A 460,261-nucleotide genomic window follows, 5' to 3' on the forward strand; every position below is an offset into this window, starting at 1 on the left:
CGGACGGACAGGGCCGTACGGTCGACTTCCGCAACACGATCCTGATCCTCACCTCGAACCTGGGCAGCCAGTACCTGGTCGACCCGGCCACCAGCGCGGCGGACAAGAAGCAGCAGGTCATGGATGTGGTGCGGGCCTCCTTCAAGCCGGAGTTCCTCAACCGCCTCGACGACCTGGTCGTCTTCTCCGCCCTGGACAAGGCGGAACTGGAGCGCATCGCCGCGCTCCAGATCGACCGGCTGTCCAAGCGTCTCGCCGAGCGCCGCCTCACCCTGGAGGTCACCCCCGAGGCCCTGACCTGGCTCGCGGACGAGGGCAACGACCCGGCGTACGGTGCCCGCCCGCTGCGCCGCCTCGTCCAGACCGCCATCGGCGACCGGCTGGCCAAGGAGATCCTCTCCGGCGAGGTGAAGGACGGCGACACCGTCCGGGTGGACACCTTCGGGGAGGGTGAGGGGCTGATCGTGGGCCCGGTCCCGTCGATGGAGAAGAAGCCGTGACGGGGGCCGATCGGGGGTACCCGAAAGGTTCCCCGCCACGCTCGTAGCTGAATCCCCCGGCGGATCCGGCCAAGGGCGACGAACCGCGCGGGGCTGGGGTTGCCACCCCCCGCCCCGCATGGGAGAGGATGGCGGAATCCGTACGAAGGGAAAATCACGGTGAGCATCGACCCGTCCTCGATTCCGAACTTCGGGGGCCAGCCCGAGCCGCAGCCCCAAGGGCCGGCGGGCCCCGTCGTTCCGGATCAGGACCTTGTGAAGCAGCTCCTGGACCAGATGGAGCTGAAGTACGTCGTCGACGACGAGGGTGACCTCGCGGCGCCGTGGGAGGAATTCCGCACGTACTTCATGTTCCGTGGCGAGGGTGACCAGCAGGTCTTCTCGGTGCGCACGTTCTACGACCGCCCGCACCAGATCGACGAGAAGCCGTCTCTGCTGGAGACCATCGACGACTGGAACCGCCGCACCCTGTGGCCCAAGGTCTACAGCCACACGCACGACGACGGCACGGTCCGCCTCATCGGCGAGGCCCAGCTGCTGATCGGCACCGGCGTCAGCCTGGAGCACTTCGTCTCGTCGACGGTCAGCTGGGTGCGGGCCGCCATCGAGTTCGACAAGTGGCTCGTCGAGCAGCTCGGCCTGGCCGAGGACGTCGACGAGGCCGAGGAGAAGCCCAAGGACGGCGACGGCGACGACGACACCGCGGAGTAGTCGCCGTCGAACGCCCGCAGACCTCCGAGAGCCCGGCCAGGGCGCCCGCCGCACGGCGGTGTGCCGGGGCCGGGCTTTCTGGTGTTCACGGGCGCTGGGCCGGGTTCCCGCCGCCCGGACCGACCGACCGTGCGGGCAGCTCCGCCTCGGCCGTCTTCACGGCCGAGCTGAGCGTCTTCTCGGCGACCTGGAGCCGTTCGTCCGCAGTCGTCAGCTCGCCGAGCCCGAGGACGGTGGCGACCGAGTCGTACAGCTCGCTGGGCTTGCCGCTGATGATCTTGTCGAAATCGGAGTACGACAGGAAGGGCCGGTAGTTGTTCAGCGCCCGCTCCCAGCCGGCGCCCTCGAAGGGCCGCCGGCCGAGCCCCGGCCGCTTGAACTCGACCGCCGGGGCCGTGACGTCGTCGCCCGGCCAGGTGCACGTCAGCGTGGACGACCGGGCGTCACCCGCGATGGCGAGGCGGACCTCGACCTTCGGCTCGGCCCCGTCCTGCAGGTGGACTTCCCCGAACCGTTGCGCCCCACCACCAGGGTGACACCGGGCTTCGCGTTCAGCGGCAGACGTGCCTTGTGGCCGATGCCGCGAAAGCCGGTGACGGTGACGGAGTCGAGGAACACCCGGTGGTCCGGGTGCGGGCCACCGGGCGCGTCCGATCCGGTGCCCGACGCCCCGTGCCCGCCGAGCGCCTCACGGAGCATCTCCTGGTCGCCTCGGCGAGGGTGGACGTTTCGAGGAGGTCGGTCAGCCGGGAGAGCGTCGAGGATCCGCCGCCGTTGTCGGGAGCCTGCCCGTCGAGCTCCGGGGGCTGGTGGTGATCGTGGTGTTCCGTCATGGCGTTCTCCGCCCCTCCGCGGTCCGTTCCGATGAGAGCCGGCCGGGCGGGCGCGGTGAGCGGCAGGCGTGAGTGCTTCCCGCCGTGCGCGAGCCGGGTGCGACAGAACAGACGGTAGGGAAGGAGAGGAGAGGGGAGCCATGATTTCGGCGATAACACGGGTTATCGCAAGTCCCGCTGCTTAGAGGCGAGTTGATGCCTCAAGAGAGACCTCCGCCCACACCGTCTTGCCCACGGGGTGACGAGGATCCGACCCCCAGCGCTTGGCCAGGACGTCCACCAGCAGTAGTCCTCGACCGGACTCACCGTCGGGGTACGACAAGGGCGGGGCGGCGGGCGGTCGCTTCGCGGAGGCGGCGTCGGCGACCTCGATACGCACCAGCCCCGCGGTCAGGTCGAGGGCGAGTCGGAGACCGAAGTCCCGTCCGGGAACCCGGCCGTGCCGTACGGCGTTCGCGGCGAGTTCGCCGACGATGAGTGCGACGGTGCACGACACGTCGGACGCCGCCGGGTAGCCCCACTCGTCCATACGCCGGACGGCGAGACGTCGGGCGAGCTGTGCCCCTCGCGGGGAGGAGACGAACCGCTCGACGGTGGCGGGAAGTTCGCCTGACTTCGCCTTGGCGGCGAGCGCGACTGTCTCCGGCGCGAGGGTCGCGGTGCTCCGTCGTGGCTCGTCTCCCGGCGTGGTCGTTGCTGTCAGCACGGCTGGTCCGTCCTTGTCTGTCGAGCTGAGACATTTCGTGGCGTACGTGAATCGTCACGTTCCGTGTCCAAGGGTCGTCCGATCGCCCTACGCTCGAAAGGTGACGCAGCCTTACTTTTCAGTCCGTAAGGAACGGAAGTGACGCTTTGGCCAACGGAATTGATCCCAGCGCGTCGATGGCGGCGCTGTTCGGCGCGCGGGTGCGCAGACTTCGTACGGCGGCCGGACTGACGCAGGCCGAGCTCGGTGACCGGACGCACGTGGTGAGCACGCGGATCACCCAGATCGAGCGGGCGTCCGGAGCGAAGCCGACGCTGGAGCTGGCGCGTGCGCTGGACGCGGTCCTCGGTGCGGATGACCTGCTGGTCGAGTTGTGGCCGTACGTGTACCGGGAGGCGTTTCCGGACTGGTCGCGGAAGTTCATGGAGTACTCGGAGCGGGCGGTGGCTGTCCGCGAATACGCGGCTCATGTGGTGCCTGGCTTGTTGCAGACGGAGGACTACGCCCGGGCGGTGCTGAGTGTCGGTCGAACCCTCGGCAGCAAGGAGCAGTTGGAAGAGCGGGTCGCCCTTCGCATGGGACGACAGGAGCGCCTCGGTACGCCCGACCGTCCCGAACTGTGGGTGGTCCTCGACGAGGCGGTGCTCAGGCGCCCGGTCGGTGGCCGGGAGGTGATGGGTGAGCAGTTGGCGCGGCTGCTCGGGACCGCGGCGAAACCTCACATCACCGTGCAGGTACTGCCGTTCGACCAAGGTGAGCACGATGCCTTGGGCGGATCGCTCACGGTGCTCACCATGCCGGACGGCTCGGAGATCGCCTACACGGAGGGCGCGCACTACGGCCAACTCATCGAGGATCCGGACGAGGCCAGGAGTTTCGCGCTGACCTACGATCGGCTGCGGGCGGCAGCTCTGCCCCCGCTCATGTCGCTCGGCATGATCCGATCCGTGATGGAGGACAACCACCGTGGAGCGAAGGTCCCGTCCCGATCTGAACGGCGCCGTCTGGCGCAAGAGCAGCTACAGCAATCAGGAGGGCGGCAACTGCGTGGAGGTGGCCGACGGATTCCGGGGGGCCGTCGTCCCGGTCCGTGACAGCAAGGTCCCGTACGGTGCGGCGCTGTGCTTCGAAGCCGCGCCCTGGGCGGCCTTCATAGGCGAGTTGAAGGCAGAGCGGCACCGTCCCTGAGGCGGCCGGGCCCCGGCCGCTGTCCGCGTTCCGGGCTCACCGGGCCCTTGTCCGCGAGGGTCCGGCGGGCCACTGACCTCCCAAAGAACCGGGGGAAAGAACTACCCGCCCACCCACCCTCCCCGGCCGGGAGGCCCGCGTCACCCGTCCGAGTGACCGGCTTGCAGGCGTGGGATGAAGGCGGTTACGTTCGCCGCGACAACCGCAAACAGATACGGCCCCCGGCCGGGACTGCAATCCCGATCGAGGGCCTGACCGATCTGGAAGAGACGACTTCCCGATGGCTGATCCGCAGTCTAACGCGCCCCTGTGCGCCGACGCCGGAGCTCCGACCTCCGGTGTGATCCACGTACGCACCCGCCTCACGGCCGACTTCACCGTGATCTCCAACGCCCTCGCCCAGCGGCGCGGCAGCGCGGTCACGGTCGGTGTGGCGGCGTACATCTCCTCCCTGCCCACCGGTACGAGCGTGAGCATCACCGCCCTGTGCGAGCACTTCGACGAGGGCGAGATCCTCATCTCGCGAGCGCTCCGGGAACTCGAAGCGGCCGGATACCTGGAACGCCGCCGCGAGCGCACACCCACCGGGCAGGTCCGCACCCGGACGTACTTCTACGACGTACCCGGCGGCGAGCCCGACCCGGATCCCGACGGGTCTCCCAGGCCGCCCAAGCCTCGTCGCCCCCGGAAGCAACCCGCCGCCGCCACGCCCGCGCCCGCGTCCGGGGCCGTGCGGGACACGGTGGAGGCACCCGTACAGGCGGGAGAGAAGACGGCGGAGGCAGCGGAGCCGGAAGCGCAGGCTGAGACCGAGGCGGAGGCACCGGTCCCGCTCGCCGACGCCGACCCCCGAGCCATCGCCGTACTCGCCGGCCTCCGCCGGGTCGACCCCCGTCTCGTCCTGTCCGAGCGGGAAGCCGCCCGCCTCGCCCCGGCCGTCACCCGGTGGCTCGGGCAAGGCCTGCTGCCCACCCAGATCACCGACCACCTCACCGCACGACTCCCGGCAAACCTCCTCGTCCGCCCGGCCGGCATCCTCGCCTACCGGCTCAAGGAGACTCCACTGATCGCACCGGAGCCCGGAAGCCCCGAGACCCCAGAGCGCCCGGCGGTCCTGAGAATGCGGAACTGCGACGGCTGCGACCGGGGCTTCCGCTCCGCGGGACACAGCCACTGCCGGGACTGCCGCTCCCGGGACCAACTCCCCGCGACCGGCTGAGCCGGTGGCCGGGTGTGCGGTCCACCCGCAGGTGGGAGGCTTGATGTGGCGCGATGCGAAATCTGACGCCAAGAGCCAGTTCGGCATGGCTGAGCGGCGGGTCGAACTGCTCGCCGCGGCGGGCCTCTGCCGACACCTCCCCTGCCAGGGCGGCCAGTTCGGTGCCCCGTAGCGTCAAATTTCCGCGACAGTGACCGGCAACGTGAGACGGGGGCAGCCGCCCCCGTTGCTGGTTGAGAGCGGAGCCCGCGGCCTCCGTCATCAGCCTGCCTCCAGAGGAACGTGGCGACAGCCGAGACAGGGCCACGTAGGTGAGGTACTGCTTCGCCGAGCGCACCGCCGTCACCAGCTCGGGCGCGGCCGTCACCCAGGCGACACCTCGTCGGCCTACCTATGCGGCCGTATCCTGACCACACACGGGAAGGAGCCGTCCATGAGCGTCGACGCGATCGTGCACACCGAGTTCCCCAAGGGGTACACGGTCCTGTTCGGGGCCGACGGAAAGGTGATCATGACCCCGCAGAGCGAAGAGCACTCCAGCACCATCAGGTCGATGCAGATCGACTCCGCTCTTGCTCTCGGCCGTCACGCGAAGGTCACCTCCGACGTCTATATCGACTTCCCCGCCGACGAGAACTCCGCCCCCGACCTCGCGATCCTGCGCGAGGACGCACGCAAGGAAGGCAAGCGCTACAGCTTCGAGGACGTCCTGCTGATCTCCGAGGTCGTTTCGACGTCTTCCGCTCGCAAGGACTACGACGACTGCACCGCGAAGTACGGCCGCTACGGAATCCCGATCTACCTGGTCGTGGACCCCTACGCCCAGGAAGTCGTCCTTCACACCCAGCCGACCGCCACCGGTTACATCGCCGCACACACCCACCAGTACGGCACGGGCAAGCTCCCCATCCCCCTGGCAGACGGCCGCACCTTCACCCTCGACCTCGACGAGCTCCCGCGCCCGGAACCCGAGGCGGACGCCCGCTGACGAAGGACTCCCGTGTAGGTCCGAAGTTTGGTGCAGGCCGAACGCCGGTCACCCCGGAGCGGTTCCCATACGCGCGACGGGAGCCCCGAGGATGCTCACCGACCGGAGACGCGCGCAGAGCAGTACGCGTCCGCTGCTTGGCCCCACCGTGCTGGAGCCCCTGCCCTGGAACGCCCGGGGTGGGGGCTCCATTTCTGGTACGTACGGGCCGCGGAGAGCCGTGTGGAATTGGCGTGGAGTCTCCTTCGGGCTGCGCCGCACCCCGTGCGCGGCCCGGCAGCCAGCGTGTGATCGGTGCTCCTGCCTTGCACGCGGAGGCCCCGAGGGCGGCAATCCGTGCGCGGCGCACTGTGCCGGGACTGTTTTTCCGGGGCCTCCGGGCGTTCAAGGACTCCCCGGAGCGCCTGGGCGCCGCCTTGAGCTATCTGGCTACGGACAACCGTTCGCAGTCCACAGAAGAGCAAACAGTGTGACGCGTTCGAAGCTCAGCCCTTGCGCAGCTTGAGCAGTCGATCTGTTGCTGCCTGCAACACATCTGTCCGCTTGCAGAAGGCGAATCGTACGAAGGGCGCGCCTTGCTCGCGGTGGTCATAGAAGACCGCGTTGGGGATCGCCACCACTCCGCAGCGTTCGGGCAGGGCGCGGCAGAACGCGAAGCCGTCGCTCTCGCCGAGGGGGCGGATGTCGGTGGTGATGAAGTAGGTGCCGGCGGTTCGGAACACCTTGAATCCGGCGTCCGAGAGCCCCGACGCCAGCAGGTCCCGCTTGGCCAGCATGTCCGCCCGGAACGCCTCGAAGTAGCTCTCCGGAAGCGCGAGGGCCTCGGCGACGGCGTACTGGAACGGCCCCGAGGCCACGTAGGTGAGGTACTGCTTCGCCGAGCGCACCGCCGTCACCAGCTCGGGCGCGGCCGTCACCCAGGCGACTCCGCGTTCACGCACTCATTCTCATGCGGGTCCGAGGGCTACACCCCCGAGCGACAGTGAGCCGTTGCGTACACATGGGACACTCGGTACTCTTGGGCGCATGACACAGCCCATGCCGATAGAGTCCATCCGCGATGTCCGGGCACATCTGGCCGAGGTCGTGGAGCGGGCCGACCGGGACGACGTACCTACCGTCATCACCCGGCGCGGCAAGCAGGTCGCCGCCGTGGTGTCCATCGAGGTGCTGCGCAAGTACCAGGAGTGGGAAGAGCGCGAGATCAACCGGATCATCGACGAGCGCATGACCAACCCGGCACCCGGCATCCCGATCGAGGACATCATGAGGGAGACGCTGGCGCGCAGTGAGTGAGTACCGCACCGTCTTCCGAGCCGAGGCTCAGGCCGAACTCCGCAAGGTCCCGCGAGACATGGCCCTTCGCATTCTGGCCAAGCTGACTGAGCTGGAGAGCGACCCGACGGGGTTCAACACCACGGCCCTCGTCTCCCAGCCCGACCGCCGCCGCCTCCGGGTGGGCGACTACCGCGTGATCTACACGATCGACAACGGCGAACTGGTGGTGTGGGTCGTACACGTCGGGCATCGCTCCACCGTCTATGACACCTGAGCGCTCCTGACATCGGTCAGCAGGCGAACGCCTTGCGGAGCCGTTCCGTCGCGTCCGCCAGCATCTCGGTGCGTTTGCAGAAGGCGAACCGTACGAACGGGGCGCCGGCCTCGCGGTGGTCGTAGAAGACCGCGTTCGGGATGGCCACCACGCCCGCGCGTTCGGGCAGGGCCCGGCAGAAGGCGAAGCCGTCGGTCTCGCCGAGGGGGCGGATGTCGGTGGTGATGAAGTACGTGCCCGCCGTCCGGAACACGTCGAACCCGGCGTCCGCCAGGCCCGTGGCCAGGACGTTCCGCTTGGCGAGCATGTCCGCGCGGAAGCCCTCGAAGTAACTGTCCGGCAGCGCGAGCGCCTCGGCGACGGCGTACTGGAACGGTCCGGACGCCACATAGGTGAGGTACTGCTTCGCCGAGCGCACGGCCGAGACGAGCGCGGGCGCGCCGGTAGCCCAGCCGACCTTCCACCCGGTGAAGGAGAAGGTCTTGCCCGCGGACCCGATGGTGACGGTCCGCTCCCGCATCCCCGGGAAGGTGGCGAGCGGCAGGTGCTCGGCCCCGTCGAAGACCAGGTGCTCGTACACCTCGTCCGTCACCACCAGCAGATCCCGCTCCACGGCCAGCTCGGCGATCGCGGTCAGCTCCGCGCGGGTGAGGACGGTGCCGGTCGGGTTGTGCGGCGTGTTGATCAGCAGCAGCCGGGTCCGGTCGGTGACCGCGTCCCGCAGCTCGTCCAGGTCCAGCCGGAAGCGCCGGTCCCCGTCCGAGTCGCCGGACCCCTCGGACGGCCGTAGCGTCACCGGTACGCGCGTGCCGCCCGCCATCGCGATGCAGGCCGCGTACGAGTCGTAGTACGGCTCCAGGGCGACCACCTCGTCGCCCTCCTCCAGCAGCCCCAGCAGGGCGGCCGCGATGGCCTCCGTGGCACCCGCCGTGACCAGGACCTCAGTGTCCGGGTCGAACTCCAGCCCGTACCGCCGCCGCTGGTGGTCGACGATCGCGGTCCGCAGCTCGGGGACGCCCGGCCCCGGCGGGTACTGGTTGCCCCGGCCGTCCCGCAGCGCCCGTACGGCGGCCTCGCGGATCTCTTCGGGGCCGTCGGTGTCCGGGAAACCCTGACCCAGGTTGATCGACCCGGTCCGCAGGGCGAGCGCCGACATCTCGGCGAAGATCGTCGTCCCGAACTCGGCGAGCCGCCGGTTCAGCGCCGGACGAGGCGTGCGGGCGGAGCGTGCGCTGGAGGTCATGGCCGTCATCCTGCGCCCAACCTCTGGAGTTCCTCAACTCGGCTTTGAGCGGTGAGACGGGAGGGCATCTCCACGTCACGCACGGCTCATGGGGGGCCTGCAGGGGGAGTGAAAGGCAGGTGCCGAGATGGAGGTTCTCTTCTTCGTCTTCATGGGCGCGGTCGTTCTGGTCAGCATCGTGTCGAGCCTCAGCCGCGGGGGTTCGCGGCCGGGCCGCCGGCGTTCGCACAGCTGGTGGGCGGACGGCGGGTCGTCCCGCCACAGCAGCGGGGGCGGATCCTCCTGCGGCGGTGGCTCGTCCTGCGGTGGCGGGTCGTCCTGCGGTGGTGGCGGCGGTGGCGGTGGCTGCGGCGGCGGAAGCTGACCGCGACCGCGTCGCACCACGGACATGGGGGGATCGGGGGGATCGGGGGAGTGGGGTCACCGTGGACGAAGACATGAAAGCGGTGCTCATCAGCTGGGCCGTGTCGGCCGTCGTCATCGCGGTGGCCGTCCTGGTGGGCCGCAGACGTGCCGGGCGTCGCGGGAGTTCCGGGCGTCACGACATGCGCCGCGACAGGCGCCGCAGCTGGTGGGCGGACGGTGGGGGTTCGTCCGGTGGTTCGTCGTGCGGGGGCGGGTCCTCCTGCGGCGGTGGCTGCGGCGGCGGAGGGGACTGACCGATGATCGTGGCGTTCCTGACGTTCGGCGTACTGGTGTTCGTCGCGCTCGCGGTCCTGGCGGCGATGGTGGTGCCGATGGTCGTGCTGATCACGCGAGGCGGTGTCGGCGTGGCTCCCGGCCGGGGCGCCGCCCGGGCACCGCGACGCCACGACGGCTGGTGGGCGGGCGACACCCGGTCCGCCTGGCCGGACGGGCGCGGTGACGGGGACAGCCAGGGCGGCGGCGATGGGCAGGGTGATTCGTCGTCGTGCGGCAGTGGCGGTGGCGCGTCCTGTGGGGGAGGCTCATCCTCCTGCGGCGGCAGCGGCGACTGACCGCCGCCGGGGGAGGACAAGCTCTGGACTTGCTCAACTCGGCTTTGAGCGGTCCGCGGCGGGGGAATCCCCGCGACACGCAAGTGAGTGACACGCACGTGAGCGAGGCGCCCACGGGGGGCCGCTTCGGGGGACTCGGAAGAAAGAGGGGAGGGTGACGCCATGAACGCGATCGCGGTGATCGGCATCATCCTGGTGGTGATCTGTGCGGTGTCGGCACTCATCGTGGCCGACAGCCGCCGCAGGACGCGCGCCGCGCGGGCGGGGGCCCGGAGGGGACGGCCGTCCGGCGGGGGCGGCAGCGCCCACCGCAGCGGCGGCCGCGGCGACAGCGGCTCGTCGAGCGGCAGCGACAACAGCTGGTGGGTGCTGGGGGCGGCGGGTGTCGGCGACAGCGGCTCGTCCCACTCCTCCTCGGACCACGACCGGGGTTCGTCGTCCGGGGGCTCGTCGTGCGGCAGCAGCAGCTCGTCGTGCGGCAGCAGCAGCGGCTCGTCCTGCGGTGGGGGGTCCTCCTCCTGCGGCGGCGGTGGGGGCGGATGCGGTGGAGGCAGCTGACACGGGGCAGCTGAGCTTCACGACACGAGGCGCCCGCCGGGAGGACATCCCGGCGGGCGCTCGCGTGTGTAGGACCGCCCGGACGGGGCAGGCGGGCACCGGGTGCCCGCGCGGATCCTGCCGGGCGGCGCACGGGTAGCACTTCTGTTCACGCCTGAGCACGCCGGGTGGGCCCGGTTGTCCGAAGGGCGCTTGCCGAGGTTCGCGCGCCTGCCTCGATGGGCGCGTGGGGAGCGTGGGGACCGACGGGGCGCACGCCTGGTTGAACAGTTGAGCTGGGCAGCCCTCGGGGGGATGGAAAGCACGCCAAGTTGGGTAAAAACGCTGTGGTTACGCCACAGTTCATGATTCCCTATAAATCGCCAACGCAGCCCCCGGACGTCCCTCCCGGCAGGCCTGACACGGCTGACCGGACCGACTGGGACGTCGTCCTCATCCGACCTGGCTGACCGGGCCACGATTCCCGGCACCGACCGGGGTGCGCCGGACCCACTCCTCTTCACTTTGCGTCGCTGCGGAGCCGATCCATGCTCACGACCCTGAACACCGCCTACACCGACACGCGTGCGGCAGACCTCGCCTGGGCCCTCGGGCGCGAGCCGCTGCCCGCGCTCGCCACGCTCGATCTCGAACTCAGCCGCGCGAAGCTGCAGTTGCGGCTGCTCGGCGCGTCCCACCAGGTGCTCCTGGAGGAGGAGCGGGGCAGCCACTGTTCGGAGACGGTCGCCTGCATCCCGGGGTCCAGCACGCCCCTGCCGCTCGGCGTGGCCAAACGGGTGGGTGACTGGGAGTACGAGTTCGCCGCCCGCGTCGAGGTGTTGTCACCCGGTTCCTTCGCCGGCCGCGCGCAGGAGCTGCTGGCCCTCGTCGCCGACCACCCGCACGGCCTGGCCGGTGTCTTCCCCGGCAGCCCGCACGCCTTCACGGCGATGCTCGCGCAACGGCACGAGGGGCAGGTGCACTGGCGTACGTGGCACGCGTATCCCCAGGACGGGCAACTGGTCGCCACGAGAACGAGGGTGGGGGTGCGGGTGGCGGTGCCGTTGTGAGGGGCGCCTGAGCGTCTCGGGGGTGCGGGGTGCGGGGCGCGGGGAGCTGCGCGAGAAGCCCCACCGGGCCCGCAGCCGCCGACGAGACCCGAACCCCCGAGCGATCAGACACCCGGCGCAGCGTCGCAGACCACCCGTGTGGGTGACCCAGCGGAGCGTGACCGTGACGGTAGCGTGCCAGGAGTGATCGAGCCGCACGCCCCCGCACCCCCCGGCGCCCCTCCCCCCTGGCGCGGCGACGGAGGCCCGGGCGCCCAGGCGTGGTTACCGGTCCGCCCGGGAGTCGGCCGCTTCCTCGTCCTCGCCGGTGTCTTCGTCTGCGCCGCCTGCGGACTCGTGTACGAACTGGAACTCGTCGCCCTCGCCTCGTACCTGATCGGCGACTCGGTCACCCAGGCCTCCGTGGTCCTCTCGGTCATGGTCTTCGCCATGGGGATCGGCTCCCTCGCCGCCAAACGCCTCCGCCCCCGCGCCGCCCTCGGCTTCGGCGCCATCGAGGCCGCCCTCGCCCTGGTCGGCGGTTGCAGCGCCCTCGTGCTGTACGCGGCGTTCGCCTGGACCGGCGACTGGGGCGGCATGTGGTCGAACGGCTCCCGCTACCTCCTCGTCGCGTTCTCCCTGGCCATCGGCCTGCTCATCGGCGCCGAGGTCCCGCTGCTGATGGAGCTGATCCAGCGCATCCGCCGCCAGGACACGGCCGGCACGGTCGCCGACCTCTTCGCGGCCGACTACGTGGGCGCGCTGGTCGGCGGCCTCGCCTTCCCCTTCCTCCTGCTGCCCTGGCTCGGCCAGCTGACCGGCGCCCTGCTCACCGGCACGGTCAACGTCCTGGTCGGCGGTGCCCTCGTCCTCGGCCTGTTCCGCCACGACATGTCCCGCCGCGACCGCCGGCTGCTGCTGGTCACCAACCTCGCCGTCCTCGGCCTGCTCGCCACCGCCGCCGTACACGTGGACGACTTCGAGCGCGCGGCCCGGCGCGCGGTGTACGGCGACGACGTACGGGTCGCGCTGCAGACCGACGTCCAGGAGGTCGTCCTCACCGGAGGCAGGGACGGCCGTCCGCTCGCCCTCTTCCTCGACGGCCGCCTGCGCATCAGCGGCCGCGACGAGCAGCGCTACCACCGGGCCCTCGTCCATCCGGCCATGAACGCCGGGCCCCACGCCTGCGTCCTCGTCCTCGGCGGCGGTGACGGCCTCGCCGCCCGTGAAGTGCTCCGCCACGACGGCGTACGCCGGGTGGACATCGTCGAACTCGACCCGGGTGTGGTGCGCCTGGCGCGCACGGATCCCGCGCTCTCCGCCCTCAACAGCCGCGCCTACGCCGACGACCGCGTCCGCGTCACCGCCCAGGACTCCTTCGCCTGGCTGCGCGCCGCCCGCCCGGTGCGGCCGTACGACGTCGTGATCGCGGACCTCCCCGATCCCGGCATCACGGCGAGCACGAAGCTCTACTCGCAGGAGTTCTACGGCCTGGCCCGTGCGGTCCTGGCCCCGGACGGCCGCATGGTGGTGCACGCGGGCCCGGTGTCGTCCCGGCGCAAGGTCTTCTGGACGGTCGACGCGACCGTGCGCGCCGCCGGTCTGCGCACCGCGCCCTACCAGGTCACCGCCGCCGCCCCGGGCTTCGTCACCGGCCCCGACCGCACGGCCCACACCTCCCGCGCCCCCCACGACTGGGGTTTCGTCCTCGCGACCCGGCCCGACACGGGCCGCCGCCCGCCACCGCACCCCGGCACCGGGACCAGGCGACTCGACGCCCCCGACCGGATGGTGGATCTGCCACCGTCGACGCTGGTGCACCCCAGGTACGTCGGCTGAGGCGGTCGAGGTGCGCGGGGCAGGCGCGGGGCAGGTGCGGCATGCGGGCCACGTGGGGCGGAACACGGGCGAGAACGCGTATGTACGGGTGCGGCGCCGTGCCACCTGGGTAGGCTCGGTCTCCATGGAGCATGAGGTGTTCGTTCCGGTTCCCGTCGGCCGCCTCCGGGAGGCGCTGTCCGACCCCGAACGGGTGGCCCGAGCCGTCCCCGGGCTCCAGCAGGAGGCGGGCGCCCCACCCGTCGCCGGCCGCATGAAGGTACGCGTCGCCGGCCACACCATCACCTATCGCGGCACCCTCCGCGTCACCGCCCGGGACGACGGTTCCTACGCCGTGGAGGGCGATGCCACCGAGGCCCGGGGCTCCGGCACGGTGAAGCTCACCCTCACCCTCCGGCTCACCCCGGCCACCGAGGGCACCACCCTCGTCTGCGCCGGTACGGCCACCGCCGACGGCCGTATCACCGAACTCCCGGCCGACTCGGTGTCCTCGGCGATGACACGGCTGCTGGGGAGGTTCGCGGAGAACCTGGCGACGACGGCCGGGACCGACACCAAGACCGACACCGGGACCGACACCGGGACCGACACCGACACCGACACCGACACCGGCGCCGAGGCCGAACCCAGGCCCACGGGTGACGCCGCCGCAGAAACCGGCCCCCCGCCCCCCGTCGAGCCCGAGCCCGAGCCCGAGTCCCCCGCCTCCGTCTTCGAGACCGAGGTCCCGCCCTCGCCCCTGGAACCCTTCGACGAGGGGGACTTCGTCGCCGGGGGCGAACCGCCGGTGGAGGCCGCGCACGCGCGTCGGACGATGATCGGCCGGAGCGCCGAGGAGGTGGACCACGCGCCGCCTCGCGGCCGTTACGCCCCGGTCCCCGCCCCCGAGACCGTCTCCGCGAGCGCCACCCTCCGCTGGGCGGCCCCCGCGGCGGCCTTCGCCGTGGCCTCGGCCATCATCGTCAGCCGGGCCCTGCGCAAGCGCCGCTGACGACACCGGCCGCGGGCGGCCAACTCCTCGGGGATGTGGGCCAGTAGGGTCGAGGGGTGAGTAGCGAAGAGATCACGTTGGCCGCGGGTGACGCGGCGGTGGTGCTGGCGCCGGGGAACGGCGGCCGGGTGGCGGGCCTGAGGGTCGCCGGGGCCGAACTGCTGCGGCAGGGCGAGCGGTTCGGGTGCTTCCCGATGGTGCCGTGGTGCGGACGCCTCCGCGACGGACGGTTCCGCGACGGCGGCAGCGTGCGGCAGATGCCCCTCAACGCCCCGCCCCACGCCATCCACGGCACCACCCGTGAGGGAACCTGGCGCGTCGCGAGCCACAGCGATACCGAGGCCGTCCTCACCTACGACCTGGTCGAGCCGTGGCCCTACCCCGGCCGCGTCACCCAGGTGGTCACCCTCACCCCGGACGCCCTCACCCTCACCATGTCCGTGGAGGCGCACGACTCCTCCTTCCCGGCCCAGATCGGCTGGCATCCCTGGTTCAACCGGAGCCTGGCCGACGGCGGCGAGGACGTACGGGTCGACTTCACCCCCGCCTGGCAGGAGGAGCGCGGCGCGGACCACCTGCCCACCGGCAACCGCGTCGACCCCCGGCCCGGCCCCTGGGACGACTGCTTCGGCATGCCGGACGGCGTGGACGTCACCCTCACCTGGCCGGAGCGGCTGGAACTGAAGGTCGCCTCCCGCGAGGAATGGGTCGTGGTCTACGACGAACAGGCGGAAGCCGTGTGCGTCGAACCCCAGACCGGCCCGCCGGACGGCCTCAACACCCACCCCCGCCTCGTCACCCCCATCGACCCCCTCGAAGCCGCGACCACCTGGACCTGGCGCCGCCTGTGAGCGGGGCACGGGGCGCGGGGCCGTACGGCGGGCGGACAGGTCCGCACAGGTCCGTACGGCGGGCGGACAGGTCGCCTCTAAGCTGACTGCCATGACTGACGTGGACGTACGTGGATCTTTGCTGCAGCAGATCAAGGACAAGGCCGTGGTGCACGGCAGGGTGACCCTGTCGTCGGGTCTGGAGGCGGACTACTACGTCGACCTGCGCCGCGTCACCCTCGACGGCGAGGCCGCCCCGCTGGTCGGTCAGGTGCTGCTCGACCTGACCGCCGACCTCGACTTCGACGCGGTCGGCGGTCTCACGATGGGCGCCGACCCCGTGGCCGGCGCGATGCTGCACGCGGCCGCCGCGCGGGGCCGCAGGCTGGACGCGTTCGTCGTCCGCAAGGCGGCCAAGGCGCACGGGCTGCAGCGCCGCGTCGAGGGGCCGGAGATCAGCGGCCGTCGCGTCCTCGTCGTCGAGGACACCTCCACCACCGGCGGCTCCCCGCTGGCCGCCGTCGAGGCCGTCCGCGAGGCCGGGGCCGAGGTCGTCGCCGTCGCCACCATCGTCGACCGGGCGACCGGCGCCGCCGAGAAGATCGAGAAGGGTGCCGGGGTCCCGTACCTCTTCGCGTTCTCGAAGGACGAGCTGGGCCTGGACTGACGACGGCCGGCACCGGGGGAACCCCGAGGTCAGGGGTTACCGAAGAGTTCTGGACGCCCTGACCGGAGCATCGGGTCCCGTCTGGAAGGATGGGACGACGACGACGTCGCAACCCTAGGTCAGGGCTCGTAAGCACAACGCCACCCGCACATACAAGGAGCGGACCATGCCCATCGCAACCCCCGAGGTCTACAACGAGATGCTCGACCGGGCGAAGGCAGGCAAGTTCGCCTACCCGGCCATCAACGTGACCTCGACCCAGACGCTGCACGCCGCGCTGCGCGGCTTCGCGGAGGCGGAGAGCGACGGCATCGTCCAGATCTCGACCGGCGGTGCCGAGTTCCTGGGCGGCCAGTACAGCAAGGACATGGTGACGGGCTCCGTCGCCCTGGCCGAGTTCGCGCACATCGTGGCCGAGAAGTACCCGGTCACGGTCGCGCTGCACACGGACCACTGCCCGAAGGACAAGCTGGACGGCTACGTCCGTCCGCTGATCGCCGTGTCGGAGGAGCGGGTCAAGGCCGGCCGCAACCCGCTGTTCCAGTCCCACATGTGGGACGGCTCGGCGGAGACCCTCGCCGACAACCTCTCCATCGCGCAGGAGCTGCTCGCCCGCGCCGCCGCCGCGAAGATCATCCTTGAGGTCGAGATCACCCCGACCGGTGGCGAGGAGGACGGCGTCTCCCACGAGATCAACGACTCCCTCTACACGACGGTCGACGACGCGATCCGTACGGCCGAGGCGCTGGGCCTGGGCGAGAAGGGCCGCTACCTGCTGGCCGCGTCCTTCGGCAACGTCCACGGTGTCTACAAGCCGGGCAACGTCGTCCTGCGCCCCGACCTCCTCAAGGAGCTGAACGAGGGCGTGGCCTCCCGCTTCGGCAAGGAGTCCCCGTTCGACTTCGTCTTCCACGGCGGCTCCGGCTCCACCGAGGAGGAGATCCGCACCGCCCTGGAGAACGGCGTCGTCAAGATGAACATCGACACCGACACCCAGTACGCCTTCACGCGTCCGGTGGCGGCCCACATGTTCCAGAACTACGACGGCGTCCTGAAGATCGACGGTGAGGTCGGCAACAAGAAGACGTACGACCCCCGCACCTGGGGCAAGCTCGCGGAGGCGTCGATGGCGGCCCGCGTCGTCGAGGCCTGCGGCAACCTGCGCTCCGCCGGCACGAAGATCAAGTAGCCGACCCGGACCGGGCGGCCCCGCCGCCGCCCGGTCCGGGGCTCCGGCCGCGCTTTACCGCACCCGCCCGCAGTCGCCCGCACCGCGCACGCGACTGCGGGCGGTGTCGTCCCCGGACCGGTCCGCACCGGTCCGCACCGGACCACTCCGGACCACTCCGGCCAGGGCCGGTCCCCACGGGCCGCACACCGGTCCTCGCCGGCCCCCACCGGGCCGTACCCCGTGCCCCGTGCCTCCGTCACCCGGCCGCCGGGCCCCGGTCATGCTTCGCACCTGGCCCGAACGGCCCGCGCGCGGCATGATTCCCACCATGGCCGACGTACGCCTTGCCTCCGCCCAGGGCAAGTGGATCCTGCTGACCACGGTGCTCGGCTCCAGCATGGCGCTGCTGGACTCGACGGTCGTCAACGTCGCGCTCCCGCGCATCGGCCTCGACCTGGACGCCGACCTCGCGGCCCTCCAGTGGACCGTCAACGCGTACATGCTCACGCTCGCCGGACTGATCCTCCTCGGAGGCGCGCTGGGCGACCGTTTCGGCCGCCGCAAGGTGTTCGTGGTGGGCGTGGTGTGGTTCGCCGCGGCCTCACTCCTGTGCGGCCTCGCCCCGAACGTCGGTGTGCTGATCGCCGCCCGAGCCCTCCAGGGCGTCGGCGGGGCCCTCCTCACCCCCGGTTCGCTCGCCCTCATCCAGGCGTCGTTCCACCGCGACGACCGCGCGAAGGCGGTCGGCCTGTGGTCCGGCTTCGGCGGCATCGGCGCGGCCGTCGGCCCGTTCCTGGGCGGCTGGCTGGTCGACGGCCCCGGCTGGCGCTGGGTCTTCCTGCTGAACGTCCCCCTGGCCCTCCTGTGCGTCCCGATCGCCGCCCGTCACGTACCGGAGTCGGGGGACGGCCGTGCCCATGACCGGGGCTTCGACATCCTGGGGGCCGTACTCGGCGCCGCGTCCCTGGCGTTCCTCACGTACGCGCTGATCGAAGCCAGGGAGGGCACGCTCGCGGTCGTGGTCACCGCACTCGCCGGCGTGGCGACGGCCGTGGCCTTCGTCCACGTCGAGCGCCACCGGCCGGACCCCATGATGCCGCCGCAGATGTTCGCGTCCCGCCAGTTCACGGCGGTCAACATCGTCACCCTGTTCGTGTACGCGGCCTTCGGCGGCTTCTTCTTCCTCGTCGCCCTCCAGCTCCAGGTGGTCGCCGGGTACTCCGCCCTCGGCGCCGGCACGGCCCTGTTGCCCATCACCGTCCTGATGCTGCTGCTCTCCGCCCGCGCGGGCGCCCTCGGCGAACGCATCGGCCCCCGCATCCCCCTGACCGTCGGCCCCCTGCTGTGCACGGCGGGCGTCCTGCTGATGCTGAGGGTGGGCCCCGACGCCGAGTACGCCACCGATGTCCTGCCCGCCCTCCTGGTGATGGGCCTCGGCATGGTCACCCTCGTGGCGCCGCTGACCGCGACCGTCCTGGCTTCGGTCACCACCGATCACGCCGGTATCGCCAGCGGGATCAACAACGCCGCCGCCCGGGCCGCGGGTCTGCTGGCCGTGGCCGCGCTCCCGCTGATCGCCGGCATGGGCCCGGAGGCCTACCGCTCACCCACTCAGTTCGACAACGCGTTCGACAAGGCGATGCTCGCCTGCGCCCTGGCCCTCCTGGCCGCCGCGGCCCTGGCCTACACCGCGGTCCGCCGCCCCGCCCCCGACTGCCACCACCCCGAATGCCGCACCCACGGCTGCGTGACGGCCCCACCACTGGAGGGCCGGCACAAGGGCGAGACGACGACGGAGTAGCGGGCGGGGGTGGGGGGCCGGGGCGAGGGGGTGTTGTGCGGGTGCGGGTGCGCGTCCCGGGTGGGTGTGCGGGTCTGGATGTGGTCCGGATGGCGGAGTCCGGGTGCGGGTCTATTGTGGCTGGTCACAGGATTCGCGGTGCTTCTCTCGGCTCAGGGGCGCACCCGTGCTTTTCAGGGGCGCGGGGAACTGCGCGAGCAACCCCGTACAACCCGCACCCACCCACCTCCTCGCACCCACCCACCCCCTCGCACCGACCCACCCCCTCGCATCCCACCCACCCGCACCACCCGCACCCACAGCCCTCCCCGACCCCGTAGGCCTCCAGGGGCACAGAAGGGGGTCGAAGGGGCGTAGCCCCTGGGGATGGGACGGGTAGGGGCGGCGGGGGCGAGAAAAACCCACCCCGACACCCGCCGGAAGGACCCCCACCCCCCACCTCGACCCCACCCGACGTACCCCACCCCCCACATGGGCCAGACTGGAACCCATGACGATTCACGAGAACCTCCTCGGCGGCCCACCCCCCACGCACCTCCCCGACGACCCGGAACCCCGCGAACTCCTCGCGAACGGCACACCCCCGGCCGACGTCGCCGCCAAGTACCCCACCTCCTCCCTCGCCTGGGCCCAGCTCGCCGACGAGGCGTACGAGCGGGGCAGCGTCGTGGAGTCGTACGCCTACGCCCGTACGGGCTACCACCGCGGCCTGGACGCCCTGCGCCGCAGCGGCTGGAAGGGCCACGGCCCCGTCCCCTGGGAGCACGAGCCGAACCGCGGCTTCCTGCGCGCCCTGCACGCCCTCTCCCGCGCCGCGGGCGACATCGGCGAGCAGGAGGAGTACGAGCGCTGCTCCCAGTTCCTGAAGGACTCCTCCCCGACGGCCGCCCAGACCCTGAGCTGAGGCACGAGCCGAGGCAGGACCTGGGGCATGAGCCGAGGCATCAGCTGAGGAATGAGCCGAGGAATGAGCCGAGGCACGAGCTGAGCCATCAGCTGAGGCACTGAGCCGTTCGAAGGACTGTTCGTGCAGGTCCGCCTGGTGTGACCAGGCGGACCTTGCGGTGCGGGGGTGGTATCACCGACCATGCCGGTGGGGACCGGGGCCCCCGTGTCGGAATTCGGCAGGGGCGGACCGCTACCCGGAGTACATATCAGGAGACAGCGATGTCCCTTCCGGCTCAGCCCCACGAGGCTTCGGAGCCCGAGACCCCGCATCTCGACTTCCAGGGCACCACCCCGTACGAGGACTACGTCCAGGCGGACGTGCTCACCCACCTCCAGCACCCTCTCTCCGACGACCCCGGCGAGATGGTCTTCCTGGTCACCACCCAGGTCATGGAGCTGTGGTTCACCGTCATCGTGCACGAGTGGGAGACCGCGACCGCCGCGATCCGCGGCGACGACGTGGCGAGGGCGAAGGACGCCCTGAAGCGTTCCGTCCGCGAACTGGAGGCCCTGACGGCCTCCTGGAAGCCCCTCGGCCAGCTCACCCCCGCCCAGTTCAACTCCTACCGCGCCGCCCTCGGCGAGGGCTCCGGCTTCCAGTCGGCGATGTACCGCCGGATGGAGTTCCTGCTCGGCGAGAAGTCCGCCTCCATGCTCGTCCCGCACCGGGGCGCCCCCCGCGTCCACGCCGAGCTGGAGAAGGCGCTGCACGAGCCGAGCCTCTACGACGAGGTCCTGCGGCTCCTGGCCCGCCGCGGCCACGCGATCCCCGAGTCCGTCGTGAGCCGAGACGTCTCCCAGCGCTACGAGCCCTCCCCCGAGGTCGAGGCGGTGTGGACCGAGCTGTACTCCGGCGACCCGGACCACGAACTCGCCCGCCTCGGCGAGGCACTGACCGACGTCGCCGAACTCGTCTGGCGCTGGCGCAACGACCACCTCGTCGCCACCCGCCGCGCGATGGGCTCCAAGGCCGGCACGGGCGGCTCCGCCGGCGTGGCCTGGCTGGAGAAGCGCGCCCGGAAGAACGTCTTCCCCGAGCTGTGGACGGCGCGCTCCCATGTCTGACATCACCGCACCCGGAATTGACCTGGCCGCCCAGGCAAAGGAGTGGGACGCGGCCGACGAACTGTCCGCCCTGCGCGCCCGCTTCGTCCTCGACGACGCCGTGTACCTCGACGGCAACTCGCTCGGCGCGCTCCCGGCGTCGGTCCCCGGCCGGCTCGCGGACGTCGTCCACCGCGAGTGGGGCGAGCTGCGCATCCGTTCCTGGGACGAGAGCGGCTGGTGGACCGCCCCCGAGCGGATCGGCGACCGTATCGCCCCGCTGGTGGGCGCGGCGCCGGGCCAGATCGTGGTCGGCGACTCCACGAGCGTCAACGTCTTCAAGGCGGTCGTGGCGGCGGTACGGATGGCGGACGAGGACTCCGGCTCCGGTGACGGCCGCCGCGACGAGATCCTGGTCGACGCGACCACGTTCCCGACGGACGGCTACCTGGCCGAGTCGGCGGCCCGGATGACCGGCCGCACCCTGCGCCCGGTGACCCCGGCGGAGGTTCCGGCCGCCCTCGGCGACCGTACGGCCGCCGTCCTGCTCAACCACGTCGACTACCGCTCGGGCCGCCTCCACGACCTCCCCGCCCTGACGGCGGCGGTCCACGAGGCCGGCGCCTACGCGGTCTGGGACCTGTGCCACAGCGCGGGCGCCCTCCCCGTGGACCTCGACGAACACGGGGTCGACCTCGCGGTCGGCTGCACCTACAAGTACCTCAACGGCGGCCCGGGCTCCCCGGCCTACCTCTACGTCCGCCGGGACCTGCAGCCCCGCTTCGACTCCCCCCTGCCCGGCTGGACCTCCCACGCGGCCCCCTTCGCCATGGACCCGGCCTACGAGCCGGCGGCCGGGGCTCCGCGAGGCCGGGTCGGCACGCCCGACATCCTGTCGATGCTCGCTCTGGAGGCGGCACTCGACGTCTGGGACGGGGGCGGTGACGGCGGTTCCGCCGGGACCGGGGTGACGATCGAGTCGGTCCGCGCCAAGTCCCTCGCCCTGACGGACTTCTTCCTGCGCTGCGTGTCGGCGTACGTCCCCGAGGGCCGGGTCGAGTCCATCACGCCGGTCGCCCACGCGGAGCGCGGCAGCCAGATCGCCCTGCGTTGCGACGACGCCGGTGACGTCATGAAGCGCCTCATCCACCAGGGCGTCATCGGCGACTTCCGCCACCCCGACGTCCTCCGCTTCGGCTTCACCCCTCTCTACGTCACCTTCGCGGACACGGAGCGGGCGGCGCGGGTGTTGGGTGAGACGCTGGGGGAGATGGGGTAGCGCGGGCGGTTCGGCGTCCCGGCGGCGGGTGCTCTGCCGCTGGGCGGCGGGCGGCCGGTCGGCGGGGTGCCGGGGCGGCAGGGCCGCTGGGGTGCCGGGGGCGCTGGGGGAGGGAGGCCGGGCGCCGGGGCCGTCGGCGGTCCGGCGGCGGGCGCTGCCCTGGCCGGTCCCGGTTGTTCCAATCATGCCGGTTGTTCCGATCGTCCCTGCGGTCCTGATCATCCCCGTTGTTCCGACCGTTCCTGCGGTCCCGAACTCCGACCTAGACACCCGGCTCGCCCTCGACCTCGACCGTCGTCGCCGTCCGCGGCGTTCGCGGCGGCTGCCGTCGTTCCGTCGGGACAGCGGCGCGGGTGCGGGCTCAGGTCCGTCGGCCGGTGGTGAGGGCCGTGCGCGGCGGCACCCGGTCGCGCCGGTGAGCGCCAGTGGGCGTCGGTGGGCGTCGGTGGGCCGAACTCGGCCCCGCCCCGGGTTCGAACCCGCCCCCGCCCCCGCCCCGCCCCCGGCACGGACCCCGTTTCGGCCCGCTCCTCGGCCGTCCCGCCTCGCCGTGGCCCCCGCCCCGCCACGGCCCCTGACCCGGCGTCACATCCCGGTGTCGACGCACGTCACGGGCCTGATACCGTCCCCGCCAACGGCAGGCGCCCCTTTCCCCGGCACCCGCCCACCCAAACCCTTCCAAATCCGTTTCACCCGAGAGGTTGGCGCATGCCGGACGACGACGCCGCAGCCCGCGATGCCGCCGAAGAGGCATCCGCCTTCTCACACCCCCCGGTCGCCCCCGACGCCACGGCGGCCTACGGCGACCACCCCGACCAGGTGATCGACTTCTACGCCCCCCGCACCGCAGCCACGGGCATCGGGCCCCTGGGCATAGGCGCCGGCGCGCCCTCGGGGCCCGGCGCGGCCACGGGCCCCGCCCCCGTGATCGTGGTCCTGCACGGCGGTGCGTGGCGGGCCCCCTACGACCGCCACCACATCACCCCCTTCGCGGACTTCCTCGCCCGCCACGGCTTCGCGGTGGCCAACATCGAGTACCGGCGAGGAAGCTCGCTGCCCGCCCCGACCGGCCTCAACGCAACCCCCACTCCGGCCGCGGGGCGCTGGCCGGAGACGTTCGACGACATCGCCGCCGCCCTCGACGCCCTGCCGGACCTCGTCCGCGTGGCCCTGCCCCAGGCGGACCCCCGCCGCATGGTCGTCACCGGCCACTCCGCCGGCGGCCACCTCGCCCTGTGGGCCGCGGCCCGCCACATGCTTCCGCCCGACGCACCGTGGCGCACCTCCCGCTCCGCCCCGCTCCGCGGAGTCGTCGCCCTGGCCCCCATCGCCGACTTCGCCGTGGCCGAGAAGCTGGACGTCTGCGGCGGCGCGGCCACCCAACTCCTGGGCGGTCAGGACAAGTTCGCCGAGCGTCGCCCCTGCGCCGACCCCGCGCTCCTCCTCCCGACCGGCATCGCCACCACGCTTGTGCAGGGCCGCTCCGACATCGTCGTCCCCGAGGCCGTCGCCGAGGCGTACGCCGACGCCGCGGCCAAGGCGGGCGAGGTCGTGGGCCTGACGCTGCTGGAGGACGTGGGCCACTTCCCCCTCATCGACCCGGCGGCGGACGCGTGCGCGGTGGTGGTGGAGGAGATCGCCCAACTGGCCTGGTGAACGGGGTCCGAGGCGGCCCCGCCCCGGCCCGGGGCACCATGCTCGCCCCTCCCCGCTGATACCCGTAATACCTGAGAGCTACATCCCAGGTGAGCTCCCCGGCGGGACGCCAACGACGGTCCTCGTTCCATAACTTCCTTGCCAGGGCGGCCCGATGGACGGGCGGTCCGGCAGGGAAGGGACGGGTCACATGGGGGTCGCGACATGGCCGGAGGCAGATCACCGGCCACCCACGGAACCACGCCCCACGGTGCGGCCACCGCGACCGTCCCCCACACCGAAGGGCCTTCGGCGCCTCACGTCCCGCCTCCGACCGTCGTGGTCGTCCCGGCTGCGCCGCACGCTGCTCGCCCTCCTCGTGGCGACGGCCGTGGTCGCCCCGGTCTCCGCCGCGGCCAGACCGCGGATCCCGGCTCCACCCCCGGCTCCGCTCGCTGCGCCGACCCCGACGACACTCCGGTCGACGTACGAGGCCAACCGTGCGAACGCCGCGGAGGCGGCCCGCATGGCCGACGCCCACGGGGACCGCAGCCGAGCAGCGACCGACCGGTGGCTCGCCGCACCCACCCGCAGGCTCCTGATGTTCGACGGCCGAGGCCCCGGCCAGGCCGTGGAGGTCCTGGGCGACCTGCTGAAGGCCGACCACCTGGCGGTCCTGGTCCCGGGCTCGGACACGAGCCTGGACACCTACCACCGCTTCCACAGAGCCGCGCAGGCCCTGCACGACCGCACGGGCCCGGACACAGCGGTGATCGCCTGGCTCGGCTACGAAACCCCGGGGACGATCAGCACGACGGTCCTCACCCCCACCCGAGCCGAACAGGCGGCCCCACACCTGCGCACGTTCCTGCGCGAACTGCGCGCCCTGGTGGGCGACTCCGCCGGCCTCACCGTCCTGTGCCACTCCTACGGCACGGTCGTGTGCGCCCGAGCCGTCACCGGTCTCGACGGCGTCGACGACGTCGCCCTGATCGGCAGCCCCGGCACGGGCGCGGACAGCGCGGCCGGCCTGCGCACCTCGGCACGCGTATGGGCGGCCCGAGGCACGGACGACTGGATCGGCATGGTCCCCCACACCCGGGCCGACCTCTTCGGCACGACCGTCGGCTTCGGCCCCGACCCCACGTCCCCCTCCTTCGGCGCCCGCGTCTTCACCGCGGGCGAGGCGGGCCACAGCGGCTACTTCACCCCCGGTTCCACGTCCCTCGACAACCTCGCCCACATCACCCTGGGCGCCCGCGCGGAGGTCACCCATGCGTGACCGCAATCTCAAGCTCACGGCTCTCCGTACGACCGCCCGCCGGGCCGTCCGGCACATCGACGCCGCCACCCCACCCCACCGGGACCGCGCGGTGGACGCCCTGCGGGCCCTCGCGATACTCGGCGTCATCCTGGGCCACTGGCTGGTCACCGCCCTGGTCGCGGACGGCGACACGCTCCACACCACCAGCCCGCTCCAGCACATGCCCCAACTGGCCCCCGTCTCCTGGATCTTCCAGACCCTCGCCGTCTTCTTCCTGGTGGGCGGCCATGTAGCCACCAAGAGCCACACCTCGGCCCGGGCACGTGGCATCCCCTACACCCAGTGGCTGCGCGCCCGCCTGACCCGTCTGTTCATGCCGGTCGCCGCCCTTCTGACCCTCTGGACGGCGGTCACGATCGCCCTCCTGGCCACGGGCACCCGCATGGACACGGTCGAGACCCTGCTGAAACTGGCCCTGTCCCCGCTGTGGTTCCTCCTGGTCTTCGCCGCCCTGACGGCGGCGACGCCCTTGCTGATCCGTCTCAACCCGCTCTGGCCCCTGGCCGTCGTCCTCCATGTGGATCTCATTCGTTTCGGCCTCGGCGGCCCGCAGGGCCTCGGCTGGATCAACCTGGCAGCGGGCTGGCTGGTCCCCTACACGCTGGGCGCGGCCTGGACCCGGGGCGAGCTGGAGCGCCGGCGGGCGGGCTGGGCCCTGCTGGTGTCCGGCACCGCGGCGACGGCGGGTCTGATCATCTGGGCCGGCTACCCGGCGTCCATGGTCGGCGTCCCCGGCGCACAGATCTCCAACCTGAACCCGCCCACCCTGGCCGCCGTCACCTTCGGCCTGGCCCAGTGCGGCCTGGCGCTCCTGCTGCGCGGCCCCCTCCGCCGCACCTTGCGACGGCGGCCGGTGGCCTGGGCCGCCGTGGCGGTCGTCAACCTCTCGGCGATGACCCTGTTCCTCTGGCACCAGACGGCCATGATGGCGACGACCGCCACCGGCCTGACGGCAGGCCGACTGCCGGGCCTGCACACCCTCCCCGACGACCTCGGCTGGGTGGTCGCCCGTCTCGCCTGGCTGCCGGTGTTCGCCCTGGCACTGCTGCTCTGCCGGGCGGCCTTCCACAGCTACGAGAAGCGCCGCCCCCGTACCCGCGAGGGCTCCCGCGTGGTGCGCGTCCAGCGGCGGCCCGACAGCACACGGCCGTCGAGGAATTCGGAGACCGAGGCGGTTCCTCATGCCTAGGGTGGTGCGGATGAGTACGGTGGAGAAGCGGCTGACCAGGGGCCTACGGGTGCTGCGCGAGGACCTGTGGGACGGCACGCTCCGCCCGCTGCCCCCGTCGGTCTGGCTTCGTTGGCTGCCGCACGGCATGGTCTTCCTGGTCGCCTTCGGCACCACGTTGGCCGGCGCCGACCACATGGTCGACAGATACCGACTGGGCGCGGAGTACGGCCTGTTGTGCGCGGCCACGCAGGGAGTGGCGGTGTCGCTCGCGCTGTGGTGGCCCGTCCCGGCGTGGTGGCTGTCGACCACGGTCATGGTCGTTGCGGCCTTGGGCGCCCGCGTCCTCGATGTGGCGGCGGACGAGCCCTTCTGGCCGTGGAGCGGGCCCGGGATCTTCGCTCACGCCATGGTGCTGTTCCTGCTCGCGCTGCGGCTGCCCACCCGTGTGACCGCCGAGGTGCTGGCCCTCACCGCACTGGTCACGTACGTCCTTCAGGAAGTCGTCGGCGGTCGGAACCACGAGCCGTCGGGCGCGCTGTCGATGGCGATGTTCGCGGGCGTCACCCTCCTCGGCGGGGCTCTGCGCGGCCGCCGTGAGGCCCGTAGCCTGCTCGTCGAGCAGACGAGCATCACCGCCGAGGAGCGGGCCCGCCGCACCGTGCTGGAGGAGCGCAGCCGCATCGCGCGCGAGCTGCACGACGTGGTCGCCCACCACATGTCGGTGATCTCCATCCAGGCCCAGGTCGCCCCGTACCTGGTGGAGAACCCGTCCGAGGAACTGAAGGAGAATCTCCACGGCATCCGGCAGAACGCGCTGGAGGCCCTCACCGAACTCCGCCGCGTCCTCGGCGTTCTGCGCTCCGAGTACCCACCGGGCGCCGGCCCCGACGATCCGCACGCGATAGCGGGTGTCACCGAGGGCGTCGCCCCGCACGCCCCGCAGCCCACCCTGGACCGTCTCGACGCGCTCATCGACAACACCCGCGCGGCGGGACTCGCGGTCGTCACCGAGATCCACGGACAGGCGCGTCCGCTGCCGCCGGGCGTGGAGCTGTCGGCGTACCGGATCGTGCAGGAGGCGCTCAGCAACGCCCTGCGCCACGCGCCCGGTTCCACCGTCCGTGTGGAGCTCACCCATTTCCCGCGCGGTCTGCAGGTACGGGTGATCAATTCCCGTCCCGCCCGCAAGGCCCCACCGTCCCCCGGCGCCGGCCACGGGCTTCTCGGTATGCGCGAGCGCGCCGCGATGCTCGGTGGCACCCTCACGGCGGCCGAGACCTCCCACGGCGGCTTCGCCGTCGTGGCCTTCCTTCCCCGCGACGGCGACCCCGGCGGCCGGCTCTCACAGCCGGCACCGGACACGACAGGAGACACGAGTCCATGACGAGCAGCACCATCCGTGTACTGATCGCCGACGACCAGCAGATGGTCCGGCAGGGCTTCTCGGTGCTGCTCAACACCCAGCCCGACATCGACGTGGTCGGCCAGGCGGTGCACGGCCTCGACGCCATCGACAAGGTCGCCGAACTCACCCCGGACGTCGTCCTGATGGACATCCGCATGCCCGAGCTGGGCGGCATCGAGGCCACCCGTCGCATCACCACCGAGCGCCCGGACATCAGAGTCCTCGTCCTCACCACCTTCGACCTGGACGAGTACGTGTACGAGGCGCTGCGCGCCGGCGCGTCCGGCTTCCTCCTCAAGGACGCCTCGGCCGACCAGCTCGCCGAGGCGGTACGGGTCGTCGCGGCGGGGGACGCCCTGCTCGCACCGGGCATCACCCGCCGCCTCATCGCCGAGTTCTCCCGTCTCGGCACCACACCCCGCGCCCCGCTCAAGGCCCGCGTCGGCGACCTGACCGAGCGGGAGACCGAGGTGCTCACCCTGATCGCGCAGGGCCTGTCCAACGCCGAGATCGCCCAGCGGCTCGTCGTCGCCGAGCAGACCGTGAAGACCCACGTGGGCCGCATTCTGGTCAAACTGGGCCTCCGCGACCGCACCCAGGCGGCGGTCTTCGCCTACGAATCGGGCCTGGTGCGCCCCACGGGTTACTGAGCCGTGCGGGCAGGACGGCGCGGAGAGGCACTGTCGGCCCGTCCTGCCGGGCGACCCGTAGTACCTGAGACGGACCTGGGCAGACCCTCCTCACTGGTGACGACGGCACACCCGCCCTCCGCCTACCGTTTTCATCGTGACCGAGACGACCCAGATGCAGACGAGGCCCTCACGCGGCGGGGGCAGCCCGAGCAGCCCGGAGTTCCGGGTGGCGATGGACGCGTGGCGCAGGCTGCGGCAGGACCTGTTCCACGACGGGTTCGCCTACCGGCCGATGCCCCCGATGAAGATGGACGGCCTGTTCACCAGCCGGCTCTCCGGCCGCGTGCGTGACTACGTGGCCTGGGCCCCGCACGCGGTCGTGGTGATGGCCGGCCTGCTCTCGATGGCCATCGCCGCCTCCTCCCGTGACGGAGGCGGACTCGGCGCGATGGTGGCTGCCGGTTTCGCTCTGCTTCCGGTCCTGCTGACCATGATCAGACCCGTGGCGGCCTTCTGGATGTCTCTGATCGCGGCCCCCTTGACCGCGTTGGGCAGCGATCTGTGGGACGACTGGCCGTGGACGGCCGGCAGCTTCGCGACGCACCTCGTGGTGATGACGGTGGTGGCCCTGCGCACGCGGCCGCGCGTGGCCGCCTGGATGTGGTGTCTGACCGCGGTGTACGGGGCGTTCCTGGAGACCATCCTCGGTGACAGCCACTACGCGTCGAACAACACGCTCCCGCTGCTCGTCGTCTCCGCCATGTCCTTGCTGGCGGCCTCCGCGCTGACCATACGCCGCACGGCCCAGCGCGAGGTGACCGCCCAGCAGACGGTGACCGAGCACGAGCGCTCCCGGCGCACCCTCCTGGAGGAGCGCACCACGATCGCCCGCGAGCTGCACGACGTGGTCGCCCACCACATGTCCGTCGTCGCCATCCAGGCCGAGGCCGCGCCCTACCGCGTGGAGAACCCTCCGCCCGAGCTGGAGCAGGCCTTCGCCACCATCCGGGAGAACGCGGTGGCCGCGCTGACCGAGCTGCGCCGCGTGCTCGGAGTGGTGCGCGCCGAGGACTACGAGGCCCCGGACGCCCCGCAGCCCACCCTCGCCGACCTCGACGGCCTGCTCGCCAACGTGCGGGAGGCGGGTCTCACGGTCGACAAGGCGGTCACCGGAGCGGTCCGTGAGCTCCCGCAGGGCGTGGAGCTGTCCGCCTATCGCATCGTGCAGGAAGCCCTCAGCAACACCCTGCGGCACGCGCCGGGCGCGGCGGCCCGCGTGGAGATCGGCTATGTCCTGGGCGGACTGGGACTGCGCATAGTCAACGGCGCGTCCCCCGAGGTGAGCCTGGCGAAGTCCACGCACGGCACCGGCCACGGCCTCACCGGCATGCGCGAGCGCGTCACGATGCTGAACGGCGAGATGACGACGGGTGAGACGGCGGACGGAGGCTACGAGGTGACGGTGTTCCTGCCGGTGTCCAGTGTGAGCGAGACCGACGCATGACGATTCGCGTGCTGATCGCCGACGACCAGATGATGGTCCGCGAGGGCTTCTCGGTGCTGCTCGGCGCGATGCCGGACATCGAGGTGGTCGGCGAGGCGGTGAACGGCCGGGAGGCCGTCGACCGGGTCCGGGAGCTGTCGCCGGACGTCGTCCTGATGGACATCCGGATGCCCGAGCTGAACGGCATCGAGGCCACCCGGGAGATCGTGGCGTCCGACGGCGGGGCGAAGGTGCTGGTCCTGACCACGTTCGATCTCGACGAGTACGTGTACCAGGCGCTGCGCGCGGGAGCCTCCGGTTTCCTCCTCAAGGACGCCTCCGCCCGTCAACTGGCCGACGGGGTGCGTGTGGTGGCCGCCGGGGAGGCACTCCTCGCCCCGTCGGTGACCAAGCGACTGATCACGGAGTTCTCCAAACTGGTCCAGGCTCCCCGCCCCTCGGCGGCGACCCAGCTGGCGTACGGCGAACTCACCGACCGCGAGACGGAGGTCCTGGTCCTCATCGCGCAGGGCCTGTCCAACCTGGAGATAGCCGAGCGCCTGGTGGTCGCCGAGTCCACGATCAAGACCCATGTGAGCCGGGTCCTGGTCAAGCTGGGCCTGCGCGACCGTACGCAGGCGGCGGTGTTCGCGTACGAGGCGAGACTGGTCACGCCGGGCTGAGAGACCCCTGGCCGGCAGGACACCCCTGGTCAGAACGGGGGAACCGGGCTAGCGTCGCTCCATGGCAGCTGCTTCGGACCTTGCTTTCGACCCGTGGGACCCCGCCTTCGTGGCCGATCCGTACCCGGCCTACGCGGAGCTGCGGGCCCGGGGCCGGGTGCGGTACTTCGAGCCCACGAACCAGTGGCTCGTCCCGCACCACGCGGACGTCTCGGCTTTGCTGCGGGACCGGCGGCTCGGGCGGACGTACCAGCACAGGTTCACGCACGAGGACTTCGGCCGGAGTGCTCCGCCTGCGGAGCACGAGCCGTTCCACACGCTGAACGACCACGGGATGCTCGACCTGGAGCCCCCGGACCACACACGGATCCGGCGGCTGGTGTCGAAGGCGTTCACCCCGCGCACGGTGGAGCAGCTGAAGCCGTACGTGGAGGGGTTGGCCGGTGAGCTGGTGGCCGGGCTGGTCGAGGCCGGCGGGGGAGACCTGCTGACGGACGTCGCGGAGCCGCTGCCGGTGGCGGTGATCGCCGAGATGCTCGGCATCCCCGAGTCGGACCGGGCGCAGTTGCGGCCGTGGTCGGCGGACATCTGCGGGATGTACGAGCTGAGCCCCTCGGACGAGACGGCGAAGCGGGCGGTGCGGGCGTCGGTGGAGTTCTCGGAGTTCCTGCGGGAGCTGATCGCGCACCGCAGGGTCGAGCCGGGCGAGGACCTCATCTCGGGCCTGATCGCCGCGTACGACGAGGGCGACCGCCTCACCGAGCAGGAGATGATCTCCACCTGTGTGCTGCTGCTGAACGCGGGCCACGAGGCCACGGTGAATGCCACGGTGAACGGCTGGTGGGCGCTGTTCCGTAACCCGGAGCAGTTGGCGGCCCTGCGCGCGGACCACTCGCTGGTGCCGACGGCGGTGGAGGAGCTGATGCGGTACGACACTCCGCTGCAGCTGTTCGAGCGGTGGGTGCTGGACGACATCGAGATCGACGGGACGACGGTTCCGCGAGGCGCGGAGATCGCGATGCTGTTCGGCTCGGCGAATCATGACCCGTCCGTGTTCGCGGACCCCGAGAAGCTGGACCTCACCCGCCAGGAGAACCCGCACATCTCCTTCAGCGCGGGCATCCACTACTGCATCGGCGCCCCCCTCGCCCGTATCGAACTGGCCGCCTCGATGACGGCCCTCCTGAGGAAGGCCCCGACGCTCGCCCTCGCCACCGAGCCGACCCGAAAGCCGAACTTCGTGATCCGGGGCCTGGACGGCCTGACCGTCGAGATCTGAGACCCCCCCCGCCAGGCTCCGTCCCGGGCCCTCACCGCCAGACCCCGTCCCCCGGCTCCCGCTCCGGAACCGGCCCCCGCTCCGAACCCGGTCACGCACCTGGTCCTGGTCCTGGACCAGGACCAGGGCCCGCACCCGACCGCGACTTCGATCCGGCCTCCGACCGCCCTCGCCGAGCCCACAGCCACGCGATCGCCAGGCAGACGGCGGCCGGGAGGGCGGCTCCGGCCAGGGCGGCGAAGGGGAGTTCGGTGGCGAGGACGGTGTAGTCCGTGCCCTCGCCCTCGAAGCCGCCCCCGAGGTGGCGTCGCGTGCGGTCGGAGGTGCTCCAGGCGAGCGTCGCGGCCACCGCGCCCACCGCCGACAGCGCGCACCCGCCACACCCCGCGACGCTCTGCCGATCCAACCCGCGCCCCCTTGCCCGCCCACCCGCTGCTCCGGGTTGCCCCGGCCGGTCCATGACCGGAGGGACGCGCCTTCTCCCGCCCCGGTTCTCCCGCCCCGGTTCTCCCGCCCCGGTTCTCCCGCCCCGGTTCTCCCGGCCGGAGGCACGTGCTCCCGGCACCGCGCGTGGCGCCCGACTCCCACCCGCCCCGAAGCGTACGAGCGCCCCCCGGCCCGGTGAAGCCGCCCGCGCCGCCCCACCCCACCGCCTCCGACCCACCCTCAGCTGCTGAGATCCCGCCGCCGCAGCCCGGCCAGACCCCCGGCGACGAGCAGCACCGCGATCCCGGTCAGGACCAGCACCGGCGTCCACTCCATCTCCCCGCCCGGCAGCTTCGGGAGGTGACCGAAGGGGGAGAGGTCGAGGACGGCGCGGGGGGCGTCGAGCGCGGGGCCGATCCAGCCGATGAGGAGGACGGCTCCGGCGAGGCCCCACGCCGCCGGTGCCGCTCGGGGCGTGAGCCCGTACAGCAGGACGGCGGCGCCGCCGATGACCCACACCCCGGCGACCTGGACGAGGCAGCCGCCCAGGATGGGGCCGACCTCCTTGCCGTGGCCGAGGGCGAAGCCGAGACCGGCCAGAAGCATGATCCAGAAGGTTCCGCCGAAGGCGACGGCCAGATGCCCGGCGGCCCAGCGGACCCGGCCCACCGCGTTGGCCAGCAGCGGTTCGGCGCGGCCGGAGGTCTCCTCGCCGTGCAGGCGGAGCGCGGTGGCGACGACGTACAGCGCGGCGATCAGCCCGAGCATGCTGATCATGGAGGCGAGGAACGCGTCGGTCAGACCGGACCGGCCGCCCATGCGCTCGAAGATCTCGCGGGCGCCTTCGTTGTCACCCACAAAGTCGGCCGCGCCCTCGGCCAGCCCGCCGTAGACGAGCCCGGCGAGGAAGAAGCCGACGCTCCAGCCGAGGACGCTGCCGCGTTGCAGCCGCCAGGCCAGCGCGCCGGCCGTGCCCAGTCGGCCGTCCGCGGGTCCCGGACGGGTCGCCAGGAAGCTCATGCCGACGTCGCGGCGCCCGGCGAGCTCGTACGCCACCGCGCCCTGGAGCGCCGTCGCCGCCATGAACAGCAGCAGCACCCACCATCGCTCGTCCGCGAACGAACGCTCGTTCTCCAGCCACCCCAGCGGCGACACCCACGTCAAGAAAGACGAACCGTCGTTCGCGGAAGCATCACCGGCCGCCCGCAACACGAACGCCCCGCCCAGCACCCCCGCCGTCAGCCCCCGCGCCAGCCGGGCGCTCTCCGTCAGTTGCGCGACGACCGCCGCCATCGTCGCGAACACCATCCCGACGCCCGCGATCCCCAGCCCGAAAGCGGCCGCGCCCACCGCCCCGTGTCCGGCCAGGCCGAGCGTGACGAGCGCCGCCAGGCCGCCGTTCGCGACGGCTGCCGTGAGCAGGGCGGCCGTCAGCGGCGCCCGCCGGCCGACCATGCCCGACGCGATCAGCTCCTGCCGGCCGCTCTCCTCCTCGTCGCGGGTGTGGCGGATGACGACGAGGAGGCTCATGACGGCGGCGAGGAGACCGGCGTAGACGCCGACGCGCCAGGCGGTCAGGGCGCCGAGGGAGTCGTCGAAGACGGGGCCGACCAGGGCGCGCAGCGACGCGTTCGAGGTCATCTGACGCATGAGGTCGGCGCGTTCGGCGGCGGTGCCGTACAGGCTGCGCAGGCTGTTCGGCATGGACAGGACCATCAGTCCGGTCACCGCGACCCAGACCGGGACCATCACACGGTCGCGCCGCAGGGCGAACCGCACCAGGGTCCCTGTGCCGGCCAGTGGCCGGGCCCCGCCGGACCGGGCGGCGAACGAGGCGGCGGACGCGGACGGTTCGCCGCGCTTGCCCGGTCCCGTGGGGTCGGCCGGTTCGGTGGTGACGGCGGTCATCGCGTGACCGCCTCCCTCCGGGTGCCCCGCGCGTCGTCCTGGTAGTGCCGCAGGAACAGTTCCTCCAGCGTCGGGGGAGTGGAGGTCAGGGACCGTACGCCGGAGTCGGTCAGGGAGCGGAGGACGGCGTCGAGCTTGTCGGTGTCGACCTGGAGGTGGACGCGATGGCCGCGCACGTCGAGGTCGTGGACGCCGGGGAGGCCGGCCAGGCCGCTCGGTGGACCGGCGAGTTCGGCGGTGACGGTGGTGCGGGTGAGGTGCCGCAGTTCGGCGAGGGAGCCGCTCTCGACGGTGACGCCCTTGCGGATGATGCTCACCCGGTCGCACAACTCCTCGACCTCGCTGAGGATGTGGGACGACAGCAGGACCGTGCGGCCCCGGTCGCGCTCCTCCCTTACGCACCGCTGGAAGACCTCCTCCATCAGCGGGTCCAGGCCCGAGGTCGGCTCGTCCAGGATGAGGAGGTCCACGTCGGAGGCGAAGGCGGCGACGAGGGCGACCTTCTGGCGGTTGCCCTTGGAGTAGGTGCGGCCCTTCTTGGTCGGGTCCAGCTCGAACCGCTCGACCAGTTCCGCGCGGCGCCCCGCGTCCAGCCCGCCCCGCAGCCGCCCGTAGAGGTCGATGACCTCGCCGCCGGACAGGTTCCGCCACAGGGTCACGTCGCCGGGGACGTACGCGATGCGGCGGTGCACCTCGACGGCGTCCGCCCACGGGTCGCGGTCCAGGACCCGTACGGCGCCGGAGTCGGCGCGGAGCAGGCCGAGCAGGACGCGGATGGCGGTGGACTTCCCGGCGCCGTTCGGGCCGAGGAAGCCGTGGACCTCGCCGGTCTCGACGGTCAGGTCGAGGCCGTCGAGCGCGTGGGTCCGTCCGAAGGACTTGTGGAGTCCGGATACCTCAAGAGCGGGAGGGGCCTTCGTCATGTTCAGAACGTACGCTTACTTCAGAAATTTGTGAAGTTAAGGAAGGGTGTGAATGGCCGGTAGGCTGGCCGTGCTGTCTGACCAGGGGAGATCAGATACCGCGACGGCGACGACCGGCGAGGGAGTGAGCAGGGATGACGGACCCGAAGGCCGGAGCGGAGACCGGGGTGGAAGCCGGACTGGAAGCCGGACTGGAAGCCGGACTGGAAGCCGGGGCGGCAGCCGCCGTGGGGGCCGAGTCGGAGGGCCTGGGGCTGGGGCGGAACGCCGAGTCGGTCTCCCGTTTCGTCGAGAACTTCGCGGCGCAGCTCGTCGAGGCCGGGGTTCCCCGCATGCCGGCCCGGGTCTTCGCCGCGCTCCTCGCCTCCGACACCGGCGCGCTGACCTCGGTCGAGCTGGGCGAACAGCTGCGGATCAGTCCGGCGGCCGTGTCCGGAGCCGTCCGCTACCTCGCCCAGGTGCACCTGGTGTCCCGTGAGCGCGAGCCCGGTTCGCGCCGCGAGCGCTACCGCGTCCACAGCGACCAGTGGTACGAGGCTCTCACCAACCGCGAGGCCATCATCAAGCGCTGGGAGGAGTCGTTGCGCGAGGGTGTGGCCAGCCTGGGCGCCGACACCCCGGCGGGGCGCCGGCTCGCCGAGACCCTCGCCTTCTTCGAGTTCGTCGAGACCGAGGTCGAGGCCATGATGCGGCGCTGGCGCGCCCGCCGCGACGAGCTGTTCCCCCGAGGCTGACCGGCTATCCGGCCGTCTTCTCCGGGCCCGTCTCCGTACGGCTCGCCAGACGCTCGTAGCGCTGCCTCGCCGCCTGGGGGGTCTGGAGTCCGAGGCCGAAGGCGATCTCCGGCCAGGTCATGCCGCGCCCCCGGGCCATGTCGAGAAGGCCGACCTCCAGCTCGTCCATCTCGCCGCGGGCGAGGGGGATGAGGGTCAGCGCGGCGGTGATGTCGGCGCGGTCGACCTCGGCTTCGCCGTCGTCGAGGAGGGCGGCCCCGCTGAGCAGGTACGAGACCAGCCTGATCGCCTCCTGGGGATGCAGGACGTGCGGGTGGACCTGGCGACGGCGCTGCTCGTCCGTGGCCGCGTGCCGCTCGGCGATGCGGAACAGGGAGGTGTAGACGCGCTGGGCCCGCGCCTCGTCCGCGCTCGGGGGGGAGAAGGGGTCGCTCGGCTGTGGAGGTGTTGACGGCATGCGAACAGCCTGCAATACAAACAACTTGTTGTCAACGAATTATTGTCCCCCGCGTCGGCGTCGGTGTCGGCGTCCGCGTCAGCGCCGCCCGCCGAACTCCCACGGATGAACCTCGACGTCCGCGTACCGCTCCCCGGCCAGTACGGCACGCGCCGCGTCCCCGTCCGGGGCCCGGACCAGCGCGGCCGTACCCAGCCAGGCCGTGCCGTCGTCGGACAGGAGCGGCCCGTACGCGATCAGCTCGTCCCGCCACGCGGCCGGTACGACGGGACCCGCCGAGCCCGCCGAGCCCGTCGAACCGGTGCCGGTGCCGGTGCCGGGACCGAGGCCGAGGCCGAGCACCAGGTACCGGTTGCCCCCGCTCCGACCGCCCGGGAACTCCCACATCGTGCGGCCCAGCAGATTCCGCCACCGCCGCAGCAGCACGTCCCGGAACACGCCGGCCTGCTGGTTGGGCTCGTCGAACGCGAAGGCCCGCGCCGCGGCGGAATCCGGCAGGTCGACGATGTGCACACTCCCGGACGGCGTCTCTCCGTCCTCCGCGAAGGTCGGGCCCCGGGCGATCAGCTCCTTCGCGTACCCGTCCATGTAGGACCAGTGCGCCTGGACCAGCTCCTCGCGCAGATCGAGGGAACCGGGGCGGTCGCGGTGATAGCAGAAGAACTCCATGGCGGAAGCCTCGTCTCCCGTCGACGCCACCTCAACAGGATTTTGGGCCGCGCCCTCGCCGACGGGCGAGGACGGAATACACCCCGGTGGCAACCCGACGGCAACCCGGCAGGAGTAACAACAGGAACCGCGAATGGTCCGCGCGGACGCTTGCGGATTAATGTGGGGAGGTCATCTCCCAGCGGGATGCCACGTGCCGGAACCCCGGCTCGATTACGGCGAGCCGGGGTTTCCGCTGGTGCGACGAGGTCTTCAGGCCTCCGTTTCCGGAGTCAGTGGTGGCCGTTGTTGATCACGCGGAAGCTGCCCACGATCGCCAGATTCCGCAGCTCCTGCTGTCCGGCCACCGAGTTGCTGGAGCTGCGCGGGCCGACCGTGGCGGCGGGAGCGCCGTTGTCACAGGTGACCCCGTTGTAGAACTCGACGGTCCGGTCGCTTTCGTTCCGGATGTTGAAGCTGGTGCTGTTGAGCGGCGGGACGAACAGGCTGTTCACATTGACCACGGCGATGCAGGAACCCGGGTCGGCGGAGTAGGACCGCTCGTTGATGTAGATCCGTCCTTCTTCCCAGTTGCCGCCCCGGCCCTCGCCACGGCTCTCACCCCGGCCCTCGCCCTTCTTGCCGCCCCAGCTCTCCTTGCCGCCCCAGTTCTCCTTGCCCCCGGGGTCGGAGGAGGCGTTCGAGCCGGCCTCGGTGCCGGTGCCGTTGCCGCCGCGGGGGGCGACGGGGGCCGCGTCCTGGACGAGCGAGGTGGTCTTCGGGGCGGACTCCAGAGCGGAGCTGGCGTACGTGACACCTGTGGCGGCCGCGACTGCCACGCCGACGGAGGCGGCGATCACCGTGACTTTACGAGTGCGCAATGCACTTCCCCTTCTCTTCGTTCTCATCGACAGGACCTGCCGACGAGAACGAACGTAATGACGGCCAATTCGGCTGTCATTTCGAGAGGGCCGGGGACGAGGGCGAATACAGGGCTGAACGGCCGCATGAATTGTCGCCCCGGAGAGTGACGATCGGCGCGCCTGACGAACCGTCAAAATATGGCAATGAGCTGGTACTTTGAAGCGAGGAAAGCCATTGTCCGAAACACGCTGACGCGTCGTCACCCTCTTGGAGGCGCCGAGAGCGGACCGCACCCTGAGGAGCCGTCAGGTCGCTTCACCGCCCGTACGGCTGACGGTCACTCAACAAGCCTCGGGTCGCTGCGAATGCGCCGTGCGCCCCGTCGCGTGAATTCCGGCCGGGTAAGTGATCGACAACGGCGTGTCGCACGCTTTCAGGGGCTTCGCCTGCACTATCGTGATCGGCCCTCCGGCGTACATCCGGCGTGCATCGGGCATGCGTCCGCCCGCATCCGTGCATCGGGCGGGCGCCGAGACCTGAGCCGCGACCCGAGCGACGCGCACCGCCCGGCACTCGCCCCGCATCACCGCGGCAGGGTCAGCCCCCAGGCCCCCTCCCGCACCGTCCAGGTCCGCGTCCGCACCGGCCCCGCCACCAGGGAATCCGCCCGGTAGCGGAAGTCCGCGCCGGACACGGTCACCCGGTGGCCGACCGCGTGCAGCGGGGCCGCCTCGGCGCCCACCGACACCGGCCGGATCTCGACGTCGGCACCGCCGTCCATGCCCGGCGTTATCGACACCGCCTCCACGGGCTGGTCGAGGTCGACGAGCAGCACGCCGTCCACCTCCACCCGTAGCCGCGAGGGCCCGGCACCGCCCCCCGCGGCGACCCGTATGCGGGCCGGTCGCAGCGGACGGGACAACCGGGCGGGGCGCGTCGGCCGCGTCGACAACGTACGGGCGAGGGACTGCGGCCAGGCGCGCAGCCAGTGGTGGGGGCCGAGCGAGGACCCGTCGTCGGCGGGCCCGCCTTCCGTCCCCGGCACCCGGTCCGCTCCCGAGCCCGCCCCCGCCCTCGGGCCCGCCCCTCTGCCCGGACGCGACCCCGGCCCCGTTCCCGTGCCGGTACCCGGGCCGGTGTCGGCGGCCGCGGGCCCCGCCGTTCCCGCCGTCCGGTCGGGCGAGGAGGGCGGATACGGCGAGGACGGCGGATAGGGCGGGGACTGCGAGGACACACCCGGCAGAACCGGTATGCACAGGGTGCCCAGCACCACCCCGTCGCTGTCGTCGACGAGCAGATCCAGCCGTCGCTCGACGCCGTCGAGGGCGGCGCGGGCCGCCGCGACCGCGTCGGTGGGCACGCCGAGGGAGTGGGCCAGGCCCAGGGCGGAGCCCACGGGGACCAGGGAGAGGGCGCACGCGCCCAGCTCCCGGCGGCGGTGCAGCAGAGCCACCGCCCGCAGCAGCGCGCGGTCGTCGCCGACCACCACCGGCCGCCGTGAGCCACGTCGTGCGAGCGCCCGCGCGAATTCCTCGGGCCCCTCGGGAAGACACACTTTCGTACTCGCCGCACCCGCGCTGAGCACGTCTTTCGCGATCCGTACGGCCTCGCCGTCCGTGCGACGGGCGAGGGGGTCGATGACCACGAGGAGCTGGTCGGGAGTCACCACCTCGGTCCTGCCTCGCTTCCTCGGGTAGCATCTTTGTGCAAGAGCCCCTTGCGCTATTGCGCCAGGGGCTTGGTCTATTCCGGGGCATCCGGGTCCGAACAGGTGCGACCAACGGCGGTCGCGGTGCACGCGGCGGTAATGAGCCACCGCGTACGCCCCCGACCTTGGACATGCCCCGCCCGGAAGGGGTGTACGCGCGTGCCCGCACTTGTGCTGCTCGGTGCTCAGTGGGGTGACGAAGGTAAGGGAAAGGCGACGGACCTGCTAGGTGGGTCTGTCGACTATGTGGTGCGCTACCAGGGCGGCAACAACGCCGGCCACACGGTAGTCGTGGGTGACCAGAAGTACGCCCTCCACCTTCTCCCTTCCGGGATCCTCACTCCGGAGTGCACTCCGGTCATCGGAAACGGTGTCGTCGTCGACCCGTCGGTCCTGCTCTCCGAGCTGAGCGGTCTGAACGAGCGCGGCGTCGACACGTCCAAGCTCCTGCTCAGCGGCAACGCCCACATCATCACGCCGTACAACGTGACCCTCGACAAGGTCACCGAGCGCTTCCTCGGCAAGCGCAAGATCGGCACGACGGGGCGGGGCATCGGCCCGACCTACGCGGACAAGATCAACCGCGTCGGTATCCGCGTCCAGGACCTCTACGACGAGTCGATCCTGACGCAGAAGGTCGAGGCGGCCCTCGACGTCAAGAACCAGGTCCTCACCAAGCTCTTCAACCGCCGGGCCATCTCCACCGACCAGGTCGTCGAGGAACTGCTCGTCTACGCGGACAAGCTCGCCCCGTACGTCACCGACACGGTCCTGGTCCTCAACCAGGCCCTGGAGGACGACAAGGTCGTCCTCTTCGAGGGCGGTCAGGGCACGCTCCTGGACATCGACCACGGGACGTATCCCTTCGTGACGTCGTCCAACCCCACAGCGGGCGGCGCCTGCACGGGCGCGGGTGTCGGTCCGACGAAGATCAGCCGGGTCATCGGCATCCTCAAGGCGTACACGACCCGGGTCGGCGCGGGCCCGTTCCCGACCGAGCTGTTCGACGAGGACGGCGAGGCGCTGCGCCGCATCGGCCACGAGCGGGGCGTCACCACCGGCCGTGACCGTCGCTGCGGCTGGTTCGACGCGGTCATCGCCCGCTACGCGACCCGCGTGAACGGTCTGACGGACTTCTTCCTCACCAAGCTCGACGTCCTCACCGGCTGGGAGCAGATCCCGGTCTGCGTCGCGTACGAGATCGACGGCAAGCGCGTCGAGGAACTGCCGTACTCGCAGTCCGACTTCCACCACGCGAAGCCGATCTACGAGAACCTGCCCGGCTGGTCCGAGGACATCTCGTCGGCGAAGTCCTTCTCCGACCTGCCGAAGAACGCCCAGGCGTACGTGAAGGCGCTGGAGGAGATGTCCGGCGCGCCGATCTCCGCGATCGGTGTCGGTCCGGGCCGTGACGAGACGATCGAGATCAACTCCTTCATCTGACGGTTCACACGGGCGACCCACCTCGGGCCGGGCACGCACACGCGTGCCCGGCCCGCTGTGTTTTGGCTGATCGGGCGGGTCGGTCTGGCCGGGCCACGTGCGCGTGCCGGGCATATCCTGAAATGGCGCGCGATCCGCGCACGTCACACGGCCGGAGAGAAGGTGAGTGCGATGCGCGTTCTTTTCAGGGCACGCATGAACACGGAGAAGTCGAACGAGGCCATCCGCAACGGCACCCTCGGCAAGCTGATGCAGTCCTCCATGGAGCAGGTCAAGCCGGAGGCGGCCTACTTCACCACCGACGAGGGGCAGCGCACCTGCTACATGGTCTTCGACATGCAGGACAGCTCCGAGATGCCGGCGATCGCCGAGCCCTTCTTCCTCGAACTGGGCGCCGACGTCACCTACACCCCGGTCATGAACCCCGAGGACATGCAGAAGGGCCTCTCGGCACTGGGACGCTGAGGCGCCGGCCGCCGGACCTCAGCTGAACACGATCATCGATCCCTGCGCCAGGCTCCGGGTCGCCGCCGCGTGCAGACCCAGCCAGACGTGCCGTTCGCGGGCGAACGGGCTGGGGTCGAAGGGCGCCGGAACGGCCGGCTCCTCCAACTCCGTGGGCGCGAGCGGTGCCTCGGGGCGTGCCGGTGGGTTCGCCGGGTCGATGCCGATGGCCGCCGCCACGAACTCCAGTTCCCGCAGCAGTCCCTGGGACGAACCCAGGGGGCCGCCTCCGGCGAGGAGTTCGTCGCTGGACAGGGGCTGCGGGAAGTCGACCGGGACATAGGCGCCGGCGTGGTCGTAGTGCCAGACCAGGTGGGACTGCTGGGCCGTGGTCTCGAACATCTCCAGCAACTGCTCGTAGTCGCCGCCCAGTGCGTCCACCGGGGTCACCTCCAGGCCGCAGACCTGGAGCAGATAGGCCCGGCGCAGGAAGTGCAGCGCGTCGTAGTCGAAGCCGGCGACCGGGGCGACCTCGCCGGTCAGTCCCGGCATGTACTGGTACACCGGGACCGGTGGCAGCCCGGCCTCACCCAGCAGCTTGTTGTAGAGCGCGAGTTCCTCGGCGAAGGGATTGTCGGGCGTGTGGCACAGCACGTCGACGAGCGGGACCAACCAGAGGTCACAGGCCAAAAGAGAGCTCCTCGGTCATCCGGCACGCACACGGACGGTAGGGACGCGTTCGCGCACGGCGCACAGTGGTCAGGGAAGCGTAGTCGCTGGACGCGTCTTCAGTCCCCTGCGTGCAGATCCCATACCCACACTCCGCCCACCCACTTACCCGGTCGCCCCACCAGCTTGTCCACGGCCTCGCGCAACCGCTCGTCGTACAGCTGCGGACGCAGGACCAGGGCGCCCGCGTGCCAGTACGCGAAGTCCTTGCGGGCCTGCGCCCGCCAGTTCTCCCCGATCGCCGGGACCTTGCCGGTGTAGCGGACGTCGCGCAGCAGGTGGGAGGTGTGGCGGGGGGCCGCGCCGTAGATGCCGACGCGGTCCTCGCCGAAGGGTCCGTTGAAGTAGCCGCCGGGCATCCGGAACCCGAAGCGGGCCGTGCTCTGCCAGCGCAGGGCCTCCGCGTTGCCCGGGTCCGGCAGCGGCACGGGCACCAGGGTCTCCCCGGCCCCGGTGTCGACGTACGACGTCCAGGTGCCGTCCGCGACGAACGCGGGCACCTCGGCGCGCTCGACGGACCTCAGCGGGGCCGGGACGATCGGCAGCAGGGCCAGGGTGACCGCCATGAAGCCCACGTACCGGGTGCCGAGGCTCGGCACGGCGGCGAGCCGTGCGCAGGCGAGCGCCAGCAGCATGCCGAGAACCGGGGCGCAGATCATCGCCACCCGGCCCTCGATGACCGACTCCAGCAGCGGCTTCTCGGCGAGCAGCGCCCACGGGCCGGGCAGTACGAGGTCCGTTCGCGGGAGGCGGATCTTTGGGCCGAGGGAGAGGACGGCTGCGGCGACCGCCGTGCAGGCCAGCGCCTTCACCAGGGCGCGGTCCCACAGGCGTACGACGATGCCGAGGGCCAGGAGGGCCAGCGGCCAGCCGTAGAAGGCGTTCTGTTCGGTGGGGTTGGGGGAGAGGGCCTCCGCCCGTTCCTTGTCGCCCGCGAGGGAGCGTTCGGCGAAGGAGAGGAGCGCGAGCGGGCTGTTGCCGGAGTTGCTTCCGTGCGCGATGTTGCCGTAGCTCTGCGGGCCGAGGAACTGCCAGCTGAGCGGGAGGGCGACGAGAGGGAGCACGACGAGGACCGCGATGCCGAGGCCCTTGAGCAGCGGGCGCCAGGCGTCGCGGGCCACGTCTCGCCGCACCAGCCCGTACGCGACGGCGAACAGCAGCATGCCCATCGCGGCGAGGAGGAGGGCCTCCTCGCCGAGGAAGATCTGATAGGCGGTCATCAGGCCGAGGACGACCCCGTCCCGCTGCGTGCGGGCGCCCGTGCACAGGCGCAGCGCCCGGTCGATGATCAGCGGGATCATGAACAGGACGACGAAGTTCGGGTGCGCGTTGGCGTGGCTGACCATCGGCGGCGCGAAGGCGGCGAGGGCCGCTCCGGCGAAGGCCGCGCCCCGGTGCCGTTCGACCCGCTTCACGATCAGCCAGTACCAGGCGCCGGCGGTGACGGCCAGGCCGAGGGTCATCACCAGGGCCAGGGTGACCGCCGGTCCCAGGGCGAGGGTGACGGGGGCGAGGGGGACCGACAGGCCCAGCATGACCGTGTTGGCCATCAGGTTCACGCCATCGGGGAAGCCCTGGAAGGTGGTGAAGAGGGGGTTGCGGAGATGGACGAGGTTGTCGGCCGTGACCGCGAAGAACCACTCCCACTGGTTCTGGTCCTGGAGGGAGTCGGGCAGATAACGGCCGTTCGGGTCGCGCCAGCGGCCGATGTGCAGGGCCACCGCCATCACCAGGAAGAGGGCGACGGCGAGGACGTCGGCCCGGCGGACCGAACGGGCCCGCAGGAGGGCGAGTTCACCGAGGACCCGGGCGTAGTCGCCCGGCCGGATCTTCGAGCCCGGCTGGTGGGACCAGCGGACGGGGACCTCGGCGACGGGCCAGCCGCTGCGGCGGAAGTACCGCAGGATCTCCACGTCGATGCCGAACCCGTCGAGCCGGGAGGCGGCGAACGCCTCGCGGGCGTGGTCGCCGTCGAACAGCTTGAAACCGCACTGGGTGTCGCGGATGCCGGGCACCGCGACCCCGCGTATGAGCAGGTTCCCGGCCCGCCCGAGCGCCTCGCGCAGCCGGTGCTGGTGGCGGTCGATGGTCGCGCCCGGCGCCTCGCGCGAGCCGATCGCGGCCGTGTACCCGTCGGAGAGCGCCTTGTCGAGCCGCTCCAGCTCCTCGATGGGCGCGGCGAGATCGGCGTCGGTGAGCAGGACCCGGTGGCCGTGCGAGGCGAGGACACCGAGCCGCAGGGCGTGGCCCTTGCCCCGGTTGCGGGGCCCGCCGGAGACGAGCTGGACCCGGGCGTCGCGGGCGGTGACGGCCGCGACGGCCTCGGCCGTGCCGTCCGTCGACCCGTCGTCGACGACGATGACCTCCCAGCGGGCCGCGGCCTCGGTGGCCGCGAGGTGGGCGATGATCGCGTCGAGGGTGGGGGCGAGACGGTCCTCCTCGTTGTACGCGGGGACGACGACGGAGAGGTCGACGCTCAACTGCCCGCCGGCCGCCTTCGGGGCCGTGCCCGGCGTCACGCCGCGTGCCCGCGGGACCGTGCGTGTCCGTCCGCCGCGCGCCTGCGGGGTTGTGGGCATCCGTTCGCCGCCCGCCTCGTGGAGCGTGCTCATCCGTCCGCCAGGCGTTCCACCAGCGTCAGGGACCGCTCGTCGTAACCGGCGATGATCTCCTGCGCGGTCTGCGCGTCCCGGCGGGTGAGGGCGTCGACGAGGTCGGTGTGGTCGGCCCACAGCCGCCCCTTGAGGTCGTCCGTCCAGTCGTTTCCCTGACGCAGGTGCTGGACCGCGCCCACCCAGGACCGGACGCGCAGCCGGTGCAGGAAGTCGGTGAGGTACGGGTTGCCGAACAGGGCGCTCAGCTCGCGCCAGAACCGCAGGTCGTAGCCGATCAGGATGTCCAGGTCCCCGGCCGTCGCGGCGCGCCGCGCCTCCTCGCCGCGCCGCCGGACCCCGGCGAGGGCGGCGGCCGTGCGGGGGTCGACCTTGCGGTCGCCGAGCCGCCGGAACATGCCGTCGGTGACCAGGATGCGGGCCTCGACCATGTTCCGGTAGTCGGCCAGGGAGTACGCGTGGACCTCGAAGCCCCGGTGCTGCACGGCGTCCAGCAGCCCCTGCGCGGACAGGTCCACCAGCGCCTCGCGCACGGGTGTCGCCGAGACGCCGTACTGCTCGGCGATCTCCTTGACCGTGAACTCCTGCCCCGGCTTCAGCCGTCCGGCCAGCACCTCGTCACGGAGCGCGTCCGCGAGCTGTTGCCGCAAGGTGCTACGGGTCACGGCGCCATTGCCGCCGCCGGTGCCGGTGCCGGGCATCGTGGTCTGGATCCCCCATCCGCGTACGCGTACGCATTCTGTGCGTGCTCTCCGAGTTCTCTTACGAGCACGTCACCTTACGCGTTCGGGTGAGGGGGAGGAGTTTTCGCCCTTCTGCTCACACGCCGCTCGGCACCGGGGACGACGACGGCCTCAGACCGTGTGTTCGTCCGCCACCGAGAGGGCCGCGTCGAGGGCGGCGAGCCCCTCCTTGGCCTCGGTCTCCGTGATGTTGCAGGGAGGCACGACGTGGGTGCGGTTCATGTTGATGAAGGGCCACAGACCGTTCGCCTTGGCGGCGGCGCCGAAGGCGAGCATGGGGGCGCCTGCCTCACCGGTCGCGTTGTAGGGGACGAGGGGTTCGCGGGTCTCCTTGTTCTTCACCAGCTCCAGTGCCCAGAACATGCCCGTACCGCGCACCTCGCCGACGCAGGGGTGGCGCTCGGCGAGTTCGCGCAGGGCGGGTTCGACGACAGAGCGGCCGACGGTGGCCGCGTTGGTGACGACGCCCTCCTCCTCCATGACGTTGATCGTCGCGACGGCGGCGGCGCAGGCCAGCGGGTGCCCCGAGTACGTGAGACCGCCGGGGTAGGGGCGCCGGGCGAACGTCTCGGCGACGGCGGGGGAGATGGCGACGCCGCCGAGGGGGACGTAACCGGAGTTCACGCCCTTGGCGAAGGTCATCAGGTCGGGTACGACGTCGAAGAGGTCGGCGGCGAACCAGGTGCCCGTCCGCCCGAAGCCCGCCATGACCTCGTCCAGGACGAACACGATCCCGTACTTGTCGCAGATCTCCCGGACCCCGGCCAGATAGCCCGGCGGCGGGACCATGATCCCGGCCGTGCCCGGGATGGTCTCCAGGATGATCGCGGCGATGGTCGACGGCCCCTCGAAGGTGATCGTCGTCTCCAGGTGCTCCAGCGCGCGGGCGCACTCCTGCTCCTGCGTCTCCGCGTGGAAACGGGAGCGGTAGAGGAACGGCGCCCAGAAGTGCACGACCCCTGCCGTGCCGGTGTCGGAGGCCCAGCGGCGCGGGTCGCCCGTGAGGTTCACGGCCTGCTGGGTGCCTCCGTGGTACGAGCGGTAGGCGGCCAGCACCTTGGGGCGGCCGGTGTGCAGCCGGGCCATGCGGACGGCGTGCTCGACGGCGTCGGCGCCGCCGTTGGTGAAGAAGATCTTGTCCAGGTCGCCGGGCGTGCGCTCGGCGATCAGCCGGGCCGCCTCCGAGCGGGCCTCGACGGCGAACGCCGGGGCGAAGGTCGTCATCGTCGCGGCCTGCTCCTGGATCGCGGCGACGACCTTCGGGTGCTGGTAGCCGATGTTCGTGTAGACGAGGCCGCTGGTGAAGTCGAGGTAGCGCCTGCCGTCGTAGTCCCAGAAGTACGAGCCCTCCGCGCCGGCGACGGCGAGCGGGTCGATGAGTTCCTGCGCGGACCAGGAGTGGAAGACGTGCGCGCGGTCCGCGGCCTTCACCGCGGCGCCGGCCTGGGGGTTCGGCTGAGGGGTCATGGGGGCGAGGGTAGGGGGCGGGGAGGGCGAGGGGGTATTGGCGACGTGTATGGGGCGGGGTGTCGGCGCACGACACAGTGTCGCCCTCTCCGTCGGCCCTCGTGCGCGAGAAGCCCCACCGGGCCGCAGCCGGCCCATACGACCCCTCGTGATTGACAGGAGGCTGTCGAAATGACAGCATGTTGTCAACAAGGGCCGAGGTGCTTCAGGAGGAGCCATGACCGATCGCAAGGCTGTTCATCTCGCCGTGTACGACACCTACGCCGACTGGGAGACCGGCCACACGACCGCCTGGCTCGCCCGGGCCGGACGGCAGATCCGTACGGTCGGGCCGACCCCCGAACCCGTGCGGACGATCGCCGGCGTACGCATCCAGCCGGACGGCGTCCTCGACGACCTGCGCCCGGAGGACAGCTCGCTGCTCATCCTCACCGGCGCTGATCTGTGGGACACCGGCGACGACCTGGCCCCGTTCGCCCGGAAGGCGCGGGAGTTCCTGGAGGCCGGCGTCCCGGTCGCGGCGATCTGCGGAGCGACCGCCGGGCTCGCGCGGGAGGGGCTGCTGGACGACCGGGCCCACACCAGCGCGGCCCCCTTCTACCTGGCCGCCACCGGCTACCAGGGCGGCGAGCGGTACGTCGAGGCGGACGCCGTCACCGACGGGCCGCTCGTCACCGCGGGCCCCACCGAACCCGTCGCCCTCGCCCGCGAGGTCTTCCGCCTCCTCGGCGTCTACGAGGGCGAGGTCCTCGACGCCTGGTACCGCCTCTTCCACGACTCCGACGCGGAGGCGTACGCCGTGCTGGAGGCGGCGGGACGATGAGCCGCGACCAGCAGGACCTCCTCAGCCGCGCGGCCGTCGGGACCTTCCGGTTGAACGGGCAGTTCCTCTCCGCGGCCGAGGAGCTGGCACGCCCGGCCGGGCTGACGGCCGCCTGGTGGCAGGTGCTGGGCGCGGTGCTGCCCGAGCCGCTGCCGGTCGCCGGGATCGCCAGGACCATGGGCATCACCCGGCAGAGCGTCCAGCGGGTCGCCGACCTCCTCGTCGGCCGGGGCCTCGCCGAGTACGTCCCGAACCCGGCCCACCGCCGCGCCAAACTCCTCGCCCCCACCCCCGCCGGCCGTGCCGCGATCGAGCGGATCGAACCCGGCCACGCGGCCCTGGCCGCCCGTCTCGCCAAGGCGCTGGGCGAGGAGGAGTTCGCGGAGACCGTACGGCTGCTCGAACGGCTGTCGGGTGCGCTGGACCGGCTCGCGACCTCACCGAAGGCCGACGCGGCGGGGCCCGCTCCGGCCGCTGTTACGGAACCGTAGACACCGCTCCATCCGCCTCCCCGTGCCGCCGCACTACGATCGGTCCGTTGCGCACGTACGCGACGTACCCGTACGTACGCGTACACATATGCAGGGGGAGACGGGGGACGGTGGCCATGGAGAAGCTCGGGCCCGGGGATCCGCAACGTATCGGGGCGTACCGGCTGCTGGCGCGGCTGGGGTCGGGCGGCATGGGGAACGTGTACCTGGCCCGGTCCGAGCGCGGCCGTACCGTCGCCGTGAAACTGGTGCGGCAGGAGCTGGCGGAACAGGAGGAGTTCCGGGCCCGGTTCCGGCAGGAGGTGCAGGCCGCACGGCAGGTGGGCGGGTACTGGACCGCGCCGGTGCTGGACGCGGACACCGAGGCGGGCATCCCGTGGGTCGCCACCGGCTATGTCGCCGGACCGTCCCTGCAGACCGTGGTCGGGCGGGATCACGGGGCGCTGCCCGAGCGGTCCGTACGGATCCTCGCGGCGGGCCTCGCGCACGCGCTGGAGGACATCCACGCGGCCGGCCTCATCCACCGCGACCTCAAGCCGTCCAACGTGCTGGTGACCATCGACGGGCCGCGCGTCATCGACTTCGGCATCGCGCGGGCGCTGGAGACCGTCACGGACGGCGGGCTCACGCGCACCGGCGCGCTCGTCGGCTCGCCGGGCTTCATGGCTCCCGAACAGGTGCGCGGCGACCGCATCACCCCGGCCTGCGACGTCTTCTGCCTCGGCTCCGTCCTCTCCTACGCCGCCACCGGCAACCTCCCCTTCGGCGCCGCCAACTCCGGTGTCCACGCCCTGATGTTCCGCATCGCCGAGGAGGAACCGGATCTGGAGGGGCTGCCGGAGGGCCTGTACGACGTCGTCCGCGAGTGTCTGCGCAAGGACCCCGCCGCCCGCCCGACCCTCGCCCAGATCCTGCAGCGCACCGGCGCCGAGGACACCGTCTTCGCGGGCCGGTCGCGGGATCCCTGGCTGCCGAGCGCCCTGGTGGCCCAACTCGGGCGCCACGCGGTCCAGTTGCTGGACGCCGAGGACCCGGAGGAGCCGCCGGGGGGCGGTACGGGGGCGCCGGAGGACGCGGCGGCCGAGGGCGGGGCGGGAGAGCCGGCGGACGGTGGTGGCCCGCAGGCGCCCGATCCCGCCGGGCAGCCGGCCGGGGCTGCTGCCCCGACACCGGCCCCGGCCGTTCCCGCGCCCCCGGCCCCGACCGCTCCCGCGCTCCCGCCGTCGACCCCGCCCGTGTACCCGCTGGGCGCACCCGACGCTCCGTACGGCGGGTCCGCCGCCGCGTCCCCCGGCGCCGGCGGGGCGGCGACCCCGCCCGGACATCCGGCAGCCGCCCCCGAGACGCCCGGTCCGCCCTCGCCGGGCGCGCCGGGCGCCTCGCCCCTGGACCGGATGCCGACGCAGATCGCGGGGACGGGGGCCGGTGCGCAGCCGCCACCGCCCAGCGCCCCGCCGGGCCCCGCGCCCGCCGGGTACGGCTTCCCGCAGCAGTACACCCAGCAACCCGCCGGCGGGTACGGGCATCAGCCCGCCGCCCCCGGTTACGGCTACCCGCAGAGCGCGCCGTACGGGGCGTACGGGCAGGCGCCCTACGGCGGCGGGCAGGGCGCCGGTGCGGCAGCGGGGCTCGGCCCGACCCCGCCGTACGGACCGAACCCCGTCCACGGGCCCGGGCCCGGGACGCCCCCGGCCGGGCACCCCGAACCGCAGCGCGGAAGCCGGCGCTCCTCCGTGCTCCTCGTCGCCGTCGCGCTGGTCGTCGCGCTCGGTGCGGGCGGCTCGGTGTACGCGCTGATGACGAAGGACGACGACGGGGGCAAGGAGAACGACGCGAAGGGCGGGCCGACGACGAGCGCGCCCGAGACGCCGGGGCCGTCGTCGCCCGAGCCGACGGATCCGGGGACCTCGCCCGAGGAGACCACCGAGTCGCCGGCCGCCGGGACGGTCCCGGAGGGCTTTGTCGGCACCTGGAACGCCGGCATCGGCGGTACCGGGGGCGACACCCGGCAACTCGTCATCCAGCAGGGCGAGGTCGGCGACACGGTGCTGTCTCTGACGGCGGACGGGCCGCTCGAAGGCGGCGGCACGTACCACTGCGTGTTCGAGGCGGCGCTGACGGAGGAGCCGGGGGACGACGGGCCGCTCCGGATCGGGCCCTCCACCGTCTCCACCGGCGAACCGGCCACGTCCTGCTCCCCGGGCGCGGCGACCACGGTCACCCTGCTGCCCGACGGCCGGCTGCGCCGCGTCGACACGGCGGGCAAGTCGGTCACCTACACGAAGGCGGACTGAGCGGCCCGCCGCCCGGGGGCTCCGGCTCGGTGCGACGTCGGGTGCGGGCACGATAGGTCTTCCAGGGGCGCGGGGAACTGCGCGAGAAGCCCCCACTCACCCGCACCCGACAACGCACCGACCACCCCCCACCCGCCCCGGCTCCGCCGCTACCGCGCCTCCGGCGGCCGCTGCCGAGGCATGTTCGGCCGCGCCCCCGGCGGCATCGGCACCCGCCCGTTCCCGTTCGCCTCGGGACGCCCCACGCTCCCCCCGGCCTGCACACCGAGCGGAGCCGACCCCGTCCGGAACTCCACCATCCAGTCCGCCGTCTCCGCCCGCACCAGCTCCGTGACGTCCTCGGAGAACCGCCGCAGCACCCCGAGGCACCGCTCCGCGGCCTCCCCGGCCGTCCCCTCCGCAGGCCCCAGCACCTCCCGCGCGCTCTCGGACGCCCAGTCGAACCGCAGCATCTGCAGCCGCCGCTGCACCGCCTGGGCCGTGGCGACGTCCCGCATCCACCCGGACGTGACGCCGAAGAACCGGTCCACCCCGACACACGCCACACAGGACAGCAGCGCGAGATACCCCCAGGGAGCCACCCCGCCCACCGCCCCCGTGAGGTCGAGCAGTGGCAGCGCGGCCCCGGCGAGCGCCCCCGCCGCCGCCCCGATCCGCAGGACCCGCGCCGCCACCCGTTTCCACACCCGGTCCGCGAGATACCACGCCGCGGTCTCCAGCGCCGCCCGCTCGACCCAGTGGTACAGCTCCTCCAGCCGCTCCGCCGGCGCCCCCCAGTCCCCCTGCGGAAACGGCCGCCCGGCCAGATCCCCCGCCCACGGCCCGGCCGCCGACGTCCACGGCTCCGCCCACAGCCCGGACCCCTCACCCCGCCCGTCCTGGGTTCCCCCCTCGGGCTGCATCTCCGGCTGGCTCACCAGGCACTCCCTACGTACGTACGGCGCTCACGCACCACCCTGACGCGGCCGGACCCTTCCTACCGCCCAATGGGTGGCGAAGATGGTGTTTTCACCGCTTATCCCCTGGAAGATGCCCTTGATCAGATATACGAATCCCCGCTGACTCACTCGAAAGAGTGGCGCGGCACAGGCCGTGCCGACCACGTAGGCTCGTGACGACCGTAAGAACGTGAACGGCGACGTCCGTTCGTACTCGTGCGAGGGAGCTGAACGTGATCCCCGGTGGTGGCCAGCCCAATATGCAGCAGCTGCTCCAGCAGGCCCAGAAGATGCAGCAGGACCTGGCGAGGGCACAGGAGGAGCTCGCGCGGACGGAGGTCGACGGCCAGGCGGGCGGCGGCCTGGTGCGTGCCACCGTCACCGGCTCCGGCGAGCTGCGCGGCCTGAAGATCGACCCCAAGGCGGTGGACCCGGAGGACACCGAGACCCTCGCCGACCTGATCGTCGCGGCCGTCCAGGCGGCCAACGAGAACGCCCAGACCCTCCAGCAGCAGAAACTGGGTCCCCTCGCCCAGGGTCTGGGCGGTGGTGGCGCGGGCATTCCCGGCCTGCCCTTCTGAGCGCCTGCGCGACCCACTCCGACCCCATCCGTGCCCGGTACCGCCTTCCTCGGAGCGGCGGCGGCCGACTACGGTACGTACTGAAAGACACCAGGAAGGACGGCAGTCCGTGTACGAAGGCGTGGTCCAGGACCTCATCGACGAGCTGGGGCGGCTGCCCGGCGTCGGTCCCAAGAGCGCGCAGCGGATCGCCTTCCACATCCTGCAGGCGGAGCCGACGGACGTACGGCGCCTCGCGCACGCCCTCCTCGAAGTGAAGGCGAAGGTCCGTTTCTGCGCGACCTGCGGCAATGTCGCGCAGGAGGAGCTGTGCAACATCTGCCGCGACCCGCGCCGCGACCGGACGGTCATCTGTGTCGTCGAGGAGCCCAAGGACGTCGTCGCGATCGAACGCACCCGCGAGTTCCGGGGCCGGTACCACGTCCTCGGCGGCGCGATCAGCCCGATCGAGGGCGTCGGCCCCGACGACCTGCGCATACGGGAGCTGCTGGCCCGCCTGGCCGACGGTACGGTCACCGAGCTGATCCTGGCCACGGACCCCAATCTCGAAGGCGAGGCCACGGCCACGTACCTCGCCCGCATGATCAAACCCATGGGCCTCAAGGTCACCCGCCTGGCCAGCGGCCTCCCGGTGGGCGGCGACCTGGAATACGCGGACGAGGTGACCCTCGGCCGCGCCTTCGAGGGGAGACGATTGCTGGATGTCTGACGCCACGCTGCACGCGACGGACCTGAACCCGGACGACTTCGCGGTCCAGATCGCGGACCAGATCGAGAGCTTCCTGGTCGCTGTCACCGAGGTGGCCAAGGGCGACGAGCCGGACTCGGCCGTCCCCTTCCTCCTGCTGGAGGTGTCCCAGCTGCTCCTGGCCGGCGGCCGTCTCGGCGCGCACGAGGACATCGTGCCCGACGAGCGCTACGAGCCCGACCCGGGCCCCGAGACGGACGTCGACGAGCTGCGCGAACGCCTCGCCCTGATGCTGGAGCCGGTCGACGTCTACTCCGAGGTCTTCGACCCCTACGAGCCCCGCAAGGCGCCGGTCCCCGCCCGGATCTCCGACGACCTCGCCGACGTCATCGCCGACCTCCGCCACGGCATGGTCCACTACCGCGCCGGCCGCACCAGCGAGGCCCTGTGGTGGTGGCAGTTCTCCTACTTCTCCAACTGGGGCTCCACCGCCTCGGCGACCCTGCGGGCCCTGCAGTCCCTGGTCGCCCACGTCCGCCTCAACCAGCCCCTCGCCGAGCTGGACGGCCTCGACACCGACCAGGAACTGATGGGCGACGAGACCCTGGAGTTCGAGGCGGGCCAGGTCATGGCGGAGGAGATCGCGCGGCCGCTGGGGCTGCGGAAGGTCAAGTAGCCCGACAGACCGGCCGAGTTCCGTCCGGCGCCGGACGGGACCCGATCACGTCCCCGTGTCCGTGGAAGGACTCCTGCACGTGTGCGTACCGGCGGTAGCGTAGGAACCGTCGTCGTACCACTCCCTCTCGCGCCCTCCCGACAGGAACCGGACCCAGTGACGTGACCGTTCTCCTGCTCCTTCTCGCCGCCGTGGCCGTGACCGCCGCGGTGCTGGGCCCCCGCACCCTGCTGACGGCGAGGTGGCCCGAGCGGGAACCCGTGGTCGCGCTGTGGGCGTGGCAGTGCCTGGTGGCGGCGGCGCTGCTGAGCTGCCTCGCGGCGCTCGTGCTGGGCGCGGCGGCGGTGTTCGAGACGGTCCGCACGCGCGCCTTCGCGCCCGCGCCCCCGGCTGTGACCGCCGCGTACGACCTCACCGCCGCACCGCCCTGGACGGCCGTACTGACGCTGGCGCTGGCCCTCGGGGCGGCGTGGAGCGGTGCGATGCTGGCCCGGGAACTGGTCGAGGCCCGGCGCCGCCGGCACCTGCGCCGGGCGCATCTGCGCGAGCGCGCCCCCGACCTGCCGGCGGGTCTGCCGCAGACGAAGGGGCCGCTGCTGGTCCTGGAGGACGAGTACCCGGACGCGTGGCTGATGCCGGGCGCCCCGCCCCAACTGGTCGTCACCACCGGCGCGTTGGGCAAGCTGAGCGACCGCCAGCTGGACGCCGTGCTCGCCCACGAACTCGGTCACGCCCGCGCCCGCCACGACTGGCTGCTCCACCTGTCCACCGCCCTCGCCACGGGTTTCCCGCGCGTCCCCCTCTTCGCCCACTTCGCCGACCAGACCCACCGCCTCGTCGAACTCGCCGCCGACGACACCGCCTCCCGCCGCTGCGGTCACCTGACCACGGCCCTGGCCCTGATCGAACTCAACCAGCACCGGGGCGTGTTGAGCTGCTCCAACACCCGCCGCCTGCTGGGCGACCGGGTCGAGCGGCTGCTGGAGCCGCCGCCCCGCCTGGATCGCACCCGCCGCGCGGCCACCACCACGGCCGCCGCGCTCCTCGCCCTCCTCCCGCTCCTCATCGCGTTCGCGCCGGCGCTCGGGACGCTCTAGTCGGTCCGCTGGTCGGTCCGCTGGTCCGTCTGCTGTTCCTGGAGGAAGTCCAGGAGCACGGCGGTGAGTTCGGCCGGGGCGTCCTCCTGGACGACGTGCCCCGCACCGGCGATCGGCTCGAAGCGCGCGCCGGGGACGAGACCGGCCAGCTGCCGCCCCTTCGCCAGCGGAATCCACCCGTCCTCCTCGCCCCAGCACACCAGCGTCGGTATGGCGATCTCTCCGTACCGCCCCTGGATCTCGTCCGTGTGGGCCTGGTCCGCCTGGGCGATCTGCCGGTAGAAGGCGGGCTGCCCGTGTTCGCCGAGCCACGGCTGGACGAGCCGGTCGAGGACGGTCGGGTGCAGGCCGGGGCCGCCGGTGGAGGCGACGTACTCCCGCACGAGGGCCCGGTGCAGCGCGGGCGGCAGCTGTTCGAAGACCTCCGCATGACGGCCCAGCAGCCGGAACGAGGGCGTACCCCACGGGGCGAGCGCCACCGGGTCGACGAGGGCCAGCGCGCGGTAGCGGGCCCCGTGCAGCAGGTGGGCCCGCAGGGAGACGGCCCCGCCGAAGTCGTGCGCGACCACGAAGGGCTCCTCCAGCCCCCAGTGCGCCAGCAGTTCGGCGAAGACCCGTCCCTGCGCGGCCAGGGACACGTCCTGGCCGGTGTGCATGTCCGACTCCCCGTACCCGGGCATGTCCCACACGAACACCTGGTACCGGTCGGTGTCGGCCAGCGCCTGGGCGATGCCGCGCCAGACGTAGGAGGAGAAGGGGGTGCCGTGGCAGAGCACGACCGGTTCCTGCCCGGCCTCCCCGATCGTGCCCCACCGCACGGCCCCCGACGCACTACGGAAAGTCTCAGTCAGCAGCACTTCGCTCATGGCTGTCTGTTACCCCACGGAACGCCGTCGTCACTGCGGTGAGCAGTGACTCCGTTTCCACGTACGGAGTTTGAGGCGTCGGCTCGGGGTCAGCGCAGCGGATACGTGTTGCCGTCGAGGGCGGGGATGCCGACGTAGGTGACCCTGCGCATGTTCGCGGAGTTCAGCCCGAAGCGCTGCACACCCGGCAGCCACGCGTGTCCGTGCACCGTCCCCGGCCGCAGCAGGAAGTACACCCACCGGAACCCGGCCTGCTCGACAACGACCGGCCCGGCGTCCCCGTCGGTCACCTCGACCAGCCTCCTCGCCACCAGTTCCCCGCGCCCGCCCTCGATCCGTACGGCGTCGAAGTGACCCGTCACTCTCCGTGCTTTGGCTGGCCCCTGGCCGCCCCCTGTACGTCTCCTGCACGGCCCCTAACCGGCGTCACGCGAATCTGGAGTCACTTCCACCGCACACGAAGCGGAGGCAGTAACACCCCGACTTCGCACAGGAGATCGCGATGACCCGCAAGAACCGCATACGCGCCGCCATCGTCACCGCCACCGCTCTCGTCACCGCCGCCACGGTCACCGCCGGGGTCGGCATGGCCGGCGCCGAGGCCGCGCCGAAGAAGCCCTCCAAGAAGGAGATCGCGGCCCTCTTCGACGGCTGGAACAAGACGCTGCAGACCGGCGACTCCAAGAAGGTGGCGGACCGCTACGCGAAGGACGCGGTGCTCCTGCCGACCGTCTCCAACAAGATCCGCACCGACCGCGCCGGCCTCGTCGACTACTTCGACCACTTCCTGGAGAACAAGCCGGTCGGCAAGAAGACCAAGACGATCATCAACGTCCTGGACAGCAACTCCGCCATCGACACCGGCTCGTACTACTTCATCCTCACCGACCCCAAGACCGGCGAGAAGCGGCGCGTCGACGCCCGCTACACCTACGAGTACGAGAAGCGCAACGGCGTGTGGAAGATCGTGAATCACCACTCGTCGATGATGCCCGAGGGCTGATCGGCAGCCGGCCCCCCAGTCGTGGCTGGGCCATACCCCCCGGCTCAGCCACTCCCCTGTCGCGCCGCCCGCAGTGTGAGCGCGACGCACAACCCGCCCCCCGGGGCGTTTTTGAGGGCCACGGTCCCGTTGTCGTCGGTGACGAGTTGCTTGACGACGGCGAGGCCGAGGCCCGAACCGCCCCTCCCGGTGAGGCCCTGACCGCGCCAGAAGCGGTCGAAGGCGCGGGACTTCTCGGCGTCCGACATACCGGGCCCCTCGTCCAGCACCGACAGCACCACCTCGTCGCCCCGGCTCTCCACCAGGACCGTGATGGTCGCACCGTCCGGCGAGACCTCCAGGGCGTTCGAAAGCACGTTGTCCAGGACCTGGTCCAGATGACCGGGACTGGCCAGCACGAGCGGCCGGCCGTCGGCACTCCCCCTGAGCGTGATGGTGACTCCGCGCTCGTCGGCGGCCGGTCTCCACACGTCGAGACGTTCCCGGATGACCTCCCGCAGGGACAGCGGTTCCGCCGCCGTCACCTTCGCCTCGGCCCGCGCCAGCACCAGCAGGCCGTTGACGAGGCGGCTCATCCGGACCACCTCGGCGGTGGCCTGCTCCACGTCCTCCCGGACGAACTCGTCGTCCGTGCCGTCCGCGATGTTGTCCAGGGACAGCCGCAACGCCGTGAGCGGGGTGCGGAGCTGATGGGAGGCGTCGGCGACGAAGATGCGCTGCGAGGCGATCAGCGTGTCGAGGCGTTCGCCCGCCTGGTTCAGCGTTCGCGCCAGGGTCTGTGTCTCCTGGGGGCCGGTCACGGGGGAGCGGGCCGTCAGGTCCCCGTCGCTCATCTTGCTCGCCATCTCGTTGAGCTGGCGGAGCGGGGCGGTCAGGCGCCGGGCGGCGTAGACGCCGATGATCGCGGCGGCCAGCAGGACCACGACGGCCAGCGCCGCCCGGAAGCCCCAGATGGTCCAGAGGCGGTAGGTGAGGTGGTCGGTCGAGAACATGATCCGGACGGCCCCGACGACCTTCTCCGTGTCGGTCCTCCCCTCCGGCGAACGCTCGAAGGCGGGGACCGTGACCACCAGGTTGTCGCCCCAGATGAAGTCGGAGCCCCAGTCGACCGTGCTCCGGCCGTGCTCCAGAGCCCTGGCCAGCGCCGCGTCCGCCGTCGGCTCCTGCAGTCTCTCCGGCGCACACCGGTCGGTCGCGGTGACCTCGACCTTCTCCTCGTCGGCCGGGTACGCCCCCGCCAGCTGCGCCAGGGCCTCGCAGGAGGCGGTGTCGCCCACGCCCAGCAGCCGGGCCATCGTCTTGGCCTCGCGCTGTAGGGCTTCGCCGGCGTCGTCCCGCAGCTGATCCGTGAGCGTGAACGCCACCGGGACCGTGAACAGGGCGATCGCCACAGCCACGAGGAGCACGTAGCTGCGGATGAGCTGACGGATCATGACGTGCCGTCGCCCTCACGGGTACCGCCGGTCGGCGCGGTCTCCTCGTTCACCATCAGCCGGAACCCCACCCCCCGTACCGCCTCGATCGTGATCGCCCCGGCCAGCTTGCGCCGCAGCGCCGCCACGTGGACGTCCAGCGTCTTCGTCGGCCCGAACCAGTTCGCGTCCCAGACCGCCTCCATGATCTGCTCCCGCGACATCAGGGCGCCCGGCTCCTCGGTGAGGAAGGCCAGGAGGTCGTACTCCTTGGGGGCGAGCCCCACCTCCGTACCGTCGAGGTGGACGCGCGCGGCCTTGCGGTCGACGGTGAGGCGGGGGCCGTAGCGGTCGGGGCCGGCGGCGGGCGCGTCGGCGGCGCGCGGCTGCACCCGGCGCATCACCGCCCTTATGCGGGCGATCACCTCGCGGACCCCGAACGGCTTGGAGACGTAGTCGTCGGCTCCCAGCTCCAGGCCGACCACGCGGTCCGTCTCGTCGCTGCGGGCGCTGATCACGATGATCGGCACCTGGCTGCGGTCCCGCAGGGCCTTGCACACGTCGAGGCCGTCGGTGTCGGGGAGGCCGAGATCCAGGAGGACGACGTCGTACGGTCCGCCGTACGACAGCGCGGCCCCGCCCGTGTTGACCCACTCCACCTCGAAGCCGTACCGCAGGAGTCCTCGTCGCAGGGACTCGGCGACCGGCTCGTCGTCTTCCACCAGAAGTACGCGCACGGCCACGACCTTAGTGCTTGAAAGTTGGCGTTCCGTCGTCGCGGGGCCCCTCGGTGTGACTCCAGGCACTTTTCCCCGTCCGCGCCGACTGTTCGGCGCCGACCTGGGCAGAGACGTTCCCGGAGCGGCCGAAGGTCCGGGCGAGAAGCCAGGGTGAAACCGGTGGAAGGTCCGGAGAAAACCCAGGTGATCACAGGGTGAGCGGGACATCTCACCATGCGGTACCAGGGAAGGGATATTCGGCCGCTCGTTAGACTGAGCCGACCGCCGCAGCACGTTCGACGACGCGGGAACGACGTAGGAACCGCGGACGAGTGCGTGTGCATGTGCGGAAATTAGGGACTGAAACGGAGCGAGGAGCGCACGTGGGCCTTGTCGTGCAGAAGTACGGAGGCTCCTCCGTAGCCGATGCCGAGGGCATCAAGCGCGTCGCCAAGCGGATCGTGGAAGCGAAGAAGAACGGCCACCAGGTGGTCGTCGTCGTTTCCGCGATGGGCGACACGACGGACGAGCTGATCGATCTCGCCGAGCAGGTGTCACCCATGCCTGCCGGGCGTGAGTTCGACATGCTGCTGACCGCCGGAGAGCGTATCTCCATGGCGCTGCTGGCCATGGCGATCAAAAACCTGGGTCACGAGGCCCAGTCGTTCACCGGCAGCCAGGCGGGCGTCATCACCGACTCGGTCCACAACAAAGCCCGGATCATCGACGTCACGCCGGGGCGCATCCGGACCGCGCTGGACGAGGGCAACATCGCCATCGTCGCCGGGTTCCAGGGCGTCAGCGCGGACAAGAAGGACATCACCACCCTCGGCCGCGGCGGGTCGGACACGACCGCCGTCGCGCTGGCCGCCGCGCTGGAGGCCGAGGTCTGCGAGATCTACACCGACGTCGACGGCGTCTTCACCGCCGACCCGCGGGTCGTGAAGAAGGCGAAGAAGATCGACTGGATCTCCTCCGAGGACATGCTCGAACTGGCGGCGTCCGGTTCGAAGGTGCTGCTCCACCGCTGTGTCGAGTACGCCCGCCGCTACAACATCCCGATCCACGTCCGCTCGTCCTTCTCCGGACTGCCGGGCACCTGGGTCAGCAATGAGAAGCCAGAGTCGCAAGGGGACCACAAGGTGGAGCACGCCATCATCTCCGGAGTCGCCCACGACGTCTCCGAGGCCAAGGTCACGGTCGTCGGCGTCCCCGACAAGCCGGGCGAGGCCGCCGCGATCTTCCGCGCCATCGCGGACGCCGAGGTCAACATCGACATGGTCGTGCAGAACGTGTCCGCCGTGACGACCGGTCTGACGGACATCTCCTTCACCCTTCCCAAGACCGAGGGCCGCAAGGCCATCGACGCCCTGGAGAAGAACAAGGCGGGCATCGGCTTCGACTCGCTGCGCTACGACGACCAGATCGGCAAGATCTCCCTGGTCGGCGCGGGTATGAAGACCAACCCGGGCGTCACCGCCTCCTTCTTCGAGGCCCTCAGCGACGCCGGAGTGAACATCGAGCTGATCTCGACCTCCGAGATCCGCATCTCGGTCGTCACCCGCGCCGACGACGTCCCCGAGGCCGTGCGCGCCGTGCACACCGCCTTCGGACTCGACTCCGACAGCGACGAGGCCGTCGTCTACGGGGGTACCGGGCGCTGATGGCTCTCACCCACGGAGGCGGCGGTCGTTGATGGCTGTCGATGCCGGGCGCGCCGGCAGGCCGACGCTGGCGGTCGTGGGCGCGACCGGTGCCGTCGGCACCGTCATGCTCCAGATCCTTTCCCACCGGGCCGACATCTGGGGCGAGATCCGTCTGATCGCCTCCCCGCGCTCGGCCGGCCGCAAGCTGGCCGTGCGCGGGGAGCAGGTCGAGGTGGTGGCGCTGTCGGAAGAGGTTTTCGACGGGGTCGACGTCGCCCTGTTCGACGTACCCGACGAGGTCGCGGCGCACTGGGCGCCGATCGCCGCCGCCAAGGGCGCGGTCGTGGTGGACAACTCGGGCGCCTTCCGGATGGACCCGGAGGTGCCCCTGGTCGTCCCCGAGGTCAACGCGCACGCCGCCCGCGTCCGGCCGCGCGGGATCATCGCCAACCCCAACTGCACGACCCTCTCCATGATCGTGGCGCTCGGCGCGCTGCACGCCGAGTTCGGGCTGCGCGAGCTGGTGGCCTCCTCGTACCAGGCGGTCAGCGGCGCGGGACGGGCGGGAGTGCAGACCCTGCGGCAGCAGATCGCCCTGGTCGCCGGTACGGAACTGGGGACCGCCCCCGGTGACGTACGCCGGGCGGTGGGCGACAACACCGGGCCGTTCCCGGAGCCGGTGGCGCTGAACGTGGTGCCGTGGGCCGGGTCGCTGCGCGCGGACGGCTGGTCCTCGGAGGAGATGAAGGTCCGGGACGAGTCCCGCAAGATCCTCGGCCTGCCGAAGCTGCCGGTCGCCGTGACCTGCGTCCGGGTGCCGGTCGTCACCACGCACTCCCTCACCCTGCACGCCCGCTTCGAGAACGAGGTCACGGTCGCCAAGGCCCGCGAGATCCTCGCCACGGCCCCCGGGGTCGTCCTCTACGACGATCCGGGCGCGGGGGAGTTCCCCACCCCCGCGGACGTGACCGGCACCGACCCGACCTGGGTCGGGCGCGTACGCCGGGCCCTGGACGACCCGACGGCCCTGGAGCTGTTCGTCTGCGGCGACAACCTGCGCAAGGGCTCCGCCCTGAACGCCGCGCAGATCGCGGAGCTGGTGGCGAAGGGCGCCTAGCCCGGGCCCTCGGCCCCCACCTCCTCCACCCCGGGCCCGGGGGCCCTTGTCGGCGGTGGCGTGTAAGTTCTTCGAGTCGGCGGTTCGGCGGACGGAGAATTTCCGGCCGTGCCGTCGTCGGTTTCCGGGTTGATTCAGGCCTCCCGGTGATCGAGGATTTTTTCTCCCCGTCCGCCGCAACCGCGCGGCGGACGGGGAGCGTCTTTCACGGGCGCCCTTCGGCGGGGCTGGGCGCCAACATTCTGGCTTAGGGGAAGAGCTGGTACGCATGAGGTCGTTCGACGTGCTGTCCGGTGTTCGGCGGGCCGTACCGGCAGCTGAGCGCAGCGTGCCGTCGGGCGCGTCTGTCGCACCGGCCCGCGCATGGGTCACGCGGACACGTGTGCGATCTGACGCAAAAGAGATGGCTGCCACGTACAACCCCGACGGGGGGTCGCGGGTCCAACTGGCGTGGCAGAGGTACTCGAATTCACCGCGGCACAGACGAGGGGCACCGCCCTTCGTCCACCCCGCCGTCCCCGCTTGCCCGGTTCGGCCGGCGGCATGCCGGTGATCGCGCCGATGCCCGCGGCGCGGCCGACCCGCATACCCAACCAACGCGACGGCGCGGACGACACGTCGACGATGCCGGCCTCCGGCACGACCGTCGACCATCTCACCGAGACCTACCGCGCCCACTACCGCTCGCTTCTCGGGCTCGCGGCGCTCCTCCTCGACGACACCGCCTCCTGCGAGGACGTGGTCCAGGAGGCCTTCATCCGCGTGCACTCGGCGCGCAAGCGTGTCCGCGAGCCGGAGAAGACGCTCGCCTATCTGCGCCAGACGGTCGTGAACCTCTCGCGCTCCGCCCTGCGCCGCCGCATCCTCGGTCTGAAGCTGCTGTCGAAGCCGATGCCCGACATGGCGAGCGCGGAGGAGGGCGCGTACGACCTGCTGGAGCGTGACTCCCTCATCAAGGCGATGAAGGGCCTGCAGCGCCGCCAGCGCGAGGTCCTCGTGCTGCGCTACTTCGCCGACATGACCGAGGCCCAGGTCGCCGAGACCCTCGGCATATCGCTCGGCTCGGTCAAGGCGTACGGCTCCCGGGGCATCGCGGCACTGCGCGTCGCCATGGAGGCGCCGGCATGAGCACGCACGGCAAGGGCGACGGACCCGACAGGCGCGACGGGCGTGACGGACGGGACGAACTCGGCGCCCGCAGGCGCGCCTCGTGGGGGCGCCGGGACGACGACGAACGCGCTGCGGAGCGCGGGGAAGCACCCGCGCGAGAGCGCGGGGAAGCACGCGCTGAGCGTGGGCAGGACGGGCGCGTCGGGGGGCGCGGGCTCGAAGAGCACGATGAAACGCAATCGCACGCTGGGAACGGAACTGTGAATCACGGCCCCGAAGAACAAGGCCCCCACCCCAAGGGCCGGCATCTCGAAGGCCGCACTCCGGACGACCCGCCGGTGGTGGACTCGGCCGGAGCCTCGCGGGATGAGGATGCGCGGTCCGAGGGTCGGGCCGCGGATGACCAGTCCGCGGATGACCGGCTTTCTGAAGACCGGCTTTCTGAAGACCAGCTTTCTGAAGACCAGCCTTCTGAAGACCAGCCTTCGGAAGACCAGCCTTCGGACGGCTCCCGTTCGGGAAGTGCTCCAGGGACTACTTCAGGGAGTACTTCGGGGGGTACGAAGGACTCGGGCGCGGACCTCTCGGCCGAGGGTTCCGCCCGCGCGGCCGAGCCGGGGGCCGACGACTCGCTCCTGAGCGCCCTGCGGTTGGGCGGCCTTGGCTCCGGCGGCTCGGGGCCGGGCGGCCCGGGGCCGAAGGTGACCGGCGGATTCGAGCCGGACGACGAGCTGGTGCTGCGCAATCTGCTGCAGCAGGCGGTGTCGGAGATCGAGCCCAGGGACGGCACGCTGGAACATCTGCGGCGGGCGGTACCGGCGAGGCGGGCGCGCAAGCGGCAGGCCGTCGTCGGCATGGCGGCCGCCGCGCTCTTCATCGGCACGGCGATCCCCGCCCTGATCCACGTCTCCAACTCCCCCGGCTCCGACCTCCACACCTCCATCACCGGCAACGGCTCCCACACGCAGGGGAGCGACGGCGACGCCAAGGGGCAGACCGGCGGACAGAATGCCTCGGGCGGCACCTCCGGCGGTTCCAAGGACTCCGGCAAGGGCAGCGGCAAGGGCAAGGACGACAAGGGCAAGGGCGAAGGCAACGGCACCGTGGGCGGCGCCCAGCCGTCGCCCACGAGCGCTGCCTCCTCCCTGTGCACCTCGGCCCAGCTCGGCGGTGGCGGCAGCGTGGGCGCACCGGACTCCAGCGGCGCCGTCTACGGCTCGTTCCGCGTGTCCAACGTTTCCGGCACGAGCTGCACGGTCACCGGCTCGGGCAGTGTGGGAGCGTCCCCGCAGGGAGCCGCCGACTCCTCGAAGATCACCGTGGCGACCCATGTCGCCGGGGACGCGGCAACCGGACTGCCCGACCCGTCGCTGTCCCTGACGCAGCTGACGCTGGCGCCGGGCACGGCGTACGAGGTGCGGTTCGCCTGGGTGCCTTCGGAGCCCTGCCCCACCAGCAGTGGCGGTACGACCGACGGCGGCGGCACCGGTGGCCCGGATCCGACACCGGACCCGACGCCCACGGGGGAGGCGACCCCGGGGACCACCACCGACGGCACCAACTCCGTCTCCACGCAGCTCCTCACCGAGGACGGCACCATCGACGGCAGCGTCGTCGTCTCGCACACCACCGCGGGCGGCATCGCCACCTTCACGACGGGCGTCGGCAACGCCTGCGCGGGCGTGCTCTACTACACGGGCCTGCTGGCGGGCGCCTGACCTGACCGTACGGCCACCGGGGAGCACCGCCGCCGAACGCGCGGTGCTCGCCGGGTCCGGCTGTGCGGCGGTCCCGTGCTCCGATGACGCGTGTCGGTACGCCGGTTCCAGCGGTACGCCGGTCTTGCGCGACAGGTCTTGCACGACCGGTCCTACCTGTCCGGTCCTACTTGGCCGGTTCGGCTTCCCGCGCGAGGGCTTCGTCCGCGCGGGCCTCGTCCGGATCGTCCCCGGTCGTCTCGACGAGGCCCAGCTGCGCGTCCCGGATGAACTCGACCTCGCGGCGGACCAGCCGGAACCACATGAAGACGACGAAGCCGGCGAAGACGAACCACTCGCCGGTGTAGCCGAGGTTCTGGAAGGCCTTGAGGTCGAGCCCGGTGTCCTGCGGGGCGGTCGCGGGCACGGCCTTCATGCCCGAGTCGGCCTTGTCGAGCGTGACCCAGGCGTCGTACAGGTCGTCCGGCACGAGGTTCACCAGCGCCGCCGCGCTGATCGCCGAGGTCTGCCCGGCCGGGAGCCCGCCCTGGACGGGTACGCCGTTCGACCCCGGGGTCTCGGACGCCTGCAGCGAACCGGTGACGGTGACCTCGCCGGAGGGCGCGGCCGGGACGCGGCCGGCCTTCGCGGCGCCGGGCAGCCAGCCCCGTACGACGGGCAGCGCCTTGCCGTCGTCGGTGCGCAGCAGCGTCAGCACGTAGAAGCCGTTCCGGCCGTCCAGTTCACGGTTCGGCACGAGAAGCTGCTTGCCGTACCGTCCGGTGACGGTGGCCAGTGCGCCCGAGGTCTCCTTGTCCACCGGCAGCAGTTCCGCCAGCGGGCGTGCCGGGGCCCGGTCCGCCGGGTCGATCCGCTCGGTGGCCGCGCGATGGTCCTGCATCCGGTCCTCGAAGCGGCTCAGCTGCCACGACCCCATGAACACGCAGAAGGGGATGGCGAGCAGCACGAAGACGTTGATCCCCCACCATCGGGGCGTCAGCAGAAACCGGTACACGCCTTCCACCGTACGGTGCCCGCGCCGGTCGCCGGGCCGCGGGGTCGACCCCCGCAGCCCGCGGTGTCACCCGCCTCAGTACCGCTCGACGAGGTGCTCACGCCCGGCCGGCGGCTCGTACGGCTCGGGCCAGAAGTCGGTGACGGCCGCTATCCGGCCGTCGCCGTCCCCCGTGAAGAAGGAGATCGCGTACATCTCCTCCAGCCCGACCGTGACGTGCGTCCAGCTGACGACCTGCCCCGGTTCCGCGACGATCCGCTCGATCCTCGCGTGCCAGTCGCCCGGATACTCCCGGTTGAACCGCACGTACCGCTCCCTGCCGCGTATCCGCTCGCGCGTCTGCGGCAACTCGTACACGACGTCCTCGGCCAGCGTCTCGGCGAACGCGGCCCAGTCCCGGCCCTCGGCGGCGGCCCAGAAGCGCTCGACGGCCCGGCGCAGCCCGGTGTCTGTGGTCGTTGAGGTCATGGGGCGAGTCTGCACCCGACCACTGACAATCGGTCCGGCCGAACCCCGCCCGAGGCGGTCGCGGGGCGAAGTTGTCCACAGGCTGGGGACCTCGGCGGCACGTTGTCGTGCGGGCGGGGCAATATGGGGCCATGACTGAGAGCAACGGGGCCACCCCGCAGCAGCAGAGCGGATCCATGCCCGACTGGGAGAAGCGGTTCCGGGCGCCGAGGGTGTCCCTGCCCGACTGGGCGGAGGACGCGCCGCACCGCTCGCTGTTCGTCTCCAACGCCACGGGCACGTACGAGTTGTACGCGTGGGACCGCGCCACCGGCGAGCAGCGCCAGGTCACGAACCGGGCCAACGGCACGACCGACGGCGTGCTCTCGCCCGACGGCGAGTGGATCTGGTGGTTCGACGACAAGGACGGCGACGAGTTCGGCATCTGGCGCCGTCAGCCGTTCCACGGCGGCCCGGACGAGGAGGGCGCCCCGGGCCTGGACCCGTCGTACCCGGCGGGCCTGGCCCTCGGCCGCGACGGCCGCACGGCGATCGTCGGCCGCTCCACCGACGAGGACGGTTCCACGATCCATCTGTCCCGGCAGGGCGAGGCCCCCGTCGAGATCTACCGCCACCGCGAGTCGGCCGGCGTCGGAGACCTCTCGCACGACGGCTCGCTGATCGCGATCGAGCACACCGAGCACGGCGACGCGATGCACTCGGCGCTGCGCGTGGTCCGCCCGGACGGCAGGACGGTCGCCGAGCTGGACGACACCAAGGGCGGCACGATCGAACTGGGCCTGGAGGTGCTGGGCTTCGCCCCCGTGGTCGGTGACACCCGGCTGCTCATCGGCCACCAGCGGGGCGGCCGTTGGGAACCCCTCGTCTGGGACGTGTCCTCGGGCGAGGAGACCGACCTCGGACTCTCCGGGCGGCTGGAGGGCGACCTGAGCGCCGAGTGGTATCCGGACGGCTCCGCCCTGCTCGTCGCCCACAGCTTTGAGGCCCGCAGCGAACTGTTCCGCTACGACCTGGCCTCCCGTGCCCTGGAGCGCGTGGACACGCCGCGCGGCACCGTCTCCGGGGCCACCGCCCGCCCCGACGGCAGCGTCGAGTACCTGTGGTCCTCCGCCGCCGAGCCGCCGGTCGTCCGCTCCACCACGGGCGAGGTCGTCCTCGACCCGCCGGGTCCGAAGTCCCCCGGCTCGGTGCCGGTGGAGGACGTCTGGGTGGACACACCCGGCGGCCGCGTCCACGCCCTGGTCCAGCGCCCGGCCGGGGTCGACGGCCCGTATCCGACCGTCTTCGACATCCACGGCGGTCCGACCTGGCACGACAGCGACGCCTTCGCGGCGGGACCTGCCGCCTGGCTGGATCACGGATACGCGGTCATCCGTATCAACTACCGGGGCTCCACCGGCTACGGCCGCGCCTGGACCGACGCCCTCAAGCACCGGGTCGGCCTGATCGAGCTGGAGGACGTCGCGGCGGTCCGCCAGTGGGCGGTGACCTCCGGTTTCGCCGACCCGGACCGGCTCGTCCTCACCGGCGGCTCCTGGGGCGGTTACCTCACCCTCCTCGGCCTCGGCACCGAACCGGACGCCTGGACCCTCGGCATCGCCGCCGTCCCCGTCGCGGACTACGTCACCGCGTACCACGACGAGATGGAGGCGCTCAAGGCCATGGACCGCACCCTCCTGGGCGGTACGCCCGAGGAGGTCCCCGAGCGCTTCGAGGCCTCGTCACCCCTGACGTACGTCGACGCGGTGAAGGCCCCCGTCTACATCTCCGCAGGTGTCAACGACCCCCGCTGCCCCATCCGCCAGATCGACAACTACGTCGACCGGCTGGCTGGCCGGGGCGCCGTCCACGAGGTCTACCGCTACGACGCCGGCCACGGCTCCCTGGTCGTCGACGAGCGCATCAAACAGATCCGCCTGGAACTGGACTTCGCCGAACGCCACTTGGGGGCGCGCACCTGACGGCCCCGGCACCTCGGCCCCCCGCGCCCCCGAAGGGCGCGGGGGCACGGGCCTCTCACGCGGCCGCCAACACCGTTTCCTTCCCCTCCTGCTGGACCTCCTCCGCGGCCGCCAGCAACGCCACGAGCGTGGCCCGGGCCCGGGACACCCGTGAGCGCACCGTGCCGATGGGGCACCCCGTCAGGTCGGCCGCGTCCTCGTAGGACAGCCCCAGCATCTGGGTGAGGACGAACGCCTCCCGCCGCTCCTCGGGCAGCGCGCCCAGCAGATCGGTGAGCGCCACGCCGTCGTCGAAGCCGGGCAGTCCGCGCGGCTGGGCGTGCTCGACGGCGAGTCGCCAGTCCGGTACGTCGGACAGCCGGGGCCGGGCCGCCGCGTGCCGGAAGCTGTCGGTCACCGCCCGCCGGGCGATCGACAGCAGCCACGTGCGGGCGGAGCAGCGCCCCTCGAACCGGTGCAGGCTGCCGAGCGCCCGCAGGAAGGTGTCCTGGGCGAGGTCGTCCACCGCCTGGGGATCGGCGCAGAGGTGGGCGACGAACCGCTGCACGTCACGGTGCAGCGCGCCCACGAACCGCTCGACGGCCTCCGGGTCCCCACCACGGGCGGCCAGCGCCCAGGCGGTTATGGACTCGTCGGTCGTGGACCGGGAGGCCTGCGGGACCGACGCGGGCAGGGGAGTAAGGGTGATCACCTGGTGTCCTTCTCGGGTCATCCGGGATCCGGACCAACCGGCACGGGCAGGAACACGGGGGCGCACACGGTGAGACAGCCGTACACGCCCTCGCCGAGGCAGCCGTTCCGTTCGAGAGGAGCGGGTGACGGTCGGAGAGCGTGTGGGAGAACGTGTCGGGGAGCGTGTGTGCGCGTACGTGAGCACGCGTCCGGCGGTCCGGTGAGGAAGGGGGGCGGCCCGTACGGCACGCGCGGAGGCGGCGGCGTACGGCCGAAGCCCGAAGCGTGAGCCGTGTGTCGGCCGCCTCGGGTCACCGGCTGTCGTCAGATGACAGCGGTCCCGGCGGGCGGACCCCGAGAGGTGATCGCGTGGACGAGAAGAAGGCGGCGCGGCGAACGGTCCGCCCGCCCGCGGCGCACCCGCGGGCGCGGCCGCTCCGCGGCGAGGGGCAGCGCGAGCGACAGGCGCAGGGGTGCGGCCAGCCAGCCGGCCACGGTCCGCAGCAGCCCGAAGGCCGCGCGTTCGCCGTACGCCAGCCACAGCCCGCACAGCAGCGCCGCGAGCAGGTGCGCGGCGAGCATGCCGGACGAGGACGTGTACAGGGACGCGAGCGAGGACATGAGCGACGAGGAGGAGGCGGACGAGCCGTCCAGGAGGTACCCGGTGTGGTCCACATGACCCAGGTGACCGGCCGCATCCATGGGGACCGTGTGAGTGAGGTGGGCGGAACCCATGTCCATGAGGTCCGCCGAGCCCGTGGAGCCCGTCCCGCTCATCGAACTCATCGCGTCCGTGCGGCCGCTGACGGCCGTCGTGGTGGACGACTGTGCCCGTTCGAAGCCCCAGTGGAGGGCTGTCTGGGCGGCGACCACGACGGACGTGATCAGGGGGAGTCCGCGCTCACGTCCGGCCAGGCACCAGCCGACGGCCCCGGTCAGGACCGCCCCGGCGACCATCGCCCACCAGGGGACATGGCTGCCGGACATCAGCACGTGGCCGAGGGCGGCGAGCAGCACACAGACGGCCGCGAACATCGCGGCGCGTGTCGTGCGCGAACCCCACCCTGCGGTCATGGCGCCCCATCCTCGCATCCGGACACCGCGTCACCCCGTCCCTCTTGAGTACGGATTTCCACCCGCCGTCGCACTCACACCGCCAACTGTGATCCGGATCACTGAGGAACCGGTCGTGTGCATGGGGCAGTCTTCTGGTCGTGGGGACCCCTTCGCAGCACAACAGCCGTACCGGGCCGGGCGGACAGGCAGGTCCGGCCGACCCGGCGGACCCGGCGGTGACCACCGGCCCGGCCGCGACGACGGCCGGTCCGGGTGCGTTACCAGGCCAGGGCAGGCCGTCCGCCCCGGGCACGCCGTCGGGCCCGCCCGGTGCGGGCCGGCAACCCGCCCCGGGCGGGAGCGCGCGGGGCCGGACGGCCGCCGGCTCCGGCGCGCACATGGTCGTCTGCGGGGACGACGGGCTGGCCCACCGGCTGGCCGCCGAACTGCGGACCGTGTACGGGGAACAGGTGACGCTCGTCGTGCCGCCCACCGCGCGGATCGCGCAGCGGCCGGTCGTCGGGCGGGCCCGGACCGCCGCCGCGTTCCTCGACCGGATGACGGCGGCGGTCAACCGGGCCACGGGCGCCGCCGATCCGACGGCCGCCGACCGCACCGCCGAGGCCCGCGCCCGCGACGGCGGCGAACATGTCCTGGAGGCGGGCGAGGCCACCGAGGCCGTGCTCGCCGAGGCCGGGGTGGAGCGGGCCGCCGCGCTGGCGCTCGTCTACGACGACGACGAGACCAACATCCGCGCGGCCCTCACCGCCCGGCGCCTCAACCCCCGCCTGCGGCTGGTCCTGCGGCTCTACAACCGTCGCCTGGGGCAGTACGTCGAGGAACTGCTCGACCAGGCCTCGGCGTTGGCGGCGGGCGGCGGCGAGGCCGACGGGGTCGACGGGTTCGGCGCCTCGACGACCGTCCTCTCCGACGCCGACACCGCCGCCCCCGCGCTGGCCGCGACCGCCGTCGCCGGGACCAGCAAGGTCGTACAGACGGACGGGCTGATGCTGCGGGCCGTGGAACGCCCGCCCGGCCGCGGCGGCCAGAGCCCGGGCGGCCTCTGCACGCTCGCCCTTCTGTCGGCCACCACCAACGACCCCGCCGGAGCCGAGGGTTCCGAGGGCAGCGGGGCACGAGGCCCCCAACTCCTGCCCGACGAGAGGGCGGTGGCGGAGGCGACGGGACGCGGAACCGTCGTTCTCGACACCGTGCGCTACGCGGGACCCGCGCTGCCGCCCGGCCGGGCGGGCGGTGGGCCGCTCGGGGCCTTCGGGTCGCTGCTCTCACGGCGGCTGCGGTGGTCTCTGGCGGTCATGATCGGGTGCGTCTTCGCGCTCGCCGTCGCGCAGATGGTGATCACCGGGGAGCATCCGCTCCAGGCGACGTACGCGACCCTTCTCGACCTCTTCGGGATCGCCGACCCGGCGACCGACCAGAGCGACTCCCGCCAGATCCTGCAACTCCTGTCCGGCCTCATGGGTTTACTCCTGCTGCCCGTGCTCCTGGCCGCCGTCCTGGAGGCCCTCGGCACCTTCCGCAGCGGCACCGCCCTGCGCAAGCCGCCGCGCGGCCTCTCCGGGCACGTCGTCCTCCTCGGCCTCGGCAAGATCGGCACCCGCGTCCTGGCCCGCCTGCGCGAACTGCACATCCCGGTCGTGTGCGTCGAGGAGGACCCGGATGCGCGCGGGCTCGCGGAGGCCCGACGCCTGCGGGTGCCGGTGATCCTCGGCGACGTGACCCAGGAGGGCGTCCTGGAGGCCGCCAAGATCCACCGCGCGCACGCCCTCCTCGCCGTGACCAGCTCCGACACGACGAACCTCGAAGCCGGCCTGTACGCCCGTTCCGTACGCCCCGACCTGCGGGTCGTCCTGCGCCTCTACGACGACGACTTCGCCACCGCCGTCTACCGCACCCTGCGCGCCGCCCACCCGGGCGCCCTCACCCGCAGCCGCAGCGTCTCCCACCTCGCCGCGCCCGCCTTCGCCGGAGCGATGATGGGCCGCCAGATCCTGGGCGCGATCCCCGTGGAACGCCGCGTCCTCCTCTTCGCCGCCGTCGAGGTCCGCGGCCACTCCCGCCTGGAGGGCCGGACCGTCGCGGAGGCCTTCCGGGCGGGTGCCTGGCGCGTACTGGCCCTCGACACGGCCGCCCCCGGGGAGCCGGACACCGAACGGACGCCGGGCGCGGCCGGATCGGGCCTGGTCTGGGACCTCCCGCCCACGTACGTCCTCCGGGCCGAGGACCGCGTGGTGCTGGCCGCGACGCGGCGGGGGCTGGCGGAGTTGCTGGGAAGGCGGGCGGGAGTGGGGGCGTAGGTTCTCCGGCCGTCGCTCGGGTGCGGGTCCGGTGGGGCGCGACCGACCCCCGCTCACCCGCAGACGACCCCGTGCGCATCCCCCCGCGACCCCGTCCCGATGAACACCGACGGGCAGCCGTTCGTACGCCGTGGCCGTGGCCGTGCCCTCAGGCCTCGGGGTGCAGCAGCCCGCGCTCGTACGCCTTCAGCAGTCGCTGCGGTACGAGGTGGGTGGCGCCGTCGACCGCGAACGGCACGAGCGGCGGCGTGCTCGCCTTCCACCGGGCGCGACGGTGACGGGTGTTGCTGCGGGACATCTTCCGCTTGGGTACGGCCATGGGGTCCTCCTCCACGGGCTTCACAGGTGACGGACCGGACGCTACATGAAAATGGATCCCATTACTAAAAGGGCTTGGTGGTCCGCGCCACGGCCCCCGGCGCCCAGGGCCGTGAGCAACCCCGCCGCGAGCGCCGTATGGGAGGAAGCGGGCCGAACCGGCCCCGCCCGGCCCAGCCGTTCCCCTACGGAGGTACCGTCCCCCGTGGCCACCACCAAGGAAGAAGCCCAAGCCCCCCAGCGCGGTCGGCATCTCGACCCGCCGCTCGTCCTCACCATGCTGCTGGTCCTGGCGGTCGTGGCGCAGCGCCCTCTGCGTGGTCTGCTGTCCGCGCCCGTGACACAGAGCTGGATGACGGTCTTCGTGGCGGTGGTCGTGCAGGCCCTGCCGTTCCTGGTCGTCGGAGTGCTGATCTCGGCGGCCATCGCGGTGTTCGTGCCGGCCTCGTTCTTCGCCCGCGCGCTGCCGAAACGGCCCGCGCTGGCGGTACCGGCGGCGGGCATGGCCGGTGTCGTCCTGCCGGGGTGCGAGTGCGCCTCCGTGCCGGTGGCGGGCGCCCTCGTGCGCCGGGGCGTGACACCCGCGGCCGCGCTCGCCTTCCTCCTCTCCGCCCCCGCGATCAACCCGATCGTGCTGACCGCGACCGCCGTGGCCTTCCCGGGCAACCCCGAGATGGTGCCGGCCAGGTTCGTGGCGAGTCTGCTGGTGGCCTGCACCATGGGCTGGCTGTGGCAAAGGCTGGGCCGCGGCGAGTGGATGCGCCCGCCCGAGCGGCCGTCCTACGAGGGCCAGAGCAAGGGCGCCGCCTTCTGGGGCTCGGTGCGGCACGACGTGATGCACGCCGGCGGTTTCCTGGTCGTCGGCGCGATGGCGGCGGCCACCCTCAAGGCGGTCGTCCCGGCGAGCTGGCTGAACGCCGCCGCCGACAACCCGGTCGTCGCGATCCTCGCCCTGGCGGTACTGGCCGTCCTGCTCTCCATCTGCTCCGAGGCGGACGCGTTCGTGGCGGCCTCGCTGACCCAGTTCTCCCTGACCTCCCGGCTGGCCTTCCTGGTCGTCGGCCCGATGATCGACCTGAAACTCTTCGCCATGCAGACCGCCACCTTCGGCCGCGCCTTCGCGCTCCGCTTCGCCCCCGCCACCTTCGCCCTCGCGATCCTGGTGTCGGCCCTCGTCGGGGCGGTGCTCCTGTGAACCGTCAGGCCCAGACCGTCATCCTCTTCCTCACCGGCGGCGCCCTCCTCCACGCGGGCTTCACCGACCTCTACCTCCGCTACGTCAAGGCCGGCCTGCGCCCCCTCCTCATCGGCGCCGGCGTCGTCCTCATAGCCGCCGCCGTCGCCACGGTCCTGTACGAACGCCGAGCCCGGCGCCAGGGCGACGAGCAGCACACCCCTCACGAACCCCGGGTGTCCTGGCTGCTGGTCCTGCCGCTCCTCGCCCTCGTCCTGGTGGCCCCGCCCGCCGCCGGGTCCTACACCGCGATGCGCACCGGCGCCGCACTCCAGCAGCAGCCCTGGGGCTACTCCGCCCTCCCCGCCGACGGCCCCCTCCGGCTGAGCGTCGCCGACTACGCCGGCCGCGCGGTCTACGACAAGGGCCGCGCCCTCTCCGGCCGCACGCTCAAGATCGCCGGGTTCCTCGCGCTCGACGGCTCCGGTCACCCGTATCTCGTCCGCATGGCCCTCAACTGCTGCGCCGCCGACGCCCAGCCGGTCAAGATCGCCCTCACCGGCGAACTCCCGGCCGTCCTCCAGCCCGACACCTGGGTCGAGGTCACCGGCACCTACACGCCGAAGCGGACCAGGGACCCCCTCAACGGCACCGCCGTCCCGTACCTCACCGTCACGGCCACCCGGCCGGTCGAGGCACCCCAGGACCCGTACGACGAGGCATGGAACGGCTGACGTCGGCGGCACGCGGGCATGAAAGGGCCCGGTCGCTGGCGACGGGGGATGCACCAGCGACCGGGCTATGGCCAAGGCTAACAAGGCTGCTCGTCGGACGGGAGCAGACTGCTCGACTGGGTTGACGAGTTGTGATCGGTATCACGTGGGCCGCGTGCCTGGCCAAACGTTCGTTAGGCGTCGCGAGCGCGCCGCCCGCACGGGTGGTCAGCCACCCCCGCACGGCGGTGCGTACGCCAACCGTGGCAGATACTCCTCCCACTTCTCCCGCGTCAGCACCCCCCGTGTCGTCGAGCAGATGTGCCGTACGGCGGCGTCCACGTCCAGATTCCACAGCCGCACGGTGTCGGCGCCGCTGGACACTCCGAGCATGTGACGGTCGGGGCTGAAGGAGAGGAAGTGGCCGGTTCTGGCGTTGGGGCTCATCGACCGGCCGATGGGGGAGGCGTCGGCGGGGTCGGTGACATCCCAGAGGCGGACGGTGCTGTCGTTGCCGCCGCTGGCCAGGGTCCGCCCGTCCGGGCTGAAGGTCAGCGACACGATCGCCTCGGTGTGACCGATGAGCGGGGGGCCCAGTCGTGTCACCGCGCGGGGGTCGGAGACGTTCCAGAGCCTGACCTTGTCGTCACCGCCACCACTGGCCAGCGTCCTGCCGTCCGGCCTGTAGACGAGATCGCTGACCGCGCCGCGGTGGGCGGTCAGGGGGCCGTCGAGCCGGGTGGACCGGGCCGGGTCGGCCACGTTCCACACCCGGATGGTGCCGTCCGCGCTGCCGCTGGCGAGGCTGCGGCCGTCCGGGCTGAAGACGAGGGCGAGGATGTACCCCTTGTGGCCGGTGAGGGGCTTGCCGAGCGGGACGACGCGGGACGGGTCGCGGACGTCCCACAACCGCACGTCGTGGTCGCCGTAGGAGGTGGCCAGGACACGCCCGTCGGGGCTGTAGGCCTGCGCGTCGGTGTACCGGATCCGCAGCGCGAGGGGCGAGCCGCGCAGGACCGGGTGGGCGGGGTCGCCGACGTCCCACAGATACAGCGCCCGGTTTCCGGCGACGATCGAGAGCGTACGGCCGTCGGGAGAGAACGTCAGGGAGCGGTTGCCGCCGTCCTTGAGGGTGAACGCCTTCCCCAGCAGCACGGGCCGAGCGGGCTCCGCCACGTTCCACAGCCGGATCCGGCCGTCACGCCCGGCGGTGGCCAGCACCTTCCCGTCCGGCCGGAAGACCCCGTTCCGTCCGACCATGTCCGAGGTCGGCACCGACCACAGCCGCACCTTGCTGTCGCCGCTCCCGGTGGCGAGCGTCCGGCCGTCCGGGCTGAACCCCAGGGCGAACATCTCACCGCTGGCCCCGGCGAGCGGCTCGCCGACCTGCGACGGATACGCCTGGTCGGCGACGTTCCACAGGCTCGCCGTGCTGTCCGCGCTGGCGGCGGCGAGGAGCCGGCCGTCGGGACTGAAGGCCACGGACCAGATGGGGCCGGTGTGCCCGGTGAGGGGCGCGCCGAGCGCGCTCGCCCGCCGGGGGGCGGCCACGTCCCAGAGCCGGACCGTGTTGTCCGAGCTGCCACTGGCCAGCGTCCGCCCGTCGGGCCCGAAGGCCAGCGAGTGCACCAGACCCGTATGGCCCCGGAGCACCCGGCCGAAGGCCGCGGGCGCACGCGGATCGGCGACGTCCCAGAGCCGGATCGTGTTGTCGTCGCCCCCGGTCGCCAGCGTTTTCCCGTCCGGACCGAACGCCACGGCGCGCACGGGAGCGCTGTGCCCGGTGAGCGGCGCGCCGAGCGCCCTCGCGCGCGCCGGATCGCTCACGTCCCACAGCCGTACGGTCTCGTCCTCGCCGACGGACGCCAGCGTTCTGCCGTCCGGGCTGAACGCGACCAGGAAGATCGTGCCGTCGTGCCCGGTCAGAGGGGCACCCGGTTTTCGGGGAGCGCGGGCATCGGAGACGTCCCACAGCCGGATGGTGCCGTCGTCGCCGGCGCTGGCGAGCGTACGGCCGTCCGGCGCGAAGACCGCGCTGCTCACCCAGCTGCCGTGCCCGGTGAGGGGCTTGCCGAGGGCCTTGGGCCGGGACGCGTCCGCCACGTCCCAGAGCCGTACGGTCCGGTCGTAGCTGGCGGTCGCCAGGAGTCTCCCGTCGGGGCTGAACGAGGTGAGGTAGACGGCGCCGTCGTGGCCGAGGAGCGGGGTGGCCAGGGGCGCGTTGACGATCGAGACCAGTCGGCTGTCGGTGCCCTCGTCGTCGGTCCGTAGTGTGTGCGCCACCAGGTCGAGCTGGGCGGAGAGCGAGGGGTCCGAGTACTGGACGCGATCCGCCTGGGCGACCACTTGTTCGAACACGGCGTCGTTGCGCTGCTGCCACGCGACCACCGCCGAGCCGACGGCCACCAGCGCGAACGCCACCAGCGCGGCCACGGCACCCCGCCTGATCCGGACCGTGCGCCGGCGCAGCCGTACCGAGGCGGCCAGGAACTCCACCGCGCTCCGGGTCAGGTAGGTGCCACCGGCGTCCCCGGCGTCCCCGGAGCCTGCGGCACCTCCGGAGCCTGCGGCACCTCCGGAGCCTGCGGCACCTCCGGAGCCTGCGGCACCTCCGGAGCCTTCAGCGCCCCCGGTCGCCCCGGCTTCGGTGGACTTGGCCCAGGTGTGCGCCTGTTCGAGCCGCGAGCCCCGGTAGAGCAGAGCGGAGTCGCGCTCGGAGTCCTCCCAGGCCCGGCCGTCCTCCTCCAGCCGCTGGCGCAGCAGATGGTCGTTGCGCCCCTCGTCGATCCACCCCCGCAAGCGGGGCCAGGCGTGCAGCAGCGCCTCGTGGGTGATCTCCACCGTCTCGGCGTCGAGGGTCAGCAGCCGGGCGCGGACCATGGCCTCCAGCGACTCCTCCGTCTTCACCGGGTCCGCCGCCCCGTCCGCGAGCTGCCGTCGCGTGCCCCGGCGCCGCGTTGCCTGCGTGTCCTCATTCAGCCGGACCAGCCGTAGCAACAGCAGCCGCGCGGCCGTACGGGCGGCCGGGTCCAGCCCGGCCCAGGCCCGCTCGGCGGTCGCCGCGACGGCGCCCTGGATACCGCCGGCGGCCCGGTACCCGGCCAGCGTCAGCCGCCCCGCCTTCCGCCGCTGCCATGTGACGAGCAGGGCGTGCGACAGCAGGGGCAGTACGCCGGCGTCGTGCGCCCCACGCGGCCCGTCCGCGCTCACCTCCCGCACGATCAGCTCCGCGAGCCCCGGTTCGAGCTCCAGCCCCACGGCCTTGGCCGGCCCCGTCACCGCCTCCCGCAGCTCCGCCGCCGTCAACGGCCCCAGCACCATGTGCCGGTGCTGCAACGCGTCCGCCAGCTCCGGATGCCCGAGACACTGCTCGTAGAAGTCCGCGCGCACCCCGAGCACCACGACCGCGGGCGCCGCCCCGCCCGCTGCCCCGCCCGCCTCCCCGGGCGTGCACGCGGCAGCGAGCAGTTGGACGAACATCCGCCGATCCGCTTCGTCGGCGGACAGGGTGAAGGCTTCTTCGAACTGATCGACGATCAGAACCAGCCGGGTGGGAGCGGGTGTGCCGGCCGGGGAGGAGCCCTCACCGCCGATGCCGGACGCTCCCCGCCCCCGCGCCGCCGACGCCCGCGCCGACGCCCGCGCCCCGACAGCCGCCCGCACCGCGTCGGCGAACATCCCCGTACCGGGCTCGTACGCGGCGGACACCACCTGCCCCAGCTCCGGTATCCGACGGATCAACTCCCCGACCGGATCGGCGCCCGGCACGAGCCGGAGCACCTCACTCACAGTTCCGTCGGCATCGTCCAGGGCGCCGCCGCGCACCGCGGGCACGAGCCCGGCATGCAGCAGGGAGGACTTCCCGGCGCCCGAGGCCCCCACGAGCACGACCAGCCCACCGGTACGCCCCGCCGCCCGCAGCCGCTCCATGAGCGCGTCGGTGCTCCGCTCCCGCCCGAAGAACCAACGGGCGTCCTGCTGCCGGTACGAGGCCAGCCCCCGGTAGGGGCAGACACCGCCGGGAGGCAGCTCGTCCACGGGCCCGGCCCCGGCTGCGGCGGACGCGGCGCCCGCACCGGCCGGACGCTCGCCGACGGGATCGGCCAGGGCCCGCTCCCACAGCCGCTGCCACTGGGCCATGTCGTACAGCCCCTTGGACACCGGGACGGTCCGCGCGCGCCGGGCCTCGGGGATCAGGACGTGCAGCACGGCGGCGAGGGCGGCGAACTGCGCGGGCACGTTCCTGGCCCGCCGCCAGTCACTGATCCGCTGGGCGGACACCCGCACGGGCCGCCCGCGTTCGTCGACCCGCTGCAGCCGGACGACCGACTCGGAAACACTCTTGAGGGGAGGGTTGCCCGCTTCCCTGTACAGCAGCGCGAGACGTTCCGCGAAGGCCGTGCGTGCCCCCGAGCCACGACTCAAGGCATCCACCCCCTACCTTCCCCCGGTACTGCGACATCGCTGGGACATCCGGACCGGAAAACTCACCTTACGCACCTGACCTGCGAAAATGTTGAAGCCAGCCTCCCAGGCCCCTCCTCCCCGACGACCCCGAATGGCAGGATCAAGACCGAGCGGCGACACCGCGCACACGGCCCCCGGCATAGCACCCGCAAAGACGCCCCATCATGCCGCACACCCCCGGCCGGCCCCGTCGACGCCCCCGCTCCACCCCGACTCGATCCGCGTCCTCGACCCGGATCGACCCCCGCGCCGTCCGGCACCGGTCCCCACGAGGGGAGGGACCGGTGCCGGACGAAGCGCTTCCTGCCGCGTCCGGTCAGGTCCTCTCCGCACCTTCTGCCCGGCCGACTGCCGGTGTTCCGGGATCCCCGCGCTGTGAACGCACGGCCTCTCCGCCCGGCCGGGACGCCACGAGACCGTCTCCGCATCCCAGAACGGCGTCTCAGACAGCGCCTGTTCGCCCAGCTCAGGCTGGGTGGGACGGTTGCGTCGTCGCGGTTGGGCGACGGTGATTGCGGTGGGTCCCCGCTGTCTTCGAAGCTATGGGTGTCGCACCGGCCGGGGTGATCGAGGACCCCGGCGGCGCCTGGTGACGACTCCCGCCCTGTGCCTGTGTACCGGGCATCCGTGTGCCCTGGTGGGGCGGGAGAGCCGGCGCGACCGGGAGCGACTCATACGGACCACGATGAGAAGGAAGACACGACATGAGCAGGAACAGCGGGGACAGCGGGAACAGCGGGAACAGCAGGGGCAGCGGGAGCAGCGGGAACAGCTACGCACGCCATCGTCCGGGCCGCCGTACGGCCGTCGCCACTGGGCTCGTCCTCGCCCTCGGGCTCGGTGTCTCGACGCAGGCGGTGGCGCAGGCTCCCGCCCCCGCCCCCGTCTCCGCCTCCACCTCCGCCAAGGCATCCGCGATGGCGTCCGCCCCGGTGCGGTCGATCACTGGCTTCAACGGCGACACGGTGACCGAGGTCGCCGACTTCTACGGCGCGTACATCGACGCCAAGGACGCCCCCCGGGGCCCGGACAAGGCACTGGCGAAGGCGCTGCGCGCCCACTACCTGACGCCCGCGTTCGCCAGGAAGCTGACGGCCTGGGAGAAGAAGCACAAGGTGGACGGGCTCCTGCGTGCCAAGAACGTCCCGACGCGGTGGAAGGTGAGCGAGGGCCGCAAGGGCCTGGAGGTCGTCGTCACCCTGACCTTCGGTGGCGCCGGGGAATCGCCGACGACGAAGACCCGGTTCGTCGTGGAGCAGGATCTGATCGACGGCATCAAGAGCATCCGCACCACGAGCACCGCCCCCGAGAAGGCGTCCGCCGCGGTGCGGTCGGTCAGTGGCAGGACGGGTGACTCGGTGACCCAGGTCGCCGACTTCTACGGCGCGTACGTCGACGCGAAGGAGGCCTACCCGCGCCCGGACAAGGCACTGGCGAAGGCGCTGCGCGCCCACTACCTGACGCCCACCCTTGCCAAGAAGGTGACGGCCTGGGAGAAGAAGCACAAGATGGACGGTGTGCTCCGTGCCCGGAACGTGCCGGTGGACTGGACGGTGACCGGGGACGGCGAAAGCCGTGAGATCGCCGTCACCCACAGCTTCGGCGGTGGGGAGTCGCCGACGACGACCACCCGCCTCGCCCTGAAGGCGGACGCGTTCAACGGCATCACCGACATCCGCACCACGAAGGCCCACTGACGACGCATCGGCTCAGCGAGGGTTCGTCGAGGCGTCAGCCGCCGCTCTCCGCCGCCAGGTTGGCGGCGGGGATCGGGACCCAGCGACCGGGTTGGTGGGAGACGCGGTCGTACCGGTAGCCCGGCAGCCCCTTGGTACCGGTGGTGCGGAAGGGCCGCCCGCCGTCGTCGATGCGGACCGTGCCGGTGCGGCCCTGTGAGGACCAGGCGAGGTTGAGGTACCAGTCACAGTCGCAGGACTCGTTCAGCGCGGAGACCACGAGGACCTCGGGCTCCTGCAAGGACACTCGGTACGGGAAGTCGATCGCGGGGATCGCTTTTCCCGCCCCGTCGTCGCCGGGCATCGAACGGGCCCGAGGCTGCTGCGCGTCGAGGTCCACGTCGAAGAAGCGGGGGATGAGGGCGGCCCCGCAGCCCTCGCTCAAGGAGTAGAGGCTGCCGTGGCCGGCGGCGGGGGCGGGGGCGGCGCGGCTGACCACGCGCACGTACAGGGCTTCCAGTACGACGGCGGCGGAGCCCCGTCCCTGCACCGTGATCCGCACGGTCGTGGGGCCACCGTGCACCGCCCGCTGGGAGGTGGCCCACGCCGCGAGGTCCTCCGGGTGCGGGGGCGGCGGGACCTGTTGCGGAGGCTTGGCGAGGACATAGTCCTCGCCGCACCCGTTGAGTCCGCGCGTGTGCGAGTCGGCCGTCCAGGTGAGAGGGGCCACCCGCGGGGCCGCGCCGGCGCTCGCGCGGTTCGGCTCGCGGTTGCCCTGGTGCCCGGCCGAGGCGGAGGGGGGCCCGTCGGCGGAGGTGGTGAGACCGAGGAGGGCGGAGACGAGCGAGGCCGCCAGCGTCATCGACCGCCAGGCCCGCTGTCCAGGGCGCCCGCCGTGGAGCCGAGGCCCTGGCGCTGAGGCCGGCCCGGGGCGCTGGCCGGCCGGTGAGATCGGCTCGGGAGCCTCCGCGGCCGACCCGCTGCCGCTCGCAGGAACGGCCGATGCGGTGACATCGTCCACAGGCGGGACCGAGGCCGCCGCGCTCGTGGTGGCGTGGGGCGCTGTTGCCTGCCGGCCAGAGGACGAGCGGGACCGTTGCCGCGGGGCGGCGGCCAGGATCCACAGGCGGTACAGCTCCATGCGTTCCGCGGGGGAGGCACCGCAGAGCGCGGCGAACCGCTCGATGCCGGCGAAGTCCTGCGGGACCGCCTCTCCGGCGCAGTAGCGGTGCAAGGTGGAGGCGTGCATGCCCAAGGGGCGGGCCAGCGCCGCGTAGCTGCGGTCGGTGCGCTCCTTCAGACGCGTCAGGAGCATCGCGAACTCCGCTACGTCGTCGTGGATCGAATCCATGTAATCCGTACTCGTATCCGCTCGTCGGCCCCTGCGGGCCCGTCCCGATGGGGCACGGCACCCACGCGCTTCCCCCTGTCTGCACGTCCATACGCCCGGGACGGTTCCAGCGTTGCAAGGCGTGACCTTGATCACGGCCAGGCAACCCCACCTGAGGTGACTGCTGACCCCAGGTCTCACCAAGCGCTTCGAACGGCGCCGACGACTCGCCTCTCCACACCTCTCGGCAACGCCAGAGGGCCCTTACCGATCCGGTAAAGGCCCTCTGATCTGCAATCCAACTGTCGGGGTGGCGGGATTTGAACCCACGACCTCTTCGTCCCGAAGCAACTTGGGCGGGCGCTCGGCCATGGGCAGGAGTGCTCCCTACGTGCGCTGATGGTCCGCCGACGTTCGCGCTCGTCCGCCGGTGTTCGTCGGCGTTGTCACGCAGTTAGACACTCAGACGATTTTCGGCTGTACCGCAGCGCAGCGAGGTTCATGTCAGCCATGGTGGTGGAACGAAGCTCGCATCTGCTCCTTCGTACCAGCTCCACTCCAACTGGCGTTCGAACCCTCCAGTGGGAGTACCAGAAGTGAGCAACGCGCCACCTTCCGGCACGACATCGACTACACGCCGTTGTCCCGCCTGGACGACCTCGATCTGCAACCACCATGAGCACCGCACACTCTCCGCTCGGCCAGTGATCAGCAGAGACTGTGACTCCCCAGGGGAGAGCGTGATGACGTTGTCATCGAAGTATGGGCGATTGCCGGTGCGTGTCAGGCGACTGATCGAATCCTCGTAGGCGGCTTCCCAAGCTTCGGGAATGGATTCGTCAAGAAGGAAGTCCAAGACGATAGCTCCCGCTGCGCCCGCAGGCGGATATCTGACCCATGTAGCACAGAAGGGCTCGCCTATCTGTTGTTTGTGGACTTTGATGTTGGTGATCGTTAGTGGTTGCTCTGTCTGGTTCTCTACCAATAGTTTGGCGGTCGTCGCTTTGAAGTCAGCGGCGCCCCGTTGGCGCAGCAGCCAGTACATGGGCATGTAAGTGCGCTTGTCCTGAGGCACGTGCTGCGGCAAGGCATCATCTGACGGCAAAGCCATCTCCCACGCCTTGGGGACGAGAACCTCTCCCGTGACAGTCAGTGGATCACCGCGTTTCACCCAGCGCCGAAAGTACACGCCTGCACCGAGGACCACTGCAACAATCAAGGAACCAACGATGCCTTCGACCACGGAAGCGCTCCTCAGGGCCAGCCTCTCGGCGCACCGTATGTCGCCGGGAACGAGGCCAGGGTTGACGGTTGCGAACAGTCTGTCACCGTCGGTCGTCGTCGAGTGCTTAGGGGAACGCAAGACGGCCCCGCAACGGCCAGCGGGTGCGTCGGCGACGTCCAGCCAAACGACCATCGCGTCGCCGGCGGCGGCTGCCGCTCGAAAGAACGGCACGAGAGCGTCGTAGTGGTGTGTGACGTACTGGAGCCACTGCAGGCCTTCGCCTGCGATGTTCGGATACAGGTCGGCCTGGGCCAGCTCCACCTCGGTGACATCCCGGACCAGCACGTCGCTCGACAGCCCGCCCAGAGCCGCCGCAGCTGCACGGACCTGCTCCGGGGTGAGATACTGGGGCAGCCCGTACCCCCAGTCCTCGGCTCCCGGAATCTCCTCTTCGCCATGCACGATGTCAACGGGGAACTCAAGCCGCTGCAGCAGGAATCCAAGGGTGTCCCATGCCTTGTCGATGTCGAGGCACCGCGGCTGGCCAGCCCTTGCGCTCTCGTCCGACCTGCCCTCGATCAGCTCCTCGATGAACCCCAGGGCCCAGTCCGGATCACGAATCGCCCGACCGAGTTCGGCAGGGGTCAGGCGTGGCTACTCCCCGATCATGCTCATAGCCGATGATAGAACTGAGGACGGAGCACCCGCCGAACCTGCAACGGCAGTGGTGAGCTGTCCCAAGCTGGGTGATCTGGCATCACGCGTTCAAGTTCAGTACTGGCTTCCCTCCCGAAGATGGATTTTCCGTTCAGCTATTAGCCACGCCTTGAGTACATCCACTCGGCGTGACGCTGGGCAGCCAATTCCATGAGCACCGAGCGTAGCGACTCTCGAGACCGCCCCCGGGTCTTCATTGCATGGCAGTTCGGGCATAGCGCGACCATCTGTTCAGGATTGTCACGGCCCCCTGCAGCGATCTCAACCACGTGGTCCACTTCCAAGATTGCCTGACCACTGTCTGTTACATCGGCGGGCTGCCCTCCGCAATCGGGGTTCTCGCAGCGGCCTCCGCTGCGCAAGAGCACTGCCTTGCGGGCATCCGCCAGCCGAACCGGACGATGAACGTTTTGCTCAACCCGGTTCCCGTACGTGCCGGATTCGAGTCGCTCCACGGACCTTACGAGTTCCTGGTAGCGGCGGTGACTGTCAGCGTTGCTCTCCGAACCAGTGGCCGGACCGGCAGCGTCCTGGACCCGGGTCTCATTCGTGCTCCGCTGGTGTCGCGGGCGCACCTCAGTGCCGCCGGCACCGCTGGGTGTTCCGCCAACAACCCCGTCGTCGACCGCACGGGGTCCGGGCACTGCAGCCACAGAGTCCTCCGGGTTCTGGTGTTGTACCGGCTCCTCCGAAACCGGCTGAGGAATCTTCTTTCCCTCCGGCGACGGGAGCACTCCCCCCTGGGCAGCTCCGCACGCAGGACCTCCGACTGCACCGTGGCGTGCTTCCGGCTCGATGGATGCGCCGCTCTGGCTGTGGTCCTCATTTTGGTCACCGGCGTCGGATGACATCGGTTGCGCATTCCCCTCCAGGGAAGCGAGTAGGTCAACCGCAGCCTGGTACTGCTCGCGAGCTAGTTCTACGTCGTTCAGCAACCAACGGAACCTCTCCTTTTCCCTCCCAAGCGACCCGGACTCTTCGGCCCGCCTCAGCCTCTTTTCCACCAATGCCAGAACCCTCTTGGCCCGTTCCACATCACGCCGGCGGATCTCGTGAACTGTCAGCAACGAGGGAGGCGGAACAAACCGGCGGCGCGGGCTCATGAGTGCTCCACAAGCAGGAAGGACGATTGAAAGAAGAACGGAGTGATCATCTCACTGTCCCTGAGCCCCGATCCACACCTCACAGGATGTCAGCGGCCCCTCCGGGCCGAGGTGACTCCGAGTAGTGGAGCCGGATTCCTTCGCGACTGCCGACCCGAAGGGCGACGGCGTCCACCACGCCATGCTCGGCATCGCCCGCCTGCACAACCTCGTCCTTGCCGGATGACGCAGAAACCAGCAGGCCACCGGGCATACCAGAGATCAATTACGGGACAGCCCTTATAGGATGTCCGGACGCGTCCATTCCCGTGAGCGCGCTGGACAACCGCTTTAGGAGAGCGGCTGGTGCGTTGGGCCGGTGACCTGGGGCTTCGGTGCCTGGTGAGATGTCCGGCAACTCGACTGTCAGACACTCTTGTTGACCGTGGCTGACCGCTGCATCTGGCACGGCAGTGGCACGGACCTCAGCCGACGACAGCCAGCCACGACGGTGGGCGCGTCGGCCGACCAGGCGCGCGTGTGCCTCGCTGCACCCCCACAGGCCTCCGCCACGCTGCCGCTGCCGTCGACCAGAGCAAGCCGCGACGGCCGTCCCGTAACGACGGTGCTTGAGCCCTCAGCTTGGGAACCTGCGACCACTTGGGGCTGGCGGGGGCTCTGACCAGAGCGAACGGTCAAGCTGCGCTCTCGTCGGGCTCGGCGGCTTTCACCGTGGCTATCTGCTGTTCCCCGCTCGGTCTGGTACGGGTGTGGTGCGCAACCGAGCAGAGTCAACCTTTCAACTGGTAGGTATCGCGGCCGTGGAAAAAGAGTCCTCCACGCATCGAGAGTGCGAGCCCCGAGGCCAGGAAACGTAGACGCACCACATGAAAGCAAAGTTCCCCGTATGGGGCATATCGGGATGTTTCTCCACTGTTGCACATCAGAAGTCTCCATGCCTTATAACTGTCATTCTAGACACCGATAGGGAGCGGCGATGAGGCTTCATTCTGTAGAATTTGAAAACTACCGGCGATTTCGGCAGAAGTGTTCCCTGATCGTTGACGACCCTATCGTCGCACTCGTTGGGCCTAATGAGGCTGGCAAGACTAGTATCCTGAATGCAATCACAAAGGGTGTCGACAAGAATTCATTCGACGTGAACGATATTTCTCAGGGCGTGGCTGACGTCGGCCCGAACCCACTAGCAACTTTCAAATTTCTGCTTGAAGATGACGACCTGGCGATAATTTCGGAGATCCCGCATTCGGAAACTCCCAAGTGGCTCTTTGTCAAACAATCCGCAGGACGGCGTTCTCTTACCCTTTCGCCGATGCCAGGTCGTGACCCTGAAGAAGGCAAGAAGGTGCAGGACCTTATCCAGTTGGCCATTTCGAACGGACGGGTTGCGGGAAAAGGTGAGGAAGAAAGAGGGTCGGGCCTAAGTTCTCAAGATCCTATTCATAGAGTTCTAATCCGCCTTCAGCGTGACCTCTCAGGCTTTGAGTCCATTAAAACGCGCCCCTTGAGTCCAGGGAAGCTCGAATCTGTCGACTTGACCTTGCAATACCTGGGTGTGGTGGTTCACGGTAACGCTGAGGCCTTTATCGGCGACCCCAATGCAAATGCTCAAATTACGGCAGATTTCTTGCGTGAAGTCAACGGAATCGAGCGAGGGAAATACGCACAAGCGCCGATGAAAGAGCTTGCAAGAGAGCTCTCCTCGCTGAAGACTTCACTGAGCGCCAATCCGCCAGCGAATGCGATCATGCTGGCTCTGATGGCGAGGATTCCGAAGATTGTAAAATTTACCGAGGAGGATAGAGCGCTTCCCGGCTCATTTGACCTTAGCCAGGGCGAGATGCCGAGATGTCTGTCCAGCCTTCTGCGCCTTGCGCGACTGGATGGTGCGGTCCTCACGGAGGCTGTGCTTAATGATCAGCATCTCAAAGTAGCAGAACTAGCTGACCAGGCTAATCTGGCACTAAGGGAGGCTTTTCAGGCATGGCGTCAAGACGCCGTATGGCCGAGTCTCTATATATCAAACCAAAAGCTCCATATTTTGGTGCGGGCGGCGCACGGCACTGCCTACACTGACCTGAGGGATAGAAGTGAGGGTTTCCGTCAGTTCATCGCGCTCGTGGCTTGTGTGAACGCGGCGCGATACTGGGAGAAGGATCACGATGGTGGCGTGATCGTCGTAATCGATGAGGCCGAAAATCATCTACATTATGACGCTCAGGCGGACTTGATTGACGTTTTTACTAAACAGCGCATAGTGAAGCAGATTATCTATTCCACCCATTCGGCGGGGTGTCTGCCGGAGGATATTGGCACCGGGGTCAGGGTTGTGCATCCTATTCCTGGTACTTCGACTAGCGTGATCAGAAATTGGTTCTGGAGCGAGGGTGCGGGCTTCTCTCCGCTCTTGATTTCCATGGGGGCAGCATCTTTGGCATTCGCCTCAGTGCGGCGAGTTGTCATGACTGAAGGCCCCAGTGACATGCTACTTCTGCCTTCTTTGCTTCGTGAAGCGACCGGCCTTGTGTCACTCGGATATCAGGTCGCCCCAGGGCTATCCGAGATTTCTCCCAGACTGGCTGGCGAACTTGACTTGGAAGCTGCACGCAGCTGCTTCTTGATGGATGGCGACCCAGGAGGAACTGCTCTTTCGCGGAAGCTGCAAGAGAGTGGAGTTCCTGAGGCGCGCATACTTTTTCTAGGTGGCGAGAAATCTGGCCTAGCGTTGGAGGATCTCATCGATGGTGACGTATATAGAGCTTGTGTCAATGAGCTGCTCGACGGGAATGGAAATAAGATCCCAGAAGCTTTTGAGCTTCCGTCGGGCTCTAGGCATTCAGCCGTTAAGAGTTGGTGCGAGCAGCGCGACATCTCGGTCCCTGGGAAGCGGCTACTGAGGTTGAACTCGTGATGTCGTGCTGTTGGTCAGGCGGGTCTGATGGCCAGGCCGGTCTCTGCGAGGCAGCCGTCTATGAGATGGGTGCGGTACTGGATGTGCCGTAGGCCGCGTCGGATGCGCCGGACGAGGTGTTCGGGAGTACTGAAGGCAACGTTGGAGAGCCAGCCGCGCCGCAGAAGTGACCAGATCCCTTCGACGGGGTTGAGGTCGGGTGCGTAGGGCGGCAGGTAGTAGATGGTCAGCCAGTCCCGGGTTTCCGCCCATTCCCGCAGATCAGCGGCTTTGTGGACGTTGAGGTTGTCCCAGATGAGCACGATGGGGCCGCCGAGCTGCTGATGTGCGGCGATCAGCAGGTCGCGGTAGTCGCGCCAGGAGAAGCTCTTGCGGCCGTCGCGCCGGCCGTCGTCCCGGCGCGGCCGGTAGATCAGCCGGGACCGATGGCCGGACTTGTAGCAGGTCAGCGCGGCGATCGACACTCGCCTGCGGGAACGGCCCCGGACCCGCACCACGGGGGTCCGGCCGCGCTGCGACCAGGTCTTCGCCTGCGGCGGCGTCATGGAGAGGCTCAGTCAAGATTTCCGTGACGGGGTGACGGAGCGTGATTTGAGTCAGGCCAGGAGGACTCGTTTGCGGAGTAGTGCGAAACCGGCTCTCCCATACATCTGTCGCTTCAGCATCTTGATCCGGTTGACGTGGCCTTCGACCGGGCCGGAACTCCAGGGCAGCGTGAGGCCCGCGGTGACAGCCTGGTGATCACGCCGGAGACCGTCGGCGAAGGCGTGCAGGACGGGTAGGTCATCTGCGTGGACGGCGTCTGTCCATGCTGGAAGGCTCTTTCCGCCGAGGTCGCAGACCATCCGCGCGAAGGCGTGCACGTGGTTGCGGACGGCAGTCAACTCCGGGCAGCGGCTGAGTACTTCGCCCAGCTGGCGTTCTTCGTCGTCGCGCAGGTGCTGGGGATTCCACATGATCCAGTTGGTGACCTGCTGTGGTTTGAGCACCGGGGCCGCAGACCGGATGGAGCCGAGGCCGGTGCGAAGCGGCCGGAGATAGCGTCGCACCGCTTGCGGGGTTCGTCCCGGGTAGCCCTGGGTCTGGATCTCCCTGAAGAGGCGGGCGGCATCGGTGCATCCTTCGTTCCAGCGCCGGATCAGGTAGGGCTTGTAGTCGTCCAGGCGTGTGGTGCGAAGGGAGCCTTCGATGAGGCCGTCGAGGTTCTTGCAGTGGGCATAGCGTTCCGCGGTGTGCCGGGCAAGGCTCAGCTCCCGCGCGATGGCGCTGATCGTCCATCCACGGGCCAGCAGTCGGTGAACCGCCTTGTGTCGCTCTCGTGTCCGGGTGACCAGCCACTTCTCCGTGCCGGTGTCCGGATTGAGCGTCGAGGGCGGAGCCGCGGCCATGCGCCGGTCCGACGGGGTGCTCACCTCAGGTCCTTGCAGACAGGATCGGTGAGCGATCACGGTGCGCTCGACAGCGGTGGCCAGGTTGTCCCATAAATGCCACCGGTCGGCCACCTGCAGCGCGCCCGGGGCGCCTGCGCGGGCCGCCTCGGCATAGGCGCCAGCTCGGTCCCGGCAGATCACCTCGATCCCCGGGTGTCCGGCCAGCCAGACAGCCACGGGTTCCTTCTCCCGGCGGGCAGCAGGTCGAGGACGGCATGGGACTCGACGTCGACGAACACCGTCCCGTATCTGCGCCCACGTCGGGTGGCGAAGTCATCCACTCCGAGCACCCGCGGTGAGGGAGGGCATGGGTCCGGCAGCGCCATCAGCACGTTCAACAACGTCACTCTGCTGACGGCGATGTGGAGTACGGCGGCAAGCCGGGCGCCGGCCCGGCCCGCAAGTGCCAGGGCAATCGCCTGCACCAGTACCGCCAGCACCACAGTGCGACGTCCGTAGCGGATGGTCAGGCCCTCGACCTGTTCGGCAAACGTACGACGCGCACAATCAGCGACATCGCAGAACAGCCGCCGTACTGACAAGTCGACGACCACCGGACACCCGCCCACGGCGGCGTCCGCCAGGTGTCTCCGATACCGACTGTGGACCCGGTACGAGCAAACACCGCACGACGGACATGGAAACGCACCGTCCAGGGTGCGGGCCTTGACCCGCACTACGCCGTCCTCCACCCACACGTGTTCCACCCGCACCTTCTCCAGATGCGGAAACACGATGCCCAGCAAGTCATCACACACGGCAGACCATGCCACCGGAATGACGCTCCGTCACCCCATCACGGAAATCTTGACTGAGCCCATGGAGAATCCGGCTTCGTCCTCGAAGACGATCCAGGCTCCACGGGCCGCCGCGAGTCTTCCGCGCACGGCCACACCTCCTTGACCCACCCCGCGACCGCGTCGTCGTCCCGTTCCATGGCCCGTCGGGCCGGGACCTGGCAGGACCACCCATTACGCACCAGGAGCTTGCGCACACCCTGAAGCGTGTAGGACAGGTGGAAGCGCCGGCCGATCACCGTCTTGACCCGCGCCAGCGTCCAACGCTGGTCTTCCCAGCCATGCGCGGCCGGCCCCTTGGCCAGCTCCGCCTCCAACTGTGTGAACTGCTTCTGGCTCAGCCTCGGAAGCGACGCCGGCCCCTGCGACCGCAGAGCCCGCGGACCGCCCTCGTCCCACATCTGACGCCACCGCTGTACCGACCGGACACTGACCCGCAGGTCCTTCGCGATCACCGAGCTCGCCTCACCCTGGGCGAACCTCTCGGCCGCCTTCAGCCGTAACTCCTCGCGGAACTGCTGCCGTTCGGCGGTCAGCCCGCCCCCTTGTGGATACCGCATGCCTTCGGTGATACCGCACGGGCAACGAGTCGTCAGCCCCTACGACTCCACGAGTTCAACCTCAGTAATTGCACAGACTCTTGCGAGAAGGGCACGCAAAGAGAAACTCCTGTCCCAGGAGCACGTGTCGACTGTGTGTGCACTGCACGCTGCTGTGGATGGGTTGCTCAATGGACGTTGATGATCACCATCCATGCCCGCCGCGATAGGTCAAAAGTGGCTCCGCAAAGCTGTGGAGCCGATCGCCCCAGCCACGATGTACCGCTTCTCTGGCATCAGGTGGCTGATTGCTGTTTCGCGGCACGGGCGCCGGCCGGGCTGGAGCCGGACGAAGGCAGGAGCGCAGGCCCGGCCGGGGGCCGGGCCGCGCGCGGGGAGCGGAGCGAGCCGCCTTGAACCAGTAGAGAAAGTTTGAATCACGCGCTACGGGAAGCTATGTCCGATCCCGGGTGATGCTTGACAGTTCGATCCCAGCTGATGGTTGACGGTGGCCGTGATCGGCTTTGCTGTGCGCGTCGTTGCGGCGTGTGGCGGGAGGCCGGGATTGGCTCTGGTGGAGTTGTCGGTTGTCGAGCAGAGATACCGGGCTGTGCTTGCGGTGCTGGCGGGCGCGACGGTGACGGAGGTCGCTGCGTCGCTCGGGGTGTCGCGGCAGACGGTGAGCGGGTGGAAGTCCCGGTATGAGGCCGAGGGGCTGGCGGGTCTGGCGGACCGGTCGCGTAGGCCGGCGTCGTGTCCGCATCAGGCGTCTGCGGAGGTGGAGGCGGCGGTGTGTGAGCTGCGGCGTCAGCATCCTCGGTGGGGTCCGCGACGGATCGCTCATGTGCTGGAGCGGTCCGGGGCGGTCAGCCCGGTGCCGTCGCGGATGACGGTGTATCGGATTCTGGTCCGTCACGGGCTGGTGGAGCCGGGTGTGCGGCGCCGGAAGCGGTCGGATTACAAGCGCTGGCAGCGGGATAGGCCGATGCAGCTGTGGCAGATGGACATCGTCGGCGGGGTGATGCTCGTCGACACGGTGACGGGTGAGCTGACTGAGGCGAAGGTCGTGACCGGGGTGGATGACCATTCCCGGTTCTGCGTGATCGCCTCGGTGGTGGAGCGGGCGACCGGCCGGGCGGTCTGTGCGGCGTTCGCCGGGGCTCTGCAGAGGTTCGGGGTGCCGGAGGAGGTGCTCACCGACAACGGCAAGCAGTTCACCGACCGGTTCGGACACGGTGGTGAGGTGTTGTTCGACCGGATCTGTCGGGAGAACGGGATCGCGCACCGCCTCACCCAGCCGGCGTCGCCGACCACGACGGGCAAGGTCGAGCGGTTCCATCAGACGCTGCGGCGTGAACTCCTGGACGACTGCGGTGCGTTCGAGAGCATCCAGGCTGCTCAGACGGCGCTGGACGCGTGGGTGCAGGAATACAACTGCGTGCGTCCGCATCAGGCGCTGGACATGCAGTCCCCGGGTGACCGGTTCACGCCGGTGCCTGAGGAAGAGCGGGATGTGCTCGGGCTGCGCGTTCCTGGGGTGCTGGCGCTGGTGCCGCAGCAGCGGACTTCCTCTGTGGTGCCCGATCCGGTCGAAACGGCGTCGGCTCCTGCTTCTCTTCCCGAGGTGGTGGTGCCGGTGGAGCTTGGTGGGCCGGTGGAGTTCGAGCGGGTGGTGCCTGCGAGTGGGAATCTGCAGGTCGCGGGGAAGCAGTTCTGGCTGGGGCCGTCCCGTTCGGGGCTGACGGTGACGTTCTGGGCGGACACATCGGTGATCCATCTGCTGGTCGCCGGGGCGCGGATCAAGAGTGTGCGGTCGCACCTGTCGGTGGCGGATCTCGTGCAGTTGGCCGCCCGGGGAGGTCGCGCGGCCGGTCCCTCTCCACTGCCTGCCGGGGACGGGGTGGCGTTCGAGGTGGACCGGGTGGTGAACAACAGCGGGCTGGTGAACCTGGGCGGGCGCCAGGTGCTGGCGGCGGAGATCCTCGGCGGCCGTCAGGTGGGCATCCGGATCGACGAGGAGACGCTGTCGTTCTTCGATCCGTCGTCGCGGGAGCTGCTGCGGGTGCGGCCCAACCCGCTCACCAGCGAGAAGGTGCAGGGGTTGCACGGCCTGCGGCCCGCGGGTCCGCCGCCCCGGCCCCGGGTGGAGCCGGTCCGCGTGCAGCGGCGGGTCAGCGCGGTGGGCACGGTCATGGTCTGCCGCCAGACCGTCTCCCTCGGCCGCCCCTACGCAGGCCAGACGGTGACCGTGCACGTGTCGGACACAACGATCACCGTCGAGCTGGACGGGCAGATCCGGGTCATCCGGCGCACGACCGACGTCCCGGTCCGTAACGTGAAAGCGAACAAGCCCCACGGGGCTTTCCAAGTTGTCTAGGCCCACCGTCAAACAACAGCTGGGACCAGAACGTCAGGCATCAGGTGGGACCCGACAGCTACGGGAAGCTAGATGATCTTGGTCGTGGCTCCTGCGCTGGATGCTGGGCCCTCGTGGTGTAGAACCCTGGGTATGGGGAGTGAGCGGCGAGAGCGGATGGCTGCGCTTGGGGCGCGTCTTCGTGCTCTGCGGGCGGATGCCGGTCTGACGGGTGCAGTTCTGGCGCAGCGAGCCGGTGTTGGGCAACCAACTGTGTCCAAGGTTGAGACCGGGCGGATGGTCCCCAGCTTCGATGTCCTCGACCGGCTCTCCCGGGCCCTGGGGCTCGATGAGCCGACCTTGGGTGAGGTGCGGGAGCTCCTGGCCGCTGTGGAAGCGGCAGTTGACACGGCTCCGCAGTCCGAGCCGGATGCGCTTCCCGGTGCCGTCCTGGATGGTGCGATCCGCGGGGCCCGGCTCGTGCGGTCGTTTCAGTGTGTGGTTCTGCCGGCCATGCTTCAGAGTGCCGAATACGCCCGTCACGCCTTCGCGAGTGCTCCCGATGCTGACCCCGAGTCCGTCGGCCGTGCCGTCGCTGCCCGTGTGGAGCGGCAGAGCGTTCTCTACGAGCCGGGACGTGAGTCCGTATTCGTCGTCACCGAGGGCGTGTTGCGGACCTGGCCCGGAACCCCGTCGCTCATGCTCGCCCAACTTGACCGTCTGCTCGCTGTCGAGAGCCTGACCACCGTGCGGCTCGGAGTGATCCCATGGGATCGGCCGGTACCGGTCATGCCCCGGCATGGCTTCACCCTGTGCGACCGGGGGGCCGTCGTGGTGGAGGCGTTTCGGGATGAGCGGGTCTCGCATGACCCGGATGAAGTCGCCTCGTACGAGGAAGTGTTCGGTTCCTTCGACGGCGCGGCCGTCTTCGGTGGTGAGGTGCGGGAACTGCTGTTGCGGGTGATGGAGGAGTTTCGCGGTCTGGCGGACGTCGTCACTCCATAGAGGAATAATTCCTATGGATGCCTTGGTTGTTGGTTCGCTCGGGGAATATTCTGCCTCTGTGCTGTCTAGCCCTCTAGACAAGGAGTCTTCCCATGTTCACCAAGTGGTGCCGCGCCTTCCCCGGGCTGCCGGATCAGGTAGCCGAAGCCCGTCACTTCGTCGCCGGCCTCCTCCAGGAACGGGGCGTTGCCGATGACGCGGTCCTGGTCGTGAGCGAGCTGGCGACCAATGCCGTCCGGCACACCCTCAGCGGTTCGGCCGGCGGCTGGTTCCTGGTGGTCGTCGCCTTCAGGGCGGACGGCGTGCGACTCGAAGTGGTCGACCAGGGCGGCGACAGCGTCCCCGAAATGTGCGACGTGGTCAGCCAAGACAGTGGCGGTCGCGGCTTGTGGCTCGTCTCGGCCTGCGCAAAGGACTGGGGCGTGAAGGATGTCCCGAGCGGGCGCACCGTGTGGGCCGACCTGATTGGGGACGGCGCCTGATGGGAGTCGGCCTGGCTCCCGCCATCCGCTGCAGCGTCGGTGGTAGCGGGTGAGCCCTCGGGGTGTACCTCGACGCAGGTCCGGCTTCTACGTGATCGGCGCTCACTCGGGCCGCCTGCTTCCGCCTTTTCTGTCTAGGGGCCTAGACTTCGGAGGAGTCCTAGGAGGTGAAGGCATGTCGGACGAGTTGCGACGGATCATGTCGATTGATGATCCGTACCTGCTCCTGCGTGAGGTCACGACCCGGTTGGCAGACGCTCAGCAGGAGGTGACAGAGCTGGCGCGGCTTCGCCGGCGGGTGGTTCAGGACCTTCACGCGCAAGGGCTCTCGTACGCGCAGATCGCTGAGAAGGCTGGTCTGAGCCGTGGCCGGATTCACCAGATCCGCCACACTGGCCCGGCCCCCGAAGGTGCCTTCTTCGGTGCGGGCATCGTCACGGTGGTCACTCCGCTGCGGGCGGACGACGCGAAGAAGCGCACGGTCGTCGCCATGGATGACATGAACTCGGGCAAGCGTCTCGAAGACCTGGCGAAGTCCTACAGCCTCGATGTCGCCACCGGCAACGTGCTCGTGAGCGGTGAAGTCAACCTCAACCGAGACGGCCTGATCGTCGTCTGCGGTCCAGGCATGTCCGAGGACATGCGCGAGCTGTACGCCCAGGACCCGGTTCTCAGCTGGCAGCACGAGGACGGCGAACCCTGGACGCTGCTGGACCGGCGGACTGGCACCATTCACCGCTCCGGGCAGGACGGTGATCCGGCTCGCCCACACGACGTGGGATACCTCGGCCGGCTGCCCCGCCCGGACGGCAAGGGGTCGGTGCTCGCCATTGCCGGTATCCACACCCAAGGCTCCCTCGGCGCGGTCCAGTTGCTGGCATCGGATCTCAATGCCCTGTGGGGGCAGGTGGGGGACCGCCGGTTCTCCACGCTCGTCGGCGTCGAGTACGACCCTGAGACCAGCGAGCCGCAGTCCGTAGAGCTGGTCTGCCCGCTGTACCTGCACGACGAGGAGACCGGGGCGTGAGAGTCGCCCTCGGCTCCCTCCCCTCCGAACCAGGCCAGGAGAACGAGGACTTCGCCGCCGTCGCTCCCGGTGCTGCCGTCCTCCTCGACGGCGCCGGGGTGGCGGGGGCTGAGACCGGATGCGTGCACAGCATCGCGTGGTTCTCCGGGACCCTGGGCGCGCTGTTGCTACGAGCCGCCACCGCGGATCCGCAACGCCCCCTCGCCGACTGCTTGGCCGACTCCATCGCCTCGGTTCGAGCCCTGCACGACGACAGCTGTGACCTGACCTACCGGGCCAGTCCCACCAGCACGGTCGTGGCGGTCCGGGCCGGTGACAAGGAACTGGAGTACCTCGTCCTGGGTGACTCCTCCCTGCTGCTCGGCGAGAAGGGCGGGGGCTGCGCGGTCGTCACTGACCGGCGCCTGGACGAGGTCGGCAAGTCTCTTCGGGGCCCGGTCGACGCGCATCCCACCGGCTCACCCGAGCACGCTGCCGCGCTGGCCGAGTACCGCGACGCGCTGACCGGTCTGCGTAACAGGCCGGGCGGCTTCTGGATCGCCGGCCCCGACCCCCGGGCGGCTGAGCACGCACTGACCGGGTCCGTGCCGCTCGACTCCCTCAACTCCGTGAGTCTCCTGAGCGACGGGGCCACACGACTCGTGGACCGCTTCGAACTCGCCGACTGGGCAACGGTGTTGAGCATTCTCAACACGTCAGGGCCGGACGAGTTGATCCGCACGGTCCGGGACGCTGAGGCCGGTGACCCGCACGGTGGGCGCTGGCCGCGCGGCAAGGCTCAGGATGATGCGACGGCCCTTCACTGGGTGCTGACGTAGGGCCGTTCGGGTTCGGTCGCCGCACTCCTCGTATACCCCCCTAGACAGTTGATGGGCTGTCGGGTTACTGTTGGCGTCAACCCCCCTAGACAGTTCGGGTGGGCCGCCTCTCTGCTGTCTAGGGGGGTATTCAGGCCGGATCGGCGTCGCGAGAGGCGCCACCAACCAAGTGAGGTTCGAAGAATGCGTGTCATCCCCGTCGACACTTCCGCCGCGACGCTGCTGGTCACAAAGCTGCCCGAGACCAAGGTGAAGGACCGTCAGACCGGTGAGATCGCCGTGGACCCGGTGACCAACGCCCGGCTCATGGTGCTGGAACTGGTGTTCATCGCGTCGGGCGGTTCCGACATGATCAAGGTGACGGTGCCGGAGCCGGGCATCGGTGAGGGTCTGGTCATGGGCGCCCCGGTCGTCCTGTCCGGCCTGGTGGCCCGGCCCTGGGAGAGTGAGTTCGGCGGCCGTGCCCGCCACGGCATCGCTTACCGGGCCGACGCGGTCATGGTCAACGCTCCGGCTTCGGTGCAGGGCTGAGCGCCATGACCGATTCCGTCTGGACACTGATCCTGGTGCTGCTGGCACTGGCCGCGCTGCTCGTGATGCGTCGGCGGACGCCGGTCCTGTTCTGGTGGCTCATCGGGTACCCGGTCATCGCCCTGCGCGTACTCGCCTCGTACCGGGCGACCATGGACGCCTGCGGCCTGACGGTTCCGGCTTCGGCCGTCCGTCGGGCCACGGCCCGGATGATCGGGCGGGAAGCGGCCCCGGTGCCGCCCCGGCGGTCTCTGCCCCGCCCGACCGGGTCCGGCCTCGTGATGCAGTTGCGTATGGCGGCCGGGCAGGCGCCCGAGGACTTCACCGCGTCGGCCGACCGGCTACGGCATGCCTGGGGCGCTCATGCCGTGCACATCCGCCCCACCAAGCCGGGACGGCTCGAACTGCGCCTGATCGGCTGGGACGTGCTCGCCGACGTACGCCCCGCCCGTCGCTGGCGGGGGAGTGGTCCGCTCACCCTCCCGCTGGCTCTGCGGGAAGACGGTCACTGGCACGTACGGGACTTCCGCACCGTGCCGCACGAACTGATCCTCGGCGCCACGCAGTCGGGCAAGTCCGTGTACCTGCGCAACCTGCTGTGCGGCCTCGCCCGGCAACCCGTTGCCCTCGTCGGCATCGACTGCAAATGGGGCGTTGAACTGGCGCCGTTCGCGCCCCGACTGTCGGCCCTCGCCGACACCTCGGACCGTGCCAACGACATCCTTGACGCCCTGCTGGAGGAAATGGAGGCACGGTTCCGGCTCATCGGCCTGTCGAGCGTGGCCGGTCCGGACGCCGTGCTCACCTCCGACGTATGGGGGCTGCCCGACGAGGCGCGCCCGGTGCCGGTCGTGGTCGTCGTCGACGAGGTCGCGGAACTCTTCCTCGCCGCGAGTCGCGACGACGAGAAGCGACGCGATGCCATGGTCACCAAGCTCATCCGCCTCGCCCAGCTCGGCCGCGCGGCCGGCATCTACCTGGAAGTCTGCGGGCAGCGCTTCGGCTCCGAACTCGGCAAGGGCGCGACCATGCTGCGCGCCCAGCTCACCGGCCGTATCTGCCACCGCGTCAACGACGAGACCTCGGCGAACATGGCACTTGCCGACATCGCCCCCGAAGCGGCCTTGGCCGCCACGTCCATCCCGGCCGAACGCCCCGGCGTCGCGGTCGTCGGCGACTCCTCCGGCGGTTGGTCCCGCGTCCGCTCGCCCCACCTCACCCTTGACGAAGCGGCGGCCGTCTGCCGCGACACATCCAGCCTCGTCCCGGACCTGCCCCGACTCGCCGCCTTCCGGCCCGCCGTCGCGATGACGCCCGTCGAGTCGACGCCGTCTCCCGCTACCGCACCCGCCGCCCGACCGGTCACCGAGTAGCCGCACCGTCCCTCCCCGGTCGGCGTGACCGTCTCACGCCAAGGTCCCTACCCCTCCCATGCCAGAAACCGGAAGGAGACGAGCCGATGCGCGCCCAACTCGCCCGCCTGGACGCCGTGATCATTCAAGCCGTCATCGCGGGCGCCCTGTCCTTCTCCCACCTCCACGACCTTGCCGATGCGGCTGGGCAAGGCGGCTGGAAGGCATGGGCCTACCCCATCAGCGTTGACCTCCTCCTGGTCGCCGCCTGGCGGAAGATGCGCGAACAGCAGCGGGCCGGACAACCGGCCGGGGGCCCACGTCTGTGGTTCCTCGTCGCCCTCGCCGCATCCCTCGGCGCCAACGTCGCCACCGCCGGGCTCCTCGACCTCGACCACGTCCCCGCCTGGCTCCGCGTCGTCGTCGCGGGCTGGCCGGCCGTCGCCTTCTTCGGCGGCACGCTCCTCGCTCACGCCCCCAACCACCCCCAGGAATCACCAGCAGTCCCGACCCTGCCGACGAAGGGCCCGCACGACGAACCCCACTCCGCTCCGGCCGCCGTCGACCCGCCAGACCGAGACCTCCTCCCGGAACCGTCGACAGTCCCGGCCCGCACACCCGCTCCTCAGCCCACCACCAACGAACCGGCCACAACAGCCGAACCGGATGACCTCACCCCCGACCGCGCCCAGACGCCCGTACCCGCCGTCGCGCTGCCTCCTGCCCTCGTCGACCGCGTCCGCGCCCTCGCCGACGAACACCACTCGGCCACCGGCCACCCGGCCGACCCCGACGCCGTACGCGCCCGACTCGGCCTGCCCCCGTCCATGACCGCATCCGTCGCCGCCCACCTCTGAGAAAGAGGAGCCCGCCATGAATCGGCGCTTCCGCAACGTCCGCCGTATCGGCCCCGTGAACGTCGCCTCGTTCGTCGAACGCGGCAAGCACCGCCACTTGGCCGCCTGCACCGCGCCCCGCTGCGACTTCTCCGCCGAGCACGACTCCCGCGCCGCCGCCGAACTCGCCGCCCGCACCCACCGCTGCCCGGCCTGACAGGAGACCAACCCCATGGACGTACCGCTCTGGCTCGCCCTGCTCTGCGTCGGGGTCCTGGGCGTCAAGCTCATCCGCCCGCCCTGGTGGCTCATCACCGTGCTGCTCCTCGGCGGCTACCTCATCGCCGACAGCCTGCTCGCCCCCGTCATCAACTCCCTCGTCAAGTAACCACCGAAGGAGACCCGCCCATGTTCCAGCCGAAGATCCCGACCATGCCGCAGCCGACCGGCCTGGTCACCCCGCCCGCAGTCGTCGAGCTGGCCGCCGTCGCCCCCGCCGCCCCAATCCCGCAGCTGGCTCCCGCCGCGGCTCCGGCCCCCTCCCGGCCCGCCATTCAGCTCACCCCCGGGACCGCACTCGCCCTCGTCGGCGGCGGCACCGCCGTGGTCCTGGTCGTCGGCGCCGTCCTCGTCTCCATGCTCCTCGCCGTCGCCGTCACGGCCACCTCGACCGCCGTCTGTGCCGTCGTCGTCCGCTCCCTCCTCACCCGCCGCTGACTCAACGGCTCCACCTGTGCTCAGCCTGCCCACGCTGTCTAGCCCCCTGGACGGCGTGGGTGGCGGGCGCGAAGACCTGATCCCTGGCAGGAGGAACCCGCACATGCAACCCCCGGCTCCCCTCGGAGCCATCCGCCACCTGGCCTCCCTCGCCCGATACGGCGACCTCGGCGCCTACGCCCGCCAGGTCCAGCGCCTCGGCGGCTGCGAGCGGCCCGTACGGATGGAGGGCCACCGGCTCGACGTCCACGCCGCCACGGGTGAGGTCGTCCGGGAGATCACCGACAAGGACCTTCCGGCCGGACAACTCCTCATCCGCTGCAACAACCGTCGTGCTACCCGCTGTGCGGCCTGCGCCGAGATCTACCGCAAAGACACCTTCCACCTCGTCACCGCCGGACTCAGCGGCGGCAAAGGCATCGGCCCGGCCGTCGCTGAACACCCCCGCGTCTTCGCCACCTTCACCGCCCCCTCCTTCGGCCCTGTGCACAACCGCCCCGGCGGCGGCCGGTGCCGCTGCGGCCGACTCCACCCCGACGACGACCCGGCCCTCGGCACACCCCTGAACCCTGACCGCTACGACTACCGCGCCGCAGTCCTCTGGAACGCCCACGCGGGAGCTCTGTGGGCCCGCTTCACCACTTACCTCCGCCAGCAACTCGCCGCCCGTGCGGGCCTCACCCGCTCGGAGCTCCGCGACAGTCTCAAGGTCTCGTACGCCAAGGTTGCCGAGTACCAGCGACGCGGCGCCGTCCACTTCCACGCAGTGATCCGCCTCGACGGCCCGGAAGGTGCCGAGGACACCCCACCTGCCTGGGCGACGACCGAACTCCTCACGGATGCCATCCGCACGGCGGCTGGCCTCGCCGAAACCCCCGGCCCGGTCCTCGACGGACACACCCACGCCTTCCGCTTCGGCGTGCAGCTCGACATCCGCCCCATCCGCTCGGCGGACTTCAAGGGCACGACGGAGCTGACCAGCCGCGCCGTGGCGGGCTACATCGCCAAGTACGCCACCAAGGGCGCCGAAACGGCCACGGGCACCCTGGACCGGCCGATCCGCAATCCGATCACCGACCTGATCGGCGCCGAAGTCACCGACCATGCCCGACAGATGATCCTCACCTGCTGGCACCTTGGCGCCCGCCCGGAACTCGAAGACCTCCGCCTGCGCAAGTGGGCCCACATGCTCGGCTTCCGCGGGCACTTCTCCACCAAGTCCCGCGCCTACTCCGTCACCCTCGGCGCCCTCCGCCAGGAACGCGCCGACCACAACGAAGCCCTCACCCGCGCCCGCGCTGCGGAAGCAGGCCACCCGCTACCCGACCCGGACACGGTTCTCGTCCTCTCGCACTGGCGGTTCGCCGGCACTGGCCTCACCGATGCGGAAGCCCTCTTCGCGTCTTCACGTCCCACCTCCCTCGACGTACAAGGAGAACTCGACCGTGCGTGATGACGAACTGCTCACCGTCGTCGAGGTGATGGCCCGTCTGCGGCTCGGACGGTCCAAGGTGTACGACCTCATCCGTACGCGGCGGCTGCCCTCAGTCACCATCGGCCGGTGTCGGCGCATCCCTGCGTCCGCCCTGGGCGCCTTCATCGACGGACAGATGGAGCGTGCGGCCTGATGTCCAAGCGTCGAAGCCGCGGTGACGGCGGCCTGCACTGGGATGAGAAGCGGCAACGGTGGATCGCCACGGCGAACCTCGGCTTTGATCCGAGCGGCAAGCGGATCGTCAAGCGGGGGAGTGGCAAGACCAAGACTGAGGCTAAGGGGTCCTTTCAGAATGCTGGGTGCTTGCGGGCGAGGGTCATGCAGTGGGCGAGCTGGAGGAATGTCGTCTCGGGCTTCCCAGCGGGTCCGTAAGCGGCGGGGGCCGTGGAGCCAGGCGATGGCGGACTCGGCAACCCATCGCACCCGGCCCAGGCCCGAGCCGTGTGGCTGACCGCGCCGGGCGATCTTCGGAACGATGCCGCGCTCGCGCAGACGGCGGCGGTAGATGTCGTGGTCGTAGCCGCGGTCGGCATACAACGCCCCAGGCTTGCGCCGGGGCCGGCCCCGCTTGCCCCGCACCGGTGGCAGCCCGTCGACCAGCGGCAGGAGCTGGGTGACGTCGTTGCGGTGGCCGCCGGTCAGGGAGACCCGCAGCGGGGTGCCGTGCGCGTCGGTCAGCACGTGGTGCTTCGAGCCCGGCCGTGCACGGTCAACCGGGCTCGGACCGACTTTTGGGCTGCTTCGCCCCCGCTTGGCCTGCACGTGCGAGGCGTCAACGGTGACGCGGGAGAAGTCCAGGCGGTCCGCCGCCCGCAGCCGGTCCAGCAGCACGCGCTGGAGTTCTTCCCACACCCCGGCGCGCTGCCATTCGGCCAGCCGCCGCCAGCACGTAGGACCCGAACCGAACCCCAACTCCTGCGGCAGGTACTCCCATTGGATTCCGGTGTAGAGGACGAACAGCACACCCTGCAGCGTCTTGCGGTCATCGATCCGCTTGCGCCCCGGGTGCCGGAACCGCCGTTCATGCTTCGGCAGCAGCGGCTCGACCACCGCCCACAGCTCGTCACCGACCTCCCACGGCTTCCGCCGCGCCATGGTCACACCCCACAAATGACGGGATCACATACATCTCCACCGTGCCACAAAAGGATCATTCTGCAAGGACCCCTAAGAGCAAGCTCAAGGAGGTGTTGCGGGACCACGAAGACGGCCTCGCGATCGCGCCCACCAACTACACGGTCAAGGACGCCGTGACGGACTGGCTCATGTACGGCCTGGTGGACGTCGACCCCAGCACGGTCGAGACCTGCACGCTACTGAGCCAGAAGCACGTCATCCCGTCACTCGGGGCCCGCAAGCTCCGTGACCTCAGCGCGGAGGACGTAGACCGCTGGCTTGCCGCCAAGGCGAAGATGCTCAGCACGCGCACCCTCCAGTCACTCCACTCGTGCCTGAACCGAGCGGTCAAGCGAGCCATGGCGCGGGACAAGGTGAAGCGCAACGTCGTCGAACTGTGCTCGGTGCCCCAGGGGCAGACTGGGCGTCCGTCCAAGGCGCTCACGTTCGCTCAGGCTGAGGCCGTACTCAAGGGCGCGGAGGGGACCTCGATGCACGCGTACATCGTCCTCGCCCTCCTGACGGGTGCGCGTACCGAGGAACTGCGGGCCCTCACCTGGGATCACGTCTTCCTGAAAGGACGCCCCGACCTCGACCCGCCGCAGCCTCCGCACATCGCCGTGTGGCGCTCGGTCCGGCGGACCGGGGACACCAAGACCCGGAAGTCCCGGCGCACGCTCGCCCTGCCGGCGCGCTGCGTCGATGCCCTCTGGCAGCAATTCGAAGATCAGGGCTGGGACCGGCTCGCCGCTGACGAGAAGTGGGAGGAACACGGACTCGTCTTCTCCTCGGCTGTCGGCAAGCCGCTCGACGCGGCCAACGTCCGCCGTGCCTTCCGCCAGGCGCTCAAGGGCATCGACGGGGTCAACGCTGACGAGTGGACGCCTCGGGAGCTCCGGCACAGCTTCGTGTCACTGCTCTCCGACCGGGGCGTCCCGCTGGAAGAGATCTCGCGACTCGTCGGCCACTCCGGCACCGCCGTCACCGAGGAGGTCTACAGGAAGCAGATCCGGCCAGTGATCCAGACAGGGGCCGTGGTCATGGACGGCATCTTCGGCGCACCTCCGGGACGATAGACAAGGCGCTACGGGCCACCGACACCGGAATTCGGAGCGATGATCCCTGTGTTGCCTTCAGCTCGGATGACACCCAGACACTCCCGATGTCACGGCGGGGTAAAGAATTCGCGGACTGGAGACGGAAGTCGTACACACGACCGGGTGAACTGGGGGCTGCAGGGTGCCCGACAGGATCCCTCTGGGGCTCCAACGAAATCGGAAAACGTGCAGGTCATATGGCGTTTTGCCCGCCGTGGCGTGCCTGCAGTCTTTGCTGTTGAGGGCAGTGGCGCCGATGCCCATACCGGGGTCAAGCTCTACGACATCGCCAGCGCCGACATGGTGCTGCTTGAACGAAAGGCCCGTTTCCCGGTGTCCATCGACATCAACAAACTCGTTCCCCGCGAACACTCTGAGGTGACGCGTGCATTCGCAGCACGAGGAGGCCTGAGCTATCCGGCCTTCTGCGCGAGGCAGGCACTCGCACCGAGCCCAGATGAGTGGGGTCTGCTTCACTGCACCGCGGGTCCTGAGCAGACGCGTGTGACGCTGGCGACGAGCGACATGAGCTATCACCGTCTGCTGATCCGGGCAGTCAACGGACCGCGGCACCCTGCCGATACCTCTCTCCCGTCGTCCTGGTCCAGCCGTTACGGATATGGGAGGTACGGCTGGCCGGACGACTGGGATCCTGACTCGCCTGGCGATCCCATTCCGTGGGTGTCGTGCGAGGAAGGCGGCAGGCAGCAAGTGGGCCGTGCCCATGCGTTCCTCTTCAGCCACATGGGCCCTCAAGTTGTTGAGGTTTCCTTCCTGGAGACGCCTAGAGGGAGCCGCTGGTCCGTGTTGAACGTTGACAGGTTCTCTCTACCTGCTGGATACGGAGATTTGTTCGTCATTGATCCAGACCAGGCCAGGATCGACTGGATAGCCGCACGGGGTGTCGCCGTCTATCCGGGATGGCCGACACGCAAACTCCCCCGGTTCGTCGATGCTGATGACGCGGGCGACCAGGCCTCCCGCCTCTGGCGAGATGGTGGGCAGCCCTTCCGGTGGTACGGCCCTGCCGAGACTCTGTTCTCTGGCCACATCGATCATGCGGATCGGGGGATGTGATCTTGTCTGAGAAGGGGGTCAAAGCGACCGATCGCAGCCGAACCCTCGAGAGGCTGCGAGATGTCTGCACCGTAGTGGCAAGAACTTTGCAGGCGGTCTACTACGCGGTGCGGCTATGGGAGTAGGCAGACTCTGACGGCTTGCGGACGCTGTGGCTGGCCCGGGGTGCTCAGCGGCAGCGGTGCGGGACGGTACTTCCTGTAGTCACGCAGTTAGATACGCAGTGACGTCAGAGGGCCCTTACCGATTCGGTAAGGGCCCTCTGACCTGCTATCCAGCTGTCGGGGTGGCGGGATTTGAACCCACGACCTCTTCGTCCCGAATTAGGCTCTGGGAGAATGTCCGCCTGCGCTCTAGGTCAAAGGTGCAGGTCAGGGTGTTGGAGGGCATCGGTCTCCGTTGGGCGCCTTAGGGATCCCGACGCATGATCATCTCCAGTATTTCTCCACGGCGGCACGGCTGCGGCGTAGGCGCGCTGCGTCTGCCATCCGCGGCGCCACCCTGCATCGCGGCTGATGGCCATCGGGTGACGAGGGCCGAGATCTACGCATTACGAGTTGTTCGATCTAGGTCCCTACCTGAGGATTAATGCGTGATGTCGCCGGGGCTTATGGCGATGCCGGTGCCGGTGAGGCAGCCGGTGATGATGGTGGGCCGGTACTGGATCTGGCGTAGGCCCCGGCGGACTGCTGTGACCAGGTGCGCGTAATCGGCGAAGGCGATGTTGGCCAGGCTGGTGCGCCGCAGGCTGGACCAGATCCCCTCCACGGGGTTGAGGTCCGGTGCGTAGGCCGGCAACTGGAACACCGTGAGCCAGTCCCGAGCCGTGATCCAGGCGCGCATCGCGCGACTGAGGTGCAGGCCGACGTTGTCCCAGACCAGCACAATCGGTCCGCCGAGCTGGGTGCGGGCGGCGGTGAGCAGGTCACGTAAGTCCTTCCAGGAGAAGCCCTTGCGGCCGTCGGCCCGCCGGTCACCGGTGTGCCGGAAGACCAACCGCGGCCGCTCGCCGGGCTTGTTGCAGCACAGAGCGGCTACCGACAGGTGGCGTCTGCTGCCGCCGTTGACCCGGATCACCGGGGTGACGCCTCTGCGGGACCAGGTACGGGCGGTATGCGGCGTCATCGAGAACCCGGCCTCGTCGGCGAAGACGGTCCAGGCGCCGAGCGCCGCCGCGGTGGTTCCACGGCCGGCCAGGTCTCCTTCCCCCACGTCGCGACCGCCCTGTCGTCGCGCTGCACGCCCTGCGAGCCGGGACCTGGGGCGACCAGCCGTGCCGGTGCAGCAACAGGCACACCCCCGGCCCGGTGCAGCTCTTGGGGAACATCCGCCCGATCAGCGTCCGGATCCGCGCGAGCGTCCAGCGCTCGTCAGGCCAGCCGTGCGCCGCCGCCCCCAACGCCAGCGCCGCCTCCAGCTTCACGAACAGCTCGTCGCTGAGCCTGGGCAGGGACGCCGGCCCCTTCGAGACCAGTCCCGCCTCACCCCGCTCGGCCCACTCGCGCCGCCAGCGCTGCACCGAGCGCACATGCACCCGCAGCACCTTCGCCACCTCGGCGTTATCGCTGCCCGCCGCGAACATCTCGCCCGCATCCAGACGGATCTGCTCGCGAAACGCCCTCCGCTCGGCAGTCAGCCCGCCACCCTGCGCGTACCTCATGACCGTGGTGTACCGCGACGATCACGACCTGTCAGCAGCCCACGACATCACGCATTACAAGTCAGGTAGGCGTCCCCAGAGGGCGCGCATAGCTGGTCAGGGGGTTGGTCGGACTTCGTCGGAAACCAGCGGACTTCCCCGGAACGTGCGGTGAATCCCGAAGCAAATCGGGCGGTCGCCGTAGGTGGGGCTGCTGCAGGCGTGAACTGGGCGAATAGACCGGAACCATCCGTGATGGTCGGGCGTCGTCCGGTGCAGTTGCCGCACAGTTCGACACGCGTGCGCGACCGTCTTGGCCTGAGCCGATCAAGGCTCGTTTCTGCGGGGACCTCCGTTACTTCCGCGGACAACCGACGTGGCCAGTACTGCTCACCGCAGTCGCTTCTGGAGGGTTACTAGCCGTGCCGCAGATGAAATTCATCGACTGCGGTACAGGTCATGGTGGTTTCTGGCCGCCTCAGTTGACCACCTGACGGTGCGTCCGATAGCGTCGCCGATTGTGACGGTGCGTCAAAGTGACGCCCGTAAAGGGGGAGGAACCTGAGCATGTCCACGTCCTTGAAGCCGGTGACTACCGGCCTGCCCGCTGACCTTCGGGAGATCCGCAAGGGGGTCATGGCGAACGGCGTCATCGACTGCGAGAACCTGCTGGCCATCGTCAACGACCCCCAGGAGGTCGAGGACGCCACCAAGCGTGCTCAGAAGGCCGGACAGCCGATCGGCGGGTACGCTCGAACGCGCGCCGAGATCCAGCGGCTCTTGGGCACTGCGGGCAGTAAGAAGGCTAAGAACGTCGGCGAGTACGCCGACTACATCGCGGCTGGCCTGCGAGGGGACTACGACGACGCTTGGTCGCTGCCGCAGATCACCCTGTGGTCGCCGCGCCCGCTGGTCATCGCTGAGGACGGATCGTCGGCCCTGCCGATCAAGGACGGCCTCTTCGCTCTCGACAGCGAGACTCAGGTCACCGCCTGGCACCGGATCAAGAAGAACCCGGCTGCGTACGGCCTGGAGGACTGCGACTTCGGAGCGATCCCGCTGTCGTTCGAGATCTTCCACGGCATCAGCGTCATGGCGGCCCGCCAGATCTTCCACGACCGTAACCTGAAGGGCGTTCCGGTCGACAAGTCCCTGGCCATGTCCATGGATGGCCGCGACTTCGGCACAACCGTGACGCGCAAGCTGATGGAGTCGCTGACCGTGCCGTCCGGCGAGACCACGGTTCCGCTATCCAGCCTGATCCTCACGGGCAAGCGCCAGGTGTCGGACAAGGCCCCGGAGTGGATGACGATGTCGGTCCTGCGGACCCTCGTCGCCACGGCCATGCTCGGTAAGGCCGGTATCCACGCTGCGTCGACCGGCATCGAGCATGAGGACATCCCCGCCAACGAGAGTGGCGACCGCCCGGACAAGGCGGTCGTCCAGCGCGAGGTCATGGAGACGGTGGGCGCGTTCCTCCAGGAGAACGCCGCCCTCTTCCACGCCAAGACTGCCGTCACCGCCCCCGCCGTCGTGGCTGGCCTCGGCGCGACCATGAACCGCACCATGTCCTGGAGCGCCGACCCCATGCCCGAGGGCGTCACCCTGGAGCGAATGTTGGAGGGGATCGAGTGGGAGCGGGAGGCGAAGTACTGGGGCGGCGTCGCGGCCAAGGTGACCGACCGGGGGGCTGTCTCCTGGGCCGGCGGCGCCCGTGACTCCGGTCACAAGGTCTACGACGCGCTGAACCACCCAGAGAGCGACACGGGTAAGCAGATCCGCGGACGGTTCTAGCTTCACTCTCGTAAAAGGCATGAGATCTGCCAGCTAAACCGACCCAGGTTCGAATCGTGGCACCGCCTCGCAAGTGGGGATCGGCCCCTGACCAGCAAGTTGGTCAGGGGCCGATTTCGATTCAGCCCGCGGGTTCGTCGCCGTGCTTTGCTCTGGTTCGACCCTGACCCTCATCCTGGCGCGACTCGGTGAGTTTGATCACTCTGCACATGGACTCAGACGTGATCAGTAGTCGAAGAAGTGACTTCTGCCCGGAGCGACCTCATGTGATCAACATCGGCACAGTGCTGACCTGCGATCGGACGGTCGTCATTGGTCGTTGTCGGTCGCTGTGGGCCGCCCTTCGCGGCCCACAGACGGCCCGGCTGCACCGCAATAGCCTTGGGATCCGCGAGTGAGTCAAAATCCAGGTCGGCTTCGGCCCGCTGGTCGCGAGAAATCCTACGCGAAGCCGCTCTCCGAGGCGCAGTGCACCTCTCTGCCAGCAGAGCCGTTCTTCAGGCACACCTTCACCGTGACGGCCGTTCCTTCAGTGAGGTTCTTAACCCCTTCGTGACACGACCCCTGCCCATCGAGAACCTGGAACGAAAACGAGCCGCCAGCGTACGTCATTTCCACTCGCACCCGATGGCTGTCCGCTTCAAGGTCGCATGCCCTGAGAATGTCCCCCGTGGGGATAAAACAGGCCTCCCCACCCTTGCGCGCGTCTGTTGTTTGGACACAGAACTTACCCGCCGCACTCGCCGGAGGAGCACTGAAAAGCACGGATGCTACTGCGACGGCGGCTCCTGCCGCAAGGACTCGTTGTCTCACTGACTACCTTCCCCTATCTGCCGCAAGCCCTTACCTGCGGACATCACAACCTGATGCGTCCCATCAGATCCGCTGGTCTGCAGAACCCAACGTTCCACAAACGGAACAACAACCGTGTTGCCCAGTTGAGAGAGTGACAGTAGCGGTAGATGGAGAGGGCAAGCAACTGATTACGTACAGAGCGTCACGACGTAATCAAGAGTGCGTCATGTATAGAGTTTGATGCAACTAAATTTCCACTTACGTCTAAAAATAAAGGGAAATTTACCCACACCAAATTCCCTTTGCGGCGCGTTCTTCGTAGTGGGTGCCCGCCCAAGTCGCCCACACGCCCGCCCAACTCGGCAGGAGGCACCGAGCATGCCTGGTAACGCCTCTAAGACGTCGTTTCTGATGCTGTCAGAGAGGCATGAGAGTCTCCGGTCATGAGCTATGACCTTGCTGTCTGGGAAGGCGAGAGGCGGCGGATGACAAGACTGCCGGCCAGGTCTTCAGTGACCTGTACAACCGCTACATCGACAGCGAGTCGGAAGAGCCTCCGTCCGAACGCATCGCGGCGTATGTCGCCGTTCTGCTTGAGCGGTGGTGCGACCTCACCGAGGACGACGAGGACACCTCCCCCTGGTCGACCGGCCCGCTGATCAACGAAGCCAGCGGGCCACTGATCTACTTCCCATGCCATTCAGCATGGCTGAGGAGGCGTCGGCCTATGCGGCGGCCGTGGCGGAGTCCATGGGGTGGTCTGTTTCGATGTGCAGCAGGACCGGCTCAGGCCGTGAGCAGGGTGTTCAGGCGGCGGTAACCGATCAGGGGCGCTGCTATGCCGACGAAGGCGAGGAAGTGCTCGGCCTTGCGTTCATGGCGCCGGTGGAGCCTGCGGCAGTCGGCCAGCCAGGACGCGTGTCAGCCTCTTTGAAGCGGCACTCCGATGCTCGTGGTCGTCTCCTCGTGCCGCCCTACGGACAAGAGGCCGTGAGGCATGGAAAGTTCACCCGCTGGCCGCTGAGCCAGCCACCCTGAACGCCTGTGGGACGGCTCCTCGGTGCGTACATGCTTTCCGACTGTCCGCATGGCCGTACGGGGGCGTCTGAGGGGGTTCACGCGGCAGGTCGGACGGGGTGCGCGTACAGCGGTGAACGGTGGCCGCCGTCAGCGTGCTGGACAAAGACCAGGACAACGAGCGACTCCGGCCGAGGTCTCAATCTTGCTGGTCCGCCCACACAGTAGGCCGCACTCCGGCACCCTCCCAGTTATGAACGACGCCATAGCGGGACTGGTCGGAGCACTCATCGGAAGTGCGCTCACCGCAACGGGAGCTCTTGCTCAGGCTCGCGGCGCACATGCTCAAGCCAGAGCCGCACAGGATGCTGCGGATGCTGGGCGCGCACAGTGGGCCCGCGAGAGTCAGGACAATGCATGGTTCACCTTTCATGACATCTCACGAGAGATGGAGAGCCATATATTCGCTTTCGCGATATATATGCGAGCGGTACATAGCGAATCACCCTTGTCGCCGGACGTGCGGGCACGGAAAGCATGCCGCGCGTCAGTCCAAGCGATGTTGCAGAGTATGGGGAAGCTCAATGAAGCCTGGGAGATCACCAAGCTCCACGGTCACGACGAAGTGACTGCAGCCGCAGAGGGTGTAGCTCGCGCGTGTGCGAGCTTTGTCAGCCGCGCAGAGTGGTGGGTCGACCTGCGAATGCGCCAAGAGGACAGCATGGTTCCCTGGGATGATCGCCGACATGCTGTGAAGCAGGCCCGCAGTAGATTCGAGGAGACCGTAGCCAACGCCCATCAGACGACGAATAGCCCAAGTACTCCCAGCTCTTGAGCGCAACGGCTTTCCGGCTATCCGCCCGAGCGCAGAAGGACGTTCTTGGGGGTTCACGCGGCAGGTCAGGCGATGGCCTCGATCCCACCGTGGGGTCGGGGCCACCCGAATGTAATGTAATATTACAGTGCGTGATCGGGTCGAACCTGCAACCTTCTGATCCGTAGGCGGATGCGTTAGAGATGCGCACTGTCCCTCACCTACGTGCAAGGACGCATACGGCCGTGGAATGGCCGCGTGTGTACGTCAGTGTTCGCCGCTGTTGACGTCAGGTGTTGCTGTCAGAGGGAGCCCTGCCTACGGCTAGTAGGTGGGAACTGGCAGCAAGCAATTCCGGGTAGGGCTCTGCCATGCGCGCCGCCTCCATGGCGGAGGCGATCAGCTCATCCGTGGGGCCCTCGCCTGGTTGCTGCTCAGCCGCCTTTACGAGCGACCATGCGGGCCCCTCGATCCCGAAGACCTGCACATCCGACAATCCGGAAGCCTTCAGCTCTGCCACAAGATCTTCGGCCCGGTGGAAGTAGGACAGGGTGAACCCCCGTACACCGTCATAGACAGCCGTCTCAAGAATCTTGGAGACGGAGTCACGAATGCGTTCGGTGTGCAGGTGGGCGTACGTGACGTGCTCGAAAAGCGATGCGTAGCGGTTGATCGCTGCCGCCGCAATCAATCCGCCCGGCTTCACCACTCGATGCGCTTCTGCGAGAGCCTTACGCCGATCATTAGGGTCTGGCAGGTGATACAGCGGCCCAAGGAGCTGCACAACATCGAAACTATCGTCCGACTCGCACAAATCGCGGGCGTCTCCAACAATCGCCGAGCACACAGCCGACGCACGCTCAACATGTCGAGGCACGGGGTCTACAAGCGTGACCTCGTAACCATCCTTCACGAGCCACTCAGCGTGAATCCCGGTACCGCCTCCCACGTCGAGCACGCGCGCCGGTGCGGGGGGCAAGAAGCGACGGAGCAGCTCTTGAGTCCTGGCCAGCTCCATACGTCCGTCTGCCGAGCTGCGCAGGCGACTGTCCTCGTTCACTGTCTCGCCGTAGAACCGCATCACGGAGGGAGCCAATTCGAGATTCGACATGCCCGCAGTATCGTGTGTACCGGTGGACCAGTCCAGCGCGCGAGGTAGGGGAAACCATGGCTGTTCTGAAGTACGAAGAGATCGCCGAGTCGCTTCGGACCCGCATCGCCGCAGGTGAATTCGCCCCTGGCGAGACCATCCCGTCCGGCCGAGACTTGGCCGAGCAGTGGGACGTGTCGCGGGCCACCGCCATCAAGGCTGTAGACGTGCTCCGCAACGACGGCGTGGTTGTGGCCAAGCAGGGGACCGGTTTCGTCGTCACGGAGACCCCGGTTGCTCGCCCCGCCGGCGCCCGCCGAGCAGGGTCGGCACGCATCTTGGGCGGGATGCCGTTCCAGCGGATCGGTACGCCTGACTGGGCCGAGCCTCCCATGCGCGTCGCCAACGCCCTTGGCCTCGCGCCCGGGGTCCAGGCGCTCCGACGTGTCCGCGTCCTTCAGCTCCCGGATGGAAGCCCGAATAGCTGCGTGGAAGCGTGGTTCCCGCCTGAGATCGCAGAGGCGGCCCCCCGCCTTTCTGACACCGCCCCGATCGCCGAGGGCACGACCCGCTACGTCCGTAGGCAGACCGGACGTTTCCCAGTGGAAGGGGTGGATGTCACCACCGTGCGCCTGGCCACCGCCACGGAGGCGGAGCGGTTGGGGATTGTCGAGGGGAGCGCGGTCGCGGTTCTCCTCCACACGGCGCACGACCAGGCAGGGCGCCCGTTGGTCTGCGAGGAGGGTGTCACCCCTGCCTCACTCTTCGAGCAGGTGGATATCTACGCGATGTAGAAGATCGCCATTCAGAGCTGGACCGGTCCGCCGGTCCAGCTTTTTTGATGCCTCGTCAGGCACTCTGAGCTGCGGAAATGAGCTTCACTGCTCGGCAACTCCAAATTCACCGGTTGACTGGACCGGTCCACCGGTCCAGTCTGTAGGTGCAACGCCGCACCGCCTCAGGGAGGAGCGGTTCTGGTTCGGGATGGCCTGCCACAACGAGGGGCCCCGCGCTGGAAGTTGCTTGAGAACTGCATAGGTGGGCTCCGCCTCCCCGAGTCGAAAAGGCGGACCGCGCGACTGGATCGCGCATCGACTTTCGCGGCCCTCGCCGCGCCGGTTGCCTCCGCCGCTCGTCTTGTACGAGCGGCGCAGGGGGAGCCGGAACCGACTCCAACGGCAAGCGGCTCCCGGGGGCATCCCGGGAGCCGCGTTCGGGCCGTTCCTCTCTGGAAGGAACCACGACCCATGAACCACATCGTCACTGTTCAGGACGCTGTTACCGCGTTCGCCGACTTCATGGAGCCGACGACCGCCGAGCTGGACGCGATCGAGCAGGAGGCGCCGCTAATCCTGGCGGAAGTCGACCTGATCGACGCGCAGATCATCGCGCTCAACCACACGCCGAACGAGGTGGACGCCAAGCGCGTTCGCCGGGCGTTCGGCAAGGTGCTGGAGGAGCGGCGGGCGCTGGCCAACCGCACCGCCGCCGACCGCACGGCGGGCGGTGCCGCGTGAACGCCGCCGACCAGAACCTGACCGCCGCACACGCCGAGGTGAAGGCGGAGATCGCGCGGACGGACACGAAGACCGGGCTGCTGCTGGCGTTCATCGGCGCGGTGCTGGCCGGTGCGTGGACGGTCGCCAAGGACGCCCCGCTGAACCTGCCCGCGTACATCGTGGGCGGGGCCGGGATGGTGGTGCTGGTCACGGCTGCTGGTCTGCTACTGCGGGCGGTGCGGCCGAACCTCAAGGGCCGGCACGGCTTCCCGCTGTGGGCGACGCTCACCGCCGACGAGATCACCGCCACCCTCGCGCAGGTCGACCGCAGCGCGGACATCGCGGGTCTGTCCCGGCTCGCGGTCGTCAAGTTCACCGGCCTGCGCCGCGCCATCGACCTCACCTGCGCGGGCGGGGCGCTGCTCGCCCTCGCGGTGCTGGTCGCTGTGGTGGGGGGTGCGGCATGAGCCGGGCCAAGGCCGTGCGGTCCGCTGTCGGGAACGCCAAGACGGTGCTTCCGGCCGTGGCGATGACGGCGGTGTCCATGGTGCTCACCCTGGCCGTGGTCGTGATGTGGCTGGGCACGGCGATGCCGTGGCAGGTCGCTGTGGTCGTCGGGCTGGGCATCGACGGGGGATGGCTGGCCACCCTCGCCTATGACCGCCGTCTCGCCGCGCAGGGCGATCACAACTGGTGGGTGACCGGGATCGGCTGGGGATTCGGCGCCGTAGCGACCGGGGTTCTGGTCGCCCACGCACTGATGACCGAAGCATCTGCCGGTGCGTGGCTGGCCGTGGCGTGGCTGCCGTTGGCGGCCAAGGCTTTGTGGCTTGTCCACAGCCTGTGGGAGCGCACCGCACTCACCCCCGCCGCCCTCGATGCGATCCAGGGAATCCAGCAAGAGGCCCGCGACGAAGCAGCTGTTGCCCGTGCCCGACTGCGGGCGGAAGCGGCCACCGAGGAGACCCGGCTGACAGCCGTGACGCAGGCCGGTGCCCGCGTCGCACGCGTCCAGTCCAAGACCGCCGCTACCCTCGCCGAAGCCTGGTCGACGCTGGAAAAAGCGCGGACCGGTGAGGACACCGGCAGGGCGCTGACCAGCGTGACGAGTCGCGTCACACCCGACGTCACACCCCGGTGGGAACTGCCCGTGTGGGGTCCCACCGAGACCCTCGCGCTGGAGTCGGCGCCCGCGCTCACCGACGCTCAGCTCGACGCGCTGGTCGACGAGATCCACCACAGCCAGACCCCCGCGCTGTCCTACCGCGAGATGTCCGCCCGCTTCCGCGCCGCCGGCCACTCCGCCTCCGAAGTCCGCCTGCGCGCCGCATGGAAGAGGGTCGCCTGATGGTGGCCCGCGCCGCGTACTTCGACCCGACCGGTGCCACCTACGGCATCCCCACCTACCCGTGGCGGTGTGCCCCGGACGGCTACGCCACCCGCCGGACACTGCGCGCGCTCGGGCTTCGTCCGGGCGGCCAGCCGGTCGCGGCTCAGGTGATGCGCGGCCGGCACCGGCGCGGCCCGCTGGTCGCCTACCTCTACCGGATCGACCTCGCGGTGCCGGTGCGGCCGATGACCTCGCGCAAGTGGGGCGCCCTCGCGTTGGCGATGCTCGCCCGCCGTACATGCCCGTCCTGCCGGATCACCTACAGCTACTGCATCCCGACCTCGCTCGGCACGTGCGTGCCCTGCGCCTACCCCAACCCGCACGGACCCGTTGACCAGGGAGGTCAGCCGTGAAGCGGTTCACCTGCGAGACCCGCCGCGAGGACGCCGAACGCACGGGGCGGCTGCTGGACGCCGCCGACATCGCGTTTGAGTGCGAGCCGGCCAACGCGACCGCCGCCGCGTTCGAGGCGGTCGTCATGGAGGGGTTGCTCACCGACACGGCCGTCGAGGTCTACCCGCCCGCCGGCCACACCTACCCGAAGAGGGGCTGACCATGAGCAACTCCGAGACACGCCGCCTGGACCGCGAGATCAGCAAGATCATGAAGAAGCTGGAAGCGGTCCGGCGGGGTGAGTGGTGGCCGCTGACCAGCCGTGAACGCCTGTCGATGACCCGCGCCATGGCGAGCGGGGCCCGCAGCGTCCACAAGGGCCGCAGCACGGCCGGTGCCGAGGACCGCATGGACTCCATCGGCTCCGCCGTCGAGATGCGGCTGAACGCGGAGCTGGCCGCACTGCACGGCGAGCGTCAGCGCCTGATCACCGAGGCCGCCCGCGCCAAGGCCGCCAAGAAGAAGTCCGGCTGGTTCTGACCAGCCAACCCCTCGACGCCGGGGTGGTCGCTCTTTCCACGGACCCGACCACCTCGGCTCTCTCCCTCAACTCCCGCCCCGTTGGGGCAGTCAGGAGCAGTTCCAGCATGTCTGAGAACGTCGTTCACCTCCACAAGCCCACCGACACCCCGCCCCTCGACGGCACCGCGCCGACCGTGCTCACCGTGGTCCCGGACGCTCCGCCGGCGCGGCCGGTGCCGCTGTGGGTGCGTTCCGGCCGCGCGGTGAAGTCGGCCGTGACGCACGAGCGAACGGGTGCGACGGTGCGGGCGGTGGCCCGGCACGGTGCCTACACGTTCAACGGCGGGCGGATCGTGGCCCGCCGCACCTGGGACGGCAAGACCGGGGCCCGCTACGAGCGGATGATCCGCGCGGCGGAAGCCGCGGGGAACCTGGAAGCGGCCGAGGAGTGGGAGGAGCGGCTGCAGCGCTTCCGCGCCGCCCGCCACCACCGCCGCATGGACCTCCTCCACTCACCCGTGGAGGCCGCCAAGGGCGTCGCCGTCGGCGCAGGCATGAGCATCGGTGTCCTGGTCGCGCTCGGGGTGGTCATGGCCATCAACAACGGCGACATCGGCGACGTCATCACCCCGCTCGCGGCGACCATCGACTTCATCGCCCTGCTCATCCGGATCGTTCAGATCGTGTGGGGTCCGGCGCTGACTGTCGGCCCGTTCCTCGCCCTGCTCGCCCTGTGGGCCGTCGGCAGCAAGCAGCAAGCAGCACCCCAGTGGGCGCTTCCCGCCAACGTCCGGTCGGGCGAGGGTGAGCCGATCACCCCGTCCATCGTGGTCAAGGCGCTGCGGGACCTGGGGGTTCCGGCGCTGCGCAACGCCATCAAGGAGATGGGTGACGCCGGCGCGTCCATGCTCGGTCCGATCCGGATCGCCGGATGCGGCATCGAGGTCGACGTCACCCTTCCCTCCGGGGTGTCGACCAACGAGGTGCAGCAGCGCCGCCGGAAGCTCGCGGAGAACCTGACCCGGCACGAGCACGAAGTGTTCATCACCATCCCCGAGGCCGCCCGCACGGTCCGGCTGTGGGTCGCCGACTCGGGTGCGCTGGACGAGCCGATCGGCCCGTCCCCGCTGGTCACCGACGAGACGATGACCGCCGACTACGCCAAGGGCAAGGCCCCGTGGGGCCAGGACCTGCGCGGAGATGCCGCCGCTCTCAGCCTCTACCAGCGCCACCTCCTGATCACGGGCCTGTCCAACCAGGGCAAGACCGTCGCCCTGCGCTCCCTCGCCCTGTGGGTCGCACTCGATCGATCGGTGCAGTTCCTCATGGGCGACCTCAAAGGCGTGGGCGACTGGAACATGTTCGACGGTCTCGCCACCACCCTGATCCAGGGTCCGACGGATGAGCACGTGATCCAGGTGACAGAGATGGTGGAGGGGGCGGTGGAGGAGATGAACCGCCGTCTCCAGGCCCCGCCCGGAACGCAGTTCCCCGCGCTGATCGTGCTGGTCGACGAAGCGCAGGTGGCGTTCATGTGCCCGGTCAAGGACGAGGACAAGCGCCCCTACGGCGGGTCGAAGTCCAACTCCCGGTACTTCATGGCCGTCCGCAAGCTCCACAACCAGGGCCGTGCAGTGAACGTGCTGCTGTGGCAGGGCACCCAGGACCCCACCGACCAGAACCTTCCCAAGCTGGTACGCGAGGGCGCCCACACCCGCGCCTCCCTCGCCCTCGGCACCGAGTCTCAGGCCCGCATGGCGCTGGGAGACAAGGCGGTCGACGGGGGCGCCGCGCCGAACCTGCTGCGTCCGGGCCTGGATCAGGGAACGCTGGTCGTCGCCTCCTCCGGCATCGACATCCCCAAGGGCCAGTCGTCCATCACCGTGCGTACGCACTACATCGACGATGACGCGGCCAAGGCGCTCACCGCCCGTGCCAAGGCCCTGCGCGACGGCGTCACCACCCTGCACGCCATCGACCAAGGCGAGGACCGCGACCCGCTCGACGACATCGCCGCCGTCGTCGGCGACGCCTCCCGCGTCCTGACTCAGGACGTCCTCAAGCGGCTCGCCACCCTGAACGGAGATGCCTACGGCAAGTGGTCGTTCATCGACCTCAAGCGCGTTCTCGACGGCACCGGAGCGGAGCCCTACAAGTCCGACGGCCGCATGGTCATCGGCCGCGACCGTCTCACCCGCGCCCTCACCAACCGCGACGAAGACGGTTCCGCTTCCACCGTCTGACGGCAGGGAGCGCACCCCTCGCGGGTCAGGGAGGCAGGGAGAACTCCCTGACCCCCTCTCTGACCCGCCTCCCTGCCCTTGACCTGCGCGAATGATCAGTCAGGGAGGCAGGGAGGACCGCAGGTCAGCACCCCTGAAACCCCCTCCACACGCCACCCCGCAGGGGGTGTATCCGCCTCCCTGACCTACCGCCGGAAGGAATTCCGCATGTACCCCAAGATTGGTCGCCACGCGCCCGCACAGCGGGCCGTGGAAGTCCACCACCCCACCCCCATCACCCCCGCCGTACCGGCGCCGCTCGTGGCCGTGCAGCCGGGGACCGTCCCGGCGGTGGCGAGCATCGTCCTCCCCGACGGGCGGGTCGTCACCGGCTACGTCATCGATCACGCCCGCCCGGAACCGGTGGCCGCCAAGCCCGCAGTCTCCCGCGCGGCCGTGAACGTCGCGCTCGGAGGAGTCGGGTTCCTCGCCGTGTGCGGCGGGCTGCTGCTGCTCACCACGTTCATCACCGCGCTCACGGCGCTGATCACTCAGCTCATCACCCTCGCCGCCGTCCTCTTCGGCGGATACGTCGCCGTGCAGATCTTCAAGGGCGGCCACGGCGAGGGCGGGACCACGGTCAACATCCGCAAGGCCGTGATCAAACGCAACCGCTTCTACCGGTAGCTACGCCAAGGGCGACCCCCCATTCCGCCAAGAACCGGGGTCGCCCTTGTCCCACCAGTCACCATCGAGGAACTGGAGATCTCCCAGCATGACGCAACCCACCGACATCCGGCGAGTGCCGGGCGCGTTCCGGCCCTTCCGGGTCCTGGACGCCTACTCCTGCATCGGCGGCGCCACCGAGGGACTGCGCGCCGCGTTCGGCCCCGACTGCCACATCACCGGCGTGGACATCGAAACCCAACCCGACTACCGGGGCGACGACTTCCACCAGGGCGACGCCGTCGCCTTCATCCTCGCCCACGGCCACCGCTTCGACTTCATCCACACCTCCCCGCCCTGCCAGGGCGAGGGCGCCCCGACGAAGGGCACCAACGCCGTCCGCAACGCCGCGATCGGCCGGACCTACCCCCGGCTCATCGCCCCGACCCGCGCCGCGCTGGAGACCACCGGCCGGCCGTACGTGATCGAGAACGTGGCCGGCTCCGAGGTCCGCAAGGACATCCGCCTGTGCGGGGAAATGTTCGGCCTCGCCGTGATCATGCACCGTTACTTCGAACTGGGCCGGTGGACGACTGCACGGCCGGCCCACCCTCGCCATCGGGGCAGGGTGCGCGGGTGGCGGCACGGCGAGTACTTCGACGGGCCGTACGTGGCCGCCTACGGCAAGGGCGGCGGCAAAGCCACCGTGGAGGAGATCCGCGACGCCAAGCGCATCGACTGGTCGACCGACCACCTGCGTCTGCGCGAGGCTCTGCCGCCCGCCTACACCGAGTGGATCGGCCGCGCCTACCTCGCCACCCTCGCCCCCGCGTCGGGGGTGGCCGCGTGAACGCCGCCGCGCCCCTGCTGGACACCGCGCTCATGCTGGCCGCGCACGGTATCCCGCCCCTGCCCCTGCGGGCGGGGAAGGTGCCGTTCGGCAACTGCCCCGACTGCACCGGCAACGCGTGCGGCGGCCGGCCGAACATGAAGACCCCCGGCCCCTGCCGCTGCCCCCGCGTCTGTCACGCGTGGGCCGCCGCCACCACGGCCCAGGACATCCTCACCTCCCCGCCGTGGGCGTCCGCGTGGCGCAGTGCCGCCGCTGTCGCCTACCACCCCGGCGGCGCCGGTGTGACCGTGGTCGACCTGGACAACCCGGCCGCCGTCGCCTGGGCCCACACCGCCCTGCCCACCACTCTCACCGTGACCACCACACGCGGTGAGCACTGGATCTACCGGGGCGCGATGGGGTCGGCGAACCACGTCCGCCCCGGTGTCGATGTGAAGTCCCACATGCAGTACGCCCGTTGGTTGGGCCACGGCACCGGCCGCATGACCGTGCTCCCGGCGGTCGTCCGCGCGCTGGTCGTGAAGGAAGACACCACCCCCGCCCGGGGAGGGGTGGTGTCTTCCATCCGCGCCCCGTGGGACCGCAGCGTGGCCACGGGGTGCCGGCACACCAAGCAGTTCGTCCGCACCGGTCTCGAACGCGGCCTCGCCCTCGTACGGGCCCGCACCGAATCCGGCGCCGGATCTCAGGCGTTCGGCGCCGCCCGCTTCCTCGCCGTCCAGCACGCACAGTGCCCCGGCCCGTGCGCGCTGCACGTCCTCGGAGAGGAGATCGTGGCCGCCGCCGTCGCCGTGGGCGTCCCCGAGGGCTACGCCCGTCGCGCGGTCGCCAATGGCCTTGAGACGGCCGTAGGGCATGCGGCATGAACAAAGCACTCCGAACCCCCATGAACAGCCCTCAGAGCGCCATACAGCTCCCGACGCGGCCGACCGTGGGCGAAGCGAAGGTCGCCGCCCGCAAGGGCGTCCCTCTTGCTGTTCGTTCTGACCCGAGCAGGGACGACGGGCGCCGTCCCGTGGCCTGGCTCCGCATCACCGCGCCGCCGTCCTGGGGCGTCACCCCGTCCGCCCGCTCCTGGTGCACCTGCGGTTACGAGCGCCGTGCCATCGGCCGCGCCGCGGTCCTGCAACTGGTCGCCGCTCACAGTGAACACCGCAACGCATGCCCGCTGTTGAACCCCGTTTCGGAAGGCAGGGCCGCCGCATGACGACCCACGACGCGAACGCGGATCTGTGGGAAGGGTTCGATCACATCGAACCCGAGCAGATCACCGGCCCCGCCTGGGACGAACCCGTTCCCCTCCGGGCCCGCCCACCTCTCCCCGGCTTCCCCGTGGACGTCCTGCCCGACTGGTTGGGCGCCATGGTGCGCGGTGTCGCCGAGGAGACCCAAACCCCGGCGGACCTGGCCGGATGCCTGGCCCTGGCGGTCCTCGCGACCGCTGCTGGCGGGCGGGTCAAGGTGTGCGTACGCGGGCACTGGCGTGAGCCCGTGAACATCTACACCGCCGTCGCTCTGCCCCCCGGAAACCGTAAGTCCGCCGTATTCGACCTCATGGTGAAACCGCTGCTCGATGCGGAGAAGGCCCTGATCGAACTCTCCGGACCCGTAAGGGCGGAGGCCGAGACCCTGGCACGGCTGGCCAAGTCCGCGGCCGAGAAAGCCCAGGGAAAGGCGGCCGGTGCGGAGCCCGAGCACCGCGACACCCTGACCGCCGAAGCCGTCCAACTGGCCCAGGACGCCGACAAGATGCGGATCCCTGCCGAACCGCAGCTCGTGGCGGACGACGTGACGCCGGAGAACGTCGGGACGCTCCTGGATGAGCAGGGCGGGCGGATCTCCTGCCTGAGCGCCGAGGGGGAGCTGTTCGACATCATCGCCGGCCGCTACACGGGCAAGCCCAACATGGGGATGTTCCTCAAGGGCCATGCGGGGGACATGCTCAGGGTCAACCGGCAGGGCCGCAGTGCCCAGCACGTCGACTCACCGGCGGTCACGATCGGTCTGGCGGTGCAGCCGGAAGTTCTGGACGCGCTCAGCCGCATCGACGGAGCCGACGGGCGCGGGCTCCTCGCCCGCTTCCTCTATTCCAAGCCCTTGTCCCTGGTCGGCTCCCGCAACCTGACCCCCGCCCTGCTGGACGAGCAGGTCGCCGCCACCTACGCCAAGCGCCTGGCGGGCCTGACCCTCGCCCTGGCGGACTGGACAGACACCGCCCTCGTCCAGCTCACCCCCGAAGCCGACGCGGTCCTGCTGGCCTTCCAGAAGGTCACCGAGTCGCGTCTCGGTCCGGACGGGAGTTTCGCGCCGATCGTGAAATGGGCGTCCAAGCGGGACGGCGCCGTGGCCCGCATCGCCGGGCTTCTCCACCTCGCCACTCACCCCGAGGACGGCTGGCACAAGCCCATTGAGGCGTCCACCATGGCCGCCGCCACGGAACTGGGCGACTACTTCACCGCGCACGCCCTGGACGTGTTCAGCGTCATGAGCGCCGACCCCGCCCACGAATCCGCAGTGACCGTCCTCGCACAGCTCGTCTCCAGCAACCCCACGCAGTTCACCAAACGCGAGCTGTTCCGGATGCTCCGCCGGGCCGACTTCCCCGCCATCGGCGACCTGGACCCCGCCCTCGCCCTGCTCGAAGAACACGGCTGGATCCGCCAGCAGCCACCGCCCCCGCGCACCGGCCGAGGCGGCCGGCCGCCCTCCCCGCGCTACGAGACCCACCCGCGCATCACCCGCGGAGCCTGACACAACCCCCAGAACGCCGACAGAACTGACACTACCCCCCGCGCAAGCCGTTGACCTGCACGAACGGTCGTGATCGCAGTTTTGACAGAACCCAATTAAAACTCGACAGAACTCCCGACACCACCGCCGGGAGTCCTGTGACAGAACCTCCCCGGCGGGGTTCTGTCAGCAATTAATTCAGTTCTGTCAAAGATCCAGAACACGCCAAAGATGCAGGTCAACGGCCTGCTGGCGAGGTTCTGTCAGTTCTGTCAGCGGATCCCGCTTCCTCGTGAGGAGTCATCGCCACATGAGCACTGCTCCGCGACTGGAACCCCCGGTCCTTCCTCCTGTCTACCTCCCGAGTGACATAGCCAAGGCCCTCCACTGCTCGGAGTGGTGGGTGAAGGAGCAAGCCCGCAAGGGACGCATTCCCTTCACCAAGCTCGCAGGGAGCTACCGGTTCACGGCCGAGCACTTCGCCGAGATCATGCGCATCTTTGAGAGCCGTCCTACCGAAGGGCATGACGTTCCCGCGCCAGCAAAGCAAGCACCCCGGCGCAGGACCATCACAACGGTGGCGTCCGTCCCCTCCCTGAAGGCAAGGACCCCGCGCAGGGCGCGAGGCGCCCGACCGCAGTCCAACGCAGCCTGATCCCGTGTGCCGCTCGGCTCTCCAGCCGGGCGGCACACCCGTTCATAGGAGAACAAGGTGGGTTATGCCGAGAGCCTCGGCAGCTACTGGCGCGGCCGGTACAAGCTCGCGCCGGGCAAGTACGCCACTGTCCGCGATGCCGATGGCGATGCCATCCGCTTCCGGACCAAGGCCGCGGCAAAGAAGGCAGCAGACGCCGAGGAAGCGAAGCTGTTGGCCGGAACGAAGAAGGCGCCTCGTGAGCGGATCACCTTCGGTGCCTACGTCAATCGCTGGTATGCCGCACAAGACTTGGCGGCATCCACCATGCAGAACTACCGGCGCCACATCGAAGAGCACTTGCTCCCCGCATTCGAGGACTTCGCCATTGCCGACATCCTGAGCACCGACATTGCCGCTTGGGAGAAGCGCGAACGCGCGGTGCCCTATGCGGCATCCAGCGTCAAGACGTGGCGGGCGACGCTGCACCTGATCCTCGCCGACGCTGTTGACGAGGGGCTGCGCGACTCCAATCCGGCAACCAAGCGCCGCGGACGAGGGAAGCGTGCTGGCCGCTCACGTAACCGGGGCCCGGAGAAGGCAGTTACGACCGCACTCGGCATCCTGCTGCTCGCCGAGAGAATGGCGCTGCTGTCCGGCCGTGACGACGAGTTCGTTGCTGGCATCCTCAAGGGCTACAGCGGAATGCGCTGGGGCGAGATCGTCGGCCTTGAGCCAGAGTTCGTCCGACCGAAGAGCATCCGCGTGGAGTGGCAGCTCTACGAACTGGACACAGGAGAACTGCACCGCTGCCCGCCCAAGGACGACTCCTACCGCGACATCGACACCCCGGGTTTCCTCGCCTCGCTGCTGGCCAGCCACGTGGCCCGGACGAGACCGAAGCCTTGCGAATGCCATGGACTGGCCTACGTCTTCCGCGGCCATGGAACCGCCAACGGGTCCGTGAGCCGCCCCGGTGCGAAGCTAGTCGACGTGGCGCGCCGCTGCGGCGTATCGACCGGCACCGTCTCCAACGCCCTCAACCGCCCTGATGCCGTGGCGGAGCCGACTCGGCTGAAGGTGCTGGAAGCCGTCAGTGATCTCGGGTACATCCGTAACGCCGCATCGGGGGAGTTGGCTGCTCACTGGCGGCGCTCCGGTTTCGCCACGTGGCTCTTTCGGCCGGCCGCGACGGGGCGGTATCCCGGGCGAGGCAGTCAGGAGGAGCGGCCGGTGCCTGTCGTTGCTGAGCCGTGGCCTGGCATCCCGGCCCGCGGGCGAGGAGCCGCCACTAGGGCTGAGGTGTGCTGGGTGCCGATCGCGCCGGGGCTTACTCCGCACGGCTTGCGCCACACTCACAAGACCCTGATGAGGGAAGTGGGGACCCCGCCAAAGCTCATGGATGAGCGCATGGGGCATGAGGACGGCTCCGTCCAGTCGCGCTATGACCACATCACGCCAGGGATGCGGCAGGCGCTGATGACCGCACTCACCGGGATGTGGGAGGAAGCGTTGGACGCGCGCCGGACCATGAGTCTCGGCTCGCCGGTGACCGCTCTGGATGCGCTGCTAAAAGCTCGCTAGCAGCGCGCTGATCTGGAGGCAGATTCCAAGATCTTCTCCAGGATTTCTCCAGAGAGTCCCTGGAGAACGAGGCAGGCCCGGTGCTGATCTCTCAGCACCGGGCCTGACCTGGTGTTTCACTGTCGGGGTGGCGGGATTTGAACCCACGACCTCTTCGTCCCGAACGAAGCGCGCTGCCAAGCTGCGCTACACCCCGATTGTCACTGCTTGTCGCGGCGACGTCGTTTACTTTAGCCCACCGGGGGCGGGAGACGAAATCCGGTTTTCGGGGCGTCGGTCGGGGCGGTCGGGGCGGCCCCTGCGGGGGTGTACGGGGTCGGGGCGGAGGTGGTCGACGACGATGAGGAGAAGGGCGAGGGCGTAGAAGGCGAGGCCCAGGAGCAGGGCGTTGCCGAGGACGCTCTTGTAGCCGTGGCGGTCGACGTCCAGGAAGGGGTAGAGGTACGGGGCCGGCCAGTCGGGGGTCACCAGGGCGGCTCGGCCGAGCGTGAACGCCAGGAACCCCAGCGGGTAGAGCAGCCAGGCCGCCGCAAGGCTGAGGCGGGGCGGCGCCGGGCGGGTCAGGAACAGCCAGTCCACCACCACCGCGAGCGGGATCGCGGTGTGGAAGGCGACGTCCGTCAACGCGAGCCATCCGGTGGGGGCGGCCGGGGCGCCCGTCGACGTCATCGTCATGGAGAAGGCCGTCGCGTCCCGCGTCAGGACCAGATGGTGGACCAGCGCCGTGATCACTGCGTAGAGAACCGTGCCGACCGTCATCCAGGACGGCAGGGGGCGGCGGGCGGACCACGCGCCGCGGGCCGAAGCGGCGAAGACCAGCGCCACCAGGGCCGTGCTCTGGACAGCGAAGTGGCTGAACGCCCGCAGAGGGCTGCCCAGCGTCATCTCGATCACCACGGCGGCTGTCGCTGCCAGCGCGACCAGGGCGCGGTACACCGCCGCCGGCCGGCGGCGTGTCGGCGTCACCACCGCCGTCGCGGGCACGACGGATTTCACCGGTGCGGGGATGCCCGAGATCGCGGGCAGGTCGGGGATGTCCCTGGGTATCGGTGAGGTCATGCGATCACGCTAGGGCGCCCGGACGAAACGGGCCATTCGTGATGATCCGTACGAGGTGACGCCCACCAGCAATTTCGCCGCCGGGCCGCCGGGCCGCATCGCCTCCCGTGCCGGCCCACGCCCCGCCCGGGCGGCCTCGCGGGCAGCCCCGGCAGTCCTGCCCGCGACTCCCCTTACCCCCCTTACCCCTTCCGTGCCACCAGCGTCAGCAGTGAAGCCTCCGGCGGGCACGCGAACCTCACCGGGGTGTAGCGACTCGTGCCACAGCCGGCCGAGACGTGCAGGTACGCCGTGCGGCCGTCCGCCGTGTGGGTGGAGAGGCCCTTCACGCGGTCCGTGTCGAGGTCGCAGTTGGTGACGAGGGCGCCGTAGAAGGGGATGCAGAGCTGGCCGCCGTGCGTGTGGCCGGCGAGGACGAGGGGGTAGCCGTCGGCGGTGAAGGCGTCGAGGGCGCGGAGATAGGGAGCGTGGACGACGGCCAGGGAGAGATCGGCGGAGTCGGACGGGCCGCCCGCCACCCGGGCGTAGCGGTCCCGCTTGATGTGCGGGTCGTCGAGGCCGGTCAGCTCGACCGACATGCCCTCGATCTTCAGCGTGCCGCGGGTGTTGGTGAGGTTGAGCCAGCCCGCCCCGTCGAAGCCGTCCCGCAGGTCCTCCCACGGGTTGTGGACGGCGCCGACCACCGGCTTGTTGCCGTTCAGCCCGTGGCGGCCCTGGACCTTCTCCAGCAGGTAGCGGGCGGGGTTGCGCAGCGTCGGGCCGTAGTAGTCGTTCGAGCCGAAGACGTACGCGCCCGGCAACTCCATCAAGGGGCCCAGCGCGTCCAGCACCTCGGGGACGCCCTCGGGGTCGGAGAGGTTGTCGCCGGTGTTGATCACGAAATCCGGACGCAGCCCGGCCAGGGAACGCAACCAGCGCTGCTTCTTGCGCTGTCCGCTCACCATGTGGATGTCGGAGACCTGGAGTATGCGCAGCGGTCGCATGCCTGGTGGCAGCACCGGCACCGTCACCCGCCGCAGTCGGAAGGAGCGGGCCTCGATGCCCGCCGCATACACCACACCGGCGGCACCGACCGCCGCGATCCCCAGAGGTACTCCGTATCGCGCTTGCATGTGTCCATCGTGTCAGACCCCGCCGAACCCGAGCGCACGCCTGTGGACAACCGCCGACCACCCGCAACCGATCGTCAAGTCCCCCTGTGGACAACCCACTCCGGACTGTCCACCGACCAGCTCCCGACCGGCAGCCGACCCGCTCCCGCCCCGTAACCGGACTGCAGCCGGCCCGCACCCCGACCAGCAGCCCACCCGCACCCGGCCACGGCCTCACCACGGTCCGACCCCGCCCGCCCTCCACACCCCGCACACCCGCCCCCACCGATCCGTCCCACGGGTCCGCACACACCAGCGAAATCAAGGCGCGCTCCCCACATCACACCTGCGACAATCGGCCCCATGACCACGCTCAAGTCGAAGCTGCAGGAAGACCTCAACGCCGCCATCAGGGAGCGCGACGAGCTCCGCTCCTCGACGCTCCGGCTGACCCTCACCGCGATCACCAAGGAAGAGGTCGCGGGCAAGGAGAAGCGCGAGCTGTCCGACGACGAGGTGCTCAAGGTGATCACCAAGGAGGCGAAGAAGCGCCGCGAGGCCGCGGACGCCTTCGCCCAGGGCGGTCGCCCCGAGTCGGCCGAGCGGGAGAAGGCGGAAGGCGCGTTTCTCGCCGAGTACCTGCCCAAGCAGCTGTCCGACGAGGAGCTGAAGCAGATCGTCGTCCAGGCCGTCGAGGAGGCCCGGGCCGCCGGTGCCGAGGGCCCGCGCGCGATGGGCCAGGTCATGAAGATCGTCAACCCGAAGGTGGCCGGACTCGCCGAGGGCGGCCGGGTCGCCGCCATCGTCAAGCAGCAGCTCATGGGCGCCTGAGCAGCCCTCCGGACCCGGCTCCCGCTCCCGCGGCAGCCCTCCGGACCCGGCTCCCGCTCCCGCGCGCCGCAGCACAGCAACAACGGCGGTGGGGCGCCCCTTCTCAAGGGGCGCCCCACCGCCGTATTCATGTCAGGTCGCCGGTGACGTCACGCTCGCCGCCACCGCGGCTCGTCAGCCGAAGCCGCCGCCATTGCCGTTCCCGTTGTTCCCGCCGTTCGTCTGCCCCTGGATCCAGTTCTCCGGGATGCTGAACTCCGGGGTCGGGAACCTGGTGTCTCCGTCGATGCCACCGATGAAGCCGCCGCCGTCGCCGCGGTCGTCACCGTTGCCGTTGTCGTCGTTGCCACCGTTGCCGTTCCCGCGGCCGTCGTTGTCGCTGTCGTTGTCGTCGTCCTGCTCGCGGGGCCGGTCCTCGGGGAGGTAGACCTTGTTGAAGTCGGGACGGGGCTTGCCCTCCAGCGCACCGGACATCATGTCGCGCCAGATCGGGCCGGGGACCTTTCCGCCGAAGACCTTGCCGTAGCCCACGCCGCCGATGGTGATGTTCACCATCTGGCGCTCGTGCGCGGGGTCGCCCACCCAGACGGCGCCGGCCATGTTCGGGGTGTAGCCCACGAACCAGGCCGCGTAACGGCCGTCCGTCGTACCGGTCTTACCGGCGCTGGGACGGCTGGGGCCGAGGCCGGCCTCCGTACCCGTACCGTCCTCGACCACGCCCTTGAGCAGGGCGCTGATGGTGTCGGCGGTGTTCTCGGACATGGCGCGCGAGCACGTCGACTTCGGGACCTCCAGCGACTTCGACTTGTCGCCGACCCGCTGGGTGATGGACTCGATGGCGACCGGCGTGCAGTACATACCGCGCGCGGCGAAGGTCGCGTACGCGTTCGCCATGGTCAGCGGGGACATCTCCTGCGTGCCGAGAGCTATCGACGGCGCCTGGTCGATCTTGCGGCCGTCGGCCCGCTCGACGCCCATCTTCTTGGCCATCTTCGTCACCGGGCAGATGCCGATGTCCGCGATCATCTGCACGAAGTAGGTGTTGACCGACAGTGCGGTCGCCTTCCGCAGGGAGTACGGGCCGACCTCGCTCGCGCTCTCGTTCTCGAGCTCCGCGGCGCTGCTGCCGGTTCCGTTGCGCCAGCTGCCGCCGCCGCAGACGGAGATCGGGCTCGGGTAGGCCATCTTGTACGGCGCGGAGTAGACCTTCCCCGGGGACATGCCGCCTTCGAGGGCCGCCGCGGCGACGATCGGCTTGAACGTCGAACCCGGCTGGTAGCCCGCTCCGCCGCCCATGGACTCGTTCACCGAGAGGTTTATCGACGTCTCGTTCTTCTTGGTGTCGAGACCGTACGGCCTCGACTGCCCCATGGCGAGGATCTTGCCGGTGCCGGGCTCCACGATGGTGGCGGCCGTGGCGACCTCGTCCTTCTGGTAGACGTGCCGCTTGACGGAAGCCTGGACCGACTTCTGGGCCTTCGGGTCCATCGTCGTCCGGATCGTCAGGCCGCCCTGGTTCCAGATCTTGGCCCGGTCCTCCTTGGACTTGCCGAAGATCGGGGTGTTCAGGAACACCTCACGCACGTAGTCGCAGAAGAAACCAGCGCCCTTGACCGCCGTGATGCAGCCGTTCTTCGGCTTCCTGATGTCGAGGCCGAGCGGCTTCTTGGCGGCCTTGTCCGCCTCCGCCTGCGAGATGTCGCCGAGATCGGCCATGCGCTGCAGCACGGTGTTGCGCCGCTTGGTGGCTTCCTGTGGGTCGTTCACCGGGTCGTACCGGCTGGGCGACTGCACGATTCCGGCGAGGAGCGCGGCCTCCTCCACATCCAGGTCCTTGGCGGACTTGGAGAAGTAACGCTGGGACGCGGCCTCGACGCCGTACGCCTGCTGGCCGAAGAACGTGATGTTCAGGTAGTTCTCGAGGATCTTCTTCTTGCCGAGTTCCTCTTCGAGCTGGATCGCTTTCTTCAGCTCGTTGATCTTCCGGCCGAGGGTCTGCTGGGTGGCCTGGGCGACCAGCGTCGGGTCGTCGCCGGCCTCCTCCACCGCCACGTTCTTCACCAGTTGCTGCGTCAGCGTGGACGCGCCCTGGGCGACCCCGCCCTCCCGCGCGTTCCGGTTGAGCGCGCGCAGAACGCCCTTCAGGTCGATCGCGCCGTGCTGGTAGAACCGGGCGTCCTCGATGGCGATGATCGCCTGCTGCATGTAGGGCGAGATCTCCTTGAGATCGACCACCGTACGGTCGCGGCTGTACACCGTGGCGATCAAGTCGCCCTTGCTGTCGAGGATCGTGGTGCGCTGGCTCAGCGGTGGCTGCTTGAGGTTGGCGGGGAGCTCGTCGAACCCCTCGACGGAACCCTTGGCCGCCAGCCCCAGGGCGCCGACCGCGGGCAGGGCGATGCCCGCCATGACGGCACCGGCGAGCACGCTGACACCTAGGAACTTGGCGGCCTGCTGTGTGGGGGACAGACCACCACCCGAGCGCTTGTTTGGCATGAGGGCAGCCTAATCCGTAGCGAGGACCGTTCCGAAGGAGCAGGTGGGTCCAGAGGGGTACGGGTGCCGGATCGTGACATCCGGTGTCCGCGCGACGGGCGCATGCGCGCGCTGACGCCTCCCGAAATCGGGCGCGCCACGAGAAGCCCGGCACGAGAAGCCCGGCACGAGAACCCCGGCACGAAACCGACGCGAAAGTCGGGCACGAAACCGACGCGAAAGCCGGGAGAACATGAACGGTTGTCTACGTTCCCATTCGCCGGACACGCGCGCAGGCGTTGGCCTAAGCTGCTCTCAACTGTCACAGCCGTAGGGCCCTTGTATCAAGTACGTCCAGCGAGCCCGAATCGTTCTGACGTTCTTCCGATTTTTTTCGGGTGCCGTGTCCGAATACGCCTCGTGTGTCATTCGGTGTCCGTTGTGACGCATGTCAACCGTCCCGATCTGCCGGGATAGTCACGTATGTCCTCAGGTCACTCCCGCGGGTGATCTGCCGCTTACGCATAGTCCGTTCGGGCCATTCAAGATTGGGCCCGAAGGGGGTGTTGCGCTGTGCCCACCTTCCGTAACGTCCTCAACTGGCGGCGGTGAATATGCCGCTGCCGCCGTGGGGGAGCCTCGATTCGGGAGAGGACGGCGCCGGTATGGGCTGGGTAACCGACTGGAGTGCGCAGGCTGCCTGCCGCACTACCGATCCGGATGAACTGTTCGTTCAAGGAGCAGCGCAGAACAGGGCCAAGGCGGTGTGCACCGGATGCCCGGTGCGTACGGAGTGCCTGGCGGACGCGTTGGACAACCGCGTCGAGTTCGGCGTGTGGGGAGGAATGACGGAGCGTGAGCGCCGCGCGTTGCTGCGCAGGCGTCCGACCGTCACGTCGTGGCGCAGGCTGCTGGAGACCGCGCGCACGGAGTACGAGCGTGGCGCGGGCATTCTGCCCCTCGACGATGACGAGATCTACGAGAACTACGCGGCGGTGAGCTGAGGGCGACGGCCCCCTTCCGAACCACGTCGGTCGAGGGCGCCCTTGAGGTGTCGGCGCGTCGGGCAGGTGTGCCGGCTCTCGGGTGCCCCGAGGCGTGGAGCAACGGACGGGCTACGGTCCGGGTTTGACCGATCGGAATCCGACGGGTGCGACGCATCCGGCCGATCCGGCGATCCTGCCGATCGGTTCTGGCCGCGGTCCGATCCTTGGCCGCGATGCGATCCCTGGCCGGGTCGCGACGACCGTCGCGAGGTCTCGGCGGGACGTGCGGCCCTCGGACAGTCGTCGTTCCCGCGGTGAGCACCGGCCGGACCCCGCGGACGCACGGGCCTGCGGCCCTCGGAACCGGCGGTCGCTGGACGGCTGGACGGCTGGACGACAGAGCCGGACGACTGGACGACAGAATCGGCCGGCGTCCGACCCTACGGCTGCCGCGGCTGGAGACCGGTCGTCCGGCAGCCGTTCAGTCGTCAGAGGTGGGCAGCTCCGGCCTTATGGCCGCGAGCCGGTTGCCGATGTCTCGCAGACCTACCAGGTCATGGACATCACCGGGGAGCGCGGCCACCTCGGCCACGGCCACCTCGGGATGCAGCGCGGCGAAGCGATCACGCGTGCGCTGCTCGCGGGAGAGCAGTCGCATCCGCTCGGCATGCAACCTGAGCAGGCCTGACGTGAGCTGTTCCACGGTTGGATCCGGGGCGGGGGAGCCGTCCTCGGTGCCGTTCGTGGTGGGAGAGCCTGGACTGGCTGAACTGCCTGGGCTGTCTGCACTGTCGGAACTGGCTGAACTGCCTTGCGTTTCGGGAGAGTTACGGACTGCCTTCCCGTCCGTCTGATCCACAATGCGGGGCTCGTCAAGATTTTCCGCGGCGGCGAGCGCGCGCTCGGCGGACAGCTGGGCCGCGCCGCTGCCGTGCACCCGGTTGAGCACCAGCCCGGCCAGCGGCATGTCCTCGGCCGCCAGCCGCTCCACGAAGTACGCCGCCTCGCGCAGCGCGTCCCGCTCCGGCGCGGCCACCACGAGGAAGGCCGTGCCGGGCGCCTGGAGCAGCTTGTACGTGGCGTCCGCGCGTGTACGGAAGCCGCCGAACATGGAGTCCATGGCGGCCACGAACGTCTGCACGTCCCTCAGCAGTTGACCGCCGAGGAGTTTGCCGAGGGCGCCCGTCATCATCGACATGCCGACGTTCAGGAACTTCATGCCGGCCCGCCCGCCGACCTTCGCCGGCGCCAGCAGGACACGGATCAGCTTGCCGTCGAGGAACGAGCCGAGCCGCTTCGGGGCGTCCAGGAAGTCCAGCGCCGAGCGGGACGGAGGCGTGTCGACGATGATCAGGTCCCACTCGTCCCGGGCTCGCAACTGGCCCAGCTTCTCCATCGCCATGTACTCCTGCGTGCCCGCGAAGCCCGCCGAGAGCGACTGGTAGAAGGGGTTGCCCAGGATCGCGGAGGCCCGGTCGGGGTCCGCGTGCGCCTCGACGATCTCGTCGAAGGTGCGCTTCATGTCGAGCATCATGGCGTGCAGTTCGCCGTCCCCGTCGATGCCCTTCACCCGCCGCGGGGTGTTGTCCAGCGAGTCGATCCCCATGGACTGGGCGAGCCGCCGGGCCGGGTCGATGGTCAGCACGACCACCTTGCGACCGCGCTCGGCGGCCCGTACCCCGAGCGCCGCTGCCGTGGTCGTCTTGCCCACCCCGCCGGCGCCGCAGCACACCACGATGCGGGTCCGTGGGTCGTCGAGCAGGGGGTCGACCGCGAGCGGGCGGGCCGAGCCGATTACCCGGTGTCCGTCGTGGGAGGGGGCCGCGTCGTGCGTGGTGGCCGGGTCCGGAGTCATGAGATCCCTTGCTGACGCAGTTCCGTGGCCAGTTCGTACAGGCCCGCCAGATCCATTCCCTCGGCGAGCAACGGCAGTTCGTGCAGCGGCAGGCCCAGCTCGCCCAGTACGCCCCGCTGTTCGTGCTCCAGGGTGTACCGCTCGGCGTACTCCTCGGCCTGCGCGAGCAGCGGCTCGACCAGGCGTTCGGCGGTGCCCCCGCGCCGCGCGCCGCCCAGCCCCGCCGTGGAGAGCGACTTGGCGACGGCCGTACGCGGCACCGCGCGCGCGAACTCCAGCTCGTCGGCGTCCAGCACCTCGGGCCGCACCATGTTGACGATGATCCGTCCCACCGGCAGCTTCGCGGCCCGCAGCTCGGCGATGCCGTCCGCCGTCTCCTGGACGGGCATCTCCTCCAGCAGCGTCACCAGGTGGACGGCCGTGTCGGGGGATTTCAGGACCCGCATGACGGCCTGGGCCTGATTGTGTATCGGGCCGATCTTGGCCAGGCCCGCCACCTCGTCGTTGACGTTCAGGAAGCGGGTGATGCGTCCGGTGGGCGGCGCGTCCATCACCACGTGGTCGTACGTGAACCGCCCGCTCTTCTCCTTGCGGCGTACCGCCTCGCAGGCCTTGCCGGTCAGCAGCACGTCCCGGAGGCCGGGCGCGACGGTGGTGGCGAAGTCGATGGCGCCGAGCTTCTTCAGAGCCCGGCCCGCGCCGCCCAGCTTGTAGAACATCTGGAGGTAGTCCAGGAGGGCCAGTTCGGGGTCGATGGCCAGCGCGTACACCTCCCCGCCCCCGGGTGCCACCGCGATCTTCCGCTCCTCGTACGGCAGTGCCTCCGCCTCGAAGAGCTGCGCGATGCCCTGTCTGCCCTCGACCTCGACCAGGAGGGTGCGTTTCCCCTCGGTCGCGAGGGCGAGCGCGAGTGCGGCGGCGACCGTGGTTTTTCCGGTCCCGCCCTTGCCGCTGACGACCTGGAGCCTGCTCACGTATTCGAGCCTAACCAGTCGACGCTCGGCGTACGCGGGAGGCTGTGGACAACTTGTGTTCTCCCTGCCTGTCGGCCCGGCCCGTCCAGGCCGTCATGCCCCGGCGAGGCGGCGGCCGAAACCGACGCGGTCCGGGCCGGACCCCGCACCGACCCCGCGCGGTCCGGGTCGGGCCACCGCACCGACCCAGCGCCGCCCCGAGGCCGAACCCACCGCACCGACCCCATGCCGTCCCGAGGCCGGACCCCACCCCCTCCGGGTCGAAACCGCCCCGGACCGAGGACGAAGCCGCCCAGGACCGAGACGGAACCCGTGCCGGGCGGGGGCCGGGCAGCGGATAAAGTCGGCCGCATGACCAAGTGGGAATACTCAACCGTGCCGCTGCTCGTCCACGCCACGAAGCAGATTCTGGACACCTGGGGCGAGGACGGCTGGGAGCTCGTCCAGGTCGTGCCCGGGCCGAACAACCCCGAGCAGCTCGTGGCCTACCTGAAGCGGCCCAAGCCGTGAGCGCCGTCGAGGCCAGGCTCGCGGAGCTGGGGCTGCGGCTGCCCGAGGTCGTCCCGCCGCTCGCCGCGTACCAGCCGGCGGTCCGGTCCGGCGTGTACGTGTACACCGCCGGGCAGCTCCCCATGGTGGACGGCAAGCTGCCCGTCACCGGCAAGGTCGGCGCCGAGGTCACCGCCGAGGAGGCCAAGGAACTCGCCCGCACCTGCGCGCTGAACGCCCTCGCCGCCGTGAAGTCCGTGGCGGGCGACCTGGACCTGGTCGCGCGCGTGGTCAAGGTCGTCGGCTTCGTGGCCTCGGCCTCCGACTTCACCGGCCAGCCCGCCGTGCTGAACGGCGCGAGCGAACTCCTGGGCGCCGTCTTCGGCGACCGGGGCGTCCACGCGCGCAGCGCGGTCGGCGTGGCGGTGCTCCCGCTGGACGCGCCGGTCGAGGTGGAACTCCAGGTGGAGCTCACCGTCGCCTAGGCACCGCCAGGTTCGCGGAGGCTCACTCGAACATCCGCCTGTGACGAGTTAGCCTCCGCCCATGGCAAACGGGCAGTGGTACCCACCCGAGTGGCCGGACCGCATCCGCGCACTCGCGGCCGGCACGCTGACACCGGTGACCCCCAGGCGGGCCGCCACCGTCATGCTGCTCAAGGACACGGCCGACACCCCTGTCGTGCACATGCTGCGCAGACGGGCCTCCATGGCCTTCGCCGGGGGCGCGTACGCCTATCCGGGTGGCGGTGTGGATCCCCGCGACGACGACCACCAGGTCCGTTGGGCGGGCCCCACGCGCGCGTGGTGGGCGTCCAGGCTCGGTGTCGACGAGAACGACGCCCAGGCGATCGTCTGCGCGGCCGTACGGGAGACGTACGAGGAGGCGGGCGTGCTGCTCGCCGGGCCCGGCCCCGACACCGTCGTCGGCGACACCACGGGCGACGACTGGGAGGCGGACCGTGCGGCGGTGGCCTCCCGGGAGCTGTCCTTCGCGGAGTTCCTGGAGCGCAGGGGGCTGGTCCTGCGCTCCGACCTGCTGGGCGCCTGGGCACGCTGGATCACCCCCGAGTTCGAGTCCCGCCGCTACGACACCTGGTTCTTCGTGGCCGCCCTCCCGCAGGGCCAGCGCACCCGCAACGCCTCCACGGAGGCCGACCGCACGGTGTGGATCCGGCCCAGGGACGCGGCGGACGGCTACGACAAGGGCGAACTGCTGATGATGCCGCCCACCATCGCGACCCTGCGCCGGCTCGCGGAGTACGACTCGGCCGCCGCCGCGCTCGACGCCGCGCCCGCTCGGGACCTGACCCCCGTCCTCGCCGAGGCCCGTCTGGAGAACGACGACGTGGTCCTGTCCTGGCCGGGCCACGCCGAGTTCACCAAGCGTGTCCCCGCCGGCGAGGACTCCTCATGACGGACGCGACAGCGCTCCGGGGCCGGCCGGGCGGCGAGGCACTGTCCCCGCTCTCGCCGCGCGTCCCACCGGGCAGGCGTCGCCGCACCGCGCGGGCCACCGCCCGACGCCGTGACACTCCACCCGTTCCGCTGGAAGGCACCTCCGCATGACCGACGCAGCAGCCCTCCCCGGCCGGCCCAGGGGCGGCGTCCTGTCGGGGCCCGCCACCGCGCGCGCGGTCAACGTGCTCGCGCCGAACGCCTCCGTGATGACGTTGGACGGGACCAACACCTGGATCGTGTCCGAGCCGGACTCCGACCTGGCGGTCGTGATCGACCCGGGTCCGCTGGACGACGTCCACCTGCGCGGTGTGCTCGACACGGCGGAGAGGGCCGGCAAACGGGTCGCGCTGACCCTGCTCACGCACGGCCACCCGGACCACGCCGAGGGCGCCGCCCGGTTCGCCGAGCTGACCAGGACGAACGTCCGGGCCCTCGACCCCGCGCTGCGGCTCGGCGACGAAGGGCTGGGCGCGGGTGACGTCATCTCGGTCGGCGGCCTGGAACTCCGTGTCGTGCTCACCCCCGGGCACACCGCCGACTCGCTCTGCTTCCACCTCCCGGCCGACCGCGCCGTTCTGACGGGCGACACGGTCCTCGGGCGCGGCACGACGGTCGTGGCCCACCCCGACGGCCGCCTCGGCGACTATCTCGACTCCCTGCGCTGCCTCAGGTCCCTCACGGTCGACGACGGAGTGCACACCGTCCTGCCCGGCCACGGCCCCGTCCTGGACGACGCCCAGGGTGCCGTCGAGTTCTATCTCGCCCACCGCGCGCACCGGCTCGCACAGGTCGAGACGGCCGTCGAGAACGGCCACCGCCCCCCCGCCGAGGTCGTCACCCACGTCTACGCGGACGTCGACCGCTCCCTGTGGCCGGCCGCGGAGCTCTCGGTGCGGGCACAACTGGAGTACCTGACCGAGCACGGCCTGATCTGACCCTCCCCGCGCGCCTGAGCGCCCGTCTCCGGCACGACACCCGGTGAGGAGCACCCCTGGGGCCTCGGGGACCTCCCAGGCCCCAGAGGCCCCTCCCAGGGCCGCCCAGGCCCTCCGGTGCCAGGGGCACCCCGCTACGGCTCACCGGGACGCGGCGCCTTGAGGCCGTGCACGCGCGCGTACTCCTGCGCCAACCAGGGCCCGAGGTCGTCCAGATACGACCGCAGAACGCCGACGTCGGCATCCGGCTCGTATCCGGCCACCGCCGCCGCGCGCATCTGGGCGGCGCGCTCGGGGTAGTACTCGCCGAACGCCTGCGCCATCTCGCGCAGATCGCTGGTCCAGCCGTTCCATTGCGGCATGACGAGGGTGAACCCGGTACGGACGAGCCGCCGGGACCAACCACGGACAAGCCTCCGCCGGGCGTCGTCGTCGGCTGCCGCGAGCCGCGCGCGCCAGCGCGGCAGGTGCAGCGCGAGGTCGCCGTTCGTCTCGCGGGCGAGGAGGGAGTCCGGCCGGTAGCGGGGCAGCTCCCTTGCGAGATCCTCGCCCAGCAGGGGGGTGCACAGACAGGCCAGGAACCAGCCCAGGTCGTACCTCTCCAGGTCGCTGAGCACCTGCGCCCGGCAGACCAGCAGCGTCCCGGCCCCGTCGATCTGCGGAAACCGCGCGTCCAGAGCCTCGTCCAGCGACCGGGCCGCCGCCCGGTCGGCCTCCGCGGGCTCCCCGCGCAGCACCAGCAACAGATCGAGGTCACTGCGCCCCGGGCGAGCCGTGCCCCGGGGAATCGACCCGTAGAGGTACGCACTGTCCAGCCGCCCCTCGAACAGCTGCGCAACCCGCTCCCGGGCCGCCACGACCACCGGCCGAAAGTCCTCACCGACCCGTGCCAAAGCCCCTTCCCGCTCGATGTACCCCTGACTGTCCAGCCCTCTCGCACGCCCCGTTCCGGCCATACGGCCACTGTGCGCCGAGGCGGCTCGCGCGGGCAGCTCGTTTTTCCGGGAGACGGGAGACGGGAGGGGGAGGCGGCGGGGGAGGCAACGGGAACGCGGGGCGAAACCAAAAGGGCCCGTCTCGCGGACGAGACGAACCCCTTCGACGCACATGCGAACGGCCGTGCGGCCGGATCGGCAGGCTACAAGCCCTGGCCGGTCATACGAGCTGTACCGGCCGGCACTCCGCCCGCTCCGGCCGGCACTCCGCCCGCTCCGGCCGGCACACCGCACCGGCCCACGACCCGACCCGCGTCAACGTGACCGCTTGGCCAGCCGCTCCACGTCCAGCAGGATCACCGCGCGGGCCTCCAGGCGCAGCCACCCGCGCTGCGCGAAGTCCGCCAGAGCCTTGTTCACGGTCTCGCGGGACGCGCCCACGAGCTGCGCCAGTTCTTCCTGGGTGAGGTCGTGCACCACGTGGATGCCCTCCTCCGACTGCACACCGAACCGCCGGGAGAGGTCCAGCAGCGCACGAGCGACCCGCCCGGGAACGTCCGAGAACACGAGGTCGGACATCTGGTCGTTGGTCTTGCGCAGTCGGCGCGCGACGGCCCGCAGCAGCGCCGCGGCCACCTCGGGCCGCGCGTTCAGCCACGGCTGGAGATCGCCGTGGCCGAGGCCGAGCAGCTTGACCTCGGTCAGTGCCGTGGCGGTCGCCGTACGCGGACCGGGGTCGAACAGCGACAGCTCGCCGATCAGCTCACCGGGGCCGAGAACGGCCAGCATGTTCTCGCGGCCGTCGGGCGACGCGCGGTGCAGCTTGACCTTGCCTTCGGTGACCACATAGAGGCGGTCACCCGGGTCGCCCTCGTGGAAGAGAGCGTCACCCCGCGCGAGGGTCACCTCACTCATGGAGGCGCGGAGCTCCGCGGCCTGCTCGTCATCGAGCGCCGCGAAGAGCGGGGCGCGCCGCAGAACGTCGTCCACGAGTTCTCTCCTTGTCGACCTGCTCAGGGGATCTTGCTCCCCGTACTACCAGGGGACCGTGTTCCCCATCTTGCCGGACGGACCAAACAGTGTGATCTGTCACAAGGATGCCGCACACATGTCCCGGGGTAAGCGTCAGGGGTCCAATTGGGGGCCGATCATCTGGGCCCGGGGCGGATGTCGGTGCCGGGCTTTAGGCTGGCCGGGTGTCCAAATCGCCGGTGACAGCACAGGCCAAGGGGGCTGGGCGGGTGGTTGCACGTCGCGATTCCGCTGTGGGCGAACAGGGCTCCACGGGAGCGAACAAAACGGCAAAGGCGATGAAGGTGTCTAATCCATCAATGGCGGAGAACTCCGCCCAGAAGGCCACGGGCCGGACGAAAAAGGCCGCACCGGTGAAAAGGGCTGCCGCCCGAAGTGCCGCCCAAAAGACAGCGGCCGTAAAGAAGACAGCCGCGGCCGTGGAGAAGACGGCCGCGAAGAAGGCCACCTCGACGCAAAATACGGCACCGGCACGGAAAAGAACCTCGACCCGAAAGACGTCCTCGGCGAAAGCGACCACCGTCACCTCGGCCGCCCCCGCCGAGACAGCAGCCAAACCCCCCACCTCCGAGTCCCGAACCGCCCTCGTCCGCCGTGCCCGTCGCATCAACCGCGAACTCGCCGAGGTGTACCCGTACGCGCACCCGGAGTTGGACTTCGAGAACTCCTTCCAGCTGATCGTGGCGACGGTCCTGTCCGCGCAGACGACCGACCTGCGGGTCAACCAGACGACCCCGGCGCTCTTCGCGAAGTACCCGACCCCCGAGGACCTGGCCGCGGCCGACCCGCAGGAGGTCGAGGAGATCCTGCGGCCCTGCGGTTTCTTCCGGGCCAAGACGAGGTCGGTCATGGGGCTGTCGAAGGCTCTGGTGGAGACCCACGGCGGCGAGGTCCCCGGCCGGCTCGAAGACCTGGTCAAGCTGCCCGGTGTCGGCCGCAAGACCGCCTTCGTCGTGCTGGGCAACGCCTTCGGCCGGCCCGGCATCACCGTGGACACGCACTTCCAGAGGCTCGTACGGCGCTGGCGGTGGACCGAGGCGACCGACCCCGACAAGATCGAGGCGGCCATCGGCGCGCTCTTCCCGAAGAGCGAGTGGACGATGCTGTCGCACCACGTGATCTTCCACGGCCGCCGTATCTGCCACGCCCGCAAACCGGCCTGCGGTGCCTGCCCCATCGCCCCGCTCTGCCCGGCGTTCGGCGAGGGCGAGACCGACCCGGAGAAGGCCAGGAAGCTACTGAAGTACGAGAAGGGCGGCTTCCCCGGCCAGCGCCTCAAGCCCCCGCAGTCCTACCTCGACGCGGGCGGTATCCCGGCCCCGCCCCTCGGAGCCGCCGGATGACGGACCCCACGACACGGTCCGGGACGCGCCCTCGCCGCCCCGGTGCCCGCCACCCACACGAGGGACATCGGGCACAGGCGGAACGATCAGCGCTCTCCCGGGCGTTGGGACCGGAAGAACGACGGGGGTGGCTATGACACGCGCGAGCCGGACGGACGGCGGCACGGACACCGACAGCGGGCACCGCACGAGGGGCGGGCACGTGGGGCTGGACAGAGCCGGGCTGCCCGCATGGCTGGACCCGGTCGTGCGCGCCGTCGACACGATCGAGCCGTTGCAACTGAGCCGCTTCCTGCCGCCGGAGAACGGCTCGGGCCGGCAGTCGGCCGTCCTGATCCTGTTCGGCGAGGGACCGAGCGGCCCCGAGCTGCTGCTCATGGAGCGCGCCGGCTCTCTTCGGTCGCACGCCGGCCAGCCCTCGTTCCCGGGCGGTGCCCTCGACCCCGAGGACGGCGACCCGCGGACCGACGGCCCGCTGCGCGCCGCCCTGCGCGAGGCCGAGGAGGAGACCGGTCTCGACCCCGCGGGCGTCCAGATCTTCGGCGTGCTGCCCAAGCTGTACATCCCGGTCAGCGGCTTCGTCGTGACGCCCGTCCTCGGCTGGTGGCGCCGGCCGACCCCCGTCCGGGTCGTCGATGTGAACGAGACGGCCCGCGTCTTCACCGTCCCCGTGGCGGATCTCACGGATCCGGCCAACAGAGCCACCGCCGTCCACCCCCGGGGCTATGCGGGCCCGGCATTTCTGGTCGAATCGGCCCTCGTGTGGGGGTTCACGGCCGGCGTGATCGACCGTCTGCTGCACTACGCGGGCTGGGAGCGCCCCTGGGACCGCGAGAAGCAGGTCCCGCTCGACTGGCGCTCATGACAGGGTGGCTGCCGTGCTGCGTCTTCCGGGGCCTGTTGCGTCTCCCTGTCGCCGCGCGGCGGACCGGTCCCCCGGTCGGCCTGTAGTGATGGCGAAGTGACGAGGCGAGGCTTGAAGCGGTGAACGTGCTGGACATCCTGTTGCTGGTCGCCGCCGTCTGGTTCGCGATCGTGGGCTATCGACAGGGCTTCGTCGTCGGCATCCTCTCGGTGATCGGCTTCCTGGGGGGCGGCCTCGTCGCCGTCTACGTCATGCCCGTCGTCTGGGACTGGATGACGGACAACTCCGAGGTCAGCACGGCCGCCGCCGTGGTCGCGGTGGTCATCGTGATCGTCTGCGCCTCCGTGGGGCAGGCCCTGACCACCCACCTCGGCAACAAACTGCGCCGCTACATCACATGGTCCCCGGCGCGCGCCCTGGACGCCACCGGCGGCGCGCTGGTCAACGTGGTGGCCATGCTGCTGGTCGCCTGGCTGATCGGTTCCGCACTCGCGGGGACGACGCTGCCGACCGTCGGCAAGGAGGTCCGCACCTCCAAGGTGCTGCAAGGCGTGGCGGGGGCCCTGCCCGACCAGGCGGACACCTGGTTCGCGGACTTCTCGTCGGTCCTCACGCAGAACGGCTTCCCGCAGGTCTTCAGCCCGTTCTCCAACGAGCCGATCACCGAGGTCCAGCCTCCCGACCCGGCACTCGCGAGCAGCCCGGTCGCGCAGCGCGCCAAGCGGTCCATCGTCAAGGTCATGGGCACCGCCCAGAGTTGCGGCAAGGTTCTCGAAGGCACCGGCTTCGTCTTCGGCGAGCGCCGGGTGATGACCAACGCGCACGTGGTCGGCGGAGTGGACGAGCCCACGGTCCAGATCGGTGGCGAGGGCCGCAAGTACGAGGCCAAGGTCGTCCTGTACGACTGGGAGCGCGACATCGCCGTACTGGACGTGCCGGGCCTGAAGGCGCCCGTGCTGGAGTTCACCACCAAGGACGCCGCCGGCAGCGACGACGCGATCGTCGCGGGCTTCCCGGAGAACGGCGCGTACGACATCCGCCCCGCGCGCGTGCGGGGGCGCATCACGGCCAACGGCGCCGACATCTACAAGCGCGGCACCGTCCACCGTGACGTCTACTCGCTGTACGCCACCGTCCGCCAGGGCAACTCGGGCGGCCCGCTGCTCACGCCCGAAGGCAAGGTATACGGCGTGGTCTTCGCGAAGTCCCTCGACGACCCGGACACGGGCTACGCCCTCACCGCGGACGAGGTCGAGGAGGACATCGCCAAGGGCCGTACGGCCAACCAGCAGGTGGACAGCGACAGCTGCGCGCTCTGAGGCCGGGCGGAGCCGGTGTGGTGAGGTCCTGTGCGGGTCGCCCCGCGTGGGTCAGGGACGGGAATGGCGCAGCCGGGCCGAGACCCAGCGGGCCCGGCGGCGCAGGATGCGCGGAATTCCCAGCCGGGGATCCGTGCCCTGCAACTGCGGGGCGCCCCTCTGGTGGGAGCTCAGGCCCGCGGCCGAGCGGCGGTTGCGTGCTGCGTCACTGTAGTCGTGCGTCCAGCCCATACCCCGACGTGTGCCCCCGCCCCAAGGTCCATAACCGCCCCCACGCCCCCCAATTGGCCTATGCGCCGGGCAAGTAACTGTTCGTAGAACATTTGTTTCACGGCCGGACGGTGGACGGGCCCCGAGGAGCTCAACGCACGGACCCGGAGGGGCTCAACGGACGGGCCCGGAGGGGCTCAACGGTCGGGCCCGGAGGGGCTCAACGGTCGGGCTCGGGGTCCTTCAGCCAGTTGATGAGTTCGGCCGAGAACGCCACCGGGTCCTCCTCGTGCGGGAAGTGCCCCAGACCGTCGAACAGCCGCCAACGGTACGGCGCTTCGACGTACTCCCCGGACCCGGCCGCGCTGCGGGTACGCATCACCGGGTCGAGTGAACCGTGCAGGTGGAGGGTGGGCACCCGGACCGGGCGCTTCATCCTGCGGTTGAACTGGATGCCGTCCGGGCGGGCCAGGGACCGCACCATCCACCGGTAGGGCTCGATCGAGCAATGCGCCGTCGACGGGATGCACATCGCCCGCCGGTACGCCTCCACGGCCTCGTCGTCGGGCAGGCGCGGCCCCGACCAGTCCCGGATCAGCCGGCCGACCAGGGCGCCGTCGTCGGCGGTGAGTTGACGCTCCGGGATCCAGGGCCGCTGGAACCCCCAGATGTAGGAACCCGCGGACGTCTGCTTGACGTCCGAGAGCATCGCCGACCGCCACCGCCGCGGGTGCGGCATCGAGGACACCGCGAGCCGCCGGACGAGCTTGGGGCGCATCACGGCAGCCGTCCACGCCAGATAGCCGCCCAGGTCGTGGCCGACCAGGGCGGCGTCGGGCTCGCCGAGCGACCGTACGACTCCGGTGATGTCCAGGGCGAGGTTCGCGGGGTCGTAACCCCGGGGCGTGCGGTCGCTGCCGCCGACCCCGCGCAGGTCCATCGCCACGGCCCGGAAGCCCGCGTCGGCGAGGGCGACCAGCTGGTGCCGCCAGGTCCACCAGAACTGCGGGAAGCCGTGCAGCAGCAGCACCAGCGGCCCGTCGCCCACCTCCGCGATATGGAAACGCGCGCCGTTGGCGGCCACGTCCCGGTGGATCAGTTCCTTGGCGCCGGGCACGTCGAGTCGTACGGGGGACGCGGGCTGATTCGAGAGGGCGGCCGGGGCGGTCGCGGGGTCGGTCATGACGTCGAGCGTGCCACAGCCTCGACGGCGTCGTCGGCCGGGGCGGGCCGACGGGGGTGCGGCTTGGCGTTCTGCAGCACGCCCGCCGTCTCCTTCATCGACGCGGCGACCTTCTGCGGGCCCTGGCCCTTCTTGGCCTTCTTCGAGAAGACGACGCCGATCAGTGTTAGCACCAGGGCGACCAGTACGTTCGCCGCGAACGAGAGCAGGAAGCAGATCGCGAGGTTCCACTCGCTCCAGGTGCGGATGCCGTACGCCAGGGCGAAACTCAGCATCGGCAGAGAGAAGATCAGCACCGTGCCGGCGGCGGTGAACGCCCCGCCGCCGATCACCCCTCGCTTGACGTCCTGCCTGAGCTGGGCCTTGGCCAGCGCGATCTCGTCGTGCACCAGCGCGGACATCTCGGCCGTCGCCGAGGCGAACAGCTGGCCGACACTGCGTTCGGCTCCGACCGGGCTGCCGTCGGGTGCGCTCATCGGGGTCTCCCTCATATGCGTTTGTACGGTCCTGTCTACGGTCTGGTCAGATCATGCCGGACCGTCGTCGCCGTCGCCTGCCCCGCCCGCCACTTCGGCAAGCCTGCGATGCTCGGCGGCCTTGCGTTCGTAGAGCGCGGCCATGCGCAGGTGGTACTCCGGGTCGTCCTGTTCGTAGATGTCGGGGATGCCGTCCTGGTCGTCGTCGCGCTCCTCCGCGGCCCACAGCGCCTGGTACTTCGCGTTCCTCATCTTCAGCAGCACGGTCGCCAGGGCCGCCGCGACGAGCGAGCCGGTGAGGACCGCCGCCTTGACGCTGTCGGTGAGCACCCGGTCGCCCTCGAAGGCCAGTTCGCCGATGAGCAGCGACACGGTGAAGCCGATTCCGGCCAGGGAGGCGACCGCGAAGACGTCCGGCCAGACCAGGTTCTCGGAGAGGGATGCCCTGGTGAACCGGGCGGTCAGCCAGGTCCCGCCGAAGATCCCGACCGCCTTGCCGACGACCAGCCCGAGCACCACCCCGAGCGTCTCCGGCTGCGTGAACACCTTGCCCAGGGCACCTCCGGAGACCGCGACACCTGCGCTGAACAGGGCGAACAGCGGGACCGCCACACCGGCGGACAGGGGGCGCACGAGGTGCTCGATGTGTTCGCCGGGGGAGCGCTCCTCGCCCTCACGCCGGGTGCACCGCAGCATCAGCCCCATCGCGACCCCGGCGACGGTGGCGTGCACGCCGCTGTTGTACATCAGCGCCCAGCTGACGAGCGCGAGCGGAACGTACACGTACCACCCGCGCACGCCCTTCCTGAGCAGCAGCCAGAAGACGGCGAGAGCGGCGAACGCGCCGCCGAGGGCGGCGAAGTCGAGGTCGTCGGTGAAGAACACCGCGATGATCAGGATCGCGCACAGGTCGTCGACCACGGCGAGGGTGAGCAGGAAGGCGCGCAGCGCGTTCGGCAGGGAGGTGCCGATGACGGCGAGCACGGCCAGCGCGAAGGCGATGTCGGTCGCCGTGGGCACCGCCCATCCGGACAGGGAGCCGCCGCCGGTGAGGCTGGTGAGCGTGTAGACGAGCGCGGGTACGGCCATGCCGCACAGCGCGGCGACCACGGGCAGCACGGCCGTCCTGGGGTCCTTGAGGTCACCGGCCACGAGTTCGCGCTTGAGTTCGATGCCGGCGACGAAGAAGAACACGGCGAGGAGGCCGTCCGCCGCCCAGTGCGCCACGGACAGGTCGAGGCCGAGCGCCGCGGGGCCGAAGTGGAAGTCGCTCACGCGCGCGTAGCTGTCGTGCAGCGCGGGGACGTTGACCCAGATCAGTGCGGTGACGGAGGCCAGCAGCAGCAGGCAGCCGCCCACGGTCTCGGTGCGCAGCGCGTCCGCCACGAAGGTCCGCTCGGGCAGGGAGAGTCGGCCGAGGACCTTGCGGGTGGGTGTGGTGCGGGACGCGGCCACGACGGGGACCTCCGGTCGTTGGGCAGGACGGAACACTTGCCGACCAGACTTCCCGGCGCACCTGTTCTTTAGCTTAGCTAAAGGGCACCTCGCGCGCGTCGCGGGGTGCCCTTCGCGGTCGGACGGGGTGGGTCAGTCCTCGCTCGGCGCCGCCGGCAGCTTGGCCTGGATCAGGTCCATCACCGTGGAGTCGGTCAGCGTGGTGACGTCACCGAGCTGCCGGTTCTCCGCCACGTCCCGCAGCAGACGCCGCATGATCTTCCCGGAGCGGGTCTTCGGCAGCTCCTGCACCGGCAGGACCCGCTTCGGCTTGGCGATCGGCCCGAGGGTGGCGCCGACGTGGTTGCGCAGGTCGGCGACGAGGCCCTCGTCCTCGGCGTTCGCCGTGCCGCGCAGGATCACGAACGCCACGATCGCCTGACCGGTGGTCTCGTCGGCCGCGCCGACCACGGCCGCCTCGGCCACGGACGGATGGGAGACGAGCGCGGACTCCACCTCGGTCGTCGAGATGTTGTGGCCCGACACGAGCATCACGTCGTCGACGCGCCCGAGGAGCCAGATGTCCCCGTCGTCGTCCTTCTTCGCCCCGTCACCGGCGAAGTACTTGCCCTCGAACCGCGACCAGTACGTGTCGAGGAACCGCTGGTCGTCACCCCAGATGGTGCGCAGCATCGACGGCCACGGCTCGGTCAGGACCAGGTAACCGCCGCCACCGTCCGGTACTTCGCGGGCCTCGTCGTCCACCACCGTGGCGGAGATGCCCGGCAGCGGCGTCTGCGCCGAGCCCGGCTTGGTGGCCGTCACGCCCGGCAGCGGCGAGATCATCATCGCGCCGGTCTCGGTCTGCCACCAGGTGTCCACGATCGGCGTCGCGTCGGCCCCGATGTGCTTGCGGTACCAGATCCACGCCTCGGGGTTGATGGGCTCACCGACCGAGCCCAGCACCCGCAGGCTGCTGAGGTCGAACTTCGCGGGGATGTCGTCGCCCCACTTCATGAACGTGCGGATGGCCGTGGGCGCCGTGTAGAGGATCGTCACCCCGTACTTCTGCACGATCTCCCAGAACCGCCCCTGGTGCGGGGTGTCCGGCGTGCCCTCGTACATGACCTGCGTCGCGCCGTTGGCCAGCGGCCCGTACACGATGTACGAGTGGCCGGTGACCCAGCCGACGTCGGCCGTGCACCAGTACACGTCCGTCTCCGGCTTGAGGTCGAAGACGGCGTGGTGGGTGTACGACGTCTGGGTGAGATAGCCGCCGGAGGTGTGCAGGATGCCCTTGGGCTTACCCGTCGTGCCGGACGTGTACAGGATGAACAGCGGGTGCTCGGCCCCGAACGGCTGCGGGGTGTGCTCGGTGCTCTGCCGGTCGACGATCTCGTGCCACCACACGTCACGCGAGTCGTTCCAGGCGACGTCCTGACCGGTGCGGCGGACGACGAGGACGTGCTCGACATTGCCGGCTCGGTCGGCCGCGTCGTCCACGGCGGGCTTGAGCGCGGAGGGCTTGCCGCGCCGGTAGCCGCCGTCGGAGGTGATGACCACACGCGCGTCCGCGTCCTGGATACGGGTCGCGAGCGCGTCCGCGGAGAAGCCGCCGAACACGACGGAGTGCGCGGCGCCGATCCGTGCGCAGGCGAGCATCGCCACGGCCGTCTCCGGGATCATCGGCATGTACACCGCGACCCGGTCTCCGGCCTGGACCCCCAGCTCCAGCAGGGCGTTCGCCGCCTTGCTCACCTCGTCCTTGAGCTGGGCGTAGGTGAGGGCTTGGCTGTCGCCGGGCTCGCCCTCGAAGTGGATGGCGACCCGGTCGCCGTTGCCTGCCTCGACATGCCGGTCGACGCAGTTGTACGCGACGTTGAGCTCGCCGTCCGCGAACCACTTGGCGAACGGCGGGTTCGACCAGTCCAGCGTCTCGGTCGGCTCCTTGGCCCAGGCCAGCCGCCGGGCCTGCGCCGCCCAGAAGCCGAGCCGGTCCTCCCTGGCCTGCTCGTACGCCTCGGCCGTGACGTTGGCGTTCTCCGCCAGGTCAGCGGGCGGCGCGAAGCGTCGCTCCTCCTTCAAGAGGTTGGCCAGGCTTTCGTTGCTCACGACATCTCCCTTACGGTGCTTTGCCGGGCGACCGTTGTGTCCCAGGCCACAGCTCATCAGACCCGGACCCCCGATGACAAGGGCCTTCCTCTGATTGGTTTAGACCTGTGGGCGGGCGGCCCTGCGGTCAGGACGCCACCCGTTCCCACGGACCCCGACGGAGATCGGTTCACGCGCGCGTGTCGTGCAGAACCGTCTCGGCCGGGTCGGCCGTCCCGACCGTTCCGGCGACCTGGTCGAAGACTCCGCCGTCCGGAGCCTCCTCGGTGAGCAGATACGCCTGCGCCTCGCCCACGTGGAAGTACATCCCGTGCAGTTCGAGCGCGCCCTCGCGCAGCGCGCGGGCGACGGAGTCGTGGGCTCTGAGATGTTCCAGCTGCTGGATGACGTTGGTCAGGCAGAGCTGTTCGACGGCGTCGGCCGGTTCGCGGCCGGCCAGACGGGCCCAGGGACGGTTCTTGTCGGTCGCGCGGTCCAGGCTGGGCCGGCCGTGCCGCAGCCAGCGCTTGAGGGGGGTCTGGGCGCCGTGCGGGTCGGTCTTGAGCAGGGCCTGCATCGCACCGCAGCCGGAGTGCCCGCAGACCGTGATGGACCGGACGTGCAGCACGTCGATCGCGTACTCGATCGCCGCCGCCACCGAGTCGTCGCCGCTCTCCTCGCCGGGCAGCGGCACGAGGTTGCCGACGTTGCGCACGACGAAGAGGTCGCCGGGACCGCTGGAGGTGATCATCGAGGTGACGAGCCGGGAGTCGGCGCAGGTCAGGAACAGCTGCGAGGGCTGCTGTCCCTCGCGCGCCAGCCGGGCCAGCTCACCGCGGACCAGGGGCGCGGTGTTCCGCTGGAACGCGCTGATGCCCCGCGCGAGTTGATGACCGCGCGGCCCCTCGGCCGCCACCTCCTGGGGGGTCCCCGCGGTGGGGGTGGCCGGGGCCTCGCACTGGTGGTTGCGCCACGGTGTCCAGGGCCTGCAGCGGCAGCCGGCCGCCGAGGTGCCGGCGGGTTCGGCGATACGGATGCCGGCGCGGCCGGTGATCTCGACGGAGCCCCCGTGCGCCTGGTGCGCGTGCTGCCAGTCCTGCAGCGACTCGTACGCCGCGTGGTCCATGAACGACCCGTCCAGCTCCACGACGGCGGCGGCCCCCCGCGGGACCTGGTGCAGGGCCCGGCTGAGGCGGGGCACGGCGAGGAACGTCAACTGCCCGCGCACACGGACGTGATGGGCCCCCTCTCTTTCCGCGTGAGTGATGCGCGTGCGGGTGAGGCGGTGCAGGGCGACACCGACGGCCACGGCGATGCCCAGCGCGACGCCCTCCAGGACACCGAGGACGACGACGCCGAAGGTGGTGACGGCGTAGACCAGCACCTCGCGATGACGGGTGACCGTGCGGATGTGGTGCAGGGAGACCATCTGGACCCCGACGGCCATCACCAGGGCGGCGAGCGAGGCGAGGGGGATCATCTCCAGGCAGGGGACCAGGAACAGCGCGGCCGCCACCACCCAGACGCCGTGCAGCATCGTGGAGTTCCGGCTGGTCGCGCCGGCCCGGACGTTGGCCGTGCTGCGGACGGCGACGCCGGCGATGGGCAGGCCGCCGAGGATGCCGGAGACGACATTGGCCGCGCCCTGGCCGCGCAGCTCGCGGTCGAGGTCCGAGCGCCCCACGTCCGTCCGTCCCGCCGCCAGCTTGTCCATGGCGACGGCGCCGAGCAGCGACTGCACGCTGCACACCAGGGTGGTGGTCAGGACGGCGGCGACGATGCCGAGCACCGGCCCGTCGGGCACTCCGGCCAGGGCGTGGCTCCGCCACGACGGCAGGTCGACCATGGGCAGGCTCAGGGCGGCGAGCGAGGCCGCCGCCGTGGCGCCCGCGACGGCGACGAGGGCGGCCGGGACGATGCGCAGCCGCCGGCCGACGCGGCCGGGCAGATGGGGCCAGGCCAGCAGCAGGACGAGAGTGAGGGCGCTCACCGAGACCGCGGCGGGATGCAGGTGTGCCAGCTGGGCGGGCAGCGCGCCGATGTTGGCGCTGACCGAGCTCTGCGGGGTGCCGCCGAGCACGATGTGGAGCTGGGCGACGGCGATGGTGACCCCGATGCCGGCGAGCATGCCGTGCACGATCGCGGGGCTGACGGCGAGCGCCGAGCGGGCCACGCGCAGCTGGGCCAGGCCCAGTTGGGCCAGGCCGGCGAGGACGGTGATGGCGCAGGTGGTGCGCCAGCCGTACTGGTGGATGAGGTCGGCGGTGACGACGGTGAGGCCGGCCGCGGGGCCGCTGACCTGAAGAGGCGAGCCGCCCAGGCGTCCGGCGACGAGACCGCCGACGGCGGCGGCCACCAGGCCGGCCTGGAGCGGGGCGTCGGTGGCCAGGGCGATGCCCAGGGACAGGGGTAGCGCGATCAGGAAGACCGCGATGGAGGCCGACAGATCGGCGGCCGAGACACGGAACCGGCGACGCGGTCCCTGTGGGGGGCTGTGCGGTTGGTGATCACGCTCCGTCCGGTTCGAGTCCGGGTCGGTGGCGTGGGTGGGGACGCAGGCGGACATGGTCTCCCGTCTCCTCCGGGTCTGCGCGGCCGCGTGGGTCGCGGCCGTGGGGCACGGCGTATCAGTGGCGGGAATTCTCAACGCTCAGTAAACGAATCGTAATGCAGAGTAAAGGATGTACAAGAACATTAGCCGCAAATGGGTCATTGGATCACTCATGAGGATGAATGCGGCATTTCATCGGCTTGTCGTATTAATCATGATCGGAACTCTGTGCGACCTTGGCCGCTCTGCTCCCGAGCGAAGGAAGAAGGTGGGCGGAAAATGGCCGTCACCCAGAGGATCGCCGCCGGTGTCACGCTCGCCGCCACCTGTGCCGCGGCGCTCGCCGGATGCGGATTCGGTGAGCCGGCAGGCACCACCGGCTCGACCGGTCCCGGAAGAACCGAGAAGGAGGGGCGGCAGGGTGTTCCCGCCACGAAGGAGGGGGTTCCGGCGCCGCCGAAGACGGCGGTCCGTCTGATCGGTGACGGCTCCACCGCGTACACCGGTGTGCAGCCGCACCTTCCCAGGGCCGAACGGCTGAAGCCCGGTCAGAAGCCCCCGCAGTTCGTGGTCTTCTCCTGGGACGGCGCGGGGGAGGACGGCCAGCGGCTCTTCTCGCACTTCCGCAAGGTGGCGCGCGCCAACAACGCGACCATGACGTACTTCCTGAGCGGCGTGTACATGCTGCCGGAGGAGAAGCGGGATCTGTACCGCCCACCCCAGCACTCGCCGGGCCGGTCGGACATCGGCTTCAACGACGTCCGCGGAATCAAGGACACCGTGGACCAGCTGCGCGGCGCGTGGCTGGAGGGCAATGAGATCGGCACGCACTTCAACGGCCACTTCTGCGGTGCCGGCGGCGGGGTCGGCGAGTGGTCGGTCGAGGAGTGGAAGAGCGAGATCGCCCAGGCCAAGTCGTTCGTGAAGGCGTGGAAGACCAACACCGGCACGGAGCAGGCCGAGCCGTTGCCCTTCGACTACGACAAGGAGCTGATCGGCGCCCGCACGCCCTGTCTGGAGGGCCGGACGAACTTCATGCGGGCCGCCCGTGAACTCGGCTTCCGATACGACACCAGTGGCGTCAAGGACCAGGTGTGGCCCGAGAAGAAGGACGGGCTGTGGGACCTGTCGATGCAGCTCGTCCCCGTCCCGGGCCGCGACTTCGAGACGCTGACCATGGACTACAACTTCTACGTGAACCAGTCCGGGGCCCGAGCCGGGGCGGCGGGCCGGCAGGGGCAGTGGGGCGACCAGTTCCGCGACGGTCTGCTCGCGGGCTTCGAGCGCGCCTACGAGGGCAACCGTGCGCCCCTGATCATCGGCAACCACTTCGAGTCCTGGAACGGCGGCGTCTACATGCGTGCCGTCGAGGAGACCATCGAGGCGGTCTGCGGCAAGGCCGACGTGCGCTGCGTCTCCTTCCGGCAGCTCGCCGACTGGCTCGACGCCCAGGACCCGGAGGTCCTGGACAGGCTGAGCACCCTGGGGGTCGGCCAGGCGCCGAAGAAGGGCTGGGAGAGCTTCCTGTCCGCCGGATCGGCACCGGCCCCGAAGGGTGTCCCCGGGGCTCCGGCGGCCAGGCCGGAGGGGCGCGGGGCGGGAGCCGATCCGAAGCGGTGAGCGGAGCCGCAGCCGGAGCTGTGGCCAGAGCCCCAGCCGGGGTCGGAGCCATGGCAGGAGTCGCAGCCGGAGCCGGAGCCGGAGCCGGAGCCGGAGCTGGAGCCGCAGCCGGAGCCGGGATCGAGGCCGGCGACCGGGTCGGTGCCGCCGTGCGGCTCAGACCCTGGCCGCGACTCCCTCGGTGAGTACGAACTCGGGGTCGATCTGTGAGGCCAGGTCGGCCCCGGTCCTCTCGTTGCCCCAACTGGTCGCGTTCTTCAGGTGGAAGTGCGCCATCTGCCGGGTGTAGCGCTCCCAGTCGCGCAGCTCGTACGTGGAGTCGGCGGCTTCGTGCAGGGTGCGCAGGGACTGACGGTTGGCTTCCTCCAGGCGGTCGAAACGGGGCGGGCGCCCCTTCTCCAGGGCGCGCACCCAGTCCGAGTGCCCGAAGGTCACCAGCAGATCGTCCCCGACCTCGGCGCGGAGGAAGTCGAGGTCGTCGTCGGCGCGGACCTTGTTGCCGACGACCTTCAGGGCGACGCCGTAGTCACTGGCGTACTCCTTGTACTGGCGGTAGACGGAGACTCCTCGCCGTGTCGGCTCGGCGACGAGGAACGTCATGTCGAAGCGGGTGAACATGCCGGACGCGAAGGAGTCCGAACCGGCCGTCATGTCGACCACCACGTACTCGTCGCGGCCGTCCACCAGGTGGTTCAGGAACAGCTCCACCGCACCCGTCTTGGAGTGGTAGCAGGCGACCCCCAGGTCGGCGTCGGTGAAGGGGCCGGTGACCATCAAACGGACGGCCCCGCCGTCGAGTTCCACCGGGCGGGCGCAGGCGTCGTAGATGGCGTTGGGCTCGCAGATCCGCACCAGACGGGAGCCGTCGCCGGGCGGACTGGTCTTGATCATCGTCTCGGCGGAGGCGATCCGCGGATTGGAGCCGCGCAGATGGTTCTTGATCAGCGCCAGCCGGTCGCCCATCGCGGGCAGTTCGGCGGCCTCCGACTCGTCGAGACCGAGAGCGGCGCCCAGGTGTTGGTTGATGTCGGCGTCGACGGCGACGACCGGCGCTCCGGAGGCGGCGAGGTGGCGGATGAACAGGGAGGACAGCGTGGTCTTGCCACTCCCGCCCTTCCCGACGAAAGCAATTTTCATGTTCACTAACGGTAGTGGAGTGAGTGTCAAGGGTGTCCGCGCGGCGACGGAAGACCACTCCTTCGAGGGGTGGGCGGCCGGTGCGCGTAGGGTCGTACTCATGAGTACGACAGGTGCGGCCGCCGATCCGCTCGCGGCCCTGGGAGAGCTTCCCGGCGTGGCCGAGTCCGTGGAGTCCGTGCGCAAGGCCGTCGACCGCGTCTACGGCCACCGCGTCATGCGGCGCCGGAGCAACGCCGTCACCTCCGAGGCGGCCCTGCGCGGCGCACGCGGCTCGGCGGCACTGTCCGGCGCCGACTGGGCCCTCGAAGAGGTGCGCCGTCGCTCGGACTTCAGCGGCCAGGACGGTGACGACGAGGCCCGCGCCATGGGGGCCGCGTTGCGGCTGACCGCCGAGGCGGGCCAGCTGCTGTCCATCTGGCGGCAGTCGCCCCTGCGGGTGCTGGCGCGGCTGCATCTGGTGGCGGCCGGCCACGACGACGCGCGCGTGGGGCGGCCGCGGCAGGACGGGGAGCCGGTCGACGAGCCCCTCGTCGAACTGGCCCTGCCGGGTGCGGCCGAGGTCGCCGGGCGCCTCGACGGCCTCTCCGGGCTCATCATCCAGGGCGGTTCGGCCCCCGCTCTGGTGACGGCCGCCGTCGTCCACGGCGAACTGCTCGCCCTGCGGCCCTTCGGCTCCCACAACGGCCTCGTCGCGCGCGCGGCCGAGCGGATCGTCCTGATCGGCAGCGGCCTGGACCCCAAATCGGTCTGCCCGGCGGAGGTCGGCCACGCGGAACTCGGCCGTGCCGCCTACCTGGCCGCCCTCGACGGCTACGTCTCCGGTACTCCGCAGGGCATGGCCGCCTGGATCGCCCACTGCGGCAGGGCCATCGAACTGGGCGCGCGCGAGTCGACGGCGGTGTGCGAGGCGCTGCAGCGCGGAGCGGCGTAGAAGGCCGCGAAGTCGGAGTCCGGAGAACCCCCGGAAAAGGGTTGCGGCGGTACGAATTCTCGTACCGCCGCTGGCATGTTCACCCGGTTACCAAGCGTCCTCGATATATGCCCATCAGGCCGGGAACTTGGCCCGTGACCTGGTGCGGCTGGCCCGTAATCGACGGGTCGACGTCGCGTGGGTGCCCGGTGTTCATGCTAGGTCCGTGGGGCCAAAATGAGTTTTAAAGGTGATCCTCTCGGATGCCCTTTGGTCTCGCGGGCCTTGAATCCTTTCTACTCCAGGATCCGGGCAAGCGGAAGCCCTTGATGTGCTTCTTTACTTTTAGGTTCAAACAGGGTGAATCGGCCGGGGCGCTGCCGTCCGCAGGTCAGGCGGTCGCCACCCGGCGCCGGCTGGCGTACCAGACGAGCCCCGCTGTGGCCGCCGCGGCGCCTATGGCGGCCGCCGCGAGCAGGGCGGGTCGGGGCGGTACGGCCAGGCGCTGCTTGAGGCGTACCGGGCGGTGGAAGTCGAGAATGGGCCACCCGCGCGCGAGGGCCTCCCTGCGCAGCGTCCGGTCCGGATTCACCGCGTGCGGGTGCCCCACGGCCTCCAGCATCGGCAGGTCGGTCGCCGAGTCGCTGTACGCGTAGCAGTGCGCGAGGTCGTACTCCTCGGACTCGGCCAGGTCCCGGACGGCCTGGGCCTTGGTCGGACCGTAGGCGTAGTACTCCACCTCACCGGTGAAGCAGCCGTCGTCGCCGACGACCATCCGGGTGGCCACCACCCGGTCCGCGCCGAGAAGTTCGCCGATCGGCTCGACCACCTCGGCGCCGGAGGTGGAGACGATGACGACGTCCCGCCCGGCGGTGTGGTGCTCCTCGATGAGGGAGGCGGCCTCGTCGTAGATGATCGGGTCGATCAGGTCGTGCAGGGTCTCGGCGACGATGTCCTTCACCTGCTGGACGTTCCAGCCGCGGCACAGTGCGGACAGGTACTTCCGCATCCGCTCCATCTGGTCGTGGTCGGCGCCGCCCGCGAGGAACACGAACTGGGTGTACGCCGTCCGCAGGGCGGCCCTGCGGTTGATCAGGCCGCCTTGGTAGAACGACTTGCTGAAGGTGAGCGTGCTCGACTTCGCAATGACCGTCTTGTCCAGGTCAAAGAAGGCCGCTGTGCGGGGCAAGGAGTGGTTTTCCACGGGGCCGAGCATATGCGCCCGCCATTCGGGCTAGTGTGGGGCGTGTGGGTTTGCCTGAGAAGGCTCTCGGGTACACCATGGAAGTCACGGATCGTTCGCGACCGTGCTAACGCGGCCCGGCTCCTCCCCCCCCGAGTCGGCCGTGAAGACGACCCCCACTCTCCCCCCCGGTGGGGGTCGTCGCATGTCCGCATGCTTTTCTCCTCCCCGCCCAGCCCGCGAGGCCCGCATCTGCCCTCGTGGGCTTTCCTGTGTACCGGCACAGGATATGTCACCGTCCGTAGTCGGTGGGCTGCGCTGTGGAAGTCGTTCCGGAGCCGCCTGTTCGGGTGACGGCGATATTCACAGACATCCGGTTGTCCACAGAAATCGACCAAGATCCACATGATTTCCGGGATCGCCGCACCGTGATTGCAGCGCGTCCCGACGGCGGCCCCTTCATGGTCCGTTCCGTTTCCGGGATGCGTGGGTCCGGTATCCGTCGGCCGCCCGAATGGCGACCGATCGCCGGTCCCTGCACAGGACTTGGCCATGTGCGCCCGGAAGCGGAGCGCACGGGTCGACGCAGCGAAGGGGGCTGGGAATCGTGGCGGGAGCCATCACCGACGACAGGCCGTCCGCCGCCGAGGGGCGGCAGGGCAGGCCGTTGATCGTCACCGAGGACGTGGAACTGCTGGACGACCTGTTGCGCCTGTGCGCGGCGGCGGGCGCCCGGCCGGAGGTCCACCACACGGTGCCCGAGGGCCGCGGCCGATGGGAGACGGCACCGCTCGTGCTCGTCGGGGACGACGCGGCACGGCGGCTGCGCGGGGCCGCGCGCAGACGAGGAGTGGTTCTCGTCGGCAAGGACCAGGACGACTCAGGGGTCTGGCAACGCGCCGTGGAGATCGGCGCCGACCACGTCCTGATGCTGCCCGACGGCGAGCAGTGGCTCGTCGACCGCATCGCCGACGTGGCGGAGGGCGTCGGCAGGCCCGCGCTCACCGTCGGCGTGATCGGCGGCCGGGGCGGTGCCGGCGCGTCCACGCTGGCCTGCGCTCTCGCCGTCACCTCGGCGCGGCAGGGCACCCGCACGCTCCTCGTGGACGCCGATCCATTGGGCGGCGGCCTGGACGTGCTGCTCGGCGGTGAGAGCGCCGACGGACTGCGCTGGCCCGCCTTCGCCGCCTCGCGCGGCCGGGTCGGTGGCGGAGCCCTGGAGGAGTCGCTGCCCGAACTGCACTCCCTGCGCGTGTTGAGCTGGGACCGCGGCGACGCCGTCGCCGTCCCGCCCCAGGCCGTACGGGCGGTCCTCGCCGCGGCCAGGCGGCGCGGCGGAGCGGTCGTCGTCGACCTGCCGCGCCGCGTCGACGAGGGCGTCGCCGAGGCCCTCGCCCAGCTCGACCTGGCCCTTCTGGTCGTCCCCGCCGAACTGCGCGCCGTCGCCGCCGCCTCGCGCGTGGCCTCCGCCTTCGGCATGGTGCTGCGGGACCTCCGCGTCGCGGTCCGCGGGCCGTACGCCCCCGGCCTCGGCGACCACGAGGTGGCCCGCCTGCTGGGGCTTCCGCTCGCCGGCGAGGTACCCACCGAGGCCGGGCTGCCGGACGGCACCAAACCGCCGGGAGGCATCCCGCGCGGACCGCTCGCGCGGTTCTGCGAGGGCTTCTGGGAGCGGGTCGCGGTCAGGGGTGAGACGGCGTGACACGGATGCCCGAACACGCGCCGCGGCTGCCACCGCCGGGCGGCGCATACCCGCTGATGGCCGGGACGCGGCCGTGGCTGTCGATCGGAGGTGTGGGCGTATGAGCGGGATGCCCGACGACGGCCTGCTGGACGGAGTGCGTCAGTGGCTCGTCGAGAGCGGTGCCGAGCCGACGCCGGCGCGGGTCGCGCAGGCGCTGCGGGCGCGGGGGCGGGTGCTCGGGGACGCCGAGGTGCTCGGAGCGGCCGAGCGGCTGCGGTCGGAGTTGGTGGGGAGCGGCCCGCTGGAACCGCTGCTCGCCGACGCCTCGGTCACCGATGTGCTGGTGTCCGCGCCGGATCGGGTGTGGGTGGACCGGGGCGGCGGGCTCGAACTGACCGGGATCTCCTTCCCGGACGCGGCCGCCGTGCGACGTCTCGCACAGCGCCTGGCGGCCGTCGCCGGACGCCGGCTGGACGACGCCCGACCGTGGGTGGACGCCCGGCTCCCGGACGGCACCCGGCTCCACGCGGTGCTCCCACCGGTGGCCGTCGGCTCCACCTGCCTGTCGCTGCGCGTCGTACGGCCCCGTGCCTTCACCCTCGCCGAGCTGGCGACGGCGGGCACGGTGCCACCCGGCGGCGACCGCCTCCTGAGGGCGCTGATCCGCTCCCGGTTGTCGTACGTCATCAGCGGCGGGACCGGGACCGGCAAGACCACGCTCCTGAGCGCGTTGCTCGGGCTGGTCGACCCCGGTGAGCGGATCGTGCTGGCCGAGGACTCGGCGGAGCTGCGGCCCGATCATCCGCATGTGGTGCGGCTGGAGGGCAGACCGGCCAACCAGGAGGGCGTGGGCCTGGTCGAACTGCAGGACCTCGTGCGTCAGGCGCTGCGGATGCGCCCGGACCGGCTGGTGGTCGGCGAGGTGCGCGGAGCCGAGGTGGTGGCCCTGCTGGCCGCGCTCAACACCGGCCATGAGGGCGGCTGCGGGACGGTCCACGCCAATGCCGCGGGCCAGGTACCTGCCCGGCTGGAGGCCCTAGGTACGGCCGCCGGGCTCGACCGGGCGGCGCTGCACAGCCAGGTGGCGGCCGCGCTGTCGGTGGTCCTGCACCTCGTACGGGACCGGGACGGGCGACGGCGGATCGCGGAGGTGCATGTGCTGGAGAGGGACGCGTCGGGGCTGGTGGTGACCGTGCCGGCGCTCCGCTGGGGCGAGGAGGCGTTCGTGTACGAGCGGGGCTGGGAGCGGCTGCGGGGGCTGCTGCGGGACGGGCTGCGGGGCGGCGCGGACCCGGACGGGCAGGACGGACCGGAGAGGAGCGGGCAGTGGTGATGGAGGTCGGGGAGATGTCGGTCGGGCTGGTGGCCGTCGCCTGTGCCGGGGCGGCGGGCTGGATGTCGGGTGAACAGGGTGGCGCCGGGGTCCGGCGGGCGCGGTTGCTGCTGGCGGGAGGCGGGCCGGTGGGGCCGCCGCCCTGGACACGGGCGGCGATCGGCCGGGTGCGGCGGCTGGGGGCCGAGTGGTGGGCCCCGGTGGCCGGACTGGCGATCGCGGTTCTGGGGGCCTCGGTACTGCCGGTCCTCGCGGGGGCCGCCGCTGTGCCGGTGCTGCGGCGGGTGCGCCGGGCGGCGGAGGAGAGCCGGGCCCGGCAGCGGCGGGGCGATGCGGTGGTCGCGCTGTGCTCGGCGGTCGCCGGTGAGGTGAGGGCCGGGCGGCAGCCGGGTGAGGCGTTGGCGCGGGCCGCGCGGGACTCCGGAGGGCTGGGGGACGCCGAAGCGGTGGTGCTGGCGGCGGCACGGTTCGGCGGCGACGTACCGGGGGCCCTGGCGGACGCCGCACGACACCCGGGCGCCGACGGGCTGCTGGGACTCGCCGCGTGCTGGCGGGTGGCCGTCGACCGGGGCGCGGGCCTCGCCGCCGGGCTCGATCGGCTGGAGGGTGCCCTGCGCGCCGAGCGGGACCAGCGGGCCGACCTGCGCGCCCAGTTGGCCGGCGCCCGCTCGACGGCGGTGATGCTCGCGGGGCTGCCGGTCCTGGGCCTTCTGCTGGGGACCGCGCTCGGCGCCGATCCTCTGCGCGTGGTGCTGCACAGCACGGCAGGGCTGGGCTGTCTGCTCGTCGGCGGGGTGCTGGAGGGCGCGGGGCTGTGGTGGGCGCTGCGGATCGTACGGGGAGCTGAGGCGGCGTGAGCGGCGAGGTCGTCCACAGGCTGGGGATGGCCGTCTGCGCGATCGGGGGGCTGTGGTGGCTGGCCCGGTCGCTCGACATCACACGGCGTGAACACAGGCTGCGCGCCCGGCTGACCGCGGTGCTCAGCCTCGCCGCCGGGCCGCCCCGGCGAAGCCTCGTGCGCCGGGGTGCCGTACGGCGGTGGCTGCCGGTCGCCGGAGCCGTCTGCGCCGGATGGGTGCTCGTCGGGGGAGTCCTCGGGCTGGTCCTCGGTCCGGCCGCAGGAGTCGGGGCGTGGCTGTGGCTGCGGAGGGCACGGCGCGCGGGCGGCGACATGGCGGACGCCTACGACGCGGCCGAGGCCTCTCGCCAACTGCCGCTCGCCGCCGACCTGCTGGCCGCCTGCATCACCGCCGGAGCCAGCCCTGTGAGGGCCGCGCAGGCGGTGGGTGAGGCCCTGGGCGGACCGGTGGGCGAGCGGTTGGCCAGTGGTGCGGCACAGGCACGGCTCGGGGGTGAACCGGCCGAGGCGTGGCGTGCGTTGGCGTCCCTGCCGGGCGCCGGAGCACTGGCGAGGCTGCTGGAACGCGCGGACGAGTCCGGAGTACCGGCGGCTGCCCCTGTGGCCCGTCTCGCCGCCGAGGCCCGCGCCGACCGGGGCCGTTCGGCGACGGAGCGGGCTCGCCGGGCAGCCGTGATGGTCACCGCGCCGGTGGGGCTGTGCTTTCTGCCGGCCTTCATCACCGTGGGCGTGCTGCCGGTCGTCATCGGGCTCGCGGACGGGTTGTTGGGAGGGGGTGGGCCATGACGGGGCGGGCGTGAGGAGGCAGCTTCGCGTAAGCGATGACCGGTGTCGGCCGCCGCATCGGCAGTGACAGCGATGATCAGCGGCCGTCAGCACCATCAGCGGCAATCAACGGCAATCAGCAGCCATCAGTGGTCAAGGGAACAGAGCCTCACGGGGGTTGAAATGAACAAGTCGATCAAGTCGAGCAAGTCAGGCAAGTCGGTGAAGGGAGTAGCGGAAAGGGGCTGCGCCAGGCTGGTGGGTGCCGTGATGTGCCGGGTGCGGGCGGCGCGGCGGGACGCGGGGATGGTGACCTCCGAGTACGCGGTCGGGATCATCGTTATCTTGGGTGCCTGAGTTCCATCAGGCATGTAAGGCAAGTGTGGTGATCTCGTACTTGCCTTAAAAATATTCAAGGGGTGTCAGGCACGTTGGCCATCTCTACTGCCATGCACCGACACTTCCGAGCCGACCGTGCCATCTCCGCCGATAGCTCTATGAACTGGGTCGTCGTCAACGAGTCCTTCGAGCTGCATATCGAGGCGTGTGCCTACCTGGCCGGTCTACGTGGAGCGGACCGCGCGTACAACACCGAGCGGACGTACGCTGGCCGGATCGCCCTGTACCTGTCGTACTGCGCTGCCAATGGCGTGGACTGGACCCGCCCCAGCCTGGCCCAGCTGATGGCGATGATGCGGTGGCTGGTCGACGAGCCGCTGCCGCCGCGGGGCCGCAGGCTCGACCCGATGCCGCGGTTCCGCAGCAAGGGCACCGCCAACGCGATCATGGGGACGGTCGGCGAGTTCCTGTCGTGGTGTGCCCTTCAGGGGTGGGTGCCGACGAGCGTGGTGAGCCAGCTCGTGCAGCCGAAGTTCCTGCGCTACATCCCGCCCGGGTTCGATCCGGGCGAGGACGGCCAGCACCGCAACGTGCAGGCCCGGCGAATCAAGTACCGCGTCGCGGTGCCGGGATACGAGTGGCTGTCGGACGAGCAGATCACCAAGGTAATCGAGTGCACAACGCACGCCCGCGACCGGTTTCTCATCTCCTTGCTGGCGGTGACCGGGATGCGTATCGGCGAGGCCCTGGGGCTGCGTCGGGAGGACATGCACTTCCTGCCCGACTCCGGCTCGCTGGGCTGCCGGATCGAAGGGCCGCACGTGCACGTGCGGCGCCGGTTGAACAGCAATGGCGCCTACGCCAAGTCGCGGCAGTCACGCTGGATTCCCGTCGAGGCCGAGACCGTAGCCCTGTACGCGGACTACCGCTACGAGCGCGACGAGATACCGGAGGCGGCCGGCTGCGACATGGTGTTCGTCAATCTCTTCCGCGCCCCGCTGGGCGAGCCGATGAAGTACGCCAGCACGTACGAGCTATTCAAGCGGCTGGCCAAGCGGGCGGGGATCGCGGCCCGGCCGCACATGTTCCGGCACTCCGCGATCACCCGGTGGGTTCGCTCCGGGGTGCCCAGGGATGTGGCCCAGAACATGGCCGGGCATGCCTCGCCGCAGTCGATGGACCCCTACACCCACGCAACTGACCAGGACAAACGCGACGCCGTTGAGATGGTGGCCGCCAAGAGGAAGGAAGCCGGCGCGTGACGGCGACGGAGAATCTCGTGCCGCTGCACCAGCCCCGCCCCGCGCGGAAGCCCGCCGCGGACGGCCTGCCGCCGGACGTGCTCGCGGGCTGGACCGCGTGGCTGGGCGAGCGGATCGACACCGGTTGGCGTCCGGGTGAGTGGGACGGTGAGGCTCGACTATTCAGCGGGGACCCCGACAATCCGCGTACGGTGGTCTACCGGTGTTCCACGGCGGCCTGCGGCGGCCTGTCCCGCACGCGGGGCCTGTGCGCCACCTGCGAGAAGGCTTTCCGCGCCAGCGAGTTGGATCTGAGGGAGTTCCGGGCAGTGTTCGTCCCGGACCGCAACAGGGTGATCGTGGGCCAGCGGGCCGCCTGCCGCGTTGCCGGATGCCCGCGCGAGTCGGTCCTGTGGGGTCTGTGCAACGCGCACGGCTCGCTGCGGCACAAGCACCTTCAGCGTGCCCCTGGCTCGGACCTGGATACCTGGATCGCCGATCAGAAGCCGTACCCTCCGTCGCCCGCCTGTGCAGTGCCTGGCTGCCGTTACGACGCGCGGGCCACTTTCGGGCTGTGCTCGATGCACCAGACGCGCTGGAAGGAGCATGCGGCTTCCTCTCGTCGGCGGCGCCCGGCGCCCGTGGTGACGTCGGAGTGGCTGGAGCGGCAGGCGCCGTTTTTGAACATCCACCAGTTTTCGCTCGCGTCCCTGCGTCCGGTTGCACGCCTGGAGATGCTGTACGCGCTCCAGCAGCGCGACGAACGCGGTCAGAAAATCGACCCGGTCGCGGTCCGTCACGCCGTCGCCCACCTTGCCGACCGCGTGATGAGCATCGCCGTCGCCGACGCCGAGCAGGTCACGGGCCCGGTCCAGGCGAACTTGGACGCCCTGCTGCGGGAGACTCACCGCATCGTGACCGGCGCCTTCGACCGCTTCCAGGGGGTCGACCCGGCCAGCAGGGACGTGCTGGACCTGTCCGAACTCGGCGTGCGGGGACTGCGCGGTACACCGACGCACCGCCCCGGCGGGCTCGATGTCTCGGAGGTGCGGCAGCCGTGGCTGCGGCAGATCTTGGTCACATGGATCGCCGAGACCAAGCCGACGACGAGCGAGGTCCGCCGGGCCCTGCGGTCTTGTCTGGCCGCCTCCCGTGCCCTGCAGGTCCGGCCTGGCGGCGGCGAGGACCCGGCCGCGCTGGCCTTCGCCGACATGAACGCCGTGGTCGACACCTTCCGCCACCTGCCCAAGCTGGACGGGAACCCGATGTCGAACAAGCAGCGAGGCGCCCTGCTGTCGTTCTTCTTCAAGGTCCTGGACTACAACCGGGCCGCCGGGCACCTGGACGGTATGTCCGCCAGCTTCGCCCGCCACTCCAGCCACGTCATTAGGCAGGAGGAGGCGAACGAGGACGAGACCGGTAAGGCCCTGCCCGAGACGGTCATCGCCCAGCTCGACCAGCACATGCACCTGCTGGGCCTGGGTGTCTCCCATGGCCGGATGACTCCCGAGCAGGTGAGGGCGATGGGCCGCGCCGTCTACGAGCTGCTGCGGGACACCGGGCGGCGCCCGTACGAGATCGCCGAGCTGCGGACGACCTGCCTCGAACACGATGGTGGAGACTGGTCGCTGGTCTGGGACAACCGTAAGGGCCGCCGCAACGGGCGTCGTCTGCCCATTTCCTCCGACACCGTGTCCACGGTCAAGACCTGGCTTGCGGTGCGCGACACACTGGAGCTGCCCACCGGTAGCGAGCCGTACCTGTTCCCGCCGGCCGGGGAGGTCGGGATCGTGCGGCACCTGGGCTCCGGGCAGATCTCGACTTTGATCCGCGAGTGGACCAAGCGCATCCCCGTCCTGCTGGGCGAGGAGTTCGGCATGGACGGTGAGCGGGTGCCGTTCGACAGCTCGCTGATCTACCCGTACGCCTTCCGGCACTCCTATGCCCAGCGGCACGCGGACGCCGGGGTGCCCATCGACGTGCTGCGCGAGCTGATGGACCACAAGTCGATGCAGACGACCCAGCGCTACTACAAGATCAGCCAGAAGCGGAAGCGGCAGGCGGTCAACGTGATGCGCCTGCACACGGTGGACCGCAAGGGTCAGCCCGCGCCGATGGCGTCGGCCGCCGCGTACCAGGCCCGATCGGTGGCGGTGCCGTTCGGCAACTGCACCGAGCCCTCCAACGTCAAGGCCGGCGGCAAAGCGTGTCCGATCCGCTTCCAGTGCGCCGCCTGCCCCTCTTACCGGCCTGACCCGTCGTACCTGCCTGCCATCGAGGACCACATCCGCTCGCTGAAGGCCGACCGGGAGATGGCCGTCATGATGGAGGCGGACGAGTTCGTCGTCCGCAACCTCGATGACCAGATCGCGGCCTTCAAAGGGACCGTGGAGACGATGAGGAGGCTGGTGGAGGCCATGAGCCCGGTCGAGCGGGGGGAGGTCGAGCAGGCCGCGACCGTTCTGCGCAGGGTGCGGGCCGCCCAGGGCAGCCGTGCCACGGTCGCGCTGGGCATGCCTGCCTTTCCTGCCCCGCGTGACGGGAGCACGGCATGAGCCAGGCCAAGCGCACCCCCGGCGACGTGCTGCGAGCATCCCGCAAGAAGGACAGCCAAACCAAGCGCACCAAGGTCCTGGCGACGCTGGAGGCGATGTCCGAGCGTGGGGAAACGATCAGCTTCGCCGCGGTGGCCCGCGCCGCCGGGGTCTCCAACTGGCTCGTCTACGCCAAAGGCGTGCGTGAGCATATCGAGGCCGCCATGAAGGGCCAGGCAAAGGCTGGGCGCCGCAAGAGCCAGGCCGGGGTGGACGCCTCCGCGGCGAGCCTGGCCACCGACCTGGCCCTGGTTCGCGAGGAGAACAAGGCCCTGCGTGAGGAGCGCGACCGGCTCAAGAAGGCCGTCCAGCGCTCGCTAGGCGCCCAGCTCGACCAGGTTGGCACCAGGGAGTTGACCGCCCGGATCGAGGAGCTGTTGGCGGCTGTGGAACGGCTCACCCTCGAACGCGACGAGATACGCGCCGAGCGGGACGAACTCAAGCGCAAGCTCACCGAGACCGAGGACGACCTGGCAGCCGCTCGCGAGGCGGGCAAGCGCATGATGCGGCACGTCAACCGCGGCTAGGCCGTTCTCTTCGGATCATCGGATCGTTGTTCTGGGTGTCGCTGACCGACGCCCGGTGGGCAAGGATCGAGTCGTTGCGGACCGGACGCCGAAACGGGTCAACCACTAAACCGAGTCCCCCCACCGCGTGTCAGCGTCGTGGGGGCACTGCAGCGCCACCGGTAAAGCGGGATCAGAGGAGGCCGGCCCGGATCCCAATCTGGTGGACAGCCGCAGTGTCGGCCGGGGTCATGTATCCGGCTTTACGGCTGAGTACTTTCAGTCTCTTTTCTCTGCGTGCGGCGTCGGCCGGGAGGTCTCGAAGCTGGCGGCTACTCTGGTTGGCCCGCCATCCGGTCACGAACTCCTGCTCGGCGATGCCAGTGACGCACAGTTCGGCGTCAATTGTGCGGACCAGGCGCAGGAGCACGTCCGAGAGCTGTATCGCTTCACGCAGGTCTGATGTGACCTTCTGCCCATCGGTGACCTTGCTCGTCAGTGGTGAGGTGCGACTACCGATGTCTGCAGCGGTCAACGTCGCCGCGTGCTTCCAGGCCTCCTCCGTAATGGGGTTGGCCTTCCCGCCGCCGTGCATTACGGCGTTGCGTACCTCCTTGTGATACCGGTACAGGGCAAGGAGAGCGTCGAGGTGGCTCAGGCTGTACTTCTGCTGGGCGGCGTAGACAGGGTGGAACGCCCTTTGCATGTCGGAGGACGTGGTAGCGCGGGCGGTTGCCAGTGCGTCGCGGACGCCGGCCTGGGTTCGGCCGTAGGTTCCTTTGCTGGGGAACTGGACTTGCTTGACTAGGTTCTTGTTTCCGAATTTGAGCATGAGCTCTTCCGCCCAGCTCTCGTACATGGCGATCAGGTTCGTGGCCACGATCTGTGCGAACTGGCCCAACTGGTCTTCCCATGCTGTGTCGATGCAGGTGCCGCGGAGGTTATTGGCGGGAATCCCCGACCCGCTGGTGAAGCGGTCGGACAGGTCCTGTTTGGTGGCCTGAGGGGACACGCTGACGTAGCCCTGCACCTGCCAGCGCAAATTCCACAGAGCCGCGCTCGATGTGTGTATGAAGTCGAACAGCTGACTGTTAAGAGCAGCAAAGGATCTCGACTCGTGAAAGAACATCGGCACGGCTGTACTCCAGGGCGGGGGAGTTTCGACGGGCGGGTGGGAAGCTGAGCGTCGTGGTCTGACAGGCACCGTTACATGGGGTGGCTCAGGTGTCTAGCAGTGACCAGGGGCCGGGCGATGCCCGGTCCCTGGTCACTGCTAGCGTCTCCCGCCCTATGCGGAGGCAGCGGGCTGGCGGGCAGTCAGCTCTGCAACTTGAGCCTCCAGGTCGGCAATCCGCTGGGCCTGGCGCCGCATGGTTCCGTGCGCCTGAAGGACCTTGCTGCCCAGGCCCTCCACACCGCTGACTGTCTTCATGCAGCCCTCGGCGGCGTCAGCCATCTGTCCGAATGCCTCTGGCTCGATGCTGTTGGGGTTGTTGGCCTCGAAGGTGCAGGCCCGGTGCATGTCGCCCATGTACGCCACGGCCTTGCGGCAGGCGAGCAGGGCGTCCCGGGCCCCGAACTCGTCGCCCTGTCCCGACTTGTGGAAGCGGGTCACCCGGGCTCCGCGCCGCTGCGGGTCGCGGGACGGCATGAACTGCTCCAGCCGGTGACCGAGCACGTGGGCGGCAGCACGGGCCCGGGGCACCGCTCGCCGCAGTCGGCGGCCGTCGGAGATGCCAGTGCCGCGGGCGATGTCCGCGTATGACAGCTCGCGGCCGGTGTTGTGGTTCAGCCACAGCAGCACGTCGATCGCGTCCTGCTCGGTCTGGGAGGGGGTGCTGCTGTCACGAGGGCTCATCCCAGCTTCTTCTCGCTTTCGTCCAGGAACGCTTGCAGGGCGTCGTCATTCAGTGCGGTGTAGGGGCCAGCCACCAGGTCGCGGATGAAGCCGATGGCTGCCTCGGAGGCACCGCACAGCTCGGCCATGGCCAGGCGGCGGTCGTCGGTGAACTGCACCTGGCTGCGTTGCAGCAGCGACAGCACCCGCAGCGTGCCCAGGCGGACCTGAGTCATCTCGGTGAACACAGCCAAGGCCACGTCTGGATCGGGCGTCTCCCGGGAGACGGCCCGTACGGCCCGCTCGACATCCGCAGCCTCCGCCTCCTGCTGCTCGCGGCCAGGTGCGGCTTCCGCGCGGGCGAAGGCCCGGTCGCGTTCCTCGGCCGCCTGACGGGCCGCCGACCGGTCTGCACCGTCCGCCTGGACCTGCCGCCGCTCGAACTCGTCCAGGGCCTCCTTAGCGGCGGCACGGGCCGCGGCGTCGGCCAGGATCGCCGTCTTGAGGGCCTTCGGCTGCTGAGCCACGTAGACCGGGGAGCCCGGCTTGATGCCTGCACGCTCGGCTTCCTGCTCGATCGCCTGCCGTCGTTCGCCGTTGTTCATGCGGGCTTCGTAGCTGCGGTAGTAGCCGCGTTCGCCGAAGAACGGCACCTCCTCCTCGTCAGGCAGGTCAACGTGGAGGCCGGGTTCCAGCGCGGCGACCGGGGGAACCACCCCATCGGCTGCCGCACGCTTCCACGCCTCGTGAAAGGCCATGACGCGCTTGTGGCTGGTTCCCGAGCGGCGGGCGAACTCCCGCGCACTGATGCGGCGGAAAGTGGTTCGGCCGAACCACTTTGTGGACTGCTGCTCGAATCCGACTCCGTTGTTCTCGTCAGGTTGAACACGCCTGGCGATCAGGAGGGCACGGGCCCAGCCGCCCTTCCTGTCGTGGATGGCGAACTCTTCGATATCGGCGTTGAGGCGGTCCTCGCCGTCGTCCGCGACGGCGTTCATGACACGGTCACCAGGTCCCGGGCCTCGGCCTGCTCCGCGCCAGCCGTCTCCCTGCCGAGCCGGACCTTGACCCACATCGCGAGGACTTCGACCGTACCGAGTGCTTCCTCGCAGGCGGCCCGCTGTTCGTCGGTGAACGACACCGCCCGCGGATAGCGGTTCATCAAGGCTACGGCCTGGTCCCGCAGCAGCACCAGGTCGCGGGCCAGGGCCTGGGCCTTGCTGGGCTTCTCGCCGGGGCAGTCGATGCGGTTGTCGCGGTCCCGGCGTCGCTTGTCGTCCATGGCCCGCTTCACCGCGTCTCGGAAGTCAGCATCCTCCTCAACCAGGTCCCGGAGGATCTTGTCCCGTTCGGCGGGGTTTTCCTGCAGCAGGGCCCCGAGGTACTGAGACACGGAGGTGTCCCCGGCCGGGTCCAACAGGTCCTGCAGGGCCGGTCCCGTGCCGAGGGCTCGCTGGTACTGGGTCACGGAGATTCGGATGGCACCCGTCTCGCGGGCCCGGCTCAGCATGGACCGCAGCGTGCTGTAGTTCTCGTCGTACGGCTTGCCGGAGGGGGCCAGGCGGGCGCCTTCCCGTAGCACGCTGTAGCTGACGTGGACGCCGCTGTCGGCGATGAGCTGCCGCACCGGCGGGGTGCACATCCGGGCGGTGTGGCGGTACCGGCGGGCTGTACCTGGGTTCAGGCTGATCTCGTCGCAGTACCGGTCGAAGACACCCTCGCCGCCCGAGGCCGTGACGGACAGCAGTTTGTCCCCGATCACCAGCCGGTTCTGCCGACCGTCGTCCATCAACCGTCGTCCATCGCGCACGTCCTGCTCTGTGTAGCTCATAGGGATTCCTTATTGGACCGACAAGACGAGCGCACAGAGTAGTTGGATGAATGCACAGCGTTTGATCTTCGAGGTGCCGCTGGGCAAGCAAAGTTGACGCCCGGTATTGGTGAACTGTGAGGATGCTGGTCTGGGTGGAGGCAAGCTGCGCCCGTGTGGGTGATGGGGGGTCTCAGCGCGGCGGACGTCGCGGAGGGCTGCCGCGAGAGTGTGAGGCCTCCGCTGCAGAGGATCACGCCCTCGTCCTCGGCCCGGGACGCCGAAGCGGGCGAAGAAGTCGTCGAAGGCTTGAGGGGGGACGGTCAGCGCGTTGGCATCCCTGCTCTGGTTGCGCTCGGCAAGGCGCCGCAGTAGCTCGATTAGGGGGTGGCCGCCCGCGGCCGGCCTGCCGCCAGGCTTCACGCTCGGCACGGCGCCATAGGCACTGGTCCAGGACGACGTCGCACCCGGCCTCGATCTCCTTGATGAACCGCGTGGGGATCGGCATCGACGACAGGCCGTTCGCGCTCGAAGTAGGTGTGCTCGGGGTGTAGTGCACGCCGTAGTAGCTGTGGAGGCGGAGGTACGTGCCGAACGCGATGCGCTGAACGTCGAGTTCGCCGAAACCGAGGATGGTCGGGTCGCTGCTCGCAAGGCGGGGCGGCGCATGGCGCGGTACATCAATCTCGGACAGCAGGGACCCAAGGTATCTACTTTGTCCAAGATTCTGAAACCGTTATGGCACAGCAAATAACGAAAGAGGTCGCAAGCTTTAACGCCAAAGGTGCAACCCAAGGGATCAAGTAATACCTGCGCTGCACAGAAAGGCGAAGCTGCGTCAGCGCGAAACGGACCAGCCCGGTTACTTGACCTGTGTGCGCCGCGGAGGGCGGAATGATCGCCGCAGGCGGAAATCATAGCAACAGCCCGGAGGCTATAGTTTCACGTTTTGCTACTTCGACTCCACTTGTGAGCTATCGAAGATTGACAGGAGCGATGAAGGCGAGACGCGCAAGCCTCGGGCAAGGTTGAGCAATGTTGTCAAACTTGGGTTGCGCCGTCCGTGTTCGATGTAGATCAGCCCGCGGAAGCTCATGCCGCTCCTATCGGCCAACTCCTCAAGGGTGAGCCCCTGCGCTTCCCGTAGACGCCTCAGATGCATGCCAAAGGCGTGTAGCTGCGAGTCTGGAAGCTTCGGTGACGACACGCATCTGACTCGAACATCGAGTCATGCTTGACTGGTATGAACAGCTGTGCATAATCGGTCGCTGTTCATGACGTGTCGCCTCACCCGATCGACGCCGACCGTTAAACAAGTCGGATTTTCCTTCGAGAGGAAGTTCCCCATGCCCGCCCCGAGGAAGTATCCACCGGAGTTGATTGAGCGCGGGGTGCAGATGGTCGCGGCGATAAGGCATGGCGATCCTGGACGTCCCGGTGTAATCCGCCAAGTTGGAGAACTCCTTAACATTCACCCCGAAGTGTTGCGGCACTGGGTAAAGAAGGCCGATGCGGAGAATGAAGAGAAGGTGCGCGACATGGCACCCGAAGCTCTTAATCTGCGTCGACTTGAACGAGAGAACGCTGAGCTTCGTAGAGTGAATAGAATTCTCAAAGCCGCGGCAATCCTGTTCGCTGCTGAGATCGAGACCGAACGAGCCTCATAGGGGACTATTGACGAAACTCTTGGCGGTTCCTGTTGTACGGGTGCAACGCTGCAGTTCAGCAGCCCATAGAGCGGAACCTGAAGAGTTTCCCAGCAATGAGCTGAATCCTCCGCGACGGTCCGCCGACGGGAGTCGGTGGACCGTTCTACGCTCCCCATCAGGTGACGGGCAGGCCCGACTGGCGCGCCGGGTTACCAAAACCCGGTGCGTGCGTGCACACCGGCTGGAAGCCTGGGACATCTCAGCAGGGCGGGAGGAGCTGGCTTTGATCATCCTGGATACGAACATCTTCTGGGGCCTCACTCCGGAGGACAGCGGCGCGGACTTCCTCCGCGCCATCAAAGCCGTGGGCGGGGAGCGTGTCGCGGTGCCGTGGATGGTCTTGGAGGAGCTGGTGGCTCAGCAGGCCATCAAGCACGAGCAGAGTCACGCGAAGGCGATAGAGGCTTTCAAGGCGCTGCAGGAGAACACGCCGTGGGGTCTGGACTTGCCGCTCGGTCGCAGCGAACCGGAGGAGGTGCGCAGGACCTGGCGGCAGCGCTGGCGCACCGTTGTGGAGCAAATCCCGACCAGTGCGGAGGCTATGAGGGAAGCGCTGTTCCGGGAGGCGAACCTGCTGCGTCCATGTCGGCTCGTCAAAGGGGCCAAGGTCGGCAGTCGGGACGCTGCGATCTGGTTGTCCGCCGTGGAGTACGCGAAGAAAAACCCGTCTGAAACCGTGTACTTCGTCAGTGCCAACACCAAGGACTTCGGGGACGGTGCAACGTTCCCTTCGCCGATGGACAAGGACGTCGCCGGCATGGAAGATCGGTTCCGTCTCCTCCCCGGGATGGCTGACGTCGTGAGCCAGTTCGCCACCGAGAGGACGACCGATGAAACTGCTGTGCGTACCCTCCTGGCGGAGAAGCGGATCCTGAGTCAACTGCTTACCGCTGCCACGGACGGCGGCTGGCTGCCGATGGACGGCTCGTTCGACTGCACTGCCGGGATCGGCCCCAGTCGGGACCTGGTGGTTGTGCCAGCCGACGGATGGGTTACGGCCGGGCAGACCATGGTCGCCGACATCGAGGCCATGCAGTCGTACAGCATCGGCGAGCAGGAGTGGTGCTTGGCAGTTGTGCAGTGCCGACTGATCGGCCTGATTACCTGGGAAGACGCAACAGCGTGGGCGAGCTGCCAGTTCGCGGCGTCCGTGTTGCTGTCGCTCGACGAGGACGAACCGCAGTTGACCCTTCTGCGGACGGAGCGGCCTCAGCCCGTCAGCGCCGACGTATACCGGTCGTTGCCTCTGCCACCCAAGCCGATGACTGCGAAGGAAGAGGCCATGATGCAGACCATCCGCGAGAGCCTCGGGACCCGGCTCTACACCCCGAGATCGCAGTGGTCGCGTCTGTCGCGTGCGTACGAGGGGGCTGTGCTGCGGACTGGCATGCGACCCGACGTCTCGCTGAAGTTCGACTATGAAGCTCCGCCCGGCGGGTGATTACTTCTCGATCCTGGACCGTACGCCGGGCGAGCTCGGGTTGGTGGCCCGTCGAAGGGATCTGATCACTCCTGCGGCGAGTTGGGGTGACGGTAAGAACTGTGTCATCGATCCTGCTGGCTTATTCGGTCACATCGACCGCCTGCGCGGCGAGATCGGCGTACGGTCCTGCGTGATGCAGACCCTGCCGGAGACCGACCCGTGCGCATGCTGTACGTCGTCGAGATCGAGCACCTGCACCGGCAGGTGAGGCTGCGCACGATCAGGCGCGGGTGTTCCCGACTCAGTGCTGGGGTTCGGTGAAAGTGGTGGCCGAGCAGGGGGCGTTGGGGGAATGATGCGCATTCATGCAGATGCGGGGGCGTTGGGGGGCCGGGGCCGGGATTGCACTGTGTGTGGCGGCCGGGGTGTGGCTGGTGGTTACGGCGGCGCGGGACGGGTGGGGCAGCGCGGACCCGGTGGCGAGCGTCCTGGGAGGTCTGGCCGGGCTGACTGCATTGGCTGTCTCGTTGCGGACGCTGCCCGCCGCCCCTGCGGCTGCTGTCCGCCGGCCGCCACCGCCTCCCGTGCCGGAGTGGTGGGTGGACCGGGACGAGGCTGGCGCCGTGATCGCGGCCGTGCTGCGCGGTACCCGCCGGCGGCGGACCGAGGGTCCGGTCGCGATCACGGCGGGGCTGCACGGGGCCGGGGGCTTTGGCAAGACCACACTGGCCAGATACGTCGCCGCACAGCGCTCGGTGCAGCGGCGTTTCCCTGGCGGCGTTCACCTGATCACCATCGGACGGGATATCCGCGGCAAGGCCGACATCGCGGCCAAGGTCACCGAGGCGACGCGTCGAATCACCGGCGACACCACCGAGACCGGTTCCGACCCTGAGGACGCCGGAGCGCACCTCGGCAGCCTCCTCGCCGCACGGCCGCGCACCCTTCTCGTCATCGACGACGTGTGGGAGAAGGAGCAGCTCGACCCGTTCCTGCGTGGCGCTGAGCGCACCTGCGTGCGACTGTTCACCACCCGCAACGGGGACATACTGCTGTCGTACGCGGCCACCCCCATCGAGGTCGACCGGATGACCGAGCAGCAGGCACGGAAGCTGCTCACCCACCGGCTGCCTGCCATGCCGCAGTCGCAGGTGGTGGAGTCGCTGGTGAAAGCGACGGGCCGGTGGGCGCTGCTGCTGGGCATCGCGAACCGGTTCATCGCCGAGCAGGCGGCCACCGGCGCCGACCCCACCGCGGCGGCGCATGCCCTGCTGCGACGGCTGCGTGAGCACGGACCCACCGCCCAGGACCCGCGCGACACCCTGGACCTGAACGAACCGGAGCGCCGCAACACCGCGGTACGCGCCAGCGTCCGGGCCGCCGTCACCCTCCTGCAGCCCGCGCACGCCGAGCAGCGGTTCGCCGAGCTCGGCATCTTCGCCGAGGACGAGGCCGTACCCATCGCCCTGGTTGCCGCCCTGTGGCAGGCCACCGGGGGTCTCGACGAGACGGCCACCCGCTCGCTGTGCAAACAGATGGCCGACCTCTCCCTCATCGGCCTCGACCGCACCGTTCCCGGCGGGGCGGTCACCCTGCATGACGTGATCCGCGACTACCTGCGCGCCGAACTGGGCGAAACCGGGCTACGGGCCGCGAACGCGGCCCTGCTCGATGCCGTCGCCGCCACCCTGCCCCGCACCGAAACCGGAGCCACCGCCTGGTGGCACACCCCGTACGGCTACCTGCTGGACCACCTCATCGAGCACCTCCTGCACGCCGGCCGCGATGCCCAGGCCAGCATGGTGGCGCAAGACTTCTTCTGGGTGCGGACCCGGCTGCATCAGCGGGGCCCCACAGCCACCTGGCGAGACCTCGACCGCATCGGCCCACCCGCTCACACCCTCGCCCGGCAACTAGCCCAGGCCGCGCATCTGCTGACCCCCACCACCCCCGCCCACGCCCTCGACACCATCCTGCGCAGCCGCATCACCAACGCACCCCACTGGCCCGCACACGGCCACCCGTCGAGCACGCCCCGCCTTATCAATCGCTGGCCGCCACCCGACCTCCCCGACCCCGCACTGCTGCGCACCCTGACCAGCCACAGGGGCGTGGTGTACGAGATGGCGTTCAGCCCGGACGACACCCGCCTCGCCACCGGCGACAACGACGGCGCGGTGCGGATCTGGAACCTTGCCACCGGGGCCACCCTGCACACCCCGCCCGGCCCTGGGGGCGCGGTGTTCGCGGTGGCGTTCAGCCCGGACGGCGCCCGCCTCGCCTCTGGCGACTTGGACAGCACGGTGCGGATCTGGGATCCCGCCACCGGGGCCACCCTGCACACCCTGACCGGCCACGCGGGCGAGGTGTACGCGGTGGCGTTCAGCCCGGACGGCACCCGCTTCGCCACCGGGGGCACCGACAGCACGGTGCGGATCTGGGATCCCGCCACCGGGGCCACCCTGCACACCCTGACCGGCCACGCGGGCGAGGTGCACGCGGTGGCGTTCAGCCCGGACGGCACTCGCCTCGCCACCGGGGGCACCGACAGCACGGTGCGGATCTGGGACCCGGCCACCGGGGCCACCCTGCACACCCTGACCGGCCACGCGTATGCGGTGTTCGCGGTGGCGTTCAGCCCGGACGGCACTCGCCTCGCCACCGGGGGCACCGATGGCACGGTGCGGATCTGGGACCCGGCCACCGGGGCCACCCTGCACACCCCGCCCGGCCCTGGGGGCGTGGTGTACGCGGTGGCGTTCAGCCCGGACGGCACCCGCTTCGCCACCGGGGGCACCGACAGCACGGTGCGGATCTGGGATCCCGCCACCGGGGCCACCCTGCACACCCTGACCGGCCACGCGGGCGAGGTGCACGCGGTGGCGTTCAGCCCGGACGGCACCCGCCTCGCCACAGGCGACTCGCGCGGCACAGTGCGGATCTGGAACCTCGCCGGCGAGTTGCTGACCATGATGCGGGTCGACAGCAACCTCTCATCCTGTGCTTGGAGTCCCGACGGGCACGCCCTGTTTACAGGCGGGGCGCGCGGACTGTTTGCATACGATCTGCATGAGTGACAGGAACTCCACTCGGGGACACGGAAAGCGCCGCGCCACAGGCACAGGGCTGCAATGGAAGGCCTGAGCCACCAGCGCCGACAGCGAGCTCCCCATAGCAGCTGGGCTACCAGTCAACCACCGGCCGCAGGACCAGTGCCTCTGAGCTTTGCGCGTACTCCCACCAGTACAGGTGGTACGCCTCCTTCGGCTCGCCGACCGGGTGGTGCGACCGCAGGGCACAGACCAGCAGTTCGCTCGCTCCGACCCGGCCCGGCCACTCGTCCGATGTCGGCCTGCCGTCCTCACTGCGGTACGGATTTTTCACCACAAGGCCAGTGACCCACTCAGTAGGCGCACCGCCGGCCTCCTCCAACTCCAGGGCACTGTGCGAGACGACGTAACCGACGGGCTCCAGCGCCACCCTCTCCTCGAGGTGATGCCTCACGATGCCTGCGATGCTCAGCGGACGGAAGTAGCTGAACGCCGCTGCGTCGAACTGCTCTAGCAGGTGCCGGATCGGTTGGAAGTCCACGGGGACGCCGGGCAGCTGGAACGACAGATGGCAGTCGTAGACCGGCCGAAAGTGATGCATGGCGATGGTCGCAGTGAGGGTGTAGAAGCCTCCGCCCTGGCAGGTGTCGAAGTAGGAGACCTGCTCGGTGTCGTGCGCGTTCTCCAGGGTCTTCCCACGCTTCTTCCAGGCGCGCAGCGCCTGCGCGAACTCCCGCGCGCCAACACCATGCCAGTTCGCGCCGGACTGCTGGATATTCCATCGCGGCTCGGCGCTGGTCCACCCCATGGAGTCCAGCCCATACAGCAACTCCACGATGCCGTCCTCGTTGTACGGCCTGACCGGCACGTCAAGAGAGACGCCGCTGCCGCTGCCGAACGCCCAGTCCACGTCGGGCAGCTCCTCTGTGAAGACGAACTCCCCGAACCCGCCGCCGGATGTGACGTACGGCAGCGGCTGCAGGGCGCGGTCGAGCAGCCGCACCTCAGAGCCCGGCAGGTCTGTGGCTGGCCGGCGGCGACGCCGGGGCTTCGGGGCAGCGGCCAGGTGTACGCGGCCGTGGGTGATCAGTTCCTCTCGCTTCACCCGCAGGAGGTTGACCAGTGACCTCGGCGTGGTCAGGACCTGCGTCAGTTCGTCTTCACCGAACAGCAGGATCAGACCACGGTCCCGGCGTAGCCGCAGGTCCTCCATAGCTGAGTCGGTGAAGCCGTTCACGCTGATGATGACGCCGATGACGGCAGACGAGGCGGCCCGCTCCATCCGTGACCGGACCGCATCGAAGACGTCGATGTCGGCTGGCCCGTTGTGCCACTTGGCCTCGATCAGGTACCAGGTGTCCCCGTAGCGGGCCACCAAGTCCGTCTGCCGCGGTTTCGCGACGGACGCGTTGCGGTTGACCCGGAAGTGCGCCCGCCTGAACAGCTGCTCCAGCAGCACCTCCAACTGGTAGCCCCGCCTGTGCGCGGACGGCAGCGCCCCCAATTGCTTGAAGTCCGCCAGCAGCGATGACCTGTCCGCCCTCACGTGTCTTCCCCCACCTGCCGCCATGGGCTTGGCTTCCTCCCGCTTCTGGTTCTCCACGACAGACTTTCTCAGCTCCACCACGGGTTCAGGGGCAGCTCTCGGACGGAGGCACGTGACCAGCGTGGAGCCAGAGCAGGCGGTGCAGTTTGGTTTCGCCTGGTTTGACACCCTGGCTGGTGGCGTCAGTCGAATGAGGAGTGGGCGCGATCGGGTTCTTCATGCCCCTGAGCCCAGTGCAACCGAGGATCTCCGGGCTTTGTCTCAATCCTCATGACAGCGAACCGACAGCCGCGATCAACCCCTGACCTGGAGCTGCGTCTGTGGAAGGTCGGCCGGGCCCTGACCGTCACCTTCGGCGCTGCGGTCCTTGTCGCGGGCGGCATCTTCTTCAGCTTGGTGGTCCTGCTGGACTTCCAGGAGATCGACAGCACAGCGAAGCTCGACGCCAAAACCCTCTTCGACTTGATGAAACTCTCCTTCGGAGTAGTCGCCGGGGCCGGCGCGCTCGTCGCCCTTGTCGTCGCCTACCGCCGCCAGCGCGTCGACGAAGCCGGCGCTCACCGCGAGGCCACCCGGCTTCACACCGAGCGCTTCTCCCAAGCTGTCGACAAACTCGGCTCGGACTCACCGGCCGTCCGACTCGGTGGCGTCCACGCGCTGGCTGGCCTTGCCGACGATGTCCCCGACGACAGCTTGCGCCAGACCTGCATCGATGTCCTGTGCGCCTACCTGCAGCTCCCCTTCACCCCCGACCCCGGCGACGACCCCGGCCAGCAGGATGAACACCACCGCTACCTGGCCTTTCGCAAGGTGCGGCACACGATTCTGCGTCTCATCAGCGACCACTACCGGCGTCCCCGGGGAACCCCCCGCTCCTGGCAGGGCTGCGATCTCGACCTCACCGGCGTCTTCATCGACGGCCGAATGGACTTCGACGGCGCGACGTTCTCGGACGGTGCCGTGGTGTCCTTCGACGGCGCGACTTTCTCCAAACATGGTGTGGTCACGTTCCGTCGCGCGACGTTCTCCACCGGTGGCTGGGTGTCCTTCCACGGCGCGACGTTCTCCGGCAGGGATGTGTCCTTCGACCGCGCGACGTTCTCCGGCGGCACGGTGGCCTTCGACCGCGCGACGTTCTCTGCAGGTAACGCGGTGTCCTTCCGTCACGCGACGTTCTCCGGCAGCAGGGTGTTCTTCGGCGACGCGACGTTCTCCGGCGGTGCCGTTTCCTTTCGCGGCGCGACGTTCTCCGGCGGCACGATGGCCTTCCGCGAAGCAACACGCTCCGACGGCGGGGTGTTCTTCCACGGCGCCACGTTCTCCGGCGGCAATGTGGTCTTTGAGGGCGCGACGTTCTCCGGCGGCACGGTGTCATTCCACGACGCAAGGGGCCCAGCCCCCAGTGGGCTTCTCACTGACGCAGGCACTCCTGCTTCTGAGTCGGTCATCCTTTCCTCGGAATGGCTGGCCTCGAGCCCGTAACACAAGGAGGCGAAAACGGCCTCGCGCGACCGGGCAGTGGCACCGGCAGGACCAGCGGGGTGCCCATGTGGCCGATGAGGACTACTTCGAGTTCCGAGGGACCGCAGCAGCTGGGCGAAGGGGATCACCCACCCGACCTCACGGAATGCGGTGTGGGACCGTCACCAGTATCAACCGGGAGGTGTTGCTGTCGGGGGAATGGATGTCCCCTCGATTCCGTCGGGGCACGGGAGGGGGGCCTGCCCCGTCGGCGGCCGTGGAGACGGCACGGCGGCTGGGCCGCCCTTTAGAACCTCGATGCGCTGTCCGGGCCGGGCCTGCGCGGCGATGCGCCGCCTCTCCTTCTCGGACGCGACGAACACCACCAGCGCTGCGAGACGGTTGCGGACGGCGGGAACCCGACTAGCCACGGGGCAGATGACTGCGTACGGGGCCATTCCGATATACACGGGGACGCCCATGGCGAACTCGACGACGGCGTCATCCTCGATGAACGGGTGGACGCCAGTCTCCCGGCGCACGAACTCGAAGGCCGGCTTCTCCAGGGCGACCTGCCGTTCGAGCAGAGCTTGAATGGCTGCCTCGTGATCACCGCGCTCTGTGGTCCGCTTTCGGTCCTCCCGCCGGTGATCCTGGAGCTGCTCCCACCGGATCTGCTCCTCCTCCCGGAGGCGGCGCTTTTCCTCCTGTTCCAGGCGCTTTCGGCGTTCCTCCGCCTCCAAGTGGGCGGCCTCCTGCTGGGCGTACTGCGGGGCTGTCCAGACCGAACGCCGAGCCTGGAGGGGGCTGCGTACGGGAGCCCGCCGCAGGTGCGACACCACCCGCGCGGTGAACACCCACCGCAGAAACTCCGCGAGCGGCACCTGCGGGCCCATTTCCCACTGCCCACCTGAGAACTTCGCCAGGCCCTCCACTACGGCCAGGCCGCCACCGTCGACGGCCTTTACACGTACCGAGGGCACCCGTCCGAACCACCGCGGCCGGTACCGGTCGCTGATCCACACCGAGGGCACGCCGTCCGCCTGCATCCGCTCCGTGCGGGCGACGATGTCGTCCGGAGTGATGGGCGAGAGCTGTGCTTCCAGGGCCACCTGCCAGGCTTCGGCCGGGTCGCTCGCCAGTACATCGGCCCGCCATGCGCCCTCCGGTCCGCGGACCTCTAACTCCGCGTGCGCTCCGGCATCCCGGGCGGCGGCTGCCAGCTCCAGCTTCAGCAGGTGGTGCGCCAGAGTCTCGCCGGCGAGCGCGCATTCCGGGGCCCCTGGGGCGTGGGCGAAGAACCGCAGGCCGCTGGGGGACCGCTTGGCGTGCATCGAGTGCCGGCACTCGTCGCAGGTCAGTGGCGCGGGCGGCCTCACTCTCCACACCTGGTCCCACGAGCGCCCGCAACCGAGATCGGGTAAGTGCGCGAAGACCGTCCCCCACTGCACGTGCACGGCCCGGAACGCCATCGGCCCCCCTGCTACATCGATGAGAAGGCCAGTGTGGCGGGCGCCACTGACAATGCATCAGAGCGCGATCCAGTCGTACGGGATCACCAGCGGAGCCGGGCACGGTGTCCGCCACTTTCTGGGCAGCCACGTCTGTCGCATCGGGCTGACGACGCCGTCACGAAATTTCGGTTGGCGAACGAGCGCCAGGATGCACCGATATGAGCCTAGGTTTAGGTTAAGAGAGGGATGTCAAAGTTTTCCTCTCAGGGCGATGATCCATGAGCAGCTTGCACTTCGACAGTACCGTCCAAGCCAAGCTCAAAGAGTTTGCCGACCAAGCAAGTGACTTGCTGGGCGTGCTGGTCGGTGCAGGCCCGTCAATCGCCGTGGGCCTACCTACTTGGCCGGTCCTCGTGGCTCGACTCCTGGCTCTAACCGGGGTGACGCGCGACGAAACCGCCGCCCGGGACCTCATGCTCTCCGGGCAAGACGTCCTGCTTGCCACCGAAATCGCCCTGCGTTCATCACCTGGCAATCTCAAAGATATCCTATACGAAGCCACGTATGGCACGAAGGATAGCGATGAGGCGGTGAGGAAATTTGAGCCAGGTCCGCTGCATCATGAACTAGCCGAGGTGGCCACAGAGCGCGGTCCCGGCCGCGTCAGTCTATTGACTTTGAACGTTGATGATCTACTCGAAGATGCGCTGCATCAGCACCATGGCGTTCGCTTCTACTCGCGAGACACAGCTCGCCCACGAGCGCCAGAAGGTTTCTACGAGATCCACCATCTGCACGGACTTCTGTCTCGGGATGGGACAAGGAAGAGTGATAATTTCGTCTTCTCGCTATCTCACTACAACAAGCTTCTCCAGTCGCGCACGGCATGGCAACTTTCCGAGTTTAACCAGTGCCTGCAACGAGGCCCTCTCCTCCTGGTGGGCACGTCGTACGGTGATGTTGATGTGCGCTGCTGGCTGGACGAGCTCTACCGCGCCGATCCCACTGGCCTGTATGGCGTATACGCACTCCTTTCCCGTCAAGGGCTCCGTCTAACGCCAGCACAATTTAATCGGGCGAAAAGCTTCGTTCGAGATCGATGGAGTGGCTCAATCCTGCTCGATTGCTACGCTGACGTCACACAGGCCCTCCGGGAAGTAAGGCATATCGAGGATGTAGACTACAAACCCCCCATGGAAAGAATTGCCGAGCACTGGAAAGCTATGGAGAGCAATTTTTCCTTGTGGCAGAGTCATGATGCGGAAAAGCTGGAAAGTGACTATAGGGGAAAATTGGCCGGACTGCTCGGCAAGAGATCGAATGTGGCGCTCTGGGTTGTCGACTCTCGGGGAAAGCTAGTTCGATGGGCTGTTAGTGAGAAGCAGTACCGGGCGATCGCAGGCTTGAAAAGAGTTCCTCTGACCCCCGAATCTGAATTTCTGGCCGCGCGGGCAGTGTGCAATGACGAATTCGTCGGCTGGGCGGCGCACCGCGGTGGCAGCATCAGCAGCCATTGGAAGTCGATTGTCGCCCGTCCTGTCTATGTGCACTTCCCCGGTGGGCCACGGATTAGCCTTGGAGCGATAAGTGCAGCATCTGCAACCAAGATCAGCGATGCCCACACAGACGCCGTGAGTGACGAGCTAATCGATCTTGCTCAAGCCTGGGGTGTCCGCCTTGCCGAGCGCTTTAAGGGGGCCCCGGTGTAACGGACTGGAACGCCTCAGCGAAGATGACAGCAGAGAGCGCACCGAAGGGGTGATCATTTTGAAGTCGACAGCTCGGTACCTTGTCCGTGACATCGGAGATGGCGTGTATGCGGTGACCAGGCGCACGCGGGTCGACCTTGCTCCCCGAAAGGGAGAGATTACCCCCAGTGAGGCAGAGGTAATGCGGGCCCTGGCTCCACGAACCCAAAGAGTGGACCGTCGTGGCGCGTCGGCAAGGACAGGCGTCGCGGGCTACCCAGAGATCGACTAGCCACGTCAGCCGGGCCATTGATCTCGTACCACCAGCCCGGCCCCGTCGGCAGAACCGGGACCAGCTGAGCTCCACGGCCCCGTTCTCGGCGAGAGGTGGGCGGGTGCGGCAGGACTTGGGAGCCGGAGAGGCCTGCGCCGGGGGCGCGGGCAGGGAGGCATGCTGAAAGGGCTGGGCGTCTCGTGACGGGGACTGTGGGCGGACACCACCGAGTGCGGCCCGTGCCACCCCGGCAAACGACTCGCACTGACCGCGCCTTAGCGCGGGGACACTCCAGCCGGACGGCCGGGGCCTCCGGAGCACACCCGGGGTGAGAGGTCCCTTGTGTCATCTGCCGGATGATCATGGGACGGACGCAGCCCTATGAATCTTGCAGCATGAACTCCATGATCCAGAGCGGGCCGCGTTCGTCTTGATTCCGGGACTCGCCGCCGTCAGTCGCGTCAAACTCGATCTCCCGCTCTGACGAGTCGTTCACTCGTGAAGCACTGGCCGCCGCCCCAAGCGGGTCCGGCGGCCATCGCCGCACCTATGTGCCTAACGTGCCAGAAGCCGTGACCCCCGCTCTGACATGGGAGATCGGGTTGACAACCCTAGATAACGGTGGCTGCGGTGGCCTTCGCGGCGGTGCTCTACAAGGTCGTGACCAGCGGGCAGGTCCAGGAGGAACTGCAGCAGATCGTCGGGCGGGCCCTCAATGGCGGCGCGTGAGCGGAGTGGACCACGGCGGCGCGGATCGCGGCGCCGAGGCGGGGCGCTGGGCGGCGACGGCGGGTTCGTGACGGCCGAGGCGGCCATGGTCCTGCCGGGGATGCTGCTGGTCGCGACGGCGCTCGTGTGGGGACTGTTCGCCGCATGCGCGCAGATCCAGGTCGTGGACGCCGCTCGGGCCGGTGCCCGGGCGGCAGCCCGGCAGGACCCGTCGGCCACGGTCGTGGCGACGGCCCGGAACACGGCGCCGGACGGGGCGGAGGTGGCCGTGAGCAGGAAGGGCGACTTCGTGCGTGTCGTCGTCTCGGCCCCGGCGCCGGGGCCGGACGGGCTGGGCCTCGATCTGAGCCACGCGGCCGTGGCCCTGGCGGAGGAGACGGTGGGGGCGGCCACGACGGAGGGGGTGGGGGCCGGGTGAGCGCGGACTTGTGGGTCGTCTTCTCCGGCCGGCGACCGCGAGCAGCCAGATCGGCCCGCTCGACGCACTCGGCCGGCTCGGCCCGCTCGACGCACTCGGCCCGCTCCGCGCACCCGGTCCACCCGGCCAGGTCGGACAGGGGCTCCGCGACCGTCTGGGCCGTCGGTGCGATCGTCGCGCTGTGCGCCGTGTTCGGGGGCGTACTCGCCCTGGGGCAGGCCGTCGTGATCCGGCATCAGGCTGCCTCGGCGGCCGACCTCGCGGCGCTGGCGGCCGCCGACCACTGGATGAAGGGCGACGAAGGGGCCTGTGCGACGGCGGAACGGGTGGTGAGGGCGCAGGGCGGCAGGCTCGTGCGCTGCGAGGTCGAGGGAGAGATCTCGGACGTCACAGCGGCATCGGACATGGGACCACTCACCGCCGAGGTCAGGGCGCGGGCGGGCCCACCCGGCCCACCCGGCTCACCGGCCCCGGGGTAGAGCTGGAGAGCCGCTGAGGAGCCGTGCGGGTTCGCCGCGAAACGCGCGCGGAGAACCGTGCGGGCAGCGCCAGGGACCCACCAACGGGACCCACCAACGGGACCCACCAACGGGACCCACCAACGGGACCCACCAACGGGACCCACCAACGGGACCCACCAACGGGACCCACCAACGGGACCCACCAACGGGACCCGCCCACCGCTACTCGCCCGGTCGGCGCCCCGCCCCTCTCCCTCAAGGCGCCCGGCCCTCCGGTGGAGCGTCGGGTGTTGCGCGGAGCAGTTCGGTCAGCAGCCGTACGGCGCCCCGTTTGTGCAACGGGTCGTTGCCGTTGCCGCACTTGGGGGACTGGATGCAGGACGGGCAGCCGGCGTCGCACTCGCAGGAGGCGATGGCCTGGCGGGTGGCGGTGAGCCAGGCACGCGCGGTGTGGAAGGCGCGCTCGGCGAAGCCCGCGCCGCCCGGGTGGCCGTCGTAGACGAAGACGGTCGGGAGCAGGGTGTCCGGGTGGAGCGGGACCGAGACGCCGCCGATGTCCCAGCGGTCGCAGGTCGCGAAGAGGGGCAGCATGCCGATCGAGGCGTGTTCGGCGGCGTGCAGGGCGCCGCCGAGGATCTCGGGATCGATCCGGGCCGCGTCCAGCTGGTCCTCGGTGACGGTCCACCAGACCGCGCGGGTGCGCAGCGTACGGGGAGGGAGGTCGAGTTTGGACTCGCCGAGCACCTCGCCGGTGATGAGGCGGCGACGGAGGAAGGAGACGACCTGATTGGTGACTTCGACGGAGCCGAAGCACAACCGGCCGTCACCCCAGGGGACTTCGGTGTCGGTCTCCAGGACGGAGATGGCGGTGGTGTCGCGGGCGACGGTCGAATAGGGCGGGTCGGCCTGCTGGACGAGGGCGACGGAGTCGTCCAGGTCCAGTTCGCGCACCAGGTAGGTGCGGCCCTGGTGCAGGTGGACCGCGCCCTCGTGGACGGTGGTGTGCGCGGCGCCCGCGTCGACCGTGCCGAGGAGCCGGCCGGTGCCGGTCTCGACGATCTGGACGGGGCGGCCGCCCTGGCCCCGGATGTCGGTCAGGTCGGCGGCCCGCTCGCGGCGGGTCCAGTGCCAGGCCTTGGCGCGGCGGCGGAGCAGCTTCGCGGCCTCCAGTTGCGGCAGCAGTTCCTCGCAGGCAGGTCCGAACAGGGGGAGGTCCTCGTCCGTGAGGGGCAGTTCCGCGGCGGCGGCGCAGAGATGGGGGGCGAGGACGTACGGGTTGTCGGGGTCGAGGACGGTCGATTCCACCGGTTGGTCGAACAGGGCCTCGGGGTGGTGGACCAGGAAGGTGTCCAGGGGGTCGTCACGGGCGACGAGGACGGCGAGGGCACCCTGGCCGGAGCGTCCGGCGCGGCCGGCCTGTTGCCAGAGGGAGGCGCGGGTGCCCGGGTAGCCGGCGATGAGGACGGCGTCCAGGCCGGAGATGTCGATGCCGAGTTCGAGGGCGGTGGTGGCGGCGAGGCCGAGGAGTTCGCCGGAGTGAAGGGCGCGTTCGAGGGCGCGGCGCTCCTCGGGGAGGTAGCCGCCCCGGTAGGCGGCGACGCGCCGGGCGAGGGAGCGGTCGACCTCCCTCAGACGTTCCTGTGCGATCACCGAGATCAGCTCCGCGCCGCGCCGGGAGCGTACGAACGCGACCGAGCGCACGCCCTGCACGACCAGGTCGGTCAGCAGGTCCGCCGTCTCCGCGGTCGCCGTGCGCCGTACCGGCGCGCCCCTCTCGCCGTGGAGTTCGGTGAGCGGGGGCTCCCAGAGGGCGAACACCAGTTCACCACGGGGGGAGGCGTCGTCCGCCACCTCGGTGACCGGGACACCGGTGAGGCGGCGGGCGGCGACCGAGGGTTCGGCGGCGGTGGCGGAGGCCAGCAGGAAGACGGGTTCGGCACCGTAGCGGGCGCACAGGCGGCGCAGGCGGCGCAGGACGTGGGCGACGTGGGAGCCGAAGACGCCGCGGTAGGTGTGGCACTCGTCGATGACCACGTACTTGAGAGCGCGCAGGAAGGAGGACCAGCGAGGGTGGGAGGGGAGGATGCCCCGGTGCAGCATGTCGGGGTTGGTGAGGACGTAGTTGGCGTACTGGCGCACCCATTCGCGTTCCTCGACGGGGGTGTCGCCGTCGTACACGGCCGGTCGTACGGCGTTTCCCAGCGGTTGTGAAAATTCCTTCACAGAACGTAGCTGATCTGCCGCGAGAGCCTTGGTGGGGGCCAGGTAGAGCGCGGTCGCCCCGCGCCCGTTGGGGGCTTCGGAGCCCTCCAGGAGGCGCGAGAGGACCGGGACGAGATAGGCCAGCGACTTGCCGGAGGCGGTGCCGGTGGCGACGACGACCGATTCGCCGTCCAGCGCGTGCTCGGCGACGCGTGCCTGGTGGGCCCAGGGGTGTTCGATTCCCGCGGCCTGTACGGCGGCCAGCACTTCCGGTCGGATCCGGTCGGGCCAGACTGCATGGCGGCCCGCACGTGGGGGCACATGCTCCGTATGAGTGATGCGCGAAGCCCGGCTCGGCCCCGAGGCGAGCCGGTCCAGGACCGTGCCCGGCGAGGGGCTGGAAGCGGTGTCCGTCGGGGATCGATCGGATCGGTGATTCTTGGCCATCGGCATCGAGTGTGTCACCGGCGTGACGGACAATGGAGCCAAGGCGTCGTGCACGCCTGCCGGTAAGTGATTGAATGCCATCGCGGCTGGCGAACCGTCCCGGGGGCTTTCAAGCCGAGGTGTCCCGAGGGGCGAACGCTCGATAGCAAGGTGCTGGAGGATCCGTGGACCTGTCCCTGTCGACCCGTACTGTCGGCGATCGTACGGTCGTCGAGGTCGGTGGCGAAATCGACGTTTATACCGCGCCCAAGCTGCGTGAGCAGCTGGTCGAGCTGGTCAACGACGGGAGTTTCCACCTCGTCGTCGACATGGAGGGCGTCGACTTCCTCGACTCCACCGGGCTCGGCGTGCTGGTGGGCGGCCTGAAGCGCGTACGGGCCCATGAGGGCTCGCTGCGCCTGGTGTGCAACCAGGAGCGGATTTTGAAGATCTTCCGCATCACCGGTCTGACCAAGGTGTTCCCGATTCACACCTCGGTCGACGAAGCGGTGGCGGCCACCGACTGATCGCGCCCGCCCGGGCCCCGTGCCCGGAACGGCAAGAGACAAGTGAGGGGGACCGGGCCCATGGGCCCGGCCCTCCGACCGCACGCCCGTAGTTCCGAGGGGGATGCATGGCCACCGTTGAACTCCGCTTCAGCGCGCTGCCCGAGCACGTCCGGACCGCCCGACTGGTGGCGGCAGCGGTGGCGCGCAGGGCCGGAGTGGACGAGGCCGTCCTCGACGAGGTCAGGCTGGCCGTCGGCGAGGCGTGCACCCGCGCTGTGGGACTGCATCAGAGCAGCGGTATCTCGGCGCCGGTGCAGGTGTCGCTGATCGAGGAGGAGAAGCAGTTCTCCATCGAGGTCGGCGACGAGGCGCCGCACGCCGTGCCCGGTGACAAGTCGTCGGGCGCAGGTGGTGACGTGGACGCCGACATCGAGGAGGACGACATGGGCCTCGCGGTGATCAGCGGCCTCGTCGACGACGTCGAGGTCTCGGCCGGGCAGCACGGCGGACTGATCCGCATGACCTGGCCGACGACACCGTCGGTCGCCGTCCTGCCCTGACAGTCCGCTCTTCTCAACTTCAAGTATTACCGCGAAGGGCCCTGCTGAGCAGGGCCCTTCGCGTTTTCCGGCATTTATTTCGATCACCTATTCCGATCAGCACCCATCGGAACAGCTGAATTCGTGAAGGAATTCACGATCTATCACGTGATAATTGATCAAGTGTCAATGCCTTTGAGGCGTTACTTCTTTCGAGTAACGTGGTCGCGCGCGGATCATTTGCTGGTGGGCATGTGAAGGCCAATTCCGCTTGCCGCGCACTGTTTTGATCGGGATCTCCTCCCTACAATCCGTCCACATCTTGAGCTCAGCCCAAGCGTCAAGGAGGACGAATGGCGGGGCTTTCTACCCCTCAAAGGTTTGACCAGTCCGCGGACCTCGCAGCCGCGGTACTGACCGACGACAACCGGATCATCGTCATGGTGATCGGCTTCGTGGCGCTGGCCGCGCTCGCCGTCGCCGGGGTCCTGGTGCGCCAGGTGCTCGCGGCGGGCGAGGGCACCGACAGCATGAAGAAGATCGCTAAGGCGATCCAGGAAGGTGCGAACGCCTATCTGGCACGGCAGATGCGCACGCTCGGCGTATTCGCCGTCGTCGTGTTCTTCCTGCTCATGCTGCTGCCCGCGGACGACTGGAATCAGCGCGCCGGACGTTCGGTCTTCTTCTTGATCGGCGCGGCGTTCTCGGCGGCCACCGGCTATATCGGTATGTGGCTCGCCGTGCGCAGCAATGTGCGCGTCGCCGCGGCGGCCCGGGAAGCGACACCGGCGGAGGGCGAGCCGGAAAAGGATCTCACCGCCGTCTCGCACAAGGCGATGAAGATCGCATTTCGCACCGGTGGCGTCGTCGGCATGTTCACGGTGGGGCTCGGGCTCCTCGGTGCGTCCTGCGTGGTCCTCGTGTACGCGGCCGACGCGCCGAAGGTGCTGGAGGGCTTCGGCCTCGGGGCCGCGCTCATCGCCATGTTCATGCGGGTCGGCGGCGGCATCTTCACCAAGGCCGCCGACGTCGGCGCCGACCTGGTCGGCAAGGTCGAGCAGGGCATTCCGGAGGACGACCCGCGCAATGCCGCGACCATCGCCGACAACGTGGGCGACAACGTCGGCGACTGCGCGGGCATGGCGGCCGACCTCTTCGAGTCGTACGCCGTCACGCTCGTCGCCGCGCTGATCCTCGGCAAGGCCGCGTTCGGTGACGCCGGGCTCGCGTTCCCGCTGATCGTGCCCGCGATCGGCGTGCTCACCGCGATGATCGGCATCTTCGCGGTGGCACCCCGCCGCGCCGACCGCAGCGGCATGTCCGCCATCAACCGCGGCTTCTTCATCTCCGCGGTGATCTCGCTGGTGCTCGTCGCCGTCGCCGTCTACGCCTACCTGCCGTCGTCGTACGCCGATCTCGAAGGCGTCACGGACACGGCGATCGCGGGCCACGACGGCGACCCGCGGGTCCTCGCGGTCCTCGCGGTGGCCATCGGCATCGTGCTGGCCGCGCTGATCCAGCAGCTGACCGGCTACTTCACCGAGACCACCCGGCGTCCCGTGAGGGACATCGGCAAGAGTTCGCTCACCGGCGCGGCCACCGTCGTCCTCGCCGGCATCTCCATCGGACTCGAATCGGCCGTCTACACCGCGCTGTTGATCGGGCTCGGCGTCTACGGGGCGTTCCTGCTCGGCGGTACGTCGATCATGCTCGCGCTGTTCGCGGTGGCGCTGGCCGGCACCGGCCTGCTCACCACGGTCGGCGTCATCGTCGCCATGGACACCTTCGGGCCGGTCTCCGACAACGCGCAGGGCATCGCCGAGATGTCCGGCGACGTCGAGGGCGCGGGCGCGCAGGTGCTCACCGACCTGGACGCCGTCGGCAACACCACCAAGGCCATCACCAAGGGCATCGCCATCGCCACGGCCGTACTCGCGGCCGCGGCGCTCTTCGGCTCGTACCGCGACGCGATCCTCACTGCCGCGAACGACGTCGGCGAGAAGGTCTCCGGCGACGGCGCGCCCATGAACCTGATGATGGACATCTCGCAGCCCAACAACCTCGTCGGGCTCATCGCGGGTGCCGCCGTCGTCTTCCTTTTCTCGGGGCTGGCGATCAACGCGGTCTCGCGGTCGGCGGGCGCGGTGGTCTACGAGGTGCGGCGGCAGTTCCGCGAGCACCCCGGGATCATGGACTACAGCGAGAAGCCCGAATACGGCCGGGTCGTCGACATCTGCACCAAGGACGCCCTGCGGGAGCTGGCCACGCCCGGTCTGCTGGCCGTCATGGCGCCCATCGCGATCGGGTTCACGCTCGGGGTCGGTGCGCTGGGCTCGTATCTCGCCGGGGCGATCGGTACCGGGACGCTGATGGCGGTGTTCCTCGCCAACTCCGGTGGCGCGTGGGACAACGCCAAGAAGCTCGTCGAGGACGGCCATCACGGCGGCAAGGGCAGCGAGGCCCATGCCGCGACCGTCATCGGTGACACGGTGGGCGACCCGTTCAAGGACACGGCGGGACCGGCCATCAACCCGCTGCTGAAGGTGATGAACCTCGTCGCGCTGCTCATCGCGCCCGCGGTCGTCCAGTTCAGCTACGGCGAGGACAAGAGCGTCGGGCTGCGTATCGCCATCGCGGTGGCCTCGATCGCCGTGATCGTCGCGGCGGTGTACGTGTCCAAGCGACGCGGCATCGCCGTGGGTGACGAAGGCAACGCCGAGCGGGTGGCCAAGTCGGCGGATCCAGCGGTGGTTTCGTAGACGGTCTTAGACCGGGTTCGGGCCGGGTCCTGGACCGGGCCCGCGAGGGCCCAGCTCAAGGGGCGGGCGGGCGGCGCGCGTTGACGCGCCGGCCGCCCGCTTCCGTATAGGCCGGCCGTTCTCCGTGAGCCTTCTCTCTCTTGGTGCAAATGGTTAGAAAAGGGTGCACCGGGGGTGCTCGGCACACAGCTGCCGCCCATACGGCGTGTATGTTCCGGGGCCGAGAGCCATGGAAGGGACCAATCCGGTGAACAAGAAGCTCGCTGCCGCACTGTCCGGCGGTGCGGTACTGGTACTGGCGCTGTCCGGCTGCAGCAGCGACGACAAGACGAACGACAAGCTGAACTCCTGGGCCAAGCAGGTCTGTGACTCCGTGCAGCCGCAGATCAAGAAGATCGCGGCGGCCAACGCCTCGATCCAGAAGGAGACCTCGGACGACAGCGCTCCGGCGGACGTGCAGAAGGCCGACTCGCAGGGCTTCCAGGACATCTCCGACGCGTACAAGGCGATGGCCACGGCCATTCAGCGGGCCGGAGTGCCCGATGTGGAGGAAGGCGAGAAGAAGCAGAAGGCCGCGGTCGCCGAGCTGAACCAGCTGTCGACGGCCTACGGCGAGCTGAAGAAGAAGTCGGACGCGCTGAACACGAAGGACCAGGCGAAGTTCGCGGACGGACTCGAAGGTGTCGCCACCGAGCTGGAGAAGCTGAGCAAGACCGGGAGCGACGCCCTGAAGGAACTGGAGAAGGGCGAGGTGGGTCAGGCGATGGCCGACCAGCAGAGCTGCAAGTCCGCCACCGCCTCCGGGGCGGTGTCCGCACCCGCTTCCGGGAACTGACGCCGAGCGGGGTTCCGCACCGCGCGGGTGACCGGGCCCCGGGCCGGAGGGACGCCCGGGGCGGCACGGTCCTCCACGGCCGGGCGGGATCGCGGTGCGCGACTACGCTGGGCGGTGTGAGTGACTCCAGGCTGTCTTCCCTGCCCTCCGCCGACCGGTCCGACGTCGCTGTGCGGCTTCGGGAGGCGCTGATCGGCGCCGACTTCACCGCCGACGGGCTTCTCGAACTGCTCGGCGCGTCCGCGTACGCAGCCCTGGCCCGCAGCGAGGTCGTGCCGGCGCTCAGGGCGACGCGGGGGGACACGGCGCTGGCGGCGCTCGTACGGCTGTTCCTGTTGCAACAGGCGGTCCCCCGCGCGCGCGTGGAGGGTGCGCTGCCCGTCGACGCGTGCGTCGAGAGCGGCTGGCTCGTCCGCGCCGACGCGGACGGGGACGAGCTCGCGGCCGCCGTCGACGTACGGCCGTACGGCGGGCCCGACGGCGAGGACTGGTTCATCGTGTCCGACCTGGGGTGCGCGGTCGGCGGGGCCGGCGGGATCGGAAGCCGGGACGAGGGTGTGGTGCTGGGGGTCGGCGGTGCGTCCACGACCCTGGCCGGGATCACCGTGCGGACGGCCGTCGGCTCCGCGCTCGACCTCGGGACCGGCTCCGGCATCCAGGCCCTGCACGCCGCGCGGCACGCCACGCGCGTGACCGCGACCGACCTCAACCCGCGCGCGCTGCACATCACGGCGCTCACGCTGGCGCTCTCCGGGGCCCCGGAAGCCGATCTGCGCCAGGGCTCGCTCTTCGAGCCGGTCCGGGCCGACGAGACGTACGACCTCATCGTGTCCAATCCGCCGTTCGTGATCTCGCCCGGCGCCCGGCTGACCTACCGCGACGGCGGGATGGGCGGGGACGATCTGTGCCGCACGCTCGTTGCGCAGGCGGGGGAGCGGCTGAACGAGGGCGGGTACGCGCAATTCCTCGCCAACTGGCAGCACGAGGAGGGGGAGGACTGGCAGGAGCGGCTGAGGTCGTGGGTGCCGCGCGGATGCGATGCGTGGATCGTGCAGCGGGAGGTCCAGGACGTCGCGCAGTACGCGGAGTTGTGGCTGCGGGACGCGGGCGACCACCGCGGTGACGTGGCCGAGTACCGGGCGCGGTACGACGCCTGGCTCGACGAGTTCGAGTCGCGCAAGGTCAAGGGCGTCGGCTTCGGATGGATCACTCTGCGGAAGGCGGCGGCCGCGGACCCGGAACCCTCGATCACCGTCGAGGAGTGGCCGCATCCGGTCGAACAGCCGCTCGGCGAGACCGTGCGGCAGCACTTCGCGCGCGTCGACTACCTGCGGTCGAACGACGACGCGGCACTCCTCGCCGCACACTTCCGGCTGACCGCCGAGATCGTCCAGGAGCAGGTCGGGCTGCCCGGCGCGGAGGACCCCGAGCATGTGGTGCTGCGTCAGAACCGGGGTATGCGCCGGGCGACGAAGGTGGACACGGTCGGCGCGGGCTTCGCCGGTGTGTGCGACGGCACGCTCAGCGCGGGACGGATCCTGGACGCCATCGCCCAGCTCGTCGGCGAGGAGGCGGTGGCACTGCGCGACCGGACACCGGGCCAGATCCGGCTGCTCGTCGAACAGGGGTTCCTCGAACCGGTCCGGTGAGGGCGGGGAGTCTCCACACCGCTCCCGCACGGCCCTCGCGCGCCCGGTGACCATTTCCGGACCGTCCGGTGACCGTACTGGTGCCCCGCGCGATGCCACTTCCCGTGACAGGTGAGGCGTAGGGGAACTCCTGGGACGCATGTGCTGCTTGTGCCTGGATTGATACGTAAAAGGGCTCCTGTCAGTGGTGCGTGCGAAGCTATTTTCAAGAGACGGATTCGACGTGTCCTCGGGGGAGGCACGCACTGTCTCTGGGGATCGGGGGGTCGCGATGGCGCGGGATACGCCGGAGCAGGGCCAGGGCAGGATCATCAACAACCGGTACCGGCTCCTGCGCACCCTGGGCGCGGGCGGCATGGGCCGGGTCTGGCTCGCGTACGACGAGGAGTTGGCCTGCGAGGTCTCCATGAAGGAGATCTCCCTGCCCGACGTCCCGCGCGACGCGACCGAGTCCGCCCAGCGCATCGCCCGGGCCCGCAGCGAGGCCCGGCACGCCGCACGGCTGCGCGGGCACCAGCATGTGGCGACGGTCCACGACGTGGTGCTGCACGAGGGCCTGCCGTGGATCGTCATGGAGTACGTGCCGGACGCGATCGACCTCCAGGCCGTCGTACGCCAGCGGGGACCGCTCTCGCCCGCGCAGGTCGCCCGGATCGGGCTCGCCGTCCTCGACGCCCTCACGGCGGGCCACCGGATCGGCATCCTGCACCGCGATGTGAAACCGGCCAACATCCTGCTGGCCGCCGACGCCTCGGGCGACCTCTACGCGCGCGTGCTGCTCACCGACTACGGCATCGCCCTCCAGCCGGAGTCCCACGAACCCCGGCTCACCGCGACCGCCGGCATCCTCGGCACCCCCGGCTACCTGGCGCCGGAGCGCGCTCGGGGCGAGCCGCCCACCCCGGCCGCCGACCTGTTCTCGCTCGGCGCCACGCTCTACGCGGCGGTCGAGGGCCGCGGCCCCTTCGACCGGCACGGCGAGTACGCGACGCTCACGGCCCTGCTCGGGGAGGAGCCGACGCCGCCCGTCCGCGCCGGTGAACTGGCCACCGTCCTGCACGGACTGCTCATCAAGGACCCGGTGCGCCGGCTGTCGCCGGAGGCGGCGGCACGCGGACTGGAACGGGTGACCTCCGGAGCGGGCGGCGGACCGACTCCGCCGGGCTGGGGGGCCGCCCCCGCGCCGGCGCCCGGTTCCTTCGGACCGGCTCCCGGCACACCGGGTACGCCCGGCGGTCCCGGAACCGCCGGAGCGCCTCCGGGATACGTGGCGAGCGCGCCGCCCGGGTACGTGGCCGCCGGCCAGCACGGCCTCGGCGGCGCCCCGAACACACCGGGCGCACCGCACACGCCGTACACCCCGCACACCCCCGGGGCGCCCCACACGCCGTACACCCCGCACACCCCCGGCGCGTCACCCGCCGCGCCGAACACCCCGAACACCCCGGCGGGCGGCCCGGCACCGTACGACCCGTGGCAGCGGGGACAGCAGCCGCGGAGTCCCTACGACAGCTACAACCCTTACGGGGGCGGCCGACCCGCCCCGTACGGCGGCGGGGCGCCGCCCCCGGGAAGCGCGGGATTGCCGACCATGACGGCCGGGGGACCGCCGCCCGGTGGGCCGCGCCGGAAGATGCCCGCGGCGGCGATCGTCGGGATCGTGGTCGCCGTGCTGTTCGTGGCGGGCGGCGGGACCTGGGCCGCGGTGACCTTCCGGGGCGACCCGGATCCCAAGCCTTCCGACACCTCGCAGGCGGGCGGGCCGCAGCCCGGCTCGGAGTACCCCTACGGGGAGCGGGCGGCCCTCAAGAAGCCGCTGGAGGTGGGGGACTGCGTCAAGGCGGTCTGGACGGGCGCGGCGTTCACGTCGGTGCCCGACCTCGGCGTGGTCGACTGCGGCGAGGACTGGCCGGACGGCCAGGTCGTGGCGGTGGAGCGGGCGTCGGACCACGCCGACGCGAAGGCCGACGGCGCGCGGCGCTGCGCCGCCCAGGCGGACGCGATCGCCGCGGCGCTGCCCGACGCGGGGGTCTACGCGCTCGTCCCCACCAAGGAGGGCTTCACCACGGCCAAGGGCGGTACGGCATGCCTCGTCCTCGGCAAGCACGTCCCGATAGGCGGCGAAGTGGGCCGGCTCCGTGACGTCGGCATGAACCTGTGGCCCACGCAGATGGCCGTCGGGGACTGCTGGGACTACACCACCCGCGAGGACAAGGGCTACGACGCCCCGCTGACCGACTGTGCCGAAGCGCACACCGACCAGGTCGTCGGATCGGTCCAGGCGCCCGCCAACATGACCTTCGACGGCGCCCTCGCCGAGGGCGGAAAGCTCTGCACCAACAGGTTCGAGTCGAGTTGGGCGCCCGGCGCTGACCTGATCGTGTCGGGATGGGTCTCCGACAAGGACGAATGGAAGAAGGGCTTCAGCAAGGTGGTGTGCACGGTGCGCAACGCCGACGTGTCGAGGACGACCGGGAAGATACGCACGCCCGGCTCGGTCTGAGGGCACGGTACGCCTCGCGTTCACCTCGGGTTCGCGCGCCCGCCGCCCGTCCGTGCCAGCCTCCCCTCCCGGGGCGGTCGAGGGGTGGGAGGACGGGACATGGAGAGCGGACCGGCGATCTTCGTGGGGGTGGTGTTCGCCCTGTTCGGAGGCGGACTGCTGCTGTGGACCGTGACACGGCTGCGCCGGGGCGAGCCGGTCGCCCAAGGGGTCCGTCCCGCGCTGTCGGCGTCGCTCGCGAGCGTGGCGGCGGTGACCGCTCTCGCCCTCGGCGCGTGGTGCCTCACCCGCGTGTGAGCCGGCCCGGGGAGCCGGGGCGACGGGTGTGCCGGGTAACCGCGATGTGACGCTCCGCATAGGCCCCGAACGGGTCGCCGCACACGCCGGGCGGCAGGAATGGCGGTAGTCGGGTTACCGTTCGAGTGGCCGTTGCGGGCTTTTCCCGTTTGACACGGGGGCGGGATGTACCGTCACACTCCGCAGCGTCAGCATGACCCGACCCCCGGGCCGACCGCCGAGCCCCGTGCGAGGCAACGGCCTCCGGGGACCCCGCCCCGGGAAGCCAGCCTGGGGGGACCCAGCGTCGACCGGAGAGAAGAGCGAAGTTGTCCCCGACCAGCGAGACCGCGAAGGGCGGCCGCCGACTCGTCATTGTCGAGTCGCCTGCCAAGGCGAAGACGATCAAGGGCTATCTCGGCCCCGGCTACATCGTCGAGGCGAGCGTGGGGCACATCCGCGACCTTCCCAACGGCGCCGCGGAGGTGCCCGAGCAGTACACCGGCGAGGTGCGCCGCCTCGGCGTGGACGTCGAGCATGACTTCGCGCCCGTCTACGTGGTCAACGCGGACAAGAAGGCGCAGGTCAGGAAGCTCAAGGATCTCCTGAAGGAATCCGACGAACTCTTCCTCGCCACCGATGAGGACCGCGAGGGCGAGGCCATCGCCTGGCACCTCCAGGAGGTGCTCAAGCCCAAGGTCCCGGTCAAGCGGATGGTCTTCCACGAGATCACCAAGGCCGCGATCCAGGCCGCCGTCGCCAATCCGCGCGAGCTGAACCAGCGCCTCGTCGACGCCCAGGAGACCCGCCGCATCCTCGACCGTCTCTACGGCTACGAGGTCTCGCCGGTCCTGTGGAAGAAGGTCATGCCGCGGCTGTCGGCGGGCCGTGTCCAGTCCGTCGCGACCCGGCTCGTCGTGGAGCGGGAGCGGGAGCGCATCGCGTTCCGCTCGGCCGAGTACTGGGACCTGACCGGCACCTTCGCGACCGGCCGCGCCGGTGACGCCTCCGACCCGTCGTCCCTGGTCGCCCGCCTGCAGTCCGTCGACGGCCGCCGTGTCGCGCAGGGCCGCGACTTCGACTCGGTCGGGCAGCTCAAGGGCGCGAACGTCCTCCACCTCGACGAGGGAGCCGCCCGCGCGCTGGCCGCCGCCCTGGAGAACACCCGGTTCGCGGTCCGGTCCGTCGAGTCCAAGCCGTACCGCCGCTCGCCGTACGCCCCCTTCCGTACGACGACGCTCCAGCAGGAGGCCTCGCGCAAGCTGGGCTTCGGGGCCAAGGCGACCATGCAGGTGGCGCAGAAGCTGTACGAGAACGGCTTCATCACCTATATGCGTACCGACTCCACGACGCTCAGCGACACCGCGATCAAGGCCGCCCGCGCCCAGGTCACGCAGCTGTACGGTGCCGACTACCTGCCGGCCCAGCCGCGTACGTACGCCGGGAAGGTCAAGAACGCGCAGGAGGCGCACGAGGCGATCCGTCCCTCGGGTGATCGTTTCCGCACGCCCGCCGAGACCGGTCTGACCGGCGACCAGTTCAAGCTCTACGAGCTGATCTGGAAGCGCACGGTCGCCTCCCAGATGAAGGACGCGACGGGCAACAGCGTCACGGTCAAGATCGGTGGCACCACCTCCGACGGCCGGGACGCCGAGTTCAGCGCCTCCGGCAAGACGATCACCTTCCACGGTTTCCTCAAGGCCTACGTCGAGGGTGCCGACGACCCGAACGCCGAGCTGGACGACCGCGAGCGCAGGCTGCCGCAGGTCAGCGAGGGTGACGCGCTCTCCGCCGAGGAGATCACGGTCGACGGGCACGCCACCAAGCCCCCGGCCCGCTACACCGAGGCCTCGCTGGTCAAGGAGCTCGAAGAGCGCGAGATCGGCCGCCCGTCGACATACGCGTCGATCATCGGCACGATCCTGGACCGCGGGTACGTGTTCAAGAAGGGCACGGCCCTCGTGCCGTCCTTCCTGAGCTTCGCCGTGGTCAACCTGCTGGAGAAGCACTTCGGGCGGCTGGTCGACTACGACTTCACCGCCAAGATGGAGAACGACCTCGACCGCATCGCCCGCGGTGAGGCCCAGGCGGTGCCGTGGCTCAAGCGCTTCTACTTCGGCGAGACCGCGCCCGACGGCGCCCCCGTCGCGGCGGGTGCGAACGGCACGGCGGCCGAGGCCGGCAACGGCGACGGCGACCACCTCGGCGGGCTGAAGGAACTGGTCACCGACCTGGGCGCGATCGACGCCCGCGAGGTGTCGTCGTTCCCCGTCGGCGACGGCATCGTGCTGCGCGTCGGACGCTACGGCCCGTACATCGAGCGCGGCGAGAAGGACGCGGAAGGGCACCAGCGGGCGGACGTGCCCGAGGACATGGCGCCCGACGAGCTGAGCATCGAACTCGCCGAGGAACTGCTCGCCAAGCCCAGCGGTGACTTCGAGCTGGGTGCCGACCCCGCGACGGGCCATCAGATCATCGCCCGCGACGGGCGCTACGGCCCGTACGTCACCGAGGTGCTCCCCGAGGGCACCCCGAAGACCGGCAAGAACGCGGTCAAGCCGCGCACGGCCTCGCTGTTCAAGTCGATGTCGCTGGACACGGTGACCCTGGCCGACGCGCTGAAGCTGATGTCGCTGCCGCGGCTGGTCGGCACCGATCCCGAGGGCCAGGAGATCACCGCGCAGAACGGCCGGTACGGGCCCTATCTGAAGAAGGGCACGGACTCGCGCTCGCTGCAGACCGAGGACCAGCTCTTCACGATCACCCTCGAAGAGGCGCTGGCGATCTACGCGCAGCCCAAGCAGCGCGGGCGGGCCGCCGCCAAACCGCCGCTGAAGGAACTGGGCGAGGACCCGGTCAGCGCGAAGCCGGTTGTGGTGAAGGACGGCCGTTTCGGGCCGTACGTCACCGACGGCGAGACCAACGCGACGCTGCGGTCCGGGGACAGCGTGGAGACGATCACCCCCGAGCGCGGGTACGAACTGCTCGCGGAGAAGCGGGCCAAGGCTCCCGTCAAGAAGACGGCGAAGAAGGCGCCGGCGAAGAAGACGGCGACCAAGACCGCCGCGAAGAAGGCCGCGCCGGCGAAGAAGACCGCCACCGCGAAGAAGACGGCGGCTTCGAAGACGGCCGCGGCCAAGAAGGCGGCTCCGGCGAAGAAGGTGGCCGCGAAGAAGGCTGCGGCTTCCGGGGACGGCGCCCAGTAGTTCGGGGGTGCGGGTGCGTCAGCCCAGGGCGCGCGGGTGCGTCAGCCCGGGCGCGTGGGTGCGTTCGCGGCTGCGGGCTGTTTGCGGCTTGTCGCGCGGTTCCCCGCGCCCCTGACGGGGCGCGCCCGTGCTCGGCGGTGGCCGGAAGTGCCCGCCTCCCCCTCGTCGGATGTGTGCGTTTCGTGTGACTTGGTCGTGCGCCGTGCGTGCGTTCGGGCGCTGCTTCTGCGTGTCGGTGGGTGCCGATAGGCTGAAAGCATGATGCGAGCCGAGCAGCCTACGGCCCACGACCCGGCCTTCGATGACGCCCTGGCAGCCGACTCCCGGGAGCGCGCCGTGCGGGCGCTGCTGCGCCGGCCGCAGCTGAAACGGTTGTGGGGCGCACAGCTCGTGGGCGGCGTGGGTGATGTCCTCGCCCTGTTCGTGCTGGTGCTCCTCGCCTTCCAGGCGGCGATCGCCGAGGGCTCCTTCGGCGGTGGATACCGGGGCGTCGCGCTCACGGTGGCAGCCGTCTTCGGCACGCGCGCCCTCGCGACCCTGCTCTTCGGAGCCGTGCTCCTCGGCCCGCTCACCTCGCTCACCGCGCAGGAGGGGCCCCTCGACCGCCGCTGGACCATGGTCGGCGCGGACGGGGTACGGGTCCTGCTGCTGATCGTCGCGCCCCTGTGGATCGACTGGACGCCGGACAACGCGCTCGCGGTGCTGCTGGTCACCGCGTTCGTGGCCGGGGTCGCCGAGCGGTTCTGGACGGTCTGCCGGGAGAGCGCGGCACCCGCGCTGCTGCCCGCGCCGCCGCCGGAGGGCGCGACCGTACGGCCGCTGCCGGACCACATGGACGCGCTGCGGCGCCTGGCGCTGCGTACGACCTTCGTCGCGGTGCCCCTCGCGGCCGTCGTCCTCGTCGTCGCGGCGCTGCTCAACAACCTGCTGGGCGCGGGCCTCGACTGGTTCGGACAGCACCAGGCCGCGCTCGCCGCGTACGTCGCCGCCGGGCTGTTCGCCGCCTCGCTGTCCCTGGTGACCTTCCTCGAACTGCCCAAGACGCGCACCCCGCGCGCGCGGTCGCCGCTGGAGGGGCTGCGCCGGCCCAGGACGGGCACCGGTGTGGACAAGGGCCGTACGGGTGCGATCCCGCTGCTGGTGCCGGCGTGCGGTGCTGTGGCCGGTGCGGTCGCCGCCGTCGTCGCCGTCGCCGTGCTGCACGCCAAGGACCTGGGCGGCGGGCCGGTGCTCTACGGGCTGTTCGTCGCCGCGGTGACCGGCGGGGTGGGCGTCGGGATCCGGCGGGCGCCGTCCGTGCTGCCCTCGCTGTCCCGGCGTCGGCTGCTCGCTCTCGCGATCGCCTTCACCGGCGTCGCCCTGCTCGCCGCCGGACTGACGCCGGATGTCACGAGCGTGGTGCTGATCCTGGGGCTGGCCGGCGTCGGCGCGGGCATCGCCGCGAACACCGGGCACACGCTGCTGGACCAGGAGGCCGAGGACTTCCGGCGGGCCCGGACCACCGAGCATCTGCACGCTGTCGTACGGGTGTTCGTGGCTGTGGCGGCGCTCGTCGCTCCGCTGGTCGCCGCCGCCATCGGGCCGCACCGGCTGGAAAGCGGCAAGTTCGTGTTCGCGCACGGGGGCGCGGCGTTCACGCTGATGCTGGTGGGGGCGCTGCTGCTGCCGGTGGCCGCGCTGGTGCTGGCGAAGGTCGACGACCGGTCCGGGGTGCCGCTCCGGCAGGACCTGCGCGACGCGTTGCTCAAGGGCGACGATCCGGCGCAGGCGCCCGCGGCCTCGGGGTTCTTCATCGCCCTGGAGGGCGGCGACGGGGCCGGGAAGTCCACCCAGGTCGAGGCGCTCGCCGAGTGGGTCCGGGCCAAGGGCCACGAGGTCGTGGTCACGCGGGAGCCGGGGGCCACTCCGGTGGGCAAGCGGCTGCGGTCGATCCTGCTGGACGTGTCGAGTGCGGGCCTGTCCCACCGGGCCGAGGCGCTCCTCTACGCGGCCGATCGTGCCGAGCACGTGGACACCGTGGTGCGGCCCGCGCTGGAGCGGGGTGCCGTCGTCATCTCCGACCGGTACATCGACTCGTCCGTGGCGTACCAGGGGGCCGGGCGGGACCTCTCGCCCACCGAGATCGCCCGGATCTCGCGGTGGGCGACCGATGGACTCGTGCCCCATCTGACCGTGCTGCTGGACGTGTCGCCCGAGGCGGCGCGCGAGCGGTTCACCGAGGCGCCGGACCGGCTGGAGTCGGAGCCGGCGGAGTTCCACGAGCGGGTGCGGGCGGGTTTCCTGACGCTGGCCGCCGCGGACGCCGGACGGTACCTGGTCGTGGATGCCGCGCAGGACCCGGAAGCTGTGACGACCGTGGTTCGGGCCCGGCTCGACGTGATGCTGCCGCTGTCCGAGGCCGAGGTGAAGGCGCAGGAGGAGGCCCGGCGCAAGGCCGAGGAGGAGGCGCGGCGCAAGGCCGAGGAGGAGGCCGCGCGCAAGGCCGAGGAGGAGCGGCTGGAGCGGGAGCGCCAGGAGGAGCTGGCGCGTCTGCGGGCCGAGGAGGAGGAGCGCAAGCGGCGCGAGCTGGAGGAGGCTCAGCGGCGCGAGGCGGAGCGGCAGGCGGAGGAGGCCCGGCAGCGGGCCGAGGAAGCGCGTCGCCGTGCCGAGGAGGAGCAGGCGCGGCTCCTCGCGGAGGAGAAGGCCCGTGCCGCGGAGGAGGAGCGGCGTCGGGTCGAGGAGGAACGGCGCCGCAAGCAGGCCGAGCAGGAGCAGCGGTTGCGGGCGGAGGCGGAAGCGCTCCGCCTGGAGAAGCAGCGGAAGGCCGAGGAGGCGCTGCTCCGGGCCGAGGACGCGCGGCGGGCGGCCGCGGCCGCGGAGGCCGAGCGGGCGGCTCGCGCCGAGGCGGAGAGGGTCGCGGCGGAGCGTGCCGAGGCGGAGCACGCGGCCGAGGCCGAGCGGGGGGCTCGGGCGGAGGCGGAGAGGGCCGCGGCGGCCCGGCGGGCCGCCGCGGCCGAGCGGAGTGCTGAGGCTGACCGGGGCGCTGGGCGTGGCTCCGGTGGGGCTTCCGGTGGCCCTTCCGGTGGCGACGACGCGATCACGGTGGCCACGCCGGTCGTGACGCCGACGAACGCGTCGGGTGGGCCGGTGGACGAGACGGCCGTGCTGCCTCCGGTGCGGGGGGACGGGCCGGCGGGTTCGGGGCGTTCGTCCGGTGGGGCGGACTCCGAGACGACGGCGAAGTTGCCCAAGCCGCCGGTGCCGGGTCCGGGGGCGGCGGAGGACGAGACCGCGGTGCTGCCTCCGGTGCCTCCGGTGCCTCCGGGAGCCGCCGATGAGACGGCGGTGCTGCCGCCGGTGCGGGAGGACCGGGTGCCGCCGGGTTACTTCCGGGACGAGCGGCCCGCGCCCGACGGGGCGGAGGGACGGACCCGCGAGCTTCCGCAGGTCGACGAGCAGGGGACGCCGCGGCGGCGACCCCGCTCGGACTGGGCCGAGGAGACCCCGCTGGACGACCTGCCCACGCTCGCGGACGAACTGCTGGGCTCGGACGACGGGGAGGACCCCGACGAGGGGCGGGGCTGGCGGCGGCGACGCCGGTGAGGTGACACGCGCCCGGACCCCGAGCCGCAGGTGGGGCCTGGTCGTCCGCGGGCCGTGCCGGGTCGGATGCGGGCCGGGCGGGGATCGGGCCGACCGGGCCTGGCTGTCAGTGGGGTCGCGCACAATGGGGCGCGGAGAGATGTCGTGGACGGAGGGCGGTGGGTCATGGCCGTGTGGGACGACCTGGTGGGGCAGGAGCGGCTGAGTGCGCAGCTCGACGCCGCCGCTCGGGACGCGGACGCGATCGTCACCGCCGCGACGACGGGCACCGCACCTCCGGAGGCGTCGAGGATGACGCACGCGTGGCTGTTCACCGGGCCGCCGGGTTCGGGACGGACGACCGCGGCGCGGGCGTTCGCGGCGGCACTGCAGTGTGTGAGTCCGGACCGGGCGCTCGGGGGGAGCCCCGGGTGCGGGTTCTGCGACGGATGTCATACGGCGCTGGTGGGGACGCACGCCGATGTCAGCACCGTGGCGGCGGTGGGTGCGCAGATCCTGGTCGACGACATGCGGGACACCGTGCGCAAGTCGTACACCTCACCGGCGAACGGGCGCTGGCAGGTGATCCTCGTCGAGGACGCCGAGCGGTTGAACGAGAAGTCGGCGAACGCGGTGCTCAAGGCCGTCGAGGAGCCGGCCCCGCGGACGGTGTGGATGCTGTGCGCGCCGTCGCTGGAGGACGTGCTGCCGACCATTCGCTCGCGGTGCCGGCACGTCGGGTTGCTCACACCGTCGGTGGACGCGGTGGCGGACATGCTCGTACGGCGCGACGGCATCGAGCCGGAGGCGGCGGCGGTGGCCGCTCGGGCCACCCAGGGACACATCGAGTGGGCCCGGCGGCTGGCCACGGACCCGCGGGCCCGGGAGCGGCGGGCCGCGGTGCTGAAGCTGCCGCTGCGGGTCGAGGACATCGGGGGGTGCCTCAAGGCCGCGCAGGAGCTGGTGGACGCCGCGTCGGAGGAGTCGAAGCAGCTGGCCGAAGAGGTCGACACCAAGGAGACCGAGGAGCTGAAGGCGGCGCTCGGCGCGGCGCAGGGCGGGCGCATGCCGCGCGGTACGGCGGGGGTGATGAAGGACCTGGAGGACAAGCAGAAGCGGCGGCGCACGCGGGCGCAGCGGGACAGCCTGGATCTCGCGCTGACCGAGCTGACCGGGTTCTACCGGGATGTGCTGGCCCTGCAGATGGGGGCGCGGGTCGCGCTCGCCAACGTCGAGGTGCGGGACAGCCTGGAGCGGATGGCGCGGGGTGGCACGCCGGAGTCGACCCTGCGGCGGATCGACGCGATCGCGGGCTGCCGGGAGGCGCTGGAGAGGAATGTGTCGCCGCTGCTGGCCGTGGAGGCGATGACGATGGCGCTGCGGGCTGGGTGACGTCGGGGGCGGCAGGGGACGTCGGACGTCACGGGAGTGACAGGACGTCGGACGGCACGGTGGCGGCGGGATGTCAGACCGCACGGTGGCGGCAGGACGTCGGACGTCACGGGGACGACGGAGCTGCGGCGTCCTCCTTGTCGTGGCGGGCGGCCGGTGTGGCGCGTTCAGTTGACTGCGTCACTCGTACGAGCAGCGTTTGTTCTCATTCGTGATCAATTGAGTGGTTCTGGTTACGCTCGCGAGATGCACACCAGGCGTACTTCCCGGCCGAACCGGTCCCTGAGGGTCGGCGGCGCGTTGCTCGCCGCCGCCGCGCTGCTCGTCGCGGGCTGCTCCTCCGGCGGCTCCCGTACGGCGGCCACCGTGGCGGACGGGGGGCCCGGCCTGGGCGCGCAGCCCCGGGCGACACCGTCGGTGCCGGCCGCGTACTACGAGCAGAGGCTGCGCTGGCGCGACTGCGAGGTCGCCGGTTTCCAGTGCGCCACGATGAAGGCGCCCCTCGACTACGCGAAGCCGGGCGAAGGCGACATCAGGCTGGCCGTCTCGCGCCGGAAGGCGACGGGCCCCGGGAAGCGCCTCGGCTCGCTGCTGGTCAATCCCGGCGGGCCGGGCGGGTCGGCGGTCGGGTACGTGCAGGGGTACGCGGGCATCGGCTACCCGGCCGAGGTACGGGCGCGGTACGACATGGTGGCGGTGGACCCGCGGGGCGTGGCCGGCAGCGAGCCGGTCGAATGCCTCACCGGGCGCCAGATGGACACGTACACGCAGACGGACCTCACCCCGGACGGGACGGGGGAGACGGCGAAGCTGGTCGCGGCGTACAAGCGGTTCGCGGAGGGGTGTGGGCAGCGGGCGCCGCGGCTGCTGCGGCACGTCTCCACCGTCGAGGCGGCCCGGGACATGGACATCCTGCGGGGTGTGCTGGGCGACGAGAAGCTGACCTACGTGGGCGCCTCGTACGGCACGTTCCTCGGGGCGACGTACGCGGAGCTGTTCCCGAAGCGCGTCGGCCGACTGGTGCTGGACGGCGCGCTGGACCCCTCGCTGCCCGCCCACCGGCTCAACCAGGAGCAGACGGCCGGCTTCGCGAAGGCCTTCCAGGCCTTCGCGAAGGACTGCGTGGGGCGGAAGGACTGTGTGCTGGGGCGCACGCCCGCGCAGGTCGGCGACCGTCTGCGCGCGTTCTTCGAGCGGCTGGACACACGGCCGCTCCGGACCGGTGACGCCGACGGACGGCGCCTCGGCGAGGCCCTGGCCACGACCGGGGTGATCGCGGCGATGTACGACGAGGGGGCGTGGCCGCGGCTGCGCCAGGTGCTGACCGAGGCGGTCGGGAAGGGCGACGGCGCCGGCCTGCTCGCCCTCTCGGACAGCTACTTCGAACGCGGCCCCGGCGGCACCTACTCCAACCTGATGTACGCCAACGCGGCCGTGAACTGCCTCGACCTCCCGGCCGCCTACGACAGCCCCGAAGAGGTCGAACGGGCCCTCCCCAAGTTCGAGAAGGCGTCCCCGGTGTTCGGCCGGGCCCTCGCGTGGGCCTCCCTGAACTGTGCGTACTGGCCGGTGCGGGCGACGGGCGGACCGCACCGCATCGAGGCGAAGGGTGCCGCCCCGATCGTCGTCGTCGGCACCACGCGCGACCCCGCGACCCCCTACCGCTGGGCCCGTGCGCTCGCCTCCCAGCTCTCCTCCGCCCGCCTCCTCACCTACGACGGCGACGGCCACACGGCCTACGGCCGCGGCAGCGCCTGCATCGACTCCACGATCAACGCCTACCTGCTCCGCGGCACGCCCCCCACGGACGGAAAGCGCTGCTCAGCGCCCTGAACCCGGCCCGCCGCGACGGCCCGTCCGGGCCTGTACCGAACCCGTCGCCGGGAGCTCCGATCCCTGGTTCGGAGCTCCCGGGAAACTGTGTAGACTTACCGACGTTGCTGATCGCACCATAGTGCGGACAGCGCGCCGCCTTAGCTCAGATGGCCAGAGCAACGCACTCGTAATGCGTAGGTCTCGGGTTCGAATCCCGAAGGCGGCTCCATTGAACCCCCAGGTCGAATCTGATCTGGGGGTTTTCCTGTCTGCGGCGAGCACTCGCGTTCGGGCTTCTCGGTCGCGTTTCTCGTCGCCCAGGAGTGGCAACCCCATTGCGCGAGTCCGCCCACCGCGAGGGACACGAGAATCGCTCCCCAGTCGATGACGTGGGGCAGGCCCGGGAAGAGCGCGAGGAAGGCGAGGGTGGCGGCGAAGCCGGCTAGGAACGCTGCGACCTTGGCGCGGCGGCGCCGCCTCTTCGACCCCTGGCGCCATGTTGCTGCTCGATCATGAACAACTCACTTAGTGATGTGGTGACACCGGCTCACGCGCCGCCCGCCGTGGACGTGGAGGTGGGCGCACGCCTTGCCGTAACGAGGCTGAGCCTGGGAAGAGTTGTCCCGCATTAGGTCGATCTCGCACTCATTGTGCGTCTTGCCCCGAGACGGTGCTATAGGGCCGATTGCTTGTGTCGGTGTACGTGAAGTCGATGCGCCCGTTGTAGAAGCCGCTGCTCATCGCTCCGACGAACGCGACCTGTCGGCGTGGTGAGGGCAAGTGCTCCTGCGGCGGCCAGAGCCGTGGTGAAGCGTGCGATGTGCTGCTGCATGACGAACGCAGGCCCCTTGCCGGTGATCTGTCACGCGTCGATTCACTGCGCTGTGTGATCGACGACGAGCGGCTGACCGCAAGAGCGTTCATCGCGGCCCGATTTGCTCCTCCGTAACTCGCATCCGGTCGCTCGGTGGTGGTGCGTGGCGTGGCTCTCGTGGCTGCCGGTCCGTGTGTTCGCGCCGGGGTCGTGGGCGGTGGTGAATGTCGGGAATGTAGAGGCTTCGGTCAAGTGCCCGGACCGGCTTGGGGGTTCGGGTGGGGGGTGGGGTGTGTCGAGGAGGTGTTCGCCGTCCTCCGGTGGGCTCGGGGGGCGTGGTGGCGGCCACTTGTCGTACGGGGCGCCGGTGTCTCAGGTGACGAACGGGTGAGGTGGATGTGGCGTACGTTCGCTGGAGCTATTATGGTGCGGGTGATGTGTGTCACATTCGCTTTGTTTGTGCGAAGGATTTGGGGAGCGGGAGGCACAGTGTCCTGACACGGTCGGTTTCTGATCGGGGATGTCCTCAAGTGCTTTGCTGATGAAGAGACTTGGCGAGGCGTGAGGGCAGTCGGGCCGACCTGGTGCGGGGGTAGGACAGCGTGTGCTGTTCGCTGATGCGGATTCACTCTGTGGAGCTTTCGTGACTTCGACAGGTGAACTCTGTGTTTCTCGTGTGTCGAGAGGGGCCGATTCGGCCCTAGATTTCCCCGCGTAGACCGCGAACGTCGCACATTTCGTCCACGTGTTTGGGCAAGGCTCCGGCTGGGGGTTCTGGGTTCGTGTCGGATTTCTTCGACGATGTCTGGTCATGGATAGTCATGGCGACCGCCGAGACATCGTGGCGTGAGTTGATGCCGTTGGGCATCGCCGGCGCCTTCGTCTGGGGCCTGTGGCTCTATCGGGCCGTGCTCTCGCGGTTCGCCAAGCCGGTGGTGAACAACTACCGGACCACGGTCTCCGTGGTGGTGCCGGCCTACCGGGAGGACGCGAGCATCCTGCTGGACTGCCTCGACACCTGGCTGGAGCAGGGCCCCACCGAGGTCATCATCGTGCCGGACGTGGAGGACACCGAGGTCCTGCGCAGGCTGTCGCAGGTGAAGGACCCGCGGGTGCGGGTGCTGGCGTTCGAGCACCGCGGCAAGCGGTCGGCGCTCGGGGTGGGGATCCGGGCCGCGACGAGTGAGCTCGTCGTGCTCGTGGACTCGGACACCCGTTGGGAGCCGGGGCTGCTGGCCGCCGTCCAGATGCCCTTCGTCGACCCCGAGGTCGGCGGTGTGGGCACCCAGCAGAACGTCTACCAGCGCCGGACCAGCGTCTGGCGGCGCATCGCCGACTGGCTGGTCAATCTCCGCTACTACGACTACGTGCCGGCCATGGGCCGCGCCGGCGCCGTGGCCTGCCTGTCCGGTCGTACGGCGGCCTATCGGCGGGCCGCGATCGAGCCCGTCCTGGAGAACCTGGAGAACGAGTTCTTCCTGGGCCGGCGCTGCGTGGCCGGTGACGACGGGCGGCTGACCTGGCTGGTGCTGGCCTCCGGCTACAAGACCGTGCACCAGTCCTCGGCGCGGGCGATATCGATGTTCCCCTCCTCGTTCCGCGCCTTCGTCAAGCAGCGCGTGCGCTGGAGCCGGAACTCCTACCGCTGCTATCTGACCGCCCTCTACAAGGGCTGGCTCTGGCGCGTCCCCCTGGTCACCAAGATCACCGTGCTGCAGATCCTGCTGACGCCGGTGACGATGGGCATGGCGCTCGGGTACCTGCTGTTCAGCCGGCTGGAGCTGACCGGCCGGGGCGTGTTCCTCGTCCTGGTCTGGCTGCTCGTCGGGCGGGGCATCCGCGGCTACTCGCATCTGCGCAAGCACCCGCAGGAGTTGCTCCTGCTGCCGCTGCTCGCCCTCGTGGTCATCATGATCTCGCTGCCGATCAAGCTGTTCGCCTTCATCACCATGAACAAGCAGGGCTGGCTGACCCGTACCAGCGACCGTATCGGTGGAGAGGGACAGGACTCCGCCTCCCTGGGGAGCACGACGCGGGTCACCGCGTCCACGTGGCCGGAGGTTCAGCAGTCATGACGCGTCACCGACTTTCCGCCGTCCGGGCGACACTCAGGGGCGCGGTCGTGCTGCCCCTCGCCGCCGGTCTGGTCCTCGCCTGCGCGGCCGTCTCCCCGGCCGCGGACGGGGACGACAAGCCACAGGTCAACGCCGCCGACGCGGAGAACGAGACCGCGCTCGTGGCCGCCGAGGACCACCGCCTCGACCAGGTCCGCGCGGTCGCCGCCGTCGCCCCCCTCAAGGGCGGTGAGTGGAAGGCGCCGTACCGGCTGGACACCGGCGACGGCTACACGCTGGTCCTCACCGAGCGCAGCAACGCCTACACCGTCTCGGACCTGCTGGAACTGGCTCCGCAGACTTTCGTCCGCCAGCCGGACGGCGCCTACCTGCTGACCGAGAACATCTATCTCAACGCCGGCGCCAAGCTGAAGCTGTCCAACCCGGGCGGACTGACGCTGCGGATGGCCAGCAGCAACAAGGGCTTCGTCAGCATCGTCTCCTTCGGCGGCCGGCTGACCCTGGAGGGCACCCCGCAGGCGCCCCTGCGGATCACGAGCTGGAACGACAAGAAGAACAAGCCGGACAGGGACGTACGGGACGGCCGGGCCTACATCCGCGCCATCGGCGGCCAGTTCTCCATGAAGTACGCCAAGGTCGGCGATCTCGGCTTCTGGAGCGGGCGCACCGGCGGACTGAGCCTCACCGGGACCGACCGCCCCGACACCGGCAACATCGAGGACTCGACGGTGTCGCCGGGGACCAAGGCCGGCAGCGGCGGCGTCGTGGCGCAGCCCTCGGGCTCGCTGGCCACGCCGGACACCCGGTTCTCCGTGCCCAGCCTCTCCTACGTCTCCGCGGAGATCGGTCACTCCACCCTCACGGGCAACGCCTACGGGCTGTTCCTCTCCGGTGCCAACGGCGTCAGCATCAGCGACAGCACCGTCCGGCGGAGCCTCGAACACGGCGTGGTCCTGCACCGGTTCGTCACCAACGCCGTCGTCGAGCGGACCATCTCCAAGGAGAACGGCGGCGACGGGTTCGTGCTGGCCCGTGCCACCGAGCAGGTCCGGGTCAGCGGTTCGACCGCCGAGGGCAACGGCGGCAACGGGTTCACGCTCAGCGGCCGGCCGCTCGCCAGCGGACCCTCGGCGTCCGGCGAGTCCATCAGCAGCTACGGCTCCAACTCCGTGTCCGACAGCATCGCCACGGACAACGGCCACTACGGCATCGAGATCTTCGGCGGCAAGGACGTCGGGGTGCAGAACAACCGGGTCGAGGGCGGTGACATGGGCATCGTGGCCCGCAAGGACGCCACCAAGGTCGCCATCACCGGCAACCGGCTGACCGGCCAGTCACGGCAGGGCATCTCGGTGCGCGACGGAGTGACCGCCGCGACGATCACCGGCAACATCGTCGAAGGCACCGAGACCGGTATCTACATACGGGACTCGGTCGGAGAGATCCGCGGCAACACGATCCAGGACGGCACCAACCACGGCATCACCATGGTCGGCGGGGTCTCGGAGTCGATCATCACCTACAACGTCATCTCCGGGGTCGGCCCGAGCGCCGTGGACACCACCCGGGCCCACGGTGACATCGCCGTCAAGCAGAACCAGACGTTCGCCTGGCACGACACCAGCTCCTTCTGGGTCAAGTTCCGGCACTACGCGAGCCCGATGACGCTGCTCTGGGCGTTCATCCTGCTGCTCATCCTGGTCTCGGCCGTGCTGGGCCGCCGCCAGAGCCGCCGAGGCGGCCGTCGCGGCGGCGGGCGGCTGGGTGTGCACCCGTACGCGGACAAGAAGTCGGTGAGCAACAGCGCGTCCGTCGTCGAGGTGCCCCTGCGGCAGAACCCCGACCGCAGCTGGTTCTCCAAGGACGAAGAGACCGCCGCCCTGCGGGCTCTGACTCCCCAGTCCGTCCCAGCCGCCCGTCCGCCCCGCTGACGACGCGTCCCCGCCCATCGGAGTTGCCGTTCATGTCTTCCGAACCGCCCACGCCGAACGAACCGAGCACACCCGGCGAAGCGAGCACGCCCGGCGAGCCGCCCACGCCCAGTGAACCGCCCATGCCGGGCGAGCCGCCGAGGCCGGGTGAGGCGTCCGTGCCCGGCGAGCCGCCCATACCGGGCGTGCCGCCCAGGCCGAGCGAGGCGCCCGCGCCCACCGGGCCGCCCATGCCGGACGCGCCGCACACGTCCGTCCAGCCGCTCACGGCGAGCGAACCGCCCGCCCCCGAGCGCGGTTCCGCCCGGCAGCCGGCTCTCTGGCTGGCGGGGGGCGCGTTCCTGCTCGCCCTGGCGGCGCTCGTCGTGGCGGTGACGCGGGACGGCGGATCGGAGCCCGCCGAGGTCACGGCCGGGGCGACCACCGCCGGGCCCAGGGAGTCCGTGGTCTCACCGACCCCGGACGAGCCGTCCGTCCTGCCGACCCGCACGGCCGCCCCCGAGGCGGCCCCGACCGAACACGCCACCAGCGGCTCGGTGCCGGACGCCGCGGTGACCTGCCCGCCCGCCTCCGTCAAGGTGAGCGACGCCACCACGCTCGAACAGGCCCTCGCCCAGGCGCGGCCGGGCGACAGCATCGCCCTGGCCAACGGCGTCTACGCGGGCAACTTCACCGCCGAGGCCTCCGGCACCGCCGAGAAGCCGATCTTCCTGTGCGGCAGCGCCGGAGCGGTCGTGGACGGCGGTGACACGGACGACGGGTACGCCTTCCACCTGGACCGGGTCAGCAACTGGCGGCTGGTGGGCTTCACCGTCCGCAACGCCCAGAAGGGTGTGATGGCGGACGGCGTGGTGGGCACCGTCATCCAGGGCCTCACCGTCGAACAGATCGGCGACGAGGCCATCCACCTGCGCAACTTCAGCTCGGACAACATGGTCCGGGACAACACCATCCGCGACACCGGCCTGCGCCGCGAGAAGTACGGCGAGGGTGTCTACATCGGCACGGCCAAGTCCAACTGGTGCACCGTCAGCGACTGCAAGACGGACGCCAGCGACCGCAACGTGGTGCTCGGCAACGACATCCGGGACACGACCGCCGAGTCCATCGACATCAAGGAAGGCACCAGCGACGGCAAGGTCATCGACAACACCTTCGACGGATCGAAGCTGAGCGGCTCCCACAACAACGACTCCTGGGTCGATGTGAAGGGCAACGGCTGGCTGCTGCAGGGCAACACCGGCAGCAACTCCCCGGAGGACGGCTTCCAGACCCACAAGCTCGTCAACGGCTGGGGCACCGGCAACATCTTCAAGGACAACACCGCGAACGTGGACGGGCCCGGTTACGGCTTCCACCTCACGTCCGACGGCAACAAGGTCACCTGCGACAACAAGGCGAAGGACGCGGCCGAGGGGCTCGCCAACGTCGACTGTTCCTCCTGACCGCGCTCCTCCGCCTCTCCCGTGCCTCCTCCGCCTCTCCCGTGCCCTTCGCTCCTCCCCAGCCCGCCGCCGTCCCCGCGCCGTCGCTGCCGCGGGCCGTCACCCACACCGGCTCGTGCGGCGGGCCGATCCGCCCCGCAACACCTCTGGAGACCACCATGACCTGGTCGGACGACACCGACAGAACCGCGCCCCGCCTCACCGTCATAGGCACCGGCTACCTCGGCGCCACCCACGCCATCTGCATGGCCGTCCTGGGCTTCGACGTGCTCGGCGTGGACGTGGACCCCGTCAAGATCGAGCGGCTGAACTCGGGCGAGGTGCCGTTCTTCGAGCCCGGACTGCCCGAACTGCTCGCCAAGGCCCTCGACAGCGGCCGGCTGCGGTTCACCACGAGCTTCGCCGAGGCCGGCGAGTTCGGCGACGTCCACTTCGTCTGCGTGGGCACGCCCCAGCAGCGGGACTCGTACGCGGCGGACCTGACCTATGTCGACAGCGCGGTCGAGGAACTGGCCCGGCACCTGCGCCAGCGCACCCTGGTGGTCGGCAAGTCCACGGTCCCGGTGGGCACCGCCGCCCGGCTCACGGAGATCGTCCGGCGGACGGCCCCGGCCGGAGCGGACGTCGAACTCGCCTGGAACCCGGAGTTCCTGCGCGAGGGCTACGCCGTCGACGACACCATGCGGCCCGACCGGCTGGTCTTCGGCACCGAGTCGGCCTGGGCCGAGGAGCAACTGCGTGCCGCGTTCGCCCCGGTGATCGCCCAGGGCACCCCCGTGGTCGTCACCGACCTGCCCACCGCCGAACTGGTCAAGGTCGCCGCCAACTCCTTCCTCGCCACCAAGATCTCGTACATCAACGCCATGGCGGAGGTCTGCGAGGCGACCGGCGCCGACGTGACGGGTCTCGCGGAGGCGCTGGCCTACGACGACCGGATCGGCGGCCGGTTCCTCAAGCCGGGCCTCGGCTTCGGCGGCGGCTGCCTGCCCAAGGACATCCGGGCCTTCAGCCACCGTGCCGAGGAGCTGGGCGTCGGTCAGGCCGTCTCGTTCCTGCGCGAGGTCGACGCCATCAACCAGCGCCGCCGGGCCCGCACGGTGGACCTGGTCCGCGAGCTGGCCGGCGGGGAGCTGGCCGGAGCCAAGGTGACCGCGCTCGGTGCGGCGTTCAAGCCCAACTCCGACGACATCCGCGACGCCCCCGCCCTGGACGTGGCGAGGACCCTGCACCAGGCGGGCGCCCAGGTGACCGTCATCGACCCGGCGGCCCTGGAGAACGCCCGCCGCGCCTACCCGGACCTGCACTACGGCACGGACGTGCTCACGGCGGCCACCGGGGCCGATGTGGTCGTCCTGCTCACGGAGTGGGCGGAGTTCCGGGAGATCGACCCGGAGGCCCTGGGTGCGGTCGTGTCCCGGCGCCGGATCGTCGACGGACGGCACGCCCTCGACCCGGCGCAGTGGCGGGCCGCGGGGTGGGACTACCGGGCACTCGGCAGGCCCTGACCTCCGGTGCCGGCGGCCATCTCTCCGGCCGGCGGCCACATCCGTGGCCGCCGGCCGGGCCGTCACCCCTGCTTCTGGTGCTGCTCGGGCAGGCGGCTCTCGGGGTGCACCCACAGCACGACGTTGTCGAGATACCCGGCCGCGCCGCCCTCCCGTTCGCGCCGGAAGAACTCGATGACCTCCTGGTCGCAATGGCGCAGGCTGAAGTGGGTCAGCACGAACAGGGTCTCCGGGTGCGCCTCGACCACCGGACGCAGCTCGCTCCACACGGTGTGCCCGACCTGCCGGGCCCGGGTGAGCTGTCCGTCGTCGAGATAGGTGCACTCGGTGATGATGACCGGGTAGTCGAACAGCCAGGGGTTGCGTGCGAACACGTCGGCGTGGGTGTCGCCGAGGAAGGCGAAGGCGGGGCGGCGGATCTCCTCGTCGACCGTGCCGGGGCCCTCCTTGCGCCGCTCGGCGATGATCCGGCCGAACTCGGCGGCCCGTCCGGCCGCGACCATCGACGCCTTCAGTTCCTCGTACTCCGGCTTCAGGACCGTCTTCTTCTCCGCGAAGCAGTAGCCCACGCACGGCACCTTGTGCAGGCACTCGACGACCCGGACCGCGTACTCCCCGCGGCGGCCCACGGAGAACTCCGCGCCCGCGCGCACGCCGTGCAGACGGCACGCAGGGGCGCGGGACGGATCGAAGCCGGCCCCGTGGTTCAACTCGCTCGAAGCACGCAGATAGGCCGCCGCGTACGGTTCGGCGGCGGCCGGGAGGTAGATGTCCACCCCCGCGTCCCTGGCGGCCAGGTAGTCGAGGTCCTTGGAGTGGTCGAGGTGGGTGTGGGTCAGCAGCACCGTCTCCACCTGCCGGCCCTCGGCCAGCCCGGCGTCGAGGGAGCAGCGCAGCTCGGGGAGGTGGAAGAAGGTCTTGTCGTTCGCGCGGGAGTAACCGGTGAGGGTCAGGCCGGTCCCGGGGACGCGCCATGTCTTCCACTGGCGGAACGGGTGGCCCTGGTCGAGGCGTTGGGGGTGGGCGGGGCGGAGGTCAGGTGGGTGGGTCATGCCGGTTCGCTCCCTGGCCTCGTCGTCACCGACCCGCGTGTGCACGGGATTTGGCCGATCGTACGGGGCGTCGCCGCACCGGTTGCGGCATTTTCCGTGCGCATCGCTCAGGCGTACCAGCAGCCGTGCGATGAGGGGGCGAGGGAACGGACGTATTCGCGGGGTGTCCTGCGCCGTCGGTGAAGCGACCTCCGCCGCGGTGCCGCCGGCCCTGGTGAACGCGGTGTGGTCGGCTGAACGGCACTATGGCGATGCCATCTGTGACGGCGCACCCACCGGGCGGGGCCGGGGCCCGGCGCGCCGGGCGGGTCAGTCGCGGGAGAGGGAGCCGTCGGACGGCCCCGGGCCCGGGTGCTCGCGGGTGCCGGGCTCGTCGCGGCCCACCTCGTGGTGGTGGCCGCCGGGGCCGGGGAGGGGCTTGAGGTCGACCTGGATGCGGTGGGTGGAGTCATGGCTCACCGAGCCGCCGAGGCGGGCCTCGACCACGCCGAGACGCAGGCCCGCGCCGCCCTCGCCGCCCCGGTGGAACTGGACCGAGAACTCCAGGCTGACCTGCTCCACACTGAACCGCCAGTCGCTCGCCGCGCCTTCGGCCTGTGCCCTGGCCAGCTCCGCGCGGACGGTGCCGATGGCCTCCGCGAGACCGACCGGTTCGGGTTCGCCCATGTCAACATCCCGTCGTCTTCACCTGATCGGCCGATCCGAGTTGGTTACAGAGTCTAGGGACGCACCATGCCTCGCGCGTAGTGTGAGGCGGCATGGGGGAATTGCGTGCGGACTGGAGGCTCAGGCTGCGGCGCGGGGGAGCGCACGGACCCATCTGCGGCGCCGGCGTGCTCGTCGATCAGCGGACGGCGCTGACCTGCGCACACGTGGTGCGCGATCCGGACGCCGTGCTGTGGCTGGAGTTCGCCGAGAACACTGACCTCGAACCGGTGTCCGCGCGCGTCGCGCCAGGTGGCTGGCTGCCCGACGCCCCCGGGGGCGGTGAGGACGTCGCCGTGCTCCGGCTGGACAGCCCGCGGCCCCGGGCGCGACCCGCCCGGCTGGAGCCCGCGCTGTGGGGCGGGGCGGACGTGTCCGCCACCGGCTATGCGGAGGGCTTCGACGACGGCATGTCCCTGTGGGGCCGGATCGGCGGGGTCAGCGGTGAGCGGGTGCAACTGGACGCCGTCACCAAGGCCGAGGTGGTGCGCAAGGGTTTCAGCGGCGCCGCCGTGTGCACCCGGCCCGGCGAGGGGCGCCCCGTGCGCGTGGTCGGACTGATCGTCAGCTGGCGGGGTGACATGGGGGAGTTGCTGCCCGAGAACAACCGGCTCGCCTTCTCGTACCTGATCCCCGTCGAGCGCATCGCGCAACTCTCGCCCGTGATCAAGGAGTTGAGCGGCCCGCACGCCTGGGACCACGACTTCGAGGAGCGGCTGGCCCGCTGGTTCGACGACCCCGACGAGGAGCCGGTGAAGATCACCGTGGTGCCCACGGGCAGCGGCAAGGAACGTTCCCTGGGGCATCTGGCGCACCGGGCCTCCCTCGTCCACCGCGGCGGTGTGTCCGGCAGACCGGACCTCGCCGATCACGCTCTGGGCCACATCGCGTTCCCGCCCGGCCAGTACCTGGCGTACTGGGACTGGCTGCTCGGCACCCGGTCCCGGCCCGCGCGGACGGCCGCCCCGGTGCCCGGCGGCCCGGTCACCGTCCTCGTCGACGGCCTCGACGAGGAGCCGGAACCGGGGCCGCTGATCGAACTCCTCGTCCGATTACGGTCGTTCGGCTTCCGGCTGCTGCTGGTCTTCCGGCACGAGGGCGGCACCGGCTGGACCGCCGCCCGCGACCGGCTCCTCGCCCCCGCGCTCCTCACCCACGCCGACACGCTCCTCACGCGGCTGGAGGGGGCGGAGTTCAGCCGCGCGGTCCGGCACGGTGTCGTCGACAGCGCCTCCCTCGGCTCGATGACCGAGACGGCCGACCGGCGCCGGGCCGAGCGCCGCCTGATCGACGAGACCACGGGCCAGGACCCGCAGTGGCGGCTCGCCCGGCTGCGCGAACTGATCAGAACCCTGCGTGCGGACCTGCGGCGCTCCGGGGACGCGACATGAGGCCCGGGACGGGGGCGGGCAGGAGGCCCGAGCCGGGGGAAGGCACAGGGCTTGAGCCGGTGGCGGGCACAGAGCCCGATCCGGGGGCGGGCACAGAGCTTGAGCAGGGGGCGGGTAGTACGGGGCCCGCTTCCGGCCCCGGTACGGGTTCCGCTCCGCCGTCCCCGCCGCCCGTCCCGTCCGCGCCGCCCGTCCCGTCCGCGTCCCCCACCTCGACCACCCCACCAACCCCGCCAACCCCACCACCCTCACCAACCCCACCCGCCCCATCCGCCCCGACGCCGGACGGCGGTGAGCGTGTGACGCCCTGTCCGCACCGCCGCTTCACCGGCGCCCCCTGCGGCGGGACCGTGCTGCCCACCGGGTACTGCGCCGTGTGCGGGCGGGCGCAGGACGGCCCACGGCTGCCCGCCCTGCCCGAGGACCCGCGCGAGTTCGGCCCCGCCGAGCTGCTCGCGCTGCCCGAGCGGGCGCCGCGCCCGGCGCAGGAACGCCTCATCCACCCCGAGGCACCGCTCCGGGTCCGGATGGGCTGCTCGTCCCCCGAGTGCGGCATCACCTTCGCGCCGCCCTACACCGTGGGCCGGGTGCCGGTCGAGGGGTACTGCCCGGCCTGCGGCGTGCCCTACTCGTACCGGCCCGAACTCGCCGAAGGGGACGTGCTGCGTGACCAGTACCGCATCATGGGGCCCATCGCGCACGGCGGCCAGGGCTGGGTCTATCTCGCCGAGGACACCCATCTCGGGGACGTGGTCGCCGTCAAGGGCATGCTCAACCGCTACGAGCAGGACGGGGCCCGGCTCGCCGACGTCGAACGCCGCAACCTCGTCGCCATCCGCCACCCCCGTATCGTCCAGATCCGCGACTTCGTCGCCCGGCGCGACGACACCGGGCAGGTCACCGGCGGCCACATCGTCATGGACGACGTCGGTGACGGCACCCTGGAGAAGGTCGTCAAGGAGACCCGGCGCGGGGAGTCCGTCCTCGACATCGAGCACGTCGCCGCGTACGGCTGCCAGATCCTCGAAGCCTTCGTCCATCTGCACGCCGGGGGCGAACGGGTCTTCGTCTACGGGGACATGAAGCCCTCGAACGTCGTGCACCACGGGGACGGTGTCAAGGTCATCGACCTCGGCGGGATGCGGGAACAGGGCCAGAGCCAGCCGCCCGCCCATGTCACGCCCGACTACATGGCGCCCGAGACGGCGTCCGCGCCCATGCCCACCACCGCCCACGACCTGCACACGGTCGGCGTCACCCTGCGGGAACTCGCCGGCTGGGCCGTCGACGAAGTGCCCGGCCTCGGCACCGCCTCGTTCTGGGGCGTCGTCGACCGCGCCACCCGCGCCGACCCCGGCCTGCGCTTCGCCGACGCCCGGGAGATGACGGGCCAACTGCGCGGCGCCCTGCGGGAGATCCGCGCCCTGCGCGGCAAGAGCGACCCGCCCGAACCCTCCGACTACTTCTGGCCGTCCCCGCAGCTGCTCGGCGCCCGGCTCGGCACCGTCCCCGGCATCGAACACTGGCTGGAACGCCCCCGGCGCGACCGCTACGACCCGCCGCTCGCCCCCGCCCTCGACCTCGGCGCGCCCACCCCCACCGAGATCGCCCGCCGGCTGCCGGTGCCCAGGCGCTACCCGGGCGACCCGCAGACCACCCGGTTCGAGGTGAGCAGCGGCTACGACCCGGGCCGCCTCCTCGACCAGGAGGACGGCAAGCCGCCCTCGGTGGAGATCCGCCTGCACAACGTGCGGGTCCTGCTGGGCCGCAACTCGCGGAACGACCTGGAGCGTGCCCAGGAGGAACTCGACACCGCCGACTCCCTGCCGGGCCCGTCCGCCGTGCGCCGGTGGCGGCTGGAGTGGCACCGCGCCCTGGTCGCGCTGCGCCGCGCCGACCTCGACGGCGACCCGCGGCAGATCGCCGCAGCCAAGCGCCACTTCACGAAGGTCCGCCTCGAACTGCCCGGCGAGTACGCCCCCAAGCTGGCCCTCGCCTACTGCGGCGAACGGCTCGGCGACGACACGGCCGGGCCCACCGCCAAGGAGCTGTACGAGGCCGTGTTCGCCCGCAACCCCGCGCACGGCGGCGCCGCCCTGGGCCTCGCCCGGCTCGCCCTGCGCGCGGGTGACCGGCGGGCCGCACTCGACGTCCTCGGCCGGGTCCGCCCCGGCACCCTGGACCACACCGTCACCCGGATCGCCTCCTTACGGATCCGCGCGGCCCGGCTGCCCCGGGACACCGCGCCGCTGCCCGAGCCCAGCGAGGTCGACGCGGCGCTGGCCGAACTGCGCGACCTCGTACGCCGGGAGCCCGGGGCCGGCGTGCCGGGCCTGTCCGAGGACGAGGCACTGCGCCTGAGCACCGAACTGCACGAGTGGCAACTGGACGCCCTCTACAGCCGCGCCGACCGCCCCGGCCCCCGGGGCGGCGGCCGGCTCGACCCCACGGCCCTGCGGCGGCTGAGCGCGCAGGAGCGCCGGCTGCGTGAACGGATCGAGTCCCACTACCGCCAACTGGCCGCCCGGTACGCCGGATCGGCCGCCACCCACGAACATCTCGTGGACCTTCTGCAGGCGGTCCGGCCACAGACGGTGGTGTGAGTACCGGCGGGTATCGGCGAACGGGGAAGGAACGGTGACGCACGACATGAGCAGGCATCCGGGCCGGCGCGCGGGCCGGCACCTGAACGGACCGGCGGGCGGTGGGGCCCGGCCGGCGCAGCCGGACATCCGGTTGCGGGTCGACCTCGGCGGTGATCTGCGACCGCACCGCAGCGCGAAGATCGAGGCGCATCTGCGGGTCGACGTGAGCGCCGGCGGCGCGCCCACCGAGCTGCCCGCGATCGAACTCGCCGTGATCATCGCGGTCGACGTGGCCGAGCCGCTCCGGGCGGCCGTCCGGCACGCCCTGCCGGCCGCGCTGCGCGCCCTGCCCGACGACATCTCCTTCACCGTGCTCGGCGCCGGCCCCGAGCCCGTCCGGTGCCATCCCGGGGGTGACGCCGAGTGGGCCGTCGCCGACGACAGCGACAAACGCCGGGCCGCGTTCGCCGCGGGCGCGATCCCGCTGCACCGGGACGGCCCGCGCCCCGCCGGATACGCGGTCTGGGCGGCCCGAGCACGCGCCCTGCTCGCCGCCCGTCCCCTGTCCGTACGCCATCTGCTGCTGATCACCGACGGCAGCAGCGCCCCCGGCGAGAGCCGGCTGGAGGAGGAACTCGACGCCTGCGCGGGCCACTTCACCTGCGACGTCCTCGCCGTGGGTGTGGACTGGTCCCCCGAACCGCTGCTGACGCTGGCCGAACGGCTGCACGGCACCGCCGAGTTCGTGGACGACGGCCTCGGCACGGCGATCACCGCCGCGATCCGGCGGCTGCGTCGGGTGCACGCCCCCCAGCTGCCGATCGAGGTGACCGTACGGCCCACGGTGCGCCAGGTCGCGCTGAACGAGAAGGCACCCCGGCCGCACCGCCTCGGCGGGCTGCCCCAGCCCGGCCTGCCGCACCGGTGGAGCTTTCCGACGTACCAGTGGGAGGAGGGCGGCCGCGACTACCTCCTCACCCTCGTCGCCGACGCCGACAACGACCCGCTGGAGACGTATCTGCAGTTCGCCATGGTCTCCGTCGGCGACGTCCACGCGGCCGTCACCGCCCGCTGGCACCGCCCCGAACTTCCGCCGCCCGACCTGCCCGCGGGCGCCGCCGGTGTGCGCGACCAGAAGTCGACCACCGTGATGCGGGAGGCCCTGCGCCGGGGGCTCGTCGCCCTCGGGGAGGAGCGACGGAAGGCCGCCGAGGGGCATCTGGGGCGGGCGGCGCGGCTGGCGGACCGGTTGGGCACGGACTGGGTGCTGGACGAGATCCGCGCGGTCGCCGACATCGAGGACGCGCCCGCGGGCCTGGTCCGGCTGCGGCACGCCGTCGACGCCGACACGCTCGGGCCGATGATCCTGCGCGCCGGATCCCGTCCCGTGCCCGTGACCCCCACCGCCGGTCCACTGCCGGGCCCGCGCTGCGTCCGGTGTGCCACCCGGGCCGGGGCCGAGGCCCGCCACTGCATCGTCTGCGGGCAGGAGCTGCTGTGACCACCGGACACCCCCGCCACCCCTCACGTTCCTCGTACGCCTCACGGTCCTCGTACGCCCCGCGTTCCTCGTACACCCCACGCTTGCGCTTCGCGCCGTACTCCCTCGGCGCCTTCTGGCGCGCGCGGTTGCGCGGGCGGCGCACGCGCTGGCTGCTGGAGGCGCATCTGCTGGTCCTGACGGTGTGCGCGCTCGTGGCGGCCGGCGCCCTGTTCGTGTCCTGCCGGCAGGTCCAGGGCGGCGCGCAGGCGCTCGCCGGCGGGGAGGCGCCGGCGGTGCAGGGGCTCGCCGCCACCCGGCTCGCGGTCCTGCGCGCGGACCACGAGGCCCGGCAGCTGGTCGACTCCAAGCTCGCCGACATCGCGGGGACGGGCGAGGCCTACCGGACCCAGCTCTCCGCCGCCGACCAGGGACTGTCCCGGATCGCGGACCGCACGGACCAGGATCTCGGTACCGTCAACGGTCTGCTCGCCACCTACGGCAACTCCCTCAACCTCGGTACGGCCATGTACCGCGACCAGCCCCTCATGAGTGAACAGAAGCTCGCCGAGGCGCACTCGCTGCTCGTCCGGCAGGGCGTGGGACTCGTACCCCGCCTCGACGCGATCCAGCGGATCCAGACGCGGCACGCCGAGGTCACCGCCACCGAGGGGTGGCTGCAGCGCAGCGGCTGGTGGCTCGCCGAACTCGCCCTGCTGGCACTGGCGCTGGCCCTGCTGTCCGCGCTGTTCGTGCTGCGCGACCGCTGCGGCCGCGACTGGAACCCGTACCTGCTCGCGGCCTTCGCCCTGACCGTGCTGCTCGGGATCGTGCCGCTGCTGACGATGTCCTCCGCGCAGGCCGACCTCGACCGTGTGGCCGGGAGCCTGCGGGAGATCACCGAGGTCTCCCGGCAGCAGGACCAGGGAGAGAGGTTGGAGGGGTACCAACAGACCGTCGCGGAGCGGTCCGAGGACGTCCGGGACGTCCTGGCCGACGACACCTGGACCGAGCGCGTCCACCAGGGCACCCTGACCGGCGGGCTGCTGCTCGTCGTCCTGCCCGTGGTGGGACTCGGACTCCGGCTCGACAGCGACTACTGGAGGCGACGGTGACCCGGCGGTTCAAGGTGCTGGTGCTGCTGGTGGCGCTGCTGCTGGTCTCCGCCGGCAGCATGGTGGCGGTCTGGTCGCAGCGGGAGGACGAGCCGGTCACCGTCCTGGGGCCGTGGACCGGCGAGCAGGGCGAGCAGTTCGAGGACCTGCTGCGGGGCTTCGGCATCCGCTTCGAGTACCAGGGCACCGCCGCCCAGCGCGAGGTGCTGCTGTCCAAGGTGCAGTCGGGGGAGCCCCCCGACATCGCGATCATGCCGGGCGTCGGCGAACTCGCCGAGTACGCCGCCCAGGACCGCCTCAAGCCGTTGACCGGCCTCTACGCGGAGGAGGAGTACGGGGCCCCGTGGCAGCCGGTGAACAAGCCCTCGCAGGACGCGTACTGGGTGCCGGTCAAGGCGGACCTCAAGAGCATCGTCTGGTACCGCGAGGGCGAGCGCCCGGCCGTTTCGCCCGCCCCGCTGACCAGTTGGTGCATCGGGATGGGGGACGACGGGGCGTCCGGCTGGCCCGGCAGCGACTGGATCGAGGACCTCGTGCTGCAACGTGAGGGCCCGGACGTCTACGGCAGGTGGGCGCTCGGCGACCGCACCGTGCGCTGGACCGGAAGGGAGGTGCGGGGGGCGTGGGACGCGTGGGCCGGGCTGCTCCGGCAGGACGAGAAGGCGGCCAAGCGGGCCCTGCTCACCGACCACCGGGGCGAACCCGACGGGTACGGCCTGCTCTTCGACGGCCCGAAGGGGTGCGCGCTGGAGCACCAGGGCTCCTTCGCCCGCTCCTTCTACCGGGACGAGCGGCGCCGGGCGGGTCTGATGGATTCCGCCCCCCTGCTGCCCGGTGGCGGCTACCGGGTCCGGGCCCACGAGGTGACCGGTGACTTCGCCGCGCTGTTCAGCGACCGCCCCGAGGCCCGGGACCTGATCGAACGGCTGGCCTCGCGGGAGGGCCAGCAGGAATGGGCCGACTCCGCGGACGTCTTCTCGGCCAACCGCCGGGTGCGGCAGCGCGACCGTCCTGTCGAGCGGCAGATCGCCGACCGTCTCACCGGTCCGGGCCCCCGCTGCCTCGACGCCTCCGACGTCATGCCCCCGGCCGTCCGCGACGCCTTCTACGAGGCCGTCCTCCTGACCATCGCCCGCGCGGCGGCCGACGAGAACATCGACGTACCGGGCCTGTTGAGAGACGTACAGAAGGTGGCGGACAGCCGCACCGACCGGCGACCGGCTCTGCGGAGGGTGTGCAGTAGGTAGTCGGACAGGCGGCAGCGGGACGCGGCTGTCCCTCCGGAGCGGCCGGCGGCCCCGCCGCCGTGCCCGGCACGATCAGGCCCGTCTCGTACGCCACCGCCACCGCCACCGCCACCGCCACGGCCTGGGCGCGGTCGCGCAGGCGGAGTTCGGCCCTCACCATCCGCCCGCCCTCACCATCCGCCCGCCCGCCAGGTCAGCGCCTCGCCCTCCCCGCCCGCTCCCCCCGCCACCTCGCCCGCTTCAATCAACGGGGCGGACAAGGGCGTTGACCCGCCCCGAGAGCACCAGCAGAATGACCCCGCACGCGCTTGAGAGCGCTCTCAGAACGCGGCTCCGGGCGCGCCCTCAGGCTCGCACTTCCAAGGGAGACCCATGACCGGCAGCATCGACAGCACCGGCATGACCGGCGCGACCGGCAGACCAGACCCGGCACCGGCGTTCGGCCGCCGGGCGCTCCTCGGCACCGGTCTCGGGGCCGCCGCGGCGCTCGTCGCCGCCGGCTCGGGCCCGGCCCAAGCGGCGCCGCACGCGGCACCACGGACGTCGGGGACCTCGGCCCGCCGGCGCGGACAGGCCTTCCTCGCCGCCGCCATGGACGCCTACCCCGACCACGGCGCCGTCCGGCTGACCCAGAGCTACACCGACCAGGCGGGCCTGTTCAGCACGGCGTTCACGTACGACAACGCGCTCGCGATCCTCGCCCACCTCGCCGTGCGCACGGCGGACGGCCGGGCCAGGGCCGTGGCGCTCGGGGACGCGCTGATCTACGCCCAGGAGCACGACCCGGCGTACGACGACGGCCGGCTGCGCCAGGCGTACAACGTCGGGCCGTACGTCTACTACGACGGCGTACCGCAGCCGGACGGGTTCGTGCGGGCGGACGGGACGGCCAACGTCGGCACCCAGTTCGGCTTCACGGGGACGGCCGTGGGGGACATGGCCTGGGCGGGCATCGCGCTGAGCGCGCTGGCCCGGCGCACCGGCGCGCGCCGGTTCCTCGCCGCCGCGGTGCGGATCGGGGAGTGGATCGAGCGGACCGGCCGTACCGACGAGCCCCTCGGCGGGTACAAGTTCGGTGTGAACGGGGCGAACGAGAAGCTGCCGTTCACCTCGACCGAGCACAACACCGACCTGGTCTGCCTGTTCGGACGCCTCGCCCGGCTCACCGGCGACCGGGTGTGGGGCGAGCGGCGCGCGCGGGCCGAGGCCTTCGTGCGGCGGATGTGGGAGCCGTCCCGGGGCTCGACGGGCGGGTTCTTCTACACCGGCACCAACGACGGGGTGAGCGTCAACAAGTCCCCGATCCCCGAGGACACCCAGACCTGGACCCACCTCGCGCTCGACTCCCGCCGGTACGCGCGCTCCCTCGACTGGGCCGCCCGGGAACTGGCCGTCCTCGACCACGCCGAGCGCCGCAACAGCACCGTGCCGGCGGGGCAGTCGTACGAGGGCGTCACCTTCAGCTCCGCCAGTCTCCTCGCGAACGAGGACGCGCCCATCGCCGAGTTCCAGCCCCGGCCGAACCGCAACGGGGTCTGGTTCGAGGGCACCGCCCACCTGGCCCTCGCCCTGCGCGACCGGGGCGCGCGCGGTGACGAGGCCCGCGCCCGGCGCCTCCTGGCCTCTCTCGAAAGCGCCCAGGACCACCTCGGCGCCGCCCAGACCGTCGGCGGCCGCGCCCTCCCGGCCCGCTCCGGCATCGTCTCCGCCAGCAGCCCCCTCGACACGGGGTTCGGCTTCGGCTACTACCCGTACCGGCACACGGGCGCCACGGCCTGGTACCTGATGGCGGCGGCGCGTGCGAACCCGCTGGGGGTCTGACACCCGCGCGCGGACGGCGTCGGGGAAGGGGGCGGCGGCCGGTCGCCGCCCCTTTTCGCGGAGTTGGCGCGAAGGCCCCTGCGTGAACGGCTAGCATCCCGGCCGTAAACATGCGGTGGAAAACGGCATGGGGCCGACGGCCCTCGGTGGTCGGCCTGCGGCCTTCGGCGATCCGTCGTCGGCTTTCAGGGGCCGGCCCTCGGTGGTCGACCCTCGGTGGTCGGCCGTCGACGGTCGGCCGTCGGTCGTCCGTGGGTGTGGACAGGATGGGGTGGGTGTCGTGGTGGAGGCCGGGCCGCGGGTCGCTGTGGCCGTGGTGACGATGGGCAATCGGCCCGCCGAGGTGGACGCGCTGCTCGCCTCCGTGGCCAAGCAGGACATCGCGCCCGCACGGATCGTCGTCGTCGGGAACGGCTGTCCCCTCCCCGAGTTCGCCGAGCGGCTCGGCCTGCCCGGCGAGGTCACGCTCATCGAGGTGGACGAGAACCTCGGCTGCCCCGGCGGGCGGAACGTGGCCCTGGAACGGCTGCGGGAGTTCGGTGACGTCGACGTGGTCGTCGAGCTGGACGACGACGGCCTGCTCGTCGACGCCGATGTGCTGCGCCGCGTACGGGACCTGTACACCGCCGACCCGCGCCTCGGCATCGTCGGCTTCCGCATCGCCGACGAGCACGGCGAGACCCAGCGGCGGCACGTCCCGAGGGTCGGCGCCAAGGACCCGATGCGCGGCGGCCCGGTCACCGGATTCCTCGGCGGCGGACACGCCCTGTCCATGGCCATGCTCGGCGAGACGGGCGACTGGGCCGCCGAGTTCTTCTTCGCGCACGAGGAGACCGACCTGGCCTGGCGGGCGCTCGACGCCGGCTGGACCGTGCTGTACGCCCCCGAGCTGCTGCTCCAGCACCCGAAGACCTCACCCGCCCGGCACGCCATCTACTACCGCGTCAACGCCCGCAACCGCGTCTGGCTCGCCCGCCGCCGCCTTCCGCTGCCGCTCATCCCCGTCCACCTGGGCGTGTGGGTGCTCATCACCCTGCTGCGGACGCGCTCGGCGGGCGGCCTGAAGGCGTGGTTCGGCGGCTTCGTGGAGGGCTGGCGCGAGTCGGGCGGCGCACGCCGGCCCATGAGCTGGCGGACGGTCTGGCATCTCACGCGACTGGGACGACCGCCGGTCCTCTAGGACAACGGGCCCGCCCGGCCGTCGTGTTCGGCCCGGTCCGGCCCGCGACACACGAATGCCCCGGTCGTTCACCTCCGACGACCGGGGCACAGCGCTTTGTGCGGTTCCCGGATCCGGCAGCGGCGGCGGCACTCCCCCGAGCTACGCGTCTACGCGTGCGCCGTCGCCGCCGGATCCGATGAAGTGATCACATCAGGTCCCGCCAACGGATCGCTAACATGAGCCCAACGGTTCCACGAGGAGCCGTACGGGAGGCGGCGGCGGGTCGCCGCGGGGCGGACCCGGAACGACGGTGCGGAAAGGCAGCGGCGGTTCTATGCGGGACGGGCTGCGGTTCGGACTGCTCGGTCCGCCGGTCCTGTACGGGGCCGGGGCCACCGGCGGCGCCGTACCCGCCGATGACGGCCGCCCCGGTGGTCCGGCCGGTGGTGACGCCGGCCCCGCACACGGCGGCGTACGGTCCGTCGGCAGCGCAAAGATGCGGGCCCTGTTCGTCGCGCTGCTGCTCGAACCCGGGCGGATCGTCTCCGTCGACACCCTCAAGGACGTGCTCTGGGACGCGGCGCCGCCCCCCTCCGCGCAGGCGTCCCTGCACAACCACGTGACGCGCCTGCGGCGGCTGTTGGACGATCCCGAGCGGCTGCGCGCGATCCCGCCGGGCTATCTGCTGCGGGTCGACGACGGCGAGCTGGACGTCCGTGTCTTCGAGGCCCACGCCCGCGCCGCCCGCGCCGCCCACACCGAGCGGGACTGGGCCCGGACGGTACGCGAATGCGCTGCCGCCCTCGCCCTCTGGCGCGGAACACCGCTCGGGGGACTGCCGGTCGAGGAACCGCGCGCCCAGGCCTTCGTCCAACGCCTGCAGGAGGCCCGGCTGTTGCTGCTGGAGCGACGGTACGAGGCCGAACTCCACCTCGCGGCCCGTACGACGGGCCAGGGCGCCACCGGGGCGCACGCGCTCGGCGCACTCGCCCCCGAACTCACCGCCCTGGTCGCCGAGCACCCCCTGCGCGAGGCCTTCCACCGCCTCCTCATGCTCGTCCTGCACCGCACGGGCCGCCAGGCCGAGGCGCTGGCCGTCCACCGGGACCTCCGGGCCCGCCTCCTGGACGAACTCGGCGTGGAACCGGGCCCCCCGGTACGCGACGCCCACGTGGAGATCCTGCGCGACCACACCGAGGAGCCGCCGGGGACCCCGACCGAGGACGCCCCCGCCGACGCCCCGCCCCGCCCGGCCCAACTCCCGCCGCCGCCCGCGCACTTCACAGGCCGGGAGGGGGCGCTGGCGGAGCTGCGGCAGGCACTGGGGAGGGGCCCGTACGAAGCCTCGGGGACCGTCGTCATCAGCGGCATGGCCGGCGTCGGCAAGAGTGCCCTCGCCCTCCACCTCGCCCACGAACTCGCCGACCGCTTCCCCGACGGCCAGCTCTACATCAACCTCCACGGGGCCACCCCGGGCATGACCCCCCTCACCCCCGCCCAGGCCCTCGCCGCCCTGCTCCGGGACCTCGGCACCGCCCCGCGCCGTATCCCCGAACACCCGGACGCCGCGGCCGCGTCACTCCGCTCGACGCTCGCCCCCACCCGCACCCTGCTGGTGCTGGACGACGCCGCGAACGCCGCCCAGGTGCGCCCCCTGCTCCCGGCCGGCGCCGGCTGCGCGGTCATCGTGACGAGCCGTTCCCCGCTCACCGCCCTGGACGGCGCCCACCGCCTCCCGCTCGCCCCGCTGTCGGACGACGAGAGCGCGGCCCTGCTGCGCGCCGCCTCCGGCCGGGCGGCGGGCCTGGACGCCACGCACCCCCTCGTCGCACTCACCGGCCGCCTCCCGCTCGCCCTCCGCGTCGTCGCGGCCCGTCTCGCCGCCCGCCGCGCGCTCACCCCGGACGCCCTGGCCGGCCAACTGACCGCCACCGAGGACCGGTTGCACCACCTCGAATACGACGACCTGAGCGTCCGCCGCTCCCTCGCCGTCGCCCACGAGGCCCTGCGCGCCTCCGAGCGCGAGGCCGACCGCGACGCCGCCCACGCCCTGCGCCGCATCGGCGCCCTCGACCTGCCCGCGTACGGTGCACCGCTCCTCGCCCGCCTCACCGGCACCGACGAGTTCCGCGCCGAGACCGCCCTCGACCGTCTCGTCGACGTGGCCCTCCTCGACGAGACGAGCTACGGCCGGTACGTCCCCCACGACCTCGTACGCCACTTCGCCCGCGAACTCGCCGGCACGGCCGACACCACCGAGGCCGTCGGGCAGGCCCTGCGCTGGTACGCGGCGCGCGCCCGTCAGAGCCTGCTGGTGCTGCTTCCACCCGGCTACGAGCGTGACGAGCGCCTCCGTACGACGGCGTCCACGGCCGAGCCGGAGCCCGCCGAACCGCCCTTCGCCTCCGCCGAGGAGGCCTTCGCCTGGGGCGACCGCGAACTCCCCAACATCGTCGCCCTGGTGGAACGCGGCGGCGGACCGGCGGCGGCACTCGTGCCCGGCCTCGTCCGCCATCTCTTCCCCTATCTGCACCGGGGCGGCCGGCTCGCCGAACTGGACGTGCTCGGACGGCTGGCCCTGAACGCGGCGCGCTCGCTGGGGGACGCCGAGGCCGAGGCGTTCGCCCTGACCGACCGGGCGGGCCTGCACTTCATGTCCGGCCGGGCCTCGGAGGCGCTCGCCCTCAACGACGAGGGGCTCAGGCTGTGGCGGCGGCTCGGGGTCGTGTCGTGCGTACGGCGCTGCCTGAACAACCGGGGGCTCGTCCTGGAGAGCCTCGGCCGGTACGAGGAGAGCGAGGAGACGCTGCGGCAGAGCCTGGAGCTGTCCCGGCAGCTCGGCGACCCGTACGGCGAGGCCGTGACCTTCAGCCACCTCGGCAACCTCTACAAGCACACCGACGCACGGGCCGCCATCGCCCACCACGAACGGAGCCTGGCGCTGGGCGAGATCGCCGACAGCCTCGTCGTCCGGCACACCGCACACTGCAACATCGGCTACGCCCACCTCCGGCTCGGCGAACCGGCCGCCGCCGTGCGGCACTTCGAGCAGAGCCTGCGGATCCTCGGCGACGACGAGGACTGGCAGGGCGAGTCGAAGTCCCGGCTCGGTCTGGTGCGGGCCCTGCGCGAGCTGGGCCGGCCGGACCGCGCGTCCCACGAGTGCGCCCTCCTCCTCGACCTCGCCGAACGCCGCGCCGACCAGTACGCCGTCGGCCTCGCCCGGCACCAGCGCGGGCTGCTCCTGCGGGCGCGGGGGCGCGTGGAGGAGGCGTACCGCGAGTGGGAGCGGGCCCGGGTGATCCTGGACGGGACGGACTCGCCGGTGGCGGTGGAGCTGCGGGAACTGCTGAAGGACCGCGCCCGGTGAGGGGCGCCGCCGGCGCTTCACGTCCTCACTTCGCGTCCGCGTAGCACTCCACCACCGCCGTGGTGAACGGGAACCGCACCGGCGTCCGCCCGAACGTCAGCCGCCCCGACAGCTCCGACGCCTCCCGGATCGCCGCCACGACGGTGTCCGCCTCGGCGGCCGGACAGTGCACGATCACCTCGTCGTGCTGGAAGAAGACCAGCTCGGCGGCCATTCCGTCGAGGGCGCGGCGGAGTGCCGCGAGGAGGAGCAGGGTCCAGTCGGCGGCGCTGCCCTGGACGACGAAGTTGCGGGCGAACCGGCCCCGGGCGCGGGAGTTGGTGGAGGCGTACCCGGGCACCCACTCGCCGCCCTCCTGCCCCTGTTCCGGGGATTCGAGGTCGGTGTCGGCCTGGGGGATGCCCGCCTCCTCGGCCGCCGCGTCGGAGGCGCCGGCCGCCGGCGGACACGTACGCCCGAGCCAGGTCCGTACGAGGCGGCCCTCCTCGCCCGCGCGGGCCGCGTCGTCGACGTACCGCACCGCGTGCGGGAACCGGCGGCGGAGCGCGGCGAGGTTCTTGAGGCCGTCCCCGGACGTCTGCCCGTACACGGCGCCCAGCACGGCGAGCTTGGCCTGCGCGCGGTCGCCGGAGAAGGCGCGGTCGGAGACCGCCTGGTAGAGGTCGCCGGGGCGCCCGGCGACCTCCATGAGCCCGGGGTCGCGGGAGACGGCGGCCAGCACCCGGGGTTCCATCTGGTCGGCGTCGGCGACGACGAGCCGCCAGCCGGGGTCGGCGACACAGGCGCGGCGGATCACCTTCGGGAGCTGGAGTGCGCCCCCGCCGTTGGTGACCCAGCGCCCGGTGACGGTGCCGTGTGCGAGGAACTCGGGGCGGAACCGCCCGTCCCGGACCCAGTCCTGCAGCCAGGACCAGCCGTGGGCGACCCAGATCCGGTAGAGCCGCTTGTATTCGAGGAGGGGTTTCACGGCCGGGTGGTCGAGGCTCTCGATCTCCCAGCGGCGGGTGGACTTCACCCGCAGTCCCGCCTGGGCGAAGGCCTTGACGACGTCGGCGGGCAGATCGGGCCGCACGCGCCGCCCGAAGGCCTGCGACACCTCCTCGGCGAGTTCGGCGAGCCGGCGTGGCTCGCCCCCGCCCGCGTACCGCTCGCCGAGCAGCTCGCGCAGCACCTCCCGGTGCACGTCGGCCCGCCACGGCAGCCCCGCCCGGTTCATCTCGGCCGCGACGAGCATCCCGGCCGACTCGGCGGCCGTCAGCAGCCGCATCCGGTCCGGGTGCGCGGTGGCGTCGTGCCGGCGCTGCTGGTCCGCGTACACCTCGACGAGGTCGGCGAGCGGGACGTGGACCGGCCGGGGCTCGAAGAGGGAGGGCTGGGCGCCGGGATCGGCCGAGCGCGGGGGAGGATCCGGCGGGACGGGGCCGTGCCGGAGGCGGGCGAGCGCGGCGGCGGCGGAGCGGGGCTCCCCGAGCCGCCCCTCGTGCCCCAGCAGCAGACTCTCGGCGTCCTCCACGTCGTAACACCGCTCCACGCGGACGCCGGCGGCCAGCAGCCGGGGATAGATCTCGGCGGTGGACCGCCACACCCACCGCCCGACGTCCGCCCGCCGCCGCACGGCCCCCGCCAGGTCGGACTCCCGTGTCACCGGGCCCGCGAGCAGCCCGTCGGCCCCGAGGGGGGCGACCTCCACGCCACCGTCCTCGGCCGGAGCGAGCGCCCACCGGTCGGTCATGGGTGCGAGTGTGACAGGGGGGTCTGACAATGGGGCCGAGGCGAGGGCGGGGCGGGTGTCGGCGACCCCTACGCGTCCCCCCGACCTTCACCCGGGCCCTCGCCCTGCCCTTGTCCCTGTCCCTGCCCTTGTCCCTGCACGATGGACCGCAGTGCCTCGGCCACGTCCGCCTCCGTGCCCTCCTTGGTCACGCCGAGGCCGCTCAGCACGCCCTGGCCGTTCTCGAACTCCAGCAGGGCGAGCAGGATGTGCTCCGTGCCGATGTAGTTGTGGCCGAGGCGGAGGGCCTCGCGGAAGGTGAGTTCGAGGACCTTCTTGGCGTCCGGGCCGTAGGGGATGAGTTCGGGCACCTCGGGGGAGGCGGGCGGCAGGGTGGCCGTGGCGGCCTGCCGTACGGCCTCGGGGGAGGCGCCCTGGGCGACGAGCGCCTTGGCGGCGAGCCCCTCCGGCTCCGCGAGAAGGCCGAGGACGAGGTGGGCCGGCACCCCCTCGACGGCACCGGCGGCCTTGCCCTCGTTGTGCGCGGCGGCGACCACGTTCCGGGCGCGCGGGGTGAAGCGGCTGAAGCCCTGACTGGCGTCGAGGTCGTTCTCCGCCTTGGGCACGAACCGCTTCTGCGCGGCCTGCCGGGTCACTCCCATGCTCTTGCCGATCTCCGTCCAGGACGCGCCCGAACGCCGGGCCTGGTCCACGAAGTGGCCGATCAGGTGGTCGGCCACCTCGCCGAGGTGGTCCGCGGCGATCACCGCGTCCTGGAGCTGGTCGAGGGGTTCCGGGTGGACCTTCTTGATGGCGTCGATGAGTTCGTCGAGACGGATGGACGCGGTGACTCGCGGGTTCGTCGTCATGTGTCAACCCTAGGTTGACACCCCATCACTGTCAACCTTCGGTTGACAGTGGTCGCACGCCGCGGAAGACCGTCAACCCCGTTTCCCCGCTCGGTCGTCGACGCCCCCTCACCGCCCCGCCCGGCCGGCCGCCCCACCGGCCGCCACCACCGCCACGGCCCCGCACGCCCCCACGCACGCCCCGACCACCTCCCAGGGCACCCGCACCCCGACCGGCGCCGACAGCACCCCCAGCGCCGCCGCCACCCCCGTCAGGTTCACCACGGTGACCGCCGCTCCGAGCACCACGCCCACCAGGGCAGCGACCAGCGCCTCGCCCACCACGACCACCCGCACCTGCCCCCGGGTGGCCCCGGCCAGCCGCAACGACCGCAGCTCCGCGCCCCGTGCCGACGTGGCCATCACCAGCGTCCCCGCCAGCGAGATCGCCGCGTAGACGAGCGCGATCCCCAGCACCACGAGAAACCCGAGCCGGGTGTGCGCCCCGGTGCCGGGACGGTTCGCCGCGAGCCACTCCTCGGCCGGCCGCACGGTCGCACCGGTCCCGGCCGCCGCCCTCTCCAGGGCCGCCGCGACCCCCGCCCGGTCCGCCCCGCCGTCCACCCGCACCTCGGCCCGGTCCACCAGCGCGCCACCGGCGTTCGCGGACGTCACGTACGCCCCGTTGTCCCCGGTCCCCCGCGCGAGCACCGCCGCGATCCGCAGTCGCACGGGACGCCCGTCCCCGAGCCACACCCGCACACGGTCCCCCACCCGGTGCCGCTCCCACTCCTCGTTCACGACGATCGACCGGTCGTCGAGGTCGCGCACGTCACCGTCGACCACAGGCAGCCGCGACACCGCCGCGAAGGCCGGCACGTCCGTCACCGCCCGCGCCTCGGAACGCACCAGCGCGCTCCCCTCCTCCACCACGTACACGGCGGTGGAGGCCGACCCGGCCACGGTCGCCCCGGGCACTCTGCCGCCGCCGGCCGTCCGTCCCCCACCCGTCACCACGTCGTCCGCCCGCGCACCCGTCACCACGAAGTCCGCCCGCGTGCGCGCCTCCGCCTCCGCCCCCTTCGCCCGCGCCACCGTGCCCGCGGCCCCCAGCAGCGACCCGGCCAGCGCGACGGTCACCAGCACCGGCGCGGCGACGGCGGCGGTACGGCGTACCGACGTGGCCGCGTTCTCCCGGATCAGCAGCCCGGTGGCCCCGGGCAGCGCCGCGCCCAGCAGCCGTACGACGGGCCGGACGAGCAGCGGGGCGAGCGCGGCCGCCGCCGTGACGAGGAGCATCGGCTGGGTGGTGTACGTCTTGCGTTTCAGCAGGTCGGCGGGGTCGGTCCCGACCTTCCAGGCCAGCAGCCCCAGCCCGCCCGCCAGCAGGGCGGCGCCGAGCACCCGGCGCGACAGCGGCAGCACCCCCGTGTCCACGGACGCCTCGCGCAACGCCTCCGCCGGCCCGATCCGCCCGGCCCGCCGCGCGGCCGTCCAGGCCCCCGCGAGCGCCACCGACACCCCTGTCCAGAAGGCCACGTGGTACGGCCACACCACCGCGTCCGGCACCGCGAACCACGTCGGCGCGACGCCACCGTCCACCAGCTCCCGCACCAGCACGGGCGCCCCCCACGCCCCCAGCGCGCACCCCGCGCCGGACGCCACGACCCCGACCGCCAGGGCCTCCCCGAGCAGCAGCCGCCGTACCTGCCCCGGAGTCGCGCCCGCCATCCGCAGCAGCCCGAACTCCCGCCTGCGCAGGGCGACCACGAAGGCGAACGTCGAGGCCGTCACGAACACCGACACGAAGGTGGTGACCCCGCCGGCCGTGCCGAGCAGCGAGTTCACGGCGACCAGCGCCTCCGCGTCCCGCTCGTGGCCCGGATCCACCTGCCGCCGCGCGTCCCCCGTCAGCACCCGCGCCCGGTCCCCGACCACCGCGCGCACGTCGGCGGCGGGCGCGTCCACCCCGACCGCGTCGGGGCCCGCCGAGCCCCGGCCGCCCCCGTCCGTCGTCACCGGCCCCAGCGCGCGCAGCTCCGCCACGAGCCGTTCGTCCACAGGGTGTGGATACGCCAGCCGCTTCGACACCCGGGCCGAACCCGGCCCCCGCCGCACCTCGACCGTCAGCCTGTCCTGGCCCGCCACCACGACGGGGGAGGAACCGAAACGCTCCGGCGCACGCGCGGGCGGATCGAGCGACGCCGCGAGCCCCAGCCCCATGGCGGTCATCACCCCGACCCCCAACGCCACGGCGACGAACGATCCGAGCAACGCGGCCCACCGCGTACGCAACGACGACAGGGTCAGCACGTCACACCTTCGACAGCGGCCTCGGCCGTGCCGCGCGCGGTCCGCTTCTCCAGCCCCGCCATATGGGCCGCCACCGCCTCCACCGAGGGCCGGGCCAGCTCTCCGCTCACCCGCCCGTCCACCAGGAACACCACCCGGTCCGCGTACGAGGCGGCCACCGGATCGTGCGTGACCATGACCGTGGTCTGGCCCTCCCGGTCCACCAACTCCCGTAGCAGGCACAGCACTTCACGGCTGGTCGTGGTGTCGAGCGCCCCTGTGGGCTCGTCGCCGAACAGGACCGCCGGGCGGGTGATCAGGGCCCGGGCCACGGCGACCCGCTGCTGTTGGCCGCCGGACAGCTGGGCCGGCCGGTGCCCGGCCCGCTCGGCCAGCCCCACCCGGGCCAGCGCCTCGCGCACCGCCCCGCGCGCGGGCCGCCGTCCGGCGAGCCGCAGCGGCAGGGCGACGTTCTGCGCGGCGGTGAGCGAGGGGAGCAGGTTGAACGCCTGGAACACGAACCCGATCCGCTCCCGGCGCAGCAGTGTCAGCCGTCGCTCGCCCAGCCCGGCCAGCTCCACCCCGTCGACCCGCACCGTCCCGTCCGAGGGCCGGTCCAGCCCCGCCGCGCAACTCAGCAGCGTCGACTTCCCCGACCCCGAGGGCCCCATCACCGCCGTGAAGGTCCCGGCCCCGAAGTCGAGATCCACCCCGTCCAGGGCGACGACCTCCCCGTACGACCGCCGCAGGCCCCGTACGCGCACGGCGGCGCCCGCCGTTTCCCCCGGTACCGCTGCTTCCGCTGTATCTGTCGTGGTCATGCCCCTAGCGAACCGTCCGCGCCCCGCCCGCACACGACCACTGGAGGGCGTCCTCGGGGTAGGGCCGGCCCTACCCCCGCGTACCGCATGACACGATCGAACACGTGAGTACGACCAGCACGGTGGAGCGCGCCTTCGAGGCGGCCCTCTACGCCGACACCGACGCCGCCCTCGACACCGGCGCCTCCCTGCTCGCCGCCGACCCCGCGGCCGATGGGGAACTGTCCCGGCGCGGACGGGAGTTCGTCGCCGGCGCCTGGCGGCGCGGCTGGCAGCCCGCCGACGTCGTACGGTTCGTGCGGCGCGAGCTGGAGGACGAGCACGTCACGCTCCTCGCACGGCTCGTCGTCGAGGAACACGAGGACGCGTACGGCGAGGGGCGTACGCCCGGGCAGCGGCGGTCACCCGGCCCGCGCTGGGCCGCCCAGCTCGACGAGGTCAGGGAGCTGACCACCCGCCCCACCCGCGCGGACCGCTTCTCGTACGCCACCACGGCCCTGGAGCTGTACCGCCTCCTGCTGCGGCTGCCCACCCTCGAATCCCTGGACCGCCCGCAGGAGACCGGTAGCGCGCAGAACTCGCCCCACCCGGAGTCCCGCATGCTCGGCCGGATCCGCGCGCTCCTCGCCAAGGCGGAGGCGACCGGGTTCCCGGAGGAGGCGGAGGCGCTCAGCGCGAAGGCGCAGGAGCTGATGGCGCGGCACAGCATCGACGAGGCGCTCCTGGCCGCCCGCGCGCACGGCGCGAACACGCCCGGCGCCTGCCGGATCGGCGTCGAGCCCCCGTACGAGACGGCCAAGGCGGTGCTCCTCGACGCGGTGGCGCGCGCCAACCGCTGCGAGGCCGTCTGGAACGCGGACCTCGGCTTCTCCACGGTCGTCGGGTTCGAGGCGGACCTGGAGGCGGTCGAACTGCTCCACACCTCGCTCCTCGTCCAGGCCACCACCGCGATGACGAAGGCGGAGGCGGCCCAGCGCAGGTCCGGCCGCAAGCGGACCAAGACCTTCCGGCAGTCGTTCCTGGCCGCCTACGCCCACCGGATAGGGGACCGCCTGGCGGAGGTCGCCGAGGCCCAGGTCGCCGAGGCGGAGGCCGAGGGCGTGGGGGCGCACGGGGCGGGCGATCAGCGGCAGGATCTGCTGCCCGTCCTCGCCGCCCGCGACGTCGCCGTCCGGGAGCAGGTGGGCCGGATGTTCCCGGACACGGTCACCACCCGCGTGCGGGGCGTCAGCGACCTGGCCGGCTGGCAGCAGGGGGCGGAGGCCGCCGACCGTGCCCAGGTCCGGGCGCGGCCCCGGCTGCCGTCCTGAGGCGGCGGCGGACCCGGTGGCTCAGTCGCCCGCCGGCAGGAACGGCCCGACCGTCGCCTCCAGCGTGCTCTCCGACTCGACCGCGACCTCGGGGTCGGGCCACTTGAAGCTGCTGACTTTGGTGTCTCCGGGCAGGGCCAGCTTCACCGTGTCCACCGCGGCGCTCTTCTCCGCGTCACCGGCGACCCCGCGCACGTAGGCGATGGTGAAGGTCATCGACTGACCGCCCTCCAGCGTCACCTCGGTGTCCTGGGACGCGCCCTCCTGAGCCTTGAGCGCCCAGGACTTGTCGCCGGCGAACAGGTCGACCCCGGCGAGGCCCTTCAGCGTGCAGGCGGCGTCGCCCTTGTTGGTGACGGTGACCGGCACGGCGCCCTCGTCGCCGGCGGCCGGCGCGGCACTGCTGGGCCCGATCTCGAAACCGGCCTGCGCGGCCGTGCAGGCGCCGCCCTTCGTGCTCTCGGGGGTGGCGGCACCGGTCTTGCCGTCCTCCCCGCCGTCACCTCCGTCGCTCCCGCCACAGGCGGTCAGCGTGAGGGCGGCGAGGAGGGCGGCGGCGATGGCGGTCGGAGCGGTGCGCATGGAGTTCCCGGGGTGTTCGTGGCCGTGGCTGTCACAGCACAGCCGGTGAAGAGGTGAAGGGACGAACAGGCCGGGGAACTCGCAGGCCCCGCGGCCCGCCCGCCCTCACATGATCTACGATCCCCGCCCCACCGCGGACCCGATCCGCAACCTGATCTACGATCCGGCGCTCGCGGTCGGCAGATCGGTGGGAAGGCCGGTGGGCAGGTCCGTCGGCAGCTCCGAGGGCAGGGACCCCTCGGCCTTCTGGAACGTCTCCTGCCCGACGTCGCCCTCCCAGGTGATCGTCAGCGCCTTGGAGCCGACCTTGTCCACCATGCCCTCGGTGCGGGCGTCGCTGCCGTCCTGGCACTTGAGGCTGATCATCTGCATGTCCGCCTCGTCGGCGACCTTGCCGCTGCACACCGCGGTGCCCGCGAAGACGGCGACCTCGTCGCCGTTGACGAACAGGGCGACCGCCTTGCCGTCGGTCGTGGCCAGCCAGTTGCCCTGCAGCTCGGTCGCGACGCCGGAGGAGCCCTTCGAACCGCCGCCGTCCGCGCTGTCGCTCGCCTTCGGCGGGGCCGACGACTCCTTGGCCTCGGGGCCGTCGCCGCCACCGCCGCATCCGGTCAGCACGAGCGCGGCCGCGAGCCCGGCCGCCGCGGCCGCGACGCGCGCGCCCCGCCGGGCGGAGGACACCCTGGTCACGGGCCTTGCCGTAGTCGCCGTAGTCACTGGAGATCTCCCAAAGCCGTGGCCGAGTCCGGTCGCCGCAGCGACAGCGGCAAGCTACCAGCAGCAGCGGGGCACCGGACGGCCGGGAACTGTGAGAACCCCGAGAACGAAGGAGCACCGACGACACCCCCACCGCCACCATGCGCCCCGGCACCGGCCAGACCGAGGGGCCCCGCCCGCCCCGGCCCGTCAGGCGACGCCGACGGGCGACCGGGCCGAAGCCGCACCCCCGGCTACGACGGCGCCACGTCGGGCCGAGACGGGGCAGCCGCGTGACGCCGGTCGACGCGAGCACCCGGCGCCCGCCCGGCGCCCGGCGGACCGACAACCCTCCGGTCCCCGGCAGGCCCCACGGCCTTCCGGCGCCCGGCAGACCGACGCCCCCCGGCGCTCGGCAGGACCCGCGCCCCTTCGGCCCCCGGCAGACCTCGCGCGCCGCCCCCGCCCCCGCCCCCGATCGACGGCCCTACCAGGACGACTTCCGCACCCCCGGCAAGTGCCCCGCGTGCGCCTGCTCCCGCAAGCTCACCCGGGACAGCCCGAACGTGCGGAAGTACCCCCGGGGCCGGCCGTCCACCTGGTCCCGGTTGCGGACGCGGGTCGCGCTCGCGTCGCGGGGCTGGGCGGTCAGTTCCCGCCGGGCCGCGTCGCGTTCGGCCTCCGTGGTGGACGGCCGCCGCAGGATCTCCTTCAGCTCGGCCCGCCGCTCGGCGTACCGCGCGACGACCTCGCGCCGCTGCTCGTTCTTCGCGATCTTGCTCTTCTTCGCCATCAGACCCGCACCCCCCGCGCACGGATCCGCGCGACGGCGGCCTCGACGCCGATGACGTCCACGGTCTTGATCCCCTTGGTGCTCAGCCGGAGCCGCACGTGACGGTTCTCGCTCGGCAGCCAGTACCGCTTGGACTGGATGTTCGGGTCGAAGCGGCGGGACGTACGCCGGTGGGAGTGGGAGATGCGGTTGCCGAAGCCGGGCCGGGCTCCGGTCAGCATGCAGTGGGCGGACAAGGTGACGCACCTCTCTCGATCAGGTAGTGCAAATGGATTTCATTTTCAGTAACATACCAGCATGGCACGCAACGAACTCCGCCCGGTCGTCAAACTCCGGTCCACGGCCGGCACCGGATACACCTACGTCACCCGCAAGAACCGCCGGAACGACCCCGACCGGCTGACGCTGCGCAAGTTCGACCCGAGGGCCGGCCGCCACGTCGACTTCCGAGAGGAGCGCTGACCGACGATGAAGAAGGACATCCACCCCTCCTACGGGCCCGTCGTCTTCCGGGACCGCGCCGCGAACCACACCTTCCTCACCCGCTCGACGATGACGAGCGGGAAGACGATCGAGTGGGAGGACGGCAACACCTACCCCGTGGTCGACGTCGAGATCTCGAACGTCAGCCACCCCTTCTACACGGGCACCGCGCGCGTGCTGGACACGGCGGGCCGCGTGGAGAAGTTCGAGAAGCGGTACGGCGCCAAGAACTCCGTGGCGGCCGCAGCGACCGGGAAGAAGCGGGGCTGACCGACGTGACCCAGCTGTCTGTCGCGATCGTCGGCGGGCTGCACGCCGACGCCCGGCGGGCCGCCGTCGAGGCGCTGCTCGCCGGGGTCCCGGGCAGCGTCGCGCTGCACCACGACCTCTCCACCGCCGCCGACGGTCCGGACGCCAAGGTCGTCAGGACCGTCCGGGACGCCGGGGGCCTCGTCTCCACCGGCGAGACCCGGCTCGTCGACGACTGCGCCTGCTGCGCCCTGCGCGAGGACCTCGTCCCCGAACTGGAACGCCTGGCCGAGGCGGGCCTGACCCGCCTGGCCGTGGTCGAACTCTGGGACTCGGTGGAGCCGAAGGCGATGGCGGAGGTGATCGCCGCCGGCGGCCTCCGCCTCACCTCCGTGATCACGGCCGTGGACCCCGCACTTCTCCTGCCCTACCTCGGCAACGGCGACGACCTCGCCGACCGGGGCCTCGCCGCGGCCTCCACCGACCAGCGCACCGTCGCCGACACCTTCGCCCGCCAGCTGGAGTACGCCCCGGTCCTCGCCGTGCTCGACTCGGAGGAGGCCGACGAGGAGGACAGGGCCCTGCTGGCCCAACTCCACCCGACCGCCCAGCGGGTGCCCATCGGCGACCGGGGCCGTGCTCCTGAGGTGGCGGCAGGCCCCGAAAGGGGCGCGGGCCAGCATCGACCTACGGCTCCGCCGCGGGGCGCGACCGGCGACAATGCGCCCGCGCCCGGCAGCGTCCAGCACCACCCACGGCGCTCCCCGCCCCTGCTCACCGCCGCGTTCGCCGGCTTCGACGTGGACGCGGCGGCCGCCGCCCAGCACCCCGCCTGCGCCCTCCTCCCCACGGACGCCGACGAACACGGCGTCACCACCCTCGTCTGGCACCGCCACCGCCCCTTCCACCCCGAGCGGCTCTACGCGGCACTGGAGGACCTCTGCTGCGCGGCCGCCCGCAGCCGCGGCCGGTTCTGGCTGGCCGAGCGCCCCGACACCCTGCTGCACTGGGACGCGGCCGGCGGCGCCCTGTGCGTGGAGTCGGTCGGCCCCTGGCTCGCCTCGCTGCCGGACGCCGCCTGGGACCTGGTTCCCCCGGTCCGCCGGGCCGCCGCCGCCCTCGACTGGCACCCGGAGCACGGCGACCGCTGCCAGCACCTCGTCTTCACCTCCCCGGGCCTGGACCGCGACGGACTCGAACAGCTCCTGGAGTCCTGCCTGCTGACCGACACCGAGTACGCCGCCGGCCGCGTCGCCTGGGAACGGCTGCCGCGCCCCTTCGACACCTTCCTGGAGGTCTGACCGCCATGCCCCGCAAGCCGGAGCGCACGCCCGCCAAGTCCCGCCCCAACCCGCTGGACCAGGCGAAGATCACGTACATCGACTACAAGGACACCGACCTGCTGCGGCGCTTCGTCTCCGACCGGGGCAAGATCCGCAGCCGCCGGGTCACCCGCGTCAGCGCCCGGCAGCAACGACAGCTCGCCCGCGCCATCAAGAACGCCCGCGAGATGGCCCTCCTGCCGTACTCCGCCCGCTGACGACGGCCACGGACCCCGGCATCGGCCGTCAACCGGCTCACCATCCAGCGGTCCAACCGCCGTGGAAGCCCCACCCGTCACCCTCGAACCACCACCCCCACCCGGCCCCCGGGGAGGCTCCACGGCCTCCCCGGGGGCACTCGTTTCCCGCCATCCTGCGCGCACCGGCCCCGCTTCCTGAACCGCGCGGACCCGGCCCCCGTAGGGAGGGGCAGGGGGGCATGCACCAAGGCGACACCGAATCTCCCCAGCCGTTGACGGAACAGGATCGCCCCGAGACACGTCTCTCCAGTGCCGCGGTGCTGTGACTGCGGGCTCACCCCTCGTGCACGTGCATCTGCTCGTGCATGCGCAGGTGCATCCGCTCATGCGTCGGCACGTGAACGAAGCTATGATCCGGGGCAGTTGACCGCTGCATCACTGGCAGCACGGGCATCACTGGCCACACCAGTGCCAATGCGCATCAAGCGCACCACTGCACCACCCCGGGGAGCGACCTGTGGACCACGACGTGTACGGCGTGGATGACGTGTACAACGGCATGGCCGCGACGGAGCTGACCCAGCTCCACGCGGTGGCCTGGCAGAAGAGCCGGCACAGCAACTCGCAGGGGAACTGCGTGGAGTTCGCCCGGCTGCCCGGCGGTGAGGTGGCGGTGCGCAACTCCCGCTTCCCCGACGGCCCGGCGCTCGTCTACACGCGCGCCGAGATCGAGGCGATGCTCCTGGGCATCAAGGACGGTGAGTTCGACCACCTGGTCGGATGACTCCCGCCCGGCGGCGGGGGAGCGGTGGGGTCCGACGATGTGACACGCGTAGAACCGCGGCGCCGAAAGGCGCCGCGGTTCTCAGTGGGCGCAGTGCGGGTCCGGTGTCCGCGGCACCTGGAACAGTGCCCACACCACCTTGCCGTTGAGTGCGCCGCCCAGTGGATGCCAGCCCCAGCTGTCCGCGAACGAGTCCACCAGGAACAGCCCGCGCCCCGACTCCGCCGAGAAGTCCTCGGAGTCGCCCGCGACCGGGCTGTCGTGGCTGGGGTCGCGCACCGCGCACACCAACCGCTCGGTCCAGCGCATCAGATGCAGCCGTACCGGTGGATCCTGGTCGGGGCGCGAGCCGTTGCCGGAGGGCAGGCCGTGCCGCAGGGCGTTGGTGACGAGTTCCGAGACCACGAGACAGACGTCGTCGAAGCGGTCGTCCAACTTCCACTGGCCGAGCGTGCCCCGGGTGAACTGCCGTGCCTCGCGCACCGCTTCGTAACGGGGCGGCAGCGCGCAGGACGCGGCGTCCGACACGGTCGCGGGATCAAGTGGCGGAAGTCCCTGCCGTAAGGGTTCGAGCATGGTTGATCCATTCGTCCCCATGCGAGGCACTCCCGGGTGTCTGCGGTCGTTGCGATGCAGCGGTGGCGCGGGACCATGGTTTCTGATGCGTACAGCAGATGCAAGGGCAGATGCACGTGCACGCGCCCGAAATGGACCTTCCCATGCCGCTTGCTGAACATTTTTACTGCCACCCTGCCCTTACTCCTCGCGCGTCCCGCCTGTCTCAGATGTTGAAGACTTTCCATTTCTGTAACCGGGCGAGTGCGGATCGGAGTGGTTTAGTGGCAGACTGCGGCCCTTGAAGAAGTTGGGGAGGCTGGACGAACGTGGGCGCCGGTGAATCGAGCGGGTCGGTGGTGAGGCGGATGCTGCTGGGCTCGCATCTCAGGCGGCTGCGCGAGTCGCAGGGGATCACCCGGGAGAAGGCCGGGTACTCGATCCGCTCCTCCGAGTCGAAGATCAGCCGGATGGAACTCGGCCGGGTCAGCTTCAAGACCCGTGACGTGGAGGACCTGTTGACCCTCTACGGCGTCACCGACGAGACCGAGCGCACCTCGCTCCTCTCCCTGGCCAAGGAAGCCAATGTCGCCGGCTGGTGGCACAGCTACTCGGACGTCCTGCCCAGCTGGTTCCCCACCTACGTCGGCCTCGAAGCGGCGGCCCATCTCATCCGCAGCTACGAAGTGCAGTTCGTGCACGGCCTGTTGCAGACCGAGGCGTACGCCCACGCGGTGGTCTCCCGGGGCATGAAGGGTGCGAGCGAGGCCGAGATCGACAAGCGGGTGGCCCTGCGCATGGAGCGCCAGAAGTACCTGGTGTCCGAGAACGCCCCCGAGTTCCACTGCGTCCTCGACGAGGCCGCGCTGCGCCGGCCGTACGGCGACCGGGAAGTGATGCGCGGTCAGCTCCAGCATCTGATAGAGATCTCGGAGCGCCCGAACGTACGGATCCAGGTCATGCCGTTCAGCTTCGGCGGTCACGCCGGTGAGAGCGGCGCCTTCACCGTGCTGAGCTTCCCCGAGTCCGACCTCACCGACGTCGTCTATCTCGAACAGCTCAGCAGCGCGCTCTATCTGGACAAGCGCGAGGACATCGCCCAGTACGAGCGGGCGATCGGGCAGCTCCAGGAGGACAGCCCGTCCACGGCCGAGAGCCGTGACCTGCTGCGGGGGCTGCTGCAGCTCTCCTGAGGACCGCCGGCCCCGCTGCTTCCGAGCCTCTCCGGGTCGGCTCGGGGCCTTCACGGAGTCTCCCGAGTACCCTCCAACTCCCCTCCAACTCCCCTTACCCACACGTACGATGACGAGTGATCAATCTTGATCGATGCCGACTGATTGAGGATCACATGTCGTCCTACTTCACCGACCTGGCACAGCAGTACATCGGCGGCGAGTGGCGCCCGGGTTCAGGCTCCTGGGACATCATCGACTTCAACCCGTACGACGACGCGAAGCTGGCGTCGATCACCATCGCCACGGTCGACGAGGTGGACGAGGCCTACCGGGCCGCCAGGACGGCGCAGAAGGAATGGGCCCAGGTCAACGCCTACGCGCGTCGCGCGGTCTTCGAGAAGGCCCTCGCCCTCGTCGAGGAGCGCGAGCAGGAGATCACCGAGGTGATCATCGCCGAGCTGGGCGGCACGCGTCTGAAGGCCGGCTTCGAGCTGCACCTCGCCAAGGAGTTCCTGCGCGAGTCGATCCAGTTGGTGCTGCGCCCCGAGGGCAGAATCCTTCCGTCGCCGGTCGAGGGCAAGGAGAACCGCCTCTACCGCGTACCGGTCGGCGTCGTGGGCGTCATCAGCCCCTTCAACTTCCCCTTCCTGCTCTCGGTTAAGTCGGTCGCCCCGGCCCTCGCCCTCGGCAACGGCGTCGTGCTGAAGCCGCACCAGAACACCCCCATCACCGGTGGCACCCTGGTCGCGAAGATCTTCGAGGACGCGGGCCTGCCCGCCGGTCTGCTCAACGTCGTCGTCACCGACATCGCCGAGATAGGCGACGCCTTCATCGAGCACCCGATCCCCAAGGTCATCTCCTTCACCGGCTCCGACAAGGTCGGCCGCCACGTCGCCACCGTCGCCGCCTCGAACTTCAAGCGCGCGATCCTCGAACTGGGCGGCAACAGCGCCCTGGTGGTCCTGGACGACGCGGACATCGACTACGCCGTCGACGCCGCCGTCTTCTCGCGCTACGTCCACCAGGGCCAGGTCTGCATGGCCGCCAACCGCGTCCTGGTCGACCGTTCCGTCCAGGACGAGTTCACCGAGAAGTTCGTGGCCAAGGTGAAGTCCCTGAAGGTCGGCGACCCGAGCGACCCGTCGACGGTCATCGGCCCGGTCATCAACGCCTCCCAGGCGGAAGCCCTCAGGGGCGTCGTCGAGCAGGCCCTCGCCGAGGGAGCCACCGCGCTCGTCCACGGCTCCACGACCGACAACCTGGTCGAGCCGTCCGTCCTCACCGGCCTCCCCGCCGACTCCTCCCTCCTGCGGCAGGAGGTCTTCGGCCCGGTCGCCTTCCTCGTCCCCTTCGACGGCGAGGAGGAGGCCGTCACCCTCGTCAACGACACCCCGTACGGCCTCAGCGGCGCCGTCCACACCGCCGACATCGAGCGGGGCGTGAACTTCGCCAAGCAGATCGACACCGGCATGTTCCACGTCAACGACGGCACCGTCCACGACGAGCCCCTCGTCCCCTTCGGCGGCGAGAAGCACTCCGGCGTCGGCCGCCTCAACGGCGACACGGCGGTGGACGCCTTCACCACCCAGAAGTGGATCTCGGTCCAGCACAAGCGGAGCTTCTTCCCGTTCTGAGGGAGACCCGTCGGCTCCGAGGATCACACGTGGCAGACATGCATCTAGGCGCACACTAGGTGCATGTCTGCTACGTATCCCATCGCGGAGGCGCGGGGCAAGCTCGGGGAACTAGCCCGCCGGGCCGCCCAGCACGAGCACATCACTCTGACTGATCGCGGCGTTCCGGCTGCCGTCCTCGTCTCTCCCGCCGAACTGGAGGACCTTGAGGACGCTCTCGCCCTTGCCCGACTGGAGCGTGACCGCGCTCTCGGTCGCGTCGAGACCCCGATCCCGCATGACGAGGCCCGCCGCGCGCTGCTTGAAGCGGCGGGGAGGGGCGAGTGACCTGGCAGGTTCAGTGGGAACCTGCGACTCTCGACGCTGCCGCCGGACACCTCAAGGACGATCCCGACAGCGTCGACGCGCTGCTGCGGGCCACCGACCAACTGGCCGAGAACGAGCGACCCGAAGGGTCGCGTGCCTGGGGTGCGGAGCATCGCCGTCTGCACCACGGTCCTTGGCGCATTCTGTACCGCCTCGCCTCTGAGGCGCGCACCCTCCACATCGAACATGTGGGCCGTACAGGCGCGTGTTCCTGAGGCCGGGGGCCCGGATCGCGTAACGGGGTCCGGTGGGCCGGGAGCCGGGTGCGAGCCGGGGTGATCCCGCCTGGTTCTACGCTTGGCGCATGTCAGCGATCCGTCTTCTCGTGCTCGGCGCCGTGCGCCAGCACGGGCGGGCCCACGGCTACCAGGTCCGCAACGACCTGGAGTACTGGGGCGCGCACGAGTGGTCCAACGCCAAGCCCGGCTCGATCTACCACGCCCTGAAGCAGATGGCGAAGCAGGGACTGCTGCTCGCGCACGAGATCGCCCCCTCCCCGGCCGGCGGGCCGCCCCGGACCGAGTACGAGATCACGGAGCAGGGCACCGAGGAGTACCTCCGGCTCGTGCGCGAGTCCCTCACCGCCTACGACCAGCAGCCGGACATCCTCTCCGCCGCCCTCGGCACCATGGTCGACCTCGGCCGGGAGGAGGTGCTCGGGCTCCTGGAGGAGCGGGTGCGGTCCATCGAGAAGTGGCGCCGTTCCGTGACCGAGTACTACACCCCCGAGGACGGACCCGGCCAGCTCGGCCACATCGGCGAGATCATGAACTACTGGATCCATTCCGCCGACACGGGCGCCGACTGGACCCGCGGCCTCATCGCCCGCATCCGCGCCGGCGCCTACACGTTCGCCGGCGAGGGCGCCCCTTTCATCGGCATCCTCCCGGAGGGCCAGAAAAACCCCTACGCAACAGGCGAACCACACCCGGGCGACACCCACTGACAACCCTGCACCCGCCTCAGGTACGGGGCAGGGCACGTCGCGTGCAACCGCGAGTGTCAGGGGCGCGGGGAACTGCGCGACAAGCCACGACCCACCCGCACCCGCCCAACCACCCGCACCCTCCCAGCCCCCAGGCACCCACCCCGCGCCCCTAGTGATGGAACCCCGTCGCCGCCCCCGCATCCCGCGTCAACGGCCCCGACTGCCGCCGCAGTTCGGGCACCAGACTCCCGAGATCCTCCAGGAACAGCTCCGCGAGATCGGACGTGAACCCGTTGCGGCACACCACCCGGAGCACGGAAAGATCCTCCCGGTTCTCCGGGAACGTGTAGGCCGGCACCAGCCACCCCCGCTCCCGCATCCGCCGTGCCACGTCGAAGACGTCGTACGCGGTGACGTCCTCGCCCGTGGTGAAGGCGAACACGGGCAACTCGTCGCCCCGCGTGAGCAGCCGGAAGTCACCGAGCTTGTCGACCTCTTCCGCGAGCCGCATCGCCACGTCCCGCGTCGACTGCTGCACCGCCCGGAACCCCTCACGCCCGAGCCGCAGGAACGTGTAGTACTGCGCGACGACCTGCGCCCCGGGCCGCGAGAAGTTGAGCGCGAACGTGGGCATGTCGCCGCCCAGGTAGTTCACCCGGAACACCAGCTCCTCCGGCAGTTCCTCCGCGGAACGCCACAGCGCCCAGCCGACCCCCGGGTACACCAGCCCGTACTTGTGCCCCGAGGTGTTGATCGACGCCACCCGGGGCAGCCGGAAGTCCCACACCAACTCCTCGTCGAGGAAGGGCGCGACCATCGCGCCGGACGCGCCGTCGACATGGACGGGCACATCCAGCCCCGTACGGTCGCGCAGGTCGTCGAGGGCCGCGCACAGCTCGGCGATCGGCTCGTAGGACCCGTCGAAGGTGGAGCCGAGGACGCCCACGACCCCGATGGTGTTCTCGTCGCACAGCGCCGCGGCCGCCGCCGGGTCGAGATGGAACCGGTCGCCCTCCATGGGCACCTGCCGGGCCTCGACCTCCCAGAAGTTGCAGAACTTCTCCCAGCAGACCTGGACGTTGACACCCATCACGAGATTCGGCCGGGCGTCCGCCGACGGATACCGGTCGGCGTTCCGCTTCGCCCACCGCCGCTTGAGGGCCATCCCGGCGAGCATGCAGGCCTCGCTGGACCCGGTGGTCGAGCAGCCCACGGTGGCGGCCGGGTCCGGCGCGTTCCACAGATCGGCGAGCATCGACACACAGCGCCGCTCCAGCTCGGCCGTGCGCGGGTACTCGTCCTTGTCGATCATGTTCTTGTCCCGGCACTCACCCATCAGCACCCCGGCCTCCGGCTCCATCCACGTGGTGACGAAGGTGGCGAGGTTGAGCCGGGAGTTGCCGTCCAGCATGAGTTCGTCGTGGACGAGCTGGTACGCCGTCGAAGGGGTCAGCGGCGCGTCCGGGAGCCGATGCTTGGGTGGAGCCTCGGTCATCCCGCCGACCGGGTTGGCGGCCTGACCGTAGAAGGGGTTCACGGCGAGCCGGTGCCCGTCCTTCCGCCCGGCCCCGCCGTCCTGCGCGTCGTCGCTGTCCCATCGGTGCAGTGGCATGTATCCGACGGTAGGTCCGCTGCCCGGGACTCGCACCTCGCGCGCGGAGCATGGCGGAAACGGACTTGCACCTCACGTGACGTGAGGACCCAGTCTGGAACGCGTACCGAGAAAGGGAGCGGGAGCATGGGCCACACCGTGGGACAGGTCGCGGGCTACGCCGGGGTCACGGTGCGCACGCTGCACCACTACGACGAGATCGGACTCCTCGTCCCGAGCGAGCGCACCGGCGCAGGTCACCGCCGCTACGGCGACGACGACCTCGACCGGCTCCAGCGGATCCTGTTCTACCGGGAACTCGGCTTCCCCCTCGACGAGGTCGCGACCCTGCTCGACGACCCGGACGCGGACCCGCGGACGCACCTGCGCCGCCAGCACGAGCTGCTGACCGCCCGGATCGAGAAGCTGCAGAAGATGGCCGCGGCCGTGGAGCACGCCATGGAGGCACGCAAGATGGGCATCAACCTCACCCCCGAGGAACGGTTCGAGGTCTTCGGCGACAAGGACCCCGACCAGTACGCCGAGGAGGCGGAACAGCGCTGGGGCGGCACGGAGGCGTACGCCGAGTCGCAGCGCCGCGCCGCCTCGTACACCAAGGCCGACTGGCAGCGCATGCAGGACGAGGTGGCCGACTGGGGCGCGCGCTACGACGCCCTGATGTCCGCCGGCGAGGAGCCGACCGGCGAGGCTGCCACGGCCATGGCGGAGGAGCACCGGCAGCACATCAACACCTGGTTCTACGACTGCCCGTACGAGATGCACCGGAACCTCGGCGAGATGTACGTCTCCGACGAGCGTTTCAAGGCCTTCTACGACGGCATGTGCCCCGGTCTCGCCGAGCATCTGCGGGGCGCGATCCACGCCAACGCGGACCGGAGGCGCCCCTGACCCATGGCGCCCCTGACCCATGGCGCGCCTGACTCATGGCGCGCCTGAACCCGCGGCTGACCACACGGCTTGGTCTCAGTGCGGCCACAGGGCACCCTGGGGGAGCCGGTGGAACCTAGCGGGGTGACCGTGCGTTGATAGCTTTGGTCACCCCTGTGGGTCCCACCGCCGTGGGTCCCCACCCAAAGGCCCGCACTTTCTCTCACCCCCCAGGAGCCCGGAACCGTGACGACGATCGCCCTCGGACCGAGCTGGTTGGATCCGGACTATCTGCTCGACTCGTTCGGTATCTGGGGCCTGCTCCTGATCGTGTTCGCCGAGTCCGGCCTCCTCATCGGCTTCTTCCTGCCGGGCGACTCGCTGCTGTTCACGGCGGGCATGCTGATCACCGCCAAGACGCTGGACTTCCCGCTGTGGCTGGCCATCGTGCTCATCTGCGTCGCCGCGATCCTGGGTGACCAGGCGGGCTACATGTTCGGCAAGAAGGTGGGCCCCTCGCTGTTCAAGCGGCCGGACTCCCGCCTGTTCAAGCAGGAGAACGTCACCAAGGCACACGAGTTCTTCGAGAAGCACGGGCCCAAGTCCCTGATCCTGGCCCGCTTCGTGCCGATCGTGCGCACCTTCACGCCGATCATCGCCGGCGTCAGCGGCATGAAGTACCGCACGTTCCTCATCTTCAACATCGTCGGCGGCGTCCTCTGGGGCGCGGGCGTCACCCTGCTCGGTTCCTGGCTCGGGCAGATCGAGTTCGTCCGCAAGAACATCGAGGCGATGCTCCTCCTGATCGTCCTCATCTCCGTGCTTCCGATCGTCTTCGAGCTCCTCAAGGCGAGGAAGGCGAAGAAGAACCGCCCCTCGCAGTCGGAACAGCCCCCCGCCGCCCCGGCCATGGACGACGCGACGACCCAGCTCCGCCGCATCCCGTCCTCCGACCAGCCCCAGCAGCAGCCGTACGACCCCGACCAGGGCTACGACAACCAGGGTTACCAGCAGCAGAATTACGGCAACCAGGGCTACCCGCAGCAGGGCTACGGCAACCAGGGGCACCAGAGCGAGCAGGGCCACCAGGACTACGGCTACCAGCAGCCCCAGCAGCAGCCGTACGCCCAGCAGTACCCCCAGGGCAACCAGTACCCCCCGCAGCAGAACCAGCAGGGCTACCAGGGCCAGGACTACCCGCAGTACTGAACGGCCAAGGCCCCGTGCCCCGCTCTTGCGGGGCGCGGGGAACCGAGCGAACCACCGCGACGTACCCGCACCCGCCGACGCGCCCGTACCCCCGAGCCCTCAGGCGCTCAGAAACCCCTGGTGCGCTTCGCGGCCTTGCGCCCCGCCCGCGCGGCACCCGGCAGGAACAGCCGGAACACCTCGGACCCGAGGTTCACCCCGATGGCGATGGCCATCGCCAGCGCCGCCGCCTTGGTCAGCGACACCAGCCCCGCGTCCACGTCGTTCTGCGCGAACGCCAGCAGCCCGAAGTACGTCGCCGACCCCGGCAGCAGCGGCCCGATCGCCGCCGTCGTGTAGGGCAGCGCGGAGGCGAACCGGTACCGCGACAGCAGCTGCCCGAACAGACCCACCAGCCCCGCGGCCACCGCCGTGGAGGCCACCGGTGAGATCCCGCCCGCTTCGTGCATGGCCCCGTACACGGCCCAGGCGACACCCCCGTTGAGGGTCACCGCCAACACGGTGGATCGTTCCTGCTGGAGCAGCACCGCGAAGGTCAGCGACAGCAGCATCGAGGCCCCGAGCTGCAACAGCGGCCGGTCCGCGCTGCCGAGCGCCGCGTCCGGGTTCAGCTCGGCGCCCACCTTCACCCCGAAGTACAGGACGAGCAGCACCCCCGCCACGATGCCCACGAAGAGGTACATGACCTCCAGGAGCCGGGCGGAGGCGGTGATGTAGAAGCCGGTGAGTCCGTCCTGCACCCCCGCGACCAGCGCCCGCCCGGGCAGCAGCGCGAAGAGCCCACCGGTGATCACGGCGGACGCCGCCACGTCCACCTGCGTCACCGTCAGCGCCACCCCGATCGCCGCCGGGGGCATCGCCGCCACCAGGAACTGGTAGAACTCCGGCAGCCCACGCCCCGAGCACAGCCAGGCCAGCCGGTCGCCGAGCATCGCGCCCAGCGCGGCGGCGACGAAGACGACGACCCCACCGCCGACCAGCAGGGAGGCGGCGCCCGCCAGCAGTCCGCTCGCCCCGGTCAGCGCCCAGCCGGGGTAGGGGTGCCGGTTGCGCCGTATCTCCGCGAGCCGCCGGTAGGCCTCCTCCAGCGTATGGGCGCTCTCCGGCGTGCTGAGGTCGTCCACCAGCTGGAAGACGGCCGCGAGCCGGGTGTAGTCGGTGGCCCGGCGCCGGACGATCCGGGCCGCCGTGACCGGGTCGTCCACCAGCGACGGCTGGTAGGTGACCGACAGCTGGGTGAAGGTGACGGTCGGCTCGCAGCGGTCGAGGCCGTAGGACCGGCACACGGCGAACATCGCCGCCTCCACGTCCTCCGCGCCCTCACCGCCCGCGAGCAGCAGTTCGCCGATGCGCAGGGTGAGGTCGAGCACGCGCGGCACGGCGGGCCCCGTGTCGCCCTCCGTGCGCGCCGCCGACTCCGGCGCGGGCCGCTCCGCCACCGGCATCCGCAGCATCGTGCGCATCCGGTCCTGCCAGGGCACGTCCTTGGTCAGGCTGACGACCGGGACCCCGCCCGGCGGCGTGAACGCGACCGGCGCGTGCCGCGCGCTGTAGGTCCGCGGCACACTGAACGCGGACCCCTCCTGCTCCGTCGCCACCGGCTCGGGCGGCGCCAGTCCCTCCGGCAGGGCGAACTCGGAGGTCGTCTGTGCCTCCGACTCCGCCCCGGCGGCCGGTACGTCCAGCCCGGCCGGAACCCTGAACTCCGAGGTCACCGACGCGTCGCCGTCGATCCCCAGGGCCACGCCCACCGGCACGAAAGCCTCGCTCGCCTCGTCCGACACCGGCTTACGGCCCTCCCCGGGTCCGCGCCTGGCCGGTTCAGTCACTCCCACTTCGCCGCACTCCCTGAACGACACCTCGACACGCCAGTATGCGCACCGATACGCACCGGCACGCGAACGGGCCGCGCGCCCCTCAAGGGGTCACGCGGCCCGTTCGTGCGATCAGCAGACAAGAGCGTCGGGGTCAGTGACCGCCCTGCTCCTTGAAGCGCAGGTACGACTTCTCGACCTCGGCCTCGGCCTCGGTGCGGCCGACCCAGTCGGCGCCCTCGACGGACTTGCCGGGCTCCAGGTCCTTGTAGACCTCGAAGAAGTGCTGGATCTCCAGGCGGTCGAACTCCGAGACGTGGTGGATGTCACGCAGGTGCTCCACCCGCGGGTCGGTCGCCGGGACGCACAGCAGCTTGTCGTCGCCGCCGGCCTCGTCCGTCATCCGGAACATGCCGATCGCACGGCACTTGATGAGGCAGCCCGGGAACGTCGGCTCGTCAAGAATGACCAGCGCGTCCAGCGGGTCGCCGTCCTCGCCGAGAGTGTTCTCGACGAAGCCGTAGTCGGTCGGGTAGGCGGTCGAGGTGAAGAGTCGACGGTCCAGGCGGATCCGACCGGTCTCGTGGTCCACCTCGTACTTGTTCCGCGAACCCTTCGGAATCTCGATCGTGACGTCGAACTCCACCGGTGGCTCCTCCATGATCAACACATAGTTCTGGTGGTTAAGTGTCCCTCACGCAGGTCGGTGATCGCGAAAGGGGCTGGTGGTCGTGCGGGAGCCGAAGGTCTGGCGGGCCGCGAGACCGCATGTGGCGCGGGTCGCGCGCGGCGTGAAACCGGGGATCGCGCGCGTGGTACGCGCCGTCGAGCCCGGTGCCGCGCGCGTCGCACAGGTGGTGAAACCCGGCGTCGAACGCGTCACGAGCGCCGTCACGGCACGCTCTTCGCAGCTCGCGGGGAGCGCGAAGAAGCTCACGACCCTCCAGTTCACCGTCGGCGCGGCCACCCTGGGGCTGGTGCTCTCGGCCGGGGCGGTGACCGCCGCCGGACCCTGGGACTCCTCCGGTCAGCGTACGGCCGAGCGCGCCTGGGCGGCATCGGGGGCCGACCAGGGTGGCGCAGATCACGGAGGCCGTTCGGGTACGTCGTCCAGCACGGCGGGGGCGCCCAAGCCCGCGCCGAGCGCCCCCGCCGTGCTGGCCGGCCTCGACGGCGCCTCCGGCGCGAACTCCCTGCCCGCATCCGCCGCCCTGGCCGCCGCCCTGGACCCGTTCCTGAAGGCGCCCGTCCTGGGCCCCCGCCGCGCGGCCGCCGTGGTCGACGTCGCGACCGGCAAGCGCCTGTACGCCCAGAACGCGGACGACGCCCTGACCCCCGCCTCCACGACCAAGATCGCCACGGCTGTCGCCGCCCTCTCGGCGGTCGGCCCCGACCACCGCATCGAGACACGCGCGGTCCTGACGCCCGACTCCACCGAGGTCGTCCTCGTCGGCGGCGGCGACCCCACCCTCACCGCGCACCAGGACACGGGCGGCTACGCGAGCCTGCGCACCCTCGCCGACGAGACGGCCGCCGCCCTGGACGAGCGCCACCTGAAAAAGATCACCCTCACCCACGACACCTCCCTCTACGAGGGCCCCGAGCAGCACACCATCGGCGTGAACGGCAACCTCGCCCTGGTCGTCCCGCTGATGGCCGACGAGGCCCGCCTCGACGACTCCTCCAGCGGCAGCGCGGACCGCGACCCGGACCCGGCGGCGGCCGCCACCGCGACGTTCGCCTCCCTGCTGGAGGAGCGGGGCGTCACGGTGCGGACCGAGGGCTCCGCGAAGACCCCGAAGGGTGCGAAGGAACTCGCCGCCGTCTCCTCCCCGCCCCTGTCGACCCTGGTCGAGCGCATGCTCACCCACAGCGACAACGACATCGCCGAGGCCCTGGCCCGCCAGGTCGCGCTCGCGACGGGCGAGCGCCCGAGCTTCGACGGCGGCGCGGCGGCCATCAAGAAGGAACTGAAGAAGCTCGAACTGCCCCTCGGCGGTGTCGAGTTCGCGGACGGCAGCGGCCTCAGCCGGGGCAACGAACTGACTCCCGCACTCCTCACCACCCTCCTGGCCAGGTCCGCGGACCCCGACCACCCCGAACTCCGTTCCGTCCTCACCGGCCTCCCCGTCGCCGGCTTCACCGGCACCCTCCGCGGCCGCTACCCCAGCGAGGCCACCGGCACCGGCGTCGTCCGCGCCAAGACCGGCACCCTGAGCAACGTGAACACCCTCGCCGGCACGGTCGTCGACGCCGACGGCCGCCTCCTCGCCTTCGCCTTCCTGGCGACGGAGACCGACATGGCCGACACCGACCTCGCCAAGAAGGCCCTGACCGACGCCACCTCGACCCTGGCGACCTGCGGCTGCCGTTGACGTCGGCGAAGCAGGGCGGAGCCGGTGCTTCCAGGGGCGCGGAGAACCGCGCGAGCAACCACGAGCCCACCCGCACCGACCCACGACCCCAGGCACCGCCCGTCCGTCATGGCCTGCCCCAAGCGGCAGCGCTCACGTACGGTTGACAACATGACTCGTATCGGTGGTGCCGAGATGGTCGACTGGAATCTCGCGGTGGCGACCGCGACCCGGCTCGTACGGCCGGGCCCCGAGGTGAGCCGCGACGAGGCCAGGGCCATCGTCGCCGAGCTCCGCCGGCACGCGAAGGCGTCGGAGGAACACGTCCGCGCCTTCACGCGGATGCTGCCCGACACGGGCGACGACACCCCCGTCCTCGTGGTGGACCGGCCCGGCTGGGTCAGGGCCAACGTGGCCGGCTTCCGGGAGCTGCTGAAGCCGCTGCTGGAGAAGATGGAGGAACGTCGCGGCAACACCCCGGGCGGCGCCGTCCTCGGCGCGGTCGGCGGCAAGGTCACCGGCGTCGAACTGGGCATGCTCCTGTCGTTCCTGTCCTCCCGGGTCCTCGGTCAGTACGAGACCTTCGCCCCGCCGACCCGCGAACTCCCGGCGGGCGAGAACGGCGGGGGCCGACTGCTCCTCGTCGCCCCGAACATCGTGCACGTGGAGCGCGAACTCGACGTCCAGCCCCACGACTTCCGCCTCTGGGTGTGTCTGCACGAGGAGACGCACCGGACCCAGTTCACGGCCGTCCCCTGGCTGCGGGACCACCTGGAGGGTGAAATCCAGTCGTTCCTGGGGGAGACGGAGGTCGATCCCACGACCTTCCTGGAGCGCGTCCGGGAGGCCGCCCAGTCACTCGCGGGTGGCCGGCCCGAGGGAGAGGTGGGCGACGACGGTCACTCGATCGTGGAATTGGTGCAGACCCCCGCCCAGCGCGAGATCCTCGGCCGGCTCACCGCCGTCATGTCCCTCCTGGAGGGCCACGCCGACTACGTGATGGACGGGGTCGGCCCGGCCGTCGTGCCCTCGGTCGCCGAGATCCGGGAGAAGTTCCAGCAGCGACGGGCCAAGGGTGCCTCCCGCCTGGACCAGGCCCTGCGCAAGCTGCTGGGCCTGGACGCCAAGCTCAGGCAGTACAGGGACGGCGAGCGGTTCGTTCGGGCGGTCGTCGAACAGGTCGGCATGGACGGTTTCAACCGCGTCTGGACCTCACCGAACACCCTGCCGACCAAGGCGGAGATCGCCAAACCGGCGGACTGGGTCACACGGGTGCATCGCAAGGCGGAGTCGTGAGCCACGCGTGAGCGTGGTGAACGAATCCGGCCTATGGCAGGCAAACGCACCTCCAATCACCCGTCCGAGGGACCGTGAGCGAGGGGTAGGCGTGCAATGCTCGGGGAACGGCCCGGTTCTGTCACCATCTACACACTCTGAGTGACCGAACTCGGGCTCACCCCCCGACAATTTCATGAAGGGAACCGGACATGGGTCCCCACCCCGCGGTCGCGGCGATACGCCTGGCGGTACGCCGCGTACTCCACGACCTCCTCACCGAACACGACACGAACACCACCCTGCGCGCGCCCGCCCACGCGACCCCCGGCGCGCCGTCGGGCACGGGCGCGCGACCGGCGCTCGCGCCGCCTACGGCCGTGCCCCCCACGGCCGGGCCCATCGACGTCCGGCGCAGTGCGTCCGCGCGCCCGGGGGCGTCCCGCACGGGGGCCGGCGGGGACGAGCGCCCGCTCGTGCTCGTGGCGTGCTCCGGCGGCGCCGACTCCATGGCCCTCGCCTCCGCCCTCGCCTTCGAGGCGCCCAAGCTCGGCGTCCGCGCCGGCGGCGTCACCGTCGACCACGGTCTGCAGCCCGGCTCCGACCTGCGCGCCGAGGAAGTCGCCCTGCGCCTGCGCGAACTGGGCCTGGACCCGGTCGAGTCGGTGGCCGTCACCGTCGGCCGCGACGGCGGCCCCGAGGCCGCCGCCCGGGACGCCCGCTACGCCGCCCTCGACGCCGCGCTGGAACGCCACGGCGGCACCGCCGTCCTGCTCGGCCACACCCGCGACGACCAGGCCGAGACCGTCCTGCTCGGTCTCGCCCGCGGCTCCGGCATCCGCTCCCTGTCCGGTATGGCCGCGGTCTCGGGGGCCGACGGCCGTTATCGCCGCCCCTTCCTCCAGCTCGACCGGCAGACCGCTCGCAAGGCCTGCATGGTCCAGTCGCTGCCCGTCTGGGACGACCCGCACAACGCCGATCCCGCCTACACCCGGTCCAGGCTCCGCCACGAGGGCCTGCCCGCTCTGGAGAAGGCGCTCGGCAAGGGCGTCGTCGAGGCCCTCGCCCGTACGGCCCGGCTCTCCCGGGACGACGCCGACGCCCTCGACACCTGGGCCCGTCAGGCCGAGGCGTCCGTCCGCGACGCCGCCGGCCTGCTGGAGTGCGCGAAGCTCTACGCGCTGCCGCCCGCCGTACGCCGCCGGATCCTGCGCCGGGCCGCCATCGAGGCCGGTGCCCCGGCCGGTTCCCTCTTCGCCCGGCACATCGAGGAGGTCGACCGGCTCATCACCGGCTGGCGCGGTCAGGGGGCCATCAATCTCCCCGGCCGGGTCGTCGCCCAGCGCCAGGGTGGCAGACTGGTGATTCGGCAAGGCTGAATCCGGACGCCGAAGGGGCCCCTCACACGGGCCCCGGGCTCCCCGCACGGGGTGCGGGTGTCCGCGAGCGGCCCTGGGACGACCGACCGAAAGTGATGCGGGTGGACGCGAAAGACATGGGTGCCGACCTCAAAGAGGTGCTCATCACCAAGGAAGAGATCGACGCGAAGCTCGTCGAGCTGGCCGCGAAGATCGACGCGGAGTACGTGGGCAAGGACCTGCTGATCGTCGGAGTCCTCAAGGGCGCGGTCATGGTCATGGCGGACCTCGCGCGGGCGCTGTCCACCCCGGTCACCATGGACTGGATGGCCGTGTCCTCCTACGGCGCGGGCACCCAGTCCTCGGGTGTGGTGCGGATCCTCAAGGACCTCGACACCGACATCAAGGGCAAGCACGTCCTGATCGTCGAGGACATCATCGACTCGGGCCTGACCCTGTCGTGGCTGATCTCCAACCTCGGCTCCCGCGAGCCCGAGTCCCTGAAGATCTGCACCCTGCTGCGCAAGCCCGACGCCGCCAAGGTCGCCATCGACGTGGAGTGGGTCGGCTTCGACATCCCCAACGAGTTCGTCGTGGGCTACGGCCTCGACTTCGCCGAGAAGTACCGAAACCTCCCGTTCGTCGGTACGCTCGCGCCCCACGTCTACGGCGGCTGAACAACCCTCGTAAGACGCTCGGGAACCCCAGCGGGTTTCGCGCCGTTGGAGCATGCGAGGACGGGATCGCCGACAGTCCCCTGCGGCTTCGGGTGACAATGCTGGGGTACCGTCCGAAGAACAGTCTTTTATCAAACTCACTATGGCAGGAGGGACGGGGCGGCACCGCTCCGTATGGATGGACGTGAAGCGATACTTCCGTGGGCCAGTCATGTGGATCGTGCTGGCCGTCCTTGCCGTGGTCGTGTTGATGCAGGTTGTCGGCTCGTCCGGCGGCTACAAGACGGTGGACACCGGCCAGGTGGTCCAGGCGATCAATGACAACAAGGTCAAAGAAGCCAAACTGACCACCGGCGAAGAGCAGCTCCTGAAGGTGCAGCTCAAGGACGGCCAGAAGATCGAGGACAGCTCGAAGATCCAGGCGAGCTACATCGGCGATCAGGGCGTCACCCTCGCCAACACCCTGCAGGACAAGTTCCAGAACAAGCAGATCCCCGACGGCTACACGGTCTCGCCGACCAAGCAGAACGCTTTCGTCGGCATCCTGCTGTCCCTGCTCCCCTTCGTCCTGATCGTGGTCGTCTTCCTGTTCCTGATGAACCAGATGCAGGGCGGCGGCTCCCGGGTCATGAACTTCGGGAAGTCCAAGGCCAAGCTCATCACCAAGGACACCCCGAAGACGACCTTCTCGGACGTGGCGGGTGCGGACGAGGCCGTCGAGGAACTCCACGAGATCAAGGAGTTCCTCCAGGAGCCGGCCAAGTTCCAGGCCGTCGGCGCCAAGATCCCCAAGGGCGTGCTGCTCTACGGCCCGCCCGGTACGGGCAAGACGCTGCTGGCGCGCGCCGTCGCGGGCGAGGCGGGCGTCCCCTTCTACTCGATCTCCGGTTCCGACTTCGTCGAGATGTTCGTCGGTGTCGGTGCCTCCCGGGTCCGTGACCTCTTCGAGCAGGCCAAGGCGAACGCCCCGGCGATCGTCTTCGTCGACGAGATCGACGCGGTCGGCCGCCATCGCGGCGCCGGCCTCGGCGGTGGTCACGACGAGCGCGAGCAGACGCTGAACCAGCTGCTCGTCGAGATGGACGGCTTCGACGTCAAGGGCGGCGTGATCCTCATCGCCGCGACGAACCGCCCGGACATCCTCGACCCGGCGCTGCTGCGTCCGGGCCGCTTCGACCGCCAGATCGCCGTCGACCGCCCGGACATGCAGGGCCGTCTGGAGATTCTCAAGGTCCACCAGAAGGGCAAGCCGGTCGCGCCCGACGTCGACCTCGGCGCCGTCGCCCGCCGCACCCCCGGCATGACGGGTGCCGATCTCTCCAACGTCCTGAACGAGGCCGCGCTCCTGACGGCCCGCAGCGACAAGAAGCTGATCGACAACCACATGCTGGACGAGGCGATCGACCGTGTGATCGCGGGCCCGCAGAAGCGGACCCGGATCATGTCGGACAAGGAGAAGAAGATCACCGCGTACCACGAGGGCGGTCACGCCCTGGTCGCGGCGGCCTCACCGAACTCCGACCCCGTCCACAAGATCACCATCCTGTCCCGGGGCCGCGCCCTCGGCTACACGATGGTCCTGCCGGACGAGGACAGGTACTCGACCACCCGTAACGAGATGCTCGACCAGCTCGGCTACATGATGGGTGGCCGCGCCGCCGAGGAACTGGTCTTCCACGACCCGACCACCGGCGCCTCGAACGACATCGAGAAGGCCACCAGCCTGGCCCGCGCGATGGTCACCCAGTACGGCATGACCGAGCGTCTCGGTGCCATCAAGTTCGGCGGCGACAACAGCGAGCCGTTCCTCGGACGTGAGATGGCTCACCAGCGCGACTACTCGGAAGAGGTCGCCGCGCTCGTGGACGAAGAGGTCAAGAAGCTCATCGAGAACGCGCACAACGAGGCCTGGGAGATCCTGGTCGAGAACCGCGACGTCCTCGACAACCTGGTGCTGCAGCTGCTGGAGAAGGAGACGCTGGGCAAGGAGCAGATCGCCGAGATCTTCGCCCCCATCGTCAAGCGTCCGCCCCGGCCCGCCTGGACCGGCTCCTCCCGCCGCACCCCCTCCACCCGTCCGCCGGTCCTCTCCCCCCGGGAGCTGGCACTGACGAACGGCGCGAACGGCGCGACGCCGGCGATCACCACCAAGGCGCCCGTCGACGCGACTCCGGAGGAGAACGCGGAGAGCTGACGCCCCATCGGCGAGAACCGGCCACCCTGGGAGCCTCGGCTCCCGGCCCCGGCCGCCTCGCCAGGCCCGGAATGGATGCCGTGCCCCCCAGGTTCTAGCCTGGGGGGCACGGCCTTTTCGTATGACCGGGACATGGCCGAAAAATGAGACGCGTGGCCGTGCGCGTCGTCAGGCTCAGGAGCGAGGCACGACATGACCGACCCCGTGACGCTGGACGGTGGGGGCGCCATCGGCGAGTTCGACGAGAAGCGCGCCGAGAACGCCGTACGGGAGCTGCTGATCGCGGTCGGCGAGGATCCCGACCGGGAAGGGCTCAGGGAGACCCCGGCGCGGGTGGCGCGGGCGTACCGGGAGATATTCGCGGGCCTGTGGCAGCAGCCCGAGGGCGTGCTGACCACGACCTTCGACCTCGGACACGACGAGATGGTCCTGGTGAAGGACATCGAGGTCTACAGCACCTGTGAACACCATCTGGTCCCCTTCCGCGGTGTCGCGCACGTCGGGTACATCCCGTCCACCAGCGGAAAGATCACCGGCCTGTCGAAGCTGGCGCGGCTGGTGGACGTCTACGCCCGGCGGCCCCAGGTGCAGGAGCGGATGACGACGCAGATCGCCGACTCGCTGATGGAGATCCTGGAGCCGCGCGGGGTCATCGTGGTCGTGGAGTGCGAGCACATGTGCATGTCGATGCGGGGCATCCGCAAGCCCGGCGCGAAGACCATCACGTCGGCCGTGCGCGGCCAGCTGCGGGACGCGGCCACCCGCAACGAGGCGATGAGCCTCATCATGGCCCGCTGACCTCCCCCCGCGCGTGCGGGCGGGCCGCTACGTGGCGCGGGCCGCGCCGCCACCCGTGTCGTCGTCCTCCGGGAGCTTGCAGACACGCTCCAGGAAGAAGGCGGCCACTATGACGGCGATGCCCGCGAGGACGGAGAACCCGGCGTAGATGGCCTGGTCGCGACGGGCCGGGACCTCCAGGTACTCCAGGAGGAAGATCCCGACGCCGCCGTACATCCCGGCGACGAGCGCGGCGACGAGGGCGCTGGCCTGGCCGAAGACGACCGCGCGGGCGGCCATCAGGGGCTCCACGCCCTTGGCGTCCGGCCGGCGCTCCCGCTGGGCCTTGAGCCGGTTGCGCAGGGACACCGCGGTGGCCGTCAGGACGGTGGCGATCAGGGCGAGCACGATGGGCGCGGCCAGCGGGACGCTCGGCAGGGTGTCCACCGAGCTCCACAGCCGGGCCCCGGCCCAGGACAGCACCCCCGCGACGACGAACACCGCGGCCAGCGTCCTGATGCGCAGCTCTTTCACGATGCCCCTTCGACGAGCCCGGTGGTCCACGGTGTCGGGGATGATCCCGACCCGGTAGACCTTAACGACTACGCGGGCAGGTGGAGTTCCAGGTCGGCGCGGGGCGTCACGCCCTCGCGGGTGACGTCGTCCAGGAGCAGGGCGACCGGGCCGCGGCCGACGAGCCGGGCCTCCGGGTCGACGTCGTGCCAGGGGGCGAGGACGAAGGCCCGTTCGTGTGCGCGCGGATGCGGCAGGGTGAGCAGCGGATCGTCGGAGACGACGTCCGCGTACGCCACGATGTCGACGTCCAGCGTGCGCGGGCCCCAGCGCTCGTCCCGCACCCGGTGGAAGGCCTCCTCGACGGCCTGGGCGCGCTCCAGCAGCGAGGAGGGCGGCAGGGTGGTCTTCAGGACGACGACCGCGTTGAAGTACGAGGGCTGGCTGCCCGGCGCCACCCCCCAGGGCTCGGTCTCGTACACCGGCGAGACGGCCTTGACGCGTACGCCCGGTGTGTCCTCCAGCGCGTCGATCGCGCCCTGGATGTTCTCCAGCCGGTTGCCCAGGTTCGAACCGAGGGAGAGCACCGCCCGGCGGGGGTTGTGCAGGGTCGTGTCGGCCTCGTCCACCTTCTGTACGACGGAGGCGGGCACCGGCTGTACGGTCGGGTCGCTGTGACCCGCGGCGAAGAACGCGGTCATACTCGGCTCCGGGTGATGGTGACGGTCACGTCGTCGAAGGGGACGGTGATCGGCGCGTTCGGCTTGTGGACGGCGACCTCGACCTCCTGGACCCCGTCGTGCGCCAGGCACGCCCGGGCGATCCGCTCGGCGAGCGTCTCGATGAGGTTCACCGGCTCGCCCTCCACGAGGGCGACGACCTCCTCCGCCACGATCCCGTAGTGCACGGTCTTCGCCAGGTCGTCGTCGGCAGCGGCCGGCCGGGTGTCCAGGCCGAGCGTGAGGTCCACCACGAAGGTCTGGCCCTCCTCACGCTCGTGCGGGAACACCCCGTGGTGTCCGCGGGCCCTGAGGCCCCGCAACGCGACACGATCCACGCGAATCACTCCTGCAGTCGTCGGGAGCGGCCGATGCCACCCGTGTCGTCCGTGTCCTCGTGCGCGCTCGGCGCACCGGCCACCGTCGAATCTACCTGCGAGCCACGACAACCCTCACGCACGCGGGCCCGGGTGGACCGCCTACCCCGTCAGGACGGTGTGTCCTCGCTCTCGTCCTCATCGGATTCGGTCAGCACCGGGGAGCCGTGGTGCGACCAGAGCTTCCAGCCGTCGGACGTGCGGCGGAACACGTTCGTGGCCACCACCAGCTGTCCCACGAGCGGCCCCAGCTCGTCACTGCCGTCCGGCGCCGGCCCGCCGCTCAGGATGTTCTCGGTGCAGGTGACGAGCGCGGTGTCCCCGGTGACCGACACATGCACGTCGGTGAGGAAGAACTGGATGTACTCCGTGTTCGCCATGATCAGCGCGTACGACCGCAGCACCTCGCCGCGCCCGGTCAGGACGGGCCAGCCGGGGTGCACGCAGGAGATCACGCCCGTCTCGGCGGGGTCGTGGTACTCCTCGTCCACGCCCACGCCCACGTCGGCGGGGGCCAGCCAGAGGGAGGAGAGCGTCTCGAAGTCGCCCTGTTCCATGGCCTCGTAGAAGGCCCGGTTGGCGAGTTCGACCTGTTCGACGTCGGTGTGGGGAGCGCTCACCGCTCCCGGGCCCCTTCGATGGCGCGGGCCACGCGGACCGCGTCGGCGGTGGCGCGGACCTCGTGCACCCGGACCGCCCAGGCACCCTGCTGGGCGGCCAGGGCCGACACGGCGGCGGTCGCGGCGTCCCGTTCGCGGGCGGGCGGCGGGGCGCCCTCCGGGCCGGCCAGGACCCGGCCGAGGAACCGTTTGCGGGACGCGGCGACCAGCAGGGGGTGGCCGAGGCCGAGCAGCCGGTCGAGGTGGGCGAGGAGGGTGAGGTCGTGCTCGGCGTCCTTCGAGAAGCCGAGGCCGGGGTCGACGACAACGCGGTCCCGCGCGACACCGCCCTCCAGAACGGCGTCCACGCGCGCGCGCAGCTCCCGTGCCACCTCGGCGACGACGTCCTCGTAGACGCCCCTGACGTTGCCGCCCTCCAGGAAGCCCCGCCAGTGCATCACCACGAAGGGGGCCCCCGCGGCCGCCACCACCGGGATCATCGCGGGGTCGGCGAGGCCGCCGCTGACGTCGTTGACGAGGGCGGCGCCGGCGGCGAGGGCCTGCTCGGCGACGGAGGCGCGCATGGTGTCCACGGACACGGTGACGCCCTCGGAGGCCAGCCCCCGCACGACGGGGATGACGCGTTTGAGTTCCTCGGCCTCGTCGACGCGGGCGGCACCGGGCCGGGTCGACTCACCGCCCACGTCCACCAGGTCCGCGCCCTCCGCGACCATGTGCAGGCCGTGCTTGATGGCCGCCGTGGTGTCGAACCAGCGGCCGCCGTCGGAGAACGAGTCGGGGGTGACGTTGACGACCCCCATGACCGCGCAACGGTCCCACACGGGCATTCCGGCCACCTGACCGCGCCCGTTCTGCTTGCTCATGCGTCAAGCCTAGGCCCATGGCGCGGGGGGCCCTGCCCCGAGCCGGGGCCCCGGCGCCAGGTGACCGAGGTCTAGACGGCACGGACACTCTGTTCGCCGATGCCCTGGTCCGCCACCGTGTGCGCGCACGGCCGGCGGACCTTCGGGCGCAGGCGCAGCACAGAGGGAAGGGCGAGGTGGACGAAGCCCTCGGCCTGCATCGCGGCGAGGCCGATGCGCGGTAGGTCGCGGGAGGCGGCGTAGACGACGAAGCGCGGCACCCAGCGCGGGTTGAACTTCGCGTTGAACTTGTACAGCGACTCGATCTGGAACCAGCGGGACAGGAAGACCAGCAGACCGCGCCAGGCGCGCAGCACCGGTCCCGCGCCGATCTTCTCGCCGCGGGCCAGGGCCGAACGGAACATCGCGAAGTTCAGGGAGACCTGCTTCACGCCCAGCCGGGGAGCCGCCTGGAGGGCCGCGACGATGAGGAGTTCGTTCATGCCGGGGTCCGCCGAGCGGTCGCGGCGCATCAGGTCCAGGGAGGCGCCGTCGGGGCCCCAGGGCACGAAGTGGAGTACGGCCTTGAGGTCGCCGTACGCGCCGGGGACCTCGTCCGCCTTGTGCGCGGTGGCGATGAGGCAGTCGTCGTCGGCCGGGTCGCCGACGCGGCCGAGCGCCATCGAGAAGCCGCGTTCGGTGTCGGTGCCGCGCCAGTCCTCGGCGGCGCGGCGGATCCGCTCCAGCTCCGCCTCGCCGAGGTCACGGACGCGCCGGACCCGGGTCTCGTAACCGAGTCGCTCGATGCGCTTCACCATTTGACGCACGTTGCGCATCGCGCGTCCGGCGAGGGAGAAATCCGCGACGTCCACCACCGCCTCGTCGCCCAGTTCGAGGGCGTCGAGGCCGGTCTCGCGGGTCCACACCTCGGCGCCCGTCTCCGAACAGCCCATGACGGCCGGGGTCCAGGAGTGGGCCGTGGCCTCGTCCATGAAGCGTTCGATCGCGCCGGGCCAGGCCTCGACGTCGCCGATCGGGTCGCCGCTGGCCAGCATCACCCCGGAGACGACGCGGTAGGTGACCGCCGCCTTGCCGCTCGGGGAGAAGACGACCGCCTTGTCGCGGCGGAGCGCGAAGTGGCCGAGGGAGTCGCGGCCGCCGTGCCGGTCCAGCAGGGCGCGCAGCCGTACCTCGTCGTCGTCGGTGAGACGGGCCGCCGGGTGTTCGGGGCGGAATGCCAGGTAGACGGTGGTGATCGCGGTCAGCAGGCCGAGGGCGCCGAGCGAGAAGGCCACCGTCCAGGACGTGGTGCCGAGGTAGCCGACCGGACCCTCGAAGCCGAACAGACCGTAGATGACGTGTTCGAGCCGGTCGGCGAGGCTCGGGTCGCCGACCATGCGCCCGGGGTGGGCGCTGACGACGAGCAGACCGAGGACGATCGAACCGGCGCCCATCAGCACGAAGTTGGCGAGCGCCCGCCAGCGGCTGGTGGGGTCGGGCAGGGCGCGGAACTCGTCGCGGTGGCGCAGCAGGGGGACGAACAGGGCGAGCGAGACGAGCACGCCGACGAGTGAGTGCCGATAGGTGAACTGGGCGAGCGCCCCGGCCGGCAGCAGCACCACGGCCGCCCGCCAGGCGCGCCGTTTGCGCCGGCGCAGACCGTGGGCGAGGAGCAGCAGCAGGACGCCCACGCTCAGCGAGAGGGCCGCCGCGAACGGGCCGAGGGCGCCCGGGAGCACCTCGGCCAGTGTGTGCATACGGCTGTTCCGGAAACGCGGGAACACGCCCGCGGCGATGTCCAGCAGCCCGACGAGCGTGCAGGCCCTGGCGACCAGGGCGGGCACGGCCTCGGGGCGCGGCCCGCGCAGCGCGCCGCGCACGGCGCCGTATCCGCGCCCTACGGCGCCGGCCGGGAGTCGGTCCGAGCGGACCGGAACCTCGCCCGACATTTCCCCATCTGTCCTGACAGACATCGCATCCCGTTGTTCCGCGAGTGAGCTTGGATCCGGTGCCTTTTCCGGCATCCGGCGACATTGCGCCCTCTAGGACGGTGCCTTGGCGAGGGAGGTTCACTCTCCAACGGAAAGCTGAACCCAAGGACAAGGAAAGACAAGGAAAGAAAGGGCGGCGAGAGACAACCCGATGGGTCTCACGAGCGACAACGTCCTGGTCCTGGCGGTTCTGTCCGCCGTGCTGCTGTTCGCCGGCACGGTGTGGCTGTGGCCGAGACTGGCCCGCCACGGCTGGCGGGCGGTCGGCGGCCGGATCGCCGTCCTGCTGGCCACACAGGCCGCGCTCTTCGCCTCGGTCGGCCTCGTCGCGAACCAGGCCTTCGGGTTCTACGCCAGCTGGGCCGACCTCCTGGGCCGGGAGAGCGGACAGGGTGTGGTCGTCGACCACGACGGCGCCGACACCGGCGGACCGCTGCGGGTCGTCGACACCCAGCCGCTGAACGGGACCGGGGGCGAGCGCCCCCAGGTCGGCGGCCAGATCCAGAAGGTCGAGATCGTCGGCCGTACGACCCGGATCGCGACCCCGGCGTACGTGTACCTGCCGCCGGAGTACTTCCAGGCGCGGTACCGCTCCCGGACCTTCCCCGCCGCCGTCGTCCTCACCGGCTACCCCGGCACCGCCGAGGCGCTCGTCCAGGGACTCCACTATCCGCGGACGGCCCGTGGGCTGGCCCGCGAGGGCACGGCGCAGCCGATGATCCTCATCATGCTGCGGCCGACCGTGGCGCCGCCGCGCGACACCGAGTGCGTGGACGTGCCGGGGGGACCGCGGACCGAGTCGTTCTTCGCGCGGGACCTGCCGGACGCCGTGGGCCACCACTACAGGGTGGGGAAGAGGCCGGGGAGTTGGGGGATCGTCGGCGACTCGACCGGCGGTTACTGTGCGCTGAAACTGGCCATGCACCACCCTCGGATGTACGCCGCCGGGGCGGGTCTCTCGCCGTACTACAAGGCGCCGAGCGACCCGACGACCGGTGATCTCTTCCACGGCGACAAGACGTTGCGGAACGAGGCGGATCTCTTCTGGTATCTCGCGCACCGACCGGCGCCGGACACCTCTCTGCTGGTCACCAGCAGCAAACAGGGAGAGACCAACTACAAGGACACGCTGAAGTTCATCGAGTCGGTGGAGGAGAAGAAGCCGACGCGGATCTCGTCGATCATCCTCGACAGCGGCGGGCACAACTTCAACACGTGGCGGCGGGAGATCCCGGCGACCCTGCAGTGGCTCAGCGGACGGCTGAGCGACCGGTGAGGGGCATGCGGGCCGCGGTGCGCAGATGTCGGAGAGGTGACGACAAGGGGGCGGACGGGGTCCTCGGCAATTCGCCGGAATTCACCGGCCGCGGGGGAGAAGCAGATGTGGCCAAGGCGTATCCGGATTCAATGAGGTTGATCCAACGGCGGAGTCGCCGGTGAGCGCATTGGTGCACCGGCGGTGAGGAAGCTTGTGAGGGCTTGTGAGAGCTGAGAGAGGCGGCTGAGTTTTTACGGCCCGGGGCACCATCATTCGCCTACGCGCGGTAAGTTTCTGGCCATGCCACGTGGACGTCACCGCCATTCACCTCCTCTGCACAGGCTGCTGCCCCCCACGGCGATCGCAGGCGTCTCGCTCGTCTGCGCCCTCGGGCCCTGGGTGTTCTCCGGGCAGTCCGTGCTCCGGGTCACCGCAGCCGTCGCGGCGGCGACCGCGGCCGTGGGCGCGGCGGTCATGCGCCGTTGGGACGTCGAGGCGGGCAAACGCGTCGCCGACCTCACGCGCGCGCGGGCGAGCGACGAGTGGCGACACGAGGAGCGGGTCGCCGAGCTGGAGACCGACCTCGACGAGTCACGCGAGCTGCGCACCAAGCTGGAGCACAAACTCCGCGCCAAGCGCACCGAACTCGCGGGCCTGCGCAACGAACACGCCGCGCTGCTGCGCCGATACGCCACCGCCGAGACCGAGCGGGCCAGTGCGCTGGAGGGCCGGCGCCTGCTGGAGATCGAGACGACCGTGCCGGAGGAGGCACGGGAGTTGCCGGCGGCCGGGGCGGACGAGGACGCGGGCAAGGACGACGAGGTGAGCGCGGCGTCCCAGGCCTCACCGGTGCCGCCGCAGGGGGTTCCGGCGGCGGGCGTGCCCTGGGCCTCGTGGGAGACGGCCTCCAAGGCCGCGGCGAAGGCCGCGGAAGCGGTGGAGGCGGCGAAGTCGGCGAAGTCGGTGGCCGCACCGGAGGGCGGGGCTGTGGCTGCCCCGGCCGGGGTGGCTGCGGGTGGTTCGGCGGTGGACGGGGACGCGGACGCCGACGAGGAGGACGCCGGGGAGGACGCCGGGGACGAGTTCGGGGAAGACGTCGGGGAGGGCTTCGCGGAGGACGGGGAGGACTTCGCGGAGGACGGGCAGGGCTTCGCGGAGGGCGGGGAGAAGGAGGCGAACCCCGCGGTGTTCTCACCGTCCGGGTCCGGGCTCTTCCTGCGTGCCAACTCGGCGCTGGAGCGGATCATCACCCAGCGGGGCTCGGAGCAGGGCTCGGCGGGAGGCGATGGCGCGGCCGAGGCCGAGGCCGAGGCCGAGACGGGGATCGGGGTCGGCGGCGAAGCCGTGGCCGAGAGCGCGACCGTGCCCGAGGCCGACGGCGAGATCGTGGTTGCGCTCGTGCCCGAGGCCGAGACTGAGACCGCCTCCGCCACGACCATCAACCCCGTGCCCCTGCCTGAAGCCGAAGCCGAAGCCGAAGCCGAAACCGACGCCGGCGTTATCGACACCGGGGTCGAGCCCGACGCGGCTGCCGACGTGAAGGCCGAAGGCGCCGGTACCGAAGGCGAGAACACCGCCGAGCCGGCGTACGAGCCCGAGCCCGCAGCCGGCGCCGACGCGGAAGCCGCTTCCGCCGACGAACAGCCCGTCGAGCCCGTCGAGCCGGTCGCGGCCGAGGTGTCCGCGGAGCGCTCCGCCCCCGCCCGGTCCGCCGACGTGACCGCCAAGGGGCAGGAGCAGAAGGGCCCCAAGGGGCCTTCGCCCAAGGGTGATCCGGACGGACCTACCGATGGGGGGACTCGGCAGGGACGTTCCGCCGAGCCGGCGCAGGAGCCCGTCCCGGTGCTCACCGCCGAGGAGGACGACGCCGCGGGGAAGTCCGTGGCGGTCCGCGGACACGAGCGCGCGACCGCCGATCCCGCACCCGCGGTCTCCGCTCCGCCACGGTCGACGGGGGTGGGCGAGCTGACGCGGGTGGAGCCGTCGGGGCGTGCGCTGCCCGTGCTTCCGCCGACCGGTCACTTCACGGTGCCCACCGCCGTGGCCGTCGTGCCGGCCGCGCCGCAGCGGCGGGCGGCCGTCGAGGGCGGGTTCGACTTCTTCGGTACCGAGAAGGGCGCGGACGCCCTGGAGGCCGTGCAGAACGAGGACCTCGCCGACGTGGTCGGCCAGGAGGCCCTCGCGCTCCACAAGGCCGAGTCCGAGGCCCGGTTCAAGCAGGCCGACGAGGCGTCCCGCGGTGTCGGCCAGGTCATCGACCTCACGGCCCACGACGAGACGGAGCAGATCGACATCCAGGGCCTGCGCACAGCGGCGTCCTAGTCACCAGCCACCAGCCACCAGTCACCAGTCACCAGTCACCAGCCACCAGTCACCGGGCGCCCGACCTCGACGGTCGGGCGCCCCACGCGTCCCCCGCCCCCGCCCCGGCGTCATGCCATCCACCGGTCCGGCAGGGCCTCCCGCCTTCCTGTGCGGGATCGTTCCGCCTGGGCCCGCAGCAGCTCCGCCGCCTCGCCGGCGTCCCGCAGTCGCGCGGTGACGGTCTTGTTGGCGCCGGTGTCGACATGGACGTCGGCGAGCTTCTTGTACCGCTGCCAGGGCCCCTGTGACAGCCGTACGCTCTGCACCTTCGCGTGCGGTACGAGGTCGAGCCGGCGCCGCAGCAGTCCGTGCCGCGCGGCGAACACCGAGTCGTCGACGGCGATTCCGTACCCCCGCCACCAGAACGGCACGCACCACCGGGCGCGGGCGGGCGGGCGTACGAGCGCCGCCGTGTCCGGCACCGCCGCCCCGGGCAGCACGTGCGCGATCACGGCCTCGGCCACCTCACGCGGCGCGACCGGCACGAGGACGGAGTTCGAGGAACCGGCCACGTCCAGCTCGACCCGGACCCATCCGCGCCGCCGCCACAGCAGCGGCTCGACGATGCGTACGGTCTGCACCCGGCCGGGCGGGACCGTCTCGTGGGCCCGGTCGAGGAGTCCGTGGTCGATGCGGAGCCCGTCGGGGGAGTCGCCGACCGTCCAGTCGTACTCCCCGACGAACCGTCCCACGCTGCTCGCCCCGGCCGCACCGAGCAGGGGCAGCGCGGTCGCGAGGACGCTCCACACGCTCTCCGTGGCGAACCACAGCACGGACGGCACGACGACCGCGGCCACCAGGGATCCCCAGGTGGCGCCGGTCAGCACGAGGGACATGGCCAGCACGCCCGCCGGGACCTTGAGCAGCTGCCGTACGGGAGCCTCGCCGACCTCCTGCGCGGTCTCCGGCGCGAAACCGGCGGCGCGGGCGAGGAGTTCGGCCCGCAGCGCGCCGGCGTGCGCCTCGCCGAGGTAGGCCAGCTCGTCCTTCTTGTCGGCGCCGACGACGTCGAGTTTGAGTTTGGCTACGCCCGCGATCCGGGCCAGCAGCGGGCGGGTGACATCGATGGCCTGAATGCGTTCGAGACGGATGTGGGCCGTGCGGCGGAACAACAGGCCGGTACGGATGCGCAGTTCGCTGTCGGTCACCGCGAAGTGGGTGAACCACCAGGTCAGGAAGCCGTACAGGGCGGCGGCCGGGAGGAACACGGCGAGCGCGATCAGCAGGGTCGAGGTGTCGAGCCGCATCAGGTTCCGCTGCGCCCCGTCCGGATCGTGCACCGCCCAGCCGATCAGCACCGCGACCGGCGCCCAGGCCCGGCGCAGCGGCGTCACCGGATGCAGCCGCTGCTCGACGACCACCGCCCCACCCACGTCGCCGCCACCGCTCACCACCACGGCCGCACCGATGCCTTGGGCCCTCACGCCCGCCACCTCACCGGGCTCGCCCTGGTCCCCGGCGGTGCCGTCCCCGGCGGTGCCGTCGCCGGCGTCCCCGGCCGGTGGTGTCGCGCGCCGGTCAGCGGCCTGTGCCGTCGCCGCCACGCCCGCCCCGGCGATGTCGGCGCTTGCCTTCGGGGCCTCACCAGTGGCCTCGGCCTGCGCCTCCTCCGCCCTGCCCGTCCCGGCGTCGGCCCGCGCGGCCCCGCCCGGCCCGTCCTGGGTTCCCGCGGCCTCGCCCGGTCCGTCCGTGCCTGCGATCCGTCGCGTCCCGCCGCGTCGTTCGGCGGCCTCGGTCCGCGCCCGGGCCGTCGCCCCCGGCCCGAAGCCACCGGTGCCTTCGGCTCTCGCCCCCGGCACCTCGCCGGCATCCTCCGCCCGCGCCACCCCGCCCCGCCCGTCCGCGCCGCCGGTCCCGGCCGCCCCGCCGCGCTCGTCAGTGGCCTTCGCCGTGTCCACCCGCCGTTCCGTCCGTGCCGTGTCGTCCGCGTCCTGGGCCGGCACCGTCACAGCCCTGCCGATCGGGCCTCGCCCAGTTGGGTGAGGTGGTCGCGCAGGCGTTCGGCCTCGGCCGGGTCGAGGCCCGGGATGCGGGCGTCGGAGGCCGCCGCGGCCGTGTGGAGCTGGACGCTCGCCAGGCCGAAGTGCCGCTCCACGGGCCCGGAGGTCACCTCGACCAGCTGCATGCGCCCGTACGGCACCACGGTCTCCTCACGCCAGAGCACGCCCCGGCTGATCAGCAGGTCGTCGGCCCGTTCGGCGTACCGCCAGGACCGCCAGTTGCGGCCCAGCACCGGCCAGCCCCACAGCAGCACGCCCAGCGGCAGCAGCGCGAACGCCGCCCAGGGCGGGCCCGCGAGCCAGCCCGGCAACACGGCCGTGGCGATCGTGAGCGGTACCAGCCACACCACCAGCAACAGCCGTCTCATCCGCAACAGTCGGCGCGGCAGTGCCGTCCAGACCGGTTCGGCCTCCGCGCGCCCGGCGCCGTCTTCGAAGGTCCCCACGCTCCCCGTCTCCATTCCGCCAGCGTACGTACGACAGACTGTGTCCATGACTCCCCCGACGGAGACCCGAGAGACGACGGTCGGTATCGGCGGTGCCGCCGAGAGCACGGACATGGTGCTCAACATCGGCCCGCAGCACCCGTCCACCCACGGAGTGCTGCGGCTGCGGCTCGTCCTCGACGGCGAGCGGATCCAGCACGCCGAGCCGGTCATCGGCTACATGCACCGGGGCGCGGAGAAGCTGTTCGAGGCGCGCGACTACCGCCAGATCATCATGCTCGCCAACCGCCACGACTGGCTCTCCGCCTTCTCCAACGAACTCGGCGTCGTCCTCGGCGTCGAACGCATGCTCGGCATGGAGGTGCCCGAGCGCGCGGTCTGGATGCGCACGCTCCTCGCCGAGCTGAACCGGGTCCTGAACCACCTGATGTTCCTCGGGTCCTACCCGCTGGAGCTGGGCGGCATCACCCCGGTCTTCTACGCGTTCCGGGAGCGCGAGGAGCTCCAGAACGTGATGGAGGAGATCTCCGGCGGGCGCATGCACTACATGTTCAACCGCGTCGGAGGCCTCAAGGAGGACCTGCCGGCGGGCTGGACCGCCCGCGCGCGCACGGCGGTCGCGGACGTCCGCTCCCGGATGGGCGTCTTCGACGACCTGGTCCTCGGCAACGAGATCTTCCGGGGCCGTACCCGCGACGTGGGCGTCCTGTCCCCGGAGGCCGTGCACGCGTACGGCGTCAGCGGCCCGATCGCCCGTGCCTCCGGTGTCGACCTCGACCTGCGGCGCGACGAGCCCTACCTGGCGTACGGCGAACTCCAGGACGTCCTGAAGGTCGTCACCCGGGAGGAGGGCGACTGTCTCGCCCGCTTCGAGTGCCTCCTGGAGCAGACCCACAACGCCCTCGCCCTCGCCGACGCCTGCCTCGACCGGCTCGCCGAACTGCCGCCGGGCCCGATCAACCAGCGCCTGCCGAAGGTCCTCAAGGCCCCCGAGGGCCACACCTACGCGTGGACCGAGAACCCCCTCGGCATCAACGGCTACTACCTCGTCAGCAGGGGCGAGAAGACCCCGTACCGCCTCAAGCTGCGCTCCGCCTCGTACAACAACATCCAGGCGCTCACCGAACTGCTGCCGGGCACCCTGGTGGCCGACATGGTGGCCATCCTGGGGTCGCTGTTCTTCGTGGTCGGGGACATCGACAAGTAGGACGGACCGGCAGGCGGGCGGGCAGGCGGGCAGGCAGGCGGGTCAGCCGGACTGGTCGCGACGGAAAGGGTCCGGAATTCCCACCGGCTGCACCAGCCAGCCGAAGTCGCCCAGTCCGCCGTGAGCGGTCAGCTCGGCGGCCTCACCCGCGCCCGCGAGGGCCCGTACGTACGCGGCCGGATCGGTGGTCGCGAGGGAGAGCGGCGGGCGCCCGGCGGTGACCCCGAGGCCGCCCAGGGCCTCCCGTTGGGTGAGCAGGCGGGCCCCCGGCAGCGCGCACGCGTCCAGCGCCACGTGCGCGGTGAGGTCGCACGACCCGTCCGGGACCGGCGCGGTCTCCCGCCCCTCCCGGAACCCCGTGAACGTCCCGAAGGGCGGCCGGGAGCCGGCGAGGTGCGCGTAGTCGACGGCGACGGCCAGCCCCCGCCCGACACCCGCCACGGCGGCGGCCCACGCCCGGTCCCTCGGCAGCCCGACCTCCGCCCGCAGCCCCTCCTCCGGCTCCAGCGGCCACCACCGCTCCAGCCACCGCGCCGCCTCCCCGCCCACGGGCTCCCCGAGCAGCTCGCTCCCGTCCTCCCGTACGAGCACCAGCCGGGCCGTTCCGGCCGCGTCCACCTCGACCACGTCCACGGGAACGTTGTCCAGCCACTCGTTGGCGAACAGCAGCCCGGCGATCCCCGCCGGCGGCTGCGCGAGCCACTCGATGCGGTGATCGAGACCGCGCGGCCGCCCGGCCAGTTCCACGGCGTACGCGCGCGTGCGGGACGCCACCTCGGCGGGCAGCGCGGCCAGCACCCCGCCCACCAGCTCCCCCCGCCCCGCCCCCATGTCCACGAACCCCAGCTCGCCGGGGCGCCCCAGCGCCTCGTCCACCCGGCACAGCAGCCGCGCCACGGCGGCGGCGTAGAGCGGGGAGGCGTGCACGGAGGTCCGGAAGTGCCCGGCGGGCCCTTCCGGACGCCGGTAGAAGCCGCTGGGGCCGTACAGGGCCTCCTCGGCCGCGGCGCGCCAGCCGCGCCAGGGCCCCGCCCCTTCCGGGGCGCGGGGCCGAGACGTGTCCGGTCGCGCGGGACGATCGCTCATCACGTCAGGCTAAGCGGAACGGGTAACACGGCCTCCACCTTGGGGAGTACGTGCCCCGGTCACGGATCGGTCCTCCGGTTGACCCTTGCACACCGCCCCCTTCCCTACGCTGGGTTACGTGCAGCGCCTCTATGACTTCCTCCGCCGGCACCCGACATGGGTCGACACCTTCTGGGCCGTCGTCCTGCTCGGGATGAGCCTGGTGAGCGGACCGATCGATCCGGTCTACGCGAACGACGCGAACGGGCCCGCGTTCGCGGTGATCACGTGCGCGCTCTGCCTCTCGATCGCCCTGCGACGCCGCATGCCCGAGAAGATGCTCGTGCTGGCCGCCGCGGCGGGCATCGCACAGCTGATCGTCGGGGTGCCCAGAATCCCGGCCGACTTCGCGATGCTCGTGGTCATCTACACGGTCGCGGCGGACGGCGCCCGCTGGGCCTCCTGGTTCGCCCTGGGCGGGGGCCTCTGCGCGGCGTCCCTGGCGCAGCTGCGCTGGACCGAGCAGCAGACGAGCACGCTGGGGAACGCGGTGCTCGCGGTGGTCCTGACCGTGCCGTTCGCCCTGGCCTGGGTGCTCGGCGACTCCCTGCGCACCCGTCGCGCGTACTTCGCGCAGCTGGAGGAGCGCGCCGCCCGGCTGGAGAAGGAACGCGAGGCCCAGGCCAAGGTCGCGGTCGCCGCCGAGCGCGCCCGGATCGCCCGCGAACTGCACGACGTCGTCGCGCACAACGTCTCCGTCATGGTCGTGCAGGCCGACGGCGCCGCGTACGTCCTCGACGCGGCCCCCGACCAGGCGAAGAAGGCCCTGGAGACCATCTCCTCCACCGGCCGCCAGGCCCTCGCCGAGATGCGCCGACTGCTCGGCGTGCTGCGCACCGGCGAGCACAAGGAGGTCGGCGAGTACGTCCCGCAGCCCGACGTCGAGCAGATCGACGACCTGGTCGAGCAGTGCAGGGTGGCCGGGCTGCCCGTCGACTTCAAGATCGAGGGCACCCCGCGCCCGCTGCCCAGCGGGGTGGAGCTGACGGCGTACCGCATCGTCCAGGAGGCTCTCACCAACACCCGCAAGCACGGTGGCCCGAACACCGGCGCGAGTGTCCGGCTGGTCTACTTCGACGACGGCCTCGGGCTGCTCGTCGAGGACGACGGCAAGGGAGCGCCCCACGAGCTGTACGAGGAGGGGGGCGCCGACGGACAGGGGCACGGCCTCATCGGGATGCGTGAGCGCGTCGGTATGGTCGGCGGCACGCTGGACGCGGGCCCCCGCCCCGGCGGCGGCTTCCGGATCAGCGCCCTGCTGCCCCTGAAGCCCGCACACTGACCCGGCCGTGCCACCCGCCGACACCGGTGACCCGCACGCCCGCCGACGCACACCCGCTCCTTCAGACCCCCTGTAGAGACAGACCCCTTGTAGAGACACGGAAGAGGACCCGATGGCGATCCGCGTGATGCTCGTCGACGACCAGGTGCTGCTGCGCACCGGTTTCCGGATGGTGCTGGCGGCCCAGCCGGACATGGAGGTCGTGGCGGAGGCGGGCGACGGCGTCGAGGCCCTGCAGGTCGTCCGGGCGACCGAGGTGGACGTCGTCCTGATGGACGTCCGTATGCCGAAGCTGGACGGCGTCGAGGCCACCCACCGCATCTGCGCCGAGCCGAACCCGCCGAAGGTGCTCATCCTGACCACCTTCGACCTCGACGAGTACGCCTTCTCCGGGCTGAAGGCGGGTGCCTCCGGCTTCATGCTCAAGGACGTGCCGCCCGGCGAGCTGCTCGCCGCGATCCGTGCCGTGCACAGCGGCGACGCGGTCGTCGCGCCCTCCACCACGCGGCGCCTGCTCGACCGGTTCGCCCCGATGCTGCCGAGCACCGGCTCGGAACCCCGGCACAAGGAGCTGGAGCGGCTCACCGAGCGGGAACGCGAGGTCATGATCCTCGTCGCCCAGGGCCTGTCCAACGGCGAGATCGCCGCCCGCCTCGTCCTGTCCGAGGCCACGGTCAAGACCCATGTCGGCCGCATCCTCACCAAGCTCGGCCTCCGCGACCGCGTCCAGGTGGTCGTCCTGGCCTACGAGACGGGGCTGGTGCGAGCGGGCGGCCAGGGCTGACCGGCGCCGGGGCACGCGCGCGCCGCTGTCGGTCAACGGCCCGCTCGGAGGCGGGAAGACCCAGACCGCGTACGAGATCCGGCGACGGCTGCCGGGCAACCGGTATGTCGCCGGGAAGGGCGCCCCGCTGCGCGGGGAGAGTCGGGCGGTCGGGCGGCTCGACCACTGCCTGGAGCGGCTGGGGGAACCGGAGTTCGCCGAGCACCTGTGGACCGACGGCACGACCGTCCCGGAGGGCGCCGACCGCATCGCCGCCTCGGCCGGCCTCCGGCTCACACCGAACCACGACAGCGCCCTGCGGCCCCGGCTGCGACAGGCGGCGGTCGGCGCACGGCACATCCGGTTCGACCGACGGTCCCGGTACCGACGGTTTCCGGTAACGCCGGGCTACTCGCCCGCGACCTTCCCCACCAGCGCCACGAAGTCCGCCACGGCCCTGCTCACGTCCGCCGCCGTCCACTCCAGGGCGGCCGCGCGCACCTCGATCTCGGTGACCGCCAGCCCCGGCCCGCCCTGGTCCCATGGCCGGGCGAAGAGCAGCGCGCCCGTCTGCTCGCCCTGCCGGACGGCGGCCTCCGCGACGACGTCGACCTCGTACGGCAGCCAGACCTGGAACTCGTTGGTGTGGGGCTCCTCGGGGTGCACCCGGGCCCAGGGCACGCCCGCCGCCGCGAACCCCTCTCGCAGCGCGGCGGCGACCACGCGCGCGTGACGGACGTACTCCGGCAGCCGGGGCAGCTCGCGCTCCAGACCGACGAGGGCCGACAGCGCGGTGGGGAACTGCTGGAAGACCTGGCCGCCGTACCGGTGCCGCCAGGCCTTCGCCTCGTCGACCAGGGTCCGGGGGCCGGCGATCGCGGCACCGCCGTAGGCGCCGAGGGACTTGTAGTACGACACGTAGACGCTGTCGGCGAGGGCCGCGATCTCGGCCACCGGGCGGCCGAAGTGGGTCGCCGACTCCCACAGGCGCGCCCCGTCGAAGTGGACCACCGCGTCCCGTTCGCGGGCGGCCTCGGTGACCTCCTCCAGCTCCTCCCAGGAGGGGAGCACGAAACCGGCCTCCCTGAGCGGGAGTTCGAGCATCAGCGCCCCGAAGGGCTCGTCGAGACCGCGTACGTCGTCGGCGGTCGGCAGCCGCGACTCGCTCGTCAGCCGCACCGGGCGCAACCCGCTGAGCTGGCTGAACGCATGCCGCTCGTACATCTCGGGGTGGGCGAGGCCGTGCAGGGCGACGGCCGGGTTCCCGGTGCGGGCCGCCCAGCAGCGCAGCGCCACCTGCTGGGCCATCGTGCCGGTCGGGAAGAACGCGGCGGCCTCCGTGCCGAGCAGCGCGGCGGTCCGCCTCTCCAGGGCCTCGACGACCCCGTTGCCGTACATGTCGGCCGTCTCGTCCAGGTCGTACACGTCGCCGGCCGCGTCCAGCAGCGCGAGCCGCTCCCGAAGCGTCGCCAGCGCGCTCGGGCGCGCCAGCACCCGCCCGGCCGCCCGGTGGGCCACCTGCCGCCGCCGGTACCGCCGCGCGGCCGGGGACTCCTCGGCGGCCGCCTCCTGCCCTGTGGTGTCCGCCGTGTCGCTCATCCCGGGATCATCCCCCGGGCCCGGCCCCGACGGCACCGGTTTTTCACGCCGCTTCCCGCGCATCCGGACCCTCGGACACGACCTGCGGAAACGTCCGGCGGCCACCCACAGCCTGTGGACGACCGAACGCCTCTCGAACCAATCGCGTTAACATGACGAGAAATCGTCCGGTACCCGGAGCGGACTGGAACGGGAAGGCCACCACCGCGTGAGTACATTCGAGCAACCAGAGCCGAGGAACCGCCCCGCGCGGCTCGCCGTCGGGGTGGTCGGCGCCGGCCGCGTCGGTCCCGCGCTGGCGGCGTCGCTCCAGCTGGCGGGTCACCGCCCGGTGGCCGTCTCCGGCGTCTCCGAAGCCTCCCGCCGCCGCGCCGCCGAACTGCTGCCCGACGTCCCGCTGATGCCCCCCGCCGACGTGCTGCGCCACGCGGACCTGGTCCTGCTGACCGTCCCCGACGACGCCCTGCCGGGGCTGGTCGAGGGCCTCGCCGAGACCGGTTCCGTACGCCCGGGGCAGCTCCTCGTGCACACCTCCGGCCGGTACGGCGCGAAGGTCCTGGACCCCGCTCTCAGGGCCGGCGCGCTGCCGCTGGCGCTGCACCCCGCGATGACGTTCACGGGGACCGCGGTGGACGTGCAGCGGCTCGCGGGGTGCTCCTTCGGGGTCACGGCCCCGCACGAGCTGCGGATGGCCGCCGAGGCGCTGGTGATCGAGATGGGCGGCGAGCCCGAGTGGATCGCCGAGGAGAGTCGCCCGCTCTACCACGCGGCCCTCGCCCTGGGCGCCAACCACCTGGTCACCCTGGTCGCCCAGTCCATGGAGCTGTTGCGCACGGCCGGTGTCACCGCCCCCGACCGCATGCTCGGCCCCCTGCTCGGCGCCGCCCTGGACAACGCGCTCAGGTCGGGCGACGCGGCGCTCACCGGCCCCGTCGCGCGCGGGGACGCCGGCACGGTCGCCGCGCACGTCGCCGAGCTGCGCGCGCACGCACCGGCCACCGTCGCCGGGTATCTGGCGATGGCCCGCGCGACCGCCGACCGCGCCCTCGCCCACGGCCTGCTCAAGCCGGAACTGGCCGAGGACCTCCTCGGCGTGCTCGCGGGCACGACGGAAGGCACCGCAGGTGCGGGCGGCACCGACGGGACCGACGGGACCGAAGGGGACACCCGATGACCACCACCGTGCTGCGCACCGCCGACGAACTGCACGCACGCGCGGGTGCGGGACGCCGGGCCGTCGTGATGACCATGGGCGCCCTGCACGAGGGCCACGCCACCCTGATCCGCACCGCGCGGGAGATCGCGGGCGGCACGGGCGAGGTCGTGGTGACGGTCTTCGTCAACCCCCTCCAGTTCGGCGCCGGCGAGGACCTCGACCGCTATCCGCGCACCCTGGACGCCGACGTCGAGCTCGCCGAGGCCGCGGGCGCCGACGTGGTGTTCGCCCCGGCCGTGGACGAGGTCTACCCGGGCGGCGAACCCCAGGTCCGGATCACCGCGGGTCCCATGGGGGAGCGCCTGGAGGGCGCCGCCCGCCCCGGCCACTTCGACGGCATGCTCACCGTCGTCGCCAAGCTGCTGCACCTCACCCGCCCCGACGTGGCGCTCTACGGCCAGAAGGACGCCCAGCAGCTCGCCCTGATCCGCCGCATGGTCCGCGACCTGAACTTCCGGATGGACATCGTGGGCGTGCCGACCGTCCGGGAGGACGACGGCCTGGCCCTGTCCAGCCGCAACCGGTATCTGTCCACCGAGGAGCGCCGCACCGCCCTCGCCCTCTCCCAGGCGCTGTTCGCGGGCCGTGACCGGCACGCCGCGCAGGAGGCGCTGCGCGCGCGGGCCCGCGAGGTGCCCGCCACGCGCGCGCGTGCCGAGGCCCTGAGCGCGATCGGCGAGTCCCGCGCGGCCGCCGACGCGCACGCCATGGCCAAGTCCGCCCCCGGCGGCCCGGCCGCCGTCCGCGCCGCCGCCCGCCTGGTCCTCGACGAGGCCCTGCGCATGAAGCCGCCGCTCGCCCTGGACTACCTGGCCCTGGTCGACCCGTCCGACTTCACCGACATCCCCGACGACTTCACCGGCGAGGCCGTCCTCGCCGTCGCGGCCCGGGTGGGGACGACACGGCTGATCGACAACATCCCCCTGACCTTCGGAGCCGCCTCGTGACCAGCACAGGCATACGACTGCACGCGCCGGCCCCGGGCTGGTCCGTCGACGCCGACGTCGTGGTCGTCGGCTCGGGCGTCGCCGGCCTCACCGCCGCGCTGCGCTGCGAGGCCGCCGGCCTCAGCACGGTCGTCGTCACCAAGGCCCGCCTCGACGACGGCTCCACCCGCTGGGCCCAGGGCGGCATCGCCGCCGCTCTCGGCGAGGGCGACACCCCCGAGCAGCACCAGGACGACACCCTGGTGGCCGGCGCGGGCCTGTGCGACGAGGAGGCGGTACGGCTCCTCGTCACCGAGGGCCCCGACGCCGTACGCCGCCTGATCGCGACCGGCGCCCACTTCGACGAGTCGGAGGAGGGCGGCCTGGAGCTGACCCGCGAGGGCGGCCACCACCGCCGCCGCATCGCCCACGCGGGCGGCGACGCGACCGGCGCCGAGATCTCCCGGGCACTCGTCGAGGCGGTCCGCGCGCGGGGACTGCGCACGGTGGAGAACGCGCTCGTCCTGGACCTCCTGCTGGACGCCGACGGCCGCACCGCCGGTGTCACCCTGCACGTCATGGGCGAGGGCCAGCACGACGGCGTGGGAGCCGTCCACGCCCCGGCGGTCGTCCTCGCGACGGGCGGCATGGGCCAGGTCTTCTCGGCGACGACCAACCCGTCGGTGTCCACCGGCGACGGCGTCGCGCTCGCGCTCCGGGCCGGCGCCGAGGTCTCCGACCTCGAATTCGTCCAGTTCCACCCGACCGTGCTGTTCCTGGGCGCCGACGCGGAGGGCCAGCAGCCCCTCGTCTCCGAGGCCGTACGCGGCGAGGGCGCCCACCTGGTCGACGCCGGCGGTGTCCGCTTCATGCTCGGGCAGCACGAGCTGGCCGAACTGGCGCCCCGCGACATCGTCGCCAAGGGCATCATGCGCCGCATGCAGGAACAGGGCGCCGAGCACATGTACCTCGACGCCCGGCACTTCGGCGCCCACATGTGGGAGCACCGCTTCCCGACGATCCTCGCCGCCTGCCGCGCCCACGGCCTCGACCCCGTCACCGAACCCATCCCGGTCGCCCCGGCCGCCCACTACGCCTCCGGCGGGGTGCGCACCGACTCCCACGGCCGCACCACCGTCCCCGGCCTCTACGCCTGCGGCGAGGTCGCCTGCACCGGCGTCCACGGCGCCAACCGGCTGGCCTCGAACTCCCTCCTGGAGGGCCTGGTCTACGCCGAGCGCATCGTCGCCGACATCGCCGCCGCCCACGCGGGCGACGACCTCCACGCGCGCGTGCCCCAGCCCGTCCCGTACGCCGAGAAGCCCGCGCACCCGCTGCTCGAACCGGAGATCCGCTTCGCGATCCAGCGGACCATGACCGAGGGCGCCGGCGTCCTGCGCTCCGCGACCTCCCTCGCGACCGCCGCGGCGGCCCTGGACCGGCTGCACGCGCAGGCCCGCGACACCCTCGCCGAGAACGGCAAGACGGCCGAGCCCGGCGTCGACACCTGGGAGACCACCAACCTCCTGTGCGTGGCCCGCGTCCTGGTCGCCGCCGCCCGGCTGCGTGAGGAGACGCGCGGCTGCCACTGGCGCGAGGACCGCGCCGACCGCGACGACGCCGCCTGGCGCCGCCACATCGTCGTACGGCTGAATCCGGACCGGACCCTCGCCGTACACACCACCGATACCGCAGACTTCCCCCCGACCCGGCCGCATCACCAGGAGCAGTGACAGACGTGAGCACCCCCGAACTTCCCCTCGCCTCCGGCGGCGGCTGCGGCGACGGCTGCGCCTGTGGCGCAGCCGACGGGCCGGCCGAAGAGGAGTACCTGGAGTGCGGGCTCGACCCCGCGCTCGCCCAGCTCCTGGCCGACGCCGGGCTCGATCCCGTGGAGGTCGAGGACATCGCCAACGTCGCGATCCAGGAGGACCTCGACCACGGTGTGGACGTCACCACGGTCGCGACCATCCCCGAGGACGCCCGCGCCACCGCCGACTTCACCGCCCGCGAGGGCGGCGTCGTGGCGGGCCTCAGGATCGCCGAGGCGGTTCTCTCGGTCGCCTGCACGGACGAGTTCGAGGTCGAGCGGCACGTCGACGACGGCGACCGCGTCGAGGCCGGCCAGAAGCTCCTCAGCGTCACCGGCGCCACCCGCGACCTCCTCACCGCCGAGCGCAGCGCCCTGAACCTGCTGTGCCGCCTCTCCGGCATCGCCACCGCCACGCGCGCGTGGGCGGACACCCTGGAGGGCACGAAGGCGAAGGTGCGCGACACCCGTAAGACGACGCCGGGTCTGCGCTCCCTGGAGAAGTTCGCGGTCCGCTGCGGCGGCGGGGTCAACCACCGCATGTCCCTCTCGGACGCGGCCCTCGTCAAGGACAACCACGTGGTCGCCGCCGGTGGTGTCGCCCAGGCCTTCGAGGCCGTGCGCGCGATGTTCCCCGAGGTGCCCATCGAGGTCGAGGTGGACACCCTCCACCAGTTGCGCGAGGTCATCGACGCGGGCGCCGACCTGATCCTCCTCGACAACTTCACGCCGATCGAGTGCGAGGAGGCCGTGGCGCTCGTCGACGGCCGCGCCCTCCTGGAGGCGTCGGGCCGCCTGACCCTCACCAACGCGAAGGCGTACGCGGACACCGGCGTCGACTTCCTGGCCGTCGGGGCCCTGACGCACTCGTCCCCGATCCTGGACATCGGCCTCGACCTGCGCGCGGCCGAGTAGAGCGGGGACGGCCATGCTGCTGACGATCGACGTGGGCAACACCCACACCGTCCTCGGTCTGTTCGACGGCGAGGACATCGTCGAACACTGGCGCATCTCCACCGACGCGCGCCGCACCGCCGACGAACTGGCGGTCCTCCTCCAGGGCCTCATGGGCATGCACCCGCTCCTCGGCGAGGAACTGGGCGACGGCATCGACGGCATCGCCATCTGCGCCACCGTCCCGTCCGTCCTGCACGAGCTGCGCGAGGTGACCCGCCGCTACTACGGCGACGTCCCCGCGGTCCTCGTCGAGCCGGGGGTCAAGACGGGCGTCCCGATCCTCACGGACAACCCCAAGGAGGTCGGCGCCGACCGCATCATCAACGCCGTCGCCGCCGTCGAGCTGTACGGCGGCCCGGCCGTCGTCGTCGACTTCGGTACGGCGACGACGTTCGACGCGGTCAGCGCGCGCGGGGAGTACGTGGGCGGCGTCATCGCCCCCGGCATCGAGATCTCCGTCGAGGCGCTCGGCGTCAAGGGCGCCCAGCTCCGCAAGATCGAGGTGGCCCGGCCGCGCAGTGTGATCGGCAAGAACACGGTCGAGGCGATGCAGTCCGGGATCGTCTACGGGTTCGCCGGGCAGGTCGACGGGGTGGTGGGCCGGATGGTCCGTGAGCTGGCCGACGATCCCGAGGACGTGACGGTCATCGCGACGGGTGGGCTCGCGCCGATGGTGCTCGGCGAGTCGTCCGTGATCGACGAACACGAGCCGTGGCTGACGCTGATCGGGTTGCGGCTGGTCTACGAGCGGAACGTGTCGCGTCTCTGAGGGGCGCGGTGGGGGGTGAGGGCGGGGCGCGTCGGCGGGTGCGGGTGAGTGGGAACTGCGCGAGACGCCCCACCGGACCCGCACCCGCCGACGCACCCACACCCCACACACCCCACACCCCCACCCCTCACCACGCCCCCGGTCCACCCAGGCGGGTGGTCCCCCGCGCCACACGCCCCCATCAACCCTCTTTTGTCTGATTAGCGCGTATCGTCGCCGCATGCCCACGCCCCACGGAACCCGCGGCGGCATGGCGTTCGGCGCCGAGGAGCTTCGCGTGCTCCGCCGTGCCCTCGCCCTCGCCCTCAACCCCACCCCCGCCTCGGCGCAGGAGGTGCAGGACTGCCTCCGGCTCGCCGAGTCCGTCGACGAGGCGACCCGTGAGGAAGCCCGTCTGAGGGCCTTCCTGCTGGCCGACCTCGCCCGCTACCGGGCCGCCCTCCCCGGCACCGTCACGGGCTACGCGGCCCTCCTCGCGCAGGCCCTGGACGCCGGGTACCACCCCCGCCCGGACGATCTCGCCGCCCTGCGCGCGCTGCGCGGCAACCCCACCGCCGCGTCCCTCCTGGAGCGTTGCCGCCCGATGATCGTCCCCGCCTCCCGCTCCGGCTCCGGCCGCTCCCGGCTCCGGCTCACCGCCCTCCCCGGCGGCCTGCCGGCATCCGCCACGCGCGCGTACGCCGCCGCCGGGGACCCCGCCGAGCCCAAGCCCGCCCGGCCGTCCCGTCCCGCCCGGCCCGCCGAGAAGCCGGGCCCCGTGCCCCGCCCGGACGCCCCGAGCCCGGCCCGCCGCCCCGTCCCCACCCCCGGCGAGGTCTTCCCGCCCAAGCGCAGACCGGCCGCCCCGCCCGCGAACCCGCCCCAACAGCTGGCCGCCGTCTGACGCTGGCTACCCTGGACCCATGGACTACGTCTCCGCGCTGCTGCCCCCCTTCGTGATGGCCGTGCTGTTCATCGCCGTCATCAGGGTGATCGTGAAGACCCAGGGCGGGCCCAACAAGGCCAAGGAGGACGCGGTGGTCGACGCGGCCCTCGCCCGCGCGGAGAACGCCCGCCAGGCCGGCGACGGCCCGAAGGGCACCAGCGCCTGACGCGACACCTCCCTCGGCGTACGACTCGTGTGTTTTTCGAGTCGTACGCCCTTTTTGTTCTGTCTGTCGGGGTCTCTTCGGATATTGTGCGGAACTGTGCCTCGCCCCTTGGGAGAACTCGAAGACGCGGTCATGACGCGGGTGTGGAAGTGGAACCGCCCGGTGACCGTTCGGGAAGTCCTGGAAGACCTCCAGAAGGAACGGTCCATCGCGTACACCACGGTGATGACCGTTCTGGACAATCTCCATCAGAAGGGCTGGGTGCGCCGGGAGGCGGAAGGCCGGGCCTATCGATATGAGGCGGTCTCCACACGCGCTGCCTACGCGGCCGCACTGATGAACGAGGCCTGGTCGCAGAGCGACAACCCGGCGGCGGCCCTCGTCGCCTTCTTCGGGATGATGAGCGAGGAACAGCGGCAGGCGCTCACCGACGCCGTACGCATCGTGCAGGGCCCCGACGCCGTCAAACCCGAACCGGCCGACACCGCCGCCCCGGTCGTCGAAACCCCTGTTGAAACCGCCGGCGAATCCGCCGAATCGTCCGGTGAAACACAGGGGACCCCCGGCGAATCCCCGGATCTCCCCGGGCGATAGCGTCCGCTCATGCCAGCATCGCGTCCCGAAGTCACCTCAAAAGCCATCACCGTCCGGCGGGCTCGGACCAGCGATGTCCCGCACGTGCGCCGCCTGCTCGACGCGTACGTCCAGTCCAGCATCCTGCTGGACAAAGCGACGGTCACGCTTTACGAGGACCTTCAGGAGTTCTGGGTCGCGGAACGGGACGACAACGCCGAGGTCGTCGGCTGCGGCGCGCTGCACGTGATGTGGGAAGACCTCGCGGAAGTCCGCACTCTCGCCGTGCACCCGGAAGCCAAGGGTCTCGGCGTCGGCCACCAGTTGCTGGAGAAGTTGCTCCACACCGCTCGCTGGCTGGGTGTTCGCCGGGTTTTCTGTCTGACCTTCGAAGTCGAGTTCTTCGCGAAGCACGGCTTCGTGGAGATCGGCGAGACTCCGGTGGACACCGATGTCTACGCCGAGCTGCTGCGTTCCTATGACGAGGGCGTCGCGGAGTTCCTCGGTCTCGAACGGGTGAAACCGAACACCTTGGGCAACAGCCGGATGCTTCTGCATCTGTGATCGTCGGCCGATCCGCAAGGAAGGCCGGGCTTCATCGGGGAACCTCGACTCCTATTCAACAGGGGTTCGCCTTGCCCGGGTGCCCTATGTCCGAAACGCGCATGTTTCCGGTCTTCCCAGGGCTGCCCGCCCTCTCCGCGGTCTCTCCCCGGTCTCTCCCAGGGGTTTGTGTTTTTCCTGGAAAAGCGGTTTGCTTTCCGACGTACTGCAGTACTGCATATAACAGGGGACGCGAAACAGCGGCGCACGCCGCAGGCCCTCGACCCTGAAGTTACCGATGAAAGGAAATCCGGTGGCACAGAAGGTTCAGGTCCTTCTTGTCGATGACCTCGACGGCGGCGAGGCGGACGAGACCGTGACGTTCGCGCTGGACGGCAAGACCTACGAGATCGACCTCACGACCGCCAACGCGGACAAGCTGCGCGGCCTTCTCGACCCCTACGTCAAGGGTGGTCGGCGTACCGGGGGCCGTGCTGCGGGCGGGCGCGGCAAGACCCGTGCGGCCGTCGGCGGCAGCCAGGACACCGCGGCCATCCGCGCCTGGGCGAAGGAGAACGGCTACGAGGTCAACGACCGCGGTCGCGTTCCCGCCTCCATCCGCGAGGCCTACGAGAAGGCCAACGGCTGAGATTCCGACGGCCCGGTGCTCGCGCGCCGCAGCCGGACGCGGTGGCAGTGCGTCGCCACCGTGTCCAGCACCCGCACGAGGTCGGGGGCGCCCCCACCGCCCCCCAACGCCGACATGTTCGGCAGCGAGGGTTCCACCTCGCACCCCGGCTCGGGGGGCCGCAACCACTCGGCGGCCCCCTGTGAACCGGCCTCCCCGCGCCCGCCCACCCGCCTTCCGGCCCCGCCCGGAGGCGCCGGCGCCGCCAGGTGACCGCCCGTTCCGACGGCAGTGAGGTCCAGGTCGAGGCCGCCCCAGTCCAGCCACTCCAGCAGGCCCGGCAGCTCCTCCGCGCAGCCCGCCGCGACCAGCAGCAGCATCCGCCCCTCGCACAGCGCCACCGGTGAGCCCGGCCCCGGCACCGGGCCCAGATGCCTGAGCGCCGCGACCCCCGCCTCCGCCGGCACGTCGAGCACATCGAAGCGCAGGCCCGTAATGAGGTGTACGGGCGCCCCGGGCACGGTCGCCCAGCCGAGCTCGTTCTCGTACCACTGCCGCACCGCGTCGCAGGCGACGTCACCCGGAACATCGCGCGCGACGGCACCCGGGAAACCGCTCGGGTCGAGCGGTCGGCGGGGAAGGGGGACGATGGCCATGTCAGGAGCAACCGTGCGAAGAGGCCCGGAGTTACGCTGGGTGTTCGCGCGAGTGCGAAGAGTGCCGGGAAAGGGGGCGTTCGGCGGTGGGTGACGACGCAAGGATGTTCGCCCGTAGCGGAGGGAACCGGTGCATCCGGCATGGAGTGTCAGTCCCTACGGGTAAGACATCCCTAGTGGGAGGGGGCGACACGCAGAAAAGGCCGTCTCACGTTCGCCATCGGCGTACTGATGGTGAGGGTAACTGCCTGGCCTGCGGGAACATCGTCTCGCACCATCGGGTTGGAGCAGATGTCGGCGTTCGGGGTCAGGAGGCCAAGGACGGTGTCGGCAGTTGGAATGAGCGGTCCCCGCTTGCGGGACTAAGCTGCGGAAGGACAGCGAGGGGAGCGTCCCCTCACTGCCTGACCGCTCTGAGGAGCGATTAACGATGTTCGAGAGGTTCACCGACCGCGCGCGGCGGGTTGTCGTCCTGGCTCAGGAAGAAGCCCGGATGCTCAACCACAACTACATCGGCACCGAGCACATCCTCCTGGGCCTGATCCACGAGGGTGAGGGTGTCGCCGCTAAGGCCCTGGAGAGCCTCGGGATTTCGCTCGAGGCGGTCCGCCAGCAGGTGGAGGAGATCATCGGGCAGGGGCAGCAGGCTCCGTCCGGCCACATCCCCTTCACCCCCCGTGCCAAGAAGGTCCTGGAGCTGTCGCTCCGCGAGGCCCTTCAGCTGGGCCACAACTACATCGGCACGGAGCACATCCTGCTCGGCCTGATCCGTGAGGGCGAGGGCGTCGCCGCCCAGGTCCTGGTCAAGCTGGGCGCAGATCTCAACCGGGTGCGGCAGCAGGTCATCCAGCTGCTCTCCGGCTACCAGGGCAAGGAGACCGCCACCGCCGGCGGCCCCGCCGAGGGCACCCCCTCGACGTCCCTGGTCCTTGACCAGTTCGGCCGGAACCTCACCCAGGCCGCTCGTGAGTCCAAGCTCGACCCGGTCATCGGGCGCGAGAAGGAGATCGAGCGGGTCATGCAGGTGCTGTCCCGCCGTACCAAGAACAACCCGGTGCTCATCGGTGAGCCCGGCGTCGGCAAGACCGCCGTCGTCGAAGGCCTCGCCCAGGCCATCGTCAAGGGCGAGGTGCCCGAGACCCTCAAGGACAAGCACCTCTACACCCTCGACCTCGGCGCGCTGGTCGCCGGCTCCCGCTACCGCGGTGACTTCGAGGAGCGCCTGAAGAAGGTCCTCAAGGAGATCCGCACCCGCGGCGACATCATCCTGTTCATCGACGAGCTGCACACGCTGGTCGGTGCGGGTGCCGCCGAGGGCGCCATCGACGCCGCTTCCATCCTGAAGCCGATGCTGGCCCGCGGTGAGCTGCAGACCATCGGTGCCACCACGCTGGACGAGTACCGCAAGCACCTGGAGAAGGACGCGGCCCTGGAGCGCCGCTTCCAGCCCATCCAGGTCGCCGAGCCCTCGCTCCCGCACACCATCGAGATCCTCAAGGGCCTCCGTGACCGGTACGAGGCGCACCACCGCGTCTCCATCACGGACGAGGCCCTGGTGCAGGCGGCGACGCTCGCCGACCGGTACATCTCGGACCGCTTCCTGCCGGACAAGGCGATCGACCTGATCGACGAGGCCGGTTCCCGGATGCGCATCCGCCGGATGACCGCCCCGCCGGACCTCCGCGAGTTCGACGAGAAGATCGCCGGCGTCCGCCGTGACAAGGAGTCCGCGATCGACTCGCAGGACTTCGAGAAGGCCGCCTCCCTGCGCGACAAGGAGAAGCAGCTCCTGGCCGCCAAGGCCAAGCGGGAGAAGGAGTGGAAGGCCGGCGACATGGACGTCGTCGCCGAGGTCGACGGCGAGCTGATCGCCGAGGTCCTCGCGACCGCCACCGGCATCCCGGTCTTCAAGCTGACCGAGGAGGAGTCCTCGCGTCTGCTGCGCATGGAGGACGAGCTCCACAAGCGGGTCATCGGCCAGGTCGACGCCGTCAAGGCGCTGTCGAAGGCGATCCGTCGTACGCGCGCGGGCCTCAAGGACCCGAAGCGTCCCGGTGGTTCGTTCATCTTCGCCGGCCCGTCCGGTGTCGGTAAGACCGAGCTGTCCAAGGCGCTCGCCGAGTTCCTCTTCGGTGACGAGGACGCGCTGATCTCCCTCGACATGTCGGAGTTCAGCGAGAAGCACACGGTCTCCCGTCTCTTCGGTTCGCCCCCCGGCTACGTGGGCTACGAAGAGGGCGGCCAGCTGACCGAGAAGGTCCGCCGCAAGCCGTTCTCCGTCGTCCTCTTCGACGAGGTCGAGAAGGCCCACCCGGACATCTTCAACTCGCTGCTGCAGATCCTGGAGGACGGTCGCCTGACCGACTCCCAGGGCCGGGTCGTGGACTTCAAGAACACGGTCATCATCATGACGACCAACCTCGGCACCCGGGACATCTCCAAGGGCTTCAACCTGGGCTTCGCGGCCTCGGGCGACAAGAAGACCAACTACGAGCGCATGAAGAACAAGGTCTCGGACGAGCTGAAGCAGCACTTCCGGCCCGAGTTCCTCAACCGCGTCGACGACGTCGTCGTCTTCCCGCAGCTGACGCAGGAGGACATCCTCAAGATCGTCGACCTGATGATCGGCAAGGTCGACGAGCGCCTCAAGGACCGGGACATGGGCATCGAGCTCTCCCAGGCCGCGAAGGAACTGCTGTCGAGGAAGGGGTACGACCCCGTGCTGGGCGCCCGGCCGCTGCGCCGGACCATCCAGCGTGAGGTCGAGGACACCCTCTCCGAGAAGATCCTCTTCGGCGAGCTGCGCCCCGGCCACATCGTGGTCGTGGACACCGAGGGCGAGGGCGAGACGGCCACCTTCACCTTCCGGGGTGAGGAGAAGGCGGCGCTGCCGGACGTCCCGCCGATCGAGCAGGCGGCCGGCGGTGCGGGTCCGAACCTGAGCAAGGACGCGTAACCGCCGCGCTCGGCCTGAGCGCGCGAAGGGGCTGCCCCGGGACTTCGGTCCTGGGGCAGCCCCTTTTTTATGCGCCGGGAAGGTGTTCCAACAGGTGTTCGGGTGCGTCGGACACGTTCGGCGCCAGGTCAATGCTCGCCGTCCGCGGGCCGGAAATTCCGGGATTCCGGAAAGGTCTTCCGCGCCCGTGACCGCGTTGAGCGCGAGACCGGTCATGGCGGCAGTACCGGCCCCGCCGCCCAGCCCGTGGCGTTCCGGTGCAGGCGCAATTCCTGAGGCTCAGCCGCTTCACCGAGCGCATATGACGCGCTCCGCGCGGCCCGGTGAACCGCGGCGCGTCCCGGGTGAATCGCAGGTACTCCAGCGGCAGGTGCCGTTGGAAGCGCCTCATCGACGGATTCCGCGCAGAGCGGGACAGCGGTGGCGAGCGCCTCGCAGGGTGGCCGAGGCTCCTGGTGGATGAAGGGCGCCCGGTCTTTCCAGCGTCGCGAGGGAGTTCATGGAGAGCCAGGTGAGCGGGAGTGATTGAGCGTGTCCTGCTCGGCCAGGAAATCGAGATTCCCGAGGACACGGTTGTCGCGTACGACGATTTCCCGACCTGGCCCGGACGGAGAGCGGAACGGATGTCGGCGGATTCGATGTCGCCGACGATCTGGATCCTGCGGCGAATCCCCGGGCGACGCAGCGCCCTGAGCTGAGTTGTGCCTGCCTGGCAGTCCAGCCGTCACCGACGGCCGATGTAGGCGAGGGCCCGTCCTGCCGGGGCCGGCGGCCACGCGTAGTTTCTGGTCAGCGGTGTCACCGCGCTCGATGCCGGGCGAAGGCCTATCGCTGACGCTTCCACTCTTCTCCCCTGGGGTGGTGTGGTTCGGGAGGGGAGCATTTCCCGCGGGTTTCGAGTGATGCGGGTCGCGTTGGCGGGGTCACATTTCGCGGCTTTCCGATTCCGGGGGCGGTGACATGGCGCACTCGGGGTTCGGGCGGTACTACGCGGAATAGTGGATGGCGCCTGTGGGGCAAAACGGACTTTTAGGTCTAGGGGTGTGGGTTTCGGGGGGTGGTGTGCAGGTGGGGAGGTGTTTGGGGGCGGCTGTCAAGGAGTGGGGGGATTTCTGATGGAGTACGACGTTCGGTCGTAGGTCACACGTTTGGGGGCTTTCGGGGCTTAGGGGTACCAAGGGGTGTCCCGTTCGGCGGCCGCGAGGTGCGCCGGGTGGGATTCGTGTCCGTCGAGGCACAGTCCCTGTCTCCGTTCCCCGTGAGGTACTCCATGTCGCAGCGTGTTCGCACTCCCCGTACCCGTACGTCCCAGCTCCGTGTCCGTGCCGCCGTGATGGCCGTCGGGATGGGGGTCTCGGGTGTGCTGGGGGCCGGGATCGCGTCCGCCGCCGACGGGGCTCCGGCCGCGAGCGCCGGTACCGTCCAGGCCGCCGCCAAGAAGGCGGCCTCCTGGGTCAGCCCGGTCAAGGGTTACAAGCTGAGCGCGCGGTTCGCGCAGGCCGGCAACATGTGGTCCGCCAAGCACAGCGGGCAGGACTTCGCCGTCAAGAGCGGTACGTCGGTCTTCGCCGCGCACGGCGGCACCGTCGTGAAGGCCGGTGGCAACGGTGCCGGTGACGGTCCCGCGTACGGCAACGCCGTCGTCATCAAGCACGCCAACGGCCAGTTCTCGCAATACGCCCACCTCTCGAAGGTCGGCGTGAAGGCCGGGCAGGTCGTCAAGACCGGGCAGCGCATAGCCTTCTCCGGCAACACCGGTAACTCCAGCGGCCCGCACCTGCACTTCGAGATCCGTACGACCGCCAACTACGGTTCCGCCGTCGACCCCGTCGCCTTCCTGCGCGTCAAGGGTGTCACCGTCTGAGGCCGCGGGTGAGCGTGCCGGGTCAGCACGGGCCGTAGTCCTGGCCCGTGCCGCACATCGGGGTGTCCGCGTAGTAGTCGATGAAGAACACCATGAGCACGAGCATCACGACCGTCACCGCCGCCGTGACGGCGAGGGCGACATGGTGGCGTCCACGGAGGAACTCCGCGCGTTCCTCGTCGGTCATGCGGGCGTAGTCCTCGGCGTTCACGGGGCCTCCTCGTGCGGATGCTCGGGAGGTCCCCGAAGGCACTGAGGGTTTACCCGGATACAGGGCCCTTCAAGAGCGTTGCTCAGGTTTTCAGGGACTTTGGGTGCCCGCGTGGGCCTGGGTCACCAGATCGATCGCGACCTCCAGGACCGCCTCGCGCTTCTCCTCGGGGTCGCCTTCGACGTCCCGGAGGACGAACATGCCGGCGTGCATGGTGAACAGGGCGCTCGTGCAGCGGACCTGGTCGGTCAGGGCGGCGTCGGGTTCCTTGATGGTGTCGACCAGGCGGATCATCCGGTCCTTGAACGACTCCCCGACGCTCAGCTCGCGTACCGTCGCCTGGTTCTCCTGCATGAAGCGGAACAGGGGCGCCACGTCGGCCAGGGCCACGCTGTAGCGGCGCAGGATCTCGCGCTTGGTGTCGAGGGTGCGCGGCTGGGTGCCGGCCCACTCGATCAGTTCGTCGATCGGCCGCTGCAGATCCTGGAAGAGACTGATGAGGATGTCTTCCTTGGTCTTGAAGTGGTAGTAGAGCGCCGCCTTCGTCACGTCGAGGCGTTCGGCGATCTCCCGCAACGAGGTCTTCTCGTACCCCTGTTCGGCGAAGAGTTCGAGGGCGACGTCCTGGATGCGCTGACGGGTGTCGCCGCGGCGCTGCCGTTTCGCCGTCACCCGTGTCACGTCCGTCGCGTCCGCTGTCGGGTCGCTCATCCTCGTACTCCTCGCCGTCGCGGAAGGCCTGGGCCGGTCAAGGCTCGGCCAAGCCCGTCGAACTTACTTGACGCCCGGCTAGTTAGGGACCTAGCTTCCCTTAGTGTAGACAACTAGCCGGTCGGCAAGTAAGTACTCGGTGGCTCCGGGGGGAGTGGAGGACCGCAATGGACGCGGAGACGAAGAACGAAGTGAGCGGTGGGGCCGAGAAGGACGGGCCGCAGCCGCGCAGTGTGCGGGTGGTACTGCTCGCACTCATGATCGCCATGCTGCTGGCGATGCTCGACAACATGATCATCGGCACCGCGATGCCGACGATCGTGGGCGAGCTGGGGGGCCTGGAACACCTCTCCTGGGTCGTGACCGCGTACACGCTCGCGACCGCGGCCTCCACTCCGATCTGGGGCAAGCTCGGCGACCTCTACGGCCGCAAGCGGGTCTTCATGACCTCGATCGTGATCTTCCTGATCGGGTCGGCGCTGAGCGGGATGGCCCAGGACATGGGCCAGCTGATCGCGTTCCGCGCGGTGCAGGGGCTCGGTGCCGGTGGCCTGATGGTCGGCGTCATGGCGATCATCGGCGACCTGATTCCGCCGCGTGAGCGGGGCAAGTACCAGGGGATGATGGCCGGTGTCATGGCCCTGGCCATGATCGCCGGGCCGCTGGTGGGCGGGTCCATCACCGACCACTGGGGCTGGCGCTGGTCCTTCTACATCAACCTGCCGCTCGGGGTCGTGGCGCTGGTCGCCATCAGTGCCGTACTGCATCTGCCGAAGCCGTCGCGGGACGGCCGGTCGGCACGGGACATCGACTATCTGGGCGCCGCCCTGCTCACCGTCGGCATCACGGCGATCGTGCTGGTCACGACGTGGGGCGGGACCGAGTACGCCTGGGGGTCGGCCGTCGTCATGGAGCTGATCGCGCTCGGTGTGGCCTCGCTGGTCGGCTTCCTCTTCGTGCAGAAGCGGGTGGCGGATCCGGTGATCCCGCTGCACATCTTCCGCAGCCGGAACTTCACGCTGATGTCCCTGATCGGTTTCTTCACCGGGTTCGTGATGTTCGGCGCGGTGCTGTTCCTGCCGCTGTTCCAGCAGTCCGTGCAGGGCGCGTCCGCGACCAACTCCGGGCTGTTGCTGCTGCCGATGCTGGGCGCGATGCTCGCGGTGTCGATGGTGGCCGGACGGGTCACCACGGGAAGCGGTCGCTACAAGATCTTCCCGGTCGTCGGGAGCGTCCTGATGATCGTGGGCCTGTTCCTGCTGGCGCAGATGGACACCGGGACGAGCCGGGTGACGTCCGGGGTGTACATGGCGGTGCTGGGTGCCGGTATGGGCTGCCTGATGCAGATCACCATGCTGGTCGCGCAGAACAGCGTCGAGATGAAGGACATGGGTGTCGCCTCCTCGACCACCACACTGGCCCGGACGCTCGGGTCGTCCTTCGGCGTCGCGATCATGGGCGCGCTGTTCAACAGCCGTGTGCAGGACGTGATGGCCGAGCGGGCCGGGGCGCTGGGGTCCCAGGTGACCGAGCGGTCGGCACAGCTGGACGCGGCGAGCCTGGCGAAGTTGCCGGTGGCGGCGCGGGAGGCGTACCAGTACGCGGTCTCTTCGGGGACGCACTCGGCGTTCCTGCTGGGGGCGATCGTGTCCGTGGTGGCGTTGGTGGCCGCGGTGTTCGTGAAGGAGGTGCCGTTGCGGGGGGCCGGGGGGACGCCTGCGGTGGGCTCCGCCGGTGAGGCCGCGGTTCGGGAGACGGCGGCGATCTGATTACGCCGTGTGCCTTTGACCCCCTGAGCGCGCATGAGAGCTCGGGGGGTTCGGTGCGTTGGCGGGTGCGGGTGCGTCGTGGTTGCTCGCGCAGTTCCCCGCGCCCCTAGAAGACCGGGCCCCACTCACCCGCGGATGACCCACGACCCCCGGGTCACATCGGCAGCATCGGATAGCTGCCCGTGTTCGTGGGGGCGTGTTCCGGGAGCCACAGGACCGCGACCGCGCCCTCGGACGGGACGTTGTCCGGGGAGCCGGGCGGGCGGACGTTGCGGAAGGTGAGGCGGGCGCCCAGGACGCGGGCCTGCCCGGCGGCGATCGTGAGCCCGAGGCCGTGCCCCTGGCCCGCGCGGTCGGAGGCGCCGGTGCGGAAACGGCGCGGACCGTCCGCGAGCAGGTCCTCGGGGAAGCCGGGCCCATGGTCGCGGACGCGGATGACACGGCCCTCGACGGACACCTCGATCGGCGGCCTGCCGTGCTTCGCCGCGTTCGCCAGGAGGTTGAGCAGGACGCGTTCGAGCCGGCGCGGATCCGTCGTCACCTCCGACTCGTGCACGATCCGCACCCGCACTTCCGCGTCCTTCGCCGCCACCCGCCGGGCCACGAACTCGCCCAGCATGATGTCCTGCAACTCGGCCCGCTCGGACGCCCCGTCCAGGCGCGCCACCTCCAGCACGTCCTCCACGAGCGTCCGCATCGCCTGCGCCCGGTCGCGGACCAGCTCGGAGGGCCGGCCCGGCGGCAGCAGTTCCGCCGCCGTGAGCAGACCGGTCACCGGCGTACGCAGCTCGTGCGCGATGTCGGCCGTCACCCGCCGCTCCGCCTCGATACGTTGGCGCAGTGTGTCGGCCATGGCGTCCACGGCCCGCGCCAGCTCCGCGGTCTCGTCGCGTACGACACCGCCGATCGCGTCCTGCACCCGTACGTCGGACTCGCCCATGGCCACCTCGTGCGCGGCGGCGGCCGCCTTGCGCAGCCGGCGGGACATCTGGCCGCCGATGAGCACCCCGAGGGCCGAGCCGCCGAAGACCACCGCGATGGAACCGATGAGCAGGGCCTGGTCGAGGTCGCGCAGCACCGCGGAGCTGTGGTCGGTGAAGTCGGTGTGCAGGGAGAGGACGCGCTTGTCCTTCAGCGGGACGGCCGCCCAGATGTCGGGCACCCCGTTGCGGCCCTCGGACACATAGGTGGCCCGGCGGCCCTCCGCGACCTTGGCCAGGAGGTCCTTGGGGATGTCGGGGTCGTCGAGCCGCACCCCGAAGGCACCGGACTTCAGCGGACGTCCCGACTCGTACATGCGCTGGGCGACCTGGATGCGCTCGTCGGCGAGGTCGCGCGAGTTGTCGAGCATCGAGACCCGCGCCGCGTTGTGCACGACCAGGCTCAGCGCGACCGCGACCAGCGCGCCGACCAGCGCGATCGCCGCGCTCAACTGCCACCGCAGGCCGGTGCGGATGCCCGAGGCGAGCCCCGCGCGGGACCGGCGGCCGCCGGCGCCCGACGGCTCCGGCGGCCGCCCCCCTCGTACCGCCCTCGTGTTCATCTGCCCCGCCCCGCTCAGGCCTTGAGCTTGTAGCCGAAGCCGCGGACCGTCTCGATGCGGTCCTGGCCGATCTTCACGCGGAGTCGCTGGACGTGGACGTCGACGACCCGGGTGTCGCCGCCCCAGCCGTAGTCCCACACGCGTTCGAGCAGCTTGTCGCGGGAGAGGACCGTGCCGGGGGCCGACGAGAACTCCAGCAGCAGCCGCATCTCGGTCGGCGTCAGCGCCACCGGCACCCCGGACTTCAGAACCTCCATGCCCTCGGTGTCGATGACCAGTTCGCCGAAGGTGAGCACTCCGCCGGTGCTCGCGGCCCCGGCCTCCTCGCCCTTGGCGTCACCGCTCGCGTGCCCGAAGCGGCGCAGCACCGCGCGGATCCGGGCGACCAGGACGGCACCGTCGAACGGCTTCGTCACGTAGTCGTCGGCGCCCGCCTCCAGGCCCAGCACCACGTCGATGGAGTCGGCGCGTGCCGAGAGCATGATCACGGGGACGGTCGACTCGTCACGGATACGGCGGCACAGGGAGACCCCGTCCAGGCCCGGCACCATGACGTCGAGGAGGGCGATGTCCGGCCGGTCCGCGCGGAACGCCTCCAGCCCGGACAGCCCGTCGGGCATGGCCGTGACCGCGAAGCCGTCGCGCTCCAGCGCGAGCTGGGTGGCCTCGCGGATCACGTCGTCGTCCTCGACGAACAGGACATGGGTCTGCTCTGCCATCCGGTGATCTCGCTCGCTCTCGGTCGGGGGTGGGACGAACCGGTCGGGTCGCCGCGCGCGGCGCGGCTCCCGGCGCCCGGGTCAGCCCGGCTCGGGGGTCGCCGTCTCCGTGCCGCCCACCGCGCTGCTGTACTCGGTGCGCGTGCTGGAGCGCTGTACGAAGCTGTCCTTGATCCAGCGGTAGGTCGTGACCTCCTCGCTGGACGGGTAGGAGGACGGGTCGCCATTCTCGTACAGCTGCCGGGTGACCATGAGGTCGCCCCGGTCGATCTCCGCGTAGACGGGGGGCTGTTCGGACAGGAAGACGCTCCGGTACGCCCCCTTCTCCGAGCGGTACACGTACGACGCCACCCCTACGGCGTCCGCGCAGGTCATCACGTTGACCACGAGGTCGTCGCCGGCGCCTCCGGTCAGGTTCCCGTAGGTCACGTCCACCGGGTACTCGTCGGCCACGCACGGCTTGAGGTCGCTCTTGACGGTCCGGCTGACCTCCGGGTCCGCGCGGACCATGCGGACGACCTCGTCGACGCTCGGGTGATCACCGCCGCTTTCACCGTCCACCGACGCGGAGACGGACGGCGAGGCCGCGCCCGCCGCGAGGGAGTCGTTGTCGGCCGGGCCCTCGTCGCGGGCGCCGGTGCCGCCCGTGCCGCAGGCGGAGACGGAAAGGCCGAGGGCGGCGAGCACGGCCACCGCCGTGATCACCGCCTTCGGGGCCTGCCGGGCTCCTGGCCCCGGGCCGGCCACTGTGCTCAGGCCGCGCAACGCTCCTGCTCCTCGCTCGCTTCGAACGCGCGGGCGGCACGCTCGTCGATGTTCCGCGACTCCAGCTCCTCGCGGAGCCGGGCCAGCGCACGGTGGAGTGTGCTCTTGACGGTGCCGGCCGACATGCCGAGGGCGGCGGCCGTCTCCTCCGTGGACATCTGCTCCCAGTGTCGCAGGACCACGACACTGCGCTGCTTGGGTGCCAGAACCTTGAGGATGTCCATCAGGAGGGCGCGGTCCGCGTGCTGCTCGGTGGAGTCCTCGATACGGGCGTCCGGCAGCTGCTCGGTCGGGACCTCCTCCAGCTTCCGGGCCCGCCACCACTCCGTCCGCGTGTTGATCATGACCCGGCGCAGATAGGCGTCCGCCAGCCGCTTGTCCGCGATGCCGTCCCAGCGGCCGTACGTCCGGGCCAGCGCGGTCTGCAGCAGATCCTGGGCGTCGACCGGGTCCGGCACGAGCCGACGGGCGCTGCGCAGCAGCGCGTCCTGCCGGGTACGGACGTACTCCTCGAATTCGAGCACCTCGCCGTGCGCCATGATCAACCGCCTCCGTTCCCCGTTTCCGGCGTCCGCGCTGTCGCGCGGCGCCGGTTGTCCGCCACTTCGTCTCGCTGGTGCGATCCGCTCGTGCCGCCTGGTCCGCTGGTTCGTTTCGCGGGTTCCTGCGGTACGCCAATGAAGCTACGGAGGGGTTGTCACGAGGACGTCCGAACCAGCCTGCGGAGAACGCTCGGCTGTCCGTCGGTTGTGTAACAGAAGGAGGAACGGGGTAGAGCAACCTGCCCTTTGGGGCCGGAATGCGCCGGTTCACCCCGTCGGGCAGGGATGCGGTCCGTGTTGCGGTCGAGCCTCGGCCATGCGTGGCCTGTGACGTACGGCGGGCCGGCCGTCAGGTGAGGGGCAGGCGGTACAGGCCGCCGGGGAGGGGCTCCACCAGGCCGTCGGAGACCAGCCCGTCGAGCGCGCGGGCACGCTGCACCGGCTCGTCCCACACCCGGTCCAGGACCGCCTGCGGTACGGGCGAGGTCGCGTCCCGCAGTACGGCGAGGAGCTTGCCGCGGACCTGACGGTCGGTACCGGCGTACGTCTGACCGCGCCGCGCCGGGCCCTCGTGCGCGGGCTTCCCGGCCAGCAGCCACGCGCACTGCCCGGCGATCGGACAGCTTCCGCACGTCTCGTTCCTCGCCGTGCACACCAGCGCGCCCAGCTCCATCGACGCGGCCGCCCAGCGGGACGCCGTACCGTCGTCCTCCGGCAGCAGGGCACGGGCCATCTTCCGTTCGGCGGCCGTGGTCGCGTTCGGCGGGTACTGCGTGCCGCTGACCGCGCGGGCGAAGACGCGCCGCACGTTGGTGTCGAGCACGGCATGCCGCTGGCCGTAGGCGAACGACGCCACCGCCGCGGCCGTGTACTCGCCGATCCCCGGCAGCGCGAGCAACTGCGCGTGCTCCCGCGGTACGTCCCCGCCGTGCCGTTCCGTTATGGCCACCGCGGCGCCGTGCAGCCGCAGGGCGCGACGCGGGTATCCGAGCCGGCCCCAGGCGCGGACCGCCTCGCCCGGTGGTTCCTTCGCGAGGTCCGCAGGACGGGGCCAGCGCGCCAACCACTGCTCGTAGACGGGCAGTACGCGGTTGACCGGCGTCTGCTGCAGCATGAACTCGCTGATCATCACCCCCCAGGGTCCGGCCTCCGGCCGCCGCCAGGGCAGGTCACGGGCGTGCGTCTCGAACCAGGCGATCACCGGGGTGTGCAGTGCGGTCGGGGTTGCGTCGGCAGGGCTGCTCTGAGGCTTCGTGGGTGCAGTCATGGCACGGTCGATCCTGCCATGCGGGGGTGGGTGGGGGCGGGTTCTGGCGGGGGGTGTCTGGGGTGGGTCGGCCGGCTGCGGGCCGACGCACCCCAGACACCTGACGCCGCGCCCGCCTCAACCACCGGCCCGCCTCACCCCCAGGCCCGCCTCAACCACAGGCCCGCCTCACCCCCCCCAGGCCCGCCTCAACCGCCGACCCGCCACCCCAGCTCCGGCCCCAGCTTCGTCGCGATGTCGGTCAGGATCTGCACATAGTCCTCGTGCTCGAAGGTGAACGGCAGGGCGAACGCCACCTCGTCGACCTCCCGGAAGGCGACCTGTGCCCGCAGCCGCTCGGCGATCTCCGCGGACGTACCCACCAGGTCGGGTGCGAAGAGCAGCCGCCCCGGCCCCTGCGGCGCGGTGGTCCGGGGCAGCCGCTTCGCCGCGTACGCCTCGTACCGGGCGCGCTGCTCCGCCGTCGCCGAGTCGGTGGGGATGACGACGAGCCCCTGCGAGACCCGGGCCCCCGCCCCCTCGGGGTGGTGCGCCCGGAACTCCCGGATGTGGGAGAGCTGGACCCCGGCGAAGTCCACCGCCCCGCTCGTCTCGCCCTCGGCCTTCACGACGCTGCTGGTCAGGAAGTTCATACCGTTCTCGCCGGCCCACCGCGCCGACCGGAGGCTGCCGCCGCCGTACCACATACGGCTCCCCAGCCCGGGGGAGTGCGGCTGCACCCGCTCGGAGAAGACCTCGAACCCCTCGGTGCCGCTGAAGTCGCTGGCCGGCTCACCGCGGACGAAGCCGAGGAGCCGCCGGACCCGATCGAAGCCGAAGTCCTCGGCGTCGGCGGTGTCCGGGTAGAGCGCGGCCTTGACGGTGTCGTAGTGCATCGGGGGTCCGACGCTGATCCCCGGGTTGAGCCGGCCGCCGGAGAGCAGGTCGACCGTGGCCAGGTCCTCGGCGAGCCGCAGCGGGTTCTCCCAGCCCAACGGGATGACGGCGGTGCCCAGTTCGATGCGGCTCGTGCGCTGCGAGGCCGCCGCCATCACGGCGACGGGGGAGGAGATGCCGTACTGCAGATGACGGTGGCGCAGCCACGCGCTGTCGAAGCCGAGCCGCTCACCCAACTCGATGATCTCCAGAGTCGACTCGTGACCCCGGCGCGGATCGGCCTCGTCGAACAGCCCGATGGTCAGGAACCCCAGCTTCCGCAATGGCCTCGGCGTCGCCACGGTGACGCCGCCCTCCACGGATCCGTCCATCGTCTTCTCCCGTCACGTCGACGCACTGCGCGGTGATGGGGAGATTGTGGCAGTTGTGGATGAGGAGACGGTGAACGGCGGTGCGAGGGCCGTAAGTTCGCCCGGACGGCCGGGCGCGGCACGACGCCGATCCGGTCACGGAGGGTGCCCGTTCGGGCGTTGTGATCACGTACCGCGATCATGTGGCGTCCGGCGGGGGCGCCTTCCGGAACGACCGGGATGATGATCCGGAAAAGTTGGAGTTTCGGGCGGCGGGTGGGGCCGGTGACGGGCCCGATCTCTCGTACAGTTTGCGCCGTGGGATCTCTGCGCAATCCGATCGGGCCGCTTCCCTCCACCATCTATTGGCGACGGAGGGCCATTCTGCTGACCGTCCTCGGTCTGCTGGCGATCCTGGTCGTATGGATCGTCACCGGCGGTGGCGGTGGCAACGGGAACGACGCGGGCGAGCCCGACGGCAAGAACCCCGTCACCTCGATCACCCCCGGGCCCTCGCAGTCCGGTCCCGCGATCAGTCAAGCGCCGGGCGGACGGGACGAGTCGGGCGACGGGTCGAGCGCGGGCGGCGACGGTTCGGGCTCCGGATCCGGCGGCTCGGGTTCGGGTTCTGGTTCTGGTTCCGGGGGCGCCGAGGACGGGTCCGGTGCCGCGGGCGGGGGCACGTCGGACGACGGCGGCAAGAACGGCAGCAGTTCCGGGGAGCAGGTCGACGCGGGGTCGAGTCTGCCCAACTGCACCGCCGGGGCCGTGAAGTTGACCGTGCGCAGTGTGCGCAACGACTACGAGCCCGGCGTGAACCCCACGTTCGAGCTGATCGCGCGCAACTCCTCCGGCGGTGACTGCAAGCTCGACCTCGGGCCGGACAACACGGTGGTGACGATCACCGCGGCCGACGGCGACGACGCGTTCTGGGCGTCCGAGGACTGCCACGAGACCGCGGGGAGCCTGCTGTTCCGGGTGCCCGCCGGGGACCGGGTCACCTACACGGTGGAGTGGAACCGCGCCCCCAGCGCGCCCAACTGCGCGACCCCGTCGGCGGGTTCGGCCGGTGCGGGGACCTACCTCGTGGAGGCGAAGGCTCCGGGGCTGGCCACGGCCCGGGCGTCGTTCGTGCTGGAGAAGGACTGACGGTCGGGACCGGCGACCGGGGTCATCCCCGACGCTCCACCCGTCCCGTGCTCGCAGGGGCCGCCCTCACGGCCCCGCACCGACCTCCGCTTACCGGACGACCTCCGCCTTACCGGATGGTCTCTGCCCGGCCGGACGGCCTCCGCGCTGCTAGACGTACCGCTCCAGGATCGAGGACTCCGCCAGGCGGGACAGGCCCTCGCGGACGCTGCGGGCGCGGGCTTCGCCCACTCCGTCGACCGTCTGGAGGTCGTCGACGCTGGCGGCGAGCAGCTTCTGCAGGCCGCCGAAGTGTTCGACGAGGCGGTCGATGATGGCGCCGGGGAGGCGGGGGACCTTGGCCAGGAGGCGGTAGCCGCGCGGGGAGACCGCGGAGTCCATGCCCTCCGGGGAGCCGGTGTAGCCGAGGGCGCGGGCGACGGTGGGCAGTTCGAGGAGCTCCGCGTGGGCGAGGGCGTCGAGTTCGCGCAGGGCCTCGTCGACCGTGCGGGAGCGTTTGGCCGTCGGCTCCGGGACGTAGTCCCGGACGACCAGTTCGCGCTCCGGCTCGACACCCGCGATCAGTTCGTCGAGCTGGAGGGTCAGGAGGCGGCCGTCGGTGCCCAGTTCGACCACGTATTCGGCGATTTCGGTGGCGATGCGGCGGACCATCTCCAGCCGCTGCGCGACCGCCGAGACGTCCCGGACCGTCACCAGGTCCTCGATCTCCAGCGCGGAGAGGGTGCCGGCCACCTCGTCCAGGCGGAGCTTGTACCGCTCCAGCGTCGCCAGGGCCTGGTTCGCGCGCGACAGGATCGCCGCCGAGTCCTCCAGGACGCGCCGGTGGCCGTCGACGTACAGCGCGATCAGGCGCATCGACTGGGAGACCGAGACGACCGGGAAGCCGACCTGCTTGCTGACACGGTCGGCCGTGCGGTGCCGGGTGCCGGTCTCCTCGGTGGGGATCGTCGGGTCGGGAACCAGTTGCACACCCGCCCGGAGGATCTTGGAGAGGTCCGAGGAGAGCACGATGCCGCCGTCGAGCTTGCACAGCTCCCGCAGGCGAGTGGCCGTGAACTCCACATCCAGGACGAAACCGCCGGTACACATCGGCTCGACGGTCTTGTCGAAGCCGAGCACGATGAGCCCGCCGGTGTTGCCGCGGAGAATCCGCTCGAGCCCGTCGCGAAGGGCCGTACCTGGTGCCACGGCGCTCAGTGAGGCGCGCATCAGGCCATCGGCACCGGAGCTCCCACCGGACTTTCCGGGAGCTGCTGCCCGGTCGTTGGCTGCCACTGCACTCCTCCGGTCGCGGGTTGGGGGCGCTCCCGTTTCGCACTCCTGGTTCGTACGGACGGGCGAGACCTGGGCAAAGTCTACCGGCGGTCCTCCTCGTCCCGTGGGGCCTCTCGCCGACGGGATCGGGGCAGCACCCGCAGGGCGTCTCCCATGTCGGCCACTTCGAGGACCTTCATACCGGGAGGAACCCTGCCGGGATCGGACGGAACGAGCGCGTGGGTGAACCCCAGGCGGTGCGCTTCGGAGAGCCGGCGCTGGACGCCCGTGACCCGTCTTACCTCGCCCGCGAGGCCCACCTCACCGATCGCCACGAGGTTCTTGGGCAGCGGGGTGTCGGTCGCCGCGGACGCCAGGGCGAGGGCGATCGCGAGGTCCGCGGCGGGCTCCGAGAGCTTCACGCCGCCGACCGTCGCCGAGTAGATGTCCCGCTTGCCGAGGGCGCTGATACGGCCGCGCTGCTCCAGGACCGCGAGCATCATCGAGACTCGCGAGGTCTCCAGGCCGGACGTCGTGCGCCGGGGGGAGGGGAGCTGCGAGTCGACTGTGAGCGACTGCACTTCCGCGACCAGGGGGCGGCGGCCCTCCAGGGTGACGGTCAGGCAGGTGCCGGGGACGGGTTCGTCGCGGCGGGTGAGGAAGAGACCGCTGGGGTCGGTGAGGCCGGTGATGCCCTCGTCGTGCAGCTCGAAGCAGCCGACCTCGTCCGTCGCTCCGTAGCGGTTCTTGACGCCGCGCACCAGGCGCAGGCGCGCGTGCCGGTCGCCCTCGAAGTGCAGGACCACGTCGACGAGGTGCTCCAGGAGACGGGGGCCCGCGATGGCGCCGTCCTTCGTGACGTGTCCCACCAGGAGGGTCGACATGCCGCGTTCCTTGGAGGCGCGGATCAGGGCGCCGGCGACCTCGCGGACCTGGGCCATGCCGCCGGGGGCGCCGTCGATCTCGGGGGAGGCGATCGTCTGGACCGAGTCGAGGATCAGCAGGGACGGCTTCACCGCGTCCAAGTGGCCCAGCACGGCGGAGAGGTCGGTCTCGGCGGCGAGGTAGAGGTGGTCGTGCAGGGCGTTGATCCGGTCGGCCCGCAGGCGGACCTGGCTGGCGGACTCCTCGCCCGTGACGTAGAGGGTCGGGTGCTCGGCGTCGGCGGCCTTGGCGGCGACATCGAGGAGCAGGGTGGACTTGCCGACGCCCGGCTCGCCCGCGAGGAGGACCACGGCTCCGGGGACCAGGCCGCCGCCGAGGACCCGGTCCAGCTCCGGGACCCCGGTGGTGCGGGCGGTGGCCTGGCGGCCGTCGACCTGGCCGATGGGCACGGCGGAGGTGGTGACGCGGCCGGGGGCCGTCGTACGGACGGCGGGCGTGCCGTACTCGTCGACCGTGCCCCACGCCTGGCATTCGGGGCAGCGGCCGAGCCACTTGGCCGTCTGCCAGCCGCACTCCGTGCAGCGGTAGGACGGCCGGTCCTTCGCGGTTTTCGTACGGGCAGCCATGCACGAACCGTAACGGAGGGCACTGACAGCGGCGGGGGTCGGGCGGCTCGGGCCGGGGCCGGCGGCCGTGGGTGTGCCGGCCCGGTGGGGGGCGCCCGTTCGCTGTGGGGGGCGTGCTCGTGGGGCGGGCGCCAGGGGGACGCGGTTGCTCACGCCGTTTCCCGCGCCCCTCGGGGACGCGCGCCACCGGTTGCCTGGCGGCGCGCCCCCGTGTCTCGCGAACGTGTCCTATCGGCGGGGCCCGATCGTCAGGTCGGCCGGGCGGTACGGGACGTACGCCGCGCCGTCGAGGCCGAGGGCGAGGGCGGCGGTCTGGAGGGCGCCCGGGGTCGCGGAGGCGCCCCAGCGGCCGGAGTCGAGGCGGGACTCCAGGGCGTGCAGGGCGGCGACGGTCTCGGCGGTGGTGAAGGCGCAGTGGCCCTGGCGTTCGACGTAGGCCTGGCGCAGGAGGGCGGCGTCGCCGGAGGCGCGCACGCGGGTCGCGAAGCGGGACTCCTGCTCCACGGGGACCAGGTCGTCGGCGACGGTGTGGATGTCCAGGAGCGGGACCGCGAGGCCCTGTCCGGCGGAGGAGGTGCGCTCGCCGGCCGCGACGGCGGCCGGGTCGGCGGTGATGTCGGCGTGGGAGGTCAGGTTCCGCAGATCGGCGCGCAGGTTCAGGCCGGCCTTCTTGTACAGAGCCTTGACCAGGGGCGCGTGCTGCGAGTTCGCGAGCACGCGCGCGTAGTCGACGCCCTTGTTCCCGGAGTTGTTGCCGCCCAGGGCCTTCTCGACGTGGTGGCGGGCGGGTTCGACGCGGTTGAGGACACCCTGCGCGAGCCACGCGTACTGCTGGGCCTGCTGTGCCTCCCAGTCCCCGTCGGCGGGGCGGTCCTTGCCGGGTGCCCAGGTGGGCAGGTTGAGGTAGGCGGCGGCGAGGGCGATACGGGCGCGGCCCTCGGGGGTCTGCTGCGCGGCGACGACGGCGTCGGTGAGCTGCCGGCCGGTCGCGGCGCCGTCGGCCTCGGAGGCGAAGTCCACCAGCTTCACCGGCGTGTCCGGGAGCAGGAGCCGGGCGATCGTGTACTCGGCGTCGAGCTGGTAGGTGTGCAGGTCGTTGGCGCCGGCCACGAGACCGCAGAGGCCGAGGGCGCCGTCGATCCCGCCGGCGCCGGAGCGGGCGAGCCGGGCGTTGACCAGACCGCCCATGGACTGCCCGACGGAGAGGGTGCGGGTGGGTTCGCCGATCTTCTCGGTGACCGCCGCGATGGTGGCGACCTGGTCGCGCTCGGCGCTCTCCAGGGCCCAGAGGGTCTCGCTCACGTCGAAGGAGGATCCGGTGAGCGCGTAGCCCTCTTCGAGGAGCCGCAGGCGTACGGCCTCGCGGGGGGCGTTCTGGGGCGCGGTGCCGCCGAAGCCGTGGCTGAAGACGATCAGGGTGCCGTTCCAGTTCTCCGGGACGTCCGCGATCCAGGCGGCCCCGTCAGGGAGGGTGCCGGTGAGGCGTTCGACGGCGGGCGCGGCCGTCCGCGCGGTGGCCGTCGAGGCGGAGGCGCCGGTCAGCGAGAGGACGACGGCGGCGGCCAGGGCGGTGAGCGTGCGGCCGGGGGACGAGCGGAAGGCGCGTGCGGTCATGAGAGTGGGGCTCCTGACTCGGCGTACCTGAAGGTAACTTGGACTCCGGGAATGTAGGGCGAATTAGTGGCCGTGGTCAATAAAGTGCACAACATTGGCGGGATGTCGCCGGAACCCGGGGTTCCTGTCCCCTTATGAGGGATCGTTTCACCCGTACGGAGTAAATGTGTCGAAGGGGCGGGAAGGTGCTGCTTCCGGGCGCCTACCGTCCATGAATGATGAGCATCAGTCCGGAAACCTCGACCCGCACCACCGGCGCGCACCGGGCGTACAGCGAGGCGCGCGATCGGGCGGCCGCGCGGGCGGTGGCGCAGCGCACGCCGGCGCACTACGAGCCGTACCTGGACGGCCTGTTCACCTACTGCATGTCGGTGCTGTGCGACCACGACGCGGCGACCGCGGCCCTGGCGGACGTCCTCGTGCTCGCCGACCGCCGCCGGGGTCCGGGCGACGCCGGGGGCCGCCGGGCCCGGCTGTACGCGCTGGCCCGGTGGGCCTGTCTGCGCGGGCTCACGGAGGTCCGGCAGAAACGGCCGGGCACGCACGCCTCCGCGCGCCCGCCCGCACACGCCGGCGGGACCGAGAAGCCGCGCGCCGCGAAGAACGCCGTCGGATCCGCCGTCCTCTCCGAGGACGAGGAGCGGCGGCGCAGGCGTGAACTGGCCCGGCTCGCCTGGCCGGAGGCCGCCGGCACCACGCCCGAGCAGCGCGAGGCGCTGGAGTTGGCGGTGCGGCACCAGCTCACCGCCCCCGAGGTCGCCGACGTGCTGGGGATGGACCCGGCCGCCGCCCGGGAGTTGCTCGCCTCCGCCGCCTGCGAGGTGGAGCGCACCAGGGCGGCCCTGGCCGTCGTGGAGAGCGGCGCCTGTCCGGGCGTCGCCCGCCTCGCGGGGGACCAGCCGTTCGTCCTGAGCGCCGCCCTGCGCCGCGAACTCGTCCGGCACGTCGACGACTGTCCCGTCTGCCGCCGCGCCGCCGAGCACGCCGTCCCCGGCCACTGGCCCGGCACCAGCGTCACGCCCGCCGCGCTGCCCGTGCTCGAAGCGCCGCGCGCGGCCCTCGTGTCCGCGACGGCGCACCTCACGCGCGGGCGTGGCGGCGCCCCGCGCTTCGACCGCCGGGGCTTCCCCATGGACCCGAGGGACCGCGCCGCCCGCCGGGACCGGCTGCGCGCGCGTGCCGTCACGACGACCGTCGTGGCCACCGTGGTCGCCGCGCCCGTCTTCGCCCTGTGGGCCGCCTACCGGGGCGCCCCCCTCATCGGCGAGGGCGCCGACGGCCGTTCCGTCAGCGCGGGCGAGGAACAGGGCGACGGCGACGGCGACGGCGCCGTCGGCGAGGGCGGCGGCGACGCCTACGAGAACGCCGGCAACGCCCGGACCGGGCCCGGCGCCCGCCCCGGCAAGGGACCCGCGGACGACGTGTCCGTGGAGGTCACCCAGGGGAAGGGGCGGGGCGCGCTCGCCGTCACCGCGGCGAACGACGGCGACACCACCCTCATCACCCTGAAGGCGACGGGCGACTCCCCCGTCCGCTGGTCCGCCCGCACCGGCGCCGACTGGCTCTACCTCAGCCGGTCCTCGGGCACCCTGGAGCCCGGCGCGTCCACGACGATCAAGGTGTACGTCGACCAGCTGAGCGAGCCCGCCGGGTACTGGACGGCGGAGGTCTCACTGGCTCCCTCGGGCGCCGTGGTGACGATCGAGGGCTACGGTCCGGTGCCGACGCCGCCGGTCGACCCCCGGCCGACCCCACCGGATGCGGACCCGGGCCCGCCGAGGCCCACGGACCCGCCCCCGGCACCCGACCCGGACCCCACACCCACGGGCCCGGCGCAGCCCGACCCGACCCCGGCGCCCACCGACGAGACCCCCACGGACCCGCCCGGCCCGACCTCACCGCCGAGCGACGGGGGAGGCGACCCGCCGCCGGCTTCGTAGGGAGCGCGGGGTGCGTGCCGGGAGGGAGGGGCCGGTGCGGTCCGACCGAATCCACCGACTTCGCCTGCGGTCCGACCGAATCCACCGACTTCGCCTGCGGTCCGACCGAATCCACCGACTCCGTCTCCGGTCCGACCGAATCCACCGACTCCGTCTCCGGTCCGACCGAATCCACCGACTCCGCCTGCGGTCCGACCGAATCCACGACTTCGCCTACGGTCCGACCGAATCCACCGGTTCGGCCGGCGGGGTGACCGGATCCGCCGGATGGGACGCCACCAGCGGCAGACGCGACGCCAGTCGCTGCTCGCACAGCTCGACCAGGCGGTCGTACCCCGCCTTGCCCATCAGCTCGACCAGCTCGGGCCGGTACGAGACGTACACCGGGTCGCCCGCGCCGTGCGCGGAGGTCGCCGACGTGCACCACCAGTGCAGGTCGTGGCCGCCTGGGCCCCAGCCGCGGCGGTCGTACTCGCCGATCGACACCTGCAGCACCCGCGTGTCGTCGGGCCGGTCGATCCAGTCGTACGTGCGCCGGATCGGCAGCTGCCAGCAGACGTCCGGCTTGGTCTCCAGCGGCTCGCGGCCCTCCCGCAGCGCCAGGATGTGCAGCGAGCAGCCCGCGCCCCCGGCGAAGCCCGGGCGGTTCTGGAAGATGCACGACCCCTTGTAGGGACGGGTCTGGCGGTCGCCGTCCTCGTCCTTGGAGACCCAGCCGGTCTCCGTGCCCACGTCGTGGAACTGCCAGATCTCCGGAGTGAGCCTCGCCACATGTTCGGCGACGCGCTTCTCGTCGTCCTCGTCCGAGAAGTGGGCGCCCAGGCTGCAGCACCCGTCGGCCGCGCGGCCCGCCTGGATGCCTTGGCAGCCGCTGCCGAAGACGCAGTTCCAGCGCGAGGTCAGCCAGGTGAGATCGCAGCGGAAGACCTGCTCGTCGTCCGCCGGATCAGGGAACTCCACCCACGCGCGCGCGAAATCGAGTCCCTTCTCGTCCGGCGCCGTGGACTCCGCGGAGCCCTTCGCCGACTTCGGTGGCCTGGTCGCCGCCTTCGCCCGCGAAGAGCCGCCGGTCACGGCCGCTCCCGCTGCCGACTTGTCGGCCTTTGCCTTTTTCGTCTTTGGCACCCGTCCAGGGTACGGCGCCGGAGGCCGCATCGAGGACCTTGCACGGCTCCGCTGGCAGTAGCGTTCCGCCCATGAGACTCGGTGTCCTCGACGTGGGATCGAACACGGTGCATCTGCTGGTGGTGGACGCACACCCGGGGGCACGCCCCCTGCCCGCGCACTCGCACAAGGTGGAACTACGCCTTGCCCAGCTCCTCGACGAGGCCGGGGCCATCGGTTCCGAAGGGGTCGAGAAACTCATAGCCGTCGTCCACGAGGCGCTCCAGGCCGCCGAGGACAAGGGCGTGGAGGAACTGCTGCCCTTCGCCACCTCCGCCGTGCGCGAGGCCAGCAACGCCGACGAGGTCCTCGCCCGGGTCCAGGACGAGACCGGGGTCGAACTGCAGGTCCTCGCCGGCGCCGAGGAGGCCCGGCTGACCTTCCTCGCCGTCCGCCGCTGGTTCGGCTGGTCCGCGGGCAAGCTGCTCGTCCTCGACATCGGCGGGGGCTCCCTGGAGATCGCGTACGGCATAGACGAGGAGCCCGACACCGCCGTCTCGCTCCCGCTCGGCGCCGGGCGCCTCACCGCCGGCTGGCTGCCCCGCGACCCGGCCACCCCCGACGACATCCGCGCCCTGCGCCGGCATGTCCGGGCGCAGATAGCCCGGACGGTCGGCGAGTTCAGCCGGTTCGGTGCCCCCGACCACGTCGTCGCCACCTCCAAGACCTTCAAGCAGCTCGCCCGTATCGGCGGCGCGGCCCGCTCCACGGAGGGCCTCTATGTCCACCGCGACCTCAAGCGCGAGGCCCTGGAGTCCTGGGTCCCCAAGCTCGCCCACATGACCACGGCCCAGCGCGCCGCGCTCCCCGGCGTCTCCGAGGGCCGCGCGAACCAGATCCTCGCGGGCGCGCTGGTCGCCGAGGCCGCGATGGACCTCTTCGACGTGCAGACCCTGGAGATCTGCCCCTGGGCGCTGCGGGAGGGCGTGATCCTGCGACGCCTGGACCACATGGGTACGGCGTAGGGGAACCGGGGGCGTACGGGGATGTCTCCGTCCGGGCCCCACCCCCGGCCCGCGACCCGTGTCTTTCAGGGGCGCGGGGACCGGCGCGACCAGCCCCGACCGGCCCGCGGTCGCCTTCCCGGAGCACCCCCACGGCGTACGGGCGGGCCCACCCAGCCCCGGCCGACCTCATGCCCCCCGGCCCACCCGGCCCGCCCCACCCCGTAGGCTGTGGCGCGTGGCAGAACCCGTACGGATCCCGGACGCGAAGGTCGCGCTGTCCACGGCCTCCGTGTATCCGGAGTCGACGGCCACGGCCTTCGAGATCGCCGCGCGCCTGGGCTACGACGGCGTGGAGGTCATGGTCTGGACCGACCCGGTCAGCCAGGACCTGGAGGCTCTGCGCCGTCTCTCCGACTACCACCAGATCCCCATCCTCGCCGTACACGCCCCCTGTCTGCTGATCACCCAGCGGGTGTGGTCGACCGACCCGTGGGTCAAGCTCCAGCGCGCCCAGGCCGCCGCCGAGAAGCTCGGCGCGAGCACGGTCGTCGTACACCCCCCCTTCCGCTGGCAGCGCCAGTACGCGCGCGACTTCGTCACCGGGATCTGGCGGATGGCGGGCGAGACGGACGTCCGGTTCGCCGTCGAGAACATGTACCCCTGGCGCTACCGCGACCGCGAGATGCTCGCGTACGCCCCCGACTGGGACGTGACGAAGGACGACTACCGGCACTTCACGATCGACCTCAGCCACTCCGCGACCTCCCGCACCGACGCCCTGGAGATGGTCGACCGCATGGGCGACCGCCTCGGCCACGTGCACATGGCCGACGGCAGGGGATCGGCCAAGGACGAGCACCTCGTCCCGGGTCGCGGCAGCCAGCCCTGCGCCGAGCTGCTGGAACGTCTCGCGCACAACGGTTTCGACGGCCACGTCGTGATCGAGGTCAACACCCGCCGCGCCATGTCCGCCGCCGAGCGCGAGGCCGACCTGGCGGAGGCCCTCGCCTTCACCCGGCTGCACCTCGCCTCCGCCGTGCGGGTCCCCCGGTCGTGACCTCGGCCACCCCCCGCCGCCGGGGCCGGCCCTCCCGCACGGAATCGGCAGACACGCCCGCCGCGCGCGACCGCATCCTCGCCGCGGCCCGCGAGGAGTTCTCCGAGCGCGGCTACGACAAGACGTCCGTACGCGGCATCGCCAAGGCCGCCGGGGTGGACTCGGCGCTCGTGCACCACTACTTCGGCACCAAGGAGCAGGTGTTCGAGGCCGCCATCACCCTCTCCTTCGGCCCGGCCATGCAGGCTCCCCGGGCCGTCGAGGAGGGCCCCCTCGACGGCGTCGGCGAGCGGCTCGCCCGGTTCTTCTTCGGCGTCTGGGAGAACCCGGCGACCCGTACGCCCCTGCTCGCGATCGTCCGCTCCGCCGTGAACAACGAGGCCGCCGCCGCCGTCTTCCGCCGCATCATCGCCACGCAGGTGCTTCGCCGCATCGCCGACCGCCTGGAGGTGCAGGACGCGGAGCTGCGGGCCGAACTGGCCGCCGCGCAGCTGGTGGGCATCGCGATGCTGCGGTACGTGATCAAGGTCGAGCCACTGGCGTCGGCGGACCCGGAGCAGATCATCAGAAGAGTGGCGCCCGTCGTGCAGGCCCACCTCACCGCGCCTCTCTAGCGGCGCGCGGAACGGCGCACGCCACCACCACGCGCCCGCGGCCGAGAACCGAGACAGTCGTCCCGCATTTCGGACAAGCTGTCCAACCCTTGGCGCAACGGGCGTACGCTCGATGCAGTCAGAACTCTCTGATCGCAGTCTCTGAAGGAGCGAGCGCGATGCCCCAGCTGAGGTCCCGCACAGTCACCCACGGCCGCAACATGGCGGGCGCCCGCGCCCTTATGCGCGCCTCCGGTGTACCGGGCGCGGACATCGGCCGCAAGCCGATCATCGCGGTCGCCAACAGCTTCACCGAGTTCGTGCCGGGCCACACCCACCTCCAGCCGGTGGGCCGTATCGTCAGCGAGGCGATCACCGCGGCCGGCGGCATCCCGCGCGAGTTCAACACCATCGCCGTCGACGACGGCATCGCGATGGGCCACGGCGGCATGCTGTACAGCCTCCCCTCCCGCGACCTGATCGCGGACAGCGTGGAGTACATGGTCGAGGCCCACTGCGCCGACGCCCTGATCTGCATCTCCAACTGCGACAAGATCACCCCGGGCATGCTGAACGCCGCCCTGCGGCTCAACATCCCGACCGTCTTCGTCTCCGGCGGCCCCATGGAGTCCGGCCGGGCCACCCTCGTCGACGGCACGGTCCGCACGCTCGACCTGGTCGACGCGATCTCCGACGCGGTCAACGACAAGATCTCGGACGAGGACATCCTCCGTATCGAGGAGAACGCCTGTCCGACCTGCGGCTCCTGCTCCGGCATGTTCACCGCCAACTCGATGAACTGCCTCGCGGAAGCCATCGGACTCGCCCTCCCGGGCAACGGCTCGGTCCTGGCCACGCACACGGCCCGCCGGGCGCTGTACGAGAACGCGGGCCGCACGGTGATGGACATCACCCGCCGCTACTACGAGCAGGACGACGAGACGGTCCTGCCCCGCAACGTCGCCACCTTCGCGGCCTTCCAGAACGCCATGGCCCTCGACATCGCGATGGGCGGCTCGACCAACACGATCCTGCACCTGCTGGCCGCCGCCCAGGAGGCGGGCGTCCCGTTCGACCTGGACGACATCAACGAGGTCTCGCGCCGGGTGCCGTGTCTGGCGAAGGTCGCGCCGAACGTCGCCAAGGACCGCACGTACTACATGGAGGACGTGCACCGGGCCGGCGGCATCCCCGCCCTCCTCGGCGAACTGCACCGCGCGGGCCTGCTCAACGAGGACGTCAACTCGGTTCACAGCCCATCCCTCGCCGACTGGCTGAAGACCTGGGACGTGCGCGGCGGCTCCCCGTCGCCGGAGGCACTGGAACTGTGGCACGCGGCACCCGGATGTGTCCGCTCCGCCGAGGCCTTCTCCCAGTCCGAGCGCTGGGAGGCCCTGGACGTGGACGCCGAGGGCGGCTGCATCCGCTCCGCCGAGCACGCCTACTCCAAGGACGGCGGCCTCGCGGTCCTCAAGGGCAACCTGGCGGTCGACGGCTGCGTGGTGAAGACGGCGGGCGTCGACGAGTCGATCTGGACGTTCGAGGGCCCGGCGGTCGTCTGCGAGTCGCAGGAGGAGGCCGTCCAGAAGATCCTCATGAAGGAGATCAAGGAGGGCGACGTCGTCGTCATCCGCTACGAGGGCCCCAAGGGCGGCCCCGGCATGCAGGAGATGCTCTACCCGACCTCGTACCTGAAGGGCCGCGGCCTCGGCAAGGCCTGCGCGCTCGTCACCGACGGCCGCTTCTCCGGCGGCACCTCGGGCCTCTCCATCGGCCACGCCTCGCCCGAGGCGGCCGCCGGCGGCACGATCGCCCTCGTCGAGGACGGCGACCGTATCCGCATCGACATCCCGAACCGTTCGATCGAGCTGCTGGTCGACGACGCCGAGCTGGCCCGCCGCGAGCAGGCCCTGAACGGCGTCCACGCCCCGAAGAACCGGGAGCGCAAGGTGTCGGCCGCGCTGCGCGCCTATGCCGCGATGGCCACCAGCGCCGACAAGGGCGCGGTGCGGGACGTCAGCAAGCTGGGCTGAGGGCCCCGCGGAAGCAGTACATCGAGGGCCGTTCCCCTACGGGACGGCCCTCGTTCGTGCAGCCGCTCTCCGTGCAGCCGCTCGGCCGTGAAATCGACGTCACTCGCACGCGCACTCGCCCGGCCGTGACCGGGGGAGGGTCACCAGCTCCCCGGATCGTTCCCGTCCAGCCCGAGCACCGTCCCGTCGAGCGTGCCCGCGCAGACCCGGCCGTCGATGACCACGGGCTCGGGCAGCGAGGCGGTGACCCGGCCCGGGTCCCCGAGCCGCGACGGCGTGTCCCCGCTGATCCCGCCCTTGCGTACGTCCACCGCGAGCAACCGTCCGTCGGACGCGGTGAAGTACACATGCCGGTCGTCGGCGACCGGCGCCGAACTCCGGGCGACCCCCGTCTCCGTCCGCCACAGCTGCTTACGCGTCTTCAGGTCGACGGCCGTGAGAGCGCCCTGCTCGCCGCTCAACAGGTACACGACATCGCCCCGCACGACCCCGTGGGCCCCTTGGAGCCGCACGGGCAGGGCGACCCGGACCGTGCTCCCGGTGCCGGGGTCGTACCGGACCACGGCGACCGTGTCGTCGTAGGCACCACCGATCTCGCCAAGGACGAGGGCGCCGTCCTGGACCCCCAGCAGCTCCAGGTGGCCCTCCAGTGGGGCGTCCCAGCGCACGTCCCCCGTCCTCGGGTCCACCGCGGTGATCCGCGTGCGCGCACCCGCCCCCTTGCCGATGACACTCGCCAGGTACGCCGACCGGTCCCCGTCGAACGACGTGAAGTACGCCTCCGGCTGCCCTGGAATGCGGCCGCTCCACAGGGTGTCGCCGGTGGCGCCGTCCACACCGGTGACCGTCCCGTCGGCGGCGGTCAGGAGCAGCGCGCCGCCGGCGTAGTGCCTGCCGCCGTACGCCGAGACGTCCAGCTCCCACCGCACCTTCCCGGTGCCCGGGTCCAGCGCCTGGGCCCGGCGGCTCTCGTCCGTCAGCACCTGCACCAGTCCACCCGACACGACGGGCGGGTCACCGGTGCCCAGCGCACTCGCCCCGGCGACGGTGTGCCGCCACAGCACACTGCCGTCCGCCGGATCCAGCGCGGAGACCAGCCCCGGCTGCACGCACAACAGCTTCCCCGACCCGTACGAGCAGTGCGGCGCGCTCCTGTTCTTCGCCGCCGGCCTGGTGGCCCAGGCGTCGAGGGCGGGCGCGTCGGCCGCCGCACGTCCGGTCCGGGGAGAGGCCGCGCCACCGTCCGTCCGCCCGCCCTCGCTTCCCAGCGCCCGCACGGAGGCGAACCCCCCGCCCGCGACGAGCACCACCGAGACGGCGACGAGCAGGGCCCGCATGCGCGACCGGCGACCGGCCCGGCTGCTGCCCTGGTCCGTGCGCCGCCCGGAGTCTCCTCGCCCCTCGGCCCCGACGAGGCCGCCGCCCGAATCGGCGCCGGTGCCTGTGTCCGAGTCCGTGCCGGTGCCGCGGGCGGTGCTGGTTGCGGTGCCGGTGGCGTCCTCCGTCACGTCCGCGGCCCGGCCCGGCGGAGACGCCCAGCCCGCCCCCTCTCGCTCCCGCCGGGTCGTCATGAAGGTCTGGGTGTCGTACGAGGCGGCCACGGACCGGAGTTCGTGCATCAGCTCGTCCGCCGTGGGCCGGTCCTCGGGCTCCTTGGCCAGGCAGGCGCGGACGAGGGGAGCGAGGTTCTCGGGTACGTCGGTGAGGTCCGGCTCGTCGTGGACGACCTGGTAGGCGACGACATAGGGACTGTCGGAGTCGAAGGGCCCGCGCCCGGTGGCCGCGTGCACCGTGACCGAGCCGAGCGCGAAGATGTCGGCCGCGGGCCCGACCTCCCGGGGCCGCCGGAACTGCTCGGGGGCCATGAACGGCGGTGTGCCGATCAACTTCCCCGTCTCGGTGCGCAGTTCGCTGTCCTTCGGCCGCGAGATACCGAAGTCGATGACCTTGGGACCGTCCTCGGCGAGCAGTACGTTGCTGGGCTTGAGGTCCCGGTGCACGACGCCGGCGCGGTGGATGTCGCGCAGCGCCTCCGCGAGCCCGGCCATCAGCCGCCGCAACTGCCCCGGCGGCATGGGCCCGTTCCGCTTGACGTACTCGGCGAGGGTCGGGCCGGGGATGAAGAGGGTGGCCATCCAGGGCCGCGCGCTGTCGGTGTCGGCATCCACGACCGGGGCGGTGAAGGCGCCGCTCACCTGTCGGGCGGCGGCGACCTCCTGCTTGAAACGCCCTCTGAACTCGGGGTCCTTGGCGAACTCGGCGTGCACCACCTTCACCGCGAGCCGCAGGCCGGACGTGGAGGCGGCCAGATGGACGACGCCCATGCCACCCGAACCCAGACACGATTCCAGACGGTAGTGGCCGGCGTACTCGGGAAGTTCCGCTTCCTCTCCCGACCCGGTGCCGCGCTGCGGTGCCATGGGTCCACCCCCGTGCTGTTTCGGCCGCTCGCGCGACGCTCGGAGCCTAGTCGATGACACGTACGGGACAGAGGCGGCTTGCTAGCCTTCACGTGCGAAAAACGCACAGGTGTGTGTGTCCTGATTCAGGGGTATCAAAGGGTCCCCATGCCCTGCATGGGGGTCAAACGGGGTTTCAAACGGGGGGAGTTCAGCCATGTCTGTCGACCATGTCGAAGAGATCGCGGGGGGCGGCGAGGGGGAGCGGACCGTCACGCCATCGGCCGAGGTTTCGGCCACCACCGCGACGGTCACGGCGGCCGTCCGCCGCTACGCGGTGGCGCCCGGCGTCCGTCTCAACGTCCGCAGCGGCCCGAGCACCAGCTATGGCATCGTCCGCGTCCTCTCCGAGGGCGTCACGGTACCGATCTACTGCCAGACCCCGGGCCAGACCATCTCCGGCCCCTACGGCACCACGAATGTCTGGGACAACATCGACGACGGCCAGTACATCTCCGACGCCTACGTCTACACCGGCAGCGACGGCTACGTGGCGGGCCGCTGCGGCTGACCCAGGAACCGGGGCCGACCGACGACACGGCACGGCGGCATGGAGAGCACCGCGGTACCCCGCGCGGGGTACCGCGGCCAGGCCGGTCCGGCCGCCCCGGGGGCCCGGGCACCGCCGCGCAGCCGCTCCGACGCCGGAGCCATAATCGACCCGTGAGCGACAAGCCGAAGGACGACCAGGCGGGGCAGACACAGGGCCAGGGCCAGGGCCAGGGGTCGCAAGGGCCGCAGGCGCCCTCGGCCGTTTCCCCGGCGACCCCTACGGGCCCTCGCCCCGAACCCATCCGCTTCTTCGGAACCACCTGGCTGAACCACGACGGCAACTACACGGCCCGCCGCGCGACCGTCACCGCCGGCTCGCTCGCGGCCCTGGCCGTCTCCTGCCTGGTGCTGCGCCTGGCCTACGAGGGCCTGCAACTGGCCGCGGTCGGCGGTTTCGTCAGCATCCTGGTCGTCGTCATGTTCGCCATCTGCAGCGCCCTGGCCTTCGGCCACACCTGGGGTGCCTTCACCAAACGCCCGGACCCGGCCCGTCACTCCTCCCTACGGGGCCTCCTCACCATCGGCTTCCTCGGCTCCCTGACCGCCTACTTCCTCCGCTCCCTGAAAGAGGCCCCGGGCGAGTCCCTCCACCGCGAGGAGTACACCGAGGCCCGCCGGCAGTACGACCGCCGCACAGCCAAGCGCACGAAGAACCCGGCCAAGCGCCGCCGCCCCTGACCGACGGGCACATCACCGCCCCCGCCAGGTACGCGGCGAACCGCGACGCGGGAGGGTGCAGCCCCCGGGAACGGGACGGGTGGGTGCGGCCCGGGCGACAGCCCCTCCCCAACGCCGCCCCACCGAGCCACGATGTCCCCATGACCACCTCCCGCCCCCGCCTCTCCCACACCGCCCGAGCCCACTCCTTCAACGCCGCCGCAGCCCAGTACGCGGCGAACCGCCCCTCCTACCCACCCACCCTCTTCGACACCATCGAAGCCCTGGCCGGTCGCCCCCTCCCCGGCGCACGCGCCGTGGACGTGGGCGCGGGCACCGGCATATCCACCACCCTCCTCCACACCCGCGGCGCCGACGTCCTCGCCGTGGAACCCGGCGCGGGCATGGCCGCCCAGTTCCGCCGCAGCCACCCCCACATCCCCCTGGTCCGCGGCGACGGCAACGCGCTCCCCGTCGCCACCGCCTCCACCGACCTCCTCACCTACGCCCAGTCCTGGCACTGGACCGACCCCGCCCGCTCGGTCCCGGAGGCACTGCGCGTACTCCGTCCCGGCGGCGCACTGGCCCTCTGGTGGAACACCGACGCCGTCGACGTCCCCTGGATCGCCGACGCCACCGTCCGCATCCACCGCTTCCTCGGCGTGGACCCCGGCACCCCGGTCGAGAGGAGCGGCTCCGGCGCACCCGCCGCCCTCGCCGACACAGCGGCCCTCGCCGACACCACCGACCGGCTCGACTTCACCCGCTGCCAGATCCGCTGGAGCCGCACGGTCCCCCTGGACACCCACCTGGCCAACATCGCCAGCCACTCGGGGTTCCTGATCCTCGGCGAAGAGGCCACCTCCACGTTCCTCACCGAGGAACGAGCCCACCTTCGCGGACTCTTCCCCACCGAAACCATCGAAGAGATCTACGACGTAGACCTATTGGTGGCCATCCGCCCCTGAACGCCCGCCGTCCCGCCCCGGGAACACCCTCCACCCGTGGGCACCCTCCGACCCACCGACCGGCCCGCACCCCCATCCCCATCACCCCTGCCGAGCGCCCGCGCCGCCTACGCGCCCGCTCGCGCTTCCGCCTGCCCCCACCCGGTACCCGCCCGAAACCCACATCCGGTACCCGGCCCGCCCAGAACCCACCTCACCCCCTCACTTGACGTCCCCCTCGCCCTGCGCAATATTCATCACATGATGAATAAATCCGGGAGCGGGCCCTCACTCCCACCCGCCATCCACGCCCAGAACCTCACCGTCGCCCGAGGACCGCGCACCGTGCTCCGCGCCGTCGACTTCGCCGTCCCCCAGGGCCAGATCACCGGCCTCCTCGGCCCTTCCGGCTGCGGAAAATCCACCCTGATGCGAGCGATCGTCGGCACCCAGGCCAAGGTCACCGGCACTCTGGACGTCCTCGGCCGCCCCGCGGGCGACGCCACCCTCCGCTCCCGCATCGGCTACGTCACCCAGGCCCCCTCCGTCTACGACGACCTGACCGTCAGCCAGAACCTCGCCTACTTCGCCGCGATCCTCGACCCCGGCCGCGCGGCCGCCGACCGCCGCCACGAGAACGTCACCCGGGCCATCGCCGACGTGGACCTCACCACCCACGCCGACGCCCTCGCCGGCAACCTCTCCGGCGGTCAGCGCAGCCGCGTCTCCCTGGCCGTGGCCCTCCTCGGCGCCCCCGAACTGGTGGTCCTCGACGAGCCCACCGTCGGCCTGGACCCCGTCCTCCGCCGCGAACTGTGGGCCCTCTTCCACACCATCGCCGCCGAGCGCCGGGCCACCCTCCTGATCTCCTCCCACGTCATGGACGAGGCCGAGCGCTGCCACCGCCTCCTCCTCATGCGCGAGGGCCGGATCCTCGCCGACGACACCCCCGAGGCCCTCCGCACCCGCACCCGCACCGAAACGGTCGAAGAGGCCTTCCTCCGCCTGGTCGACGAGGCCACGGCGACCGCGCCCACAGCCACGACCGACGCACACCAGAAGGAGCCGGCGCGATGACCGCCACGACGACATCCACGCCCCCGGTGGCCTTCCGCCCCAGGGCCCTCAGTTACTCCCGCACGACCGCCACAGCCGCCCGAGTCCTCCGCCAACTCGGCCACGACCCCCGCACGATCGCCCTGCTGATCCTCATCCCGTGCGTGATGCTGTTCCTGCTGCGCTACGTCTTCGACGGCAGCCCACGCGTCTTCGACTCCATCGGCGCCTCACTCCTCGGCATCTTTCCGCTGATCACGATGTTCCTGGTGACCTCGATCGCGACCCTGCGCGAGCGCACCTCGGGCACCCTGGAACGCCTCCTCTCCATGCCTCTCGGCAAGGGAGACCTGATCGCCGGCTACGCCCTCGCCTTCGGCACCCTGGCGGTCATCCAGTCCGCCCTCGCCACGGGTCTGGCCGTCTGGTTCCTCGACCTGGACGTCACCGGCTCCCCCTGGCTCCTCCTGATCGTCGCCCTCCTCGACGCCCTGCTCGGCACCGCCCTCGGCCTCTTCGTCTCGGCCTTCGCCTCCTCCGAGTACCAGGCCGTCCAGTTCATGCCGGCCGTGATCTTCCCCCAGCTCCTCCTCTGCGGCCTGTTCACCGCCCGCGCGAACATGCACCCCGCCCTGGAGGCCATCTCCAACGTCCTCCCCATGTCCTACGCCGTCGACGGCATGAACGAAGTGCTCCTCCACACCGACATGACCGCCACCTTCGTACGCGACATCGCGATCGTCGCCGGCTGCGCCGTCCTGGTCCTCACCCTGGGAGCGGCCACCTTGCGGCGCCGGACGACCTGACGCCCGACACGCCACCCGGCCGACGTCCCGCCCACCGGACACGCCGACCGAACCCGCGTCCCCGGTGCGAGGATGGCCCCAGGACGACGCACCTCCGGAGGGCACCCGCACCATGAGCCAGAAAGTCGCAGTCCTCGGCACCGGCAAGATCGGCGAGGCCCTGCTCAGCGGCATGATCCGAGCCGGCTGGGCACCCGCGGACCTCCTGGTCACCGCCCGCCGTCCCGAACGCGCCGAAGAACTCCGCACCCGCTACGGCGTCACCCCGGTCACCAACGCCGAGGCCGCGAAGACCGCCGACACGCTCATCCTCACGGTCAAGCCTCAGGACATGGCCACCCTCCTCGACGAACTCGCCCCGCACACCCCCGCCGACCGCCTGGTCGTCAGCGGCGCGGCGGGTATCCCCACCTCCTTCTTCGAGGAGCGCCTGGCCGCAGGCACCCCCGTCGTACGTGTCATGACGAACACCCCCGCCCTCGTCGACGAGGCCATGTCCGTCATCTCCGCCGGCAGCCACGCGAGCGAGGCCGATCTCGCGCACGCCGAGGAGATCTTCGGCGCCGTCGGCAAGACCCTTCGCGTCCCCGAGTCCCAGCAGGACGCCTGCACCGCCCTCTCCGGCTCCGGCCCGGCGTACTTCTTCTACCTGGTCGAAGCCATGACCGACGCGGGCATCCTCCTCGGCCTGCCCCGGGACAAGGCCCACGATCTGATCGTCCAGTCCGCCATCGGCGCGGCCACGATGCTCCGCGACAGCGGCGAACACCCCGTCAAGCTCCGCGAGAACGTCACCTCTCCCGCCGGCACGACGATCAGCGCCATCCGTGAACTCGAGAACCACGGAGTGCGCGCCGCGCTGATCGCCGCACTGGAGGCCGCCCGCGACCGCAGCCGCGAACTGGCCTCCGGCAAGAAGGACTGACGCCCCGCGCGGTCAGCCGGCCAGCAGACCGATCGCCCGGTACGCCTCATCCACCCTCGGCCGAGCCATCCCTCTGGCCTTCTCCGCACCCAACCGCAGCACCCCCTCAACATACGAAGGATCCGCGCACAACTCCTTGTGCCTCTCCTGTACGGGCCTGAGGAGCTCGACCACGGCCTCTGCGGTGTCCTTCTTCAGTGCTCCGTACGATTCATATACACCGCTCAGGTCCTCGGGGTTCCCACCCTCACAGGCGGCGAGGATCTCCAGCAGGTTCGCGAGCCCCGGCCGTTTCTCCGGGTCGTACACGACATCCCGCCCGCTGTCGGTCACGGCCCGCATGACCTTCTTCCGCGCCACGTCCGGTTCGTCCAGCAGATAGACGATGCCCGGCCCGACGTCGTCGGTCTTCCCCATCTTCGACGTCGGATCCTGGAGGTTCATCACCCGGGCCGCGACCTTCGGACGCGTGGCCCGCGGTACCACGAACGTCCGCCCGTACCGCTGGTTGAAGCGCACGGCCAGGTCCCGCGTCAGTTCCACATGCTGCGTCTGGTCATCGCCCACGGGCACCTCGTCGGTCCCGTACGCCAGGATGTCCGCCGCCATCAGGACGGGATAGGTCAGGAGCGACAGCCGGACACTGCCGCCCCGCTCCCGTTCCCGCGCCGACTTCTCCTTGTACTGGATCATCCGACGCATCTCGCCGTCCGTGGCCACGCACTCCAGCAGATACGACAGCCGTGCGTGCTCGTCCACGTGACTCTGGACGAAGACGGTGCACAGTTCCGGATCAAGCCCCGACGCCAGCAGCAGGGTCGCCGCCTGCCGGGTCAGCCGTCGCACCCGCGCCGGATCGTGGTCCACGGTGAGCGCGTGCAGATCCACCACACAGAACAGCGCGTCCGTCCGGTGCTGGTCGACCTCGGCCCACCGTCGTACGGCTCCCAGGTAGTTCCCCAGCGTCAGATGCCCCGTCGGCTTGATCCCGCTGAACACCCGTGTCATCTCTCCACCTCCTGATCAGGACCGCCACCACCCGGCCGGCCGTCCCACAGGAGGGAGATACGAGAAACGGCCGCCGGGGGCGGCGGCCGTCGAGTACATACGTGCGTACGGCCGCCGTCAGGCGGCCCACCACTGCTGGTGACACGTACGCGTAGTCATGGGGGTCAGGCTACGCCTCATGGGACCCCGTGGCAGCGAGTTGACACACCCCGAGCCGGTACGTAGTGTTCTCCGGGTTGTTCGACGTGAGCGCCGACCTCGGTCGGTCCCCGGACAGCCATTCCGCAGGTAACCACCAACAATCGACGACCTGTCGTCGTGTCCTTGGCATGTGTATTTGCGAAATGAGGAATCCGCGTTCGAAAGGGCGCAGCCCCCGATTAGCTCGGAGGCAGGGAATCCGCTAAAGTCTCACTCGTCGGAGCGGCCCAACAGCCGCGAGGACAACACCCGCTGACTGGGAATCAGGACCGAAAGGATCTGGTAGAGTCGGAACCGCCGGAAAGGGAAACGCGAAAGCGGGAACCTGGAAAGCACCGAGGAAATCGGAACCGGAAACGGTCTGATAGAGTCGGAAACGCAAGACCGAAGGGAAACTGCCCGGAGGAAAGCCCGAGAGTAGCTTGGGTGAGTACAAAGGAAGCGTCCGTTCCTTGAGAACTCAACAGCGTGCCAAAAATCAACGCCAGATATGTTGATACCCCGTTCCCGGCCGGATCTCCGGTTGGGGCGAGGTTCCTTTGAAGTAAAACACAGCGAGGACGCTGTGAACGGTCGGGCTTATTCCGCCTGACTGTTCCGCTCTCGTGGTGTCGACCCGATTACGGGTAAACATTCACGGAGAGTTTGATCCTGGCTCAGGACGAACGCTGGCGGCGTGCTTAACACATGCAAGTCGAACGATGAACCACTTCGGTGGGGATTAGTGGCGAACGGGTGAGTAACACGTGGGCAATCTGCCCTTCACTCTGGGACAAGCCCTGGAAACGGGGTCTAATACCGGATACAACACTCTCGGGCATCCGATGAGTGTGGAAAGCTCCGGCGGTGAAGGATGAGCCCGCGGCCTATCAGCTTGTTGGTGAGGTAACGGCTCACCAAGGCGACGACGGGTAGCCGGCCTGAGAGGGCGACCGGCCACACTGGGACTGAGACACGGCCCAGACTCCTACGGGAGGCAGCAGTGGGGAATATTGCACAATGGGCGAAAGCCTGATGCAGCGACGCCGCGTGAGGGATGACGGCCTTCGGGTTGTAAACCTCTTTCAGCAGGGAAGAAGCGAAAGTGACGGTACCTGCAGAAGAAGCGCCGGCTAACTACGTGCCAGCAGCCGCGGTAATACGTAGGGCGCGAGCGTTGTCCGGAATTATTGGGCGTAAAGAGCTCGTAGGCGGTCTGTCGCGTCGGATGTGAAAGCCCGGGGCTTAACCCCGGGTCTGCATTCGATACGGGCAGACTAGAGTGTGGTAGGGGAGATCGGAATTCCTGGTGTAGCGGTGAAATGCGCAGATATCAGGAGGAACACCGGTGGCGAAGGCGGATCTCTGGGCCATTACTGACGCTGAGGAGCGAAAGCGTGGGGAGCGAACAGGATTAGATACCCTGGTAGTCCACGCCGTAAACGGTGGGAACTAGGTGTTGGCGACATTCCACGTCGTCGGTGCCGCAGCTAACGCATTAAGTTCCCCGCCTGGGGAGTACGGCCGCAAGGCTAAAACTCAAAGGAATTGACGGGGGCCCGCACAAGCAGCGGAGCATGTGGCTTAATTCGACGCAACGCGAAGAACCTTACCAAGGCTTGACATCGCCCGGAAAGCATCAGAGATGGTGCCCCCCTTGTGGTCGGGTGACAGGTGGTGCATGGCTGTCGTCAGCTCGTGTCGTGAGATGTTGGGTTAAGTCCCGCAACGAGCGCAACCCTTGTTCTGTGTTGCCAGCATGCCCTTCGGGGTGATGGGGACTCACAGGAGACTGCCGGGGTCAACTCGGAGGAAGGTGGGGACGACGTCAAGTCATCATGCCCCTTATGTCTTGGGCTGCACACGTGCTACAATGGCAGGTACAATGAGCTGCGAAGCCGTGAGGCGGAGCGAATCTCAAAAAGCCTGTCTCAGTTCGGATTGGGGTCTGCAACTCGACCCCATGAAGTCGGAGTTGCTAGTAATCGCAGATCAGCATTGCTGCGGTGAATACGTTCCCGGGCCTTGTACACACCGCCCGTCACGTCACGAAAGTCGGTAACACCCGAAGCCGGTGGCCCAACCCCTTGTGGGAGGGAGCTGTCGAAGGTGGGACTGGCGATTGGGACGAAGTCGTAACAAGGTAGCCGTACCGGAAGGTGCGGCTGGATCACCTCCTTTCTAAGGAGCACTTCTACCGATCCCTACGGGGTGAGGTCAGAGGCCAGATCATCAGCGAACGTCTGATGCTGGTTAGCTCATGGGTGGAACGTTGATTATTCGGCATCTTGAGTCATCTCAGGCTGTGAGTACTGTCCTTTCGGGGGCGTGGAAAGCTGATCTGAGTGGTGAGGGTGCCGGGCACGCTGTTGGGTGTCTGAGGGAATGGCCGTGCTTTACGGTTGCCTTCAGTGCCGGCCCCAGTGCACTCGGACTACTGGTTCGGGGTGATGGGTGGTTGGTCGTTGTTTGAGAACTGCACAGTGGACGCGAGCATCTGTGGCCAAGTTTTTAAGGGCGCACGGTGGATGCCTTGGCACCAGGAACCGATGAAGGACGTGGGAGGCCACGATAGTCCCCGGGGAGTCGTCAACCAGGCTTTGATCCGGGGGTTTCCGAATGGGGAAACCCGGCAGTCGTCATGGGCTGTCACCCTTGCCTGAACACATAGGGCAAGTGGAGGGAACGCGGGGAAGTGAAACATCTCAGTACCCGCAGGAAGAGAAAACAACCGTGATTCCGGGAGTAGTGGCGAGCGAAACCGGATGAGGCCAAACCGTATGCGTGTGAGACCCGGCAGGGGTTGCGTATACGGGGTTGTGGGATCTCTCTTTTACAGTCTGCCGGCTGTGAGACGAGTCAGAAACCGTTGATGTAGGCGAAGGACATGCGAAAGGTCCGGCGTAGAGGGTAAGACCCCCGTAGCTGAAACATTGACGGCTCGTTTGAGAGACACCCAAGTAGCACGGGGCCCGAGAAATCCCGTGTGAATCTGGCGGGACCACCCGCTAAGCCTAAATATTCCCTGGTGACCGATAGCGGATAGTACCGTGAGGGAATGGTGAAAAGTACCGCGGGAGCGGAGTGAAATAGTACCTGAAACCGTGTGCCTACAAGCCGTGGGAGCGTCGCGCATCGAGTTTACTCGGTGCGTCGTGACTGCGTGCCTTTTGAAGAATGAGCCTGCGAGTTTGCGGTGTGTTGCGAGGTTAACCCGAGTGGGGTAGCCGTAGCGAAAGCGAGTCCGAACAGGGCGATTTTAGTAGCACGCTCAAGACCCGAAGCGGAGTGATCTAGCCATGGGCAGGTTGAAGCGGAGGTAAGACTTCGTGGAGGACCGAACCCACCAGGGTTGAAAACCTGGGGGATGACCTGTGGTTAGGGGTGAAAGGCCAATCAAACTCCGTGATAGCTGGTTCTCCCCGAAATGCATTTAGGTGCAGCGTCGTGTGTTTCTTGCCGGAGGTAGAGCACTGGATAGGCGATGGGCCCTACCGGGTTACTGACCTTAGCCAAACTCCGAATGCCGGTAAGTGAGAGCACGGCAGTGAGACTGTGGGGGATAAGCTCCATGGTCGAGAGGGAAACAGCCCAGAGCATCGACTAAGGCCCCTAAGCGTACGCTAAGTGGGAAAGGATGTGGAGTCGCACAGACAACCAGGAGGTTGGCTTAGAAGCAGCCACCCTTGAAAGAGTGCGTAATAGCTCACTGGTCTAGTGATTCCGCGCCGACAATGTAGCGGGGCTCAAGCGTACCGCCGAAGTCGTGTCATTCCAGCATATAGGGCCAACGCCTGCTGGGATGGGTAGGGGAGCGTCGTGTGCCGGGTGAAGCAGCCGCGGAAGCGAGTTGTGGACGGTTCACGAGTGAGAATGCAGGCATGAGTAGCGATACACACGTGAGAAACGTGTGCGCCGATTGACCAAGGGTTCCTGGGTCAAGCTGATCTGCCCAGGGTAAGTCGGGACCTAAGGCGAGGCCGACAGGCGTAGTCGATGGATAACCGGTTGATATTCCGGTACCCGCTGTGAAGCGTCAAACACTGAACCAGGCGATGCTAAGTCCGTGAAGCCGTTCCGGACCCTTCGGGGAAAGGAAAGTGGTGGAGCCGACGGACCAGACTTGTAGTAGGTGAGTGATGGGGTGACGCAGGAAGGTAGTCCATCCCGGGCGGTGGTTGTCCCGGGGTAAGGGTGTAGGCCGTGCGATAGGTAAATCCGTCGCACGTGTGGCTGAGACCTGATGCCGAGCCGATTGTGGTGAAGTGGATGATCCTATGCTGTCGAGAAAAGCCTCTAGCGAGTTTCATGGCGGCCCGTACCCTAAACCGACTCAGGTGGTCAGGTAGAGAATACCGAGGCGTTCGGGTGAACTATGGTTAAGGAACTCGGCAAAATGCCCCCGTAACTTCGGGAGAAGGGGGGCCATCACCGGTGATAGCACTTGCTGCTTGAGCTGGGGGTGGCCGCAGAGACCAGCGAGAAGCGACTGTTTACTAAAAACACAGGTCCGTGCGAAGCCGTAAGGCGATGTATACGGACTGACGCCTGCCCGGTGCTGGAACGTTAAGGGGACCGGTTAGTCACATTTCGGTGTGGCGAAGCTGAGAACTTAAGCGCCAGTAAACGGCGGTGGTAACTATAACCATCCTAAGGTAGCGAAATTCCTTGTCGGGTAAGTTCCGACCTGCACGAATGGCGTAACGACTTCTCGACTGTCTCAACCATAGGCCCGGTGAAATTGCACTACGAGTAAAGATGCTCGTTTCGCGCAGCAGGACGGAAAGACCCCGGGACCTTTACTACAGTTTGATATTGGTGTTCGGTTCGGCTTGTGTAGGATAGCTGGGAGACTTTGAAGCTCGGACGCCAGTTCGGGTGGAGTCGTCGTTGAAATACCAGTCTGGTCGTGCTGGATGTCTAACCTGGGTCCGTGATCCGGATCAGGGACAGTGTCTGATGGGTAGTTTAACTGGGGCGGTTGCCTCCTAAAGAGTAACGGAGGCGCCCAAAGGTTCCCTCAGCCTGGTTGGCAATCAGGTGGTGAGTGTAAGTGCACAAGGGAGCTTGACTGTGAGACCGACGGGTCGAGCAGGGACGAAAGTCGGGACTAGTGATCCGGCGGTGGCTTGTGGAAGCGCCGTCGCTCAACGGATAAAAGGTACCCCGGGGATAACAGGCTGATCTTCCCCAAGAGTCCATATCGACGGGATGGTTTGGCACCTCGATGTCGGCTCGTCGCATCCTGGGGCTGGAGTCGGTCCCAAGGGTTGGGCTGTTCGCCCATTAAAGCGGTACGCGAGCTGGGTTTAGAACGTCGTGAGACAGTTCGGTCCCTATCCGCTGCGCGCGCAGGAATATTGAGAAGGGCTGTCCCTAGTACGAGAGGACCGGGACGGACGAACCTCTGGTGTGCCAGTTGTCCTGCCAAGGGCATGGCTGGTTGGCTACGTTCGGGAGGGATAACCGCTGAAAGCATCTAAGCGGGAAGCCTGCTTCGAGATGAGTATTCCCACCCACTTGATGGGGTAAGGCTCCCAGTAGACGACTGGGTTGATAGGCCAGATATGGAAGCCTGGTAACGGGTGGAGTTGACTGGTACTAATAGGCCGAGGGCTTGTCCTCAGTTGCTCGCGTCCACTGTGTTGGTTCTGAAACCACGAACAACCCCATGCCATGGTCACGGTGTGGTGCGGTTGAGTGTTTCATAGTGTTTCGGTGGTCATAGCGTGAGGGAAACGCCCGGTTACATTCCGAACCCGGAAGCTAAGCCTTACAGCGCCGATGGTACTGCAGGGGGGACCCTGTGGGAGAGTAGGACGCCGCCGAACAAATATTGCGAAAACCCCCGCCGGGAAGCCGGCGGGGGTTTTCTGCGTTTGGGGTTCGCTTAGGGTCGGAGCATGCGCTATGACCTCGTGATCTTCGACAATGACGGCGTTCTCGTCGACAGCGAGCCCCTCTCCAACCGGCTCCTCGCCGAGTACCTCACCGAACTGGGTCACCCGACCTCGTTCGAGGACTCCATCCGCGACTACATGGGGTCGGCCATGCACCGGGTTCACGAAGTGGTGCTGGAGCGGACCGGGCAGAGCCTGCCGGGGGACTTCGACGACGTCTTCCATCAGCGGGTGTTCGCCGGGTTCGAGCGGGAGTTGGAGCCGGTGCCCGGCGTGGTGGCGGTACTGGAGAAGCTGGTCGCGGACGGGGTGCCGTACTGCGTGGCGTCGTCCGGAAGTCACGAGCGGATCCGGGTGGGGCATCGCACGACCGGGCTCGACCGGTGGTTCGGGGAGGGGCTCGTGTTCAGTTCGCAGGATGTGGGGCGGGGCAAGCCGGCTCCGGACCTCTTCCTGCACGCGGCCGAGCGGATGGGTGTCGCCCCGGACCGGTGTGCCGTCGTCGAGGACAGTCCTCTCGGGGTGCGGGCGGGGCTCGCGGCCGGGATGGATGTGTACGGGTATACGGCGATGACGCCCGCCGGGAAGCTGGCCGGAGCCAGGGGGTACTTTTCGGACATGGGAGAGCTGCTCGACCTGCTTAGTTGAGCAGTATTCAACTTCCTCTACCCATGAGTAGGCCGTGCCCCCTACTGTGCCGCCATGACAGATGTGCTGCGGCGCGGTAGGGCCGCGTTGGCGTTCAGCTTCTTCGCCCAGGGTGTCGCCTTCGCGCTGCTCGTGACGCGGATTCCGGCCATCCAGGACCGGTACGGAGTCTCCGACGCGCTGTTGCCCGCCTTCCTCGCCGCCGTGCCGGTCCTCGCCGGGGTCGGCAGTGTCTGCACGGAGCACCTCGTGAAGAGGATTCCGCCGAGCCGGGTGCTCAGGTGGTCCCAGCCCGTCGTGCTCCTGGCGCTGCTCGGCGTGGGGGCCGGCGACCGGATGGTCGTCCTCGGTGCGTCGCTCGCGGCCTTCGGGCTGGCGGTCGGTGCGCTGGACGCGTCCATGAACATGCTCGGGGTGAGCCTGCAGCGGTCGTACGGGCGGAGCATCATGCTCGGCTTCCACGCCGTGTACAGCCTGGGTGGGATAGCCGGGGCCTCGCTGGCGTGGATGGGGGCGCACTGGGATGTGGCGCTGCTGCCCCTGTATCTGCCGGTGGTGATCGCGCTGCTGCCGGCCGCCCTGGCGGCGAGCCGGTGGTACGTCGACGGGGGTGGGCCGGAGGACAAGGCCCCAACAGCCGCCGCGGAGGGCGGGAACGTCGCCTTCAAGCTGCTGCTGCCGCTCTGTCTGGTGATGTGCTTCGCGTACATCGGGGACTCGACCGTCTCCAACTGGAGTGCGAAGTATCTGCAGGACGTGCTCGGGAGTTCCGACCAGCTGTCGACCGTTCCGTACAACGTCTACATGATCACCACGCTGATCGGGCGGTCCATCGGGGACCTCGGGGTGCGGAGGTTCGGGGCCGTGGCCGTCGTGCGGGCCGGTGCGGTGGTGGCGGCGGCCGGATTCGCCGTGGTGGCGGGGGCGCCGGGGGCCTGGGTGGGGATGCTCGGGTTCACACTGCTGGGGCTCGGGTTGTGTGTGCTGGTGCCGCAGACGTTCGCGGCGGCCGGGCGCCTGTTCCCCGGAGCTTCGGACGCGGCCGTCGCGCGGCTGAACATCTTCAACTATGTCGGTTTCCTGATCGGTTCTCCGTTGGTGGGGGCCCTGGGCGACCTCTGGAGCTATCGCGGGGCGATGCTCGTACCGATGGTTCTGGTGCTGGTGACGTTGGTGTACGCCCGCTCGTTCGAGACCGAACCGGACCGATACGGTGGCGGGCATGAGCGGCCGCGCACAGCTGATGTGGGACGAGGCAGTAACGGGCTATGACTTCGGTCCGGACCATCCGATGGATCCGGTCCGGCTGGCGCTGACCCGGAGCCTGGTGAGCGCCTTCGGGCTCGACCGGGAGATGGACGTCGTCTCGGCGAAGCCGGCGGGGGAGTCGACCCTGCGGCTCGTGCATCGCGAGGACTACGTGGCGGCGGTCAGGGCCGCGTCGGCCGATCCCCAGGGCGCGGACGGGGCGTACGGGCTCGGGACCATGGACGATCCGGCCTTCGCCGGGATGCACGAGGTGTCCGCGCTGATCGCGGGGCAGTCGGTCGGAGCGGCGGAGGCCGTGTGGCGCGGGGACGCGCTGCACGCGGTGAACTTCGCGGGCGGGCTGCACCACGCGATGCCCGGTGGCGCGTCGGGGTTCTGTATCTACAACGACGCGTCGATCGCCATCGCCCGGCTGCTGGAGCTGGGGGCGGAGCGGGTCGCGTACGTGGATGTCGACGTGCACCACGGGGACGGGGTGCAGGCGGCGTTCTGGGAGGACCCGCGAGTTCTGACGATCTCGATGCACGAGCATCCCCGGACCCTGTTCCCGCAGACCGGGTGGCCGGAGGAGACGGGGGCCTCGCCGAGCGCGGAGGGGTCGGCCGTGAACGTGGCGCTGCCGGCGGGGACCGGGGACGCCGGGTGGGTGCGGGCGTTCCACGCGGTGGTGCCGGAGCTGATCGCGGACTTCCGGCCCCAGGTGCTGGTGACCCAGCACGGGGCCGACACGCACTTCGAGGACCCGCTGGCGCACCTGGCGGTGTCCCTGGACGCGCAGCGGGCGGTGCAGGTGGCGTTGCACGAGCTGGCCCATGAGCATGCCGACGGGCGGTGGGTCGCGCTCGGCGGAGGCGGTTACGCGGTGGTGGATGTCGTGCCGCGGTCGTGGACGCATCTGGTGGCGATCGCGGCGGGGCGGGAGATCGCGCCGGAGAGTGTGATCCCCGAGGAGTGGCGGCAGCAGGTGTTCGCCCGGACGCGGCAGCTGGCGCCGGCGCGGATGACCGATGGGCGGTGGCCGGTGTCCTGGGCGGACTGGGAGGAGGGGTACGACCCCGCGGACCGGCTCGACCAGGCGGTGCTCGCCGCGCGGAAGGCCGTTTTTCCGCTGCGGGGGTTGTTGCCGTAGGCGGTTGCCCGTCCCCGTTGCCCCTGCCCGTCCCGGTCCCAGGGGCCGGGCGTCCTTTCGCCTCCCGCTCAAGACTCGGGGCTCCGCCCCGGACCCCGTTCGCGCAGTTCCCCGCGCCCCTGGCGGGAGTTAGGCCAACTGTGTGGTGGGGCGGGGGTTTTCGGGGTGGTGGTACGGGCTGTGCGTCACCATCGGGGCGTGGTGAGTGGCGCGGCGTTGCGGGAGCACCTGGTGGCCTGCGGGCTCGCGGGGCGGGTCGCCACCACCCGGGAGGCGAGTCTGCGGAGTTATCGGTTGTTCGCGGCCCGGGACCCGCGGTTTCTGATCGGACTTGATCCCGAACTGTCCTGGCGGCAGCGGGATGTGCTCGATCTGATGGCGGAGAAGTGTGGCGTTTCGGCCGATCCGGGGTGCACCTCAGGGCAGGATGTCATTGACCCCGAGCGCACGATGGGTGCGCTGGACCGCTTCGCGGAACGCGTCGCGGCGGTCGCTCGCCGTGGCGGGACGGTCCTCTTCGGGACCGGGCACCCACATCGGCTGATGGGTTTCTACGGCGCGTTGGCAGACGCCATGTCGGCGGCAGGATGTGAGGTTCTCACCCCAGCGACGGGTAGACGTGTCGACATAACGACCCGGTTCGGTCTACGCACGCACCATCTCGACTACGTACGAGGCGTCGCCGTGGTCCGTGAGGCGCCCGCCCTGCGCTCCGGTTGTGCGACCGGCGTGCACACCCATTCACCGCTCCCGGTTCGGACCGTTCTGGCGGCCGCGGCGGAGGCCGGCGGGCCGCTCCCGGAGCTCGTCGTGGGAGACCACGGATGGGTCTGCGGGGCAGGTCAGCTGGGGTTCGAGGCGATCGGGCTCGCCGACACGGACGATCCGGCTCTCTTCGTGGGCGAGAGGGAGGGGCAGGTGTCCGTCGCCGTTCCACTTGATGACGGTGTGCGGTCCGCTTACTACCGACCACTGACCCGCTACGTACTCAATCGGGCGTGTCTGTCACAGTAGGGCGCCGATGGCATCCCCTCTTCCCCACTCGCATCACCCGCCCCTACATTGGGGAGTGAGCACGCAACGACGAAGAGTCACCGGAAGGGGAAGCCGGTGGCCGTCGAGTGCGGAAGGTTCAGGTGTGTCATGGCTGCAGCTGGCGAGAGGCCTCTGAACGAGGTTCAGTTCCTGACCGTGGCGGAAGTCGCCTCGGTGATGCGAGTGTCGAAGATGACCGTGTACCGCTTGGTGCACAGCGGTCATCTGCCGGCGATCCGGGTGGGCAGGTCCTTCCGGGTGCCGGAGCAAGCGGTACATGAGTACCTCCGCGAGAGTTATGTGGGGGTGGAGACGGCCTGACGGCCACCGGGGCAGAGGGGCTTCCGGAGGACCTGCGGTACCTCCGGGATCCCCCCGCTCCCCCTCGATTACGACCTCAGCGCTCGGACCGGTAGGCTGGCCCCTCGTAGGTCGTATGGGCCCATGGCGCCCAAACGCCGAGTGATGAGAAGTGAGCGAGGGTAGTCGTGGGCTCTGTTATCAAGAAGCGGCGCAAGCGGATGGCTAAGAAGAAGCACCGCAAGCTGCTCAAGCGCACCCGCGTTCAGCGTCGCAACAAGAAGTAAGGCGGTCCGGCCCCGGAAACGGGGTCCTGGCCGGCCCCCCTCGCGTAAGGGGGCCGCACGCCTTGCTTTCTTGCGCGAGCGCTGTTGAGAGCGCGTTGCTGTGGCCCTCCACCGAATGCGGTGGGGGGCCACAGTGTTTTCGCCCGCCCATTGTTTTTGCCGGTCATTGACGGGGTCGCGGTCACCACACGGCAACATCGAACCGCTAACGTGGCCGCACACGGGGAACGCGGCAGAGTACGAGCAGAGTTACGCCTATGTGAGCGGACGTCTGGAAGGAAGGCGCTGATCTTGGGAAAGGTCGTGCTCGTCACCGGGGTGGCCCGTCAGCTGGGGGGCCGTTTCGTGCGGCGGATCCAGCGTGACCCGCAGGTCGACCGGGTCATCGCGGTCGACGCGGTACCACCGGGACATCATCTGGGCGGCGCGGACTTCGTGCAGGCCGACATCAGGCAGCCGGCCATAGCCCGTCTGCTGGCCGAGCACAACGTGGACACCGTGGTGCACATGGACGTCACGGGCACGCCGCTGGGCAGTGGCGGCCGGGCCACACTCAAGGAGACCAACGTCATCGGCACCATGCAGCTGCTCGGTGCCTGCCAGAAGTCCCCGCTGGTCAAGCGGCTGGTCGTGAAGTCCAGTACGAACGTGTACGGGTCCGCGCCGCGCGACCCGGCCGTGTTCACCGAGACGATGCCGCCCAAGTCGCTGCCCAGCGGCGGCTTCGCCAAGGACACCGTCGAGGTCGAGGGGTATGTACGCGGGTTCGCCCGGCGGCGGCCCGATGTGGCCGTGTGCGTGCTGCGGTTCGCGAACATCCTCGGGCCGAGCGCGGATTCCCCGCTCGCCTCGTACTTCTCGCTGCCGGTGCTGCCGACCGTGCTGGGCTACGACCCGCGGCTGCAGTTCGTGCACGAGGACGACGTCATCGAGGTGCTGCGGATCGCCTCGCACGAGCCGGCGCGGGGCACGCTCAACAGCGGCACGTTCAACATCGCGGGTGACGGCGTCCTGCTGCTCTCGCAGTGCGCGCGGCGCCTCGGTCGGCCGACGGTGCCGCTGCTGATGCCGGCGGTCAGCTGGGTCGGTTCGATGGTCCGCACGCTGGGCTTCACCGACTTCTCGCCGGAGCAGCTGCGGCTGCTGACCCACGGGCGGGTCGTGTCGACGAACCAGATGCGCGAGACGCTCGGCTACCGGGCCAGGTACACGACCGCGGAGACCTTCGCCGACTTCGCCCGCAGCAGGGGCCCCGGGCTCCTGCCCCCGGAGGCCCTTGCTGGGGCCATCGACCGGATCGCCGCCCTGCCCGTGCCCACGCCGGTCGGCGGCCACCCCCCGACGCAGAGCGCCAACTGAGGAGCGCATCAACGATGGCGGATGCCAAGGTCATTCCGTTCGACGACGACCGGACGCGTGGGGGCGCCGTGCAGCGCCCGCCGCGCCGGCGGAGTACGGGGAGCCGGCGCAAGGGCGACAACGCGGTCGTCCGGGATGTTCGTGAATCCGGCGAGGTCCAGGCCCTCCCCGGACGGCCGACCAGCACCGATGATGTTCCTGTGACACGGGAGAAGCCGGAGCCGCCTCAAGAGGCCGCCGAGGCACAGGACGGCGGCGGCCTGGAGCGCCGGATCGCGGGCGGTCTCGCGTTCCTGCGCAAGCGGCTCACCGGTGACTACGAGGTCGACGACTTCGGCTACGACGCCGAACTCACCGACCAGGTGCTGATGTCCCTGCTGCGGCCCGTGTACGAGAATTACTTCCGGGTCGAGGTGAAGGGCATCGAGAACATCCCGACGGACGGCGGCGCCCTGATCGTCTCCAACCACTCGGGGACGCTGCCGCTGGACGGCCTGATGATGCAGGTCGCCGTCCACGACAACCACCCCACCGGGCGGCATCTGCGGCTGCTCGCGGCGGACCTGGTCTTCATGCTGCCAGTGGTCAACCAACTGGCCCGCAAGCTCGGTCACACCCTCGCGTGTGCGGAGGACGCCTCACGGCTGCTGCAGCAGGGCGAGCTGGTCGGGGTCATGCCGGAGGGCTTCAAGGGCCTCGGCAAGCCCTTCGGCGACCGCTACAAGCTGCAGCGCTTCGGCCGCGGCGGCTTCGTCTCCACCGCCCTGCGCGCCGGTACGCCGATCATCCCGTGCTCGATCGTGGGCGCGGAGGAGATCTACCCGATGATCGGGAACTCGAAGACGATCGCCCGGCTTCTGGGCTTCCCGTACTTCCCGATCACGCCGACGTTCCCGTTGCTCGGTCCGCTGGGCGCGGTGCCGCTGCCGACGAAGTGGACGATCCAGTTCGGCGAGCCGATCCCGACGGACGGGTATCCGCCGGAGGCGGCCGAGGACCCGATGCTGATGTTCAACCTGACGGACCAGGTGCGGGAGCAGATCCAGCACACCCTGTACAAGCTGCTGGTGCAGCGACGGTCGGTGTTCTTCTAGCCGTCGCCTGGCTGTCGCGGCGCTGCACGCGATGGTGGACACGACGGTGGGGCGCCCTTCTTCGCGAAGGGCGCCCCACCGTCGTACGGGGGCAGTCGCTGTTCTGGCCGTCGATGCCCAGGCCCGGGAGGAGCCCCGGGAGGAGGGGCGGGAGGGTGACGTCGGGCTGTTCGGCCTCGGCGGTCCTGCCGGTGGACGGGGAGGTGCTGGCGGTGTCCTGCTGGGGCGGGTCGAGGAGGCCGCCGGTGGTGCCGCCGACGAGGCCTTCGCCGCCGCCGTCCGAGGTGGACGGCTTCGGTTTGCCGGTGGTGTCCTCGCTGTCGCCGCCGACGGAACCGCCGCTGGCGCTCGGGGCCGGGTGGCCGGGGCCGGTGGTGTCGGGTGTGCCGGAGCCCGTGGAGCGCTGCCGGCCGTCGCCGCCCGGCGTGGGGGGCGGGGGCAGGAGCGACGAGTGCGGGGCGACCTCGTCGTCTATGGCGTCGAAGACCGAGGAGACCTGCTGGCTCACGTCTCCGAGCTGCACGGGCAGCCGGTCGCGCAGGGCGCCCCAGGCCTCGCGGTGGGACCGGGAGAACGCCGAGAGGGCCCGGATGGGGCCCAGGGACTCCGGATCTCGCTCGTAGGCCTCGTGGAGCAGGCGGTGGCCCTCGGAGGCGTCGTGCCGCATCCCGGTGAGGGCGCGGCGGATCTCGCCGAGGGATTCGTGGTCGAGCTGTCCGCCCCGGCCCCGCTCCATGAGGCGGCGGGCCTCGCCGAGACGGGTCGACGCCTGGTCCAGATAGAGCCGGCCCCGGTCGTCGGTGTCGTCGGCCAGGGTGAGCTTCACGTCCTCGATGCCGCGCTTGAGGCCGTAGAGCGAGTCACCGGGCAGGGCGTCCGAGCTGGCGGCTGCCACACCGCCGAAGGCGCTCGCGGCCACGCCGACGCTGAGCCCGCCGGCGGCGAGCCCCTTCGTCAGGCGGGACCGTGGTCGCAGCTTGCCCAGCGGACTTGCCCGGTGCGCGCCCCGCGCTTTGCCCGATCGCTGTTCGGGCACCGAAGGGTCCGACGCCTCGCGCCCCGGCAGCGTGCCGTCCCGCAGCATGGCTTCCATCGCGGCCACCAATTGCGCGCGATGGACGACCTTGACCTCGGGGTCGAGCACTGGCTTGGGCAGCTCGTCGAGACCGGTGGTGAGGGCCAGCATGTGGTCCTGCTCGGTCTGTCGCGCTGCCGGGGCCGATGCCGATCCCTCGGGCCGCTCGGCCGCCGTGCCCCGGTCGGACAGCTCCTCCAGGGCCTGGGCGAAGGCGTTCGCCCGCCGGTGCGCCGATACGTTCGCGATCACTGGCGGCACCTCCTCTCGTCATGACGGTCGACTCCCCAGGGGGTCCTGAGGGTTGCACGTCCCTGGCCGGTCCACACGATCGAGTGATCGGTGTCGGCCAGGCGCGACCACAGGGAGCCTGTATCCCGCACAACGAGCGGCGTGGCACTTGGGTTACGGACGGCGGATGATCGGGCGGGGAAGTCAACGGGCCTTGACAGTGGGTGAGTTGAGGATCGCGCAGCGTGTGCGAATCGGCGCGCCGGGCGCGGGTGTCGCTCAGTGGGTGGCCGTCCCGGTCCTCGCCGGGCTGGAGGGAGACGGGCACGATGATCCGCGCGACCGGGGTCGGCGGCGTCAGCGGGCGTCGTCCGGGAGGAGGCGGGCGAGGGTGCGGACCGCGCGGTACTGGAGGGTCTTGATCGCGCCCTCGTTCTTGCCCATGACCCGGGCGGTCTCGGCGACGGAGAGGCCCTGCAGGAAGCGGAGCGTGACGCATTCCTGCTGCTGGGGGTTGAGGCGGCGTACGGCTTCGAGGAGGGCCGCGTTGGAGAGGGACTCCAGGACGGAGTCCTCGGGGGAGCGCTCGACCTCGTTGGCGTCGAGCATCTCGCCGGTGGTGACCTCCAGCCGGAAACGGCTGGACTTGAAGTGGTCGGCCACCAGGTTGCGGGCGATCGTCACCAGCCAGGCGCCGAAGTCGCGGCCCTGCCAGGTGAACGTGCCGATGCGCCGCAGGGCGCGCAGGAACGTCTCGCTGGTGAGGTCCTCGGCGGTCGCCTTGCCGCCGACGCGGTAGTAGATGTAGCGGTAGACCGTGTCGCTGTACTGGTCGTACAGGCGACCGAAGGCGTCGGCCTCGCCGGACTGGGCGCGTTCGACGAGGTCCATCATGCGGGCGCTGTCGCTGTCCGCGGCGGGACGGCGGGTGGTCGTGGCGGTGGATCCCGAACGGCCTCGTCTGCCTACCGCCGCGCTGCCGTCGGCCAGTGCGTAGCACGGGCCGACGGGCGCGGCGGAGGTGGCGAGGGCGGGGACGGCGTACGCGGTGGGGACGAAGCCGCGCAACAGTTGGTTGACCGTCGCGCGCAGCGTAGCCAGGCCCGAGGCGTCAACCCCGACGTGTGGGTACACGGGACTCCCAGAGGCAGAGCTTCCATCACGTGCAGTGCGGAACCTTTCACCCGTCGTAGCGACGGAGGGGTACCGGTTTGCGTTTGAGGAGAATAACGCTTCGTGCAGGCACTGCTACACCCAGTTGCTCAAATCGTCGATTACGTCGCTTCTGTTACTGATTGACGGCTGCTCAAGTACAGGTCTGTGATCGGTTGTTGATCGATTGAGTTCGTGTTCCGTCTGGGTGTGGGGCGTGTTGTGGTCGGGTGCGGACGGCGTGACTGAGGGGGGCGGAGTGGGGGTAGGACCGCTCGAATGCGCTGGCCGCGGGCCCGACGCGCGAACGCCGGAGGGGCTGGTCTCCCAGCCCCTCCGGCGTTCGAAGAACGACAGACAGTTCAGTTCAGCGGCGACGGCGGTGCAGGGCGATCGCGGCCACCGTGCCGCCGGCCACCGCGCCCACGCCCGCCGCCGCGGGGAGGCCGACCTTGGCGGCCTTGCGGGCGGTGCGGTAGTCCCGCAGCCGCCAGTCCATGTCCCGGGCGTGCCTGCGGAGTTTGCTGTCGGGGTTGATGGCGTACGGGTGACCCACGAGCGACAGCATCGGGATGTCGTTGTGGGAGTCGCTGTACGCGGCGCAGCGCGAGAGGTCGAGGCTCTCCGCGGTGGCCAGGGCGCGTACCGCCTCGGCCTTGGCGGGACCGTGCAGCGGCTCGCCGACCAGCTTGCCGGTGTACACGCCGTCGACGGACTCGGCGACCGTGCCCAGGGCGCCGGTCAGGCCGAGGCGGCGGGCGATCACCTGGGCGATCTCCACCGGCGCGGCCGTGACGAGCCAGACCTTCTGGCCGGCGTCGAGGTGCGCCTGGGCCAGGGCGCGGGTGCCCGGCCAGATGCGCTCGGCCATGTACTCGTCGTAGATCTCCTCGCCGATGATCGTCAGTTCGGCGACGCGGTGGCCCTGAACGATGGAGAGCGCGGAGTTCTGGGCGTCCTGCATGTGCTCGGGGTCCTCGGATCCCGCCAGCCGGAACCACGCCTGCTGCCACGCGAATCGGGCGAGGTCGCGGGTCTCGAAGAACTTCCGCTTGTACAGGCCGCGGCCGAAGTGGAAGAGCGAGGCGCCCTGCATGACGGTGTTGTCGAGGTCGAAGAACGCGGCGGCCCTGTCGTCGCCGAGGACCGGGAACACCGGTTCCTGGACGGCGTCGGGTGCGGGGGAGATGTCCTCCAACTCCTGGGAGGACTTGCGCGCTGCCTCCGCAGAGGCCTCGCCTGCCAAAACGCTCCGCGCCGTGGCGGAGCGCCTACGGGGAGTGAGCCATCCGAGAGCGGCCATGGCGTGAGCATAGCCAGTCTGTTCGGTGGTTCCGGAGTCCCGAGGTTTGCGGGCTGTGAACTCTCCGCGACCGTGTCGTTAAAGAAGGGACGCGGACGGCGTGTCCCGGTACGGAACGGGGCGTGACGGGCGGGGAAAAGAGCAGGTCGTGCGCTGTGTGGTGAGGAGGGGGTGGGGACATCGGGTGGGGAGCGACAATGGCCGACATGAGTGCCATGTTCCGGCGGACGCCGAAGAATTCCGGTGAGCGTCTCGTCACACTGATCGGAAAACCCGGTTGTCATCTGTGCGACGACGCGGAGGCGGTGGTCGGGAAGGTCTGCGGTGAGCTGGGCGTTCCCTGGGAGAAGAAAGACATCACCGAGGATGCGGAACTGCACCGCCAGTACTGGGAGCAGATTCCGGTCGTGCTCGTGGACGGCGCTCAGCACACCTTCTGGCGGGTGAACGAGGAGCGCCTTCGCAAAGCCCTCGCACCAAGGTGACGATGATGTGACCTGACCGACCAGTCCAAGTGGTCCCATTAGTCGCTTAGGATCGATGGGCTGGTTGGTCTCGGGGGCGGGATTCGTGAGGAGAGTGTGCGGTTTTGCCCCTGTCGTGCAAGGCATTCGGTGAGGAACGACGCCGCGTGTGCGCCGGTTCCCCACGCGTGCGTCGCGTGTGCGTGACCCCGGTCACGTTGGCCGGGCAAATCGGACACCATCTTTGTGCACGCGTTCACAAAGACATAGCCTGCTGTCGACGGGGCGGTCTGGGGACGCATGACCGCCCGCAGCCCCGCTCTACCCGCAGGAGCACCGTGGCAACTGGCCGAACTCACCGACCGGCGACCCGTAGCCGAGGGATTCCCGAGGCCACCGTCGCCAGACTTCCGCTGTACCTCCGTGCCCTGACCGCGCTCTCCGAGCGTTCGGTACCCACCGTTTCATCCGAGGAACTCGCGGCCGCCGCCGGGGTCAACTCCGCGAAGCTGCGCAAGGACTTCTCGTACCTCGGTTCCTATGGGACGCGGGGTGTGGGGTACGACGTCGAGTATCTCGTCTACCAGATCTCGCGTGAGCTGGGGCTGACCCAGGACTGGCCGGTCGTGATCGTCGGTATCGGTAATCTCGGTGCCGCGCTGGCCAATTACGGTGGGTTCGCCTCCCGCGGCTTTCGGGTGGCCGCGTTGATAGACGCCGATCCGACGATGGCGGGAAAGCCGGTCGCGGGTATCGCGGTGCAGCACACGGACGAGCTGGAAAAGATCATCGACGACAACGGCGTGTCGATCGGCGTGATCGCCACGCCCGCCGGCGCCGCCCAGCAGGTGTGCGACCGGCTGGTCGCCGCCGGGATCACGTCGATCCTCAACTTCGCGCCCACCGTCCTCTCCGTGCCGGACGGCGTCGACGTCCGCAAGGTGGACCTCTCCATCGAGCTGCAGATCCTCGCGTTCCACGAGCAGCGCAAGGCCGGCGAGGAGGCGGCGGCCGAGGCCGCCGCCGTGGCGCAGGTTCCCCGGGAGTCCGGGAAAGGGCCCGACGGGGATGTCCCCGCCGTGATGCCGGCATGAGTCTCCTGGTCGTCGGACTGAGCCACCGCAGCGCTCCGGTGAGCGTGCTGGAGCGGGCGGCGCTGTCCCTGGACGCGCAGATCAAGTTGCTTCAGGACACGGTCGCCGCTGAGCCGGCCACCGAGGCCGCGCTCCTCGCCACCTGCAACCGCATCGAGCTGTACGCGGACGTGGACAAGTTCCACGCGGGCGTCGCCGAGCTGTCCACGCTGCTCGCGCGGCACAGCGGCGTCGGGCTCGACGAGATCACGCCGTATCTGTACGTGCACTACGAGGACCGAGCCGTCCACCATCTGTTCTCCGTGGCCTGCGGGCTCGACTCGATGGTCGTCGGCGAGGGACAGATCCTCGGGCAGATCAAGGACGCGCTGGCCCGCGCCCAGGAGCTGCACACCGCCGGACGGCTGCTGAACGACCTGTTCCAGCAGAGCCTCAGGGTCGGCAAGCGGGCGCACTCCGAGACCGGTATCGACCGGGCCGGACAGTCGCTGGTGACCTTCGGTCTGGAGCAGTTCACCGCGGGTGCGGACGTCGAGAGCTGGGCCCAGGGCAAGCGGGCCGTGGTGATCGGCGCGGGTTCCATGTCCTCGCTGGCCGCCGCGACCCTCGCGCGCGCCGGCGTGGGCGAGATCGTGATCGCCAACCGGACCCGTGACCGGGCCGAACGGCTCGCACAGATCCTCACCGAACAGGGCGAAACGGACGTGCTGGCCCGCGCGGTACCGATGGAATCGGTGCCGGCCGAGCTGACACGTGCCGACGTCGCGGTCTCCTGTACGGGCGCCACGGGCCTGGTCCTCACCGCCGAGATGGTCGCGGCGGCCGTCGAGGGCCGGGTGCCCGAGGGCGTTCCCGTCGGGCCGGAGAGCCGCCCCGACACCCGCACCGGCATACGTCCGGCCCTGGCTCCGACCTCCCTCGGCAGCGACGACGACTGCCCGCTCGACCTGCCCGCCGTCCAGGGCGGCGGCTTCTCCGTGCACGGGGAGGCCGCGGTCGCCGGGATGGACGCGGCGACCCTGGAACAACACGCGGCCTGGGTGGACAACGCGACCGTGGACCGGCGCGCGAGCCGCCGTACGCCGGAGCGCGAGGCCCCACGTACGCCCGCCGCCGACGCCGAGCTGATCGCCGCGCTCGTCGCGGCCGTCGCCGTCACCGGGCGGATCACCGAGCTGCGGCGCCCCGAGGCTGTCGTCGAGGTGCCCCGGCCCGCGCCCGTGCTGGCGCTGCTGGACCTGGCGATGCCCCGCGACATCGACGCGGCCGCGCACCGGCTGGCCGGCGTACGGCTGGTCGACATCGAGTCGCTCGCCGAGGTCTCCGCCGACGCGCCGATGGCCGCCGACGTCGACCTGGTGCGGAGGATCGTTTCGGACGAGGTGGCCGCCTTCGGCGCCGCTCAGCGGGCCGCGCACATCACACCGACCGTCGTGGCGCTGCGCGCCATGGCCGCCGATGTCGTCGCGAGCGAGATCGCCCGCCTGGAGGGCCGGCTGCCCGGCCTCGACGACAAGCACCGGGGCGAGATCACCCAGACCGTGCGGCGCGTGGTGGACAAGCTGCTGCACGCGCCGACCGTACGGGTCAAGCAGCTCGCGGCCGAACCCGGCGGCGCCGGGTACGCGGACGCGCTGCGGACCCTGTTCGACCTGGACCAGGAGACGGTCACCGCCGTGTCCCGGGCCGAGGACAGCGACCAGCGCAGAGCCGACGACAGATTCGTCGGAGCGAACGCCGAGAACCGAGGGCGATCATGAGTGAGCCGCACAACAGGGCCCTGAGGCTCGGGACCAGGCGAAGCAAACTCGCCATGGCCCAGTCCGGGCAGGTGGCGGACGCGGTCCGCCGGCTGACCGGGCGGCCCGTCGACCTCGTGGAGATCACGACGTACGGCGACGTCTCCCGCGAGCAGCTGGCGCAGATCGGAGGCACGGGCGTCTTCGTCACCGCGCTGCGCGAGGCGCTGCTGCGCGGCGAGGTCGACTTCGCCGTGCACTCCCTCAAGGACCTGCCGACCACGTACCCGGACGAGCTGGCCCTGGCCGCCGTGCCGGTGCGCGCGGACGCGCGGGACGTCCTGGTGGCCCGGGACGGACTGACCTTCGAGCGGCTGCCCGAGGGCGCCCGGGTCGGTACCGGCTCCTCGCGCCGGATGGCCCAGCTGAACGCGTACGCGCGCAGCCACGGGCTCACGATCGAGACGGTGCCCATCCGCGGGAACGTCGACACGCGGATCGGATACGTACGGCAGGGCGAGCTGGACGCCGTCGTCCTGGCCGCCGCCGGACTGACCCGGATCGGACGGATCGACGAAGCGACCGACTTCCTCCCGGTCGACACTGTTTTGCCCGCCCCCGGCCAGGGGGCACTGGCGATCGAATGCGCCGCAGCCGATGCGGAGCTGATCGCCGCGCTCGCCGGACTCGACGACCCGGACACCCGGGCCGCCGTGACCGCCGAGCGGTCCCTGCTCGCCGCCCTGGAGGCCGGTTGCAGCGCACCTGTGGGTGCGTTCGCCGACCTTCTGGCCGACGGGCAGACTGTCAAGGAGATGCGCCTGCGCGGCGTCGTCGGCACGACCGACGGCTCGACGCTGGTGCAGCTGTCCACCACCGGTCCCGTGCCCGAGACGTACGACCAAGCAATGGCGCTCGGCCGTGAACTCGCCGCCGAGATGCTCGCTAAGGGCGCGGCCGGTCTGATGGGGGAGCGAGCACATTGAGCCCCACCACCCTTCCCGCCGGTCCGGACCACGGTCACGTCACCTTCCTCGGTGCCGGACCCGGGGATCCGGGACTGCTGACACTGCGCGCCGTCGAGGCCCTGGCGAACGCGGACGTTCTCATCGCCGAGCACGATGTGCTCGACGTGGTGCGTACGCACGCCCGCGCCGGCGTCGCCCTACTGGACACCGACTCGAGCCCGCCGTCGGCTCTTGCTGCGGCGTCCTCTGCCTCTTCCGCGGCTACTTCAGCGGATACGTTCTCGGGCACAGGCACGCCTCAGCTGACGGTTGTTGACGGCACGTCAACAACCGTTGGTGCACCCGCTGTGCGGGATGCGGCACATCTTGTCATGGAGGCCGCACGGGGCGGCAGGCGGGTCGTGCGTGCGGTGTCCGGGGACCCCGGACTCGACACGTACGCCACCGAGGAGATGCTGGCGTGCGCCGCCGCCGGTGTGCCGTTCGAGGTGGTGCCCGGCGTGGCCGCCGCCGTCGGCGTGCCCGCGTACGCCGGTGTGCCGCTGCGGGACGCGCAGGGCGCGGACGTGCGGTTCGTCGACGCGCGCACGGCCTCCGACCGGTGCTGGGCCGAGGTCGGGGCGTCGGACGGGACCGTGGTCGTCTCGGCGACGCTGGAGACCGTGGCCGCGGCCGCCGGTGAGCTGGTCGCGGCGGGCCGTAAGCCCGATACGCCGATGACCGTGACGGTCGCCGGTACGACGACCCGGCAGCGCACCTGGACCGCGACCCTCGGCACGATCGCGCAGACGCTGAAGCAGGCCAAGGTGCTGCCCTCCCCCGAGGGCGGCAGGCCGGTGATAGTGGTGGTCGGCGAGCGTTCCTCGGCGGCCCAGCGCGACCAGCTGTCGTGGTTCGAGAACAAGCCGCTCTTCGGATGGCGGGTCCTCGTGCCGCGGACGAAGGAGCAGGCCGCCTCGCTCTCCGACCAACTGCGCTCGTACGGGGCCGTACCCCACGAGGTGCCGACGATCGCGGTCGAGCCGCCGCGGACGCCGCAGCAGATGGAGCGGGCCGTGAAGGGGCTCGTGACGGGGCGCTACGAGTGGATCGTCTTCACCTCGGTGAACGCGGTCAAGGCGGTGCGGGAGAAGTTCGAGGAGTACGGGCTCGACGCGCGTGCCTTCGCCGGGATCAAGGTCGCGGCGGTGGGTGAGCAGACCGCCAGGGCGCTGATCGCGTTCGGTGTGAAGCCGGATCTGGTGCCGAGCGGTGAGCAGTCCGCCGCCGGGCTGCTGGAGGACTGGCCGCCGTACGACCCGGTCTTCGACCCGATCGACCGGGTGTTCCTGCCGAGGGCCGACATCGCCACGGAGACGCTGGTCGCCGGGCTGATCGAGCTGGGCTGGGAGGTCGACGACGTCACCGCGTACCGGACCGTGCGGGCCTCGCCGCCGCCGGCCGAGACGCGGGAGGCGATCAAGGGCGGCGGCTTCGACGCCGTGCTGTTCACGTCCTCCTCCACCGTGCGCAACCTGGTGGGGATCGCCGGGAAGCCGCACAACGTGACGGTGATCGCCTGTATCGGGCCCGCCACGGCCAAGACGGCCGAGGAGCACGGGCTGCGGGTGGACGTGATGGCTCCCGAGCCGTCCGTTCACAAGCTGGCGGAGGCGCTGGCGGACTTCGGGCTGCGCCGGCGGGCCGCGGCGGTCGAGGCGGGGGATCCCGTGACCCGGCCGAGCGAGCGGCGGCCGGGCGCGCGGCGCCGGAGGACGACGACGTAAGGGCTGGGCCCTTCACCCCCTGAGTGCTCGCGCGCTCGGGGGGTTCGTCGTGTTCGCCGGACGGCATCCGCCGACGGGCCGTCGGCAAAGGGGGCGGTGGGGCGGGCGTAGCGTAGGTGTATGTCGAAGTACGGATCGTTTCCCGGTACGCGGCCCCGCCGGCTTCGTACGACGCCTGTGATGCGGCGGATGGTGGCCGAGACGCGGCTGCATCCCGCGGACTTCATCCTGCCCGCGTTCGTGCGGGAGGGTGTGAGCGCGCCGGTGCCGATCACGGCGATGCCGGGGGTCGTGCAGCACACGCGGGACAGTCTGAAGAAGGCCGCCGCGGAGGCCGTCGAGGCCGGGGTCTGCGGGATCATGCTGTTCGGGGTGCCGGAGGACGACAAGAAGGACGCACTCGGCACGCCGGGGACCGATCCCGACGGGATCCTCCAGGTCGCCATCCGTGACGTGCGGGCCGAGGTCGGGGACGAGCTGCTCGTCATGTCCGATCTCTGTCTCGACGAGACCACCGATCACGGGCACTGCGGGGTGCTGGACGCGCAGGGTCGCGTCGACAACGACGCGACCCTGGAACGGTACGCGGAGATGGCCCAGGTACAGGCCGACGCCGGCGCCCATGTGGTCGGGCCCAGCGGGATGATGGACGGTCAGATCGGGGTCGTCCGGGACGCGCTCGACCAGATCGGGCGCGAGGACGTCGCCGTCCTCGCCTACACCGCCAAGTACGCCTCCGCCTTCTACGGGCCCTTCCGGGAGGCCGTCGCCTCCTCGCTGAAGGGGGACCGCAAGACCTACCAGCAGGATCCGGCGAACACCCGGGAGTCGCTGCGGGAGCTGGCCCTCGATCTTCAGGAGGGCGCCGACATGGTGATGGTGAAGCCGGCCGGGCCCTACCTCGACATCCTCGCGCGGGTCGCGGACGCCGTGGACGTGCCGGTCGCCGCCTACCAGATCTCCGGGGAGTACTCGATGGTCGAGGCCGCCGCCGAGAAGGGGTGGATCGACCGGGACCGGGCGATCCTGGAGACGCTGACGGGGATCAAACGGGCGGGCGCGCGGAACATCCTCACGTACTGGGCCGTCGAGGCGGCTCGTATGGTGCGCTGAGGCGCCTCGACGGCCCGGTTCGTGCTTGGGTCCGCTGCCCCGGCTCAGTACATGAGGGCGTCGTCCATCGACGACTGCCAGTAGGTGACGGTCAGGGAGCTGTCGTAGTAGACGCCCTTGGCGGGCAGGGCGGGGGCGGCGACGGCGCCGCCGTTGCTGCCCGGCTTCTTGCCCTGGAAGCCGATGGTGGCCTTCTTGGCCGTGGTGCCGTTCTGGCCGCTGCCGTCGGCGGAGGCGAGCAGGACGCCCGCGTAGCCGGATTCGCCGGGGGCGAGGGTCACCACCGCCTGGGGCTGGGACTCCTCGAAGACGGCCGGGGCCCACTGGGCCTGGTCGAAGCGGACCGTCGGGTAGTAGTAGAGGTCGCAGTACTTCGTGCCGGTGTTCTTGACGGTGATCAGCAGGTGGTTGATCGGGCGGGGCACCGGCTTCGCGGTCACCGTGGTGTTGGAGCCGTTGCAGGTGACGCGGTTGGCGGGGTCCCACGGGTCGGACGCGGCGGACTTGCCGGTCTTGGCGGCGCCGGTGCCCGTCTTCGAGGAGGCCTGGTCGGTCGTCGTCGTGCCGCCGGTGGAGGAGCCCGAGCCGCCGGTGGAGGAGCCCGAGCCGCCGGTGGTGGAGCCGGTGCCGCCCGTGGTCGTCGTGGTGCCGCCGGTCGTGGAGCCCGAGCCGCCCGGGGAACCGGAGGTCTGCGAGGTCGACGTGGAGTCGCTCGCCCGGCCCTCGTCCCGGGGGCCCATGCCGTTGTCGCAGGCGGTGAGGGCGAGGGCGGCGATCGCGACGCCGGTCGCGGCGAGCAGACGGGCGGGGCGGGCCGTACGGAACGTGCGCATGATCAATTCCTTTTCGGACAAAGCCGGTTGACGCGGCTGAGAACAAGTGGTCGAAGCCGTGCCGCTCGACCGGGTTTCCGGGAGCGGCGTGCTTGGATGACCAGAGCTTGCGGGGTGAGGTGTCCCGGCCGCCACACTCGGCGGACGTTCAGGGACGCTGGAATGCCCAGAACGGCTTTGACCTGGAAGAACGTCAATCCCCTGGAACGCCGTACGGGACGCGGGGGGCGTATGGGGGACGGAGGACGCTGTGTCGGGGAGCGGTGCCGGGGACGGCATGGGGGCTGAATTCGCCGAGGCTCTGAGGGAGTTGAAGGAGCGCTCGGGGCTCAGCTACGGGGTGCTCGCCAAGCGGCTCCACATGAGTACGTCGACGCTTCACCGGTACTGCAACGGGGACGCCGTGCCCGCCGACTACGCGCCCGTGGAGCGGTTGGCCCGGCTGTGCAAGGCGACTCCCAAGGAGCTGGTCGAACTCCACCGGACGTGGGTGCTCGCGGACGCGACCCGGCGGCGCAAGGGGAACGACTCCGCCGGGGCCGGGGAGGCGGCGACCGCCGGCGCGGGGGTGGGGCGTGGTGGCGCCTCGGACGGGTCCGGTGGCGCTGCGGACGGCCCTGACGGCGCTCCGGACGAGCCGGGTGGCGCTTCGGACGGGTCCGATGGCACTTCGGAGGGGCCCGGTGGCGTGGCTGCCAGGCGCTCGGGGGAGGGCGCGGCGGGGGAGACGGTGATCGGGCACGACGTCTCCGGCGGCGCGCGGAACCGGTCGCGTGCCGGACGGCGTTCGCGGACGGTACTGGTGGCCGGGCTGGCGGTCGCCGCCGTGGTCGGTGCGGTCACGCTCGCCGTGGGTCTGCCGTCCGCCGGGGAGGAGGACGGGTCCGCGCGGCGGGCCGGGGACGTGTCCGTGGGGCAGAAGGAGTTCCGGGGTGAGGAGCGGGACGACCGGGGATCGCCCGTACCGTCCACCGCCTCGCCCGCCGTCTCCGCGAGCGAGCCGGGTGCCGGGAGGCAGAAGGGTGCCGGCCAGGAAAGCGGACCCCCCGCCGGTACGGACCCGACCCGTACCGGTGCGGCGGGCGGGGGCGGCGAGAACGCGCCCCTCCCCGCGCCGCTGTCGGTGAAGGTGGAGCCGTACACCTGGGAGTCCCCCTGCTCCCAGCGGTATCTGGCCGACCGCGCGCCGGCCGAGGTGGGGCCGCCACCGCTGGAGCAGGACGCGGCCGCCTGGGCGTCGTCGGAGGGGGCCGTGTCCTCGGGGCAGCAGTTTCTGACGCTCACCGTGCAGGGCTCCGGCGAGGAGACCGTGGTCGTACGGAGCCTGACGGTCCGCATGGTCGACAAGCGGTCGCCCCTCGCCTGGAACGACTACGCCATGGGCTACCCCGGAGTCGGCTGCGGTGCCGGTGTCCCGACCCGGTCCTTCACGATCGCCCTGGACGCCGCGCGCCCCGACGTGAAGCCCAAGGCGGGCAGCAGGAACTTCCCGTACTCCGTCAGCGAGTCCGACCCGGAGGTCTACTACATCACCGCCGACGCCTCGGCGTACTACGTCAGTTGGTACCTGGAGCTGAAGTGGAGCAGCGGCTCGCGCAGCGGCACGCTGACCCTGAACGACGACGGTGCGCCGTTCCGCACGAGCGGCAACAACGGGCGCCCGGCGTACGAGTATCCGCTGGGCGGGCCGAAGTGGGTCAAGGAGGGGACGACGCTGGGCGCGGGGACGGAGGGGTAGGGCCGTCCGGCGTCCGGCGTCCTCACCCGCCGGTGCCGAACCAGGTCTCCGCCAGGGACTCGAAGTTCTGGTGCGGCGGAGCCGGCAGGCCACGCAGGTACCAGTCCAGGTCGCTGTAGACGTGCAGCAGGGTGTACGCCATCAACTCGCGCGGGTCGAACGGCGGGTGGCCGTACGCCTCGTAGAAGAGTCTCAGCAGGGCGGGGTCGGCGCGGGTCAGCAGCAGGCCGACGCTGACGAAGTCGTAGGCGGGGTCGCCGACCATGGCCGGCTCGAAGTCGAAGAGGCCGGTGAGGCGCCAGCCGTCGTGCGGGTCGACGGTGAGGTGTTCGCGCATGTACTCGGTGTGCAGCAGCACCGGGCGGCGCCGGGCGTTCAGGGGCACGGAGCGCAGGAAGTCCGGGATCTGCTCCAGCCAGGGGCCCGAGAGCCCACCGCTCAGCTGCTGTTCGACCGCCGCCGCGCGCTGTGCGGCGATGAACCTGCCCCAGTCCGACGGCCCGGTGAGGGGGACGATCGGGGTGGCGTCCAGGGCGTGCAGGGCGGCGAGGCCCTCGGCGGCCTCGCCGACGACCCGTTCCTGGTCGGCCCGGGGGATCCGGGGCCAGGCCTCGCTGAGGTCCTCGCCGGGCAGCCGGGACATCAGCACATAGCGCCAGCCGTTCTTGTACTGGTCGGCCGAGTGCAACCGGGGCGTGGGGATGGGGAGTTTGCCCCACAGCATCGACAGCAGGCGGGCCTCGCGGACGGCTTCCGTCGCTTCGAAAGCCGGATAGAGCTTGAGGACGAGGGCGTCGCCGACGGCGTACACCGGCAGCGAGCCCTCGGGGAAACGCACGATTCGCGCGCCTGCGAGACCGAGCTGACCGCAGAGATCCTGGGCAGCAGGTCGCAGCAGCGCCTCGTCACCGACGACTTCTCGCAACTCGTCGTTCGTGTCCACGCTGGGCAGCATGCGCGCAGCCTAGGGGGTGCGGAGCACGGTCCGCATCGTGAAAATGGTGGATGTAGGGGGCATGCGCCTGTCTAGGGTGCGGGCAGGGGCGGGAGCGGGCCGTCCGCGAGGGGCGAAGGAGCCGTGGGATGGGTGCCGTGGATGCTGTGCGTGCCGCGTATGACGTGGGGTTTGTCGCGAGGACGGAGGGCGGGGACGCTGCGGAGGGCCCGGCCGCGGGCAGCGGCGGGGCGGCCGTGCCCCGCTTCGCCGGACGGGTCACGGCGGTCGGGGGTTCCCCCGTTCGGGACATCCTCGCCGTCACCTCGCGTCCCGAAGTCGTCAACTTCGCGGGTGGATTGCCCGCCCCCGAGCTGTTCGACGCCGAGGGGATAGCGGCCGCCTACCGTGATGTGCTCGCCGAGTCCGCGGGGCGCGCCCTGCAGTACGCGACGACCGAGGGCGAGTCGGTGCTCCGGACGGCGCTCGCGGCGCGGTACGGGGCGCGTGGACTGCCGACCGGCGCGGACGAGGTGCTCGTCACCACCGGGTCGCAACAGGCGCTGTCGCTGCTCGCCACCGCGCTGCTGGAGCCGGGCGACGTCGTCCTGGTCGAGGAGCCCTGCTATCTGGCGGCACTTCAGGCGTTCCGGTTCGCGGGGGCGCGGGTCGTCGCCGTGCCCGGCGACCGGCACGGGGTGGACCCGGCGGCGCTGGAGGACCTGGTGGCACGGCTGCGGCCCAAGCTCTTCTACACCGTGCCCACCTTCCAGAACCCGACCGGGCGCACCCTCCCCGCCGAGCGGCGGGCGGCCGTCGCCTCGGTCGCCGCCCGGCGCGGGCTGTGGATCGTCGAGGACGACCCGTACGGCGAACTCCGCTTCGAGGGCGGCCGGGTGCCGTGGATCGCCTCGTACCCGGGGGCCGAGGACCGCACGGCGCTGCTGGGCTCCTTCTCCAAGGTGATGGCCCCCGGGATGCGGCTGGGCTGGCTGCGCGCGCCGGCGGAGCTGCGCCGGGCGTGCGCGGTCGCCAAGCAGGCGGCCGACCTGCACACCCCGACCGTCAACCAGCTCGCCGCCGCCCGCTATCTCGCCGACCGTGACCTGGACGCCCATGTCGTCCGGGTCGCCGCCGCCTACCGTGAGCGCCGCGACGCCATGCTCGACGGCCTCGCCGCGGCGCTCCCCGAGGGCTCCACCTGGAACCGCCCCGAGGGCGGCATGTTCCTCTGGGCCCGCCTCCCCTCCTCCTACGACACCGGCGCCCTGCTGCCGCGCGTCGTCGAGCAGGACGTGGCGTACGTGCCCGGCGCGCCCTTCTACGCCGGTGAACCGGACCGGTCGACCCTGCGGCTCTGTTTCGTGACGCAGACGCCGGAGGAGATCCGGGAGGGGCTGCGGAGGCTGGAGGCGGGGCTGCGGGGGTGACGCCACCGCGTCAGTCCCACCAGAAGGACCACAGGGGAGCGCCGAGCAGGGTGCGGGCGTAGGAAGCGCGGGTGCCGTCGGTCGTGACCTGCCAGATGTTGTCGGGGCAGAAGGCGAAGTGCTCGGCGGCGATGGCCTCGGCCTCGGCCTCGGTGGTGGGCGGGGCGGCGACGGAGAGGACGAGCTGGTCGAAGGTGAGGGCGACCACCCGTATCCCGAAGCGGTCCTCCCAGGAGCGCAGGACCGCGCAGAGCCTCGCCACGTCGTTCTCGTGGTTGACCGGGCCGGTCCAGCCGATCGCCGCCGGGATGTCGGCGCTGCGGCGGGCGGGCACCAGGGCGAGGCGGGGGTCCTTCAGGCGGGAGGGGTCCTCGACGAGGGCGTCGGCGGTGGCGGCGGCGAGGGTGTCGGGGTCGGCCGGGAGCCGGACCGGGGCCGGGGCTTCGGTGAGGCCGGGCCAGTCGGGGTCCTCGGTGCCCGCGCACGCGTCCCAGAACTCGGCCAGGACCTCGTCGGCGTCGTGGTCGCCCGGGTAGGACGTCTCACCGGGCATCAGCTCCCACTCCTCCGGCCCGCCCTGGCTGCCGCCGACGTCCAGGAGCACCGGGAGGAGGCCGACCGTACGACGTGCGGGCAGGACCGCGGCCCAGGCACCGGGCATGGCCGGCTCGGCCGCACACCACAACAGCGGTTCGTGCCACGGGCCGTCGTCCGTCACGTCGATCAGCCGCCCCTGCGGAAGCGGAAGTTCAAGCCCGAGCACACGCCCGCTCGGGTCGGCCGCCAGCTGGGGCAGCGGGTTGGGAAGGGTCGCCATGCGAGCGACTGTAGGGGGAGCCACTGACAGCGGCCCGGCCGATCGCGCCGGAGCACGATCGGCCGGGCCGCAGCGGCGGTCCGCTCGCCGTGAGCGGTCACCGTGAGCGCTCAGAGCTTGTCGGGCGTCCTGATGCCCAGCAGGGCCATGCCCCGGTGCAGGGTGCGGGCCGTCAGGTCGACCAGGAACAGACGGTTCTCCACCTGGGCCGGGGTGTCGGCCTTGAGGACCGGGCACTGGTCGTAGAACGACGTCAGCAGGGTCGCCAGCTTGAAGAGGTACGCGGCCAGCTTGTGCGGCTCGTACGACTCCGCGACCTCGGCCACCGCCTCGCCGAACTGGTCCAGGTGCAGCCCCAACGCCCGCTCCGCCGGGGCCAGTTCCAGCTCCGGGTGGGCGGCGGGGCCGGCCTTGCCCGCCTTGCGGAGGATCGACTGGATACGGGCGTACGCGTACTGGAGGTAGACGGAGGTGTCGCCGTTCAGCGAGACCATCTGGTCCAGGTCGAACTTGTAGTCCCGTACGGCGGAGGTCGACAGGTCGGCGTACTTCACGGCCCCGATGCCGACGTACCGGCCGTTCTCGACGATCTCCTCCTCGGTCAGACCCACCTTCTCGGCCTTCTCCCGGACCACGGCCGTGGCACGGTCGATCGCCTCGTCGAGCAGGTCGACCAGCCGGATCGTCTCGCCCTCACGGGTCTTGAACGGCTTGCCGTCCTTGCCGAGGACCGTGCCGAAGGCGAGCTGGAACGCCTTGACGTCGTCGTCGTTCAGCCAGCCCGCCCTGCGCGCGGTCTCGAAGACCATCTTGAAGTGCAGGGACTGACGGGCGTCCACGACGTACAGCAGGGAGTTCGCCTTGAGGTGGAAGACGCGGTCCCTGATCGCGGAGAGGTCGGTCGCCGCGTAGCCGTAGCCGCCGTCGGACTTCTTGACGATCAGGGGGACCCGGTTGCCGTCCGGGCCCAAGATGTCGTCGAAGAAGACACAGAGAGCACCCTCCGAGCGCTCCGCGACGCCCGACTCCTCCAGGAGGCGGCAGGTCTCGTCCAGCATGTCGTTGTAACCCGACTCGCCGACGATGTCCGCGTCCCGGACCTCCATGTCCAGCTTCTCGAAGACGGAGAAGAAGTAGATCTTCGACTCGTCGACGAACTTCTGCCAGGTGGCGAGGGTGTGCGGGTCGCCCGCCTGGAGGTCGACGACCCTGCGGCGGGCCCGCGTCTTGAACTCCTCGTCGGAGTCGAACAGCTTCCGGGCGGCCTTGTAGAGGCGGTCGAGGTTCGACATCGCCTCCTCGCCGCTCACCTGGGTGTCCTTGTGGTCCAGCTCGTGCGGGTGCTCGTCCAGGTACTGGATCAGCATGCCGAACTGGGTGCCCCAGTCGCCGATGTGGTGCCTGCGGACCACGTTCTCGCCGGTGAACTCCAGGATCTGGACGACCGCGTCACCGATCACGGCGGAGCGGAGGTGGCCGACGTGCATCTCCTTGGCCACGTTCGGCTGGGCGTAGTCGATGACCGTGGTGCCCGGGTGCGCCGCGAGGGGGACGCCGAGGCGGGCGTCCGCGTAGCGCTCCGCGAGGTTCGCGGTGATGGCCCGGTCGGTGAGGGTGATGTTGAGGAAGCCGGGGCCGGAGACCTCGATCTCCCCGATCAGCTCGCCGGACTCCACCCGGGCGACGACCTGGGCGGCCAGCTCCCTCGGGTTCGCCTTCGCCTTCTTCGCGAGGGCGAGGATCCCGTTCGCCTGGTAGTCCGCCCGGTCGCTGCGTCGCAGCAGCGGGTCCGCGTCCGCGGTCGGCAGGGTGGCCGACAGGGCGGTCGCGAGGCGCTGGTGGACGGAGGCGGTGAGGGACGTGACCGAAGCCATCAGGGGGTGCCGTTCTCCTTGGGGTACGGGTGGATGCCGCCAGTATCCCACGGGGGTAAAGGGGGTTTTTCTTAGGCGCCTCGGGGGGTGGGGGCGGGGGTTGTGGGCGGGTGCGGGTCCGGTGGGGCTACTCGCGCAGTTCCCCGCGCCCCTGAAAGCCAGGCCCCTGCGGGCCTGAAAGACCGGGCTCCTGTGCCCCTGAAGGACCAGGCCCCTGGTGGCTTGAAGGACCGGGCTCCTGTGCCCCTGAAGGATCAGGCCCTTGCGGGCTGGAAAGGCCAGGCTTCTGTGGGTCTGGAAGGTCGGGCCTCTGCGGGCCTGAGAAGCGCGGGGCGTAGCCCCTGCTTTTCAGGGGCGCGGGGAACTGCGCGGGCAACCACGTCGCACCCGCACCCGCCCACGTACCCGTGCCCCCGAGTTATTGGGCGCCCGGTTCGACCCACGGAGTGAAAGGCTGGGAGGATGGGGCCGTCGGCCGGCGACCGTACCGGCGGCCATGGACAACCTTCAGAAAAAGAGGACGTGCCGATCGTGGCTCAGAGCACCGAGACCACCGACTGGGTCTCCCGTTTCGCGGATGAGGTCATCGAGGAGTCGGAGCGTCGGGCCCCCGGCAAACCGGTCGTCGTCGCGTCCGGGCTCTCCCCCTCCGGCCCGATCCACCTCGGCAACCTCCGCGAGGTCATGACCCCGCACCTGGTCGCCGACGAGATCCGCCGCCGGGGCCACGAGGTCCGGCACCTGATCTCCTGGGACGACTACGACCGCTTCCGCAAGGTCCCGAACGGCATCGACGGCGTCGACGGCTCCTGGGCCGAGCACATCGGCAAGCCGCTCACCTCCGTGCCGGCCCCGCCCGGCTCCGCCCACTCCGACTGGGCCGAGCACTTCAAGGCCGCGATGACCGCCGCCCTCGCCGAGATGGGCGTCGAGTTCGACGGGATCAGCCAGACCGAGCAGTACACCTCCGGCGTGTACCGCGAGCAGATCCTGCACGCCATGAAGCACCGCGGGGACATCGACGCGATCCTCGACCAGTACCGCACCAAGAAGGCCCCGGCGAAGAAGCAGCAGTCGCAGAAGCCGGTGGACGAGGCGGAGCTGGAGGCCGCCGAGGGCTCCGGCGCCGCCGGTGAGGACGACGGCAGCGCCGGCAGCGCCGGGTACTTCCCGTACAAGCCGTACTGCGGGAGCTGCGGCAAGGACCTCACCACCGTCACCGCCTACGACGACGACACCACCGAGCTGACCTACACCTGCACCGCCTGCGGCTTCTCCGAGACCGTCGCGCTGAACGAGTTCAACCGCGGCAAGCTCGTCTGGAAGGTCGACTGGCCGATGCGGTGGGCGTACGAGGGCGTCGTCTTCGAGCCGAGCGGGGTCGACCACTCCTCGCCCGGGTCCAGCTTCCAGGTCGGCGGCCAGATCGTCGGGATCTTCGGCGGCAAGCAGCCGATCGGCCCGATGTACGCCTTCGTCGGCATCTCCGGCATGGCCAAGATGTCGTCGTCGAAGGGTGGCGTGCCGACCCCCGCCGACGCGCTGAAGATCATGGAGCCGCAGCTGCTGCGCTGGCTCTACGCCCGCCGCCGGCCCAACCAGTCCTTCAAGATCGCCTTCGACCAGGAGATCCAGCGGCTCTACGACGAGTGGGACAAGCTCGACGCCAAGGTCGCGGACGGCTCCGCCCTGCCCGGCGACGTGGCCGCCCACGCGCGCGCGGTGGGGACCGCCGCCGGTGAGCTGCCTCGCACGCCCCGCCCGATGCCGTACCGGACCCTCGCGTCCGTCGCCGACATCACCGCGGGCGCCGAGGACCAGACCCTGCGCATCCTCAGCGAACTCGACCCCACCGACCCGCTGTCCAGCCTCGACGAGGTACGGCCGCGGCTGGACCGGGCCGAGGCGTGGATCAACACGCAGGTTCCCGCCGACCAGCGGACCATCGTGCGCGAGGAGGCCGACGGCGAGCTGCTGAAGTCGCTCGACGAGCCGTCCCGGCAGTCGCTGCGGCTGCTCCTCGACGGGCTCGCCGAGCACTGGTCCCTGGACGGGCTCACGCATCTCGTCTACGGCGTGCCCAAGGTGCAGGCCGGGTTCGCGGCGGACGCCACGCCCAAGGAACTGCCGGCGGAGATCAAGACGGCCCAGCGGTCGTTCTTCGCGCTGCTGTACCACCTGCTCGTGGGCCGGGACACGGGTCCGCGACTGCCCACACTGCTGCTGGCGGTGGGGCAGGAGCGGGTGCGGGCCCTGCTCGGGGAGTAAGGCCGCGTCCTGGCCCACAGCGGTGCGCAATGTGCGCGGCAGTACGCGGCAGTGTTCCGTGACGCCGTAGCGCGCAGCCGTACGCGGTGACGCCGTGGTGCGTCCGTCGCGCCACGGCTTGCTGCGAGAAGGGGGCGCCCGGTGATCACCACCGGGCGCCCCCTTCGTCATGTCCCGCTCGGCACCCGCCCGTTGTCGCGGGAGTCGGACGGTCGTCGTCGCGGGAGTCGGACGGTCGTTCTACGGAAACAGTCCCGATCATCACGCATCACCCGTACGCTACGAATCGGCGGTCACTTCCGGGTCGTGCCGTCATGTCTCCTCGCAGCAACTCCGCCTCACGGGTCGGTCACTCCCGGGCAGGTCGGTTCGGGTGCCGTCTCGCAGACGTCAACGGGAAGCCATGTCTGTCACGCCAGATCCCCTGTGCCGCGTCGTCATCACCTACTCCCGTGCGGAACAGCACCACCGGAAGACCTTCCGCAGGCATGTGGCGGACCTCGAACGGAGCGGCGTCGAGTTCTTCGACGACCAGGACATCCCGCCGGGCGCCCCGTGGGAGACCACCCTCTTCGGCAAACTGGAGTCCGCCGACATCATCGTGCTGCTCCTGTCGTCGAACTACGTCTCGTCCGACTTCTGCATGGAGCAGGAGGTGCCGCGGGCGCTGCGGCGGTGGAAGGCCGGGGAATGCCAGGTCTTCCCGGTGAACGTCGCGCCTTTCGACCTGACCGAGCGCTCCCCCCTGCGGCAGCTCCAGTGGATCCCCAGCGGCAGATCCGTCACGGAACAGGGCGCCGCCGCGGCGAGGGAGTGGCGACGGGTGGCTCAGGAGCTGCGGAAAGTGGTCGAGGGGCTGGGTGCTGCCACCGGCGGAGCGGCGTCCGCGGCGGGCCCGGCCGTCGCCCCGGCCTCCGCGGCGAACCCGGCGTCGTACGCGCCCGGAGCCGGAGGGACGGCGCCCGGACACAGGCCGCCCACCGTGACGAACAGCGTCGAGGGAGGCATCGTGTCCGGCACCGTCGTGCAGGCGGGTGAGATCGCGGGGAACGTGATCATCGGTTCCCCGCAGCATCCCCCGGCCGACGGGCCCGGCAGTTGACCTCGTCCTCACCCGTCCAGAACGTCGTCGTGATCCCGGCACCCCAGCCGGACTACGCGATGTGGTCCTCTTCCAGCTCCGCCGTGTGGCGGTTGGTGAAACGGTTCACCATGCGCTTGGACTCCTCGGCGGGAAGGGTGACGCCGAACTCGGCCTCCACGTTGTCGATCAACTCGCGCGGCGTCGGATAGCTGCCGTTGATCGACTTCTTGAAGACCTGGTAGTACGACTCCTCGTCCGGCGCGGCCGGCTCCGGAGGGCCGCCGCCTTCGCCCAGCTCACGGGTGCGGCCGGGGCCGGCCGGGATGGGGAAGCTGCCGGTTTCCTCCGGGGAGGGTTCCGGGGCGGCCTGCTGGTCGGGGTCGCGGAGGTCGGGTGCCTCGAACCGCTGCTGCCGGTAGCGGGGGTCACGGGGGTCCGGCTCGAACTGCTGGTACGCCGGGTACTGCTGGTACTGGTCCGGGGCCTGCTCCTCGTACCACTCCTCGTACTGTTCCTCGGGGTCGTACGAGGGGTCGTAGCCACCCTGGTAGGGGACCTCCTGGGGGTGGCGGGCGTGGAGCCAGGGGCTCTCGTCGACCGGGGGTTCCTGCTCGGCGCGCGCCGGTGCGTGCTGCTCGGCGTGCTGCGGATGCTGCTCGGCGAGGGCGCTCTCCAGCTGGGGGCGCTGTTCGCCGGGAGGCGCCGCCGCGGTCGCACGGGCCGTGCCGGGACGGACGTCCGCGGCCGGGGCGATCTCCGCCGGCGGCAGCACCGCGGGCTCTATGCCCGCCGCCGCCAGACCCGCCGGGGCCGTTTCCGCCAGGGGGACGCCGTAACGCGCGAGGCGCAGCGGCATCAGGGACTCCACCGGGGCCTTGCGGCGCCAGGCCCGGCCGAAGCGGGAGCGGAGGCGGGCCTGGTAGACGAGACGTTCCTGCTCCAGCTTGATGACCTGCTCGTAGGAGCGCAGCTCCCACAGCTTCATGCGCCGCCACAGCAGGAACGTGGGCACGGGGGAGAGGATCCACCGGGTGAGGCGGACGCCCTCCATGTGTTTGTCGGCGGTGATGTCGGCGATCCGGCCGACCGCGTGCCGGGCCGCCTCGACCGAGACGACGAACAGGATCGGGATCACCGAGTGCATGCCCACGCCCAGCGGGTCCGGCCAGGCCGCCGCGCCGTTGAACGCGATCGTCGCCGCCGTCAGCAGCCACGCCGTCTGGCGGAGCAGGGGGAAGGGGATGCGGATCCAGGTCAGCAGAAGGTCCAGGGCCAGCAGGACGCAGATACCCGCGTCGATGCCGATCGGGAAGACATAGCTGAAGTTCCCGAAGCCCTTCTGGAGGGCCAGCTCGCGCACCGCCGCGTAGGAACCCGCGAAGCCGATCCCGGCGATGATGACGGCGCCGAACACGACCACGCCGATGAGAACGCGGTGCATTCGAGTCAGCTGCATTGGCGCGGCCACCCGTACTCCCCTCCCCTTGCGTGTTGTTGCGCGCAACAGAGTGGCACATGCGTACGTCGGACGGATTGCCGGAGGCTGCGCAGCCCGGCCCCCACGGGGACCGGGCTCCGGTGAAACCGCAGGTGGAACGCGGCTACGACTTGGTCTTCCGGGTGCCGGAGGTGGACGAACCCGAGTCCGAATCGGAATCCGAGCCACCGCCCGAGTCGGAACTCACGTCCGCGCCCGAACCGCCGGACGACGACGACTTCGTCGCGCCCTTCGAGGGAGTCTTGGAGGGGTCCTTCGAGGGCGTCTTCGAAGCACTCTTCGACGGGGACGCCGACGGGTCCGTGCCGTCGTTCGCGTCCTCGATCGCCTCCACGGCCTCCTCGGCGGCGGACTTCGCGGACTTCAGCAGCGCGGCCGGGTCAGGGGTCTTGTCGCCGGCCAGACCGGCGCCGTTGTAGTCGAGCGTGATGACCACGTTCGCGGTGCGCACCACGATCGTCTGCTGCTTGAAGGTGTCGCCGTCCTTCTTCAGGTCGTACTTGACCACCGTCGCCTGGTCGCCCGTGCCCGTCAGCGGCTCCGTCTTGACGTTCTTCGCCCCGTCCACGGCCTTCGCCGCGGTCACCTTCGACTCGAACGCCTTGGCCGCGCGGTCCTCACCGGGGCCGTTCGCCTCGTCCGAGGCCAGCAGGTGCAGCGACACGCTCAGCCAGCGGTACTGGGAGCCGTCCACGCCGTTGTTGTCGAGGCTGATCCAGCGGCAGTCGCCGGTCACGTTCGCCTCGGCCTTGTTGATGGCCTTCCCGGACTTCACGCCCTTCGGCACCACCGACTTCAGCGTCTTGTCGGAGAACACCTCGCACGCGTCCGGCAGCGAGGCGTACTTGCCCGCAACCACCTCGGGCGTGGCACTCTGCGTCGCCGACCGGTCCAGCCCCGCCGGGGTGTCGTCACCGGAGGCGCTGTCGGAGCCGGAGTCCGACGAACAGCCGACCGCCAGCATCATCACCGGCACGACCGCCGCGCCGACGAGAACCCGGGCCCGGCCCGGACGCCCGAGGTGTCCGACGCGCGTCATCCGCGGCGAACGCGCGACGCGCGGCGACTGATGCTGATCTGACTCTGCGGCTCGTTGCATGGTTCCTTCACAATCGGATCGGGTCTCCGAGAGGCCACCGTACGCGGTGAAGAAGAAGTGCGGTTCTGAATCAGGGGGTTCACAACGACGCCCGAATCACCCCCGAGCGCCCCTCAGTCGTCGAACGCGGCGGCCAGCCGGTCCGCCAGATTCCGGGCCCTGTCCTGCATTTCCTCACTGTCCGGCACCACCGTCGTGGTCGCCGGCTGCTCCTCGTACTCCACGGTCACGATCACGTTGGACGTGCGGAAGACCACAGTCACCGTCCGCTGCTTGCTCGTCCCGAGCGCGTCGTCGAGGAACGCCTCGTCGCCCAGACCGTCGAGCGTGCGGGGCAGGAGGGAGGCGGGGGTGCCGGACGGGGACGGGGAGGAGGAGCCGGTGGACGTGGAGGAGCCGGACGGGGAGGCCGTGCGCGACGCGGTGGCGGAGGGGTTCGCCGACGGCTCGGCGGCGTCCGCTCCCGAGTCCGCGGGCTCGCCGGACTCCTCGTCCGTCCCCTGGTCCGTCTCCTCGGTCTCCTCCTCGGAGCCGCTCGGTGTCGGCTCCGGGAGGTCGGCCGCCTCGACCTTGCCGCCGTAGACCTCCTGCGCCGTGCTGTCGTCGCTGACGGCGTTGTCCCAGGACACGACGCGTTCGAAGTCGACGAACAGATAGTGGGTGGCGTCCGGGGACTCCACCTTCCAGCGGCAGCCGGCCGTGCGGTCCGTGTCGTACGTCTGTGTGGCCTCGCCCTCGTACGCCTGCTCGCGCCGGGTCGTCCCGGGGAGCTGCTGTATGCCGGGGAGGAGGGTGTCGAGGGTGCCGGTGTCGACCGAGCCGCAGGGTTCGGGGAGCGTGGCGTAGCGGCCTGGCTGGGCGACGGTCGCCGACGCGGTGACCTCGCCCGGGCGGGGGTCGTCGTCCGAACCGCCGTCGTCCGAACCCGTGCACGCGGCCAGCAGTGCCGCGAGGAGCACGGCGACGCCGGGTACGTACGCCTTCCGCTGCACGGTGGGGCTCCTCTCGACGGGGTCCCTCGGGACGCCTGCGCTGTCCTGCCAGTGGTTATTCACTTGCCGCCCGGGGGTGACCCCCGGGCACCATGTGTATCGCACGCACTGCCGTGGACGCCGGTCCGGCATCCCTTTTCGCCGCCCTTGGCGCCGGTTTTGCGTTCTGAGACTTTCATCTGTTCTTCGGGGGAATGAGGGCGTTTTGTCGTACGTCGAGATACCGGGCGCGAAGGTACCCATCCGTATGTGGACCGACCCCGCGTCGGTCGAGGAGGGGGCGCTCCAGCAGCTCCGCAACGTCGCCACCCTCCCCTGGATCAAGGGCCTCGCCGTCATGCCGGACGTGCACTACGGCAAGGGCGCGACGGTCGGGTCCGTCATCGCGATGCGGGGGGCCGTGTGTCCCGCGGCGGTCGGTGTCGACATCGGCTGCGGAATGTCCGCCGTGAAGACCTCCCTGACGGCCAATGACCTCCCCGGCGACCTCTCCCGGCTGCGCTCGAAGATCGAGCAGGCGATCCCGGTGGGGCGGGGGATGCATGACGACCCCGTCGATCCGGGACAGCTCCACGGCTTCGCGACCGGCGGGTGGGACGGCTTCTGGGAGCGGTTCGACGGGGTGGCGGACGCGGTCAAGTTCCGGCGGGATCGCGCGGAGAAGCAGATGGGGACGCTCGGATCCGGCAATCACATGGTCGAATTGTGCCTTGATGGGGCGAATTCTGTGTGGCTCATGCTGCATTCCGGGTCCCGCAACATTGGCAAGGAGTTGGCGGACTTCCATATCGGTGTGGCTCAGAATCTTCCGCACAACCAGGGTCTCGTCGACCGTGACCTGGCGGTCTTCGTATCGGACACTCCGCAGATGGCCGCATACAGGAGCGATTTGTACTGGGCCCAGGAATACGCCAAGTACAACCGCGCGATCATGATGCGGCTTCTGGAAGGGGTTGTTGGCAAGGAGTTCAAGAAGGCGAAGCCGACCTTCGACGCGGAGATCTCCTGCCACCACAACTATGTGGCGGAGGAGCGCTACGAGGGCATGGACCTGCTGGTCACCCGCAAGGGGGCGATACGCGCGGGTTCGGGCGAGTTCGGGATCATTCCCGGCTCCATGGGCACCAGCTCCTACATCGTGAAGGGTCTCGGTAACCAGAAGGCGTTCAACTCGGCTTCACATGGGGCCGGTCGGCGTATGAGCCGGAACGCGGCGAAGCGACGCTTCACGGTCAGGGATCTGGAAGAGCAGACGCGAGGAGTCGAGTGCCGTAAGGATTCCGGAGTGCTCGACGAAATTCCGGGTGCCTACAAGAACATCGATCAGGTGATGGAGCAGCAGCGCGACCTCGTCGAGGTCGTCGCCAAGCTGAAGCAGTTCGTCTGCGTGAAGGGCTGAGCTGTGGGGAGGGCACGAGCTGCCTGCTCGGGCCCGGACTCTTCACTGCTCGTTCGAGGGCATCGGTACGCGGCCGGTGCGCAGGCGCCATAGCCGCATGCTGCAGCTCTGGCCGGGGCGGCCGAGCTCCTCGGCTGCGGATGCCACGTCGTCGGCTTCCAGCAATGCCCGGTCCTCCCATTCCTTCCACCTGCGCCGGTCGGGAGCGATTTTCATGTCTGCCGGTCGAAGCCATGCGGCGAGCGAGGTTGCGGCTGCCTGTTTACGGGACAGAGAGAGGCAGTCCTCGTAGTAGAGGTGTGCCGCCAGCTCCTTGGCGTCTTCCTTCGTGTACAGGACGTTGTAGATGTCGTCTCGTGCATTGCGCTTGAGCGTGCGGTCGGCGCCTGTGAGTTGCTTGACGTAGAAGCACAGGTAGGCAGCGATGGCCGTACTCGCTGTGGCAAGCGAGACGAAGGGAAAGCCCTGGCCGGTGCAGCCTACCGAGCCATCGGCGTCGATGACCCCCCGGAGGTAGTCACGACGTGAGAAGTCGACGCGTGGTGGTGCGATCCCCTTCGACTTGCGGCCGTAGGGCAGGCCGAGCTCGCTCAGTTTCCTTCGGGCTTCCAGGGAGTACAAGCTCCACGTGGCGGAGTGGTGGGTCTCGGCGAAGTTGGTCGACCGGGCGCGCTCGGTGATGTTGCTGTAATACGGCGTCAGATTGCGGAAGTTCCGCAGGATGTCGATGTCACGCGCGTTGATCTCGACGGTCAACTTGCCCTTCTGCCCCGCTCCTTGCTGCAGATGCCCGTCCATCTGCAAGAACCCGAACATGTACGCGTATTCAGGGACCGTAAGGTCCATGAACGTGTGGGCGCTAGGCTCGCGGTCAGCCACAGGGAAGCTCCACTTCCATGTCGGTCAGGCCCTCGGTCCGGGTGGCACCCCGGCCGAGGGCCGTCGTGTCGGTGTTGTGGCGCGAGCCTAGGTAGACAGTTCGAGCGGCGCGTGGGTAATCGAGATGATTCACCCGTGTGAGGTATGTGCTGTTCGAGGGCCGATGGTGCACGGCGGTGGGAACCGCGGAGCCGCGTGCGAGGCTGGGGGCATGGTCATCGCCCGCTCCGCCGCGCTCTTCGTGCTCGCCGCGTTGTTCGAGATCGGTGGGGCCTGGCTGGTGTGGCAGGGAGTGCGGGAGCATCGCGGGTGGGTGTGGATCGGGGCGGGGGTCGTCGCGCTGGGGGCGTACGGGTTCGTGGCGACGTTCCAGCCGGACGCGCACTTCGGACGGATCCTCGCCGCGTACGGCGGGATCTTCGTGGCCGGGTCGATCGCCTGGGGGATGGTCGCCGACGGCTACCGGCCCGATCGCTGGGACGTGTCGGGCGCGTTGATCTGCCTCGCGGGCATGGCGGTGATCATGTACGCGCCGCGGGGCGGGTGACGGCCGACGGCCGCCGCTACGACGGCTGGGCCGGGTCCTCCGGCAGCAGGCCGAGCTGGTTCAGGAAGTCCAGCTGGTCGAAGTAGAGCCGGTAGCTGGTGATCCGGCCGTCCCGGACGGTGGCGAAGTCCACGCCGCGCATCCTGATGTCCCGCTGGGTCGCGGGGAGGGTCGTCCCGTCGGGGAACGCCAGCGGGCCGCTGTTCCTGCCGCTGTAGACGCCCTCGTCGATGGCGGTGTCGCCGACCTCGAACGAGGCGAGCGACTCGTAGGTGGCACCGGGTACGGCGTCCGTCATCTGGCGCCAGTACTCGGCGATCTCGTCCCGCCCGTGGATCTCTCCGGCGTCGGGGGTGTGGGCGACCGCGTCCTCCGCGAAGAGGTTCGCGATGGTCTTCGGGTCCTGGTGTGTGGTGAGCGCCTCGGTGAGCTGGTCCATCAGCTCGCGCGCCTGTCCCATGATCCACCTCCTGTGCAGGGGATCACCCCTGTCATTGTCCCACCGCACGCCTATCCTGGCTTCGCAGAACGCCGTTCGACTCGCACACCCGCGCACGCACTGTTCACACGCGCGTACGCTCGCCCACGCTCAGGAGCAGCTCATGGCCACCGCCGCCCCGTCCGCCGCCTCCCGCATCGCCGTCGTCACCGGTGCGAGCGGCGGGATCGGCGCCGCCACGGCCCGGCAGCTCGCCGCCGCGGGGTACCGCGTGGTGCTGAGCGCGCGCCGCAAGGACCGTATCGAGGCGCTGGCCGAGGAGATCAACGACGGGGGCGGGCAGGCCACCGCGTACCCCCTGGACGTCACGGACCGCGCGGCGGTCGACGAGTTCGCGACCGCGTTCAAGAAGATCGGTGTGCTGGTCAACAACGCGGGCGGCGCGCTCGGCGCCGATCCGGTGGCGACCGGCGACCCGGCCCACTGGCGCACGATGTACGAGACGAACGTCATCGGCACGCTGAACCTCACCCAGGCCCTGCTGCCCGCGCTGACCGCGAGCGGTGACGGCACGGTGGTCGTGGTGTCGTCGACGGCCGGGCACGGGACCTACGAGGGCGGCGGGGGCTATGTCGCCGCCAAGCACGGCGCGCACGTCCTCGCCGAGACGCTGCGGCTGGAGATCGTCGGCACACCGGTCCGGGTCATCGAGGTCGCGCCCGGCATGGTGAAGACGGACGAGTTCGCCCTGACCCGCTTCGGCGGCGACGCGCAGAAGGCGGCGAGCGTCTACGCCGGCGTCGCGGAGCCCCTGACCGCCGACGACGTCGCCGACACGATCACCTGGGCGGTCACCCGGCCCAGCCACGTCAACGTCGACCTCCTCGTCCTGCGCCCGCGCGCCCAGGCCTCCAACACCAAGGTCCACCGGGAGCTGTGATGGCGCCGGATGAGGGCAGGGCGCCGAAGGACGGTCCGGCGCCGGGGGCCGCCGACCAGGCGGCCGAGCGGCGCCGGCTCGCCGAGGAGAAGAGGAACGAGCGGTACGTGTGGTGGTACCTCGCGTACTTCCTCTTCGGCATCCACATCGTGGCCTTCGTGATGATCTACGCGGTCATGCACGCGAAATAGCCGCCGCCCGGGAAGTCCGCCGTCGGTCAGGCCGAGGACATCGCGTCCGCGTACGCCGTCGGGGGCACCCCCACCGTGGCCGTGAAGTCGCGGACGAGGTGGGCCTGGTCGGCGTACCCGAGGTCGGCGGCGAGGACGGCCCAGTCGACGGCCCGGTCGGTCTCGGCGCGTTCCAGGGCCTCGTGGATGCGGTAGCGCAGGATGACCCACTTGGGGCCGACGCCCACGTAGGCGGAGAACAGGCGCTGCAGGAGCCGTACGGACAGGCCCTCGGCGCGGGCGAAGTCGGTGACGCGGCGGATGGTGCGGTCGGTGCGGATGCGGGTGACCAGGGCCATGGCGAGGTCCGCCTGGGGGTCGGGCTCCGGGGCGAGCCCGGTCAGGAACGCGTCGAGGGCGGCGACGCGGGTGTCCTCGTCCTCGGGGGTGAGGATCGCGGCCGGGGCGACGGCGGTGTCGGGGAAGGCCTCGGGCTGTCGTACGCGGCGGCCGGTCCAGTGGGTCGCGGGGTGGGCCGGGGTGAAGGGGCGGAAGCCGCCGGGGCGGAACTGGATGCCGCAGACCCGGCCCCTGCCCTGCAGTTTCTGGGTGAAGAGGCCGAGGCCGACGCCGGAGATCTCGGCGAAGGGCTCCTGTTCCTCGTAGCGCTGGAAGACGACGTTGACCGAGGGGTGCGGGACGACCTGGGAGACGTACGGCTCGGGCAGGTCCCAGTCGATCAGCCAGTAGTGCTCCAGATACGGGCGCAGCGGCTCGGCGGGTTCGCGGCGGCGGAAGCGGACCCGGGCGAAAAGCTCCGGGGCGTCGACGATGCCTCGGGTGTCACGGCGTGGGGCGGCCATGAGGAGATCGTAGGGACGACCACTGACAGTGCTCCGGCGCGTGCTCCTCCTCCGGAGGAACGCTCCGGAGGAATAGTGGAGAGGGGGCCCTCGTTCACGGGTATAGTTGAATCGTAAACAACCTGGGAGGGTGGCAGCGATGATGCAGTTCGGGATCTTCAGTGTCGGAGACGTGACTCCGGACCCCACCACGGGCCGGACGCCGACCGAGCGCGAGCGCATCAAGGCGATGGTCGCGATCGCGCTCAAGGCGGAGGAGGTCGGGCTCGACGTCTTCGCCACCGGCGAGCACCACAACCCGCCCTTCGTGCCCTCGTCGCCCACGACCATGCTCGGCTACATCGCCGCGCGCACGGAGAAGCTGGTCCTCTCCACCTCCACCACCCTCATCACCACCAACGACCCGGTGAAGATCGCCGAGGACTTCGCGATGCTCCAGCACCTGGCCGACGGCCGGGTGGACCTGATGATGGGGCGCGGCAACACCGGGCCCGTCTACCCCTGGTTCGGGCAGGACATCCGGCAGGGCATCAACCTCGCCGTGGAGAACTACGCGCTGCTGCGCCGCCTGTGGCGCGAGGACGTCGTCAACTGGGAGGGCAAGTTCCGCTCGCCGCTCCAGGGCTTCACCTCCACCCCCCGCCCGATGGACGACGTACCGCCGTTCGTCTGGCACGGCTCCATCCGCTCGCCCGAGATCGCCGAGCAGGCCGCGTTCTACGGTGACGGCTTCTTCCACAACAACATCTTCTGGCCGGCCGACCACACCAAGCGGATGGTCGAGCTGTACCGGCAGCGGTTCGCGCACTACGGGCACGGCACGCCCGAGCAGGCGATCGTGGGACTCGGCGGGCAGGTGTTCATGCGCAGGAACTCGCAGGACGCGGTGCGGGAGTTCCGGCCGTACTTCGACGTCGCGCCGGTGTACGGCAACGGGCCCTCCCTGGAGGACTTCACCGACCAGACCCCGCTCACCGTCGGCTCGCCGCAGCAGGTGATCGAGAAGACGCTGGCCTTCCGGGAGTACGCCGGTGACTACCAGCGGCAGCTGTTCCTCCTCGACCACGCGGGGCTGCCCCTGAAGACCGTGCTGGAGCAGCTCGACCTGCTCGGCGAGGAGGTCGTGCCGGTGCTGCGCGCGGAGTTCGCGAAGGGGCGGCCGGCTCAGGTGCCGGACGCGCCGACGCACGGGTCGCTGCTGGCCGCGGCGGAGAAGGGCGCGGGGACGCGGAACGCGGGCACGAAGGACGCGAAGGGCGTCGAGAAGAAGGAGAGCGTGGCATGAAGCTGGTCGTCGTCTCGGCGGGGCTGAGCGTGCCGTCGTCCACGCGGTTGCTGGGGGACCGGCTGGCCGCGGCGGTCGCCGGGCACGACGCCTCGGTGGAGGTCCAGGTCGTCGAACTGCGCGACCTGGCCGTGGAGATCGCGCACCACCTCACCAACGGGTTCCCCGGCCGAAAGCTCGCCGCCGCGCTCGACGCGGTGGCGGGGGCCGACGGGCTGGTCGTGGTGACACCGGTGTTCTCCGCCTCGTACAGCGGGTTGTTCAAGTCGTTCTTCGACGTGCTCGACCGCGACGCGCTGGCGGGCAAGCCGGTGCTGATCGCCGCCACCGGGGGATCGGCCCGGCACTCGCTGGTGCTGGAGCACGCGATGCGGCCGTTGTTCGCGTACCTGCGGGCCGTGGTCGTGCCCACGGGGGTGTACGCCGCCTCCGAGGACTGGGGTGCGCAGGGGCTGGCCGGGCGGATCGAGCGGGCGGCCGCGGAGCTGAGCCGGTTGATGGGCGGGCTGTCCCGGGAGGCGGCCGCCACGCCGGCCGAGCCCGAGGAGTTCGTCGTCGTCCCCTTCGCCGAACAGCTGGCGGCGCTGCGGGGCTGAGCCTCGCCGTCGGGGCGGTGCGGGCCTCAGGCCACGGGTTGTTCGTGGTTGCCCGCACCCGCGCGGCGGAGCCGGGGCTGCGACAGTCCCGCGGCCCTGAGGAACGCCGGCCTCGCCCTCTCCCAGGAACGCAGCCGGTACCCCAGCCAGGCCCGTACCCGCGTCACCTCCCGCTCCCAGGCGCGGTGGACCCGCGTCGCGCGCAGCTCGGCGAACAGGCGCTCGTACTCGGCGACGATCGGGGCCGGGTCGTAGCGGTGGGCGCTCGCGAGGGCGGCGCGGCCCATGGCGCGGCGCAGGTCCGGGTCGGCGATGAGGTCGAGAATGGCCTCGGCGAGGGCGTGGGGGTCGTCGACGGGGACGAGGCGGCCGTCGGTGCCGTCGGTGATGATCTCGGCGGGGCCGAGCGGGCAGTCGGTGCTGACGACGGGTACGCCGCAGCGCATGGCCTCGACGAGGGTCATGCCGAAGGACTCGGCGTCCGAGGCGCTGACGACGACGGAGGCGCGCGCGAACTCCTCCTCGATCGGCGTGTGCGGGCCCATCAGATGGGCCCGGTCGGTGAGGCGGAGGTCCTCGATCAGGGCCTCCAGCCGGTCCTTCTGCTTGCCGCCGCCGTAGATGCGCAGCTGCCAGTCCGGTTCCTTCGCGGCGACCTTCGCGAACGCCTCCAGCAGGAGGTCGAAGCGTTTGCCGCGGGCCAGGCGGCCGGCGGCCGCGATGACGGGGGCCGTGACGTCGGACGGGGCGACCGAGGCCGGCGGGACGATGTTGGGCACCGGCATCACCCGTACGCCCGGCAGATTCATCCGTGCGCGGTACACCGCCGCGTCCGCCGCCGTGGTCGTGACGACCGCGTCCAGGGTGCGGTAGTGGCGGGCGAGGACCCTGCGGAGCTGCTTGCCGTGGGCGTCGTGGCGCAGGTGCTCCTGGCCGATGCGCAGGGCGCGGCGCGGCGCGAAGCGGGAGACGTAGACGTTGATGCCGGGGCGGGTGCCGATGACGACGTCCGCGCCGCAGCGGGCCAGATAGGCGCGGACCCGCAGGTCGGTGAGCCGGCTGTACTGGCGGTGCCGCTTGTCCTGCGTCGGGAAGTCCACGGCGGGCTGCACCTGGGCGGGATCGCGCAGGTCGGGGCTGTACGGGCGGATGTCCACCAGGGGGACGAGCGTGACCCTGGGGTCGACCGTGAAACGCGGTTCGTCCAGGTGACGGGCCATCGAGGCGATCTCCACGTCGTGGTGGTCCGCGAGCGCCGACGCCAGGTTCAACGTCGTACGGACGGTGCCGCCGATGGCGTACGCGTTGTGCAGCAGGAACACGATCTTCATGCGGCGGCTCAAGGCCCTGCCTTCCGACGGTGTGGGGGGTGCGGTGATGCAGTTGTGCGAAGACGGCATGGTTGTCCGGTGGTGCGGCTTCTGATGGTGGTTCGGCTGGTTCGGACCCTTTGTACTCCATCTGTTCGCTCCGGTCGGGTTCCCTTGCGGGCGGGTGTCACACGGACACGCTGCTCCGGAGGGGTAAGCCGGGCGCGCGGTCGGGGTGAGAGGCCGGTAAGAAGGGCCGTCCGGGGCCCCCGGCGAGGTGGTGGGCGCCGGTGACCTTGGCAGACTGGTGGGGTGCCCCAGAACGTGCTGCTCGCCGAGGACGACCGCGCCATCCGCCATGCCCTGGAACGCGCGCTGACCCTGGAGGGGTACGAGGTCACGGCGGTCGCCGACGGCGTCGAGGCGCTCGCCCAGGCCCACCGCACCCAGCCCGACGTGCTCGTGCTGGACGTGATGATGCCCGGCATAGACGGGCTCCAGGTGTGCCGTGTGCTGCGCGCGGAGGGTGACCGGACTCCGATCCTGATGCTGACCGCGCTCGTGGAGACCGCCGACCGGATCGCCGGGCTCGACGCCGGCGCGGACGACTACGTCGTCAAACCGTTCGACGTGGAAGAGGTGTTCGCGCGGTTGCGCGCACTCCTGCGCAGGACGGGCAACGACGGCTTCGCCCGCCCCCTCCCGCCACCGGCGGGCGCGGTGGCCGGGGCGGCGGCCCCGGACGGCGGCGGGCTGCTCACGGCCGCCGGGCTGCGGATGGACGTCCAGGCGCGGCGGGCCTGGCGCGGGACACGCGAACTGGAGCTGACCCGCACCGAGTTCGACCTCCTGGAACTGCTCGTCCGCAACGCGGGCATCGTCCTCGACCACGCGACGATCTACGACCGCATCTGGGGCTACGACTTCGGCCCCGGCTCCAAGAACCTCGCCGTCTACGTCGGTTATCTGCGCCGCAAGCTCGACGAGCCCGGGGCGCCGGCGCTGATCCACACCGTGCGGGGTGTGGGGTACGCGCTGCGGGAAGACTGAGGGCGGCGCCCGGTGCCGCCGCGTCCCGTCCGGGGGCTGTCCCGGCTGCTCGCCCGGCTGCGGCCGGTCCCCTCGCTGCGGGCGACCTTCACCGTGTCGTTCGTGGCGGTGGCGTGTGTGGTCACCGTCCTCGTCGGGATCCTCAGCTACAGCGCGGCGGCGCGGCTGGTGCGGGTCGACGAGCAGACCGTGTTCGCCGAGGTCGTGCGTGATCTGCGGGAGCTGGTCGAGCAGGACCGGCTGACCCCGCAGGACTTCGCGCCGAGCGGCAGCGGCGGCCCGCGCGACGACCTGATCCGTTCCGGCCGCACCGACGTGCAGGTGCTCGGCCCGCACGGCGAGATCCTGGAGAAGGGCGCCCCCGGCCTGCCCGTACGCGACGCGGACCGCCGTACGGCCGACACGGCCCTGCCCGGGGTGATGGTCGAGCACGGTGAGGTCGAGGTCGGCGACGACCGCTACCGGGTGGTGACCGTCGCCCTCGGCGGCGGCCGGGGCGCCGTGCAGGTCGCGCAGGAGTTCAGCGACACGGAGGATCTGCTGCGGGAGCTGCAGCAGCGGACCCTGCTGTTCGTGTCCGGCATCGTCATCTCCGCCGGGCTGTTCGGATGGTGGCTGGCGCGACGGCAGACCCGGCGGCTCGTGCAGTTGGCGGGGGCGGCGGAGGACGTGGCGCGGACCGGGCGGCTGGGCATCCAGGTGCCGGTCGCGGGCCGGGACGAGGTGGGGCGGCTCGGACGTTCCTTCGACCGCATGCTGGTCCGCCTCGCCCAGTCGGAGGAGGACCAGCGGCGGCTGGTCCAGGATGCCGGGCACGAACTGCGCACCCCGCTGACGTCCTTGCGGACGAACATCTCGCTGCTGCGGCGCATCGACGAGCTGCCGCCCCGGATGCGTGCGGAACTCGTCGACGACCTCTCCCAGGAGGCCCTCGAACTGACCGACCTGGTCAACGAGTTGGTCGACCTCGCGGCCGGGCAGTCCAGCACCGAGCCCGTGCAGCGGGTCGACCTGGCCGACCTGGCGGAGGACGTCGCGGGGACCGCCCGCCGCCGCACCGGCCGCGAGGTCCTCGTCCGCGTGGCCGGTGACACGACCGTCGAGGGGCGGCCCGGGGCCCTCCAGCGGGCCATCTCCAACCTGGTGGAGAACGCGGCGAAGTTCGACCGCGCGGGGTCCGGGGCGATCGTGGTGGTCGTGGCGCGGGGGTCGGCGGGAGAACTGGGGGAGCTGGGCGGGCTGGAGGAGTGGGGGGAGCCGGGGGTGAGGGGCCAGGGGGGTCCGGGCGGCCTGGGAGATCCGGGTGGCGCGTGGGAATCGGGTGGCTTGCGCTCAGCGGGTGGGGCGCGTGAGGAGGGTGCCGGTTCGGATGTCGTTCGCGTCGAGGTCCTCGACCGGGGTCCCGGTGTCCCCGACTGCGACCTCGAACGCATCTTCGACCGCTTCTACCGCGCCCCGGACGCCCGCAGCCTGCCCGGGTCCGGGCTCGGGCTGTCGATCGTGCGCGCGGTGGCGGCCGCGCACGGCGGCGCGCCGTTCGCGTTCCGGCGGGAGGGCGGGGGGCTGGTGACCGGGTTCACGGTGCGGGACGCCGGCGGCTGACCGGGGCCGGCCGCTCGGTCCGTCGGCACCGTCCGGCCCGGCCCGGTCCGGTCAGGCGTAGGTCCAGCGCCAGGCGTTCGAGCGGTAGGCGCACGTGATCTCGGTGCCGTCCTCGGTGGTGGTGACGGCCCCGTGGTCGCTGTTGCGGCAGAACTGCCCCGCCGAATAGCAGTTGCCGGAGTTGGAGACGATCGAACAGGTGCCGACGGAGTCCTGGCCGCCGGTGTCGTCACTGCCACCGCCGGGGTCGCTGCCGCTGTCGGCCGCCTTCGCGACGGCGGTCTCGGTGACGGTGACGGTGGGGCGCGGCTTCGCCTTGGCCTTGACGGTCTCGGTGACGGTGGGGCCGGGCTCGGGTGTGGCCGTCACGGTCGCCGTGACGGTCGTACGGGGCTTGGTGGCGGCCTGCACGCCCTCCTGTCCGTCGCCCCCGGCTGACCCGATGAGCGTGCCCGCTATGAGCAGGGCGGAGCCGCCGATCCACACGAGGACCCGCTTGTGCAGCGGGCGGGTGCCGGGCGGGCGGGGCGCCGACGGTGTGGGGCCGGTGTACGGGTTGGTCATCTCGTCCCCCTGGGCGTTTCGGGTGGAGTGACCGTAGTGCCCGGTGGCGCCGGATGTGGGGGAGCGGGGGAGAGGAGGCCGTTTTGTGACCGGCGTGGGCGCGGTGCCACGACCCGGGAGGCCGGGGTGCCGCGTCAGGCGGTGGGCCGGGTCGCGCCCGCGCTCCAGCGGCCGAGCACCGGCTCGCCGAGCGTGCGGGCCGTCCGGCACAGGGTCTGGCCGTGGCGCGCGAAGAGTTCGTCGCGGTCGTCGAAGTGGCCGAGGTCGGCGACCACCCGGGCGGAGAGGTCGCAGGCGCCGGGGGCCGTGCCGCAGGAGTCCCACCGGACGCCCGTTCGGGCGATCGCGTCGAACAGGGTCTCGCCGCCCCGGTTGGCGAAGCCGTCGCCGCCCGGGGCGGGGGCGTCGAAGAGGTCGCCGATCGGGAGCCACGCGCCGCTGATCCTGAACTCCGGCCAGGCCAGCAGGACCTGCTCCGGCACGAACGGCTTCAGCCGCGGGAACCTCGGATACCAGAAGGTCCCGTCCACCAGCAGCCCGCGCACCCGCGTCCGTACGCGTACGGCCCGGGCGACGGCCTCCAGCGCGGCCATCCGCTGACTGCACGAGCCGCGCCGCAGCCGCAGCGTCCGCGACACGCGCCGGCGGTCCTCCACCGAGTACACCGGGCGGACGTCCCGCGCGATGATCCGGTGCGCGGTCCGCAGCGCGTCACGCGGTGTCGCCTCGCTCAGCACCCGGCGCGCGAGGGCCCCCACCAGTGGATCGTCGTGGTCCAGGATCGCCGTGGCCCGCGTGGACCCCGCCACGCTCGCCGGCTCCCGGGCGGGCACCCCGGCCCGTTTGCCCTGCGCGTTGTACGACATGAGCAGTCGACTGGTCATGACAGTTCCGTCCCCGTGCCCGTTTCCGCCCCCGCGAGGAGCGCCGCCCGTCCCCTACGGGCGCCCGGCGCCCATCATCACACGACCACCGGGCGGGGCCGCGGGCCACTCCGGAGGGGGCGGGGCGGTGGCCGGGGGCCGCGGTCGCCGGGGGGTCCCGGCGGTGCGCTTTCGTAGTACTTCCACCGACCCCATTGCGGCGGCGTGAACACGCCGACTACGGTCGTCCCTGTGCTCACGGAGAGTGTGCACCTGATTACTCAGACACATCCCGCCTGCACCGAGCCCTGTACTCGAATCTCCCATACTCCATCCCCTGCGTACCGCCAGTTGAAAGCGCGCCCCGGGCCGTCGACACCCGAGGAGGAGCCACCGACGCGGTAGGGACCCGAGCAATCCCTTCTCGTCGCAACGGAGTTGATCGCCCATGACCGAAACCGCCCCTGATGTCGCCGATCCGATCCCGGACACCGCCCCCTGGCTCTCGCCCGCGGCGACGACCTACACCCTCTCCTGTCCCTCCCTCGACACCTCGCCCCACATCGCCCGCGACTTCGTCGCCACCGTCCTGCGCGCCCTCGGCCTCGACACCCTCGTCGACGCCGCCGCCCTGTGCACGTCCGAGCTGGTCACGAACGCCTGTGTGCACGCCAAGGGCGGAGGGTCGGTGCTCCGGCTGACGGTCGAGTCCTGGCGCGTCCGGGTCATCGTCTACGACGGCGACGAGAACCCGCCCGTCATGCGGGAGTTGACCCAGGGCGGCTGGGAGGAGGGCGGCCGCGGTCTCTACCTGGTCGACGCCCTCACGGACGGCCACTGGGGAACGTCCGCCACCGTCCCCCAGGGCGACGGCCTCGTCCGACCCGACGGCAAGGCGGTGTGGTTCGACCTGGCGGCGCCGGGCGGGTCCGTGCTGGGGTGATCCCATGCGAAGCAGAGCGGGATTCATCGCGGACGTGTATGGCCTCGGCGGCGGGGCGTGGGACATGGTGCCTGTCGCCCGGGGGGCGTTGGGGCAGGTCTGGAGGCTGTCCGGTGGTGGCGGGGGATCGTGGGCGGTGAAGGAGTTGCTGTTCGGGTGTGACGGGGAGCAGGTGGGGCGGGAGGCGGCCTTACGGGACGCGGCCGAGGAGTTGGGGATCTCCGCACCCCGGCTCTTCGCGGACCGGGACGGGGCGTATGCGTCCCGGCTGCCCGACTCGATGGGCGGGGCGTACGTGAAGGTGTACGACTGGGTCGACGGGAGCGAGGCGGACCCGGCCGATCCGGAGGTACTGGCGTGGTGCGGGCGGACGCTCGCTGTGTTGCACCGGGCCGGGGAGGGGACGAAGGAGACGCCCGACGGGTGGTACGAGCGGTGTCCCGGGGAGGGCGACTGGGCCGCGTTGTGCGAGGCGGTCGGGCGGGCCGGGGTGCCCTGGGCACACGCGCTGGAGCGGTTCGTCGCCGGCCCGGCGAGGGAGCTGGCGGCGTACGTCACCCCCTGCGAAGGCGGTGACGTGGTGACCTCGCATCTCGACATGCGGCCGCAGAACGTGCTGGTGGGGCGGTCCGGACCGGTCCTCCTCGACTGGGACAACGCCGGGCCCGTGTCGGCGGAGCGCGAACTCGCCCGCGCCGTCCATGTGTGGGCCGGCGGTGACGACTTCCGCGCCGATGCCGCCCGGCGGCTGGTGCGGGGCTACCGGGAGGCGGGGGGCCGTGCGGTCGTGCGGGGGACGGAGTCGTTCTCCATGCTCTTCGCGACGGAGCTGAACTACGTCCGCGTGCAGGCCGCGTGCGCGGTCGATCCGGAGGTGACCGAGGCGCAGCGGGCGTTCGCGAGCGAGCAGGTCGCGCGGCTGCTGGGGAGGCTGCCCGACCCGGCTGCCGTCTCCCGGCTGGTGCGGGCGCTGGCTCCCGAGTGGTGAGGCCGGCCCGTCGAGGGCTCGTTCAGGTGCGGTCGATGTGCACGTTCGTCGACTTCACACGGGCCGTGGCCTCCATGCCGACCTCCAGGCCCAGCTCCTCCACGGCCTCCCGGGTGAGCAGGGAGACCAGGCGGTGCGGGCCCGCCTGGATCTCCACCTGTGCCGCCACGTCACCGAGTTTCACGGCGGTGACGATGCCGGGGAAGGCGTTGCGGGCCGACGTGTAGGGGGCGTCGGCCTCGTCGGCGGTGTCCGAGGCCAGTTCCACGGAGAAGGCGGCGAGGTCCCTGCCGTCGATGAGCCGGCGGCCGTTCTCGTCGCGGCGGGTCGCCACCCGGCCCGCGTCCGCCCATCGCCGCGCGGTGTCGGGGCTGATCCCCAGCAGCCGCGCGGCCTGACCGATCGTGTAGGACTGCATGGCGCCAAGATATGCGCCGCCGGACGCCCGCTCGGCCCCGCCACCGGTGAACCGGCCGGGCGCCCGGTCACCGCAGCGTCGTCAGGAACTTCCCCAGCCGGGCGATGCCCTCGCGCAGTTCGTCCGCCGAGGCCGCGTAGGAGAGGCGGACGTGGGTGTCGGCGGTGTGCGTGCCGAAGTCCCGGCCGGGCGTCAGTGCGACGTGCGCCTCCCGCAGCGCGCGTTCGCAGAACTCCCAGGACGTGAGGCCGGTCCCGCTGACGTCGAAGTAGACGTAGAACGCCCCGTCGGGCGGCACCGGGACCGGCAGCCCGATCCGTGCCAGCCCGTCCAGGACGAGCGCGCGCCGCGCGCCGAACTCCACCCGGCGGGCCTCGCAGACCGCCAGCGACTCGGGGGTGAAGCAGGCGAGTGCGGCGTGCTGGGCGGGGGCCGAGGCACAGAGGAAGTAGTTCTGCGCGAGGCGTTCCAGGGCCGGTACGAGGGTCTCGGGGACGACGCACCAGCCGAGCCGCCAGCCGGTCATGCCGAAGTACTTCGAGAAGCTGTTGATCACGACGGCCCCGGGGTCGAACGACAGCGCGCTGCGCGGCGGGCGGCCCCGCTCGTCGTGGTCGCCGAGGTCGAGGTAGATCTCGTCGACGAGTCGCCAGGCGTCGCGCTCACGCGCCAGGTCGCAGAGCGCGGCCAGCTCGTCGGCGGGGACGGAGGTGCCGGTGGGGTTGGAGGGGGTGGCGACCATGACCCCGCGCGTACGGTCCGTCCAGTGCGCCCGCACCGCCGCCGCGTCCAGCTGGAACCGGCTCGCGGCGGTGGTGGGCACGAGGGTGACCTCGGCGCCGAAGCTCTCGACGATCTGCCGGTTGCAGGGGTAGGAGGGGTCGCCGATGAGCACCTCGTCACCGGGGTCCACGAGGGCGGCGGTGGCCAGCACGAGCGCGGCCGAGGCGCCCGCCGTGACGACGATCCGGCCCGGGTCGACCTCGACGCCGTGCTGAGCGCCGTAGAACCCCGCGACGGCCTCCCGCAGGGCGGGCAGTCCGAGCGCCGCGGTGTACGTCATCGGCCGGCCGTCCATGACATCCCGCATCGCCGCCACGACGGCCGGAGGAGCACCGAAGTCCGGTTCCCCGAGACTGAGTTTGACGACGTCATGGCCCTGCGCGGACAGCGCGGCGGCCTGCTTGGCGAACTCCATGGCATAGAAGGGGGCGACGCCGCGGGCCCGCCGCGAGACCCGCACCCCGCCGCTGCCTCCCAGGCCCCCCGTACCGCTCATGTCACTGATGCCGCTCGCGTCGTTCACATCGCTCATGCCCCTCATGCTGCGGCCCACAGGGGGCTCGGGGCCAGCGGCGACCGGGGTGCGGACGGCAGACCCGCCCGACCCCGGCCGGTGGTCGCCGTTACGCCGTGAGCGCTCCCGCGACCAGCCCCGCCGCCCTGGCCACCAGCGGGTTGTCCGTGGGGCCCTCGGGGTCGTACTTGGTCGACAGCACGGACAGGACGAGGGGCGGGCGGCCGGGCGGCCGGACGACGCCGACGTCGTTGGCGACCCCGTACGCCGATCCGCCGCCGGTTTTGTCCGCGAGCGTCCAGTCGGCGGGCAGACCGGCCCGGAACCGCTCGACGTTCGTCGAGTTGGCGACCAGCCAGCCGGTCAGCAGGTCCCGGTCCGCGTCCGGCAGGGCCCGGCCGAGGAGGAGCCGCGCGTAGGTCCCGCCGATCGCCCGCGGGGTGGTGGTGTCGGTCGTCCGCCACGGTTCCGCCGTGTTCAGCTCGGGTTCCCAGCGGTCGAGGCGGGTCGTCCGGTCGCCCAGCGAGCGGCAGAAACGGGTGATCGCGGTGGGCCCGCCCAGCTCGCGCAGCAGCAGGTTCCCGGCCCCGTTGTCGCTGTGCGAGACGGTCGCGGCGCACAGCTCCCCGACGGTCATTCCGGCCGAGACGTTCTCGGCCGTGCCCGTGACGGGGCAGTAGCCGGCCGCCTTGACGTACTCCTCGGTGTAACGGATCCGCCGGGCGAGGTACTCGCCGTCGCGGTCGAGGTCCCGTAACACGGCCCCCGCCGCGAGCGTCTTGAACACCGAGCAGAGGGGGAACCGCTCGTCCGCCCGGTACGCCACCGTGCGCCCGGTGGCCGTGTCGTGGGCGAAGACCCCCAGCCGCGCGGAGTACTCCCGCTCCAGCTCGCCCAGTCGGCCCGCGAGCCCCGTACCGCCCGGCGCCGAGGCGTGCGCCGGCCCGGCACCGAGCGTGCCGAGCGCACCCACGGCGCCCAGGCCGCTCAAACCGCCCAGACCGAGCACCGTGCGACGGCGGAGGCCTGATCCCTTGCTGTCCAAGGTCTTCTCCCTACGTGGTCGTGACCTCTGTCCCGACTCCGGAGACGTCACTCCCGTCGCACGGGGTTCCCCTCACAACAGGGCGGGCGCGTGGAAGGTGCCCAGACCCGTGGCGAGGTCGCGGTCGAGCCAGTACCGGCGCGGCTCGGCGAGCATCACGTCGACGCGGGCCGTGAGGATGCCGGGGATCTCGGCGAGCTCGTGGTCGATGAACGCGGCCAGGGCGGAGCGGTCGGTGACCAGGCCCGAGGCGAGGATCGACATGTCACTGGCGACGTGCGCGACGAGGCGGGTCTGCGGGAGCCGGTCGAGGCGGCGCATGACGTCGGGGGTCTCGCCGGGGGCGACCCGCAGCCGGAGGATGAACGGCGTCTGGAAGCCGAGCCACTCCGACACGATCTCCAGCCGGGGCCGCACCCAGCGTTCGTCCAGGATCCGGCGGACGACGCGGTGCGCGGTGGAGGTGGCCAGCCCCGCGCCGCGTCCGATGCTCGCGGAGGAGGCCCGGCCGTCCTGGATCAGCTGGGCGACGACGATGCGTTCGGCCTCGCTGAGGGGCTTGGCGGGAGGCGACGCGGTCGCGGTCGCGGTGCCCTCGGAGCGGCCCCCGGCGAGCTTCAGCAGCTCGGCCCGTTCGGCGTCGCCCAGGAACTGCGGGTCCCAGGTGATGCCCCGGCGCAGGGTGCTGAGGGCGGGCAGCGCGTTGACGCGGCGCACGCCGGGCACGGAGAACATCCGGTCGATCGCCTCGCTCGTGGCCGCCTCGGAGGGGGCGTGCACGACGGCGTAGAGCGGGTAGTCGCCGGAGATCTGGGCCAGCAGCTGGAGGTGGGGCAGGGCCCGGAGCCGGTCGAGGACGGCCAGCGGGGTCTCGCCGGTGATGTCCAGGAAGACGTGGACGGGCATCGCCGAGGAGTGCATGCCCCAGTCGGCCTGCCCGATGACACGGACCATGCGGGCCTCGTGCAGCCGGTCGTAGCGGCGTTTGAGGGTGCCGGCGTCGGCGGACAGGATCCCGCCGATGTCGTCCCAGGTCGCCCGGGGCGCCAGGTGCAGGGCCCCGATGAGGCGCCGGTCGAGCTCGTCGAGGAGAGGGCGGGTCATGCTGCCCCACCTTAGATCCGCCTCCTTCACTGCCGCCGATTCATCCCGATGTTTCGACGGGAGACTAAGAAATCTCTCACTCTGGTGCCATCGTATGCGGGAACATCCCTCGCTTGTGTGAAGAGGTACCCATGAGTGCCACCTCTGCCCAGCCACCGCCACCGGACCCGGGCGCCCCCGGCCCGAGCGGGATTCCGGCGCCCGCCCCCACCGAACCCCGGTCGAAGACCCTGCGCGCCGCCTTCCGGGGCTTCGCGGCGATAGAGAACGCCGGCAACCGGCTCCCCCACCCTTTCTGGCTGTTCTGGATCCTCGCGGGCGTCGTCGCAATCCTCAGCGCCGTCCTGGCGGCGGCCGGGGCCGGGGCCGTGCACCCGGGGACGGGTGAGCGGATCAAGGTGCTGTCCCTGCTCAGCAGGGACGGGATCACGATGGCCGTCGAGGGCGCGGTCGAGAACTACGCCGCCTTCCCGCCCCTGGCCACGATCCTCACCGTGATGTTCGGCATCGCCGTCGCCGAGCGCAGCGGCCTCTTCTCGGCCCTCCTGCGCCGCATGGTCGCGCGCGTCCCCGGCCGGTACCTGACCTTCGCGCTGTCGATGACGGCCATGGTCAGCCATGTCGCCGGCGACGCCGCGTACGTCACCCTCATCCCGCTCGGCGCCCTGGTCTACCGCGCGGCGGGCCGCAGCCCGGTCCTCGGCTGCATCGTCGCCTACGTCTCGATCTCGGCCGGCTACGACGCCTCGCCGTCCCTGACCACCACCGACGTCCTGCTGTCGTCGATCTCGACCGCCGCCGCCCGCACCGTCGAGGCCGACCACGTCGTCACCCCGGTCGCCAACTACTTCTTCGGGCTCGCCTCGTCCGTCCTCGTGGCCCTGGTGATCACCCTCGTCGTCGACAAGGTCCTCGCCCGCCGCCCCGACCTGGAGCCCGACGAGCCCGTCACCGCGCTGAGCGACGAGGAACTGGCGGCGATCGAGGTCACCCCGCGTCAGCGCCGCGCCCTGCGCACGACCGGACTGGTCGCGCTCGGGTGTCTCGCGCTCACGGTCGCCGCCATGGCCCCCGCGTCCTCACCGCTGCGCGGCGAGCACGGCGGCATCGTCGACTCCACGCTCATCGGCGGGACGGCACTCGTCCTCGGCGTGTTCTTCGCCGTCCTCGGCACCGTCTACGGCCGGATGACCGGCACCTTCTCCGCCGCCCGGGACATCATCACCGCGATGGCCGACGGCGCCCGGTCGATGGCCCCGATCCTCGTCCTGTTCTTCGCGATCTCCCAGTTCCTCGCCTACTTCAAGTGGACGAACATCGGCAACGTCCTCGCCGTCCACGGCGCCGGGACACTGCGCGACCTCAGGCTCGACGGCTGGACCGTGCTGGTCGGCATCGCCGTACTGATCACCCTGATGAACCTCCTCATCACCAGCGGATCCGCGCTCTGGGCCCTGGCCGCGCCCGTGTTCATCCCCATGCTGATGCTCATCGGTATCGAGCCCGAGACCACCCAGGCCGTCTACCGCGTCGCCGACTCCGTCACCAACTGCGTGACCCCGATGAGCCCGTACTTCGTGATGGCGCTCGGCTTCGTCCAGCAGTACCGGAAGTCCGCGGGCATCGGCACCCTCGCCTCCTTCACGATCCCGATCGCCGCCGTCGTCTGGGTCGTCTGGATCGCGTTCTTCGTGGCCTGGTACCTGCTGGGCCTCCCCTTCGGCATCAACTGACCGCCCGCCAGGGCAAATCGAGAAAGCAGACCATGACCGCAACGCACGGCGCCCCCTCCCCCCTCCCCGACGCCGCCCTGACCGCCCGCGCCCAGGAGGTCGCGGCGGACATCGTCGCCGACATCCTGGACCTCGTCCGCCACGAGACCAGCAGCTACGACCTGCCCGCCCTCGCGGCCGGCCTGGACCGCCTGCGCGAGACGGCGGTCGCCCGCCTCGGCCCGCCGGACCACGAACACCGCCACCCCGGCGGCACGTACGGGGACACGCTGACCCTGACCTACGCGGGCACCGGCGGAGCGGGCGGGCACATCGCGCTCGTCGGCCACTACGACACGGTGTGGCCGACGGGCACGCTGGCCCGCTGGGAGCCTCCGGAGCCGAACGGCCAGGAGGGGCGAACGCGGCTCAGCGGGCCGGGCATCTTCGACATGAAGACGGGCCTGGCGCAGGGGATCTGGGCCCTTCGGCTGGCACGGGAGAGCGGCGCCCCCGTCCCCACCGTCACCTTCGTCTTCAACGGCGACGAGGAGATCGGCTCCCTCGCCTCCCGGCCGGTGATCGAGGAGACCGCCCGGAAGGCCGACGCCACGCTGGTGCTGGAGCCGACCGCGCACGGCGCGGTGAAGACCGCCCGCAAGGGCACCGGGATCTTCCGTGTCACGGCCACGGGCGTCGAGTCGCACGCCGGGCTCGCGCCGCAGGACGGTGCGAGTGCGATCCTGGCGCTGTCCGAGTTCGTGATCGCGGCCGCGGCCGTCGCCGCGCCCGAGCGGGGCACGACGGTCAACACCGGGGTGGTCAGCGGCGGTTCCGCGGTCAACGTGGTCGCCGGGTCGGCCACCGCGGGCATCGACATCAGGGTCGCCGGCGCGGCCGAACAGGCCCGTGTGGACGCCGAGTTCGACGCCATCGAGGTCACCGATCCCCGGGTGCGCATCGAGGTCGACCACGACTGGAACCGTCCGCCGATGACCCTCGGCGCCGCCTCCGCCCCGCTCCTGGACCTCGCCCGCGAGGCCGCCCGCGCCCAGGGCCGCGAGGAGTTGCCCACCGCCGCCGTCGGCGGGGCCAGCGACGCCAACTTCGTCGCCGCCCTCGGCCTCCCCGTCCTGTGCGGCATGGGCGCGGTCGGCGACGGCGCCCACGCCCGTGGCGAGTACATCCTCCCGGACACGGTCCCGGCCCAGACGGCCCTGGTCGCCGGGATGCTGCTGCGCCTGACCCGGCCGCCGCGGAGCTGACCGGCCGGGGGCGCGCCGGCCCGGCACATGACGAGGGCGGGGTCGCGAGAACCCCGCCCGGACCTCCTGGAGGTCAGCTCACGGCCAGACCAGGCAGTACGGCTGATGGCCCGCCTCGTGCAGGCGGTGGCTGAAGTCCTGCCACTCGTGGAGGAGTTGGTAGACGTTGAAGGCGTCACGGGGGCCGCCCCGGTCCGGGACCGTCGACCAGATGAACGCGGCCGCGCCGACCGCTTCCTCGCCGATGCCCCTGAGCGGGTCGACGACGGTCATCGGGAGCTTCACCACGGCGTAGTCGGGGTGCAGGACGACCAGTTCGAGCGGGGGCACCTTGTGCAGGGGGACGCCTTCGATGCCGGTCAGCACCATCGCGGCCATCGTCTCCGGCTTGATCTTGGTGAACATGCCGTTCATCCCGAGCTCGTCGCCGCCGAGTTCCTCGGGGCGCATCGAGATCGGGACACGGGCCGCGGTCGCGCCGTCGGGCGCGCCGAAGTATTTGTACGTCACCCCCACCCGACCACCATTCCCGCTCCCCGCCCGGAGCCGGTTGACCACATGGTCCAGGCCGTCCACCCGGTCCGTGCGGTCCGCACTCTCGATGCGGTCCGTACGGTCCTTGCGGTCCGCGCGGCTCCTGCGCTCCGCGCGACTCCTGCGATCCACCAGGTCAGGCCGGTCCATCCGGTCCGTCTGATCCATTCCGTCCACACGATTGACGCGATCCACATGATCGGCACGATCCATACGGTCCATACCGTCCATACGGCTGCGGCGCCCGATCCGCTCAGGCCCGCCGCTCTGGATCCGGTCGGAGCCATTGGACGGGACACGGTCGGAACCGCTCTGTATACGGTCGCCACCGGTCTCGGAGCGGTCGGTATCCGCTGCTTCGCGCTCGGTGTGGTCGGTACGGTCGGCGTCGCCCTGCTGACCGTGTGCGTCGTGGGTGCCGTGTGCACCCTGCGGACCGTACACGCCCGGCCGACCCTGCGGGGTGTACGGGGGCTGTGACCCCGGTGACCCCGAGGGCGCGGGTGGTACGACCGGGGCCGGCGGCACGGGAGGTACCGGAGGTACGGGGGGCACCACGGGAACGACGGGTACGGACGGCGGCACCGGCGTCGGGCCGCCCTGCGGACCGGGCGTCGCCGGTCCGGTCAGCTCACCCGGTGTGCTCCGCTCCGTGGGCGCGGTGCGCTCCGGAGGGCCGCCGCGGTCGGCCGAGGCGCCCCGGTCGGTGGACGCGCCGCGCTCCTGCCGGGTCTCCGCGGCCTCCTCCGCCTCGCGTCGGTGCCTGCCCCGCCGGGCACGACGAGGACCGAGGTCACCGGTCCCGTCGCCCAGTCCGCCACCGCGATGCATATCTCCACCCGAACGCATTTCTGGGCCGCGTGACCCCCGCCGCGCAACCCGATCATCGTGTCAGTGACCTCCCCCGCGACCGCTCGCCGAAACGTGTGCGCAAACACCAGTCGGCGAGATCTCCGGAGCCTCTGACACCATGGCCTGTGTGAGCTATCCGTACGAAGCCCCAGCTTCATGCAGTTAGGGTACCTTGGTCGTGTGAGCCTTACTCCACGGGCGGGGGTTCAGGCCCCGGAGCACGTCGCAACCGTGCTCCGGGTAGCCGCAGGATATACCCGCCAGTCAAAAGCCAAATCGGACAAGTCGGAAGCCAGTCCGAAGACGCAGGATGAAGCGACGGAGAGAAAGGCGCGAGAGCGCGGCAGCTCGTTCAAGGGGCACTATCGCGACATCGGGGTCTCTGGATACGACCCGAGCGTCAACAGGAAAGCCTTCGAGCGGCTTCTCAATGACTGCCGTGACGGCTTAGTGCACGAGATCATCGTCTTCAACGTCACGCGTTTCTCTCGTCGAGAGCCAAAGGACGCTATCCCGATCGTCCTCGAACTGTTCTCGCTCGGCGTGACCATCACATCTGTGTCGGAGGGTTCGTTCTCTCCTGACAACACGATGGAACTGATCATGCTGATCATGCGCCTTGATGCCGCGCACACGGACAGCAAGAACAAGAGTCAGACGATTTCGAGCGTGAAGAAATCTGCAAAGGAACTTGGCGGGTGGACGGGAGGCGCCGTCCCGTACGGGCTGGAGTCCTACCCCGAATCGATTAGTTACATCGGTGACGACGGTAAGCAGGCCGCAATCACAATTCGCCGCCTCCGTCCCGCTTCCGTTCAGGAAGACGGAACCGATCAGGCGGGCGAAGTACTGAAGATGGTAGACCGCATCTTCGAGTACAAGGACAGGCCGTGGACGGGAAAGCAGAATGCTCACCCGGCGTCAGTGGGCGCCATCGTGGCGTGGCTCAACAGTCGCCAAGTCGTCACACAGAATGGCGGAATGTGGCGCGAGCGGACCGTCAAACGGCTGCTGACTGATCCGCGCATCGCGGGAATGTCCGCCGAGCCCGTCTATGCGACGGACGCAGACGGTAATCCGACGCGGAATGTCAGCGGATACCGCATCATCCGTGACGGAAACGAAGATCCGATCAGCATCGGGGAAGCGCTGATCCCGTCAGGCAAGTTCTTCGAACTACAGGACTGGTTGTCGGGGCGTGGCCGGGGTTCCCGGGGCGGGACGGTCAGTAAGTACGTCATGACGGCCATGGAGCGGCTCTACTGCGAGTGCGGACGCCCCATGACCGGCTCGCGCGACGTCTACAAGTGCTCGCGTCCGTCGGGCGTGGTGGAGCCGGGCACGCATGAGGGAGGGAGCACGATCCAACAGAAGGACGTGGATACGTACGTGGCCGCTCGCATCATGGCCGCCATCGGCAACGCCGACGGGGACGACCCCGAGACGATGGACATCATCGTCGAAGCAATGTCGCGCCTCGCTCGGATGACGGAGAACCCGGAGGCGCGAAGCGCCCGTGCGGCACTGCTTGGCGAGCGTGCTCAGGTCGTGCGGTCGATCGAGCAGCTCTACAGCGACCTTAAGATCGGGATCTACGACGGAGAGATCGGGCGCCGTCAGTTCCTGGCCGACAAGCAGTCGCTTGAGAACCGCTTGAAGGGGCTCGACGAGAAGATCCGGGAAGTCGGATCCCCGGACCTCCCGCCGCTTCCCATCGAGCAATGGGGAGCGTCGGAGGACGGCGACCCCGTCGGCCCAACGTCGTGGTGGGCGCGAGCCGACGTCGAAGACCGCCGGATGCTCGTTCAACTCTTCGTCGACAGGGTTGAGGTGTCCAAGGCGGCGGGGCGGGGCGGATTCTCGCCCTCGTGCAAGGTAGAGGACCGCGTCAAGGTGCGCATGGCGTCGGCGCGTGCCAACGACGAGGGCGCGGAGGCCCTCGCTCAGATGACAGCCGCATAGCCCCGATCTTCCTAGCGCTGTGACCACGTAGGTTCGCCGGGTTGACGGTCGCGACGGTTGAATGTGCGGTGATGCTGCCGGCCTCGGCGGGCGGGAACCGGGTGCCGGTGATCGCCCAGCTGGTCCAGGCGGACGAGGACACCGTGCGCGATGTGATCCACCGGTTCAACGAGATCGGCCTGGCCTGCCTGGACCCTCAGTGGGCGGGAGACGGCGGGAGACTGTCCCCGCCTGCTCAGCCCTGACGACGAGGACTTCGTCATCCGGTCGGCCACCACTCGCCCCACCAGGCTCGGCCAGCCCTTCACTCGCTGGTCGATCCGCCAACTCGCCGCTTACCTGCGGAAAGTGCATGGACGCGTCATCCGTATCGGCCGTGAAGCCTTACGGTGCCTGCTCCTGCGCCGCGGCATCACCTTCCAGCACACCAAGACCTGGAAGAAATCGCCGGATCCCGACCGCGACGCCAAGCTCAACCGCATTGAGCAGGTGCTGGACCGAATCCCCGACCGAGTCTTCGCCTTCGACGAGTTCGGGCACTTGGGGATCCGGCCCACCGCGGGCTCCTGCTGGGCGAAGCAGGGCAAGCCCAACCGGCTGCCGGCGACCTACCGCCGCACCCACGGCGTCGCCTACTTCCACGGCTGCTGCTCCGTCGGGGACGACCGTCTGTGGGGCGTCACCGCCGTCGCAGAGGCACCGCCAACACCTTGGCGGCGCTGAAGTCGATCCGCGCAGCCCGACCCGACGGCGCCCCGATCTACACCATCCGGGACAACCTCTCCGCCCACACCGGCGCGGACATCCGCCGCCGGGCGAAGAGGAACAAGGTCGAGCTGTGCTTCACCCCGACCTACGCCTCCTGGGCCAACCCCATCGAGGCCCACATCGGCCCGCTGCGGCAGTTCACCCTGGCCGACTCCCACCACCGCAGCCACCCCGCGCAGACCCAGGCACTGCACCGCTACCTGCGCCGGCGCCAACGCCCGCCACCCCGACGTCCGCGCCCCCCAACGCAAAGAACGCGCCCGCATCCGCAGCGAGAAGGGCATCCGCTGGGGCGGACGCCCTCTGCCCAACGCGGCCTGACCAGAAGCCGGGCCGACATCCTCGGCACATCACTAACCGACCCGCTGCATCGCCTTCCGGTGCCGTTCCGCCATCGCGGCCCCGGACTCGCGGCGGGCCATCCTGCGCAGGACCGACGGTGCGAGGAGCAGCCCGGCGACTGCCCAGGCACCCAGTACGCCCGCTGTCTCCAGGTGCCGCCAGGAATCGCCGATCTCGGCGGCGACCGCATCGGCCGGCAGCAGCGCCGAGCGGAGACCGAGGCCGAGCCAGTACACGGGGAAGATCTGCCCGACGATCTGCAGCCACTCGGGCAGCTCGGACAGGGGGAAGTAGATCCCGGAGATCACGATGAGTCCCATCACCGGGAGCATCAGCAAGCCGACGGTGCGCGGACTGCTGACCAGTGAGCCGATGACGGCCCCGATCGGCAGGGTCGCCAGGAGACCCAGCGGCATCACCCACACCAGCGTCAGCAGCGCTCCACCGCCCTGCCGGGCCACCCCGTCCACCAGAAACATGCCGACGGCGAAGGGGAGGGCCATGGAGAGCAGAGCCGTGCCCGACACCATGATGATCTTGCCGACCAGGTGGCCGACCATGCCGTGCGGCACGGCCTTGGCCCGCAGCAGGGTGCCGTCCTCGCGTTCGGTCGCGAGCAGCTGTGCCGTGGTCATCATGCCGGTGAACGCGAGCGTCATGCCCATCATGCTCGGCAGCATGAACGCGCCGATCGAGATGCCGGTGCCCTTCAGCGGGTCGTCCTTGAGCAGGAACAGCGGCACGAGGAGCATGACCGTCCAGAGTACGTAGCCGAACACGTCCTGGCCGGTGGTGAGGGTCTGCCGGAGTTCGGTCCAGCCGCGCCGCACTCCTACTCCCGCCGCGTACCACACCGGACTCATCGCGATCCCTCCCCGAAAACGTGCACCGCCCGCTCAGCGGGAACGCTCCCCGCCTCGAGCTCCCGCACCATCGTCAAGTAGGTGTCCTCCAAGCTCGCCCGGCGCACCTCCAGCCCGCCGATCGCCTCGCCGTGCTCCTCGAACAGCCGACGGACTAACCGGGTGGGCTCGGCCGTCGCCTCCTCGAAGGGCCGCCCGTCCCGCGTCCAGCGCACAGTGGCCTCCGCCGATGCCTGCCGCGACAGCTCCTCGGCCGAGCCATCGGCCACGATCCGGCCACCGGCCAGAATCAGGATCCGGTCGGCGAGCCTCTCCGCCTCGGCAAGGTCGTGCGTGGTCAGCAGAACCGTGGTGTTCTCGTCCGCCAGCCCGCGTACCAGGCCGTGGAACTCGTTCCTCGCCTCCGGGTCCAGACCCGCCGTCGGCTCGTCCAGAAACAGCACCTCGGGTCTGCCTACGATGCCGACGGCCACGTCGAAACGCCTGCGCTGCCCGCCGGACAGAGTTCCGACCCGCTTGTCCGCCTGCTCGGTCAGACCCACTGCGGCGAGGAGCTCGTCAACGTCCCACGGCCGCCGCACGTGGGCGGTGGAGTACGGCGCGTAGTACGAGCCAAGATGGGCCAGAAGTTCCCGCACCCGCCACTTGCCGTGGTCACGCCAGGACTGCAACACGATGCCCAGGCGGGCACGCCACCGCTCATCCCCGCCTGCCGGATCGGTGCCGAGGACGGTCACGTCCCCGGCCGAGCGCATCCGGAAGCCTTCCAAGACCTCGATCGTGGTCGTCTTGCCCGCGCCGTTCGGGCCGAGCAGCAGGACGACTTCGCCGCACCGGGCCGTGAAGTCGACCCCCTTCAAAACGTCCTGGCTGCGGTAGCGCATCCGCAGATCCCGTACGTCGATGACCGTGTCGCTCCCTGGCGGTGGACTGCTCCCAACCCCGGATAAGGCGTGAGTGGTCGTCATCGGTGTTCCCCCGTCCGTCTCGTGGTCCGTTCTCTGGGATCAGGGGCCGGGGGCCGCGCCGACGTCCGTGGTCATGAGACGTGTCTACGGCTGTGGCTGCCGTTGCCACCTGGCAGCAGCGATTCGGGCCCTCCCGGACGAACACATTACCGAACGGTTCAGTTGTCTCATCCTGTTCCACCGACCCGGCGAACGTTGCGAGTCAGAGCACTAGCCGCAGCAAGAACCCCCGTCGGGATCTCGACGGGGGTTCTTGTTCCCCTACTCCGGCGGCTCGCTCCACGGGCCGGCTGGAGGCCGCTCAGGAAGCTTGGCGCCTGGCCGACGCATGTACCACCGGATGAACTCGCGGATGACTTGTGTGCGTGGGTTGCGTCCAGTGGGGCGCATGGTCTTCGCGGCGTCCCCGAAGGGTGCCCACTCGTCCCGCATCCCCCTTCCTGTGTTTCCCAGGCTGCAGGGAGGAGAGGGCGAAGGTGAAGCCCCGTCTGTCCAGCCGAATCGCTACGGCCGACAGGCGGGGCTTCTTCATACTTGTGCGACGACGCGGCTTAGGGGCCCTGGCCTACGCTGGTGACGTCAGCCGTCCGCCTCGACGAGAAACCGCAGGCCATGCCAGAACTGCCCTATAGCTATGAAGCCCCAGTTTCGCAGACTCTTTTCGAGCGCGCGGCGGCCGTCACGCCCGGCGGCGTGAACTCTCCCGTGCGCGCCTTCCGCGCCGTGGGCGGTACGCCCCGGTTCATGGTGTCCGGTACCGGTCCGTATCTGACGGACGCCGACGGCCGCGAGTACGTAGATCTTGTGTGTTCGTGGGGTCCTATGATCCTCGGACACTCCCGTCCCGAGGTCATCGCCGCCGTGTCGGAGGCCGTCGCGCGCGGCACCTCCTTCGGTACGCCCGGTGAGGGCGAGGTCGCGCTCGCCGAGGAGATGGTGGACCGGGTCGGACCGCTGGAGCAGGTGCGGCTGGTGTCCAGCGGGACCGAGGCCACCATGTCCGCGATCCGGCTTGCCCGTGGCTTCACCGGCCGCGCCAAGGTCGTGAAGTTCGCCGGGTGTTACCACGGTCACGTCGACTCGCTGCTCGCCGCCGCCGGCTCCGGGGTCGCCACGTTCGCGCTCCCCGACACCCCGGGCGTCACCGGCGCCCAGGCCGGCGACACCATCGTGCTGCCCTACAACGACCTCGACGCCGTGCGGGCCGCGTTCGCCGCCCACCCCGGTGAGATCGCCTGCGTCATCACCGAGGCCTCCCCGGGCAACATGGGCGTCGTACCGCCGCTGCCGGGCTTCAACCAGGGCCTCAAGGACGTGTGTGCCGAGCACGGCGCCCTGTTCGTCTCCGACGAGGTCATGACCGGGTTCCGCACCAGCCGGGCCGGATGGTTCGGCATCGACGGGGTCGTCCCCGACCTCATGACCTTCGGCAAGGTCATGGGCGGTGGCTTCCCCGCCGCCGCCTTCGGGGGGCGGGCCGACGTGATGGCGTACCTCGCGCCCGCCGGACCCGTCTACCAGGCCGGCACGCTCTCCGGGAACCCGGTCGCGACCGCCGCCGGGCTCGCGCAGCTGCGGCTGCTGGACGCGGCGGCCTACGACGTCGTCGACGCCGTGTCGCGGCGGATCCAGGGGCTCGTCTCGGAGGCGCTCACCAAGGAGGGCGTCGCGCACACGGTGCAGAACGCCTCCAACATGTTCTCCGTGTTCTTCACGGACACGCCCGTGCGGAACTACGAGGAGGCCAAGGCGCAGGAGTCGTTCCGCTTCAACGCCTTCTTCCACTCGATGCTGTCGCAGGGCGTCTATTTGCCGCCGTCGTCGTTCGAGTCGTGGTTCGTGTCGACCGCGCACGACGATCGGGCGGTTCAGCGGATCGCCGACGCCCTTCCGGCGGCGGCGCGGGCAGCAGCGGAGGCTTCGGCAGCATGAGTGACATCACGGTCGTCCACCTGATGCGGCACGGCGAGGTCGCCAACCCGGACGGGATTCTCTACGGGCGCCTCGACGGCTACCACCTCTCCGACCTCGGGCGCCGGATGGCCGACCGGGTCGCCGAGCATCTGGCGTCCCGGGACGTCACGCACGTCGGCGCGTCCCCGCTGGAGCGGGCGCAGGAGACGGCGACGCCGGTCGCCAAGGCGCACGGGCTGGACCTCGCGACCGACGGGCGGCTCATCGAGGCGGACAACGTCTTCCAGGGCAAGACCTTCGGGGTCGGTGACGGCGCGCTGAAGCGGCCGGAGAACTGGAAGCACCTGGTCAACCCCTTCAAGCCGTCGTGGGGTGAGCCGTACGTCGACCAGGTCGTGCGGATGATGGGGGCGCTCGACGCGGCGAAGGACGCGGCGCGGGGGCACGAGGCGGTGCTGGTCTCGCACCAGCTGCCGATCTGGATCGTGCGGTCGTACGTCGAGCGGCGGCGGCTCTGGCACGATCCGCGGCGGCGGCAGTGCACGCTGGCGTCCCTGACGACGTTCACGTACCAGGGCGACAGGATCGTCTCCGTCGGATACAGCGAGCCCGCGCGGGATCTGGTGCCGGCGCATCTGCTGGCGGGGGCGAAGCCGGTGAAGGGGAAGTCCAAGGCCTTCGGAGCGTGAGCGCTCCGCTTGGGGTGGGGTGAGGGGTGGGCGTTGGGGGGCTGTGGGCCGGTGGTGGTGGTCTCGCGCAGTTCCCCGCGCCCCTGACGGGGCCTCTTGTGGGTGGGGTGGTGCGGTTGTCGGGGGCTGCGGGGCGGTGGGGGTGTTTTGCGCAGTTCCCCGCGCCCCTGAAGGGCTGCCTGCGTCTCCTGGGACGGTGGCCGCGTCCTTGAGGTGCCCTCGTGTGTGGTGGGTGCGGTTGTTCGGGGGAGTGCGGGGCGGTGGGGGTGTTTTGCGCAGTTCCCCGCGCCCCTGAAGCAGTGCCCGCGCCCCTGGAACACCGGCCGCGCCCCTGCAAGCTGGCCGCGCCGCCGCGATGCCCCCGTGCGTGGTGGGTGCGGGGGGTGGGGCAAGGGGGCTTAGTGGGGGTGGTCGTGGTTCTCCGCGGTGCTGAGGGGGCTTTGGGGGTTCCCTGTGGCCCAGGGAAAAGGCTTACCTCGGGTGCGGGGTCGTAAGGGATTCGTGCCGGGTGTAGATCAATGGGAACCCTCTCGTCCTTTCCGGCCTCTCAGACGGTGTGCTTCACGTGAACTGGTGCGTGGAATGACCGAGGGGGACGTAATGCGCGGGATATCGCGAAGGGGGATGCTCGGGCTCGGGGCGGGGGCGGCCGTGGGGCTGGGGCTGACCGGGTGTGGGACCGGGATCGGGGGCGAGCCGAGCGAGGCCGGGGGGCCCGGGGGCGGCAAGAAGCCCGACGGGAAGAAGCCGGGGAAGAAGGCGAAGCCGCTGGGTGACGGCTCGACCTCGTACACGGGGAAGCAGCCGAACCAGCCGGGCAAGCCGCGACCGCTGGCGCCCGGCGAGAAGCCGCCGCAGTTCGTGGTGTTCTCCTGGGACGGGGCCGGTGACGTCGGGAACGGTCTTTTCGAGCGGTTCCTGAAGGCCGGGCGGGATCACGACGCCCATATGACGTTCTTCCTCTCCGGTATCTATCTCCTCCCGGAGTCGAAAAAGCGCGTGTATCTCCCGCCGAACAACGCCCCCGGCGCCTCGGACATCGGTTATCTGACGGACGAACACATCAAGTCGACGCTGGGTCACGTGCGTACCGCATGGCTCGACGGACACGAGATAGGCACCCACTTCAACGGCCACTTCTGCGGCGGCACCGGCTCGGTCGGGAACTGGACGTCCAAGCAGTGGCGCAGCGAGATCGAGCAGGCGAAGTCGTTCGTCAAGGAGTGGAGGACCAACAGCGGCTGGACGGACGTCGAACCGCTGCCGTTCGACTACGACAAGGAGCTGATCGGCGGCCGCACGCCCTGTCTGCTGGGGCAGGAGAACCTGCTGCCCACCGCGCGCGAGCTGGGCTGGCGCTACGACTCCTCCTCGCCCGGCGGCCTCCAGGTCTGGCCCAAGAAGAAGCAGGGCATCTGGGACCTGCCGCTGCAGTCCGTGCCGTTCCCGGGCCGCGGTTTCGAGGTGCTGTCCATGGACTACAACATCATGTTCAACCAGTCGCAGAACTCCACCCAGGCCCCGCCCGCCAACTATCCGGCCTACCGCACCCAGGCGACCGGCGCGTACGTCGCCGGCTTCCAGCGCGCGTACGAGACGAACCGGGCGCCGCTGTTCATAGGCAACCACTTCGAGGAGTGGAACGGCGGGGTCTACATGGACGCCGTCGAGGAGGCCCTCAAGCACATCGCGCGGGCCAAGGAGAAGGCCAAGGACGGGGAGGTGCGCATCGTCTCGTTCCGGCAGTTCGTGGACTGGATGGACGCGCAGACCCCGGACGTCCTGGCCAAGCTCCAGACCCTCGGGGTGGGGCAGCGGCCGACGGGCGGGTGGAAGGAGTTCCTGGGGGCCGGATCGGCCGCCTGACCTGCACGCCAAGGGGCTGCCGACCCCGCCTTAAGCCCCCGAAACGGGCATGCGAAACTTTTCACATGAGTGTCCGTACGAGCCGTAGTCGTGCCGCTTTGCTCTCCGCCGGGGCCGTCGCCCTGGTGCTGACGCTGTCCGCCTGCGCGGGCGGCGGCATCGAGGGCGGGGGCGGTGGGACCGGGTTCATCACCGGCTCCGACGGGATCGCGACGGTGAAGAAGGGTGACCGTGCCACCGCGCCGGATCTCTCCGGCAAGACCATCGACGGCGACCGGCTCGACCTCTCCGCCTACAAGGGCAAGATCATCGTCCTGAACGTGTGGGGCTCCTGGTGCGCACCGTGCCGCGCGGAGGCCCCCAACCTGGCGAAGGTCGCCGAGGACCTCGCCGACCAGGGCGTGCAGTTCGTCGGCATCAACACACGGGACACCAGCACCCGGCCGGCGGTCGCCTTCGAGAAGCAGTACAAGGTGACGTACCCGAGCCTCTACGACCCCACGGGCAAGCTCCTGCTGCGCTTCGAGAAGGGGTCGCTCAACCCGCAGCTGATCCCCTCCACCCTCGTCGTCGACCGGGACGGCAAGCTCGCGGCGCGCACCCAGCAGGCGCTCAGCGAGGAGAAGCTGCGCAAGATGCTCAAGCCCATCCTCGCGGAGAAGTGACGTGCCGGGAATGTCCGATCCGGCCATGGCCGCCGCGCTGACCACGACCGCCGCCGAGCTGAACAGGACCGTGTTCGACGGGGCCCTGCTGCTCGCCCTGCCCATCGCCGTCCTCGGCGGGCTCGTCTCCTTCTTCTCGCCCTGCGTCCTGCCGCTCGTGCCCGGCTACCTGTCGTACGTCACCGGCGTCGGCGGCACCGACCTGGTCGACGCGCGCCGGGGCCGGATGGTGGCCGGGGCCGGGCTGTTCGTGCTCGGCTTCACCTTCGTCTTCGTCTCCGGCGGCGCGCTGTTCGGGTACTTCGGGCAGACCCTGCTGGAGCACCAGGACGTGCTCAACAAGGTGCTCGGCGTGCTCATGATCACCATGGGCCTGTTCTTCATGGGGCTGATGCCCTGGTTCACCGCGCGCGAGTTCCGCTTCCACACCCGACCGGCCACCGGACTCGTGGGCGCCCCGATACTGGGCGCCCTCTTCGGGATCGGCTGGGCCCCCTGCATCGGACCCACCCTCACCTCCGTCAACGCCCTCGCCCTCGAACAGGCCAGCGCCGGTCGCGGGGCCCTGCTGATGGTGGCGTACTGTCTGGGGCTGGGCCTGCCCTTCGTGCTCGCCGCGGTGGCCTTCCGCAAGGCGCTCGGCGCCTTCGCCTGGGTCAAGCGGCACTACACGTGGGTGCTGCGCATCGGCGGCGGCATGATGATCACGATCGGCCTGCTCATGCTGACCGGCGCCTGGGACCGCATCATTCAGGAGATGCAGGTCTGGTCCGCCGGCTTCACCCCTGGGATCTGAGCCAATGACGACGACCGACTCCGGCAACCGCGAGAACGCCGCCCGGCGCGCGAGCGGCACCCCCGACGACAACGACCTCGGCGCCGCCGGCTCGCAGCTCTCCACCGCACCGGAGGAGGACGCGCCCCACCTGCCCTCGCTGGGCGTGATCGGGTGGGCCCGCTGGTTCTGGCGTCAGCTGACGTCCATGCGGGTCGCGCTGCTGCTGCTGTTCATGCTGTCGCTCGCGGCGATCCCCGGTTCACTGATCCCGCAGTCGGGCCAGGACGAGTCCCGGGTCGTCGACTTCATGCGGCGCCACGACACACTGGGGCCCCTCTACGAGAAGCTCGGGCTGTTCCACGTCTACAGCTCGGTGTGGTTCTCGGCGATCTACATCCTCCTCTTCGTCTCGCTCATCGGCTGCATCGTGCCCCGCACGGGGCAGTTCGTCGGCCAGCTCCGGGGCCGCCCGCCGGGCGCGCCCAGGCGTCTGACCCGGCTGCCCGCCTACGCGACCTGGCGCACGCAGGCCACGCCGGAGCAGGTCCGCGAGGTCGCGCTCAAGGCACTGAGGAAGCGCCGGTTCCGCGCGCATGTCGCCGGGGACGCCGTCGCCGCCGAGAAGGGCTATCTGCGGGAGACCGGCAACCTCGCCTTCCACATCGCCCTGATCGTGATGCTCGTCGCCTTCGCCTGGGGCCAGCTCTACCGGTCCGAGGGCAACAAGCTGATCGTCGAGGGCGACGGCTTCTCCAACGTCCTCCCCCAGTACGACGACTTCAAGTCCGGCAACCTCTTCACCGCCGACGATCTCAACCCCTTCAGCTTCGACCTCAAGAACTTCCGGGCCACATACGAGACGAGCGGCCCCAACAAGGGCACGCCGCGTGTCTTCGAGGCCTCCGTCGACTACGCGGTCGGCGCCGACGGCAAGGAACGGCCGACCAGGATCGAGGTCAACAAGCCGCTGGAGATCGGCGACTCGAAGGTCTACCTGGTCAGCCACGGATACGCTCCCGTCGTCACCGTCAAGGACGGCCGGGGCAAGGTCGTCTTCCAGGACGCGGCGCCGCTGCTGCCGCTGGATCCCAATATCACCTCCACCGGCGTGATCAAGGTCATGGACGGCTACCGCGACGCCGAGGGCGGGTGGGACCAGCTCGGTATCCAGGCCTTCTTCCTCCCGACGTACGGCGGCAAGGACACCGCCGTGGTCTCGCAGTTCCCCGCACTGCTGAACCCCGTGCTCAACCTGGAGCCGTACCACGGTGACCTCCGGGTCAACGCGGGCATCCCGCAGAGCGTGTACCAGCTCGACAAGTCCAAGCTGAAGGAGTTCAAGGACTCCAAGGGCGCGCAGGTGCGGGAGAACCTGCGGATCGGCGAGTCCATGACGCTGCCGAACGGGGCGGGCACGATCACCTTCGACGGGGTCAGGGAGTGGGCCGGCTTCCAGATCACCCAGCAGCCCGGCAGCGGATGGGCCCTCGGCGGCGCGATCACCGCCATCCTCGGGCTCGCCGGGTCCCTGTTCATCCAGCGCCGACGGGTGTGGGTGCGGGCGGTGACCGGCCCGGACGGGATCACCGTCGTGGAGATGGCCGGGCTGGGCCGCAGCGAGTCGGCGAAGGTGCCGGAGGAGCTGGGCGACCTGGCGGCGGTCGTCCATGCCGAGGCGCCCACCGCCCCCGAGCCCGAGCCCGCCCCCGAGCCCGAGTCAGAGCCCGAGCCCGACAGCGAGCCGTCCGCCGCCGCCACGCCCACCCCTGCCACCCCGGCGCCACGATCGCCCGCGGACGGCGCGGGCCCGGACTCATCCACCCCGAAACCCCCAGCCGTACCCTCCGAAGGGGCTGAGCAGTGACCCTCGCCGCCGCCACCAACGAAAACCTCGCCAACATCAGCAACACGCTGATCTACTCGGCGATGGCCGTGTACACCCTGGCCTTCTTCGCGTACATCGCCGAGTGGCTCTTCGGGAGCCGGAGCAAGGTCGGCCGCACGGCCGCCGCGCTCACCTCCGACCCGAAGGACGCCAAGAAGGCGGACGCGCCCGCGGTGACGGTGAAGTCCGCCGGCGGGACCAGCGTGCTGGAGCGGCCGAAGGTGGTCGTGCGGGCCGCCGCCGGTGCCCGGGACGTGCCGGACGGGCCGGGCGCGCACGGCGGGGACGAGCAGGGCGACCTCTACGGCCGTATCGCCGTGTCCCTCACCGTGGTCGCCTTCCTCGTGGAGTTCGGCGGGGTGCTCACCCGGGCCCTCTCGGTGCAGCGGGCGCCGTGGGGCAACATGTACGAGTTCAACATCACCTTCTCCACCGTGGCCGTCGGGGTGTACCTCGCGCTGCTCGCGCTGAAGAAGAACGTCCGCTGGCTCGGGCTTCCGCTGATCACGACGGTCCTCCTCGATCTCGGTCTCGCCGTCACTGTCTTGTACACCGCCAGCGACCAGTTGGTTCCCGCCCTCCACTCGTACTGGCTCTACATCCACGTCTCCACCGCGATCTTCTGCGGCGCGGTCTTCTACGTGGGCGCGGTCGGCACGATCCTGTACCTGTTCAAGGACTCCTACGAGAGCAAGCTCGCGAGCGGCGGGCGGCCCGGCCGGTTCGCGACCTCCGTCATGGAGCGGCTGCCCGCCTCGGCCTCCCTCGACAAGTTCTCGTATCGCGTCAACGCGGCCGTCTTCCCGCTGTGGACGTTCACGATCATCGCGGGCGCGATCTGGGCGGGCGACGCGTGGGGCCGCTACTGGGGCTGGGACCCGAAGGAGACCTGGTCCTTCATCACCTGGGTCGCCTACGCCTGCTACCTGCATGCCCGCGCCACGGCCGGCTGGAAGGGCCGCAAGGCCGCGTACATCGCGATCGTCGCCTTCGCCTGCTGGCTGTTCAACTACTACGGCGTCAACATCTTCGTCAGCGGCAAGCACTCCTACGCGGACGTGGGCCTGGCCGTGCTGCACTCCGTCCGCGCCTGACACATCCTGTCTCGTCCTTCGGCCGTCCGCGGACGTTCAGTCGTCCGCGGACGCCAGCGCGTGCCGACGCAGCCCCGCCAGGTCGGTGATCACGATCCGGCGCCGCGCCCGCGTGGTGCCGATCAGTCCCCTCTCCTGGAGGCGGGTGATGCCCCGGCTCGCCGCGTCCCGGCCCATCCCCGTCCAGTCGCCGAGGTCCTGCCGCGACACGTCCCGGATCTCCGTGTCCCCGTCCGTGGACACACCCTCCGCCTCGGCGAGCCTCAGCAGCAGCCGGGCGAGTCGGACCTGTGCGGGGGCGGAGGTGATGGCGATCTGCTGGTGATCGGACTCCTTCAGCCGGCTGTTCGCGGAGTTGAGCAGCTTGCGGAGGATGGCGGAGTGGTTGGTGAGCAGAGCCTCGAACGCCTCGCGTGAGTACCAGCGGACATAGGTGTCCGTCAGCGCCCGCACGGTCGCGTTCCGCCGCCCGCCGTCCAACAGGGCCACCTCACCGACGAGGTCACCGTCGCGGCGCGTGGCCAGATAGGTCGTACGGCCCCGCTCTCCCTGCCAGAGCACCCGGCACCGGCCGGTGATGATCAGTGCGGCCCGGTCCGCCGTGTCGTTCTGCCGGAAGAGCTGATCCCCGGGGCGAAGTGGCTCCTTCTGTACCCGGCCGGCCTGCTGCACTGCCTCGCGTTCGTGCGGGTCGAGGGTGCTCAAGAACGTCTTGTGTTCCACCGTCGAAGCTTGCGCAGATCAGCTGAAACTCGGCAGCTCTTATGCGGCAGTTGGCGCAAACCGACCGTCTTCTCGCTGTTCTCATGTGGGCGTTGGTCATATGAGAGACAGGCGTGCCACATGTCAGGACAGCAACAGCCCTCAGGCGCCCGTGATGAGCGGGACCGGCGGGAACCGCGCGGCAACCGCTTCGACGCCGGCGGCAACATCGACAACAGCGGCATCATCAGTGGTGGCAACACCAACATCAACAGCAACAACACGAACAGCAACAACACGACGAACAGTCACAACATCACGGACAGCAACAACACCACCACCATCGAGAACAAGGTCAAGAAGTTCGTTCTCGGCAACCCCGCGCTGGCCGTCAGCCTCTGTGTCGTGCTCGCGGCGGGCGGCGTCTGGGGTGGCAGCGAGCTGTTCGGGACCGCGATCGGGGGCGGGGACACGGTCGACACCTCCGTCGTGAGCCAGGAGGGTCTCGCCGGAGCCCGCAGCACCCTGGAACAGATCCGGGTGGCGGAGCGTGTCGCGGACACCGCGGCCTGGTGCGAACTGGCACAGCCGAGCGACAGCGGTTGCGCCGCGTTCGTGGACTCCGCCCTGAACGCGAAGGCGGAGTCGTACCGCGAGCAGGTCGACGCCGTGGGGCTCGGCGAGCCGGAGGAGTCCGACGGCGGCGCGCGGATGCAGCTCCGTTGGAAGGGACAGGACCAGGGCTACGTCAGCCTCGCGTGGAACGGTGGCCGCTGGCAGCTGGCCTCCACGGACTACGGGCTGTTCAAGCTCTGCGGGACCGGGGTCTTCATCTCCCTGGTGGACGCGCGGAACCAGCAGGCGAAGTGCGGCCCGTTCTCGCTCCCGGCCTCCTGAACCCACGCCTTGTCACCCGAGGACCACTCGTACAGAACAGAGAGGCCGACGTGCCATGCCCGCCTACCTCGCCCACCCCGAGCACTCCCACCTCCTCCTCGCCGACGTCGAGGGCTTCGGATCCCGCAGCGACCGTGAGCAACTGGACACCCGCGAGGGCCTCTACGGCGAGCTGCGCGCCGCCTTCACCGACGAACTGTGGGGGAGTTGCGCACACGAGGACCGAGGCGACGCCGTCCTCGTGGTGATGCGCCACGCGTGGCTCGCCCATGCCCTCTTCACCGATGTACTGCCCCGGCTGGAGCACGGCCTGGGGCAGCGGCGACGCACCGATCCGCTGTTGCGGCTGCGGCTGTCCGTGCACGCGGGGCCGGTGCACACCGACGACCACGGCTTCGCGGGCAACGCCGTCAACCTCGTCTTCCGGCTCAACGAGGGCCGGGTGTTGCGGCAGGCGCTCGGCGAGGCCCGCTCCGACACCGCGCTGCTGGTGTCGGACACCGTGCACGAGACCGGCGTGCGCGCCGGTCTGCCGGGCGTGGACCCGACGAGGTTCCACTCCGTGCCCGTGAGCGTCAAGGAGACCCAGGGGCGTGCGTGGCTGCACGTCGCCGGAGACCCGGAGTGCGCCCGGCGGGTGGCGGAGGAGGCGCAGCCGCGGGCGGCCGACGGCGCGGAGCCCCGCGGGGTGTCCATGCGGGCGGGGGGCGACATCCGCCTCGACGGCTCGGTGATCAGCGGCGGTGACACCACGGTGACCATGACGCCCCCGCCCCGGTGGGGCGGGGGCCGACGGTGACGGCGGATGGCGGCAGGGGACGCCTGCCCAGGGAACACGACCAGTGAGGACGAACCGAATGACGTACCACCCGATGTCACGCGTCCGGCGCACCGCCCTGGCCGCCGCCGCGGCCGGGCTGCTCGCGCTGACCACTGCCTGTGCGACAGGGCCGACGACCCGCAAGGAGGTGTGCGACAAGTACGACGACCTGGGCGGGCGGCTCATGGGGATCGGCGGGGTCATCGGCAACCCGGTGTTCTGGGCCGCCGGCGATCTCGCGGACCTCGCCGAGCGGTACGAGGGCCCGGAGGACCTGTCGGCCGACGCGGAACGGCTCGACGAGATCTCCGACGCCGACGAGACGGACACGACGCAACTCTCGACCGCCACGCAGAACATCGCGGCTCTCTGCGGCCACCCGCTGGGCATGGGCCAGACCACGCCGTGAACGGCCCGGGGCCGCGCCGGGGACACCCCGGCGCGGTCCCAGGCCGGGTCAGGAAGGCAGGGCCACCAGCATCGCGTACGACGACGGCGTGCTCCCCGGTGCCCAGGTGCCTCCTCGACCGCCCATCAGCTCGGGGAGGGTGGTCCGGCGGGCCGCGTTCCGCAGCGCCGGATGGCCCTCGCCCCGCAGCGCCGCGTAGAACACCACGTGATCGGTGATCCCCTCGGCCCGGTCCCGGAGCACCGACTCCATCAGCCGCCGCCCGGCCGTCTCCTGCACGTTGTCGATCAGCACGACCGGCTGCCGCCGTCCTGCCCGGTGCGCGTCGAGGTCCGCCAGCAGCGCGCGGACGAGATACCGCTCGGCGTGGGTGCGTGCGTTGCCGTCCGCCCGGAAGTGCCCTGACAGCAGGGTGAGTCCGCGCATCGGGTTCCCGCGTGCGTTCGGGTAGTCGCGGTACCAGACCGCCCCCCTGCGCAGCCTGCGGCATGAGGGCGACAGCCCTTCCGCCGCTCCCTCCACCACCGCCTCGACGATCGCCTCGGCCACGGGCCCCCGTTCCGCTATCAGCCCGGCCAGCCGGCCGGTCGCCCTTCCGCACAGCCGCAGGACGCGCTCCGCCTCGGCTCCCGCCGCGACGGCGAGCAGTCCCGACGCCAGTCGCGGAAACGCGATGCGCTGCGCGAACTGCTCCGCGATCACCAGAAGCGCCTGGTACGCGGGCGACCACGACTCCGCCGGCCTCCGTGGAGGCGGCCGGTCGAACTGTGTCTCCTCACCGTCGATCAACGCGACGGGCGTACGGCCTTGGTGAGCCTCGCGCAACTCCTTCAACGCGGTGCTGCGGCCGGGACCGGAGGCCCCGGCCAGTACGACGAAAGGTGTCGTTGTCGTTGCCACTGTCATAGCTGCTGTGGTTATCAACAGCTGTGGAGCAAGGGGCAGTTCTTTCGGAGTGCGGCGAAGTCTGCCCGTTCGCTCACGAACCCGACCGTACGGCGGCTATGAAGGAGAGCCAGGCGGAGCGGTTGATGACCAGTACCGGGCCGTCAGGGTTCTTGCTGTCACGGACGGGGACGACGGCGCCGTGGAAACCGGGGGCTGCTTCGATGCAGTTGCCGCCGTTGTCGCCGCTGTGGCTGCTCTTGATCCATGTCGCCACTTCCAGGCAGTCGCCGCCGTTGTCGCCGCTGTAGCTGCTCCTGATCCAGATCGCCGCGCTCAGGTCGTACCTGTCCATGACGCTCGTACCCCTCCATCACGTCGCTGATCAGAGCGGCGGACTCGCGGGCTGACGGGATGTCGGCCCTGAGCACATCATAGGTTCGGCTATAACGGGCGTAAGCGGTCGGTTCGTTGTTGAAGTGGCTGTGGTCCATGGACTCGGAGTAGACCCATCGGTCGTCGGGCAGCTCGATCAGGGACATGGACTGCCTGGGGCGGAAGATCCCGAAGAGGTCCGCAGGAGCCACCTGGACACGGATGTTGGGGCGCTGCCCGACGCTCAGCAGGTGCGCGCACTGGTCCCGCATGACGTCCGGGCTTCCCACCGCAGTGCGGAGACAACTCTCGTCCAGGATCACGACGTACAGCGGGCCGTCGTCGGACAGGAAGCGGGGCTGGCGGCTCATTCGGGCCCGGACGCGCTCTTCCACCTCGTCGCCCGAGACGGCCCGGGAGAAGAGTGCGCGGGCGTAGTCCTCAGTCTGTAGCAGGCCAGGGACGACCCGCTCCTGGTACTGCCGCAACCCGACCGCCACCGTCTCCATCTCCACCCGGCGCTCGAACCAATCTGGATGCCGGACCGCCGGATACCAGTCGACCTTGGCCCAGATCCTGACCAACACCCCACCCGTGTCCAGCACTTCATCGCACCGCTTCGCCAACTGCTCGCTCGGTACCCGTGTGCCCGCCTCGACCTTCGCCACCTGGGAACGGTCGCACGGGACCTCTCTCGCGAGGGACTCCTGGGTCAGCAGGGCCGCTTCTCGGTAGTGCCGGAGCACCTCGCCGAACAGGGCCGAACTTCCGGCCCCGCCCGCCCCTTCCGCGTTCCGCCTCGTCATGACGTCCCCCTCGTGCCGTCCGTGGCAAAGGTCCAGTGCCACACGTACCGCATTGATGGCGACCGTTCCCTTCGGCGACGCTGTGTACACCCAGAGTGACGGAACGGGGCTGTGGAGTGTGCGTGGAACCAGAGGGACAGCTTGTCTACGATCCGCGGACGCGGCGCGTGGGGGAGTACCGGGACAGGGTCGGGCCGTACGCGATGCTGCGGCCGGTGGGCGGCGGCCGGGAATGGGAGGCGGACCCGGGGACGCTGCGGCCGGCGACGGCGGAGGAGCGGATCGGGGCGCTGGTGAGGGCGGCCAACCAGCGGACGAGGAGGAGGGTGTGACGGTGCGTCGACATGACCCCTCGGGCACCTTGGGCAGCCCGCCCGTTCCGGTGCCCGGCTGTGCCGCCTGCGCCGATCTGGCCGAACGGCGGGACGAGGCGCGGGCCCGGTACGACCGGAGCGCGGAGACCGACGCGAACGTGCTGCTGCGCCACCATCAGCGACGGGAGCACGCCGGAGGCGCCCGTACGCGGCGGGTGTTCCGGTACGTGCCGTACGTCATCGCGCAGGACGCCACGGCGGAGCCGGAGTACGAGGCGCGGTGCGTGTCGGGCGACGAGACGGAGTGCGGCGCGGAGTCGGGCGTCCGGAGTGATCCGGCGGCGGTGGAGGAGTGGCAGCGCGGGCACACCCAGGAGACCCGGCACCTGCGGTACCGGCGGAGCTTCGGCGACTACTCGGTGCTGGAACCGCTGGAGGAGGTGCCCCTGTGGCGACGGTGAGGGTGAACGCCGCCGACGCCGTTCGGAAGTCCTCACTTCGCACATCGCTGCGGGGAATCGGACATTCCGGTCCTGTCGATGTCCCTGGTGGAGTTGTTCCCGTAGTTGTCCCGTGAAGCAACTCGCAGGTCAGGAGTGACGGCAGGGGGAGGGGTGACCCGGCCGGAACACTCCTTCACGCTGGAGCGTGGGGTCTCATAGCTTCGAGTCGTCCGAACTGTCACCCAGTACAGGAGTGAACAGAAATGACACGCATCCGAAGGCTCGCCGCATCCGGCGCGGTCGTGGCCGCGTTGGTGGCCGGCACCAGTGCCGTCTCCATGACCGGCGCGACGGCGGCCCCGGCTGCCCCGGCAAAGGAATTCGCCCCCACCGCCCTCTACTGCGGGTACCACGGCGCCGTCACCCCGCCCGAGATCGCGTACGGCAGCACCGGAAACGCCGTGCGCGAGGCCCAGTGTCTGCTCCAGTACTGGGGCTTCTACATCGGCCCGACCGGTGTCGACGGTGACTTCGGCGGCAACACCCGAACGGCCACCCGTGACTTCCAGGCCACCTGCCGCATAGGCGTCGACGGCCGCATCGGTCCCATCACCTGGAACCGCCTGCGCAACGGCTGCTGACCGCATCCGTGCCTCAGTGTCGGCCCGCGGTCCCCGACCGCGGGCCGACACCTGTTTTCTTCCCTACCGCACACCTCGCACATCCATGGGAGGCAACCACGTCATGCCCGGTACGTTCCGTACGCTTCGCGGGCCCCGTCCCCGACCGGGCCGCTCGGGTCCCGGACTCGCCGCTCTCCTCGCGGTCGTGACCGGCCTCGCGCTCGGTCCGAGCGCGGCACCGGCGCTCGCCGACACCTCCGCGCGGCCCCTCTACGTCGAGCCCGCCGCCTGCCCGTGGGGCGCCTCGTCGCATCCCACCGCCTTCCGGATCGGTGAATCCGGTTCCGGCGTCGCCCATCTGCAATGCCTGCTCATTCGGCGCGGCCACGCCGTCGCGGACCACGGTGTCTACGACGCGCGGACCCAACAGGCGGTGCGTGAGTTCTGCCGCGCCGAGGGCATCAGCTACGACGGCATTCTCGGCCCGGTCTTCTGGACGGCCCTGCACCGGTAACCGCGTTCAGGGCGGGCCCGGCCGTTCCGGCCCCAAAGCGTCGCGTACGGCGCTGAGGATCGCCTCCGGGTCCGCGCCCAGGGCGCGGGCCGAGGAGGTGAAGTCCCGGGCCAGAGTGGTGAGTTGGTGGGTGTCGGGGTGGGGCGGCCGGACCGGTGGGGCCGCCACCCGGGTGCCGGCCCCCCGGCGGGTGCGGATCAGCGCGCCGGCCTCCAGCTCGCGGTAGGCGCGGGCGACCGTGCCCGGGGCCAGGCCGAGGTCGGTGGCCAGCTGGCGGACGGTCGGCAGCCGGTCGCCCTCGGCCAGCCGGCCGGTGACGATCAGCGCGGCGAGCTGCGCGCGGATCTGCTCGTACGGCGGGACCTGGCTGGTGGTGTCGACGCGGACGGCGGCCTCACTCATCGTCGCAGACCCCCTCTGCCGCCTCGCCGTCGACGGCCCGGGGTGCCACCACGGTGACCAGGGACCAGGCGACGGTGAACAGGTTCAGGAGGGCGAGCGGGTAGAACACCCAGAAGGTGAGCACGCCCAGCACACCGGCGCAGCCCGTCTCCGTCAGCGCGAGGGAGACCATCAGCACGGCGTACAACTGCTGGCTCGACACCAGCAGACCCCACGCCCCGGTGACGGCCCACGCGCGGTCCCGTCGCTGCTGTTCCTCGCCCGGACCGTGGGTGATGCGACGCAGGGCCCACACGCAGGTGGGGGTGGCTATGGCGAGCGCGCCGAACATCGGGAGGGTGTAGTAGAGGCCGGGCCACGGGCCGGCGGTCGCGCGCATCCCGTTGCAGGTGAGGGTGAGGACCTTGCCCGTGCTCAGGATGCGGTCGGGGTCGACGGAGGCCGTGGCGGCCGTGAGCACCAGCAGGATGGCGAGGGAGACCCCCTGCAGCGCGATCAGGGGGCCCATGTGCGGGGGAACGTGGTCTCTGACCAGGCGCGGGGCGAGGCTCGCGGTGCGGACCGCCTCCTGGGGGCGCAGGGTTAGGGCGTCGGCGAGCAGGACGCCGGCCACCGCGCACAGGCCGAAGGCGGTGATGCAGAACACCACGCGCTGTTCGAACTCGACGTCCCCCAGCGTGGACAGCGCCTGGGCGAGCACGAGACCGATGGCCAGCCCGGACCAGCGGGCGTAGTGGTCGGCGTGGTCGAGGAGCCGGTGCCGGAGCGGGGCGGTGTCGAGCATGCGGAGATCCCCCCGGATCATCTTGTATCAAGCGGTGAGTACAAGATGCCCCGGGCCGGGATCTTGTGTCAAACACTCGATACAAGGTGCCGTGGATGCCAGGGGAGACGGTCTGTGGGGCGCGAGGGTTCCCGGGTGAGGAGATCTCCCTGCCGTGACGGGGGAGCGAGGGGTCAGTCGACGGTGATCGAGTCCAGCTGCGCCCGCAGGTACACGTGCGAGTCCACCGGTGGGTGCGCCACCCGGCCGACCGGCGGCGGCACGGACTCCACGATCGTGCCCGGGGTGCACTCGCCGAAGTAGACCAGCGACATCAGTTCCTCGGTGGGTTCGTCGGCCGGCGGCGGCAGAACCCGGTGGCGCCCGGAGCGCCAGCGGTCCCCGGTCCAACGGGCCAGCAGATCACCGACGTTGATGGTGAGGGCGTCGGGGGCGTAGGGGGCGTCCTCCCAGCCGCCCTCGTCCGTGAACACCTGGAGTCCGCCCTTCCCGGCCTGGCGGTCGAGGATCGTGACCGTGCCGAAGTCGGTGTGCGGGCCGATCCGGAACTGGCCCGGCACCGGGTCGCCGATGACCTCCGTGCCCGGGTACCAGTTGATGTTGAAGCCGTAGGTGGGGTGGCTCATGTGCCGGGAGAAGAAGTCCGGCTCCAGGCCGAGCGCCTCGCCGAGGAGGGCGAGCAGCAGGTTCTCCAGTTCACCCATCCGTGCCAGGTACTCCTCGCACAGGGCCCGCAGTTCCGGCACCTCCGCCGGCCACACGTTCGGCGCGTACCACTCGGCGTTCACGACCGGGTCGTCGAACGGCTCGTGCGTCGCGAACGTCAGCGACTCCTTGAGGTCCGGCGGGGTCTCGGTCCCCTCCGCGTACCCGTTCGCCTCGGCTCCCGGCCCGAGCCAGCCCCGCCCGCCGACCTTCACCTCGTACGCCTGCTTGGCCTCGACGGGCAGGACGAAGAAGGCGCGGGCGGCCTCCCGGACGCGGGTGCGCAGGGCCGGGTCGACGCCGTGGCCGGTGACGAGGAGGAAACCGGCGCTCTGGAGCGCCTCGTCGACCGTGCGGGCGATCCGGGCACGGACCTCGGGGCCGCCGTCGCGCCAGGGGCGCAGATCGATGGTGGGGATGCGGGGCCTACTCGTCGATGTCACCGATGTCCTCGTTCCATAGGGCCGGTTCGCGCCGGATGAAGTCGCGCATCAGGGCCACACACTCCGGGTCGTCCAGCACCAGGACCTCCACCCCGTGCTCGGCGAGCCAGTCGTGCCCGCCGTGGAAGGTCGTGGCCTCGCCGACCACCACCCGCGAGATCCCGAACTGCCGCACCAGGCCGGAGCAGTACCAGCACGGCGACAGCGTCGTCACCATCGTCGTACCGCGATACGTCCGCTGCCGTCCCGCCGCGCGGAACGCGGCCGTCTCGGCGTGCGTGGACGGGTCGCCGTCCTGGACACGGCGGTTGTGGCCCCGCCCGAGGAGGCGGCCGTCCGGACCGTAGAGGGCGGCGCCGATCGGAATGCCGCCCTCGGCGAGGCCGGCGCGGGCCTCCTCGACGGCGGTGGCCAGCCACGCGCGTGCCTGCGCGCCGGCCCGGGGTGGTCGCTGTGTCGGGTCCATGCGCTCACTCTGCCCTCGAAACGGCGGCGCCACCGACTGTGGCCCGGAGCCGTGGCCTGGAGATGCGGCCCGACGTGGTCTGCGCCTGGCCCGCGCTGTGGTCCGAGCTGTGGCCCGAGCCCGGCAGATCTGGAACACTCCGGCACGGAGCGGGCGGCGGGGCCGTAGCCGGCGGGAGAGGCGGTTCGCTCCCGCCCGGCCATGGGATGAACCACGCCTGCGCACAGGGCGGTCGCCGACGTACCACCAGGGGTGTTGCCGTGGTTGAGATCCGGGTGGAGCGATCGCTCCGGGCCCAGGCCGGCAGGACGTACGCGCGGCGCCCGTGGAGCACGGCGGTGCGCAGGGCCTTCCCGCAGGTGGCGGACGCCGTCTACGCGGTGGTGTCGGTCTGGATCTCCAGCACCATGCTGCACAACTGGCCCGACCCGCACGGCTACTGGCGGCCGGCCGACACCTGGGCGTACGCCCTGATCGCGCTGGTCTATCTCCCACTGGCCGTGCGCCGCCGGGCTCCCGTGGCCGTGCTGGTCGGTACGGCGTCCTGCACGCTGTGCTATTTCACTCTGGGTTACTACCACGTGGTCGTCGTCTGCGGACTGGGCCTCGCGTTCTACACCGTCGCGGCGCTGTGCCCGCGCAGGGTCGTGGCGAAGTGCGCCGCCGTGTCGCTGCTCGTGCTGCTGTGGGGCACGCGGCTCGCCGAGCCCGGCATCGGCCCGCTCAGCGTGGCCTTCGTGACCGTGATGGTCGCCGTCGTCTGGGTGACCGGCGACCGGTCCCGCCGGCTCGCGGAGCGCGGCGAGCAGCTCGCCGCGCTCACCGAGCAACTGCGCCTGGAGCAGGAGGAGAAGGCCCGGCGGGCCGTCATCGCCGAGCGCATGAGGACAGCCCGTGAACTGCACGACGTGATCGCCCACCACGTGTCCGTGATCTCCGTCCAGACCGGCCTGGCCGGATATGTCTTCACCTCCGACCCGAAGACGGCCCGCAAGGCGCTGGACGTCATCGCGGGTAGCGCCCACGAGGCGATGGCGGAGATGCGCCGCATGCTGGTCGTGCTCAGGGAGGGGCTGGCGGGCGCCCACGAGGGGACGCGGGACGAGGACGAGGAACCGAAGGCGAGAGGAGAAGCACAAGGAGAAGCACAAGGAGAAGCACAAGGAGAAGCACAAGGAGAAGGAGAGGGAGTAGGAGAGGGAGACCCTGACGCGCCTCCCGGACTCGGGCGGCTGGATCGGCTGACCCGGCGAGTGAGAGCCGCGGGCGTCCCCGTCGACGTCCGGATCACGGGCTCCCCGTTCCCGCTGCCGCCCGGCGTCGACCTGTGCGCCTACCGGGTCATCCAGGAAGCCCTCACCAACGTCATGAAGCACGCGCCCGCCGCCCACGCCAGCGTCACGGTGCACTATGACGAAGCCGCGGTCCGCGTCGTCGTGGCCGACGACGGACGGGAGCCGGTGCCGGCCCGCCCCGCCACGGGGTCCGCCGCCCACGGACTGATCGGCATGCGCGAGCGGGCCGGTGCCTACGGCGGGACGGTGACCGCCGGCCCCGGCCCGCAGGGCGGATTCGAGGTCGGGCTGATGCTTCCCGTGCCCCGCGGCGGGTGAGGCCCTCACGGCACCCGGCGGGCACGCCGACCTGTCGACCGGCTTCCGTGGCCCCTCGTGCGGCCCCTGGAGGGGAAGGCCGGTGGCGCGGTACGGGCGAGCGCGGATACCGCGAAGGGCGCGGATACCGCGAAGGTTTACCCGGGACCAACCCTCGGGTTGACGCCGTCCGGCCGGAGCCCCACATAGCTTTCTGCATGTCCATGATCAAGCGGCCGCGTGGTCGAGCGGGGCGCACCGGCATCGCAGGGAGAACATGATGAGACTCGCACACTGGAAGGCCACCGTCGTCGCGACCGGAGCCACCGCGCTCCTCGCCACCGGAATGGCCTTCGCCCCCGCGGCCAGCGCCGACGCGTTCCGGTGCGGCTCCTTCGGGAGCGACGCACGGGCGATGTGCGCATACGTTCAGGGGGCGCCCAACGGACTCACGGTGCGCAGCGGCCCCAGCAGCCAGGCCTCCCCGCTGTACAGCCTCGCCAACGGCACCAAGGTCGAGGTCGACTGCTGGACCACCGGCAGTTCGGTGAACGGCTACAACATCTGGGCCAAGCTCTACTCGCCCGCCGGATCCCGGTACGTCAGCGACTTCTACCTGTCGACCGGGCACATCCAGAGCTACGTGAACCACTGCTGACGCGAACGTGACCAGCCCGGCGGGCGTTCACAGCCGCCGGGTCGGCCGGTCGGCCCGGCGGGCGTCAGCGGACTCCCGCGCCCGGGTGAACCGGATGAGAGGTCACCACTGGTCGATCCAGCGGTGGGTCATCGTGCCGCTGCCGCAGGCCGCGTACTTCGTTCCGCGAACGCTGCTGATCTCGGAGTAGTAGTTGTGGCCGCCGCACCGGACGCCGACGCGCCAGTCCCTGCCGCCGGAGCACCAGCCGGACGCACGGTGATCGCTGAGCCTCGTGGTCGAGCAGGACATGGCTTGGGCGGCGGCCGCGCCGGAGGAGGCCGCGGAGGCGGCGGGGGCGAGTGCGAGCCCGCCACCGAGAGCGACCGCCGCGGTGGTGAGGGCGAGGGCCCTGCGTATCTTCATGAGTTCCGGTTCCCCTTCTCGGAAGCTACGGCCGGCGGTTGGCCGACCCGTCGTGGTGCTGGTCCAGGACGCTGCGGCGGGCCGCGTGCGGCGTCGTCCCACACTGGTGGGAACTCCGGCTCGACGCAGTGCGGTAGACGCGCCGTGCCTGCACCTTCCGCTGTACCGCGAGAGGTTGACGTCCCGCCGACTGCGGCGGTGCCACGTTGCGGCGATGCGGATCCGGGCGCCTCGCCCTCGGCGCATGCTGACGGTGCCGCGGGCCTACGACGACGGGGCGCCGACCGCGCCGATGCCCGGCCCGGCCCGCCCACTCGCCCCGCACGAGGTGACTGTTTCGGTCACGGCCGACGGGCAGGGTGGGGTTCCGGACAAGCTTCCCGCGGTGGGCGGGAACGGCTTGATGGGTATGCGGGAGCGGGCCAAGCTCTACGGCGGGACGATCAGCATCGGCCCGGGGAACGACGGGGGCTCGCCGTCCGGTTGAGTCCGCCGACTTCCCCGCAGGCCGTACGCCGGGAGGACGACACCGCGGAATGACCGGACGCCGCGACACCAGGGTGCTCGTCGTCGACGACCAGTTCCTCATCCGCGCCGGCCTGGTGGGGCTGCTGCGCGCCGCGCCCGGCGTCGAGGTCGTAGGGGAGGCGGCGGACGGAGAGGAGGCCGTCGAGGCGGCGGCACGGACCCGGCCCGACGTGATCCTGATGGACATCCGGATGCCCGGCATGAACGGCATCCGGGCCACCGAGCACATCCTCGCCCGGGCCTCCGACTGCGCGCCGAGGATCCTGGTGCTGACCACCTTCGACCTCGACGAGTACGTGTACGGGGCGCTGCGGGCCGGGGCGTCGGGGTTTCTGCTCAAGGACTCGGGGCCCGAGCGGCTGCTCGCCGCGGTGGCCGCGATCGGCGGAGGCGACGCGCTGTTCGCGCCCAGCGTCACGCGGCGACTGGTCGAGGCGTTCGCCCGGCAGGGCGGGGCCGTCGGCGCCGGGGAACAGCCGCCCGACCTGGGGGCCCTGACCTCGCGTGAGGTCGAGGTCCTCAGACTCATCGCGCGGGGCCTGTCCAACCTGGAGATCGCCGACCGGCTCCACATCAGCGAGGCGACCGTGAAGACGCACCTCAACCGCACCATGACCAAGCTGGCACTGGGCAGCAGGGCCCAGGCGGTCGTGGTCGCGTACGAGACGGGACTGGTGACGCCCGGCGGCTGACGGCGGCTTCGCGTCCTCGTGTCCTCGCGTCCTCGTGTCCTCGCGTCTTCGTGTCCTCGCGGATCAGGGTGGGAGCAGGGTTCCCAGAGGGCCGAGGTCGAGGTTGAGGTCGTCCAGGGTGAGGCCGTAGCGGTCGCAGAGTTCGGTCATCCGGTCGTGCAGGACCATCAGGGTCATGCCGAGGCGTTCCTCCTGGTCCTCGGTGAGGCCGCCCTTGTCGACGCGGTGCAGGGCCTGGCGTTCCATCAGCTGGCGGAGCAGTTCGACGATGGTGAGGACCAGGCGGACGAGGTCCCGTTCGACCGTGTCGGGGTCGGTGCGCAACCGGCGGGCGACGGCTCCCGTGCCGCCCCGGCCGGCGGGCGGCGGGGGGAGGTCGTCCGGCCGTGCGGGCAGCAGCGAGAACGCGCGGCTCGCGGCGTCGGCGACCTCGCGGAGGCGGTCGGTGTGGGGACCGCCGTCAGACCGGGGGTCCGGGACTGTCATCAGCGCCGCCTCCTTCCAGGGGCGTCCGCGCGGGCAGGTCCAGCGCCCACTGCTCGTCCATCTGCTCGCGTACGGCGACGATCACCGCGCGCAACGACACCCGCACCAGGTCGATGTCCGCGACGCTCAGGACGAGGTCACCGGTGAGGACGACACCGCCGCTCAGGAGGCGGTCGAGCAGGTCGATCAGCGCCACCTGCCGTCCGCTGAGGGGGCGGTCGTCATCGGCGTACGCGTCGTAGCCGTCGGGGTCGCCGTACATGCTCAGGGCCGGTCCTCGTCGGTGCCGTCGGCCTCGTCGCTCACCGGTCTGCGCCGTTTGCGCGGGGGTTCGGCCGGGCGGCTCTCGGTACGGCTCACCTTGCGGCCCGTACCGCGACGTTCGGCCGATCCGGCCGGCCGGGGCTTCTTCGCGGGCAGCTCCGGCGGCGCCTCGACTCGTTCGCGCAGCTCCTTCACCTCGGCGCGCAGGCGCTCGTTCTCGTCGGCGAGCGAGCGCCGGCCGTCGGAGCGGGACGCGCGGGAGGAGAGGGCGGGGTCGTGCTCCCACCAGTCGATGCCGATCTCCTTGGCCTTGTCGACGGAGGCCACGAGCAGGCGCAGTTTGATGGTGAGCAGCTCGATGTCGAGCAGGTTGATCTTGATGTCGCCGACGATGACGATGCCCTTGTCGAGCACCCGTTCAAGGATGTCGGCGAGGTTCGCGCTGGAGCCCTGGCCGCCGCCATAGGGGTAAGGGCTTCGCGTCGGCGAGGGAACGGGGGAGTCGGACTGGGTCACGGCTCGCTCGACCTCCTCGGCCTCGCCGGTTCCTCTTCGTCGTCCTCGTCCTCGTCCTCCTGCTCATAGTCGCCCGCGTCGTCCGTGACCTCGTCGTCGTCCTCTTCCTCCTCCTCTTCCCACTCGCCCTCCGCGTCCTCGTCCTCGGGGCCGTAGTCGTCCGCGTCGTCGGCTCCGGTGTCGCCCTCGTCGTCCGCGGCCCGAGGTTGCTCGTCCTCGTCGTACCCGTCGTCGTCGTCCTCGCCGTACCGGCCCTCCGCCTCGTCGTCCTCCTCGTCCCGCTCCTGGACCTCTCCGTCGCGGATCTCTTCGCGCCAGCCGCCGGTGGCCTCGCCGCGCATCATGACGAACGCGCGGTACAGCTTGAGGTCGAGACGGGCGCGGCGGCCCTGGGCCCGGAACAGACCGCCCGTCTTCTCGAACAGCCCCTGGGGGAAGTACTCCAGGACGAGCAGCACCTTGGTGAGGTTGTCCCCGAGGGGGTGGAAGGTGACGACGCCCCTGGTGGTGGCCTTGTCGCCCTCGGAGGTCCAGGCGATGCGTTCGTCGGGTATCTGTTCCGTGATGGTGGCGCGCCAGTGCCGGTTCGACTTGGCGACCTTGACGTGCCACTGCGTGGTGGTCTCGTCCTTCTGCTCGACGCCGATCACACCCTTGGCGAACCGCTGGAACTCCTCGAACTGCGTCCACTGGTCGTACGCCTCGCGCACCGGGACACCCACCTCGATGTCCTCGATGATGGTGTGACCCTTGCCGCTGCCGCCCGAGGGGTTCTTGCCGTGCCCCTTGCCCTTGGTGAGGGCGGCCTTCGCCTTCTCGGTGACGCCGCCGGCCTTCTCGCCGACGGTGTCCTTCGCCTTGCCCGCGGCACCCTTCGCCTTGTCGACCAGCGCGTCCTTGGCGTGGCCCGCGGTCGACGTCAGCGCCCCCGCGCTCATGTCGCCCAGCTTGCGCGCGCCTGTGTCCAGACCGTGGCCCACGTCCTGGAGCATCACCGACAGCCGGGCCTCGATGTACTCCTCCAGCTCCTCCTTCAGCCGGCTCGTGTTCCCGTTCCCGTTCGCGTGCCCGTTCCCACCGGCCTCCTCGTCCGTCCTGCTGAGGGTTCCGGTGCCAGCCGAGCCGCCTTTCGCCGTCCTGCCCTCAGCCATCGTCCTGCCTCCTCGACCGTGAGCCGCTGCCGCTCGTGGAGCGGCTCGCGGAGGCGGTCTTCTTCGTCGCGCGCGGTGCGCTCTTGCGGGCCGTCGACGACCCGCCGCGCTGAGACGTGGAACGTCCGCCGCTGCTGCCGCCACCGCTGCCGCTGCCGCGGCGGGCGGTGGTGCCGCCGGATTTCTTGGCGGGCCGCTTCCGGCTCGCTCCCGCCTTCTCGGCCGCTCCCGCCTTCTCGGCGGTGCCGGACTTCTGGTCCGTGCCGGACTTCGCATCGGTGTCGGACTTCTCGTCCTCCTCGGCCCCCTGCTCCTCGTCCTCCGCCTCCTCCGCCTCCTCCTCGTCCTGGTCGTCCTGGTCGGTGTCCTCGGCCTCGGCTCCGGTCTCGTCCTCCGCCTCGTCCTCCGCCTCGGCCTGTGGGCCGTTCCCCTCGGCCCGCTCCCGCAGTTCCGCGGTGCGTTCGTGGAGGGTTCCGGCCAGGCTGTCGGCCTTCGACGTCAGTACGGAGGTCGCCGCGGCCTTGCCCGCGCCCGTCAGTTCGGTGCGGATCTGCCGGGTGATGTCGCCGAGGAACGGGGCGTCGATCGCCTTGCCGAGCTGTCCGGGTCGGACCCGGGACCCGGCGAGCAGCGCGCCGAGGCCGAGGGCGAGTTTGGCCTTCTTCGTCCGCCCCAGCAGATACCCGCCGAGGACGGCCGCGCCCATGGTGGCGTTGTTCATGACTGTGCCTCTCTCTGCTGGAGCCGGTAGGCGCTGATCTCCTCCAGCCGGTGCAGCAACTCCTCCTCGCGCCGCGCGAATTCCTCCTCGGCGACCTGTCCCTCGCCCCGCGCGCGCTCCAGCCGCACCAGTTCCTCCTGGACCGGAGCCGGGTCGTAGTACTCGTCCTCGGCGGCCTGCCGCACCTTGTCGACCACCCACCCGACACCCCGCACGGGAGCGAACGGCAAGGTCAGAATCGTCCCGACCAGTCCCACCACGACGCCTCCTCAGGCTGATCCGCGAGTCGGTCACACGAAGCTGTACGGCGGCAGCGGCCCACGCAGCCGCAGCTCCACCCCCTCTCCGAGGGCCTCGGCCAGCTCCCCGCCGGCCTCGGCGAACTCCTCGGACCTGTCGTCGTCCACCAGGAAGGAGGCGTTCACGAAGTACTGCTGGGACGCCGGTGAGAGCTGCTCGGCCAGCGTGTACGGGCGCAGCGCGGCAAGAGCCTCCTCGCCCATCGCCTGCTGCCGGGCCTGCACCTCCTGGGCCACGAGTTCGCCGAGGGCGAGGCGGTCGTCGTACGTGCCGCCGCCCTCGCGGATCACCTCGTTCAACTCACGGGCCTGCGGGGATTCCGCCAGGATGGCGCGCAGGAGGGTGTCCTCGTCCGCGACGCCCTTGACGTTGAACTCCGCGCGCCCGGCGAGTTCGTCCAGACGCCGGGAGTACGCCTCGGCCCGCTGCTGGAGCAGGGCCTCGACGGCGGCCTCGTCCTCGGCGACGAACCCGAAGCTCAGCGGCAGGATGGCACCGTCGGCCCACAGCTGTTCCTGGACCTCGTGGTGGGCCTCCACGTCCCGGCGGCTGACCGAGAGCACCTCGGGGGCCTCGCTGACGACGGCGCTCAGGTCGCCGCTGCTGACGGCACGCAGTTCGGTGGGGTCCTCGCCGACGCCCCTGACGTCGTCCAGGCCCAGTGGATGCGCTGTCTTGGTGATGGCGTAGACGTACACCGACATCGGCTCGCTCACTCCTCACGCTCTCGGGAGGAACGGCGGCTCGCGCCCCGCTCCGAGCGCACGCGCTGTCTCTCGCGGCCGGACTCGCGGTCGTCGTCCCCGCGCCCCTTGTGGAGCGAGTCGGAGACGGCCTCGACGGCGCCCGTGAGCGCCCCCTTGCTCTTGCCCTTGGCGCCCGACTCCACGGTGTTCCCGACGATGTCCGTCAGCTGGGAGGGAGCCTTGCGACCCGACTCCAGGTCCAGTCGGTTGCACGCCTCGGCGAAGCGCAGGTACGTGTCGACGCTGGCCACCACGACCCGGGCGTCGATCTTCAGGATCTCGATGCCCACCAGGGAGACCCGTACGAACGCGTCGATGACCAGACCTCGGTCGAGGACCAGTTCCAGCACGTCGTAGAGGTTCCCGGAGCCACCGCCACGGGCGGCACCGGCGCCGCCCTCGCTCTGCGGCACCACAGTCACGATCTCTTCCCTTCCGGTACGGGAAGCCGTACGTCGGAGGGCGCCGGGCCGCGGTCGTGTCGAAGGCCGCCGGTCTGTGCGATGTCAGCGGCGGCCGTGACCGCGGCGGCTCAGCGGGAGCCCCGGTCGACCTGGGCGCGCGTGTACCGGCGGCCGCGCTCGTACGCCAGCAGCTTGCCCGTGGGATCCAGGGCGACCCGGTAGGCGGCCATCACACTGGTCGTCTGCGGGACGCGCTCCAGTTCCAGGACCTCGACCTGGGCCTCCCAGCCCTCGTCGGTCGGCTTCAGCGCGGAAACGGACTCGGGGGCACGGCCCAGCAGCTGACTGAGCTGCTCGATCGCGCTCCGCATGGCCTCGGGCGCGGAGACCCGTTCCTCGGCGGGCTCTGACTCCCGCGACGAGGAACGGCGCTTCTCCGACTCCCGACCGTTCATCACTGTCACCTGCCTGTCCGTATACCCATCATTGCCCCTTTAAGCGGTATATGTGAACTTCTTGCGCGTTGGTGCAGTTCAGTCGGAGGTCGCGCCGTCGGACAGGGCCAGATACGTGTGCAGGTGGCCCGCGCCCTCCAGCATCGCCGCCGTCCGGGAGGTCAGGGCGGTGCGACGGGCCGTGATCGCGGTGCGGAGGGCCTCGGTGCCGCCCTCGTCGCGGAGGTCTTCGAGGACCGGGCGGATCTGGTCGAGGAGGTAGTGGTCGCGGCGGAGGGCGAGGATGAAACGGGCGTCGCGCACCTCCTCGGGGGCGTAGTGGCGGTAGCCGGTGCCGCGTTCACGACGGGGCGCGAGGAGACCGGCTGCCTCCCAGACGCGGAGCGTCGACGTGCGGACGCCGAGCAGCGCGGCGACCTCGCCGATCAGCAGGTCGGTGGCGGGTACGTCGTCCTCCGGCGGCTCTCCGGCCAGCGTCCGCAGCGCCTCGCCGGTCGTCCGCAACGACACCCGCTCCGCGTGCAGCGTCGCGTGGACCTCGTCCACCAGCGCCAGGGCCCCCGGCACGTCCCCCTCGTGCACGGTCCGCATGATCCGCGTGGCGGCCACCGCCCCGTACCCCTTCGACAGGGCCCGGTACGTCAGCAGCGCCCGCCGGTGCGCGTCGCCGAACACCCGGTACCCCGAGTCCGTACGCGGCACGGGCGGCAGCACCCCGGCCGTCTCGTAGTTGCGGATCTGCTGGGTGGAGACGCCACAGAGGCGGGCGAGGTCGACGGGGCGCAGGCGGGGCGGGCCGGGCATGGCGGGCGTACGGGGCGGGCCGGTTCGACGGGGTGCGGGCGGTGCCTTCTCGTCGTCCGTCAGTCCTCGCCGTCCTTCTTCTCCCGCTTCTCGCCCTTCTCCTCCTCCTGCCGCTTCAGCTCCTCCTCGCGTCGGCGGAGGTCGGCCTCCCAGCTCTTGAGGAGGGTCTCGTCCTTCTTGTTGTCCTCGGCGAGCGACTTCAGGAACTCGGGGTTGTCGTCGGGGGCGACGTACTCCGAGCGGTGGCCCCGGTGCCACTCGGAGGGTGTGCGTCCACCCCCGGGGACGCCCCGCAGCTTGCCCGCGACGAGCCAGGCGATGGGGCCGACGATCCAGAAGAGCAGGATGATGAAGACCCAGGCGATCTTCGGCAGGTGTTTCGCCTCGTCCTCGGGGGTGTTGAGGCAGTCGATGAACGCGTAGATCGTCAGCGCCAGCGGCACGAGATACAGCAACACCCTGAGCATGGGACAGCCCCCTGGAAGCGGTGGCGGCCGGTCGACCGGCCGCCGGACACGACGGCGGGACCGTGCGCGGGGCCCCGTGACGGGGTCAGGGTAGCCCCTCGGGGATACTTGTCCGCATGGCTTACGACGATCTTCGCTCCCTGCTCCGCGCACTGGAGCGCGAGGGCGATCTCCAGCGCATCAAGGCCGAAGTCGACCCCTATCTGGAGGTCGGGGAGATCGTCGACCGGGTCAACAAGGCCGGCGGCCCCGCCCTGCTCTTCGAGAACGTGAAGGGCTCCTCGATGCCCCTCGCGATGAACGTCTTCGGCACGGACCGCCGCCTGCTGAAAGCCCTCGGTCTCAAGTCGTACGCCGACATCAGCGAGAAGATCGGCGGCCTGCTCAAGCCCGAACTGCCGCAGGGCTTCGTGGGGGTGCGCGAGGCGTTCGGGAAGCTCGGCGCGATGACGCACGTCCCGCCGAAGAAGGTGAAGGCGGACAGCGCCCCGGTGCAGGAGGTCGTCCTCCAGGGCGACGACGTCGACCTGGACCGGCTCCCGGCCCTCTTCACCTGGCCGAAGGACGGCGGCTCCTTCTTCAACCTCGGTCTCACCCACACCAAGCACCCCGAGACCGGCGTGCGCAACCTCGGCCTCTACCGCCTCCAGCGCCACGACAGGCGCACCATCGGCATGCACTGGCAGATCCACAAGGACAGCCGCAACCACTACCAGGTGGCCGCCAAGCGCGGCGAGCGCCTGCCGGTCGCCATCGCCTTCGGCTGCCCGCCCGCCGTGACCTACGCCTCGACGGCCCCGCTCCCCGGTGACATCGACGAGTACCTGTTCGCCGGGTTCGTCTCGGGGAAGCGGATCGAGATGGTCGACTGCAAGACCGTGCCGCTGCAGGTGCCGGCGCAGGCGGAGGTGGTCATCGAGGGCTGGCTGGAGCCCGGGGAGATGCTCCCCGAGGGCCCGTTCGGCGACCACACCGGCTTCTACACCCCGCAGGAACCGTTCCCCGCGCTGAAGATCGACTGCGTGACGATGCGGAAGCGGCCGCTGCTGCAGTCGATCGTCGTGGGCCGGCCGCCGACGGAGGACGGGCCGCTGGGGCGGGCGACGGAACGCTTCTTCCTGCCGCTGCTGAAGATCATCGTCCCGGACATCGTGGACTACCACCTGCCCGAGGCGGGCGGCTTCCACAACTGCGCGATCATCTCGATCGACAAGAAGTACCCCAAGCACGCGCAGAAGGTCATGCACGCGATCTGGGGCGCCCACATGATGTCCCTGACCAAGCTGATCGTGATCGTCGACTCCGACTGCGACGTCCATGACCTCCACGAGGTCGCCTGGCGCGCCCTCGGCAACACGGACTACTCCCGCGACCTGTCGGTGGTCGAGGGCCCGGTGGACCATCTGGACCATGCCTCCTACCAGCAGTTCTGGGGCGGCAAGGCGGGGATCGACGCGACGAAGAAGTGGGTCGAGGAGGGCTACACGCGGGACGGGGGCTGGCCCGACATGGTCGAGTCGGACCCGGCCACGGCGGCCCTGGTCGACCGCCGCTGGAAGGAGTACGGCCTGTGACCAGCGCCTCCGCCGCGATCCCGCAGCCGGGCCGCGCCAAGGCATTCCTCCGGCTCGTGATGATCGAGCACTCCATCTTCGCGCTGCCCTTCGCGTACATCGCCGCGCTCACGGCCATGTTCCGGCTGGACGGCAACGTCCACTGGGCGCGGCTGCTGCTGGTCACCGTCTGCATGGTGGGTCTGCGTACGTTCGCGATGGCGGTCAACCGGATCATCGACCGGGAGATCGACGCCCGTAACCCGCGTACGGCGCATCGTGAGCTGGTGACCGGCGCGATGTCGGTCAAGCACGCCTGGACGGGCGCGCTGATCGCGCTGGTGATCTTCCTGGGCGCGGCGGCCCTGCTGAACCCCCTCTGCCTCGCCCTGGCCCCCATCGCCGTGATCCCGATGGTCGTCTACCCCTACGGCAAACGGTTCACGAACTACCCGCAGGCCATCCTCGGCCTCGCGCAGGCCATGGGGCCCATCGGCGGCTGGCTCGCGATCACCGGGGAGTGGTCCTGGGAGGCGGTCGTCCTCGGCCTGGCGGTGGGCATCTGGATCGGGGGCTTCGATCTCATCTACGCCTGCCAGGACATCGACTCCGACCGGGAGTCGGGCGTGCTGTCGGTGCCGGCCCGGTTCGGTGTTCCGGCGGCGATCTGGTCGGCGCGGGTGTGCCATGCCGTCACGACCGCGCTGTTCGCCTGGTACGCCGTCCTGACGGGCGCGGGGGCGTTTCTGTGGCTGGGGCTGGCGATCGTCGCGGGCGCGTTCGTGTACGAGCACACGATCGTGCGTCCGCATGACCTGTCCCGGCTGAACCGGGCGTTCTTCTCTGTCAACGGGTTCATCGGCATCGCGCTGTTCGTGTGCGCGCTGCTGGATCTGCTGGTGCGGGGGCTGACGTTGTGACGGCTTCCTGGGCATGCCGGGGGTGGGCATGCCGGGGGCGGGATGCGCTCCTGTGCCTGCCGGGTGCGGGCCGGTGGGGCTTCTCGCGCAGTTCCCCGCGCCCCTGAGAACCCCGGCCCTGGGGGCCTGGGGGTGTTGTGTGTCGGGTGCGGGCCGGTGGGGCTTCTCGCGCAGTTCCCCGCGCCCCTGAAAAGCAGGAGGCTGCGCCCCACCGCTTTTCACCCCGCCGCCCCGGCGCTCGGCGCCCGCGCCCCGGCGCTCGGCGCCCGCGCCCCGTCGCTCGTCGCCCGCGCCCCGGCGCTCGGCGCCCGTGTACCGACGCCCGCGCCCTGACGCTCGGCGCCCGCGCCCCGTCGCCCGCGCCCTGACGCTCGGCGCCCGTGTACCGCCGCCCGCGCCCTGACGCTCGGCGCCCGTTGTACCGGCGCCCGGCGCCCGATGCCTCCAGCCTCCGGAACTATGGCCCATCCCGCCCACCGGCTGTTGTCACCCCCGGTGTCACCCCTGGGCGGCCCCCCGAGGCCCGCAGGGCCGGGGTTCTCCGGGGCGCGGGGAACTGCGCGAGAAGGGACGGTGGGGCCGTGGTCGCCCGTGCGCCTGTACCCCCGAGCTGTCAGGCGACCGCAGTTCTCCGGCGGAACAGGAACGCCGCCGCGACCCCCGTCACCAGCCCGATCAGATGCCCCTGCCAGCTGATCCCGGTTTCGTTCGGGGCGATGCCCGCCAGGATCGAGCCGCCCCACACCGCCGCGACGAGCACACCCGCCGCCACTCCCAGCAGCCGGCGCTCGACGAACCCGCTGACGACGAGGAATCCGAAGAGGCCGAAGACGACGCCGGAGGCACCGGCGGTGTTCGTGTTGTCCGGGGATATCAGCCACACCCCCAGCCCGTCCGCGACGACGATCAGCGCGCAGACTGCGGCGAAACGCCGCAGCCCCCCGAGCGCCGAGAGGAACCCCAGCACCAGCAACGGCACGCTGTTCGCCGCGACATGGGCGAAGCCGAAGTGGATGAACGAGGCGGGCACGACATCGACCAGCTCGGGCACCGAGCGGGGGACGATGCCGAAGCGGTCCAGCGAGTGACCCGTCGCCACGTCGATCACTTCGAGCAGCCACAACAGCGCCACCCAGCCCACCATCAGCTTGGCCGCCGCCTTCGCCCGGTCCCCTCGCGACCACTCCCGCTCAGGACTCAGCGCCCCACGTACTCCACCAGCCATGTCCGACCCCCGACTCAACTCGTCCCCTTCAAGAAACGGCCGTGCCCCCTTGACCGGTTCCCGCCCCGCGCCGCCGGATAGGCTCGGGGTCGTGAACCCAGCCAAGCCAGGGAAGACGCCGCGTACGCCTTGGATCGTAGGGGTGTCCGGCGCATCCGGCACCCCATACGCCGCGGCGGTGCTGCGCGCGCTCCTCGCCGCCGGCGAGACCGTCGACCTCGTGGTGTCCCGGGCCTCGCGGCTGACCCTGCTCGACGAGACGGGTATCTCCTTCCGGGACGCCCACTGGCGCGACGACCTGCGGGAATGGCTGACCCGCGGCGCCGACGCCAAGCCCGGCACGTTCACCGTGGACCTCGACGGCGACCGCGTACGGCACTGGAGCGCCGGGGATCTGGCCGCCGGACCGTCCTCGGGCTCGTACCCCGTCAAGGGGATGCTCATCGTGCCCGCGTCGACCGCGTGCGTCGCGGGCGTGGCCCTGGGGCTGTCGAAGGATCTGCTGCAACGCGCGGCGAGCGTGACCCTCAAGGAGGGCCGGCGCCTGGTGGTCGCCGTACGCGAGACCCCGTTGAGCGGGCAGACCCTGCGCCACCTGGTGACCCTGGACGAGGCGGGCGCGACCGTACTGCCCGCGTCCCCGGCCTTCTACGCGGGCGCCACGCACATCCAGGACCTGGTGGACTTCGTCGCCGGACGGGCGCTGGACGCGGCGGGCGTCCCGCACACCCTGTACCGGCGCTGGGAGGGCGACGTGGGCGGCGCGCGCGCCTCCCGTTCCGCCACCTGAGCGCCCCACACGCTCAACCCCTCGCCCCGCACGACCCCGTACGACCTCACGCATCACTCACGCAGCACTCACAACGCAACTCTTCAGCGGAAGGCAACCGATCGCATGGACGCGGTGGACAGGCAGCTCATCCAGGCCCTGAGGGAGAACGGCCGGGCCTCCTACGCGGAGCTGGGACGCCTCGTCGGTCTGTCGGGACCCAGCGTCACCGACCGCATCAACCGGCTGGAGGCGGCCGGGGTCATCACCGGCTATCGCGCCACCGTCAACGCGGCCTCCCTCGGCCTCGGAGTGACCGCCCTCATCGGCATCTCCCTCTCCGACGCCGCCGACCACGAGGACGTGGCGACACGGCTGCGGGACCTGGCCGAGATCGAGGACTGCTGGTTCATCGCGGGCGACGACTCCTTCATGCTCAAGGTGCGCGCCCCCGACGTGGACGGTCTGGAGAAGACCATCCGCCGCCTCTCCGGCACCGCCGGTGTCTCCCGGACCCGTACGACCATCGTGCTCTCCACGAAGTGGGAGAACCGGGTGGGTGAGCTGCCGGAGGAGGAGTAGGGCCCTACACGTAGGGTTGAGCGGGCAAGTCGGTAGGTCGGTGGTCGGTCGGTGAAAGGTGTGGGCATGGACGTCGGGCTCAAGCGGGAGCTGGAGGAGAAGGTCCGCTCCGGCGAGCGGCTGACCCGCGAGGACGGCATCGCGCTGTACGAGTCGGACGACCTGGCCTGGCTGGGCGGTCTGGCGCACGAGGTGCGGATGCGGAAGAACGGCGACGTCGTCCACTTCAACGTCAACCGCCACCTCAACATGACCAACGTGTGCACGGCGTCGTGCGCGTACTGCTCCTTCCAGCGCAAGCCGGGGGAGAAGGACGCGTACACGATGCGCATCGAGGAGGCGGTGAAGCTCGCCAAGGCGATGGAGGGCGAGAACCTCACCGAGCTGCACATCGTCAACGGCCTGCACCCGAACCTTCCGTGGCGCTACTACCCGCGCTCGCTGAAGGAGTTGAAGGCCGCCCTCCCGGACGTCTCGCTCAAGGCCTTCACGGCCACCGAGATCCACCACTTCGAGACGATCAGCGGCCTGACGGCGTCGGAGATCCTCGACGAGCTGATCGACGCGGGGCTCGAATCCCTCACCGGCGGCGGCGCGGAGATCTTCGACTGGGAGGTCCGGCAGCACATCGTCGACCACCGCACCCACTGGGAGGACTGGTCGCGGATCCACCGCCTGGCGCACGAGAAGGGTCTCAAGACCCCGTGCACCATGCTCTACGGCCACATCGAGGAGCCGCGCCACCGGGTGGACCACGTCCTGCGCCTGCGTGAACTGCAGGACGAGACCGGCGGTTTCCAGGTCTTCATCCCACTGCGCTACCAGCACGACTTCGTCGACATGCAGGACGGCAAGGTCCGCAACCGCCTCCAGGCCCGCACCCAGATGGCGACGGGTGCCGAGGCCCTGAAGACCTTCGCGGTCTCCCGCCTCCTCTTCGACAACGTCCCCCACGTCAAGGTCTTCTGGGTCATGCACGGCGTCCAGACGGCCCAGCTGGCGCTGCAGCACGGCGCCGACGACATGGACGGCTCGGTCGTCGAGTACAAGATCACCCACGACGCGGACAACTACGGCACGCCGAACAAGCTGACCCGCGAGGACCTGCTGGACCTCATCCGCGACGCGGGCTTCCGCCCGGTGGAACGGAACACGAGGTACGAGATCATCCGCGAGTACGACGGCCCGGACCCGGCACGCCGGGAATCTCCGCAGCCGATGCGGGTCTGAGCAGCCGACGCGGGTTCGAGGGCGGCGCGCGTCCCGTGCACCCTTGACAGGGGCACGATCAAGATCGCACGCTTCCCCCTCTTGCGTTAACAGGAGGGGGATACGTGATGAGGCATTCCTGGGGCAGGCTCGGCACGCTGGCCGGAGCGTTCGTACTCGCGGCGAGTGCCGTGATGACGGGCGGGACTCCGGCCGCCGCGGCACCCTCGGTGTCGTTCGACCCGGATCTGACGACCATCTATCGCAATCAGCGCATCTACGTCTCCATCGACGGGGACTACGCCGGCTATGCCACCTGGTACAGCGATCCGGGAGAGATCTCGACGGGGGACACGCTGGAGGCCCACGACGCGCGCTCGGACGGCTATGGCATCGAGGCGCAGATCAGCAACGGCCGGATCGCCACGACGCGCGGCCACAACGCCCCTTACACGGAAAGGGACTCGGGTGACGTCGTCGAGGACGTCGAGTACCTGATGTGGGTGTGCGTGGTGAAGGGCAGCTATCAGAACTGCTCCGACGTGGTGTCGGTCTGGTCCTGATCGAAGGGCCGGAGTAGGGCCGGAGAAGTGTGAGTGGCTCGTCGGGTAATGACTACTCTTCTTCAATGGCCCTTACGTTCCAGCTCGATCCGCCCCTCACCCCCGCCCTCCACGGCGGAATCCTCGCCCTCTGGGCGGACGTCTCCAACGCCGGCGGAGCCGTTGGTTTCGTTCCGCCGGTGACGGCGGAGCAGATCCGTCCGGAGCTTCTCAAGCACCTCACGGCGATGGCGGAAGGCAGGCACCGCCTGCTTCTCGGGCTGGACGACACCGGCAGCCCCGCCGCCACCGCCTTCTTCGCCTTCAACACCCACCGCCTGATGACCCACTGGGTCTGGCTCTACACGGTGATGGTCCACCCCGCCCACCAGGGCAAGGGTCACGGCCGCGCCCTCATGACGGCGGTCGAGACCGCCGCCCGCGGCTTCGACGGCATAGACGCGGTCCGCCTCGGCTGCCGGGGCGGCCACGGCCTGGAGCACTTCTACGCCTCCTGCGGCTACAAGGAGGTGGGCCGCGTCCCGGGCGCCATCCGCGTCGCCCCCGGCGACCACCGCGACGACATCACGATGCTCCTGCCCCTGACCTGAAACCGGCACAACCCCCCTGGCAAGATCGCCCGCCGACCGTGCTTCACTGGAAGACGCCCTTCGGCAACGTTCGGACCGGAAACGGAAGAGTGGATTGAGATGCTCCGCTACACACTGATGCGCCTCGGTATCTTCGCGGGCTGCTTCGTGGTCGTCTGGGCCCTCGTCTACTCCGGCGTCGCCCCGCGCGGCCTCGGCGCCTCCAACGGCATGTGGGTGGTCGTCCTCGCCCTGCTGATCTCCGCGCCGATCAGCTTCGTCGCCCTGCGCAAGGAGCGGGACCGGGCCTCCGAGCGGATCGCCCCCCGCCTCGACCGCTCCATCGACCGCGTCAAGTCCAACCTCTCGGCCAACCGCAGCCAGGAGGACGAGGTCGACGACGAGGCCCGGACCGAGGCCCGTACCGATGCACGGACCGAGGCACCGACGCCGGTGGCGGCCGAGGAGACGAAGAAGGACGACGCCGTCAGGGCCACCGAGCCGGCGTCCGGCCAGGCTTCCTAGGAGCCCGCCTCCGCCCCCGAACCGTACGCTTGCCCGCATGGGTGCTGTGAAGAGCAAACGGATGCCTCGCGCGGTGCGGGAACAACAGATGCTGGACGCGGCGGTGCGGACCTTCGGGCAGCGCGGCTACCGGGCCGCGTCGATGGACGAGATCGCCGAACTGGCGGGCGTGTCCAAGCCGTTGGTGTACCTGTACCTGAACTCCAAGGAAGACCTCTTCACGGCCTGCATCCGCCGCGAGGTCACGGCGCTCACCACCGCCGTGCGCGCGGGCGTCAACCCCGAGCTGCCCGCCGACCGTCAACTCTGGGAAGGTCTGCGGGCGTTCTTCACGCACACCGCGCGCAACCCGGACGCCTGGGCCGTGCTACACCTTCAGGCCCGTACGCACGGGGAACCGTTCGCCGCCGAAGTGGCGGCGATGCGGGAGGACATGGTGGCGTTCGTGACCGGGCTGATCCTGGTCGGGGCCCGGGAGGCCCGCCGCGATCCCTCGCTGCCCGAGCGCGAGGTGGCCGGCCTCGCGGAGGGCCTGGTGGGCGCCGCCGAGGCCCTCGCGGCCTGGGCCAACGCGACCCCCGGCATCACCGCCCGCCAGGCCGCCGCGACCCTGATGAACTTCGCGTGGGCGGGCCTGGGCGACCTCATGGAGGGCCGCCCATGGACTCCGCCGCCCGCGGGGGAGCCCGGGGAGTAGCGCCCGTCGTCAGCCGCGGACCCCGTGAGGTTTCACGCGCAGTTCCCCGAGCCCCTGAAACACCGGGCCCGCAGGCCCGAGAAGCACGGGGCGCAGCCCCTGCTTCTCAGGGGCGCGGGGAACTGCGCGACCAGCCCCCACCGACCCGCAGCCGAACACCGCCCCCTCACGCCGCCCATGCAGTGGTTGCCGTGCGCCTCGCGGACACCGAAGGCGGTGAGGATCGCGGTGGGGAATGTCCACGTGCGTTCAGACAACGAGCGGGTACACGTGGCCGCTCACATGGACCCTCGGCCGGACCTGCTCCCCGTCCGGCCCCGGGACGCCTCCGCCGCGCAGTTCGAAGCCGCCCCACGTCCCTGCGTCGGCCGCGTACGTCACCGTGCCGGGCAGGGGCACCGGAGCCCGGAACTCCGCGCGGACGAGGGCCGCCGGGGGAGTGCCGTACTCGGCGAGGCAGCGGGCCACGGTCCACATCCCGTGCGCGATGGCCCGCGGGAACCCGAACAGGCGGGCGCCGAGCGGATGCAGATGGATCGGATTGCGATCCCCGGACACGGCCCCGTACCGCCGCCCGACATCCCCGCCCAACCGCCACTCGGCAACCCCGGGCACCGCTGGAAGCCCCTCGGGCGCCAACCCGCTCCGGCCGGCCGAAGCCGCCCCACTCCTCCCGCCGGCCGCAGCCCGCCCCCTCCCCTCGCCCCGCCCATGCCGGGCGAGATACGTGCACCGGGACTCCCACGCGACCCCGGCCCCGCCCCCGAAACCGCCCTCGCCCTCGCTCCCGTCCCGTACCTCGGTCACCACCGTCGCCTCCGTGCCCCGGCGATGGGGCGCCAACTCCTCGACGTACACGGTGATCTCGTACTCCCCGGTGGCGGGCAGCCGTCGGCGTCGGGTGATCTCGATCGAGGTGTGCACGAGTCCGAGGAGGGGCAGCGGGAAGTCCCGGCCGGACATGATCCGCATGGCGAGCGGAAAGCCGAGGACGTGCGGATACGTCAGCGGGACGGCGTCCTCCCCCGTGGGGAACCCGCAGACGCGCTCGTACGCGGCGAGACGGGCGAGGTCGATCCGGACGCCGGGCAGGACGAGCCGGGCGAACCGACCGGGGGGCAGGGGCGGGGAGTCGGCGCCCCGCAGCCCGCGGCTCTTGCGCGGCGATCCGAGCGCGCCCCTGGCGAGAAGGGGCGCGAGAGCCGGTGGGGCCGCGAGGGTGTGCGTGGGCGTCGGCTGCATCGAACGGCCTCCCTCTCCCCGCGCCGGGCTCCGCTCCCGCGCCGGATCCGCTTTCTTACCCAAGAGTCAGGTTACCCGAGGTAAGGGCTGGACAGACCTTCCGTGCGCTCCGGGACATGAGCGACCCTCAGGTAACTTGACACCCCCTTGACCTGCGCGGGAACCGCGTACGGGCGGCCTGCGAGACTGCACATCCCCGGCCCGGTTCCATCTCCGGACCATCGCTACACTCACACGCACCTCACACACCAACCCCGTACGATCCGGGCACGCCGAACGCCCAGGAGCCGCCCGTGTCCAGCCTCGAACACACCGAACCCGCGCTGCTGGAACCAGAGTTGAAGCGGCTGGACGGCACAGTCCGAGAGGCGTACGTCCCCGCTCTCGCCGAGCCGGCGGCCTACGGCTCGCTCGCGGACATCCCGTTCGACAACGCCACCCACGCCCCCGACGCGGTCGTCCTCAGCCGTAAACACGGGACTGCGGCGACGGAGCGGAACGCGAACGGGGGCGACGGGGGCCGGGGCCAGGAGCGGGACGCCGGCACCGGCGAGGGCGGGTGGAAGGACGTGACGGCGGCCGAGTTCGCCGCCGAGGTGCTCGCGCTGGCGAAGGGTCTGATCGCCGAGGGCCTGATGCCGGGCGACCGCATCGCGATCATGGCGCGGACGACGTACGAATGGACGCTCCTGGACTTCGCGGCCTGGGCGGCGGGCCTGGTGACGGTCCCCGTCTACCCGACCTCCTCCGTCTTCCAGACCCGCTGGATCCTCCAGGACTCGGGCGCGGTGGCGCTGGCCGTGGAGACGGCGGGTCAGGCCGCCGCCCTCGGCCCCGAACTCGACCGCATCCCCGACCTGCGCCACATGTGGGTCTTCGAGAAGGACCACCTGGGCCGGCTGGCCGAGCGGGGCCGGGACGTGGCCGACCAGGAAGTGGCCGTACGGCGCGGGGTGCTGGGCCCCGACACCCTGGCGACCCTCATCTACACCTCGGGCACGACCGGCCGCCCCAAGGGCTGCGCCCTCACCCACGGCAACTTCTGCGCCGAGGTCGACAACGCGATCGACCTCCTCTACCCGATCTTCCGCGCGAAGACGGACGAGGAGGCCTCCACCCTCCTCTTCCTCCCTCTCGCCCATGTGTTCGGCCGCATGGTGGCGATCGGCTGTATGCGGGCGAGGGTCCGCCTGGGCCACTCGCCGAGCTTCCGCACGGAGGACCTCCTCGCCGACCTCAAGTCCTTCCGTCCGACGTTCCTCCTGGTCATCCCGTACGTCCTGGAGAAGGTCTTCAACACGGCCCGCGCCTCCGCCGAACGCATGGGCCGCGCCTCCTCGTACGACAGGGCCTCCGCCGTGGCCCGCCGCTACGGCGAGGCGCTGGAGGCCGAACAGCACGGCACCGGGCCCGGCCCCTCCGCCTTCCTCAGGACGGCCCGCACCTTCTACGACCCCCTGGTGTACCGCCGTATCCGCAAGGCACTGGGCGGCAGGGTCCGTTACGTCATCTGCGGAGGCAGCCCCCTCGGCCGGCGCCTCGCAGCCTTCTACGCGGGCGCGGGCATCGACGTCTTCGAGGGCTACGGCATGACGGAGACGACGGCGGCCGTGACCGTCACCCCGCCCAACCTCCCCCGCCTGGGCACGGTGGGCCGCCCCCTGCCCGGCACACGGATCCGGATAGCCGCCGACGGCGAGATCCTGCTGCACGGCGGCCAGATCTTCCGCGGCTACTGGGACCCCCAGGCCGGTGGGGTCGTCCCGGCGGGCCCCGACGGCTGGTTCGCCACCGGGGACATCGGCCGGCTCGACGACGAGGGGTACCTCACGATCACCGGCCGCAAGAAGGAGATCCTCGTCACCGACAGCGGCAAGAACGTGGCCCCGGCCCCGCTGGAGAACTGGCTCCGCTCCCACCCCCTGATCGCCCACGCCATGGTCGTGGGCGACCGCCGTCCCTACGTCACCGCCCTGCTGACCCTGGACCCCGAGGGCATCACCCACTGGGCCCTGATGAACGCCAAGCAGGACACCCCCCTCGACCACCTCGCCACGGACCCGGACCTGCGAGCCGTCCTGCAACGCGCGGTGGACGAGGCCAACCGGCTCGTCTCCCGCCCCGAGTCCATCCGCAGGTTCACGATCGTCCCCGGCGGCTTCACGGAGGAGGAGGGCCACCTCACCCCGTCGATGAAGCTGCGGCGCGACGTGGTGGAGCGGTCCTTCGCGACGGAGATCGAGGGGCTGTACGAGACGTAGTCCCGGCCCGCGGCGCGGGCCCCTACTTCCCCGCCGCCGGGTCACCCTCCCCGAGCCCGACCCACCAGTACCCGTCGTCCTTGACCAGCAGCAGCTCCTGCTTCTGGCCGGTGCTGCCGTAGGTGAGCCGCACGGGATTGAAGTAGTCCACGACCCCTTCCAGCACGGTGACGTCGACATGCCCTCGGGCGCCCTCGCCGAACTCCCGCACATGCTCGTACGCGGCACCCCGCGTCCCGTCGTACGCGGGCCCGGCCAGCTCCATCAGCCCGTCCACGTCACCGGCCTTGAGCCGCTGCACATACGCCCGCACGACGGTGTCGACGTCCTCGGCGGTCTCCCGGACATCGGGATACCGCGACTTCTCGGCCCGCACGGTCACATCGACGCCGGGCGAGTCGGCGAGCGAGTACGGCGCCCGCAACCAGTTCCACCACACGACCGCCCCCACCCCGAGCACGACCACCCCACCCCAGCACAGCAACACACCACGCCTCCGCACCGACCCCACCCCGTCCCGTTGCCTACGCTCTCCGGCTCTCCGGGCCTACGCTCTCCGGCTCTCCGGCGCATTCTCCGGCTCAACTGCCTGTATATCTCGCGCGGAGCAGGAGGTTTCCAGGGCGCCCGGCGGCGTAGGGCTCTCAGTCCACCAGGTCCGCTGCCGTCAGCAGACGGGTCAGATCCGTGCGTGAGCGGACGTGCAACTTGCGGTAGATCCGGGTGAGATGGGCCTCCACGGTCTTTCTGGAGACGAACAACGACGCTGCCGCCTCGGTGTTGTTGAGGCCGCGGGCGATCGCGCGGGAGACCTGGAACTCCTGGGGGGTCAGCTGGTCCAGGGTGCCCGTCGCCGAGGGGGCGGTGCTCACCATGCCGCCCGCCGCCGCGAGTTCGCTCGCCGCGCGGCGGGCCCACGGGACCGCGCCGAGGCGTTCGAAGCAGGCCAGGGCGGAGGACAGGGGCGCGCGGGCGGCTGCTGGGCGGCGGTGGCGGCGCAGGACCTCCGCCTCGCACAGCAGGGTCCGGGCCCGGTCGAAGGGGCCCGTCGTGCGCCGGTGGGCCTCCAGGGCCGCCCCGAAGTGGGCCTCCGCCTCCTCCGGTGTCCCCGCCAGCAGCCCCCGGACCCGGGCCGCCGCGGCCTCCGCCGACGCCAGGCCCGTCTCCCGGGCCCGTTCCTCCAGCCAGGAGACCACCTCGGCGGCCCGCGTCGCGTTCCCCGCCCGTACGTGCGCCTCGGCCAGGTCCGCCGCGAACGGGACCACCTCCGGATTGCCGATGCCCTGCTCCACGGCCAGTGACAACGTCTGCTCCAGCTCGCCGACGGCCGCCTCGTGGTCGCCGTGGGCGAGCGCCGACAGGCCGAGCACCGCCGTCAGGTGGAACTCCTGGCAGCCGATCCCGTACGCCCCGCACTCCCGCCGCGCCCGCGCCACATGCTCCTCGCACTCGACACGGTCGCCGCGCAGCGCTTCGAGGCGGGCGAGGCAGTACAGGGCGTAACTCACGCACGTCAGCTGGCCCAGCTCCTCCGCCCACCGCAGAGCCTCCGTCAGATCGCCGCGCGCAGAGGCCCATTGCCCGATCCGGGTCTCCAACTCGCCCCGTACGGCGAGGGTGAACCCCAGCACGCCCACGGCACTGTGCCGCCGGGCCGACTCCACGGCCGTGTCGAGCAGCCGGCGCCCCCGGGCGAACTCCTCCGCACGGCTCCACGCCTGCCCGGCGATCGCGTAGACCTGCTGGTCGCGGACGGGGTCGCCGCCGCCGTGCCGGTCCGCGGCCTCCAGCATCTCGCGGCCCCGCGCCGTGCGGCCGGACATGATCAGGGCCCCGCCCAGCATCGTCAGGCCGTACCAGCGTTCGGGGCCGGACGGCGAGGCCATGGCGAGGGAGTCGTCGGCCACGCGCACCGCCGCCGGGACATGTCCGTCCAGGCGCGCGGCGGCCGTCGCCTCCGCGAGGAGCAGACAGGCGCGGGTACGGTCGGTGCCGCGCACGGCGTCGGCGGCGTCCATCAGCAGGCCGTACGCCCGGGCGGTCTCGCCCTTCCAGGTGTACATCCGGCCCAGCAGGCCCTGGATCGCGGCGCGCACCGCCGGGTCGGGGGTGATGCGCAGGGCCTCCTCGCACCACTGCGGGCCCGCCGGGAGGCCGCTGAGCAGGGCGTCGGAGGCGGCGTGGTGGAGGCGGTCGGCGCGGGGCGCGGGGTCCGGGGTGAGTTCGGCGGCGCGGCGCCAGGCGAGGGCCGACTCGCCGAAGGCGCTGCGGCGGCGCGCCTCCCGCGCGGCCTCGGCGAGCGCGGCCGCCGCCTCCTCGTCGGGGCCCGGACTCGCGGACGCCCGGTACCAGGCGTGCAGCGGACCCGTACTCACCTCGGCCAGCGCCTGGAACGCGGCGTACCGGTGGGCGAGGGGGGCGCGGCCGAGGACCAGCGCGCGCAGCACCGGGTGGTGGAAGTCCAGCCCGTCCGCGGTGGCGGTGATCAGGCCGTCCTCCTCGGCGGGGGAGAGCGCGTCGAGGGAGAGGCCGGCCGCCTCCAGCGCCTTGCGGAGCGGGCCCGCCGCCGTCGAACGGCTCGCGGCCAGGACCACCAGCGCCCGGCGCGCCGCGTCCGGCAGAGCGTCGATCCGGGTGGCCCAGGCACGCTCCAGATGGCTGCCGAGGGACGGCGGGTCCAGCAACGGCCGCTCCCCGCGCGCCTGTTCGTCGGTCAGTCCGCCCGCGATCTCCCGCAGGGCGAGGGGATTGCCGCCGCTGACGCGGACGAGGTCGGCGAGCACGCCGGGTGTCACTCGGCCGTCCAGCAGCGCGGCGCACTCCTCCGGGGTCAGTCCGCCCACCTGCACGGTGGGGATGCTGCGGCGGGGGCCCGACTCGCCGTGGTCCTCGCGCGAACCGAGGGCCAGGGCGACCCGCTCACTGGACAGCCGGCGGGCCACGAACAGCAGGACCCGCTGGGAGGAGGGGTCCACCCAGTGCAGGTCGTCGACGAGGACGACCACCGGGCGTTCGTCGCCGAGCGCCGCGAGGACGTTGAGAGCGCCCATGCAGGCGGCGTACGGATTGCCCGGCGGGTCCGCCGGGTCGCCGCCCAGGGCCAGACAGGATTCCAGGGCGGAGCGCTGGATGCCGGGGAGTTCCCTGAAAAGGGATGAATAGGGCATCAACAGGTCGCCCAGGGTGGCGAAGGGGAGCACGGTCTCGGTCTCGATGCCCCGGGCGCGCAGGACCGTTTTTGGTGCCGCGCCGGGGGTTCCGGTGGCCGCTCGCTCCGCCGCGTAGTCAAGGAGGGCGGTCTTTCCGATGCCGGGTTCGCCCCACAGCAGCAGGGCCGCCCCACCCGCCCCGCCCGCCACGAGCAGGTCGTCCATCAGCCGGCGTTCCCGCTCCCGGCCGACGAGTCCCCGTAACAATGCGCCACCCCCTGGTGCCCGCCTGCGCCCGGCCCCGCCCGTCCATCATGCCCCTGGGGGAGTTGTCGGGGGAGAGGTAGGGACTTCCCGGAAGCGAGGGGGGCGGCCCCGGGCCTTCAATGGTGGTGCACGACAAGAGGATCCCGGCACGGGGGATCACCACGCAGGGACCCCGGCACAGGGGGAACGGGGAAACAGGGGGACCGAGGCGATCGGGGAGGTCGGGGAGGTCGGGGAGATCGGAGAATCAGGAAATCCGGGGAAATGAACCAGGTCGCGGAACTAGGGGGACGGCCCATGCCGGCATCCGGGGGACGCGGGGATCTCACCGAAGGATCCGACCGGCTCGACTCGGTCGAGATCAAGGTGACGTTCTCGGGTGCGGGCGCGGCCGCCGCGACTTGGGCGCTGGCGCCGGACACCGGGGGAGCCCGGCGCCGCGTCTACTTCTGTGAGAACCTCGCCCGCTCCACGGCGCCAGGACAACTGCCGCTTCTGGATGCGGGGTTGATCCTGCGCCTACGGGCGGGGAGCGGGCGGGGCGGGGCCGTGACCGCGGAACTGCGGCCCTGCCGCCGGTCCCGGCTCTCGCAACGTTGGCTGCGCTTTCGTGAGTGGGGGCCGGACTCCTTCCACCTGGCGGCCGTCTGGTCGGGCGACCGCCGGGTCCTGTCCGCCGCCCTCGTCTCCGACCGGGGGCGTACGGCCGTGGAGGCCGTCGTCTCCGGCGCCGAGCCGCTGGACGTCCTCTTCTCCGACCACCAGCTCGCCTTCCTCGCCGACTGCGCCGACATCGACGTCGGCCTCGGTGCGCTCGACGTCCTCGGCCCCGTCCACACGGTCCGCCGGAGCGGCGTACGCCTCGACCACCACGAGGTGACTTTGGATCACTGCACGCTGCCCGCCGCCGGTCTGGAATGGCTGGAGGTCTCCGAGCGGGTCGCCCCCGAGGGCGCCGAGGTCGTCCAGGCCTCGCTCACCGCCCTCCTGAAGGCCAAGGGCCTCGAACCGGACCTGGGACGGGGCATCCGGCTGCGACGGGTGCTGGAGGAACTACGAGGCAACCTCACCGGGGACAGCCGCTCGCCGGACTGATCCCCGCCCCCGGTCCGCCCCGCCCCCGCACCGATTTCCCCGCCCCCGTTCGGGAACGTCCCCTCGCCCCGCGTCGTCATAATGTGCGCGACATCGCACCGGGGGAGGCTGGCAGCAGTGGAGTCGGGAACGGATCTGCCGCGGGTGCCTCCCTCGGAGCCCCCGGGGACCACGGCCGGGCGTCCGCGGGCGCGCGGGCCGGTCGCGGCGGTCGTCGCCCTGGCGATCGTGGGCGCGCTCGTCGCCGCCGGGGTGTATGTGGTGAACCGGGAGGGGACGACCGGTGCGCCCTCGGGCAAGGGCTCCGCCGCCACGTCGGCCGGCGCGTCCTCCCAGGGCTCCGGCGCGCGGGCCCCGGCGAACGAGGTCACGGTCCGCGTCACCGCCGAGGACGGCCGCAGCTGGGTCTCGGCGAAGGACTCCACCGGCGAACTTCTCTACGACGGACTGCTCCGGCAGGGCGAGACCAGGACCTTCTCCGCCGAGGAGTCGATCGACCTGGTCCTCGGCGAGCCGAGCGTCCTCAGCCTCGTGGTGAACGGCAGGAAGACCGACGACGACTTCCCCTCCGGCAAGGTGAAACGCCTCACCTACACGAAGGACGACTGAGCCGCGTAGGCCCGCCGGAGGAAAAGGCAGGAGCCCCTTCGCCGAAAGGCAAGGGGCTCCTTGGGTACTGCTCTCAGACGTCGTCAGAGGGGCATCCCTCGGTCAGACGGGGGTGACGTTCTCCGCCTGCGGGCCCTTCGGGCCCTGCGTCACGTCGAAGGAGACCTGCTGGTTCTCCTCCAGCGAACGGAAGCCGTTCGCATTGATGGCGGAGTAGTGGACGAACACGTCCGGTCCGCCACCTTCCTGGGCGATGAAGCCAAAGCCCTTTTCGGCGTTGAACCACTTCACGGTTCCGGTAGCCATAAGCCCTCCTTGGGCCCAAAGGGTTTGCCCTGCTCCAGAACCCTGCAAGTGTGAAAACAAGATGCCGCACAACTGCATACGTCTGAAAACGACGAGAGCCCGCGGTTACATGCTCCGCAGGCTCTGTACTGCAAGGGAAACCAAACTGCAACTTGCGGCGAGCCTAGCACGCAGGCAGGGGAATGCAATAGAGGGCAAGATCACGTCACCCGGATGTTTGATGGGCTCGACTCGCGGGTTGACGCATCGCCTCTTCCGCACCACCGGCCCCACTGGCGACACGCCGTCGAAAGCCTTGACACAGGGTGGACATCCGGTTTCGGGAACCCCTCCCGGCCCCCGGAGGCCGCACCGTACCCCATGAGGGCTAGCCTCGCGATGTGGACAATTCTCGCAACCGGCCGCGCGTCGGCCACATCCAGTTCCTGAACTGCCTGCCCCTGTACTGGGGGCTCGCGAGAACGGGGACGCTCCTCGACTTCGAGCTGACCAAGGACACCCCTGAGAAGCTCAGCGAGCAGCTGGTGCGCGGAGACCTCGACATCGGGCCCATCACGCTCGTCGAGTTCCTGCGCAACGCGGACGACCTGGTCGCCTTCCCCGACATCGCCGTCGGCTGCGACGGCCCGGTGATGTCCTGCGTCATCGTCTCCCAGGTGCCGCTGGACCGCCTGGACGGCGCACGCGTCGCGCTGGGCTCCACCTCGCGCACCTCCGTACGTTTGGCGCAACTGCTGCTGGCCGAGAGCGTCGGCGTACAGCCGTCGTACTACACCTGCCCGCCCGACCTCCCGCTGATGATGCGGGAGGCGGAGGCGGCGGTGCTGATCGGGGACGCGGCGCTGCGGGCCAACCTGCTCGACGGCCCGAACTACGGCCTGGAGGTGCACGACCTGGGCGCCATGTGGAAGGCGTGGACGGGGCTGCCGTTCGTCTTCGCGGTGTGGGCGGCGCGGCGGGACTACCTGGAGCGGGAGCCGGAGGTCACCCGCAAGGTGCACGAGGCGTTCCTGGCCTCCCGCGACCTGTCCCTGACCGAGGTGGCCAAGGTCGCCGAGCAGGCCGCCCGCTGGGAGGCCTTCGACGAGCGGGTCCTGGAGCGGTACTTCACCACCCTGGACTTCCGCTTCGGCGGACCCCAGCTGAGCGCCGTGGCCGAGTTCGCGCGGCGGGTCGGCCCGACCACCGGATTTCCGGCGGACGTGAAGGTCGACCTCCTTTCCTGAACATTTCCCCTCGAAGTCCCGGCGAACTTCCCGGCATTTCGATGGACGAATTCCGCGTTCTGTGGGACCGGCCCGTGCCACCGCCGCCGATCTGCCCCCGACGTTCGCATTCCCCTTCGGGCGTACGGCACTAGGCTTCTGGGGAGTCGTGCGTCGAGGAGAGTTCGTACGGGGGAACGTACGGGGTGGCGCGCGAGACGTACGGGGGAGGTGCCGCCCATGCAACCGCTCGATGTCGGCGAGCCCACGGTCGTGGGGCCCTACCGGCTGCTCGGCCGGCTGGGGTCCGGCGGGATGGGCCGGGTCTATCTGGGGCGCAGCGCGGGCGGCCGTACCGTCGCCGTCAAGATCGTGCATCCGCACTTCGCCATGGACGAGGAGTTCCGCGCCCGCTTCCGGCGCGAGGTCGACGCGGCCCGCCGCGTGGGCGGTTCCTGGACGGCTCCCGTGCTGGACGCGGACCCGGAGGCGGCGGTCCCGTGGGTGGCGACGGGCTACGCGGCCGGTCCGTCCCTCGCGGCGGCGATCGCGGACGGCGGCCACCTGCCCCCGCACTCGGTACGGGTCCTGGGCGCGGGCCTGGCGGAAGCGCTGGCCGCGGTGCACGCGCTGGGCCTGGTCCATCGCGACGTGAAGCCGTCCAACGTGCTGCTGACGGTCGACGGCCCCCTCCTGATCGACTTCGGCATCGCCCGCGCCACGGACGGCACGGCCTCGCTCACCTCGACGGGCGTGTCGATCGGTTCCCCCGGTTACATGTCCCCGGAGCAGATCCTCGGAAAGGGCATCACCGGCGCGGCCGACGTCTTCTCCCTCGGCGCGGTCCTCGCGTACGCCGCGACTGGTCAGTCCCCCTTCCCCGGTGACTCCTCCGCCGCCCTCCTCTACAAGGTCGTCCACGAGCCGCCGCGCCTGGACGGTCTGGAGGGCGACCTGCGCGACCTGGTCGAGCGCTGCCTGTCCAAGGAGCCCGCCGCCCGCCCCGCCCCCGAGGAGGTCGCCCGCTCCCTGGCCCCCCAGGGCGCGGCCCGTCTGGTGTCGGCGGGCTGGCTGCCGGGGCCGCTGGTGGAACAGGTGGGCCGCAGCGCCGTGCAGCTGCTGAACCTGGAAATGGCGGAGGAGGTGCCGTCCGGCCCGGTGGGGTTCAGCAGCCCGTCGGTGGGCGTGGTGAGGACGGGGGAGTCGGCGGCGGGGAGCCCGACCGGCGAGGCGAAGGCCGACGCGGCCGCCGCGAGCGGGGTGTTCGGGCCGCCGCCGGTGATGTCGTCGCAGGCACCGCCCGTGACACACGTGCCGGGGCAGCGGGCCGACGTCTCGGTGGCGGACACGGCGCCGCCGACGCCGGGCAAGCTGTCGCTGAGCGTGGCGGCCGCGTCCACGAGCGCGGCGAACGGGCGGGGCCGGAAGGTGAGTTGCTCGGTCGCCCTGGCGATCGCGGGAGCGTTCGCGCTGGTGAGCGTGGGGACGCTGTTCGGGCTCGGGATACTGAAGGGCGAGGACGAGAAGGGTGACGCGGCGGGCAAGGCGCCGTCGGCCGAGGCCAGTGCGAGCGGGCGGGACCAGGAGACGGAGGCGCCGGGGGACGCGCCGGGCGAGCTGCCCGGGAAGTACCTGGGCACCTGGGAGGGCGACGGCTACGCCCTCTCCGGCAGCCTCCCCGCCGGCACCTTCACCGTCACCCTCGAACAGGCCTCGCCCGGCGACCCGTTGGGCACCTTCCGTTCCGTCGACCTCCTCGGCGGCACCTGCGACGACAAGCTCGTCCTCAAGAAGGTCACCGAGAAGAACATCGTCGCCACGAGCATCGCCGACACCAGGAACAACCCCGGCACCTGCACCAGGAACACCCACGAGATCACGCTCACCCCCGTGGGCAAGGAACTCGACTACACCTCGACCAACACGGACGCGGGCAACCCGACGGCCCGTCTGGCGAAGGTGAAGTAGGGGCGGCGGCGTGGGTGTTCGTCCCTCCCAGGGGCGCGGTCAACCGCGCGAGAGCCCCCACCGGGCAGGCAGACGGAGGTCGAAGGCACGCAGCCCCTGGAGGAGCGACGGGCAGGCGGCGGGGGCGACAACATCCCGGTTCACCCCGAGCCCACCCCCTCATAGGCTGCCCCCGTGGATCCGGACCTCTGGCTGATCGCACTCACCCTGGCCGCCGCCCTCTGGGGCGCGGCCGCGGGCACCCTGCTCCCCCGCCCCGCCTACCGCCTCACGACCGACGAGGACACCCCCTGGCGCCACACGTGCCCCGCCGGCCACCGCATCACCGGCACGGCGGGCGGCTGGCTGGGTTTCGCCCGCTGCACCACCGCCCCCGCGGGCCCACCCCCCACCTGCGCCTACGGCCCCCGCACCCCCACCGTCGCCACCACGACCGCCCTCGTCTGCGTCACCCTCGCCCTGGCCACGGGTCCCCGCCCCGAACTCGCCGTATGGCTGCTCCTCGCCCCCCTGGGCATCCTGCTCACCCTCGTGGATCTCGGCGCACAGCGCCTCCCCGACCCCCTGACCCTCCCCTTCGCGGCCCTGGCCCTCACCCTGCTGGGCGGGGTCGCCTTCGTCCCCGAGCACGCGGGCCAGTGGCGCACGGCGGCCTACGGCGCACTCGTCCTCGGCGGCTTCTACTTCCTCTTCTTCCTCATCAGGCCCGTCGCCCTCGGCTTCGGCGACGTGAAACTGGCTCTGGGCCTCGGCGCCGTCCTCGGCTGGTACGGCTGGGGCGCGCTGTACCTCGGCACGTTCGCCGGCGCGCTCATCGGCAGCGCGTACACCCTGGTCCTGGCGGCCCGGGGCCGCGCCGTACGCGGACAGCTGGTCGCCCTGGGACCCTTCATGATCGCCGGTGCGTACGTCGCGCTGCTGCTGGAGGCGTACGCGGCCTGAGGAAGGCCCTGTCCCCGGAGTTGTCCACAGGCGGACGGGCTGACGTCGGGTGATCCAGGGCTCTGGCGTAGGCTGGCCCGGTCCGTTCAACCCTCATGAAAGGGACGCCCCCGGTGACCGAGAAGGCCGATCTCCAGTCCGTTCTCGACCGTGCCGCCGAGGGTGGGCGGATCACGCCAGAGGAGGCGCTCGACCTCTACCGCGACGCCCCGCTGCACGCGCTCGGCGCCGCCGCCGACGCCGTCCGCAGGCGACGGTACGCGGGCACGGAGCACATCGCGACGTACATCATCGAGCGGAACATCAACTACACGAACGTCTGTGTCACGGCGTGCAAGTTCTGCGCGTTCTACGCCCCGCCGAAGGCCACGGACAAGGGCTGGACGCGCGACCTCGACGACATCCTGCGCAGGTGCGCGGAGACCGTCGAGCTGGGCGGCACCCAGATCATGTTCCAGGGCGGCCACCACCCGGACTACGGGGTGGAGTACTACGAGACGCACTTCGCGGCCATCAAGAAGGCGTTCCCGCAGCTGGTCATCCACTCCCTCGGCGCGTCCGAGGTCGAGCACATGGCCCGGATCTCGAAGGTGAGCGTGCAGGAGGCGATCACCCGGATCCACGCGGCCGGTCTGGACTCCTTCGCCGGCGCCGGCGCGGAGCTGCTTCCCGAGCGCCCCCGCAAGGCCATCGCCCCGCTGAAGGAGAGCGGCGAGCGCTGGCTGGAGATCATGGAGGCCGCGCACGGGCTGGGCGTCGAGTCCACGTCCACGATGCTCATGGGCACCGGCGAGACCAACGCCGAGCGCATCGAGCACCTGCGGATGATCCGTGACGTACAGGACCGGACGGGCGGTTTCCGGGCCTTCATCCCGTACACCTACCAGCCCGAGAACAACCATCTCAAGGGCCGTACGCAGGCCACGCTCTTCGAGTACCTGCGCATGATCGCCATCGCCCGGCTGTTCATGGACAACATCGCCCACATCCAGGGCTCGTGGCTCACCACCGGCAAGGAGGTCGGCCAGCTCTCCCTGCACTACGGCGCGGACGACCTCGGCTCGATCATGCTGGAGGAGAACGTCGTCTCCTCCGCCGGTGCCAAGCACCGCTCCAACCGCATGGAGATCATCGACCTGATCCGCAAGGCCGGCCGGGTCCCGGCCCAGCGGACCACCACCTACGAGCACATCGTCGTCCACGACGACCCGGCGAACGACCCCGTCGACGAGCGGGTCATGTCCCACATCTCGTCCACGGCCATCGAGGGCGGCACGGCCCACCCCGAGCTCAAGCTGCTGAACGCCAACTAGGGCTTCCGTGCTGACGATTCACGCCGCCGACGAGGTGCGGCGCACCTGGGACGACCCGGAGCCGATCAAGGACGGCGCGGTCGTGGTGGACGGCACCCGGATCGAGGCCGTAGGGCTGGCGGAGGACCTCCGACAGCGGTTCCCGGCCGCCCGGGTGCGGCAGTGGCCCGGCGTCCTCGGGCCCGGCCGGGTGCACGAGGACCCGCTTCCGGACGCCCCGTCACCGCGCGAACGCGTCCACGCGGTCCTGAAGTCGGGCGCGACGGCGGTCCTGGAACAGCACGCGGGCACCCCGGAACTCCGTTCCGCAGCCGAGCGCAACCATGTGCGGGTGCTGCCACGGCCGCACAGCCCGGCCATCGTCGAGCTGGGCCGGGCGGACCTGGTGGTCCTCGACGACTCCGGCAGCTGCCTGGCCACGGTGTGCGCGGGGCGGTTGGTCCACCGACGTCGCTGAGGGGCCACGCCGCCGCAGTGCGTCCTCGGGGGTGCGCCTCACCCGGAGAACGCCTCGCCGAACGCCCCGTCCGTCTGCTCGACCCCGCTGCAGTCGACCAGCTCGTCCTCGGCCCCGCCCCCGCACTCCCGGTCCCGGAACGTCGCCCACATCGATACCCAGGCCACCCCCTTGTCCTCGGCGAACGACCGCACCTGCGCCGCGTCGTGAAGCGTGAACGTCTCGTTGTCGACGTCGTTGACGCCCAGCATCGAGGTCAGCGCCAACGCCCCCCAGGCCGTGGACCCGCTCGTGCCGAAGACGTCCCTCAGCTGCTCGTGCGCCGACTCGGCCGCCCGCTCCGCGTAGTCGCCCATGTCACCGCCGTACGAACTGGCGTAGTTCATGGTCATGATGTTGACCGTGGTGACCTGAACGGCGTGGTCGTTGGCCGAGTCGAGCAGGGCCATGCCGTCCGCGTCGAGACCGGAGGGCATGACGGGGAGGGTGAAGGTGACGGAGAGGTCCGGGCGGTCCTTCTGGAGCAGTGCGATCGCCGCGGAGCGCAGGTCGACGGAGTCGGAGTCCTTCAGCGCGTCGCCCTCGACGTCGAAGTCGGCCGCGGTCGCGCCGGCCGCGTCCAGCGCCGCGCCGTACGCCTCGGCCAGCTCGGACGCGCTGTCGCAGACCTCCGCCAGCTCCGGCCCGGAGGCCCCGCCGAAGGAGACCCGCACCGACGCCCCGGAGTCGGTGAGTGCCGCGATCCGGGACCTGACCGCCCTGTCGTCGACGGCCTCCGTCCCGTTCCAGGCGGGTGTGCACGCGTCGCCGTCGGCGATCACGAACGCCAGGTTGTAGGCGGCGGCCGAACCGGCGTCGTCGAGGCCGGAGGCGTCGGTGGCGCTCACGTACGGCGCGTAGGCCGTGGACGTGCCGGACGCCTTCGCGGGCGATTCCCCGGTGACCGACGCGGTGGCGGCGGCCGGACTCGACGGACCACCGGGCGCGGACGCGGACCCCTCGGTCTTCGCGGTGCAACCCGCGCAGGCCAGGGCCACCAGACCTATCAGTGCGACGACCGGTTTCAGGGAATTCCTCACGGTACTCACGAGGGAAATGAATCACACCCGGCTGTGCCATGTGTGCTTTCTGGAGATTGCAGATCCGAAGGCTGGTCACGGAACGGCTACCGACAAAGGGTTCGCCAGTCGGGCAAACGTGCCCGTATCGGCGAAGAGTATCCTCCGAAGGCAAACGCCGGCCGCTTCGCATTCGTTCACGGATTCCCTCAGGAAGGGGACAGGCTCGGGCGTTTATCGCGTGCCTTTCACAGAGCTGGGAATTTCCCGAACAAAGCCCGCCCGATGCCCGGGGATATGCAATCCGAGTCAGCGAACGAAAACCTCGCCTCAGAGAGCCCGTGGGTGACGGGCCGGGCGCCGCGTGGGTGTGCGGCCCGTACTGCCACAATGGGCGCGTGACCCGCGCATCCCTGGACAAGCAGCCGCACGAAGTCGCTTCGATGTTCGACCGAGTGGCGAAACGGTACGACCTGACCAACGACGTGCTGTCCCTCGGACAGGACCGGCGCTGGCGCAAGGAGGTCGCGCAGGCGGTCGACGCCCGCCCCGCCCAGAAGATCCTGGACCTCGCCGCCGGTACGGGTACCTCGTCCCTGCCCTTCGCGCGGACCGGCGCGTACGTCGTGCCGTGCGACTTCTCCCTCGGCATGCTCCGGGTCGGCAAGGAGCGCACCCCCTGGCTGCCGTTCACCGCCGGTGACGCCACGAGGCTGCCGTTCAAGGACGACACCTTCGACGCGGTGACCATCTCCTTCGGCCTGCGCAACGTGCAGGACACCGACACCGCGCTGCGCGAGCTGTACCGGGTGACCAAGCCCGGCGGGCGCGTGGTGATCTGCGAGTTCTCCCACCCGACCTGGGCACCGTTCCGCACCGTCTACACGGAGTACCTGATGCGCGCGCTGCCGCCGGTGGCCCGCGCGGTGTCGTCCAACCCGGACGCGTACGTCTATCTCGCCGAGTCCATCCGCGCCTGGCCCGACCAGGCGGGTCTCGCCGAGCGGCTCCGGAAGGCCGGCTGGGACACGGTGGCGTGGCGCAACCTGTCGGGCGGGATCGTCGCGCTGCACCGGGGGTTCAAGGCCCTCACGTAGGGCGCGAGGACACCCGCGACACTCTTGGTTCACTCGCACGAGGGACGCCCCGCGAGGGAATCCGGTTGACGGGAACCGGTCAACAGAAACTACCGTCCGTTGATACGTCGGTACGCGCCGGTGATGTCTCACGACTCACCGGTGCGAGCCCTGAGCACGTCACCTCACGGCACGAGTTCTCTGAATGACGGAGCGTTGCATGACGTCCTACTGCCCGCACTGCGGAACACCCGGCCCCGACGAGGCGCGCTTCTGCATGAAGTGCGGACGGGAACGCCCGCCGGTCCCGGCGGCGGCGCCCGGTGCGGGGACCGGGGCGACCCCGGCGCCACCGACCGCCCCACCGACCGCTCCACCGGCGGTCCCCCCGTCGGCCCCGCCGGGCGCACCCCCCGGCCCGCCGCCCCCGCCCGAGTACGCCCCCGCCCCCGCAAGCCCCTCACCCGTGGGCGCCTTCCTCGGCCGGGCCTTCCGGGGCGACTGGGCAGGCGCGGCCCTGGCCGCCCTCTGGCCGGTCGGACTCCTCTTCCTGGCGGCCGTCGCCCTGGCCGTCCCGTCGTACGGCCAGAGCGGCCAGGACGAAGAGGACTTCATCGGCTTCGGCGACCGTCTCGGCCTCGCCCTCGCCGGCCTCCTCCAGGGCCTCGGCGGCGGCTTCGAGATCTCCGAGTCCGGCGGCGGCGACTACTCCGGCGAGTTCCGGTCCGCCGAGGGCGCCCTCTCGGTGACCCTGGTCCCGCTCACGGTGACCGCCCTCTTCGTCGGGGCCCTCTTCATCGGCGTACGGCTGCTCCGCACACGCCTGGTGACGCGGGGCGCGTACGGCGGTGGTGCGTACGGCAGCGTGTACGGCGGTGCCTACGGGGGCGTGCCGGGCGGAACCCACGCCGGCGGCTACGGCGGCACGTACGCCGGAGTGCCCGCGGCCGCGCCCGGTGGCGGCCGTACCGCCGGGCTCGAAGCGGCCGTACGGGTCACGCTGCTGGTGACGGTCGCCGTTCTGCTGCTCGCGCTGTTCGGGGAGCCCGAGATCGCGGTCGTCGAGGTCTCGACATCGGTCTGGCGTGCGGCCCTCGGCGCCCTGCTGCTCACCGCCGCCGTCTCGGCCGGTCTGCTGCAACGCGACGACCTGGCCGCCTGGCTGGCCGTCCGCCCCGGCCCCCGGGCCCTGTTCCGGGCGACCGGGACGGCCGTACGGGCCATGGCGATCGTCCTCGTCCTCTGCTCGCTCGTCGCGTTCGTCGTCCTCGCGGCGAACGACGAGTGGCGGGGCGAATGGGACGAGGAACTCAACCCGCTCCTGCTCGTGCTGCTCGTCCTGCCCAACCTCGCCGTCCACCTCCTCGGCCTCGGCTGGGGCGCGTCCGTCCAGGGCGAGGCGGGCGGTACGAGTCAGGGGAGCGACGCGTCGTTCGGTGATGGCGACTCGTCCGGTGACTACGGGCTCGTCGAGTCCGGCCCGTACGGCGGCGGCTACGAGCGCGAGTCGTTCGGGCTCTCCGAACTGGGCGACGCCGTCAACTCCTGGGCGGTCGTGGGGGCCTTGACGCTGGGTGCGGTGTGCGCCCTGACCCTCGGGGTTCTGGCGGCCCGCCGCTCCTCGGGCCGCGGCGAGCAACTCCTCGCCGCCGGGGTCTTCTTCGGACTGTTCCTCCTCCTCGCCGGTGTCGGCGGCTTCGGCATGGAGGCGTCCGGCTCCGCCACGTCCGACTTCAGCAGCGAGTTCTCGGGCGCGGGCCGGGTGGACGTGGGCCTCGACATCCCCGAGGCGCTGCTCTTCGGCCTCCTGTGGATCTTCGGTGCCGCCTTCCTCGCGCCCTACCTGGTCCAGATGGCCGGGGCACGCACGGCGGTCATCGCCCCGCCGATCCCCGCCATGCCGAGCGGTGGCCCGGCGTCCCACGGGGTCCCGCCGCAGCCCTCCGTCGCGCACCGGCCGTCGGTCCCGGCCCCGGCGCCCGCGCCGGCCTCGGCCCCGGCCTCGTACGAGCCTCCGCTCGTCGAACTCGGCCACCACGTGGCACCCGGGGCCCCGGCCGGGCCCCGCAGCCGGACCCTGGTCTGGATCATCACGATCGTCGCGGCCCTCGTGATCGGCGGGGGAGGGGCGGCGGCGATCCTGCTCTGGCAGAAGTAGGGAGGGTCCGGAGGGAAGTGGCGGCGACCCGCGCCGTCAAGGCGCGGGGCAGCCCCGGACCCGGGTCCGCCGGGCTAGCGGAGAACGGGGAACGGATCCCCCGGCTCGTCCAACGCCCTGCGCAACCCCGGCGGCGGTCCACCGTGGCGCGGCTCCCGCACACCGCCGCCGTCGTCACCCGACTCGAACCACACGGTCACCGCGGCCCCGCGCGGCACCTTCACGCCCGGCGGCGGGTACTGCCGTACGACGTGGTCCACGGCGGCGAGCCGGAGGTCGGGCCGGTCGGGCGCGACGAGGGTCAGCCCGTCCGCCTCGGCCGTCTCGCGCGCGTCCACGGCCATCAGGCCGACGAACCGCGGCACAAGCACTTCGGATGACTTGGGTGTTATGCGCACAGATGTTCACCCCCAGCGGTACCGGCAGAGTAGCCGCCGAGTGAGCCCGATTGGAAGCGCTGCGTGGCAATCTGCGGTAAATCGCTACTCTGGGTGATGGGTTGGCGAAATCTCGAACGGACGGAACGCGTGACCCCTCACAGCGCCAGCCGGTAGCAGTGCCCCTTCTGCCGCGAGACCGGCGTCGTGTAGGTCTCCGCCAGCTCCATGCCCAGCCGCCGGGTCACCGCGATGGACCGCTCGTTGCGGGCGTCGACCATGGCGACGACGCTGCCCACGCCCGCCTCCCGCACCCGTTCCAGGGTCTGCGTGGCGGCGGCGGTCACATACCCCTTGCCCCAGTGGTCCCGGGCGAGCCGCCAGCCGATCTCGATCTCGCCGGTCGGACCCCACTCCCGGGGCCACGGCTGGGCGCCGGTGAAGCCGATGGCCCGGCCCTCCTCGTCGAGCATCGTCCACAGGCAGAACCCGTGTTCGGCGTCGTGGCGGCGCTGGCGCGCGGTGAGCTCCTCGTAGACGGACAGCTCGGCGGACCGGCCGCCGTGGAACTCCATGACGTCGGGATCGTCGAAGATCCGGTGCCAGGCGACGGCGTCCTCGTCGGTGGGGACACGCAGCCGTACGTCGGGCAGAGCTCTGGTCACAGGGGCAGCCCTTCAGCCGATGATCGGTACCGCTGAATAGACTGCCCATGTCCGACGCCTGTCGGCACATGTTTTCTGGCCGTCCGGCCCGCGGACGTCCAGCAGGCTTTGCTTCGCACCCTCTACTACTTGGGGAGTACCCGTCGTGACCGAGCCCCAGCCCCTTACCGAACACACCGCCGATGTGATCGTCGTCGGGGCCGGGCCAGCCGGTTCCACCACCGCGTACTACCTGGCGAAGGCCGGGCTGGACGTGCTGCTCCTGGAGAAGACCAGCTTCCCGAGGGAGAAGGTCTGCGGCGACGGCCTCACCCCGCGTGCCACCAAGCAGCTGGTGTCGATGGGCATCGACATCTCCGAGGAGGCCGGCTGGCTCCGCAACAAGGGCCTGCGGATCATCGGCGGCGGCGTCCGTCTCCAGCTGGACTGGCCGGATCTCGCCGCCTACCCGAACTACGGACTCGTCCGCAAGCGCGACGACTTCGACGAACAGCTCGCCCGCCAGGCCCAGAAGGCGGGCGCCCGGCTGCACGAGCGCTGCAACGTGGGCGCGCCGATCATCGACGACCGCACGGGCCGCATCACCGGCGTGCATGCCAAGCTCGGCGACGAGAAGCGGGAAGTCACCTTCCACGCTCCGCTGGTGGTGGCCGCCGACGGCAACTCCACCCGCCTGTCCCTCGCGATGGGCCTGCACCGCCGCGAGGACCGTCCGATGGGCGTCGCGGTCCGTACGTACTTCACCTCCCCGCGCCACGACGACGACTACCTGGAGTCCTGGCTGGAACTGTGGGACAAGCGCGGGCCGGGCGAGGACCGTCTCCTGCCCGGTTACGGCTGGATCTTCGGCATGGGCGACGGCACGTCGAACGTCGGTCTGGGCGTGCTCAACACCTCCGCCGCCTTCAAGGAGCTGGACTGGCGCGACGTCCTGAAGGCCTGGTGCGCCTCCATGCCGGAGGAGTGGGGCTACACCCCCGACAACATGACCGGGCCCATCCGCGGCGCCGCCCTCCCGATGGCCTTCAACCGCCAGCCCCACTACACCAAGGGCCTGTTGCTGGTCGGCGACGCCGGCGGCATGGTGAACCCGTTCAACGGCGAGGGCATCGCCTACGCCATGGAGTCCGGACAGATCGCGGCCGACGTCATCGTCCAGGCCCACGCCCGCACTACCCCCGGGCAGCGCGAACTCGCCCTGCAGCGCTACCCGCAGGTCCTCAAGGACACCTTCGGCGGCTACTACACGATGGGCCGCGCCTTCGTGAAGCTCATCGGCAACCCGAAGATCATGAAGCTCGCGACGCAGCGGGGCCTCACCCACCCGCTCCTGATGAAGTTCACCCTGAAGATGCTGGCCAACCTCACCGACCCCACCGGCGGCGACGCGATGGACCGCATCATCAACGGCCTGAGCAAGGTGGCCCCGAAGGCGTGACCGGGGTGTGTGACCCCAGTGCGTGAGCGGGGTGGCCGCCCCGGCCGCCCCGCACCCGCAGCCCTGGCACCGGATGCCCCGGCCTCGGCCGCCCGGCACCGGCAGCACCTGGCACCGGCAGCACCCGGCACCGGCCGCCCGACGTCCGAAGCGGACGATTCGGGCGCCGCTTGGCGCGCGACACGCGAGGTGTACCGATCCCGGACGCGGGAACCCGTCAGAGGCGACGACGAGGCCCGTCGGCGGCCGGGCCCGCCCCGCAACCCTCGGCATGGGGTGACAGCGGCTCTGTGGGGCCTCTGTGGCCTTTCTGAGGGCAGCCCGGAGGGCCGCTTCCCCTCGGGGAGAGCGGCCCTCTCGAAAAAAGCGTCTGGGCGACCGCGCGGAGGCGAGGCCTCAGAGCACGCGCACCGCGCCCGTCGCCGGGTAGCCGGACAGGTCCTGGATGACGACGCCCTTGGAGGGGTTCGCCGCGTCGAGGTACTGGCCGTTCCCGACGTAGACACCCACGTGGTACGCGGAGCCCTTGGCGCCCCAGTACAGGATGTCGCCGACCTGAAGGTTGGACAGCGAGACCTCGGTGCCCTGCATCGACTGGTCCTGCGAGACCCGGGGGAGGTCCACGCCGACCTGCTTGAAGGCGGCCTGCACCAGTGAGGAGCAGTCCCACGCGTTGGGGCCGGTGGCGCCCATCACGTAGGCGTCGCCGAGCTGTGCCTTGAGGAAGGCGATGACCGTGCCGACGCTGCCACTGGCGGGCGCCGTCGTCGTCGTGGTGGTGGCGGTCGACGAGTTGGTCGTCAGGGTGGTCCGCTCGCTGTCGCGCGCGGCACGCTCGGCCTCGGCCTTGCGCTCGGCCTCGGCGGCGGCCTTCTTGCGGGCCTCTTCCTTCTTCGCCTTGGCCAGGTCCTTCTCGGCCTGCTTGGCAGCCAGTTCGGCAGCCGTGTCACGCTCGGCCTGCAGCTGGTAGTCGGCCGCCATCGCCTGCGTGGCGTCCGCGGACTGCGCGGCCTGCGTGGCCAGGTCGGCCGTGAGGGTGGGCAGTTCGAGCGTCTGCGTCACCGGCTCCGCCGCGAAAGCCGACGTGGACGCGCCGGCCACTGCCACGGTGCTGAGAACGCCACCGGCGACTCCGGCGCGCATCGCGATCGAGGACGCGTTGCGGCGGGGTTTCCGGTGGCTGCGTATGTGAGCGGTGTGGGACATGGGTACAAGCGGTACCAGCGACTCCTCCATACCTTCAAGAAACGTGTGCTGCGCCACAGTTGTTCAACGGAGGCCGCAAATTCCCTGTGCGTCACTCTTTATTGACGCCGTAACGGGCATAGTGGACACGGCCCGCCATGCCTGTGATCATGTACTTTCGTGAATACGCCCGAATTGCCCTGCGCTTACCATCGATCGCAGCGAGTGGCCAAGGCTGGTTGATTTGATCTCGCTCGGGTGTGACACAGGTCACAGAATGGTCGGCCGTCGGCACGGCGTCCCGCGCGGGAGGGCTCGCTCCCGGCGCTCGTGAACGCGTGCACACGTCCACATCCGTCGCCGGACTCCCTCCCAGGCGTGAACGCCGCACCCCTACCAAGCGGCCTCGTCCAGCACCAATTTGCATGCAGCGGAAATCTCTTGATATGGAGACGCCCCGCGTGACCAGCGGTAACGAACGAAAATGTCACTTCTGGTGATCAGTCTGGCGCTTCCGGTATGAAGATCGACCTGCGTCCGCCATCATGATCGTTCGTCAGGTGGTGGAGATCACAAACTCGGTGCCGCACCCCGTGTCGCAGATCACAGACCGGCAGGCATAGGATGCGGGGCAGTTGGGCTTGTGACCTGCTTCACATGTTCGCGATCTTCGTCGGGACGGGCGGAGTTCGTGGGACCGGTGGGGTCGGTGATCAGGACCGAAGCAATCCGCCAGCAGTCAGTGCCGACTGAGAGGAGCGAGGAGCGGTGAACGCCTATGCGCCCATCCTCGTACTGGGAGCCCTCGGGGCAGGCTTTGCGATCTTCTCCGTGATCATGGCCTCGCTGATCGGCCCGAAGCGCTACAACCGGGCCAAGCTCGAGGCTTACGAGTGCGGGATCGAGCCCACCCCCACGCCGGCCGGCGGAGGGCGTTTCCCTATCAAGTACTACCTGACGGCGATGCTCTTCATCGTCTTCGACATCGAGATCGTCTTCCTCTACCCCTGGGCCGTCACCTTCGACGCCCTGGGTGTTTTCGGGCTCGTGGAGATGCTGCTCTTCGTGCTCACCGTCTTCGTCGCCTACGCGTACGTCTGGCGCCGGGGCGGCCTGGAATGGGACTGAGGGGCCTTTAAGACCATGGGACTCGAAGAAAAACTGCCGAGCGGTTTCCTGCTGACCACCGTCGAGCAGGCCGCGGGCTGGGTACGCAAGGCGTCCGTCTTCCCCGCGACCTTCGGCCTCGCCTGCTGTGCCATCGAGATGATGACCACGGGCGCGGGGCGCTACGACCTGGCGCGCTTCGGGATGGAGGTGTTCCGGGGGTCGCCGCGTCAGGCGGACCTGATGATCGTGGCCGGCCGGGTCAGCCAGAAGATGGCGCCGGTGCTGCGGCAGGTCTACGACCAGATGCCCAATCCCAAGTGGGTGATCTCCATGGGGGTCTGCGCGTCGTCGGGCGGCATGTTCAACAACTACGCGATCGTCCAGGGCGTCGACCACATCGTCCCCGTCGACATCTATCTGCCCGGCTGCCCGCCGCGGCCGGAGATGCTGTTGGACGCGATCCTCAAGCTCCACCAGAAGATCCAGACGTCCAAGCTCGGCGTGAACGCCGAGGAAGCGGCCCGCGAGGCGGAGGAAGCGGCACTCAAGGCGCTCCCCCTCATCGAGATGAAGGGGCTGCTGCGATGAGCGACGCGAACGGCAGGAACGGTGCCGGCGGACCGGATGCGGGCGGCTCGAACGGGGTGAACCCCGAGAAGGACCTCGCCGCCTCCAACCTCCCCGGTCAGCGCGGCGACGGCGGTGAGGAGATCCGCGTCCAGCGCGGCATGTTCGGCGCGAGCAACGGCGGCGACACCTCCGGTTATGGGGGTCTGGTCCGCTCGATCCGGCTTCCGGGTGCGTCGGCGAGGCCGTACGGCGGCTGGTTCGACGAGGTCGCCGACGAGCTGGAGGGCGCTCTGGAGGAGCAGGGCCTGGTTCCGGAGAGCGTGATCGACAAGACGGTCGTCGACCGGGGTGAGCTCACCTTCCACATCGAGCGTGAGCACCTGCCGCGCGTCGCCCGGACCCTCCGCGACGACCCGGCCCTCCGCTTCGAACTGTGCACCGGCGTCTCCGGCGTCCACTACCCCGGTGACAAGGGTCGTGAGCTGCACGCGGTCTACCACCTGCGCTCGATCACCCACAACCGGTTGATCCGCCTGGAGGTCTCGGCTCCGGACGCCGACCCGCATGTCCCGTCGCTGGTGTCGGTCTATCCGACGAACGACTGGCACGAGCGGGAGGCGTACGACTTCTTCGGCATCGTCTTCGAGGGCCATCCGGCGCTGACGCGGATCATGATGCCGGACGACTGGCAGGGCTTCCCGCAGCGCAAGGACTATCCCCTCGGCGGTATCCCCGTCGAGTACAAGGGCGCCCAGATCCCGGCTCCGGACCAGCGGAGGTCGTACTCATGAACACGCAGCACGCTTCCGCGGAGTCCGCCGCCTCGGCGCGTGAGACGACCGAGGGCACCGTCTACACGGTCACCGGTGGTGACTGGGACGAGGTCGCCGAGAGCGCGGCCCGGTCCGACGACGAGCGCATCATCGTCAACATGGGTCCGCAGCATCCGTCCACCCATGGTGTGCTGCGGCTGATCCTGGAGATCGACGGGGAGACTGTCACCGAGGCCCGGTGCGGTATCGGTTATCTCCACACCGGCATCGAGAAGAACCTCGAGTACCGGACGTGGACGCAGGGCACGACGTTCGTGACGCGGATGGATTACCTGACGCCGTTCTTCAACGAGACGGCGTACTGCCTCGCGGTGGAGAAGCTCCTCGGCATCGAGGGCGAGATCCCGGACCGTGCCTCGGTCATCCGTGTGCTTCTGATGGAGCTGAACCGGCTCTCCTCGCACCTGGTGTGCATCGCCACCGGCGGTATGGAGCTGGGCGCGACCACGATCATGATCTACGGATTCCGTGATCGTGAACTGATTCTCGACATCTACGAGCTGATCACCGGCCTGCGCATGAACCACGCGTACGTCCGCCCCGGCGGACTTGCCCAGGATCTGCCGCCCGGTGCGGTGGACCAGATCCGTGAGTTCGTGAAGAAGATGCAGAAGAACCTTCCCGAGTACGACAAGCTCGCCACCGGCAATCCCATCTTCAAGGCCCGGATGCAGGATGTCGGCTACCTGGATCTGTCCGGCTGCATGGCGCTGGGCGCCACCGGTCCGATCCTGCGCTCGGCGGGCCTGCCGCACGACCTGCGCAAGGCGCAGCCGTACTGCGGGTACGAGACGTACGACTTCGACGTGCCGACCGCCGACACCTGTGATTCCTACGGCCGTTTCCTGATCCGGCTGGAGGAGATGCGCCAGTCCCTGCGGATCGTCGAGCAGTGTCTGGACCGGCTGCAGCCCGGCCCGGTCATGGTCGGTGACAAGAAGATCGCCTGGCCCGCGCAGCTCGCGCTGGGACCGGACGGGCTGGGCAACTCCCTGGATCACATCAAGAAGATCATGGGCACGTCCATGGAGGCCCTGATCCATCACTTCAAGCTGGTGACCGAGGGTTTCCGTGTCCCGCCGGGACAGGCGTACGTGGCGGTGGAGTCGCCCAAGGGCGAACTGGGGGTGCACGTTGTCTCCGACGGAGGCACCCGTCCCTTCCGGGTCCACTACCGCGACCCGTCCTTCACCAATCTGCAGGCGATGGCGGCGATGTGTGAGGGCGGCCAGGTCGCCGACGTCATCGTCGCCGTCGCGTCCATCGACCCCGTGATGGGAGGCGTCGACCGGTGACCACCACCCCCGAGGGCGTCAGCCTGGGCATGCCCCAACTGCCCGCGCCCGATTTCCCGGACGACGTTCGGGCCCGGCTGGAACGCGACGCGGCCGAGGTCGTCGCCCGCTACCCCGACTCCCGGTCCGCGCTGCTGCCGCTGCTGCATCTCATGCAGGCGGAGGAGGGCCATGTCACCCGTACCGGCATGCGGTTCTGCGCCGACGTGCTCGGCCTGACCACGGCCGAGGTCACCGCGGTGGCCACCTTCTACTCCATGTACCGGCGGGGGCCCTCGGGCGACTACCAGGTGGGCGTCTGCACCAACACCCTGTGCGCGGTGATGGGCGGCGACGCGATCTTCGAGGCGCTGCAGGACCACCTCGGTGTCGGCAACGGGGAGACCACCGACGACGGCAAGGTCACCCTGGAGCACATCGAGTGCAACGCGGCCTGCGACTTCGCGCCGGTCGTGATGGTCAACTGGGAGTTCTTCGACAACCAGACCGTCGACAGCGCCAAGCGCCTCGTCGACGACCTGCGCGAGGGAGCCGAGGTCGAGCCCACGCGCGGGGCGCCGCTGTGCACCTTCAAGGAGACCGCGCGGATCCTCGCCGGCTTCCCCGACACCCGGCCCGGGGCCGTCGAGGCGAGCGGCGGCGCCGGACACGCCTCACTGACCGGCCTCCGCCTGGCCAGGGGAGAGAGCGGACCCGCGCGCGTGGTGCACCCCAGGGGCGGTGGCGCCCCCAAGGGCACACCGCCGCACGAGCCGTCACCCAACGAACACCTCAGCTCGCACGACGCGCCGCAGGACACATCGGCTTCCGACCCGTCCCACCCGGCGGGCCCGGTCTCCGAGGAGGGGGAGTGATGACCTTGGCACCGGAGATCAATGAGACCAGCCCGCAGAAGCTGCTCGCACCCGTGCTGTCGGCCTTCTGGGACGAGGACAGGTCCTGGTCGCTCGACGTCTACCGACGGCACGAGGGGTATGAGGGACTGCGCAAGGCGCTGGCCATGTCTCCGGACGAGGTCATCGCGTACGTCAAGGAGTCGGGTCTGCGCGGCCGGGGCGGCGCGGGATTCCCGACCGGAATGAAGTGGCAGTTCATCCCCCAGGGGGACGGCAAGCCGCACTATCTGGTGGTCAACGCCGACGAATCGGAACCCGGGACGTGCAAGGACATTCCGCTCCTCTTCGCGAACCCGCACAGCCTCGTCGAAGGCATGATCATCGCGTGCTACGCCATCCGCTCCTCGCACGCCTTCATCTACCTGCGCGGTGAAGTCGTGCCCGTGCTGCGGCGGTTGCACGAGGCCGTCCGTGAGGCCTACGAGGCCGGCTTCCTCGGCGAGAACATCCTGGGCAGCGGACTCGACCTCGACATCACCGTGCACGCGGGCGCGGGCGCGTACATCTGCGGTGAGGAGACCGCACTGCTCGACTCCCTCGAAGGCCGCCGTGGTCAGCCGCGACTGCGTCCTCCCTTCCCCGCTGTCGAGGGCCTCTACGCGTGCCCCACCGTCGTGAACAACGTCGAGTCCATCGCGTCGGTTCCCGCCATCCTGCACAAGGGCAAGGAATGGTTCCGGTCGATGGGCAGCGAGAAGTCCCCCGGCTTCACGCTCTACTCGCTCAGCGGCCACGTCACCAGCCCCGGCCAGTACGAGGCACCGCTCGGCATCACACTGCGCCAGCTGCTGGAGATGAGCGGCGGAATGCGCCCCGGACACCGCCTCAAGTTCTGGACACCGGGCGGCTCCTCGACCCCGATGTTCACCGACGAGCACCTCGACGTCCCCCTCGACTACGAGGGAGTGGGCGCCGCGGGTTCCATGCTCGGCACGAAGGCACTGCAGTGCTTCGACGAGACGACCTGCGTCGTGCGCGCCGTCACCCGCTGGACCGAGTTCTACGCCCACGAGTCCTGCGGCAAGTGCACCCCCTGCCGCGAAGGCACCTACTGGCTCGTGCAGTTGCTGCGTGACATCGAGGCAGGCAAGGGCGTCATGTCCGACCTCGACAAGCTGAACGACATCGCCGACAACATCAACGGCAAGTCCTTCTGCGCCCTCGGCGACGGCGCTGCCTCGCCGATCTTCTCCTCCCTCAAGTACTTCCGCGCGGAGTACGAGGACCACATCACGGGCCGGGGCTGCCCCTTCGACCCGGCCAAGTCGACCGCCTGGGCGGACAAGGACAAGCACGCGGAGGTGAACGCATGACTGTGACCACCAGCGCTCCCTCCGGCGGAGGCGACGCGGCGGTCCCGCCGGAGGATCTCGTCTCGCTCAAGATCGACGGCATGGACATCAGCGTGCCCAAGGGCACTCTGGTCATCCGGGCCGCCGAACAACTCGGCGTCGAGATCCCCCGCTTCTGCGACCACCCCCTGCTGGACCCGGTCGGCGCCTGCCGTCAGTGCATCGTCGAGGTCGAGGGCCAGCGCAAGCCCATGGCGTCCTGCACGATCACCTGTACGGACGGGATGGTCGTCAAGACCCACCTCACCTCCCCGGTCGCGGAGAAGGCCCAGAAGGGGGTGATGGAGCTCCTGCTCATCAACCACCCGCTGGACTGCCCGGTCTGCGACAAGGGCGGCGAGTGCCCCCTGCAGAACCAGGCCATGTCGCACGGACACTCCGATTCCCGCTTCGAGGGCCGCAAGCGCACCTACGAGAAGCCCGTACCGATCTCCACCCAGGTACTGCTCGACCGTGAGCGGTGCGTGCTGTGCGCCCGCTGCACCCGCTTCTCCAACCAGGTCGCCGGCGACCCGATGATCGAACTGGTCGAGCGGGGCGCGCTCCAGCAGGTCGGCACCGGAGAGGGCGACCCGTTCGAGTCGTACTTCTCCGGCAACACCATCCAGATCTGCCCCGTCGGCGCGCTGACCTCGGCGGCGTACCGATTCCGCTCCCGCCCCTTCGACCTCGTCTCCTCGCCGTCGATCTGCGAGCACTGCTCCGGCGGCTGCGCGACCCGCACCGACCACCGGCGCGGCAAGGTCATGCGCCGCCTCGCGCAGAACGACCCCCAGGTCAACGAGGAGTGGATCTGCGACAAGGGGCGCTTCGCCTTCCGGTACGCGCAGCGCCCGGACCGGCTCACCACCCCCCTCGTGCGCAACGCCGAGGGCGTCCTGGAACCGGCGTCCTGGCCGGAGGCGCTGGAGGCCGCCGCCCGGGGGCTCCTCGCCGCACGCGGCCGGGCCGGTGTGCTGACCGGCGGCCGGCTCACCGTCGAGGACGCCTACGCGTACAGCAAGTTCGCGCGCGTGGCCCTCGACACCAACGACATCGACTTCCGCGCGCGTGCGCACAGCGGCGAGGAGGCCGACTTCCTGGCCGCCCGCGTCGCCGGCCGCGGCCGTGACCTCGACGGTACGGGCGTCACGTACGCCTCCCTGGAGAACGCGCCCGCCGTCCTGCTGGTCGGGTTCGAGGCCGAGGAGGAGGCGCCCGGCGTCTTCCTGAGGCTCCGCAAGGCCTGGCGCAAGCACAAGCAGCGGGTGTTCTCGCTGGCCACGCACTCCACCCCGGGCCTGGTGAAGGCCGGCGGCACGCTGCTGCCCGCCGCGCCCGGCACGGAGACCGAGTGGCTGGACGCCCTCGCGAGCGGCTTCGGACTGGACGAGGACGGCACCAGGGCGGCCGAGGCGCTGCGCACCGAGGGCGCCGTGATCGTCGTCGGGGAGCGGTTCGCGGCCGTGGCGGGCGGCCTCACCGCCGCCGTACGGGCCGCGTCGCTGACCGGCGCGAAGCTCGTGTGGATCCCGCGCCGCGCCGGCGAGCGGGCCGCCGTCGAGGCGGGCGCGCTGCCGTCGGCGCTGCCGGGCGGTCGCCCGGCGACCGACCCGCGCGCCCGCGCGGAGGTCGCCTCCGCCTGGGGCGTCGCCGAACTCCCCACGCGCTACGGCCGCGACACCGGACAGATCCTGGAGGCCGCCGCCACCGGCGAACTCGGGGCCCTGGTCGTGGCGGGCGTGGAGGTCGCCGACCTGCCCGATCCGATGCGCGCGCGTGAGGCACTCACCGCGGTGGGCTTCCTGGTGTCGCTGGAACTTCGGCCCAGCGAGGTCACCGACCGGGCGGATGTCGTCCTGCCGGTCGCCGCCGTCGCCGAGAAGGCGGGCACCTTCCTCAACTGGGAGGGCCGCGCGCGGATGTTCGAGGCCGCGCTGAAGCCCGACCAGATGACCCGCCCGGTGGCACCCACCGACGGACGGGTCCTGCAGATGCTGGCCGACGCCATGGACGTCCACCTGGGGCTGCCCGATCTGCGCACCACGCGCGCGGAGCTGGAGCGCCTCGGCGGATGGGACGGCGCGCGGGCCAACGAGCCCGTGGAGGTCGCCGCCGGACTGCCGCGCCCGGCCGCCGGAGAGGCCGTACTGGCCGGGCACCGGCTGCTGCTCGACCAGGGGCGCCTCCAGGACGGCGACGAGGCCCTCGCCGGCACGCGCCACGCCGCCCACGCGCGCGTGTCCGCCGCCACGGCCGCCGAGGCCGGCGTCAAGAACGGCGACGTCCTCGCGGTGAGCGGCCCCGCCGGGGTCGTCGAACTGCCGCTGCGGATCACCGAGATGCCCGACCGCGTGGTCTGGCTGCCGCTGAACTCCACCGGCTCGGGCGTCGCCTCCGACACCGGGGCGCAGCCCGGCGCACTCGTCCGTATCGGCCCCGCGACGCTCGCCGCCGAGGCCCCCGAGGAGGTGGAGGCATGAGCGCGTACTACCTCGCCGCTGAGGACCTCTCGATGTTCGGCCGCGACCCGTGGTGGCTGGTCGTCGTCAAGGCGGTGTTCTGCTTCGCCTTCCTGATGGTGACCGTGCTGTTCTCCATCGTGTGGGAGCGCAAGGTCGTCGCCTGGATGCAGCTGCGCATCGGCCCCAACCGGCACGGCCCCTGGGGCATGCTCCAGTCCCTCGCCGACGGCATCAAGCTGATGCTGAAGGAAGACGTCATCGTCAAACGCGCGGACAAGGTCGTCTACGTCCTCGCGCCGATCGTCGCGGCCATCCCGGCCTTCATGGCGATCGCGGTGATCCCCTTCGGACCGGCCGGCAACGAGATCTCGATCTTCGGCCAGCGCACCACGATGCAGCTCACCGACCTGCCGATCGCGATGCTCTACATCCTCGCCGTCGCCTCGGTCGGCATCTACGGCATCGTCCTGGCGGGCTGGAGTTCCGGATCCACCTACCCGCTGCTCGGCGGCCTGCGCTCCGCCGCCCAGATGATCTCCTACGAGATCGCCATGGGCGCCGCGTTCGCCTCGGTGTTCCTCTACTCGGGGTCGATGTCGACGTCGGCGATCGTGGAGGCGCAGCAGGACCGCTGGTACATCGTGCTGCTGCCGGTCTCCTTCGTCATCTACATCGTGACGATGGTCGGGGAGACCAACCGCGCCCCGTTCGACATGCCGGAGTCCGAGGGTGACCTGGTCGGCGGCTTCAACACCGAGTACTCGTCGATCAAGTTCGCGATGTTCATGCTCGCCGAGTACGTCAACATGGTGACCGTCTCCGCGGTGTCGGTGACGCTCTTCCTCGGCGGCTGGCGGGCCCCCTGGCCCATCAGCACCTTCTGGGAGGGCGCCAACCACGGCTGGTGGCCGATGCTCTGGTTCGTGGTGAAGGTGCAGCTGCTGCTGTTCTTCTTCATCTGGCTGCGCGGCACCCTCCCGCGCGTGCGCTACGACCAGCTGATGAAGCTCGGCTGGAAGGTCCTCCTGCCGGTCTCCGTGGTGTGGCTGATGCTCGTCGCGACCGTACGGACCCTGCGCAACGAGAACTACGACTTCGCCGAGATCGCCCTGTACGTCGCCGGTGCCGTCATCGTGCTGTTCCTGCTCTCCGTCGTCGCCGACATGTTCCGCGACCGGCGCGAGGCCCAGGACCAGCCCGCCGAACCGGCCGCCTTCGACCCGATGGCCGGCGGCTTCCCCGTACCGCCCCTGCCCGGACAGACCCTCCCGCCGGTGCCGCGCAGGCGTCCGCGCCGGGAGCGGGAGCTGATTGTCAGTGGCGGGTCCGATACTGACAGTGACGGATCTTCGAATGGGAGGGAGGCGTCCGATGGCTGAGGAGCCGAAAGAGACCAAGCAGGGTTTCCAGAACCCCGTCGCCGGCTTCGGCGTGACCTTCAAGGCCATGTTCAAGAAGCGGCTGACCGAGCAGTATCCGGAGCAGCAGAAGACCACGGCCCCGCGGTTCCACGGCCGGCACCAGCTCAACCGCCATCCGGACGGCCTGGAGAAGTGCGTCGGCTGCGAGCTGTGCGCCTGGGCCTGCCCCGCCGACGCCATCTACGTGGAGGGCGCCGACAACACCGACGAGGAGCGCTACTCGCCGGGCGAGCGGTACGGCGCCGTCTACCAGATCAACTACGCCCGCTGCATCCTGTGCGGCCTGTGCATCGAGGCGTGCCCCACCCGCGCGCTCACGATGACCAACGAGTTCGAGCTGGCCGACAGCAGCCGCGCCAACCTCATCTACACCAAGGAGCAGCTGCTCGCGGGGCTGGAGGAGGGCATGGTCGACTCGCCCCACTCGATCTTCCCCGGCACCGACGAGCAGGACTACTACCGGGGCCTGGTCACCGAGGCCGCGCCCGGCACGGTGCGGCAGACGGCCGTGTCCAAGGGCGAGAAGCCCCAGGAGGCCGCGTCCACCTTCGGTGAGGACGAGCCGGCGTCGCACAAGGCGGTCGGCCGATGACGGAGCAACTCGCCGCCTACGCGACCTCCACCGGCGAGGCCGTCCAGTTCTGGGTGCTCGGCACGGTCGCCGTGATCGGCGCCCTGTGCACCGTCTTCATGAAGCGGGCCGTGCACAGCGCGCTCTGCCTCGCCGCAACGATGATCATCCTGGCGGTGTTCTACCTCGCCAACGGCGCCTACTTCCTGGGCATCGTCCAGATCGTCGTCTACACCGGCGCGATCATGATGCTGTTCCTCTTCGTGGTCATGCTCGTCGGCGTCACCGCCGCGGACTCCCTGAAGGAGACCATCAAGGGCCAGCGCTGGCTGGCCCTCCTGTGCGGCGCCGGCTTCGGCATCCTGCTCATCGCGGGCATCGGCAACGCCTCCCTGACGGAGTTCAACGGCCTCGGCACGGCGAACGCGAACGGCAACGTGGAGGGCCTCGCGGCCCTGATCTTCACCGACTACGTGTTCGCCTTCGAGCTGACCGGCGCCCTCCTCATCACGGCCGCCGTGGGCGCCATGGTCCTCACCCACCGTGAGCGCACCGAGCGCGCCAAGACCCAGCGCGAGCTGGCCGAGGAGCGCGTACGCGAGGGCAAGCACCTCCCGCCGCTGCCGGCCCCCGGCGTCTACGCCCGGCACAACGCGGTCGACATCCCGGGTCTGCTGCCCGACGGCACCCCGTCCGAGCTGACCGTGGCCAAGACCCTGCGGGACCGGGGCCAGGTCCGGGACGTGTCGACCGAGGCGCTCAACGACCTCAAGGCCTTGGAGCAGCGCGCCGAGGACCGCCTGGAGCGCACCCACGGCGGCAACGGCGGCAAGAGCGGGGAGGCATCGAAGTGAATCCCGTCAACTACCTGTATCTCGCCGCCCTGCTGTTCACGATCGGCGCCACCGGCGTCCTGATCAGGCGGAACGCGATCGTGGTGTTCATGTGCGTGGAGCTGATGCTCAACGCCTGCAACCTCACCCTGGTCGCCTTCTCCCGGATGCACGGCAATCTCGACGGCCAGATCATCGCCTTCTTCACGATGGTCGTCGCCGCCGCGGAGGTCGTGGTCGGACTCGCGATCATCGTGTCGCTGTTCCGGTCCCGCCACTCGGCCTCGGTCGACGACGCCAGCCTGATGAAGCTGTAAGGGGTCGGAAGAATCGTGGAGAACCTGATTGCGCTGCTGATCGCGGCGCCCCTGCTCGGAGCCGCCGTCCTGCTGTGCGGCGGCCGGCGGCTGGACGCCGTCGGCCACTGGATCGGCACGGCCCTGGCCGCCGCCTCCTTCGTCATCGGTGTCGTCCTGTTCGCCGACATGCTCGGCAAGGAGGCCGAACACCGGGAGATGGGCCAGTACCTGTTCAGCTGGATCCCCGTCGAGGGCTTCCAGGCGGACGTCGCCTTCCAGCTGGACCAGCTGTCGATGACGTTCGTCCTGCTGATCACCGGGGTCGGCTCGCTCATCCACGTGTACTCCATCGGGTACATGGAGCACGACGAGCGCCGCCGCCGTTTCTTCGGCTATCTGAACCTGTTCCTCGCGGCGATGCTGCTGCTGGTCCTCGCCGACAACTACCTGCTGCTGTACGTCGGCTGGGAGGGCGTCGGCCTCGCCTCGTACCTGCTGATCGGCTTCTGGCAGCACAAGCCCAGCGCCGCCACCGCGGCGAAGAAGGCGTTCCTGGTCAACCGCGTCGGCGACGTGGGTCTGTCCATCGCCATCATGCTGATGTTCACCACCTTCGGGACCTTCGCCTTCGGGCCGGTCCTGGCGGCCACCGGTGAGACGAGCGAGGGCAGGCTCACCGCCATCGCCCTGATGCTGCTGCTCGCCGCCTGCGGCAAGTCCGCCCAGGTGCCGCTGCAGTCCTGGCTCGGGGACGCGATGGAGGGCCCGACCCCCGTCTCGGCCCTCATCCACGCCGCGACCATGGTCACCGCCGGCGTCTACCTGATCGTCCGCTCCGCCGCCGTCTTCGACGGCGCCCCGGACGCCCAGCTCGTCACCACCGTCGTCGGCGCGGTCACGCTCCTCTTCGGTGCGATCGTCGGTTGTGCGAAGGACGACATCAAGAAGGCCCTCGCCGGCTCGACGATGTCCCAGATCGGGTACATGGTGCTGGCCGCGGGCCTCGGTCCCATCGGCTACGTCTTCGCGATCATGCACCTGGTGACGCACGGCTTCTTCAAGGCCGGCCTCTTCCTCGGTGCCGGTTCGGTCATGCACGGCATGAACGACGAGGTCGACATGCGCAAGTACGGCGGCCTGCGGAAGTACATGCCGGTCACCTTCGTCACCTTCGGCCTCGGCTACCTCGCCATCATCGGCTTCCCCGGCCTGTCCGGCTTCTTCTCCAAGGACAAGATCATCGAGGCGGCGTTCGCCAAGGGCGGCACCGAGGGCTGGATCCTCGGCGGCGTGGCCCTGCTCGGCGCGGCCATCACCGCGTTCTACATGACGCGCGTGATGCTGATGACCTTCTTCGGCGAGAAGCGCTGGCAGCCCGACGAGCACGGCCATGAACCGCACCCGCACGAGTCGCCCAAGGTCATGACGATCCCCATGATCGTCCTGGCCGTCGGATCGGTCTTCGGCGGCGCGTACTTCAGCATCGGTGACCGGTTCGTCAACTGGCTGGAGCCCGTCACCGGCCACAAGCACGGGCAGCCGCCGATCGGCGCGGCCGCGGTCACCACGGCCACGGTCGCCGTGATGATCATCGGAGTCGGCCTCGCCTGGCTCCAGTACGGGCGCAAGCCGGTCCCCGTCGTCGCCCCGCGCGGATCGCTGCTCACCCGGGCCGCCCGGCGCGACCTCTACCAGGACGACTTCAACCACGTCGTCCTCGTCCGCGGCGGAGAGCACCTCACGCGCTCCCTCGTCTACGTCGACCACACCCTGGTCGACGGTGTCGTCAACGGCACGGCGGCCTCGATGGGCGGCCTCTCCGGGCGGCTGCGCCGGATCCAGAACGGCTATGCCCGGTCGTACGCGGTCTCGATGTTCGGCGGTGCTGCGATCCTCATCGCCGCGACCCTGCTGATGAGGGCGGTCTGATACCGATGTCCTTTCCTCTGCTGACAGCGACGGCGGCGCTCCCGGCCCTCGGGGCGATCGCCACGGCCGCCGTCCCGGCCCAGCGGCGCAACGCCGCGAAACTGCTGGCGCTGACCGTCTCGCTGGGCACGCTCGTGCTCGCCGCGATCATCGCGTTCCGCTTCGACCCGGGCGGCGACCGCTACCAGCTCACCGAGTCCCGCGCCTGGATCGCGGACTTCGGGGTGCGCTACGAACTGGGCGTCGACGGCATCGCGGTGGCGCTGATCGCGCTCACCGCCCTGCTGATGCCGTTCATCATCCTCGCGGGCTGGCACGACGCCGACCCGCTGGAGACCGGCAGCAAGAGGTGGCGGCCGACCCAGGGCTTCTTCGCCCTGATCCTGGCCGTCGAGGCGATGGTGATCATCTCCTTCGAGGCCACCGACGTCTTCCTCTTCTACATCTTCTTCGAAGCCATGCTCATCCCGATGTACTTCCTCATCGGCGGCTTCGGCGACCGTGCCCACGAGCACGGCGAGGAGACGGCGGCCACCCAACGGTCGTACGCCGCCGTGAAGTTCCTCCTCTACAACCTGGCCGGCGGCCTGATCATGCTGGCCGCGGTGATCGGCCTGTACGTGGTCGCCGGGAACTTCTCGCTCCCCGAGATCGCCGAGGCCCGCGCCAACGGCACGCTGGAGATGGCCACCAACACCGAGCGGTGGCTGTTCCTCGGCTTCTTCTTCGCCTTCGCGGTGAAGGCCCCGCTTTGGCCGCTGCACACCTGGCTGCCCAACGCCATGCAGGAGTCCACGGCTCCGGTCGCCGTCCTCATCACGGCCGTCGTCGACAAGGTCGGCACCTTCGCGATGCTCCGCTTCTGCCTCGGACTGTTCCCCGAGGCCAGCGAGTGGGCGACCCCCGTGATCCTGGTCCTCGCGCTGATCAGCATCATCTACGGGGCGCTGCTCGCGGTCGGCCAGCGGGACATCAAGCGACTGGTGGCGTACGCGTCGATCTCGCACTTCGGGTTCATCATCCTGGGCATCTTCGCGATGACCAGCCAGGGCCAGTCGGGCGCGACGCTGTACATGGTCAACCACGGCATCTCGACCGCCGCGCTCATGCTGGTGGCGGGCTTCCTGATCTCCCGGCGCGGGTCCCGGCTCATCGCCGACTACGGCGGCGTGCAGAAGGTCGCCCCGGTGCTCGCCGGCACCTTCCTGATCGGCGGCCTCGCGACCCTGTCGCTGCCCGGACTCGCCCCGTTCGTCAGTGAGTTCCTGGTCCTGGTCGGCACCTTCGCGCGCTACCCGGTGGTCGGCATCATCGCCACCGTCGGCATCGTCCTCGCCGCGCTCTACGTCCTCGTCCTCTACCAGCGGACGATGACCGGCCCGGTGAAGGCCGAGGTCCAGGGGATGCCCGACCTGAGGGCGCGCGAACTCGTGGTGGTCGCCCCGCTGATCGTTCTGCTGATCTTCCTGGGCGTCTATCCGAAGCCGCTCACCGACATCGTCAACCCGGCGGTCGAGCACACCATGTCCGACGTCCAGAAGAAGGACCCCCAGCCCGAGGTGGAGGCGGCCAAGTGAGCGCATCAGCCGTCCACAGCCTGTGGACAACCGCGGCCGACCCGATCACCAAGATCGACGCGCCGAAGATCGAATACGGGCAGCTGTCACCCACCCTGATCGTCA

406 protein-coding genes, 2 tRNA genes, 3 rRNA genes and 10 pseudogenes (2 of these 421 running past the window's edge) are annotated in these 460,261 nt (G+C 70.8%); 272 read left to right on the forward strand and 149 right to left on the reverse strand.

From position 1 onward, the window contains the following. Positions 1–500, forward strand: partial view of an ATP-dependent chaperone ClpB gene (gene clpB, locus STRBO_RS0102100; RefSeq protein WP_005483702.1) — the 3' end only. It extends 2,116 nt beyond the left edge of the window; only the last 500 of its 2,616 coding nucleotides appear in the window; its start codon lies beyond the left edge, outside the window; its stop codon occupies positions 498–500. 159 nt (positions 501–659) lie between these two features. Then, complete coding sequence (locus tag STRBO_RS0102105; protein WP_020665480.1) at positions 660–1,211, forward strand: YbjN domain-containing protein; 552 nt, start codon at positions 660–662, stop codon at positions 1,209–1,211. Positions 1,212–2,225: 1,014 nt separating this feature from the next. On the opposite strand, the gene STRBO_RS0102115 is transcribed toward STRBO_RS0102105, so the two are convergent. Further along, positions 2,226–2,750: an ATP-binding protein gene (locus STRBO_RS0102115; RefSeq protein ID WP_005483705.1), complete on the reverse strand. Its 525-nt coding sequence runs from the start codon at positions 2,748–2,750 to the stop codon at positions 2,226–2,228. A gap of 176 nt (positions 2,751–2,926) precedes the next feature. Here STRBO_RS0102115 and STRBO_RS0102120 point away from each other — a divergent pair, with 176 nt between their 5' ends. From STRBO_RS0102120 to STRBO_RS0102135, 4 genes are all read left to right on the forward strand, one after another. Continuing rightward, the gene (locus tag STRBO_RS0102120; protein ID WP_005483706.1) at positions 2,927–3,844 is read left to right on the forward strand and encodes a helix-turn-helix domain-containing protein; all 918 of its coding nucleotides are present in this window, start codon (positions 2,927–2,929) and stop codon (positions 3,842–3,844) included. Next, complete coding sequence (locus STRBO_RS44350; protein WP_245170648.1) at positions 3,804–3,938, forward strand: DUF397 domain-containing protein; 135 nt, start codon at positions 3,804–3,806, stop codon at positions 3,936–3,938. The genes STRBO_RS0102120 and STRBO_RS44350 overlap by 41 nt, the downstream gene beginning before the upstream one ends. A gap of 280 nt (positions 3,939–4,218) precedes the next feature. Next, a complete protein-coding gene (locus tag STRBO_RS0102125; protein WP_202500241.1) occupies positions 4,219–5,157 on the forward strand; it encodes a hypothetical protein in 939 nt (312 codons plus the stop codon). Positions 5,158–5,590: 433 nt separating this feature from the next. After that, positions 5,591–6,145, forward strand: a complete 555-nt coding sequence (locus tag STRBO_RS0102135) for a Uma2 family endonuclease (protein WP_005483710.1) — start codon at positions 5,591–5,593, stop codon at positions 6,143–6,145. Between the two features lie 485 nt (positions 6,146–6,630). Here the strand turns inward: STRBO_RS0102135 and STRBO_RS0102140 are convergent. Continuing rightward, positions 6,631–7,071, reverse strand: a pseudogene (locus STRBO_RS0102140) (aminotransferase class I/II-fold pyridoxal phosphate-dependent enzyme); the annotation flags it as partial. A gap of 100 nt (positions 7,072–7,171) precedes the next feature. On the opposite strand from STRBO_RS0102140, the gene STRBO_RS0102145 reads away from it, so the two are divergent. Further along, positions 7,172–7,441 carry a type II toxin-antitoxin system Phd/YefM family antitoxin gene (locus STRBO_RS0102145; protein WP_005483715.1) on the forward strand — a complete coding sequence of 90 codons (270 nt, stop codon included), beginning with the start codon at positions 7,172–7,174 and terminating at the stop codon, positions 7,439–7,441. Continuing rightward, positions 7,434–7,697 (forward strand): type II toxin-antitoxin system RelE family toxin, encoded by a 264-nt coding sequence (locus STRBO_RS0102150; protein WP_005483716.1) that lies wholly within the window; start codon positions 7,434–7,436, stop codon positions 7,695–7,697. Before STRBO_RS0102145 ends, STRBO_RS0102150 begins: the two co-directional genes overlap by 8 nt. Positions 7,698–7,713: 16 nt before the next feature. On the opposite strand, the gene STRBO_RS0102155 is transcribed toward STRBO_RS0102150, so the two are convergent. Next, positions 7,714–8,949 carry a pyridoxal phosphate-dependent aminotransferase gene (locus STRBO_RS0102155; protein WP_005483718.1) on the reverse strand — a complete coding sequence of 412 codons (1,236 nt, stop codon included), beginning with the start codon at positions 8,947–8,949 and terminating at the stop codon, positions 7,714–7,716. A gap of 416 nt (positions 8,950–9,365) precedes the next feature. Here STRBO_RS0102155 and STRBO_RS41200 point away from each other — a divergent pair, with 416 nt between their 5' ends. The 21 genes from STRBO_RS41200 (at position 9,366) to STRBO_RS0102255 (ending at position 31,685) form a co-directional block, all read left to right on the forward strand. Beyond that, on the forward strand, positions 9,366–9,599 hold the full coding sequence (locus STRBO_RS41200; protein WP_005483721.1) for a hypothetical protein: 234 nt from the start codon (positions 9,366–9,368) through the stop codon (positions 9,597–9,599). Positions 9,600–9,602: 3 nt separating this feature from the next. Beyond that, complete coding sequence (locus STRBO_RS0102160; RefSeq protein ID WP_005483722.1) at positions 9,603–9,917, forward strand: hypothetical protein; 315 nt, start codon at positions 9,603–9,605, stop codon at positions 9,915–9,917. Positions 9,918–10,079: 162 nt separating this feature from the next. Then, entirely contained in the window at positions 10,080–10,475 is a 396-nt protein-coding gene (locus STRBO_RS0102165; protein ID WP_020113703.1) for a hypothetical protein, read from the forward strand. Positions 10,476–11,002: 527 nt separating this feature from the next. Further along, a complete protein-coding gene (locus STRBO_RS0102170; protein WP_005483723.1) occupies positions 11,003–11,524 on the forward strand; it encodes a DUF2617 family protein in 522 nt (173 codons plus the stop codon). Between the two features lie 183 nt (positions 11,525–11,707). After that, a complete protein-coding gene (locus tag STRBO_RS0102175; protein ID WP_005483724.1) occupies positions 11,708–13,342 on the forward strand; it encodes a polyamine aminopropyltransferase in 1,635 nt (544 codons plus the stop codon). 124 nt (positions 13,343–13,466) lie between these two features. Then, positions 13,467–14,333, forward strand: a complete 867-nt coding sequence (locus tag STRBO_RS0102180; RefSeq protein WP_202500242.1) for an SRPBCC family protein — start codon at positions 13,467–13,469, stop codon at positions 14,331–14,333. A gap of 56 nt (positions 14,334–14,389) precedes the next feature. Further along, a complete protein-coding gene (locus STRBO_RS0102185; protein ID WP_005483726.1) occupies positions 14,390–15,184 on the forward strand; it encodes an aldose epimerase family protein in 795 nt (264 codons plus the stop codon). 91 nt (positions 15,185–15,275) lie between these two features. Continuing rightward, complete coding sequence (gene pyrE / locus STRBO_RS0102190; protein WP_013001905.1) at positions 15,276–15,830, forward strand: orotate phosphoribosyltransferase; 555 nt, start codon at positions 15,276–15,278, stop codon at positions 15,828–15,830. A gap of 166 nt (positions 15,831–15,996) precedes the next feature. Next, positions 15,997–17,019: a class II fructose-bisphosphate aldolase gene (fbaA, locus tag STRBO_RS0102195; protein ID WP_005483728.1), complete on the forward strand. Its 1,023-nt coding sequence runs from the start codon at positions 15,997–15,999 to the stop codon at positions 17,017–17,019. Between the two features lie 310 nt (positions 17,020–17,329). After that, positions 17,330–18,802 (forward strand): MFS transporter, encoded by a 1,473-nt coding sequence (locus STRBO_RS0102200; RefSeq protein ID WP_020113706.1) that lies wholly within the window; start codon positions 17,330–17,332, stop codon positions 18,800–18,802. 490 nt (positions 18,803–19,292) lie between these two features. Beyond that, positions 19,293–19,706, forward strand: a complete 414-nt coding sequence (locus tag STRBO_RS0102205; RefSeq protein WP_005483731.1) for a DUF3151 domain-containing protein — start codon at positions 19,293–19,295, stop codon at positions 19,704–19,706. Between the two features lie 263 nt (positions 19,707–19,969). Then, positions 19,970–20,815, forward strand: a complete 846-nt coding sequence (locus STRBO_RS0102210) for a tryptophan 2,3-dioxygenase family protein (RefSeq protein WP_005483732.1) — start codon at positions 19,970–19,972, stop codon at positions 20,813–20,815. Continuing rightward, on the forward strand, positions 20,808–22,073 hold the full coding sequence (gene kynU / locus STRBO_RS0102215; RefSeq protein ID WP_005483733.1) for a kynureninase: 1,266 nt from the start codon (positions 20,808–20,810) through the stop codon (positions 22,071–22,073). The genes STRBO_RS0102210 and kynU overlap by 8 nt, the downstream gene beginning before the upstream one ends. Before the next feature lie 708 nt (positions 22,074–22,781). Next, a complete protein-coding gene (locus tag STRBO_RS0102220; protein WP_005483734.1) occupies positions 22,782–23,729 on the forward strand; it encodes an alpha/beta hydrolase in 948 nt (315 codons plus the stop codon). Between the two features lie 505 nt (positions 23,730–24,234). Further along, positions 24,235–24,990: an alpha/beta hydrolase gene (locus STRBO_RS39845; protein WP_020113707.1), complete on the forward strand. Its 756-nt coding sequence runs from the start codon at positions 24,235–24,237 to the stop codon at positions 24,988–24,990. Further along, the gene (locus tag STRBO_RS0102230) at positions 24,983–26,221 is read left to right on the forward strand and encodes an acyltransferase family protein (protein ID WP_005483737.1); all 1,239 of its coding nucleotides are present in this window, start codon (positions 24,983–24,985) and stop codon (positions 26,219–26,221) included. The genes STRBO_RS39845 and STRBO_RS0102230 overlap by 8 nt, the downstream gene beginning before the upstream one ends. A 10-nt stretch (positions 26,222–26,231) precedes the next feature. Beyond that, positions 26,232–27,587 carry a sensor histidine kinase gene (locus tag STRBO_RS0102235; protein ID WP_020665481.1) on the forward strand — a complete coding sequence of 452 codons (1,356 nt, stop codon included), beginning with the start codon at positions 26,232–26,234 and terminating at the stop codon, positions 27,585–27,587. Further along, entirely contained in the window at positions 27,584–28,258 is a 675-nt protein-coding gene (locus STRBO_RS0102240) for a response regulator (protein ID WP_005483741.1), read from the forward strand. Before STRBO_RS0102235 ends, STRBO_RS0102240 begins: the two co-directional genes overlap by 4 nt. A gap of 136 nt (positions 28,259–28,394) precedes the next feature. After that, a complete protein-coding gene (locus STRBO_RS0102245) occupies positions 28,395–29,744 on the forward strand; it encodes a sensor histidine kinase (protein WP_005483742.1) in 1,350 nt (449 codons plus the stop codon). Beyond that, complete coding sequence (locus STRBO_RS0102250; RefSeq protein WP_028796421.1) at positions 29,741–30,406, forward strand: response regulator; 666 nt, start codon at positions 29,741–29,743, stop codon at positions 30,404–30,406. The genes STRBO_RS0102245 and STRBO_RS0102250 overlap by 4 nt, the downstream gene beginning before the upstream one ends. 61 nt (positions 30,407–30,467) lie before the next feature. After that, on the forward strand, positions 30,468–31,685 hold the full coding sequence (locus tag STRBO_RS0102255; RefSeq protein WP_005483745.1) for a cytochrome P450: 1,218 nt from the start codon (positions 30,468–30,470) through the stop codon (positions 31,683–31,685). 91 nt (positions 31,686–31,776) lie between these two features. Here STRBO_RS0102255 and STRBO_RS44355 read toward each other — a convergent pair whose 3' ends face one another. The 3 genes from STRBO_RS44355 to STRBO_RS0102265 all read right to left on the reverse strand — a co-directional run bounded on the left by STRBO_RS44355 (position 31,777) and on the right by STRBO_RS0102265 (position 34,942). After that, entirely contained in the window at positions 31,777–32,091 is a 315-nt protein-coding gene (locus STRBO_RS44355) for a hypothetical protein (protein WP_237547768.1), read from the reverse strand. 260 nt (positions 32,092–32,351) lie between these two features. Further along, positions 32,352–34,019 (reverse strand): ABC transporter permease, encoded by a 1,668-nt coding sequence (locus tag STRBO_RS0102260; RefSeq protein ID WP_005483750.1) that lies wholly within the window; start codon positions 34,017–34,019, stop codon positions 32,352–32,354. Beyond that, positions 34,016–34,942: an ABC transporter ATP-binding protein gene (locus tag STRBO_RS0102265; protein WP_005483752.1), complete on the reverse strand. Its 927-nt coding sequence runs from the start codon at positions 34,940–34,942 to the stop codon at positions 34,016–34,018. The genes STRBO_RS0102260 and STRBO_RS0102265 overlap by 4 nt, the downstream gene beginning before the upstream one ends. Positions 34,943–35,076: 134 nt before the next feature. Between STRBO_RS0102265 and STRBO_RS0102270 the strand changes: the two genes are divergently transcribed. Further along, positions 35,077–35,676, forward strand: a complete 600-nt coding sequence (locus STRBO_RS0102270; protein ID WP_005483753.1) for a GbsR/MarR family transcriptional regulator — start codon at positions 35,077–35,079, stop codon at positions 35,674–35,676. Between the two features lie 4 nt (positions 35,677–35,680). On the opposite strand, the gene STRBO_RS0102275 is transcribed toward STRBO_RS0102270, so the two are convergent. From STRBO_RS0102275 to STRBO_RS0102290, 4 genes are all read right to left on the reverse strand, one after another. Beyond that, entirely contained in the window at positions 35,681–36,133 is a 453-nt protein-coding gene (locus STRBO_RS0102275; protein ID WP_005483755.1) for a hypothetical protein, read from the reverse strand. 78 nt (positions 36,134–36,211) lie between these two features. Next, positions 36,212–36,802, reverse strand: coding sequence for a YciI family protein (locus STRBO_RS0102280; protein WP_005483756.1), 591 nt, complete (start codon positions 36,800–36,802; stop codon positions 36,212–36,214). Positions 36,803–37,074: 272 nt separating this feature from the next. Beyond that, positions 37,075–37,662 (reverse strand): hypothetical protein, encoded by a 588-nt coding sequence (locus STRBO_RS0102285; RefSeq protein WP_237547732.1) that lies wholly within the window; start codon positions 37,660–37,662, stop codon positions 37,075–37,077. A gap of 566 nt (positions 37,663–38,228) precedes the next feature. Next, positions 38,229–39,314 carry a diacylglycerol kinase family protein gene (locus STRBO_RS0102290; RefSeq protein WP_020113710.1) on the reverse strand — a complete coding sequence of 362 codons (1,086 nt, stop codon included), beginning with the start codon at positions 39,312–39,314 and terminating at the stop codon, positions 38,229–38,231. 198 nt (positions 39,315–39,512) lie between these two features. Between STRBO_RS0102290 and STRBO_RS0102295 the strand changes: the two genes are divergently transcribed. Together STRBO_RS0102295 and STRBO_RS0102300 are read left to right on the forward strand one after the other, a co-directional pair. Continuing rightward, on the forward strand, positions 39,513–40,796 hold the full coding sequence (locus STRBO_RS0102295; protein ID WP_028796422.1) for an adenylosuccinate synthase: 1,284 nt from the start codon (positions 39,513–39,515) through the stop codon (positions 40,794–40,796). 171 nt (positions 40,797–40,967) lie between these two features. Beyond that, positions 40,968–41,261, forward strand: coding sequence for a DUF3303 family protein (locus STRBO_RS0102300; RefSeq protein WP_028796423.1), 294 nt, complete (start codon positions 40,968–40,970; stop codon positions 41,259–41,261). A gap of 18 nt (positions 41,262–41,279) precedes the next feature. Here the strand turns inward: STRBO_RS0102300 and STRBO_RS0102305 are convergent, their stop codons facing one another. The 4 genes from STRBO_RS0102305 to STRBO_RS0102320 all read right to left on the reverse strand — a co-directional run bounded on the left by STRBO_RS0102305 (position 41,280) and on the right by STRBO_RS0102320 (position 46,791). Further along, a complete protein-coding gene (locus tag STRBO_RS0102305) occupies positions 41,280–41,930 on the reverse strand; it encodes a hypothetical protein (protein ID WP_020113711.1) in 651 nt (216 codons plus the stop codon). Between the two features lie 98 nt (positions 41,931–42,028). Then, on the reverse strand, positions 42,029–44,581 hold the full coding sequence (locus STRBO_RS0102310) for a dolichyl-phosphate beta-glucosyltransferase (protein ID WP_020113712.1): 2,553 nt from the start codon (positions 44,579–44,581) through the stop codon (positions 42,029–42,031). Further along, positions 44,578–45,282 carry a GntR family transcriptional regulator gene (locus STRBO_RS0102315; protein WP_005483766.1) on the reverse strand — a complete coding sequence of 235 codons (705 nt, stop codon included), beginning with the start codon at positions 45,280–45,282 and terminating at the stop codon, positions 44,578–44,580. Before STRBO_RS0102315 ends, STRBO_RS0102310 begins: the two co-directional genes overlap by 4 nt. A gap of 153 nt (positions 45,283–45,435) precedes the next feature. Next, positions 45,436–46,791, reverse strand: a complete 1,356-nt coding sequence (locus tag STRBO_RS0102320) for an aspartate aminotransferase family protein (protein ID WP_005483768.1) — start codon at positions 46,789–46,791, stop codon at positions 45,436–45,438. Between the two features lie 217 nt (positions 46,792–47,008). On the opposite strand from STRBO_RS0102320, the gene STRBO_RS0102325 reads away from it, so the two are divergent. The 3 genes from STRBO_RS0102325 to STRBO_RS0102335 all read left to right on the forward strand — a co-directional run bounded on the left by STRBO_RS0102325 (position 47,009) and on the right by STRBO_RS0102335 (position 50,399). Continuing rightward, a complete protein-coding gene (locus tag STRBO_RS0102325) occupies positions 47,009–47,614 on the forward strand; it encodes a type 1 glutamine amidotransferase family protein (protein ID WP_005483769.1) in 606 nt (201 codons plus the stop codon). After that, entirely contained in the window at positions 47,611–48,105 is a 495-nt protein-coding gene (locus STRBO_RS0102330) for a MarR family winged helix-turn-helix transcriptional regulator (RefSeq protein ID WP_005483770.1), read from the forward strand. Before STRBO_RS0102325 ends, STRBO_RS0102330 begins: the two co-directional genes overlap by 4 nt. A 116-nt stretch (positions 48,106–48,221) precedes the next feature. Continuing rightward, a complete protein-coding gene (locus STRBO_RS0102335) occupies positions 48,222–50,399 on the forward strand; it encodes a serine/threonine-protein kinase (RefSeq protein ID WP_020113714.1) in 2,178 nt (725 codons plus the stop codon). Between the two features lie 149 nt (positions 50,400–50,548). Here the strand turns inward: STRBO_RS0102335 and STRBO_RS0102340 are convergent, their stop codons facing one another. After that, on the reverse strand, positions 50,549–51,316 hold the full coding sequence (locus STRBO_RS0102340; protein ID WP_020113715.1) for an SLATT domain-containing protein: 768 nt from the start codon (positions 51,314–51,316) through the stop codon (positions 50,549–50,551). Positions 51,317–51,570: 254 nt separating this feature from the next. Between STRBO_RS0102340 and STRBO_RS0102345 the strand changes: the two genes are divergently transcribed. The 4 genes from STRBO_RS0102345 (at position 51,571) to STRBO_RS0102360 (ending at position 54,379) form a co-directional block, all read left to right on the forward strand. After that, positions 51,571–51,918 (forward strand): YbaB/EbfC family nucleoid-associated protein, encoded by a 348-nt coding sequence (locus STRBO_RS0102345; protein ID WP_028796424.1) that lies wholly within the window; start codon positions 51,571–51,573, stop codon positions 51,916–51,918. Positions 51,919–52,027: 109 nt separating this feature from the next. Continuing rightward, positions 52,028–52,627, forward strand: a complete 600-nt coding sequence (recR, locus tag STRBO_RS0102350) for a recombination mediator RecR (protein ID WP_005483776.1) — start codon at positions 52,028–52,030, stop codon at positions 52,625–52,627. Continuing rightward, positions 52,620–53,282: a DUF5063 domain-containing protein gene (locus STRBO_RS0102355; protein WP_005483777.1), complete on the forward strand. Its 663-nt coding sequence runs from the start codon at positions 52,620–52,622 to the stop codon at positions 53,280–53,282. Before recR ends, STRBO_RS0102355 begins: the two co-directional genes overlap by 8 nt. Positions 53,283–53,443: 161 nt before the next feature. Further along, a complete protein-coding gene (locus STRBO_RS0102360) occupies positions 53,444–54,379 on the forward strand; it encodes a M56 family metallopeptidase (protein ID WP_005483778.1) in 936 nt (311 codons plus the stop codon). Here the strand turns inward: STRBO_RS0102360 and STRBO_RS0102365 are convergent. Further along, positions 54,376–55,245, reverse strand: coding sequence for an alpha/beta fold hydrolase (locus STRBO_RS0102365; protein WP_037626938.1), 870 nt, complete (start codon positions 55,243–55,245; stop codon positions 54,376–54,378). The two genes, STRBO_RS0102360 and STRBO_RS0102365, sit on opposite strands and share 4 nt — an antisense overlap. An 89-nt stretch (positions 55,246–55,334) precedes the next feature. Beyond that, on the reverse strand, positions 55,335–55,607 hold the full coding sequence (locus STRBO_RS0102370; protein WP_005483780.1) for a hypothetical protein: 273 nt from the start codon (positions 55,605–55,607) through the stop codon (positions 55,335–55,337). A gap of 140 nt (positions 55,608–55,747) precedes the next feature. On the opposite strand from STRBO_RS0102370, the gene STRBO_RS0102375 reads away from it, so the two are divergent. Continuing rightward, positions 55,748–56,248, forward strand: coding sequence for an SgcJ/EcaC family oxidoreductase (locus STRBO_RS0102375; protein ID WP_005483781.1), 501 nt, complete (start codon positions 55,748–55,750; stop codon positions 56,246–56,248). 44 nt (positions 56,249–56,292) lie between these two features. On the opposite strand, the gene STRBO_RS0102380 is transcribed toward STRBO_RS0102375, so the two are convergent. Then, positions 56,293–57,681: a HAMP domain-containing sensor histidine kinase gene (locus tag STRBO_RS0102380; protein WP_005483782.1), complete on the reverse strand. Its 1,389-nt coding sequence runs from the start codon at positions 57,679–57,681 to the stop codon at positions 56,293–56,295. Continuing rightward, positions 57,678–58,397, reverse strand: a complete 720-nt coding sequence (locus tag STRBO_RS0102385) for a response regulator transcription factor (protein ID WP_209442934.1) — start codon at positions 58,395–58,397, stop codon at positions 57,678–57,680. Before STRBO_RS0102385 ends, STRBO_RS0102380 begins: the two co-directional genes overlap by 4 nt. A 365-nt stretch (positions 58,398–58,762) precedes the next feature. Between STRBO_RS0102385 and STRBO_RS0102390 the strand changes: the two genes are divergently transcribed. From STRBO_RS0102390 to STRBO_RS0102405, 4 genes are all read left to right on the forward strand, one after another. After that, complete coding sequence (locus tag STRBO_RS0102390) at positions 58,763–60,043, forward strand: aspartate kinase (protein ID WP_005483785.1); 1,281 nt, start codon at positions 58,763–58,765, stop codon at positions 60,041–60,043. A 31-nt stretch (positions 60,044–60,074) separates the two neighbouring features. After that, positions 60,075–61,142, forward strand: a complete 1,068-nt coding sequence (locus STRBO_RS0102395; RefSeq protein WP_005483786.1) for an aspartate-semialdehyde dehydrogenase — start codon at positions 60,075–60,077, stop codon at positions 61,140–61,142. 543 nt (positions 61,143–61,685) lie between these two features. Next, positions 61,686–62,270, forward strand: a complete 585-nt coding sequence (locus STRBO_RS0102400) for a SigE family RNA polymerase sigma factor (RefSeq protein ID WP_005483787.1) — start codon at positions 61,686–61,688, stop codon at positions 62,268–62,270. A gap of 683 nt (positions 62,271–62,953) precedes the next feature. Then, the gene (locus STRBO_RS0102405) at positions 62,954–63,970 is read left to right on the forward strand and encodes a hypothetical protein (protein ID WP_005483789.1); all 1,017 of its coding nucleotides are present in this window, start codon (positions 62,954–62,956) and stop codon (positions 63,968–63,970) included. Positions 63,971–64,136: 166 nt separating this feature from the next. Here the strand turns inward: STRBO_RS0102405 and STRBO_RS0102410 are convergent, their stop codons facing one another. Together STRBO_RS0102410 and STRBO_RS0102415 are read right to left on the reverse strand one after the other, a co-directional pair. After that, positions 64,137–64,964 carry an SURF1 family protein gene (locus STRBO_RS0102410; protein ID WP_020113718.1) on the reverse strand — a complete coding sequence of 276 codons (828 nt, stop codon included), beginning with the start codon at positions 64,962–64,964 and terminating at the stop codon, positions 64,137–64,139. A 75-nt stretch (positions 64,965–65,039) separates the two neighbouring features. Then, positions 65,040–65,432 (reverse strand): nuclear transport factor 2 family protein, encoded by a 393-nt coding sequence (locus STRBO_RS0102415; RefSeq protein WP_005483791.1) that lies wholly within the window; start codon positions 65,430–65,432, stop codon positions 65,040–65,042. 131 nt (positions 65,433–65,563) lie between these two features. Here STRBO_RS0102415 and STRBO_RS0102420 point away from each other — a divergent pair, with 131 nt between their 5' ends. Next, a complete protein-coding gene (locus STRBO_RS0102420) occupies positions 65,564–67,393 on the forward strand; it encodes a S9 family peptidase (protein ID WP_028796425.1) in 1,830 nt (609 codons plus the stop codon). Between the two features lie 55 nt (positions 67,394–67,448). On the opposite strand, the gene STRBO_RS0102425 is transcribed toward STRBO_RS0102420, so the two are convergent. Both STRBO_RS0102425 and STRBO_RS0102430 read right to left on the reverse strand, forming a co-directional pair. Next, on the reverse strand, positions 67,449–68,105 hold the full coding sequence (locus STRBO_RS0102425) for a sigma-70 family RNA polymerase sigma factor (protein WP_005483796.1): 657 nt from the start codon (positions 68,103–68,105) through the stop codon (positions 67,449–67,451). 284 nt (positions 68,106–68,389) lie between these two features. After that, a complete protein-coding gene (locus STRBO_RS0102430; protein ID WP_020113720.1) occupies positions 68,390–69,139 on the reverse strand; it encodes a hypothetical protein in 750 nt (249 codons plus the stop codon). 380 nt (positions 69,140–69,519) lie between these two features. Between STRBO_RS0102430 and STRBO_RS0102435 the strand changes: the two genes are divergently transcribed. After that, the gene (locus STRBO_RS0102435) at positions 69,520–71,439 is read left to right on the forward strand and encodes an NAD-binding protein (protein WP_005483799.1); all 1,920 of its coding nucleotides are present in this window, start codon (positions 69,520–69,522) and stop codon (positions 71,437–71,439) included. Positions 71,440–71,587: 148 nt separating this feature from the next. Here the strand turns inward: STRBO_RS0102435 and rpmF are convergent, their stop codons facing one another. After that, the gene (gene rpmF / locus STRBO_RS0102440; RefSeq protein ID WP_020113721.1) at positions 71,588–71,758 is read right to left on the reverse strand and encodes a 50S ribosomal protein L32; all 171 of its coding nucleotides are present in this window, start codon (positions 71,756–71,758) and stop codon (positions 71,588–71,590) included. A 204-nt stretch (positions 71,759–71,962) separates the two neighbouring features. On the opposite strand from rpmF, the gene STRBO_RS0102445 reads away from it, so the two are divergent. Then, the gene (locus STRBO_RS0102445) at positions 71,963–72,952 is read left to right on the forward strand and encodes a permease (RefSeq protein WP_005483801.1); all 990 of its coding nucleotides are present in this window, start codon (positions 71,963–71,965) and stop codon (positions 72,950–72,952) included. Then, a complete protein-coding gene (locus STRBO_RS0102450) occupies positions 72,949–73,665 on the forward strand; it encodes a TIGR03943 family putative permease subunit (protein WP_005483802.1) in 717 nt (238 codons plus the stop codon). The genes STRBO_RS0102445 and STRBO_RS0102450 overlap by 4 nt, the downstream gene beginning before the upstream one ends. 207 nt (positions 73,666–73,872) lie before the next feature. Here the strand turns inward: STRBO_RS0102450 and STRBO_RS0102455 are convergent, their stop codons facing one another. Further along, the gene (locus tag STRBO_RS0102455; protein WP_020113722.1) at positions 73,873–78,078 is read right to left on the reverse strand and encodes a WD40 repeat domain-containing protein; all 4,206 of its coding nucleotides are present in this window, start codon (positions 78,076–78,078) and stop codon (positions 73,873–73,875) included. Positions 78,079–78,815: 737 nt separating this feature from the next. Here STRBO_RS0102455 and STRBO_RS0102460 point away from each other — a divergent pair. Next, entirely contained in the window at positions 78,816–79,808 is a 993-nt protein-coding gene (locus STRBO_RS0102460) for a hypothetical protein (protein WP_005483805.1), read from the forward strand. 34 nt (positions 79,809–79,842) lie between these two features. On the opposite strand, the gene STRBO_RS0102465 is transcribed toward STRBO_RS0102460, so the two are convergent. The 3 genes from STRBO_RS0102465 to STRBO_RS45830 form a co-directional block, all read right to left on the reverse strand. Beyond that, positions 79,843–81,138, reverse strand: a complete 1,296-nt coding sequence (locus tag STRBO_RS0102465) for a helix-turn-helix domain-containing protein (protein WP_005483806.1) — start codon at positions 81,136–81,138, stop codon at positions 79,843–79,845. 478 nt (positions 81,139–81,616) lie between these two features. Then, the gene (locus tag STRBO_RS0102470) at positions 81,617–82,990 is read right to left on the reverse strand and encodes a YfbM family protein (protein ID WP_078531557.1); all 1,374 of its coding nucleotides are present in this window, start codon (positions 82,988–82,990) and stop codon (positions 81,617–81,619) included. 167 nt (positions 82,991–83,157) lie between these two features. Next, positions 83,158–84,162, reverse strand: coding sequence for an HNH endonuclease (locus STRBO_RS45830; RefSeq protein WP_078531558.1), 1,005 nt, complete (start codon positions 84,160–84,162; stop codon positions 83,158–83,160). A gap of 138 nt (positions 84,163–84,300) precedes the next feature. On the opposite strand from STRBO_RS45830, the pseudogene STRBO_RS42660 reads away from it, so the two are divergent. Together STRBO_RS42660 and STRBO_RS41220 are read left to right on the forward strand one after the other, a co-directional pair. Beyond that, a pseudogene (locus STRBO_RS42660) lies at positions 84,301–84,388 on the forward strand (IS5/IS1182 family transposase); the annotation flags it as partial. A gap of 750 nt (positions 84,389–85,138) precedes the next feature. Beyond that, entirely contained in the window at positions 85,139–87,073 is a 1,935-nt protein-coding gene (locus STRBO_RS41220) for an AAA family ATPase (protein ID WP_005483809.1), read from the forward strand. A gap of 14 nt (positions 87,074–87,087) precedes the next feature. Here STRBO_RS41220 and STRBO_RS0102480 read toward each other — a convergent pair. The 3 pseudogenes from STRBO_RS0102480 to STRBO_RS0102490 all read right to left on the reverse strand — a co-directional run. Further along, positions 87,088–87,621 (reverse strand): annotated as a pseudogene (locus STRBO_RS0102480) (transposase); the annotation flags it as partial. Positions 87,622–87,669: 48 nt separating this feature from the next. Further along, positions 87,670–89,261: pseudogene (locus STRBO_RS45835) on the reverse strand (ISL3 family transposase). 60 nt (positions 89,262–89,321) lie between these two features. Then, a pseudogene (locus STRBO_RS0102490) lies at positions 89,322–89,860 on the reverse strand (winged helix-turn-helix domain-containing protein); the annotation flags it as partial. A 544-nt stretch (positions 89,861–90,404) separates the two neighbouring features. On the opposite strand from STRBO_RS0102490, the gene STRBO_RS0102495 reads away from it, so the two are divergent. The 14 genes and pseudogenes from STRBO_RS0102495 to STRBO_RS44370 all read left to right on the forward strand — a co-directional run. Next, complete coding sequence (locus STRBO_RS0102495) at positions 90,405–92,216, forward strand: IS481 family transposase (protein ID WP_020113726.1); 1,812 nt, start codon at positions 90,405–90,407, stop codon at positions 92,214–92,216. A 132-nt stretch (positions 92,217–92,348) separates the two neighbouring features. Further along, the gene (locus STRBO_RS0102500; protein WP_078531373.1) at positions 92,349–93,200 is read left to right on the forward strand and encodes a helix-turn-helix domain-containing protein; all 852 of its coding nucleotides are present in this window, start codon (positions 92,349–92,351) and stop codon (positions 93,198–93,200) included. Positions 93,201–93,292: 92 nt separating this feature from the next. Continuing rightward, positions 93,293–93,682 (forward strand): ATP-binding protein, encoded by a 390-nt coding sequence (locus STRBO_RS0102505; protein WP_005476074.1) that lies wholly within the window; start codon positions 93,293–93,295, stop codon positions 93,680–93,682. Between the two features lie 175 nt (positions 93,683–93,857). Then, positions 93,858–94,709 carry a sigma factor-like helix-turn-helix DNA-binding protein gene (locus STRBO_RS0102510; protein ID WP_005476072.1) on the forward strand — a complete coding sequence of 284 codons (852 nt, stop codon included), beginning with the start codon at positions 93,858–93,860 and terminating at the stop codon, positions 94,707–94,709. Next, entirely contained in the window at positions 94,706–95,527 is an 822-nt protein-coding gene (locus tag STRBO_RS0102515) for a hypothetical protein (RefSeq protein ID WP_005476071.1), read from the forward strand. Before STRBO_RS0102510 ends, STRBO_RS0102515 begins: the two co-directional genes overlap by 4 nt. A 183-nt stretch (positions 95,528–95,710) precedes the next feature. Further along, the gene (locus STRBO_RS0102520; protein ID WP_005476070.1) at positions 95,711–96,058 is read left to right on the forward strand and encodes an SCO3933 family regulatory protein; all 348 of its coding nucleotides are present in this window, start codon (positions 95,711–95,713) and stop codon (positions 96,056–96,058) included. 5 nt (positions 96,059–96,063) lie between these two features. Continuing rightward, positions 96,064–97,431 (forward strand): FtsK/SpoIIIE domain-containing protein, encoded by a 1,368-nt coding sequence (locus STRBO_RS0102525; RefSeq protein ID WP_005476069.1) that lies wholly within the window; start codon positions 96,064–96,066, stop codon positions 97,429–97,431. Between the two features lie 86 nt (positions 97,432–97,517). Then, entirely contained in the window at positions 97,518–98,267 is a 750-nt protein-coding gene (locus STRBO_RS0102530) for a DUF2637 domain-containing protein (RefSeq protein WP_005476068.1), read from the forward strand. Positions 98,268–98,283: 16 nt separating this feature from the next. Further along, entirely contained in the window at positions 98,284–98,463 is a 180-nt protein-coding gene (locus tag STRBO_RS0102535; RefSeq protein WP_005476067.1) for a mobile element transfer protein, read from the forward strand. Between the two features lie 15 nt (positions 98,464–98,478). Beyond that, entirely contained in the window at positions 98,479–98,634 is a 156-nt protein-coding gene (locus tag STRBO_RS42665) for a hypothetical protein (protein WP_005476066.1), read from the forward strand. A gap of 20 nt (positions 98,635–98,654) precedes the next feature. After that, the gene (locus tag STRBO_RS0102545; RefSeq protein WP_005476064.1) at positions 98,655–98,963 is read left to right on the forward strand and encodes a hypothetical protein; all 309 of its coding nucleotides are present in this window, start codon (positions 98,655–98,657) and stop codon (positions 98,961–98,963) included. Between the two features lie 103 nt (positions 98,964–99,066). Next, positions 99,067–100,416, forward strand: a complete 1,350-nt coding sequence (locus tag STRBO_RS0102550; RefSeq protein ID WP_005476063.1) for a replication initiator — start codon at positions 99,067–99,069, stop codon at positions 100,414–100,416. Continuing rightward, positions 100,409–100,591 (forward strand): helix-turn-helix domain-containing protein, encoded by a 183-nt coding sequence (locus STRBO_RS0102555; protein WP_005476062.1) that lies wholly within the window; start codon positions 100,409–100,411, stop codon positions 100,589–100,591. Before STRBO_RS0102550 ends, STRBO_RS0102555 begins: the two co-directional genes overlap by 8 nt. Next, positions 100,591–100,749, forward strand: a pseudogene (locus tag STRBO_RS44370) (site-specific integrase); the annotation flags it as partial. The gene STRBO_RS0102555 and the pseudogene STRBO_RS44370, both read left to right, overlap by 1 nt. Here the strand turns inward: STRBO_RS44370 and STRBO_RS41225 are convergent. After that, positions 100,746–101,553 (reverse strand): annotated as a pseudogene (locus STRBO_RS41225) (IS5 family transposase). The pseudogenes STRBO_RS44370 and STRBO_RS41225 overlap by 4 nt on opposite strands. Before the next feature lie 41 nt (positions 101,554–101,594). On the opposite strand from STRBO_RS41225, the gene STRBO_RS0102560 reads away from it, so the two are divergent. Together STRBO_RS0102560 and STRBO_RS43360 are read left to right on the forward strand one after the other, a co-directional pair. After that, positions 101,595–102,650, forward strand: a complete 1,056-nt coding sequence (locus STRBO_RS0102560; protein WP_005476060.1) for a site-specific integrase — start codon at positions 101,595–101,597, stop codon at positions 102,648–102,650. Between the two features lie 144 nt (positions 102,651–102,794). After that, entirely contained in the window at positions 102,795–103,748 is a 954-nt protein-coding gene (locus STRBO_RS43360) for a hypothetical protein (RefSeq protein ID WP_158690938.1), read from the forward strand. A 585-nt stretch (positions 103,749–104,333) separates the two neighbouring features. Here STRBO_RS43360 and STRBO_RS45840 read toward each other — a convergent pair. Further along, positions 104,334–105,408, reverse strand: a protein-coding gene (locus tag STRBO_RS45840) for an IS630 family transposase (RefSeq protein ID WP_425336014.1) whose coding sequence is annotated in 2 segments (ribosomal slippage) — positions 104,334–104,981 and positions 104,983–105,408 — 1,074 coding nt in all. Because the reading frame shifts where the segments join, the coding sequence is not laid out codon by codon here. A gap of 546 nt (positions 105,409–105,954) precedes the next feature. On the opposite strand from STRBO_RS45840, the gene STRBO_RS0102570 reads away from it, so the two are divergent. After that, a complete protein-coding gene (locus tag STRBO_RS0102570; protein WP_005476056.1) occupies positions 105,955–107,181 on the forward strand; it encodes a DNA sulfur modification protein DndB in 1,227 nt (408 codons plus the stop codon). Positions 107,182–108,669: 1,488 nt separating this feature from the next. After that, positions 108,670–109,014: a hypothetical protein gene (locus tag STRBO_RS45845; protein ID WP_425336015.1), complete on the forward strand. Its 345-nt coding sequence runs from the start codon at positions 108,670–108,672 to the stop codon at positions 109,012–109,014. 1,082 nt (positions 109,015–110,096) lie between these two features. On the opposite strand, the gene STRBO_RS41245 is transcribed toward STRBO_RS45845, so the two are convergent. Beyond that, on the reverse strand, positions 110,097–110,918 hold the full coding sequence (locus tag STRBO_RS41245) for a class I SAM-dependent methyltransferase (RefSeq protein WP_028796427.1): 822 nt from the start codon (positions 110,916–110,918) through the stop codon (positions 110,097–110,099). 56 nt (positions 110,919–110,974) lie between these two features. Between STRBO_RS41245 and STRBO_RS0102580 the strand changes: the two genes are divergently transcribed. The 13 genes from STRBO_RS0102580 to STRBO_RS0102640 all read left to right on the forward strand — a co-directional run bounded on the left by STRBO_RS0102580 (position 110,975) and on the right by STRBO_RS0102640 (position 123,330). Next, positions 110,975–111,691 carry a GntR family transcriptional regulator gene (locus STRBO_RS0102580; protein WP_020113729.1) on the forward strand — a complete coding sequence of 239 codons (717 nt, stop codon included), beginning with the start codon at positions 110,975–110,977 and terminating at the stop codon, positions 111,689–111,691. A 453-nt stretch (positions 111,692–112,144) separates the two neighbouring features. Further along, positions 112,145–112,414: a DUF6284 family protein gene (locus tag STRBO_RS0102585; protein WP_005476049.1), complete on the forward strand. Its 270-nt coding sequence runs from the start codon at positions 112,145–112,147 to the stop codon at positions 112,412–112,414. Further along, positions 112,411–112,863: a Pycsar system effector family protein gene (locus tag STRBO_RS0102590; protein ID WP_005476048.1), complete on the forward strand. Its 453-nt coding sequence runs from the start codon at positions 112,411–112,413 to the stop codon at positions 112,861–112,863. Before STRBO_RS0102585 ends, STRBO_RS0102590 begins: the two co-directional genes overlap by 4 nt. Beyond that, positions 112,860–113,744: a hypothetical protein gene (locus STRBO_RS0102595; RefSeq protein WP_005476047.1), complete on the forward strand. Its 885-nt coding sequence runs from the start codon at positions 112,860–112,862 to the stop codon at positions 113,742–113,744. Before STRBO_RS0102590 ends, STRBO_RS0102595 begins: the two co-directional genes overlap by 4 nt. Beyond that, positions 113,744–114,139: an RRQRL motif-containing zinc-binding protein gene (locus tag STRBO_RS0102600; RefSeq protein ID WP_005476045.1), complete on the forward strand. Its 396-nt coding sequence runs from the start codon at positions 113,744–113,746 to the stop codon at positions 114,137–114,139. The genes STRBO_RS0102595 and STRBO_RS0102600 overlap by 1 nt, the downstream gene beginning before the upstream one ends. Continuing rightward, complete coding sequence (locus STRBO_RS0102605; RefSeq protein WP_005476043.1) at positions 114,136–114,339, forward strand: hypothetical protein; 204 nt, start codon at positions 114,136–114,138, stop codon at positions 114,337–114,339. The genes STRBO_RS0102600 and STRBO_RS0102605 overlap by 4 nt, the downstream gene beginning before the upstream one ends. A 2-nt stretch (positions 114,340–114,341) precedes the next feature. Next, positions 114,342–114,659, forward strand: coding sequence for a hypothetical protein (locus STRBO_RS0102610; RefSeq protein ID WP_005476042.1), 318 nt, complete (start codon positions 114,342–114,344; stop codon positions 114,657–114,659). 107 nt (positions 114,660–114,766) lie between these two features. Further along, positions 114,767–116,884 carry an FtsK/SpoIIIE domain-containing protein gene (locus STRBO_RS0102615; RefSeq protein ID WP_020113730.1) on the forward strand — a complete coding sequence of 706 codons (2,118 nt, stop codon included), beginning with the start codon at positions 114,767–114,769 and terminating at the stop codon, positions 116,882–116,884. A gap of 207 nt (positions 116,885–117,091) precedes the next feature. Further along, complete coding sequence (locus STRBO_RS0102620; RefSeq protein WP_020113731.1) at positions 117,092–117,550, forward strand: hypothetical protein; 459 nt, start codon at positions 117,092–117,094, stop codon at positions 117,548–117,550. 88 nt (positions 117,551–117,638) lie between these two features. Then, positions 117,639–118,379, forward strand: coding sequence for a class I SAM-dependent methyltransferase (locus STRBO_RS0102625; protein ID WP_005476037.1), 741 nt, complete (start codon positions 117,639–117,641; stop codon positions 118,377–118,379). A 32-nt stretch (positions 118,380–118,411) separates the two neighbouring features. Then, positions 118,412–119,248 (forward strand): bifunctional DNA primase/polymerase, encoded by an 837-nt coding sequence (locus tag STRBO_RS0102630; protein ID WP_202499670.1) that lies wholly within the window; start codon positions 118,412–118,414, stop codon positions 119,246–119,248. Between the two features lie 337 nt (positions 119,249–119,585). Next, entirely contained in the window at positions 119,586–121,133 is a 1,548-nt protein-coding gene (locus STRBO_RS0102635; protein ID WP_020113732.1) for a YfjI family protein, read from the forward strand. Between the two features lie 691 nt (positions 121,134–121,824). Beyond that, complete coding sequence (locus tag STRBO_RS0102640) at positions 121,825–123,330, forward strand: tyrosine-type recombinase/integrase (RefSeq protein WP_005476029.1); 1,506 nt, start codon at positions 121,825–121,827, stop codon at positions 123,328–123,330. Positions 123,331–123,452: 122 nt separating this feature from the next. On the opposite strand, the gene STRBO_RS0102645 is transcribed toward STRBO_RS0102640, so the two are convergent. From STRBO_RS0102645 to STRBO_RS0102655, 3 genes are all read right to left on the reverse strand, one after another. Further along, positions 123,453–123,526 (reverse strand) — tRNA-Pro (locus tag STRBO_RS0102645). Between the two features lie 29 nt (positions 123,527–123,555). Next, positions 123,556–124,389: a Pr6Pr family membrane protein gene (locus STRBO_RS0102650; RefSeq protein ID WP_028796429.1), complete on the reverse strand. Its 834-nt coding sequence runs from the start codon at positions 124,387–124,389 to the stop codon at positions 123,556–123,558. A 182-nt stretch (positions 124,390–124,571) separates the two neighbouring features. After that, entirely contained in the window at positions 124,572–125,501 is a 930-nt protein-coding gene (locus STRBO_RS0102655) for a metallophosphoesterase (protein ID WP_005476026.1), read from the reverse strand. Between the two features lie 342 nt (positions 125,502–125,843). Here STRBO_RS0102655 and STRBO_RS0102660 point away from each other — a divergent pair, with 342 nt between their 5' ends. Further along, entirely contained in the window at positions 125,844–126,311 is a 468-nt protein-coding gene (locus STRBO_RS0102660) for a GatB/YqeY domain-containing protein (protein ID WP_005476025.1), read from the forward strand. Positions 126,312–126,485: 174 nt separating this feature from the next. On the opposite strand, the gene STRBO_RS0102665 is transcribed toward STRBO_RS0102660, so the two are convergent. Next, complete coding sequence (locus STRBO_RS0102665) at positions 126,486–128,807, reverse strand: transglycosylase domain-containing protein (protein ID WP_028796430.1); 2,322 nt, start codon at positions 128,805–128,807, stop codon at positions 126,486–126,488. Between the two features lie 644 nt (positions 128,808–129,451). Here STRBO_RS0102665 and wblA point away from each other — a divergent pair. Further along, entirely contained in the window at positions 129,452–129,790 is a 339-nt protein-coding gene (gene wblA, locus STRBO_RS0102670) for a transcriptional regulator WblA (protein ID WP_013001830.1), read from the forward strand. 463 nt (positions 129,791–130,253) lie between these two features. Here the strand turns inward: wblA and bagB are convergent, their stop codons facing one another. After that, entirely contained in the window at positions 130,254–131,627 is a 1,374-nt protein-coding gene (gene bagB, locus STRBO_RS0102675; protein WP_005476017.1) for an ATPase BagB, read from the reverse strand. Continuing rightward, positions 131,624–132,601, reverse strand: a complete 978-nt coding sequence (gene bagA, locus STRBO_RS0102680; RefSeq protein WP_005476016.1) for an ATPase BagA — start codon at positions 132,599–132,601, stop codon at positions 131,624–131,626. The genes bagB and bagA overlap by 4 nt, the downstream gene beginning before the upstream one ends. 351 nt (positions 132,602–132,952) lie before the next feature. Here bagA and sp36 point away from each other — a divergent pair, with 351 nt between their 5' ends. The 4 genes from sp36 to STRBO_RS0102700 all read left to right on the forward strand — a co-directional run bounded on the left by sp36 (position 132,953) and on the right by STRBO_RS0102700 (position 135,485). Next, on the forward strand, positions 132,953–133,111 hold the full coding sequence (sp36, locus tag STRBO_RS42675; RefSeq protein ID WP_005476015.1) for a Sp36 family protein: 159 nt from the start codon (positions 132,953–132,955) through the stop codon (positions 133,109–133,111). Then, positions 133,108–133,575 (forward strand): RidA family protein, encoded by a 468-nt coding sequence (locus STRBO_RS0102690; RefSeq protein ID WP_005476014.1) that lies wholly within the window; start codon positions 133,108–133,110, stop codon positions 133,573–133,575. The genes sp36 and STRBO_RS0102690 overlap by 4 nt, the downstream gene beginning before the upstream one ends. 61 nt (positions 133,576–133,636) lie before the next feature. Then, on the forward strand, positions 133,637–134,506 hold the full coding sequence (locus tag STRBO_RS0102695) for an NUDIX hydrolase (RefSeq protein WP_005476013.1): 870 nt from the start codon (positions 133,637–133,639) through the stop codon (positions 134,504–134,506). Between the two features lie 148 nt (positions 134,507–134,654). Continuing rightward, positions 134,655–135,485 (forward strand): MBL fold metallo-hydrolase, encoded by an 831-nt coding sequence (locus STRBO_RS0102700; protein WP_020113733.1) that lies wholly within the window; start codon positions 134,655–134,657, stop codon positions 135,483–135,485. A 134-nt stretch (positions 135,486–135,619) separates the two neighbouring features. Here STRBO_RS0102700 and STRBO_RS0102705 read toward each other — a convergent pair whose 3' ends face one another. Then, positions 135,620–136,441, reverse strand: coding sequence for a nucleotidyltransferase domain-containing protein (locus tag STRBO_RS0102705; RefSeq protein WP_202499634.1), 822 nt, complete (start codon positions 136,439–136,441; stop codon positions 135,620–135,622). Positions 136,442–136,735: 294 nt separating this feature from the next. After that, entirely contained in the window at positions 136,736–137,410 is a 675-nt protein-coding gene (locus STRBO_RS0102710; protein ID WP_005476003.1) for a Crp/Fnr family transcriptional regulator, read from the reverse strand. A 341-nt stretch (positions 137,411–137,751) separates the two neighbouring features. On the opposite strand from STRBO_RS0102710, the gene nth reads away from it, so the two are divergent. From nth to STRBO_RS0102725, 3 genes are all read left to right on the forward strand, one after another. Continuing rightward, positions 137,752–138,795, forward strand: coding sequence for an endonuclease III (gene nth / locus STRBO_RS0102715; RefSeq protein WP_005476001.1), 1,044 nt, complete (start codon positions 137,752–137,754; stop codon positions 138,793–138,795). Between the two features lie 133 nt (positions 138,796–138,928). Continuing rightward, entirely contained in the window at positions 138,929–139,660 is a 732-nt protein-coding gene (locus STRBO_RS0102720) for an NUDIX hydrolase (protein ID WP_005475999.1), read from the forward strand. Positions 139,661–139,779: 119 nt separating this feature from the next. Further along, a complete protein-coding gene (locus STRBO_RS0102725) occupies positions 139,780–140,979 on the forward strand; it encodes a MarP family serine protease (protein ID WP_005475997.1) in 1,200 nt (399 codons plus the stop codon). A gap of 51 nt (positions 140,980–141,030) precedes the next feature. On the opposite strand, the gene STRBO_RS44375 is transcribed toward STRBO_RS0102725, so the two are convergent. The 6 genes from STRBO_RS44375 to STRBO_RS0102750 all read right to left on the reverse strand — a co-directional run bounded on the left by STRBO_RS44375 (position 141,031) and on the right by STRBO_RS0102750 (position 148,939). Further along, complete coding sequence (locus tag STRBO_RS44375) at positions 141,031–141,210, reverse strand: hypothetical protein (protein ID WP_005475995.1); 180 nt, start codon at positions 141,208–141,210, stop codon at positions 141,031–141,033. 199 nt (positions 141,211–141,409) lie between these two features. Continuing rightward, positions 141,410–142,372: an alpha/beta fold hydrolase gene (locus STRBO_RS0102730; protein WP_005475993.1), complete on the reverse strand. Its 963-nt coding sequence runs from the start codon at positions 142,370–142,372 to the stop codon at positions 141,410–141,412. Continuing rightward, on the reverse strand, positions 142,369–142,848 hold the full coding sequence (locus tag STRBO_RS0102735; protein ID WP_020113736.1) for a phage holin family protein: 480 nt from the start codon (positions 142,846–142,848) through the stop codon (positions 142,369–142,371). Before STRBO_RS0102735 ends, STRBO_RS0102730 begins: the two co-directional genes overlap by 4 nt. Before the next feature lie 51 nt (positions 142,849–142,899). Beyond that, entirely contained in the window at positions 142,900–144,303 is a 1,404-nt protein-coding gene (gene nhaA, locus STRBO_RS0102740; protein ID WP_005475991.1) for a Na+/H+ antiporter NhaA, read from the reverse strand. Between the two features lie 132 nt (positions 144,304–144,435). Beyond that, on the reverse strand, positions 144,436–146,394 hold the full coding sequence (acs, locus tag STRBO_RS0102745; RefSeq protein WP_005475990.1) for an acetate--CoA ligase: 1,959 nt from the start codon (positions 146,392–146,394) through the stop codon (positions 144,436–144,438). Positions 146,395–146,563: 169 nt separating this feature from the next. Then, positions 146,564–148,939: a SulP family inorganic anion transporter gene (locus STRBO_RS0102750; RefSeq protein ID WP_005475989.1), complete on the reverse strand. Its 2,376-nt coding sequence runs from the start codon at positions 148,937–148,939 to the stop codon at positions 146,564–146,566. A gap of 264 nt (positions 148,940–149,203) precedes the next feature. Here STRBO_RS0102750 and STRBO_RS0102755 point away from each other — a divergent pair, with 264 nt between their 5' ends. Then, on the forward strand, positions 149,204–150,544 hold the full coding sequence (locus STRBO_RS0102755) for a polysaccharide deacetylase family protein (RefSeq protein WP_005475988.1): 1,341 nt from the start codon (positions 149,204–149,206) through the stop codon (positions 150,542–150,544). A gap of 156 nt (positions 150,545–150,700) precedes the next feature. On the opposite strand, the gene STRBO_RS0102760 is transcribed toward STRBO_RS0102755, so the two are convergent. After that, positions 150,701–151,681 carry an ATP-binding protein gene (locus STRBO_RS0102760; RefSeq protein ID WP_020113737.1) on the reverse strand — a complete coding sequence of 327 codons (981 nt, stop codon included), beginning with the start codon at positions 151,679–151,681 and terminating at the stop codon, positions 150,701–150,703. A 100-nt stretch (positions 151,682–151,781) separates the two neighbouring features. Between STRBO_RS0102760 and STRBO_RS0102765 the strand changes: the two genes are divergently transcribed. Continuing rightward, complete coding sequence (locus STRBO_RS0102765) at positions 151,782–152,615, forward strand: Fic family protein (RefSeq protein WP_028796431.1); 834 nt, start codon at positions 151,782–151,784, stop codon at positions 152,613–152,615. Positions 152,616–152,985: 370 nt separating this feature from the next. Here the strand turns inward: STRBO_RS0102765 and STRBO_RS0102770 are convergent, their stop codons facing one another. Continuing rightward, positions 152,986–153,810 (reverse strand): HAD family hydrolase, encoded by an 825-nt coding sequence (locus tag STRBO_RS0102770; RefSeq protein ID WP_005475982.1) that lies wholly within the window; start codon positions 153,808–153,810, stop codon positions 152,986–152,988. Positions 153,811–154,384: 574 nt separating this feature from the next. Between STRBO_RS0102770 and ssd the strand changes: the two genes are divergently transcribed. From ssd to STRBO_RS0102810, 8 genes are all read left to right on the forward strand, one after another. Further along, a complete protein-coding gene (ssd, locus tag STRBO_RS0102775; RefSeq protein ID WP_005475980.1) occupies positions 154,385–155,479 on the forward strand; it encodes a septum site-determining protein Ssd in 1,095 nt (364 codons plus the stop codon). Between the two features lie 100 nt (positions 155,480–155,579). Further along, complete coding sequence (locus tag STRBO_RS0102780) at positions 155,580–156,794, forward strand: TadA family conjugal transfer-associated ATPase (protein WP_005475978.1); 1,215 nt, start codon at positions 155,580–155,582, stop codon at positions 156,792–156,794. Further along, on the forward strand, positions 156,794–157,651 hold the full coding sequence (locus STRBO_RS0102785) for a type II secretion system F family protein (RefSeq protein WP_202499662.1): 858 nt from the start codon (positions 156,794–156,796) through the stop codon (positions 157,649–157,651). Before STRBO_RS0102780 ends, STRBO_RS0102785 begins: the two co-directional genes overlap by 1 nt. After that, positions 157,648–158,439 carry a type II secretion system F family protein gene (locus STRBO_RS0102790; protein WP_005475974.1) on the forward strand — a complete coding sequence of 264 codons (792 nt, stop codon included), beginning with the start codon at positions 157,648–157,650 and terminating at the stop codon, positions 158,437–158,439. The genes STRBO_RS0102785 and STRBO_RS0102790 overlap by 4 nt, the downstream gene beginning before the upstream one ends. Positions 158,440–158,481: 42 nt before the next feature. After that, on the forward strand, positions 158,482–158,775 hold the full coding sequence (locus STRBO_RS44380) for a hypothetical protein (RefSeq protein ID WP_245170572.1): 294 nt from the start codon (positions 158,482–158,484) through the stop codon (positions 158,773–158,775). A gap of 140 nt (positions 158,776–158,915) precedes the next feature. Beyond that, a complete protein-coding gene (locus STRBO_RS0102800) occupies positions 158,916–160,019 on the forward strand; it encodes a tyrosine-type recombinase/integrase (protein ID WP_005475968.1) in 1,104 nt (367 codons plus the stop codon). Then, positions 160,016–162,553, forward strand: a complete 2,538-nt coding sequence (locus STRBO_RS0102805) for a tyrosine-type recombinase/integrase (RefSeq protein ID WP_005475964.1) — start codon at positions 160,016–160,018, stop codon at positions 162,551–162,553. Before STRBO_RS0102800 ends, STRBO_RS0102805 begins: the two co-directional genes overlap by 4 nt. After that, positions 162,550–163,119, forward strand: coding sequence for a DUF6262 family protein (locus STRBO_RS0102810; protein WP_005475962.1), 570 nt, complete (start codon positions 162,550–162,552; stop codon positions 163,117–163,119). Before STRBO_RS0102805 ends, STRBO_RS0102810 begins: the two co-directional genes overlap by 4 nt. 172 nt (positions 163,120–163,291) lie before the next feature. Here STRBO_RS0102810 and STRBO_RS0102815 read toward each other — a convergent pair whose 3' ends face one another. The 5 genes from STRBO_RS0102815 to STRBO_RS41285 all read right to left on the reverse strand — a co-directional run bounded on the left by STRBO_RS0102815 (position 163,292) and on the right by STRBO_RS41285 (position 167,907). Then, complete coding sequence (locus STRBO_RS0102815; protein ID WP_202499632.1) at positions 163,292–164,227, reverse strand: hypothetical protein; 936 nt, start codon at positions 164,225–164,227, stop codon at positions 163,292–163,294. 159 nt (positions 164,228–164,386) lie between these two features. After that, on the reverse strand, positions 164,387–164,956 hold the full coding sequence (locus STRBO_RS0102820; protein ID WP_005475952.1) for a hypothetical protein: 570 nt from the start codon (positions 164,954–164,956) through the stop codon (positions 164,387–164,389). After that, positions 164,953–165,933: a hypothetical protein gene (locus STRBO_RS0102825; RefSeq protein ID WP_005475949.1), complete on the reverse strand. Its 981-nt coding sequence runs from the start codon at positions 165,931–165,933 to the stop codon at positions 164,953–164,955. The genes STRBO_RS0102820 and STRBO_RS0102825 overlap by 4 nt, the downstream gene beginning before the upstream one ends. Beyond that, on the reverse strand, positions 165,930–166,766 hold the full coding sequence (locus tag STRBO_RS0102830; protein ID WP_005475947.1) for a hypothetical protein: 837 nt from the start codon (positions 166,764–166,766) through the stop codon (positions 165,930–165,932). Before STRBO_RS0102830 ends, STRBO_RS0102825 begins: the two co-directional genes overlap by 4 nt. Positions 166,767–167,697: 931 nt before the next feature. Continuing rightward, on the reverse strand, positions 167,698–167,907 hold the full coding sequence (locus STRBO_RS41285) for a helix-turn-helix domain-containing protein (RefSeq protein WP_078531367.1): 210 nt from the start codon (positions 167,905–167,907) through the stop codon (positions 167,698–167,700). 184 nt (positions 167,908–168,091) lie between these two features. Here STRBO_RS41285 and STRBO_RS41290 point away from each other — a divergent pair, with 184 nt between their 5' ends. The 3 genes from STRBO_RS41290 (at position 168,092) to STRBO_RS0102850 (ending at position 172,954) form a co-directional block, all read left to right on the forward strand. Then, positions 168,092–168,412, forward strand: a complete 321-nt coding sequence (locus STRBO_RS41290) for a transposase (RefSeq protein WP_158690937.1) — start codon at positions 168,092–168,094, stop codon at positions 168,410–168,412. A 265-nt stretch (positions 168,413–168,677) separates the two neighbouring features. Then, entirely contained in the window at positions 168,678–169,895 is a 1,218-nt protein-coding gene (locus STRBO_RS0102840) for a PIN domain-containing protein (RefSeq protein WP_020113741.1), read from the forward strand. Positions 169,896–170,476: 581 nt separating this feature from the next. Continuing rightward, positions 170,477–172,954, forward strand: coding sequence for an NB-ARC domain-containing protein (locus STRBO_RS0102850; protein ID WP_020113743.1), 2,478 nt, complete (start codon positions 170,477–170,479; stop codon positions 172,952–172,954). Between the two features lie 106 nt (positions 172,955–173,060). Here STRBO_RS0102850 and STRBO_RS0102855 read toward each other — a convergent pair whose 3' ends face one another. Continuing rightward, a complete protein-coding gene (locus tag STRBO_RS0102855; protein ID WP_020113744.1) occupies positions 173,061–174,473 on the reverse strand; it encodes a restriction endonuclease in 1,413 nt (470 codons plus the stop codon). A 270-nt stretch (positions 174,474–174,743) separates the two neighbouring features. Between STRBO_RS0102855 and STRBO_RS0102860 the strand changes: the two genes are divergently transcribed. Next, a complete protein-coding gene (locus tag STRBO_RS0102860) occupies positions 174,744–175,955 on the forward strand; it encodes a pentapeptide repeat-containing protein (RefSeq protein WP_005475935.1) in 1,212 nt (403 codons plus the stop codon). 170 nt (positions 175,956–176,125) lie between these two features. Here STRBO_RS0102860 and STRBO_RS0102865 read toward each other — a convergent pair whose 3' ends face one another. Next, positions 176,126–177,313: a competence protein CoiA family protein gene (locus tag STRBO_RS0102865; RefSeq protein WP_158690936.1), complete on the reverse strand. Its 1,188-nt coding sequence runs from the start codon at positions 177,311–177,313 to the stop codon at positions 176,126–176,128. Positions 177,314–177,666: 353 nt separating this feature from the next. Here STRBO_RS0102865 and STRBO_RS41295 point away from each other — a divergent pair, with 353 nt between their 5' ends. The 4 genes from STRBO_RS41295 (at position 177,667) to STRBO_RS45600 (ending at position 180,976) form a co-directional block, all read left to right on the forward strand. Further along, positions 177,667–179,097 (forward strand): SIR2 family protein, encoded by a 1,431-nt coding sequence (locus STRBO_RS41295; protein WP_078531365.1) that lies wholly within the window; start codon positions 177,667–177,669, stop codon positions 179,095–179,097. Positions 179,098–179,965: 868 nt separating this feature from the next. Further along, positions 179,966–180,079, forward strand: a complete 114-nt coding sequence (locus STRBO_RS41300; protein ID WP_028796433.1) for a DUF4244 domain-containing protein — start codon at positions 179,966–179,968, stop codon at positions 180,077–180,079. After that, positions 180,066–180,497, forward strand: coding sequence for a TadE family type IV pilus minor pilin (locus STRBO_RS0102890; RefSeq protein WP_005475926.1), 432 nt, complete (start codon positions 180,066–180,068; stop codon positions 180,495–180,497). Before STRBO_RS41300 ends, STRBO_RS0102890 begins: the two co-directional genes overlap by 14 nt. Then, positions 180,494–180,976: an Rv3654c family TadE-like protein gene (locus STRBO_RS45600; protein WP_020113749.1), complete on the forward strand. Its 483-nt coding sequence runs from the start codon at positions 180,494–180,496 to the stop codon at positions 180,974–180,976. The genes STRBO_RS0102890 and STRBO_RS45600 overlap by 4 nt, the downstream gene beginning before the upstream one ends. Positions 180,977–181,213: 237 nt before the next feature. Here STRBO_RS45600 and STRBO_RS0102900 read toward each other — a convergent pair whose 3' ends face one another. Next, positions 181,214–183,688: a DEAD/DEAH box helicase gene (locus tag STRBO_RS0102900; RefSeq protein WP_202499631.1), complete on the reverse strand. Its 2,475-nt coding sequence runs from the start codon at positions 183,686–183,688 to the stop codon at positions 181,214–181,216. A gap of 83 nt (positions 183,689–183,771) precedes the next feature. Between STRBO_RS0102900 and bldG the strand changes: the two genes are divergently transcribed. The 16 genes from bldG (at position 183,772) to STRBO_RS0102980 (ending at position 210,400) form a co-directional block, all read left to right on the forward strand. Next, positions 183,772–184,113 (forward strand): anti-sigma factor antagonist BldG, encoded by a 342-nt coding sequence (gene bldG, locus STRBO_RS0102905; RefSeq protein ID WP_005475923.1) that lies wholly within the window; start codon positions 183,772–183,774, stop codon positions 184,111–184,113. A gap of 107 nt (positions 184,114–184,220) precedes the next feature. Then, positions 184,221–184,655: an ATP-binding protein gene (locus STRBO_RS0102910; RefSeq protein ID WP_005475921.1), complete on the forward strand. Its 435-nt coding sequence runs from the start codon at positions 184,221–184,223 to the stop codon at positions 184,653–184,655. A gap of 332 nt (positions 184,656–184,987) precedes the next feature. Continuing rightward, positions 184,988–187,393: a sodium-translocating pyrophosphatase gene (locus STRBO_RS0102915; RefSeq protein WP_005475919.1), complete on the forward strand. Its 2,406-nt coding sequence runs from the start codon at positions 184,988–184,990 to the stop codon at positions 187,391–187,393. Positions 187,394–187,622: 229 nt separating this feature from the next. Beyond that, a complete protein-coding gene (locus STRBO_RS0102920) occupies positions 187,623–188,228 on the forward strand; it encodes a hypothetical protein (RefSeq protein WP_005475918.1) in 606 nt (201 codons plus the stop codon). 116 nt (positions 188,229–188,344) lie between these two features. Next, positions 188,345–189,877 carry a DUF7059 domain-containing protein gene (locus STRBO_RS0102925; RefSeq protein ID WP_005475917.1) on the forward strand — a complete coding sequence of 511 codons (1,533 nt, stop codon included), beginning with the start codon at positions 188,345–188,347 and terminating at the stop codon, positions 189,875–189,877. Between the two features lie 271 nt (positions 189,878–190,148). Next, positions 190,149–192,380 (forward strand): serine/threonine-protein kinase, encoded by a 2,232-nt coding sequence (locus tag STRBO_RS0102930; protein WP_005475916.1) that lies wholly within the window; start codon positions 190,149–190,151, stop codon positions 192,378–192,380. 99 nt (positions 192,381–192,479) lie between these two features. Then, positions 192,480–192,677: a hypothetical protein gene (locus tag STRBO_RS0102935; RefSeq protein ID WP_020113751.1), complete on the forward strand. Its 198-nt coding sequence runs from the start codon at positions 192,480–192,482 to the stop codon at positions 192,675–192,677. A 308-nt stretch (positions 192,678–192,985) separates the two neighbouring features. Further along, positions 192,986–195,862, forward strand: coding sequence for a type I DNA topoisomerase (gene topA, locus STRBO_RS0102940; protein WP_005475914.1), 2,877 nt, complete (start codon positions 192,986–192,988; stop codon positions 195,860–195,862). Positions 195,863–196,120: 258 nt separating this feature from the next. Beyond that, positions 196,121–199,444, forward strand: coding sequence for a dTMP kinase (gene tmk / locus STRBO_RS0102945; RefSeq protein WP_005475912.1), 3,324 nt, complete (start codon positions 196,121–196,123; stop codon positions 199,442–199,444). 165 nt (positions 199,445–199,609) lie between these two features. Further along, the gene (locus tag STRBO_RS0102950) at positions 199,610–200,815 is read left to right on the forward strand and encodes a DNA polymerase III subunit delta' (RefSeq protein ID WP_020113753.1); all 1,206 of its coding nucleotides are present in this window, start codon (positions 199,610–199,612) and stop codon (positions 200,813–200,815) included. 246 nt (positions 200,816–201,061) lie between these two features. Next, positions 201,062–202,648: an alpha/beta hydrolase gene (locus STRBO_RS0102955; protein ID WP_020113754.1), complete on the forward strand. Its 1,587-nt coding sequence runs from the start codon at positions 201,062–201,064 to the stop codon at positions 202,646–202,648. A 134-nt stretch (positions 202,649–202,782) separates the two neighbouring features. Continuing rightward, positions 202,783–202,859, forward strand: a tRNA-Thr gene (locus STRBO_RS0102960). Between the two features lie 1,406 nt (positions 202,860–204,265). Beyond that, on the forward strand, positions 204,266–205,519 hold the full coding sequence (locus STRBO_RS0102965) for a glycosyltransferase family 2 protein (protein WP_020113755.1): 1,254 nt from the start codon (positions 204,266–204,268) through the stop codon (positions 205,517–205,519). After that, a complete protein-coding gene (locus STRBO_RS0102970) occupies positions 205,516–207,450 on the forward strand; it encodes a right-handed parallel beta-helix repeat-containing protein (protein WP_020113756.1) in 1,935 nt (644 codons plus the stop codon). Before STRBO_RS0102965 ends, STRBO_RS0102970 begins: the two co-directional genes overlap by 4 nt. A gap of 32 nt (positions 207,451–207,482) precedes the next feature. Continuing rightward, positions 207,483–208,895 carry a right-handed parallel beta-helix repeat-containing protein gene (locus tag STRBO_RS0102975; RefSeq protein ID WP_106438163.1) on the forward strand — a complete coding sequence of 471 codons (1,413 nt, stop codon included), beginning with the start codon at positions 207,483–207,485 and terminating at the stop codon, positions 208,893–208,895. A 158-nt stretch (positions 208,896–209,053) separates the two neighbouring features. Further along, positions 209,054–210,400, forward strand: coding sequence for a UDP-glucose dehydrogenase family protein (locus tag STRBO_RS0102980; protein WP_020113758.1), 1,347 nt, complete (start codon positions 209,054–209,056; stop codon positions 210,398–210,400). 62 nt (positions 210,401–210,462) lie between these two features. Here STRBO_RS0102980 and STRBO_RS0102985 read toward each other — a convergent pair whose 3' ends face one another. Continuing rightward, positions 210,463–211,452, reverse strand: a complete 990-nt coding sequence (locus tag STRBO_RS0102985) for an MBL fold metallo-hydrolase (protein WP_020113759.1) — start codon at positions 211,450–211,452, stop codon at positions 210,463–210,465. Between the two features lie 309 nt (positions 211,453–211,761). Beyond that, positions 211,762–212,118, reverse strand: a complete 357-nt coding sequence (locus STRBO_RS0102990; RefSeq protein WP_005475888.1) for a trypco2 family protein — start codon at positions 212,116–212,118, stop codon at positions 211,762–211,764. Positions 212,119–212,210: 92 nt separating this feature from the next. On the opposite strand from STRBO_RS0102990, the gene STRBO_RS0102995 reads away from it, so the two are divergent. The 8 genes from STRBO_RS0102995 (at position 212,211) to STRBO_RS0103030 (ending at position 226,328) form a co-directional block, all read left to right on the forward strand. After that, complete coding sequence (locus tag STRBO_RS0102995; RefSeq protein ID WP_028796435.1) at positions 212,211–213,548, forward strand: S1 family peptidase; 1,338 nt, start codon at positions 212,211–212,213, stop codon at positions 213,546–213,548. A 299-nt stretch (positions 213,549–213,847) separates the two neighbouring features. Next, the gene (locus tag STRBO_RS0103000) at positions 213,848–216,151 is read left to right on the forward strand and encodes a tetratricopeptide repeat protein (RefSeq protein ID WP_005475884.1); all 2,304 of its coding nucleotides are present in this window, start codon (positions 213,848–213,850) and stop codon (positions 216,149–216,151) included. Positions 216,152–216,197: 46 nt separating this feature from the next. After that, positions 216,198–217,634 carry a hypothetical protein gene (locus STRBO_RS0103005; protein WP_020113760.1) on the forward strand — a complete coding sequence of 479 codons (1,437 nt, stop codon included), beginning with the start codon at positions 216,198–216,200 and terminating at the stop codon, positions 217,632–217,634. Then, positions 217,631–218,728 carry a hypothetical protein gene (locus STRBO_RS0103010; protein ID WP_005475880.1) on the forward strand — a complete coding sequence of 366 codons (1,098 nt, stop codon included), beginning with the start codon at positions 217,631–217,633 and terminating at the stop codon, positions 218,726–218,728. Before STRBO_RS0103005 ends, STRBO_RS0103010 begins: the two co-directional genes overlap by 4 nt. Then, positions 218,725–219,975 (forward strand): extracellular solute-binding protein, encoded by a 1,251-nt coding sequence (locus STRBO_RS0103015; protein WP_005475870.1) that lies wholly within the window; start codon positions 218,725–218,727, stop codon positions 219,973–219,975. Before STRBO_RS0103010 ends, STRBO_RS0103015 begins: the two co-directional genes overlap by 4 nt. Positions 219,976–220,347: 372 nt before the next feature. Beyond that, positions 220,348–221,796, forward strand: a complete 1,449-nt coding sequence (locus tag STRBO_RS0103020) for a YyaL domain-containing protein (RefSeq protein WP_005475868.1) — start codon at positions 220,348–220,350, stop codon at positions 221,794–221,796. Positions 221,797–222,067: 271 nt separating this feature from the next. After that, positions 222,068–222,976, forward strand: coding sequence for a glycosyltransferase family 2 protein (locus STRBO_RS0103025; protein ID WP_005475867.1), 909 nt, complete (start codon positions 222,068–222,070; stop codon positions 222,974–222,976). A gap of 316 nt (positions 222,977–223,292) precedes the next feature. Further along, entirely contained in the window at positions 223,293–226,328 is a 3,036-nt protein-coding gene (locus STRBO_RS0103030; protein WP_005475866.1) for an AfsR/SARP family transcriptional regulator, read from the forward strand. A gap of 25 nt (positions 226,329–226,353) precedes the next feature. Here the strand turns inward: STRBO_RS0103030 and STRBO_RS0103035 are convergent, their stop codons facing one another. From STRBO_RS0103035 to STRBO_RS0103050, 4 genes are all read right to left on the reverse strand, one after another. Further along, positions 226,354–228,060, reverse strand: a complete 1,707-nt coding sequence (locus STRBO_RS0103035) for a bifunctional 3'-5' exonuclease/DNA polymerase (protein WP_020113761.1) — start codon at positions 228,058–228,060, stop codon at positions 226,354–226,356. Between the two features lie 68 nt (positions 228,061–228,128). After that, entirely contained in the window at positions 228,129–228,908 is a 780-nt protein-coding gene (locus STRBO_RS0103040; protein WP_005475861.1) for a Clp protease N-terminal domain-containing protein, read from the reverse strand. Between the two features lie 108 nt (positions 228,909–229,016). Further along, positions 229,017–231,200 carry an ABC transporter permease gene (locus STRBO_RS0103045; RefSeq protein ID WP_020113762.1) on the reverse strand — a complete coding sequence of 728 codons (2,184 nt, stop codon included), beginning with the start codon at positions 231,198–231,200 and terminating at the stop codon, positions 229,017–229,019. Further along, positions 231,194–232,000, reverse strand: a complete 807-nt coding sequence (locus STRBO_RS0103050; RefSeq protein ID WP_005475857.1) for an ABC transporter ATP-binding protein — start codon at positions 231,998–232,000, stop codon at positions 231,194–231,196. The genes STRBO_RS0103045 and STRBO_RS0103050 overlap by 7 nt, the downstream gene beginning before the upstream one ends. 104 nt (positions 232,001–232,104) lie before the next feature. Between STRBO_RS0103050 and STRBO_RS0103055 the strand changes: the two genes are divergently transcribed. Beyond that, entirely contained in the window at positions 232,105–233,310 is a 1,206-nt protein-coding gene (locus tag STRBO_RS0103055; RefSeq protein ID WP_005475856.1) for a DUF2786 domain-containing protein, read from the forward strand. A 21-nt stretch (positions 233,311–233,331) separates the two neighbouring features. Here STRBO_RS0103055 and STRBO_RS0103060 read toward each other — a convergent pair whose 3' ends face one another. The 4 genes from STRBO_RS0103060 to rpmB form a co-directional block, all read right to left on the reverse strand. Next, positions 233,332–233,892, reverse strand: coding sequence for a DUF4232 domain-containing protein (locus tag STRBO_RS0103060; RefSeq protein WP_005475855.1), 561 nt, complete (start codon positions 233,890–233,892; stop codon positions 233,332–233,334). 156 nt (positions 233,893–234,048) lie between these two features. Continuing rightward, positions 234,049–234,582 (reverse strand): hypothetical protein, encoded by a 534-nt coding sequence (locus tag STRBO_RS0103065; protein WP_020665483.1) that lies wholly within the window; start codon positions 234,580–234,582, stop codon positions 234,049–234,051. Positions 234,583–235,075: 493 nt separating this feature from the next. Then, entirely contained in the window at positions 235,076–235,381 is a 306-nt protein-coding gene (gene rpsN, locus STRBO_RS0103070) for a 30S ribosomal protein S14 (RefSeq protein WP_005475853.1), read from the reverse strand. Continuing rightward, entirely contained in the window at positions 235,381–235,617 is a 237-nt protein-coding gene (gene rpmB / locus STRBO_RS0103075) for a 50S ribosomal protein L28 (RefSeq protein WP_028796437.1), read from the reverse strand. The genes rpsN and rpmB overlap by 1 nt, the downstream gene beginning before the upstream one ends. Before the next feature lie 61 nt (positions 235,618–235,678). Between rpmB and rpmG the strand changes: the two genes are divergently transcribed. From rpmG to STRBO_RS0103105, 5 genes are all read left to right on the forward strand, one after another. Then, complete coding sequence (gene rpmG, locus STRBO_RS0103080; protein ID WP_005475851.1) at positions 235,679–235,843, forward strand: 50S ribosomal protein L33; 165 nt, start codon at positions 235,679–235,681, stop codon at positions 235,841–235,843. A gap of 6 nt (positions 235,844–235,849) precedes the next feature. Continuing rightward, on the forward strand, positions 235,850–236,134 hold the full coding sequence (locus STRBO_RS0103085; protein WP_005475848.1) for a type B 50S ribosomal protein L31: 285 nt from the start codon (positions 235,850–235,852) through the stop codon (positions 236,132–236,134). 5 nt (positions 236,135–236,139) lie between these two features. After that, positions 236,140–237,414: a CobW family GTP-binding protein gene (locus STRBO_RS0103090; protein ID WP_005475846.1), complete on the forward strand. Its 1,275-nt coding sequence runs from the start codon at positions 236,140–236,142 to the stop codon at positions 237,412–237,414. A gap of 5 nt (positions 237,415–237,419) precedes the next feature. After that, complete coding sequence (gene rpsR, locus STRBO_RS0103095; protein WP_005475844.1) at positions 237,420–237,653, forward strand: 30S ribosomal protein S18; 234 nt, start codon at positions 237,420–237,422, stop codon at positions 237,651–237,653. A gap of 499 nt (positions 237,654–238,152) precedes the next feature. Beyond that, entirely contained in the window at positions 238,153–238,419 is a 267-nt protein-coding gene (locus STRBO_RS0103105; protein ID WP_005475842.1) for a DUF397 domain-containing protein, read from the forward strand. Between the two features lie 81 nt (positions 238,420–238,500). Here STRBO_RS0103105 and STRBO_RS0103110 read toward each other — a convergent pair whose 3' ends face one another. Beyond that, positions 238,501–238,995 carry an ATP-binding protein gene (locus STRBO_RS0103110; RefSeq protein WP_005475841.1) on the reverse strand — a complete coding sequence of 165 codons (495 nt, stop codon included), beginning with the start codon at positions 238,993–238,995 and terminating at the stop codon, positions 238,501–238,503. Positions 238,996–239,342: 347 nt separating this feature from the next. On the opposite strand from STRBO_RS0103110, the gene STRBO_RS0103115 reads away from it, so the two are divergent. From STRBO_RS0103115 to STRBO_RS0103135, 5 genes are all read left to right on the forward strand, one after another. Further along, the gene (locus STRBO_RS0103115) at positions 239,343–240,167 is read left to right on the forward strand and encodes a helix-turn-helix domain-containing protein (protein ID WP_005475840.1); all 825 of its coding nucleotides are present in this window, start codon (positions 239,343–239,345) and stop codon (positions 240,165–240,167) included. A gap of 155 nt (positions 240,168–240,322) precedes the next feature. Next, positions 240,323–241,783, forward strand: coding sequence for an aldehyde dehydrogenase family protein (locus STRBO_RS0103120; RefSeq protein ID WP_020113766.1), 1,461 nt, complete (start codon positions 240,323–240,325; stop codon positions 241,781–241,783). A gap of 63 nt (positions 241,784–241,846) precedes the next feature. Continuing rightward, complete coding sequence (locus STRBO_RS41310; protein ID WP_078531364.1) at positions 241,847–242,110, forward strand: type II toxin-antitoxin system prevent-host-death family antitoxin; 264 nt, start codon at positions 241,847–241,849, stop codon at positions 242,108–242,110. Then, the gene (locus STRBO_RS0103130; protein ID WP_005475836.1) at positions 242,107–242,364 is read left to right on the forward strand and encodes a type II toxin-antitoxin system RelE family toxin; all 258 of its coding nucleotides are present in this window, start codon (positions 242,107–242,109) and stop codon (positions 242,362–242,364) included. The genes STRBO_RS41310 and STRBO_RS0103130 overlap by 4 nt, the downstream gene beginning before the upstream one ends. Positions 242,365–242,453: 89 nt before the next feature. Further along, positions 242,454–243,095 carry a PadR family transcriptional regulator gene (locus STRBO_RS0103135; RefSeq protein ID WP_005475833.1) on the forward strand — a complete coding sequence of 214 codons (642 nt, stop codon included), beginning with the start codon at positions 242,454–242,456 and terminating at the stop codon, positions 243,093–243,095. A gap of 151 nt (positions 243,096–243,246) precedes the next feature. Here the strand turns inward: STRBO_RS0103135 and gad are convergent, their stop codons facing one another. Further along, a complete protein-coding gene (gene gad, locus STRBO_RS0103140; RefSeq protein ID WP_005475830.1) occupies positions 243,247–244,689 on the reverse strand; it encodes a glutamate decarboxylase in 1,443 nt (480 codons plus the stop codon). 126 nt (positions 244,690–244,815) lie between these two features. On the opposite strand from gad, the gene STRBO_RS0103145 reads away from it, so the two are divergent. Beyond that, positions 244,816–245,577: a MerR family transcriptional regulator gene (locus tag STRBO_RS0103145; RefSeq protein ID WP_005475828.1), complete on the forward strand. Its 762-nt coding sequence runs from the start codon at positions 244,816–244,818 to the stop codon at positions 245,575–245,577. A gap of 225 nt (positions 245,578–245,802) precedes the next feature. Further along, positions 245,803–246,765, forward strand: a complete 963-nt coding sequence (locus STRBO_RS0103150) for a DedA family protein (protein WP_005475825.1) — start codon at positions 245,803–245,805, stop codon at positions 246,763–246,765. 107 nt (positions 246,766–246,872) lie between these two features. Here STRBO_RS0103150 and STRBO_RS0103155 read toward each other — a convergent pair whose 3' ends face one another. Then, positions 246,873–248,600 carry a threonine/serine exporter family protein gene (locus tag STRBO_RS0103155; protein WP_381210615.1) on the reverse strand — a complete coding sequence of 576 codons (1,728 nt, stop codon included), beginning with the start codon at positions 248,598–248,600 and terminating at the stop codon, positions 246,873–246,875. Positions 248,601–248,733: 133 nt separating this feature from the next. Beyond that, positions 248,734–249,225, reverse strand: coding sequence for an inorganic diphosphatase (locus tag STRBO_RS0103160; protein WP_020113767.1), 492 nt, complete (start codon positions 249,223–249,225; stop codon positions 248,734–248,736). A 79-nt stretch (positions 249,226–249,304) separates the two neighbouring features. On the opposite strand from STRBO_RS0103160, the gene dacB reads away from it, so the two are divergent. The 6 genes from dacB (at position 249,305) to folE (ending at position 257,235) form a co-directional block, all read left to right on the forward strand. After that, complete coding sequence (gene dacB, locus STRBO_RS0103165; protein WP_005475819.1) at positions 249,305–250,954, forward strand: D-alanyl-D-alanine carboxypeptidase/D-alanyl-D-alanine endopeptidase; 1,650 nt, start codon at positions 249,305–249,307, stop codon at positions 250,952–250,954. Between the two features lie 150 nt (positions 250,955–251,104). Further along, on the forward strand, positions 251,105–252,229 hold the full coding sequence (locus STRBO_RS0103170; protein ID WP_028796439.1) for a zinc-dependent metalloprotease: 1,125 nt from the start codon (positions 251,105–251,107) through the stop codon (positions 252,227–252,229). Between the two features lie 191 nt (positions 252,230–252,420). Continuing rightward, the gene (tilS, locus tag STRBO_RS0103175) at positions 252,421–253,587 is read left to right on the forward strand and encodes a tRNA lysidine(34) synthetase TilS (RefSeq protein WP_005475814.1); all 1,167 of its coding nucleotides are present in this window, start codon (positions 252,421–252,423) and stop codon (positions 253,585–253,587) included. A 95-nt stretch (positions 253,588–253,682) separates the two neighbouring features. Continuing rightward, positions 253,683–254,243 (forward strand): hypoxanthine phosphoribosyltransferase, encoded by a 561-nt coding sequence (gene hpt / locus STRBO_RS0103180; protein ID WP_020113769.1) that lies wholly within the window; start codon positions 253,683–253,685, stop codon positions 254,241–254,243. A 178-nt stretch (positions 254,244–254,421) separates the two neighbouring features. Continuing rightward, positions 254,422–256,437 (forward strand): ATP-dependent zinc metalloprotease FtsH, encoded by a 2,016-nt coding sequence (ftsH, locus tag STRBO_RS0103185; protein ID WP_037626970.1) that lies wholly within the window; start codon positions 254,422–254,424, stop codon positions 256,435–256,437. A gap of 192 nt (positions 256,438–256,629) precedes the next feature. Then, complete coding sequence (folE, locus tag STRBO_RS0103190; RefSeq protein WP_005475800.1) at positions 256,630–257,235, forward strand: GTP cyclohydrolase I FolE; 606 nt, start codon at positions 256,630–256,632, stop codon at positions 257,233–257,235. Positions 257,236–257,262: 27 nt separating this feature from the next. Here folE and STRBO_RS0103195 read toward each other — a convergent pair whose 3' ends face one another. From STRBO_RS0103195 to STRBO_RS0103220, 6 genes are all read right to left on the reverse strand, one after another. Further along, positions 257,263–257,748 (reverse strand): DUF3180 domain-containing protein, encoded by a 486-nt coding sequence (locus tag STRBO_RS0103195; protein WP_020113770.1) that lies wholly within the window; start codon positions 257,746–257,748, stop codon positions 257,263–257,265. Between the two features lie 68 nt (positions 257,749–257,816). Beyond that, a complete protein-coding gene (gene folK / locus STRBO_RS0103200) occupies positions 257,817–258,428 on the reverse strand; it encodes a 2-amino-4-hydroxy-6-hydroxymethyldihydropteridine diphosphokinase (protein ID WP_005475796.1) in 612 nt (203 codons plus the stop codon). Continuing rightward, the gene (gene folB, locus STRBO_RS0103205) at positions 258,425–258,784 is read right to left on the reverse strand and encodes a dihydroneopterin aldolase (protein ID WP_020113771.1); all 360 of its coding nucleotides are present in this window, start codon (positions 258,782–258,784) and stop codon (positions 258,425–258,427) included. The genes folK and folB overlap by 4 nt, the downstream gene beginning before the upstream one ends. Positions 258,785–258,933: 149 nt before the next feature. Beyond that, on the reverse strand, positions 258,934–259,443 hold the full coding sequence (locus STRBO_RS0103210) for a nuclear transport factor 2 family protein (protein ID WP_005475791.1): 510 nt from the start codon (positions 259,441–259,443) through the stop codon (positions 258,934–258,936). Continuing rightward, a complete protein-coding gene (gene folP, locus STRBO_RS0103215; protein ID WP_005475790.1) occupies positions 259,440–260,306 on the reverse strand; it encodes a dihydropteroate synthase in 867 nt (288 codons plus the stop codon). The genes STRBO_RS0103210 and folP overlap by 4 nt, the downstream gene beginning before the upstream one ends. 71 nt (positions 260,307–260,377) lie before the next feature. Next, on the reverse strand, positions 260,378–262,234 hold the full coding sequence (locus tag STRBO_RS0103220; protein WP_020113773.1) for a phosphatidylglycerol lysyltransferase domain-containing protein: 1,857 nt from the start codon (positions 262,232–262,234) through the stop codon (positions 260,378–260,380). 193 nt (positions 262,235–262,427) lie between these two features. Between STRBO_RS0103220 and STRBO_RS0103225 the strand changes: the two genes are divergently transcribed. Together STRBO_RS0103225 and STRBO_RS0103230 are read left to right on the forward strand one after the other, a co-directional pair. Next, positions 262,428–263,552 (forward strand): alpha/beta hydrolase, encoded by a 1,125-nt coding sequence (locus tag STRBO_RS0103225; protein ID WP_005475788.1) that lies wholly within the window; start codon positions 262,428–262,430, stop codon positions 263,550–263,552. 282 nt (positions 263,553–263,834) lie between these two features. Then, positions 263,835–265,856, forward strand: a complete 2,022-nt coding sequence (locus STRBO_RS0103230; RefSeq protein ID WP_202499629.1) for a hypothetical protein — start codon at positions 263,835–263,837, stop codon at positions 265,854–265,856. A 110-nt stretch (positions 265,857–265,966) separates the two neighbouring features. Here STRBO_RS0103230 and STRBO_RS0103235 read toward each other — a convergent pair whose 3' ends face one another. After that, positions 265,967–267,295, reverse strand: a complete 1,329-nt coding sequence (locus tag STRBO_RS0103235; protein WP_245170651.1) for a PH domain-containing protein — start codon at positions 267,293–267,295, stop codon at positions 265,967–265,969. Between the two features lie 548 nt (positions 267,296–267,843). Next, complete coding sequence (locus STRBO_RS0103240; RefSeq protein WP_005475781.1) at positions 267,844–268,359, reverse strand: PH domain-containing protein; 516 nt, start codon at positions 268,357–268,359, stop codon at positions 267,844–267,846. Between the two features lie 31 nt (positions 268,360–268,390). On the opposite strand from STRBO_RS0103240, the gene STRBO_RS0103245 reads away from it, so the two are divergent. Beyond that, positions 268,391–269,551 carry an NADH-quinone oxidoreductase subunit D gene (locus STRBO_RS0103245; protein WP_020113775.1) on the forward strand — a complete coding sequence of 387 codons (1,161 nt, stop codon included), beginning with the start codon at positions 268,391–268,393 and terminating at the stop codon, positions 269,549–269,551. A gap of 42 nt (positions 269,552–269,593) precedes the next feature. Here STRBO_RS0103245 and STRBO_RS0103250 read toward each other — a convergent pair whose 3' ends face one another. Then, positions 269,594–270,637 carry an SAM-dependent methyltransferase gene (locus STRBO_RS0103250; protein WP_020113776.1) on the reverse strand — a complete coding sequence of 348 codons (1,044 nt, stop codon included), beginning with the start codon at positions 270,635–270,637 and terminating at the stop codon, positions 269,594–269,596. Between the two features lie 118 nt (positions 270,638–270,755). On the opposite strand from STRBO_RS0103250, the gene STRBO_RS0103255 reads away from it, so the two are divergent. From STRBO_RS0103255 to STRBO_RS44385, 3 genes and pseudogenes are all read left to right on the forward strand, one after another. Continuing rightward, entirely contained in the window at positions 270,756–271,958 is a 1,203-nt protein-coding gene (locus STRBO_RS0103255; RefSeq protein ID WP_005475776.1) for a sensor histidine kinase, read from the forward strand. Between the two features lie 112 nt (positions 271,959–272,070). After that, the gene (locus STRBO_RS0103260) at positions 272,071–272,742 is read left to right on the forward strand and encodes a response regulator (RefSeq protein WP_005475775.1); all 672 of its coding nucleotides are present in this window, start codon (positions 272,071–272,073) and stop codon (positions 272,740–272,742) included. Positions 272,743–272,845: 103 nt separating this feature from the next. Beyond that, a pseudogene (locus STRBO_RS44385) lies at positions 272,846–273,091 on the forward strand (ATP-binding protein); the annotation flags it as partial. A 38-nt stretch (positions 273,092–273,129) separates the two neighbouring features. Here STRBO_RS44385 and STRBO_RS0103265 read toward each other — a convergent pair. Then, the gene (locus STRBO_RS0103265) at positions 273,130–274,320 is read right to left on the reverse strand and encodes a threonine aldolase family protein (protein ID WP_005475774.1); all 1,191 of its coding nucleotides are present in this window, start codon (positions 274,318–274,320) and stop codon (positions 273,130–273,132) included. 208 nt (positions 274,321–274,528) lie between these two features. Here STRBO_RS0103265 and STRBO_RS0103270 point away from each other — a divergent pair, with 208 nt between their 5' ends. The 10 genes from STRBO_RS0103270 to STRBO_RS0103315 all read left to right on the forward strand — a co-directional run bounded on the left by STRBO_RS0103270 (position 274,529) and on the right by STRBO_RS0103315 (position 282,854). Further along, the gene (locus STRBO_RS0103270; RefSeq protein ID WP_028796441.1) at positions 274,529–275,494 is read left to right on the forward strand and encodes a Rossmann-like and DUF2520 domain-containing protein; all 966 of its coding nucleotides are present in this window, start codon (positions 274,529–274,531) and stop codon (positions 275,492–275,494) included. After that, on the forward strand, positions 275,491–276,483 hold the full coding sequence (gene panC / locus STRBO_RS0103275) for a pantoate--beta-alanine ligase (protein WP_005475772.1): 993 nt from the start codon (positions 275,491–275,493) through the stop codon (positions 276,481–276,483). Before STRBO_RS0103270 ends, panC begins: the two co-directional genes overlap by 4 nt. Then, positions 276,480–278,195, forward strand: coding sequence for an L-aspartate oxidase (locus STRBO_RS0103280; RefSeq protein WP_005475770.1), 1,716 nt, complete (start codon positions 276,480–276,482; stop codon positions 278,193–278,195). Before panC ends, STRBO_RS0103280 begins: the two co-directional genes overlap by 4 nt. A gap of 5 nt (positions 278,196–278,200) precedes the next feature. Next, positions 278,201–279,187, forward strand: a complete 987-nt coding sequence (nadC, locus tag STRBO_RS0103285) for a carboxylating nicotinate-nucleotide diphosphorylase (protein ID WP_005475769.1) — start codon at positions 278,201–278,203, stop codon at positions 279,185–279,187. A 13-nt stretch (positions 279,188–279,200) separates the two neighbouring features. Next, the gene (locus tag STRBO_RS0103290; protein ID WP_005475764.1) at positions 279,201–279,998 is read left to right on the forward strand and encodes a type III pantothenate kinase; all 798 of its coding nucleotides are present in this window, start codon (positions 279,201–279,203) and stop codon (positions 279,996–279,998) included. A 220-nt stretch (positions 279,999–280,218) separates the two neighbouring features. Beyond that, entirely contained in the window at positions 280,219–280,881 is a 663-nt protein-coding gene (locus STRBO_RS0103295) for a hypothetical protein (RefSeq protein ID WP_237547563.1), read from the forward strand. Positions 280,882–280,900: 19 nt separating this feature from the next. Next, positions 280,901–281,089, forward strand: a complete 189-nt coding sequence (locus STRBO_RS0103300; RefSeq protein ID WP_005475762.1) for a hypothetical protein — start codon at positions 280,901–280,903, stop codon at positions 281,087–281,089. Between the two features lie 132 nt (positions 281,090–281,221). Beyond that, positions 281,222–281,683, forward strand: a complete 462-nt coding sequence (locus STRBO_RS0103305) for a BlaI/MecI/CopY family transcriptional regulator (protein WP_020665484.1) — start codon at positions 281,222–281,224, stop codon at positions 281,681–281,683. Positions 281,684–281,692: 9 nt separating this feature from the next. After that, a complete protein-coding gene (locus STRBO_RS0103310; RefSeq protein WP_005475760.1) occupies positions 281,693–282,226 on the forward strand; it encodes an amino-acid N-acetyltransferase in 534 nt (177 codons plus the stop codon). A 292-nt stretch (positions 282,227–282,518) separates the two neighbouring features. Beyond that, positions 282,519–282,854: a histone-like nucleoid-structuring protein Lsr2 gene (locus tag STRBO_RS0103315; protein ID WP_020113779.1), complete on the forward strand. Its 336-nt coding sequence runs from the start codon at positions 282,519–282,521 to the stop codon at positions 282,852–282,854. Here STRBO_RS0103315 and STRBO_RS0103320 read toward each other — a convergent pair. Then, positions 282,833–283,489 carry an SCO3374 family protein gene (locus STRBO_RS0103320; protein ID WP_005475757.1) on the reverse strand — a complete coding sequence of 219 codons (657 nt, stop codon included), beginning with the start codon at positions 283,487–283,489 and terminating at the stop codon, positions 282,833–282,835. The genes STRBO_RS0103315 and STRBO_RS0103320 overlap by 22 nt on opposite strands. Before the next feature lie 430 nt (positions 283,490–283,919). On the opposite strand from STRBO_RS0103320, the gene STRBO_RS0103325 reads away from it, so the two are divergent. The 3 genes from STRBO_RS0103325 to STRBO_RS0103335 all read left to right on the forward strand — a co-directional run bounded on the left by STRBO_RS0103325 (position 283,920) and on the right by STRBO_RS0103335 (position 288,309). Beyond that, positions 283,920–286,445, forward strand: a complete 2,526-nt coding sequence (locus tag STRBO_RS0103325; RefSeq protein WP_005475756.1) for an ATP-dependent Clp protease ATP-binding subunit — start codon at positions 283,920–283,922, stop codon at positions 286,443–286,445. Between the two features lie 521 nt (positions 286,446–286,966). After that, positions 286,967–287,143 carry a hypothetical protein gene (locus STRBO_RS43655; protein ID WP_005475755.1) on the forward strand — a complete coding sequence of 59 codons (177 nt, stop codon included), beginning with the start codon at positions 286,967–286,969 and terminating at the stop codon, positions 287,141–287,143. Positions 287,144–287,715: 572 nt separating this feature from the next. Then, entirely contained in the window at positions 287,716–288,309 is a 594-nt protein-coding gene (locus STRBO_RS0103335) for a M23 family metallopeptidase (RefSeq protein ID WP_028796442.1), read from the forward strand. Positions 288,310–288,331: 22 nt separating this feature from the next. Here the strand turns inward: STRBO_RS0103335 and STRBO_RS0103340 are convergent, their stop codons facing one another. Beyond that, positions 288,332–288,520 carry a hypothetical protein gene (locus tag STRBO_RS0103340; RefSeq protein ID WP_005475753.1) on the reverse strand — a complete coding sequence of 63 codons (189 nt, stop codon included), beginning with the start codon at positions 288,518–288,520 and terminating at the stop codon, positions 288,332–288,334. A 90-nt stretch (positions 288,521–288,610) separates the two neighbouring features. Continuing rightward, complete coding sequence (locus tag STRBO_RS0103345; protein ID WP_005475752.1) at positions 288,611–289,231, reverse strand: TetR/AcrR family transcriptional regulator; 621 nt, start codon at positions 289,229–289,231, stop codon at positions 288,611–288,613. A 167-nt stretch (positions 289,232–289,398) separates the two neighbouring features. Between STRBO_RS0103345 and STRBO_RS0103350 the strand changes: the two genes are divergently transcribed. Continuing rightward, complete coding sequence (locus STRBO_RS0103350) at positions 289,399–291,000, forward strand: MDR family MFS transporter (RefSeq protein WP_005475751.1); 1,602 nt, start codon at positions 289,399–289,401, stop codon at positions 290,998–291,000. A 154-nt stretch (positions 291,001–291,154) separates the two neighbouring features. Here the strand turns inward: STRBO_RS0103350 and cseC are convergent, their stop codons facing one another. The 6 genes from cseC to STRBO_RS0103380 all read right to left on the reverse strand — a co-directional run bounded on the left by cseC (position 291,155) and on the right by STRBO_RS0103380 (position 297,083). Next, a complete protein-coding gene (cseC, locus tag STRBO_RS0103355; protein ID WP_005475749.1) occupies positions 291,155–292,543 on the reverse strand; it encodes a two-component system sensor histidine kinase CseC in 1,389 nt (462 codons plus the stop codon). 14 nt (positions 292,544–292,557) lie between these two features. Continuing rightward, positions 292,558–293,262 carry a two-component system response regulator CseB gene (cseB, locus tag STRBO_RS0103360; protein WP_005475747.1) on the reverse strand — a complete coding sequence of 235 codons (705 nt, stop codon included), beginning with the start codon at positions 293,260–293,262 and terminating at the stop codon, positions 292,558–292,560. 81 nt (positions 293,263–293,343) lie between these two features. Further along, on the reverse strand, positions 293,344–294,027 hold the full coding sequence (locus STRBO_RS0103365) for a hypothetical protein (RefSeq protein WP_020665485.1): 684 nt from the start codon (positions 294,025–294,027) through the stop codon (positions 293,344–293,346). Further along, positions 294,015–294,566 (reverse strand): SigE family RNA polymerase sigma factor, encoded by a 552-nt coding sequence (locus STRBO_RS0103370; protein WP_020113781.1) that lies wholly within the window; start codon positions 294,564–294,566, stop codon positions 294,015–294,017. The genes STRBO_RS0103365 and STRBO_RS0103370 overlap by 13 nt, the downstream gene beginning before the upstream one ends. 352 nt (positions 294,567–294,918) lie before the next feature. Then, the gene (locus tag STRBO_RS0103375) at positions 294,919–295,836 is read right to left on the reverse strand and encodes an HhH-GPD family protein (RefSeq protein ID WP_020113782.1); all 918 of its coding nucleotides are present in this window, start codon (positions 295,834–295,836) and stop codon (positions 294,919–294,921) included. Positions 295,837–296,024: 188 nt separating this feature from the next. Continuing rightward, positions 296,025–297,083 (reverse strand): LLM class flavin-dependent oxidoreductase, encoded by a 1,059-nt coding sequence (locus tag STRBO_RS0103380; protein ID WP_005475739.1) that lies wholly within the window; start codon positions 297,081–297,083, stop codon positions 296,025–296,027. A 297-nt stretch (positions 297,084–297,380) separates the two neighbouring features. Here STRBO_RS0103380 and STRBO_RS0103385 point away from each other — a divergent pair, with 297 nt between their 5' ends. Beyond that, positions 297,381–298,211 carry a hypothetical protein gene (locus STRBO_RS0103385; protein ID WP_005475737.1) on the forward strand — a complete coding sequence of 277 codons (831 nt, stop codon included), beginning with the start codon at positions 297,381–297,383 and terminating at the stop codon, positions 298,209–298,211. Positions 298,212–298,361: 150 nt separating this feature from the next. Here STRBO_RS0103385 and disA read toward each other — a convergent pair whose 3' ends face one another. The 3 genes from disA to STRBO_RS0103400 all read right to left on the reverse strand — a co-directional run bounded on the left by disA (position 298,362) and on the right by STRBO_RS0103400 (position 302,590). After that, positions 298,362–299,486 carry a DNA integrity scanning diadenylate cyclase DisA gene (gene disA, locus STRBO_RS0103390; RefSeq protein ID WP_028796443.1) on the reverse strand — a complete coding sequence of 375 codons (1,125 nt, stop codon included), beginning with the start codon at positions 299,484–299,486 and terminating at the stop codon, positions 298,362–298,364. An 80-nt stretch (positions 299,487–299,566) separates the two neighbouring features. After that, positions 299,567–300,976, reverse strand: coding sequence for a DNA repair protein RadA (gene radA / locus STRBO_RS0103395; protein WP_005475728.1), 1,410 nt, complete (start codon positions 300,974–300,976; stop codon positions 299,567–299,569). Between the two features lie 228 nt (positions 300,977–301,204). After that, a complete protein-coding gene (locus STRBO_RS0103400; RefSeq protein ID WP_005475726.1) occupies positions 301,205–302,590 on the reverse strand; it encodes a hypothetical protein in 1,386 nt (461 codons plus the stop codon). Positions 302,591–302,805: 215 nt separating this feature from the next. On the opposite strand from STRBO_RS0103400, the gene STRBO_RS0103405 reads away from it, so the two are divergent. Then, complete coding sequence (locus tag STRBO_RS0103405) at positions 302,806–304,530, forward strand: BACON domain-containing protein (RefSeq protein WP_005475723.1); 1,725 nt, start codon at positions 302,806–302,808, stop codon at positions 304,528–304,530. 213 nt (positions 304,531–304,743) lie between these two features. Here the strand turns inward: STRBO_RS0103405 and STRBO_RS0103410 are convergent, their stop codons facing one another. Beyond that, entirely contained in the window at positions 304,744–305,655 is a 912-nt protein-coding gene (locus tag STRBO_RS0103410) for a DUF3109 family protein (protein ID WP_051085253.1), read from the reverse strand. Positions 305,656–305,726: 71 nt separating this feature from the next. On the opposite strand from STRBO_RS0103410, the gene STRBO_RS0103415 reads away from it, so the two are divergent. The 4 genes from STRBO_RS0103415 (at position 305,727) to ilvD (ending at position 310,324) form a co-directional block, all read left to right on the forward strand. Further along, entirely contained in the window at positions 305,727–306,659 is a 933-nt protein-coding gene (locus tag STRBO_RS0103415; RefSeq protein WP_005475713.1) for a Ppx/GppA family phosphatase, read from the forward strand. Between the two features lie 217 nt (positions 306,660–306,876). Further along, positions 306,877–307,698: a sugar phosphate isomerase/epimerase family protein gene (locus STRBO_RS0103420; RefSeq protein ID WP_005475712.1), complete on the forward strand. Its 822-nt coding sequence runs from the start codon at positions 306,877–306,879 to the stop codon at positions 307,696–307,698. Continuing rightward, positions 307,695–308,312, forward strand: a complete 618-nt coding sequence (locus STRBO_RS0103425; RefSeq protein ID WP_005475711.1) for a TetR/AcrR family transcriptional regulator — start codon at positions 307,695–307,697, stop codon at positions 308,310–308,312. Before STRBO_RS0103420 ends, STRBO_RS0103425 begins: the two co-directional genes overlap by 4 nt. A 158-nt stretch (positions 308,313–308,470) precedes the next feature. Further along, positions 308,471–310,324, forward strand: coding sequence for a dihydroxy-acid dehydratase (gene ilvD / locus STRBO_RS0103430; protein WP_020113784.1), 1,854 nt, complete (start codon positions 308,471–308,473; stop codon positions 310,322–310,324). A 140-nt stretch (positions 310,325–310,464) separates the two neighbouring features. Here ilvD and STRBO_RS0103435 read toward each other — a convergent pair whose 3' ends face one another. Beyond that, entirely contained in the window at positions 310,465–312,744 is a 2,280-nt protein-coding gene (locus STRBO_RS0103435; protein ID WP_005475707.1) for a serine/threonine-protein kinase, read from the reverse strand. Between the two features lie 196 nt (positions 312,745–312,940). Between STRBO_RS0103435 and STRBO_RS0103440 the strand changes: the two genes are divergently transcribed. The 6 genes from STRBO_RS0103440 to proC all read left to right on the forward strand — a co-directional run bounded on the left by STRBO_RS0103440 (position 312,941) and on the right by proC (position 317,726). Beyond that, positions 312,941–313,294: an SH3 domain-containing protein gene (locus tag STRBO_RS0103440; protein ID WP_005475706.1), complete on the forward strand. Its 354-nt coding sequence runs from the start codon at positions 312,941–312,943 to the stop codon at positions 313,292–313,294. 152 nt (positions 313,295–313,446) lie between these two features. After that, positions 313,447–314,013, forward strand: coding sequence for a hypothetical protein (locus STRBO_RS0103445; protein WP_005475700.1), 567 nt, complete (start codon positions 313,447–313,449; stop codon positions 314,011–314,013). A gap of 140 nt (positions 314,014–314,153) precedes the next feature. After that, positions 314,154–314,960 carry a class I SAM-dependent methyltransferase gene (locus STRBO_RS0103450; RefSeq protein WP_020113786.1) on the forward strand — a complete coding sequence of 269 codons (807 nt, stop codon included), beginning with the start codon at positions 314,154–314,156 and terminating at the stop codon, positions 314,958–314,960. A 240-nt stretch (positions 314,961–315,200) separates the two neighbouring features. Beyond that, on the forward strand, positions 315,201–316,016 hold the full coding sequence (locus tag STRBO_RS0103455; protein WP_086016300.1) for an ABC transporter ATP-binding protein: 816 nt from the start codon (positions 315,201–315,203) through the stop codon (positions 316,014–316,016). Then, entirely contained in the window at positions 316,013–316,801 is a 789-nt protein-coding gene (locus STRBO_RS0103460) for an ABC transporter permease (RefSeq protein WP_005475697.1), read from the forward strand. The genes STRBO_RS0103455 and STRBO_RS0103460 overlap by 4 nt, the downstream gene beginning before the upstream one ends. A 112-nt stretch (positions 316,802–316,913) precedes the next feature. Further along, positions 316,914–317,726, forward strand: a complete 813-nt coding sequence (proC, locus tag STRBO_RS0103465; protein ID WP_020113787.1) for a pyrroline-5-carboxylate reductase — start codon at positions 316,914–316,916, stop codon at positions 317,724–317,726. 12 nt (positions 317,727–317,738) lie between these two features. On the opposite strand, the gene trpS is transcribed toward proC, so the two are convergent. After that, positions 317,739–318,734, reverse strand: coding sequence for a tryptophan--tRNA ligase (trpS, locus tag STRBO_RS0103470; protein WP_005475695.1), 996 nt, complete (start codon positions 318,732–318,734; stop codon positions 317,739–317,741). An 834-nt stretch (positions 318,735–319,568) separates the two neighbouring features. Here trpS and STRBO_RS39870 point away from each other — a divergent pair. The 11 genes from STRBO_RS39870 to STRBO_RS0103520 all read left to right on the forward strand — a co-directional run bounded on the left by STRBO_RS39870 (position 319,569) and on the right by STRBO_RS0103520 (position 331,935). After that, positions 319,569–321,095 (forward strand): 16S ribosomal RNA (locus STRBO_RS39870). A gap of 320 nt (positions 321,096–321,415) precedes the next feature. Beyond that, positions 321,416–324,539: ribosomal RNA gene (locus tag STRBO_RS0103480) — 23S ribosomal RNA — on the forward strand. 89 nt (positions 324,540–324,628) lie between these two features. After that, a 5S ribosomal RNA gene (gene rrf, locus STRBO_RS0103485) occupies positions 324,629–324,745 on the forward strand. Together the 16S, 23S and 5S rRNA genes form the textbook arrangement of a ribosomal RNA operon. A gap of 72 nt (positions 324,746–324,817) precedes the next feature. Continuing rightward, complete coding sequence (locus STRBO_RS0103490; RefSeq protein ID WP_005476553.1) at positions 324,818–325,462, forward strand: HAD family hydrolase; 645 nt, start codon at positions 324,818–324,820, stop codon at positions 325,460–325,462. Between the two features lie 54 nt (positions 325,463–325,516). Next, a complete protein-coding gene (locus STRBO_RS0103495; RefSeq protein WP_020113788.1) occupies positions 325,517–326,734 on the forward strand; it encodes an MFS transporter in 1,218 nt (405 codons plus the stop codon). Further along, positions 326,685–327,860 carry an acetoin utilization protein AcuC gene (locus tag STRBO_RS0103500; RefSeq protein ID WP_005476551.1) on the forward strand — a complete coding sequence of 392 codons (1,176 nt, stop codon included), beginning with the start codon at positions 326,685–326,687 and terminating at the stop codon, positions 327,858–327,860. Before STRBO_RS0103495 ends, STRBO_RS0103500 begins: the two co-directional genes overlap by 50 nt. A gap of 198 nt (positions 327,861–328,058) precedes the next feature. Beyond that, positions 328,059–328,874, forward strand: a complete 816-nt coding sequence (locus STRBO_RS0103505) for a phosphatase (protein ID WP_005476550.1) — start codon at positions 328,059–328,061, stop codon at positions 328,872–328,874. 129 nt (positions 328,875–329,003) lie between these two features. Continuing rightward, entirely contained in the window at positions 329,004–329,216 is a 213-nt protein-coding gene (locus tag STRBO_RS0103510) for a helix-turn-helix domain-containing protein (RefSeq protein ID WP_004984898.1), read from the forward strand. Positions 329,217–329,383: 167 nt separating this feature from the next. Beyond that, positions 329,384–329,482 carry a 30S ribosomal protein bS22 gene (locus STRBO_RS41330; RefSeq protein WP_003948845.1) on the forward strand — a complete coding sequence of 33 codons (99 nt, stop codon included), beginning with the start codon at positions 329,384–329,386 and terminating at the stop codon, positions 329,480–329,482. A gap of 291 nt (positions 329,483–329,773) precedes the next feature. After that, entirely contained in the window at positions 329,774–330,841 is a 1,068-nt protein-coding gene (locus STRBO_RS0103515) for an NAD-dependent epimerase/dehydratase family protein (protein ID WP_020113791.1), read from the forward strand. 14 nt (positions 330,842–330,855) lie between these two features. Next, positions 330,856–331,935 (forward strand): lysophospholipid acyltransferase family protein, encoded by a 1,080-nt coding sequence (locus STRBO_RS0103520; RefSeq protein ID WP_005476547.1) that lies wholly within the window; start codon positions 330,856–330,858, stop codon positions 331,933–331,935. Here the strand turns inward: STRBO_RS0103520 and STRBO_RS0103525 are convergent. From STRBO_RS0103525 to STRBO_RS0103535, 3 genes are all read right to left on the reverse strand, one after another. Continuing rightward, positions 331,853–333,262, reverse strand: a complete 1,410-nt coding sequence (locus STRBO_RS0103525) for a DUF5667 domain-containing protein (protein ID WP_020113792.1) — start codon at positions 333,260–333,262, stop codon at positions 331,853–331,855. The two genes, STRBO_RS0103520 and STRBO_RS0103525, sit on opposite strands and share 83 nt — an antisense overlap. Before the next feature lie 336 nt (positions 333,263–333,598). Further along, the gene (locus STRBO_RS0103530) at positions 333,599–334,375 is read right to left on the reverse strand and encodes an ECF subfamily RNA polymerase sigma factor, BldN family (RefSeq protein WP_020113793.1); all 777 of its coding nucleotides are present in this window, start codon (positions 334,373–334,375) and stop codon (positions 333,599–333,601) included. Between the two features lie 385 nt (positions 334,376–334,760). After that, a complete protein-coding gene (locus STRBO_RS0103535) occupies positions 334,761–335,696 on the reverse strand; it encodes an HAD family hydrolase (RefSeq protein WP_078531388.1) in 936 nt (311 codons plus the stop codon). Positions 335,697–335,893: 197 nt separating this feature from the next. Here STRBO_RS0103535 and STRBO_RS0103540 point away from each other — a divergent pair, with 197 nt between their 5' ends. The 6 genes from STRBO_RS0103540 to hemB all read left to right on the forward strand — a co-directional run bounded on the left by STRBO_RS0103540 (position 335,894) and on the right by hemB (position 342,840). After that, complete coding sequence (locus tag STRBO_RS0103540) at positions 335,894–336,181, forward strand: glutaredoxin family protein (RefSeq protein WP_020113795.1); 288 nt, start codon at positions 335,894–335,896, stop codon at positions 336,179–336,181. Positions 336,182–336,498: 317 nt separating this feature from the next. Further along, positions 336,499–337,254, forward strand: coding sequence for a redox-sensing transcriptional repressor Rex (locus tag STRBO_RS0103545; RefSeq protein WP_005476543.1), 756 nt, complete (start codon positions 336,499–336,501; stop codon positions 337,252–337,254). Beyond that, positions 337,251–339,014, forward strand: coding sequence for a glutamyl-tRNA reductase (locus STRBO_RS0103550; protein WP_005476542.1), 1,764 nt, complete (start codon positions 337,251–337,253; stop codon positions 339,012–339,014). Before STRBO_RS0103545 ends, STRBO_RS0103550 begins: the two co-directional genes overlap by 4 nt. Then, the gene (gene hemC / locus STRBO_RS0103555) at positions 339,011–339,979 is read left to right on the forward strand and encodes a hydroxymethylbilane synthase (RefSeq protein ID WP_028796444.1); all 969 of its coding nucleotides are present in this window, start codon (positions 339,011–339,013) and stop codon (positions 339,977–339,979) included. The genes STRBO_RS0103550 and hemC overlap by 4 nt, the downstream gene beginning before the upstream one ends. Beyond that, a complete protein-coding gene (locus STRBO_RS39875) occupies positions 339,976–341,727 on the forward strand; it encodes a bifunctional uroporphyrinogen-III C-methyltransferase/uroporphyrinogen-III synthase (protein WP_037626985.1) in 1,752 nt (583 codons plus the stop codon). Before hemC ends, STRBO_RS39875 begins: the two co-directional genes overlap by 4 nt. 120 nt (positions 341,728–341,847) lie before the next feature. Next, entirely contained in the window at positions 341,848–342,840 is a 993-nt protein-coding gene (gene hemB / locus STRBO_RS0103565) for a porphobilinogen synthase (RefSeq protein WP_028796445.1), read from the forward strand. A 44-nt stretch (positions 342,841–342,884) separates the two neighbouring features. On the opposite strand, the gene STRBO_RS0103570 is transcribed toward hemB, so the two are convergent. Next, positions 342,885–343,673 carry a DUF4232 domain-containing protein gene (locus STRBO_RS0103570; protein ID WP_020113798.1) on the reverse strand — a complete coding sequence of 263 codons (789 nt, stop codon included), beginning with the start codon at positions 343,671–343,673 and terminating at the stop codon, positions 342,885–342,887. A 277-nt stretch (positions 343,674–343,950) separates the two neighbouring features. Here STRBO_RS0103570 and STRBO_RS0103575 point away from each other — a divergent pair, with 277 nt between their 5' ends. Next, on the forward strand, positions 343,951–345,411 hold the full coding sequence (locus tag STRBO_RS0103575; RefSeq protein ID WP_005476527.1) for a helix-turn-helix domain-containing protein: 1,461 nt from the start codon (positions 343,951–343,953) through the stop codon (positions 345,409–345,411). 22 nt (positions 345,412–345,433) lie between these two features. Here STRBO_RS0103575 and STRBO_RS0103580 read toward each other — a convergent pair whose 3' ends face one another. Continuing rightward, positions 345,434–346,366 carry a phosphotransferase family protein gene (locus STRBO_RS0103580; RefSeq protein ID WP_005476525.1) on the reverse strand — a complete coding sequence of 311 codons (933 nt, stop codon included), beginning with the start codon at positions 346,364–346,366 and terminating at the stop codon, positions 345,434–345,436. Positions 346,367–346,494: 128 nt separating this feature from the next. On the opposite strand from STRBO_RS0103580, the gene STRBO_RS0103585 reads away from it, so the two are divergent. Then, entirely contained in the window at positions 346,495–347,775 is a 1,281-nt protein-coding gene (locus STRBO_RS0103585) for an aminotransferase-like domain-containing protein (protein WP_005476520.1), read from the forward strand. Between the two features lie 10 nt (positions 347,776–347,785). Here the strand turns inward: STRBO_RS0103585 and STRBO_RS0103590 are convergent, their stop codons facing one another. Together STRBO_RS0103590 and argS are read right to left on the reverse strand one after the other, a co-directional pair. Next, positions 347,786–348,592: a DUF4253 domain-containing protein gene (locus tag STRBO_RS0103590; protein WP_005476519.1), complete on the reverse strand. Its 807-nt coding sequence runs from the start codon at positions 348,590–348,592 to the stop codon at positions 347,786–347,788. A gap of 110 nt (positions 348,593–348,702) precedes the next feature. Further along, entirely contained in the window at positions 348,703–350,466 is a 1,764-nt protein-coding gene (gene argS, locus STRBO_RS0103595) for an arginine--tRNA ligase (protein ID WP_005476518.1), read from the reverse strand. A 522-nt stretch (positions 350,467–350,988) separates the two neighbouring features. Between argS and lysS the strand changes: the two genes are divergently transcribed. Both lysS and STRBO_RS0103605 read left to right on the forward strand, forming a co-directional pair. Continuing rightward, complete coding sequence (gene lysS, locus STRBO_RS0103600; RefSeq protein ID WP_020113799.1) at positions 350,989–352,734, forward strand: lysine--tRNA ligase; 1,746 nt, start codon at positions 350,989–350,991, stop codon at positions 352,732–352,734. Between the two features lie 403 nt (positions 352,735–353,137). Then, positions 353,138–353,836, forward strand: a complete 699-nt coding sequence (locus STRBO_RS0103605) for a toll/interleukin-1 receptor domain-containing protein (RefSeq protein WP_005476516.1) — start codon at positions 353,138–353,140, stop codon at positions 353,834–353,836. Between the two features lie 52 nt (positions 353,837–353,888). Here STRBO_RS0103605 and STRBO_RS0103610 read toward each other — a convergent pair whose 3' ends face one another. From STRBO_RS0103610 to STRBO_RS0103620, 3 genes are all read right to left on the reverse strand, one after another. Next, positions 353,889–355,259: a DUF2637 domain-containing protein gene (locus tag STRBO_RS0103610; protein WP_005476515.1), complete on the reverse strand. Its 1,371-nt coding sequence runs from the start codon at positions 355,257–355,259 to the stop codon at positions 353,889–353,891. A gap of 160 nt (positions 355,260–355,419) precedes the next feature. Further along, complete coding sequence (locus STRBO_RS0103615; protein WP_005476514.1) at positions 355,420–356,355, reverse strand: hypothetical protein; 936 nt, start codon at positions 356,353–356,355, stop codon at positions 355,420–355,422. 173 nt (positions 356,356–356,528) lie between these two features. Then, positions 356,529–357,407, reverse strand: a complete 879-nt coding sequence (locus tag STRBO_RS0103620; RefSeq protein ID WP_005476513.1) for a hypothetical protein — start codon at positions 357,405–357,407, stop codon at positions 356,529–356,531. A gap of 205 nt (positions 357,408–357,612) precedes the next feature. Here STRBO_RS0103620 and STRBO_RS0103625 point away from each other — a divergent pair, with 205 nt between their 5' ends. Next, positions 357,613–358,806, forward strand: a complete 1,194-nt coding sequence (locus tag STRBO_RS0103625) for an RtcB family protein (RefSeq protein WP_020113800.1) — start codon at positions 357,613–357,615, stop codon at positions 358,804–358,806. A gap of 42 nt (positions 358,807–358,848) precedes the next feature. Here STRBO_RS0103625 and STRBO_RS0103630 read toward each other — a convergent pair whose 3' ends face one another. Continuing rightward, positions 358,849–359,685 (reverse strand): LAGLIDADG family homing endonuclease, encoded by an 837-nt coding sequence (locus STRBO_RS0103630; RefSeq protein WP_020113801.1) that lies wholly within the window; start codon positions 359,683–359,685, stop codon positions 358,849–358,851. Positions 359,686–359,896: 211 nt separating this feature from the next. Here STRBO_RS0103630 and STRBO_RS0103635 point away from each other — a divergent pair, with 211 nt between their 5' ends. Continuing rightward, positions 359,897–360,232 (forward strand): YnfA family protein, encoded by a 336-nt coding sequence (locus STRBO_RS0103635; protein ID WP_005476508.1) that lies wholly within the window; start codon positions 359,897–359,899, stop codon positions 360,230–360,232. 16 nt (positions 360,233–360,248) lie between these two features. On the opposite strand, the gene STRBO_RS0103640 is transcribed toward STRBO_RS0103635, so the two are convergent. Beyond that, positions 360,249–360,692, reverse strand: coding sequence for an ester cyclase (locus tag STRBO_RS0103640; RefSeq protein ID WP_005476507.1), 444 nt, complete (start codon positions 360,690–360,692; stop codon positions 360,249–360,251). A 142-nt stretch (positions 360,693–360,834) separates the two neighbouring features. On the opposite strand from STRBO_RS0103640, the gene STRBO_RS0103645 reads away from it, so the two are divergent. Together STRBO_RS0103645 and STRBO_RS0103650 are read left to right on the forward strand one after the other, a co-directional pair. Further along, positions 360,835–361,611, forward strand: coding sequence for an SDR family NAD(P)-dependent oxidoreductase (locus STRBO_RS0103645; RefSeq protein ID WP_005476506.1), 777 nt, complete (start codon positions 360,835–360,837; stop codon positions 361,609–361,611). Further along, complete coding sequence (locus tag STRBO_RS0103650) at positions 361,611–361,802, forward strand: hypothetical protein (RefSeq protein WP_005476505.1); 192 nt, start codon at positions 361,611–361,613, stop codon at positions 361,800–361,802. Before STRBO_RS0103645 ends, STRBO_RS0103650 begins: the two co-directional genes overlap by 1 nt. A gap of 26 nt (positions 361,803–361,828) precedes the next feature. On the opposite strand, the gene STRBO_RS0103655 is transcribed toward STRBO_RS0103650, so the two are convergent. Next, positions 361,829–362,644, reverse strand: a complete 816-nt coding sequence (locus STRBO_RS0103655; RefSeq protein WP_005476504.1) for a helix-turn-helix transcriptional regulator — start codon at positions 362,642–362,644, stop codon at positions 361,829–361,831. Between the two features lie 142 nt (positions 362,645–362,786). Between STRBO_RS0103655 and STRBO_RS0103660 the strand changes: the two genes are divergently transcribed. Beyond that, positions 362,787–363,929 carry an LLM class flavin-dependent oxidoreductase gene (locus tag STRBO_RS0103660; RefSeq protein ID WP_028796447.1) on the forward strand — a complete coding sequence of 381 codons (1,143 nt, stop codon included), beginning with the start codon at positions 362,787–362,789 and terminating at the stop codon, positions 363,927–363,929. After that, a complete protein-coding gene (locus STRBO_RS0103665) occupies positions 363,926–364,525 on the forward strand; it encodes a CE1759 family FMN reductase (protein ID WP_005476502.1) in 600 nt (199 codons plus the stop codon). Before STRBO_RS0103660 ends, STRBO_RS0103665 begins: the two co-directional genes overlap by 4 nt. Positions 364,526–364,551: 26 nt before the next feature. Here the strand turns inward: STRBO_RS0103665 and STRBO_RS0103670 are convergent, their stop codons facing one another. Continuing rightward, positions 364,552–365,856, reverse strand: coding sequence for a glycosyltransferase family 4 protein (locus tag STRBO_RS0103670; protein ID WP_005476501.1), 1,305 nt, complete (start codon positions 365,854–365,856; stop codon positions 364,552–364,554). 291 nt (positions 365,857–366,147) lie between these two features. Here STRBO_RS0103670 and STRBO_RS0103680 point away from each other — a divergent pair, with 291 nt between their 5' ends. Both STRBO_RS0103680 and STRBO_RS0103685 read left to right on the forward strand, forming a co-directional pair. After that, on the forward strand, positions 366,148–366,885 hold the full coding sequence (locus STRBO_RS0103680; protein ID WP_005476498.1) for a response regulator transcription factor: 738 nt from the start codon (positions 366,148–366,150) through the stop codon (positions 366,883–366,885). 12 nt (positions 366,886–366,897) lie between these two features. Continuing rightward, the gene (locus STRBO_RS0103685; protein ID WP_005476495.1) at positions 366,898–368,487 is read left to right on the forward strand and encodes a sensor histidine kinase; all 1,590 of its coding nucleotides are present in this window, start codon (positions 366,898–366,900) and stop codon (positions 368,485–368,487) included. Between the two features lie 51 nt (positions 368,488–368,538). On the opposite strand, the gene STRBO_RS0103690 is transcribed toward STRBO_RS0103685, so the two are convergent. Then, complete coding sequence (locus STRBO_RS0103690; RefSeq protein WP_005476493.1) at positions 368,539–369,051, reverse strand: hypothetical protein; 513 nt, start codon at positions 369,049–369,051, stop codon at positions 368,539–368,541. Positions 369,052–369,185: 134 nt separating this feature from the next. After that, on the reverse strand, positions 369,186–369,935 hold the full coding sequence (locus tag STRBO_RS0103695) for a transglutaminase domain-containing protein (RefSeq protein ID WP_005476490.1): 750 nt from the start codon (positions 369,933–369,935) through the stop codon (positions 369,186–369,188). Positions 369,936–370,362: 427 nt separating this feature from the next. Here STRBO_RS0103695 and STRBO_RS0103700 point away from each other — a divergent pair, with 427 nt between their 5' ends. After that, positions 370,363–370,857 (forward strand): ATP-binding protein, encoded by a 495-nt coding sequence (locus STRBO_RS0103700; RefSeq protein WP_005476489.1) that lies wholly within the window; start codon positions 370,363–370,365, stop codon positions 370,855–370,857. Between the two features lie 4 nt (positions 370,858–370,861). After that, positions 370,862–371,845: a phosphotransferase enzyme family protein gene (locus STRBO_RS0103705; protein WP_005476488.1), complete on the forward strand. Its 984-nt coding sequence runs from the start codon at positions 370,862–370,864 to the stop codon at positions 371,843–371,845. Positions 371,846–371,867: 22 nt separating this feature from the next. On the opposite strand, the gene STRBO_RS0103710 is transcribed toward STRBO_RS0103705, so the two are convergent. The 4 genes from STRBO_RS0103710 to STRBO_RS0103725 all read right to left on the reverse strand — a co-directional run bounded on the left by STRBO_RS0103710 (position 371,868) and on the right by STRBO_RS0103725 (position 375,709). Further along, entirely contained in the window at positions 371,868–372,263 is a 396-nt protein-coding gene (locus STRBO_RS0103710) for a TOBE domain-containing protein (RefSeq protein WP_005476487.1), read from the reverse strand. A 67-nt stretch (positions 372,264–372,330) separates the two neighbouring features. After that, complete coding sequence (locus STRBO_RS0103715; protein ID WP_005476486.1) at positions 372,331–373,578, reverse strand: pyridoxal phosphate-dependent aminotransferase; 1,248 nt, start codon at positions 373,576–373,578, stop codon at positions 372,331–372,333. A 91-nt stretch (positions 373,579–373,669) separates the two neighbouring features. Further along, on the reverse strand, positions 373,670–374,605 hold the full coding sequence (gene bla / locus STRBO_RS0103720) for a class A beta-lactamase (RefSeq protein WP_063743177.1): 936 nt from the start codon (positions 374,603–374,605) through the stop codon (positions 373,670–373,672). Positions 374,606–374,677: 72 nt separating this feature from the next. Next, the gene (locus STRBO_RS0103725) at positions 374,678–375,709 is read right to left on the reverse strand and encodes an Lrp/AsnC family transcriptional regulator (RefSeq protein WP_005476484.1); all 1,032 of its coding nucleotides are present in this window, start codon (positions 375,707–375,709) and stop codon (positions 374,678–374,680) included. A 131-nt stretch (positions 375,710–375,840) separates the two neighbouring features. Here STRBO_RS0103725 and STRBO_RS0103730 point away from each other — a divergent pair, with 131 nt between their 5' ends. Next, positions 375,841–377,442, forward strand: coding sequence for an AbgT family transporter (locus tag STRBO_RS0103730; protein WP_005476483.1), 1,602 nt, complete (start codon positions 375,841–375,843; stop codon positions 377,440–377,442). A 32-nt stretch (positions 377,443–377,474) separates the two neighbouring features. Further along, complete coding sequence (locus tag STRBO_RS0103735; protein ID WP_005476481.1) at positions 377,475–378,686, forward strand: M20 family metallopeptidase; 1,212 nt, start codon at positions 377,475–377,477, stop codon at positions 378,684–378,686. A gap of 78 nt (positions 378,687–378,764) precedes the next feature. Here the strand turns inward: STRBO_RS0103735 and STRBO_RS0103740 are convergent, their stop codons facing one another. After that, positions 378,765–379,202, reverse strand: coding sequence for a hypothetical protein (locus STRBO_RS0103740; protein WP_003974483.1), 438 nt, complete (start codon positions 379,200–379,202; stop codon positions 378,765–378,767). A gap of 213 nt (positions 379,203–379,415) precedes the next feature. Here STRBO_RS0103740 and STRBO_RS43370 point away from each other — a divergent pair, with 213 nt between their 5' ends. The 3 genes and pseudogenes from STRBO_RS43370 to STRBO_RS39880 all read left to right on the forward strand — a co-directional run. Then, a complete protein-coding gene (locus STRBO_RS43370) occupies positions 379,416–379,700 on the forward strand; it encodes a hypothetical protein (RefSeq protein ID WP_020113805.1) in 285 nt (94 codons plus the stop codon). A gap of 552 nt (positions 379,701–380,252) precedes the next feature. After that, on the forward strand, positions 380,253–382,034 hold the full coding sequence (locus STRBO_RS0103750; protein WP_245170573.1) for a recombinase family protein: 1,782 nt from the start codon (positions 380,253–380,255) through the stop codon (positions 382,032–382,034). Between the two features lie 65 nt (positions 382,035–382,099). Beyond that, a pseudogene (locus STRBO_RS39880) lies at positions 382,100–383,123 on the forward strand (IS630 family transposase); the annotation flags it as partial. Positions 383,124–383,155: 32 nt separating this feature from the next. On the opposite strand, the gene STRBO_RS0103770 reads toward STRBO_RS39880, so the two are convergent. Beyond that, positions 383,156–384,007: an ABC transporter permease gene (locus STRBO_RS0103770; protein WP_028796449.1), complete on the reverse strand. Its 852-nt coding sequence runs from the start codon at positions 384,005–384,007 to the stop codon at positions 383,156–383,158. Next, positions 384,004–384,975, reverse strand: coding sequence for an ABC transporter ATP-binding protein (locus STRBO_RS0103775; RefSeq protein ID WP_005476475.1), 972 nt, complete (start codon positions 384,973–384,975; stop codon positions 384,004–384,006). Before STRBO_RS0103775 ends, STRBO_RS0103770 begins: the two co-directional genes overlap by 4 nt. Before the next feature lie 612 nt (positions 384,976–385,587). Between STRBO_RS0103775 and hemL the strand changes: the two genes are divergently transcribed. From hemL to ccsB, 7 genes are all read left to right on the forward strand, one after another. Further along, on the forward strand, positions 385,588–386,907 hold the full coding sequence (gene hemL, locus STRBO_RS0103780; RefSeq protein ID WP_028796450.1) for a glutamate-1-semialdehyde 2,1-aminomutase: 1,320 nt from the start codon (positions 385,588–385,590) through the stop codon (positions 386,905–386,907). Next, positions 386,904–387,578, forward strand: coding sequence for a histidine phosphatase family protein (locus STRBO_RS0103785; RefSeq protein WP_005476473.1), 675 nt, complete (start codon positions 386,904–386,906; stop codon positions 387,576–387,578). Before hemL ends, STRBO_RS0103785 begins: the two co-directional genes overlap by 4 nt. Positions 387,579–388,202: 624 nt before the next feature. Then, a complete protein-coding gene (locus STRBO_RS0103790; protein ID WP_005476470.1) occupies positions 388,203–389,444 on the forward strand; it encodes a polysaccharide deacetylase family protein in 1,242 nt (413 codons plus the stop codon). A gap of 65 nt (positions 389,445–389,509) precedes the next feature. Continuing rightward, on the forward strand, positions 389,510–390,109 hold the full coding sequence (locus STRBO_RS0103795) for a TlpA family protein disulfide reductase (RefSeq protein ID WP_037626994.1): 600 nt from the start codon (positions 389,510–389,512) through the stop codon (positions 390,107–390,109). A gap of 10 nt (positions 390,110–390,119) precedes the next feature. Further along, entirely contained in the window at positions 390,120–390,905 is a 786-nt protein-coding gene (locus tag STRBO_RS0103800) for a cytochrome c biogenesis CcdA family protein (RefSeq protein ID WP_005476466.1), read from the forward strand. Positions 390,906–390,909: 4 nt separating this feature from the next. Beyond that, the gene (resB, locus tag STRBO_RS0103805; protein WP_005476464.1) at positions 390,910–392,751 is read left to right on the forward strand and encodes a cytochrome c biogenesis protein ResB; all 1,842 of its coding nucleotides are present in this window, start codon (positions 390,910–390,912) and stop codon (positions 392,749–392,751) included. Continuing rightward, positions 392,748–393,866: a c-type cytochrome biogenesis protein CcsB gene (gene ccsB / locus STRBO_RS0103810; protein WP_005476463.1), complete on the forward strand. Its 1,119-nt coding sequence runs from the start codon at positions 392,748–392,750 to the stop codon at positions 393,864–393,866. The genes resB and ccsB overlap by 4 nt, the downstream gene beginning before the upstream one ends. Positions 393,867–393,902: 36 nt before the next feature. On the opposite strand, the gene STRBO_RS0103815 is transcribed toward ccsB, so the two are convergent. Beyond that, positions 393,903–394,589 carry a Crp/Fnr family transcriptional regulator gene (locus STRBO_RS0103815; RefSeq protein ID WP_005476462.1) on the reverse strand — a complete coding sequence of 229 codons (687 nt, stop codon included), beginning with the start codon at positions 394,587–394,589 and terminating at the stop codon, positions 393,903–393,905. Positions 394,590–394,709: 120 nt separating this feature from the next. Here STRBO_RS0103815 and STRBO_RS0103820 point away from each other — a divergent pair, with 120 nt between their 5' ends. From STRBO_RS0103820 to STRBO_RS0103830, 3 genes are read left to right on the forward strand one after another with little or no spacing between them, the layout of a single operon-like run. Then, positions 394,710–395,465: a hypothetical protein gene (locus STRBO_RS0103820; protein ID WP_005476461.1), complete on the forward strand. Its 756-nt coding sequence runs from the start codon at positions 394,710–394,712 to the stop codon at positions 395,463–395,465. Between the two features lie 55 nt (positions 395,466–395,520). Continuing rightward, the gene (locus tag STRBO_RS0103825) at positions 395,521–396,264 is read left to right on the forward strand and encodes a nucleotidyl cyclase domain-containing protein (RefSeq protein ID WP_005476459.1); all 744 of its coding nucleotides are present in this window, start codon (positions 395,521–395,523) and stop codon (positions 396,262–396,264) included. Positions 396,265–396,322: 58 nt separating this feature from the next. Next, the gene (locus STRBO_RS0103830; RefSeq protein WP_005476457.1) at positions 396,323–396,694 is read left to right on the forward strand and encodes a hypothetical protein; all 372 of its coding nucleotides are present in this window, start codon (positions 396,323–396,325) and stop codon (positions 396,692–396,694) included. A 48-nt stretch (positions 396,695–396,742) separates the two neighbouring features. Here STRBO_RS0103830 and STRBO_RS0103835 read toward each other — a convergent pair whose 3' ends face one another. From STRBO_RS0103835 to STRBO_RS0103840, 3 genes are all read right to left on the reverse strand, one after another. Next, entirely contained in the window at positions 396,743–397,600 is an 858-nt protein-coding gene (locus STRBO_RS0103835; protein ID WP_005476455.1) for a hypothetical protein, read from the reverse strand. Between the two features lie 73 nt (positions 397,601–397,673). Next, positions 397,674–397,805, reverse strand: coding sequence for a DUF397 domain-containing protein (locus STRBO_RS45850; protein WP_425336032.1), 132 nt, complete (start codon positions 397,803–397,805; stop codon positions 397,674–397,676). Further along, entirely contained in the window at positions 397,759–398,760 is a 1,002-nt protein-coding gene (locus STRBO_RS0103840) for a helix-turn-helix domain-containing protein (RefSeq protein ID WP_020665488.1), read from the reverse strand. The genes STRBO_RS45850 and STRBO_RS0103840 overlap by 47 nt, the downstream gene beginning before the upstream one ends. A 122-nt stretch (positions 398,761–398,882) precedes the next feature. Between STRBO_RS0103840 and STRBO_RS45855 the strand changes: the two are divergent. The 4 genes and pseudogenes from STRBO_RS45855 to STRBO_RS39885 form a co-directional block, all read left to right on the forward strand. Continuing rightward, a pseudogene (locus STRBO_RS45855) lies at positions 398,883–399,271 on the forward strand (hypothetical protein); the annotation flags it as partial. A 30-nt stretch (positions 399,272–399,301) separates the two neighbouring features. Next, a complete protein-coding gene (locus tag STRBO_RS46140; RefSeq protein ID WP_465250445.1) occupies positions 399,302–399,535 on the forward strand; it encodes a DUF7848 domain-containing protein in 234 nt (77 codons plus the stop codon). A gap of 245 nt (positions 399,536–399,780) precedes the next feature. Then, the gene (locus STRBO_RS0103855; RefSeq protein WP_005476447.1) at positions 399,781–400,158 is read left to right on the forward strand and encodes a peptidoglycan-binding domain-containing protein; all 378 of its coding nucleotides are present in this window, start codon (positions 399,781–399,783) and stop codon (positions 400,156–400,158) included. Positions 400,159–400,345: 187 nt separating this feature from the next. Further along, positions 400,346–400,654: a peptidoglycan-binding domain-containing protein gene (locus tag STRBO_RS39885; RefSeq protein ID WP_005476446.1), complete on the forward strand. Its 309-nt coding sequence runs from the start codon at positions 400,346–400,348 to the stop codon at positions 400,652–400,654. A 6-nt stretch (positions 400,655–400,660) separates the two neighbouring features. Here STRBO_RS39885 and STRBO_RS0103865 read toward each other — a convergent pair whose 3' ends face one another. The 4 genes from STRBO_RS0103865 to STRBO_RS0103880 form a co-directional block, all read right to left on the reverse strand. Further along, complete coding sequence (locus STRBO_RS0103865) at positions 400,661–401,056, reverse strand: GntR family transcriptional regulator (RefSeq protein WP_005476445.1); 396 nt, start codon at positions 401,054–401,056, stop codon at positions 400,661–400,663. Beyond that, a complete protein-coding gene (locus STRBO_RS0103870; protein WP_237547646.1) occupies positions 401,049–401,840 on the reverse strand; it encodes a hypothetical protein in 792 nt (263 codons plus the stop codon). The genes STRBO_RS0103865 and STRBO_RS0103870 overlap by 8 nt, the downstream gene beginning before the upstream one ends. 173 nt (positions 401,841–402,013) lie before the next feature. After that, the gene (locus tag STRBO_RS0103875; RefSeq protein WP_005476443.1) at positions 402,014–402,988 is read right to left on the reverse strand and encodes an isopenicillin N synthase family dioxygenase; all 975 of its coding nucleotides are present in this window, start codon (positions 402,986–402,988) and stop codon (positions 402,014–402,016) included. Next, the gene (locus STRBO_RS0103880) at positions 402,972–403,454 is read right to left on the reverse strand and encodes a nucleoside deaminase (protein WP_005476442.1); all 483 of its coding nucleotides are present in this window, start codon (positions 403,452–403,454) and stop codon (positions 402,972–402,974) included. Before STRBO_RS0103880 ends, STRBO_RS0103875 begins: the two co-directional genes overlap by 17 nt. Positions 403,455–403,714: 260 nt before the next feature. Between STRBO_RS0103880 and STRBO_RS0103885 the strand changes: the two genes are divergently transcribed. Beyond that, a complete protein-coding gene (locus STRBO_RS0103885; RefSeq protein WP_158690944.1) occupies positions 403,715–405,067 on the forward strand; it encodes a sensor histidine kinase in 1,353 nt (450 codons plus the stop codon). 256 nt (positions 405,068–405,323) lie between these two features. Beyond that, positions 405,324–405,704, forward strand: coding sequence for an SH3 domain-containing protein (locus STRBO_RS0103890; RefSeq protein ID WP_005476440.1), 381 nt, complete (start codon positions 405,324–405,326; stop codon positions 405,702–405,704). Between the two features lie 102 nt (positions 405,705–405,806). Here the strand turns inward: STRBO_RS0103890 and STRBO_RS0103895 are convergent, their stop codons facing one another. Continuing rightward, entirely contained in the window at positions 405,807–406,109 is a 303-nt protein-coding gene (locus STRBO_RS0103895; RefSeq protein WP_005476439.1) for a hypothetical protein, read from the reverse strand. Between the two features lie 244 nt (positions 406,110–406,353). Here STRBO_RS0103895 and STRBO_RS0103900 point away from each other — a divergent pair, with 244 nt between their 5' ends. Beyond that, positions 406,354–406,596, forward strand: coding sequence for an ATP-binding protein (locus STRBO_RS0103900; RefSeq protein WP_005476438.1), 243 nt, complete (start codon positions 406,354–406,356; stop codon positions 406,594–406,596). A 49-nt stretch (positions 406,597–406,645) separates the two neighbouring features. Further along, positions 406,646–407,329 carry a response regulator gene (locus STRBO_RS0103905; RefSeq protein WP_005476437.1) on the forward strand — a complete coding sequence of 228 codons (684 nt, stop codon included), beginning with the start codon at positions 406,646–406,648 and terminating at the stop codon, positions 407,327–407,329. Positions 407,330–407,392: 63 nt separating this feature from the next. Here STRBO_RS0103905 and STRBO_RS0103910 read toward each other — a convergent pair whose 3' ends face one another. From STRBO_RS0103910 to STRBO_RS0103960, 11 genes are all read right to left on the reverse strand, one after another. Beyond that, positions 407,393–407,815 (reverse strand): gas vesicle protein K, encoded by a 423-nt coding sequence (locus tag STRBO_RS0103910; protein WP_005476436.1) that lies wholly within the window; start codon positions 407,813–407,815, stop codon positions 407,393–407,395. Continuing rightward, positions 407,790–408,077, reverse strand: coding sequence for a gas vesicle protein (locus tag STRBO_RS0103915; protein WP_005476435.1), 288 nt, complete (start codon positions 408,075–408,077; stop codon positions 407,790–407,792). Before STRBO_RS0103915 ends, STRBO_RS0103910 begins: the two co-directional genes overlap by 26 nt. A 2-nt stretch (positions 408,078–408,079) precedes the next feature. Then, positions 408,080–408,595 carry a gas vesicle protein GvpJ gene (locus STRBO_RS0103920; protein WP_005476433.1) on the reverse strand — a complete coding sequence of 172 codons (516 nt, stop codon included), beginning with the start codon at positions 408,593–408,595 and terminating at the stop codon, positions 408,080–408,082. Then, positions 408,592–409,746 carry an SRPBCC family protein gene (locus tag STRBO_RS0103925; protein ID WP_005476432.1) on the reverse strand — a complete coding sequence of 385 codons (1,155 nt, stop codon included), beginning with the start codon at positions 409,744–409,746 and terminating at the stop codon, positions 408,592–408,594. Before STRBO_RS0103925 ends, STRBO_RS0103920 begins: the two co-directional genes overlap by 4 nt. Next, positions 409,739–410,467, reverse strand: coding sequence for a hypothetical protein (locus tag STRBO_RS0103930; RefSeq protein ID WP_005476427.1), 729 nt, complete (start codon positions 410,465–410,467; stop codon positions 409,739–409,741). Before STRBO_RS0103930 ends, STRBO_RS0103925 begins: the two co-directional genes overlap by 8 nt. Then, positions 410,464–410,724 (reverse strand): gas vesicle protein GvpG, encoded by a 261-nt coding sequence (locus STRBO_RS0103935; RefSeq protein ID WP_037627762.1) that lies wholly within the window; start codon positions 410,722–410,724, stop codon positions 410,464–410,466. The genes STRBO_RS0103930 and STRBO_RS0103935 overlap by 4 nt, the downstream gene beginning before the upstream one ends. Before the next feature lie 33 nt (positions 410,725–410,757). Then, complete coding sequence (locus STRBO_RS0103940) at positions 410,758–411,471, reverse strand: GvpL/GvpF family gas vesicle protein (RefSeq protein ID WP_020113813.1); 714 nt, start codon at positions 411,469–411,471, stop codon at positions 410,758–410,760. Between the two features lie 8 nt (positions 411,472–411,479). After that, entirely contained in the window at positions 411,480–411,929 is a 450-nt protein-coding gene (locus STRBO_RS0103945) for a gas vesicle structural protein GvpA (protein ID WP_005476424.1), read from the reverse strand. Positions 411,930–412,045: 116 nt separating this feature from the next. Next, on the reverse strand, positions 412,046–412,372 hold the full coding sequence (locus STRBO_RS0103950) for a gas vesicle protein GvpO (RefSeq protein ID WP_020113814.1): 327 nt from the start codon (positions 412,370–412,372) through the stop codon (positions 412,046–412,048). 78 nt (positions 412,373–412,450) lie between these two features. Continuing rightward, on the reverse strand, positions 412,451–413,176 hold the full coding sequence (locus STRBO_RS0103955) for a MerR family transcriptional regulator (protein WP_005476422.1): 726 nt from the start codon (positions 413,174–413,176) through the stop codon (positions 412,451–412,453). Positions 413,177–413,235: 59 nt separating this feature from the next. Then, positions 413,236–413,643, reverse strand: coding sequence for a PLD nuclease N-terminal domain-containing protein (locus STRBO_RS0103960; RefSeq protein WP_005476421.1), 408 nt, complete (start codon positions 413,641–413,643; stop codon positions 413,236–413,238). A gap of 116 nt (positions 413,644–413,759) precedes the next feature. On the opposite strand from STRBO_RS0103960, the gene STRBO_RS0103965 reads away from it, so the two are divergent. Together STRBO_RS0103965 and mqnP are read left to right on the forward strand one after the other, a co-directional pair. Beyond that, a complete protein-coding gene (locus STRBO_RS0103965) occupies positions 413,760–415,217 on the forward strand; it encodes a menaquinone biosynthesis decarboxylase (RefSeq protein WP_005476420.1) in 1,458 nt (485 codons plus the stop codon). Further along, positions 415,214–416,116: a menaquinone biosynthesis prenyltransferase MqnP gene (mqnP, locus tag STRBO_RS0103970; RefSeq protein WP_005476418.1), complete on the forward strand. Its 903-nt coding sequence runs from the start codon at positions 415,214–415,216 to the stop codon at positions 416,114–416,116. The genes STRBO_RS0103965 and mqnP overlap by 4 nt, the downstream gene beginning before the upstream one ends. 613 nt (positions 416,117–416,729) lie before the next feature. Here mqnP and STRBO_RS0103975 read toward each other — a convergent pair. Next, positions 416,730–417,341, reverse strand: a complete 612-nt coding sequence (locus STRBO_RS0103975) for a rhomboid family intramembrane serine protease (protein WP_005476416.1) — start codon at positions 417,339–417,341, stop codon at positions 416,730–416,732. Between the two features lie 91 nt (positions 417,342–417,432). Here STRBO_RS0103975 and STRBO_RS0103980 point away from each other — a divergent pair, with 91 nt between their 5' ends. The 7 genes from STRBO_RS0103980 to STRBO_RS0104010 all read left to right on the forward strand — a co-directional run bounded on the left by STRBO_RS0103980 (position 417,433) and on the right by STRBO_RS0104010 (position 422,255). Further along, positions 417,433–418,131, forward strand: coding sequence for a UbiX family flavin prenyltransferase (locus STRBO_RS0103980; protein ID WP_078531383.1), 699 nt, complete (start codon positions 417,433–417,435; stop codon positions 418,129–418,131). Positions 418,132–418,236: 105 nt separating this feature from the next. Continuing rightward, entirely contained in the window at positions 418,237–418,692 is a 456-nt protein-coding gene (locus STRBO_RS0103985; protein WP_005476412.1) for an Lrp/AsnC family transcriptional regulator, read from the forward strand. Between the two features lie 66 nt (positions 418,693–418,758). After that, positions 418,759–419,922 carry an aminofutalosine synthase MqnE gene (gene mqnE / locus STRBO_RS0103990; RefSeq protein ID WP_020113817.1) on the forward strand — a complete coding sequence of 388 codons (1,164 nt, stop codon included), beginning with the start codon at positions 418,759–418,761 and terminating at the stop codon, positions 419,920–419,922. 107 nt (positions 419,923–420,029) lie between these two features. Beyond that, positions 420,030–420,464, forward strand: coding sequence for a hypothetical protein (locus tag STRBO_RS0103995; RefSeq protein WP_005476403.1), 435 nt, complete (start codon positions 420,030–420,032; stop codon positions 420,462–420,464). 65 nt (positions 420,465–420,529) lie between these two features. Beyond that, a complete protein-coding gene (locus tag STRBO_RS0104000; RefSeq protein WP_005476402.1) occupies positions 420,530–421,054 on the forward strand; it encodes a GNAT family N-acetyltransferase in 525 nt (174 codons plus the stop codon). 99 nt (positions 421,055–421,153) lie between these two features. Then, on the forward strand, positions 421,154–421,558 hold the full coding sequence (locus tag STRBO_RS0104005) for a DUF4229 domain-containing protein (protein ID WP_005476398.1): 405 nt from the start codon (positions 421,154–421,156) through the stop codon (positions 421,556–421,558). 37 nt (positions 421,559–421,595) lie between these two features. Beyond that, positions 421,596–422,255, forward strand: coding sequence for a TetR/AcrR family transcriptional regulator (locus STRBO_RS0104010; protein WP_005476396.1), 660 nt, complete (start codon positions 421,596–421,598; stop codon positions 422,253–422,255). Positions 422,256–422,504: 249 nt separating this feature from the next. Here the strand turns inward: STRBO_RS0104010 and STRBO_RS0104015 are convergent, their stop codons facing one another. Next, positions 422,505–423,497 carry a MaoC family dehydratase gene (locus STRBO_RS0104015; RefSeq protein WP_005476393.1) on the reverse strand — a complete coding sequence of 331 codons (993 nt, stop codon included), beginning with the start codon at positions 423,495–423,497 and terminating at the stop codon, positions 422,505–422,507. A 293-nt stretch (positions 423,498–423,790) separates the two neighbouring features. Between STRBO_RS0104015 and STRBO_RS0104020 the strand changes: the two genes are divergently transcribed. Then, positions 423,791–425,758 (forward strand): AMP-dependent synthetase/ligase, encoded by a 1,968-nt coding sequence (locus STRBO_RS0104020; RefSeq protein ID WP_005476390.1) that lies wholly within the window; start codon positions 423,791–423,793, stop codon positions 425,756–425,758. 22 nt (positions 425,759–425,780) lie between these two features. On the opposite strand, the gene STRBO_RS0104025 is transcribed toward STRBO_RS0104020, so the two are convergent. Both STRBO_RS0104025 and STRBO_RS45330 read right to left on the reverse strand, forming a co-directional pair. Beyond that, positions 425,781–426,245: a hypothetical protein gene (locus tag STRBO_RS0104025; RefSeq protein ID WP_245170575.1), complete on the reverse strand. Its 465-nt coding sequence runs from the start codon at positions 426,243–426,245 to the stop codon at positions 425,781–425,783. 157 nt (positions 426,246–426,402) lie between these two features. Then, positions 426,403–429,174, reverse strand: a complete 2,772-nt coding sequence (locus STRBO_RS45330; RefSeq protein ID WP_005476388.1) for a LuxR family transcriptional regulator — start codon at positions 429,172–429,174, stop codon at positions 426,403–426,405. 297 nt (positions 429,175–429,471) lie between these two features. On the opposite strand from STRBO_RS45330, the gene STRBO_RS0104035 reads away from it, so the two are divergent. After that, complete coding sequence (locus STRBO_RS0104035) at positions 429,472–430,269, forward strand: hypothetical protein (protein WP_005476386.1); 798 nt, start codon at positions 429,472–429,474, stop codon at positions 430,267–430,269. 117 nt (positions 430,270–430,386) lie between these two features. After that, on the forward strand, positions 430,387–430,878 hold the full coding sequence (locus STRBO_RS0104040) for a DUF4115 domain-containing protein (RefSeq protein ID WP_005476384.1): 492 nt from the start codon (positions 430,387–430,389) through the stop codon (positions 430,876–430,878). Positions 430,879–430,980: 102 nt separating this feature from the next. On the opposite strand, the gene STRBO_RS0104045 is transcribed toward STRBO_RS0104040, so the two are convergent. Next, entirely contained in the window at positions 430,981–431,184 is a 204-nt protein-coding gene (locus STRBO_RS0104045) for a cold-shock protein (RefSeq protein ID WP_007490911.1), read from the reverse strand. A gap of 380 nt (positions 431,185–431,564) precedes the next feature. Between STRBO_RS0104045 and STRBO_RS0104050 the strand changes: the two genes are divergently transcribed. From STRBO_RS0104050 to STRBO_RS0104070, 5 genes are all read left to right on the forward strand, one after another. After that, complete coding sequence (locus tag STRBO_RS0104050; RefSeq protein ID WP_005476378.1) at positions 431,565–432,410, forward strand: menaquinone biosynthetic enzyme MqnA/MqnD family protein; 846 nt, start codon at positions 431,565–431,567, stop codon at positions 432,408–432,410. 219 nt (positions 432,411–432,629) lie between these two features. Further along, positions 432,630–434,357 (forward strand): serine/threonine-protein kinase, encoded by a 1,728-nt coding sequence (locus tag STRBO_RS0104055; protein ID WP_005476376.1) that lies wholly within the window; start codon positions 432,630–432,632, stop codon positions 434,355–434,357. Between the two features lie 174 nt (positions 434,358–434,531). Then, complete coding sequence (locus STRBO_RS0104060; protein ID WP_005476374.1) at positions 434,532–435,299, forward strand: prepilin peptidase; 768 nt, start codon at positions 434,532–434,534, stop codon at positions 435,297–435,299. Positions 435,300–435,412: 113 nt separating this feature from the next. Continuing rightward, the gene (gene mqnC, locus STRBO_RS0104065; RefSeq protein ID WP_005476372.1) at positions 435,413–436,612 is read left to right on the forward strand and encodes a cyclic dehypoxanthinyl futalosine synthase; all 1,200 of its coding nucleotides are present in this window, start codon (positions 435,413–435,415) and stop codon (positions 436,610–436,612) included. Between the two features lie 7 nt (positions 436,613–436,619). Then, on the forward strand, positions 436,620–437,069 hold the full coding sequence (locus STRBO_RS0104070; RefSeq protein ID WP_005476364.1) for an imidazolonepropionase-like domain-containing protein: 450 nt from the start codon (positions 436,620–436,622) through the stop codon (positions 437,067–437,069). A gap of 38 nt (positions 437,070–437,107) precedes the next feature. On the opposite strand, the gene STRBO_RS0104075 is transcribed toward STRBO_RS0104070, so the two are convergent. After that, positions 437,108–438,148, reverse strand: coding sequence for a chitinase (locus STRBO_RS0104075; protein WP_005476356.1), 1,041 nt, complete (start codon positions 438,146–438,148; stop codon positions 437,108–437,110). Between the two features lie 377 nt (positions 438,149–438,525). On the opposite strand from STRBO_RS0104075, the gene STRBO_RS0104080 reads away from it, so the two are divergent. Both STRBO_RS0104080 and STRBO_RS0104085 read left to right on the forward strand, forming a co-directional pair. Then, a complete protein-coding gene (locus tag STRBO_RS0104080) occupies positions 438,526–439,224 on the forward strand; it encodes a demethylmenaquinone methyltransferase (RefSeq protein ID WP_005476354.1) in 699 nt (232 codons plus the stop codon). Between the two features lie 199 nt (positions 439,225–439,423). Continuing rightward, positions 439,424–441,361 (forward strand): zinc ribbon domain-containing protein, encoded by a 1,938-nt coding sequence (locus STRBO_RS0104085; RefSeq protein ID WP_063743175.1) that lies wholly within the window; start codon positions 439,424–439,426, stop codon positions 441,359–441,361. 74 nt (positions 441,362–441,435) lie between these two features. Here the strand turns inward: STRBO_RS0104085 and STRBO_RS0104090 are convergent, their stop codons facing one another. Together STRBO_RS0104090 and STRBO_RS0104095 are read right to left on the reverse strand one after the other, a co-directional pair. Beyond that, on the reverse strand, positions 441,436–441,759 hold the full coding sequence (locus STRBO_RS0104090) for a PASTA domain-containing protein (RefSeq protein WP_028796454.1): 324 nt from the start codon (positions 441,757–441,759) through the stop codon (positions 441,436–441,438). Positions 441,760–441,896: 137 nt separating this feature from the next. Next, positions 441,897–442,403, reverse strand: coding sequence for a GNAT family N-acetyltransferase (locus STRBO_RS0104095; protein WP_005476351.1), 507 nt, complete (start codon positions 442,401–442,403; stop codon positions 441,897–441,899). A gap of 145 nt (positions 442,404–442,548) precedes the next feature. Here STRBO_RS0104095 and STRBO_RS0104100 point away from each other — a divergent pair, with 145 nt between their 5' ends. After that, entirely contained in the window at positions 442,549–443,841 is a 1,293-nt protein-coding gene (locus STRBO_RS0104100) for a geranylgeranyl reductase family protein (protein WP_005476350.1), read from the forward strand. A 396-nt stretch (positions 443,842–444,237) separates the two neighbouring features. Here STRBO_RS0104100 and STRBO_RS0104105 read toward each other — a convergent pair whose 3' ends face one another. Continuing rightward, on the reverse strand, positions 444,238–445,077 hold the full coding sequence (locus tag STRBO_RS0104105; RefSeq protein WP_005476349.1) for a C40 family peptidase: 840 nt from the start codon (positions 445,075–445,077) through the stop codon (positions 444,238–444,240). 717 nt (positions 445,078–445,794) lie between these two features. Between STRBO_RS0104105 and STRBO_RS0104110 the strand changes: the two genes are divergently transcribed. The 14 genes in view from STRBO_RS0104110 to nuoN are tightly spaced (at most 29 nt apart) and all read left to right on the forward strand, a layout consistent with a single transcriptional unit that may run on beyond the window. Further along, on the forward strand, positions 445,795–446,154 hold the full coding sequence (locus tag STRBO_RS0104110; protein WP_005476348.1) for an NADH-quinone oxidoreductase subunit A: 360 nt from the start codon (positions 445,795–445,797) through the stop codon (positions 446,152–446,154). 15 nt (positions 446,155–446,169) lie between these two features. Beyond that, complete coding sequence (locus STRBO_RS0104115) at positions 446,170–446,724, forward strand: NuoB/complex I 20 kDa subunit family protein (protein ID WP_005476347.1); 555 nt, start codon at positions 446,170–446,172, stop codon at positions 446,722–446,724. Beyond that, positions 446,721–447,497, forward strand: a complete 777-nt coding sequence (locus STRBO_RS0104120; RefSeq protein WP_020113824.1) for an NADH-quinone oxidoreductase subunit C — start codon at positions 446,721–446,723, stop codon at positions 447,495–447,497. The genes STRBO_RS0104115 and STRBO_RS0104120 overlap by 4 nt, the downstream gene beginning before the upstream one ends. Next, positions 447,494–448,834, forward strand: coding sequence for an NADH-quinone oxidoreductase subunit D (locus STRBO_RS0104125; protein ID WP_005476345.1), 1,341 nt, complete (start codon positions 447,494–447,496; stop codon positions 448,832–448,834). The genes STRBO_RS0104120 and STRBO_RS0104125 overlap by 4 nt, the downstream gene beginning before the upstream one ends. Before the next feature lie 29 nt (positions 448,835–448,863). Then, positions 448,864–449,688 (forward strand): NADH-quinone oxidoreductase subunit NuoE, encoded by an 825-nt coding sequence (nuoE, locus tag STRBO_RS0104130; RefSeq protein ID WP_051135881.1) that lies wholly within the window; start codon positions 448,864–448,866, stop codon positions 449,686–449,688. Then, positions 449,688–451,043: an NADH-quinone oxidoreductase subunit NuoF gene (gene nuoF / locus STRBO_RS0104135; RefSeq protein WP_020113826.1), complete on the forward strand. Its 1,356-nt coding sequence runs from the start codon at positions 449,688–449,690 to the stop codon at positions 451,041–451,043. The genes nuoE and nuoF overlap by 1 nt, the downstream gene beginning before the upstream one ends. Beyond that, the gene (locus STRBO_RS0104140) at positions 451,040–453,544 is read left to right on the forward strand and encodes an NADH-quinone oxidoreductase subunit G (protein WP_020113827.1); all 2,505 of its coding nucleotides are present in this window, start codon (positions 451,040–451,042) and stop codon (positions 453,542–453,544) included. The genes nuoF and STRBO_RS0104140 overlap by 4 nt, the downstream gene beginning before the upstream one ends. Beyond that, positions 453,541–454,905: an NADH-quinone oxidoreductase subunit NuoH gene (gene nuoH, locus STRBO_RS0104145; RefSeq protein WP_020113828.1), complete on the forward strand. Its 1,365-nt coding sequence runs from the start codon at positions 453,541–453,543 to the stop codon at positions 454,903–454,905. The genes STRBO_RS0104140 and nuoH overlap by 4 nt, the downstream gene beginning before the upstream one ends. After that, positions 454,898–455,539, forward strand: coding sequence for an NADH-quinone oxidoreductase subunit NuoI (nuoI, locus tag STRBO_RS0104150; protein ID WP_020113829.1), 642 nt, complete (start codon positions 454,898–454,900; stop codon positions 455,537–455,539). The genes nuoH and nuoI overlap by 8 nt, the downstream gene beginning before the upstream one ends. After that, positions 455,536–456,372, forward strand: a complete 837-nt coding sequence (locus STRBO_RS0104155) for an NADH-quinone oxidoreductase subunit J (RefSeq protein ID WP_005481400.1) — start codon at positions 455,536–455,538, stop codon at positions 456,370–456,372. Before nuoI ends, STRBO_RS0104155 begins: the two co-directional genes overlap by 4 nt. Then, entirely contained in the window at positions 456,369–456,668 is a 300-nt protein-coding gene (gene nuoK / locus STRBO_RS0104160) for an NADH-quinone oxidoreductase subunit NuoK (RefSeq protein ID WP_005481399.1), read from the forward strand. Before STRBO_RS0104155 ends, nuoK begins: the two co-directional genes overlap by 4 nt. Positions 456,669–456,683: 15 nt before the next feature. Further along, a complete protein-coding gene (gene nuoL, locus STRBO_RS0104165) occupies positions 456,684–458,579 on the forward strand; it encodes an NADH-quinone oxidoreductase subunit L (RefSeq protein WP_005481398.1) in 1,896 nt (631 codons plus the stop codon). A 5-nt stretch (positions 458,580–458,584) separates the two neighbouring features. Next, complete coding sequence (locus STRBO_RS0104170) at positions 458,585–460,156, forward strand: NADH-quinone oxidoreductase subunit M (RefSeq protein ID WP_005481397.1); 1,572 nt, start codon at positions 458,585–458,587, stop codon at positions 460,154–460,156. Continuing rightward, positions 460,153–460,261, forward strand: the 5' portion of a protein-coding gene (nuoN, locus tag STRBO_RS0104175; protein ID WP_005481396.1) for an NADH-quinone oxidoreductase subunit NuoN. Its footprint extends 1,541 nt past the window's final position; the window shows 109 of its 1,650 coding nt (coding positions 1–109); it begins with the start codon at positions 460,153–460,155; its stop codon lies off the right edge, out of view. The genes STRBO_RS0104170 and nuoN overlap by 4 nt, the downstream gene beginning before the upstream one ends.

This window comes from Streptomyces bottropensis ATCC 25435, from assembly GCF_000383595.1.
Classification (GTDB): Bacteria; Actinomycetota; Actinomycetes; order Streptomycetales; family Streptomycetaceae; genus Streptomyces; species Streptomyces bottropensis.

Bases quoted from the DNA above. Each gene is read 5' to 3' on its own strand.
- STRBO_RS0102120 (WP_005483706.1), top strand. From the start codon at position 2,927: ATGGCGGCGCTGTTCGGCGCGCGGGTGCGCAGACTTCGTACGGCGGCC.
- STRBO_RS0102125 (WP_202500241.1), top strand. From the start codon at position 4,219: ATGGCTGATCCGCAGTCTAACGCGCCCCTGTGCGCCGACGCCGGAGCT.
- STRBO_RS0102135 (WP_005483710.1), top strand. From the start codon at position 5,591: ATGAGCGTCGACGCGATCGTGCACACCGAGTTCCCCAAGGGGTACACG.
- STRBO_RS0102145 (WP_005483715.1), top strand. From the start codon at position 7,172: ATGACACAGCCCATGCCGATAGAGTCCATCCGCGATGTCCGGGCACAT.
- STRBO_RS0102155 (WP_005483718.1), bottom strand. From the start codon at position 8,949: ATGACGGCCATGACCTCCAGCGCACGCTCCGCCCGCACGCCTCGTCCG.
- STRBO_RS0102160 (WP_005483722.1), top strand. From the start codon at position 9,603: ATGATCGTGGCGTTCCTGACGTTCGGCGTACTGGTGTTCGTCGCGCTC.
- STRBO_RS0102165 (WP_020113703.1), top strand. From the start codon at position 10,080: ATGAACGCGATCGCGGTGATCGGCATCATCCTGGTGGTGATCTGTGCG.
- STRBO_RS0102170 (WP_005483723.1), top strand. From the start codon at position 11,003: ATGCTCACGACCCTGAACACCGCCTACACCGACACGCGTGCGGCAGAC.
- STRBO_RS0102180 (WP_202500242.1), top strand. From the start codon at position 13,467: ATGGAGCATGAGGTGTTCGTTCCGGTTCCCGTCGGCCGCCTCCGGGAG.
- pyrE (WP_013001905.1), top strand. From the start codon at position 15,276: ATGACTGACGTGGACGTACGTGGATCTTTGCTGCAGCAGATCAAGGAC.
- fbaA (WP_005483728.1), top strand. From the start codon at position 15,997: ATGCCCATCGCAACCCCCGAGGTCTACAACGAGATGCTCGACCGGGCG.
- STRBO_RS0102200 (WP_020113706.1), top strand. From the start codon at position 17,330: ATGGCCGACGTACGCCTTGCCTCCGCCCAGGGCAAGTGGATCCTGCTG.
- STRBO_RS0102205 (WP_005483731.1), top strand. From the start codon at position 19,293: ATGACGATTCACGAGAACCTCCTCGGCGGCCCACCCCCCACGCACCTC.
- STRBO_RS0102210 (WP_005483732.1), top strand. From the start codon at position 19,970: ATGTCCCTTCCGGCTCAGCCCCACGAGGCTTCGGAGCCCGAGACCCCG.
- kynU (WP_005483733.1), top strand. From the start codon at position 20,808: ATGTCTGACATCACCGCACCCGGAATTGACCTGGCCGCCCAGGCAAAG.
- STRBO_RS0102220 (WP_005483734.1), top strand. From the start codon at position 22,782: ATGCCGGACGACGACGCCGCAGCCCGCGATGCCGCCGAAGAGGCATCC.
- STRBO_RS39845 (WP_020113707.1), top strand. From the start codon at position 24,235: ATGGCCGACGCCCACGGGGACCGCAGCCGAGCAGCGACCGACCGGTGG.
- STRBO_RS0102230 (WP_005483737.1), top strand. From the start codon at position 24,983: ATGCGTGACCGCAATCTCAAGCTCACGGCTCTCCGTACGACCGCCCGC.
- STRBO_RS0102235 (WP_020665481.1), top strand. From the start codon at position 26,232: ATGAGTACGGTGGAGAAGCGGCTGACCAGGGGCCTACGGGTGCTGCGC.
- STRBO_RS0102240 (WP_005483741.1), top strand. From the start codon at position 27,584: ATGACGAGCAGCACCATCCGTGTACTGATCGCCGACGACCAGCAGATG.
- STRBO_RS0102250 (WP_028796421.1), top strand. From the start codon at position 29,741: ATGACGATTCGCGTGCTGATCGCCGACGACCAGATGATGGTCCGCGAG.
- STRBO_RS0102255 (WP_005483745.1), top strand. From the start codon at position 30,468: ATGGCAGCTGCTTCGGACCTTGCTTTCGACCCGTGGGACCCCGCCTTC.
- STRBO_RS0102260 (WP_005483750.1), bottom strand. From the start codon at position 34,019: ATGACCGCCGTCACCACCGAACCGGCCGACCCCACGGGACCGGGCAAG.
- STRBO_RS0102265 (WP_005483752.1), bottom strand. From the start codon at position 34,942: ATGACGAAGGCCCCTCCCGCTCTTGAGGTATCCGGACTCCACAAGTCC.
- STRBO_RS0102270 (WP_005483753.1), top strand. From the start codon at position 35,077: ATGACGGACCCGAAGGCCGGAGCGGAGACCGGGGTGGAAGCCGGACTG.
- STRBO_RS0102275 (WP_005483755.1), bottom strand. From the start codon at position 36,133: ATGCCGTCAACACCTCCACAGCCGAGCGACCCCTTCTCCCCCCCGAGC.
- STRBO_RS0102280 (WP_005483756.1), bottom strand. From the start codon at position 36,802: ATGGAGTTCTTCTGCTATCACCGCGACCGCCCCGGTTCCCTCGATCTG.
- STRBO_RS0102300 (WP_028796423.1), top strand. From the start codon at position 40,968: ATGCGCGTTCTTTTCAGGGCACGCATGAACACGGAGAAGTCGAACGAG.
- STRBO_RS0102310 (WP_020113712.1), bottom strand. From the start codon at position 44,581: ATGAGCACGCTCCACGAGGCGGGCGGCGAACGGATGCCCACAACCCCG.
- STRBO_RS0102315 (WP_005483766.1), bottom strand. From the start codon at position 45,282: ATGCCCGGCACCGGCACCGGCGGCGGCAATGGCGCCGTGACCCGTAGC.
- STRBO_RS0102320 (WP_005483768.1), bottom strand. From the start codon at position 46,791: ATGACCCCTCAGCCGAACCCCCAGGCCGGCGCCGCGGTGAAGGCCGCG.
- STRBO_RS0102325 (WP_005483769.1), top strand. From the start codon at position 47,009: ATGACCGATCGCAAGGCTGTTCATCTCGCCGTGTACGACACCTACGCC.
- STRBO_RS0102330 (WP_005483770.1), top strand. From the start codon at position 47,611: ATGAGCCGCGACCAGCAGGACCTCCTCAGCCGCGCGGCCGTCGGGACC.
- STRBO_RS0102335 (WP_020113714.1), top strand. From the start codon at position 48,222: ATGGAGAAGCTCGGGCCCGGGGATCCGCAACGTATCGGGGCGTACCGG.
- STRBO_RS0102355 (WP_005483777.1), top strand. From the start codon at position 52,620: ATGTCTGACGCCACGCTGCACGCGACGGACCTGAACCCGGACGACTTC.
- STRBO_RS0102365 (WP_037626938.1), bottom strand. From the start codon at position 55,245: ATGAGCGAAGTGCTGCTGACTGAGACTTTCCGTAGTGCGTCGGGGGCC.
- STRBO_RS0102375 (WP_005483781.1), top strand. From the start codon at position 55,748: ATGACCCGCAAGAACCGCATACGCGCCGCCATCGTCACCGCCACCGCT.
- STRBO_RS0102380 (WP_005483782.1), bottom strand. From the start codon at position 57,681: ATGATCCGTCAGCTCATCCGCAGCTACGTGCTCCTCGTGGCTGTGGCG.
- STRBO_RS0102395 (WP_005483786.1), top strand. From the start codon at position 60,075: ATGGCTGTCGATGCCGGGCGCGCCGGCAGGCCGACGCTGGCGGTCGTG.
- STRBO_RS0102400 (WP_005483787.1), top strand. From the start codon at position 61,686: ATGCCGGTGATCGCGCCGATGCCCGCGGCGCGGCCGACCCGCATACCC.
- STRBO_RS0102415 (WP_005483791.1), bottom strand. From the start codon at position 65,432: ATGACCTCAACGACCACAGACACCGGGCTGCGCCGGGCCGTCGAGCGC.
- STRBO_RS0102420 (WP_028796425.1), top strand. From the start codon at position 65,564: ATGACTGAGAGCAACGGGGCCACCCCGCAGCAGCAGAGCGGATCCATG.
- STRBO_RS0102425 (WP_005483796.1), bottom strand. From the start codon at position 68,105: ATGACCCGAGAAGGACACCAGGTGATCACCCTTACTCCCCTGCCCGCG.
- STRBO_RS0102430 (WP_020113720.1), bottom strand. From the start codon at position 69,139: ATGACCGCAGGGTGGGGTTCGCGCACGACACGCGCCGCGATGTTCGCG.
- STRBO_RS0102435 (WP_005483799.1), top strand. From the start codon at position 69,520: ATGGTCGTCTGCGGGGACGACGGGCTGGCCCACCGGCTGGCCGCCGAA.
- rpmF (WP_020113721.1), bottom strand. From the start codon at position 71,758: ATGGCCGTACCCAAGCGGAAGATGTCCCGCAGCAACACCCGTCACCGT.
- STRBO_RS0102460 (WP_005483805.1), top strand. From the start codon at position 78,816: ATGAGCAGGAACAGCGGGGACAGCGGGAACAGCGGGAACAGCAGGGGC.
- STRBO_RS0102465 (WP_005483806.1), bottom strand. From the start codon at position 81,138: ATGGATTCGATCCACGACGACGTAGCGGAGTTCGCGATGCTCCTGACG.
- STRBO_RS45830 (WP_078531558.1), bottom strand. From the start codon at position 84,162: ATGAGCCCGCGCCGCCGGTTTGTTCCGCCTCCCTCGTTGCTGACAGTT.
- STRBO_RS41220 (WP_005483809.1), top strand. From the start codon at position 85,139: ATGAGGCTTCATTCTGTAGAATTTGAAAACTACCGGCGATTTCGGCAG.
- STRBO_RS0102500 (WP_078531373.1), top strand. From the start codon at position 92,349: ATGGGGAGTGAGCGGCGAGAGCGGATGGCTGCGCTTGGGGCGCGTCTT.
- STRBO_RS0102505 (WP_005476074.1), top strand. From the start codon at position 93,293: ATGTTCACCAAGTGGTGCCGCGCCTTCCCCGGGCTGCCGGATCAGGTA.
- STRBO_RS0102510 (WP_005476072.1), top strand. From the start codon at position 93,858: ATGTCGGACGAGTTGCGACGGATCATGTCGATTGATGATCCGTACCTG.
- STRBO_RS0102520 (WP_005476070.1), top strand. From the start codon at position 95,711: ATGCGTGTCATCCCCGTCGACACTTCCGCCGCGACGCTGCTGGTCACA.
- STRBO_RS0102525 (WP_005476069.1), top strand. From the start codon at position 96,064: ATGACCGATTCCGTCTGGACACTGATCCTGGTGCTGCTGGCACTGGCC.
- STRBO_RS0102530 (WP_005476068.1), top strand. From the start codon at position 97,518: ATGCGCGCCCAACTCGCCCGCCTGGACGCCGTGATCATTCAAGCCGTC.
- STRBO_RS0102535 (WP_005476067.1), top strand. From the start codon at position 98,284: ATGAATCGGCGCTTCCGCAACGTCCGCCGTATCGGCCCCGTGAACGTC.
- STRBO_RS42665 (WP_005476066.1), top strand. From the start codon at position 98,479: ATGGACGTACCGCTCTGGCTCGCCCTGCTCTGCGTCGGGGTCCTGGGC.
- STRBO_RS0102545 (WP_005476064.1), top strand. From the start codon at position 98,655: ATGTTCCAGCCGAAGATCCCGACCATGCCGCAGCCGACCGGCCTGGTC.
- STRBO_RS0102550 (WP_005476063.1), top strand. From the start codon at position 99,067: ATGCAACCCCCGGCTCCCCTCGGAGCCATCCGCCACCTGGCCTCCCTC.
- STRBO_RS0102570 (WP_005476056.1), top strand. From the start codon at position 105,955: ATGTCCACGTCCTTGAAGCCGGTGACTACCGGCCTGCCCGCTGACCTT.
- STRBO_RS45845 (WP_425336015.1), top strand. From the start codon at position 108,670: ATGCCATTCAGCATGGCTGAGGAGGCGTCGGCCTATGCGGCGGCCGTG.
- STRBO_RS41245 (WP_028796427.1), bottom strand. From the start codon at position 110,918: ATGTCGAATCTCGAATTGGCTCCCTCCGTGATGCGGTTCTACGGCGAG.
- STRBO_RS0102580 (WP_020113729.1), top strand. From the start codon at position 110,975: ATGGCTGTTCTGAAGTACGAAGAGATCGCCGAGTCGCTTCGGACCCGC.
- STRBO_RS0102585 (WP_005476049.1), top strand. From the start codon at position 112,145: ATGAACCACATCGTCACTGTTCAGGACGCTGTTACCGCGTTCGCCGAC.
- STRBO_RS0102595 (WP_005476047.1), top strand. From the start codon at position 112,860: ATGAGCCGGGCCAAGGCCGTGCGGTCCGCTGTCGGGAACGCCAAGACG.
- STRBO_RS0102600 (WP_005476045.1), top strand. From the start codon at position 113,744: ATGGTGGCCCGCGCCGCGTACTTCGACCCGACCGGTGCCACCTACGGC.
- STRBO_RS0102610 (WP_005476042.1), top strand. From the start codon at position 114,342: ATGAGCAACTCCGAGACACGCCGCCTGGACCGCGAGATCAGCAAGATC.
- STRBO_RS0102615 (WP_020113730.1), top strand. From the start codon at position 114,767: ATGTCTGAGAACGTCGTTCACCTCCACAAGCCCACCGACACCCCGCCC.
- STRBO_RS0102620 (WP_020113731.1), top strand. From the start codon at position 117,092: ATGTACCCCAAGATTGGTCGCCACGCGCCCGCACAGCGGGCCGTGGAA.
- STRBO_RS0102625 (WP_005476037.1), top strand. From the start codon at position 117,639: ATGACGCAACCCACCGACATCCGGCGAGTGCCGGGCGCGTTCCGGCCC.
- STRBO_RS0102630 (WP_202499670.1), top strand. From the start codon at position 118,412: ATGCTGGCCGCGCACGGTATCCCGCCCCTGCCCCTGCGGGCGGGGAAG.
- STRBO_RS0102635 (WP_020113732.1), top strand. From the start codon at position 119,586: ATGACGACCCACGACGCGAACGCGGATCTGTGGGAAGGGTTCGATCAC.
- STRBO_RS0102650 (WP_028796429.1), bottom strand. From the start codon at position 124,389: ATGACCTCACCGATACCCAGGGACATCCCCGACCTGCCCGCGATCTCG.
- STRBO_RS0102655 (WP_005476026.1), bottom strand. From the start codon at position 125,501: ATGCAAGCGCGATACGGAGTACCTCTGGGGATCGCGGCGGTCGGTGCC.
- STRBO_RS0102660 (WP_005476025.1), top strand. From the start codon at position 125,844: ATGACCACGCTCAAGTCGAAGCTGCAGGAAGACCTCAACGCCGCCATC.
- STRBO_RS0102665 (WP_028796430.1), bottom strand. From the start codon at position 128,807: ATGCCAAACAAGCGCTCGGGTGGTGGTCTGTCCCCCACACAGCAGGCC.
- wblA (WP_013001830.1), top strand. From the start codon at position 129,452: ATGGGCTGGGTAACCGACTGGAGTGCGCAGGCTGCCTGCCGCACTACC.
- bagB (WP_005476017.1), bottom strand. From the start codon at position 131,627: ATGACTCCGGACCCGGCCACCACGCACGACGCGGCCCCCTCCCACGAC.
- sp36 (WP_005476015.1), top strand. From the start codon at position 132,953: ATGACCAAGTGGGAATACTCAACCGTGCCGCTGCTCGTCCACGCCACG.
- STRBO_RS0102695 (WP_005476013.1), top strand. From the start codon at position 133,637: ATGGCAAACGGGCAGTGGTACCCACCCGAGTGGCCGGACCGCATCCGC.
- STRBO_RS0102700 (WP_020113733.1), top strand. From the start codon at position 134,655: ATGACCGACGCAGCAGCCCTCCCCGGCCGGCCCAGGGGCGGCGTCCTG.
- STRBO_RS0102705 (WP_202499634.1), bottom strand. From the start codon at position 136,441: ATGGCCGGAACGGGGCGTGCGAGAGGGCTGGACAGTCAGGGGTACATC.
- nth (WP_005476001.1), top strand. From the start codon at position 137,752: ATGGCGGAGAACTCCGCCCAGAAGGCCACGGGCCGGACGAAAAAGGCC.
- STRBO_RS0102720 (WP_005475999.1), top strand. From the start codon at position 138,929: ATGACACGCGCGAGCCGGACGGACGGCGGCACGGACACCGACAGCGGG.
- STRBO_RS44375 (WP_005475995.1), bottom strand. From the start codon at position 141,210: ATGGGCTGGACGCACGACTACAGTGACGCAGCACGCAACCGCCGCTCG.
- STRBO_RS0102730 (WP_005475993.1), bottom strand. From the start codon at position 142,372: ATGACCGACCCCGCGACCGCCCCGGCCGCCCTCTCGAATCAGCCCGCG.
- STRBO_RS0102735 (WP_020113736.1), bottom strand. From the start codon at position 142,848: ATGAGCGCACCCGACGGCAGCCCGGTCGGAGCCGAACGCAGTGTCGGC.
- STRBO_RS0102750 (WP_005475989.1), bottom strand. From the start codon at position 148,939: ATGTCCGCCTGCGTCCCCACCCACGCCACCGACCCGGACTCGAACCGG.
- STRBO_RS0102755 (WP_005475988.1), top strand. From the start codon at position 149,204: ATGGCCGTCACCCAGAGGATCGCCGCCGGTGTCACGCTCGCCGCCACC.
- STRBO_RS0102760 (WP_020113737.1), bottom strand. From the start codon at position 151,681: ATGAAAATTGCTTTCGTCGGGAAGGGCGGGAGTGGCAAGACCACGCTG.
- STRBO_RS0102765 (WP_028796431.1), top strand. From the start codon at position 151,782: ATGAGTACGACAGGTGCGGCCGCCGATCCGCTCGCGGCCCTGGGAGAG.
- STRBO_RS0102770 (WP_005475982.1), bottom strand. From the start codon at position 153,810: ATGCTCGGCCCCGTGGAAAACCACTCCTTGCCCCGCACAGCGGCCTTC.
- STRBO_RS0102780 (WP_005475978.1), top strand. From the start codon at position 155,580: ATGAGCGGGATGCCCGACGACGGCCTGCTGGACGGAGTGCGTCAGTGG.
- STRBO_RS0102785 (WP_202499662.1), top strand. From the start codon at position 156,794: ATGGAGGTCGGGGAGATGTCGGTCGGGCTGGTGGCCGTCGCCTGTGCC.
- STRBO_RS0102800 (WP_005475968.1), top strand. From the start codon at position 158,916: ATGAACTGGGTCGTCGTCAACGAGTCCTTCGAGCTGCATATCGAGGCG.
- STRBO_RS0102810 (WP_005475962.1), top strand. From the start codon at position 162,550: ATGAGCCAGGCCAAGCGCACCCCCGGCGACGTGCTGCGAGCATCCCGC.
- STRBO_RS0102815 (WP_202499632.1), bottom strand. From the start codon at position 164,227: ATGTTCTTTCACGAGTCGAGATCCTTTGCTGCTCTTAACAGTCAGCTG.
- STRBO_RS0102820 (WP_005475952.1), bottom strand. From the start codon at position 164,956: ATGAGCCCTCGTGACAGCAGCACCCCCTCCCAGACCGAGCAGGACGCG.
- STRBO_RS0102825 (WP_005475949.1), bottom strand. From the start codon at position 165,933: ATGAACGCCGTCGCGGACGACGGCGAGGACCGCCTCAACGCCGATATC.
- STRBO_RS0102830 (WP_005475947.1), bottom strand. From the start codon at position 166,766: ATGAGCTACACAGAGCAGGACGTGCGCGATGGACGACGGTTGATGGAC.
- STRBO_RS41285 (WP_078531367.1), bottom strand. From the start codon at position 167,907: ATGCATCTGAGGCGTCTACGGGAAGCGCAGGGGCTCACCCTTGAGGAG.
- STRBO_RS41290 (WP_158690937.1), top strand. From the start codon at position 168,092: ATGCCCGCCCCGAGGAAGTATCCACCGGAGTTGATTGAGCGCGGGGTG.
- STRBO_RS0102860 (WP_005475935.1), top strand. From the start codon at position 174,744: ATGACAGCGAACCGACAGCCGCGATCAACCCCTGACCTGGAGCTGCGT.
- STRBO_RS41295 (WP_078531365.1), top strand. From the start codon at position 177,667: ATGAGCAGCTTGCACTTCGACAGTACCGTCCAAGCCAAGCTCAAAGAG.
- STRBO_RS0102890 (WP_005475926.1), top strand. From the start codon at position 180,066: ATGGCGGCGCGTGAGCGGAGTGGACCACGGCGGCGCGGATCGCGGCGC.
- STRBO_RS0102900 (WP_202499631.1), bottom strand. From the start codon at position 183,688: ATGGCATTCAATCACTTACCGGCAGGCGTGCACGACGCCTTGGCTCCA.
- STRBO_RS0102910 (WP_005475921.1), top strand. From the start codon at position 184,221: ATGGCCACCGTTGAACTCCGCTTCAGCGCGCTGCCCGAGCACGTCCGG.
- STRBO_RS0102915 (WP_005475919.1), top strand. From the start codon at position 184,988: ATGGCGGGGCTTTCTACCCCTCAAAGGTTTGACCAGTCCGCGGACCTC.
- STRBO_RS0102920 (WP_005475918.1), top strand. From the start codon at position 187,623: ATGGAAGGGACCAATCCGGTGAACAAGAAGCTCGCTGCCGCACTGTCC.
- STRBO_RS0102930 (WP_005475916.1), top strand. From the start codon at position 190,149: ATGGCGCGGGATACGCCGGAGCAGGGCCAGGGCAGGATCATCAACAAC.
- STRBO_RS0102935 (WP_020113751.1), top strand. From the start codon at position 192,480: ATGGAGAGCGGACCGGCGATCTTCGTGGGGGTGGTGTTCGCCCTGTTC.
- tmk (WP_005475912.1), top strand. From the start codon at position 196,121: ATGATGCGAGCCGAGCAGCCTACGGCCCACGACCCGGCCTTCGATGAC.
- STRBO_RS0102950 (WP_020113753.1), top strand. From the start codon at position 199,610: ATGGCCGTGTGGGACGACCTGGTGGGGCAGGAGCGGCTGAGTGCGCAG.
- STRBO_RS0102955 (WP_020113754.1), top strand. From the start codon at position 201,062: ATGCACACCAGGCGTACTTCCCGGCCGAACCGGTCCCTGAGGGTCGGC.
- STRBO_RS0102965 (WP_020113755.1), top strand. From the start codon at position 204,266: ATGGCGACCGCCGAGACATCGTGGCGTGAGTTGATGCCGTTGGGCATC.
- STRBO_RS0102970 (WP_020113756.1), top strand. From the start codon at position 205,516: ATGACGCGTCACCGACTTTCCGCCGTCCGGGCGACACTCAGGGGCGCG.
- STRBO_RS0102975 (WP_106438163.1), top strand. From the start codon at position 207,483: ATGTCTTCCGAACCGCCCACGCCGAACGAACCGAGCACACCCGGCGAA.
- STRBO_RS0102980 (WP_020113758.1), top strand. From the start codon at position 209,054: ATGACCTGGTCGGACGACACCGACAGAACCGCGCCCCGCCTCACCGTC.
- STRBO_RS0102985 (WP_020113759.1), bottom strand. From the start codon at position 211,452: ATGACCCACCCACCTGACCTCCGCCCCGCCCACCCCCAACGCCTCGAC.
- STRBO_RS0102990 (WP_005475888.1), bottom strand. From the start codon at position 212,118: ATGGGCGAACCCGAACCGGTCGGTCTCGCGGAGGCCATCGGCACCGTC.
- STRBO_RS0102995 (WP_028796435.1), top strand. From the start codon at position 212,211: ATGGGGGAATTGCGTGCGGACTGGAGGCTCAGGCTGCGGCGCGGGGGA.
- STRBO_RS0103005 (WP_020113760.1), top strand. From the start codon at position 216,198: ATGAGCAGGCATCCGGGCCGGCGCGCGGGCCGGCACCTGAACGGACCG.
- STRBO_RS0103020 (WP_005475868.1), top strand. From the start codon at position 220,348: ATGACCGGCAGCATCGACAGCACCGGCATGACCGGCGCGACCGGCAGA.
- STRBO_RS0103030 (WP_005475866.1), top strand. From the start codon at position 223,293: ATGCGGGACGGGCTGCGGTTCGGACTGCTCGGTCCGCCGGTCCTGTAC.
- STRBO_RS0103035 (WP_020113761.1), bottom strand. From the start codon at position 228,060: ATGACCGACCGGTGGGCGCTCGCTCCGGCCGAGGACGGTGGCGTGGAG.
- STRBO_RS0103040 (WP_005475861.1), bottom strand. From the start codon at position 228,908: ATGACGACGAACCCGCGAGTCACCGCGTCCATCCGTCTCGACGAACTC.
- STRBO_RS0103050 (WP_005475857.1), bottom strand. From the start codon at position 232,000: ATGACCACGACAGATACAGCGGAAGCAGCGGTACCGGGGGAAACGGCG.
- STRBO_RS0103060 (WP_005475855.1), bottom strand. From the start codon at position 233,892: ATGCGCACCGCTCCGACCGCCATCGCCGCCGCCCTCCTCGCCGCCCTC.
- rpsN (WP_005475853.1), bottom strand. From the start codon at position 235,381: ATGGCGAAGAAGAGCAAGATCGCGAAGAACGAGCAGCGGCGCGAGGTC.
- rpmG (WP_005475851.1), top strand. From the start codon at position 235,679: ATGGCACGCAACGAACTCCGCCCGGTCGTCAAACTCCGGTCCACGGCC.
- STRBO_RS0103085 (WP_005475848.1), top strand. From the start codon at position 235,850: ATGAAGAAGGACATCCACCCCTCCTACGGGCCCGTCGTCTTCCGGGAC.
- rpsR (WP_005475844.1), top strand. From the start codon at position 237,420: ATGCCCCGCAAGCCGGAGCGCACGCCCGCCAAGTCCCGCCCCAACCCG.
- STRBO_RS0103110 (WP_005475841.1), bottom strand. From the start codon at position 238,995: ATGCTCGAACCCTTACGGCAGGGACTTCCGCCACTTGATCCCGCGACC.
- STRBO_RS0103115 (WP_005475840.1), top strand. From the start codon at position 239,343: ATGCTGCTGGGCTCGCATCTCAGGCGGCTGCGCGAGTCGCAGGGGATC.
- STRBO_RS0103120 (WP_020113766.1), top strand. From the start codon at position 240,323: ATGTCGTCCTACTTCACCGACCTGGCACAGCAGTACATCGGCGGCGAG.
- STRBO_RS41310 (WP_078531364.1), top strand. From the start codon at position 241,847: ATGTCTGCTACGTATCCCATCGCGGAGGCGCGGGGCAAGCTCGGGGAA.
- STRBO_RS0103135 (WP_005475833.1), top strand. From the start codon at position 242,454: ATGTCAGCGATCCGTCTTCTCGTGCTCGGCGCCGTGCGCCAGCACGGG.
- gad (WP_005475830.1), bottom strand. From the start codon at position 244,689: ATGCCACTGCACCGATGGGACAGCGACGACGCGCAGGACGGCGGGGCC.
- STRBO_RS0103145 (WP_005475828.1), top strand. From the start codon at position 244,816: ATGGGCCACACCGTGGGACAGGTCGCGGGCTACGCCGGGGTCACGGTG.
- STRBO_RS0103170 (WP_028796439.1), top strand. From the start codon at position 251,105: ATGACTCGTATCGGTGGTGCCGAGATGGTCGACTGGAATCTCGCGGTG.
- tilS (WP_005475814.1), top strand. From the start codon at position 252,421: ATGGGTCCCCACCCCGCGGTCGCGGCGATACGCCTGGCGGTACGCCGC.
- hpt (WP_020113769.1), top strand. From the start codon at position 253,683: ATGCGGGTGGACGCGAAAGACATGGGTGCCGACCTCAAAGAGGTGCTC.
- ftsH (WP_037626970.1), top strand. From the start codon at position 254,422: ATGGACGTGAAGCGATACTTCCGTGGGCCAGTCATGTGGATCGTGCTG.
- folE (WP_005475800.1), top strand. From the start codon at position 256,630: ATGACCGACCCCGTGACGCTGGACGGTGGGGGCGCCATCGGCGAGTTC.
- folK (WP_005475796.1), bottom strand. From the start codon at position 258,428: ATGACCGCGTTCTTCGCCGCGGGTCACAGCGACCCGACCGTACAGCCG.
- folP (WP_005475790.1), bottom strand. From the start codon at position 260,306: ATGAGCAAGCAGAACGGGCGCGGTCAGGTGGCCGGAATGCCCGTGTGG.
- STRBO_RS0103220 (WP_020113773.1), bottom strand. From the start codon at position 262,234: ATGTCGGGCGAGGTTCCGGTCCGCTCGGACCGACTCCCGGCCGGCGCC.
- STRBO_RS0103225 (WP_005475788.1), top strand. From the start codon at position 262,428: ATGGGTCTCACGAGCGACAACGTCCTGGTCCTGGCGGTTCTGTCCGCC.
- STRBO_RS0103230 (WP_202499629.1), top strand. From the start codon at position 263,835: ATGCCACGTGGACGTCACCGCCATTCACCTCCTCTGCACAGGCTGCTG.
- STRBO_RS0103240 (WP_005475781.1), bottom strand. From the start codon at position 268,359: ATGGAGACGGGGAGCGTGGGGACCTTCGAAGACGGCGCCGGGCGCGCG.
- STRBO_RS0103245 (WP_020113775.1), top strand. From the start codon at position 268,391: ATGACTCCCCCGACGGAGACCCGAGAGACGACGGTCGGTATCGGCGGT.
- STRBO_RS0103250 (WP_020113776.1), bottom strand. From the start codon at position 270,637: ATGAGCGATCGTCCCGCGCGACCGGACACGTCTCGGCCCCGCGCCCCG.
- STRBO_RS0103260 (WP_005475775.1), top strand. From the start codon at position 272,071: ATGGCGATCCGCGTGATGCTCGTCGACGACCAGGTGCTGCTGCGCACC.
- STRBO_RS0103265 (WP_005475774.1), bottom strand. From the start codon at position 274,320: ATGAGCGACACGGCGGACACCACAGGGCAGGAGGCGGCCGCCGAGGAG.
- panC (WP_005475772.1), top strand. From the start codon at position 275,491: ATGACCACCACCGTGCTGCGCACCGCCGACGAACTGCACGCACGCGCG.
- STRBO_RS0103290 (WP_005475764.1), top strand. From the start codon at position 279,201: ATGCTGCTGACGATCGACGTGGGCAACACCCACACCGTCCTCGGTCTG.
- STRBO_RS0103295 (WP_237547563.1), top strand. From the start codon at position 280,219: ATGCCCACGCCCCACGGAACCCGCGGCGGCATGGCGTTCGGCGCCGAG.
- STRBO_RS0103300 (WP_005475762.1), top strand. From the start codon at position 280,901: ATGGACTACGTCTCCGCGCTGCTGCCCCCCTTCGTGATGGCCGTGCTG.
- STRBO_RS0103305 (WP_020665484.1), top strand. From the start codon at position 281,222: ATGACGCGGGTGTGGAAGTGGAACCGCCCGGTGACCGTTCGGGAAGTC.
- STRBO_RS0103310 (WP_005475760.1), top strand. From the start codon at position 281,693: ATGCCAGCATCGCGTCCCGAAGTCACCTCAAAAGCCATCACCGTCCGG.
- STRBO_RS0103320 (WP_005475757.1), bottom strand. From the start codon at position 283,489: ATGGCCATCGTCCCCCTTCCCCGCCGACCGCTCGACCCGAGCGGTTTC.
- STRBO_RS0103325 (WP_005475756.1), top strand. From the start codon at position 283,920: ATGTTCGAGAGGTTCACCGACCGCGCGCGGCGGGTTGTCGTCCTGGCT.
- STRBO_RS0103335 (WP_028796442.1), top strand. From the start codon at position 287,716: ATGTCGCAGCGTGTTCGCACTCCCCGTACCCGTACGTCCCAGCTCCGT.
- STRBO_RS0103345 (WP_005475752.1), bottom strand. From the start codon at position 289,231: ATGAGCGACCCGACAGCGGACGCGACGGACGTGACACGGGTGACGGCG.
- STRBO_RS0103350 (WP_005475751.1), top strand. From the start codon at position 289,399: ATGGACGCGGAGACGAAGAACGAAGTGAGCGGTGGGGCCGAGAAGGAC.
- cseC (WP_005475749.1), bottom strand. From the start codon at position 292,543: ATGAACACGAGGGCGGTACGAGGGGGGCGGCCGCCGGAGCCGTCGGGC.
- cseB (WP_005475747.1), bottom strand. From the start codon at position 293,262: ATGGCAGAGCAGACCCATGTCCTGTTCGTCGAGGACGACGACGTGATC.
- STRBO_RS0103370 (WP_020113781.1), bottom strand. From the start codon at position 294,566: ATGGCGCACGGCGAGGTGCTCGAATTCGAGGAGTACGTCCGTACCCGG.
- STRBO_RS0103375 (WP_020113782.1), bottom strand. From the start codon at position 295,836: ATGACTGCACCCACGAAGCCTCAGAGCAGCCCTGCCGACGCAACCCCG.
- STRBO_RS0103380 (WP_005475739.1), bottom strand. From the start codon at position 297,083: ATGGACGGATCCGTGGAGGGCGGCGTCACCGTGGCGACGCCGAGGCCA.
- radA (WP_005475728.1), bottom strand. From the start codon at position 300,976: ATGGCTGCCCGTACGAAAACCGCGAAGGACCGGCCGTCCTACCGCTGC.
- STRBO_RS0103400 (WP_005475726.1), bottom strand. From the start codon at position 302,590: ATGACCGCACGCGCCTTCCGCTCGTCCCCCGGCCGCACGCTCACCGCC.
- STRBO_RS0103405 (WP_005475723.1), top strand. From the start codon at position 302,806: ATGATGAGCATCAGTCCGGAAACCTCGACCCGCACCACCGGCGCGCAC.
- STRBO_RS0103415 (WP_005475713.1), top strand. From the start codon at position 305,727: ATGAGACTCGGTGTCCTCGACGTGGGATCGAACACGGTGCATCTGCTG.
- ilvD (WP_020113784.1), top strand. From the start codon at position 308,471: ATGCCCCAGCTGAGGTCCCGCACAGTCACCCACGGCCGCAACATGGCG.
- STRBO_RS0103435 (WP_005475707.1), bottom strand. From the start codon at position 312,744: ATGGCACCGCAGCGCGGCACCGGGTCGGGAGAGGAAGCGGAACTTCCC.
- STRBO_RS0103440 (WP_005475706.1), top strand. From the start codon at position 312,941: ATGTCTGTCGACCATGTCGAAGAGATCGCGGGGGGCGGCGAGGGGGAG.
- STRBO_RS0103450 (WP_020113786.1), top strand. From the start codon at position 314,154: ATGACCACCTCCCGCCCCCGCCTCTCCCACACCGCCCGAGCCCACTCC.
- STRBO_RS0103455 (WP_086016300.1), top strand. From the start codon at position 315,201: ATGATGAATAAATCCGGGAGCGGGCCCTCACTCCCACCCGCCATCCAC.
- STRBO_RS0103460 (WP_005475697.1), top strand. From the start codon at position 316,013: ATGACCGCCACGACGACATCCACGCCCCCGGTGGCCTTCCGCCCCAGG.
- proC (WP_020113787.1), top strand. From the start codon at position 316,914: ATGAGCCAGAAAGTCGCAGTCCTCGGCACCGGCAAGATCGGCGAGGCC.
- trpS (WP_005475695.1), bottom strand. From the start codon at position 318,734: ATGACACGGGTGTTCAGCGGGATCAAGCCGACGGGGCATCTGACGCTG.
- STRBO_RS0103490 (WP_005476553.1), top strand. From the start codon at position 324,818: ATGCGCTATGACCTCGTGATCTTCGACAATGACGGCGTTCTCGTCGAC.
- STRBO_RS0103495 (WP_020113788.1), top strand. From the start codon at position 325,517: ATGACAGATGTGCTGCGGCGCGGTAGGGCCGCGTTGGCGTTCAGCTTC.
- STRBO_RS0103500 (WP_005476551.1), top strand. From the start codon at position 326,685: ATGAGCGGCCGCGCACAGCTGATGTGGGACGAGGCAGTAACGGGCTAT.
- STRBO_RS0103510 (WP_004984898.1), top strand. From the start codon at position 329,004: ATGGCTGCAGCTGGCGAGAGGCCTCTGAACGAGGTTCAGTTCCTGACC.
- STRBO_RS0103520 (WP_005476547.1), top strand. From the start codon at position 330,856: ATGGCGGATGCCAAGGTCATTCCGTTCGACGACGACCGGACGCGTGGG.
- STRBO_RS0103535 (WP_078531388.1), bottom strand. From the start codon at position 335,696: ATGGCCGCTCTCGGATGGCTCACTCCCCGTAGGCGCTCCGCCACGGCG.
- STRBO_RS0103540 (WP_020113795.1), top strand. From the start codon at position 335,894: ATGGCCGACATGAGTGCCATGTTCCGGCGGACGCCGAAGAATTCCGGT.
- STRBO_RS0103550 (WP_005476542.1), top strand. From the start codon at position 337,251: ATGAGTCTCCTGGTCGTCGGACTGAGCCACCGCAGCGCTCCGGTGAGC.
- hemC (WP_028796444.1), top strand. From the start codon at position 339,011: ATGAGTGAGCCGCACAACAGGGCCCTGAGGCTCGGGACCAGGCGAAGC.
- hemB (WP_028796445.1), top strand. From the start codon at position 341,848: ATGTCGAAGTACGGATCGTTTCCCGGTACGCGGCCCCGCCGGCTTCGT.
- STRBO_RS0103570 (WP_020113798.1), bottom strand. From the start codon at position 343,673: ATGCGCACGTTCCGTACGGCCCGCCCCGCCCGTCTGCTCGCCGCGACC.
- STRBO_RS0103575 (WP_005476527.1), top strand. From the start codon at position 343,951: ATGGGGGCTGAATTCGCCGAGGCTCTGAGGGAGTTGAAGGAGCGCTCG.
- STRBO_RS0103580 (WP_005476525.1), bottom strand. From the start codon at position 346,366: ATGCTGCCCAGCGTGGACACGAACGACGAGTTGCGAGAAGTCGTCGGT.
- STRBO_RS0103585 (WP_005476520.1), top strand. From the start codon at position 346,495: ATGGGTGCCGTGGATGCTGTGCGTGCCGCGTATGACGTGGGGTTTGTC.
- STRBO_RS0103590 (WP_005476519.1), bottom strand. From the start codon at position 348,592: ATGGCGACCCTTCCCAACCCGCTGCCCCAGCTGGCGGCCGACCCGAGC.
- argS (WP_005476518.1), bottom strand. From the start codon at position 350,466: ATGGCTTCGGTCACGTCCCTCACCGCCTCCGTCCACCAGCGCCTCGCG.
- STRBO_RS0103605 (WP_005476516.1), top strand. From the start codon at position 353,138: ATGTCTGTCACGCCAGATCCCCTGTGCCGCGTCGTCATCACCTACTCC.
- STRBO_RS0103610 (WP_005476515.1), bottom strand. From the start codon at position 355,259: ATGCACCGCGTTCTCATCGGCGTGGTCGTGTTCGGCGCCGTCATCATC.
- STRBO_RS0103615 (WP_005476514.1), bottom strand. From the start codon at position 356,355: ATGACGCGCGTCGGACACCTCGGGCGTCCGGGCCGGGCCCGGGTTCTC.
- STRBO_RS0103635 (WP_005476508.1), top strand. From the start codon at position 359,897: ATGGTCATCGCCCGCTCCGCCGCGCTCTTCGTGCTCGCCGCGTTGTTC.
- STRBO_RS0103640 (WP_005476507.1), bottom strand. From the start codon at position 360,692: ATGGGACAGGCGCGCGAGCTGATGGACCAGCTCACCGAGGCGCTCACC.
- STRBO_RS0103645 (WP_005476506.1), top strand. From the start codon at position 360,835: ATGGCCACCGCCGCCCCGTCCGCCGCCTCCCGCATCGCCGTCGTCACC.
- STRBO_RS0103650 (WP_005476505.1), top strand. From the start codon at position 361,611: ATGGCGCCGGATGAGGGCAGGGCGCCGAAGGACGGTCCGGCGCCGGGG.
- STRBO_RS0103655 (WP_005476504.1), bottom strand. From the start codon at position 362,644: ATGGCCGCCCCACGCCGTGACACCCGAGGCATCGTCGACGCCCCGGAG.
- STRBO_RS0103660 (WP_028796447.1), top strand. From the start codon at position 362,787: ATGCAGTTCGGGATCTTCAGTGTCGGAGACGTGACTCCGGACCCCACC.
- STRBO_RS0103665 (WP_005476502.1), top strand. From the start codon at position 363,926: ATGAAGCTGGTCGTCGTCTCGGCGGGGCTGAGCGTGCCGTCGTCCACG.
- STRBO_RS0103670 (WP_005476501.1), bottom strand. From the start codon at position 365,856: ATGAAGATCGTGTTCCTGCTGCACAACGCGTACGCCATCGGCGGCACC.
- STRBO_RS0103690 (WP_005476493.1), bottom strand. From the start codon at position 369,051: ATGACCAACCCGTACACCGGCCCCACACCGTCGGCGCCCCGCCCGCCC.
- STRBO_RS0103695 (WP_005476490.1), bottom strand. From the start codon at position 369,935: ATGACCAGTCGACTGCTCATGTCGTACAACGCGCAGGGCAAACGGGCC.
- STRBO_RS0103700 (WP_005476489.1), top strand. From the start codon at position 370,363: ATGACCGAAACCGCCCCTGATGTCGCCGATCCGATCCCGGACACCGCC.
- STRBO_RS0103705 (WP_005476488.1), top strand. From the start codon at position 370,862: ATGCGAAGCAGAGCGGGATTCATCGCGGACGTGTATGGCCTCGGCGGC.
- STRBO_RS0103710 (WP_005476487.1), bottom strand. From the start codon at position 372,263: ATGCAGTCCTACACGATCGGTCAGGCCGCGCGGCTGCTGGGGATCAGC.
- STRBO_RS0103715 (WP_005476486.1), bottom strand. From the start codon at position 373,578: ATGAGCGATGTGAACGACGCGAGCGGCATCAGTGACATGAGCGGTACG.
- STRBO_RS0103725 (WP_005476484.1), bottom strand. From the start codon at position 375,709: ATGACCCGCCCTCTCCTCGACGAGCTCGACCGGCGCCTCATCGGGGCC.
- STRBO_RS0103730 (WP_005476483.1), top strand. From the start codon at position 375,841: ATGAGTGCCACCTCTGCCCAGCCACCGCCACCGGACCCGGGCGCCCCC.
- STRBO_RS0103735 (WP_005476481.1), top strand. From the start codon at position 377,475: ATGACCGCAACGCACGGCGCCCCCTCCCCCCTCCCCGACGCCGCCCTG.
- STRBO_RS43370 (WP_020113805.1), top strand. From the start codon at position 379,416: ATGATCGGCACGATCCATACGGTCCATACCGTCCATACGGCTGCGGCG.
- STRBO_RS0103770 (WP_028796449.1), bottom strand. From the start codon at position 384,007: ATGAGTCCGGTGTGGTACGCGGCGGGAGTAGGAGTGCGGCGCGGCTGG.
- STRBO_RS0103775 (WP_005476475.1), bottom strand. From the start codon at position 384,975: ATGACGACCACTCACGCCTTATCCGGGGTTGGGAGCAGTCCACCGCCA.
- hemL (WP_028796450.1), top strand. From the start codon at position 385,588: ATGCCAGAACTGCCCTATAGCTATGAAGCCCCAGTTTCGCAGACTCTT.
- STRBO_RS0103785 (WP_005476473.1), top strand. From the start codon at position 386,904: ATGAGTGACATCACGGTCGTCCACCTGATGCGGCACGGCGAGGTCGCC.
- STRBO_RS0103790 (WP_005476470.1), top strand. From the start codon at position 388,203: ATGCTCGGGCTCGGGGCGGGGGCGGCCGTGGGGCTGGGGCTGACCGGG.
- STRBO_RS0103795 (WP_037626994.1), top strand. From the start codon at position 389,510: ATGAGTGTCCGTACGAGCCGTAGTCGTGCCGCTTTGCTCTCCGCCGGG.
- STRBO_RS0103800 (WP_005476466.1), top strand. From the start codon at position 390,120: ATGTCCGATCCGGCCATGGCCGCCGCGCTGACCACGACCGCCGCCGAG.
- resB (WP_005476464.1), top strand. From the start codon at position 390,910: ATGACGACGACCGACTCCGGCAACCGCGAGAACGCCGCCCGGCGCGCG.
- STRBO_RS0103820 (WP_005476461.1), top strand. From the start codon at position 394,710: ATGTCAGGACAGCAACAGCCCTCAGGCGCCCGTGATGAGCGGGACCGG.
- STRBO_RS0103825 (WP_005476459.1), top strand. From the start codon at position 395,521: ATGCCCGCCTACCTCGCCCACCCCGAGCACTCCCACCTCCTCCTCGCC.
- STRBO_RS0103830 (WP_005476457.1), top strand. From the start codon at position 396,323: ATGACGTACCACCCGATGTCACGCGTCCGGCGCACCGCCCTGGCCGCC.
- STRBO_RS0103835 (WP_005476455.1), bottom strand. From the start codon at position 397,600: ATGACAGTGGCAACGACAACGACACCTTTCGTCGTACTGGCCGGGGCC.
- STRBO_RS0103840 (WP_020665488.1), bottom strand. From the start codon at position 398,760: ATGACGAGGCGGAACGCGGAAGGGGCGGGCGGGGCCGGAAGTTCGGCC.
- STRBO_RS0103855 (WP_005476447.1), top strand. From the start codon at position 399,781: ATGACACGCATCCGAAGGCTCGCCGCATCCGGCGCGGTCGTGGCCGCG.
- STRBO_RS0103865 (WP_005476445.1), bottom strand. From the start codon at position 401,056: ATGAGTGAGGCCGCCGTCCGCGTCGACACCACCAGCCAGGTCCCGCCG.
- STRBO_RS0103870 (WP_237547646.1), bottom strand. From the start codon at position 401,840: ATGCTCGACACCGCCCCGCTCCGGCACCGGCTCCTCGACCACGCCGAC.
- STRBO_RS0103880 (WP_005476442.1), bottom strand. From the start codon at position 403,454: ATGGACCCGACACAGCGACCACCCCGGGCCGGCGCGCAGGCACGCGCG.
- STRBO_RS0103890 (WP_005476440.1), top strand. From the start codon at position 405,324: ATGATGAGACTCGCACACTGGAAGGCCACCGTCGTCGCGACCGGAGCC.
- STRBO_RS0103895 (WP_005476439.1), bottom strand. From the start codon at position 406,109: ATGAAGATACGCAGGGCCCTCGCCCTCACCACCGCGGCGGTCGCTCTC.
- STRBO_RS0103900 (WP_005476438.1), top strand. From the start codon at position 406,354: ATGCTGACGGTGCCGCGGGCCTACGACGACGGGGCGCCGACCGCGCCG.
- STRBO_RS0103905 (WP_005476437.1), top strand. From the start codon at position 406,646: ATGACCGGACGCCGCGACACCAGGGTGCTCGTCGTCGACGACCAGTTC.
- STRBO_RS0103910 (WP_005476436.1), bottom strand. From the start codon at position 407,815: ATGACAGTCCCGGACCCCCGGTCTGACGGCGGTCCCCACACCGACCGC.
- STRBO_RS0103915 (WP_005476435.1), bottom strand. From the start codon at position 408,077: ATGTACGGCGACCCCGACGGCTACGACGCGTACGCCGATGACGACCGC.
- STRBO_RS0103925 (WP_005476432.1), bottom strand. From the start codon at position 409,746: ATGGCTGAGGGCAGGACGGCGAAAGGCGGCTCGGCTGGCACCGGAACC.
- STRBO_RS0103930 (WP_005476427.1), bottom strand. From the start codon at position 410,467: ATGAACAACGCCACCATGGGCGCGGCCGTCCTCGGCGGGTATCTGCTG.
- STRBO_RS0103940 (WP_020113813.1), bottom strand. From the start codon at position 411,471: ATGTCGGTGTACGTCTACGCCATCACCAAGACAGCGCATCCACTGGGC.
- STRBO_RS0103950 (WP_020113814.1), bottom strand. From the start codon at position 412,372: ATGAACGGTCGGGAGTCGGAGAAGCGCCGTTCCTCGTCGCGGGAGTCA.
- STRBO_RS0103955 (WP_005476422.1), bottom strand. From the start codon at position 413,176: ATGCCCGGCCCGCCCCGCCTGCGCCCCGTCGACCTCGCCCGCCTCTGT.
- STRBO_RS0103960 (WP_005476421.1), bottom strand. From the start codon at position 413,643: ATGCTCAGGGTGTTGCTGTATCTCGTGCCGCTGGCGCTGACGATCTAC.
- STRBO_RS0103965 (WP_005476420.1), top strand. From the start codon at position 413,760: ATGGCTTACGACGATCTTCGCTCCCTGCTCCGCGCACTGGAGCGCGAG.
- STRBO_RS0103975 (WP_005476416.1), bottom strand. From the start codon at position 417,341: ATGGCTGGTGGAGTACGTGGGGCGCTGAGTCCTGAGCGGGAGTGGTCG.
- STRBO_RS0103985 (WP_005476412.1), top strand. From the start codon at position 418,237: ATGGACGCGGTGGACAGGCAGCTCATCCAGGCCCTGAGGGAGAACGGC.
- mqnE (WP_020113817.1), top strand. From the start codon at position 418,759: ATGGACGTCGGGCTCAAGCGGGAGCTGGAGGAGAAGGTCCGCTCCGGC.
- STRBO_RS0103995 (WP_005476403.1), top strand. From the start codon at position 420,030: ATGAGGCATTCCTGGGGCAGGCTCGGCACGCTGGCCGGAGCGTTCGTA.
- STRBO_RS0104000 (WP_005476402.1), top strand. From the start codon at position 420,530: ATGGCCCTTACGTTCCAGCTCGATCCGCCCCTCACCCCCGCCCTCCAC.
- STRBO_RS0104005 (WP_005476398.1), top strand. From the start codon at position 421,154: ATGCTCCGCTACACACTGATGCGCCTCGGTATCTTCGCGGGCTGCTTC.
- STRBO_RS0104010 (WP_005476396.1), top strand. From the start codon at position 421,596: ATGGGTGCTGTGAAGAGCAAACGGATGCCTCGCGCGGTGCGGGAACAA.
- STRBO_RS0104015 (WP_005476393.1), bottom strand. From the start codon at position 423,497: ATGCAGCCGACGCCCACGCACACCCTCGCGGCCCCACCGGCTCTCGCG.
- STRBO_RS0104035 (WP_005476386.1), top strand. From the start codon at position 429,472: ATGCCGGCATCCGGGGGACGCGGGGATCTCACCGAAGGATCCGACCGG.
- STRBO_RS0104045 (WP_007490911.1), bottom strand. From the start codon at position 431,184: ATGGCTACCGGAACCGTGAAGTGGTTCAACGCCGAAAAGGGCTTTGGC.
- STRBO_RS0104055 (WP_005476376.1), top strand. From the start codon at position 432,630: ATGCAACCGCTCGATGTCGGCGAGCCCACGGTCGTGGGGCCCTACCGG.
- STRBO_RS0104085 (WP_063743175.1), top strand. From the start codon at position 439,424: ATGACGTCCTACTGCCCGCACTGCGGAACACCCGGCCCCGACGAGGCG.
- STRBO_RS0104105 (WP_005476349.1), bottom strand. From the start codon at position 445,077: ATGGAGGAGTCGCTGGTACCGCTTGTACCCATGTCCCACACCGCTCAC.
- STRBO_RS0104115 (WP_005476347.1), top strand. From the start codon at position 446,170: ATGGGACTCGAAGAAAAACTGCCGAGCGGTTTCCTGCTGACCACCGTC.
- STRBO_RS0104120 (WP_020113824.1), top strand. From the start codon at position 446,721: ATGAGCGACGCGAACGGCAGGAACGGTGCCGGCGGACCGGATGCGGGC.
- STRBO_RS0104125 (WP_005476345.1), top strand. From the start codon at position 447,494: ATGAACACGCAGCACGCTTCCGCGGAGTCCGCCGCCTCGGCGCGTGAG.
- nuoE (WP_051135881.1), top strand. From the start codon at position 448,864: ATGCCCCAACTGCCCGCGCCCGATTTCCCGGACGACGTTCGGGCCCGG.
- nuoF (WP_020113826.1), top strand. From the start codon at position 449,688: ATGACCTTGGCACCGGAGATCAATGAGACCAGCCCGCAGAAGCTGCTC.
- STRBO_RS0104140 (WP_020113827.1), top strand. From the start codon at position 451,040: ATGACTGTGACCACCAGCGCTCCCTCCGGCGGAGGCGACGCGGCGGTC.
- nuoH (WP_020113828.1), top strand. From the start codon at position 453,541: ATGAGCGCGTACTACCTCGCCGCTGAGGACCTCTCGATGTTCGGCCGC.
- nuoI (WP_020113829.1), top strand. From the start codon at position 454,898: ATGGCTGAGGAGCCGAAAGAGACCAAGCAGGGTTTCCAGAACCCCGTC.
- STRBO_RS0104155 (WP_005481400.1), top strand. From the start codon at position 455,536: ATGACGGAGCAACTCGCCGCCTACGCGACCTCCACCGGCGAGGCCGTC.
- STRBO_RS0104170 (WP_005481397.1), top strand. From the start codon at position 458,585: ATGTCCTTTCCTCTGCTGACAGCGACGGCGGCGCTCCCGGCCCTCGGG.